The organism is Streptococcus respiraculi (assembly GCF_003595525.1).
GTDB lineage: Bacteria > Bacillota > Bacilli > Lactobacillales > Streptococcaceae > Streptococcus > Streptococcus respiraculi.
In genome coordinates, this window is the sequence record NZ_CP022680.1 from 748,093 (window position 1) to 1,209,465 (window position 461,373).

At 41.4% G+C, this 461,373-nt stretch carries 419 protein-coding genes, 11 tRNA genes, 3 rRNA genes, 9 pseudogenes and 1 other annotated feature (2 of these 443 cut by a window edge); of the genes and pseudogenes, 377 read left to right on the forward strand and 65 right to left on the reverse strand.

All coding sequences use genetic code 11. The annotated features are described in order from the left end of the window. The 19 genes from CHF41_RS03765 to recG all read left to right on the forward strand — a co-directional run. A protein-coding gene (locus CHF41_RS03765; protein ID WP_119876060.1) for a peptide ABC transporter substrate-binding protein crosses the window boundary here: on the forward strand, window positions 1-182 show its final stretch. Its footprint begins 1,798 nt before the window's first position; only the last 182 of its 1,980 coding nucleotides appear in the window; the start codon falls outside the window, past its left edge; the stop codon is at window positions 180-182. Between the two features lie 63 nt (window positions 183-245). After that, the gene (locus tag CHF41_RS03770) at window positions 246-1,742 is read left to right on the forward strand and encodes an ABC transporter permease (RefSeq protein WP_119876061.1); all 1,497 of its coding nucleotides are present in this window, start codon (window positions 246-248) and stop codon (window positions 1,740-1,742) included. Next, window positions 1,742-2,668: an oligopeptide ABC transporter permease OppC gene (oppC, locus tag CHF41_RS03775; protein WP_119876062.1), complete on the forward strand. Its 927-nt coding sequence runs from the start codon at window positions 1,742-1,744 to the stop codon at window positions 2,666-2,668. The genes CHF41_RS03770 and oppC overlap by 1 nt, the downstream gene beginning before the upstream one ends. Before the next feature lie 8 nt (window positions 2,669-2,676). Beyond that, window positions 2,677-3,744, forward strand: a complete 1,068-nt coding sequence (locus CHF41_RS03780; protein ID WP_119876063.1) for an ABC transporter ATP-binding protein — start codon at window positions 2,677-2,679, stop codon at window positions 3,742-3,744. A 10-nt stretch (window positions 3,745-3,754) separates the two neighbouring features. After that, window positions 3,755-4,678 carry an ATP-binding cassette domain-containing protein gene (locus CHF41_RS03785; RefSeq protein WP_119876064.1) on the forward strand — a complete coding sequence of 308 codons (924 nt, stop codon included), beginning with the start codon at window positions 3,755-3,757 and terminating at the stop codon, window positions 4,676-4,678. A gap of 346 nt (window positions 4,679-5,024) precedes the next feature. Beyond that, window positions 5,025-6,573, forward strand: a 16S ribosomal RNA gene (locus CHF41_RS03790). A 186-nt stretch (window positions 6,574-6,759) separates the two neighbouring features. Beyond that, a tRNA-Ala gene (locus tag CHF41_RS03795) sits at window positions 6,760-6,832 on the forward strand. A gap of 132 nt (window positions 6,833-6,964) precedes the next feature. Next, window positions 6,965-9,869 (forward strand): 23S ribosomal RNA (locus CHF41_RS03800). A gap of 114 nt (window positions 9,870-9,983) precedes the next feature. Beyond that, window positions 9,984-10,099: ribosomal RNA gene (rrf, locus tag CHF41_RS03805) — 5S ribosomal RNA — on the forward strand. Together the 16S, 23S and 5S rRNA genes with 10 tRNA genes alongside form the textbook arrangement of a ribosomal RNA operon. 7 nt (window positions 10,100-10,106) lie before the next feature. After that, window positions 10,107-10,179 (forward strand) — tRNA-Val (locus CHF41_RS03810). A gap of 7 nt (window positions 10,180-10,186) precedes the next feature. Next, window positions 10,187-10,259 (forward strand) — tRNA-Asp (locus CHF41_RS03815). Between the two features lie 39 nt (window positions 10,260-10,298). Next, window positions 10,299-10,371 (forward strand) — tRNA-Lys (locus CHF41_RS03820). A gap of 2 nt (window positions 10,372-10,373) precedes the next feature. Further along, window positions 10,374-10,455, forward strand: a tRNA-Leu gene (locus CHF41_RS03825). 14 nt (window positions 10,456-10,469) lie between these two features. Continuing rightward, window positions 10,470-10,542: transfer RNA gene (locus CHF41_RS03830), tRNA-Thr, on the forward strand. A gap of 14 nt (window positions 10,543-10,556) precedes the next feature. Further along, window positions 10,557-10,628 (forward strand) — tRNA-Gly (locus tag CHF41_RS03835). A 7-nt stretch (window positions 10,629-10,635) separates the two neighbouring features. Further along, window positions 10,636-10,719: transfer RNA gene (locus CHF41_RS03840), tRNA-Leu, on the forward strand. Window positions 10,720-10,726: 7 nt separating this feature from the next. After that, window positions 10,727-10,800: transfer RNA gene (locus tag CHF41_RS03845), tRNA-Arg, on the forward strand. Window positions 10,801-10,847: 47 nt separating this feature from the next. Then, window positions 10,848-10,921: transfer RNA gene (locus CHF41_RS03850), tRNA-Pro, on the forward strand. Window positions 10,922-11,101: 180 nt separating this feature from the next. Further along, window positions 11,102-13,117: an ATP-dependent DNA helicase RecG gene (recG, locus tag CHF41_RS03855; protein ID WP_119876065.1), complete on the forward strand. Its 2,016-nt coding sequence runs from the start codon at window positions 11,102-11,104 to the stop codon at window positions 13,115-13,117. A gap of 74 nt (window positions 13,118-13,191) precedes the next feature. Here the strand turns inward: recG and CHF41_RS03860 are convergent, their stop codons facing one another. Then, on the reverse strand, window positions 13,192-14,151 hold the full coding sequence (locus CHF41_RS03860; RefSeq protein ID WP_119876066.1) for an asparaginase: 960 nt from the start codon (window positions 14,149-14,151) through the stop codon (window positions 13,192-13,194). A 69-nt stretch (window positions 14,152-14,220) separates the two neighbouring features. Here CHF41_RS03860 and CHF41_RS10065 point away from each other — a divergent pair. Then, window positions 14,221-15,598, forward strand: a pseudogene (locus CHF41_RS10065) (HAD-IIB family hydrolase). A gap of 30 nt (window positions 15,599-15,628) precedes the next feature. Here the strand turns inward: CHF41_RS10065 and CHF41_RS03875 are convergent. Next, window positions 15,629-16,081 carry a universal stress protein gene (locus CHF41_RS03875; RefSeq protein WP_119876068.1) on the reverse strand — a complete coding sequence of 151 codons (453 nt, stop codon included), beginning with the start codon at window positions 16,079-16,081 and terminating at the stop codon, window positions 15,629-15,631. A 122-nt stretch (window positions 16,082-16,203) separates the two neighbouring features. Between CHF41_RS03875 and CHF41_RS03880 the strand changes: the two genes are divergently transcribed. The 6 genes from CHF41_RS03880 to gatB all read left to right on the forward strand — a co-directional run bounded on the left by CHF41_RS03880 (window position 16,204) and on the right by gatB (window position 23,156). Next, on the forward strand, window positions 16,204-17,418 hold the full coding sequence (locus CHF41_RS03880) for a pyridoxal phosphate-dependent aminotransferase (RefSeq protein ID WP_119876069.1): 1,215 nt from the start codon (window positions 16,204-16,206) through the stop codon (window positions 17,416-17,418). 291 nt (window positions 17,419-17,709) lie between these two features. Then, on the forward strand, window positions 17,710-18,498 hold the full coding sequence (codY, locus tag CHF41_RS03885; protein WP_119876070.1) for a GTP-sensing pleiotropic transcriptional regulator CodY: 789 nt from the start codon (window positions 17,710-17,712) through the stop codon (window positions 18,496-18,498). Window position 18,499: 1 nt separating this feature from the next. Beyond that, window positions 18,500-19,048: a cysteine hydrolase family protein gene (locus CHF41_RS03890; RefSeq protein WP_119876071.1), complete on the forward strand. Its 549-nt coding sequence runs from the start codon at window positions 18,500-18,502 to the stop codon at window positions 19,046-19,048. A gap of 900 nt (window positions 19,049-19,948) precedes the next feature. Continuing rightward, the gene (gatC, locus tag CHF41_RS03895) at window positions 19,949-20,251 is read left to right on the forward strand and encodes an Asp-tRNA(Asn)/Glu-tRNA(Gln) amidotransferase subunit GatC (RefSeq protein WP_119876072.1); all 303 of its coding nucleotides are present in this window, start codon (window positions 19,949-19,951) and stop codon (window positions 20,249-20,251) included. Continuing rightward, window positions 20,251-21,717 carry an Asp-tRNA(Asn)/Glu-tRNA(Gln) amidotransferase subunit GatA gene (gene gatA, locus CHF41_RS03900; protein WP_119876073.1) on the forward strand — a complete coding sequence of 489 codons (1,467 nt, stop codon included), beginning with the start codon at window positions 20,251-20,253 and terminating at the stop codon, window positions 21,715-21,717. The genes gatC and gatA overlap by 1 nt, the downstream gene beginning before the upstream one ends. Further along, complete coding sequence (gene gatB, locus CHF41_RS03905; RefSeq protein WP_119876074.1) at window positions 21,717-23,156, forward strand: Asp-tRNA(Asn)/Glu-tRNA(Gln) amidotransferase subunit GatB; 1,440 nt, start codon at window positions 21,717-21,719, stop codon at window positions 23,154-23,156. The genes gatA and gatB overlap by 1 nt, the downstream gene beginning before the upstream one ends. Window positions 23,157-23,353: 197 nt before the next feature. Here the strand turns inward: gatB and CHF41_RS03910 are convergent, their stop codons facing one another. Then, window positions 23,354-24,355 carry a LacI family DNA-binding transcriptional regulator gene (locus CHF41_RS03910; RefSeq protein WP_119876075.1) on the reverse strand — a complete coding sequence of 334 codons (1,002 nt, stop codon included), beginning with the start codon at window positions 24,353-24,355 and terminating at the stop codon, window positions 23,354-23,356. A gap of 157 nt (window positions 24,356-24,512) precedes the next feature. Here CHF41_RS03910 and CHF41_RS03915 point away from each other — a divergent pair, with 157 nt between their 5' ends. The 5 genes from CHF41_RS03915 to CHF41_RS03935 all read left to right on the forward strand — a co-directional run bounded on the left by CHF41_RS03915 (window position 24,513) and on the right by CHF41_RS03935 (window position 29,233). After that, window positions 24,513-25,685 carry a galactokinase gene (locus CHF41_RS03915; RefSeq protein WP_119876076.1) on the forward strand — a complete coding sequence of 391 codons (1,173 nt, stop codon included), beginning with the start codon at window positions 24,513-24,515 and terminating at the stop codon, window positions 25,683-25,685. Between the two features lie 13 nt (window positions 25,686-25,698). Then, window positions 25,699-27,183: a UDP-glucose--hexose-1-phosphate uridylyltransferase gene (gene galT / locus CHF41_RS03920; protein WP_119876077.1), complete on the forward strand. Its 1,485-nt coding sequence runs from the start codon at window positions 25,699-25,701 to the stop codon at window positions 27,181-27,183. Between the two features lie 87 nt (window positions 27,184-27,270). Beyond that, window positions 27,271-28,197, forward strand: a complete 927-nt coding sequence (locus CHF41_RS03925) for a DMT family transporter (RefSeq protein ID WP_119876078.1) — start codon at window positions 27,271-27,273, stop codon at window positions 28,195-28,197. Between the two features lie 63 nt (window positions 28,198-28,260). Further along, complete coding sequence (locus CHF41_RS03930; RefSeq protein ID WP_119876079.1) at window positions 28,261-28,887, forward strand: copper homeostasis protein CutC; 627 nt, start codon at window positions 28,261-28,263, stop codon at window positions 28,885-28,887. A 121-nt stretch (window positions 28,888-29,008) separates the two neighbouring features. Next, complete coding sequence (locus tag CHF41_RS03935) at window positions 29,009-29,233, forward strand: hypothetical protein (RefSeq protein ID WP_119876080.1); 225 nt, start codon at window positions 29,009-29,011, stop codon at window positions 29,231-29,233. 102 nt (window positions 29,234-29,335) lie between these two features. Here the strand turns inward: CHF41_RS03935 and CHF41_RS03940 are convergent, their stop codons facing one another. Next, window positions 29,336-30,301 (reverse strand): DDE-type integrase/transposase/recombinase, encoded by a 966-nt coding sequence (locus CHF41_RS03940; RefSeq protein ID WP_119876081.1) that lies wholly within the window; start codon window positions 30,299-30,301, stop codon window positions 29,336-29,338. Window positions 30,302-30,524: 223 nt separating this feature from the next. Between CHF41_RS03940 and CHF41_RS03945 the strand changes: the two genes are divergently transcribed. From CHF41_RS03945 to CHF41_RS03990, 10 genes are all read left to right on the forward strand, one after another. Further along, the gene (locus CHF41_RS03945) at window positions 30,525-31,052 is read left to right on the forward strand and encodes a YqeG family HAD IIIA-type phosphatase (RefSeq protein ID WP_119876082.1); all 528 of its coding nucleotides are present in this window, start codon (window positions 30,525-30,527) and stop codon (window positions 31,050-31,052) included. Then, on the forward strand, window positions 31,053-32,159 hold the full coding sequence (gene yqeH / locus CHF41_RS03950; protein ID WP_119876083.1) for a ribosome biogenesis GTPase YqeH: 1,107 nt from the start codon (window positions 31,053-31,055) through the stop codon (window positions 32,157-32,159). 14 nt (window positions 32,160-32,173) lie between these two features. After that, the gene (yhbY, locus tag CHF41_RS03955) at window positions 32,174-32,485 is read left to right on the forward strand and encodes a ribosome assembly RNA-binding protein YhbY (protein ID WP_067088219.1); all 312 of its coding nucleotides are present in this window, start codon (window positions 32,174-32,176) and stop codon (window positions 32,483-32,485) included. A gap of 42 nt (window positions 32,486-32,527) precedes the next feature. Next, window positions 32,528-33,160, forward strand: a complete 633-nt coding sequence (locus tag CHF41_RS03960; protein WP_075104647.1) for a nicotinate-nucleotide adenylyltransferase — start codon at window positions 32,528-32,530, stop codon at window positions 33,158-33,160. Then, window positions 33,157-33,744, forward strand: coding sequence for a bis(5'-nucleosyl)-tetraphosphatase (symmetrical) YqeK (gene yqeK, locus CHF41_RS03965; protein ID WP_119876084.1), 588 nt, complete (start codon window positions 33,157-33,159; stop codon window positions 33,742-33,744). Before CHF41_RS03960 ends, yqeK begins: the two co-directional genes overlap by 4 nt. Window positions 33,745-33,762: 18 nt before the next feature. Beyond that, a complete protein-coding gene (gene rsfS, locus CHF41_RS03970) occupies window positions 33,763-34,113 on the forward strand; it encodes a ribosome silencing factor (protein ID WP_119876085.1) in 351 nt (116 codons plus the stop codon). A 162-nt stretch (window positions 34,114-34,275) separates the two neighbouring features. Beyond that, the gene (locus CHF41_RS03975; RefSeq protein ID WP_119876086.1) at window positions 34,276-35,010 is read left to right on the forward strand and encodes a class I SAM-dependent DNA methyltransferase; all 735 of its coding nucleotides are present in this window, start codon (window positions 34,276-34,278) and stop codon (window positions 35,008-35,010) included. Continuing rightward, a complete protein-coding gene (locus tag CHF41_RS03980) occupies window positions 35,007-36,101 on the forward strand; it encodes a nucleotidyltransferase (RefSeq protein ID WP_119876087.1) in 1,095 nt (364 codons plus the stop codon). The genes CHF41_RS03975 and CHF41_RS03980 overlap by 4 nt, the downstream gene beginning before the upstream one ends. Window positions 36,102-36,134: 33 nt before the next feature. Further along, on the forward strand, window positions 36,135-36,545 hold the full coding sequence (locus CHF41_RS03985; protein WP_119876088.1) for a peptide deformylase: 411 nt from the start codon (window positions 36,135-36,137) through the stop codon (window positions 36,543-36,545). 310 nt (window positions 36,546-36,855) lie between these two features. Next, window positions 36,856-38,958 carry an AAA family ATPase gene (locus CHF41_RS03990; RefSeq protein ID WP_119876089.1) on the forward strand — a complete coding sequence of 701 codons (2,103 nt, stop codon included), beginning with the start codon at window positions 36,856-36,858 and terminating at the stop codon, window positions 38,956-38,958. A gap of 197 nt (window positions 38,959-39,155) precedes the next feature. Here CHF41_RS03990 and tnpA (CHF41_RS03995) read toward each other — a convergent pair. Both tnpA (CHF41_RS03995) and CHF41_RS04000 read right to left on the reverse strand, forming a co-directional pair. Continuing rightward, window positions 39,156-39,629, reverse strand: a pseudogene (tnpA, locus tag CHF41_RS03995) (IS200/IS605 family transposase). Between the two features lie 170 nt (window positions 39,630-39,799). Then, window positions 39,800-40,507: a GntR family transcriptional regulator gene (locus CHF41_RS04000; protein ID WP_119876090.1), complete on the reverse strand. Its 708-nt coding sequence runs from the start codon at window positions 40,505-40,507 to the stop codon at window positions 39,800-39,802. Between the two features lie 177 nt (window positions 40,508-40,684). On the opposite strand from CHF41_RS04000, the gene malQ reads away from it, so the two are divergent. From malQ to CHF41_RS04025, 5 genes are all read left to right on the forward strand, one after another. Further along, the gene (gene malQ, locus CHF41_RS04005; RefSeq protein WP_119876091.1) at window positions 40,685-42,193 is read left to right on the forward strand and encodes a 4-alpha-glucanotransferase; all 1,509 of its coding nucleotides are present in this window, start codon (window positions 40,685-40,687) and stop codon (window positions 42,191-42,193) included. Further along, window positions 42,186-44,450, forward strand: a complete 2,265-nt coding sequence (gene glgP / locus CHF41_RS04010) for a glycogen/starch/alpha-glucan family phosphorylase (RefSeq protein WP_119876092.1) — start codon at window positions 42,186-42,188, stop codon at window positions 44,448-44,450. The genes malQ and glgP overlap by 8 nt, the downstream gene beginning before the upstream one ends. 318 nt (window positions 44,451-44,768) lie before the next feature. Continuing rightward, on the forward strand, window positions 44,769-45,560 hold the full coding sequence (locus CHF41_RS04015) for an endonuclease/exonuclease/phosphatase family protein (protein ID WP_119876093.1): 792 nt from the start codon (window positions 44,769-44,771) through the stop codon (window positions 45,558-45,560). 10 nt (window positions 45,561-45,570) lie between these two features. After that, the gene (locus CHF41_RS04020) at window positions 45,571-47,742 is read left to right on the forward strand and encodes a PTS transporter subunit IIBC (RefSeq protein WP_119876094.1); all 2,172 of its coding nucleotides are present in this window, start codon (window positions 45,571-45,573) and stop codon (window positions 47,740-47,742) included. 239 nt (window positions 47,743-47,981) lie between these two features. After that, window positions 47,982-48,599 (forward strand): hypothetical protein, encoded by a 618-nt coding sequence (locus CHF41_RS04025; protein WP_119876095.1) that lies wholly within the window; start codon window positions 47,982-47,984, stop codon window positions 48,597-48,599. A gap of 31 nt (window positions 48,600-48,630) precedes the next feature. Here the strand turns inward: CHF41_RS04025 and CHF41_RS04030 are convergent, their stop codons facing one another. After that, entirely contained in the window at window positions 48,631-49,251 is a 621-nt protein-coding gene (locus CHF41_RS04030; protein WP_119876096.1) for a DUF2812 domain-containing protein, read from the reverse strand. A gap of 11 nt (window positions 49,252-49,262) precedes the next feature. Continuing rightward, on the reverse strand, window positions 49,263-49,574 hold the full coding sequence (locus CHF41_RS04035) for a PadR family transcriptional regulator (protein ID WP_119876097.1): 312 nt from the start codon (window positions 49,572-49,574) through the stop codon (window positions 49,263-49,265). Window positions 49,575-49,731: 157 nt separating this feature from the next. Between CHF41_RS04035 and CHF41_RS04040 the strand changes: the two genes are divergently transcribed. Both CHF41_RS04040 and CHF41_RS04045 read left to right on the forward strand, forming a co-directional pair. After that, complete coding sequence (locus CHF41_RS04040) at window positions 49,732-50,448, forward strand: YebC/PmpR family DNA-binding transcriptional regulator (protein WP_075104633.1); 717 nt, start codon at window positions 49,732-49,734, stop codon at window positions 50,446-50,448. Between the two features lie 152 nt (window positions 50,449-50,600). Next, window positions 50,601-51,482 (forward strand): hypothetical protein, encoded by an 882-nt coding sequence (locus CHF41_RS04045; protein ID WP_119876098.1) that lies wholly within the window; start codon window positions 50,601-50,603, stop codon window positions 51,480-51,482. A gap of 116 nt (window positions 51,483-51,598) precedes the next feature. Here CHF41_RS04045 and CHF41_RS04050 read toward each other — a convergent pair whose 3' ends face one another. Together CHF41_RS04050 and CHF41_RS04060 are read right to left on the reverse strand one after the other, a co-directional pair. Beyond that, on the reverse strand, window positions 51,599-52,066 hold the full coding sequence (locus CHF41_RS04050; protein WP_119876099.1) for an NUDIX hydrolase: 468 nt from the start codon (window positions 52,064-52,066) through the stop codon (window positions 51,599-51,601). A gap of 180 nt (window positions 52,067-52,246) precedes the next feature. Beyond that, window positions 52,247-53,149 carry a hypothetical protein gene (locus CHF41_RS04060; RefSeq protein WP_119876100.1) on the reverse strand — a complete coding sequence of 301 codons (903 nt, stop codon included), beginning with the start codon at window positions 53,147-53,149 and terminating at the stop codon, window positions 52,247-52,249. Between the two features lie 155 nt (window positions 53,150-53,304). Here CHF41_RS04060 and CHF41_RS04065 point away from each other — a divergent pair, with 155 nt between their 5' ends. After that, a complete protein-coding gene (locus tag CHF41_RS04065) occupies window positions 53,305-54,258 on the forward strand; it encodes an IS30 family transposase (protein WP_119875415.1) in 954 nt (317 codons plus the stop codon). A 192-nt stretch (window positions 54,259-54,450) separates the two neighbouring features. Here the strand turns inward: CHF41_RS04065 and mnmE are convergent, their stop codons facing one another. From mnmE to metE, 3 genes are all read right to left on the reverse strand, one after another. Further along, a complete protein-coding gene (gene mnmE / locus CHF41_RS04070; RefSeq protein WP_119876101.1) occupies window positions 54,451-55,824 on the reverse strand; it encodes a tRNA uridine-5-carboxymethylaminomethyl(34) synthesis GTPase MnmE in 1,374 nt (457 codons plus the stop codon). Window positions 55,825-56,196: 372 nt separating this feature from the next. Continuing rightward, window positions 56,197-57,057, reverse strand: a complete 861-nt coding sequence (gene metF / locus CHF41_RS04075) for a methylenetetrahydrofolate reductase [NAD(P)H] (RefSeq protein ID WP_119876102.1) — start codon at window positions 57,055-57,057, stop codon at window positions 56,197-56,199. Window positions 57,058-57,106: 49 nt separating this feature from the next. Further along, the gene (gene metE / locus CHF41_RS04080; RefSeq protein ID WP_119876103.1) at window positions 57,107-59,362 is read right to left on the reverse strand and encodes a 5-methyltetrahydropteroyltriglutamate--homocysteine S-methyltransferase; all 2,256 of its coding nucleotides are present in this window, start codon (window positions 59,360-59,362) and stop codon (window positions 57,107-57,109) included. A 306-nt stretch (window positions 59,363-59,668) separates the two neighbouring features. Here metE and CHF41_RS04085 point away from each other — a divergent pair, with 306 nt between their 5' ends. The 11 genes from CHF41_RS04085 to CHF41_RS04135 all read left to right on the forward strand — a co-directional run bounded on the left by CHF41_RS04085 (window position 59,669) and on the right by CHF41_RS04135 (window position 70,729). Continuing rightward, window positions 59,669-60,358, forward strand: coding sequence for a gamma-glutamyl-gamma-aminobutyrate hydrolase family protein (locus CHF41_RS04085; RefSeq protein ID WP_119876104.1), 690 nt, complete (start codon window positions 59,669-59,671; stop codon window positions 60,356-60,358). Window positions 60,359-60,550: 192 nt separating this feature from the next. After that, window positions 60,551-60,844: a hypothetical protein gene (locus CHF41_RS04090; RefSeq protein ID WP_119876105.1), complete on the forward strand. Its 294-nt coding sequence runs from the start codon at window positions 60,551-60,553 to the stop codon at window positions 60,842-60,844. Window positions 60,845-60,855: 11 nt separating this feature from the next. Further along, a complete protein-coding gene (locus CHF41_RS04095) occupies window positions 60,856-61,203 on the forward strand; it encodes a hypothetical protein (protein WP_119876106.1) in 348 nt (115 codons plus the stop codon). A 430-nt stretch (window positions 61,204-61,633) separates the two neighbouring features. Continuing rightward, entirely contained in the window at window positions 61,634-62,479 is an 846-nt protein-coding gene (locus CHF41_RS04100; RefSeq protein ID WP_119876107.1) for a MetQ/NlpA family ABC transporter substrate-binding protein, read from the forward strand. Between the two features lie 346 nt (window positions 62,480-62,825). Continuing rightward, window positions 62,826-64,193 (forward strand): M20/M25/M40 family metallo-hydrolase, encoded by a 1,368-nt coding sequence (locus CHF41_RS04105; RefSeq protein ID WP_119876108.1) that lies wholly within the window; start codon window positions 62,826-62,828, stop codon window positions 64,191-64,193. After that, entirely contained in the window at window positions 64,186-65,250 is a 1,065-nt protein-coding gene (locus tag CHF41_RS04110; RefSeq protein WP_119876109.1) for a methionine ABC transporter ATP-binding protein, read from the forward strand. Before CHF41_RS04105 ends, CHF41_RS04110 begins: the two co-directional genes overlap by 8 nt. 1 nt (window position 65,251) lies before the next feature. Further along, window positions 65,252-65,953, forward strand: coding sequence for a methionine ABC transporter permease (locus tag CHF41_RS04115; RefSeq protein ID WP_119876110.1), 702 nt, complete (start codon window positions 65,252-65,254; stop codon window positions 65,951-65,953). Between the two features lie 200 nt (window positions 65,954-66,153). Continuing rightward, window positions 66,154-66,990, forward strand: coding sequence for an aldo/keto reductase (locus CHF41_RS04120; RefSeq protein ID WP_119876111.1), 837 nt, complete (start codon window positions 66,154-66,156; stop codon window positions 66,988-66,990). Window positions 66,991-67,504: 514 nt separating this feature from the next. Continuing rightward, entirely contained in the window at window positions 67,505-68,422 is a 918-nt protein-coding gene (glyQ, locus tag CHF41_RS04125; RefSeq protein WP_119876112.1) for a glycine--tRNA ligase subunit alpha, read from the forward strand. Window position 68,423: 1 nt separating this feature from the next. Next, the gene (gene glyS / locus CHF41_RS04130) at window positions 68,424-70,463 is read left to right on the forward strand and encodes a glycine--tRNA ligase subunit beta (RefSeq protein ID WP_119876113.1); all 2,040 of its coding nucleotides are present in this window, start codon (window positions 68,424-68,426) and stop codon (window positions 70,461-70,463) included. 8 nt (window positions 70,464-70,471) lie between these two features. Beyond that, entirely contained in the window at window positions 70,472-70,729 is a 258-nt protein-coding gene (locus CHF41_RS04135; RefSeq protein ID WP_119876114.1) for a DUF896 family protein, read from the forward strand. Between the two features lie 30 nt (window positions 70,730-70,759). Here CHF41_RS04135 and CHF41_RS04140 read toward each other — a convergent pair whose 3' ends face one another. The 4 genes from CHF41_RS04140 to CHF41_RS04155 all read right to left on the reverse strand — a co-directional run bounded on the left by CHF41_RS04140 (window position 70,760) and on the right by CHF41_RS04155 (window position 75,528). Beyond that, window positions 70,760-72,094 (reverse strand): MATE family efflux transporter, encoded by a 1,335-nt coding sequence (locus tag CHF41_RS04140; RefSeq protein WP_119876115.1) that lies wholly within the window; start codon window positions 72,092-72,094, stop codon window positions 70,760-70,762. Window positions 72,095-72,164: 70 nt separating this feature from the next. Continuing rightward, window positions 72,165-72,836 (reverse strand): potassium channel family protein, encoded by a 672-nt coding sequence (locus tag CHF41_RS04145; protein WP_119876116.1) that lies wholly within the window; start codon window positions 72,834-72,836, stop codon window positions 72,165-72,167. A gap of 564 nt (window positions 72,837-73,400) precedes the next feature. Further along, window positions 73,401-74,750: a TrkH family potassium uptake protein gene (locus CHF41_RS04150; protein ID WP_119876117.1), complete on the reverse strand. Its 1,350-nt coding sequence runs from the start codon at window positions 74,748-74,750 to the stop codon at window positions 73,401-73,403. Window positions 74,751-74,988: 238 nt separating this feature from the next. Then, on the reverse strand, window positions 74,989-75,528 hold the full coding sequence (locus tag CHF41_RS04155; RefSeq protein WP_119876118.1) for a Gx transporter family protein: 540 nt from the start codon (window positions 75,526-75,528) through the stop codon (window positions 74,989-74,991). Window positions 75,529-75,750: 222 nt separating this feature from the next. Between CHF41_RS04155 and CHF41_RS04160 the strand changes: the two genes are divergently transcribed. The 5 genes from CHF41_RS04160 to CHF41_RS04180 all read left to right on the forward strand — a co-directional run bounded on the left by CHF41_RS04160 (window position 75,751) and on the right by CHF41_RS04180 (window position 81,716). Next, the gene (locus tag CHF41_RS04160) at window positions 75,751-77,640 is read left to right on the forward strand and encodes an NAD(P)/FAD-dependent oxidoreductase (RefSeq protein WP_119876119.1); all 1,890 of its coding nucleotides are present in this window, start codon (window positions 75,751-75,753) and stop codon (window positions 77,638-77,640) included. Window positions 77,641-77,758: 118 nt separating this feature from the next. Continuing rightward, the gene (locus CHF41_RS04165; RefSeq protein ID WP_119876120.1) at window positions 77,759-78,751 is read left to right on the forward strand and encodes a polyprenyl synthetase family protein; all 993 of its coding nucleotides are present in this window, start codon (window positions 77,759-77,761) and stop codon (window positions 78,749-78,751) included. A gap of 132 nt (window positions 78,752-78,883) precedes the next feature. Next, window positions 78,884-79,399: an FMN-binding protein gene (locus tag CHF41_RS04170; RefSeq protein WP_119876121.1), complete on the forward strand. Its 516-nt coding sequence runs from the start codon at window positions 78,884-78,886 to the stop codon at window positions 79,397-79,399. Between the two features lie 312 nt (window positions 79,400-79,711). After that, complete coding sequence (locus tag CHF41_RS04175) at window positions 79,712-80,767, forward strand: FAD:protein FMN transferase (protein WP_119876122.1); 1,056 nt, start codon at window positions 79,712-79,714, stop codon at window positions 80,765-80,767. After that, the gene (locus CHF41_RS04180) at window positions 80,760-81,716 is read left to right on the forward strand and encodes a 1,4-dihydroxy-2-naphthoate polyprenyltransferase (protein ID WP_240622966.1); all 957 of its coding nucleotides are present in this window, start codon (window positions 80,760-80,762) and stop codon (window positions 81,714-81,716) included. Before CHF41_RS04175 ends, CHF41_RS04180 begins: the two co-directional genes overlap by 8 nt. A gap of 390 nt (window positions 81,717-82,106) precedes the next feature. Here the strand turns inward: CHF41_RS04180 and CHF41_RS04185 are convergent, their stop codons facing one another. The 3 genes from CHF41_RS04185 to CHF41_RS04195 form a co-directional block, all read right to left on the reverse strand. Continuing rightward, entirely contained in the window at window positions 82,107-82,538 is a 432-nt protein-coding gene (locus tag CHF41_RS04185; protein WP_240622975.1) for a NusG domain II-containing protein, read from the reverse strand. Between the two features lie 63 nt (window positions 82,539-82,601). Then, complete coding sequence (locus tag CHF41_RS04190) at window positions 82,602-83,117, reverse strand: DUF3278 domain-containing protein (RefSeq protein WP_119876124.1); 516 nt, start codon at window positions 83,115-83,117, stop codon at window positions 82,602-82,604. A 280-nt stretch (window positions 83,118-83,397) separates the two neighbouring features. Then, window positions 83,398-83,607, reverse strand: a complete 210-nt coding sequence (locus CHF41_RS04195; protein WP_119876125.1) for a helix-turn-helix transcriptional regulator — start codon at window positions 83,605-83,607, stop codon at window positions 83,398-83,400. Between the two features lie 251 nt (window positions 83,608-83,858). Between CHF41_RS04195 and rsmH the strand changes: the two genes are divergently transcribed. The 10 genes from rsmH to CHF41_RS04245 all read left to right on the forward strand — a co-directional run bounded on the left by rsmH (window position 83,859) and on the right by CHF41_RS04245 (window position 93,757). Then, the gene (gene rsmH, locus CHF41_RS04200; RefSeq protein WP_119876126.1) at window positions 83,859-84,809 is read left to right on the forward strand and encodes a 16S rRNA (cytosine(1402)-N(4))-methyltransferase RsmH; all 951 of its coding nucleotides are present in this window, start codon (window positions 83,859-83,861) and stop codon (window positions 84,807-84,809) included. A 9-nt stretch (window positions 84,810-84,818) separates the two neighbouring features. After that, complete coding sequence (gene ftsL, locus CHF41_RS04205; RefSeq protein ID WP_119876127.1) at window positions 84,819-85,142, forward strand: cell division protein FtsL; 324 nt, start codon at window positions 84,819-84,821, stop codon at window positions 85,140-85,142. Continuing rightward, window positions 85,142-87,400: a penicillin-binding protein PBP2X gene (gene pbp2x, locus CHF41_RS04210; RefSeq protein ID WP_119876128.1), complete on the forward strand. Its 2,259-nt coding sequence runs from the start codon at window positions 85,142-85,144 to the stop codon at window positions 87,398-87,400. Before ftsL ends, pbp2x begins: the two co-directional genes overlap by 1 nt. 1 nt (window position 87,401) lies before the next feature. After that, window positions 87,402-88,400, forward strand: a complete 999-nt coding sequence (mraY, locus tag CHF41_RS04215) for a phospho-N-acetylmuramoyl-pentapeptide-transferase (protein ID WP_119876129.1) — start codon at window positions 87,402-87,404, stop codon at window positions 88,398-88,400. 76 nt (window positions 88,401-88,476) lie between these two features. After that, window positions 88,477-89,820 (forward strand): DEAD/DEAH box helicase, encoded by a 1,344-nt coding sequence (locus CHF41_RS04220; RefSeq protein WP_119876130.1) that lies wholly within the window; start codon window positions 88,477-88,479, stop codon window positions 89,818-89,820. A 26-nt stretch (window positions 89,821-89,846) separates the two neighbouring features. Next, window positions 89,847-90,071, forward strand: a complete 225-nt coding sequence (locus CHF41_RS04225) for a DUF4059 family protein (protein WP_119876131.1) — start codon at window positions 89,847-89,849, stop codon at window positions 90,069-90,071. Between the two features lie 14 nt (window positions 90,072-90,085). Beyond that, on the forward strand, window positions 90,086-91,003 hold the full coding sequence (trxB, locus tag CHF41_RS04230; protein WP_119876132.1) for a thioredoxin-disulfide reductase: 918 nt from the start codon (window positions 90,086-90,088) through the stop codon (window positions 91,001-91,003). 9 nt (window positions 91,004-91,012) lie between these two features. Beyond that, window positions 91,013-91,549: a YceD family protein gene (locus tag CHF41_RS04235; protein ID WP_119876133.1), complete on the forward strand. Its 537-nt coding sequence runs from the start codon at window positions 91,013-91,015 to the stop codon at window positions 91,547-91,549. Window positions 91,550-91,636: 87 nt separating this feature from the next. Beyond that, on the forward strand, window positions 91,637-93,061 hold the full coding sequence (gndA, locus tag CHF41_RS04240; protein ID WP_119876134.1) for an NADP-dependent phosphogluconate dehydrogenase: 1,425 nt from the start codon (window positions 91,637-91,639) through the stop codon (window positions 93,059-93,061). A 3-nt stretch (window positions 93,062-93,064) separates the two neighbouring features. Then, entirely contained in the window at window positions 93,065-93,757 is a 693-nt protein-coding gene (locus CHF41_RS04245) for a response regulator transcription factor (RefSeq protein WP_119876135.1), read from the forward strand. Window positions 93,758-93,830: 73 nt separating this feature from the next. Here the strand turns inward: CHF41_RS04245 and CHF41_RS04250 are convergent, their stop codons facing one another. Next, window positions 93,831-94,028 carry a transposase gene (locus CHF41_RS04250; RefSeq protein WP_119876136.1) on the reverse strand — a complete coding sequence of 66 codons (198 nt, stop codon included), beginning with the start codon at window positions 94,026-94,028 and terminating at the stop codon, window positions 93,831-93,833. Between the two features lie 382 nt (window positions 94,029-94,410). Here CHF41_RS04250 and CHF41_RS04255 point away from each other — a divergent pair, with 382 nt between their 5' ends. The 7 genes from CHF41_RS04255 (at window position 94,411) to CHF41_RS04285 (ending at window position 100,572) form a co-directional block, all read left to right on the forward strand. Next, on the forward strand, window positions 94,411-95,544 hold the full coding sequence (locus CHF41_RS04255; RefSeq protein ID WP_119876137.1) for an AI-2E family transporter: 1,134 nt from the start codon (window positions 94,411-94,413) through the stop codon (window positions 95,542-95,544). A gap of 99 nt (window positions 95,545-95,643) precedes the next feature. Then, on the forward strand, window positions 95,644-96,111 hold the full coding sequence (gene nrdR, locus CHF41_RS04260) for a transcriptional regulator NrdR (RefSeq protein ID WP_119876138.1): 468 nt from the start codon (window positions 95,644-95,646) through the stop codon (window positions 96,109-96,111). Between the two features lie 8 nt (window positions 96,112-96,119). Continuing rightward, the gene (locus CHF41_RS04265) at window positions 96,120-97,268 is read left to right on the forward strand and encodes a replication initiation and membrane attachment family protein (RefSeq protein ID WP_119876139.1); all 1,149 of its coding nucleotides are present in this window, start codon (window positions 96,120-96,122) and stop codon (window positions 97,266-97,268) included. Beyond that, window positions 97,269-98,168: a primosomal protein DnaI gene (dnaI, locus tag CHF41_RS04270; RefSeq protein WP_119876140.1), complete on the forward strand. Its 900-nt coding sequence runs from the start codon at window positions 97,269-97,271 to the stop codon at window positions 98,166-98,168. After that, window positions 98,165-98,878 (forward strand): NADPH-dependent oxidoreductase, encoded by a 714-nt coding sequence (locus CHF41_RS04275; protein ID WP_119876141.1) that lies wholly within the window; start codon window positions 98,165-98,167, stop codon window positions 98,876-98,878. The genes dnaI and CHF41_RS04275 overlap by 4 nt, the downstream gene beginning before the upstream one ends. A 13-nt stretch (window positions 98,879-98,891) precedes the next feature. Beyond that, entirely contained in the window at window positions 98,892-100,202 is a 1,311-nt protein-coding gene (der, locus tag CHF41_RS04280) for a ribosome biogenesis GTPase Der (RefSeq protein WP_119876142.1), read from the forward strand. Window positions 100,203-100,221: 19 nt separating this feature from the next. Next, a complete protein-coding gene (locus CHF41_RS04285; protein ID WP_119876143.1) occupies window positions 100,222-100,572 on the forward strand; it encodes a hypothetical protein in 351 nt (116 codons plus the stop codon). A 217-nt stretch (window positions 100,573-100,789) separates the two neighbouring features. Here the strand turns inward: CHF41_RS04285 and CHF41_RS10070 are convergent, their stop codons facing one another. Then, window positions 100,790-101,008: a hypothetical protein gene (locus CHF41_RS10070; protein WP_162911914.1), complete on the reverse strand. Its 219-nt coding sequence runs from the start codon at window positions 101,006-101,008 to the stop codon at window positions 100,790-100,792. A gap of 243 nt (window positions 101,009-101,251) precedes the next feature. On the opposite strand from CHF41_RS10070, the gene CHF41_RS04290 reads away from it, so the two are divergent. From CHF41_RS04290 to tnpA (CHF41_RS04320), 7 genes and pseudogenes are all read left to right on the forward strand, one after another. Next, window positions 101,252-104,341, forward strand: coding sequence for a pilus expression-regulating Snf2 family helicase (locus CHF41_RS04290; protein ID WP_119876144.1), 3,090 nt, complete (start codon window positions 101,252-101,254; stop codon window positions 104,339-104,341). Window positions 104,342-104,597: 256 nt separating this feature from the next. Further along, window positions 104,598-105,272 (forward strand): divisome accessory protein ZapJ, encoded by a 675-nt coding sequence (zapJ, locus tag CHF41_RS04295; protein WP_119876145.1) that lies wholly within the window; start codon window positions 104,598-104,600, stop codon window positions 105,270-105,272. Then, the gene (murC, locus tag CHF41_RS04300) at window positions 105,269-106,600 is read left to right on the forward strand and encodes a UDP-N-acetylmuramate--L-alanine ligase (protein WP_119876146.1); all 1,332 of its coding nucleotides are present in this window, start codon (window positions 105,269-105,271) and stop codon (window positions 106,598-106,600) included. Before zapJ ends, murC begins: the two co-directional genes overlap by 4 nt. A 55-nt stretch (window positions 106,601-106,655) precedes the next feature. Further along, window positions 106,656-107,141, forward strand: a complete 486-nt coding sequence (locus tag CHF41_RS04305) for a GNAT family N-acetyltransferase (protein ID WP_119876147.1) — start codon at window positions 106,656-106,658, stop codon at window positions 107,139-107,141. 73 nt (window positions 107,142-107,214) lie between these two features. Continuing rightward, on the forward strand, window positions 107,215-108,654 hold the full coding sequence (mltG, locus tag CHF41_RS04310) for an endolytic transglycosylase MltG (protein ID WP_119876148.1): 1,440 nt from the start codon (window positions 107,215-107,217) through the stop codon (window positions 108,652-108,654). Window positions 108,655-108,741: 87 nt separating this feature from the next. Further along, window positions 108,742-109,224 (forward strand): transcription elongation factor GreA, encoded by a 483-nt coding sequence (greA, locus tag CHF41_RS04315; protein ID WP_119876149.1) that lies wholly within the window; start codon window positions 108,742-108,744, stop codon window positions 109,222-109,224. Window positions 109,225-109,594: 370 nt separating this feature from the next. Continuing rightward, a pseudogene (tnpA, locus tag CHF41_RS04320) lies at window positions 109,595-110,041 on the forward strand (IS200/IS605 family transposase). Between the two features lie 142 nt (window positions 110,042-110,183). On the opposite strand, the gene yidC reads toward tnpA (CHF41_RS04320), so the two are convergent. Next, entirely contained in the window at window positions 110,184-111,104 is a 921-nt protein-coding gene (yidC, locus tag CHF41_RS04325; RefSeq protein ID WP_119876150.1) for a membrane protein insertase YidC, read from the reverse strand. Between the two features lie 65 nt (window positions 111,105-111,169). Further along, window positions 111,170-111,454 (reverse strand): acylphosphatase, encoded by a 285-nt coding sequence (locus CHF41_RS04330; RefSeq protein WP_119876151.1) that lies wholly within the window; start codon window positions 111,452-111,454, stop codon window positions 111,170-111,172. Window positions 111,455-111,525: 71 nt separating this feature from the next. On the opposite strand from CHF41_RS04330, the gene CHF41_RS04335 reads away from it, so the two are divergent. The 5 genes from CHF41_RS04335 (at window position 111,526) to CHF41_RS10075 (ending at window position 114,956) form a co-directional block, all read left to right on the forward strand. Then, window positions 111,526-112,266: a TrmH family RNA methyltransferase gene (locus CHF41_RS04335; RefSeq protein ID WP_119877129.1), complete on the forward strand. Its 741-nt coding sequence runs from the start codon at window positions 111,526-111,528 to the stop codon at window positions 112,264-112,266. A 45-nt stretch (window positions 112,267-112,311) separates the two neighbouring features. Beyond that, complete coding sequence (locus tag CHF41_RS04340) at window positions 112,312-112,791, forward strand: HDIG domain-containing metalloprotein (protein ID WP_119876152.1); 480 nt, start codon at window positions 112,312-112,314, stop codon at window positions 112,789-112,791. A 29-nt stretch (window positions 112,792-112,820) separates the two neighbouring features. Then, the gene (locus CHF41_RS04345; protein ID WP_119876153.1) at window positions 112,821-113,516 is read left to right on the forward strand and encodes a Bax inhibitor-1/YccA family protein; all 696 of its coding nucleotides are present in this window, start codon (window positions 112,821-112,823) and stop codon (window positions 113,514-113,516) included. A gap of 288 nt (window positions 113,517-113,804) precedes the next feature. After that, window positions 113,805-114,461 (forward strand): CBS domain-containing protein, encoded by a 657-nt coding sequence (locus CHF41_RS04350; RefSeq protein ID WP_119876154.1) that lies wholly within the window; start codon window positions 113,805-113,807, stop codon window positions 114,459-114,461. 186 nt (window positions 114,462-114,647) lie between these two features. Further along, window positions 114,648-114,956 carry a hypothetical protein gene (locus CHF41_RS10075; RefSeq protein WP_162911915.1) on the forward strand — a complete coding sequence of 103 codons (309 nt, stop codon included), beginning with the start codon at window positions 114,648-114,650 and terminating at the stop codon, window positions 114,954-114,956. A 298-nt stretch (window positions 114,957-115,254) separates the two neighbouring features. On the opposite strand, the gene CHF41_RS04360 is transcribed toward CHF41_RS10075, so the two are convergent. Next, complete coding sequence (locus CHF41_RS04360; protein ID WP_119876156.1) at window positions 115,255-116,118, reverse strand: YitT family protein; 864 nt, start codon at window positions 116,116-116,118, stop codon at window positions 115,255-115,257. Window positions 116,119-116,286: 168 nt separating this feature from the next. Between CHF41_RS04360 and tmk the strand changes: the two genes are divergently transcribed. The 11 genes and pseudogenes from tmk (at window position 116,287) to CHF41_RS04415 (ending at window position 124,086) form a co-directional block, all read left to right on the forward strand. Beyond that, window positions 116,287-116,919 (forward strand): dTMP kinase, encoded by a 633-nt coding sequence (gene tmk / locus CHF41_RS04365; protein ID WP_119876157.1) that lies wholly within the window; start codon window positions 116,287-116,289, stop codon window positions 116,917-116,919. 3 nt (window positions 116,920-116,922) lie between these two features. Further along, window positions 116,923-117,828 (forward strand): DNA polymerase III subunit delta', encoded by a 906-nt coding sequence (locus tag CHF41_RS04370; RefSeq protein ID WP_119876158.1) that lies wholly within the window; start codon window positions 116,923-116,925, stop codon window positions 117,826-117,828. A gap of 3 nt (window positions 117,829-117,831) precedes the next feature. Then, window positions 117,832-118,149, forward strand: a complete 318-nt coding sequence (gene yabA / locus CHF41_RS04375) for a DNA replication initiation control protein YabA (RefSeq protein ID WP_119876159.1) — start codon at window positions 117,832-117,834, stop codon at window positions 118,147-118,149. Between the two features lie 2 nt (window positions 118,150-118,151). Further along, the gene (rsmI, locus tag CHF41_RS04380) at window positions 118,152-119,015 is read left to right on the forward strand and encodes a 16S rRNA (cytidine(1402)-2'-O)-methyltransferase (RefSeq protein ID WP_119876160.1); all 864 of its coding nucleotides are present in this window, start codon (window positions 118,152-118,154) and stop codon (window positions 119,013-119,015) included. Between the two features lie 626 nt (window positions 119,016-119,641). Continuing rightward, window positions 119,642-120,733, forward strand: a complete 1,092-nt coding sequence (gene serC / locus CHF41_RS04385) for a 3-phosphoserine/phosphohydroxythreonine transaminase (protein WP_119876161.1) — start codon at window positions 119,642-119,644, stop codon at window positions 120,731-120,733. Next, window positions 120,733-121,293 (forward strand): GNAT family N-acetyltransferase, encoded by a 561-nt coding sequence (locus CHF41_RS04390; RefSeq protein WP_119876162.1) that lies wholly within the window; start codon window positions 120,733-120,735, stop codon window positions 121,291-121,293. Before serC ends, CHF41_RS04390 begins: the two co-directional genes overlap by 1 nt. Before the next feature lie 59 nt (window positions 121,294-121,352). Next, window positions 121,353-122,537, forward strand: a complete 1,185-nt coding sequence (locus CHF41_RS04395) for a phosphoglycerate dehydrogenase (RefSeq protein WP_119877130.1) — start codon at window positions 121,353-121,355, stop codon at window positions 122,535-122,537. Next, window positions 122,537-122,740 carry a DUF6440 family protein gene (locus CHF41_RS04400; RefSeq protein WP_119876163.1) on the forward strand — a complete coding sequence of 68 codons (204 nt, stop codon included), beginning with the start codon at window positions 122,537-122,539 and terminating at the stop codon, window positions 122,738-122,740. The genes CHF41_RS04395 and CHF41_RS04400 overlap by 1 nt, the downstream gene beginning before the upstream one ends. Continuing rightward, a pseudogene (locus CHF41_RS04405) lies at window positions 122,730-123,200 on the forward strand (methylated-DNA--[protein]-cysteine S-methyltransferase); the annotation flags it as partial. The gene CHF41_RS04400 and the pseudogene CHF41_RS04405, both read left to right, overlap by 11 nt. 24 nt (window positions 123,201-123,224) lie before the next feature. Beyond that, window positions 123,225-123,578, forward strand: a complete 354-nt coding sequence (locus CHF41_RS04410; protein WP_119877131.1) for an arsenate reductase family protein — start codon at window positions 123,225-123,227, stop codon at window positions 123,576-123,578. A 22-nt stretch (window positions 123,579-123,600) separates the two neighbouring features. After that, a complete protein-coding gene (locus tag CHF41_RS04415; RefSeq protein WP_240622967.1) occupies window positions 123,601-124,086 on the forward strand; it encodes a GNAT family N-acetyltransferase in 486 nt (161 codons plus the stop codon). Between the two features lie 371 nt (window positions 124,087-124,457). Here the strand turns inward: CHF41_RS04415 and CHF41_RS04420 are convergent, their stop codons facing one another. Further along, a complete protein-coding gene (locus CHF41_RS04420; RefSeq protein WP_119876164.1) occupies window positions 124,458-125,285 on the reverse strand; it encodes an exodeoxyribonuclease III in 828 nt (275 codons plus the stop codon). 202 nt (window positions 125,286-125,487) lie between these two features. Between CHF41_RS04420 and metG the strand changes: the two genes are divergently transcribed. From metG to CHF41_RS04485, 13 genes and pseudogenes are all read left to right on the forward strand, one after another. Then, window positions 125,488-127,491 (forward strand): methionine--tRNA ligase, encoded by a 2,004-nt coding sequence (gene metG, locus CHF41_RS04425; protein WP_119876165.1) that lies wholly within the window; start codon window positions 125,488-125,490, stop codon window positions 127,489-127,491. A gap of 206 nt (window positions 127,492-127,697) precedes the next feature. After that, entirely contained in the window at window positions 127,698-128,657 is a 960-nt protein-coding gene (locus CHF41_RS04430) for a competence protein CoiA (RefSeq protein WP_119876166.1), read from the forward strand. 56 nt (window positions 128,658-128,713) lie between these two features. After that, window positions 128,714-130,519: an oligoendopeptidase F gene (gene pepF, locus CHF41_RS04435; protein ID WP_119876167.1), complete on the forward strand. Its 1,806-nt coding sequence runs from the start codon at window positions 128,714-128,716 to the stop codon at window positions 130,517-130,519. 286 nt (window positions 130,520-130,805) lie between these two features. Continuing rightward, entirely contained in the window at window positions 130,806-131,525 is a 720-nt protein-coding gene (locus CHF41_RS04440) for an O-methyltransferase (RefSeq protein ID WP_119877133.1), read from the forward strand. Window positions 131,526-131,586: 61 nt separating this feature from the next. Then, complete coding sequence (locus CHF41_RS04445) at window positions 131,587-132,585, forward strand: peptidylprolyl isomerase (RefSeq protein ID WP_338058443.1); 999 nt, start codon at window positions 131,587-131,589, stop codon at window positions 132,583-132,585. Between the two features lie 193 nt (window positions 132,586-132,778). Further along, window positions 132,779-133,273: pseudogene (locus tag CHF41_RS04450) on the forward strand (LURP-one-related/scramblase family protein). Window positions 133,274-133,292: 19 nt separating this feature from the next. Next, complete coding sequence (gene alaS / locus CHF41_RS04455; RefSeq protein WP_119876169.1) at window positions 133,293-135,911, forward strand: alanine--tRNA ligase; 2,619 nt, start codon at window positions 133,293-133,295, stop codon at window positions 135,909-135,911. Window positions 135,912-136,107: 196 nt separating this feature from the next. Next, on the forward strand, window positions 136,108-136,302 hold the full coding sequence (locus CHF41_RS04460) for a hypothetical protein (protein ID WP_119876170.1): 195 nt from the start codon (window positions 136,108-136,110) through the stop codon (window positions 136,300-136,302). 5 nt (window positions 136,303-136,307) lie between these two features. Continuing rightward, window positions 136,308-136,514, forward strand: coding sequence for a helix-turn-helix transcriptional regulator (locus tag CHF41_RS04465; RefSeq protein WP_119876171.1), 207 nt, complete (start codon window positions 136,308-136,310; stop codon window positions 136,512-136,514). A gap of 44 nt (window positions 136,515-136,558) precedes the next feature. Continuing rightward, on the forward strand, window positions 136,559-136,750 hold the full coding sequence (locus CHF41_RS04470; RefSeq protein WP_119876172.1) for a hypothetical protein: 192 nt from the start codon (window positions 136,559-136,561) through the stop codon (window positions 136,748-136,750). A gap of 2 nt (window positions 136,751-136,752) precedes the next feature. Beyond that, the gene (locus CHF41_RS04475; RefSeq protein ID WP_119876173.1) at window positions 136,753-136,941 is read left to right on the forward strand and encodes a hypothetical protein; all 189 of its coding nucleotides are present in this window, start codon (window positions 136,753-136,755) and stop codon (window positions 136,939-136,941) included. Between the two features lie 2 nt (window positions 136,942-136,943). Then, window positions 136,944-137,693: a DUF3169 family protein gene (locus tag CHF41_RS04480; protein ID WP_162911916.1), complete on the forward strand. Its 750-nt coding sequence runs from the start codon at window positions 136,944-136,946 to the stop codon at window positions 137,691-137,693. A gap of 10 nt (window positions 137,694-137,703) precedes the next feature. Next, complete coding sequence (locus tag CHF41_RS04485; protein WP_119876175.1) at window positions 137,704-138,372, forward strand: CPBP family intramembrane glutamic endopeptidase; 669 nt, start codon at window positions 137,704-137,706, stop codon at window positions 138,370-138,372. A gap of 443 nt (window positions 138,373-138,815) precedes the next feature. Here CHF41_RS04485 and nrdF read toward each other — a convergent pair whose 3' ends face one another. The 3 genes from nrdF to nrdH form a co-directional block, all read right to left on the reverse strand. Next, the gene (gene nrdF, locus CHF41_RS04490; protein WP_119876176.1) at window positions 138,816-139,775 is read right to left on the reverse strand and encodes a class 1b ribonucleoside-diphosphate reductase subunit beta; all 960 of its coding nucleotides are present in this window, start codon (window positions 139,773-139,775) and stop codon (window positions 138,816-138,818) included. Window positions 139,776-140,039: 264 nt separating this feature from the next. Beyond that, complete coding sequence (nrdE, locus tag CHF41_RS04495; RefSeq protein WP_119876177.1) at window positions 140,040-142,199, reverse strand: class 1b ribonucleoside-diphosphate reductase subunit alpha; 2,160 nt, start codon at window positions 142,197-142,199, stop codon at window positions 140,040-140,042. Between the two features lie 36 nt (window positions 142,200-142,235). Next, window positions 142,236-142,460 carry a glutaredoxin-like protein NrdH gene (gene nrdH / locus CHF41_RS04500; RefSeq protein WP_119876178.1) on the reverse strand — a complete coding sequence of 75 codons (225 nt, stop codon included), beginning with the start codon at window positions 142,458-142,460 and terminating at the stop codon, window positions 142,236-142,238. Between the two features lie 336 nt (window positions 142,461-142,796). Between nrdH and CHF41_RS04505 the strand changes: the two genes are divergently transcribed. Beyond that, a complete protein-coding gene (locus CHF41_RS04505; RefSeq protein ID WP_018378296.1) occupies window positions 142,797-143,060 on the forward strand; it encodes a phosphocarrier protein HPr in 264 nt (87 codons plus the stop codon). Between the two features lie 4 nt (window positions 143,061-143,064). Further along, window positions 143,065-144,795 (forward strand): phosphoenolpyruvate--protein phosphotransferase, encoded by a 1,731-nt coding sequence (ptsP, locus tag CHF41_RS04510; RefSeq protein WP_119876179.1) that lies wholly within the window; start codon window positions 143,065-143,067, stop codon window positions 144,793-144,795. Window positions 144,796-144,911: 116 nt separating this feature from the next. Here the strand turns inward: ptsP and CHF41_RS04515 are convergent. Continuing rightward, a pseudogene (locus CHF41_RS04515) lies at window positions 144,912-146,075 on the reverse strand (transposase); the annotation flags it as partial. Window positions 146,076-146,235: 160 nt separating this feature from the next. Then, window positions 146,236-147,723: a DUF1846 domain-containing protein gene (locus CHF41_RS04525; protein ID WP_119876181.1), complete on the reverse strand. Its 1,488-nt coding sequence runs from the start codon at window positions 147,721-147,723 to the stop codon at window positions 146,236-146,238. A gap of 320 nt (window positions 147,724-148,043) precedes the next feature. Here CHF41_RS04525 and CHF41_RS04530 point away from each other — a divergent pair, with 320 nt between their 5' ends. The 16 genes from CHF41_RS04530 to yidD all read left to right on the forward strand — a co-directional run bounded on the left by CHF41_RS04530 (window position 148,044) and on the right by yidD (window position 159,628). Continuing rightward, window positions 148,044-149,300, forward strand: a complete 1,257-nt coding sequence (locus CHF41_RS04530; RefSeq protein WP_119876182.1) for an MFS transporter — start codon at window positions 148,044-148,046, stop codon at window positions 149,298-149,300. An 11-nt stretch (window positions 149,301-149,311) separates the two neighbouring features. Further along, window positions 149,312-150,346: an ArsR family transcriptional regulator gene (locus CHF41_RS04535; protein WP_119876183.1), complete on the forward strand. Its 1,035-nt coding sequence runs from the start codon at window positions 149,312-149,314 to the stop codon at window positions 150,344-150,346. A 172-nt stretch (window positions 150,347-150,518) separates the two neighbouring features. Beyond that, entirely contained in the window at window positions 150,519-151,766 is a 1,248-nt protein-coding gene (locus CHF41_RS04540; RefSeq protein ID WP_119876184.1) for a diaminopimelate decarboxylase, read from the forward strand. Window positions 151,767-151,778: 12 nt separating this feature from the next. Then, entirely contained in the window at window positions 151,779-151,946 is a 168-nt protein-coding gene (locus tag CHF41_RS10080) for a hypothetical protein (protein ID WP_162911917.1), read from the forward strand. A 12-nt stretch (window positions 151,947-151,958) separates the two neighbouring features. After that, window positions 151,959-152,360 carry a hypothetical protein gene (locus tag CHF41_RS04545; protein WP_119876185.1) on the forward strand — a complete coding sequence of 134 codons (402 nt, stop codon included), beginning with the start codon at window positions 151,959-151,961 and terminating at the stop codon, window positions 152,358-152,360. 197 nt (window positions 152,361-152,557) lie between these two features. Next, window positions 152,558-152,794, forward strand: coding sequence for a YneF family protein (locus tag CHF41_RS04550; protein WP_119876186.1), 237 nt, complete (start codon window positions 152,558-152,560; stop codon window positions 152,792-152,794). A gap of 728 nt (window positions 152,795-153,522) precedes the next feature. Then, window positions 153,523-154,317 (forward strand): glutamate racemase, encoded by a 795-nt coding sequence (racE, locus tag CHF41_RS04555; RefSeq protein ID WP_119876187.1) that lies wholly within the window; start codon window positions 153,523-153,525, stop codon window positions 154,315-154,317. Next, complete coding sequence (locus CHF41_RS04560) at window positions 154,314-154,694, forward strand: hypothetical protein (protein WP_119876188.1); 381 nt, start codon at window positions 154,314-154,316, stop codon at window positions 154,692-154,694. Before racE ends, CHF41_RS04560 begins: the two co-directional genes overlap by 4 nt. Window positions 154,695-154,727: 33 nt before the next feature. Beyond that, the gene (locus CHF41_RS04565) at window positions 154,728-155,717 is read left to right on the forward strand and encodes a nucleoside-triphosphate diphosphatase (RefSeq protein WP_119876189.1); all 990 of its coding nucleotides are present in this window, start codon (window positions 154,728-154,730) and stop codon (window positions 155,715-155,717) included. Then, window positions 155,687-156,217 carry a metallophosphoesterase gene (locus CHF41_RS04570; RefSeq protein ID WP_119876190.1) on the forward strand — a complete coding sequence of 177 codons (531 nt, stop codon included), beginning with the start codon at window positions 155,687-155,689 and terminating at the stop codon, window positions 156,215-156,217. Before CHF41_RS04565 ends, CHF41_RS04570 begins: the two co-directional genes overlap by 31 nt. Then, the gene (cbpB, locus tag CHF41_RS04575) at window positions 156,214-156,660 is read left to right on the forward strand and encodes a cyclic-di-AMP-binding protein CbpB (protein ID WP_119876191.1); all 447 of its coding nucleotides are present in this window, start codon (window positions 156,214-156,216) and stop codon (window positions 156,658-156,660) included. Before CHF41_RS04570 ends, cbpB begins: the two co-directional genes overlap by 4 nt. A gap of 8 nt (window positions 156,661-156,668) precedes the next feature. Beyond that, window positions 156,669-157,403, forward strand: coding sequence for a site-specific tyrosine recombinase XerD (gene xerD, locus CHF41_RS04580; RefSeq protein WP_119877134.1), 735 nt, complete (start codon window positions 156,669-156,671; stop codon window positions 157,401-157,403). After that, a complete protein-coding gene (locus CHF41_RS04585; protein ID WP_119876192.1) occupies window positions 157,393-158,112 on the forward strand; it encodes a segregation/condensation protein A in 720 nt (239 codons plus the stop codon). Before xerD ends, CHF41_RS04585 begins: the two co-directional genes overlap by 11 nt. Next, window positions 158,096-158,671 carry an SMC-Scp complex subunit ScpB gene (scpB, locus tag CHF41_RS04590; RefSeq protein ID WP_119876193.1) on the forward strand — a complete coding sequence of 192 codons (576 nt, stop codon included), beginning with the start codon at window positions 158,096-158,098 and terminating at the stop codon, window positions 158,669-158,671. The genes CHF41_RS04585 and scpB overlap by 17 nt, the downstream gene beginning before the upstream one ends. Further along, window positions 158,658-159,389, forward strand: coding sequence for a pseudouridine synthase (locus CHF41_RS04595; protein ID WP_119876194.1), 732 nt, complete (start codon window positions 158,658-158,660; stop codon window positions 159,387-159,389). Before scpB ends, CHF41_RS04595 begins: the two co-directional genes overlap by 14 nt. Next, entirely contained in the window at window positions 159,386-159,628 is a 243-nt protein-coding gene (yidD, locus tag CHF41_RS04600) for a membrane protein insertion efficiency factor YidD (RefSeq protein WP_119876195.1), read from the forward strand. The genes CHF41_RS04595 and yidD overlap by 4 nt, the downstream gene beginning before the upstream one ends. 142 nt (window positions 159,629-159,770) lie before the next feature. Here yidD and CHF41_RS04605 read toward each other — a convergent pair whose 3' ends face one another. Continuing rightward, window positions 159,771-161,192, reverse strand: coding sequence for an aspartate ammonia-lyase (locus tag CHF41_RS04605; protein ID WP_119876196.1), 1,422 nt, complete (start codon window positions 161,190-161,192; stop codon window positions 159,771-159,773). Between the two features lie 150 nt (window positions 161,193-161,342). Here CHF41_RS04605 and CHF41_RS04610 point away from each other — a divergent pair, with 150 nt between their 5' ends. The 22 genes from CHF41_RS04610 (at window position 161,343) to murQ (ending at window position 182,574) form a co-directional block, all read left to right on the forward strand. Beyond that, complete coding sequence (locus tag CHF41_RS04610) at window positions 161,343-162,311, forward strand: LysR family transcriptional regulator (RefSeq protein ID WP_119876197.1); 969 nt, start codon at window positions 161,343-161,345, stop codon at window positions 162,309-162,311. A 79-nt stretch (window positions 162,312-162,390) separates the two neighbouring features. Further along, window positions 162,391-164,304, forward strand: a complete 1,914-nt coding sequence (locus tag CHF41_RS04615) for a BglG family transcription antiterminator (RefSeq protein WP_119876198.1) — start codon at window positions 162,391-162,393, stop codon at window positions 164,302-164,304. A gap of 36 nt (window positions 164,305-164,340) precedes the next feature. After that, a complete protein-coding gene (locus CHF41_RS04620; RefSeq protein WP_206269759.1) occupies window positions 164,341-164,667 on the forward strand; it encodes a PTS sugar transporter subunit IIA in 327 nt (108 codons plus the stop codon). 13 nt (window positions 164,668-164,680) lie between these two features. Continuing rightward, window positions 164,681-165,007 carry a PTS sugar transporter subunit IIB gene (locus CHF41_RS04625; protein WP_119876200.1) on the forward strand — a complete coding sequence of 109 codons (327 nt, stop codon included), beginning with the start codon at window positions 164,681-164,683 and terminating at the stop codon, window positions 165,005-165,007. A 1-nt stretch (window position 165,008) separates the two neighbouring features. Next, window positions 165,009-166,358 carry a PTS sugar transporter subunit IIC gene (locus tag CHF41_RS04630; RefSeq protein WP_119876201.1) on the forward strand — a complete coding sequence of 450 codons (1,350 nt, stop codon included), beginning with the start codon at window positions 165,009-165,011 and terminating at the stop codon, window positions 166,356-166,358. A gap of 115 nt (window positions 166,359-166,473) precedes the next feature. Next, window positions 166,474-166,998, forward strand: coding sequence for a GrdB-related putative oxidoreductase (locus CHF41_RS04635; RefSeq protein WP_206269760.1), 525 nt, complete (start codon window positions 166,474-166,476; stop codon window positions 166,996-166,998). 9 nt (window positions 166,999-167,007) lie between these two features. Further along, complete coding sequence (locus CHF41_RS04640; protein WP_162911918.1) at window positions 167,008-168,015, forward strand: hypothetical protein; 1,008 nt, start codon at window positions 167,008-167,010, stop codon at window positions 168,013-168,015. Beyond that, on the forward strand, window positions 168,002-169,099 hold the full coding sequence (locus tag CHF41_RS04645; protein ID WP_119876203.1) for a M42 family metallopeptidase: 1,098 nt from the start codon (window positions 168,002-168,004) through the stop codon (window positions 169,097-169,099). The genes CHF41_RS04640 and CHF41_RS04645 overlap by 14 nt, the downstream gene beginning before the upstream one ends. A gap of 28 nt (window positions 169,100-169,127) precedes the next feature. Then, entirely contained in the window at window positions 169,128-170,105 is a 978-nt protein-coding gene (locus CHF41_RS04650; protein ID WP_119876204.1) for a glycosylasparaginase, read from the forward strand. After that, entirely contained in the window at window positions 170,098-171,234 is a 1,137-nt protein-coding gene (locus tag CHF41_RS04655; protein WP_119876205.1) for a Sapep family Mn(2+)-dependent dipeptidase, read from the forward strand. The genes CHF41_RS04650 and CHF41_RS04655 overlap by 8 nt, the downstream gene beginning before the upstream one ends. A gap of 15 nt (window positions 171,235-171,249) precedes the next feature. Continuing rightward, window positions 171,250-172,149: a DUF7916 family protein gene (locus tag CHF41_RS04660; RefSeq protein ID WP_119877136.1), complete on the forward strand. Its 900-nt coding sequence runs from the start codon at window positions 171,250-171,252 to the stop codon at window positions 172,147-172,149. A gap of 385 nt (window positions 172,150-172,534) precedes the next feature. Further along, window positions 172,535-172,750 carry a YqgQ family protein gene (locus CHF41_RS04665; protein WP_119877137.1) on the forward strand — a complete coding sequence of 72 codons (216 nt, stop codon included), beginning with the start codon at window positions 172,535-172,537 and terminating at the stop codon, window positions 172,748-172,750. Next, window positions 172,751-173,140: a rhodanese-like domain-containing protein gene (locus tag CHF41_RS04670; protein ID WP_119876206.1), complete on the forward strand. Its 390-nt coding sequence runs from the start codon at window positions 172,751-172,753 to the stop codon at window positions 173,138-173,140. A gap of 26 nt (window positions 173,141-173,166) precedes the next feature. Then, window positions 173,167-174,792: an SEC10/PgrA surface exclusion domain-containing protein gene (locus CHF41_RS04675; protein WP_162911919.1), complete on the forward strand. Its 1,626-nt coding sequence runs from the start codon at window positions 173,167-173,169 to the stop codon at window positions 174,790-174,792. Between the two features lie 196 nt (window positions 174,793-174,988). After that, window positions 174,989-175,528, forward strand: coding sequence for a 16S rRNA (guanine(966)-N(2))-methyltransferase RsmD (gene rsmD, locus CHF41_RS04690; protein WP_119876207.1), 540 nt, complete (start codon window positions 174,989-174,991; stop codon window positions 175,526-175,528). Further along, on the forward strand, window positions 175,518-176,006 hold the full coding sequence (coaD, locus tag CHF41_RS04695; RefSeq protein ID WP_119876208.1) for a pantetheine-phosphate adenylyltransferase: 489 nt from the start codon (window positions 175,518-175,520) through the stop codon (window positions 176,004-176,006). Before rsmD ends, coaD begins: the two co-directional genes overlap by 11 nt. Beyond that, window positions 175,993-177,042 (forward strand): SepM family pheromone-processing serine protease, encoded by a 1,050-nt coding sequence (locus CHF41_RS04700; protein WP_119876209.1) that lies wholly within the window; start codon window positions 175,993-175,995, stop codon window positions 177,040-177,042. Before coaD ends, CHF41_RS04700 begins: the two co-directional genes overlap by 14 nt. A gap of 605 nt (window positions 177,043-177,647) precedes the next feature. Further along, window positions 177,648-178,214 carry a YutD family protein gene (locus tag CHF41_RS04705; protein WP_119876210.1) on the forward strand — a complete coding sequence of 189 codons (567 nt, stop codon included), beginning with the start codon at window positions 177,648-177,650 and terminating at the stop codon, window positions 178,212-178,214. A 7-nt stretch (window positions 178,215-178,221) separates the two neighbouring features. Further along, a complete protein-coding gene (gene rlmN, locus CHF41_RS04710) occupies window positions 178,222-179,334 on the forward strand; it encodes a dual-specificity RNA methyltransferase RlmN (RefSeq protein ID WP_119876211.1) in 1,113 nt (370 codons plus the stop codon). Further along, a complete protein-coding gene (locus CHF41_RS04715) occupies window positions 179,331-179,876 on the forward strand; it encodes a VanZ family protein (protein ID WP_119876212.1) in 546 nt (181 codons plus the stop codon). Before rlmN ends, CHF41_RS04715 begins: the two co-directional genes overlap by 4 nt. Window positions 179,877-180,375: 499 nt before the next feature. Next, window positions 180,376-181,557: a tryptophan synthase subunit beta gene (gene trpB, locus CHF41_RS04720; RefSeq protein ID WP_119876213.1), complete on the forward strand. Its 1,182-nt coding sequence runs from the start codon at window positions 180,376-180,378 to the stop codon at window positions 181,555-181,557. Window positions 181,558-181,656: 99 nt separating this feature from the next. Beyond that, entirely contained in the window at window positions 181,657-182,574 is a 918-nt protein-coding gene (gene murQ, locus CHF41_RS04725; RefSeq protein ID WP_119876214.1) for an N-acetylmuramic acid 6-phosphate etherase, read from the forward strand. Between the two features lie 268 nt (window positions 182,575-182,842). On the opposite strand, the gene pepC is transcribed toward murQ, so the two are convergent. The 4 genes from pepC to CHF41_RS04750 all read right to left on the reverse strand — a co-directional run bounded on the left by pepC (window position 182,843) and on the right by CHF41_RS04750 (window position 187,403). Beyond that, entirely contained in the window at window positions 182,843-184,186 is a 1,344-nt protein-coding gene (pepC, locus tag CHF41_RS04735) for an aminopeptidase C (RefSeq protein WP_119876215.1), read from the reverse strand. A 115-nt stretch (window positions 184,187-184,301) separates the two neighbouring features. Then, complete coding sequence (nadE, locus tag CHF41_RS04740; protein ID WP_119876216.1) at window positions 184,302-185,126, reverse strand: ammonia-dependent NAD(+) synthetase; 825 nt, start codon at window positions 185,124-185,126, stop codon at window positions 184,302-184,304. Further along, window positions 185,123-186,586, reverse strand: coding sequence for a nicotinate phosphoribosyltransferase (locus tag CHF41_RS04745; RefSeq protein WP_162911954.1), 1,464 nt, complete (start codon window positions 186,584-186,586; stop codon window positions 185,123-185,125). Before CHF41_RS04745 ends, nadE begins: the two co-directional genes overlap by 4 nt. Window positions 186,587-186,761: 175 nt before the next feature. Continuing rightward, window positions 186,762-187,403 (reverse strand): prepilin peptidase, encoded by a 642-nt coding sequence (locus tag CHF41_RS04750; RefSeq protein ID WP_119876218.1) that lies wholly within the window; start codon window positions 187,401-187,403, stop codon window positions 186,762-186,764. Window positions 187,404-187,500: 97 nt separating this feature from the next. Here CHF41_RS04750 and mnmL point away from each other — a divergent pair, with 97 nt between their 5' ends. Genes mnmL through CHF41_RS04770 form a run of 4 tightly spaced genes read left to right on the forward strand, consistent with a single transcriptional unit; the run spans window position 187,501 to window position 191,300 of the window. Next, complete coding sequence (mnmL, locus tag CHF41_RS04755) at window positions 187,501-188,436, forward strand: tRNA modification radical SAM protein MnmL/YtqA (RefSeq protein WP_075103952.1); 936 nt, start codon at window positions 187,501-187,503, stop codon at window positions 188,434-188,436. After that, window positions 188,430-188,987, forward strand: coding sequence for a tRNA 5-(aminomethyl)-2-thiouridylate-methyltransferase MnmM (gene mnmM / locus CHF41_RS04760; RefSeq protein WP_119876219.1), 558 nt, complete (start codon window positions 188,430-188,432; stop codon window positions 188,985-188,987). Before mnmL ends, mnmM begins: the two co-directional genes overlap by 7 nt. Then, window positions 188,980-189,234, forward strand: coding sequence for a hypothetical protein (locus tag CHF41_RS04765; RefSeq protein ID WP_119876220.1), 255 nt, complete (start codon window positions 188,980-188,982; stop codon window positions 189,232-189,234). Before mnmM ends, CHF41_RS04765 begins: the two co-directional genes overlap by 8 nt. A gap of 11 nt (window positions 189,235-189,245) precedes the next feature. Continuing rightward, window positions 189,246-191,300 carry a cation:proton antiporter gene (locus tag CHF41_RS04770; protein ID WP_119876221.1) on the forward strand — a complete coding sequence of 685 codons (2,055 nt, stop codon included), beginning with the start codon at window positions 189,246-189,248 and terminating at the stop codon, window positions 191,298-191,300. Window positions 191,301-191,499: 199 nt separating this feature from the next. Here CHF41_RS04770 and CHF41_RS04775 read toward each other — a convergent pair whose 3' ends face one another. Together CHF41_RS04775 and CHF41_RS04780 are read right to left on the reverse strand one after the other, a co-directional pair. Next, on the reverse strand, window positions 191,500-192,279 hold the full coding sequence (locus tag CHF41_RS04775) for an ABC transporter ATP-binding protein (protein WP_119876222.1): 780 nt from the start codon (window positions 192,277-192,279) through the stop codon (window positions 191,500-191,502). A gap of 57 nt (window positions 192,280-192,336) precedes the next feature. After that, the gene (locus CHF41_RS04780) at window positions 192,337-193,116 is read right to left on the reverse strand and encodes a trypsin-like serine peptidase (RefSeq protein WP_119876223.1); all 780 of its coding nucleotides are present in this window, start codon (window positions 193,114-193,116) and stop codon (window positions 192,337-192,339) included. Window positions 193,117-193,330: 214 nt separating this feature from the next. Here CHF41_RS04780 and CHF41_RS04785 point away from each other — a divergent pair, with 214 nt between their 5' ends. Continuing rightward, window positions 193,331-194,689 (forward strand): hemolysin family protein, encoded by a 1,359-nt coding sequence (locus CHF41_RS04785; protein ID WP_119876224.1) that lies wholly within the window; start codon window positions 193,331-193,333, stop codon window positions 194,687-194,689. A gap of 266 nt (window positions 194,690-194,955) precedes the next feature. Beyond that, window positions 194,956-195,747 (forward strand): pyruvate formate-lyase-activating protein, encoded by a 792-nt coding sequence (gene pflA / locus CHF41_RS04790; protein ID WP_119876225.1) that lies wholly within the window; start codon window positions 194,956-194,958, stop codon window positions 195,745-195,747. Window positions 195,748-195,931: 184 nt separating this feature from the next. Here pflA and CHF41_RS04795 read toward each other — a convergent pair whose 3' ends face one another. Continuing rightward, window positions 195,932-197,629 (reverse strand): M3 family oligoendopeptidase, encoded by a 1,698-nt coding sequence (locus CHF41_RS04795; protein WP_119876226.1) that lies wholly within the window; start codon window positions 197,627-197,629, stop codon window positions 195,932-195,934. Window positions 197,630-197,766: 137 nt separating this feature from the next. Between CHF41_RS04795 and CHF41_RS04800 the strand changes: the two genes are divergently transcribed. Both CHF41_RS04800 and CHF41_RS04805 read left to right on the forward strand, forming a co-directional pair. After that, complete coding sequence (locus CHF41_RS04800; RefSeq protein WP_119876227.1) at window positions 197,767-198,702, forward strand: manganese-dependent inorganic pyrophosphatase; 936 nt, start codon at window positions 197,767-197,769, stop codon at window positions 198,700-198,702. A 173-nt stretch (window positions 198,703-198,875) separates the two neighbouring features. Then, window positions 198,876-199,553: a DUF1803 domain-containing protein gene (locus CHF41_RS04805; RefSeq protein WP_119877138.1), complete on the forward strand. Its 678-nt coding sequence runs from the start codon at window positions 198,876-198,878 to the stop codon at window positions 199,551-199,553. Between the two features lie 422 nt (window positions 199,554-199,975). Here CHF41_RS04805 and CHF41_RS04810 read toward each other — a convergent pair whose 3' ends face one another. Beyond that, window positions 199,976-200,578 carry a DUF2599 domain-containing protein gene (locus CHF41_RS04810; RefSeq protein ID WP_119876228.1) on the reverse strand — a complete coding sequence of 201 codons (603 nt, stop codon included), beginning with the start codon at window positions 200,576-200,578 and terminating at the stop codon, window positions 199,976-199,978. A 586-nt stretch (window positions 200,579-201,164) separates the two neighbouring features. Continuing rightward, entirely contained in the window at window positions 201,165-202,331 is a 1,167-nt protein-coding gene (locus CHF41_RS04815) for a DUF2974 domain-containing protein (RefSeq protein WP_119876229.1), read from the reverse strand. A 245-nt stretch (window positions 202,332-202,576) separates the two neighbouring features. On the opposite strand from CHF41_RS04815, the gene CHF41_RS04820 reads away from it, so the two are divergent. The 13 genes from CHF41_RS04820 to CHF41_RS04880 all read left to right on the forward strand — a co-directional run bounded on the left by CHF41_RS04820 (window position 202,577) and on the right by CHF41_RS04880 (window position 213,507). Next, on the forward strand, window positions 202,577-203,263 hold the full coding sequence (locus tag CHF41_RS04820; RefSeq protein WP_119876230.1) for a response regulator transcription factor: 687 nt from the start codon (window positions 202,577-202,579) through the stop codon (window positions 203,261-203,263). Beyond that, window positions 203,256-204,236 carry a sensor histidine kinase gene (locus tag CHF41_RS04825; RefSeq protein WP_119876231.1) on the forward strand — a complete coding sequence of 327 codons (981 nt, stop codon included), beginning with the start codon at window positions 203,256-203,258 and terminating at the stop codon, window positions 204,234-204,236. Before CHF41_RS04820 ends, CHF41_RS04825 begins: the two co-directional genes overlap by 8 nt. A gap of 153 nt (window positions 204,237-204,389) precedes the next feature. Continuing rightward, a complete protein-coding gene (locus CHF41_RS04830) occupies window positions 204,390-205,148 on the forward strand; it encodes an ABC transporter ATP-binding protein (protein WP_119876232.1) in 759 nt (252 codons plus the stop codon). Between the two features lies 1 nt (window position 205,149). Next, window positions 205,150-207,162 carry an FtsX-like permease family protein gene (locus CHF41_RS04835; protein WP_119876233.1) on the forward strand — a complete coding sequence of 671 codons (2,013 nt, stop codon included), beginning with the start codon at window positions 205,150-205,152 and terminating at the stop codon, window positions 207,160-207,162. Window positions 207,163-207,352: 190 nt separating this feature from the next. Further along, window positions 207,353-207,589 carry a DUF2829 domain-containing protein gene (locus CHF41_RS04840; RefSeq protein WP_000141913.1) on the forward strand — a complete coding sequence of 79 codons (237 nt, stop codon included), beginning with the start codon at window positions 207,353-207,355 and terminating at the stop codon, window positions 207,587-207,589. Next, a complete protein-coding gene (locus CHF41_RS04845; protein WP_119876234.1) occupies window positions 207,582-208,280 on the forward strand; it encodes a 3-oxoacyl-ACP reductase in 699 nt (232 codons plus the stop codon). Before CHF41_RS04840 ends, CHF41_RS04845 begins: the two co-directional genes overlap by 8 nt. A 19-nt stretch (window positions 208,281-208,299) precedes the next feature. Next, the gene (locus tag CHF41_RS04850) at window positions 208,300-209,214 is read left to right on the forward strand and encodes an alpha/beta fold hydrolase (RefSeq protein WP_119876235.1); all 915 of its coding nucleotides are present in this window, start codon (window positions 208,300-208,302) and stop codon (window positions 209,212-209,214) included. Then, a complete protein-coding gene (locus tag CHF41_RS04855; protein WP_119876236.1) occupies window positions 209,211-209,951 on the forward strand; it encodes a GNAT family N-acetyltransferase in 741 nt (246 codons plus the stop codon). Before CHF41_RS04850 ends, CHF41_RS04855 begins: the two co-directional genes overlap by 4 nt. Window positions 209,952-209,960: 9 nt before the next feature. Beyond that, window positions 209,961-210,401: an ASCH domain-containing protein gene (locus CHF41_RS04860; protein ID WP_119876237.1), complete on the forward strand. Its 441-nt coding sequence runs from the start codon at window positions 209,961-209,963 to the stop codon at window positions 210,399-210,401. A gap of 135 nt (window positions 210,402-210,536) precedes the next feature. Further along, window positions 210,537-211,916, forward strand: coding sequence for a bifunctional UDP-N-acetylglucosamine diphosphorylase/glucosamine-1-phosphate N-acetyltransferase GlmU (gene glmU, locus CHF41_RS04865; RefSeq protein ID WP_119876238.1), 1,380 nt, complete (start codon window positions 210,537-210,539; stop codon window positions 211,914-211,916). An 8-nt stretch (window positions 211,917-211,924) separates the two neighbouring features. Then, on the forward strand, window positions 211,925-212,467 hold the full coding sequence (locus CHF41_RS04870) for an NUDIX hydrolase (RefSeq protein ID WP_119876239.1): 543 nt from the start codon (window positions 211,925-211,927) through the stop codon (window positions 212,465-212,467). Window positions 212,468-212,475: 8 nt separating this feature from the next. Further along, window positions 212,476-212,805 (forward strand): cell wall synthase accessory phosphoprotein MacP, encoded by a 330-nt coding sequence (gene macP, locus CHF41_RS04875; RefSeq protein WP_119876240.1) that lies wholly within the window; start codon window positions 212,476-212,478, stop codon window positions 212,803-212,805. Window positions 212,806-212,823: 18 nt separating this feature from the next. After that, window positions 212,824-213,507 carry a 5'-methylthioadenosine/adenosylhomocysteine nucleosidase gene (locus CHF41_RS04880; protein WP_119876241.1) on the forward strand — a complete coding sequence of 228 codons (684 nt, stop codon included), beginning with the start codon at window positions 212,824-212,826 and terminating at the stop codon, window positions 213,505-213,507. Between the two features lie 300 nt (window positions 213,508-213,807). On the opposite strand, the gene CHF41_RS04885 is transcribed toward CHF41_RS04880, so the two are convergent. Further along, window positions 213,808-214,599 carry a peptidylprolyl isomerase gene (locus CHF41_RS04885; RefSeq protein WP_119876242.1) on the reverse strand — a complete coding sequence of 264 codons (792 nt, stop codon included), beginning with the start codon at window positions 214,597-214,599 and terminating at the stop codon, window positions 213,808-213,810. 135 nt (window positions 214,600-214,734) lie between these two features. On the opposite strand from CHF41_RS04885, the gene CHF41_RS04890 reads away from it, so the two are divergent. The 6 genes from CHF41_RS04890 (at window position 214,735) to gloA2 (ending at window position 219,932) form a co-directional block, all read left to right on the forward strand. Beyond that, a complete protein-coding gene (locus CHF41_RS04890) occupies window positions 214,735-215,070 on the forward strand; it encodes a DUF2500 domain-containing protein (RefSeq protein ID WP_119876243.1) in 336 nt (111 codons plus the stop codon). Between the two features lie 42 nt (window positions 215,071-215,112). Beyond that, window positions 215,113-215,652, forward strand: coding sequence for a hypothetical protein (locus tag CHF41_RS04895; protein ID WP_119876244.1), 540 nt, complete (start codon window positions 215,113-215,115; stop codon window positions 215,650-215,652). A 72-nt stretch (window positions 215,653-215,724) separates the two neighbouring features. Next, complete coding sequence (locus CHF41_RS04900; RefSeq protein WP_119876245.1) at window positions 215,725-215,940, forward strand: PspC domain-containing protein; 216 nt, start codon at window positions 215,725-215,727, stop codon at window positions 215,938-215,940. A gap of 174 nt (window positions 215,941-216,114) precedes the next feature. After that, entirely contained in the window at window positions 216,115-217,098 is a 984-nt protein-coding gene (locus CHF41_RS04905; protein WP_119876246.1) for a LysM peptidoglycan-binding domain-containing protein, read from the forward strand. A gap of 93 nt (window positions 217,099-217,191) precedes the next feature. Continuing rightward, window positions 217,192-219,546: a DNA translocase FtsK gene (locus CHF41_RS04910; RefSeq protein ID WP_119876247.1), complete on the forward strand. Its 2,355-nt coding sequence runs from the start codon at window positions 217,192-217,194 to the stop codon at window positions 219,544-219,546. Further along, window positions 219,546-219,932, forward strand: a complete 387-nt coding sequence (gloA2, locus tag CHF41_RS04915; RefSeq protein WP_119877139.1) for an SMU1112c/YaeR family gloxylase I-like metalloprotein — start codon at window positions 219,546-219,548, stop codon at window positions 219,930-219,932. Before CHF41_RS04910 ends, gloA2 begins: the two co-directional genes overlap by 1 nt. A gap of 814 nt (window positions 219,933-220,746) precedes the next feature. On the opposite strand, the gene CHF41_RS04925 is transcribed toward gloA2, so the two are convergent. Then, window positions 220,747-221,103 carry a DUF3397 family protein gene (locus CHF41_RS04925; RefSeq protein WP_119876249.1) on the reverse strand — a complete coding sequence of 119 codons (357 nt, stop codon included), beginning with the start codon at window positions 221,101-221,103 and terminating at the stop codon, window positions 220,747-220,749. Window positions 221,104-221,255: 152 nt separating this feature from the next. Here CHF41_RS04925 and rplK point away from each other — a divergent pair, with 152 nt between their 5' ends. From rplK to CHF41_RS04980, 11 genes are all read left to right on the forward strand, one after another. Further along, window positions 221,256-221,681, forward strand: coding sequence for a 50S ribosomal protein L11 (gene rplK, locus CHF41_RS04930; RefSeq protein WP_075103919.1), 426 nt, complete (start codon window positions 221,256-221,258; stop codon window positions 221,679-221,681). A gap of 95 nt (window positions 221,682-221,776) precedes the next feature. Beyond that, window positions 221,777-222,466, forward strand: a complete 690-nt coding sequence (gene rplA / locus CHF41_RS04935; protein ID WP_075103918.1) for a 50S ribosomal protein L1 — start codon at window positions 221,777-221,779, stop codon at window positions 222,464-222,466. Window positions 222,467-222,597: 131 nt separating this feature from the next. Then, window positions 222,598-223,386 (forward strand): glutathione-dependent disulfide-bond oxidoreductase, encoded by a 789-nt coding sequence (gene yghU / locus CHF41_RS04940; RefSeq protein WP_119876250.1) that lies wholly within the window; start codon window positions 222,598-222,600, stop codon window positions 223,384-223,386. Between the two features lie 272 nt (window positions 223,387-223,658). Beyond that, window positions 223,659-225,299, forward strand: a complete 1,641-nt coding sequence (locus CHF41_RS04945) for a putative polysaccharide biosynthesis protein (RefSeq protein WP_119877140.1) — start codon at window positions 223,659-223,661, stop codon at window positions 225,297-225,299. Between the two features lie 103 nt (window positions 225,300-225,402). After that, window positions 225,403-226,134 (forward strand): UMP kinase, encoded by a 732-nt coding sequence (pyrH, locus tag CHF41_RS04950; protein ID WP_119876251.1) that lies wholly within the window; start codon window positions 225,403-225,405, stop codon window positions 226,132-226,134. Between the two features lie 10 nt (window positions 226,135-226,144). After that, the gene (gene frr, locus CHF41_RS04955) at window positions 226,145-226,702 is read left to right on the forward strand and encodes a ribosome recycling factor (protein WP_075103914.1); all 558 of its coding nucleotides are present in this window, start codon (window positions 226,145-226,147) and stop codon (window positions 226,700-226,702) included. 305 nt (window positions 226,703-227,007) lie between these two features. Beyond that, on the forward strand, window positions 227,008-227,862 hold the full coding sequence (gene cvfB, locus CHF41_RS04960) for an RNA-binding virulence regulatory protein CvfB (protein WP_119876252.1): 855 nt from the start codon (window positions 227,008-227,010) through the stop codon (window positions 227,860-227,862). 413 nt (window positions 227,863-228,275) lie between these two features. Further along, the gene (locus CHF41_RS04965) at window positions 228,276-229,640 is read left to right on the forward strand and encodes a D-alanyl-D-alanine carboxypeptidase (protein WP_119876253.1); all 1,365 of its coding nucleotides are present in this window, start codon (window positions 228,276-228,278) and stop codon (window positions 229,638-229,640) included. Between the two features lie 11 nt (window positions 229,641-229,651). Further along, window positions 229,652-229,867 (forward strand): YozE family protein, encoded by a 216-nt coding sequence (locus CHF41_RS04970; RefSeq protein WP_119876254.1) that lies wholly within the window; start codon window positions 229,652-229,654, stop codon window positions 229,865-229,867. Window positions 229,868-229,973: 106 nt separating this feature from the next. After that, on the forward strand, window positions 229,974-230,933 hold the full coding sequence (locus CHF41_RS04975; protein WP_119876255.1) for a PhoH family protein: 960 nt from the start codon (window positions 229,974-229,976) through the stop codon (window positions 230,931-230,933). 37 nt (window positions 230,934-230,970) lie between these two features. Continuing rightward, window positions 230,971-231,525: a GNAT family N-acetyltransferase gene (locus CHF41_RS04980; RefSeq protein WP_119876256.1), complete on the forward strand. Its 555-nt coding sequence runs from the start codon at window positions 230,971-230,973 to the stop codon at window positions 231,523-231,525. Between the two features lie 233 nt (window positions 231,526-231,758). On the opposite strand, the gene ald is transcribed toward CHF41_RS04980, so the two are convergent. Continuing rightward, entirely contained in the window at window positions 231,759-232,868 is a 1,110-nt protein-coding gene (ald, locus tag CHF41_RS04985) for an alanine dehydrogenase (RefSeq protein ID WP_119876257.1), read from the reverse strand. A gap of 607 nt (window positions 232,869-233,475) precedes the next feature. On the opposite strand from ald, the gene CHF41_RS04995 reads away from it, so the two are divergent. The 9 genes from CHF41_RS04995 to CHF41_RS05035 all read left to right on the forward strand — a co-directional run bounded on the left by CHF41_RS04995 (window position 233,476) and on the right by CHF41_RS05035 (window position 245,621). Continuing rightward, a complete protein-coding gene (locus CHF41_RS04995; RefSeq protein ID WP_119876259.1) occupies window positions 233,476-233,778 on the forward strand; it encodes a hypothetical protein in 303 nt (100 codons plus the stop codon). 167 nt (window positions 233,779-233,945) lie between these two features. Beyond that, complete coding sequence (locus tag CHF41_RS05000; RefSeq protein ID WP_119876260.1) at window positions 233,946-238,268, forward strand: SpaA isopeptide-forming pilin-related protein; 4,323 nt, start codon at window positions 233,946-233,948, stop codon at window positions 238,266-238,268. 226 nt (window positions 238,269-238,494) lie between these two features. Next, on the forward strand, window positions 238,495-238,704 hold the full coding sequence (locus CHF41_RS05005; protein WP_240622969.1) for a PC4/YdbC family ssDNA-binding protein: 210 nt from the start codon (window positions 238,495-238,497) through the stop codon (window positions 238,702-238,704). Beyond that, the gene (locus CHF41_RS05010; protein ID WP_228065155.1) at window positions 238,694-238,915 is read left to right on the forward strand and encodes a hypothetical protein; all 222 of its coding nucleotides are present in this window, start codon (window positions 238,694-238,696) and stop codon (window positions 238,913-238,915) included. Before CHF41_RS05005 ends, CHF41_RS05010 begins: the two co-directional genes overlap by 11 nt. A gap of 15 nt (window positions 238,916-238,930) precedes the next feature. Beyond that, on the forward strand, window positions 238,931-239,680 hold the full coding sequence (locus tag CHF41_RS05015; protein WP_119876262.1) for a hypothetical protein: 750 nt from the start codon (window positions 238,931-238,933) through the stop codon (window positions 239,678-239,680). Window position 239,681: 1 nt separating this feature from the next. Continuing rightward, window positions 239,682-240,044: a PrgI family protein gene (locus CHF41_RS05020; RefSeq protein ID WP_119876263.1), complete on the forward strand. Its 363-nt coding sequence runs from the start codon at window positions 239,682-239,684 to the stop codon at window positions 240,042-240,044. Further along, window positions 239,998-242,370, forward strand: a complete 2,373-nt coding sequence (locus CHF41_RS05025) for a VirB4-like conjugal transfer ATPase, CD1110 family (protein WP_119876264.1) — start codon at window positions 239,998-240,000, stop codon at window positions 242,368-242,370. Before CHF41_RS05020 ends, CHF41_RS05025 begins: the two co-directional genes overlap by 47 nt. 19 nt (window positions 242,371-242,389) lie before the next feature. Then, window positions 242,390-244,984: a phage tail tip lysozyme gene (locus CHF41_RS05030; protein ID WP_119876265.1), complete on the forward strand. Its 2,595-nt coding sequence runs from the start codon at window positions 242,390-242,392 to the stop codon at window positions 244,982-244,984. A gap of 22 nt (window positions 244,985-245,006) precedes the next feature. After that, on the forward strand, window positions 245,007-245,621 hold the full coding sequence (locus tag CHF41_RS05035) for a hypothetical protein (RefSeq protein ID WP_119876266.1): 615 nt from the start codon (window positions 245,007-245,009) through the stop codon (window positions 245,619-245,621). Window positions 245,622-245,896: 275 nt separating this feature from the next. On the opposite strand, the gene CHF41_RS05040 is transcribed toward CHF41_RS05035, so the two are convergent. Next, entirely contained in the window at window positions 245,897-246,862 is a 966-nt protein-coding gene (locus tag CHF41_RS05040; protein ID WP_119876267.1) for a DDE-type integrase/transposase/recombinase, read from the reverse strand. 161 nt (window positions 246,863-247,023) lie between these two features. On the opposite strand from CHF41_RS05040, the gene CHF41_RS05045 reads away from it, so the two are divergent. The 9 genes from CHF41_RS05045 to CHF41_RS05090 all read left to right on the forward strand — a co-directional run bounded on the left by CHF41_RS05045 (window position 247,024) and on the right by CHF41_RS05090 (window position 256,254). After that, window positions 247,024-247,096: transfer RNA gene (locus tag CHF41_RS05045), tRNA-Thr, on the forward strand. 196 nt (window positions 247,097-247,292) lie between these two features. Beyond that, on the forward strand, window positions 247,293-248,162 hold the full coding sequence (locus CHF41_RS05050) for a minor capsid protein (protein WP_240622970.1): 870 nt from the start codon (window positions 247,293-247,295) through the stop codon (window positions 248,160-248,162). Beyond that, complete coding sequence (locus CHF41_RS05055) at window positions 248,125-248,334, forward strand: CPCC family cysteine-rich protein (protein ID WP_119876268.1); 210 nt, start codon at window positions 248,125-248,127, stop codon at window positions 248,332-248,334. The genes CHF41_RS05050 and CHF41_RS05055 overlap by 38 nt, the downstream gene beginning before the upstream one ends. Window positions 248,335-248,608: 274 nt before the next feature. Further along, window positions 248,609-249,247, forward strand: coding sequence for a helix-hairpin-helix domain-containing protein (locus CHF41_RS05060; RefSeq protein WP_119876269.1), 639 nt, complete (start codon window positions 248,609-248,611; stop codon window positions 249,245-249,247). Continuing rightward, window positions 249,231-251,573, forward strand: coding sequence for a DNA internalization-related competence protein ComEC/Rec2 (locus tag CHF41_RS05065; protein WP_119876270.1), 2,343 nt, complete (start codon window positions 249,231-249,233; stop codon window positions 251,571-251,573). Before CHF41_RS05060 ends, CHF41_RS05065 begins: the two co-directional genes overlap by 17 nt. A 1-nt stretch (window position 251,574) precedes the next feature. After that, complete coding sequence (locus tag CHF41_RS05070) at window positions 251,575-253,098, forward strand: AMP-binding protein (RefSeq protein WP_119876271.1); 1,524 nt, start codon at window positions 251,575-251,577, stop codon at window positions 253,096-253,098. A gap of 77 nt (window positions 253,099-253,175) precedes the next feature. Further along, window positions 253,176-254,207 carry a DNA polymerase III subunit delta gene (gene holA / locus CHF41_RS05075; protein WP_119877142.1) on the forward strand — a complete coding sequence of 344 codons (1,032 nt, stop codon included), beginning with the start codon at window positions 253,176-253,178 and terminating at the stop codon, window positions 254,205-254,207. Between the two features lie 75 nt (window positions 254,208-254,282). Next, window positions 254,283-254,888, forward strand: coding sequence for a superoxide dismutase SodA (sodA, locus tag CHF41_RS05080; protein WP_119876272.1), 606 nt, complete (start codon window positions 254,283-254,285; stop codon window positions 254,886-254,888). Between the two features lie 247 nt (window positions 254,889-255,135). Further along, a complete protein-coding gene (locus tag CHF41_RS05090; protein WP_119876274.1) occupies window positions 255,136-256,254 on the forward strand; it encodes an aminotransferase in 1,119 nt (372 codons plus the stop codon). Between the two features lie 55 nt (window positions 256,255-256,309). Here the strand turns inward: CHF41_RS05090 and queA are convergent, their stop codons facing one another. Then, a complete protein-coding gene (queA, locus tag CHF41_RS05095) occupies window positions 256,310-257,338 on the reverse strand; it encodes a tRNA preQ1(34) S-adenosylmethionine ribosyltransferase-isomerase QueA (RefSeq protein WP_119876275.1) in 1,029 nt (342 codons plus the stop codon). 320 nt (window positions 257,339-257,658) lie between these two features. Between queA and CHF41_RS05100 the strand changes: the two genes are divergently transcribed. Then, window positions 257,659-258,360 carry a glucosamine-6-phosphate deaminase gene (locus CHF41_RS05100; RefSeq protein ID WP_119876276.1) on the forward strand — a complete coding sequence of 234 codons (702 nt, stop codon included), beginning with the start codon at window positions 257,659-257,661 and terminating at the stop codon, window positions 258,358-258,360. Between the two features lie 167 nt (window positions 258,361-258,527). After that, complete coding sequence (locus tag CHF41_RS05105; protein WP_119876277.1) at window positions 258,528-259,247, forward strand: 16S rRNA pseudouridine(516) synthase; 720 nt, start codon at window positions 258,528-258,530, stop codon at window positions 259,245-259,247. Between the two features lie 322 nt (window positions 259,248-259,569). On the opposite strand, the gene CHF41_RS05115 is transcribed toward CHF41_RS05105, so the two are convergent. Further along, on the reverse strand, window positions 259,570-261,018 hold the full coding sequence (locus tag CHF41_RS05115; protein ID WP_119876279.1) for a UDP-N-acetylmuramoyl-L-alanyl-D-glutamate--L-lysine ligase: 1,449 nt from the start codon (window positions 261,016-261,018) through the stop codon (window positions 259,570-259,572). 331 nt (window positions 261,019-261,349) lie between these two features. Between CHF41_RS05115 and CHF41_RS05120 the strand changes: the two genes are divergently transcribed. From CHF41_RS05120 to CHF41_RS05150, 7 genes are all read left to right on the forward strand, one after another. Continuing rightward, complete coding sequence (locus tag CHF41_RS05120) at window positions 261,350-262,441, forward strand: cystathionine gamma-synthase (protein ID WP_119876280.1); 1,092 nt, start codon at window positions 261,350-261,352, stop codon at window positions 262,439-262,441. A gap of 1 nt (window position 262,442) precedes the next feature. Beyond that, a complete protein-coding gene (locus CHF41_RS05125; protein WP_119876281.1) occupies window positions 262,443-263,609 on the forward strand; it encodes a MalY/PatB family protein in 1,167 nt (388 codons plus the stop codon). Window positions 263,610-263,634: 25 nt separating this feature from the next. After that, window positions 263,635-265,095 carry an SLC13 family permease gene (locus CHF41_RS05130; protein ID WP_240622971.1) on the forward strand — a complete coding sequence of 487 codons (1,461 nt, stop codon included), beginning with the start codon at window positions 263,635-263,637 and terminating at the stop codon, window positions 265,093-265,095. A 12-nt stretch (window positions 265,096-265,107) separates the two neighbouring features. Further along, window positions 265,108-265,374 carry a chorismate mutase gene (locus tag CHF41_RS05135; RefSeq protein WP_119876283.1) on the forward strand — a complete coding sequence of 89 codons (267 nt, stop codon included), beginning with the start codon at window positions 265,108-265,110 and terminating at the stop codon, window positions 265,372-265,374. A 497-nt stretch (window positions 265,375-265,871) separates the two neighbouring features. Continuing rightward, a complete protein-coding gene (locus tag CHF41_RS05140; RefSeq protein WP_162911920.1) occupies window positions 265,872-266,897 on the forward strand; it encodes a hypothetical protein in 1,026 nt (341 codons plus the stop codon). Between the two features lie 165 nt (window positions 266,898-267,062). Then, complete coding sequence (gene upp / locus CHF41_RS05145) at window positions 267,063-267,692, forward strand: uracil phosphoribosyltransferase (RefSeq protein ID WP_075098859.1); 630 nt, start codon at window positions 267,063-267,065, stop codon at window positions 267,690-267,692. Between the two features lie 138 nt (window positions 267,693-267,830). Further along, a complete protein-coding gene (locus CHF41_RS05150; RefSeq protein WP_119876285.1) occupies window positions 267,831-268,439 on the forward strand; it encodes an ATP-dependent Clp protease proteolytic subunit in 609 nt (202 codons plus the stop codon). Between the two features lie 339 nt (window positions 268,440-268,778). Here the strand turns inward: CHF41_RS05150 and CHF41_RS05155 are convergent, their stop codons facing one another. Then, window positions 268,779-269,684 carry a LysR family transcriptional regulator gene (locus tag CHF41_RS05155; protein WP_119876286.1) on the reverse strand — a complete coding sequence of 302 codons (906 nt, stop codon included), beginning with the start codon at window positions 269,682-269,684 and terminating at the stop codon, window positions 268,779-268,781. Window positions 269,685-269,813: 129 nt separating this feature from the next. Between CHF41_RS05155 and CHF41_RS05160 the strand changes: the two genes are divergently transcribed. The 10 genes from CHF41_RS05160 to smc all read left to right on the forward strand — a co-directional run bounded on the left by CHF41_RS05160 (window position 269,814) and on the right by smc (window position 280,498). Then, on the forward strand, window positions 269,814-270,389 hold the full coding sequence (locus tag CHF41_RS05160) for a DapH/DapD/GlmU-related protein (protein WP_119876287.1): 576 nt from the start codon (window positions 269,814-269,816) through the stop codon (window positions 270,387-270,389). Between the two features lie 169 nt (window positions 270,390-270,558). After that, a complete protein-coding gene (locus tag CHF41_RS05165; protein WP_119876288.1) occupies window positions 270,559-270,927 on the forward strand; it encodes a cyclophilin-like fold protein in 369 nt (122 codons plus the stop codon). A 79-nt stretch (window positions 270,928-271,006) separates the two neighbouring features. After that, entirely contained in the window at window positions 271,007-271,279 is a 273-nt protein-coding gene (locus tag CHF41_RS05170) for a YlbG family protein (RefSeq protein WP_119876289.1), read from the forward strand. A gap of 88 nt (window positions 271,280-271,367) precedes the next feature. After that, a complete protein-coding gene (locus CHF41_RS05175) occupies window positions 271,368-272,549 on the forward strand; it encodes an ABC transporter substrate-binding protein (protein WP_119876290.1) in 1,182 nt (393 codons plus the stop codon). A 146-nt stretch (window positions 272,550-272,695) separates the two neighbouring features. Then, complete coding sequence (locus tag CHF41_RS05180) at window positions 272,696-273,583, forward strand: branched-chain amino acid ABC transporter permease (protein ID WP_119876291.1); 888 nt, start codon at window positions 272,696-272,698, stop codon at window positions 273,581-273,583. A 2-nt stretch (window positions 273,584-273,585) separates the two neighbouring features. Beyond that, the gene (locus CHF41_RS05185; protein WP_119876292.1) at window positions 273,586-274,536 is read left to right on the forward strand and encodes a branched-chain amino acid ABC transporter permease; all 951 of its coding nucleotides are present in this window, start codon (window positions 273,586-273,588) and stop codon (window positions 274,534-274,536) included. Next, entirely contained in the window at window positions 274,536-275,300 is a 765-nt protein-coding gene (locus CHF41_RS05190) for an ABC transporter ATP-binding protein (RefSeq protein ID WP_119876293.1), read from the forward strand. Before CHF41_RS05185 ends, CHF41_RS05190 begins: the two co-directional genes overlap by 1 nt. Next, complete coding sequence (locus CHF41_RS05195; RefSeq protein ID WP_075103878.1) at window positions 275,300-276,010, forward strand: ABC transporter ATP-binding protein; 711 nt, start codon at window positions 275,300-275,302, stop codon at window positions 276,008-276,010. Before CHF41_RS05190 ends, CHF41_RS05195 begins: the two co-directional genes overlap by 1 nt. 265 nt (window positions 276,011-276,275) lie before the next feature. Beyond that, on the forward strand, window positions 276,276-276,962 hold the full coding sequence (rnc, locus tag CHF41_RS05200) for a ribonuclease III (protein ID WP_119876294.1): 687 nt from the start codon (window positions 276,276-276,278) through the stop codon (window positions 276,960-276,962). A gap of 2 nt (window positions 276,963-276,964) precedes the next feature. Beyond that, on the forward strand, window positions 276,965-280,498 hold the full coding sequence (gene smc / locus CHF41_RS05205) for a chromosome segregation protein SMC (RefSeq protein WP_119876295.1): 3,534 nt from the start codon (window positions 276,965-276,967) through the stop codon (window positions 280,496-280,498). 202 nt (window positions 280,499-280,700) lie between these two features. On the opposite strand, the gene CHF41_RS05210 is transcribed toward smc, so the two are convergent. Next, window positions 280,701-281,555 (reverse strand): helix-turn-helix domain-containing protein, encoded by an 855-nt coding sequence (locus CHF41_RS05210; RefSeq protein ID WP_119876296.1) that lies wholly within the window; start codon window positions 281,553-281,555, stop codon window positions 280,701-280,703. A gap of 229 nt (window positions 281,556-281,784) precedes the next feature. Between CHF41_RS05210 and CHF41_RS05215 the strand changes: the two genes are divergently transcribed. The 6 genes and pseudogenes from CHF41_RS05215 to CHF41_RS05240 all read left to right on the forward strand — a co-directional run bounded on the left by CHF41_RS05215 (window position 281,785) and on the right by CHF41_RS05240 (window position 289,079). Beyond that, on the forward strand, window positions 281,785-282,726 hold the full coding sequence (locus tag CHF41_RS05215) for a D-alanine--D-alanine ligase family protein (protein ID WP_119876297.1): 942 nt from the start codon (window positions 281,785-281,787) through the stop codon (window positions 282,724-282,726). A gap of 137 nt (window positions 282,727-282,863) precedes the next feature. Further along, window positions 282,864-284,069 (forward strand): MFS transporter, encoded by a 1,206-nt coding sequence (locus tag CHF41_RS05220; protein WP_119876298.1) that lies wholly within the window; start codon window positions 282,864-282,866, stop codon window positions 284,067-284,069. Between the two features lie 495 nt (window positions 284,070-284,564). After that, on the forward strand, window positions 284,565-285,374 hold the full coding sequence (locus CHF41_RS05225; protein ID WP_119876299.1) for a Cof-type HAD-IIB family hydrolase: 810 nt from the start codon (window positions 284,565-284,567) through the stop codon (window positions 285,372-285,374). Continuing rightward, entirely contained in the window at window positions 285,364-286,176 is an 813-nt protein-coding gene (locus CHF41_RS05230) for a Cof-type HAD-IIB family hydrolase (protein ID WP_119876300.1), read from the forward strand. The genes CHF41_RS05225 and CHF41_RS05230 overlap by 11 nt, the downstream gene beginning before the upstream one ends. A 1-nt stretch (window position 286,177) precedes the next feature. Continuing rightward, on the forward strand, window positions 286,178-287,548 hold the full coding sequence (ftsY, locus tag CHF41_RS05235; RefSeq protein WP_119876301.1) for a signal recognition particle-docking protein FtsY: 1,371 nt from the start codon (window positions 286,178-286,180) through the stop codon (window positions 287,546-287,548). A gap of 222 nt (window positions 287,549-287,770) precedes the next feature. Then, a pseudogene (locus tag CHF41_RS05240) lies at window positions 287,771-289,079 on the forward strand (transposase). A gap of 152 nt (window positions 289,080-289,231) precedes the next feature. Here the strand turns inward: CHF41_RS05240 and zwf are convergent. The 4 genes from zwf to CHF41_RS10085 all read right to left on the reverse strand — a co-directional run bounded on the left by zwf (window position 289,232) and on the right by CHF41_RS10085 (window position 293,033). After that, window positions 289,232-290,716: a glucose-6-phosphate dehydrogenase gene (zwf, locus tag CHF41_RS05245; protein ID WP_119876302.1), complete on the reverse strand. Its 1,485-nt coding sequence runs from the start codon at window positions 290,714-290,716 to the stop codon at window positions 289,232-289,234. A 448-nt stretch (window positions 290,717-291,164) separates the two neighbouring features. Then, window positions 291,165-291,980, reverse strand: coding sequence for a TIGR03943 family putative permease subunit (locus CHF41_RS05255; RefSeq protein WP_119876304.1), 816 nt, complete (start codon window positions 291,978-291,980; stop codon window positions 291,165-291,167). A gap of 1 nt (window position 291,981) precedes the next feature. Then, a complete protein-coding gene (locus tag CHF41_RS05260; RefSeq protein WP_119876305.1) occupies window positions 291,982-292,884 on the reverse strand; it encodes a permease in 903 nt (300 codons plus the stop codon). Window positions 292,885-292,892: 8 nt separating this feature from the next. Next, window positions 292,893-293,033, reverse strand: a complete 141-nt coding sequence (locus tag CHF41_RS10085; protein WP_162911921.1) for an SPJ_0845 family protein — start codon at window positions 293,031-293,033, stop codon at window positions 292,893-292,895. A gap of 137 nt (window positions 293,034-293,170) precedes the next feature. Between CHF41_RS10085 and ligA the strand changes: the two genes are divergently transcribed. The 19 genes from ligA to CHF41_RS05355 all read left to right on the forward strand — a co-directional run bounded on the left by ligA (window position 293,171) and on the right by CHF41_RS05355 (window position 311,502). After that, a complete protein-coding gene (gene ligA / locus CHF41_RS05265; protein WP_119876306.1) occupies window positions 293,171-295,129 on the forward strand; it encodes an NAD-dependent DNA ligase LigA in 1,959 nt (652 codons plus the stop codon). Window positions 295,130-295,137: 8 nt separating this feature from the next. Beyond that, window positions 295,138-296,169 carry a diacylglycerol kinase family lipid kinase gene (locus CHF41_RS05270; protein WP_119876307.1) on the forward strand — a complete coding sequence of 344 codons (1,032 nt, stop codon included), beginning with the start codon at window positions 295,138-295,140 and terminating at the stop codon, window positions 296,167-296,169. A 141-nt stretch (window positions 296,170-296,310) separates the two neighbouring features. Then, window positions 296,311-296,514: a F0F1 ATP synthase subunit C gene (locus CHF41_RS05275; RefSeq protein WP_067089042.1), complete on the forward strand. Its 204-nt coding sequence runs from the start codon at window positions 296,311-296,313 to the stop codon at window positions 296,512-296,514. 36 nt (window positions 296,515-296,550) lie between these two features. After that, window positions 296,551-297,267 carry a F0F1 ATP synthase subunit A gene (gene atpB / locus CHF41_RS05280; protein WP_119876308.1) on the forward strand — a complete coding sequence of 239 codons (717 nt, stop codon included), beginning with the start codon at window positions 296,551-296,553 and terminating at the stop codon, window positions 297,265-297,267. A 17-nt stretch (window positions 297,268-297,284) separates the two neighbouring features. After that, window positions 297,285-297,788: a F0F1 ATP synthase subunit B gene (gene atpF / locus CHF41_RS05285; protein ID WP_119876309.1), complete on the forward strand. Its 504-nt coding sequence runs from the start codon at window positions 297,285-297,287 to the stop codon at window positions 297,786-297,788. Continuing rightward, window positions 297,788-298,321 carry a F0F1 ATP synthase subunit delta gene (locus CHF41_RS05290; RefSeq protein ID WP_119876310.1) on the forward strand — a complete coding sequence of 178 codons (534 nt, stop codon included), beginning with the start codon at window positions 297,788-297,790 and terminating at the stop codon, window positions 298,319-298,321. The genes atpF and CHF41_RS05290 overlap by 1 nt, the downstream gene beginning before the upstream one ends. A gap of 21 nt (window positions 298,322-298,342) precedes the next feature. After that, window positions 298,343-299,848 (forward strand): F0F1 ATP synthase subunit alpha, encoded by a 1,506-nt coding sequence (atpA, locus tag CHF41_RS05295; RefSeq protein WP_119876311.1) that lies wholly within the window; start codon window positions 298,343-298,345, stop codon window positions 299,846-299,848. A 12-nt stretch (window positions 299,849-299,860) separates the two neighbouring features. Next, window positions 299,861-300,736 (forward strand): F0F1 ATP synthase subunit gamma, encoded by an 876-nt coding sequence (locus tag CHF41_RS05300; RefSeq protein ID WP_119876312.1) that lies wholly within the window; start codon window positions 299,861-299,863, stop codon window positions 300,734-300,736. 514 nt (window positions 300,737-301,250) lie between these two features. Continuing rightward, window positions 301,251-302,657: a F0F1 ATP synthase subunit beta gene (gene atpD / locus CHF41_RS05305; protein ID WP_119876313.1), complete on the forward strand. Its 1,407-nt coding sequence runs from the start codon at window positions 301,251-301,253 to the stop codon at window positions 302,655-302,657. A gap of 9 nt (window positions 302,658-302,666) precedes the next feature. Next, entirely contained in the window at window positions 302,667-303,083 is a 417-nt protein-coding gene (locus CHF41_RS05310) for a F0F1 ATP synthase subunit epsilon (RefSeq protein ID WP_119876314.1), read from the forward strand. Window positions 303,084-303,397: 314 nt separating this feature from the next. Next, entirely contained in the window at window positions 303,398-303,628 is a 231-nt protein-coding gene (locus CHF41_RS05315; RefSeq protein WP_119876315.1) for a DUF1146 family protein, read from the forward strand. Between the two features lie 74 nt (window positions 303,629-303,702). Further along, window positions 303,703-304,977, forward strand: a complete 1,275-nt coding sequence (murA, locus tag CHF41_RS05320) for a UDP-N-acetylglucosamine 1-carboxyvinyltransferase (protein ID WP_119876316.1) — start codon at window positions 303,703-303,705, stop codon at window positions 304,975-304,977. Beyond that, a complete protein-coding gene (locus tag CHF41_RS05325; protein WP_119876317.1) occupies window positions 304,978-305,172 on the forward strand; it encodes a DNA-directed RNA polymerase subunit beta in 195 nt (64 codons plus the stop codon). Window positions 305,173-305,312: 140 nt separating this feature from the next. After that, window positions 305,313-306,143 carry a DNA/RNA non-specific endonuclease gene (locus CHF41_RS05330; protein WP_119876318.1) on the forward strand — a complete coding sequence of 277 codons (831 nt, stop codon included), beginning with the start codon at window positions 305,313-305,315 and terminating at the stop codon, window positions 306,141-306,143. Window positions 306,144-306,151: 8 nt separating this feature from the next. Further along, complete coding sequence (locus CHF41_RS05335; protein ID WP_119876319.1) at window positions 306,152-306,616, forward strand: GNAT family N-acetyltransferase; 465 nt, start codon at window positions 306,152-306,154, stop codon at window positions 306,614-306,616. Window positions 306,617-307,016: 400 nt separating this feature from the next. After that, window positions 307,017-308,063: a phenylalanine--tRNA ligase subunit alpha gene (gene pheS, locus CHF41_RS05340; RefSeq protein WP_119876320.1), complete on the forward strand. Its 1,047-nt coding sequence runs from the start codon at window positions 307,017-307,019 to the stop codon at window positions 308,061-308,063. Between the two features lie 9 nt (window positions 308,064-308,072). After that, a complete protein-coding gene (locus CHF41_RS05345; RefSeq protein WP_119876321.1) occupies window positions 308,073-308,591 on the forward strand; it encodes a GNAT family N-acetyltransferase in 519 nt (172 codons plus the stop codon). A 9-nt stretch (window positions 308,592-308,600) separates the two neighbouring features. After that, window positions 308,601-311,003, forward strand: coding sequence for a phenylalanine--tRNA ligase subunit beta (gene pheT / locus CHF41_RS05350; protein WP_119876322.1), 2,403 nt, complete (start codon window positions 308,601-308,603; stop codon window positions 311,001-311,003). A 34-nt stretch (window positions 311,004-311,037) separates the two neighbouring features. Next, the gene (locus tag CHF41_RS05355) at window positions 311,038-311,502 is read left to right on the forward strand and encodes a cytidine deaminase family protein (protein ID WP_119876323.1); all 465 of its coding nucleotides are present in this window, start codon (window positions 311,038-311,040) and stop codon (window positions 311,500-311,502) included. Window positions 311,503-311,538: 36 nt separating this feature from the next. On the opposite strand, the gene CHF41_RS05360 is transcribed toward CHF41_RS05355, so the two are convergent. Continuing rightward, window positions 311,539-311,841, reverse strand: a complete 303-nt coding sequence (locus CHF41_RS05360) for a hypothetical protein (protein WP_119876324.1) — start codon at window positions 311,839-311,841, stop codon at window positions 311,539-311,541. Window positions 311,842-312,486: 645 nt separating this feature from the next. Between CHF41_RS05360 and CHF41_RS05365 the strand changes: the two genes are divergently transcribed. The 6 genes from CHF41_RS05365 to CHF41_RS05390 all read left to right on the forward strand — a co-directional run bounded on the left by CHF41_RS05365 (window position 312,487) and on the right by CHF41_RS05390 (window position 320,727). Then, window positions 312,487-314,457, forward strand: coding sequence for a G5 domain-containing protein (locus tag CHF41_RS05365; RefSeq protein WP_119876325.1), 1,971 nt, complete (start codon window positions 312,487-312,489; stop codon window positions 314,455-314,457). Between the two features lie 766 nt (window positions 314,458-315,223). After that, a complete protein-coding gene (locus CHF41_RS05370; RefSeq protein ID WP_119876326.1) occupies window positions 315,224-316,492 on the forward strand; it encodes an ABC transporter permease in 1,269 nt (422 codons plus the stop codon). Window positions 316,493-316,519: 27 nt separating this feature from the next. Further along, window positions 316,520-317,887 (forward strand): ABC transporter permease, encoded by a 1,368-nt coding sequence (locus CHF41_RS05375; RefSeq protein ID WP_119876327.1) that lies wholly within the window; start codon window positions 316,520-316,522, stop codon window positions 317,885-317,887. A 10-nt stretch (window positions 317,888-317,897) separates the two neighbouring features. Then, complete coding sequence (locus tag CHF41_RS05380) at window positions 317,898-318,521, forward strand: ABC transporter ATP-binding protein (RefSeq protein WP_119876328.1); 624 nt, start codon at window positions 317,898-317,900, stop codon at window positions 318,519-318,521. Between the two features lie 197 nt (window positions 318,522-318,718). Then, complete coding sequence (locus tag CHF41_RS05385; protein WP_119876329.1) at window positions 318,719-319,372, forward strand: response regulator transcription factor; 654 nt, start codon at window positions 318,719-318,721, stop codon at window positions 319,370-319,372. Then, window positions 319,372-320,727: a HAMP domain-containing sensor histidine kinase gene (locus CHF41_RS05390; RefSeq protein ID WP_119876330.1), complete on the forward strand. Its 1,356-nt coding sequence runs from the start codon at window positions 319,372-319,374 to the stop codon at window positions 320,725-320,727. Before CHF41_RS05385 ends, CHF41_RS05390 begins: the two co-directional genes overlap by 1 nt. Window positions 320,728-320,895: 168 nt before the next feature. Here CHF41_RS05390 and CHF41_RS05395 read toward each other — a convergent pair whose 3' ends face one another. Then, window positions 320,896-322,044 (reverse strand): cobalamin-independent methionine synthase II family protein, encoded by a 1,149-nt coding sequence (locus CHF41_RS05395; protein ID WP_119876331.1) that lies wholly within the window; start codon window positions 322,042-322,044, stop codon window positions 320,896-320,898. Between the two features lie 184 nt (window positions 322,045-322,228). Here CHF41_RS05395 and CHF41_RS05400 point away from each other — a divergent pair, with 184 nt between their 5' ends. Further along, a complete protein-coding gene (locus CHF41_RS05400) occupies window positions 322,229-323,401 on the forward strand; it encodes an MFS transporter (protein ID WP_119876332.1) in 1,173 nt (390 codons plus the stop codon). 406 nt (window positions 323,402-323,807) lie between these two features. On the opposite strand, the gene CHF41_RS05405 is transcribed toward CHF41_RS05400, so the two are convergent. After that, window positions 323,808-323,978, reverse strand: a complete 171-nt coding sequence (locus CHF41_RS05405; RefSeq protein WP_082815611.1) for a DUF3042 family protein — start codon at window positions 323,976-323,978, stop codon at window positions 323,808-323,810. A gap of 68 nt (window positions 323,979-324,046) precedes the next feature. Here CHF41_RS05405 and miaA point away from each other — a divergent pair, with 68 nt between their 5' ends. The 18 genes from miaA to rfbB all read left to right on the forward strand — a co-directional run bounded on the left by miaA (window position 324,047) and on the right by rfbB (window position 342,265). Next, complete coding sequence (miaA, locus tag CHF41_RS05410; RefSeq protein ID WP_119876333.1) at window positions 324,047-324,937, forward strand: tRNA (adenosine(37)-N6)-dimethylallyltransferase MiaA; 891 nt, start codon at window positions 324,047-324,049, stop codon at window positions 324,935-324,937. After that, window positions 324,934-326,184 carry a GTPase HflX gene (gene hflX, locus CHF41_RS05415; RefSeq protein WP_119876334.1) on the forward strand — a complete coding sequence of 417 codons (1,251 nt, stop codon included), beginning with the start codon at window positions 324,934-324,936 and terminating at the stop codon, window positions 326,182-326,184. The genes miaA and hflX overlap by 4 nt, the downstream gene beginning before the upstream one ends. Further along, the gene (locus CHF41_RS05420; RefSeq protein WP_119876335.1) at window positions 326,171-326,797 is read left to right on the forward strand and encodes a cystathionine beta-lyase; all 627 of its coding nucleotides are present in this window, start codon (window positions 326,171-326,173) and stop codon (window positions 326,795-326,797) included. Before hflX ends, CHF41_RS05420 begins: the two co-directional genes overlap by 14 nt. Window positions 326,798-326,807: 10 nt before the next feature. After that, window positions 326,808-327,737: a ribonuclease Z gene (gene rnz, locus CHF41_RS05425; RefSeq protein ID WP_119876336.1), complete on the forward strand. Its 930-nt coding sequence runs from the start codon at window positions 326,808-326,810 to the stop codon at window positions 327,735-327,737. Beyond that, complete coding sequence (locus CHF41_RS05430) at window positions 327,734-328,489, forward strand: SDR family NAD(P)-dependent oxidoreductase (protein ID WP_119876337.1); 756 nt, start codon at window positions 327,734-327,736, stop codon at window positions 328,487-328,489. The genes rnz and CHF41_RS05430 overlap by 4 nt, the downstream gene beginning before the upstream one ends. A gap of 889 nt (window positions 328,490-329,378) precedes the next feature. Further along, window positions 329,379-330,926, forward strand: a complete 1,548-nt coding sequence (gene cls, locus CHF41_RS05435; protein WP_119876338.1) for a cardiolipin synthase — start codon at window positions 329,379-329,381, stop codon at window positions 330,924-330,926. A 365-nt stretch (window positions 330,927-331,291) separates the two neighbouring features. Then, a complete protein-coding gene (locus tag CHF41_RS05440; RefSeq protein ID WP_119876339.1) occupies window positions 331,292-331,657 on the forward strand; it encodes a hypothetical protein in 366 nt (121 codons plus the stop codon). Window positions 331,658-331,848: 191 nt separating this feature from the next. Beyond that, complete coding sequence (locus CHF41_RS05445; protein WP_119876340.1) at window positions 331,849-332,463, forward strand: CPBP family intramembrane glutamic endopeptidase; 615 nt, start codon at window positions 331,849-331,851, stop codon at window positions 332,461-332,463. A gap of 138 nt (window positions 332,464-332,601) precedes the next feature. After that, window positions 332,602-334,827, forward strand: coding sequence for a single-stranded-DNA-specific exonuclease RecJ (gene recJ, locus CHF41_RS05450; protein WP_119876341.1), 2,226 nt, complete (start codon window positions 332,602-332,604; stop codon window positions 334,825-334,827). Next, the gene (locus tag CHF41_RS05455; RefSeq protein ID WP_119876342.1) at window positions 334,824-335,675 is read left to right on the forward strand and encodes a metallophosphoesterase family protein; all 852 of its coding nucleotides are present in this window, start codon (window positions 334,824-334,826) and stop codon (window positions 335,673-335,675) included. The genes recJ and CHF41_RS05455 overlap by 4 nt, the downstream gene beginning before the upstream one ends. Before the next feature lie 107 nt (window positions 335,676-335,782). Further along, on the forward strand, window positions 335,783-336,295 hold the full coding sequence (locus CHF41_RS05460) for an adenine phosphoribosyltransferase (protein ID WP_119876343.1): 513 nt from the start codon (window positions 335,783-335,785) through the stop codon (window positions 336,293-336,295). Window positions 336,296-336,385: 90 nt separating this feature from the next. Next, the gene (metA, locus tag CHF41_RS05465; protein ID WP_119876344.1) at window positions 336,386-337,327 is read left to right on the forward strand and encodes a homoserine O-acetyltransferase MetA; all 942 of its coding nucleotides are present in this window, start codon (window positions 336,386-336,388) and stop codon (window positions 337,325-337,327) included. Window positions 337,328-337,402: 75 nt separating this feature from the next. Continuing rightward, window positions 337,403-338,080 carry a DnaD domain-containing protein gene (locus CHF41_RS05470; RefSeq protein WP_119876345.1) on the forward strand — a complete coding sequence of 226 codons (678 nt, stop codon included), beginning with the start codon at window positions 337,403-337,405 and terminating at the stop codon, window positions 338,078-338,080. A 3-nt stretch (window positions 338,081-338,083) separates the two neighbouring features. Further along, window positions 338,084-338,770: a tRNA (adenine(22)-N(1))-methyltransferase gene (locus CHF41_RS05475; protein WP_119876346.1), complete on the forward strand. Its 687-nt coding sequence runs from the start codon at window positions 338,084-338,086 to the stop codon at window positions 338,768-338,770. Beyond that, window positions 338,757-339,551 carry a Nif3-like dinuclear metal center hexameric protein gene (locus CHF41_RS05480; protein WP_119876347.1) on the forward strand — a complete coding sequence of 265 codons (795 nt, stop codon included), beginning with the start codon at window positions 338,757-338,759 and terminating at the stop codon, window positions 339,549-339,551. Before CHF41_RS05475 ends, CHF41_RS05480 begins: the two co-directional genes overlap by 14 nt. Window positions 339,552-339,722: 171 nt before the next feature. Further along, entirely contained in the window at window positions 339,723-340,592 is an 870-nt protein-coding gene (gene rfbA / locus CHF41_RS05485) for a glucose-1-phosphate thymidylyltransferase RfbA (RefSeq protein ID WP_119876348.1), read from the forward strand. Beyond that, window positions 340,592-341,185: a dTDP-4-dehydrorhamnose 3,5-epimerase family protein gene (locus tag CHF41_RS05490; protein ID WP_119876349.1), complete on the forward strand. Its 594-nt coding sequence runs from the start codon at window positions 340,592-340,594 to the stop codon at window positions 341,183-341,185. Before rfbA ends, CHF41_RS05490 begins: the two co-directional genes overlap by 1 nt. A 24-nt stretch (window positions 341,186-341,209) precedes the next feature. Next, window positions 341,210-342,265: a dTDP-glucose 4,6-dehydratase gene (gene rfbB / locus CHF41_RS05495; RefSeq protein WP_119876350.1), complete on the forward strand. Its 1,056-nt coding sequence runs from the start codon at window positions 341,210-341,212 to the stop codon at window positions 342,263-342,265. A 166-nt stretch (window positions 342,266-342,431) separates the two neighbouring features. Here the strand turns inward: rfbB and CHF41_RS05500 are convergent. After that, a pseudogene (locus tag CHF41_RS05500) lies at window positions 342,432-343,384 on the reverse strand (IS30 family transposase). Window positions 343,385-343,986: 602 nt separating this feature from the next. Here CHF41_RS05500 and CHF41_RS05505 point away from each other — a divergent pair. The 14 genes from CHF41_RS05505 (at window position 343,987) to CHF41_RS05570 (ending at window position 359,640) form a co-directional block, all read left to right on the forward strand. Beyond that, window positions 343,987-344,688 carry a glycosyltransferase family 2 protein gene (locus tag CHF41_RS05505; protein ID WP_119876351.1) on the forward strand — a complete coding sequence of 234 codons (702 nt, stop codon included), beginning with the start codon at window positions 343,987-343,989 and terminating at the stop codon, window positions 344,686-344,688. Further along, window positions 344,681-345,031: a DUF2304 domain-containing protein gene (locus CHF41_RS05510; RefSeq protein WP_119876352.1), complete on the forward strand. Its 351-nt coding sequence runs from the start codon at window positions 344,681-344,683 to the stop codon at window positions 345,029-345,031. The genes CHF41_RS05505 and CHF41_RS05510 overlap by 8 nt, the downstream gene beginning before the upstream one ends. Next, the gene (locus tag CHF41_RS05515) at window positions 345,021-346,271 is read left to right on the forward strand and encodes an MATE family efflux transporter (protein ID WP_338058436.1); all 1,251 of its coding nucleotides are present in this window, start codon (window positions 345,021-345,023) and stop codon (window positions 346,269-346,271) included. Before CHF41_RS05510 ends, CHF41_RS05515 begins: the two co-directional genes overlap by 11 nt. Window positions 346,272-346,293: 22 nt before the next feature. Then, a complete protein-coding gene (locus tag CHF41_RS05520; protein WP_119876353.1) occupies window positions 346,294-347,787 on the forward strand; it encodes a DUF2142 domain-containing protein in 1,494 nt (497 codons plus the stop codon). A gap of 41 nt (window positions 347,788-347,828) precedes the next feature. Next, window positions 347,829-348,680: a dTDP-4-dehydrorhamnose reductase gene (rfbD, locus tag CHF41_RS05525; protein ID WP_119876354.1), complete on the forward strand. Its 852-nt coding sequence runs from the start codon at window positions 347,829-347,831 to the stop codon at window positions 348,678-348,680. A gap of 194 nt (window positions 348,681-348,874) precedes the next feature. Next, window positions 348,875-350,023: a beta 1-4 rhamnosyltransferase Cps2T gene (gene cps2T, locus CHF41_RS05530; RefSeq protein ID WP_119876355.1), complete on the forward strand. Its 1,149-nt coding sequence runs from the start codon at window positions 348,875-348,877 to the stop codon at window positions 350,021-350,023. Then, window positions 350,020-350,955, forward strand: a complete 936-nt coding sequence (locus CHF41_RS05535) for a glycosyltransferase family 2 protein (protein WP_119876356.1) — start codon at window positions 350,020-350,022, stop codon at window positions 350,953-350,955. The genes cps2T and CHF41_RS05535 overlap by 4 nt, the downstream gene beginning before the upstream one ends. 3 nt (window positions 350,956-350,958) lie before the next feature. Continuing rightward, a complete protein-coding gene (locus CHF41_RS05540) occupies window positions 350,959-351,765 on the forward strand; it encodes an ABC transporter permease (RefSeq protein ID WP_119876357.1) in 807 nt (268 codons plus the stop codon). Next, window positions 351,765-352,967: an ABC transporter ATP-binding protein gene (locus CHF41_RS05545; protein ID WP_119876358.1), complete on the forward strand. Its 1,203-nt coding sequence runs from the start codon at window positions 351,765-351,767 to the stop codon at window positions 352,965-352,967. Before CHF41_RS05540 ends, CHF41_RS05545 begins: the two co-directional genes overlap by 1 nt. Before the next feature lie 4 nt (window positions 352,968-352,971). Continuing rightward, window positions 352,972-354,015: a LicD family protein gene (locus CHF41_RS05550; RefSeq protein ID WP_119876359.1), complete on the forward strand. Its 1,044-nt coding sequence runs from the start codon at window positions 352,972-352,974 to the stop codon at window positions 354,013-354,015. Window positions 354,016-354,023: 8 nt separating this feature from the next. After that, window positions 354,024-355,256, forward strand: coding sequence for a rhamnosyltransferase WsaF family glycosyltransferase (locus CHF41_RS05555; RefSeq protein ID WP_119876360.1), 1,233 nt, complete (start codon window positions 354,024-354,026; stop codon window positions 355,254-355,256). Continuing rightward, complete coding sequence (locus CHF41_RS05560; protein WP_119876361.1) at window positions 355,249-356,235, forward strand: glycosyltransferase family A protein; 987 nt, start codon at window positions 355,249-355,251, stop codon at window positions 356,233-356,235. Before CHF41_RS05555 ends, CHF41_RS05560 begins: the two co-directional genes overlap by 8 nt. Window positions 356,236-356,244: 9 nt before the next feature. Continuing rightward, on the forward strand, window positions 356,245-358,677 hold the full coding sequence (locus CHF41_RS05565; protein WP_119876362.1) for an LTA synthase family protein: 2,433 nt from the start codon (window positions 356,245-356,247) through the stop codon (window positions 358,675-358,677). A gap of 486 nt (window positions 358,678-359,163) precedes the next feature. Beyond that, window positions 359,164-359,640 (forward strand): EbsA family protein, encoded by a 477-nt coding sequence (locus tag CHF41_RS05570; RefSeq protein ID WP_119876363.1) that lies wholly within the window; start codon window positions 359,164-359,166, stop codon window positions 359,638-359,640. Here CHF41_RS05570 and CHF41_RS05575 read toward each other — a convergent pair whose 3' ends face one another. Then, window positions 359,641-359,838 (reverse strand): ferredoxin, encoded by a 198-nt coding sequence (locus CHF41_RS05575; RefSeq protein ID WP_119876364.1) that lies wholly within the window; start codon window positions 359,836-359,838, stop codon window positions 359,641-359,643. It abuts the gene before it with no gap. Between the two features lie 50 nt (window positions 359,839-359,888). Between CHF41_RS05575 and CHF41_RS05580 the strand changes: the two genes are divergently transcribed. The 6 genes from CHF41_RS05580 to CHF41_RS05605 all read left to right on the forward strand — a co-directional run bounded on the left by CHF41_RS05580 (window position 359,889) and on the right by CHF41_RS05605 (window position 363,101). Then, window positions 359,889-360,398: an SAG1386/EF1546 family surface-associated protein gene (locus CHF41_RS05580; RefSeq protein ID WP_119876365.1), complete on the forward strand. Its 510-nt coding sequence runs from the start codon at window positions 359,889-359,891 to the stop codon at window positions 360,396-360,398. A gap of 8 nt (window positions 360,399-360,406) precedes the next feature. Next, window positions 360,407-361,084, forward strand: coding sequence for a (d)CMP kinase (gene cmk, locus CHF41_RS05585; protein ID WP_119876366.1), 678 nt, complete (start codon window positions 360,407-360,409; stop codon window positions 361,082-361,084). 26 nt (window positions 361,085-361,110) lie between these two features. After that, window positions 361,111-361,240: a sequence feature (ribosomal protein L20 leader region), on the forward strand. A 15-nt stretch (window positions 361,241-361,255) separates the two neighbouring features. After that, on the forward strand, window positions 361,256-361,786 hold the full coding sequence (gene infC, locus CHF41_RS05590) for a translation initiation factor IF-3 (protein WP_075098933.1): 531 nt from the start codon (window positions 361,256-361,258) through the stop codon (window positions 361,784-361,786). Window positions 361,787-361,812: 26 nt separating this feature from the next. Beyond that, the gene (gene rpmI, locus CHF41_RS05595) at window positions 361,813-362,013 is read left to right on the forward strand and encodes a 50S ribosomal protein L35 (RefSeq protein ID WP_003025048.1); all 201 of its coding nucleotides are present in this window, start codon (window positions 361,813-361,815) and stop codon (window positions 362,011-362,013) included. Window positions 362,014-362,057: 44 nt separating this feature from the next. Next, the gene (rplT, locus tag CHF41_RS05600; protein WP_119876367.1) at window positions 362,058-362,417 is read left to right on the forward strand and encodes a 50S ribosomal protein L20; all 360 of its coding nucleotides are present in this window, start codon (window positions 362,058-362,060) and stop codon (window positions 362,415-362,417) included. 54 nt (window positions 362,418-362,471) lie between these two features. Continuing rightward, on the forward strand, window positions 362,472-363,101 hold the full coding sequence (locus CHF41_RS05605; protein ID WP_162911922.1) for an HAD family hydrolase: 630 nt from the start codon (window positions 362,472-362,474) through the stop codon (window positions 363,099-363,101). Between the two features lie 463 nt (window positions 363,102-363,564). On the opposite strand, the gene CHF41_RS05610 is transcribed toward CHF41_RS05605, so the two are convergent. Continuing rightward, window positions 363,565-365,697 carry an LTA synthase family protein gene (locus CHF41_RS05610; RefSeq protein WP_119877144.1) on the reverse strand — a complete coding sequence of 711 codons (2,133 nt, stop codon included), beginning with the start codon at window positions 365,695-365,697 and terminating at the stop codon, window positions 363,565-363,567. A 733-nt stretch (window positions 365,698-366,430) separates the two neighbouring features. Between CHF41_RS05610 and CHF41_RS05615 the strand changes: the two genes are divergently transcribed. Genes CHF41_RS05615 through CHF41_RS05635 form a run of 5 tightly spaced genes read left to right on the forward strand, consistent with a single transcriptional unit; the run spans window position 366,431 to window position 370,888 of the window. Continuing rightward, window positions 366,431-367,594 carry a class I SAM-dependent rRNA methyltransferase gene (locus CHF41_RS05615; RefSeq protein ID WP_119876369.1) on the forward strand — a complete coding sequence of 388 codons (1,164 nt, stop codon included), beginning with the start codon at window positions 366,431-366,433 and terminating at the stop codon, window positions 367,592-367,594. After that, window positions 367,591-368,265, forward strand: a complete 675-nt coding sequence (gene aroD / locus CHF41_RS05620) for a type I 3-dehydroquinate dehydratase (protein WP_119876370.1) — start codon at window positions 367,591-367,593, stop codon at window positions 368,263-368,265. Before CHF41_RS05615 ends, aroD (CHF41_RS05620) begins: the two co-directional genes overlap by 4 nt. Further along, window positions 368,266-369,432, forward strand: a complete 1,167-nt coding sequence (gene aroC / locus CHF41_RS05625) for a chorismate synthase (RefSeq protein ID WP_119876371.1) — start codon at window positions 368,266-368,268, stop codon at window positions 369,430-369,432. Between the two features lie 4 nt (window positions 369,433-369,436). Next, the gene (locus tag CHF41_RS05630; RefSeq protein WP_119876372.1) at window positions 369,437-370,540 is read left to right on the forward strand and encodes a prephenate dehydrogenase; all 1,104 of its coding nucleotides are present in this window, start codon (window positions 369,437-369,439) and stop codon (window positions 370,538-370,540) included. Window positions 370,541-370,549: 9 nt separating this feature from the next. Then, the gene (locus CHF41_RS05635; RefSeq protein ID WP_119876373.1) at window positions 370,550-370,888 is read left to right on the forward strand and encodes a YlbF/YmcA family competence regulator; all 339 of its coding nucleotides are present in this window, start codon (window positions 370,550-370,552) and stop codon (window positions 370,886-370,888) included. 267 nt (window positions 370,889-371,155) lie between these two features. Here CHF41_RS05635 and CHF41_RS05640 read toward each other — a convergent pair whose 3' ends face one another. After that, window positions 371,156-372,109 (reverse strand): IS30 family transposase, encoded by a 954-nt coding sequence (locus CHF41_RS05640; RefSeq protein ID WP_119876374.1) that lies wholly within the window; start codon window positions 372,107-372,109, stop codon window positions 371,156-371,158. 691 nt (window positions 372,110-372,800) lie between these two features. On the opposite strand from CHF41_RS05640, the gene CHF41_RS05645 reads away from it, so the two are divergent. From CHF41_RS05645 to CHF41_RS05660, 4 genes are all read left to right on the forward strand, one after another. Further along, window positions 372,801-373,772: an ABC transporter substrate-binding protein gene (locus CHF41_RS05645; protein ID WP_119876375.1), complete on the forward strand. Its 972-nt coding sequence runs from the start codon at window positions 372,801-372,803 to the stop codon at window positions 373,770-373,772. A gap of 21 nt (window positions 373,773-373,793) precedes the next feature. Then, window positions 373,794-374,768, forward strand: coding sequence for an ABC transporter substrate-binding protein (locus CHF41_RS05650; RefSeq protein WP_119876376.1), 975 nt, complete (start codon window positions 373,794-373,796; stop codon window positions 374,766-374,768). Window positions 374,769-374,829: 61 nt separating this feature from the next. Continuing rightward, complete coding sequence (locus tag CHF41_RS05655; RefSeq protein WP_119876377.1) at window positions 374,830-375,726, forward strand: ABC transporter permease; 897 nt, start codon at window positions 374,830-374,832, stop codon at window positions 375,724-375,726. Window positions 375,727-375,739: 13 nt separating this feature from the next. After that, on the forward strand, window positions 375,740-376,540 hold the full coding sequence (locus CHF41_RS05660) for an ABC transporter ATP-binding protein (protein ID WP_119876378.1): 801 nt from the start codon (window positions 375,740-375,742) through the stop codon (window positions 376,538-376,540). An 87-nt stretch (window positions 376,541-376,627) separates the two neighbouring features. Here CHF41_RS05660 and CHF41_RS05665 read toward each other — a convergent pair whose 3' ends face one another. Continuing rightward, window positions 376,628-377,533 carry a LysR family transcriptional regulator gene (locus tag CHF41_RS05665; protein WP_119876379.1) on the reverse strand — a complete coding sequence of 302 codons (906 nt, stop codon included), beginning with the start codon at window positions 377,531-377,533 and terminating at the stop codon, window positions 376,628-376,630. A gap of 167 nt (window positions 377,534-377,700) precedes the next feature. On the opposite strand from CHF41_RS05665, the gene CHF41_RS05670 reads away from it, so the two are divergent. From CHF41_RS05670 to CHF41_RS05840, 34 genes are all read left to right on the forward strand, one after another. Continuing rightward, window positions 377,701-378,537, forward strand: coding sequence for a sugar phosphate isomerase/epimerase family protein (locus CHF41_RS05670; protein ID WP_119876380.1), 837 nt, complete (start codon window positions 377,701-377,703; stop codon window positions 378,535-378,537). A gap of 27 nt (window positions 378,538-378,564) precedes the next feature. Beyond that, window positions 378,565-379,422 carry an SDR family NAD(P)-dependent oxidoreductase gene (locus CHF41_RS05675; protein ID WP_119876381.1) on the forward strand — a complete coding sequence of 286 codons (858 nt, stop codon included), beginning with the start codon at window positions 378,565-378,567 and terminating at the stop codon, window positions 379,420-379,422. A 63-nt stretch (window positions 379,423-379,485) separates the two neighbouring features. Beyond that, complete coding sequence (locus CHF41_RS05680; RefSeq protein WP_119876382.1) at window positions 379,486-380,802, forward strand: MFS transporter; 1,317 nt, start codon at window positions 379,486-379,488, stop codon at window positions 380,800-380,802. Between the two features lie 127 nt (window positions 380,803-380,929). Further along, the gene (locus CHF41_RS05685; protein ID WP_119876383.1) at window positions 380,930-382,135 is read left to right on the forward strand and encodes an MFS transporter; all 1,206 of its coding nucleotides are present in this window, start codon (window positions 380,930-380,932) and stop codon (window positions 382,133-382,135) included. Window positions 382,136-382,152: 17 nt separating this feature from the next. Beyond that, window positions 382,153-383,040, forward strand: a complete 888-nt coding sequence (locus CHF41_RS05690; RefSeq protein ID WP_119876384.1) for a shikimate dehydrogenase — start codon at window positions 382,153-382,155, stop codon at window positions 383,038-383,040. Window positions 383,041-383,411: 371 nt separating this feature from the next. Beyond that, window positions 383,412-384,368 (forward strand): alpha/beta hydrolase, encoded by a 957-nt coding sequence (locus CHF41_RS05695; RefSeq protein ID WP_119876385.1) that lies wholly within the window; start codon window positions 383,412-383,414, stop codon window positions 384,366-384,368. A gap of 11 nt (window positions 384,369-384,379) precedes the next feature. Continuing rightward, entirely contained in the window at window positions 384,380-385,702 is a 1,323-nt protein-coding gene (locus tag CHF41_RS05700) for an SLC13 family permease (RefSeq protein ID WP_119876386.1), read from the forward strand. A gap of 485 nt (window positions 385,703-386,187) precedes the next feature. Continuing rightward, window positions 386,188-386,961, forward strand: a complete 774-nt coding sequence (aroD, locus tag CHF41_RS05705; RefSeq protein WP_119876387.1) for a type I 3-dehydroquinate dehydratase — start codon at window positions 386,188-386,190, stop codon at window positions 386,959-386,961. Window positions 386,962-386,964: 3 nt separating this feature from the next. After that, window positions 386,965-389,871, forward strand: a complete 2,907-nt coding sequence (locus CHF41_RS05710; protein ID WP_119876388.1) for an FAD-dependent oxidoreductase — start codon at window positions 386,965-386,967, stop codon at window positions 389,869-389,871. 180 nt (window positions 389,872-390,051) lie between these two features. Next, entirely contained in the window at window positions 390,052-391,338 is a 1,287-nt protein-coding gene (gene aroA, locus CHF41_RS05715) for a 3-phosphoshikimate 1-carboxyvinyltransferase (protein ID WP_119876389.1), read from the forward strand. Between the two features lies 1 nt (window position 391,339). Beyond that, window positions 391,340-391,831: a shikimate kinase gene (locus tag CHF41_RS05720; RefSeq protein ID WP_119876390.1), complete on the forward strand. Its 492-nt coding sequence runs from the start codon at window positions 391,340-391,342 to the stop codon at window positions 391,829-391,831. Then, the gene (gene pheA, locus CHF41_RS05725) at window positions 391,822-392,649 is read left to right on the forward strand and encodes a prephenate dehydratase (RefSeq protein ID WP_119876391.1); all 828 of its coding nucleotides are present in this window, start codon (window positions 391,822-391,824) and stop codon (window positions 392,647-392,649) included. The genes CHF41_RS05720 and pheA overlap by 10 nt, the downstream gene beginning before the upstream one ends. A 13-nt stretch (window positions 392,650-392,662) precedes the next feature. Next, a complete protein-coding gene (locus tag CHF41_RS05730) occupies window positions 392,663-393,952 on the forward strand; it encodes an LCP family protein (RefSeq protein ID WP_119876392.1) in 1,290 nt (429 codons plus the stop codon). A gap of 203 nt (window positions 393,953-394,155) precedes the next feature. Beyond that, entirely contained in the window at window positions 394,156-395,787 is a 1,632-nt protein-coding gene (rlmD, locus tag CHF41_RS05735; RefSeq protein WP_119876393.1) for a 23S rRNA (uracil(1939)-C(5))-methyltransferase RlmD, read from the forward strand. Between the two features lie 19 nt (window positions 395,788-395,806). After that, window positions 395,807-396,088, forward strand: a complete 282-nt coding sequence (locus tag CHF41_RS05740) for a CD1845 family protein (RefSeq protein WP_111689996.1) — start codon at window positions 395,807-395,809, stop codon at window positions 396,086-396,088. Between the two features lie 77 nt (window positions 396,089-396,165). Then, a complete protein-coding gene (locus tag CHF41_RS05745) occupies window positions 396,166-397,203 on the forward strand; it encodes a DUF6017 domain-containing protein (RefSeq protein WP_119877145.1) in 1,038 nt (345 codons plus the stop codon). Continuing rightward, window positions 397,203-397,688, forward strand: a complete 486-nt coding sequence (locus CHF41_RS05750; RefSeq protein ID WP_111689997.1) for a PcfB family protein — start codon at window positions 397,203-397,205, stop codon at window positions 397,686-397,688. Before CHF41_RS05745 ends, CHF41_RS05750 begins: the two co-directional genes overlap by 1 nt. Further along, window positions 397,685-399,469, forward strand: a complete 1,785-nt coding sequence (locus CHF41_RS05755; RefSeq protein WP_119876394.1) for a VirD4-like conjugal transfer protein, CD1115 family — start codon at window positions 397,685-397,687, stop codon at window positions 399,467-399,469. Before CHF41_RS05750 ends, CHF41_RS05755 begins: the two co-directional genes overlap by 4 nt. 163 nt (window positions 399,470-399,632) lie before the next feature. Next, window positions 399,633-399,944, forward strand: a complete 312-nt coding sequence (locus CHF41_RS05765; protein WP_111690001.1) for a single-stranded DNA-binding protein — start codon at window positions 399,633-399,635, stop codon at window positions 399,942-399,944. 3 nt (window positions 399,945-399,947) lie between these two features. Continuing rightward, a complete protein-coding gene (locus CHF41_RS05770; RefSeq protein WP_000394022.1) occupies window positions 399,948-400,163 on the forward strand; it encodes a Maff2 family mobile element protein in 216 nt (71 codons plus the stop codon). A gap of 18 nt (window positions 400,164-400,181) precedes the next feature. Further along, a complete protein-coding gene (locus tag CHF41_RS05775) occupies window positions 400,182-401,048 on the forward strand; it encodes a VirB6/TrbL-like conjugal transfer protein, CD1112 family (protein WP_119876395.1) in 867 nt (288 codons plus the stop codon). Window positions 401,049-401,067: 19 nt separating this feature from the next. Then, a complete protein-coding gene (locus tag CHF41_RS05780; RefSeq protein WP_119877146.1) occupies window positions 401,068-401,331 on the forward strand; it encodes a conjugal transfer protein in 264 nt (87 codons plus the stop codon). Window positions 401,332-401,334: 3 nt separating this feature from the next. After that, the gene (locus CHF41_RS05785; protein WP_119876396.1) at window positions 401,335-401,724 is read left to right on the forward strand and encodes a PrgI family protein; all 390 of its coding nucleotides are present in this window, start codon (window positions 401,335-401,337) and stop codon (window positions 401,722-401,724) included. After that, a complete protein-coding gene (locus tag CHF41_RS05790; protein WP_119876397.1) occupies window positions 401,636-404,062 on the forward strand; it encodes a VirB4-like conjugal transfer ATPase, CD1110 family in 2,427 nt (808 codons plus the stop codon). The genes CHF41_RS05785 and CHF41_RS05790 overlap by 89 nt, the downstream gene beginning before the upstream one ends. Before the next feature lie 3 nt (window positions 404,063-404,065). Next, complete coding sequence (locus tag CHF41_RS05795) at window positions 404,066-406,189, forward strand: CHAP domain-containing protein (protein WP_119876398.1); 2,124 nt, start codon at window positions 404,066-404,068, stop codon at window positions 406,187-406,189. Between the two features lie 12 nt (window positions 406,190-406,201). Next, a complete protein-coding gene (locus tag CHF41_RS05800; RefSeq protein ID WP_000711921.1) occupies window positions 406,202-406,441 on the forward strand; it encodes a hypothetical protein in 240 nt (79 codons plus the stop codon). Continuing rightward, window positions 406,416-407,969, forward strand: coding sequence for a CD1107 family mobile element protein (locus tag CHF41_RS05805; RefSeq protein WP_119876399.1), 1,554 nt, complete (start codon window positions 406,416-406,418; stop codon window positions 407,967-407,969). Before CHF41_RS05800 ends, CHF41_RS05805 begins: the two co-directional genes overlap by 26 nt. A gap of 97 nt (window positions 407,970-408,066) precedes the next feature. Then, complete coding sequence (locus tag CHF41_RS05810; protein WP_119877147.1) at window positions 408,067-409,773, forward strand: DNA topoisomerase 3; 1,707 nt, start codon at window positions 408,067-408,069, stop codon at window positions 409,771-409,773. Window positions 409,774-409,856: 83 nt separating this feature from the next. Further along, window positions 409,857-410,036 carry an AbrB/MazE/SpoVT family DNA-binding domain-containing protein gene (locus tag CHF41_RS05815; RefSeq protein WP_006268472.1) on the forward strand — a complete coding sequence of 60 codons (180 nt, stop codon included), beginning with the start codon at window positions 409,857-409,859 and terminating at the stop codon, window positions 410,034-410,036. Between the two features lie 18 nt (window positions 410,037-410,054). Next, the gene (locus CHF41_RS05820; protein WP_119876400.1) at window positions 410,055-411,473 is read left to right on the forward strand and encodes an AlbA family DNA-binding domain-containing protein; all 1,419 of its coding nucleotides are present in this window, start codon (window positions 410,055-410,057) and stop codon (window positions 411,471-411,473) included. 85 nt (window positions 411,474-411,558) lie between these two features. Then, complete coding sequence (locus CHF41_RS05825; RefSeq protein WP_119876401.1) at window positions 411,559-420,285, forward strand: helicase-related protein; 8,727 nt, start codon at window positions 411,559-411,561, stop codon at window positions 420,283-420,285. Between the two features lie 42 nt (window positions 420,286-420,327). Continuing rightward, window positions 420,328-420,987 carry a single-stranded DNA-binding protein gene (locus CHF41_RS05830; protein WP_119876402.1) on the forward strand — a complete coding sequence of 220 codons (660 nt, stop codon included), beginning with the start codon at window positions 420,328-420,330 and terminating at the stop codon, window positions 420,985-420,987. A 123-nt stretch (window positions 420,988-421,110) separates the two neighbouring features. Then, on the forward strand, window positions 421,111-421,317 hold the full coding sequence (locus CHF41_RS05835) for a helix-turn-helix domain-containing protein (RefSeq protein ID WP_119876403.1): 207 nt from the start codon (window positions 421,111-421,113) through the stop codon (window positions 421,315-421,317). Between the two features lie 9 nt (window positions 421,318-421,326). After that, window positions 421,327-425,076: a YobI family P-loop NTPase gene (locus CHF41_RS05840; RefSeq protein WP_206269749.1), complete on the forward strand. Its 3,750-nt coding sequence runs from the start codon at window positions 421,327-421,329 to the stop codon at window positions 425,074-425,076. Window positions 425,077-425,095: 19 nt separating this feature from the next. Here CHF41_RS05840 and CHF41_RS05845 read toward each other — a convergent pair whose 3' ends face one another. Then, complete coding sequence (locus CHF41_RS05845) at window positions 425,096-426,427, reverse strand: relaxase/mobilization nuclease domain-containing protein (RefSeq protein WP_119876404.1); 1,332 nt, start codon at window positions 426,425-426,427, stop codon at window positions 425,096-425,098. A gap of 5 nt (window positions 426,428-426,432) precedes the next feature. Further along, window positions 426,433-426,783 carry a plasmid mobilization protein gene (locus tag CHF41_RS05850; RefSeq protein ID WP_119876405.1) on the reverse strand — a complete coding sequence of 117 codons (351 nt, stop codon included), beginning with the start codon at window positions 426,781-426,783 and terminating at the stop codon, window positions 426,433-426,435. Between the two features lie 364 nt (window positions 426,784-427,147). On the opposite strand from CHF41_RS05850, the gene CHF41_RS05855 reads away from it, so the two are divergent. From CHF41_RS05855 to CHF41_RS10305, 21 genes are all read left to right on the forward strand, one after another. Beyond that, window positions 427,148-427,720, forward strand: a complete 573-nt coding sequence (locus CHF41_RS05855; protein ID WP_119876406.1) for a TetR/AcrR family transcriptional regulator — start codon at window positions 427,148-427,150, stop codon at window positions 427,718-427,720. 137 nt (window positions 427,721-427,857) lie between these two features. Then, window positions 427,858-429,597 (forward strand): ABC transporter ATP-binding protein, encoded by a 1,740-nt coding sequence (locus CHF41_RS05860; protein ID WP_119876407.1) that lies wholly within the window; start codon window positions 427,858-427,860, stop codon window positions 429,595-429,597. Next, window positions 429,590-431,299, forward strand: a complete 1,710-nt coding sequence (locus CHF41_RS05865; protein ID WP_119876408.1) for an ABC transporter ATP-binding protein — start codon at window positions 429,590-429,592, stop codon at window positions 431,297-431,299. Before CHF41_RS05860 ends, CHF41_RS05865 begins: the two co-directional genes overlap by 8 nt. A 2-nt stretch (window positions 431,300-431,301) precedes the next feature. Further along, a complete protein-coding gene (locus tag CHF41_RS05870; protein ID WP_119876409.1) occupies window positions 431,302-432,810 on the forward strand; it encodes an ABC transporter ATP-binding protein in 1,509 nt (502 codons plus the stop codon). Next, window positions 432,803-433,516: an energy-coupling factor transporter transmembrane component T family protein gene (locus tag CHF41_RS05875; protein ID WP_119877149.1), complete on the forward strand. Its 714-nt coding sequence runs from the start codon at window positions 432,803-432,805 to the stop codon at window positions 433,514-433,516. Before CHF41_RS05870 ends, CHF41_RS05875 begins: the two co-directional genes overlap by 8 nt. Before the next feature lie 3 nt (window positions 433,517-433,519). Then, a complete protein-coding gene (locus CHF41_RS05880) occupies window positions 433,520-434,104 on the forward strand; it encodes an MptD family putative ECF transporter S component (RefSeq protein WP_119876410.1) in 585 nt (194 codons plus the stop codon). A 256-nt stretch (window positions 434,105-434,360) separates the two neighbouring features. Further along, window positions 434,361-434,771, forward strand: a complete 411-nt coding sequence (locus CHF41_RS05885; RefSeq protein ID WP_119876411.1) for a sigma-70 RNA polymerase sigma factor region 4 domain-containing protein — start codon at window positions 434,361-434,363, stop codon at window positions 434,769-434,771. Window positions 434,772-435,253: 482 nt separating this feature from the next. Continuing rightward, a complete protein-coding gene (locus CHF41_RS10090) occupies window positions 435,254-435,421 on the forward strand; it encodes a hypothetical protein (RefSeq protein WP_162911923.1) in 168 nt (55 codons plus the stop codon). A gap of 83 nt (window positions 435,422-435,504) precedes the next feature. Further along, window positions 435,505-437,181 carry a recombinase family protein gene (locus CHF41_RS05890; RefSeq protein WP_119876412.1) on the forward strand — a complete coding sequence of 559 codons (1,677 nt, stop codon included), beginning with the start codon at window positions 435,505-435,507 and terminating at the stop codon, window positions 437,179-437,181. 619 nt (window positions 437,182-437,800) lie between these two features. Continuing rightward, complete coding sequence (locus CHF41_RS05900; RefSeq protein ID WP_119876413.1) at window positions 437,801-438,280, forward strand: MarR family winged helix-turn-helix transcriptional regulator; 480 nt, start codon at window positions 437,801-437,803, stop codon at window positions 438,278-438,280. Next, the gene (locus CHF41_RS05905) at window positions 438,270-438,908 is read left to right on the forward strand and encodes an ABC transporter permease (RefSeq protein ID WP_119876414.1); all 639 of its coding nucleotides are present in this window, start codon (window positions 438,270-438,272) and stop codon (window positions 438,906-438,908) included. The genes CHF41_RS05900 and CHF41_RS05905 overlap by 11 nt, the downstream gene beginning before the upstream one ends. After that, the gene (locus tag CHF41_RS05910; protein ID WP_119876415.1) at window positions 438,905-439,822 is read left to right on the forward strand and encodes a glycine betaine ABC transporter substrate-binding protein; all 918 of its coding nucleotides are present in this window, start codon (window positions 438,905-438,907) and stop codon (window positions 439,820-439,822) included. Before CHF41_RS05905 ends, CHF41_RS05910 begins: the two co-directional genes overlap by 4 nt. Window positions 439,823-439,831: 9 nt before the next feature. Next, entirely contained in the window at window positions 439,832-440,599 is a 768-nt protein-coding gene (locus CHF41_RS05915; protein WP_119876416.1) for an ABC transporter ATP-binding protein, read from the forward strand. Further along, window positions 440,596-441,225: an ABC transporter permease gene (locus CHF41_RS05920; protein WP_420852846.1), complete on the forward strand. Its 630-nt coding sequence runs from the start codon at window positions 440,596-440,598 to the stop codon at window positions 441,223-441,225. Before CHF41_RS05915 ends, CHF41_RS05920 begins: the two co-directional genes overlap by 4 nt. Window positions 441,226-441,303: 78 nt before the next feature. Continuing rightward, on the forward strand, window positions 441,304-442,014 hold the full coding sequence (locus CHF41_RS05925) for an MmcQ/YjbR family DNA-binding protein (protein ID WP_119876418.1): 711 nt from the start codon (window positions 441,304-441,306) through the stop codon (window positions 442,012-442,014). 129 nt (window positions 442,015-442,143) lie between these two features. Next, on the forward strand, window positions 442,144-443,475 hold the full coding sequence (locus CHF41_RS05930) for a hypothetical protein (protein WP_119876419.1): 1,332 nt from the start codon (window positions 442,144-442,146) through the stop codon (window positions 443,473-443,475). A gap of 694 nt (window positions 443,476-444,169) precedes the next feature. Continuing rightward, a complete protein-coding gene (locus tag CHF41_RS05935; RefSeq protein WP_119876420.1) occupies window positions 444,170-444,685 on the forward strand; it encodes a hypothetical protein in 516 nt (171 codons plus the stop codon). Between the two features lie 316 nt (window positions 444,686-445,001). Continuing rightward, window positions 445,002-445,463, forward strand: a complete 462-nt coding sequence (locus CHF41_RS05940) for an HIT family protein (protein WP_119876421.1) — start codon at window positions 445,002-445,004, stop codon at window positions 445,461-445,463. A gap of 286 nt (window positions 445,464-445,749) precedes the next feature. After that, complete coding sequence (locus tag CHF41_RS05945) at window positions 445,750-446,484, forward strand: NucA/NucB deoxyribonuclease domain-containing protein (protein WP_206269750.1); 735 nt, start codon at window positions 445,750-445,752, stop codon at window positions 446,482-446,484. Between the two features lie 11 nt (window positions 446,485-446,495). Then, window positions 446,496-446,858, forward strand: coding sequence for a DUF2625 family protein (locus tag CHF41_RS05950; protein WP_119876422.1), 363 nt, complete (start codon window positions 446,496-446,498; stop codon window positions 446,856-446,858). A gap of 7 nt (window positions 446,859-446,865) precedes the next feature. Then, window positions 446,866-447,084 carry a hypothetical protein gene (locus CHF41_RS10305; protein ID WP_119876423.1) on the forward strand — a complete coding sequence of 73 codons (219 nt, stop codon included), beginning with the start codon at window positions 446,866-446,868 and terminating at the stop codon, window positions 447,082-447,084. A 209-nt stretch (window positions 447,085-447,293) separates the two neighbouring features. On the opposite strand, the pseudogene CHF41_RS05960 reads toward CHF41_RS10305, so the two are convergent. Further along, window positions 447,294-448,601 (reverse strand): annotated as a pseudogene (locus CHF41_RS05960) (IS3 family transposase). A gap of 199 nt (window positions 448,602-448,800) precedes the next feature. Here CHF41_RS05960 and CHF41_RS10310 point away from each other — a divergent pair. From CHF41_RS10310 to CHF41_RS05980, 5 genes are all read left to right on the forward strand, one after another. Then, a complete protein-coding gene (locus CHF41_RS10310) occupies window positions 448,801-449,040 on the forward strand; it encodes a recombinase family protein (RefSeq protein ID WP_420852847.1) in 240 nt (79 codons plus the stop codon). A gap of 69 nt (window positions 449,041-449,109) precedes the next feature. Then, window positions 449,110-449,391: a hypothetical protein gene (locus CHF41_RS10315; protein WP_420852848.1), complete on the forward strand. Its 282-nt coding sequence runs from the start codon at window positions 449,110-449,112 to the stop codon at window positions 449,389-449,391. Between the two features lie 84 nt (window positions 449,392-449,475). After that, window positions 449,476-450,117 carry an HNH endonuclease family protein gene (locus CHF41_RS05970; RefSeq protein ID WP_119876424.1) on the forward strand — a complete coding sequence of 214 codons (642 nt, stop codon included), beginning with the start codon at window positions 449,476-449,478 and terminating at the stop codon, window positions 450,115-450,117. Between the two features lie 257 nt (window positions 450,118-450,374). Continuing rightward, the gene (locus tag CHF41_RS05975) at window positions 450,375-452,414 is read left to right on the forward strand and encodes an AlwI family type II restriction endonuclease (protein ID WP_119876425.1); all 2,040 of its coding nucleotides are present in this window, start codon (window positions 450,375-450,377) and stop codon (window positions 452,412-452,414) included. A gap of 212 nt (window positions 452,415-452,626) precedes the next feature. Continuing rightward, window positions 452,627-454,182, forward strand: a protein-coding gene (locus CHF41_RS05980) for an IS3 family transposase (protein WP_119876426.1) whose coding sequence is annotated in 2 segments (ribosomal slippage) — window positions 452,627-453,287 and window positions 453,287-454,182 — 1,557 coding nt in all. Because the reading frame shifts where the segments join, the coding sequence is not laid out codon by codon here. A 162-nt stretch (window positions 454,183-454,344) separates the two neighbouring features. Here the strand turns inward: CHF41_RS05980 and CHF41_RS05985 are convergent. Continuing rightward, a complete protein-coding gene (locus CHF41_RS05985) occupies window positions 454,345-456,471 on the reverse strand; it encodes a Dam family site-specific DNA-(adenine-N6)-methyltransferase (protein ID WP_240622939.1) in 2,127 nt (708 codons plus the stop codon). A gap of 389 nt (window positions 456,472-456,860) precedes the next feature. Between CHF41_RS05985 and CHF41_RS05990 the strand changes: the two genes are divergently transcribed. The 5 genes from CHF41_RS05990 to CHF41_RS06010 all read left to right on the forward strand — a co-directional run. Beyond that, a complete protein-coding gene (locus tag CHF41_RS05990; RefSeq protein WP_119876428.1) occupies window positions 456,861-457,655 on the forward strand; it encodes a nucleotidyltransferase domain-containing protein in 795 nt (264 codons plus the stop codon). A 127-nt stretch (window positions 457,656-457,782) separates the two neighbouring features. Then, complete coding sequence (locus tag CHF41_RS05995) at window positions 457,783-458,328, forward strand: GNAT family N-acetyltransferase (RefSeq protein ID WP_119876429.1); 546 nt, start codon at window positions 457,783-457,785, stop codon at window positions 458,326-458,328. A 219-nt stretch (window positions 458,329-458,547) separates the two neighbouring features. After that, window positions 458,548-459,483 carry a hypothetical protein gene (locus CHF41_RS06000; protein WP_119876430.1) on the forward strand — a complete coding sequence of 312 codons (936 nt, stop codon included), beginning with the start codon at window positions 458,548-458,550 and terminating at the stop codon, window positions 459,481-459,483. Between the two features lie 368 nt (window positions 459,484-459,851). Continuing rightward, complete coding sequence (locus CHF41_RS06005; RefSeq protein WP_119876431.1) at window positions 459,852-460,436, forward strand: HD domain-containing protein; 585 nt, start codon at window positions 459,852-459,854, stop codon at window positions 460,434-460,436. A gap of 656 nt (window positions 460,437-461,092) precedes the next feature. Further along, window positions 461,093-461,373, forward strand: the start of a protein-coding gene (locus tag CHF41_RS06010) for a YSIRK-type signal peptide-containing protein (protein ID WP_119876432.1). It continues 4,534 nt past the right edge of the window; 281 of the gene's 4,815 nt are visible here — the first part of the coding sequence; its start codon is at window positions 461,093-461,095; the stop codon falls past the right edge of the window.

Sequence of the window (461,373 nt, forward strand, 5' to 3'; positions counted from 1 at the left end):
CATTCACTGGTGCATCTGCGACAAGCGGTAATAAGAGTTCTGCTTCATACTACAAATACCTCAAAGTTGGTAAAGATGTAGTTACCAAGAAACAATACGAAGAAGCCCGCAAGAAATGGCTCGAAGAAAAAGCAGAGTCAAATGCTAAAGCTCAAAAAGACCTTGAAAGTCACGTAGAATAAAAAAACTCACAAGAACTTTCTCCTAATCCGAGAAGGTTCTTTTGAAATTGAAGGAAACAATTTATGAAAAAATATATATTCATGCGTATTTTGCGTTCGATCGTGTCCATCTTCTTGGTGACGGCACTGACCTATACCATTATTTATACCTTGGTACCTAGACGGTTGATTTTTAAACAGGATCCGAACTATAACAAAATAGCAACAACCGATGACAAGCGCGATAACTATGAAAATACCATTTATGAACGAATGGGCTACATTGATTATTACGACACCAAGGAATTACAAGAAAAAGCTAGTAAAGAGTTCCCGTCTGTAACAGTTGAACCGACCGAAGATAATAAAAAAATGTACGAAGAGTATGTGAACAAATTAGGTCACGGCTGGAAACTTGGTCAATTTACTGAAAGTAAGCAATTTTATGCGACACGTGAAGTACCACCTTTTGAACGGGTATTAGACTTTTATGCAAATCTAATTCAAATTGATCACCCAAATGTAATCAAAGATGAGACAAATCCGAATTTAAAACGCTATATTCGGTTTGAAAACGATCCGGCAATTGGTTGGTCAGTAGTTGGTTCAGGAACGAAGCATAAATATCTTCTTTACTTTAACAACCAATTCCCCTTTGTTCATCAGAATTTTGTAACGCTTAATTTAGGAAATTCATATCCGACCTATTCTAATATTCCTGTCTTGCAAGTGATTACGCAAGGTCAAGGGCAAACTAAGGCAGCAGAAGTACAATTTCCAACAGGGAAAAAGACCTCTTCTGTAAATATTTATTCACGTACCTATAAATCACCAAGTCAGGCAGATTCGCGGGAAGTTGCAAACTATGGCAAGGATGATCCATATACTGCAACGGAAAATAATTATCAATACCCATCTATGATTGCCAGCTCTGCGATTGCTGGGTTGATTGGACTTGCGATTTCGTATGCTGCAGCCATTCCTTTGGGTTCTTACATGGCACGTTTTAAAAATACTTGGTTTGATAGCATTTCAACAGGTGTATTGACATTCTTGATGGCTCTTCCGACTATTGCTTTGGTATATATTGTTCGATTGGTTGGTTCTCAAATTGGTTTACCAGACTCCTTCCCGATTTTAGGTGCAGGAAACTGGAAATCTTACGCTCTCCCTTCCATTGTTTTGGGATTGTTATATATTCCGGGTCAAGCTATCTGGATTAGACGTTATATGATTGACTTGCAATCTCAAGACTTTGTTCGTTTTGCAAGAGCAAAAGGACTTTCAGAGAAAGAAATTTCGAACAAGCATATCTTTAAAAATGCGATGGTTCCGCTGGTTAACGGTATCCCCGGATCTATTATTGGGGTTATCGGTGGGGCTACCTTGACGGAAACAATTTTTGCATATCCGGGTATGGGGAAAATGCTTATTGACTCGGTTAAAGCAGCCAATAACTCGATGGTAGTTGGTCTTGTCTTTATCTTTACTTCAGTATCTATTTTGGCTTTATTACTCGGTGACTTACTCATGGTAATGATTGATCCACGTATTAAATTAACATCAAAAGGAGGTAAATAATGGCTACGATTGATAAAAAGAAATTTGAATTCGTCAAGCGCGATGATTTTGCCTCCGAAACGATTGACGCTCCAGCCTATTCTTATTGGAAATCGGTTTTACGTCAATTTATGAAGAAAAAATCGACTATTCTGATGTTGGGGATTTTGACGGCTATTGTTGTGATTAGTTTTATCTATCCGCTCTTTTCAGACTTTGATTACAATGACGTCAGCAAGGTGAACGATTTTAGTGCCCGCTATATCAAGCCAAATGGGGAATTTTGGTTTGGAACAGATAGTAATGGGAAATCGTTGTTTGACGGTGTCTGGTTTGGTGCTAGAAATTCAATCCTGATTTCTGTGATTGCGACCGTTATCAATATGGTAATTGGGGTTATTGTCGGTGGAGTCTGGGGTGTTTCCAAGTCTGTTGACCGAATCATGCTTGAAGTTTATAATGTGCTCTCAAACATTCCGTCTCTCTTGATTATTATTGTCTTGACCTATTCTATCGGGGCAGGATTTTGGAATTTGATTTTCGCAATGACCGTGACCGGTTGGATTGGGATTGCCTATTCTATTCGTGTGCAAATCTTACGTTATCGAGACTTGGAGTATAATCTTGCTAGCCAGACCTTGGGGACTCCAACCACGAAAATGGTTACTAAAAATATCTTGCCGCAGTTGATTTCGGTTATTGTGACCTATTCATCTCAATTGTTGCCAGGGTTCATTTCTACGGAAGCATTCCTTTCTTTCTTTGGATTGGGATTGCCAGTTACGGTACCTAGTTTGGGACGCTTGATTTCAGATTATTCACAAAATGTAACAACCAATGCATATTTGTTCTGGATTCCATTGACAACCTTGATTCTGGTTTCTCTCTCTCTTTTCATTGTTGGTCAAAATTTAGCGGATGCTAGTGATCCACGTACACATAGATAGGAGTAAATATGACAAATCAAAAAAATGTAATATTGACTGCTCGCGATATTGTTGTGGAATTTGACGTTCGTGACAGAGTATTGACAGCCATTCGTGGTGTCTCCCTTGAGTTAATTGAAGGAGAGGTCTTAGCACTTGTAGGTGAGTCAGGATCTGGGAAGTCTGTGTTGACAAAGACTTTTACAGGGATGCTCGAAGACAATGGTCGTGTAGCAAGCGGAAGCATTGACTACCGTGGTCAAGATTTAACAGCTTTAAAAGCGAATAAGGACTGGGCCGAAATCCGTGGCGGAAAGATTGCAACGATTTTCCAAGACCCGATGACAAGTTTGGATCCAATCAAAACCATCGGTAGCCAAATTGTTGAAGTCATTGTTAAGCACCAAGGCAAAAATCCAAAAGAAGCTAAGGAATTAGCAATTGATTATATGGAAAAAGTCGGCATTCCTGAAGCGAAGAAACGTTTTGACGAATATCCTTTCCAATATTCAGGTGGAATGCGCCAACGGATTGTTATTGCAATTGCCCTTGCCTGCCGTCCAGATATTTTAATCTGTGATGAACCCACAACGGCCCTTGATGTGACGATTCAAGCACAGATTATTGACCTCTTAAAATCTTTGCAACAAGAATATCATTTCACAACAATCTTCATTACCCATGACCTTGGTGTGGTGGCAAGTATTGCAGATAAGGTTGCGGTGATGTACGCAGGTGAAGTAGTAGAGTATGGAACAGTAGAAGAAATTTTCTACGACCCTCGTCATCCGTATACATGGAGTCTACTCTCTAGCCTTCCGCAGTTAGCAGACGAAAAAGGAGAGTTGTATTCTATCCCTGGGACCCCACCGTCGCTTTACACCCCTGTAAAAGGTGATGCATTTGCTCTTCGTTCTGATTATGCTATGCAGATTGATTTCGAAGAACATCCACCCGTTTTCAAGGTATCAGATACACATTGGGCTAAGACCTGGTTGCTTCATGAGGATGCTCCTACAGTTCATAAACCATCTGTGATTGAAGATTTGCATAATAAGATTCGCTCAAAAGTTGGCTTTGCCACCATAGATTTATAGGAGGAAGGAAATGACTGAAAAATTAGTAGAAGTTAAAGATTTGGAAATTTCCTTCGGCGAAGGAAGTAAGAAGTTTGTAGCTGTTAAAAACGCAAATTTCTTTATCAACAAGGGAGAGACTTTCTCGCTTGTAGGAGAATCAGGTTCCGGTAAGACAACGATTGGCCGTGCAATCATCGGTTTGAATGACACCAGTGGAGGTGACATCCTCTACGAGGGTAAGAAAATCAATGGTAAGAAATCGAAAGAAGAATCCGCTGAATTGATTCGGAAAATCCAAATGATTTTCCAAGATCCTGCAGCGAGTTTGAACGAACGTGCGACGATTGACTACATCATCTCAGAAGGTCTCTATAACTTTAAGCTCTTTAAAGATGAAGAAGAACGTCAGGCGAAAGTCAAGGAAATTATCACAGAAGTTGGGCTTTTAGCAGAGCATTTAACACGGTATCCGCACGAATTTTCAGGTGGACAACGTCAACGGATCGGGATTGCCCGTGCCTTGGTGATGAAACCAGATTTTGTTATTGCGGATGAGCCGATTTCGGCCTTAGACGTATCTGTTCGAGCTCAAGTTCTGAATCTTTTGAAAAAATTCCAAAGAGAACTTGGTTTAACCTATCTTTTTATCGCTCATGACTTGTCTGTTGTTCGTTTCATATCAGATCGAATTGCGGTTATTTATAAAGGGGTTATTGTTGAAGTTGCTGAGACAGAAGAGTTGTTTAATAATCCTATTCACCCGTATACCCAATCGCTTCTATCTGCAGTACCGATTCCAGACCCACTTTTAGAACGACAAAAAGTGTTGAAAGTATATGATCCAGAACAGCACGATTATAGTGTTGACAAGCCGACGATGGTAGAGATTCGTCCAGGACATTTCGTCTGGGGAAATCAAGCTGAGATTAATCGCTACAAAAAGGAATTGTAAAAATGGATATCACCTCATATTTAGGAGTGCAGATTGCCTAGCCTAAATATGGGTTTTTTATTTTATTAAGGAGGCAACTAAATCCCTTGAGTGGCTAACTTCATTTTAGAACTTTCGATTGTTATTTTCATGAAAAAAATTTTAAAAAAAGTAAAAAAAGTAGTTGACAATAAGAAGCAGAGGTGATATACTGATATAGTTGTCGCTTGAGAGAGCGATAAGGCAAGACCTTTGAAAATTAAAGAAGACGAACCAAACGTGCAGGGTGGTTTATGGAGACATAAACCGTCAATGAACATAAGAAAATAAATCTGTCAGTGGACAGTATGAGTGAAGACTCAAACTATTAAATGAGAGTTTGATCCTGGCTCAGGACGAACGCTGGCGGCGTGCCTAATACATGCAAGTAGAACGCTGAAGCTTGGTGCTTGCACCGAGCGGAGGAGTTGCGAACGGGTGAGTAACGCGTAGGTAACCTGCCTGGTAGCGGGGGATAACTATTGGAAACGATAGCTAATACCGCATAAAAGTACTTACTGCATGGTAAGTATTTGAAAGGTGCAATTGCACCACTACCAGATGGACCTGCGTTGTATTAGCTAGTTGGTGAGGTAACGGCTCACCAAGGCGACGATACATAGCCGACCTGAGAGGGTGATCGGCCACACTGGGACTGAGACACGGCCCAGACTCCTACGGGAGGCAGCAGTAGGGAATCTTCGGCAATGGGGGGAACCCTGACCGAGCAACGCCGCGTGAGTGAAGAAGGTTTTCGGATCGTAAAGCTCTGTTGTAAGAGAAGAACGTTAGCGGGAGTGGAAAATCCGCTAAGTGACGGTAACTTACCAGAAAGGGACGGCTAACTACGTGCCAGCAGCCGCGGTAATACGTAGGTCCCGAGCGTTGTCCGGATTTATTGGGCGTAAAGCGAGCGCAGGCGGTTTGATAAGTCAGAAGTAAAAGGCTGTGGCTCAACCATAGTACGCTTTTGAAACTGTCAAACTTGAGTGCAGAAGGGGGGAGTGGAATTCCATGTGTAGCGGTGAAATGCGTAGATATATGGAGGAACACCGGTGGCGAAAGCGGCTCTCTGGTCTGTAACTGACGCTGAGGCTCGAAAGCGTGGGGAGCGAACAGGATTAGATACCCTGGTAGTCCACGCCGTAAACGATGAGTGCTAGGTGTTGGGTCCTTTCCGGGACTCAGTGCCGCAGCTAACGCATTAAGCACTCCGCCTGGGGAGTACGACCGCAAGGTTGAAACTCAAAGGAATTGACGGGGGCCCGCACAAGCGGTGGAGCATGTGGTTTAATTCGAAGCAACGCGAAGAACCTTACCAGGTCTTGACATCCCAGTGACCGTCCTAGAGATAGGATTTTTCTTCGGAACACTGGTGACAGGTGGTGCATGGTTGTCGTCAGCTCGTGTCGTGAGATGTTGGGTTAAGTCCCGCAACGAGCGCAACCCCTATTGTTAGTTGCCATCATTGAGTTGGGCACTCTAGCGAGACTGCCGGTAATAAACCGGAGGAAGGTGGGGATGACGTCAAATCATCATGCCCCTTATGACCTGGGCTACACACGTGCTACAATGGCTGGTACAACGAGTCGCGAGTCGGTGACGGCAAGCTAATCTCTTAAAGCCAGTCTCAGTTCGGATTGTAGGCTGCAACTCGCCTACATGAAGTCGGAATCGCTAGTAATCGCGGATCAGCACGCCGCGGTGAATACGTTCCCGGGCCTTGTACACACCGCCCGTCACACCACGAGAGTTTGTAACACCCGAAGTCGGTGAGGTAACCTTTTAGGAGCCAGCCGCCTAAGGTGGGATAGATGATTGGGGTGAAGTCGTAACAAGGTAGCCGTATCGGAAGGTGCGGCTGGATCACCTCCTTTCTAAGGAAATGGAACTCTGTACGTAGTCTTCTTTAATTTTGAGAGGTCTTGTGGGGCCTTAGCTCAGCTAAGCGAAACCGCAGGTTTCAGGTTTGTCGAAGCGAAAGCGAACGACAGGGGCCAGCGGCACCCGAAGACAATAGAATAAGAAACGTGAACTAATAAGAGAAAACCAGATTATTAGTTGGGGCCTTAGCTCAGCTGGGAGAGCGCCTGCTTTGCACGCAGGAGGTCAGCGGTTCGATCCCGCTAGGCTCCATACAGTCACTGAATGTGATTGTAGGAATTGTCCATTGAAAATTGAATATCTATATCAAATAGTAACAAGAAAATAAACCGAAAACGCTGTGAATTAATGAGTTTTCTAATTTGAAAGAATTAGGTTAAATAAGGTTAAGTTAATAAGGGCGCACGGTGGATGCCTTGGCACTAGGAGCCGAAGAAGGACGTGACTAACGACGAAATGCCTTGGGGAGCTGTAAGTAAGCATTGATCCAGGGATGTCCGAATGGGGGAACCCAACATGTAATGCATGTTATCCATGACTGTTAAGGTCATGAGAAGGAAGACGCAGTGAACTGAAACATCTAAGTAGCTGCAGGAAGAGAAAGCAAAAGCGATTGCCTTAGTAGCGGCGAGCGAAACGGCAGGAGGGCAAACCGAAGAGTTTACTCTTCGGGGTTGTAGGACTGCAATGTGGACTCAGATTTTGTAGAAGAATCCTCTGGGAAGGGGAGCCACAGAGAGTAAAAGCCTCGTATTCGAAACAGAGTCTGTACCTAGCAGTATCCTGAGTACGGCGGGACACGCGAAATCCCGTCGGAATCTGGGAGGACCATCTCCCAACCCTAAATACTCCCTAGTGACCGATAGTGAACCAGTACCGTGAGGGAAAGGTGAAAAGCACCCCGGGAGGGGAGTGAAATAGAACCTGAAACCGTGTGCCTACAACAAGTTCGAGCCCGTTAATGGGTGAGAGCGTGCCTTTTGTAGAATGAACCGGCGAGTTATGATATGATGCGAGGTTAAGTTGAAGAGACGGAGCCGCAGGGAAACCGAGTCTGAATAGGGCGCCATAGTATCATGTTATAGACCCGAAACCATGTGACCTACCCATGAGCAGGTTGAAGGTGCGGTAAAACGCACTGGAGGACCGAACCAGGGCACGTTGAAAAGTGCTTGGATGACTTGTGGGTAGCGGAGAAATTCCAAACGAACTTGGAGATAGCTGGTTCTCTCCGAAATAGCTTTAGGGCTAGCGTCGATGTAAAGTCTCTTGGAGGTAGAGCACTGTTTGGGTGAGGGGTCCATCTCGGATTACCAATCTCAGATAAACTCCGAATGCCAACGAGATATAATCGGCAGTCAGACTGCGAGTGCTAAGATCCGTAGTCGAAAGGGAAACAGCCCAGACCACCAGCTAAGGTCCCAAAATAATTGTTAAGTGGAAAAGGATGTGGGGTTGCACAGACAACTAGGATGTTAGCTTAGAAGCAGCTATTCATTCAAAGAGTGCGTAATAGCTCACTAGTCGAGTGACCCTGCGCCGAAAATGTACCGGGGCTAAAACAATTTACCGAAGCTGTGGATACCTAATAGTAGGTATGGTAGGAGAGCGTTCTATGTGTGGAGAAGGTATACCGTGAGGAGTGCTGGAACGCATAGAAGTGAGAATGCCGGTATGAGTAGCGAAAGATGGGTGAGAATCCCATCCACCGTAAGACTAAGGTTTCCAGGGGAAGGCTCGTCCGCCCTGGGTTAGTCGGGACCTAAGGAGAGACCGAAAGGTGTATCCGATGGCCAACAGGTTGATATTCCTGTACTAGAGTATGAAGTGATGGAGGGACGCAGAAGGCTAACTCAACCAGACGAATGGAAGTGTCTGGCTAATCAGTGAGGCGTGGTATGAGTCAAATGCTTATACCTATAACGTTGAGCTGTGATGGGGAGCGAAGTATAGTAGCGAAGTGAGTGATGTCACACTGCCAAGAAAAGCTTCTAGCGATGTATCATACTCTACCCGTACCGCAAACCGACACAGGTAGTCGAGGCGAGTAGCCTCAGGTGAGCGAGAGAACTCTCGTTAAGGAACTCGGCAAAATGACCCCGTAACTTCGGGAGAAGGGGTGCTCAGCTAGACTGAGCCGCAGTGAATAGGCCCAAGCAACTGTTTATCAAAAACACAGCTCTCTGCTAAATCGTAAGATGATGTATAGGGGGTGACGCCTGCCCGGTGCTGGAAGGTTAAGAGGAGGGTTTAGCGGTAACGCGAAGATCTGAATTGAAGCCCCAGTAAACGGCGGCCGTAACTATAACGGTCCTAAGGTAGCGAAATTCCTTGTCGGGTAAGTTCCGACCCGCACGAAAGGCGTAATGATTTGGGCACTGTCTCAACGAGAGACTCGGTGAAATTTTAGTACCTGTGAAGATGCAGGTTACCCGCGACAGGACGGAAAGACCCCATGGAGCTTTACTGCAGTTTGATATTGAGTGTCTGTACCACATGTACAGGATAGGTAGGAGCCTAAGAGATCGGGACGCCAGTTTCGATGGAGGCGCTGTTGGGATACTACCCTTGTGTTATGGCCACTCTAACCCAGATAGGTGATCCCTATCGGAGACAGTGTCTGACGGGCAGTTTGACTGGGGCGGTCGCCTCCTAAAAGGTAACGGAGGCGCCCAAAGGTTCCCTCAGATTGGTTGGAAATCAATCGTAGAGTGTAAAGGTATAAGGGAGCTTGACTGCGAGAGCTACAACTCGAGCAGGGACGAAAGTCGGGCTTAGTGATCCGGTGGTTCCGTATGGAAGGGCCATCGCTCAACGGATAAAAGCTACCCTGGGGATAACAGGCTTATCTCCCCCAAGAGTTCACATCGACGGGGAGGTTTGGCACCTCGATGTCGGCTCGTCGCATCCTGGGGCTGTAGTCGGTCCCAAGGGTTGGGCTGTTCGCCCATTAAAGCGGCACGCGAGCTGGGTTCAGAACGTCGTGAGACAGTTCGGTCCCTATCCGTCGCGGGCGTAGGAAATTTGAGAGGATCTGCTCCTAGTACGAGAGGACCAGAGTGGACTTACCGCTGGTGTACCAGTTGTCTCGCCAGAGGCATCGCTGGGTAGCTATGTAGGGAAGGGATAAACGCTGAAAGCATCTAAGTGTGAAACCCACCTCAAGATGAGATTTCCCATAACGTTAAGTTAGTAAGAGCCCTGAGAGAAGATCAGGTAGATAGGTTGGGAGTGGAAGTTGTGTGAGCAATGGAGCGGACCAATACTAATCGCTCGAGGACTTATCCTAGATAGGTAAAATTCAACGAGAATCACAGTGGAAGAGGTGAAGGACTTGTTAAAGAAGAGTAGATATTCAATTTTGAGTTGACAAAGAGGGGAACCTCATGTATACTCAGAATAGTTAAGTGACGATAGCCTAGGAGATACACCTGTACCCATGCCGAACACAGCAGTTAAGCCCTAGAACGCCGGAAGTAGTTGGGGGTTGCCCCCTGTGAGATATGGTAGTCGCTTAGCTAGAATAGGGAGTTTAGCTCAGCTGGGAGAGCATCTGCCTTACAAGCAGAGGGTCAGCGGTTCGATCCCGTTAACTCCCATATAATAGGTCCCGTAGTGTAGCGGTTATCACGTCGCCCTGTCACGGCGAAGATCGCGGGTTCGATTCCCGTCGGGACCGTTTAAACAATCCAGTGGACTGTTTAAACCTAAGATAAGAGACTCGTTAGCTCAGTTGGTAGAGCATTTGACTTTTAATCAAAGGGTCGCTGGTTCGAGCCCAGCACGGGTCATTGCGGGTTTGGCGGAATTGGCAGACGCACCAGATTTAGGATCTGGCGCTTTCGGGCGTGGGGGTTCAAGTCCCTTAACCCGCATAGAATAGAAAAAGGCCGGCTTAGCTCAGTTGGTAGAGCATCTGATTTGTAATCAGAGGGTCGCGTGTTCAAGTCATGTAGCCGGCATAGAGGGATAAAGTGCGAACGTAGTTCAGTGGTAGAACACCACCTTGCCAAGGTGGGGGTCGCGGGTTCGAATCCCGTCGTTCGCTTGAAGAGGCCGGGGTGGCGGAACTGGCAGACGCACAGGACTTAAAATCCTGCGATGGCAACATCGTACCGGTTCGATTCCGGTCCTCGGCATGAATAGGCACCCTTAGCTCAACTGGATAGAGTACCTGACTACGAATCAGGCGGTTAGAGGTTCGACTCCTCTAGGGTGCATTACTCGCTTAATGGAGACATTAGGGGAGATTTATTTTTAGTGGGAACGGGAAGTAGCTCAGCTTGGTAGAGTACTTGGTTTGGGACCAAGGTGTCGCAGGTTCGAATCCTGTCTTCCCGATTGTAGCAACCATAATATAGGTTGCTTTTTTGTTTGTTTTTTGTAGAAGAGAGTCCTAAACGTTACCAAGTTAGATTAGGTAATTTGTCAGTTAAGAGAAGGTAAATTGCTCCACGAATATGCTAGGGATAAGCAGACATGGTACTTTTTATCTTTTTTTGTTATAATCAAGGTATGATGATGAGTTTAGAGGATAAATTGACTGCCCTTCCTGGTGTGGGTGAGAAATCGGCTGTGAAATTTCAACAGTTGGGGTTAGAGACGGTAGAGGATGTACTATGCTACTATCCTTTTCGTTATGATGATTTTGCGGCCCGGTCGGTGTTGGATTTAGAAGATGGGGAAAAGGCCTTGATTTCTGGTGTTGTAATGACACCTGCGACTGTTCAATATTATGGTTTCAAGCGGAATAAGCTGCGTTTTTCACTTAAGCAGGGGGAGGTAGTGATTGCTGTTTCCTTTTTTAATCAGCCGTATCTTGCGGATCGAGTTAAGGTAGGGCAAGAACTTGCTGTTTGGGGAAAGTGGGATAAGGCAAAGGCCGGTGTAACGGGTATGAAGCTGGTTGCCCAATTGGAGGATGAATTACAGCCAATCTACCATGTTGCGCAAGGTATTTCTCAGTCTAGTGTTGTAAAACTAGTTAAGGCAGCGTTTGATAAGGGATATGAGAAATTGTTGGGAGAAAATCTACCGCAAGCCCTGGTGGAGCGCTACCGCTTAATGGATCGCAGACAGGCAGTGCGAGCTATGCATTTTCCAAAAGAGTTAGGAGAATATAAGCAGGCCTTGCGGCGCATCAAATTTGAGGAATTATTCTATTTTCAGTTGCGTTTACAACAGCTAAAGCTGGCTAATAAGGTGGCATCAGACGGTGTAGAAATTGCCTATGACCAATTTGCAGTGAAAGAAAAAATTACTTCTTTGCCATTTGAGTTAACAGAGGCCCAAGGTAGGGCCCTAGATGAGATTTTGGCGGATATGAAGTCTGTGGGACACATGAATCGTCTCTTGCAGGGAGATGTTGGGTCAGGAAAGACCGTTGTTGCAGCTTTAGCCATGTATGCGGCCTATACGGCTGGTATGCAGGCGGCAATCATGGTGCCGACTGAGATTTTGGCAGAGCAGCATTTTGAAAGTTTGTCTCAACTTTTTCCTGACCTCTCGATTGCTTTATTGACAGGTGGAATGCGAGCAGCACCTCGCAGGACTGCATTAGCTGCGATTGAATCTGGACAGGTGGATATGATTGTAGGAACTCATGCGCTTATCCAGGATGGAGTAATGTATCACCGTTTGGGCTTGGTAGTCACGGACGAGCAACATCGATTTGGTGTGAAACAGCGGCGATTGTTGCGAGAAAAAGGAGCAAATCCTGATGTCTTGATGATGACGGCAACGCCTATTCCTAGAACGTTAGCGATTACTTCTTTTGGTGATATGGATGTATCGATTATCAATCAGCTTCCAGCAGGGCGTAAGCCCATTTTGACCCGCTGGGTCAAGCATGAACAATTTCCAGTTGTGCTAGAGTGGCTCGAAAAAGAACTAGCTAAAGGTGCGCAGGTCTATGTCATTTCGCCCTTGATTGAAGAATCAGAAGCACTTGATTTGAAAAATGCCATTGCTTTGGAAGAGGAATTGGCTACATATTTTAAGGGGAAAGCAAGTGTCGCCTTGCTCCATGGTCAAATGAAAAATGATGAAAAAGAGGCGATTATGCAGACTTTTAAGGAGGGCGAGACCGATATTCTTGTGTCCACTACTGTAATTGAGGTAGGGGTTAATGTTCCGAATGCAACGGTCATGCTCATCATGGACGCAGATCGGTTTGGACTGAGTCAATTGCATCAGTTGCGCGGTCGTGTTGGTCGTGGTCAGAAGCAATCCTACGCGATTTTGGTGGCTAACCCCAAAACAGATTCGGGTAAGGACCGGATGCGAATTATGACCGAAACTACAGACGGATTTGTTTTGGCAGAAGAAGATTTGAAAATGCGGGGCTCTGGTGAAATTTTTGGAACGCGTCAATCGGGCTTGCCTGAATTTCAGGTGGCTAGTATCATCGAAGATTATGCGATCTTAGAAGAGGCAAGAAAAGTAGCGGCTCAGATTGTATCAGACCCAGATTGGCAAGACAAGTCAGATTGGCAGGTGTTAGTACCGTATTTAAGGAAAGAAGAGCGATTAGATTAAAAAATTTCCTAGGCCGAGGACCTAGGAAATTTTGTGTTTTGTAACAGTGATATCATTCAAAACGGAATAGTTAATCAGCCTTCCATATAGTTTTTCAACTCTTGCCCTTTCAAACCGGCATTTAGGGCGATAAGGAGTTTGAGGCGAGCTTTGGGGGCGTTGAGTTCCTTGACAAAGAAGATACCGTCTTGGTGCAATCTCACTCCACCACCAGCGTAGGCATAGACAGGCTCCGCAATACCATTGAAGCAGCGGGAGACGAGGGCAATTGGAATACCAACCTCATGAAATTCAGTGAGCTTCTGAGCCACTTCTTGTGGAAGATTTCCTGCTCCAAATGCTTCGATGATGAGGCCGTCGAGTTTGCGGATATCTAGCATGTCTAGTAACTCTATTTCCATTCCAGCGTAGGCAGGGATAATCGGCACAAATCCTGAAATCTTATCGAGGTCAAATCGGACGCGAGGTTCTGCATTTTTGAAGTAGAGAATTTCGTGTTTCATCACAAGACCAAGTGGACCGTGGGTCGGTGTTTGGAAGGTTCCGACATTGGTTGTATGGGTCTTGGTCACATATTTTGCCGCGTGAATTTCATCGTTCATGACAACAAGAACACCCTTGTCTCTTGCCTTGTCATGACTAGCAACGCGTAGGGCAGTCAGATAATTATAAACTCCGTCGCTTCCTAGTTCGTTTGATGAGCGCATGGCACCTGTCAAGACGACGGGAAGATTGGGTAATTCCATGGTGTCGAGGAAATAGGCTGTTTCTTCGAGGGTATCTGTGCCGTGGGTGATAACGACTCCATCATAATAATCTGCTTCCTCCTTAATCTTGTGATAGAGCTGAAGCATATGATTTGGAGTCACGTAGGGGCTAGGAAGATTGAAGATATCTAGCGCTGTGACTTGAATTCCTTCGAGTGGAACGGAGACTTGAGTCATAGGATTTTCTTGGTTTGTGGTTACCTTTCCTGTGCTATCTGCTTGCATGGAAATGGTACCGCCTGTATGTAAGACAAGAATATTTTTCATAAACTTTCAGATTCTTTCCAAATGTGGTATACTAATTGTAACATAAAATGCGAGAAAGTAGGTGAGATGTTGGAGATTAAGGCTGTTTTTTTCGATATAGACGGGACCTTGTTGACAGATAATCGAACGATTAGCCCGTCAACAATCTCAGCTATCAATCAATTGAAGAAACAGGGGATTTTGGTAGGACTAGCTACGGGTCGGGGACCTCGCTTCGTCCTCCAGTATATGGCTTCCTTGGGCATGGATTTTGCAGTGACCTACAATGGCCAGTACATCTTATCACGGGAAAAGGTGCTCTTTATGCAGGAGGTACCAAAAGACGATATGCCAGCCTTGATTGAATATGCCAAAAAATACAAGAAAGATCTTTCTTTCGGGACAGCTTTTGGGGTAGCTGGTAGTCGGATTATGAGTTTTGGTGGTGGTAATCTTGCCTATCACTTGACGCGGATGATTCCGGCTTCTTGGGCTGGATTGGTCAATTTTATCTTCAACCGCTTTATCCGAAAAGTGAGCCCTCAAGATAAGGAGCAGTTGCGGATTATCTCTGAGCGTTCGATTTATCAAATGATGTTACTGGCGACAGAAAGGGAGACGAGAAAGCTGGCTTCGCAGTTTCCGAATTTGGATTTTACGCGTTCTAGTCCTTATGCGGTGGATATTATTTCGAAAGGAAATTCGAAATTAGAGGGCATTAAGCGTGTTGGTGTGCAGTATAATTTTACGCTCGATGAGGTCATGGTGTTTGGTGATTCCAATAATGACTTGGAAATGCTCGCTGGTGTGCCGCACTCGATTGCCATGAAAAATGGCACGAGAAAAGCCCGTCATACAGCCTTTTACGTGACAGACAGTAATAACCAAGATGGTATTTTTAAGGCCTTAGAGTATTTCGGTCTCGTTGAAGGAGGGGCAGATGTTTTGCAGTAAAGATTCTCAGTTCAATGCGGTCAAGGAATTTTATGCCAAGATGGACGGGACAACGCAAGAATGTCCTAGAGCCTACGATGTAGTAACAGCCTTACACCGAGCAGATTTTAAGCTGGAAGAACTGGTTGAATTTTTATATGCTACTGCACATAATCAAGAAGAATTTGAGAATTTAACTGAGGAGCTTCATCAGGCCTTAGATAAGGCAGTTGCAAAGTCGAAACAAAAAGAAAGACCTGAGAGCCCTTTACTGGGACAAGTCGATGCGTTGCTTGACCTTCTCTACTTTACCTACGGCTCTTTTGCCTTAATGGGAGTGGATCCCAAGCCGATTTTTGACATTGTTCATCGGGCCAATATGGGAAAAATTTTTCCTGATGGACGAGCGCATTTTGACCCAGTTACTCATAAAATCTTAAAACCGGATTATTGGGAAGAAAGATATGCACCTGAGCCAGCTATTCAAAGGGAATTGGAACGGCAGGTAAAAATATATCAGAAACAGAAAAAATAAGCACCCATGAAGACGGGTGCTTATTCTGTGTTACATTATCTTGTTCTTATCACGCACGACCAACAAATCAATGGTAGTATGGCGGAGGATATATTCGGAAGAAGAGCCAATGAGGAGGCGTTCAAAGGTGTTGAGTCCTGTTGCGCCTAGGAGCATCAAATCAGCGCCTGTTTCTTTTGGAATATCGTGGGCAAGAAGGGTTTTAGGATTTCCAAATTCAAGAACGACTTGTACATCTGACAGTCCAGCCTGGACTGCTTTTTCTTGGTATTCCTTGAGAAGAGTCTGGGCTTCCTGCTCGAGCGTTTCATAGATAGTAGCATCGAAAGCTGCGATGTTGTGAAGTGCGCGCGTGTCAATGACATGAGCAATAATCAGTCGTGCCTGGTTGCGTTTTGCAACGTGAATAGCCTTATGTAGCGCTAATTCGGCTTCTGTTGAACCGTCGACAGCGACTAGGATAACTTGGTAAGATTGTGTCATAGGTCTTCACCCCTTTCTTTCCATATATATTATAATATATTTTTAGGAAAAAGGCAAGTAATTCTTGTTATTTTAAGGGATTTAGGCTAAAATAATACCAATAGAAAGTCGAGGTAAGCTTGATGAGACAGTTTGATAAATCGATGAAATTAGACGATGTAGCTTATGATATTCGTGGTCCGGTATTAGAAGAAGCGATGCGTATGCGGGCAAATGGTGAGCAGATTCTGCGCTTAAATACGGGAAATCCTGCTGAATTTGGTTTTACAGCGCCAGATGAGGTAATCCATGATTTGATTCACAATGCGCGGAAATCAGAAGGCTATTCTAATAGTAAGGGGATTTTTTCAGCACGTAAGGCCATTATGCAGTATTGTCAATTGAAGCATTTTCCAAATGTGGATATTGAAGATATTTATTTAGGAAATGGAGTTAGTGAGCTAATTGTTATGTCCATGCAGGGGCTGTTGGACAATGGTGATGAGGTCTTGGTACCTATGCCGGATTATCCTCTTTGGACAGCAGCAGTTAGCTTGGCAGGTGGAAATGCGGTTCACTATGTCTGTGATGAGGCAGCAGACTGGTATCCAGACTTGGCAGATATGGAATCGAAAATCACTTCTCGAACCAAGGCGCTCGTTTTAATCAATCCCAATAACCCGACAGGTGCCCTCTATCCAAAAGAAATCCTAGAAGGGATTGTGGATATTGCCCGTCGCCATGAGTTGATTATCTTCTCGGATGAAATTTATGACCGTATGGTTTTTGATGGAGCAGTGCACATTCCGATTGCGACTTTGGCGCCAGATTTATTTGTCGTGACCATGAACGGTTTGTCCAAATCCCACCGGATCTGTGGTTTCCGTGTGGGTTGGATGGTCCTGTCTGGACCAAAACGGCATGTAAAGGGTTATATCGAAGGGCTCAATATGCTATCGAATATGCGGCTTTGTTCAAATGTCTTGGCCCAACAGGTTGTGCAAACATCCCTTGGTGGTTATCAGTCCGTTGATAAGCTTTTGATGCCAGGCGGTCGTTTGTATGAGCAACGGGAATTCATCACAAAAGCAATCAGTGATATTCCTGGCTTGTCTGCAGTGAAGCCTAAGGCTGGTCTTTATATCTTTCCTAAAATTGATCGCGAAATGTACCGGATTGAAGACGATGAACAGTTTGTCTTGGACTTCTTGAAGCAGGAGAAGGTTCTCCTTGTTCATGGACGAGGCTTTAACTGGAAGGAACCAGATCATTTCCGTATTGTTTACCTTCCACGAGTGGATGAATTGGCAGAAATTCAAGAGAAAATGACACGTTTCTTGCGACAATATCGTCGGTAACAATGTAGACTAACAATCATTTTTAGCTTGTTTGAGTGCGATTCTGGTTTGACTTTGGAAGGAAAAGTTACTGCGCAGATGGCTACTTTGTTAAAACAGTACAAATTTGGTGCTGAGTGAGTTCATATGAAACGGAGGTTGGGGAGTTTCCCAGCCTCATTTTTATTATCAGACTGCATATGGAAGTTAAATTGTAGCGGATTTTAAAACAATACGTAATTTTCTGATAATTATTGAAATTACCTGCTGTTTTTGATATAATGAAAGCAATTACAGAATAAAGAGGATTGTATGACTACATTATTAGAAAAGACGCGAGACATTACGTCTATTTTGAAGCGTTCAGAAGAGCAATTGTCAGAAGAATTACCTTACAATGCGATTGCAGAGCATCTTTCAGAAATTATTGATTGCAATGCTTGTATTATCAATAGTGAGGGAGAAGTCCTAGGTTATTATATGAAGTATAAAACCAATAATGACCGGGTAGAGGAATTCTTTTTAACAAAGCAATTTCCAGATGGCTATGTAAAAGGAGTAGCGCAGGTTTATGATACACAAGTCAATCTCCCAGCTGACAGCGAGTTGACAGCGATTCCGGTGGAATCTCGCTCCATGTATCCTAATAGCCTGACCACGATTGCCCCGATTCATGTGACGGGGATTCGTTTTGGGACCTTGATTATTTGGCGCAACGAGGAGCAATTTGACGAAGATGATTTGATTTTGGTTGAAATTGCAGCGACAGTGGTTGGGATTCAGCTTTTGAATTTCCAGCGGGAAGAAGATGAGAAAAATATTCGTCGCCGTGCGGCAGTCAATATGGCAGTCAATACTCTATCCTACTCGGAAATGAAGGCTGTTTCAGCGATTTTGGGCGAATTGAATGGCGATGAGGGGCAGTTGACAGCTTCTGTGATTGCAGATAGAATTGGGATTACTCGTTCAGTGATTGTCAATGCGCTTCGCAAATTAGAAAGTGCAGGCATTATTGAAAGTCGTTCGCTTGGAATGAAAGGGACTTATTTGAAAGTCTTGATTCCAGCTATCTTTGATGAGATTAAGAAACGGGATTATTAACATGGCACAAGCCCTTATTTCGATTGATTATACGGTGGATTTTGTGGCAGACGATGGGAAGTTGACGGCAGGACAACCCGCTCAAGCGATTTCGCAGGCGATGTATGATGTGACTAAGCAGGCCTTTGACCGTGGGGATTATATCTTTTTTGCCATTGACTTGCACGAAGAAGAAGATTCTTTTCATCCAGAAAGTCGTCTTTTTCCTCCGCACAATATCAAGGGAACGAGCGGTCGTCACTTGTATGGTCCTTTAGCAGACTTTTATGCAGCGCATCAGGATGAAGCACGGGTCTTTTGGCTGGACAAGCGCCATTATTCAGCCTTCTCAGGGACAGATTTGGATATTCGGTTGCGTGAAAGACAGGTGGACACGGTGATCTTGACAGGTGTCTTGACGGATATTTGTGTGCTTCATACGGCAATTGATGCCTACAATCTAGGTTACAAGATTGAAATTATTTCAACGGCGGTGGCCAGTCTGACAGAAGAGCAGCACCAATTTGCACTGAGACACTTTGAACAGGTCTTGGGCGCAACCATACGATAGAATAGAGAGGTTGGGCTTTATGCCTAGCCTCTTTTATGGTCTCTTCTACTCTTTAGTACTCGTCAAAAATCAAAGTCTGATGTCGTTAACTCACCTTGCTTCAATAGTCCTGTGGACTGTTGAAGGTTGGAAATAGGGAGTGTTGAATCATCCTCTGCTATAGTGGATTGAGAACTGAACACGGACTAAGAGATGTGTAAAAAAGAGACGCAGATGTTCCAGCTTTAGCTGGTTACAGCAGAGGCTCCCTTTAGTGGAGACGCAGATGTTCCAGCTTTAGCTGGTTACAGCAGAGGCTCCCTTTAGGGATAAATCTCGTTGGTTGCAAGCCAATCTGCTTCGATTTCCTATTTTGTCTAGGAGTTGCTTAACGCCCTCGTATCTTGCGGAATTGAACTCGGGCTAAAAGCTCGGAAAAAAGAGATATAGCCGTTCTAGCTTTAGCTAGATTATAGATATGGCTACCTTTAGGTATAAATGCTCCTATAAGCTTCGTCGTATTTCCTATTTTTCATTCGCTTTTTTAACGCCCTCGTATCTTATGAATAGGACAGGCAAGGAGCTACAGATAGAACTGGCGTTCATCAAAGCGACTTAATGATGTCCTAAGCTTTATTCAAGTCACTATAGCAATGAAACTCCGAAGGAGGTTGCTTGCGTCTGCACTATCTAATAAAAGATTGAAAAATGCTACTGAAGGGCTGTCATAAACTTGACGAGTTAAGAAAGAGTCAAAAACTGTTTATTTTGATTTTAATTGGGTATAGACATATCATTTCATTGAGGAAGCTACGGGATTTGTGGTAAAATAAGAGGGATACGATATTGGAAAGAAAAAGAGAAATCGGTCTGTTACGATGTTTGATTTTCTTTCGAGTATGAGTAAGAAAGGATGCAATGATGAAAATTTCACAAGAAGAAGTTCGTCACGTGGCCAATCTGTCAAAGTTGGCTTTTAGTGAAGAAGAGACAGCAACTTTTGCGACGACCTTGAGTAAGATTGTCGATATGGTTGAGTTGCTAAATGAAGTAGACACAACAGGCGTTCCTGTCACTACAACAATGGCAGAGCGCAAAAATGTGATGCGGGAAGATACTGCCCAAAAAGGTGAAGATAGAGAAGCACTCTTTAAAAATGTACCGGAATCTCACAATCATTTTATTAAAGTTCCAGCTATTTTAGATGGGGGAGGAGATGCCTAATGAGTTTTAATCACTATTCAATTGATGAGTTGCATGACCTTCTCGTCAAGAAAGAAGTATCGGCTGTTGAGTTAACCAAGGCGACCTTGGAAGATATCAAGGCGCGTGAAGAAGTAGTTGGTAGCTTTATTACCATTGCAGAAGACGAAGCCTTGGCTCAGGCTGCTCGAATCGATGAAAAAGGAATTGATGCAGCCAACGTTATGGCAGGGATTCCGCTAGCGATTAAGGACAATATTTCCACTAAGGGAATCCTGACTACCGCCGCTTCAAAGATGCTTTACAATTATGAGCCGATTTTCGATGCGACTTCTGCAGCGAATGCCTATGGAAAAGACATGATCGTGATTGGCAAGACCAACATGGATGAATTTGCCATGGGTGGCTCAACTGAGACCTCTTACTTTAAAAAGACTAGAAATGCCTGGGATCAGACCAAGGTACCGGGTGGCTCATCAGGTGGTTCTGCGACAGCCGTGGCGTCTGGTCAGGTGCGCTTATCACTGGGGTCTGATACAGGTGGTTCTATCCGCCAACCTGCTGCTTTCAATGGGGTGGTCGGAATGAAGCCAACCTATGGAACGGTTTCTCGTTTTGGCTTGATTGCCTTTGGGAGTTCCTTGGATCAGATTGGACCTTTCTCACAAACGGTCAAAGAAAATGCGCAGTTGCTCAATGTGATTGCAGGTCATGACACGAAAGATTCGACATCAGCTCAACTTGCGGTGGCAGATTATGCCAGCAAGATTGGTCAAGATATCAAGGGTATGAAAATTGCGCTTCCGAAAGAGTATATCGGAGAAGGAATTGATCCGCAAATCAAGGATTGTATTTTACAGGCAGCCAAACATTTGGAGAGCCTAGGTGCGGTGATTGAGGAGGTTAGCTTACCTCATAGCAAGTATGGTGTTGCGGTTTATTATATCATTGCGTCATCTGAGGCAAGCTCCAACTTGCAACGTTTTGATGGTATTCGCTATGGTTTCCGTGCAGAAGATGCGACAAATTTGGATGAGATTTATGTCAATACGCGTAGCCAAGGTTTTGGTGAAGAAGTCAAACGTCGCATTATGCTGGGAACTTTCAGCTTATCTTCTGGTTATTATGATGCTTACTACAAAAAAGCTGGTCAGGTGCGTAGCTTGATTATTCAAGATTTTGAGAAGGTCTTTGCAGATTATGATTTGATTTTAGGGCCAACAGCTCCAACGGTGGCGTATGGTCTTGGTACGATGAATCAAGATCCTGTTGCCATGTATTTGGCCGATTTGCTGACGATTCCGGTCAACTTGGCGGGACTACCAGGGATTTCGATTCCTGCTGGTTTTGTAGAAGGGTTGCCAGTCGGTTTGCAATTGATTGGATCAAAACATAGTGAAGAAACAATTTATCAAGTGGCGGCAGCCTTTGAAGCAACGACAGATTATCATAAGCAACAACCCGTTATTTTTGGAGGTGAGAAATAATGAACTTTGAAACTATTATTGGACTAGAAGTCCATGTTGAATTGAATACCAATTCAAAGATTTTCTCTCCGTCATCTGCGCACTTTGGTGAGAATCCAAATGCCAATACTAATGTGATTGACTGGTCTTTCCCTGGTGTCTTGCCTGTCCTGAATAAGGGAGTAGTAGAAGCTGGGATTAAGGCTGCCTTGGCCTTGAATATGGATATTCACCAGCACATGCACTTTGACCGTAAGAATTATTTCTATCCGGATAATCCTAAGGCCTATCAAATTTCTCAATTTGATGAGCCAATTGGCTACAATGGTTGGATTGAAATTGAATTAGAGGACGGATTGACCAAGAAAATCCGCATTGAGCGGGCACATTTGGAAGAAGATGCTGGGAAAAATACGCATGGGATAGACGGCTATTCCTACGTTGATTTGAATCGTCAGGGTGTGCCTTTGATTGAGATTGTCTCTGAAGCTGACATGCGTAGTCCCGAGGAGGCGTATGCCTACTTGACCGCCTTGAAAGAAATTATCCAGTACACAGGCATTTCAGATGTGAAAATGGAAGAAGGTTCGATGCGGGTCGATGCTAATATCTCTCTTCGTCCGTATGGTCAAGAGGCATTTGGTACCAAGACAGAGCTGAAGAATTTGAACTCCTTTAACTACGTGAAAAAAGGTTTGCAACATGAAGTCGAGCGTCAAGCGAAAATTTTGCGTTCAGGTGGTCAGATTCAGCAAGAGACACGCCGCTATGATGAAGCAACGGGGGAAACGATTCTCATGCGGGTCAAAGAGGGTTCAGCGGATTACCGCTATTTCCCAGAGCCAGACCTGCCTTTATATGAGATTGAAGATAGCTGGATTGCAGGAGTCAAATCTACCTTGCCTAAGTTTCCTAAGGAGCGCCGTGCAGATTATATGGAGCGTTTGGGCTTGTCAAGCTATGATGCGGGTCAATTGACGGCAACGAAGACACTATCAGACTTCTTTGAGGCAGCTGTAGCCCTTGGTGGCGATGCCAAGCAGGTGTCTAACTGGTTGCAGGGTGAGGTAGCTCAGTTCTTGAATGCTGAGCAAAAGAGCTTGTCAGAGATTGCCCTTTCACCAGAAAGTCTGGTCGAAATGATTGGACTGATTGCAGATGGCACGATTTCGTCGAAAATTGCTAAGAAAGTCTTTGTGCATTTGGCGAAAAATGGTGGTTCTGCGCGTGAATACGTAGAAAAAGCAGGTTTAGTACAGATTTCAGACCCAGCCGTTTTGATTCCAATCATTCATCAAGTCTTTGCGGACAACGAAGCAGCTGTGGCAGACTTCAAGTCTGGTAAACGCAATGCGGACAAGGCCTTTACTGGTTTCCTTATGAAAGCAACGAAAGGTCAAGCCAACCCGCAAGTGGCGCAACAATTGCTGGCACAAGAATTACAGAAATTAGTAGATTAAGTGCGATATTTATGCACACACATATATATACCTAGTATAGGGATTGAGAAAGGAATAGGACAAGGCAAGGAGCTGCAGATAGAACTGGCATTTGTCAAAGCGACTTGATGATGTCCTAATCTTTATTCAATTCACTAGAAAAGGCTCAAAACCAATGAACTACTATTGGTTTTGAGCCTTTTTAGCTAGGTGGTTCTTTATAAACTGCTCTCTCTCAAGGTTAATTGTGTGCCAAGCTTGACCATGCGGGGGTGGTATGTGGTTGGTTTTTTCAACATGGCGTCCACTAAATCAACTGCTTGAATTCCCATTTCTTCAGTAAAGACGGTAATGCTTGAGAGGGTGGGGTATACTTGTTTGGTAATTGGGGTATCGTTAAAGGTGATGATTTGAACTCGATTTGGAACGGAGATTTGGGCTTCGTGTAAGGCACGAAGGGCACCGACAGCAAGGCTATCATTGGCAACGAAAAAGGCTGCTGGCAAGTCGTCTCCCAAGTTATCAATGGCCTCTTTCATCAACTGGTAGCCAGCTTGGCTGGTAAAGGGGCCTGTAAAGACAAAGCGATTCTGGTAGAGGTCACGATCAGACAGGTATTGTTTGAAAGTCCGCAATCGTGGATCTGACAAAGTTAATTCTTTATCGTAGGTTTCTTCTTGGCCTGCAATCATTCCGATTTCCGTAATGCCCTGTTCAAGATAATGGTCAATGACTTGAATGACCGAGCGGTTGAAATCAGTTGTCACGCAGGAAAAACCATCTGCCAGAGTATCAAAATCCACAAAGACTAGCTGTTTGTGAATCCCTGCTAATTCTGTCATTTGCTGCTGACTAAATTTTCCGATGGCAATCACGGCATCTACCTCTTTTAGAAGTGGCGAAGCAATATCGTGGAAACAGCGAACGATGTCATAACCTAGTGCAAAGGCACGCTGTTCTAAGCTAATCCGAATGGAATAGTAGTAGAGATCATCCAATTCCCTGCTTTCGGTATACCATTGGAGGATACCGATTTTTCGTACACTGCTATCAGGACGTTGCTTGCTCAGATGCTTGGTATAGCCTAATTCTTGGGCAATAGCAAAGACCTTTGCGCGCGTATCAGGACTGACAGACAAGCTCGCATCCTCTTTTAAGACACGAGAAATCGTCGCAGTGGACAACTGCGTTTTTTGTGCAATATCTTTTAAAGTAACCATAATCCTTCTCCTCAGTTCTCTTTTATTATACCATAGTTTAGTAAAAATAACAGACTATAAAAGAGAGTTGGTTTTAGTAAAGTTTACTAAAAATATTGACAAACCAGACAAATCAGTTTACAATAAAATAAAAACGGTTACAATGGGAGGGCTGTATATGAACACAGTAGAGCTTCAACAAGCTTTTGAAGGGATTTTTGGTAAGGAAGCAGATGCGACCTTCTTTTCCCCAGGACGGATTAACTTAATCGGAGAGCATACGGATTACAATGGCGGGCACGTTTTTCCAGCTGCGATTACCTTAGGGACCTATGGTGCAGCTCGTAAGCGTGAGGATCAAGTATTGCGCTTTTATTCTGCCAACTTTGAGGACCTGGGGATTATTGAGGTTTCGTTACAGAATTTGGTGTATGATAAGGCGGACAATTGGACAAACTATGCTAAGGGTGTCTTGAAATATTTACAAGAAGCAGGACATACCATTGATTGCGGGCTAGACGTCTTTGTCTATGGTAATATTCCAAATGGATCTGGCTTGTCATCGTCAGCTTCCTTAGAATTATTGATTGGGATTATCGCAGAGGAATTGTTTGATTTGGACTTGACTCGCCTTGATTTGGTCAAGATTGGCAAACAGACGGAAAACGAATTTATCGGGGTTAATTCTGGTATCATGGACCAATTTGCAATCGGCATGGGCGCAGATCAGCGGGCCATTTATCTAGATACTAATACACTTGAGTATGGACTAGTGCCACTCGATTTGGGTGACCATGTCATCGTCATCATGAATACCAATAAGCGCCGGGAACTGGCAGATTCCAAATACAATGAACGCCGAGCAGAATGCGAAAAAGCAGTTGAAGAATTAAATGCAGTGTTAAATATTCAGACCTTGGGTGAGTTAGATGCGCAGACCTTTGATGAATACAGCTACTTGATTCAGGATGAAAACCGTATCAAGCGGGCTCGCCATGCTGTTTGGGAAAATCAGCGGACCTTGCAGGCAAGACAGTCCTTGGAAGCAGGAGATTTGGAGCAATTTGGTCGCTTGGTCAATGCTTCTCATGTGTCTTTGGAACATGACTACGAAGTAACAGGGCTAGAATTAGACACCTTGGCGCATACTGCTTGGCAGCAAGAGGGTGTGCTTGGTGCGCGGATGACAGGAGCTGGATTTGGCGGTTGTGGCATTGCCATTGTTGAAAAGGACAAGGTAGATGCTTTCATCGAACATGTCGGCAAGATTTATACAGACATCGTGGGCTATGCGCCGAGCTTTTATATCGCTGAAATTGCAGCAGGTTCTCGCGTTTTATCCCGAAAATAAGTAGGTAGAATACATGACAAAGAGTGTACTAGACAGGTTTGTGGACGGGGTCATCTCAGAAAGTAATTATGAGGAAGTTGACCGTATCTATCTGCGGAATCGTGTTATGGCTCTCGTTGGTGAAAGCGGAGTAGAGCGCGAAAGTCAAGCCACGACAATTGTGGAAGCCAAGGATGAACTGGTTGCGATTGCAGTTGCAAATGGTATGGTTGGAAATCTCCTTGAAGAGCAGGAAGTTCTTGGAGCGGTGCTAATGGACTTCATCACACCAAGTCCTAGTCAGGTTAACCAAGCCTTTTGGTCTCAGTATGAGAACAATCCTGACCAGGCGATTGCAGATTTTTATGAACTCAGTAAGCGTAACGACTACATCAAGGTCAAGGCTATTGCAAAGAATATCTATTATCAGGTGCCGACAGAATATGGTGATTTGGAAATTACCATTAATTTGTCGAAGCCCGAGAAAGACCCTAAGGCGATTGCGGCAGCTAAATTAGTAGAAGCTGCCAACTATCCTAAGTGTCTTCTCTGCGTGGAAAATGAGGGCTATCAAGGGCGTATCAATCACCCTGCTCGTGCCAATCACCGAATTATTCGTTTTGATTTGGGAGGGGAAAAATGGGGTTTCCAATATTCGCCCTATGCTTACTTCAATGAGCATGCGATTTTCTTGCATACAGAGCATGTGCCAATGGCGATTACGCCACAAACCTTTGAACAGTTGCTAGATTTGGTAGAGCTATTGCCGGGCTATTTTGTGGGGTCCAATTCGGATTTACCAATAGCTGGTGGCTCTATTCTCACCCACAACCATTATCAAGGCGGGCGGCACACCTTTGCTATGGAAAAGGCAGAAATCGAGTATTCGCTGACCTTTGCTGGTTTTGAAGAGGTGAGCGCTGGTATCGTCAAATGGCCGATGTCGGTCATTCGTTTGGCAAGTGAGAACCAAGAGCGTTTGGTGGAGCTTGCGACTAAGATTTTGGAAAAATGGCGGAGCTACTCTGATGAAACGGTACAGATTCTTGCTTCTTCAAACGGCGAGCCACATCATACCATTACCCCAATTGCACGGAAAAAAGGTCAACAATTTGAGCTGGACTTGGTCTTGCGGGATAATCAGACCTCTGAAGAATTTCCAGACGGGATTTATCATCCGCACCCAGATGTACAGCATATCAAGAAAGAAAATATCGGTCTGATTGAGGTTATGGGACTTGCGATTTTGCCACCTCGTTTGAAGATAGAATTACAAGAAGTAGAGGCCTATCTGCTAGGAGAGGTGGATCAGGTTGCGGACTACCATCAAGATTGGGCCGATGCCTTGAAAGACCAGTATCCTGAGATTTCTAAAGACAAAGTGACCCAGATTGTGCATGATGCGGTCGGTCAAGTCTTTGGACGCGTCTTAGAAGATGCCGGTGTTTACAAACGTACACCAGAAGGCCAGGTAGCCTTCTTGCGCTTTGCGGAATATGTCGGCCTAGTCAATCAATAAGTAAGTGTTTTCAAAACGACAGCAGACGAAATTTTCGTCTGCTTTTGTGTTACAATAGATTCAAGTGAAAACAAGGAGATATGCTAGATGAACGAGAAGATGAAGGGGACTCTTTTGACCCTGATAGCAGGGATTGCCTGGGGCTTATCAGGTGTCAGTGGCCAGTTTGTCATGGCAAGAGGTGTGAATGTGGAGACGCTAACTGCCCTGCGCCTAGTGATTTCTGGTGTCCTCTTGGTTGCCCTAGCGGCAGTTCAAAATCCGTCGCAGCTCAAGCAACTCTTGATGGATAAGAAAGCCATGATTCGTCTGCTTCTCTTTTCAATTTTTGGCCTAGTCTTAAATCAATCTGCCTATCTAACTGCCATTTATCATACCAATGCAGGAACGGCAACAGTGTTGCAATACCTCTGTCCTATTTTGGTTTTAGCCTATGTCTGTTTGAAAGAGAAACAACAGCCGACAGCGGTTGAACTAATTGCGATTGTCTTTGCGGTTCTTGGGACATTTCTGATTGCGACCCATGGACAGGTCAATCAGTTAGCTATGACACCAAAAGGTCTATTCTGGGGCTTGTTTTCTGCGGTGACCTATGCGCTTTACATCATTTTGCCAACAGCTATTATTAAAGAGTATGGCAGTCTAGTTGTGATTGGCGTATCCATGCTCTTGGGATCGTTTGAGGTCGGTCTAGTCTTTCAACCTTGGCAGCATGTCATGCCTTTTACTAGTGAGATTCTCTGGGGGTTGGTTGGTATCGTAGGAGTCGGGACTGTCTTTGCTTACACTGCCTTTTTAAAAGGGGTGAGTATGGTTGGCCAGGTCAATGGGAGTTTGCTTGCCTCAATTGAGCCGATTGCCTCGGTCTTTTTCGCCGTTTTAGTGGTCAATGAAGTCTTCTATCCGATGGATTTGGTCGGTATGGTTCTCATTCTGCTTGCGGTTCTACTTGTTTCAGTTAAAGACATGCTCATGGCACGAAAAAAGCAAAAGATGACAGCTATAAAGGAGTAAGTACGCCACTTGCTCTTTTTTATGTTATACTAAAAGAAAAGGCTTACATGATGGAGGTCATCGATGAAAGAATTTTGTGCAGAAAATCATGTGCGGATTGCGCATGCCATTGCTTTGGGTGCAGGTCGGATTGAGCTGTGTGACAATCTAGCGGTGGGTGGAACCACTCCCAGCTACGGTGTCATTGGTACGGTATGCGATATGGCCCATGAACAGGGAGTGCCCGTCATGACCATGGTGCGGCCCCGTGGAGGTGATTTTTGCTACGATGTAGCAGAAAAGAAGATGATGTTAGAAGACGCCAGAATTGCCAAGGAATTGAGAACGGACGGACTTGTTTTTGGTGCTCTTACCGAGGATAATTGGCTAGATGAGGACTTTTTATGTCAACTGATTGCAGAAGCTGGAAATCTTGAAACAGTCTTTCACATGGCATTTGATATGATTCCGCGAAAACGCCAGTTTGAAGCAATCGACTGGCTAGTCGAACATGGTGTGACACGGATTTTAACGCGTGGTGGGATTCATGGTGCTGCGGGTGACAATGTAGACTGGATCAAGGAGTTGCTTGCGCATGCCGATAATCGAATTGAAATCCTAATCGGAGGCGGTGTGACAAGAGACAATGCTGAGCACTTGATGCAAGAGCTTGGGGTTACACAGGTTCACGGTACACGTCTGTTTTGGTGATTGCTAGCGGGTATGCTTTCCCATTGAATAACTATTTTGTTTTCTTTTGAAAAACAAGATATGTTATACTATACCTAATAAAAAAAGAAAGATGAAAGTAGAACATTTTAAAGGAGATAAAATGACGACAAATAAACAAAAGAAAAAATGGTTGAAATTTGCTTACCATGGCTGGTTGCTTCTTGCAGTTATCTATTTTGCTTTTTATATTTTGGTGGATGCCAAGGTGATTTCTGCGACACAACCTGTTAGTTTGATTGTAGTGGCGATTGCAGTTGGGGTTGCTCCAAGTATCAAAAAATTCATCGAAGCTAAACTCGATGAGAAAAAGGACGATAGCCTGTAGATATGGATAAAAGAGGTGCTTGATATAGGTCGGGCACCTTTTGTTTTTGTACCTTTGTCAATGATGTGAGACCAAACTTTTATTTTTAGAAACCATGATATGCTATTCTATCTCCAAGGAGCTAGCTCCTTGGAGAAATTTTCTTGTTTCAATAGGGGATTTCCAACCTAGGCTCTGCATGGGGAGTCTGTTAGAGGTGTAGAGGTATCGTTTCATCTGCCTGATGAGGTCATCGTAGGAGTAGAATCGCAAGTGTTGGTAAAAGCGTCTGTTATCGTTTCTGTGGCTGCGTTCCACTTTGCCGTTGTGTCTAGGTGTTCGCGGTCGAATGAGCTTGTGCACCATGCCCAGCTCCTTACAAAGCACATCCAAGGGGTGAATCTGCTTGGTTTCCTTGAAGTGAGTAAACTCAAATCCATTGTCGGTCTGAATAATTTGTGGCTTGTAGCGAAAGTGTTTAATGGCCATTTTGACAAACTGGACAGTGGAGTAAGAGGACTGTTCCTTGAAGGGATAGATAAATCGCTCTCTGCTTGCTTCGTCAATGACAGTGTACTGGTAAAATTTTTCAGGCATCGTGCCAGTGTAACAGTGCTTAGGGACGTACTTCACGTCCATTTGCCACTTGATTCCTAATTTCGTGGGTGTATCATAGGGTTTAGGAACATAGGCCTCTTTCTTGGTTTCAGCCGCCTTGAAGAATCCCATTTTTCTCAAGAGCCGAAAGAGAGAGCAAGGGTGTCTGTCGTATCCCTTGTTGGCTCTTAGCTTGTAGAAAATCTCGATGAGGGTTGCATTTGGATTTCTGCGGATGCAGTTTTTAATCCACCTGATTTCTTGCTCAGTATGAGCTTTGGGGTGAGTTTTGTGTGGTCTGTGGGACTTATCTTTGAGAGAGTCCTTGGTTCCGTCAAATCGCTTATTCCAGCGCATGAGAGAGGCTTTTGAGACCTTATACCGCCTGCAGATGAATGCGACAGAAGCCCCACCACGATACGTTTTCACCGCGTGGTAACGTGTGTCGAGCGTGTGTGGCAAATAACGAAGGTTTTGTGGTATACTAGTCATGAGAAGATTCCTTTATGAGAAGTGTGGTTACTTTTATCATATCAGGTTTCTTCTTTTTTGTACTCAGGTCTCACATCTATTGTAAGGTAACAATATAGGTCGGGCACCTTTTGTTTTCCATTCGCTATTTGTACTGAATTATGGTAGAATAAAATGATTAGCTTCTTTGGTGAGATGAGTAAGTTTGCTTTTCTTATCAGGAAAAATGATAGTGGAGAATAATGTGACAGTTGAGAATTATATGCCAGATTTTGTGCTTGAAAAAGCCTATGATGTGACAGTAGAAAGTTTGCAAAAATACCATATTCGAACAGTTTTTGTGGACTTGGATAATACCTTGATTGCCTGGAACAATCCAGACGGGACCCCTGAGATGCGCAAGTGGTTGCATGATTTGCGAGATGCGGGAATCCATGTGGTTGTTGTGTCAAATAATAAATATGAACGTGTGAAGCGGGCAGTAGAGCGTTTTGGAATTGATTTTGAAGCCTTTGCTCTGAAACCTTTTACTGTTGGAATTGAGCGCGCCATTAAACGTTTTGGCATTAGGCGCGAAGAAGCGATTATGATTGGTGATCAGCTGATGACGGATATTCGAGCTGCCAAGCGGGCAGGGATTCGTTCGGTCTTGGTACGGCCGCTCATTGAGACAGACTCGATTAACACTCAAATTAATCGTTGGCGTGAACGCCGTATGATGAAGAGAATTACCGCCAAATATGGCGCATTTGATTACAAGAGGGAAATGTAAGTGGAAGAATTGTATTGTATTGGCTGCGGAGCCTTGATTCAGACCGAGGAAAAAGAAGGGGTAGGCTATACGCCCCAATCTGTCTTGGAAAAGGGATTAGAAACAGGCCAGGTTTACTGCCAGCGCTGTTTCCGTCTCCGTCATTATAATGAAATTTCAGATGTCAATATTTCAGATGATGAGTTTCAGACCCTGCTCCATAGTGTAGGGGACAGTGATGCTTTGGTGGTCAATGTCATTGATATTTTCGACTTTAATGGCTCTGTCATTCCAGGCTTGTCACGCTTTGTATCCGGCAATGATGTCCTTTTGGTCGGGAATAAAAAGGATATTTTGCCTAAGTCTGTCAAGGACGGGAAAGTGACCCAATGGCTGACCGAACGGGCTCATGAGGTAGGCTTGCGTCCGATTGATGTGATGTTAACATCTGCTCAAAACAAGCACGCCATAAAGGACTTGATTGACAGGATTGAACAGTATCGCAAGGGTCGTGATGTCTATGTGGTCGGTGTGACCAATGTTGGGAAATCAACGCTGATTAACGCCATTATTCAGGAAATTACAGGAGACAAGGACGTAATTACCACCTCTCGTTTCCCCGGTACAACCCTTGATAAGATTGAAATTCCTCTCGATGATGGGTCTTACATCTACGATACTCCGGGGATTATTCATCGTCATCAGATGGCCCATTATTTGTCTGCCAAAAATTTAAAATTTGCTAGTCCACGTAAGGAAATCAAACCCAAAACCTATCAGTTAAATCCTGAACAAACCCTCTTTTTAGCTGGTTTAGGACGGTTTGATTTTATCGCAGGAGAAAAACAGGGCTTTACCGCATTTTTTGACAATGAATTAAAACTTCACCGCACCAAATTAGATGGTGCGACAGCATTTTACCAAAAACACGCAGGTAGTTTACTAGTGCCACCAACTAGTGCAGAATTAGAAAACTTCCCAGAATTGGTCCGGTATGAATTTACTATTACTGAAAAAACAGATGTCGTCTTCTCAGGTCTAGGTTGGATTCGTATCAATGGCGTAGCCAAAATCGCAGCCTGGGCACCAAAGGGTGTCGGTGTTGTGATTCGTAAAGCAATCATATAGAAAAAGGAAATACTATGACATTAACATCAAAACAACGGGCCTTTCTTAACAGTCAGGCGCATAGTTTGAAACCTATTATCCAAATCGGGAAATATGGCTTGAATGACCAGATTAAGACCAGCGTCCGTCAGGCCTTGGATAGACGAGAGTTGATAAAGGTGACGCTACTACAAAATACGGATGAAAATATCCACGATGTGGCTGAAACCTTGGAAGAAGAAATCGGGGTTGATACCGTGCAAAAAATTGGTCGAACCTTGATTCTCTTCAAGCAATCAAGCAAGAAAGAAAATCGAAAACTCTCTATCAAAGTGAGAGAAATCTAGTGAGAATGGTCCAAGAATGGATGAGTTGGATAAGGAGTCTACATGGCAATTGAGCTCTTAACACCCTTTACAAAGGTTGAGTTAGAAGTTGAAAAGAAAGAAACAAATCGCAAGCAGGTTGGTATTTTGGGAGGGAATTTCAATCCTGTTCATAATGCCCATTTAATTGTGGCTGACCAGGTTCGGCAGCAGTTAAAATTAGATGAGGTCTTGCTGATGCCTGAATTTCTACCGCCTCATGTCGACAAAAAAGAAACGATTGACGAATTGCACCGCTACAACATGCTCAAAATGGCGATTGCAGGGATTGAAGGTCTCGGGATTGAAACGATTGAGTTAGAGCGCCGTGGCATCAGCTATACCTATGACACGATGAAACTCTTGAAAGAAAAGAATCCTGATACGGATTACTATTTCATCATCGGCGCTGATATGGTGGACTATTTGCCCAAGTGGCATCGGATTGATGAGTTGATTCAGCTGGTGCAATTTGTTGGTGTACAGCGCCCACGTTATAAGGCAGGAACTTCTTATCCGATTATCTGGGTAGACGTTCCCTTAATGGATATTTCATCCAGTATGGTTCGCCAATTTATTCAGCAAGGTCGTGTGCCAAACTTTATGCTACCACATGAGGTTTTGGACTACATTGAAGAAAAAGGATTGTACAAATGATTGCAGCAGATTTGTCTTTTGACCGTGAACAGCTCCTTGAAAAAATCAGTTCTGCAATGTCAGAAAAACGCTTCCGCCATGTTCTGGGTGTGGAAGAAGCAGCGCTAGAGCTGGCTCGTCAGTACGGTTGTGACGAGAAAAAAGCGAGTCTTGCGGCTCTTCTCCATGATTATGCCAAGGAAGTGGACGACCAAGTATTTCTGGACTTGATTGACCAGTATCAGTTAGGTGAAGACTTGAAAGTCTGGGGCAATAATGTCTGGCATGGGATGGTCGGCTCCTACAAAATTCGTCAAGATTTTGGGCTAAATGACTCAGAAATTTTACAAGCCATAGAGCGCCATACGGTGGGAGCAGCGGAGATGACCTTACTCGATAAGGTTCTCTACGTGGCTGACTACATTGAACCAAACCGTGCTTTTCCAGGGGTTGATGAGGCAAGAAGATTAGCTAAGGTGTCGCTTGAGCAAGCTGTAGCGTTTGAGACAGTCCATACAGTAGCGCATTTGGTCCAGAAGAGCATTCCTATCTATCCCCAAACGATTGAAACCTACAATGCTTATGTAGGATATTTGAATCAGTAACCAATAATGAGGTAAAACGTGAAAGAAAAAGAATTAGTAGAATTGGTCGTTAGAGCGGCCGATGAAAAACGGGCAGAAGAAATTGTAGCGTTAGATGTCACATCTCTGACCAGTGTGACAGACTATTTTGTCATTGCAAGCTCGATGAACAGTCGCCAGCTTGAGGCGATTGCGGAAAATATCCGTGAAAAGGTCAAAGAGGCGGGCTTTGCAGGGAGTCAAATCGAGGGTGATTCGGCAGGTGGCTGGGTTCTCTTAGATCTAGGCGGTGTCGTTGTCCACATCTTCTCAGAAGAAATGCGTGCCCACTACAACCTTGAAAAATTGTGGCATGAAGCTGAGAATGTTGATGTAGCTGACTGGCTGTAAGACTGTAGAAAGAATACAAAACGAAGAACCTGTATTCACAGCTCAACAACTCTAATCGGGAGCTTATGAATACAGGTTCTTAGTTGGGAGTCGACAGCTACTCTATGTCAGACTTTGATTTTTGACGAGTATGCGTTTTTTCAAGAAAAGAAAGGAAACAACATGGCGACGTATGAAACTTTTGCCTCGGTCTATGATGCGATTATGGATGACCATCTCTATGACCAATGGACCGATTTTAGCCTGCGGCATTTCCCAAAAGGAAAGAAAAAACTGCTTGAATTAGCTTGTGGGACAGGGATTCAGTCCATTCGCTTTAAGGAGGTAGGCTTTGATGTGACGGGGCTTGATTTGAGCCGTGAGATGCTTGAGTTGGCACAACAACGCAGTCAAAAAGCGGGTCTTGCCATTCCCTTTTTAGAGGGCAATATGCTCGACTTATCCAGTCTCGGTCAGTTTGATATGGTGACCTGTTATTCGGATTCGATTTGCTATATGGAAGATGAAGTCGAGGTCGGTCAGGTCTTTCAAGAGGTGTATCAACATCTCAATGAGGGTGGTCGTTTTCTTTTTGATGTGCATTCGACTTACCAAATGGATAAGGTTTTTCCAGGCTATAGCTACCATGAAAATGCGGAAGACTTTGCCTTTGTCTGGGATACCTATGCAGATGAGCCACCGCACTCAATCGTTCACGAGTTGACATTCTTTGTGCAAGAAGAAGATGGTCGTTTCAGCCGAATGGACGAGATTCATGAGGAGCGGACCTATGATCTTTTGACCTATGATGTCTTATTAGAGCAGGCAGGTTTTAAACATGTTAAGGTCTATGCGGATTTTGAGGACAAGGAGCCAACGCAAACAAGCGCTCGCTGGTTCTTTGTAGCAGAAAAATGACCGTCACTGGTATCATAGCGGAGTTCAATCCCTTTCACAATGGTCATGCCTATCTCCTCTCGCAAACAAAAGGGCTAAAGATTGTCGCCATGAGTGGTAATTTTACCCAGCGGGGGGAGCCTGCGATTGTGGACAAGTGGACGCGGGCGCAAATGGCACTTGAAAATGGTGCAGATTTGGTAGTTGAGTTGCCCTTCTTGGTCAGCGTTCAGGCAGCGGACTTCTTTGCCCAAGGTGCCGTGGCTATTCTCGCTCGTCTGGGGATTGACCAGTTATCCTTTGGGACGGAGGAGTTGTTGGACTACGGGAAAATAGCAGAGCTCTACGAGGCAAAAGGAGCAGAAATGGTAGATTTTCTAACTCGCTTACCCGATAGCTTGAGCTACCCTGAAAAAACGCGGCTCATGTGGGAAAGGTTTGCGGGTCTCAGTTTTTCAGGGAATACACCAAATCACGTTCTCGCTCTTGCCTATGCCAAAGCCGTTGCAGGAAAAGGAATCGCCCTATGTCCAATCCAGCGAAAGGGAGCTGGTTTTCATTCCTTGGATGTCCATTTGGAGTTTGCCTCGGCAACGGCTCTGAGAAATCGGATTGACGATGCCCAGTTTGTTACAACTTTTAGCCCAAGTGGGCACTTACTCCAGCAAGCACCGCGTGTTTCCTGGTCAAATTATTTTCCTTACCTGCGCTACCAAATTCTCTCCAACCCTGACTTGACAGAGATTTACCAAATGAACCAAGAAATGGCAAGTCGTATCATCGAAGCCATTAAAACGGCAATCTCTATTGATGAATTAGTCGAGAAAGTTGCGACGAAACGCTATACTAAGGCACGAGTGAGAAGGCTTTTGACCTATATCTTAGTCCAGGCAAGGGAAACTTCTCTTTCTGAGGCCATTCATGTCCTAGGTTTTACTGAAAAAGGGCGCAAGCATTTAGCGAGCTTGAAGCAGGAGGTTGCCTTTATCAGTCGGATTGGAAAAGAACCGTGGGACATCCTGACCCAGCAGGCTGATAAGATTTACCAGCTGGGACATCCTGAACTGGTAGAACAAAATATCGGACGCGTGCCGATAGGTGTTGGCCAGTAACAGTTGTCAGACATGATAGAAAGAGGTGAGCAGATGATGCGACCAATTATGAGAGATATTTTCTTTTTACAAGGACCGTCAGAAAAAGCAACCAAGGCGGATCTAGCGATTGGGCAAGATTTGCAGGATACCTTGCAGGCGCACCAAGATGCTTGTGTCGGTATGGCGGCCAATATGATTGGGATTAGGAAGCGGATCATCATTGTCAATATGGGATTTACCAATCTAGTCATGTATAATCCCATTCTTCTAGCTGCTAGACAGCCTTATCAAACCGAAGAAAGTTGTCTCTCCCTAGACGGTGTACGCCCTACTCAGCGATTTGAAGAAATCGAGGTCTCCTTTTTCGACCAAAATTGGCAGGAAAAGCGTCTAACCTTGACAGGTTTCACCGCCCAGATTGTTCAACACGAACTGGACCATTTAGAGGGCATTATTATTTGATGAAAAAAGAACTAAATCAGTCGATTTGGTTTTTTTATTAGAACAATTGGTCAAAAAAAGTCAAAAAAGATATTGACATTTACTGACCAATGGTGTATAGTAGTAGTGTAAGGTTGGGAAATCTTATAGATTCATTATCTCAAAGAGTTTTCTTTTTCAGATAATGGTCAGTAAACATCAAACAAATGGGAAGCCTGGCTTCGATTTCTTTTGTGAAATTGGTCAGAAAAAGTCAAACGCGATACACGGTATCCTTTCTTTTTTAAGAAAAGGTCAGGGAACGTCAAAAAAGAATAAATGAGGTATGAACATGAACAATCATTATAACAACTTTAACAACATAGACGATATTTTCAATCAACTAATGGGACGCATGCAGGGCTACAATACAGAAAGTCGCCGCTATCTCATCAATGGTCGTGAAGTGACACCGGAAGAATTTGCTCATTACCGTGTAACCGGTCAGTTGCCACAGACAGAAGAGCAAGCGGAAAGTACGCACAATCCGCATTTTAAAAAAGATGGCATTCTAGCAAAGCTTGGTCGCAACTTGACAGCTGAAGCAAGAGAAAGTATGCTCGATCCTGTCATTGGACGCAATAAGGAAATTCAAGAAACTGCGGAAATCCTTTCTCGCAGAACCAAGAATAATCCTGTATTGGTTGGGGATGCGGGGGTCGGGAAGACTGCGGTTGTAGAAGGGCTAGCCCAAGCGATTGTTCGTGGCGATGTACCAGCTGCGATTAAGAACAAAGAATTGATTTCAATTGATATTTCCGGACTTGAAGCAGGTACCCAGTACCGCGGTAGCTTTGAGGAAAATATCCAAAATCTGATAGCAGAAGTTAAGGAAATGGGCAATGTTATCATCTTCTTTGATGAAATTCATCAGATTCTCGGTGCGGGTAGCACAGGTGAAAGTGCTTCAAAAGGTCTTGCGGATATCTTGAAACCAGCTCTTTCTCGGGGAGAATTAACCGTGATTGGGGCAACGACTCAGGACGAATACCGCAATACGATTTTGAAGAATGCAGCTCTGGCGCGCCGTTTCAATGAAGTCAAGGTCAATGCACCGTCTGCTGAAGACACCTACAAAATCCTTCAAGGAATCCGGGACTTGTATGAGGCGCACCACAATGTTATCTTGCCAGATGAGGTTTTAAAAGCAGCTGTTGACTACTCTGTCCAATACATTCCGCAACGGAGTCTTCCTGATAAGGCAATTGACTTGCTCGATGTGAGCGCAGCTCACTTGGCAGCGCAACACCCTGTAACAGACATTCATGCTCTTGAAACAGAAATTGCGCAAGAAAAAGAAAAGCAGGAGAATGCCGTACAAAAAGAGGACTATGAGGCAGCCTTGAATGCTAAAGTTCGCATTGAAGAAATAGAAAAACAAATTAAAAACCATTCTGAAGATACTAAGGTAACGGCTAGCATCAACGATGTGGCAGAGTCTATCGAGCGCATGACAGGCATTCCTGTTTCGCAAATGGGGTCAAGTGACATTGAGCGTTTGAAAGGGATGAGCGATCGCCTCAAGACTAAGGTCATCGGCCAAAGTGATGCGGTCGAAGCCGTCGCCCGTGCCATTCGTCGGAACCGTGCAGGGTTTGATGAGGGCCGTCGCCCAATCGGTAGCTTCCTTTTTGTTGGACCAACTGGTGTTGGGAAGACCGAGCTAGCAAAACAGCTGGCGCTTGACCTCTTTGGGACAAAAGATGCGATTATTCGCCTAGACATGTCTGAGTACAGTGATCGTACGGCTGTTTCTAAGTTGATCGGAACAACAGCTGGCTATGTGGGCTACGATGACAATAGTAACACGCTGACCGAGCGTGTCCGTAGAAATCCTTACTCAATCGTTCTGTTGGATGAGATTGAAAAGGCCGACCCGCAAGTCATTACGCTTCTTTTGCAGGTGCTTGATGACGGACATTTGACAGACGGTCAAGGAAATACGGTCAACTTTAAAAATACTGTCATCATTGCGACCTCAAATGCAGGATTTGGCTATGAAGGAGCAAGTCATGATGAAGCTGACAAATCTGATATTATGGACCGTCTCAAACCATTCTTTCGCCCAGAATTTCTCAATCGTTTCAATGCCGTGATTGAATTTCTCCACCTAGGAAAAGAAGACTTGGCAGAGATTGTTGAGTTGATGCTGGCAGAAGTTAATCAGATGTTGGCTAAAAAAGAGATGCACTTAGAAGTGACAGAGAGCGCTAAAGAGCATTTGATTGAGAAAGGGTATAACGAAGTCATGGGTGTGCGCCCACTCCGCCGAGTCATTGAACAAGAAATCCGCGATAAGGTGACCGATTTCTACCTTGATCACCTAGATGCTAAAGAATTGTTTGCAGATATGGTAGAGGGCGAGCTAGTGATTAGTGATACTCGTCAAAAATAAGCTCTCGATTAGAATGACTTTGCTTGTGAATACAGGTTCTAAAAAGACTTTTTCTTTAAAGTCATAACCACCCGTGAAAACGGGTGGCTTGTACACCGGCTATAAGCCGTTTCCCTCCAGCGGGCGTCTAAAGACGCTCGCTGAACTTCGTTCAGGTTAGCTTCTATTACTTGACTAATGCCCGTAACAACGGGCTTTTATCTTGTTCTAAAACCTCCATCTGAAAATGGATCTTCATACTCTTTAACACTCAACTTATCAAGAGCGATGTCAGTCTTTTCCTACTCACGGATATACTTCGCAACAGTTTTCTCGTTTAATCCTACCGTACTGACGTAATAGCCTCTTGCCCAAAATTTGCGATTTCCATACTTATATTTTAAATTCGCATGTTTATCAAATATCATTAAGGCACTTTTACTTTTCAGATAGCCCATAAATTCAGAAATCGCAAGTTTTGGAGGAATGAGAACTAACATGTGAACATGATCTGACATCATGTGACCTTCAATAATTTCAACTCCTTTATATTGGCATAGATGACGGAAAATATCGATTAAATCCTGCCTAATTTTGTAGTATATGGCTTTTCTTCGGTACTTCGGTGTGAAGACAATATGATATTTGCACATCCATTTGGTGTGTGATAAACTATAACTACTTTTAGTCATTTATTTTTCCTCCTTTGTCTAACCTGAACAATTAGATTATACTAGGAAAGATAAATGAAAGCTAGAAGCCTTGTTAGCCACCAGCTTAGCTGGTGGTTTTCTTGTTCTTCTCTGCGAGAAGAACTGGCTTGAAGCCATAATGAAAGGAACTGGAGCAGTCCAGTTCCTTTTTATCGTTTAGCAGTTGAGGTGAAGGTGATTTTATCAGGGCGATAGCTGATGCTGCCATATTGAAAGGGCTTGCCGTTATCGAGGTAGCTGGTACTTGTGACAACAACGACCATGTCATAATCCCCTAAATCAAGGTGATGACGCTCTTCGTCATTGGCATAGCGGAAGGAGATTTCACGCTCGGAATGGCTGATAGTGAGGTTCAATTCTTGTTCCAGATAGTGGTAGATGGATCCTTCTGCAATCTCGCGATTGAGGTAAGGCACGATGCGGCGGTCAAAATAAGAAATCTCATACTCGACGGCTTCTCCGTTAATGGTACGCGAGCGTCCCACACGGTAAAAATCGACACTGTCCCCGACCTGAAAGGCCTCCATAAGAAGGGGCTCACCTTGGACAATATAGAGGCTCGTCAAGCTTGTCTTGACATCGTGGGTATGGGGGTGATTCAGCTCCCCTACTGTTTTAATCTCTGATAAGGGCTGTGGCTTGGTCAATTGAGGTTCCAGCACAATGGAGTTTCGTCCCTGCTGTTTGCGGATATAGCCGTCACGCTCAAGGAGTGACAGGGCTTTTCGAATGGTATCCTTTGAGAAATGATAGTGGTGCATCAGATCGTTTTCACTGGGCAGTTCTTGATTGGCTGGAAATAGATCTGCGAGAATCTTTTTTTTAATGTCTTCATAGACAGTTTTGTACTTACTCATCACCTATCGTCCTCTCTTTTTTCTTAGTATATCATAAAAGTAACAAAAATTATACGTACAAGTCTTGGGAAAATATCTCTAAATTACGTAAAACAAAAACTGTTACGTAAAAGATATTGACAAACGCAAACGTTTGCGTTAGAATGAAACGGTAAGGAAAAAGAAAGGAAGACGAATATGACCAACCGTACAAGTGGTGTTTTGATGCACGTTACTTCCCTACCGGGGAAATTTGGTATTGGAACATTCGGGAAAGAAGCCTATGAATTTGTGGATTTCTTGGTAGAAACCAAGCAAACCTACTGGCAAATCCTTCCGTTGACAACGACTAGCTATGGGGATTCTCCCTACCAATCTTTTTCTGCCATTGCAGGAAATACTAATCTCATCGATTTTGAGTTATTGGTCGAGGCTGGTTGCTTGCAAGTCACAGATTACGAGAAAGTCGATTTTGGAGAAAATCCAGAAGAAATTGACTATGCGCGGCTATTTACCACGCGCCGTCCGATTTTGGAAATGGCGGTAAAAGGCTTTTTAGCCCAAGACAAACACATTGCAGCATTTAGAGAATTTGAAAAGGCCAATTCATCATGGTTGAATGACTATGCTGAATTTATGGCCATTAAAGAACATTTTGGAAACAAGGCGCTTCAGGAGTGGGAAGACAAGAAAGTCCTTGCTCGCAATGAAGAAACGCTTGAAAAATACCGTCAGGACTTGGCAGAGCAAATTGACTACTTCAAGGTTACCCAATATTTCTTCTTCAGCCAATGGAAGGAATTAAAGGCCTACGCCAACCGCAAGCATATCAAGATTATTGGAGATATGCCAATCTATGTTTCAGCAGACAGTGTAGAAGTATGGACCAAGCCTCATCTCTTTAAGCTTGATAGCGAGCGTAAGCCCCTTTATGTGGCAGGTGTTCCGGCGGATAACTTTAGTGCAGACGGTCAGCTCTGGGGCAACCCGCTCTATGACTGGGCAGAGCATGAAAAGACAGGCTTTAGCTGGTGGATTTACCGCATTCATGAGAGTTTCAAGCTCTACGATGTCTTACGGATTGACCATTTCAAAGGTTTCTCTGATTTCTGGCAAGTAGCAGGAGATGCTACAGTTGCCAAGGTCGGCACTTGGGAGCCAGGACCAGGCTACAGTCTCTTTAAAGTAGTCAAAGAGGCCTTGGGGGACTTGCCGATTATTGCCGAAGATTTGGGAAATATTGACGCGAAGGCTCGGAAACTCTTAAATGACTGTGGCTATCCAGGCATGAAAATCTTACAATTTGGGTTGGAAGATGTGGGCGGCAAAAGTATTGACAGTCCGCATCGCTGCATTCCAAACTCCGTATCTTATACAGGAACGCATGACAACGACGTCATCAATGGTTGGTATACGACCTTGACACCCAAGCAACAGGAATATGTCGATGATTATAGCAACCGCAAGCCGATTGAGCCTGTGACTCAGGCTATGCTTCGGGTCTTGTTTGCGACCGTGAGTGACACTGTTATTGCTACCATGCAGGATATTTTGGATTTGCCGGGTTCATCGCGGATGAACATGCCGTCTACTATTGGTGGCAATTGGCAATGGCGTATGAAAGCAGAAGATTTAACCCAAGATAAGAAAGACTTTTTAGTGAAAATTACGAGATTATATCAACGAGGAAATGAACAAAATGACTAACTTTACAACATTTGCAGAAGCAAATACAGCAAAAACAGTAGCTGAATTGACCAACGAGGAAATCTATTTCCAACTATTAAGCTATGTCAAAGATGCGGCAGCGACAAAAGCTAAAAACACAGGAAAACGCAAAGTTTACTATATTTCAGCAGAATTTCTAATCGGAAAACTCTTGTCTAACAACCTGATTAACCTCGGTATCTACAAAGACATTCAATCAGAACTTGCGGCAGCTGGTAAATCACTCAGTCAAGTAGAAGACGTAGAGCCAGAACCATCACTTGGAAATGGTGGTCTTGGACGTTTGGCATCTTGTTTTGTCGATTCTATGTCAACGCTTGGAATCAATGGAGAAGGGGTCGGACTCAACTACCATTGCGGTCTTTTCAAGCAAGTATTTGACAAGAATGAGCAAGAAGCAGAGCCAAACTTCTGGATTGCAGATCAATCTTGGTTGATTCCTACAGATATCAGCTATGAAGTTCCGTTCAGAGACTTTACCTTGACCTCTAAACTAGACCGTTTGGATATATTGGGTTACAAGAAAGACACGAAAAACTACCTCAACTTGTTTGACATTGAGCATGTCAACTATGACTTGATTCAAGACGGTATCGCCTTTGACAAGACAGATATTAAGGAAAACTTGACCCTCTTCCTTTACCCAGATGATTCAGATAAAAACGGGGAATTGCTCCGTATTTATCAACAGTATTTCATGGTGTCAAATGCTGCGCAACTCTTGATTGATGAAGCATTGGAGCGGGGCAGCAATCTCCATGATTTGGCGGAATACGCATACGTACAAATCAACGATACCCACCCATCTATGGTTATTCCAGAGTTGATTCGTCTCTTGACGGAAAAACATGGCTTGGACTTTGCAGAAGCGGTTGAGATTGTCCGCAATATGACTGGTTACACCAACCACACTATTTTGGCAGAAGCTTTGGAAAAATGGCCACTTGATTTCCTAGAAGAAGTGGTGCCACACTTGGTTACCATTATCAAAGAATTGGATGCCATGGTGCGGGCTAGTTATCAAGATCCTGCCGTTCAAATCATTGACGAAACAGGCCGTGTACACATGGCTCACATGGATATCCACTTCTCAAACTCTGTCAATGGGGTGGCAGCACTCCATACCGAAATCTTGAAAAATTCTGAGTTGAAGGTTTTTTACGACCTCTATCCAGAGAAATTCAACAACAAGACCAATGGAATTACCTTCCGTCGTTGGTTAGAATTTGCCAACCAAGACTTGGCAGACTATATCAAGGAGTTGATTGGTGATGGCTATCTTGAAAATGCGACAGAGCTCGAAAAATTATTGGCCTATGCAGATGACAAGGCCGTACATGCCAAGTTAGCCGAGATTAAATTCCAAAATAAACTGGCCCTCAAACGGTATCTTAAAGACAACAAGGGGATTGACTTGGATGAACATTCGATTATTGATACCCAAATCAAGCGATTCCATGAATATAAGCGTCAGCAGATGAATGCCCTTTACGTGATCCATAAATATTTGGAAATCAAAAATGGCAACCTGCCAAAACGCAAGATTACCGTTATCTTTGGTGGGAAGGCAGCTCCTGCTTACATCATCGCTCAAGACATTATCCACCTCATTCTTTGCTTGTCAGAATTAATCAACAACGATCCTGAGGTCAGTCCATATCTCAATGTACATTTGGTAGAAAACTACAATGTCACCGTGGCAGAAAAATTGATTCCTGCAACGGATATTTCAGAGCAGATTTCTCTTGCTTCTAAAGAAGCATCTGGTACTGGAAATATGAAATTCATGTTGAATGGTGCTTTGACATTAGGAACCATGGACGGTGCCAATGTCGAGATTGCAGAGCTTGCTGGTAGCGCAAATATCTATACATTCGGTAAGGATTCAGATACGATTATTGACTTGTATGAAACCGGCGGCTACGTATCACGTGAATACTATGCCAATGATGAAGAAATCAAGCGTGCGGTTGACTTTATTGTGAGTGAGGACTTGGTCCGTCTCGGAAATAACGAACGCTTGGAACGCCTGTACCAAGAACTCTTGAACAAGGACTGGTTTATGACCTTGATTGACTTGAAAGAGTATATTGCTGTCAAAGAGCAGGTCTTGTTAGACTATGAAGACCAAGAGGCGTGGAACAAGAAAGTGATTCATAATATCGCAAAAGCTGGCTTCTTCTCCTCAGACCGCACGATTGAGCAGTACAATGAGGATATTTGGCATAGCCGCTAATACTTAGTTTGCCACTACTGCGAAAGGATTGCCTGTCGCTTATCTTGTTCGTGCGATGTTCTTTCAACAAAAGATGAAAAGACTGATTATGAGTTGTGGTGAATACAAATCGTATGGATATGAAAACAGGAGAACTCGGTGTTGAATCTGCGCCAAGTTCTCTTGTTAAATAGATAGTGGATTGAGAAAGGAATAGGACAAGGAAAGGAGTTGCAGATAGAACTGGCGTTCATCAAAGCGACTGAACGGTGTTCTAACCTTTATTCCATTCACTATAAAATCAAACGAAAACAGAAAGGAGGTACCAGAACAGTTGCTATGAAATTACTAACGCTCAATGTTCATGCCTGGTTAGAAGACCAACAGGCAGAAAAAATAGATATTCTAGCTCGGACCATTGCTGAAAAGCAGTATGATGTGGTGGCGCTTCAAGAGGTCAATCAGCTGATGACGGCACATCTAGTAACCAAGGATATCAAAGAGGATAATTACGGCTTGCTCTTGGTGGAAAAAATCAACCAGTTGAGCGAGGCTCACTATTCCTTATTTTGGAGTAATTCGCATATTGGCTATGACAAGTACGATGAGGGAATTGCCTTTCTCACCAAGCTACCAGTCTATGAAGTCGATTCGTTTTACTGCACGGAACTTCAGACGGTGCAATCGATTTTATCACGCAAGATTATTGGTATCACGGTTGTTTATCAGGGGCAACTCATCGATTGTTATTCCTGCCACATGAACCTGCCAGATTGTCAGGAGGAAGATTCGATTGCCAATCTGCGAGCGATTGTGGAGCGTTCTCGCCATTCTCGCCTGAAGATTTTAATGGGTGATTTTAACACCGATGCTATTTCTGCCCCAAAAGACTATGAGGCGATGAAAGGAGTCGGATTGCTTGACACCTATGAACTAGCCCAGGAAAAGGATGCGGGGATTACTGTATCAAATGCTATTGACGGTTGGAGCAGTCACGGAGCTGAAAAGCGAATTGACTATATCTTTCTAAACCAGGAACGTGAAGTTCTCTCAAGCCATGTCATTTTTAATGGAGAAAATCAAGCAGTTGTTTCGGATCATTTTGGTCTTGAAGTGTATGTGAAATGTTAGGAGAATAGAAATGAAAAAATTTCTCAGTTTTGAATTTTGGCAAAAATTCGGAAAATGTTTAATGGTCGTGATTGCTGTTATGCCCGCTGCAGGTTTAATGGTGAGTATCGGAAATTCCTTACCATTATTGAGTGCAGACTCAGAACTTTTGGCTCGTATCGGCAATATCATTGCCCAAATCGGTTGGGGAATCATCGGCAATCTTCATCTCTTGTTTGCTTTGGCTATCGGTGGTAGCTGGGCTAAAGAACGTGCTGGTGGAGCTTTCTCAGCAGGGCTTGCCTTTATCTTGATTAACTTGATTACAGGGAACTTCTTTGGGGTCACTGTCGGTATGTTGTCAGATGCAGAAGCACATGTCAGTACAGTCTTTGGAACGCAAATCCCTGTTGCCAACTACTTTGTCAACGTGCTTGGTCAGCCAGCACTAAATATGGGTGTCTTTGTCGGAATTATCGCTGGTTTTGTCGGGGCAACAGCCTTCAACAAATACTACAACTATCGCAAGTTGCCAGATGCTCTGACCTTCTTTAATGGGAAACGCTTTGTACCGTTTGTGGTGATTTACCGATCTGTCTTGGTGGCCCTTGTCCTTGCCATTTTCTGGCCTGTGGTTCAGACTGGAATCAACAGCTTTGGGAAATGGATTGCTAATTCACAAGACACCGCACCAGTCTTTGCACCATTTATCTATGGTACCTTGGAGCGTCTCTTGTTACCGTTTGGTCTGCATCACATGTTGACCATTCCGATGAACTATACCTCACTCGGTGGAACTTACGAAATCATGACCGGGGCTCAAGCTGGTCAGCAGGTATTTGGACAAGACCCATTGTGGCTCGCTTGGATTACAGACTTGATTAACTTCAAAGGTGCAGGCGATATGAGTCAGTACAAGGATCTTCTAGCAACGGTCACACCGGCTCGTTTCAAGGTCGGACAAATGATTGGCTCAACCGGTATCCTCATGGGATTGACCCTTGCGATGTACCGTAATGTGGATCCTGATAAGAAGAAAAAATACAAAGGGATGTTTGTCTCATCTGCCCTTGCAGTCTTCTTGACAGGTGTAACAGAGCCAATTGAATACATGTTCATGTTTGCTGCTATGCCACTGTATGCAGTTTATGCGGTCATTCAAGGGGGAGCCTTTGCCATGGCAGACATCGTGAACTTGCGCGTGCATTCATTCGGAAATATCGAGTTCTTGACCCGTACACCAATGGCTATCAAAGCGGGTATTGGCCTTGATGTGGTCAACTTTATCTGGGTATCTGCCCTCTTTGCTGTTCTCATGTACTTGGTTGCAGACTTCATGATTAAGAAAATGAATCTTGCGACAGCAGGTCGTAATGGAAACTATGATACTGAAACAGCTGATGATACACCTGTTTCTGGAGACGCAGGCGTTGCAGATGGGAATTCGCAAATTGTGCAAATCATCAACCTCTTAGGTGGTCGTGACAATATCGCTGATGTCGATGCTTGTATGACCCGCTTGCGCGTGACGGTCAATGATGTCAAAAAAGTTGGTGAAGAAGTGGCTTGGAAGCAGGCAGGCGCCATGGGCTTGATAATCAAAGGTTCAGGAGTGCAGGCAGTTTATGGACCAAAAGCTGATGTCTTGAAGTCTGACATTCAAGATCTACTTGACTCTGGACTTGAAATTCCTAAAACGACTGTAGTCGTTACAGAAGAAGCACTTGTAGAAGACCAGTTTAAAGGTATTACCGCTGAAGTCCATGCTGTAGCAGACGGTCATGCAATGGCGATTACCGAGGTGAGTGATCCTGTCTTTGCGCAAAAAATGATGGGAGATGGCTATGCCGTTGAGCCAGTAAATGGCAATGTCTATGCACCAGTTTCTGGTCTTGTGACGAGTGTCTTTCCAACCAAGCATGCAGTCGGTCTTTTGACAGACAGTGGTTTGGAAGTCTTAGTTCACGTTGGCTTAGATACAGTTGCCCTAAACGGTGCTCCGTTTTCAATCAAGGTATCAGACGGGCAACGTGTGGAAGCAGGTGACTTGCTTCTTGTCGCAGACCTTGAAGCGATCAAGTCAGCAGACCGTGAAACCACGATTGTCGTTGCTTTCACCAATACCGCTGAAATCAAGGCAGTTCGTCTGCAAAACCTTGGAACCGTCACCAAAGATACCGTTCTTGCCCAAGTAGAATTGTAATCGACAAGTGACCTTTCATTGGCCGAACGATAATAATACTTAATATTTATAAACAATGAATCCCTAGCACCCTGCTAGGGATTTTTCACAAACTTTTCAGCCCAATATCTTGTGTTTTTTTGAAAAATATGTTAGTCTAAAATAAATGCAAAAGATATAGTGAATCCCTTCTCTATAAAGGAAATTGGTTGTTAAAACAATCACGAAATATATTTAAAAAAGCATATAAAAGAGGGTTTATGAGAAAGTTTTTACAAAATGTTGTGACGGAAATCGTGTATTATCTGGAGTTGATGTTGTCAGCAATTTTAGCAGTTGCGCTCCTGATTTTATCACTCTTGTTACTAGGAGATTTGGTATCGGCTATTCCTAATGGGATTCATGGGGATACTTTTCTGAAGGAATTTTTAGATCGAACCATTACACTTGCGGTTGGCGTCGAGTTTATTAAGATGCTATGCAAACAGTCGCCACGTACGGTGATTGAGGTGCTACTCGTTGCCATTGCCCGCCAGTTGATTGTTGAGCATGCTTCAAGTACAGACTATTTAATTGGGATGGTTTCTGTAGCGATTCTTTTTGCAGTACGGAAGTATCTCTTCATCCAGTTCGATGATTCAGATAATATCGTCATGCGGGCGAGTCAAAAAGTGAAAGTAGCGAACATCCTTGCACGGGTGAAAATTCCTGGTGAAAAAGGCGAGACCTTGCGCGATTTTGTAGTCCGCAAACTCAACGAGGAAGAAAAAACCATCTCTATTGGTGCCTGTGTTTATCTGAAAAATGTCGCCCTACGCATTGACAATATGCATGGAGATTTGGTCACTCGGGTCGAAATTATCAAGAGTATGTATTAAAATATGTATTAAAACAGGACTGAACGATTGTTCACTCCTGTTTTTTAGGTTTATTTTTATAAGCTACATAGAGGTAAAAAAGGGCGCCTCCTAAGATAATGAGGGCAGGGAACATACTTCGCAAAAGGGCAAAGGGAGTTTCAAATAGAAAAGCCGACCAGAAGTCAAAACCTGATTTTTCCCATAAATTTGGAGTCAGATAGAGTTCTTTCAAGTTCCAAATGTTTTGTTGGTGATGAGAGCTGAGTTGGAAGATAATAGTGAAGTTTGCTATAAAGATAGTAAAAAGAGTCAGAGCCTGCTGTCTCACACGCTTGTAGAGGGCATTGCGGGATTCGTTATCTGAAAAAATATCAGCGTCACCGTCATTGTCAGTATGCGTGAAATACTGACAGCTTTCGCGGTTGCTACCAGGAATCAGAGTCCAGCCACATTCTGCAAAGAGAAAAAGATAATCGAAATAATCCTGCTTAGAAGCAAACTTTCGGTAGTCAATCCGTACGATGGGTATGTCCGTTTTTTGCTCAACTTTTTCAAAGGTATAAGCTGCTGTATAGGGGTTGACCTTTATCAATCGATAGCCCTGAGATTGAATTTGGTTAATCCATTTTTCTTCATCTGGGATTGTTACAAAGATTTTATGCTTTTTCATAGGGAAACTCCTTAAAAATCAAAACGACTAGCCACTTGACTTAATTTCCGAAGGCGTTCGGTTTCAAGTTCTAGAATGCTCTTTCCTGTCGGGGTGATATGGTATATTTTCCTACGACTGTCTGTGCTGGGTACGGCGATAATCCAGCCCAACTTGAGCAGATTTTCAATCGCTCCGTACATGGTCCCAGCTGCGATGCGTACATCACCGTCACTCATGCTTTCGACCTCCTGCATAATGGCGTATCCGTGATTTGGCTCGAGGAGGGCGAGCAGAATATAGTAGGTTGTTTCGGTCAGTGGTAGGTGTTTATTGCGTTTCATGATTCTCTTTTCTTTTTATATCGCTTAACTGTATAGTTTTATTATATATCGTTATACTATATAAGTCAACTGTATACTTAAAAAATAGCAAAAATCTTCTCAAATAGCCAATCTTGTGATATAATAAACCGATTGAAAAAAATGTAGGAGGTTCCTCATGGGACGTAAATGGGCCAATATTGTAGCCAAAAAAACAGCTAAGGATGGAGCAAACTCAAAAGTTTATGCTAAATTCGGTGTGGAAATCTATGCCGCGGCGAAAAAAGGCGATCCAGATCCAGAAACCAATACAGCCTTAAAATTCGTTATTGACCGTGCTAAGCAAGCGCAAGTACCAAAACATATCATTGATAAAGCCATTGACAAGGCAAAAGGAAACACAGACGAAACCTTTGTAGAAGGTCGCTATGAAGGATTTGGTCCAAATGGCTCAATGCTCATCGTTGACACGCTTACTTCAAACGTGAACCGTACAGCGGCAAATGTTCGCGCGGCTTTCGGTAAAAATGGTGGAAATATGGGAGCGAGCGGTTCTGTTTCCTACTTGTTTGACAACAAGGGAGTGATTGTCTTTGCGGGTGACGATGCTGATAGCATCTTTGAGCAATTGCTAGAAGCAGACGTTGATGTAGAAGATGTGGAAGCAGAAGAAGGAACGATTACAGTTTATACTGCACCAACTGACTTGCACAAAGCTCTTGTAGCCTTGCGTGAAGCAGGTACAAGCGAATTCCAAGTGACTGAGCTAGAAATGATTCCGCAGTCAGAAGTGGTCTTAGAAGGTGACGATTTAGCAACTTTTGAAAAATTGTACGATGTCCTTGAAGATGACGAGGACGTCCAAAAAATCTACACCAATGTAGAAGGATTTTAATGTAACAATCAATCTCTCTTGGATAGCAGATGGCCAAGGGAGGTTTTGTTATTTGATATAAGGGGGCTAATAGAACAATTACGACACTGCTTACAGTTGGTGCTTTTCCAAAATTTTGGTATAATAAACTACGAATACAGGGAGGTATGACAATGAGACAGAATCGTGCTGTGATGTTTGTGGCTCTCTTATTTAGCGTTTTTTGCATTATTTCGTGTGGAATCAGAACAAGAGAAACTGCTAAAACAAGAGGAAGTAGCCAAGAAGTTCAAATGGCTGAAGAGGCTGTTCGTAAAGATGCGGATACCCTACTAAGAAGCGTAGTAACGAAAAGCGATGTTGGTTTTTCTCAACTTTATGGAACATCCTATGATCAATGGACTAAAGAGACTATTTTCCCTGACCAGATTGCAGCTGCGATTAAAGACAATGGCTGGACACCTGAGAGCAAGTATACCTACCAGTATGCGAAAGGGTTTGAGAAGTTAAAAGTTGCAGAGATTATAGGGAGATTTTTAGAAACCAGACGGGATAATATCAAGGATATAAAAGAATATAAAGTGACAGATGTCGAGGTATCCGATGACAAGGCAACGGTCACGTTTGTCTCTCGCCAAATCAATAATACTGCAACTGCAGCTGCGCTTAACACTCTTTATTTAGCCGTAGCAGATAGCACGATTGATGTGTTTGCGGCTCTTAATAAGGCTAATGAAGCAGATAGTGAGTTTAAGAAGTTGCACACCTTGGTCTCGGATTTTCTCTACTATGCTAATTTCAGCGATTTGTTAAATGGTGATAAGAAAATTCCAAATCGCTTGAATGAAACACCCTTGACAGAGGGGACTTATGAAATTACCTTTGATTTAGAAAAAGATAGCGAAGGTCATTGGGTGATTTCGGAACAGAATTATAAGAATTTGATTTCTGATTTGTTAAACTACGATGAGAAGGCAAGTCAAATTGTGTATCCAGATGGCACACACGCTAAAAACGGATCAACAGGAACAAGTTCTTCGACGAATGTAGGCTAGAAAAAATGCTGACTGAAAAATGCCCCGTGGGAATATCCAAGGGGCATTTTTGTATTTATAGTGGGTTGAGAAAGGAATAGGATAAGGAAAGGAGCTGCAGGTAGAACTGGCGTTCATCAAAGTGACTTAACGCTATCTTCACCTTTATTCAATTCACTATATTGTCCTTTTCTAGGAGCAGTTGGGATAAGATCGTAGAGATAAGGTACAATCTGTTCTCCCTCTAATTCCTCCAAAGATTTAATCCAGCGGAAATCGGTGTGTTCTTCTGGGTCAAGCTCAATAGGGCGTTTCTCTTTTAGGTGAGCGGCATAGACCAATCGTGTAAAAACGGTCTGTTTATCAGAATCAAACTGGCTATCTTCGTGGAGAATACCAGAAATAGTAATAAGTTGATTGGCTTCTTCAAGTGTCTCCCGAAGAGCAGCAGCCTGAGGTAATTCATGTAATTCGACACCGCCTCCAGGAATATCCCAGTAGTTTGGGTAAACATTGGCTTTTCCTCGTTTGATACTAGAATGTTTGAGGACAAGGTAGCTGTGTTCCTTTTTAATCAAAGCATGGGCAATCAGTTTGACAGACATGGTATCCTCCTATTTTCCGAGACAGAACTGGCTAAAGAGCTGGGTAATCAGTTCATCGGGTTTGGCGTCTCCTGTGATTTCTCCGAGAATCTGCCAGCAGTGGATCAAATCCACTTGGGGTAAGTAGACAGGCTTTCTATTTCAAGTCCCACATTTACCGTCTGCAGAGCCTCTATGGCTTTACCACCGTGGCTCAGCTTCAAAAATCCAGCAGCGTTTCCAGCTAAAGGATTGGCCGGGTGCAACAGTGATCTTTTGGATAATTTCTGGACTGACGATATGATCAGTTGCCCAGAGTAAGAGGCTAGTCGGTTGGACTTCATCGATTCCTGTCACGCTGGCCTTAGCCCCCTTGTGGAGTAGTGTCCATGTGAAGGTGGTCTTGTCTGTCTTGGGAATGGGTAGAACACTGAGCGACACCTCCGTCTCGCATTGCTTAAAAGCGATAGCTTTGCCATCTGCCACAAAATTATTGTGGTCATAACCGCCAAAACCTTCCAGCCCTTGATGACCCAAGTCAGGCATATCAGGCAACTCCAAGCGGTAGTCAGGTGAAATAGCCATACCGTCAATGCTGAGGAAATTATGACAATATTCTTCGGTCTCGATGACCTTGTCCCCGACATTGGTGATGGAGGCTTTCAGAGTCACTCGATTTTCCTCGATGCTGATTGTTTTTCCCATAGTAGCTGCGATACCGCGGCAAGGCACTGCCTTCGTGACAAAACTGGCACTAGTCTGCGTGTGTTTCATCGTTACAGGATAAGGCTCAACCTCATCATACTTATGAGCAAATTGGTAACCTAAATCTGAATCCTGCTTGATGAGCCCAACGCCTAATTTAGGGAAAAATTCGCAGACTGCAGCTCCAGAGCTGAAATCTCCACTAAATTCACAACAAAGCCCCCGACCACCAGAAGACAAATGGCGCAAGTTCATGGGCTCATTGGCACAAAAATGGGTATCTCCGTCAAGCGTAACCTCCGAAATGAACCCTGCCCTGTCAAAGCGGAAAGTATCATTCGGACGCTCACCAGGTTCGGAAATTTCCACCCTCAAGCGGTTATTGGTTAGTACAATCATAGCAACCTCCTATGAATTTTTATGATTACATTACTTTATTTCCCAGACTAAATCATCGAAAGTTCTAAAATGAAGTTAGCCACTCAAGGGTATAAAAAAACATCTCAGAGAGATATAATTGTAATCACCACAAGAACAATTAGAAAGACTCTGAGATGCAACACTATTATACACCAAAAAGGAAACATTTGACACTAGCTGAACGTAGAATGATTGAGCGTTGGCTTCAAGAAGGGCTCTCAAATCGTGAAATCGCTAGAAGATTAGAGAAGGCTCCTCAAACCATTCACAACGAAGTCAAACGTGGTCTGGTTAGGCAACAAGTGCGTAAAGGAAAATTTGAAATAATCTACTCAGCTGACTTCGCTCAAAAAAACTATCAAAATAATCGTAAACATTCTGTGAGGCAGACTTCCCTAACCAAGGAACTCAAAGAAAAGATTCTTCACTATATCAAGCAGAAATACTCTCCTGAGATGATGGTAAAAGCAAAAGGGATATCTGTCTCCGTCTCCACCATTTACTACTGGATTCATCATGGACACTTAGGATTGACCAAGGATGGCATGCTTTATCCTCGCAAGGAGAAAACGAAGAAAAAACAAGCGAGTCCCAACTTTAAGCCGGCTGGAAAATCGATTGAGGAACGGCCAGAAAGCATTAATCAACGTGAGAATGTTGGTGATGTTGAAATTGATACGGTTATTCAAACACGGGCAAAAAATGAGTGTCTGTTGACTCTAACTGATAGAAAGAGTCGTTATCAAATCATCCGACTCATTCCCGATAAGTCCGCGTCTTCAGTCAATCAAGCTCTGAAAATGATCCTCAGAGATTATCAAATTAACTCAATCACAGCTGATAACGGGACTGAATTCAGTCGTTTAGCAGAAGTTTTTGGCCCCGATCATATCTACTATGCCCACCCTTATTCCTCTTGGGAGCGTGGAACTAATGAGAATCATAATAGACTCATCAGGCGTTGGTTGCCTAAGGGAAGCAAAAAGGCGACGCAGCAACAAGTCGCATTTATTGAAAACTGGATTAACAACTATCCAAAGAAGATATTGGGTTACAAATCTCCTAGAGAATTTTTACAGACTGGCTAACTTGAACTTGAAATTTGCCCCAGACTAAATCATTGAAGCTTTTACTTTGAATTTAATATACTAAAGTCCCTTTTTTAACATTGTAAAATATGAAGTACACTTACATTATACGCCAAATTTTATCCGTGCAAGGCATAGTTATTTAATAGGATTCTTGATACCAAGACAAGCAGTTTGAGTCTTTTTGAACATTTATTTTCCTAAACAGAATTGGCTAAAGAGCTGGGTAATCAGCTCATCAGGCGCGGCGTCTCCTGTGATTTCTCCGAGAATCTGCCAGCAGCGGGTCAAATCTACCTGGAGCAAGTCGACAGGCATACCCATTTCAAGTCCGTCGTTTACCGCCTGTAGAGCCTCTACCGCTTGTTCAATGAGGGAGATGTGTCGGGCATTGGAGAGGTAAGTGGCATCTTGTTCAACGAGTCCTGCATTTTCAAAGAAGAGCTGATTAATTCGTTCTTCAATCTGGTCAATGTTTTGATTGTGAAGTACGGAAATCGCGATGATGTCAGAGGGAAGCTGGTCTTGTTCAATTTGCATTGGGAGGTCGGTTTTATTAAGCAAGATAATCCGATTGCTCTCTTGGCTAATTGCTAGTAGTTGGCGGTCTTGTGGGGTCAATGGTTCGCTAGCATTTAAGACGAGAAGGACTAAATCAGCCTCTTCGAGGGCTTTTTTGGAACGTTCGACTCCGATTCTTTCGACCACATCGTCTGTTTCACGAATCCCTGCGGTATCAATCAGTTTGAGGGGGACACCATTGATGTTGACATATTCTTCAATGATGTCGCGTGTTGTTCCCTCGATGTCAGTGACAATGGCCTTATCCTCACGCAGCAGATTATTTAAGAGACTTGATTTGCCCACATTGGGACGACCGATAATAGCTGTTGCAATACCTTCACGAAGGATTTTGCCTCGACGTGCTGTTTTGAGCAGGCGTTCTAGCAAAGCCTGAAATTCCATGGTTTTCTCACGTACTAGCTCGGTTGTAGCTTCTTCGACATCGTCGTATTCAGGATAGTCAATATTAACCTCGACCTGAGCTAGCGTATTTAGAATTTCCTGTCTGGTATTATTGATGAGGGTAGAAAGCGAGCCGTCTAGCTGCCGAACAGCTTGGTGCATGGCCTTATCTGTCTTAGCACGGATAATATCCATGACTGCTTCTGCCTGCGTGAGGTCGACACGACCATTTAAAAAGGCTCGTTTCGTAAATTCTCCGGGTTCTGCTAGTCGTGCTCCTTGACGGATGACTAGTTGGAGAATTTCATTGGTCACCGCAATTCCGCCGTGGGTATTGATTTCAACGATATTTTCCCGTGTAAAAGTCTTAGGAGCTTTCATGACAGAGACCATAACCTCGTCGACCACGATGTCTGCAAGAGGATCAAGAATATGCCCGTAATGAATGGTATGGCTAGCTACGTCAGCTAAATTTTTTTCTTTAAAAACGCGGTTTGCAATCTCAATAGCCTGATTTCCAGACAAGCGGACAATGCCGATAGCCCCTTCTCCCAAAGGAGTGGAAATGGCTGCAATCGTATCAAATTCTTTTGTAATCATAGCTCTATTGTAACGCAAAACACCCTCTCTATCAAGAAAATAGAAAGGAAAGGGGGAAATAGGAAGGCTCTATAGTGGATTGATACTCTATAAAAATCAAAATCTGACTACCTTCCACAATTGAGAATTGTGGAAGGTGAGAAATAAAGCGAGCATGCTCGTCTCCACTGAACCACTAGTTCGGACTAATGTTAGCTGAGGATGATTGCATAATCCTGATTTCCAACCTTCAACAGTCCGAGGGACTGTTGAAGCAAGGTGAGTTAACGACGTCAGACTTTGACTTTTGACGAGTACGAGAAAAGAATAGGACAAAGTAAGGGACTGCAGATAGAACTGGTGTTCATCAAAGCGACTTAACGATGTTCTATACTATACAGTGGAATGTTTGAAGAGAGAGTAAGTAGCATGGTGGATATAGTTGGCAACCTGTGAGTTATTCATCGTATAGAGATGGACCCCTGCGACATCTTGTGTGACCAAATCGACAATCTGGTCAATGGCATAGGCTAGACCTGCTGCCCGCAAGGATTCGGGGTCGTATTCGTACTTGTCCAAAATCGCTCGGAATTTCCGTGGTAAGCGGATGTTTTCACAGGTATTGAGCAAGCGTAGCGCCTGATTGCGGTTGATAATGGGCATAATGCCTGCCAAAATTGGTGCGTCAATGTCTGCCAGCTGGCATTTTTCCTGAAAATTGTAAAAGATATCATTGTCGAAAAAGAGCTGGGTGACAAGACTTGAGCAACCAGCGTCCACCTTTTTCTTGAGGTGCTTAATATCAGACACCTGATTTGGTGAGTCAGGGTGCTTTTCAGGATAGCAGGCGCCGATAATCTCAAAGTGTGGTGCCTCGTCCTTGATAAAAGAAATCAAATCTGTCGCATAGCGAAAATCTTTCTGCGGCGTAACATCAGGCAAGATATCCCCACGCAGCGCCAAAATCTTGTGAACTCCAATCTGATCAAGAGCAGTTAAAATGTTTGAAACTTGCACCTTGGTCAGATAGATTGCCGGCAGGTGGGCGATGGATGGAATCCCCAAGTCATTGTGGATATAATCAGCTAATCGCACCGTAGTTTCTTCGATGTTGAACTTGTTATTGCTTGCGGTCACGCTGATAAAGTGCGGTGCTAAGTCTTGCATGTCGCGGAGGGCTGAAAGGATTTTTTCATTGCCTGCGGTAGGATTTGGTGGAAATACTTCAAAAGAAAGACTAGGAGTGTGAACCATTGTTTTGTCCTTTCTAGGGGAGTAGGAGAGGTTGGGACAGACTCCCTGTCTAATCAGTAATCGTTTGACGTGCAGCCCGAGCAGCTTTGACTAAGCGAATGAGACTTTCACGCGTTTCTTTGATACCACGTGTTTTTAATCCACAGTCGGGATTGATCCAAACTTTGTGACTAGGGACTTTTGCTAGAATAGCTTGAATGGTCTGGTCAATTTCCCCTTCAGCTGGCACGCGTGGTGAATGGATATCATAGACTCCAGGACCGACCTGGGTTTGAAAGTTTTGCGCTTTTAATTCATCCAAAATAACGAGATTTGAACGACTTGCTTCAAAGGAGATAACGTCCGCATCCATATTGTCAATAGCAGGAATAATATCCGTAAATTCGCTGTAACACATGTGGGTATGAATCTGCGTATCAGCTGCGACGGTTGAATGTACTAAACGGAAAGCTGGAATCGCCCAGTCTAGGTAATCTTCGTACCAGTCGCTTCTGCGTAGTGGCAATTTCTCACGGAGCGCAGCCTCATCAATTTGGATAATCTTGATACCAGCCGTCTCTAGGTCCAGTACCTCTTCCTTAATCGCAAGGGCAATCTGTAAAGTAGATTCCTTAATCGAAATATCTTCACGCGGGAAAGACCAGTTAAGAATGGTCACAGGGCCCGTCAGCATGCCCTTGACAGGCTTCGTTGTTCTACTTTGTGCATAGCTGGACCATTTGACGGTAATCGGCTGTAAGCGCGTAACATCCCCCCATATGATTGGTGGCTTCACACCACGCAGACCGTAGGATTGGACCCAGCCGTTCTTACTAAAGAGGTAGCCAGACAGGTTTTGTCCGAAGTATTCTACCATGTCGTTGCGCTCAAATTCACCATGAACCAAAACATCAAAGCCAACTTCTTCCTGCCAGTTAATCCAATCATCAATCTGTTTTGCGAGAAATTTATCGTATTCTTGAGCGGACAAATTCCCTTTGCGGAAGGCCAGCCGGTTTGCTCGAACCTCTTCTGTCTGCGGGAAGGAGCCAATGGTGGTCGTTGGCAATTCTGGCAAGTTGAGGCGTTTAGCCTGTAGCTTCTCCCGCTCGCTAAAGGCTGGTAAGCGGGTATAATCCGCTTCTGTCAAACCTGCGATGCGACGTGCCAAGTCTGTGTTTTTGCCAACACGTTCTGTGTCAAACAAGACCTTGTTCTTTTCTAAAATCTCTTTTTCGCCACTTGTCACAATGGCGTCCAAGTCACGGAGTTCCGCTAGTTTTTCCACCGCAAAGGCAAAATGCTCTAAGACATCTGCTTCAAATGTTTCATTGGCTGTGGTAAATGGTACGTGGAGTAGCGAACAAGAGGTGTTTAGCACGATATTGTCAGCAGGAATCTTCTCTAAAATCGCAAGGCTCTTTTCGTAGTTGTTGCGCCAGATATTTTTCCCATTGACAATACCTGCATAGAGGACTTTATCTGCTGGGAAACCTGTTGAGACGAGGTCAAGCGTCTTTTTCCCCTCGACAAAGTCTAGCCCCAGGCCGTCAATTGGTAAGGCAATCAAGTCGTCATAGACATCTCGCACATCGCCAAAATAGGTTTGGACAAGGACAGACAAGCCCTTTTTATCAGCTAAGAGTTTGGTATAAAGATTTACGAAAAGGGCCTTTTCATTAGCTGCTATATCCTTGACTAAACTCGGCTCATCGAGCTGAATGTTTTCAGCACCAAGTCCTGCTAATCTTTCAAAGACTGCTTGATAGGTAGTGACAATGTCATCAAGATAATCAGTAGCTACCGTACCTTCTTCATAGTCTGCTAATTGGAGGAAGGTAAATGGTCCAATCAGAACAGGACGTGTTAGTAACCCTTGGGCTTTTGCTTCTGTAAATTCCTCAAAAATTTTCTGGCTAGCTAGTTCTACTTTTGTATCTTTTTCAAATTTCGGAACGATATAGTGGTAGTTAGTATTGAACCATTTTTTCATCGGGAGGGCTCTGACATCTCCTTTTTCCCCCTGATAGCCACGTGCAAGAGCAAAGTAACGTTCCAAGTCTGTCAAGTCTAAATCCTGCACTGTTTTTGGAATCACATTGAGCAAGAATGCGGTATCTAGGACATTGTCATAATGAGAGAAATCGTTGCTAGGGATTTCTGAAATCCCAGCTTTTTTGACCAAGTCCCAGTGCTTGCTGCGGAGGTCCTTAGCAGTTTCCAGCAATTTTGCTTCACCAATTTCTCCTCTGAAGTATTTTTCCGTTGTAAATTTTAACTCACGAAACTCGCCCAAACGTGGAAATCCAATAATTGTTGTTGCCATAAGAAGCCTCCAAATCTTTTTCTTGACACTATCCTAACAGAAAATAGTGCATTTGTATAATTGAAAATGATTAGGAATAGATATAGCTATAAACTATATAACATTTTGTGTTATTTCAGTAAAATAGAGAAAATGATATAGTTTTTAAAAATGATTGCACATAAGATGGTATGAAAAGTGATAAAATCTGAGGCTGTTTATTCCAAAAGATAAAAAATTTTAAAGAGCCGATAAAACATCTATATTAGACAGAGGGAATGGCGCATGATACTATAACAGATACATCCATAGAAAGGTGGCATGAAGATGAAAAAAGTGATTGTCGGAATTACAGGAAATGAAAAGGAAATGCCACTCATGTCTGGCTTGACCTATGTTGCGGTGGCGAAGGATTTGGCTGAAGGGGTGAAAGCTGCGGGTGGTCTGCCAATTGTCATTCCAATTGGGACACCTGAAATGGCGAAAGATTATATTCAGATGATTGATAAATTAATTCTCTCAGGAGGACAGCATGTCAGTCCACAATTTTATGGTGAAGAGCAGTTAATCAATAGTGATGATTATTTACTCGAGCGAGATCAATTTGAACTGGCCTTAATCAAAGAGGCATTGAAACAAGAAAAACCAATTTTTGCTGTTTGTCGTGGTATGCAACTGTTAAATGTTGCGCTAGGTGGTAGTTTGAAGCAAGATGTCAAACACCATTGGCAGCCACAATTAGAGGGAACATTGCATAGTTTGCAGGTAAGACCAAATAGTCGTGTGAGCCGACTCTTTGCCGAGGGGAGCCAAATCAATTCTTTTCATCATCAAAGTATCAAGGATTTGGCACCTGTGTTAAAGGTGACGGCTCGTGATCCGCGTGATGGGACTATTGAAGCTGTAGAAGGGCGTGGGAGATTACCGATTTTAGCAGTCCAGTGGCATCCAGAATTTTTATGCAGGGATTGTGACAGTAACCGACAGTTGTTTGACTACCTCGTTCACCGGCTGTAGGAGCTTGGCCATAAGAAAATAGAAAACAGAGTGAGGACAATTGAGACTGGGCAGTCAAGATTCTCCTCGCTTTTTGTATCCGCTGTCACACTTTAGAGCACATATCTAGTGGCTTTTTTCTAGCCTTAGGAGTAGACTATAGGTAAAGAGGGTTCGTGTTTCTAGCTTAACTTGATGGAAGGAGGCTGTACCATGTTTGAATCTACTCTACCTCATATTAAAAAATATTATCCCCTGCTCATCATTTTAGGTTTTCTTTTCTGGATTAGTCCCTTCTTTCTTCCAGACGAGATGACTATTACAACGCAAAATCATCTTGGTTGGGGTTATGTTGTGACCTTGTTTATTTTGCCGATATTAGGTGCGCTCAGCTTTCCATTTTCTCTTTATTTCAAAGAGAAGAAGTGGATGCTACCGAGTCTAATGCTCTTACTAGCTTTTCCGATTTCAATCTGTATTCAGATTTTTCTGCTTTTCTTCTTTTAAGGAGGCCTTTTATGTTACACGCACTTTCTCAATTCAGTAAAAAACACACGTCACATCTCATCTTGCTAGGATTTTTTGTCTTGATTGCATCGGTTTTAATACTCGTTACCCCTAAAGTGGTACGAGCTCTATTTTTAGCAGTAACAGATTGGCACACGGTTACAATCGTTTGGTTGGTTCCAATTATCGGTGTCCTTGCCCTTCTTTGTTCTCTCTATCTCAAACGCAAGAAATACCTATTTTTCAGTCCTTGCTTAATCTTTGCCCAACCGCTTTTCTATCTTCTGTGGGTTGCAAGTTTTTATCTCTTTGTTTGGGGATACGGTGTGATTCATTGGCTATATAGTTTCTTTCATTAAGGCGTATAGCCTAGCCTTGCAGTTGAATGTCGTGCTAGGCAAGGAGTTGCAGGCAAAACTTGAGTTAGCTAAGGATTATGGTATACCCCTATTTTCAACAAGGCTGAGACAAAAGTGTCCAGCCTTGCTTCTTTTATAGTTTTAACAGTTTGAAGCTTGTAAAACGTCGAGAAATCAGCATTCTATTAGAAGAGGCTAGCGAACGTTTTTTTACTACCTTTATTTCCAGTCTTCAACAGTCCATTGGACTGTTGAAGCAAGACACGTTAACGATGTAATCAATGCTAACGGATATAGCTATAGTTAAAAACTATAGAGTTTACAAAATACCCATAAAAGATTTTTAAGTGGCACATAAAAATTCTATATTGGTCAAATAGTGGCTCTTGTGATAAGCTATGTATAGTTCATTTTTAAGGAGTGTAAAATTATGAAATTGAAAAAATTAGCTAGCTTAGCAGTAGTTGCTTTTGCTTCAGTTGCAGCTTTGGCAGCATGTGGTTCAGGAGCTTCAAAAGATGATAATGTTCTTCACATCGGTGTGATGAGTTTAAGCGGATCAGAAGAAGCACGTTGGGATAAGGTTCAAGAGCTTCTTGGTGATAAGGTAAAATTAGAGTTCACTCAGTTCACAGACTACTCACAACCAAATAAGGCGGTAGCTGAAAATGAAGTTGATATCAATGCCTTCCAGCACTACAACTTCTTAGAAAATTGGAACAAGGAAAATGGGGAAGACCTAGTAGCAGTTGCTGATACCTATATCTCTCCAATCCGCCTTTATTCTGGTACAGAAAAAGGAAAAAACAAATACAAGTCTGTCGATGAAATTCCAGACGGATCTGAAATTGCAGTACCAAATGACCCAACCAATGAAAGCCGTGCGCTTTACCTTCTTCAATCAGCAGGTTTGATTAAACTAGATGTATCTGGCAAAGAATTAGCAACCGTTGTTAACATCAAAGAAAATCCTAAGAAGTTGAAAGTGACAGAATTAGATGCTAGCCAAACAGCGAGCTCGCTTCCATCTGTTGCAGCTGCAGTGGTAAACAATAACTTTGTTCGTGACGCAGGACTTGACTACAAGAATGCCCTTTACAAAGAACAAAAAGATGAAAATTCACACCAATGGTATAACTTGATTGCAGCGAAAAGCGATTGGGAAAAATCACCAAAAGCAGATGCGATCAAAGAATTGGTGAAAGCATTCCATACAGACGAAGTGAAAAAAGTCGTTGAAGAATCTTCTGACGGCATGGACGAACCAGTTTGGTAAAAAAGACAAAATGCTATGGTGGATATCCTCATAGCATTTTCTGTTCATCATGCATACTGACATATACCTAATGCTTATTGAAATTCAAAAATAATCAACGTACTCATCATTAACAATCTTAAAACATATAAATTGCTTACATTGACAACATTAAGATAGTGATTGGGTTAGTTTGAAAATATGGTAAGCCGAAGGTGTTTGCACATAGGCTATTGTTGATAGTAGTAGAGTATAAATAGTAGAAATTTCTATTTTTGATAGATTCTTAGGTAGTGCAGACGCAATATAGAGTATGATATAATAGGACTAGAGAAAAGTGGTAGCTGAACCCCGACAAGGAGAAAGAATGGCAAGACAAGCAGAACAAATTAAAAAATTTGAAGCAGATGCGATTACACAGGCTTATTTTGAAAAGTTGAAGGTATTGATTTCCAAGAAGTCGATTTTTGCGCAGCAGATTGGACTTTTGGATGTAGCGACCTATCTGAAGGAAATCTTTGAGGAAGCAGGAGCCGAGGTGGTCTTGGATGACAGTTATGCAGCGCCATTTGTCATGGCAACTTTTACTAGTCCTTATCCAGATGCCAAGACCTTGATTTTCTACAACCACTATGATACGGTGCCTGCTGACGGAGATCAGGTTTGGACGGATCAACCTTTTGAACTCAGTATAAGAGACGGCTATATCTATGGTCGTGGGGTGGACGATGACAAGGGGCATATCACGGCTCGTTTGTCAGCAGTACAGAAATACCTTGCTCAGCACGAGACGCTTCCAGTCAATATCATCTTTATCATGGAAGGAGCAGAAGAATCCGCTTCGGTTGATTTGGAAAAATATCTGGAAAAATACCAGCCCCACTTGGTCGGAGCTGACTTGCTAGTGTGGGAACAGGGCTCTCGTAATGTCTTAGGGCAGTTAGAAATTTCAGGTGGCAATAAGGGAATTGTGACCTTTGATGTTACGGTGAAAAGTGCGGATTTAGATATTCATTCGTCCTACGGCGGGGTAATTGATTCGGCTAGCTGTTATTTGATGTCCGCTCTTCAGTCCATGCGAGACAGGGACGGCCGTATCCTTGTTGACGGTATTTATGAGCAGGTAGAAGAACCTAACGAACGTGAACTGGCCTTAGTGGAAGAATTTGCCCTAGCAACCAGTGAGTCAGTGACCGATATTTATGGCTTGACCCTGCCGACCTTGGTCTCAGACAGAAGAGCATTCTTGAAACGTCTTTATTTTGAGCCGTCTATGACCATTGAAGGATTTTCAACAGGCTACCTAGGAAAGGGTGTGAAGACCATTATTCCTGCTGAGGCTCGTGCGAAAATGGAAGTGCGCTTGGTGCCAGGTTTAGAGCCGCATGACATCTTGGATAAGATTCGTAAGCACCTAGTAAAACACGGTTTTGAGAAGGTAGAAGTGACTTTTACTCTTGGTGAAATGAGTTACCGTAGCGACATGTCTGCGCCAGCTATTTTGAATGTCATTGAGCTTGCAAAACGCTTGACGCCAGAAGGAGTGGCAGTGCTTCCGACCTCACCGGGGACAGGTCCTATGCACACGGTCTTTCATGCCTTGGGAGTTCCGATTGCAGGATTTGGCCTGGGAAATGCCAATAGCCGTGACCATGCAGGCGATGAAAATGTCAGCATTGCAGACTATTACAGCCATATCGAATTAGTAGAGGAGTTAATTGCAAGTTATGCGTAAGGAGATTATTACACTAGACAATATTGATGTGACTTTTCATCAGAAGAAACGCACCATTGAAGCGGTGAAAGATGTCACGATTCATATTGAACAAGGCGATATCTATGGGATTGTTGGCTATTCAGGTGCTGGGAAGTCAACCTTGGTGCGGGTGATTAACCTCTTGCAGGTGCCCACTGCTGGTCGCATTTGTATCAATGATGACGTCATTTTTGAGGGCAGTAAGGTGACCTTGAATGCCGCTCAATTGCGGACCAAACGCCGCGAAATCGGGATGATTTTTCAACATTTCAATCTAATGGCTCAGATGACAGCTGCCGAAAATGTAGCCTTTGCCTTGAAACATTCGGGCTTGTCTAAGGAAGAAAAAAAGGCCAAGGTAGCGAAACTCTTGGACTTGGTTGGCCTAGCAGACCGAGCTGAGAATTACCCAGCCCAGCTTTCGGGTGGTCAAAAGCAACGTGTAGCCATTGCCCGTGCTCTTGCCAACGATCCGAAAATCTTGATTTCTGACGAGTCGACTTCTGCCCTTGATCCAAAAACCACCAAGCAGATTTTGGCCTTGTTGCAAGAACTCAACGAAAAATTGGGCTTGACTATTGTCATGATTACCCATGAAATGCAGATTGTCAAGGATATTTGTAACCGAGTAGCTGTTATGCAGGATGGACGTTTGATTGAAGAGGGGTCTGTTTTAGAGATTTTCACGCATCCAAAAGAAGTACTGACACAAGACTTTATCAAAACAGCAACAGGAATCGATGAAGCCTTGGTGAAAATCTATCAGCAAGATATTGTCAAATACCTGCCAGAAGACAGTCTCTTGGTTCAGTTTAAGTACGCAGGTTCTGCAACTGACACGGCGATTATCAATGATTTGTATAAGACCTACCAAGTGTCGGCCAATATCTTGTATGGAAATATTGAGATTTTAGATCATACACCGGTTGGAGAAATGGTCTTAATTTTAACAGGTCATCAAGAACAGTTACGTGAGGCCTTGACTGCTGTGACCACGGCTAATGTAGAGGTGATGATTTTGAAAGGAGAACTATAGGATGAATGAATTACTTTCGTGGATTCAGGCCAATTTTCCCCACATTTACAAAATGGGTTGGGGTGGACAAACGGGCTGGGGAACCGCTATTTACAGTACCTTTTATATGACCTTTGTTTCCTTTGGAATCGGTGGTGCGATGGGCTTGATTTCAGGTTTATTCCTTGTCTTGACAGGTCCGCGCGGTATTGCGGAAAATCGTGGCGTTTTTTGGATTTTGGATAAGGTGGCTTCTGTCTTACGTGGGATTCCCTTTATCATCTTGCTTTCAGCTATCTCACCTGTTACCAGAGCGATTGTCGGAACGTCAATCGGGATGAATGCAGCCCTTGTGCCCTTGTCTTTGTCTGTCTATCCGTTCTTTGCCCGTCAGGTTCAGGTAGTTCTTTCAGAGTTGGACGGTGGGGTGATTGAGGCAGCCCAAGCGTCGGGTGCTACCTTTGGCGATTTGATTATGGTCTATTTCCGTGAAGGATTACCAGACTTGATCCGCGTGACAACTCTAACCTTGATTTCCCTTGTTGGCTATACAGCTATGGCTGGAGCAATTGGAGCAGGTGGGTTGGGACAAGTGGCTCTTTCATATGGCTATTTACGCTCAAATGATGATGTTACTTTCCTTGCGACACTTCTTATTCTGATTTTTATCTTTGTTATCCAATTTGTGGGCGATTTGATCACCCGAAAAATTAGTCATAAATAAGACAAAATCAAGAGTTATTGAAAGAAGTAAAAAACTTTCCTAATTTAAGTTTCGATTTCCGATTTTCGGAAGCGGAGCGAGCCTCATCAGATACTTTTTGATGTGGTAAAAGTAGCACAAAAGAACTTTTTCAATTTAAAACCAAGCGCCTTGCTTGGTTTTTTGCTATACTAGATTTAGTAAACGAATAGGAGGACGACATGAAAACATATACAATGAATAACGGGCTCACCATTCCAGCACTTGGCTTTGGAACTTATTTGTCAAAAGATGGGGACGAAGTCTACAACGCGGTGCGTAAGGCTTTGGAAGTGGGCTACCGCCATATTGACACAGCAGCTTTTTATGGTAATGAGGAGAGTATCGGACGAGCGATTAAGGATTCGGGAATTGCTCGTGAGGAGCTCTATATTACGACTAAATTGTGGAATGATGCGCATGGATATGAGGAAGCAAAGGCTGCCTTTGCCTTGTCTATGGAAAAATTGCAGTTGGACTATCTTGACTTGTACCTGATTCACTGGCCAAATCCAGCAGGCATTCGGGACCGTTGGCAAGAAGCCAATGCTGCTGCTTGGCGGGGCATGGAAGAGTTGGTTGCAGAAGGGAAAATCCGTTCCATCGGTGTCAGCAATTTCATGGTGCGTCACATGGATGAGCTCTTAAAAACAGCAACCATTATCCCTGCGGTCAATCAAATTCGTCTAGCACCTGGTGTTTATCAAGAGGAGATTGTCGAGTATTGCCGTGAGAAAAACATTGTCATCGAGGCTTGGAGTCCGCTCGGTCGTGGGGAACTATTTAACCATCCAACCATGCTGGCCCTCGCTGAAAAATATGGAAAAACGGTAGCTCAAGTAGCACTTGCTTGGTCATGGGCTCAAGGATTTTTACCTCTACCAAAATCAGTGACAGACAGCCGAATTGTAGAAAATCTGGATTTTGAAGACATTGCCTTGTCAGAGGAAGATATCGTAGCTATCACAGCCATTACAGGTGTGACAGGAGCCTACAATCCAGATGAAGTGAATTTCTAGTATACCAACAGGAGCTTGTCTTGTTCACTCCCTAGAAATTTTTTACAGAGTATGGATAGACAGCCGAAGGATTTTCTGCTATACTAGCAGATAAGAAAGAGGGTCGCTTGGTACAGCCTTTAGCGAGTTTGGGACAGTGAAAGCCAAACGGAAAGTCAGAGTGATTGGCGCTTTCTCAAGCATTTTTAAGAACAAAATGAAGTAATAAATTAGGGTGGAACCGCGTTTCAACGCCCCTATGGAAACATAGGAGTGTTGGCGCGTTTTTTGATTTTTCTGCGTGTGGCATGAAGACACCCGACATTTATCACGCTCAAATAGAAAGAGAGAAAAGCATGTCTAACAAATTAACTTTTCACCTTGCCAAAGTTGCTAACAAACCTAAAGGGTTGAGCAACTAACGGCAATCGCTATGGCGAATTGCCTAGGCTATGCACTTGTTTTCCTTTCAAAAGATGGTTGTTTTTGAAAGAAAAACGTCGCAAATGATAAGTATTAAGAAAGAGAGAAACCAATGTCTAACAAATTAACCTTTCAAGAGATTATTCTGACCTTGCAACAGTTTTGGAATGAGCAGGGCTGTATGTTGATGCAGGCTTATGATACGGAAAAAGGGGCGGGAACGATGAGTCCTTACACTTTCTTGCGTGCTATTGGTCCTGAACCGTGGAATGCAGCTTATGTTGAGCCAAGTCGTCGCCCAGCAGACGGTCGTTACGGAGAAAATCCTAACCGTCTCTACCAGCACCACCAATTCCAAGTGGTCATGAAACCAAGTCCAAGCAATATTCAAGAATTGTATTTGGAATCTTTGGAGCGCCTTGGGATCAATCCTTTGGAGCACGACATTCGCTTTGTAGAAGACAACTGGGAAAATCCGTCGACTGGTTCAGCAGGTTTGGGCTGGGAAGTCTGGCTTGACGGTATGGAAATCACCCAATTTACCTATTTTCAACAGGTTGGGGGGCTTGCAACAGCTCCTGTTACAGCCGAGGTGACTTACGGTTTGGAGCGTCTAGCTTCTTATATCCAAGAGGTGGACTCGGTCTATGACATCGAGTGGGCTGACGGGGTCAAATACGGGGAAATCTTCCTCCAACCAGAATATGAGCATTCAAAATACAGTTTTGAAATCAGCGACCAAGACTTGCTTCTAGCGAACTTTGAAAAATTTGAAGTAGAAGCAAAACGTTGTCTTGACGAGCACTTGGTGCACCCTGCCTTTGACTATGTCTTGAAATGTTCGCATACCTTTAATCTGCTCGACGCACGTGGTGCGGTTTCAGTAACCGAGCGGGCAGGCTATATCGCACGGATTAGAAACCTAGCGCGCGTGGTCGCAAAGACCTTTGTGGCAGAAAGAAAACGCCTTGGTTATCCGCTGTTGGATGAAACAACAAGAGCGCAATTATTAGCAGAGGAGGCAGAATAAGATGGCTAAAAATTTACTGGTAGAACTTGGCTTAGAAGAGATCCCAGCTTACATTGTGACGCCTGCCATGGTGCAGTTGAAAGACCGCATGGCACAATTTTTGACAGATAACCGCTTGGATTTTGAAGAGGTTGAGATGTTTTCAACCCCTCGTCGTTTAGCAGTGCGTGTCCGTGGCTTGGCAGATCAGCAAGAGGATTTGACAGAAGATTTCAAAGGCCCAAGCAAGAAAATTGCCTTGGACGCTGATGGGAATTTCACCAAAGCGGCAGAAGGTTTTGTCCGTGGTAAGGGCCTCACGATCGCAGACATCACCTTCCGAGAAATCAAAGGGGAAGAATATGTCTATGTGACCAAGCACGAAAAAGGAAAATCAGCCAAGGAAGTTTTGACTGGTATTCCAGAGGTGCTTGCTTCTATGACCTTCCCAGTCAGCATGCACTGGGCTTCTAACAAATTTGAATACATCCGCCCTGTTCATACTTTGACAGTCTTGTTAGATGATGAAGCGCTGAAGATGAATTTCCTTGATATTTCATCAAGTCGTATCAGTCGCGGTCATCGTTTCCTTGGTCATGAAACAGAAATTGCGACAGCAGACAGCTACGAAGATGACTTGCGGAAGGAATTTGTCATTACAGATAGCACAGAGCGCGAACAGATGATTGTTGAGCAAATCAGAGCGATTGAAAAAGCGCACGATGTGGTTGTTGAGATTGACCAAGACTTGCTCAATGAAGTCTTGAACTTGGTCGAATACCCGACTGCCTTCATGGGAGCTTTTGATGCCAAATACCTCGAAGTTCCAGAAGAAGTTTTGGTAACTTCAATGAAGAATCACCAACGCTACTTTGTTGTCCGTGATAAGACGGGTAAACTCCTTGCGAACTTCATCTCTGTCCGCAACGGAAATGCGGAGTTTCTGGACAATGTCATCAAAGGGAATGAGAAAGTCTTGGTAGCACGTTTGGAAGACGGTGAATTCTTCTGGCGGGAAGACCAAAAATTAGAGATTGCAGACCTTGTGGAGCGCCTGAAAGCCGTGACCTTCCATGAGAAGATTGGCTCCCTTTATGAACATATGGGGCGTACAGCAGCTATTAGCGCTCTCTTGGCTGATCAAGCTGGGCTTTCTGAAGAGGAAAAGACAGACCTTGCGCGTGCAGCAGCTATTTACAAATTTGACCTCTTGACCGGCATGGTCGGTGAATTTGACGAATTGCAAGGGATCATGGGAGAGAAATACGCTCTTCTTGCAGGGGAGACACCAGCCGTTGCGGCAGCTATTCGGGAGCATTACCTGCCAAACAGTGCAGAAGGTGCTCTTCCTGAAACGAAGGTAGGAGCAGTCCTTGCCCTTGCAGATAAATTAGACACGATTTTGTCCTTCTTCTCCGTTGGCTTGATTCCAAGTGGCTCCAATGACCCATATGCCCTTCGTCGTGCAACCCAAGGTGTGGTACGGATTTTGGAGGCCTTTGGCTGGACGATTGCCATTGATGAATTGGTAGAAAAACTCTACGCTCTTGAACATGATAGCCTTGCCTATGAACATCAGACAGAAGTGCTTGATTTCTTCCGCGCTCGTGTAGAGAAAATGATGGATAAGAGTATACCGAAAGACATTGTGATAGCGGTCTTAAACAGCACCAACTTTGTAGTCAGTGCCATGATTGAAACAGCTCATCTTTTGTCAGAAAAAGCCAAAACAGTAGCTTTCAAATCAGCGGTTGAAAGCCTCTCTCGTGCCTTTAACTTGGCAGAAAAAGCAGAGTCAGCCATGGTAGTAGATAGCAGTCTCTTTGAAAATGCTGAGGAAAAAGCTTTGGCAGAAGCTATAGAGAAGATTTCCTTGACTACAGACTTGGCAAGTGATATCGACAAACTCTTTGCTCTTCAACCAGTGATTGACGCTTTCTTTGACAATACCATGGTCATGGTCGACGACGAAGCCGTGAAGAATAACCGCTTGGCTTTACTTGCAGCATTGACCACCAAGGCACAACAGGTTGCCCAATTTAACCAAATCAATACCAAATAGGAGGAAAAATGGAGCAAGCAAAGATTGATCGGATCAATGAATTAGCCAAAAAGAAAAAAGAAGTTGGCTTGACAGAAGAGGAAGTAAAGGAGCAAGCGGCCCTTCGTGAAGAGTACATCGAAGGCTATCGCCGCAGTGTCCGTGCTCATGTCGAAGGAATCAAGATTATCGATGAGGACGGCAACGATGTGACCCCAGAAAAACTCAAACAAATCCAACGCGAAAAAGGACTTCATGGAAGAAGCCTAGACGACCCGCATTCATAAGAAAAAGCAACTGGAATTTTCAGTTGCTTTTTAAATAGTTCTCTGACGGAGTTTTCTTGTCAAGATAATCGTGCTGGGAATTAGGACCATGACACTGCCAATCCAGGCCGCAGGGTTTGCTGCAGCTACACCATAGAAACCGAAATACATTAGACCAACAATAGCGACCCCAGCCCGCATGACCAACTCCATGATGCCCGCAAGAGTAGGGACAAAGCTTTTTCCTAGCCCCTGGATAAAGCTACGGAGAATAAAGAGAATGGACAAAATCCAGTAGCAGGCTCCGTTAATGATGTAATAGACGAGCGCCAGTTGGTAGACTTCTACACTACCATCTGCAAGAAAGAGACGAGAGAAGAAGCGGTTGGCGGTGATGAGTAAAAGAGCAAAGAAAATGGCCCAAGCAATACTGATAAAGACTGACTTTTTCAAGCCTTCCAAGATTCGTGGGTAGAGCTTTGCTCCGTAATTTTGAGCGGTAAAAGTTGAAATAGCTAAGCCCAAGTTAATCATCGGGAGCATGGCAAGCTGATCGGTCTTGCTGGCAATAGCCTGAGCAGCAATGGCGTTAGTCCCCAGTTGATTGAGCATGGCCTGCAAGGTAATAGCACCGATAGCGATAATACTGGCCTGAAAGGCCATAGGAAACCCTAGTTGTGCATGCTTGATGAGATTTGGTTTGTCCAGCCGAATTTCAGTCCATTTAACATGAAAATAGGGAACTTTTTTAGAAATATAAACAGCCAGATAAAGGACAGAAAAAGCCTGCGCTGTAACGGTAGCAAGCCCTGCCCCGAAGACGCCTAGACCGACATTCAAGATAAAGAGAAAGTCGAGTGCGATATTGATAAAACAGGCGATGATGAGCGCAATCAAGGGCGTCGTCGAATCGCCCAGACTGCGAATAAGATTAGACAGATAGTTAAAGAGAACAGAGAAAATAGTGCCTCCAAAAATAGCGGTTAAAAACTGTTGCGAATGTGGCAGTAATTCCTCTGGTGTTTGCATAAAAATGAGTAGAGGTCTTAGGAAGTACAGGGCTAGTATGGTCAAAATAAGGCTCGTACAAAGAGAGTAAAAGAGACCGTGGACAAAACTTTTTTTGATTCCTTCAATGTCATTTGCTCCAAAACGTTGGGCGGTGACAATGGTCAACCCGCTGGTCAAGCCTTGGGCAAATCCAAGAATGAGAAAGACAATGCTCCCAGTAGCTCCGACACTAGCAAAGGCAACCTTCCCCAGCGTGTGTCCTACAATAATACTATCTGCAAAATTATAGGCCAATTGAAAAAAACTTCCAATCAAAAGTGGCAAAGTGAAGCGTAAAATGACGCGAATCGGCTTGCCTTGGGTTAAATCCTGCATAAAAACTCCTTGAAAATGAGGGAGAAGAAATGAATATATTAACGACGCAATAAAGAAAACGGAGAGTCTATTAGAGCTTATTCGTATATTCCTCAAAGTGATCAACTGTATGGTTATCAGTGACAGCCATAATCAACTCTTGTTCGTTAAAGACATAGTTCGGTGAAAATTGCACGTTCAATTTATGAGTGGTTGCATCGCGGTAGCCAATAATATTGAGATTGTAGTGTTGACGCAATTGCAGCTCAGCAAGGCTCTTGCCAATCCATTTTTGTGGTGCATGAAATTCAATAATCGTCACATCACCGTCTAGCTCAATCAAGTCGGTTGTATCGCGGTGGAGTAAGTGTTTAGCAAGGGAAACCCCTGTTTCTCTTTCTGGAGAAATAACTCGGTCAGCCCCGATTTTCAAGAGAACTTCCTTGCTTGTCTTACTCTTGACTTTGGCAACAATCTTAGGCACGTTCAAAGCTTTACAATGAAGAACAGCAAGGACACTTGATTCCAAGTTGCGCCCAGTTGCAACAACCACCGTATCACACCGATCAATCCCTGCAGCCCGCAACAAGTCCTTGTCAGTAATATCACCGACAATCCCCTTAGTCAGAACAGTCTCTAGCTGATTGATCCGCTCCGCATGGTTATCAATCGCAATAATATTACAGTCATAGTGATGTAAAGTCTTAGCAATCGTAGTCCCAAAAACACCAAGACCTAAAATACCAATTGTTTGAGTTTTCATAAAATCTCCTTAAATCAAGATACGAGGGCGTTAAAAAAGCGAAAGAAAAATAGGAAATACGACGAAGAAGCGGAAGCTTCTAGGAGTATTTATCTTTTTTCCGAGCTTTTAGCCCGAGTTCAATTCCGCAAGATACGAGGGCGTTAAAAAAGCGAAAGAAAAATAGGAAATACGACGAAGAAGCGGAAGCTTCTAGGAGTATTTATCTTTTTTCCGAGCTTTTAGCCCGAGTTCAATTCCGCAAGATACGAGGGCGTTAAAAAAGCGAAAGAAAAATAGGAAATCGAAGCAGGCTGTCTTGCAACCAATGAGATTTATCCCTAAAGGGAGCCACAGATGTAACCAACTAAAGTTAGAACACCTGCGTCTCTTTTTTCCGAGCTTTTAGCCCGAGTTCAATTCCGCAAGATACGAGGGCGTTAAAAAAGTGAAAGAAAAATAGGAAATCGAAGCAGGCTGTCTTGCAACCAATGAGATTTATCCCTAAAGGGAGCCTCTGCTGTAACCAACTAAAGTTGGAACACCAGCGTCTCTTTTTGTCAGTGAGTTGTAGCCCGAGTTCAGTTACACAATCATAGATGATTTTGCATATTGTATGGTTTCTTCCTTGGATAATTTCCGCGCAGAAAGGCTAATTAAAATGGACATAGGGCCAATTCGGCCAAAGAACATGAGGGCCATGATGACCAGTTGTCCTAGCTGAGATAGCTCAGGAGTTAGATTGGCCGTTACCCCAACGGTTGCAAGGGCTGACATGACCTCGAAGATGAGAAAGAGCATTGGCTGTTGAGGGTCGGTCATACTAATGGCAAAGAGTCCCATGAGAAAGACCATGATAAAGACGATAAAAGTTACGAAGGATTTTTGAATGGTCACATCGTCAATGGTTCGTGCTTTGAAGTTGGTATGGGGAAGTCCGATAATCTCGCTTCTTGCATAGAGGATTAAGGTCAGAAACGCTGTGATTTTAATCCCGCCCGCTGTTCCGCCAGGCGCTCCTCCCAGCATCATTTGAAAGATGTAAAAGAGTAGGGTTACAGGATTGGCCTTGGTGTAGTCAATGGATGCAAAACCAGCTGTCCGCATGGTCACAGTCTGGAAAAAGCTAGCTAAGACTTTTTCTGGAACACTCAATAAGCCAATCGTTGCAGGATTTTTGTATTCAGTCAACAGAGTAAGAACAGTCCCAATCAGAAGAATGAGAGCAGTCATGGTGAGGACAACCTTGGTATGGAAACTCAATTTTTTGAAACTCAGTCGCTTTTGAATCTTAGTCTGCATGTCAAACCAGACAGAAAAGCCCAGTCCTCCCATGATAATCAAGGCTGCAATAGTCAGATTGACCAAGGGATTGGTCGCATAGTTTATCAGACTAGTCGAGCCAAAATTATCAAAGCCTGCATTACAGAAAGCAGAAATAGCTAGAAAAATGGAAGAGAAAATCCCCCTTTGCCAGCCAAATTCTGGAACGAAGTGGAAGGAAAGGCAGACTGCTCCTAACGCTTCAATGGCAAAGGTAAAGCCGAAGACAGACTTGATAAAGCTACGGAAATGCTTGGTTTCTGCCAAGCTAAAACTTTCTTGCAGGGTTGCCATGTTGATAAAGCTGAGCTTTCGTCCTCCTCTTAGGGCAAAGAGTCCGATAAAGCTAATCAGGCTCAATCCTCCGATTTGAATCAACAACATACAGATAATTTGTCCCAGAGTATTGTAGGTTTCTGCGACAGGAACGGTAAAGAGCCCTGTTACACATACCATGGAAATGGTTGTGAAGAGGTGATCCCAGTATCTAGCCTCAGAACTTGCAAGCTGAGAAATCGGCAGAGATAACAGGAGCGAGCCAATCAGGATAACGCCTGCAAAGCTCAGGACAATCCGTTGGCTCGGTTTTAATTTTAAACTAAAAGTAGGCATGATTTCCTCTCGTAAATAGGATATGAGGATATTGTAGCATAAATTGCTCAAAATAACAGAAAAACCTACCAAATTTGGTAGGAAAAGAAGCTTAGAACCTGTATTCACAGCTCAGCAACTCTATTCAGAGCTTATTTTCGCTACTCATCGTTGCTTTTTCGAAATACAGTCAGTATTCCTTCAAAAAAAGCCTTGATGATCGTAAAATAAGAATTACTTGGCTTATGAATACAGGTTCTCATTTCCATTCTGCTAAAATGATTTGGTTGTAATAGCGGAGTGGGCCGACCTTTTTAAGCAGATAATTGGCTGTGAGTCCGACTAAAAATCCAGATAAAATGCCACTAAAAGACAGAACAGGCAGATAGTTTAGGACTAGTAACGATTGTCCAATCCAAGAAAAGACGAGGAGCTGACCGATATTGTGGAGCATACCGCCTAAAATAGAAATGCCAATGGCGCTGACCCGTTTAGGTCCTAATTGTTTAGCAGAAAGCATGCCGATGTAGCTAAGGGTAACTCCAGCAAAGCCATACAAAAAGGTCGAAAAGGTACCACCTAAAAAGGTCGAAATGAGGAGTCTGATACTGACTACCTTGACGCTATCCTTTGTAGGGAGAGTGAAAATCGCAATTAAGCTAATCAAATTTCCAAGTCCTAATTTTGCCCCAGGAGCAAATGAAAAAGGTGTTGGAATTAAGCGTTCGACTAGCGAAATGACAACGGCTTGGGCAGCCAGCATGGTGATAAACAGTAATTTTTGATTTTTTGAATTCATAAGTGTGTCTCTAGCTAGGGTAGATGCAAAATGGAGGGCAGTTCTATTATTAACTATTTCTCCAATCTTTCTACTTTCATTATACTATCTGTTTTTTAGAAGATATGCAAGTCTTTTTCATAAAATCGTTTGCAAAAAGCAAACTATCCAATTGTACAATTGTTTTAAAAGGTGTATAATAGGCTTTGTTAAAAAACAGACAAACTAAACGGAGGTTATGTTTTGACTAAAAATATTGTAATAGTAGGTGCTGGTTATGCAGGGATTTCTGCGGCGCGCTTACTCGGGAAAAAATTCAAGAAAAACGACGATGTGACCGTTACCTTGATTGATAAAAACTCATTCCATACCTATATGACAGAGTTGCATGAAGTGGCGGCTGGTCGTGTGGAAAAAGATGCAATCAAATATGACTTGAAACGCATTTTCAACAAGTATCCAAAAGTAAACTTGGTAACCGATAAGGTGCTTGAAATTGATTATGACAAAAAAGAAGTGATTGCAGAGCACCAAACACTTCCATTTGACTATCTCTTGCTTGCAATGGGTGGAGAGGCGAACGATTTTGGTATCAAGGGTGTAAAAGAAAATGGCTTTACTCTTTGGTCAATCGAAGCAGCAGAACGCTTGCATGACCACATCGTTGACTCTTGCTACCGTGCTATGCGCGAACATGACGAAGAAAAACGCCGTGCTCTTTTAACGTTCACTGTTATCGGTGCAGGTTTCACTGGTATTGAGATGATTGGTGAGCTGATTGATTGGGTTCCAATCTTGGCGCATGAATTCAAACTTGATCCAGCAGAATTCTCTCTCAAAGTGATTGAAGCTATGCCAAACATCTTGCAAATGGTCACTGAGAAAGAACAGGTTAAAACACGTAAATACCTTGAGAAAAAAGGTGTTGAATTGGTACTTGGTGATGGAGTTGCAGCTGTTGAAGTTGACAAATTGGTCCTTTCATCAGGTCGCGAAATCCCAACTTACACGTCTATCTGGACAGCGGGTGTACAAGCTAATAGCGACGCGAGCGAATTTGGAATTGAAAAAGCACGTGCAGGTCGCTTAGTTGCTAACGAATACATGGAAGCAAAAGGCAAGGAAAATGTCTATGTAGCAGGTGATTTGGTGTATTACGAAGAGCCAGGAAATGACGGCAAACCAACACCGCAAATCGTTCAAGCTGCTGAGCAAACTGGACACACTGCTGCGCAAAACATTATTGCTGCGATTACAGGTGGTGAAAAGCATAGCTACAAAGGGAAATACGATGGCTTCATGGTCTCAATCGGTTCTCACTATGGCGTTGCCTTCCTTATGGGCAAATACCATTTATCAGGCTTTATGGCAATGTTCATGAAGCACATGGTCAACTTGCTTTACTTCTTTACAATCCGTAGCTTCTTCTATATGGGGTCTTATGTCCGCCATGAATTCTTTGATATTAAGAACAAACGCAATATCTTTGGTGGTCATACATCAGGGAAAGGGAATCTTCTTTGGTCAGCGCCACTTCGTGTCTTCTACGGTTCTGTATGGCTCTATGAAGGGGTTAAGAAAGCTTTTGGTCTCTTTGGTACGACTTCATGGTTGGGAGATCAAGTTGTCTTCCCATTCCCATGGTTAGCAGACCCTGTATCGGGTGCTTCAGCTGCTGAAGCAACTTCTGGTGCTTCTCAAGCAGTCGCTGAAACAGCCCACGCTATTTTTGGACTCAGTTATGCGTATGGTGAGCAACCAATGACTGTTTTGGATGGCATGCCAGATTGGTTTGCGTCAATCATGCAATTCATGATGCCAAACCAAGAAGTTGCCCTCTTTATGCAAAAATTCATGACTATTGCTGAAATCGGAATCGGTCTTGCCTTGATTGCAGGTGCCTTCGTATGGATTGTCAGCGCAGCAACAGTTGCCTTGGTGGTGATGTTCAGTTTGTCAGGTATGTTCTACTGGGTGAACATCTGGTTTATTCCAGTTGCGATTTCATTGATGAATGGTGCTGGTCGTGCCTTTGGTCTTGACTACTGGATTATGCCATGGTTGGGTCGCTTCCTCGATAAGAAGATTTATGGCAAGCCCAAGCATATTTATAGATTAAAAGATAAACGATAATGAATAGTGGTTCTTGATTCCATTATCATTGAAATAGAGTAAAAATGATAAGGACTATTCAAAAAACGGGAGAAAAGTTTGCTGAATAGTTCTTTTTCTATGATGAAGTAGGAGAATTGTGGTACATCGAATTTGGGAGAATCATCCAGAAATACAAAGGGGCTTAGAACAAGTCAAGCGCATCATGTTGACAGAGATGAAAATGATTCATCCAGCTGTGCGCGAAAAAATTGTTGAATACATGGAAGCGCCGGGGAAATACCTGCGTTCTGGTTTGTGCCTCTTATTTGCTGAGGCTGTAGACGGAGAAATCAAACCAGCAAAGCTCTATTTTGCCGCTTATGTGGAGGTCTTGCACCTTGCTACCCTCATCCATGATGATGTCATTGATGAGGCAGAGTTGCGCCGTGGGATTGTGGCTGCTCACCGTCAATTTTCTAATCGGATTGCGATTTATGCAGGGGACTATCTCATGGCTTATGCAGGGCGACTATTTGCTAAGGGCATTCGCTTGCTAGATCTTGAGACAACAGAAACGGACTCTTTCAATGAGAGATTGATTGAGGGAATTTTAGCAGGGGAACTCGCTCAGTTGATGAACCAGTTTGATGCGAGCATGACCATGAAACGCTACCTCAAGCAAATTCAGGGGAAAACAGCTTTCTTATTTGGTCTCTCCTGTCAACTAGGGACTTTACAGAGCGGAACAGCTATCACGCACACTTCACCTGCCTTTCGGGCTGGTCGTTCCTTTGGCATGGCCTTTCAGTTGAGAGATGATTTAATTGATTACCAATTGACTGCTCAAGAATCGGGAAAGCCAGCTCGCCAAGATATTCAAAATGGCATCTATACAGCTCCACTTCTTCTCGCTATGGAAGAGGATAAAAGTATTCGGCAGGATTTGCTGGCAGTTATTGAGACTAAGGAAGAAAGACTGATTGAGCAACTGGTGGAGAAAATCAATCGAACAAAGGCAAAGGAGCGGACAAACTCCTTGATGCAGGCCTATCTTGACAAGATGGAGCAGCAGATATCGTTGTTAAAAACAGGCGGTCGTTCCGTAGATTGTGACTGGCTGGCTGAGAAAATGCTAGACCCCTATAGTTAAATAGACAAAAAATTTTTTATGTCCAAATTTACGTTAAACATTGGACATTTTTACCGAAAAAGTATATGATGATAGAGTAAGAAAACGCTTCAGTTTTAAGAGGCTGAGGTAGGGAAAAGGAGTTTTATTATAATGAAAACAACAAAAGTTGTGTTGAAAAGTGTTGCAGTCTTAGCAGCTGCGTTTGCCTTGGTAGCATGTGGTGCTAAAGAAGAAAAGAAAGACACAATGATGTCTTCATCTGAAACAACAATGTCTTCATCATCAGAAGCAAAAATGATGGGAGAATTGAAAGACGGTATGTACTCAGCAGAATCTGCTGCTGATGAGCGTGGCTACAAGATTGTTCACACTATCACTGTGAAAGACGGAAAAATCACTGAGTCTAAGTTTGACTACGAAGACAAAGACGGTAAAATGAAGTCTGAAAACGAAGAATACAACAAGATGATGAGCGAAAAAGCAGGTGTTTCTGCTAAAGAAGCAATTGACAAATTGAACGCTGGCCTTGTTGAAAAACAAGACGTAGAAGCAGTTGAAGTTGTTTCTGGTGCTACTCATACTTCAGAAGACTTCAAGAAGAGTACAACAGCTCTTCTTGCTGCAGCTGAAAAAGGGGACACTGCAAAAGTAATGCTTGACAAATAATCTAGCATAAAATAAAAAAGGGAGTGAGGACAGTCAGTCAACTGATTGGGGGCTCACTCCCTTTCTAGTGGATTTTTTGCTAGAAGATGATACAATGGTATAGAAATTATACCTTATCCTACTCACTGAGCATTAACAGGAATGTTTTCTTAGGCAGTGAAGATGTACGTAAAATTTTTTGTTTCTCAGATTTTCACTACAGCGAAAGGATTACGTCATGTGTGGCTTTTCCAAAACGAGCAGTGGAGTCTGAATGCGAAGGATAAGCTATTGTTGTCGAGTATAAAAGGACTAGAAAAGGAGAATGAGAATATGAAATGGAAGTGGCTAGCCATTCCGTTGGTGATTTGCGGCTTTCTATTAGGAGCTTGTCAGTCGAAGCAAACAGTCAAGGAGAGTTTGCTTGTAGTGGACAAACCCTTGACACGGACGGAGAGCTTGCTCCATACGGTTGTGCAGATTAGTATTTACCATAAAAACCAGGAAGAAGCAATGGACGAGGGGATTTCCTACGTCAAAGAAATGGAGCGACTCCTATCGACAAATCTGGAAGGTTCGGATATTTACCGTATCAATCAGGCGGCAGGAAAAGAAGCGGTCAAGGTTGATCCGCGTACCTTTGAATTGATTGAGAGGGCTTTAGAAATGGGGGAGAAGAGTCATGGCCGTTTTGATGTCTCAATTGGAGCAGTCAACAATCTCTGGAAAATCGGTTCAGAAGATGCTAGAAAGCCAAGCGATGAAGAAATCAAGGTGGCTCTCCCTCATATCAACTACAAAAATGTACAGTTGGATAAGAAAAACCAGACGGTTGCGGTAAAAGAAGGCATGATTTTAGAGTTGGGTGCCATTTCAAAAGGTTATATCGCTGACGGTTTGAAGCACTTGTTTGCAGAAAAAGGTATTACAACGGCTATTATCAATCTGGGTGGAAATGTGGTCGTGATGGGGACTTCCCCTGCCCACAAGGAAGGTTGGAAGGTAGGGGTTCAAGATCCTGATGAAGTGCGGGGAACCGTGGTCGGCTCAGTCTATGTAACGGACGGCTCAGTCGTGACTTCAGGAATCTACGAGCGCTATCTGGAAGTGGATGGTGTCATCTATCACCACATCCTTGATCCAACAACGGGCTATCCAGTTGAGAACAATATCTCAGGTGTGACCGTCTTTACCAAGACTTCTACCCAAGGGGACGCCCTTTCCACAACGCTTTTTCTCTTGGGAATTGATAAAGGCATGGAATTTATCGACCAACTGGAGGATGTAGAAGCGGTCTTTGTGGATAAGGAACGCGGTGTTCATCTAAGTAAAGGACTCAAGGAACGGTTTGAATTGAGTAATGAGGAGTATCATCTTGTCAATGACTAATGAAACAGGGAGAATTACCCTACCCATTTTTTTAGAATTTATTGAATTACGGACAAAGGTTGCAAGTGTCTTTCCTATGTTGCTTGGAATTGTCTGGGCCATTTATCGCTATGGTACTTTTAATGGTCTAAATACAGCCTTCTTCGTCCTTGCGGTCTTGACCTTTGACATGTGTACGACGGCCATCAATAATACCATGGACTATGTCAAGGCTAAGGATCAGGTTTACCGTGAGAAGCGCAATGTCATCGGGCGTAATCAGCTTGATTTTAGGCAGATGGTACAGATTGTCTTTCTGCTCTTGTTCTTTTCGATTGCGGTCTCGCTTGTCTTAGTCTGGCGGACGGATTTGATTTTATTACCGCTAGGAGCCTTGTGTTTCTTAATTGGTATCTGTTATACCTTTGGACCGATTCCTCTCTCGCGCATGCCGCTTGGGGAGATTTTTTCAGGGGTCACCATGGGGCTTGGCATCTTCTTCTTGGGAGTCTTTGTTCAAGCGCCGAATCTGCTTTTAACCAGTCGATTTGTTGGTGAATGGTTTCAATTGCAGCTGGCTTGGGGCAAATTCATCGAGATTGGTCTTATGAGCCTGCCTCTGGTCTGCTTGATTGCTAATATCATGTTAGCCAATAATCTGTGTGACTTGGATGAGGATATTCGCAATCATCGCCACACACTGGTCTTTCATATCGGACGGGAAAAGGGCCTCTTACTCTATACTTGTTTGGCAGCCTTACCGTGGCTTTTGTGGCTAGCTTATCCCCTTCTTGGCTTCTTGCCCTTCTGGGCTTGGATAGGTGGTGGTGTTGCTTTTCTCTCTTACAAGAGTCTAGGACGTTTTTTAGAAAAGCAAATCAAGCGTGAAACCTTTGTTGAAGCAGTCAAAAGTTTTGTTTTGTTTGCACTGATGTATCTGGTAGTTTTAATTTTAGCAACAGTACTATAAATTGAATAAAGATTAGGACATCGTTAAGCTGTTTTGATGAACGTCAGTTCTATCTGCAGCTCCTTTCCTTATCCTATTTAGCACTTTGGGATACTTTCTTAAATCGTGCGGTCGCAAGCAACCTTGTATTTCCGACCTTTAACAGTCCACTGGACTGTTAAAGCAATCTTGAGCCTAAGTACCCAAAAATGCCGTTCCTAGCAACTATTTTGCTGTTGCTGGTCATTCCACTATTTCGAATGTATCGCTTTTGGCTCACTTCGTTCAATTCATTTTCTTAAAGAGTAGATTTTTATAAGATAAAATAGTTATTTTTGATTTTCATTGAGTATCACTCCACTATATAAAGTATTCAAAAGGTCCTGAACGTTGCTCCAGGACCTTTTTTAGTTAAATCGGTAAAATTAATTCTTCCTCGTCATCGGATTCTTGGTCTTCAGGGACACGAATTTCAATGATGAGATTGTGTGGGAGGCAGACAGCAATTTCTCCTGGGCGACTGATCCAGCCTGTATTAACAGCTATTTGATCAGGGCTATTGTCTTCTTTGTCGCGAATCCGTTCTCCATCTACTTCAATGATATTGTACTGACCTGGATTGGGATGATAGGTCACTTCCTTGTGGGGCGTGCCTTTGGAGAGTTTAAATTCATCGACGACCTCTCCGTTAATACGGACAGAAGCAATCAGATAGGGCTCTTCTGGCTGTCCTTGACTGCCCGCATAGGTCACTATTGCTGGTACAAAAGACAACAGTAGGGTAATCCCAATCAGGATAAAATCAAAAGGTTTAAATTGACGTAAAATCTGTTTCATTCGTATCCTCATTCTCTCATGAATAAGAATATTGTAAAGGAATTTGACCACTTTGTAAACTGTTTGGGGTTATTCGGATTGTCCCCTTCGCGCTTTAAAAGAAATATAGAGTTGGCAAGCAAGACCAAATAGTGTAGCTCTTATGAAGAAGGAAAGAGCTGCTTTTACGGTAAAGAGAGAGTCAAAGAGAGGTACGTTTTGTGAGAAGGCATCATATAACCAAAGTATCCCTCCAAAGAGAATCCCAGCTTTTAGTCCCGCAAATTTCATTTGAGCTTGTTCTTTTTGGTTGAGTTCTTCTTTATCAATATCAGCCAAATGCAGGCTGTGGACTTTGACCAAGGCAAAGGTTGACGTTGTTAATAGGAGTAAGGTCAGTATGATAGGATAGGCAAAAGCAATCACTTCAGGATATTTGTCAGCTAGAAGTAGGGCAAGTGCATTTCCAATCAGCAGTACCCAAAAGAGCAGGATGAAACAGATACTGCCGATACGGTCTACTTCTCGACGCTTGTACTCATCGAGTGGACCTGTGATACCATAAAAGCGTTTCATCATTTTGTCAGTAAAGGTTTCTTTTTTCATGTTTGTTCTCCTTGTGTTTGTTTTATTTTTTGTTTGCTTACCTTATATACAACATTTGAAGTAACAATAAAAATGTGATGAGAATTTGTGCAACCAATTTGCAATGTAAGATGGTTGGTCATTGACAGTTGTAGGAGCTGAGTTGGATAACGATAAAAGTGATGAGTACGAATGTGGTTTGTAATCGTTTTTGTCTCATCTTTTCCGTTCTATAGTGAATGGAATAAAGGTTAGGTCATCGTTAAGTTGCTTTGCTGAGCGCCAGCTCTATCTGTAGCTCCTATTCCTTTCTCGAGCCACTATAGTCTTCCCAGAAGAGGGTGTTGAGGTCTGTATTTAAGGCACGGGCGAGATTGATACAGAGATCAAGAGAGGGGTTGTATTTGTCGTTTTCAATCATGTTAATGGTTTGTCTGGAAACGCCAATTTGCTTGGCTAGCTCAAGCTGCGACTTGCCGACATCGAGTCGGTATTCTTTAACGCGATTCATGTGTCCTCCTTTTGGTGTCAGATATATGCGACATGTCTATCTAAAATTTTTTGGAAGCAGGATAGAAGTCGTGATTCCATGGCAATCAGCTTCCTATTCGCTACTTCCCATTAAGATGTGTCAAATATAATAGACATATCCTTAGCTTTATCTTACACCTTTTGAGAGGAAATGTCAACTATATTTGACAGTTTTTTTGAAAATAGTTTTCCGGTTCGTTTTGAGATAAAATATGGTACAATAGTAAAGATATGATGAAGGAATTTAACCATACGACCGTATTATTACATGAAACAGTGGATCTGTTAGCGGTGAAGCCTGATGGCATCTATGTCGATGCGACCTTGGGCGGTGCAGGTCATAGTGAGTATTTATTGAGTCAATTAAGTGAACAGGGTCATCTCTATGCCTTTGATCAGGATGAGACGGCTATTTTGAATGCCCAAAAACGCTTGGCACCCTATATTGAAAAGGGGATGGTTACCTTTATCAAGGACAACTTTCGTCATTTACAGGTACGCTTGAGAGAATTAGGTGTGACAGAGATTAACGGAATTTGTTATGATTTGGGCGTATCTAGTCCTCAGCTCGATGAGAGGGAACGTGGATTTTCATATAAAAAAGATGCTCCCCTTGATATGCGGATGGACCGCACAGCGCCTTTGACTGCTTATGAAGTGGTTAATCGCTATGATTATCATGATTTGGTGCGGATTTTCTTCAAATATGGTGAAGATAAATTCTCTAAGCAAATCGCACGAAAAATTGAGCAAGCTAGAAGTGAAAAGCCGATTGAGACGACGACCGAGCTAGCAGAATTGATTAAATCTGCCAAGCCTGCTAAGGAATTGAAGAAAAAGGGACATCCTGCCAAGCAGATTTTCCAGGCTATTCGGATTGAAGTCAATGATGAACTTGGTGCGGCCGATGAGTCGATTCAGCAGGCGATTGAGTTGCTAGCGGTAGACGGACGGATTTCGGTTATTACCTTCCATTCTCTGGAGGATCGCTTGACCAAGCAGCTCTTTAAAGAAGCCTCGATGGTTGATGTGCCAAAGGGTTTACCTTTTATTCCAGATGATTTAAAACCCAAAATGGAATTGGTCTCTAGAAAGCCAATATTGCCGAGCAAAGAGGAACTAGAAGCCAATAACCGCGCTCATTCTGCTAAATTGCGCGTGGCGAAAAAGATACACAAATAGGTGAAAAACATGTTACAAGATCAACGAAAAGACGTGACCATGCGTATTATCAGTGAAAAAATCAAGACATTTTCTCGAGTGGAAAAGGCTTTTTATGGTAGTATCGTCTTGTCTAGTTTGACCTTGGCCGTTGGAATCGTCTTTATGCAGACTCGTCTTTTGCAAGTACAGACGGAGATGGCCCGTGTCAATCAAGAAATTAACAGTAAGCAAGTGGAAATTGATGATGCTGAGCAGGCAGTCAATGAATTGATTCGGAATGCCCGCTTATTGGAGATAGCAGAAAAAGCTGGTTTGACGTATAAGAATGATAATGTTGGAGTAGCAGAATAATGTCAAAACGCAAACAACAATTGTTACGGTATGTTTTAAAGAAACGCTATATTCCGTCACAAAATCGTCGTAGAGTGGGGCAAAGTCTCATTCTGCTGACGGTTTTCATCTTTTTCATCTTCTTGATTAATTTTGCCATTATTATTGGAACAGATAAAAAATTTGGGGTTGATTTGTCAGAAGGGGCAAGAAAGGTTCACCAGACCGAAGTGACTGTCCAAGCGAAGCGGGGGACGATTTATGACCGCACTGGTTTGCCGATTGCTAAGGATTCGACGACCTATACGGTCTACGCCATTATTGACAAAGAATATGTTTCTGCTCTGAAAGAGATTTTATATGTTGAGCCTCGTCAATTTAATCAGGTCGCACAGATTTTTAATAAACATTTGGGTCTTGAGACGGATTATGTCATGCAGCAATTAAATCAGCCTAAGCTCAAGCAGGTCTATTTTGGAACATTAGGAAAGAATATTTCCTACAGCACGATGACGGCGATTCAGCAGGAGATGGAAACTGCAGGTATAAAAGGGATAGCCTTTAACACCAATCCAGGTCGTCTTTATCCAAATGGGAATTTTGCATCGAGTTTTATTGGATTAGCTAATCTAGTCGAAGACGAGAATGATGGTAGCCAGCACTTGGAAGGTCAACGGGGGATGGAGTATGCCCTCAACAGTATCTTAGCTGGTCAAGATGGAACAATTGTTTATGAAAAAGATAGCCGCGGACGAATTGTTCCGGGAACAGAAAATGTCAAAGAAGCACGAGTAGATGGGCAGGATATTTATACCACGATTTCAGCGGATCTCCAGCGTTCCCTTGAAACGAATATGGATATTTTCTTTGGCAAAACCAAAGGAAGATATGTCAATGCGACCCTCGTAGCTGCTAAGACAGGTGAAATTTTAGCGACAACGCAACGACCAACCTATAACCCAGATACCAAAGAGGGGGTTGACGACAAGGACATCTTGCAACGCTCGCTCCTCTATCAAGAAAACTTTGAGCCTGGTTCTACCATGAAGGTCATGACTGTGGCTTCTGCTATTGATAATGGGACTTTTTCACCAAATGAATATTACAATCGCTCTGAAATCAAGATTGCAGATGCTACTATCCGAGACTGGGACGTCAACGCAGAGGATATATTTGCTCCACTAAGTTTGACCTATGCCCAAGGTTTTGCCCTTTCAAGTAACGTAGGGATGGTCATTCAGGAACAAAAAATGGGAGATGAGCGCTGGTTGAATTATCTGGAGAAATTCCGCTTTGGCTACCCAACCCGTTTTGGAATGGAGGGGGAAGAAGCAGGTCTTCTGCCAGAAGATAATGTGGTGTCTGTCGCTATGACCTCCTTTGGCCAAGGGATTCTGGCCACTCAAACCCAGATGTTGCGCGGCTTTAGTGCTATTGCAAATGATGGTATCATGCTAGAGCCGAAGTTCATCACAGCTCTCTATGATGGGAATACGGATTCGGTGCGCCTGTCTCAGCCAGAAGTAGTTGGAAAGCCTGTCTCAGCTAAAGCTGCTGCGGATACCCGCCAATATATGATTGGGGTCGGAACAGACCCGCAATTCGGGACCCTGCGAGCCTCTGATGGTCCTTTGATTCAGGTAGATGGTTATAACATTGCCGTGAAGTCAGGGACTGCTCAGATTGGTAAGGAGGATGGAAGCGGATATATGGAAGAGCCAAACGCTACCATTAATTCTGTCGTCGCTATGATTCCAGCTGAAGATCCAGAATTTATCATGTATGTGACGGTTCAACAACCAGAAAGTTGGACAAGTGCCTACTGGAAAGATATTTTCAATCCAACCCTTAAAGAAGCAATGCAATTAAAAGATAGCCTCAATCTGACGACACCAGCTCCAACTCTTGCTTCTGTTTCAAAAGAAACAGAGTATAAGTTAGGCAAGATTATCGGTAAACAGCCAGGAGTGACGGCTGGAATCTTGCGCCAGCAATTGGTGCAGCCGATTATTTTGGGAAATGGTGCAGAGATTAAAAAAGTCTCTGTCGGTATTGGCTCAAATCTCACCGCCAATCAGCAGATTTTGCTCTTGACGGATCGTTTTACAATGGTGCCTGACATGTATGGTTGGACCAAGGAAAATGTCGATATATTCTCTGAATGGACAGGGATTGAGATTGAGTACAGTGGCTCTGGTTCGATAGTTACCAGTCAGAATGCTGCAATCGGAAGCGACTTAGAAAAGACAAAAATAATAAGAATTAACCTAGGAGACTAATATGTATTCTGTAATCATAGCAGGACTGGTAGCCTTTGTGGCGACGGTTCTATTGATTCCAAGATTTATCAGATTTTACCAAGCAAAACGTATTGAGGGACAACAAACCCATGAAGATGTCAAGCAGCATCAGTTCAAAGCAGGAACTCCGACGATGGGGGGAACTGTCTTTCTAGTTGTTGCCATTGTTGTGACCTTTTTGTTTGCCTTATTGACCAATAGAATGACAGGGCCGGTACTTGCCATTCTCTTCATTCTCTTACTCTATGGAATCGTTGGCTTCTTGGATGATTTCCTAAAAATCTTCCGAAAGGTAAACGAGGGGCTGAATCCTAAGCAAAAATTGGCCCTGCAGATTCTGGGTGGAATTGTCTTTTACCTGGCTCATATACAAGGAACTGGTGGCGGAACGCTCAATGTGTTAGGCTACCCACTTCAATTAGGGATTTTCTATGTCGCCTTCGTCCTTTTTTGGTTGGTTGGATTTTCTAATGCGGTCAATCTGACAGACGGAATCGACGGCTTGGCTTCAATTTCAGTTGTGATTAGCTTGTCAGCTTACGCTGTCATTGCCTTTGTAGATGGTAAGTTTGACATTTTACTAGTCTGTGTGACCATGATTGGGGCTTTGATTGGATTTTTCTATTACAATCACAAACCAGCAAAAATCTTCATGGGAGATGTGGGCAGTCTAGCGCTCGGTGGGATGTTGGCAACAATTTCGATTGCTCTTCATCAAGAGTGGACCTTGCTTCTCATCGGCCTTGTCTATGTGGTGGAAACATCTTCTGTTATGCTTCAAGTGACCTACTTTAAATATACTAAGAAAAAGTTTGGCGAAGGCAAACGCATTTTTCGGATGACTCCCTTCCATCACCATTTGGAATTGGGTGGCTTGAGCGGTCAGAGTGAAAAGTGGAGCGAATGGAAGGTCGATTTCTTCTTGTGGGGAGTTGGTCTGGTCATGAGCTTACTGACTCTTGCTATCTTATATTTCTAATCACTCGTCAGTATCAAACAGCAGTCAAATGCTGTTTTTTTTGGTATAATAGGGTGAAGTAGAAAAAGAGGATACTATGAAATTTACAGAATTTAGCTTAAAATCTTATATTCAAGAAGCCTTAAAAGAAATCGGTTTTGTGAATGCGACAGAAGTTCAAAAACGCTTGATTCCGATTGTCTTGTCAGGGCGCGATTTGGTCGGTGAATCCAAGACAGGTTCGGGAAAGACCCATACTTTCTTGGTTCCGATTTTCCAGCAATTACAGGAAGATCTCGAACAGGTACAGGCAGTGATTACTGCACCTTCACGTGAGTTAGCAACGCAGATTTACCAAGCGGCGCGCCAGATTGCCCAGTGTTCGGAGATAGAAATCCGTGTAGTCAACTATGTCGGAGGAACAGACAAGCAGCGCCAGATTGACAAGTTGCAGACTAGTCAGCCTCATATCGTGATTGGGACGCCAGGGCGTATCTATGACTTGGTGAAATCAGGCGACTTAGTCATTCACAAGGCGACAACCTTTGTGGTGGACGAGGCAGATATGACCCTTGACATGGGCTTTTTAGAAACGGTCGACCGCATCGCGTCAAGCCTGCCCAAGAATCTGCAGTTCATGGTCTTTTCTGCGACGATTCCGCAAAAATTACAACCCTTTTTGAAGAAATATTTGAGCAATCCTGTCATCGAACAAATTAAGACACAGACAGTCATTTCAGATACGATTGATAACTGGCTGATTTCGACCAAGGGACGGGATAAAAATGCTCTTATTTTGGAAATTACAAGGCTCATGCAGCCGTACTTGGCTATGATTTTCGTTAACACTAAGACGCGGGCAGATGAATTACATGGTTACCTGAGTGCAAATGGTTTACGTGTGGCAAAAATTCATGGGGATATTCCACCGCGGGAGCGCAAGCGTATCATGAATCAGGTCAAGAATCTGGAATTTGAATATATTGTAGCAACAGATTTAGCAGCGCGGGGGATTGATATTGAAGGGGTCAGCCATGTCATCAATGATGCCATTCCGCAGGATTTATCCTTCTTTGTGCACCGTGTCGGACGGACAGGTCGCAATGGGCTAGCAGGAACAGCCATCACCCTTTATCAGCCAAGTGATGATGCTGATATCCGCGAGCTTGAAAAACTCAATATCCGCTTTGTACCAAAGATGATTAAGGATGGAGAGTTTCAAGATACTTACGACCGTGACCGCCGTGTTAATCGAGAAAAGTCAAGGGAGAAATTGGACCTTGAGATGATTGGTCTAGTCAAGAAGAAAAAGAAGAAAATCAAGCCGGGCTACAAGAAGAAAATCCAGTGGGCTGTCGATGAAAAACGCCGTAAGACCAAGCGGATTGAAAATCGTGCCAAGGGTCGTGCTGAGCGTAAAGCCAAGCGCCAAACCTTTTAGGCTGATGATGTAAAGTAGGAAAAGAAATGTTACAAACAATACTAGGTCTTTATCTAAAGGGACTCTTGATTGCAGCAGTCTTGGTGGTCTTGGCTAGTCTAGCCTGGTTTTTAGTCCGCCTTATCAAGAAAAAAGATAAGACAATTCAAGAACGTCAAGAAGTTCTCTTTGATTTATTAATTATCAACGTGATGACCATTCCCATTCTATCTTTCGGGGTTGTGGGCATCTTGCTAATGCTAAGAGCATAGAAAGAAGGAAGAAGATGTACGATACGATTATTATTGGAGCAGGTCCTGCAGGAATGACCGCAGCCTTATATGCGGCACGAAGCAATCTAAAAGTAGCTCTTTTAGATCGCGGAATCTATGGCGGACAAATGAACAATACAGCAGAGATTGAAAACTACCCAGGGTATGACCATATTAGCGGTCCTGAATTGGCAGAAAAAATGTTTGCACCGCTTGCGAAATTTGGGGTAGAACACCTCTACGGACAAGTGATTCGTGTGGAGACAGAAGGTCTTGTTAAACGGGTTATGACAGAAGATGAGACCCTAGAAGCTCACACGGTTGTCCTTGCTATGGGAGCGCAACACCGTTTACTAGGAGTGCCTGGGGAAGATACCTACAATAGCCGTGGGGTTTCTTACTGCGCAGTCTGTGACGGGGCTTTCTTTCGTGGGCAAGATTTGCTGGTTGTAGGTGGCGGGGATTCTGCTGTTGAAGAAGCTCTTTATTTGACCCAGTTTGCAAATACTGTGACGATTGTCCACCGCCGTGATGAATTGAGGGCTCAAAAGGTCATCCAAGAACGGGCCTTTGCCAATGAAAAAATCCGTTTCATCTGGGATAGTGTGGTCGAAGAAATCAAGGGAGATAACATCAAGGTACAAGAAGTCTTGATTAAGAATGTCAAGACAAGTGAGGTGACAGCTCATGCCTTTGGCGGTGTCTTCATTTATGTAGGGCTTGACCCGATGACCGATGCGGTAGCTGATTTGGGCATTACCGATGAGCAAGGTTGGGTCGTGACTGATGAGCAAATGGCTACTAGCCAAGCAGGTATCTTTGCAATCGGTGATATTCGTCAAAAACAATTGCGTCAAATCACAACAGCAGTTGGTGACGGAGCAATCGCTGGTCAGCAGGCTTACCACTATATCACTGAGCATGTGAACTAAGGAGAAGAGATGTTCCATATCCAAGATATTCAGAAAAAATCAGACGGCATTACCTTTGACGAGACCTTGGAACTTGCAAGTGAGCTCATGGCTCGAAATGCAGATATTCTAGCTGTTTCACCGATTCAGGTGGCAGGACGGGTCAGCTTTGAAGCGGGCTTCTTTCTCCTAAACTATCAGATGACCTATGACATCACGCTTGCGTCCAGTCGTTCCATGGAGCCTGTTGTCCTCTCCGAGTCACTCCCAGTCCATGAAATCTTCGTGGCAGATGAGCAGGCTTTGAAAGACCAGGATATGGTGGAAGAAGAGTTGGTGTTGATTGTTGAAAATGATGTGATTGTGCTTGCAGAAAGTGTTGCAGATAACATCCTTTTAAACATTCCGCTCAAGGTATTGACTCCAGAAGAAGTAGCAGGACAGGATTTGCCGTCAGGCAAGGATTGGACCTTGATGACAGAAGAGGATTATGCAGTAGTAGCTCAAGAGAAAAAGGAAGCAAACAGCCCCTTTGCCCAATTACAAGGACTTTTTGAGGAAGAATGAAATTGACAGAAAATTGGAAAAATCTTGTCAATAGGTCGATTTCATTGTATAATGAAAAGGATATTAAGAAATAGGAGTAGAATATTCATGACAAAAGCAAATTTTGGTGTTGTGGGAATGGCCGTTATGGGTCGTAACCTTGCACTCAACGTAGAATCAAGAGGCTACACTGTTGCGATTTACAACCGTTCAGCAGACAAGACAGAAGATGTTGTTGCAAGCAACCCAGGCAAAAAATTAGTGCCAAGCTACGATGTAGAAAGTTTTGTAGCATCCATTGAAAAACCACGCCGTATCATGCTCATGGTGCAGGCAGGTCCTGGTACAGATGCAACCATCCAAGCTCTTTTGCCCCACCTTGATGAAGGAGACATCTTGATTGACGGTGGAAATACCTTCTACGAAGACACCATTCGCCGTTCAAAAGAGCTTGCAAACTCAGGCATCAATTTCATCGGAACAGGGGTTTCTGGTGGTGAAAAAGGAGCGCTTGAAGGTCCGTCTATCATGCCAGGTGGACAAAAAGAAGCCTATGAATTAGTGGCAGATGTTTTAGAAGAAATTTCTGCTAAAGCTCCTGAAGACGGTGCACCATGTGTGACCTATATCGGTCCAGACGGTGCAGGTCACTACGTGAAAATGGTCCACAACGGAATCGAATACGGTGACATGCAGTTGATTGCAGAAAGCTATGACTTGATGCAACACTTGCTCGGTCTTTCTGTGGATGAAATGGCTGAAATCTTCACTGAATGGAACAAAGGTGAGCTCGATAGCTACTTGATTGAAATCACAGCAGACATCTTAAAACGCAAGGATGATGAAGGTCAAGATGGTCCAATCGTCGACTATATCCTTGATGCAGCAGGCAACAAGGGAACTGGTAAATGGACTAGCCAGTCTTCACTTGATTTGGGTGTGCCATTGTCCCTTATTACAGAGTCTGTCTTTGCCCGCTATATCTCCACTTACAAAGAAGAGCGTGTACATGCCAGCAAAATCTTGCCAAAACCAGCAGCCTTTGCCTATGAAGGAGATAAGGCTGAGTTGATTGAAAAAATCCGTCAAGCCCTTTACTTTTCAAAAATTATGTCGTATGCCCAAGGATTTGCCCAATTGCGCGTAGCGTCAAAGGAAAACAACTGGAATCTGCCATTCGGTGAAATCGCTAAAATCTGGCGTGCAGGCTGTATCATCCGTGCTCGTTTCTTGCAAAAGATTACCGATGCTTACGGACGTGATGAGGACCTTGCCAACCTTCTTTTAGACGAATACTTCCTTGATGTGACAGCCAAATACCAACAAGCTGTTCGTGATGTAGTAACCTTGGCAGTACAAGCAGGTGTGCCTGTTCCAACCTTCTCAGCAGCGATTACCTACTTTGATAGCTACCGCGCTGAAAACCTACCAGCTAATCTTATCCAAGCACAACGTGACTACTTCGGAGCGCACACATACGAGCGTAAAGATAAAGAAGGAATCTTCCATTACTCATGGTATGATGAAAAATAATCTATGGTAAAAAAAATCTTAATTGCAGGCCGTGAGCGCAATCTTTCTCACTTTGTCTCCATGGAGTTGCAAAAAAAAGACTACTTGGTCGACTATACTTCTACGGGAAAAGAAGCGCTTCAGCTTGCCCATGAGACAGATTTTGACTTGATTCTCATGAGTTTTCGCCTGTCAGACATGTCTAGTCAGGAGTTAGCGGCAGAACTGGTAAATATCAAGCCGACAACGGTCATGATTGTGGTAGTGGACAGCGAGGACGCAGCAATCTACGGTGCTGAGATTCAGCGCTATGCTGTTTCTTATATTATCAAACCTTTTGTCATCAGTGATTTAGTCGATCAGGTAACTTCTATCTTTAGGGGGCGGGATTATATTGATGAGCATTGCAAGCAGGTAAAGCTACAAGCAGCTTATCGGGACTTGAAGATTGATTTTCAAAATCGCACTGTCACCCGTGGTCCAGAGTTGATTAACCTGACCCGCAGGGAATATGATCTTCTTGCGACCTTGATGAACAGTCAGGAGACCTTGACCCGAGAGCAACTCTTGGATCGGGTCTGGAAATATGAAGCCACAGCTGAAACCAATGTGGTTGATGTCTACATCCGCTATTTGCGTGGGAAATTAGACCTACCCGGTCAAGAATCCTATATCAAAACCGTCCGCGGTGTAGGCTATGCCATGCGGGAAGAATAAAAAGAACAATAAAACTCTCATCAAGAACTGTGAACGGCTCCCTGTCAAGTAGATAGTCAAATAATAAAAGATACTAAGCAACCTGATTTCTGAATTCCAAAGGAGTCAGGTTGTTTAGTTTCGCTTGATAGCGTTGTGTATTGTAAAACTGGATTGTTTGATTATCGACCTGATATTGTTTACTGAGTTGGGTAAGCGACTGTTCTTGGTTAAGTAATAAGCAAACAATTTCTAACTTTTCTTCTACTGATTTTGGACTTCTTTTGGACATAGGAAAACTCCCCTTACTAGTGTCTAGTGAATGTTGGTTTTTTCACTGTCTACTATATGGGGAGTATATCACTGTTCCTGATGAGAGTTTTTATGTATGTCGATGATATGTTGTATCCTCTTGAATAACTCATTTTCCTCGGTAATGGCAGATGAGGTCAGTTCAGTCGAAAAAAGCAAGCCTTAGAACCTAGTGAGCTCAGATTCAAGGAAAACGATGATATCTAGAAGGTAGGGAGTTTGTTTTCAGGAAATCTTCTAGAAATCATATTGGAAAATACAATCGTTCATCAGGTATAGCGACTTCTTTGGCAAGCATTTTCTGACTTTTTCTCCAAATTATGCTATCATAGGACAAATAAGGATGAAAAGGAGATGGACAGATGCAGAAGAGTTCATTTAAAGAAAAACTCCTCTTGATTAGTTTTGCGGCCTTGGTCTTACTTGCGGTGTTGAATTATTCAGATATTTATAGTACAGTTAAGGTCTTGTTATCCAGTATGAATGCCTTGTTTATCGGGGCGATTTTTGCCTTTATCTTAAATGTTCCGATGAAGAAGTTGGAAGATTTGATTGAAAAGGTGTCCTTTTTACGTAAGAGCAAGCGTTCCTTGGCGATTTTCGGTGTCTTGATTGCCTTTGCCTTGATTGTGACGGGAGTGGTAGTGATTATCCTGCCGACCTTGGTCTCAACGGTATCTGAGTTGGTATCGGTGACCAATCAAGCCTTTCCAAAGTTGATTCGGACCTTGCAGGATAGTGGCTTCTTGTCTAGTAAATTAGGCAGTCGCTTGAACAGTTATGTGAGCCAGTTTACAGATTGGTCGAAGTTGTCAAGTTTTGCGACAGCTTTTCTCGCAGGCTTAGCCACTAATGTGACAGGTATTTTTTCAAATGTTTTGACCTTGGTCATGGCCTTCTTTTTCACCTTGAGCATTCTTGGGAGCAAGGAGCATTTGCAGAGCATGACAGGTCAACTCCTTCATGCGGCTTTTCCCGAAAAAGTGGTGCGCACCATTAGCTATATCGGCGAGGTGATTATTGAAACCTACGATCGTTTCTTGATGAGTCAGATTGTAGAAGCAGTCATCATCGGAGTGTTAGTCTTTGTCAGCTACTCACTCTTTTCGATTCCGTATGCGGGAATGGCAGGGATTTTGTCAGGTGTCCTATCATTTGTGCCTTACATTGGTCCATTTTCGGCCTGTTTCATCAGTGCCCTCTTTATCTCAGTGCAAAATCCTTGGTTGGCTCTCTGGTCCATTGTCCTCTTCCAAGTTATCCAATTGATTGAAGGAAATGTCATCTACCCTCGTGTAGTGGGACAGTCTGTTGGTCTGCCAACGCTTTTCACCTTGGCTGCTGCTTTAATTGGTGGGAATTTATTTGGCTTGCTGGGCATGGTCTTCTTTACCCCCATTTTTGCGGTCATTTATCGCTTGGTGCGGGAATGGACTTACGCACGGCTTGAAAAGAAACAGAAGTTGAAAAACGATACTTACCAAGAGCAGGACTAGTTCTGCTCTTTTCTTTTGCGTTGCTCCAATCACGCTCCCTTTTATTATCCTGTGAAATATGATACAATGAAGTGATTATGATAGAATGGGAGAAGTAGCATGCGTTGCCCAAAATGTACCAGTATAAAATCAAGTGTAGTCGATAGTCGTCAGGCTGAAGACGGAAATACCATTCGCAGAAGAAGAGAGTGTGAAAACTGTGGTCATCGCTTTACCACTTATGAACGTGTGGAAGAAAAAACCTTGGTGGTCGTGAAAAAAGATGGCACTCGTGAACAGTTTTCTCGTGAGAAAATTTTCAACGGAATCATTCGTTCTGCCCAGAAACGCCCAGTATCTAGTAATGAGATTGAAGAAGTGGTCAATCGAATTGAGCAAAAGGTTCGGGCCCATAGCGATAGCGAGGTCGAAAGTGACTTGATTGGTAATTTGGTCATGGAAGAATTGGTCGAACTAGACGAGATTACCTATGTCCGCTTTGCCTCTGTCTATCGTTCCTTTAAAGACGTGGGCGAATTGGAAAACTTGCTCAAGCAAATCACCAAGGGAAGCAAGACCAGAAGATAGGATAGCACATGAAACCAAACGATTTCTATTCTTACATGAGAAAGAATGCCCTTAGCCCCAACTGGCTCAGCTTTATTCTCTGTTACCAACCGATTATTGGACAAGATGCAGCTGCGGTCTATCAATTCTTGTGGGCTGGCTATGACCATGGTGTGGGGCAGTATGCCCTTAGCCGTATTTTGAATCATGTCAATATGGGCATGGGGCGCTTGGAACAGGCGCTTGATGTACTCGGTGCTATGGGGTTGCTTGCGATTTATCAAAAGGACGAAAAAATCGTCTTTCGCTTGGCAGAACCCTTGTCAAAAGAGGATTTTTTGGGCACTCCCTTGTATCAAAAACTGTTGACCAAGAAAATTGGAGAACCAGCAGTTGAGGAATGGACCGATGCAAAACCAATATCAGACACCGAAGTGACCAAGAAATTTTCAGATGTCTTTACTAGCCTAGGTGACGTTCCGCTTGCTCCTCTTGCTGTACAGAGTTTTGATTTGCAAGCCTTTCAGACCATGATGGCACGTGACCGCTTGCGTTTCCAAAATGAGACAGACGATGTCATTGCTCTTTATCACTTGGCAGAAAAAAATGGCTGGGATTGGATGCAGGCCTATAAGGTTGCAAAAGAGACAGCCAACGGTCAAGTGATTTTGGTCAAGCGCATGGAACAAAAGGTGGCAGCAAGACCTGTCGCCGCTAGTTTGACCAAGCAAGAGCAAGCCATTGTTCGGGAAAGCAAGTCCAAAACAGCACTCGAATTTTTAACCCTTTTAAAAGAAGCTCGCAAGGCGACTGTCACCATGTCAGAACGCAAGTGTTTGCAGCAGTTGGTGGATTTGGGCTTGCTTGATGAGGTGATCAATGTGATTGTCCTTTATACCTTCAACAAGGTAGACTCGGCCAATTTACAAGAAGCCTATGCTTTGAAATTGGGGAATGATTTTTCCTACAAGGAGATTCGAAGTGCAGAGCAAGCAGTTTATCACTTACGAGATAGCAAGGTAGTGAGCCGTAAGAAAGACAGCGGTCAAGCTAAGAAGAGCAATGTGCCTGAATGGAGCAAGCAAGAAGTCAAGACCGAGCAAACAGAAAAAGGTCAGGCAGAGCTGGCTGCTCTCTACCGTGAATTAGAAGCTATGGAAATGAAAGGAGAGGGATAGATGAAAGCTATAGAAAGCAAGGTACCACAAGGCGCTACATCAGGAAGAAAATCCTATCAAGAACTCTATCAGGAAATCATTCAAGATACGGAAGTAGCTGATTTTATCCGTCAGCACCAATTAACAGAAGAAGAAATTACCCGCTCTATTTCCAAGTTTTTTGAATATGTGACTGAGCGCAAGAAATTTCTCCATCAAGACGAATCCTACATCGCAGTGGGTTATCAGCCAGTCCTCATCATGAATGAGGGTTACGCCGATATCTCTTATTTAGAGACAGCTGAATTAATTGAGTACCGAAAGGAAGAAGCGATTAAAAATCGTATTCAGCTGATCAATCTTCCTGCGAATCTGAAAAATATTACGATTGCAGATGTTGATCGCAATGATGAGAATCGAGTTGAGGTCATAAAAGCTATGACTGAATTTGTCAAGCAGGCAGGTCAGGACAATAAGGGCTTGTACCTCTATGGCAATTTTGGGGTTGGAAAGAGTTATCTCATGGCCTTTTTAGCCAATCTCTTATCCAAGACCCACCAGATGTCAACTACCATGCTTCATTACCCAACCTTTGTTGTGGAAATTAAAAATGCCATTGGCGAAGGTCTAGTCAAGGAAAAAATTGATGCGATTAAGACGGCTCAAGTCCTGGTCTTAGATGATATTGGTGCAGAGCAACATAGCTCTTGGGTGCGCGATGATGTTTTACAGGTCATCTTGCAGCACCGCATGCAGGAAAAACTGCCGACCTTCTTTACGTCGAATTTTTCCTTTTCCGACTTGGAACGTCACTTTGCGGCGGGGCGTTCAGGTGATGAAACTTGGCAGGCTAAGCGGGTGATGGAACGTATTCGCTTCTTAGCCACTGAACTACAGTTAGGAGGAGTGAACCGTCGATGAATGAAACAATTGAGTTAATGCTCTCTCACAGCTCTGTTCGCAGATTTACCGAGGAGCCGATTGCAGATGCAGATTTGCAGGCGATTATTAGCGCAGGACGTGCAGCTTCGACTTGGAAGAATTTCCAGTCCTATTCGATTATTGTGGTGCGTTCAACAGAGAAAAAAGAAGCGTTACATGCCCTAACCCCGCAGCCTGCTATTTTACAGGCAGATACGATTTTGCTTTTTGTAGGAGACCACAACCGAGCGAGCAAGGCGGCTGAACTGCACCAAGCGCACTTTGATGCCAAGGGAACAGAAAATCTCTTGATTTCTTCTGTTGATGCTGCTTTAGCTGGGCAAAATGCTATGCTAGCAGCGGAGAGTCTGGGCTACGGTGGTGTCTTTATCGGTATGATTCGTCACGCAGCAAGAGAGATTGCCGAGCTCTTTTGCTTGCCAGACTACACCTATCCAATCTTTTGTATCGCCTTAGGCAGACCCAACCAGCATTTTCCAGTCAAGCCACGTCTGCCTTATGAAACCGTTGTTTTCAATGAAGAATACCAAGAGCAAGGTGTGGAGGCGATTGTCACTTACGACCAAATCCAATCGGATTATGCGGGAGCGAGACAGAAAGAAACGTGGTCTGAGCGTTTAGTTGCCCAATTTGGTCAGGCAGAATATCCAGAAACCAAAGCACTTTTGAAAGAAAAACAGTTACTATAGAAAAGGAGGAGCAATGGCTCTACCAACTATTGCCATCGTGGGGCGTCCCAACGTTGGAAAATCAACCTTATTTAATCGGATTGCGGGTGAGCGCATTTCAATCGTAGAAGATATAGAAGGTGTGACTCGTGACCGTATTTACGCAACTGCTGAATGGCTTAATCGTCATTTTAGCATCATTGATACAGGGGGGATTGATGATGTTGATGCGCCTTTTATGGAGCAAATCAAACATCAGGCAGAAATTGCCATGAGTGAGGCAGATGTCATCGTCTTTGTTGTATCTGGAAAAGAAGGGGTGACAGATGCAGATGAATATGTAGCTAAAATCCTTTATAAGACTAATAAACCGGTTATTTTAGCAGTTAACAAGGTCGATAACCCTGAAATGCGTAGCGACATTTATGATTTTTATGCCTTGGGCTTAGGAGATCCTTACCCAGTATCATCGGTTCACGGAATTGGGACAGGTGATGTGCTTGATGCCATTGTGGAAAATCTTCCAGCAGAGGTCGAAGAAGAAAATCCAGATATGATCAAGTTCAGCTTAATTGGGCGTCCAAATGTTGGGAAATCTAGTCTGATTAACGCTATTTTGGGAGAAGAGCGCGTGATTGCAAGTCCTGTTGCAGGTACGACTCGAGATGCGATTGATACAGTCTTTACGGATAGCGAAGGTCAAGAATTTACCATGATTGACACAGCCGGTATGCGCAAATCTGGCAAAATCTATGAGAATACGGAGAAATACTCTGTCATGCGTGCTATGCGTGCCATTGACCGCTCAGATGTCGTTCTCATGGTCTTAAATGCCGAAGAAGGCATTCGTGAGTATGACAAACGGATTGCAGGTTTTGCCCATGAAGCAGGAAAAGGGATGATTATTGTTGTCAACAAATGGGACACCCTTGAAAAAGATAATAAGACCATGCAGAATTGGGAAGCAGACATCAGAGATCAGTTCCAGTATCTCTCTTATGCACCGATTATCTTTGTGTCAGCTCTGACCAAACAACGTTTGCATAAATTGCCTGTCATGATTAAGCAGATTAGCGAAAGCCAGCAAACACGGATTCCATCTGCAGTTTTAAACGATGTGATTATGGATGCGATTGCCATCAACCCAACGCCGACTGACAAAGGCAAACGCCTCAAGATTTTCTATGCGACCCAAGTGGCGACCAAGCCACCGACTTTTGTCATCTTTGTTAACGAGGAAGAGCTCATGCATTTCTCTTACCTGCGTTTCCTTGAAAATCAAATCCGCAAGGCCTTCGTCTTTGAAGGCACACCAATTCACCTGATTGCTCGCAAGCGGAAGTAGGCTGCGAAAGGAGGAGGACATGGACGTATATCTTGGTTTTCTTGCCGTAAGTTATATTTTTGTAATGCTTGCCAAAAAGGCCTTGAGCTACAATGCGGCAGCGTATCCTCCCTTTTCATGGCGCTATTGGGCGAGCTTGCTTGCATATCTGTACCTAATATTAATGGCTGTACTGGTCTTAATTTTAGGCATTCATACAGGAACTGTCTTATGGATGAGTAGACAAGCTGTTCTCGTGTTGGTATTGGGCCTATATGTCTTTCTAATTGCTCTCTGTAGCTGGTTACTCATAATCTATAGTGAAAAACTAGTCAGAGATACACGCTATTATCGAGCGGTTGAGCGAGCGAAAAAGTCGGCTGAACACTGATAACAAGATTTCTAAAAAATAACCAAAACCGAGCTGGTTTCGATCAACTCGGTTTTTTATATGATGGATTGAGAAAGGAATAGGACAAGGCAAGGAGTTGCAGATAGAGCGGGCATTAATTGAGGATTACTCCATAATCCCTATTTCCAACCTTCAACAGTCCACTGAACTATTGAAGCAAAGCGACTTAACGATGTCCTAACCTTGATTCAAGTCGCTATAGATAGAGGATATCACCGTAACTACTAGGCTTGCTAAGGATTATCCAGCCTTCGGTGATGGCAAGAATAGAGGGAATGCCTGTCCGGTCTAGGAAGAGGTAGACTAGCCTTAACGCAATCAGCTTGCGGTAGAGTCTATGGGCGCTGATTGCGCCTGCAAAGAGAGCTAAGAAAAAATAGTAGAATTGGTTAATCAGAACTGTGCCAGCTATCACCTTGCTGTTTGTTCAGCCGATAAGAAAGAGGCAACAGGAGCTAAGTGCTAGAATCAAAACAATAAATGGATGAAAGAGCAATAGTGTCATGACGCCCTCCTTTTAAACTGTATCGCAGGTATTGCTATATTCGCTTTTTTTAGAATAAGCAAGTAGAATGAGGGAACGGTACAAAAGAAAACACCTCTTTTTCCGTATCTAAAAAAATATGCTATAATGAAGAGATAAGATAAAGGAGTATGTATGGGTCGATTGATGCCAGGGCGGATTCGTCAAGAGGGAATCTTGCTTTATGAAAGCGGACAAGTTGAAGTGAAACAGGTAGAAGATAGGCAGCTCTTTTTGACGATTGAAGAAGAGGATTTTTGCTACGCTTTAGAAGAAAGTAAGTTGTCTTGTAGTTGTGATACGTTTTCAAGCAAGGGTTACTGTAAACATTTAGCTGCGGCTGAATATTTTTTAAAAAATGATCCAGAAGGGAAGGTCTTAGAAGAGCAGCTTTCGGCTGATAAGGAAGAGCACGAGGAAACAGTGCGCAGGACCTATGCTGGTGGGTTATTTCTTGATAATCTGCTGGAGAGTACTCAGGAAGCCGATATCCATTACCGTTTGGCTGTGGAAGGGCAGATGATGCTCTTTGACCATAATATCGACTGGACTTTAAAAATTCAGCGCGGTGTTGATCCACGAAGCTACATCATCCGCGATATTGGTGCTTTTTTGCAAATTTTGAAAAAGGGTGGCTACTTTCAGATTGGCAAGCAGTATTATGAGCGGATTTCCTTTGAACAGTTTGATGTGGCCAGTCAGGATTTAGTGACCTTTTTGTGGCGGTTAATTCCTGACAAGAAGGTAGGCGATTTGGAGATTTTGGTCCATTATGGACGGCATCTGCGCTTGCCACTTGCTAATTTTGAAGAAGGGCTAGATGTCTTGACGCAGCTAGAATCCTTTGAGTTTCAATACGATATGAATACCTATACGGAGCTTCAATTGCTGGCCTTTGATGCTCAGGCAGAGCGCTATTTCTTTGAAGTTGTCGTTCACCAATACATGATCGAGTTGCGAGTAGAAGAGCGACCTTTTCGCGAACTCTTCAATGGTCGCTATCTATTAGTGGACAATCGTCTTTACTATCTGGACAGGAAGCAGGAGCAGATTATAGCTGCGCTCAAAGGGCTTGTTCCAAGTGAGAGCGGAGAAAAATCAGTCCAGTTTGACTTTCAAGATCAAGAACGCTTGGCACTTAGTTTGTTGGAGCTGGAATTGGTTGGAAACGTCAAGGCGCCGAAGCGCTTTGTTATTTCCGATTTCCGTCCTCGGTTTGACTTTTTTTTGAGAGCTGAAGGGGAGATTGAACTGCGTCTCACACTGGAATTTGACAAGATACAGGTAGCGAGTAGAGAAGCCTTACACCTTCTGCCGTTTTCGTATCATTTTCAGCATGTGGCGCAGGTAGAAGCGGTTATCCAAGAAGCGGGCTTTAGAGGAGACTTTATTGCGTATCATCCACCGCTAGCCCCTACAGACTGGTACAGATTTTTCAGTCAGACTCTTCCAAGATTTCAATCCTTGGGTCAGGTGCAGCTATCGAGTGAGCTAGAAAGTATGATGGTTGAGACGCAACCGACAATCAAGGTAGAGCCCCATGGCTCTCTGCTTGACATTTCCTTTGACTTTGCAGGGATTGCTGAGGACGAGATTGATCAGGCAGTGACGGCACTGCTTACGGATGCCACACATTTTACCAGCCAAACAGGAAAGGTCTTGGTCTTCGATGAGGAGACAAGGCGGCTGAGTCAGACCTTGCAGGACTTGCGGGCCCGCTACCAATCAGCAGGACATCTATCCCTTGACCGCATAGCTTCTTATCAACTGGCTCAGATCTGGGCTGGAAAAGACACAGTGCAATTCTCCAAGGAATTTCAACAGTTGGCCTATGATTTGGCTCATCCAGAATCGTTTGAGTTACCTAAATTGCAGGTGACGGCTTCCTTGCGTGACTATCAGCTTTTGGGCGTGAAATGGCTGTCCATGCTTGACTACCATGGTTTTGGTGGCATTTTAGCAGATGACATGGGGTTGGGAAAAACCTTACAGACCATTGCCTTTTTGAGCAGTCATTTAGAAAAAGATGCTAAGGTCTTGATTTTGGCGCCTTCTAGCTTGATTTACAATTGGCAAAGCGAGTGCCAGACTTTCGCACCTGAATTAGATGTGGCTGTGGCCTATGGAAACAAGGAGAAGCGGGAGGATCTGATTCTTGCAGGACACCAAATCATCATCACCAGCTACCACTCCTTTAGGCAGGATGTAGAGCTCTATCAGCACCATCGCTATGATTACCTGATTTTGGATGAAGCACAAGTCATGAAAAATGCCCAAAGCAAGATTGCTCAGCTCTTGAGAGAATTTGAAGTGGGCAATTGCTTTGCCCTTTCGGGAACGCCAATAGAAAATCATCTGTCAGAATTATGGTCGATTTTTCAGATTGTTTTACCAGGATTGCTGCCAGGAAAGGCAGAATTTGCTAAGTTGTCCGCAGAAGAAGTTGCACGTGTCATCAAACCTTTTGTTTTACGCAGGAAAAAAGAAGATGTGCTACTAGAATTGCCTGATCTACTAGAAATCAATGTCTTAAATGAATTGACCGATGAGCAGAAGATTGTCTACTTGGCTCAATTGAAACAAATGCAGTCAAGCATTATAGACGCAAGCGATGCCGAAATTCAGCGCAAGAAAATGGAAATTCTCGCAGGCATTACCCGTCTCCGTCAAATTTGTGACACACCGAAACTCTTTATGCTAGACTACAAGGGAGAAAGTGGGAAGCTTGAGAGTTTGAGAGAATTACTGGTTCAGCTAAAAGAAGGGAACCACCGCATCTTAATCTTTTCTCAATTCCGCACAATGCTGGACATGATTGAGGAAGAGTTGGAAGTGCTAGGCTTGACCAGCTACAAGTTGACAGGGTCGACCCCCGCTAATCTCCGTCAGGAAATGACGACTGCCTTTAATGCAGGAAGCAGGGATGCCTTTCTGATTTCGCTTAAAGCAGGTGGCGTGGGACTCAATCTGACAGGGGCAGATAGCGTGATTCTAGTCGACCTCTGGTGGAATCCAGCCGTAGAAGCCCAGGCCATTAGCCGAGCACATCGTATGGGACAAACAGAGAAGGTTGAGTGCTACCGACTCATTACCCGTGGGACTATTGAGGAAAAGATTCAAGCTCTACAAGAAAGTAAAAAGCATTTGGTGACGACCGTTCTTGACGGTAATGAAAGCAGGGCCAGCATGACAGTCGATGACATCCGAGAGATTTTGAGTATTTAAGAACCTTATTTACAGCTCAGCAACTCTATTCAGAGCTTATTTTACGCTACTCATCATTGTCTTTTTTCGAAATAGGGTCAGTATTCCTTCAAAAAAACGCCTTGGTGATTGTAAAATAAAGAATTACTTCGCTTATGAAAACAGGTTCTAAGAGTCTCAAATCAGTTGTTAGAGGCCTTTGCCAGCTGGCTCTAAGGAAAAATGATAGTCAAAGTGCGTAAGGTGTGGTATAATAAACGTTTGAAAGGAAGAATGTATGGTGAGAATGCAGACAAGATTTCCCCTAGTAGCCGATGATGAGTTAATCGTGGGAGAAAATCCTGAAATGAGATTATATGATGAGGGGGACTTGATTAGTAATATCAAAGGTCCTTATCAGGATAGGGAATTTGGGCAAGAAGTAGCGAATCAGGCTGTTCCTCAATGTCAAGGGGAACGTGGGGCAGAAGAGGCCTTATTGCCACCGCTATTTAAAGCAACCCCGAGTCCGTATTCTCGAAAAGAACGCTACCAAAAGCCAACATCTTCTGTTTCTTCTGCTCCGCAAGTGAAAACACAAGGGCAGTTGGCACGAGAGACAGCGCGTGAAGATTTGAAGAAAAAACGTTCGGCCTCTTATCTTCACCAAGAAAAGCCACGCCATATTCTACAAGAAAAGCGTCAGGTGACTACCCCCTTGCTCAAAAAGCCAGTGCCTCACTTAACTGCCTTGGCCAATCGCTTACAACAGACAGACTATATTTTGGCGGACGTGCCAGCGGTTTATTCACTGCAAAAAGAAGACCGAGAGCAAGAACAAGCAGTCAAGAAAAATTCCTATGATTTTTTGAAGAAAAGTCAGGTCTACAATTACCCAGAGCGCAAGGTACAACGTGAGCGTCGTCTGGCACAAGAATTAAATCTAACACACATGGAAGAGGGATTGGAATGACAAAAACCTATCATTTTATCGGAATTAAGGGGTCAGGAATGAGTGCTCTGGCTTTAATGTTGCATCAAATGGGGCACAAGGTACAAGGAAGTGATGTTGAAAAGTACTATTTCACGCAACGTGGACTTGAACAAGCAGGGATTAAGATTCTCCCATTCAATGAAGAAAACATTACGACAGATGTCGAATTGATAGCAGGAAACGCTTTCCGTCCAGATAACAATGTCGAGATTGCCTATGCGGATGCAAATGGCTTTCCTTATAAACGCTACCATGAGTTTCTCGGGCAATTCATGCGTGATTTCACGAGTTTTGGTGTGGCAGGAGCGCATGGAAAAACATCGACAACCGGGCTTCTTGCGCACGTTATGCGCAATATCACGGATACCAGCTACTTGATTGGAGATGGAACAGGTCGTGGTTCGGAAAATGCTCAGTATTTTGTCTTTGAATCAGACGAATACGAGCGCCATTTCATGCCTTATCACCCAGAATATAGCATCATTACCAATATTGACTTTGATCACCCAGACTATTTTACTAGTTTAGAGGATGTCTTCCATGCCTTTGATGACTATGCCAAGCAGGTACAAAAGGGCTTGTTTGTCTATGGTGAAGATGAGCAACTCCGCCATATTACAGCAACTGCACCGATCTACTACTACGGTTTTAATGAGGACAATGACTTTGTAGCCTATGATTTGCAGCCGTCAACGACTGGTTCGCAGTTTAAGGTCCGCCATGACGGACAAGAATTAGGTCAGTTCCAAATTCCGACCTTTGGTCGTCACAATGTTCTTAATGCGACAGCAGTGATTGCAAATCTATTTGTTGCAGGATTTGATTTGAACTTGGTAGTAGAACACCTCAAATCATTTGAAGGCGTGAAGCGTCGCTTCACTGAAAAAATCGTCAATGACACGGTCATTATCGATGACTTTGCACATCATCCGACAGAAATTATTGCAACGATTGACGCTGCTCGTCAAAAATACCCAAGTAAAGAAATTGTAGCCATTTTTCAACCGCATACTTTTACGCGGACCATTGCCTTGTTAGATGAATTTTCCCTTGCCTTGAGTGAGGCGGACGCCGTCTACCTAGCGCCGATTTATGGCTCAGCCCGCGAGACAGACAATGGTCAGGTGAAAGTTGAGGATCTGGCGGCCAAAATTAGTAAAAAAGGTGGTATCGTATCGCTTGAAAATACCTCACCGCTCCTTGACCATGACAATGCAGTTTATGTCTTTATGGGAGCAGGAGACATTCAATCCTACGAATATTCATTTGAACGCTTACTTTCAAACTTATCCAATAACGTTCAGTAAGGAATACAGGAGACAGCGGATTTTCCACTGTCTCTGCTAATTTTAAGGAGAACACATGCAAATTCGACACGCACGATTCGCAGACCTTGAAGCGGTGAATCGTATTGAGCAAGACAATTTCAGCCAAGAAGAACAGATTGCTCAGGGAGTGCTGGCTTTTTATTTAGAACATGAGCAGAAGACTTGCCTGGTTATGGAAGACGCAGGGACGGTTGCAGGTTACATCTTGGCACTTCCGACAAAGCAAGCGACAGTTACGGATGACCTATTTGAAAGACTTGAGCAGACGGATGGTCCTCTACCATATCTAGCAATTGTCAGTCTATCCGTAGCGGATGCCTATAAGGGGCAGGGTATAGGGACTTTGCTACTTGCTGCAATCAAGGAAATGGCAGTCCAGGGAAACTATCAGGGCATCAGCCTAACCTGCAAGGATTATCTCCTGTCTTATTACGGCATGTATCAGTTTGAAGATTTGGGTGTTTCAGAATCTCAGTTCGGAGGTAAAATTTGGTACGATATGTATTGGAAATGTCCTTGACATAGTAACCCTGCTTGATTTTGTAACACTTTTAAGATATAATGGCTTGTAACTGTTTGAAAGGAGCTTTATTGTGACAAAAGATGCACGTGAAAAAGATGCGCAACCTTTGAGTTTTCGTGATAAGATTTTACGGGAATTAGAAGAGATAAAAGCAGCGTCTGCTTCAGAAAAAGCTGATTTTCTTTCTGACACTTCAGACCATCAATGGATGGAAGAGGATTTAACCGATACGGTTGCGCTTCATCGCCCATCATTGACTGAAACTGTTAGCGAAGACGAAGAATTATTAGAAGATACGATTATCTCGCCTGACATTAGTAGAATTTCTAGGGATATGCAACCTGACATGCGACAAAGACGAAACCGAAATCGGAAAACGCAAGACAATGTGGCCAAACAAATTGTCAAATTTGTGATGACAGCCGTTATCCTCTTGTTAGTGATAACAGGGATTTCCGTCTGTTTCTATATCAAATCAAGTTTAGAACCAGTCAATACGCGGGCAACGGAAATAGTTCAAGTAGAAATTCCAGAGGGTTCTTCTACAAAGGAGATTGCTCGAATTCTGGAAGGATACCACTTGATTAAAAATGCAACAGTTTTTAATTATTACGCAAAACTAAAAAGCTATAACAATTTTCAAAGTGGATTCTATAATTTAAACCAGTCTATGTCAGTAGATGAACTTGCAAAAGCCTTGCAAGAAAGTGGCACGCCGACAGCGCAAGAGCCAATTGCAGGAAAAGTTCTTGTCGTAGAAGGTCTGACAATCAAACAAATTGCTCGGGCAATTACAGATAATGTTCACACATCTGATAAGGAAGATAAAACCCCATTCACAGAAGAAGCCTTTCTTGAAACTGTTCAAAATGAGGACTTCATCAAGCGAATGGTAGCAGCCTATCCAAAATTATTGGGCAGTCTGCCTGCGGGAAATAGTGGTGTCAAATACCGTTTAGAAGGATATTTGTTCCCTGCGACCTACGAATATTCAAAAAACACAACGATTGAACAATTAATCGAGCAGATGCTTTCAGCTATGGATAGTCGTCTGCAGCCGTACTACAATCAATTAGCTGCAAAAGGCCTTAATGTCAACGAGCTTTTGACCTTGGCATCACTGGTTGAGAAAGAAGGTTCAACGGATGAAGATCGACGCAATATTGCGAGTGTATTTTTCAACCGTCTAAATCTAGGTATGCCACTCCAATCGAATATTGCGATTTTATATGCAATGGATAAGTTGGGTGAAAAGACGACCTTGAAAGAAGATACAACGATTGATACGACGATTAATTCCCCTTATAATATCTATGTCAACACTGGCTTGATGCCTGGTCCAGTCGATAGCCCAAGTCTCTCTGCAATTGAAGCAACCTTTGCTCCAAATAAAACAAACTATTATTACTTTGTAGCAGATGTTACGACAGGTGCGGTCTACTTTGCTGAAACAGGTGAAGAGCACAATCAAAACGTTGAAAAATATGTCAATAGCAAAGTAAGCAATTAGAGCAATAGCTCGGATAAAATTATGTGGTTTTCCGCATAATTTTGTTTTCATCACAGAATTTTAAATGTAAAGGAAGAAAAAAAGAACATGGCTGAAAAAACATATCCAATGACGATTGAAGAAAAGGAAAAATTGGAAAAAGAATTAGAAGAGTTAAAACTCGTGCGTCGTCCTGAAATTGTTGAGCGTATCAAGATTGCTCGCTCTTACGGAGACTTGTCTGAGAACTCTGAGTACGAAGCAGCAAAAGATGAACAAGCTTTTGTCGAAGGGCAAATTTCAATGATTGAGACCAAAATTCGTTACGCAGAGATTGTCAACAGTGATGCAGTAGCAGCAGATGAAGTCGCAATCGGTAAAACTGTGACCATTCAAGAAGTTGGTGAGACCGACGAAGAAGTCTACATGATCGTAGGAGCAGCAGGAGCTGATGCCTTTGCTAATAAAGTCTCAAATGAAAGTCCAATTGGTCAAGCCCTTATCGGCAAGAAAACAGGCGATATTGCTACTGTTCAGACACCTGTTGGTAGCTACGAAGTCAAGATTTTAAGCGTAGCAAAAACAAAATAATTATTGATAGAAGTGTCTTTCTGCTATTTTTATAGCCAGGAGACGTATTAATAGAATATAAGAAAACTCTATTTCCTAGCATGATGCTCCATTGAACGGCTCCCTGTCAAGTAGACAGTCAAATAATGAAAGATACTAAGCAACCTGATTCCTGAATTCCCAAGGAGTCAGGTTGTTTAGTTATGTGGCTTTAAGCCCGTCTCGCTCCGATAGGTGCGAGACAAATAAACTACCCGCTAAGCGGGTGCGCATCGACTGTTATACAAAAAACTCTCCAAACGCGATACAATAAAGGTGTTCAAGTCTACTGCAAAGCGAAAGGAGATACTAATATGGCACTCAGGAACATAGTTTATCGCACATAAAATGGATGTGTTCTATCACATTGTGTTTCCCCCTAAGTATAGACGAAAAATCATCGATAATCAATATAGAAGTAGTTTGGGAGAGATATTTCGCCGATTATGCAGTTATAAGGGGGTGGAAATTATAGAAGGACATCTGATGCCAGACCATGTTCACATGTTAGTGAGCATTCCACCACGAATAAGTGTATCCAGTTTCATGGGGTACTAAAAAGGGAAGAGTGCCTTAATAATGTTTTATAAACACGCCAATTTAAAATATAAATTTGGGAACTGCCATTTTTGGGCAGAGGGATATTACATGAGTAACGGTTGGTCTCAATGAAGCCACCACAAAGAAATATATCCAAGATTAAACAAATAATTTGGGAGATTATTTGTTCCGTGATATAGCACTGGATAAATTGAGTGTGAAAGAATATGAAGATCCCTTTAGGGATAGTGGCAAGTAGTACAACTGCCTCTTTGAGAGGCCAGTGACGAGTCGAGAGCAGTGAGGCTTGAACAAAGTGAAAGCCAGCGTCTTTAGGCGCTGGCTGGTGATGTGTGCCTATACCCCTTGTTCAAACCACCCGTTTGATGGGTGGTCATAGTTTACCGTGAACGTTGTTTACCAGCGTTGCGGTTTTTCTTTTTCGGTGATGAAGTAGTAATGGCACTATCCATCGTAGGGGTCACATCTTTGACGCGGGTACTTGTGCGGAGGGGTTTCGGTGGGTTTTGTTCAAACTCCTCTGCAATCTGCTTGCGAAGTTTTGGTTTGAGGAAGAAGTTGGTAATCACTTGTTGGATGATTCCGATAACTCCACCGACTACCCAGTAGAGAGTCACACCCGCAGGAGAGCTCCATGAGAAGAAGACAATCATAAGCGGGTTCATCAACATCATGGATTTCATTTGTTTCTTTTGTTCTTCTTCCATACCAACTTGCATGAGAAGGGACTGGAAGAAGTAGAGGACACCTGCTACAGCTGTCAGAATGATGCTTGACTTACCAAGAGAAATTCCCATAAAGCTAGCGTCCGCAATTCCTTCTGTATAGCGAGCAGCGTAAAAGAGAGCTGAGAAGAATGGCATTTGAATCAAAAGTGGTAGACATCCCATTCCACCAAACATGCTGACACCGTACTCTTTTTGAGTGGCAAAGAGTTCTTGTTGGGCAGCGAGCTGTTCTTCTTGTGAGCTTGCATTTTTCATCCGTTCTTGGATAGGACCAAGAATCGGTTTAAGATAATGCATTTTTTCAGATTGATAAGTTGCTTTCCAAGATTGGTAAATCCCAAGTGGCAAGATGAGTAAACGGACACAGATGGTCACAACGATGATGGCTACCCCAAATCCAAGTCCTTGGCTTTCGGCAAAGAACTGGATGACATTTCCCATTGGCTCAACGAGGAGTTTGTAGACCCAACCTTCCCCAGTTGGTACGCCATTTTTGGTTTGTACGCAACCAGATAAAAAGAAGAGCATAGACAAGATAAGCCCTGATAATAGAATACGATTTGATTTTTTCACGTTCTCATTTCCTTTTTTACATGATACACTCTATTTTACTTGTTTTGGAGAAAATATACAAGTCTTTAATGCCACTGTTTGACCTGAAAATCACTAAAGGTTTCAAAGTTTGCAAGGGTTACATCCAGATAGCTAACCTTGGCCATGCGTGATGGTCCTTTTCTGATTTCTTGAATAAACTGGCTGAGTTTGGCAGGGTTCTCAGACTGAGCGAGAATAGTGACGGTTCCGTCTTCGTTGTTCCAGACTCGGCCATAGATATCGCCGATTGCTACAGCCAGATATTGGACAGACCAGCGAAAGCCGACTCCCTGTACCCGACCAGAAGCAATCATTTTTACTTTTTGCATGTGTTTCTCCTTTTGACAAGACCTTTACTTTATTATATCATTGATGGTAATGAAAGAAAATGGGGAATCGTATGGAAGTTATTCGTTCCAAGTCCAATCGACTGATTAAGGAAACAAAAAAATTACACCAGAAGAAGTATCGTAAGCAGTCCTATTTGATTGAGGGCTGGCATTTATTTGAAGAAGCTTGTCAAGCCAAGGCTGACATTGAGCAGGTCTTTGTCCTAGAAGAATATGTGGATAGGGTAGTAGGAGATGTTCCTGTGACAGTGGTTAGTCCAGAGATTTTGCAGGAGTTGGCAGACAGCCAAACCCCGCAGGGCATTGTCGCGCAGCTAGCCCTACCAGAGGCTTTTCTGTTAAAGGAATTTACGGGCAAATATCTCGTCTTAGAAGATGTTCAGGATCCAGGCAATGTCGGAACCATGATTCGGACGGCAGATGCCGCAGGTTATGATGCGGTTTTTATTTCAGACAAGACTGCTGATATCTACAGTCTTAAAACCCTACGTTCTATGCAGGGCAGTCATTTTCACTTACCAGTTTATCGAGTGGGGATGGATGAGTTGCTTGCTCAGTTCAAAGCTCAAGGGATCCGTATCTTAGCAACCACCTTGTCAAGCACTTCTATAGACTACAGGACGGTTGAGGTACCAGCATCATTTGCCATTATCATGGGGAATGAAGGGCAGGGTATTTCTCAAATGGTAGAAGCAGCAGCAGACGACTTGGTCCACATTTCTATGCCGGGTCAAGCAGAGAGTTTGAATGTTGCGGTTGCTGCAGGCATTCTCCTCTTTAGCTTCATTTAAGTTAGAAGTTATAAACTATGGTATAATAGAAAACGAGGTGATTGAATGGCAGTTTACACAGAAGATGAAGAGTACATGGCTTATGTTGGGCATTTGATTGAAAAGCCTAAGGTGCAAAAACTTAGCGCAATCCCTCATCATTATTATTCGACCCGTTTGGAGCACTCGATTAACGTGTCTTATACCAGCTACAAAATTGCAAAGAAATTGGGCTGGGATGCTAAGTTAACGGCTCGTGGTGGTCTCTTGCACGATTTGTTTTATTACGATTGGCGTGAGACCAAGTTTAAAAAGAGCCATGCCTGGATTCATCCACGAATTGCTAAGCGCAATGCTGAGAAGTTAACCGTGCTTAACAAGGTCGAAGAAGATATTATTATCAAACATATGTTCGGTGCGACCATTGCGCCACCGCGCTATAAAGAAGCGTGGATTGTGACTTGTGTCGATAAGTATTGGGCGGTGAAAGAAGCAACACTGCCTTTGCAAAAAATGTGGAGACAGCGCAGTTTTCATGTGCATTAAATCGTTAGTCATTAGAGGAGGATTAGGATATGAATCAAGAACCTTATATTATCAATCAAGTGGATCATACCGCTTTGAATCGTTTCTTTGGTAAAATTTATGGCTTTGTGGCAGCAGGAATTGGACTTTCTGCCTTGGTAGCCTATCTGTCATTGACCACTTTTTGGGAAATGACGCGTAGTCTCTTGCTAGGAGGCTCCTTTGCTATCTGGTTTATCATGCTAGTTGAAATCGGACTTGTCTTTGCGGCTTCTCGTATGGCAGCGAAAAATAGTCCTCTAGCTTTGCCCATGTTTCTAGCCTATTCGGTCATGAATGGCTTTACGCTCGGTATCGTGCTATTAGCCTATACAGGTGAGACAGTACTAACAGCCTTTTTGACAGCTGCTCTGATGTTTGTTGTGATGGCCGTGATTGGTCTGACCACTAAGAAAAATCTCTCAGCGATGGGGCAAGCTCTCTATGCAGCCTTGATTGGAGTCATCATAGCAAGTGCGGTCAATCTCTTTCTTGATAGCTCTGGCATGAGTTTTGTTCTTTCCATTCTTTCCGTCTTGATTTTCTCAGGCTTGATTGCCTATGATAACCAACGGATTCGCTACGTTTTTGAAGCAACCAATGGAGAAGTTGGTCAAGGTTGGGTTGTTTCAATGGCCTTATCCCTTTATCTTGACTTTGTTAATCTCTTCTTGAATCTGTTACGACTCCTTGGTTCGAGAGATTAAGAAGAAAATCAAATAGGTATATGTAGAGTAGAGAAGATTGCTAGAAGCGGTCTTCTTTTTGTATGAGGGAGTGTAGCAAACTGGACATACTGTCTGTTTGACTAAGTGGAGTTGGGATAAAAATTGCTTAAATATGCAACTAAGTACCTAAGAAATAAATCTTTCAATTTCTTAATGCTATTCTCTTTACTCTAGTAAAGAAAAATTTCACTTTTTTTCAATAAAAATTGAAATCGTTTTCTGATTTGTGGTATACTATAGCTATAGAAGAGACTAGGAGGATTGCACATGGCAGTTAAAGATTTTATGACGCGAAAGGTTGTCTATATTTCACCTGATACGACGATTGCACATGCCGCTGAATTGATGCGTGAACAGGCGATTCACCGTTTACCTGTTATTGAAAATGATCGATTGGTTGGTCTGGTGACAGAGGGTACGATTGCAGAAGCAAGCCCGTCAAAGGCGACTAGTCTATCAATTTATGAGATGAATTACCTCTTGAACAAGACCAAGGTGCGCGATGTGATGATTCGTGATGTAATTACTGTGTCGAAATTTGCCAGCTTAGAAGATGCCGTTTACTTGATGTATAAAAATAAGGTCGGTATTTTGCCTGTCGTGGACAACGATCAAATGGCAGGGGTCATTACAGACCGCGATGTTTTCGCAGCTTTCCTACATGTGTCTGGTTATGGAGAAGCAGGTGTGCGCGTGCGTTTCTTGGTAGAAAATAAGGCAGGCGAGCTGGAAAAGATTATCAGATTGATTTCAGAAAAAGGCTACAATATTGTCAGCACTGTTCAGATTGCGGATAAGTCAGGCAGTGTGGTCATTGAAGTACAGATTGAAGGCAAGGTCGACAGTCAGCAGTTAGCAGACACATTTGAACAGGCCAATATCAAAGTGGATAGCATGGTACCAACTGAAACGAAGAAAATATAATACTCGTCAAAGGGTAAATTCTAACGTTGCTAACTCATCTTGCTTCAACAGTCCAGTGGACTGTTGAAGGTTGGAAATATGGCTTATGTCATAATCCACAGCAAGTCCAGTGGACTGTTGAAGGTTGGAAATGTGGATTATGTCATAATCCACAGCAAGTCCAGTGGACTGTTGAAGGTTGGAAATATGGCTTATGTCATAATCCACAGCAAGTCCAGTGGACTGTTGAAGGTTGGAAATATGGCTTATGTCATAATCCGCAGCAGCAAGTCCAGTGGACTGTTGAAGGTTGGAAATATGGCTTATGTCATAATCCACAGCAGTAAGTCCAGTGGACTGTTGAAGGTTGGAAATATGGCTTATGTCATAATCCACAGCAGCAAGTCCAGTGGACTGTTGAAGGTTGGAAATATGGATTATGTCATAATCCACAGCAGTAAGTCCAGTGGACTGTTGAAGGTTGGAAATATGGCTTATGTCATAATTTGCAGCTAACACTAGGTCGAATTTTCACCCATCCACCCTTCTCAATGATGAGAGCAAGTTAGATGTTGATTTTTATAGAGTGTAAGAGGCTGAGACAAAAGTGTCCCAGCCTCGCTTCTTGTATCGATTTAACAGCTTGACGTATATCAATAGTCAAGGGAGTGGCTATTGATACCTGAGCCTAGAAATGAGAAAGTGAAATTGACAAAATCGATTTCTACGAAATAATGATTTTTATACGTAATCTTCCAGATTATATTCTTTTGTGGGTGAGTGCGACGCGCTCATCATGGGTTGTCTCACTTCCTTATTTTTCAAACGGTTGTTTGTTGCTATCTAGCGTAAATCCTTCGCCCAAGACTTCGTGGGCATCGGTGATGGTGATGAAGGCGTGAGGATCGATGCGGTGAATTAACTCTTTCATTTCCTGTAACTGGCTCTTGTAGATGACAGAGTAGACCAGATCGATTTCTTTTCTGCTATAGAAACCTTGTGCCTTAATGAGGGTGATGCCCCGTTCGATATTTTCATCAATAGCCTGCGCTAGTTCGTGTGATTTTTCAGAGACAATCATGACGCCCTTGCTGCCATAGTTTCCGTCGCTGATGAAATCAATTACGCGAGAGACAATGGTAACCATGATGAGGGTATATAGAACATTGCGGATGTCATGAAAGACCAAGATGGTCAGAGTCAGCACCAGTACATCAATGGCCAGAATGATTTGACCGATCGTAAAAGAGGTATACTTATGTCCAATTCGAGCGAGAATATCGCTTCCACCGGTTGTGCCACCAGCCTTGAAAATAATTCCGAGTCCGGCTCCCATGAGGATTCCTCCGAGAATAGAAACAAGCATTAGGTCTCCTTCGAGTGGAATATTCAAAGGAACATGTGCGAAAAGAGCCAACCAAGCAGTTACACCGACTGTACCTACAATACTATAGTATAGGGTACGTTTGCCCAAAATTTTCCAGCCAAGGATAAACAAAGGAATGTTGATGAGGATATTCATGATCCAGGGTTGAATGCGAAAGAGATAGTAGATAATCAGGTTAATCCCTGTTGCGCCTCCTTCATAGAGATGATTTGGGATAATCAAATAATTGAGCCCAAAAGAAAAAAGCCCAGCTCCTAGTAGAATAAAAAAGAGATTTTTAAATCGCAGCATTCTCCTGCTCCTTTTCGGTTTGTCTACTTTCATTCTAACAAATTCAAAGCGGATACACAAGATAAATAAAAAGTGCTTTTTCTTCTCTTTTTTGGTAAAATAAGAGGAAATACAAACTGAACGGCTATATCAGATAGTAATGAATATCGAAAAATACAGGGGATTCACATGACACAGGGCATATTTATCACATTGGAAGGTCCAGACGGTGCAGGCAAGACTACGGTTCTACAAGAATTAGTACCGCGTTTAAAAGCACTAGGAAAGCAGGTCACAACGACCCGCGAGCCAGGAGGCGTTGAGATTGCAGAGGACATTCGCTCGGTTATCTTAAATCCTCAAAACACAGCCATGGATGATAAAACGGAGTTGTTGCTGTATATTGCAGCACGACGTCAGCACTTGAAGGAGCGGATTTTACCAGCCTTAGAAAGTGGCGAGCTACTCTTGGTTGACCGCTTTATCGACTCTTCGGTTGCCTATCAAGGTTTTGGTAGGGGATTGGATATTGCAGCTATTAATTGGCTCAACCACTATGCGACAGATGGGCTAAAACCAGATTTGACCCTCTATTTTGATATTGATGTGGAAGAAGGCTTGGCGCGGATTGCTCGCAATGCAAATCGGGATGTTGATAGGCTTGATATGGAGGCTTTGGACATGCATGAACGTGTGCGAACAGGCTATCTGGCGATTTTAGATAAGGAAGCAGATCGTGTCATAAAGATTGATGCTTCAAAGTCCGTGGAGGAAGTGGTAGAGGCAGCTTTTACTGTTATCTATGACCGCTTTTTTAAGTAATAGATGAAAAAAGAAGAATTACAAGGTTTGCAACCCCAAATTTACCAGGCTTTTCAGACCGTTTTGCAGCAAGGTCGCATGGCGCATGCCTATCTTTTTTCAGGCGATTTTGCTAGTTTTGAAATGGCCATTTTTCTCAGTCAAGCGATTTTTTGTGAAGATAAGGTAAGAGAAATTCCTTGTGGGCAGTGTCGCTCCTGTCGTTTGATTGAACAGGGAGAATTTACTGATGTGACCGTGGTTAGTCCCCAGGGCAATACGATTAAGACCGAGACTATTCGCGATTTGGTTAAGCAATTTTCCCAGTCAGGCTTTGAGTCAAACCAGCAGGTCTTTATCATTCGGGATGCAGAGAAGATGCACCCTAATGCGGCTAATTCTCTTCTAAAAGTCATCGAAGAACCTCAGAGTGATATTCGGGTTTTTCTCTTGACTAATCAGGAACATGCCGTTTTAGCCACCATTAAAAGCCGAGTTCAGATTGTGGCTTTCCCAAAAAATCTGCCTATTTTAGAGCGAATATTAGAAGAAGAAGGTTTATTGAAAACGCAGGCGCAGCTGATTGCTAGACTCGTCGCAAATATCGAAGAAGCCAAGCAATTGGCAAGCCAAAAATCCTTTTTGGACCTAATAATGGTCGTAAAAAAGTGGCTCGATATCCTCTTGAAACAGCCCAACAAGGCTTATGTACAGGTAGGAAACTTGGTGCGCCTTGCCCCAGAAAAATTAGACCAAGCACGCTTGTTTGAGTTGCTGACACTCTTATTAGCAGACCAGATGACAGAGTCTAGGGTCTTGACTTATTTGGAGAATTTACAGCTGGCACGCCAGCAATGGCAGAGCAATGTTAGTCTACAAAATGCTTTAGAATACTGGCTGTTATCAACAGAAAAACAAGTGAAAGGATAGAGTATGGATAAGAAAGAGATTTTTGATGCCTTAGATGGATTTTCTCAACAGCTGCTGGTCACGCTGGCAGAAGTAGAAGCGATCAAGAAGCACTTGCGCGGGGTGATTGAAGAAAATACGGATTTACGCTTGGAAAATTCCAAATTACGGGAGCGCTTAGAAAAAGATGATCGTGAACAGAATCGGACGGCGAATTTCGGGAAAGAAAATTTAGAAAATATCTACGAAGATGGCTTTCATATCTGTACTTTTTCCTATGGTCAGCGCAGGGACAATGATGAACCATGTATGTTTTGTTTAGAATTGTTGAATAGAGAGTAACCATGCAGATTCAAAAATCAGTCAAACATTCCTTGCCTTACGGCACCCTATACCTTGTCCCAACTCCTATTGGCAATCTTCAGGATATGACCTTTCGAGCGATTGAGACCTTAAAAACAGTGGATGTCATTGCCGCAGAAGATACGAGAAATACTGGTCTATTACTCAAACATTTTGAGATTGAGACGCGGCAAATTTCCTTTCACGAGCATAATGCCTATGAAAAAATTCCAGTCCTGCTAGACCTCTTGCGTTCGGGTCAATCAATCGCTCAGGTTTCAGATGCGGGACTTCCAAGTATTTCAGATCCAGGGCATGATTTGGTCAAAGCCGCGATTGCAGAAAACATTCCAGTTGTTGCACTTCCGGGAGCATCGGCTGGGATTACAGCTTTGATTGCTTCTGGTCTAGCGCCCCAACCGCATATTTTTTACGGATTTTTACCACGGAAATCTGGCCAGCAAAAAGCATTTTTTGAAGAGAAAAAGCATTATCCAGAAACACAAATTTTCTATGAATCACCCCATCGGGTTAAAGTGACTTTGGAAAATATGCAGGCGGTTTATGGGAATCGCTCTGTGGTTGTGGTTCGTGAATTGACAAAACTGTATGAAGAATACCAACGTGGACAGATTAGTGAAGTTGTGTCCTTTATCGCAGAAAATCCCTTAAAAGGTGAGTGCCTAATTATTGTAGCGGGTTATGCAGAAGATGAGGTCCTTGTAGCAGATAAAGGAAATCTAGTAGCAGAAGTGGATAAGCTGATTGCGGCCGGTCATAAGCCCAATCAAGCGATAAAGGAAGTAGCCAAACGCTACCAACTTAAAAAGCAAGAAGTCTATGATCTTTATCATGGGATTGGTTAATCTTTGTAGGATCGATCTTATTTTGTGGAATCAATAGTCACTTCCTTTACGTAGGATATATGATAAGTTATCTAAATTAGAAGAGTTAATTGGGTGGGGTGTTATTACTTCAACCCTTTTTCTACATTTCCATTCTTATTTTTCCTGTGATACATATTGCTTATACTCTATTCATATCAACAATAGGCTTTTTCGATACCTTATTAGATAGTGCAGACGCAAAACCTCCTTTGAAGTTTCATTGCTAACTGTTGCGAATCATACCACTACTGCAACAGTATCCTATGTTTAAACGCCTTCGGCTCCTGAACCAATCACTCTCTTAACCTTGTCAATGTAACCAATTTATAGTTTTTAAGGTTGTTAATGGTGGATCAGTTGGTTATTCCTGAATTTCAATGCCTATTAGCCTTCAAGTTTCCCATTCTTCAGGGAAAAATCCTAGCTTGAGATTCTAGTCTTGTATTCTTTGTAGAAAATTACTAACCTAGATTTTTAGTCTAGCTTTTCTTCTGTGAAATTTTTCTTCAAAAGACGAATAAGGGAGCGAACAAGGCTAAAAAAGATGGAATTGTCTGAAAATTTGTGATATAATAAACAAAATCGTTTAATCTTGGAGGAGTATGATGACTATCTATAATTTTTCTGCAGGTCCTGCGGTATTGCCCAAAAACGTTTTAGAAAAAGCTCAGGCTGAATTACTGGATTACAAAGGCTCAGGGATGAGTGTATTAGAGATGTCGCATCGCTCCAAGGAGTTTGATGACATTATCAAGGGTGCTGAAGCAACTTTACGAGAATTGATGGCCATTCCAGACAACTACAAGGTCCTCTTCTTACAAGGCGGTGCTTCGCTTGAATTTACCATGATTCCGCTTAACTTTGCTCGTGGCAAGAAAGCCTATTATCTAGCAGGTGGTTCATGGGGGAAAAAAGCCTATACAGAAGCAGTCAAACTCTCTAAAACAATTGCTTTTGAGCCGATTTTACTGGGCTCAACAGAGGATATCACCTACGCAGAACTACCAAGTTTTGATAAGAATACAATTGATCCTGAAGCAGCCTATGTCCACTTGACCACCAACAATACCATTGAAGGAACAGCTGTTTATACGATTCCAGATACCAATGGTGTCCCAGTCATTGCAGACATGTCATCCAATATTTTGGCAGCTCGCTATCGTGTGGAAGATTTTGCCATGATTTATGCAGGTGCTCAGAAAAATATTGGTCCTGCAGGTGTGACAGTCGTCATTGTCCGTGAGGATTTCTTGAATGATGAGCCGATTTTGTCAAGCATGTTGGATTACCGCATTCAAGCGGAAAATGAATCGCTCTACAATACACCACCAGCTTATTCTATCTACATTTCGAAACTCGTCTTTGAATGGGTCAAGGAAATCGGCGGTGTCGACCAAATGGAAAAACTCAACCGTGAAAAATCAGGCCTTTTGTATGATTATATTGACCAATCAGCCTTTTACACAAACCCAGTACGCAAGGTTGAAGAACGTTCGGTAGCCAACATTCCTTTTGTATCGCCAAGTCCAGAACTTGATGCAAAATTCGTCAAAGAAGCGACCGCAGCAGGTTTTAAAAATATCAAGGGTCACCGTTCAGTCGGCGGTATGCGAGCTAGTCTTTATAACGCTTTTCCCCGCCAAGGAGTGGTTGATCTGATTGCCTTTATGAAGAAATTTGAAGAGGAGAATGCCTAATGGAAATTCGACTTGCTCACCCCAATGAAGTGACTGCGGTTTGTCAGATTTTTCAAGATGCTCGTGATTTTTTAGCCCAGTCTGGTAGTAGCCAGTGGCAAGGAGTCTATCCAAATCAGGATGATGTCTTTGAAGATATTTTATCAGGTCGTGGCTATGTGGCAATTGTAGAGGGGCAGGTAGCAGCCTATACAGCTGTCCAAGTCGGCAATGAACCAGCTTATAACGAGATTTATGATGGAAAATGGCAGCACAATAATTTTCTATATACTACTTTTCACCGCGTAGCAGTTGCGCAACAGTTTCGTGGGCAGCAAATCATTCAGACTTTTTTACAGGGCTTGATTGAAGGGCAAAAGGGGCCGGATTTTCGATGTGATACCCATGAAAAAAATCTGCCCATGCAGCATATTTTGGAAAAATTAGGTTTTGTCTATTGTGGAAAAGTCCCGATTGATGGGGAGCGCCTGGCCTATCAGAAGATTAAAACCAAGCGAGAAACCAGCCTCTACCAAGAAATCGCAGAAGATGACCGATGGATGCTTGGTAGAAATGATTAACAAAAAATAGATAGAAAGAGAAGGGAATGGGGGCAAGCCACTCCCTTTTAGGAAATAACATGGTATTTAGTGTACGAACCTTTAACAATATTAACCAAATTGGCTTGAAAGAATTAGGAAATCAATTTCAGATCGATGGAGATCAGGCGGCTAATCCAGATGCTTTTATTATTCGCTCTGAAAATTTACATGGTGTTGCTTTTCCTGAGAATCTAAAAGCGATTGCCCGTGCAGGTGCAGGAACCAACAATATCCCTATCGAAGAAGCAACAGCCCAAGGAATTGTCGTTTTTAATACACCAGGAGCCAATGCTAATGCGGTAAAAGAAGCAGTCCTAGCCTCTATTTTGCTCTCTGCGCGTGACTATATTAGCGCTAGTGCATGGACCAACACCCTATCAGGTGATGATGTACCAAAGCAAGTTGAAGCAGGGAAAAAGCAATTTGCAGGAACAGAAATTACAGGGAAAACCCTTGGTGTCATTGGACTAGGGGCCATTGGAGCCAGAATAGCCAATGATGCTCGCCGTTTGGGAATGAACGTCTTGGGCTATGACCCTTACGTATCGGTTGAAACTGCATGGAGCATTTCAAGCCATGTCAAACGTGTTGCTGATTTGAAGGAGATTTTTGCGCAGTCAGACTACATCACAGTTCACGTACCGCTAACGGAACAGACACGTGACTTGTTCAATGCGCAAGCATTTGCGATGATGAAAAAAGGAACGACCATTATCAACTTTGCTCGTGGAGAATTGGTGAATCATCAAGATTTGTTTGATGCTATTGCAACAGGTGTTGTTGGTCAATATGTGACAGATTTCGGAACAGAAGACTTACTCAACAAGCCCCACATTACAGTTTTCCCCCATGTTGGTGGTTCAACAGAGGAAGCTGAGTTAAACTGTGCCATTGCGGCTAGTCAGACCATTCGTCGTTTTATGGAAACAGGAGAAATTACGAACTCGGTCAATTTCCCAAATATGCACCAAGCCTTATCAACACCATTTCGGATTACCTTAATCAATAAAAATGTGCCAAATATGGTGGCTAAGATTTCGACAGCTGTCTCTAGCTTAAATATCAATATTGACAATATCCTCAATCGTTCGAAAGGTGACTATGCTTACACCATGCTTGACTTGGATGAGGCAGATAAGGAAAAAATCAAGGCACTTGCTGAGCAATTTGAAAGTGATGAGAATATTGTCAAGGTTCGTATCATCGAAGGTAGGAAAAACTAATGGATAAAAAAGAACGAAAAGAATATGTGAAAGAATTAAAAGAACGCTTTGAAGTCTTTCAAGTGAATCTCATTACAGCCCTCTGGGTTGATAAGGAAACTGGTGTCGAGTATCTCCGTCTAGGGGATGGGGAATTGCGTCCCTTGTTGAATCCAGAAGGAAAGCCAAACATCAATAAGAAATTCCAAGATGATGTACTATAAATGCCTGTATTCATCACCGCTAGGGGAGCTATCTATCATTGCAACAGATAAAGGATTACGCGGTATTTGGTTTGAAAATCAACAGTATTTTGAACGTGGTATCACAGAGAAACCACTGATGACAGAACACCCTGTCCTAAGACAGGCCGTTTCCTTGTTGGATGATTATTTTGCTGGTCGGACAGTTGATGTTTCCACTTTAGCGCTAGACGTTCCTGCTACACCATTTCAAAAAAATGTTTGGCAAGTGCTTCAAGAAATCCCCGATGGGCATACCATGACCTATGGTCAAATTGCCAAGCGCTTGGGCATGGCTTCTGGTCAAGCGGTCGGTGGTGCGGTGGGCAAAAATCCGATTGCGATTCTGATTCCTTGCCACCGAGTAGTAGGCAGTAAGGGGCAATTGACAGGCTATGCAGCCGGTCTTGAGAAGAAAAACTGGTTACTCACCCATGAATCATCAATGAAAAAAAGAGGACAATACATGTTAACATTTTACGAATACCCCAAATGTTCAACCTGTCGAACAGCTAAGGCTGAATTACAAGCTCTGGGACTTGAATTTGAGGCGATTGACATTAAGACCAATCCACCCAAAGCTAGTCAGTTAAAAGAGTGGATGGAAGCGACAGGGCTTGAGCTCAAGAAATATTTCAATACCTCTGGCAATAGCTATCGTGCTCTCGGGTTAAAAGACAAATTTAATCAGTTGACGGTGGATCAAGCTCTAGATTTACTAGCAAATGACGGTATGCTCATCAAGCGTCCTCTGCTCATTCAGGACGGCAAAATCCTGCAGATTGGCTACCGCACAGCTTATAAAGAATTAGGGTTGTAAGAGAAGAAAGATAAAGGAGCTAATGATGGTGATGCTATCCTTGTATCATGAAATTGAACATGGCCGTTTATTGCAGACCTATTCTTTATGTGACAGTACGCATACCGATACTCCCCAAAATATTATTGAAATGTCAAAAAAAGATAGGGATAGGTATCCGGTCGCAATACTTGATCATAAAGATGGGAACCTCATCGGCTTTTTTTGCCTGCACGTAAATGCTGGTCCTAAAGAGTATGGATATAATCAAGAGGATTATGCACTTGTTAGGGGCTTTTCTATTGATGATAACTTCAGAAATCAAGGCTATGGATCTCATGCTCTGAATGACATCTTTACCTTTATCGATTCAACCTTAACATTAGATGTGAACCATATTATACTAGCTGTAAATGAAAAAAATAGAGTTGCCCAAAAAGCATATAAACATTCAGGATTTGTTGTTGTAAAAAGAGATGTGGAAGGTTCAAAAGGAAAATTGATGATTATGGAGAAAAAGAGAAACTAGTACGGCTTACTTACCTTTTATAGGGTGACAGTGAACGAAGAAGTAGTTATCTATAGTAAGTGCATAGATTGTAATGTATTGTAGCTTAGAGAGAAGTTAAAGGAGGCGAGAGCGAAGCTCTCTGCCTCAGAACGTAGACAAACCCTATTAGAGATAGAAAAAATTTTATCTTTGGGGTTGACTACTATATAACAGAAACTCTTAGAAATGCTGATATAGCGGCATTTCTAAGAGTTTTTTATTTCTCAAGTAAAAGAAAAAAGATTGAAGAAAATTGTTCAAAATGGACTTTTTCTTCAATCTGAGGCGAGAGCGAAGCTCTCTGACTTTAGTACTGTTCTCTATCTGTGACACAGAGCATAGTCATTATGTCAGAGATCAATCTCCATAACGATTGGGGTGTGGTCTTGGCGGGCGCCTGAGTCAATCATCTCAGACTTGGAGACCTTATCAGCTACACGATTGCTGGTGAGCCAGTAGTCAATTCTCCAGCCGGTGTTGTTGATTTTGCTGGTCTTGCTGCGTTGTGCCCACCACGTGTATTGATGAGGAAGGTCACCGTGCAAGTGGCGGAAGGTATCGGTGAAGCCTTGGGCAAGGAGATTGGTGAATCCGGCACGCTCTTCATCGGTAAATCCAGGTGATTGGCGGTTGCTGGCAGGATTTGCAAGGTCGATTTCGTGGTGGGCAACGTTATAGTCGCCTGTTGCAAGAACGGGCTTTTCTTGATCGAGTTTTGCTAGATATTCTGCATATTTTTCATCCCAAATTTGGCGATCACTGAGGCGCTTCAACCCGTCTCCCGCATTTGGTGTGTAAACTTGGGTCACAAAGAAATTGTCAAATTCTAGGGTGATGATTCGCCCTTCCAAGTCCATGGTCGTTGGCGCTCCAATTTCTGGGAAAGTAATGGTGGGTGTCAAGTCTTTTTTATAGAGAAACATGGTTCCTGCATAGCCCTTACGAGCTGGTTCGACAGATGAACGCCATGTGTGTTCATAGTTTGGAAAGAGTTGATCTAAAATTTCCACGTGTTTATTTGTAGGCCCTTTGGCTGATAATTTCGTTTCTTGGATGGCGATAATATCCGCGTCTTCTGTAATGATCGTTTGCAAGACAGCTTGTGACAATTGTGCACGAGCAGAGTCGCTGGTTAAGGCTGCATTGAGGGAATCAATATTCCATGAGATGAGTTTCATAATCTATCCTTTTCTGTGAGTAGTTTCTTCTGTTTGTATTATATCAAAAAGTATAGAAAGTGGTCGTATTTCTAGCTCAATCATTTGAGAAGAGCTATTTGCACAGCGGATATTTAAGGGATATTTTGTCTGTTATCAGGCTCTTTTTTGTGATATAATAAAACGATAGAACTGGGTTTCATTTGCCCTGAAAGGAAAAGTTATGACAGAAAAGAATTTTTACATTACGACCCCCATTTACTACCCTTCTGGAAAGCTCCACATTGGAAACGCGACAACTACGATTGCCTGCGATGTTTTGGCGCGTTACAAGCGCCTCATGGGCTATGATGTTTTCTCGTTGACAGGTCTTGATGAGCATGGCCAAAAGATTCAAGACAAGGCAGCTGAAGCTGGTATTACTCCGCAAGAATATGTGGACGGCATGGCTGTGGGGGTCAAAGAATTATGGAAACTCCTAGATATTTCGTATGACGGCTTTATTCGTACGACAGACGACTACCATGAAACGGTAGTCGCAGAAGTGTTTGAACGTTTACTGGCACAAGACGATATTTACCTAGGGGAATATTCTGGTTGGTATTCTGTTTCTGATGAGGAATTTTTCACCGAAAGCCAATTAGCAGAAGTCTTTCGAGATGAAGCAGGCAAGGTGATTGGGGGAATCGCCCCTTCTGGTCATGAGGTGGAATGGGTATCAGAAGAATCCTACTTCCTTCGTTTGAGCAAGTATGCGGATCGCTTGGTAGCCTTCTTTAAAGAACGTCCTGATTTTATCCAGCCAGACGGACGGATGAATGAAATCGTGAAAAACTTTATCGAGCCTGGTCTTGAGGATTTGGCAGTCAGTCGGACTTCCTTTACCTGGGGAGTTCCAGTGCCGTCCAATCCAAAACATGTTGTCTATGTCTGGATTGATGCCCTCTTGAACTATACGACAGCCCTTGGTTACGGTCAAGAAAATCATGCGAATTTTGATAAATTCTGGAATAATGGTAGTGTCTATCACATGGTCGCTAAAGACATCTTACGTTTCCACTCTATTTACTGGCCAATCCTCCTCATGATGCTCGATTTACCATTACCAGAACGCCTGATTGCCCACGGTTGGTTTGTCATGAAAGACGGCAAAATGTCTAAGTCTAAAGGAAATGTTGTCTATCCCGATATGTTAGTGGAACGCTATGGACTCGATCCTTTGCGTTACTATCTTATGAGAAGTTTACCGGTCGGTTCAGATGGGACCTTTACGCCAGAGGATTATGTAGGGCGGATTAACTACGAACTCGCCAATGACCTTGGAAACCTCCTCAACCGTACGGTGGCTATGGTGAATAAATACTTTGATGGACAAGTGCCTACCTATGCAGAAAATGTGACAGCCTTTGATGCGGATTTGGCACAGGTAGCAGCAGAAGCAATCGCAGAATACCATAAGCAAATGGATGCGGTGGATTATCCACGTGCTTTGGAAGCAGTCTGGACTCTGATTGCCCGTACCAACAAGTATATCGATGAAACAGCTCCATGGCTGTTAGCAAAAGAGGAAGACAAACGAAGCGAACTGGCTGCTGTGATGAGCCACTTAGTAGCAAGTCTTCGTGTGGTGGCTCATTTGATTGGGCCATTCATGATGGCAACAAGTAGCGCTATTCTAGAGCAGCTGGGTATGGACAAAGCAGAAAGTCTCGAAAACTTAGCTCTTGCTGATTTGCCCACAGGTCTAAGCGTTGTTGCAAAAGGTCAGCCAATCTTCCCACGTCTTGATATGGACGAAGAAATTGCCTACATCAAGGAACAAATGGCAGCAGGTCAGCCAGCTGTAGCTACTGAAAAAGAATGGAAACCAGAAGAGGTTGAATTGACCTTGAATCGCAAGGAAATCAAGTTTGATGACTTTGAAAAGGTCGAAATCCGTGTGGCGGAAGTCAAAGAAGTTAAAAAAGTTGAAGGTAGTGATAAATTACTTCAATTCCGCTTGGACGCTGGTGACAAGGAAGACCGCCAAATTCTTTCAGGTATCGCCAAATACTATCCAAATGAGCAAGAATTGGTCGGTAAAAAAGTGCAAATTGTAGCCAACCTCAAACCGCGTAAGATGATGGGGCATATCAGTCAAGGTATGATTTTATCTGCTGAACATGGGGATAGCTTAACCCTCTTGACAGTTGATGCTAGTGTACCAAACGGTAGTGTGATTGGATAAACATTCTCCTAAGAAATCAAACAAATCCACTTACTTTGTTTTTTTGCTTCAACCTTCTAGATTTAGCTATCAACAGTTCATGTTAGCAAAGTTAATTTAATAACTATCAAAACAAGGGACGGCTACTGTTTGTGAAGAAAAATATCAAAAGTTGAACAACTGAAAATTGTTCAACTTTTTTTACGAATGAATAGACAGGAGGGCTTATGCTAGTTGCAAAAAATGAACAAGGACAGTCTGTCCACTTACTCGAACAGCAAACAGTAGACGGTCAAGTGTTTTTTTGTCCCGGCTGTGGTGGACCTGTACGCTTACGCAAAGGGCAAGTTATGCGACCCCATTTTGCGCATATTTCATTGAAAAATTGCCATTATTTTTCAGAAAATGAATCGGAACAACACCTTCAGTTGAAGACAAGTTTGTATCAGTGGGCTTTGCAAGATAGCCAGGCAGAACTCGAAAAGCGTCTGCCTGAGATTGAGCAGATTGCAGATATCTTCATAGAAGACAGACTGGCTCTTGAAATCCAATGTTCGAGTTTGCCACTTAGTCGCTTACAAGAGCGGACGCGTTCCTACCAGCAGGCAGGCTATCGTGTCTTGTGGCTTTTAGGAAAAGATTTATGGTTGAAGACACGTTTGACCAACTTGCAAAAGCAGTTTCTATCTTTTAGCGAGCACACGGGCTTTTTTGTCTGGGAGTTAGAATTAAAGCGCAAAAAGTTACGTCTGCGCTATCTGATCCACGAGGATTTGCATGGTCGCATGCAGTGTTTGACCAAGGAATTTTCCTTTGGAATGGGGAACTTATTGACGATATTACGTTTTCCATATCAAGGGGAAAAAGTAGCTGTACTAAAAGGGAAGCCAGATGGACAGTTGTTGGCTTATATCGCCCGAAAGCTCCGTTACCAGTCTCCCAAATGGATGGCTGTCCAAGCCCAGCTTTACCAGGAAGGGAGAAATCTACTCACTCAAAGCCTCGATGATTTTTATCCCCAAATTCGCCCGCCCCAGTCAGGAGCTGGATTTGTTCAAGTTCAGCAGGATATGACAGATTATTACGCTAATTTTCAGACCTATTACCAGCAACTAGCCTGTAAAAAGGAGCAGTATCTCTATCCGCCAATCTTTTATCAGACCATTCTCAAGAAAAATCTGATTTAACGTTAGAAGCAACCTTGGATTTGTGGTAGAATAAAAGATACGGAGGTAAATCAATTATGACAAAACAACGTAGTGAAATTGAAGAAAAATACCAGTGGGACTTGACCACGATTTTTCCAACAGACGAAGCATGGGAGACAGAACTTGCAGCTCTTCAATCAGATGTCGAGGCGACAGCTGGTTTTGCAGGGCATTTGCTAGACTCTGCTCAGCGTTTATTAGAAATTAGCGAAACGCAGCTGGGTCTCATGCGCCGCATGGAAACGCTCTATGTTTATGCGTCTATGAAAAATGACCAAGATACACGTGAAGGAAAGTACCAAGAATTTCAGGCTAAGGCCCTAGGTTTGTATTCAACTCTTTCACAAGCCTTTGCTTTCTATGAGCCAGAATTTTTAACTGTGACAGAAGAGCAGTTGGCGGCTTTCATGGAAGAAGAGCCAGCCTTGAAGCAATACAGCCACCAGTTTGAGAAATTATTAGCAGGAAAAGCTCATGTCTTGTCACACGAAGTTGAAGAAGTGCTAGCTGCAACAAGCGAGGTCTTTGATGCACCATCAGAAACCTTTTCTGTTCTTGATAATGCCAGCATCCGCTTCCCAGAGATTACTAACGAAGAAGGTGAGCTCGTACCGCTTTCGCATGGTAGCTACATTTCCTTTATGGAATCAAGCAACCGTGAGGTGCGTAAGGATGCTTATGAGGCGATGTATACTACCTATGAGCAATTCCAGCACACCTATGCAAAAACATTGCAATCAAATGTTAAGGTGAATAACCTAAAAGCTCGCTTGCGCAAATACGACAGCGCCCGTCATGCTGCCTTGTCTGCCAACTTTATTCCAGAATCGGTCTACGATACCTTGGTAGCAGCGGTCAACAAGCATTTGCCACTTCTACATCGCTATATTAACTTGCGCAAGAAATTGCTCGGTATTGACGATTTGAAGATGTATGATATGTACACACCACTTTCTGATGTGGATTACAAATTTACCTATGAAGATGCCTTAGAAAAGGCGGCAGACACCTTGACTATTTTTGGTGACGAGTATAGTACACAGGTTAAAGAAACCTTTGAAAATCGCTGGATTGACGTGCATGAAAATGAAGGAAAACGCTCAGGAGCTTATTCAGGAGGAGCCTATGATACCAACGCCTTTATGCTCTTGAACTGGCAGGATACGCTAGACAACCTCTATACTCTCATCCATGAGACAGGACATTCGCTTCATTCCATGTTTACACGTAAGAACCAGCCTTATGTTTATGGCCACTATTCGATTTTCCTAGCAGAGATTGCCTCAACCACCAATGAGAATCTCTTGACGGAAAAACTCTTGTCAGAAGTAGAAGACGACAAGACGCGCTTTGCGATTTTGAACCATTATTTGGACGGATTCCGTGGGACAGTCTTCCGCCAAACCCAATTTGCTGAGTTTGAACAAGCCATCTACCAGGCAGACCAAGCAGGAGAAGTCCTAACAGCTGATTTCTTAAATCATTTGTATGCAGAAATCAATGAGAAATACTACGGTTTGTCTGCTGAAGAAAATCCACAAATTCAATTTGAGTGGGCACGTATTCCGCATTTCTATTACAATTTCTACGTATACCAATACGCAACAGGTTTTGCAGCAGCATCTGCCCTTTCTCATAAGATTGTTCATGGCACCCAAGAAGATAAGGAGCACTATCTTGATTACCTCAAAGCAGGTAGCTCAGATTATCCACTCAATGTCATCAAAAAAGCTGGTGTCGATATGACTCGGGAAGAGTACTTGAACGATGCCTTCAAGGTCTTTGAAGCCCGCTTGACAGAGCTAGAAGCCTTAGTTGAAAAAGGTGTTCATCTATCATAAACAGAAGCGTGGCTGAGACAAAAGTGTCCAGCCTCGCTTCTTTTGTAGATTTAACAGTTTGACGTATATCAATAGTCAGGGGAGTGACTATTGATACCTGAGCCTAGAAACTAGAGAGCGAGGATAGTCAGGGGAGTGACTATTGATACCTGAGTCTAAAAAATGGAAAGTAAAGACGATAAAATCGATTTTTGCGAAATACCGATTTTTATCTCACTCCCTCTTTTTTGACGAGTATCAGAAACCGATTCTTGACCGTCTAAATCCCTTATGTTATACTGAAAAAATGGTAGAATCATACAGTAAAAACGCAAACCACAACATGCGCCGTCCAGTAGTAAAGGAAGAGATTGTGGAAATGATGCGGACACGTCAGGCGCAAAATACAGGATTTTTGAAAGAGTTAGAAGAATTTGCACGCAAGGAAAACATTCCCATTATTCCTCACGAGACAACAGCTTATTTTCGCTTACTCATGCAATTGCTACAGCCTGCGTCTATCTTAGAAATTGGAACAGCTATTGGGTATTCTGCTTTATTAATGGCAGAAAATAGCCCGACTTCCAAGATTACGACCATTGATCGTAACGAGGAGATGATCAGCTTTGCCAAGGACAATTTCGCCAAGTATGATACACGTAACCAGATTTGCTTACTTGAGGGCGAGGCTCTGGAGATTTTGCCGACCTTGCCAGACGATAGTTATGATTTTGTCTTTATGGATTCGGCCAAGTCCAAGTACATCGTCTTTTTGCCAGAGGTTTTAAAGAAGGTGAAGGTCGGAGGCTTGATTATTCTGGATGATATTTTCCAAGGGGGAGATGTTGCACGAGATATTATGGAAGTCCGTCGTGGTCAGCGAACCATTTATCGAGGACTACAACGTTTGTTTGATGCAACCTTGGATAATCCTGACCTGACGGCGAGTTTAGTATCTATGAGTGACGGTTTACTCATGCTTAGAAAAAACGTAGAAGATGTAGTCCTCCCTACAGAAGAAATTTAAGTAATTTTTAAGCAATTATGGTATAATGGTACAGTTAATAAAAAAGGAGAAATAATTCATAATGAAGACTAAAAAAATTCTCGCAGGAGCTGTAACCTTGTTTGCAGCAGTAACGCTTGCAGCTTGTTCAAACGGGTCTAACAAGGATATCGTGACCATGAAAGGCAACACCATCAACGTATCAGAATTTTATGAGCGTGTGAAAACCAACCAACAAGCACAACAAGTCCTCCTATCAATGGTGATTAGCGATGTGTTTGAAGAACAATATGGTAAAGAAGTCTCTTCAAAAGATGTGGACAAGGCCTACGATGAGATTTCAAAGAAATTAGGTAATTCATTTGCACCTGCTTTATCTTCTGCAGGATTAACAGAAGAAACGTATAGACAACAAATTCGTACCAACAAATTAGTTGAATTTGCAGTAAAAGAAAAAGCCGAAAAAGAATTGACAGATGATGCATACAAGGCTGCCTATGATGCTTATACACCAGAAGTAACTGCTCAAATCATTAAATTAGCAGATGAAGCAAAAGCAAATGAAATCTTGGCTCAAGCACAGGCTGAAGGTGCAGATTTTGCACAATTAGCAAAAGATAACTCAACTGATGCTGAAACCAAGGCAAATGGTGGAACAGTTAAATTTGACTCAACTTCTACAACTGTACCAAATGAAGTGAAGACAGCAGTCTTTGCTCTAAACAATGATCAAGTAGGAGCTTCCGTTGTCAAAAGTGTCAACCTTTCAAACTATCAAGTCAGCTACTATGTCGTGAAGTTGAATTCCAAATCAGAAAAAGCTGCTGACTGGAAAGAGTACAAAGATATCTTGAAAGATAGCTTCATCAAATCAAAACAAGCTGATGCAACCTATGTGAAAAACGTGATTTCAGAAGTTTTCAAGAAAGCCAATGTTAAAGTGAAAGACCAAGCCTTCCAAGGGATCTTGTCACAATACATTCCAACTGGAGATTCTTCAAGCGCTTCAAGTTCAGCTTCTTCAACAGAAGCATCAAGCGGTTCTGAGACCAACGAATCAAGTTCAGAAAAAGATAAATAAGATTAAGAATGGATATTCTATCCCCTTATTTCAGAGAATTGGCGGTCGGTGCGAGCCATATAAGGTAGACTATCTTGCTACTTAGTCATGACAATTGCATAAAAAATGAGAATGACAAGTTCATTGAATGAAGGTGGTACCGCGGTTTTTCGCCCTTCGTTAGTGTTCTTGTTTTTTCTTTTGGAGGTCTAGGATGAAACAATTTCAGATTAAGCAACGTTTTTGGTCCTGGGGTGGCAAATTTGATATCAAAGATGACCGTGGTCAACTCTGTTACCAAGTCGAAGGCAGTCTGCTCAAATGGTTTAAAAACTTTGAGATTCGCAGTGCTAATGGACAGCTTGTTAGCACTATTCAGAGGAAATTCTCTGGGTTCTTCTCTCGCTTCGAGGTTAAGGTCTTAGGACAAGCCCCATTCACCATTCAGAAGAAATTCTCTTAGTTCAAGCCTCGGTACGAGATTGAGAATTTAGGTCTCGAGGTGATTGGTGATTTCTGGGATATGAAGTTTGACTTAATCCATAATGGTACTGTGGTTGCGAAAATCGACCAAGAATGGTTTCGGATGACTTCGACCTACCAAGTTACAGTCTATGAAGATGCGTATGCAGATGTCACAATTGCTCTTGTGATTGCAATTGATTATGTGAAGGAGATGCGGAGTGCCTCAGCAGCTGCCGCAACGTAAAGGAAAGGAAATAGGAAAAATGAAACAATTATCTAGTGCACAAATTCGTCAAATGTGGTTGGACTTCTGGAAGTCAAAGGGGCATTCAGTAGAACCATCTGCTAATCTTGTCCCAGTCAACGATCCAACTCTCTTGTGGATTAACTCTGGGGTAGCAACCCTCAAAAAATACTTCGACGGCTCAGTAATTCCTGAAAATCCACGGATTACCAATGCTCAAAAGTCCATTCGGACCAACGATATTGAAAATGTCGGAAAGACAGCCCGTCACCACACCATGTTTGAAATGCTTGGGAACTTTTCTATCGGAGATTATTTCCGCGATGAAGCAATTGAGTGGGGCTTTGAACTGTTGACAAGCCCAGAGTGGTTTGGTTTTCCAAAAGAAAAGCTCTACATGACCTACTACCCAGACGATACCGATTCTTACAACCGTTGGCTTGCTCTAGGGGTTGACCCAAGTCACTTGATTCCGCTTGAGGACAACTTCTGGGAAATTGGTGCAGGACCTTCTGGGCCAGATACAGAAATTTTCTTTGACCGTGGAGAAGCTTTTGACCCAGAAAATATCGGTATTCGTCTCTTAGAAGAAGATATTGAAAATGACCGTTACATCGAGATTTGGAATATCGTTCTCTCTCAATTCAACGCAGATCCAGAAGTACCGCGCTCTGAGTACAAGGAATTGCCAAATAAAAACATTGATACGGGTGCTGGTTTAGAGCGATTGGCTGCGATTTTCCAAGGGGCTAAGACCAACTTTGAAACAGATCTCTTCATGCCGATTATCCGTGAAGTGGAAAAACTATCTGGTAAAATCTATGATTCAGACGGGGATAACATGAGCTTTAAGGTCATTGCAGACCATATTCGTGCCCTTTCCTTTGCGATTGGTGACGGTGCTCTTCCTGGAAATGAGGGACGTGGCTATGTTCTTCGTCGTTTGCTTCGCCGTGCGGTCATGCATGGTCGTCGCTTGGGCATTAACGAATCCTTCTTGTACAAATTAGTTGTGCCGGTCGGTCACATCATGGAAAGTTACTATCCAGAAGTGCTTGAAAAGCATGAATTTATTGAAAAAATCGTTAAACGAGAAGAAGAAACCTTTGCACGTACCATTGATGCGGGTTCAATCCACTTGGATGAATTGTTAGCTGAGTTGAAAGAAGCTGGAAAATCAACCCTCGAAGGAAAAGATATTTTCAAACTCTATGATACCTACGGATTCCCCGTTGAATTGACAGAAGAATTAGCAGAAGATCAAGGATTTGCCATTGACCACGAAGGCTTTAAAACAGCCATGAAAGAGCAGCAAGAGCGTGCACGTGCGTCTGTTGTCAAGGGCGGCTCAATGGGCATGCAAAATGAGACCCTTGCAGGTATTACCGAAGAGTCTACCTTTGTCTATGGTGCAGACGAGTTGACCGCAAGCCTAGTGGTCATGATTGCAGACAATGCGCGTGTAGATAGCCTAGCAAGTGGTGAAGCCTTGTTAGTCTTTGACCAAACCCCTTTCTATGCGGAAATGGGTGGACAGGTAGCAGACCATGGTGTTATTGTTGATGAAACTGGTCAGCTTGTCGCTCGTATCAAAGATGTCCAAAAAGCACCAAATGGTCAACCGCTTCACACTGCGGAAGTACTTGAAGAATTGCGTACAGGAGCAACCTATACACTTACGATTGATACCCATCGTCGCCACCGCGTCATGAAAAACCATACAGCGACTCACTTGTTACATGCAGCTCTTCACCATGTCATCGGTGAGCATGCAACACAGGCGGGTTCTCTCAATGAGCAAGAATTCTTACGCTTTGACTTTACCCACTTTGAAGCCGTAACAGCTGAAGAACTCCGTCGTATCGAAGAAGAAGTCAACGCCCAAATCTGGGCAGCTCTTCCAGTCGTGACAGTCGAGACAGACATTGACACGGCGAAAGAAATGGGGGCAATGGCTCTCTTTGGTGAAAAATATGGCAAAGAAGTCCGCGTTGTAACCATCGGTGATTATTCTATCGAATTGTGTGGTGGTACACATGTGGCAAATACTGCTGAAATCGGCCTCTTCAAAATTGTCAAAGAAGAAGGAATTGGTTCTGGAACTCGTCGTATCATCGCAGTAACCAGCCGTGAAGCCTTCCTTGCCTACCGTGAAGAAGAAGAATTGCTTAAAGCAGTGGCTACAACCATTAAAGCACCACAAATCAAAGAAGTACCAAACAAGGTCGCAAACCTGCAAGAACAGTTGCGTGAATTGCAAAAAGAAAATGCAGCCTTGAAAGAAAAAGCAGCAGCAGCTGCGGCTGGTGATATTTTCAAAGATGTCAAAGAAGCAAATGGGTTGCTCTATATTGCTAGCCAAATCGAAGTGTCAGATGCAGGAGCACTACGTACTTTTGCTGATAACTGGAAACAAAAAGATTATTCAGATGTCTTGGTGCTCGTCGCTGCTATTGGTGAAAAAGTTAATGTCTTGGTCGCAAGCAAGACCAAGGATGTCCATGCAGGAAATCTGATTAAAGAACTCGCTCCAATCGTAGCTGGTCGCGGTGGTGGTAAACCAGACATGGCTATGGCAGGAGGAAGCGATGCCTCTGCAATTGGAAAACTCTTGGCAGAAGTTGGCAACCATCTATAAGAAGACAAAGTAGTCTGGATTTCCAGACTACTTTTTTAGTGTTCATAGGTCATTTAAGTTGAGTTTTGACAAGGGAACTAGTTATTCTGACTAAGATAATAAACTTTTTGACAAAAATTATTATTTTTTTGACAAATATAGTTGTCAAAAAGAAAAAGATGTGTTACAATAAAATCAAGTTAAGGAGGAAGATAATATGAAACTGAAAATCATGCAGGAAATTCTGATAAATTTTTTATTTGAATTTTTTGGGACAGCAAGTTTAATTCTTCTTATTAAGGTGCTACATACAGGATTTGGGAGTGAAAATCGTTATTTTCCAGTGTTACTAATGGGGCTAGGAATTTGCTTTTATCAAAAAAATAAAAGTGTTTTTAAAGAAAGGAGCTGACATGCATGATACTCAAAAATAGGCTCAAGGAATTACGAGCCAGAGATGGGTTAAACCAAACGGCTTTAGCAAAGGAAGCTGGAGTTTCAAGACAAACCATTAGCTTGATTGAGCGGGGAGAGTACACCCCATCTGTCATCATTGCCCTTAAAATTGCCCAAATTTTCAACGAACCCTTGGAGAAAGTCTTTCGCTTAGAGGAAGAAGAATAGTTCTTCCATCAAGCATGAAGTAGAGTGAGAGTAGGAGAAATAATATGAAAAAGAAACAGATTCAAGCAGGAAATGAGATATCTTTTAAAGTAGTCGCGTTGCTATTTGGACTATTTATGATGGGCTATGTAGCTGGGAAAGTCTTTGCAGGAAACTATGATGTGACAAACGAATTTCTCATTATCCTACCAGCTCTGTCTTGCTTGCTGATAGAAGAAGACAGCAAAGGAAATTAAAAATGAAGAAAAATGAAATCGTTATTACAGGCAGAATGGTACTCAAAGCAAGCTGGATTCTTGGAATGCTTGCAATGTTGGTAAGATGTTTAATGGGTTACGTTTTTCAGTTAGAAGATTGGCTCATCATTGCTGGGCTTGTAGCAAGTATGGGGAATGCTTTTGGTAAAGATAATGAGGTGAGGGAATGAAAATGCAGAAACGATTACGTACAGTTGGCTTTCTATTTGTGTGTGGATTTGTGTGTGGATTGATTGGTTATTTTTTTGGTAAAGGAATTGCACAAGGTGTTGCATTTAAAGAAGTTATACGCCCATTGTTAATTTTAGACGGATATGTGTACCTTGCTCAAGTAGCAGGTATCTTATTGGCTGGTTTGACATGGTATTTCTTAAGCTACAGTCGTCGAGATATGATTGCCTATCAAAAGGCAGAAGAAAGAGATGACGAACAAGGGATGGATACGTTTCACACCTCTTCTTTTAGGAAGTTGGAATATGGAACCATTGCCTTTAATATCTTTTCAATCAGTATGATTTTTTCTCTCTTCGGTAGCCTATACATGGTGACAATTCATTTTACTCATTGGCTGAGTATGATCATACCTGTGCTATTGTACTTGGTTTTGTTCTTTCTTCTGAAAAATCTTCAAAAAACGCTGAGTTTTGTACGGAACTATGATTTTCCTAGATTCGCCATGCCAGAAGATGCTTTGAATTTAGTAAGGAGTTACGATGAGGGAGAGCGAGAGGCGAATTACGAAAATAGCTTTATGACTCTCTTTCAACTGAATCAAATTGTCTTACCAGTCTTGTATCCACTTATTGCTATTATTTCAATGTTGTTACAAGAATTTCAGCTGTTAGCCTTTCTGATTGTCGCCTTTATCCATATTTATATTAATTTCAGAGGGATTCAGCAAGTTAAAAATTACTTCAAATAAGGAGAAAAAGATGAAAAAAATAGTTATTCGCATTGTTTTATGGTTTCTTGCCCTATATGCCTATTTAAATGGAGCAGCTTTGTTAACGTTTGACATGGTAGCACAGCAGAGACCTGATATACCTGCTGAATGGGCAGAGCGTATGGTGCCGATTTTTGGAGTGATTGGTCTCGTTTTTCTGACAGTAATGTCCTATCTTTACTGGAAGTATGTATATGGTAAAAAAGACATCACGATTGAACTGCCAAAACCGTGGCTGTCTAATATCCTCTATCCAATCGGCTTGTTTATCCTACTCCTTGTTGCGCAACTGGCCCTTCCAGTCCCTCCTAGTGAGAACCAACAGCTTGTAGAACAAAGTATCTTGGGACAACCACTCTTTTCTTTCTTTGCAGTTGTCGTTTTTGCACCTATTATGGAAGAGCTGCTCTTTAGAGGAGTGTTTGCGGGTTATTTCTTCCCAAATTTGACTAAAAAGATCAGTCTTATTTTCTATTTGCTCTTGAGCAGTGGTCTATTCTGTTTGGCACATGGACCACGTACAGTATCAGACTTTTTAATCTATTTCACCATGGGAGCGAGTCTAGGATGGCTGTACTTGGCAAAACGAGACTTACGTTATTCTGTCGGACTGCATGTTGCTAATAATCTCTTATCTTTTGTGATGATACTATTCTAAAAAGAAGTGAATGTCCTCACTTCTTTTTGATTGCTCGCTTTCCCACCAGTGAATAGTCTTCGTGATAATCATACTCATTGAAATTCAAAAATAACCAACTGATCCATCATTAACAAGCTTAAAAAATATAAATTGGTGACATTGACAACGTCAAGATAGTGATTGGGTCAGGTTTTGTTTACCGCAACCTCTCTTGGAGTTTCAATTGTTCATTTTTGAAATCAAGGTTTCAAAAATGCCGTGACTAGCAACTACTTTGCTGTGCTGGTCATACCACTATTTCGAATGTGCCGCCTTTGGCTCGCTTCGTTCAATCCATTTTCTTAAAGAGTAGATATTTATAAGATAAAATAGCTATTTTTGCTTTTCATTGAGTATGAGATGTATCTTGCTAGCTATTGGGATAAAAAAGAACTGGAAAATGATTTCCAGTCGTTTTTTGTTTATAAACCGTAGAGATAGTCATTGTCTTGCATGGCTTCAACACTACCGAGGAGGTAGCCGTTTCCGACTTGGGAGAAGAAGTCGTGGTTGGATGTACCGGTCGAGATACCGTTCATGACAATCGGGTTGACATCATCGGCTGAATCAGGAAAGAGTGGATCTTGTCCTAGGTTCATGAGGGCCTTGTTGGCATTGTAGCGAAGGAAGGTCTTGACTTCCTCGGTCCAACCAACACCGTCATAGAGGCTCTCTGTATAGCCTTCTTCATTTTCATAGAGTTGATAAAGGAGGTCATACATCCAGTCGCGGAGCTTTTCTTGCTCATCTTCAGATAATTCGTTAAATCCAAGCTGGAATTTGTAGCCGATATAGGTTCCATGAACAGATTCGTCACGAATGATTAATTTGATGATTTCAGCGACGTTTGCAAGCTTGTTATTGCCGAGGTAGTAGAGCGGTGTGAAGAAACCAGAGTAAAAGAGGAAGGTTTCAAGGAATACGCTAGCTACTTTTTTCTCCAGAGGTGTGCCTGTCTCATAAATTTCGTTGATGATTTGAGCTTTACGCTGGAGATATTCGTTACTGTTGGTCCAGTCAAAAATCTCATCGATTTCAGATTTGGTATTAAGAGTTGAGAAGATAGATGAGTAGGATTTAGCGTGTACCGATTCCATGAACTGGATATTGTTGTAGACGGCTTCCTCATGTGGTGTCCGAATGTCTTGGCGAAGGGCTTGCACCCCTGTTTCGGATTGGAGGGTATCTAGAAGCGTCAATCCTCCAAAGACTTTTCCAACCAAGTCTTTTTCTTCGGCACTTAATTTGCGCCAATCATCTAAGTCATTAGAGAGCGGGATACGGGTATCGAGCCAGAATTGCTCGGTCAATTTTTCCCAAGTTGACTTGTCAATGACATCTTCAATCGCATTCCAGTTTATGGCTTTGTAGTAAGTTTCCATAAGTATCACTTTCTATTACAGTATTCAGACCATTATACCATATTTTTAGCGAGTGGTCTAAAGGATAGAGATTTATGCAAAAAGAGAGGGAGTGGGATTCATCGTGATTTCCATGAAATCCTATCCACACTCCGTTCTATTTGTCTTAGAAACTGTATTCACAACTCAGCAACTCTATTCAGGGCTTATTTTTCGCTACTCATCGTTGCTTTTTATAGAGTATAAGCTCCCGATTAGAATTACTTCACTTATAAATATAGGTTCTTAAATCACACAGCTTTCACATTGATTTGCGCCAACTTCTTCGCCGTCATCTGTAAAGGTACGGACGTAGTAAATTGATTTAACACCTTTATTGAAGGCATAGTTACGCAAGATAGAAAGGTCACGTGTGGTCTGTTTGTTTTCAGTTTTCCACTCGTAGATGCCTTGTGGAATATCGCTGCGCATAAAGAGGGTCAGAGAGAGACCTTGGTCAACGTGTTCAGTTGCAGCAGCATAGACATCGATAACTTTGCGCATGTCCATGTCATAGGCTGACTTGTAGAATGGAATGGTTTCTGTTGCAAGACCTGCTGCTGGATAGTAGATTTTACCAATTTTCTTTTCTTGGCGCTCTTCAATCCGTTGAGTGATTGGGTGAATCGAAGCAGACACATCGTTAATGTAGCTGATTGAGCCGTTTGGAGCCACTGCTAGGCGGTTTTGGTGGTAGAGACCGTCTGCCTGTACTTTATCGCGAAGCGCTACCCAATCTTCTGCACTCGGCATAAAGATTCCTTCAAAGAGTTCTTTGACACGGGCAGATTGTGGTTGGTAGTTGCCAGTAATATATTTGTCGAAGTAAGATCCGTCCGCATATTTGGATTTTTCAAAGTTGTGGAAGGTCATCTTGCGTTCACGAGCAATGTTATTTGATTCTACGAGCGTCCAGTAGTTGAGGAGCATAAAGTAGATATTGGTAAATTCAACAGCTTCAGCCGATCCATAATCAATCAAGTTTTGAGCAAGGAAGCTGTGTAGTCCCATTGCACCCAGTCCGATTGAGTGGGCTTGGCTATTTCCATGTTCAATAGATGGTACGGCTGAGATATGAGAATGGTCTGTTACATAGGTCAGAGCGCGGGTCATGGTACGGACAGAGCGACCAAAGTCAGGTGATTTCATCAAGTTGACAATGTTGGTTGATCCCAGATTACATGACACATCTGTTCCCATTTTGAGGTACTCTTGTGCATCGTTCAATTCGCTTGGCGCTTGCACTTGGAGAATCTCTGAACAGAGGTTAGACATGATGATTTTTCCGTCTACAGGGTTACTGCGGTTAGCTGTATCAATATTGATGACATAAGGGTAACCAGATTCTTGCTGGAGTTTTGAAATCTCTGTTTCCAAGTCACGAGCCTTAATCTTGGTCTTGCGAATCTTTGGATTTGCGACTAACTCATCGTATTTTTCAGTGATGTCGATGTAGCTGTATGGTACACCGTATTCACGCTCGATGGAGTAGGGGCTAAAGAGATACATGTCTTCATTCTTACGAGCCAATTCGTAGAACTTATCTGGAATAGTGATACCAAGAGAAAGAGTCTTGACACGAACTTTTTCATCGGCATTTTCTTTCTTAGTAGAAAGAAAGGCGATAATGTCTGGGTGGAAGACATCGAGGTAGACCACACCAGCTCCTTGACGTTGTCCCAATTGGTTGGAGTAAGAGAAGCTATCTTCAAAGAGTTTCATGACTGGAACGACCCCAGAGGCTGCTCCTTCATAGCCCTTGATTGGCGCACCAGCTTCCCGTAGATTGCTGAGGGAAATACCGACCCCGCCTCCGATACGAGAAAGTTGGAGGGCAGAGTTAATGGAGCGACCAATCGCATTCATGTCGTCTGTCACTTGGATAAGGAAACAAGATACCAGCTCTCCACGGCGTGCACGACCAGCGTTCAAAAAACTTGGGGTTGCAGGCTGATAGCGGAGGTGGATCATTTCATTTGCCAAGTCCATAGCTAATTCTTCGTTGCCTTCTGCAAAGTATAGAGCGTTGAAGAGGACACGGTCTTCCATGCTTTCTAGGTAGTAGGCACCATCATTAGTCTTTAAGGCATATTGGTTGTAGAATTTATAGGCTGCCATGAAAGACTTGAAGCGGAAGTTTTGATCTTTCAAGAATTGCGCTAACTTTTCGATAAAAGCAGGGCTATATTGTTCCAAAAAGGCTTGCTCCAGATAGTTTTCTTCCAATAGGTACTGAATTTTATCTGTAATGCTAGCAAATGGTTTGGTATTGGGCAGCACATTTTCCTTGAAAAAGGCCTTGAGCGCTTCTTGGTCTTTGTGAAGCGGAATTTGTCCATTGACTGGACGGTTGATTTCATTATTCAGACGGAAGTAGGAAACATCCCCTAATTCTTTCAAACTCATGTGGTAACTCTTTCTATGCTTTTTTATAGTAGATGACTAGGCTGAGACAAGATTCTTTAATTTTCCAGGTTGGAAACCAGAGAAGTTTTCCGTTTCTGTCTCGATGACTGGCGCTGCGGAAAATCCAAGACTTTTGACATGCTCGATAAACTCAGGCTGTTCATCAAGGTTGATTTCCTTAAATGGAACTTGGTGTTGGTCCAAGAAGCGTTTGGTCATCTTGCATTGCACGCAATCATTTTTTGAATAAACAGTAATCATTACAGTTCTCCTTTTTTTAATCACCCATATAGGATACAATGAAATGGCAAAATTGTCAACTTTAAAAAACTAAATATAGTGTTGTTTTTGGTATCGAAACACTATATATAGTGTAAACCTTGTTATAATGCCGTTTGAGAGGTTTTCCGAATAACTTACAAAATATTTTCATATTTTTACATGAAGAAACTTGTTTTGCTTCGTTTTTAGCCTAGGAGGATTTTTGAAAGAAAGATAAAAAATTCTTGAAAATGATTTCAAGAAATGGTATAATGTCCTTTGTAAGGGTTACCACAATTAACCTTCAATATTGAAAAAATAAAGGAGAATCCAAATATGGCTTCAAAAGATTTCCACATTGTGGCAGAAACAGGTATTCACGCACGTCCAGCAACATTGCTTGTGCAAACAGCTAGCAAATTTGCTTCAGATATCACATTGAACTACAAAGACAAATCAGTAAACCTTAAATCAATCATGGGTGTTATGAGCCTTGGTGTTGGTCAAGGTGCTGATGTAACCATTACTGCTGAAGGTGCTGATGCTGACGATGCAATCGCAGCTATCACTGAAACAATGGACAAGGAAGGTTTGGCATAAGAGTATGACAGAAATGCTTAAAGGAATTGCAGCATCTGATGGTGTTGCGGTTGCGAAGGCATACCTACTCGTTCAACCAGATTTGTCATTTGAAACTGTTACAGTTACAGATACAGATGCAGAAGAAGCTCGTTTGGATGCTGCTTTAGAAGCGTCACAAAACGAGCTTTCTGTTATTAGAGAGAACGCAGTAGCTAGCCTTGGTGAAGAAGCGGCAGCCGTTTTTGATGCCCATTTGATGGTTCTTGCTGACCCAGAAATGGTCGGTCAAATTAAAGAAACAATTCGTGCGAAAAAAGTAAATGCTGAAAGTGGATTGACAGAAGTTACAGACATGTTCATCGCCATTTTTGAAGGCATGGAAGACAATCCATACATGCAAGAGCGTGCAGCAGATATTCGCGATGTGACTAAGCGTGTCTTGGCACATTTGCTGGGTGTTCGTTTGCCAAATCCTGCAGCGATTTCAGAAGAGTCTATCGTGATTGCTCATGACTTGACACCTTCTGATACAGCACAATTAGATAAAAACTTTGTAAAAGCTTTTGTTACCAATATTGGTGGTCGTACAAGTCACTCAGCTATCATGGCTCGTACCCTTGAAATTGCGGCTGTTCTTGGTACAAACAACATTACTGAAGTTGTTAAAGACGGTGATGTTCTTGCGGTAAATGGTATCACTGGTGAAGTGATTATCAGTCCGTCAGAAGAAGAAATTGCAGCATTTAAAGCAGCTGGTGAAGCTTATGCGAAGCAAAAAGCAGAATGGGCTCTTTTGAAGGATGCACAAACAGTAACAGCTGACGGGAAGCATTTTGAGCTTGCTGCCAATATCGGTACACCAAAAGACGTTGAAGGTGTGAATGACAACGGTGCAGAAGCAGTCGGTCTTTACCGTACCGAGTTCCTTTACATGGATTCACAAGACTTCCCAACAGAAGATGAGCAGTATGAAGCATACAAGGCTGTTCTTGAGGGAATGAACGGTAAGCCAGTTGTCGTTCGTACAATGGATATCGGTGGAGACAAGGAGCTTCCTTACTTCGATCTTCCGCATGAAATGAATCCATTCCTTGGTTTCCGTGCCCTTCGTATCTCGATTTCTGAAACTGGAAATCAAATGTTCCGTACGCAATTGCGTGCCCTTCTTCGTTCCTCTGTTCACGGTCAATTGCGAATCATGTTCCCAATGGTAGCCTTGATTACAGAATTCCGTGCAGCAAAAGCAATCTATGAAGAAGAAAAAGCGAAATTGCTTGCAGAAGGTGTTGCAGTTGCAGATAATATCCAAGTGGGGATCATGATTGAGATTCCAGCAGCAGCAATGCTTGCGGATCAATTTGCAAAAGAAGTTGACTTCTTCTCAATCGGTACAAATGACTTAATCCAGTACACGATGGCTGCTGACCGTATGAACGAGCAAGTTTCATACTTGTATCAACCATACAACCCATCAATCCTTCGTTTGATTAACAATGTAATCAAAGCAGCACATGCTGAAGGCAAATGGGCTGGTATGTGTGGAGAAATGGCAGGAGATCAACAAGCAGTACCACTTTTAGTGGGTATGGGCTTGGATGAGTTCTCAATGAGTGCCACTTCTGTCCTTCGTACACGTAGCTTGATGAAACAATTGGACACTGCGAAAATGCAAGAATATGCAAACCGTGCATTGACAGAATGCGCAACAGCAGAAGAAGTTCTTGAATTACAAAAAGAATACGTGAATTTCTAATCAATGAACAACGGCTCTTTATCAACTGTAGTGGGTAGATGAAAAGCGGCTCTTTGTCAACTGTAGTGGGTAGATGAAAAGCGGCTCTTTGTCAACTGTAGTGGGTAGATGAAAAGCTAACATCTAGAGAGGATCAGCTTGGTCTTCTCTTTTTTGATGTTGATGGCAATCAAAATCCGCTTTTTGAAGTTTTCATCTTCCGAAATCCAAAGGCATTACGCTTGATGACTTTGATGATGTTATTTGTAGCCTCCAGTTTGGCGTTTGAATAGGGTAAAACCAATGCCTTTTCAATTTTGTCCCTGTCTTTCATGAATGTCCTAAAAACAGTCTGAAAGAATGGATTGACACCCTCTATCTGTTCTTCAATTAAGTCGAAAAAATAGTCAGCTTGTTTCTCTTGAAAATGGAAAAGCAAGAGCTGGTAGAGGTCATAATGCCTCCTAAGTTTGTCAGAGCAGCCCAAAAGACGTTCGACTATTTCCTTTTTTGTCAAGTGCATGCGAAATGTAGGGCGGTAAAACCGCTTGTTACTGAGTTTTCGACTGTCCTGTTGGGGTAAATCAGTCCAGTGGACTGATTTAGCCTGAGCTTAGAAACTGGAGAGCGAAGGGCTTAGATAATTTGTAATAGGGGCTAAACATGTCTATAGTGATGATTTTAACTCGGTTTCTGACCTGTCTAGGGTATCTCAGAAAGTGATTTCGGATGACTGCCTGTGTCCGCCCATCAAGGATAGCGATGATGTTATTTGTGTCAAAATCTTGAACAATAAAGCTCATCTTTCCCTTCTTGAAGGGATACTCGTCCCAGCTCATCACTTCAGGCAAACGATTCAAGTTAGTCTTGAACGTGAACTCATTGAGTTTTCGAATAACTGTAGATGTTGAGATGGAAAGTCTGTCGGCTATTTCAGTCATGGATACTTTCTCGATGAGAAGCTGGGTAACTTTCTGTTTGACGATGGTTGGAATCTGATGATTTTTAGGGACAAGCGAAGTCTCTGCGACAGCGATTTTTCCACAGTCTTTGCACTTGAAACGACGCTTTTTGAGACGAATCAAAATCCTATAGCCAGCACAATCAAGAAAAGGGAGCTTAGATTCACGCTGGAAATCGTATTTTCCCATCTGTCCTTGATAGTAAGGGCAAGGCGGTGCAAGGTAATCTAAGATTGCCTTCAATTCCTTATGGGTTCTTATATCGAGTATTTCCTTGTCGAATAGGATATTAGGGTCTTTAATTCCCAGCAGTTGTGTGATAAAATGAGTTTGTTCCATATGAGTCTTTCTAAATGATAGTTTTGTCGCTTTTCATTATAGGTCATATGGGACTTTTTGATATAGTCAAAAAGCTCTATAACCTCTGCGGTGGAGTTACCCACTACAGAAATTATAGAGCCATATAAAGGAGCTGGTTTTCCAGCTCCTTTTTCATGTCTTACGACTTATGATAAAACTTATTGTGTTGATAGTTAGGGTCAAAGGTGACATTGACACCGAGTTTGCGCAGGACGTTGCGGTCTTCTTCCGGTAGGGTCACGGTTGAATGGCATTCGCTACCTTTCAAATTCCCCAATTGTTTCATAGCAAGGTCTGCTTCTGGCTTGTTCATAGCAGTGATGGCAAGGGCAATCAGTAGCTCGCTTGAGTGGAGCCGTGGATTGCGGTTACCGAGGTGATTGATTTTGAGGTTCTGAATCGGTTTGACATATTCAGGCTCAATCAAGTGGGTTTTCTTGTCAATCTTGGCTAGGTTTTTTATGGCATTGATGATGACAGCAGCTGAAGGTCCAAAGAGGTCAGAGGTTTTCCCTGTGACAATCTCGCCATTTGGTAGTTCAATGGCGAGCGCTGGTTGGCCTGTTACTTCTGCTTTTTCACGCGCGGCAATAGTCACCTTGCGGTCGCTTGCTGAAACGCCTACTTCATTCATCAAGAGTTCAATCTTTTTCACAGCTGATTCTGGCACGCGCTCGGCCTTGAAATCAACCAAGGTTTGGTAGTAACGGCGGATAATTTCTTCTTTTGAAGCGGCAATGGCTGCCTCTTCATCAATAATCGAGTAGCCCACCATGTTGACCCCCATGTCCGTTGGTGATGCATATGGAGACTTATTCAAGATACGCTCAAAGGTTCGATTAAGAACCGGAAAGACTTCGATGTCACGGTTGTAGTTGATCGCCGTTTTGCCATAGGTTTGCAAGTGGAAAGGGTCAATCATATTGAGGTCGTCTAGGTCAGCAGTTGCTGCTTCATAGGCAAGATTGACAGGGTGATGAAGCGGTAAATTCCAGACAGGGAAGGTTTCAAACTTGGCATATCCTGCCTTGATACCGTGCAATTGGTCATGGTAGAGTTGCGAGATACAAGTTGCGAGCTTTCCAGAACCAGGGCCAGGTGCGGTCACGACAATTAGATTGCGACTGGTTTCGATATAGTCATTTTTCCCCATGCCTTCGGACGAAATAATGTAGTCAATATCAGATGGATAGCCCTTGATAGGATAATGAAGATAGGACTTGATACCGTTTTTTTCCAACTGATGCCGAAAAGCGTCAGCCGCTGGTTGATTGGTGTACTGGGTGATGACGACAGAGCCGACATAGATGCCCAAGTCATTAAAGGTATCAATCAAGCGCAAGACTTCCTGGTCGTAGGAGATACCTAAATCACCACGAGCTTTGGAATGCTCGATGTTGCTGGCGTTAATAGCAATGACAATCTCGACTTGCTCCTTCAATTCTTGGAGGAGCTTGATTTTGTTGTCAGGCTCGTAACCAGGGAGAACACGGGCTGCATGGAAATCTTCTAGCATTTTTCCACCAAATTCCATATACAATTTTCCGTCAAATTGCTGGATGCGTTCTAAAATATGGTCACGCTGCAATTGTAGATATTTCGTTGAATCAAAAGCAATTTTTTTCACATTTTTCACCTCTTTTAAGATTATAATAAAAAGTTTTCAAAAAGAAAACGATTTACCGTTATTTTGCTAAAAATATGTTATTAAACAAACGTTTAATTTTTGTTAAATGAAATATTGACTTTTCCAGAAAAGAAGAGTAGAATAAAATTAAACAATTGTTTAATAAAAATTAAGTGAAAATAATTTCCAAAATCATGTTTATGATGCAGGTAACTGATAATTTCTGACCACTTACAGAAGGATAATCACCGCTTGCTGAAATAGCCTTGCTTTTGGGGAATTTATGGCTATAATAAAGCTATAAAAAAAGGAGAATGTATATGAAAAAGATGTTGAAAAACCGACTATTTATGCTGTCATTTGTAGCTGATATGGTGTCTAATTTTGGGGATGTACTGTACTATTTGGCCTTGATGAATTATATTCTCGTTTTTCCAGATACGAAACTGGCTGTATCCATAATTACCTTATCGGAAACTTTGCCAATCGTAGTTGGACTCTTTATCGGGATGTGGGCGGATCAGACTAAAAATAAATTGGATACCATTGTAGGGACCTTAGTCATTCGTGTCCTATTGTATGGGCTTGTCGGCTTCGTGATGGGCTTTTCCCCAGCGTTATGGATTGTTGCAATTGTTTGTGTAATCAATCTGTTGTCTGATATTGCAGGACAGTATGAATCCTATCTTTTTATGCCAGTCAGTCTACGAGTGATTCCAAATGAGGATCGGGAGGCAGCTGCTGCTTTTCGTCAGGGGATTGGTTCGATTTTACAAATCGTCTTTCAGTCTAGCGGAGCAGTCTTGATTGGAGTGATGACTTACCAACAATTAGCCTTTTTCAATGCGGGAACATTTTTGCTCAGTCTCTTCATCACCTTGTGTATCCGTCCTGCCTTAAAGAAATTGCTAGCAGCGCATCCGCTACAGCAGGAAGAAAAAGAAGATAAGAATGGTCATTTCTGGGTGGATATGAAAGATAGTTTGGTGGCTTCTTATCGGGCAGTCCAAGAGATTCGGATTTTAAAAATGGTGATTTTGGTTATTACTGCTTTAAATGCTCTTTTTGTTGCCTTGACTCCTTTGATAGTTTTGCTGATTAAGGAGACACCAAGTTTTGTGATTGTAAATTCGGCAACGACGATTGTAGCAAGTATGACTGTTTATCTCGTCGGTTCTATCTTAGGGAGTTTGCTGACGACCAGTTTGTTTAAAGACATGACGATTGCCAAGCTGACCAAGTGGGTTGTTTATGTCCCTGTATTTCTTTTTGTGAGTTTTTACTTCCGCTCTGTCTATGGTGTTTTTGCCTGCCTGTTTGTGACAGCAATCCTTGTAGGCGTTATGAACCCCAAACTTAATGCGCTTATCTATCGTTCTTTGCCAGAAAGTCAATTGGCAACGATTAGTGCAGGTATTGCCACTTTTGTCCAATTAGGCATGGTGGTGCTGCGTGGGGTTATGGCTGTACTCATTGTGGTCGCTTCTGCAGGAAGTATATCTCTTGTCTTTCTCTTGCTTTCTCTGCTACTTTTGGTCTATACTATAAGAAACGTAGCTTCTGAAATAAGAGAGTAGGAAAATGGAATATGGAATTAATATATAGTAAACATCGAAGTGAAATTGTGGAATTTTTAATGGTTCCCCTCTATGTCCTAAAAGATACGGAGGAACATGAAGAGCGCAGTCAAAAGGAAAAAGAAATTTTAAAGGACGCTCTTTTGGTTCAAACCCAGTTAGAATCCGTTTTTGAGGACATGAGCGAACGCTTATCAGCCTACTTATTTGCGACAAATTTTGGTCTGTTACATTTTGTATATTTCGAATTACTGGAAGAGGGAAAGGATCCTAAGACGATAGAAGAGGCTTGTCAGTTAGTTGCAACCGTTTCTCAGGAAACCATTGAGCGGGCCATTCGTTTAGCTTTGTCAAGTGGTCATCGTGAACAAATTGATAAAAAAAGTGATTTAGTGGCCCTTTTAGAGCAGGCAGATCTAAATGCAGAGGAGAAATGGAAATGGTTTCAAGCTATTCGTAATCCGTTAGAGACTGTTCGTAAGCAGGTGGAGTTGATAGAAGAAGTAGCTTCCTTGTATCGCCCATATTATGAACGGTTTCAACAGCAGAGACTAGAGTTTGCGAAACGTTTTTCCCTTGAAAAAATCTATGGTGAACATGGATTATATAAATCAATTGGCATTGAAGAAATAGGCGCTTACCAAGTTCAATTTTTCGTTTTAAGTCCGTGGCTAATGCATTTTTCTTTTGTTTATAATTCCCAGTATCAGACTTATCCTGTCCTTTTGTGTACTTCAGTAGATGTTGATAGAGTTTTACTTGCGAAGCAATCGATTGATGAAGATATGTTAACAACGACCTTAAAAGTCATGAGTGATGAGACACGCTATAAAGTCATGGTGGCTTTGACTAAACCATATGCCAAAAGTAAGGATATTGCGGAGAAATTGGCGATTACAGGAGCGGCAGTGTCCTTTCATACCCAGAAGTTAATCAATGCCAATCTCTTGCTCTTGAATTCAGAAGATAAGACAGTCAAATTTGATGTGAATAAAAGATTGCTCCGGGAAATGATTGCGAAGTTGGAAGAGGATTTTGAATTATAAAAATGAGAAGGCGGATTTTATCTAGCCTCTCTTTTTTGTCTAGCTGGTAGAGCTTATTAGCAAGTTTCCTATTGGGGACAAGGAAATATGACCTAAATTCTGATTGTGATTTTCATTGCCTATTGGCTACCAAAGTATGGTATAATAGTAAAAAATTTGACGAGGTAGAGGAATGACAAAAGAACCATTTATCAGTAAAGAAGTACTAGAGGAGATTACAGCAGTATTTCCAACTCCTTTTCATCTCTATGATGAGAAGGGAATCCGTGAAAAGGCGCGTGCCTTGAATGCTGCGTTTGCTTGGAATAAGGGATTTAAGGAGTATTTTGCGGTCAAGGCCACTCCGACACCTGCTATTTTAAAAATTTTGCAAGAAGAAGGTTGTGGTGTGGATTGTGCGACAGATGTGGAAGTGATGATGAGTGAAAAGCTTGGCTTTGAGGACATTATGTTCACATCAAATGATACGCAAGGATCAGAATTTGTCTACGCTAGAGAAGTGGGGGCTATTATTAATCTAGATGCTTATGAGCATATTGCGTTCTTGAAAGAAGTGGCGGGGATTCCAGAGGCGGTCTGCCTGCGTTACAATCCTGGCGGAGTATTCTCACTTGGGACAGACATTATGGATCATCCAGAAGAGTCAAAATTCGGCATGACCAAGGAGCAATTGCTACAAGGTTACCGTGAATTGAAAGAACTGGGAGTGAAAGAATTTGGTCTCCATGCTTTTCTAGCTTCTAATACCGTGACTAATGACTATTACCCAACCTTGGCAAAACAATTATTTGAACTGGCGCTTGAAATCCGTGAGCAGACAGGTGTGACCCTTGACTTTATCAATCTGTCTGGTGGAATCGGTGTCAATTATCGCCCTGAGCAAAAAGCCAATGACATTGCAATCATTGGTGAGGGTGTCCGTAAGGTCTATGAGGAAGTCTTGACCCCTGCTGGTATGGGCGAGGTGAAGATTTATACGGAATTGGGTCGCTTTATGCTGGCTCCGCATGGTCATTTGGTGACCAAGGTTCTTCATCGCAAGAAGACCTACCGCACCTATATCGGAGTAGATGCTTCAGCAGCTAACCTCATGCGCCCAGCCTTCTATGGGGCTTATCATCATATTACCAATATCAGCCGTCCCGATGCGCCGATTGAGGTGGTGGACGTGGTCGGATCTCTATGTGAAAACAATGACAAATTTGCGGTTCAGCGGGAATTGCCGCAGGCAGAGGTAGGGGATACCTTGGTTATTCATGATGCGGGTGCACACGGTTTTTCTATGGGCTATAATTACAATGGTCGTCTGCGTTCGGCAGAGATTTTGCTGCAAGAAGACGGAAGTGCGCGCATGATTCGTCGCGCGGAAAAACCAGAGGATTATTTTGCGACCTTGTATGGCTTTGACTTTGAGGAATAAAAAAGCTCTAAAATGAAAAAGAAGAACTGGCTATGGGTGTTCCTCTTGATTGCTTTAATAGGTCGAGGTGCTTACTACTATCAGCGAAAAGTAGCGCGGGAAAGAGAAGCAGAAACCGTACGGCAAGTGCAACTTGTTCGACCGTTTATCGAAGAACAGCAAGCAACGCAGCGTAAGTAGGTTTCAGAAAGCTTGGCAAAAATCATCGGTGACGCTTATTTGAATGGCTATCAGTTGGAGAAAGAAGGGGAGACCGATACACTGAAAGATTCATTAGGTACAGTTGTTTTAGATAAGATTGAAGAATATGAAAAAAACCAGAGTTCTTTGTTTGTATTTGTCAAAGAAGACGGTATCTACGCGGTGAATACGAAAACAAATGCCCATTACGGTCCATATCTTAGCGCGTCCGTCGTCCAATTGGTAAAAGGTGATCAGCTCTTGTCTGAAAAGGGACTGGCTTATCGAGAAAATGATAGCATGTATGTGTTACGACAGGATGGGCAAACGGAGGTCAAAGGCACGGAAGGAAATGTTGAGACAGCCACAACTTTTACCTACATGATGGATAGTGGTATGCTACGGGGTGAGTAACGTAAAGTAAGCTCTTGATTAGAATGACTTTGCTTATGAATACAGGTTCTAAAAACGCTTTGTGCATGATGTAGCTTTTCTTGCGGCCTTTCTTGTTTCTTACTAGCGAAGAACTTTTAAGATAAATCTTGGAAAATTCCCGCAAATTTGGTATAATAGGGAGAATTGATTTTGTAATTTAGAAATAGGAGATAGATATGAATCTAGGTCTTGCAATTGTCTTGATCATCGCAGCTTTTGCTGGTGGTGTTGCTTTGGGAATTTACCTTTCACGCAAACAGGTGGAAAACTATATCGCTGATAAGCCTGTTTTAGATGAAAATGCCCTCCGTGCTATGATGAGCCAAATGGGTCAAAAACCAAGCGAAGCTAAAGTACAACAAGTGCTTCGTCAAATCAAGAGTCAGCAAAAAATCGCGACTAAGAAAAAATAATCAAGTGGGGGAAGTGGGACACCAGTCGAAATGTCGGAAACATCGACTGTCCTCACTTTCCCATTTTTTAGTTTGTGTGACCTTCTCTTCTTAGAACTTATCCTCCATCAACATCCCCAATAGGCTATTAGTAATGGGCAATCAATTACAGCTAGCCTAGTAGCGAACAAAGTGAGAAAAAACGGATATTGTCGTGTTGTTTAAGAAATGATCAAGACTATAATGGTTTGATGTTAGGTAAGTATAGTGGATTGAGAACTGAACACGGACTAAGCACTGTGTGAAAAAGAGACGCAGATGTTCCAACTTCAGTTGGTTACAGCTGAGGCTCCCTTTAGGGATAAGTCTTCCTAGCTCCAAAGGTATAGTATACCTTTGGAGGTGAGTGATAGGAGTTTACAGAGCAAACTCTCCTTAGACTCTTCGTCAGACTTCCTATTTTCACTGTGTGCTTTTAACGCCCTCGTATCTTATGAAATTGAACACGGGCTAAGCACTGTGAGAAAAAGATAAGTTTTCCTAGAGTCTGCGGGCTCTTCGTCAGACTTCCTATTTTCACTTTGTGCTTTATACGCCCTCGTATCTTATGAAGGAATAGGACAAGGCAAGGAGCTACAGATAGAACTGGCGTTTATCAAAGCGACTTAACGATGTCCTGACCTTTATTCAATTCACTATAGAACTCAATTTTGAGGAGTAGGAATCGTCACATTCAGTAAGGAAAAACTATGGATAATCGACCTATTGGATTTTTAGATTCGGGTGTGGGTGGCTTGACCGTTGCGCGTGAATTGATGCGCCAGCTTCCCCACGAAGAAATCGTGTATATTGGGGATTCGGCTAGAGCTCCCTATGGTCCGCGCCCTGCTGAACAAATCCGAGAGTACACTTGGGAATTGGTTCAGTTTTTACAAACAAAAAATGTTAAGATGATTGTCTTTGCCTGCAATACAGCAACGGCAGTCGCTTGGGAAGAAGTCAAGGCCAAGCTAGATATTCCTGTTCTTGGTGTGATTTTGCCGGGGGCATCATCAGCTATCAAGGCTTCAAAGACAGGAAAAATCGGTGTTTTAGGCACCGCCATGACCATTCAGTCAGACATCTATCGACAAAAAATTCAGGCTCTATCTCCCGATACACGGGTGACCAGTCTTGCCTGCCCGAAGTTTGTGCCCTTAGTAGAGTCAAACAATTATCAGTCAAGCTTAGCAAAGAAAGTGGTTTATGAAACGCTTCAAAGCATGAAAGGAAAGGCCGATACGGTCGTGCTAGGCTGTACCCACTATCCTTTGCTTCGTCCGATTATCCAAAACGTCTTGGGGCAGGATGTGACCCTGATTGATAGTGGGGCAGAATGTGCGCGGGATATTTCGGTGTTGCTCAATTATTTTGAAATCAACCACAGCAGAACCGCAGAGCAACCGCAACATTTGTTTTATACGACAGCTAGTCCAGCTGCTTTTCGGGAAATTGCTGAAAACTGGCTCGGAAAAGATATACAGGTGGAGCATGTGAACCTATGACAGAAAAGATTTACGAATACAAGGACGACCAAGATTGGTATGTCGGAAATTGGCAAGGGCATAATCTCATAGCTGGTATGGGCGAGTTGCGTATTCATGATGTGTTACCAGGCTTCTCCTCTATTGTAGATGGAGAAGCAGCCCCTTTCTCAGAAGAGGCTTGGAATGCTGGAGGATATGATGTTACTGTAATCCGTTATTCTTCAGTCTTTCGATTGGTCAGCTTCATTATTGACATCATCAATGACAATACCGAACGCAATCTTGAAGTGGTCAAACACCAAGGTGCAGTCTTGGTAGTAGAAAAGGGGCGTCTGCTCTATCTTCATTTGCCTAAAGGTGGTGTGGAGTTAGAAGACTTTTGGCGTAAACCGTAACGGGTATTTGAAGAAAACTGGAGTGTAGAAACGATGACAGAAAAAATCTATGAATATAAAGATGCCAATGACTGGTATCTTGGTACATGGGATGAGTTTAGCTATTTGACGTGTTTTGGTGATGATGAACACTGTGAAGGTGTTCGGAGACGCTTTTATCAGTTGCTAGAACGCCTATCTCTTGAGGGCTTGCAGGTTCATGTTGTGAAATATAGCTCGGCTTTTTCCTTTTTGAACTTTCTCGTTCAGATCATCAATGAAAAGCTCGGACGCAAGTTGTCTGTTGTCCAGCACAAGGGGGCGCTCCTCATGATGGATGGGCAGCAGATTGTCGATATCCATCTGCCACAGGATGGTGTAGTAGCAGAGACTTTCTTTGGTCAGGCAGATGTACCGGCAGCTGTTGGCGATACGATTTTAATTGCGACCAAAAATGAAGGCAAGACTGCTGAATTTCGTCAGTTCTTTGAACAATTGGGCTACAAGGTAGAAAATCTGAATGCCCATCTTGACCTACCAGATGTGGCTGAGACAGGCGTGACCTTTGAAGAAAATGCACGCTTAAAAGCAGAAACAATTGCTAATTTGACGGGGAAAATGGTACTGGCAGACGATTCGGGTCTCAAAGTTGACAAACTCGGTGGTATGCCAGGTGTTTGGTCAGCTCGTTTTTCAGGTCCGGATGCGACAGATGCAAGAAACAATGCCAAATTGCTCCATGAATTGGCTATGGTCTTTGAACCAAAAGATCGCTCGGCCCAATTCCACTGTACCTTGGTTGTTGCCGCACCAAATGTGGATAGTCTTGTGGTTGAAGCAGATTGGGACGGCTATATTGCCACGGTTCCGCAAGGGGAAAATGGTTTTGGCTATGATCCTCTCTTTCTTGTAGGCGAAACAGGGCGTACAGCAGCCCAGATGACTATTGAAGAAAAAAATGCGCAGTCTCACCGCGCGCAAGCACTTAAAAAATTATTGGAGGTATTTCCAGTATGGCAAGAACAGAACCTCAAACACTCTTAGTCATGAGTGATTCGCACGGCGACCGTGCCATTGTCCAAGAAGTAAAAGAACGCTATCTAGGCAAGGTTGATGTGATGTTTCATAATGGTGATTCGGAGTTGGATGCTAAGGATCCTCTCTGGGACGGCATTTATGTGGTCAGAGGAAACTGTGATTACGATTCTGCTTATCCTGACCAACTGGTGGTTCAACTAGGCGATATGACCATTGCACAGACCCACGGGCATCTGTATGGAATCAACTTTAGCTGGATGCGACTGGATTACTGGGCAGAAGAAGTGGAAGCGGATATCTGTCTATATGGACATCTGCATGTACCTGATGCAACGGTTCGAGGCAAGACGCTCTTTGTCAATCCAGGGTCCATTCGTCAACCACGGGGCATGGTTCAGGAATGCCTCTATGCGATTTTAACGATTTTTGAGGATCATATTCATATTGAGTATTACAATCGCGACCACCAAGTCTATGCTCTCTTAACAAAGGATATTCCCAGATGATTACACGTGAATTTGAAACCTTTCTCCTAGCGCAGGAAGAGACTTTTTTGACTCCGGCGAATAAATTGGCAGTGATTATCGATACACATAATATCGATCATGCCAAGCTCTTACTTAGCCACATGACCTACTCACGCGTCCCTGTGGTCACCGAAGACAATCAATTTGTCGGTACAATCGGTCTGCGGGAAATTGTCAAATACCAGTTTGAAAATGAATTGACAGATGACCAGTTGCACATGGATATTTCCCTTATTGTGAAAAAGGATGTCGCAACTGTTGGAGCCTCTTATCATCTAGAAGAAGTCATGCGAAAATTGGTGGATCAGGCCTTTTTACCAGTCGTTGGTGAACAGGGAGAATTTCTAGGCATTATCACTCGCAAGTCCATTTTAAAAGCTGTTAATGCCTTGCTTCACAACTTCACGCTTGGAGAAAAATAATGAAGGACATGACAACTGCTATCCAGGCTTTTCTTGCGACAAAAGACCTATCGGACAACTCGAAAAACGCCTATTTCTATGATTTAGAGCAGTTTAGTAAACACTGCGCAAAACCCAATCCGACGTCCTTAGCGCTCTATCAAGCCTTTTTACAGGCTTTAAAACCAGCTGCTCAAAAGCGCAAGTTGTCTGCGGTCAATCAGTTTTTGTACTATCTTTATGAACAAGGGATCCTGGACCGCTATTACAAGGTGAAAGTCCCTCAGCAGGTGTTGTCGCAGCCTGTAGTTGCGAGTCTAGCAGATTTGAGTTTTTTGTGGGCGGAGACCAAGTATAAAGACGGACAGAAAATCGCACTTATGATTGCCTATCTGGGGCTTTTGCCGAGTGAGCTAGCCCTTATGAAACAAGCAGATATAGACCGAAATTTTCAAGTCTTGGCTATTCAAAAGTCAGCTCAGAAGCGGATTGTCCCGATTCCCAATCAGTTGTTTCCACTCTTAGAAGTGAACAAGGGGATTTATCTGTTTGACAAGAATGGTTCGTCTTACTCTCGTCAATGGTTTTTCAAGCGCTTAAGTGAATTTTTAGAGGAACAAGGAAAATCGGAGTGGAATGCCCAGAAGTTGCGGGAACAATTTATCCTCAACCAATTGCAGGCTGGGAAAGATTTGGCAGACATTGCCAAGTTCTTGGGCTTAAAAACAACGATGAGTCTAGAAAAATACAAACATGGATATTAAATTAAAAGATTTCGAAGGACCACTTGATTTGCTCCTTCACTTGGTGTCTAAGTACCAAATGGATATCTACGAAGTGCCGATTACCGAGGTCATTGAGCAGTATCTTGCCTATATCGCGACCCTGCAAGCCATGCGTCTTGAAATTGCTGGCGAATACATGGTCATGGCCAGTCAGCTAATGCTGATTAAGAGCCGTAGGCTCCTGCCAAAGATCGTGGAGCAGGAGGATGTTACGGACGATCCCGAGCAAGAATTGCTGTCACAATTGGAGGAGTACCGTACCTTTAAGGCGCTCAGTGAAAAATTAAAGGAACAGCACGAGGAGCGGGCCAACTATTTTTCCAAACCCAAGTTGGAATTGGTCTATGATGATGTGACCTTGACCCAAGATAAGTCGGTCATTGATATTTTCCTCGCCTTTTCAAAAGTCATGGCTGAAAAGCAGGAAGAATTGCGGATGAGCCATACGACCATTGCGCGCGATGAATATAAAATCGAGGATATGATGGAGCAGGTTCGCAGGCAGTTTCAAAGAGGAAAACGCTTGGTCTTGCGGGACTTATTTGTCAAAAGTCGGGATATGAATGAGGTGATTACCATTTTTTTGGCGACGCTTGAAATGGTCAAAAGTAAGGAAATTACCATGGAGCAGACCGAGAATTTTGGAGAGATTTACTTGATAAGGAGTGAAGATGAGCCGATTAGCTGAGATTGAAGTGCTCTTGTTTGTAGCAGGAGAAGAGGGCTTGACAGTGCGTAATATAGCTGAAATGCTGGATTTACAGCCGTCAGCCATTGTGCAACAGCTCGAAAAATTAATTGAAAAATACCAGGCAGATGATCAATCTGGGCTTGCTATTTTGGAATCGTCTAACCGCTACAAACTGGTCACTAAAAAAGAGTATGCAGACCTCCTGCGCACCTATGCCAAAACACCGATTAACCAGTCCATGTCACGTGCATTACTGGAAACCTTGTCCATTATCGCCTACAAACAGCCGATTACAAGGATTGAGGTCGATAGCATTCGTGGGGTCAACTCAAGTGGAGCAATCAGCAAGTTACAGGCCTTTGACCTGATTCGGGAAAATGGCAAAAAAGAAGTGCTGGGACGTCCAAATCTATATGTCACAACGGATTATTTCCTTGATTATATGGGTATCAATCACTTGGAGGAATTGCCTGATGTGTCAGAGCTTGATTTGGTTGATGAAGAAACCGACTTGTTCGTAGAAAGAAAAGAGATAGAAGAAGATGAGAATCAATAAATACATCGCTCACGCTGGTGTGGCTAGCCGCCGAAAGGCAGAAGAGCTGATTAAGCAGGGCTTAGTAATAGTCAATGGTCAGGTCGTGCGTGAGCTTGGCACCATCATTAAATCAGGTGACAAGGTCGAGGTTGAAGGGCAACCAATTTACAACGAAGAAAAGGTTTACTACCTCCTTAACAAGCCTCGTGGGGTCATTTCAAGCGTGTCAGATGATAAGGGCAGAAAGACAGTGATTGATCTCTTGCCCCATGTCAATGAACGGATTTATCCTGTCGGGCGTCTGGACTGGGATACATCAGGTGTCTTGATTTTGACCAATGACGGAGATTTCACCGATGAAATGATTCATCCACGTAATGAGATTGATAAGGTCTACGTGGCGCGTGTTAAAGGAATTGCCAATAAAGAAGTCTTGCGGCCCTTGACTCGTGGTGTGGTGATTGACGGCAAGAAAACGAAGCCAGCTGTGTACAATATCTTGAAAGTAGACCCTGTTAAAAACCGTTCGGTCGTTGAATTGACCATTCACGAAGGGCGAAATCATCAGGTGAAAAAGATGTTTGAAGCTGTTGGTTTACAGGTGGACAAACTGTCTCGGACCCGCTTTGGCAACCTTGACTTAACAGGTCTTCGTCCGGGAGAATCCCGTAAATTGAACAAGAAAGATGTCAGTAAGCTCCATACCCTTGCTGTCACGAAGAAACAGAAAAAATGACCGCTATCTTGATTGGATTGGTACGCCTCTACCAGCGCTTTATCTCCCCCCTTTTCCCACCTAGTTGCCGCTACCAACCGACCTGTTCAAGCTACATGGTTGAGGCACTACAAAAGCATGGGCTCAAAGGTTTTCTCATGGGAATAGCGCGTATCCTGCGCTGTCACCCTTTTGTAACAGGAGGAAAAGATCCAGTACCAGATACCTTTAGCTTGCGACGTCAGAAGACAGATGAATAGGTGCTGTCAACTATTCCAAAACGAACTTACTAAGAGTATACCCGCATGATTGTTTTAGAGCGGTATAGTTTGAGTGGATTCTGAAATTTTATAGTACGAAAAGGGGCCAAGCCAAGTACTTGGTCCCTTTTCGTATGCTCTGTCAAGATAGATTCGACTGATAAACTTTTCCAGAGATGCCTGGTTGTGTCATGTGGGTGGGATTTAGGATGGTTGCGAGTTCTTCTTGAGAGATGAGCTGATGATGTAAAACTAGTTCCTCAATAGTTTTTCCTGAAGTCATTGCTTCTTTAACGAGAGAAGCAGCTTGGCCATAACCGATATAAGGGCATAGAGCTGTCACGATACCGACGCTTGAAGTGACAAGTTGATTGCAACGCTTGGCGTTGGCTGTGATTCCGCAAATACAATTATCTGTAAAGGTTTTAATGCCATTTGTTAATGTTTCGATTGATTCAATCAATTTATAGAAAATAATGGGTTCAAAGGCATTAAGTTCCAGTTGACCAGCTTCTGCTGCTAGTCCAATGGTTACATCGTTTCCGATAATGTTAAAGGCAATCTGATTGATGACTTCTGGAACGACAGGATTGATTTTTCCAGGCATAATGGATGATCCATTTTGCTTAGCAGGTAGGGTAATTTCTCCAAATCCTGTCTTGGGGCCAGACGAAAGGAGGCGTAAGTCGCTTGCAATTTTAGAGAGAGTTACGGCGCAAGTCTTTACTACATTTGAAGCCATGACAAAGACATCGACATGTTGAGTACCGTCCACCAAATCTTCAGCTTGCTGTAGGGGTAAATGCGTAATGCGGGATAGGTTGGGGACAATGTGGTGGAAGTAGTAGAGATCTGCATTTAGCCCTGTTCCAATTGCAGTGCCTCCTAAATTGACCGTATATAATTCTTGAAGAATGCTGTCCAAACGATTGTTGCAGCGTTCTACGGCAATGACATAGGCATGAAATTCTTGACCAAGACGAATAGGAACAGCATCTTGTAGCTGAGTCCTACCCATTTTCAAGATAGGATAAAATTCAGTCGCCTTGTCTTCTAAAGCCAGAATAAGGGTGTGCATGGTCTGTTTGAGTTGTTGCATTAATTGGATAATGGCTATTTTTCCTGCGGTAGGAATCACATCGTTGGTCGATTGACCGGCATTGATATGATCGTTGGGGTGGAGAATACGATATTCTCCTTTTTTATTGCCTAATAACTCAAGTGCACGGTTGCAGATGACCTCATTGGCATTCATATTCATGGAAGTTCCCGCTCCTCCTTGAATAGGGTCTACGATAAATTGATCATGAAATAAGCCATCTAAAATGTCCTGACTTGCTTGAACAATTGCCTCTTTAACGGTTCCTTCCAAGAGTCCAGCCTCATAGTTTGTAATAGCAGCAGCTTGTTTGATGGCAGCTAAACTGTTGATGAGCTGAGGGTGGATTGCTTGTTTTGTAATAGGAAAATTTTCTGCTGCACGGACACTATGAATTCCGTAATAGGAATCAAGAGAGATTTCTTTTGTTCCAATCGAATCGTGTTCGATACGCACTTTATTCATAATAGTTGCCTCCAATTTAGACGGATAGGGGAAATATGAATGATGGATGATTGTACATCTCGTTGTATTTATTATAAAAATATGCTATTGTATAAGCAAATACCTATATTCATATATTAACTATACATTTTTTGTTATAAGGAGCTTTGGATGTTTTCAGGAATGCATTATGTCTATCAGGTGTACAAGGCTAGAAGTTTTTCAAAGGCTGCGCAGCAATTGTTTATTTCGCAACCAGCCCTTAGTGCTGCGGTGAAGAGAATAGAAGAACGAATTGGCTATCCAATTTTTGATCGTAGTTCTAAGCCTTTATCTATAACGGAATGTGGTGCAAAATACATCACGGCGATTGAAGAGATGATGGCGGTTGAACAAGAATTTACGGATTATTTAAACGAGTGGCAAGAGGCTCATGTGGGGAGTTTGACGATTGGCGGGACGAGCTTGTTTTCTTCTCTGATTTTACCTCCTTTGATAGCCGAGTTTTCAAGTCTATACCCGAAGATTCAATTGACACTAGTCGAAAGTAGTACGGGAAAATTAGAAGAACAACTGCAAAAAGGAGAAATTGATGTACTGATTGATAATGATGAGCTGGACGACAGGGTTATAGAAAGTCAGTTATTCTTTCAAGAGTATCTCTTGTTAGCTGTTCCTGAGCATTGCCCTATTAATCAAGAATTGGGGGAGTATCAACTCTCGCTTAATCAGATTCGAAGTCGATTTGAGGTGGAGGAAGCACCGATTGTCCCGTTAGAGCTTTTCCAGAAAGAGGCCTTTATTTTACAAAAGTCCGATAACGATACGGGTAGACGCGCTCGGAAAATATGCCGAGAAGCGGCATTTGAGCCGAGGGTACTCTTAGAAGTAGACCAACAGTTGACCGCCTATATGATTACAGCTTCTGGAATGGGTATTTCTTTTGTTGGGGATCTCTTGATTTTAAGTTTACCAACTTCTCATTCTGTTATCTATTATAAAGTAGGGACTCGCAATGCGAAGAGAAATGTTTACGCTTATTGGAAGAAAGGAAGATACGTCAGTCGAGCGTTGGCGGAATTTTTAAAAATGATTCAGCTAGTAGGGATGATAGAGGAAACTGGCAGTATAATTTCCTAGCACTTAGGAAAAACAATTCTCTATTATTAAATAATCCGTTTGCTATAATAAGTATATAGCAAATGGTGGGAGGAAAGGAATGAAACAAAGATATTACCGAATTCTCACTATCTTATACCAACGGTATCCCAATCAATGGATAAAAGGAACTATATTAGCTAAAGATTTAGAGATTTCGAGTCGAACCTTGCGAACGGATATCGGAGAGATGAATACAATTGTTCCAGGAGTGATTCAATCTCATACCCATAGAGGCTACTACTTAGATAGAGAAAAATATTATGTGTTTCAAAAGCAGATTCCTCAGGAGTATATGAATGTCATCCCTGAAAAACCTGAAGAGAGAATCGGGTGGCTCTTACGGCAATTGCTCTTAAATCCAAGTGGAATTTGTACTAGTCAGTTAGAAGCACAGTTATTTATTAGCTCCTATACCTTAGACTTGGATATTCTACAGCTGAGGAAGATGATAAACGGGTATAAGGGACTATCTTTAAAAAAGAAAAAAGATACCCTGCTCTTAGAGGGCTTAGAGTATCCTAAGCGGAAGTTGTATCGCGATTTATTGACCAGCGAAATTCAAGGGGAATTTATCAATTTAAATCGTTTGGCTACTCTTTATCCCAACTTTAACATGTTGGAGATTTCAAAGCTATTTGATGCGACCTTGAAAAGACTAAATTATCAGGTTAGGTCTTCCATTATTCCTGTACTACTGGTCCATATCGGCATATCTATTGACCGCATGATGGTTGGTCAAATTGTACCTTATGATACGAAAGATAAGACGATTGAAGATAGCCAAGAATGGCAAGTGGCTCAGCAGTTTTTAGAGGAAATATCTCAGCTTCTTAGTATTTCCATTCCGACTTGTGAAGTGAAGATGATGGCTCGACTTTTAATTGGCTATCGCGAACAGGCTGTTTATCAGACTAGTTCACAACAAAGACAGTTGGAAGGCTTTGTCGAAGAAATCTTATCAGAAGTCAAAGAGACGATCGGCATTGACTTTGGCGAGGATACCGAATTTGCTCACGGCTTGTGTATTCACTTACAGGGGGTACTCGAGCGCTTGGAAAACCAGATTCATATTCCAAATTTGTTATTGAAAAATATTAAGACTCAGTATCCCTTGGTATTTGACATGGCAGTCTATATGGCCAATCGTCTATCACAGATGATTGGGATGGATTTATCCGAAGAAGAAGTGGGCTTTATCGCTCTTCACCTGGGTGCTGGTTATGCCAGAGCCTATCATGCCAAAAAACAACGGGCGATACTAGTTGGGACTATCAATCCCCACATGAAGCACCTAGTAGTTGAAAAAATCACAGATCGCTTTAAAGATCGGATTGAGATAGTGGGGACTTTGCCTTATTTTGAAGAATCTGTTGTGCTTGAGAAAAATGTGGATTTGATTGTGAGCTGCGTAGCTCTAAAACACAGGCTTCCGGTTGAGACCATTATTATTACACCATTTTTCAATGCTCAAGATGAATTGGGGTTGTTTAAATTATTAAATGAATTGGAAAAACGTCAGACCAATATTGAATTTAATATGATGATTGGGAAATTTATTGATGAGACCTTCTTTTATCCACAGTTAGAGGTTGAGACAGCCACAGAAGCCATTACAGTTATGGTGGATCGCCTAAAGCAGTATTCGATTGTGGACGATTCTTTCTTGGAATCCTGTCTCCAAAGAGAGGCCTGCTCGGCAACTTCATTTGACTATTCTCTTGCGATTCCCCATCCACTCGTTTTAAATAGCCGACAATCGGTCATTTCAATTGCTCATTTGGCTCATCCTATAGAATGGGGTGGTACAAGAGTGGAAATGGTGATGCTCCTCGCTTTAAATGAAGCAGATCGAGAATTTATGACTATATTCTTCGACTGGTTAGCTCGAATTATCTCGGATCGAGACAGTATTCAGACTTTGGTATCCATTGATAACCGAGATCAATTTATTCAATATATTGTGCAGCATTGAGGCCGTGCAGATAATTATTAGATAAAGGAGAAAATAATGCAAGACTTAGAAATGATTTGCTTTAAGATGATTAGTAACCTAGGAGCAGCACGTTCCTTATTTATGGAAGCTCTTCAGGCTGCTAAAGCGTATGAATTTGATAAGGCACGGCAACTGATCGAGGAAGGTGAAAGCTACCGCTTAAAGGGGCATGACGTTCATTTTGAGCTATTAAGTAAGGAAAGTTCAGGAGAAGGAGAAAATGTAACCTTACTACTTTTGCATGCAGAAGATCAATTGATGAGTTCAGAAATTATCAAACTGCTTGCAGAAGAAACGATTGGAGTCTATGAAACATTTCATCAATTTGAAAATAATGATTAAGGAGGTCAAGGAGATGAAAAAAATTTATTTATTTTGCAACGCTGGCATGTCTACTAGTCTAGTGGCTAGCAAAATGCAGGATGTTGCAAATCAACACCAACTACCGATTGAAGTCAAAGCGTTCTCAGATGCTAAGCTAGCTTCAACGGTCGAAGAATACCACCCAGATGTCATTTTGTTAGGACCGCAGGTCAAATTCAAATACGAAGAGACCAAGAAAAAGTATGAACCTGAAGGGATTCCAGTAGCGGTTATTGATTTAGAAGACTATGGAAATGTCAATGGTGAGCGGATTTTAAAACGAGCAATTAAGATGCTCAAGGAAAAAGGAGGAAAGTAGTATGTTGGATAAAATAGAGCGTATTTTAGCTCCTCTGGCTGTCAAATTAGGGAACAACAGGGAGTTAATTGCGATTCGTGACGGTTTCTTGGTTAGTACACCTTTATTGATTGTGGCATCTATCTTTTTGGTCATTGCCAATTTCCCAATTCCAGGCTATTCAGAATTTATCGCACACGCATTTGGACAAGGATGGGAAAGCTATTTAGACCCCATTATCAATGCTACCTTTAGCTGTGTAGGTTTACTTGGTGCAGTAGGAATTGGGTATTCGTATGGTAAGCAGCTCAATACGGATGCGATTGCAGCGGGAGCTGTGTCGCTCGTTTCCTTCTTGATTTTAGCGCCACAGGCTCATCCCAACTTTGTCGATAGTGCAACAGATAAGGTATTCAAAGGATTTGCTTTTGGAAACTTGGGCTCTGCTGGTTTGTTCATCGCGATGATTTCAGCCTTATTAGCAGTACGAATCTTTACCTTTGTAAAAAATAAGGGCTGGGTTATTAAATTACCAGACGGAGTTCCACCAGCAGTAACGGCATCTTTTGCAGCCTTGGTTCCAAGTATGTTTGTTATGTTCTTCTTCCTGCTTGTCAATATCCTATTCTCATTGACAAGTTATGGATATGCGCATAACTTTATCTATCAAATTTTGCAAGCTCCTTTAATGGGATTTGGTCAAAGTGTTATTTTTGAGCCAATCTATCAATTCCTATCTACCTTGTTCTGGTTCTTTGGAATCAATGGACCAGCGGTTACCAATACCATCTTTAGTCCAATTCACTTGGCTTTGACAACCGAAAACTTGGAAGCCTTTCAAGCAGGACTTCCTTTGCCAAATATCTTTACAGGTCCGTTTGGTGACTTCTTTGGAAACTTCGGTGGTGGGGGAAGTACCTTATCTCTTGTGCTTCTAATGGTATTTGCTGGTAAATCAGAGCGAATGAAGAAATTAGGACGCTTGTCCATTTTACCCGGTATCTTTGGTATCAACGAAATGGTCATTTTTGGTCTGCCAGTAGTATTGAATCCGGTTATTCTCGTGCCATTCCTTTTTGTTCCATTGATGAATACGGTCTTAGCAACACTTGCGACAATGGCAGGAATTATTCCTTATACAACAGGGGCTGCACTTCCATGGACAACTCCATTATTCTTCTCAGGATGGTTATCAACCGGAAGCATCGTTGCAGGTTTGTTCCAAATCTTCTTAGTTTCCTTAGGTTGTGCGGTTTACTATCCATTCTTTAAGGTACTCGATAATCAATACCTACGCGATGAGACAAGTGGCGAAAATGTAGAAGAAGATGATTTAGACGACATTTCTCTAGATGATTTGTCATTTGATTAACCAATTGTAAAATAGAAAGACGAGAGGTAGCTGCAAGAATGTCAGAAAAAGAGACGATTGCAGTTATCTCTTCTCTTTCCATACAGAAGCATATCTATTAAAAAGGGACAGGTGAATGATGAGAGTCGTATTATTTTTTGATCAAATCCAAGCAGGTGCAGGTGGAAAAGATAAGACAGATGTGCCGTTGGCTGTTGAAAAAGGTGGAATTGGTGCTTATCTAACCTTCCAGCAGTATCTGGATAAATCCTTGTCGGTTATTGCAACAACCTATTCTGGGACAGGCTATTTTCAAGATCATAAAGAAGAAGTGATTACCAAAATGTTGGGTCTTTTGAAGAAAGTAAAGGCTGATTTTGTCTTGTGCGGTCCTTGCTATAATTATGAACCCTATGCGGAAATGGCTGCTCAACTAGCTGCTGCTGTTTCTGAACAGTTACCAGACTGCCAAGCCATTGTCATGTGCTCAGAGGAAAATAAGCGAATTATTGATACCTTTAAGCAGCAAGTAGTTATGGTTAAGATGCCGAAAAAAGGTGGTGTTGGGCTTAGTGATTCCTTTAAAAATCTCTCGAAGGTCATGGTGGCAGTCGGGCAAGGTCAATCCCTAGATGATCTTGCAACATGTATATATCAGTAGGTGATGACGATGAAAGCAATTGACCGATTATATCAATTACCAGCAGTATCTGGAGATGAAAAAGAGGTTCGTGATTATTTAAAAGAGCAATACCAAACCTTGGGAATGACCATTGTCCAAGATAGGCTAGGTTCTATCTTTGCTAAGAAAGCAGGGGCAAGTTCCTGTACGGTGATGATTAGCTCTAACCTAGATGAGGCAGGAGGCATCGTTTCTGACCTTCGCGAAGATGGGACACTAGAGTTTGTCCTTGTGGGGCCGTTAGAGAAAGCAGCACTAACCTATCAGGATGTCGTAGTGCTGGACAGGAGACATAGACATTTTCTAGGGACGGTAGTTCCTTCTGGAGAGAAATTATTAGTGGATATCGGGGCCTATAGTAAAAAGGAGTTGGAATCCTACGGAATAGCGATAGGTGATACGATTGTCCTTGAACATCGAACTAGATACCTTCAACCTCATCTAGTCATGAGTAACAATCTTCAAAATAAGATTGGTCTGGTACTTGGCTTAGAGCTACTAAATGAGTTGAAAGACGAGGAGTTGCCGTATCAGCTATGTATCGGCGGTATTGCACAATCTGTTACTGGGCAAAGAGGCGCCATTACAGCTACGACAACTATTCAGCCAGATGTAGCTCTAGTTGTTGACGCTAGTCCTGTGAACGATTATCAAGAGGGCGCCTGTTACATACGCTATTTTGATAAAACGTTGTTGCCAAACCGTCAGCTCATAGATCATCTTGAACAAGTAGCTGCTAAAAACGGGATTCGTCTAATTCATGAGGTACAAGAAACCGGGACAGATGGGGCCTTTATCCACAAGAGTCTATCTGGGACACCGACAGTTGTTCTTGAAATTCCATTGAAGCAAAAAACGCCATTTTCTAATATTGTAAATATGAAGGATGTGGCGCGTTTGAAGCAGTTGATTTGTCTCTATCTACATGAGTTAACAAGCGAGGATGTGGCGTGCTATCATTTTGAAAGACTGGTGACCTACGATGAATCAATTTGATTGGACAGTAGTAGAGCAACTGTCAAATTTGTATGGCATTTCAGGTCAAGAAATGCGAATCTTATCCTACCTAAATCGTCAGTTGAATCAGGAATTTATCGGAACAGATCGCTTGGGTTCTGGATTATTTCAAGTTGGGACGAAGACGGAGACAGGGGTTCATATGATGATTGCTACACATATGGATGAAGTTGGTTTTCTAGTCTCAGCTATAGAAGAACAAGGTTATCTCAGATTACAATCAGTTGGAAATATGTGGCCGCATGTGTTACTGAATCATCGTGTCCGTATTTTTACCAAAGAAGGAAGAGACTACTTAGGCATTATTGGAAGCCCATCGGTGCATGCTTTATCTCTGGATAAACGAGGGCAGGTCCTATCCTTGGACCAGCTCTATGTAGACCTAGGAGTTGCGAGTAAGGAAGAAGTACTAGCATTAGGTATTCAGGTTGGAGATATGGTGTGCCCAGATACGAAAATGACCAGCCTTGCAAATCCTAATTTTTTAGTAGGAAAAGCCTTTGATAATCGAATTAGTGTGGCAGTCGGTATGAATCTAATAAAGAATTTATCTGATAGTGAACTGAAGAATCGTGTGACTCTTGCGGCGACCGTTCAAGAAGAGGTCGGTCTGAGAGGTGCTCGGACAGTAGCTGCTAAAATGACTCCTGATATTGCCTTTGCTGTAGATACGACCTTAGCAGGAGATACTCCGCTTGATCAAAATAATGTCAAGCTAGGGAAGGGAGTGACGATTAATGTCATTGATTCAATGACCGTCACGAATAGGGGCTTGCTGATTTATTTAGAGGAGCTGTGTCGTAAGGAGCAAATTCCTTATCAGTTGAGTTGTTTTACAGCAGGTGGAACAGATGCAGGAAATATCCATAAATCAGGCAGAGGCATCTTGACGACAACCCTTTCGATTCCCATGCGCTATATGCATACTCACGAGGGAATCATTCACAAGGAAGATGTGCTTGCCACTTATCGATTATTACAAGCAGTAGCGAAAGATTTGACACAGGAAACAATAGAGTTAATACTAGAGCAAGATTATCAATACGGTATAAAGAACGTATAAACAAAAGAAGGAAAAGGGAGGAAAGTCTATGTGGGGGATGATTGCTACTTGGCGAATGGCCTTAGAAGGTGTGGAACAATCACGCGCCTTATTAGCCAATCATCAATCGGCTGGAGATGCCATTGAAGAAGCCATTAAAGCAGTGGAAGATTTTCCATACTACAAGTCTGTAGGCTACGGTGGCCTACCAAATGAAGAAATGGAAGTGGAATTAGATGCTGCTTATATGGATGGGAGCAGTTTTGACTTTGGAGCAGTATGTGCCCTAAAGGATATTGCCAACCCCATTTCTGTAGCTAGAAAACTAAGCACACAGTCGGTCAATAATGTCTTGGTGGCTCAAGGGGCATATGCCTATGCTCAAAAAGAGGGATTTGAGCAAAAGGAGATGTTGACAGATCGAGCTAAAATTCATTATCACAATCGACTAGTGGATATGCAGCAAGAGCAGTTAGTGCCTTACGCTGGGCATGATACAGTCGGTATGGTTGCACTTGATGTAGCAGGAAAAATGGTCGCAGGGACTTCGACCAGCGGCTTGTTTATGAAAAAGCAAGGTCGAGTTGGAGATTCACCATTTATCGGTTCGGGCTTGTATGTTGATAGTCAGATAGGTGGCGCAAGCGCTACGGGATTAGGTGAGGATATCATGAAAGGAATCCTTTCCTATGAAATTGTACGCCTGATGAAAGAAGGAAAACATCCGCAAGAAGCATGTGAACTCGCGACCTTTTCTTTGGAGAAAGAATTAGTTGATCGCAGAGGGCAGGCAGGAGATATATCTGTTGTAGCGATGGATAAAAATGGACGTTGGGGTTGTGCATCTACAATTGACAACTTTTCATTTGTGGTGGCGACCGAGACAGAAGGTACAATTGTTTACCGCACTAAGAGAGAAGGGCAACGAATGGAGCATTTCATAGCAGACCAAGAATGGTTGGATAGCTATTTGGCAGATCGCATGCAGCCCCTCATTGCTAAAAAAGAAGGAGGAGAAGATGAATGAAAGCTTGCTGATAAAACGATTAGAAGAGATTCAACCACAATTGCAGGCTGCCATTAAACGCTTGGTTTCTGTGTATAGTATAGAAGGGGAAGCAAGCCCTGAGGCACCATTTGGTGCAGGTCCTAAAGCAGCCTTATTGGAAGTTTTAACCATAGCAGAAGAGCTGGGCTTTAGGACCAAAAATGTGGATCATAAGGTTGGCTATGCTCAATATGGAGAAGATCATCCAGCTGGATATATTGGGGTTTTTGGACATGTCGATGTGGTGCCGATTGGTGAAGGCTGGAAGCATGAACCTCTGGGCTGCGAAATTGAGAACAATCGTATGTATGGCCGAGGTGTTTTGGACAATAAAGGTCCTATTTTGACCAATTTATTTGCCTTATATGTGTTAAAAGAACTAGGGATAGAATTTCCCTATCCCATCCGTATTGTATTTGGGACTAATGAAGAGACAGGTTTCAAGTGTGTGACTCATTATCTGACCAAGGAGGAGCCTCCTCTATTTGGCTGGACGCCTGACTGTAAATGGCCAGTTGTGTATGGAGAAAGAGGGCGTGTAAGGATCCGTCTATCGAGTTCTGAAGATTATGTGAATGACTTCTATCAGTTTATCAATGATTTTATCTTGTCTTCAACAAATGACGGTCGAAAGTTGGGTATTGATTTTTCAGATGAAGACTTTGGTACCGTTGTGATGAGAGGCTACCAGCTAAGGAAAGAATGGGGGCATTCCTTTGAATTTTCAATCAGCTATCCAGCTAGTTGCACCAAGGAGCAACTGGTAGCACAAATTGAAACGCATCTACCGCCGACCATCCATATCGAGATAGTGAGTAATTGGGATCCAGTCTTGTATGATAAGTCATCTTGCTATGTGCAAACCCTGCAACAAGTCTACAATGAGTGTACAGGAAATGATGCAACACCAGTGACAACGACCGGAGGGACTTTTGCAAAAATTGTGCCGAATATCATTGCCTATGGTCCGAGCTATCCTGGACAGACAGATATTGCACATCTGCCAGATGAATGGATTGATTTAGATGATTTAAAGATGAACACCTGTATTTACGGCTTAGCCCTAGCTCGTCTCAAGACAGTGTTAGAACAAGAACAGAAAGATTAAGAAAGAGGAATAATGATGGTAAAACGAATTTTAGACTGTACAACAAGTGACTTTTTATCCTACGATAGAAAAGAATTAAAACAAGCAATTCAAGCAGGAGAAGGACGAACCATTTGTTCAGAAATGGTTGCCTCAAGACCGTCTTGTGGAGGAAATCTGAGTAATGCTGAAATCGCACGTGCATTTGGTGCAGATTTGATGCTCCTAAATGGTTTTGATTGTTTCCATCCAGTTGTCTACGGTATCGAAGGAGAGTCAAAAGAGGTTATCCACAAGTTAAAGGAATTAGTAGGACGTCCAATCGGTGCGAATCTAGAACCGATTGATGCAGATGTGGCGATGTTAGAAGGACGCATTACCTTGGAGGAAGGACGAATCTGTACCGTTGAAACCTTGCAAGCAGCAAATGAGCTAGGCTTAGATTTTGTTTGCCTAACAGGAAATCCAGGAACAGGTGTTTCAAATAAACAGATTGCCCACTATATTCGAGTGGCTAGAGAGCATTTTAATGGTCTGATTATTGCTGGGAAAATGCACGGAGCAGGCGCAAATGAGCCGGTGTCCAATCTTGAGATTATGAAAGAATTTATCGATGCTGGAGCAGACATTGTTCTTGTACCAGCTGTCGGCACTGTTCCTGGCTTTACTGATGAAGAATTAGTTAAAATTGTTCAGTTTGCCCATGCAAATGGTGCACTCGTCATGTCAGCGATTGGAACTAGTCAAGAAGGTGCGACAGAGCGCGTGATTGAAGATTTGGCGATCCGTAACAAAATTGCAGGAGTGGATATCCAGCATATCGGCGATGCAGGTTATGGGGGCTTGGCTAACGTGGAAAATATCTTTGCCATGTCGGTAGCAATTCGGGGACGTCGCCATACGATTAACAGAGTAGCTATTTCCGTCAATAGATAGTAGCAATGAATAAGCAGAATGGGAGGAACAACCTAGCGCTACTCCCATTTTTAACGATTATGGAAAGAAGATATGTCAACTATTCCCAAACGAACTTACTAAGAGTATACCCGCATGACTGTTTTAGAGCGGTATAGTTTGAGTGGATTCTGACATTTTATAGAGTATCACCATATGATACGAAAATGAGGCTGGAACAAAAGTATCCGGTCTCGTTTCTTTTTGATCGTTTAAATAGCTTGATGTATATCAATAGTCAAGAGAGTGACTATTGATACCTGAGCCTAGAAACTAGAGATCGTGGCTTGTCTGGTTTGCGCTGGTGAAATGTAAGGATTGTCTACTCGCTGTTGCATTATCTTTGAAGTTTTGCTACACTTTTTTTATGACGAAACTTTATGATGTACAGCAATTGTTAAAGCGTTTTGGAATTATTATCTATATGGGAAATCGGCTCTATGATATCGAGTTGATGCAGATTGAGTTGCATGGTTTGTATCAAGCGGGAGTGCTAGACCGTATGGAGTATATGGAAGCTGAATTGGTTTTAAGACGCGAACATCGCTTGGAGTCAGAGTATCAAGAGAAAAAGGAGAGTTAAATGTCAACATTATATGTATTACTAGGATTTCTCGTATTACTAGGGGCTTGGATGGGGTTCAATTACTGGCGCTTGCGCCAAGCCGCAAAAGTAGTAGAAAACCATGAATTTGCGGAAAAAATTCATACCAGCCAGCTAATTGATGTGCGAGAGCCAGGAGAATACCATAAAAAACATATTATGGGTGCCCGTAATATCCCTTATCAACAATTGAAACAAAGTCTTGCAGCCCTTCGGAAAGATAAGCCTGTCTTGTTGTATGAAAATGATCGCGGACAGTTGGTTACTCAAGCAGCTCTGCTATTGAAAAAGCAAGGATTTAACGAAATTTATATTCTTAGCTATGGTTTGAATGCCTGGGATGGCAAAGTGAAAACAGTGGCTAACTAGAAGTAGACACATTTGAAAGGTAAAACATGAAAAAATATACAGGGTTGGTCTTGCTCACAGCTTTAGTCTTAGGAGCAGCTCAACCATCGGCAGCAGTGGCAACCGTCACCGAGATTCATCAGCCGTCTCAAGCGCAGCTAGATCAAGCAGTAAAAAAGGCAGAAGCAGAGGTTCAAGCAACTCAGGCAGAAGTAAATCGCTTGGCTAATGAAGTCAATCAGGCAGAAGCACCTTACAAAGAGGCAAAAGAACGCTTAGAACGGGCCCAACGAAAAGTGAATGCCATCAATCAAATGGTGTTATCAGCAGAATACATCGCGTCTTTAGAGGAGTATAATGTAACAGATGCTGCCGAACAAGAGGCACGCAATCACCTAAAAGAGTTAAAGGCTGGGGAGCGTGCTGCTAATTCATTTAAAAGCAATCCTGATGATCAGGTTAGAACGGTTAACCCCGCTCAACTGACGGAGGAACAAAAGAAAGAATTGGCGCATTTTGCGGCGGATGTCATCAATCAGTTGAGAAGCCAAGCAGGAACTCATAAAGTGATTGTTTCAGAAGGTGCGCAGCAGTTAGCAGCAACAGCTCAGTCGTCAAGTCAAGATACAGCTACTATTGCAGCAAGTCTAGGTTTAAAATCTGCTCGAGGCGAACAGGTGCCAGCCTATACAGACCTTGTAGCAGCAAGCGCAAAATCTGCAACCATGGATAATCTTAAAGCGGGGCTTTATGAAGCCATCTTGTCATGGTTAGTAGATAGTGAGAAGTGGGATGATGCCGTTCGAATCGTTGGATTAAATGATGAAACACCTTCTTATCTTGGTTTAGCTGTATCAAGCGCAGGTCTTCGCCTTATTCTAGTACCGCAAGAAAATATCAACCAAGGAAGTAGCTTTAATCAGACAGAAATCGTCAATCCAAATACAAGAGAGGCGATTTTAGAGGAGGCAAATCAAGCTGCTGCTGAGCTTCAGAAGAAACAAGCTGCCTATGAAATTGTAACAGATCAGTTAAAAGAGGCAAAAGCAACTTTGGCTGTGGCTCAAGACCGGTTGAAGCAAGTGCAAGATGCCTTGGCAAAAGCGAAAGGAGTGGCTAAACCACCTGTAACCAAGCCAAGCCACACCAAGCCTGCTCCGCCCTCTACCAAATCAAATAGCGTCAAACCAGTAAAGCCAGTAAAGCCAGTAAAGCCAGTAAAGCCAGTAAAGCCAGTAAAGCCAGTAAAACCAAAGGCAGGGGCACAAGCAACAGATACGACTGTTCCTGTTTACCGCCTCTACCATCCAGGTTTAAGAGTTCACCTCTACACCAAAGATAGCAATGAAAAGACAGTCTTGTCTCAGCGTGGTTGGCAGTATGAAGGAATTTCGTGGAAGACAGAGACACAGAAAGGAAAGCCAGTCTACCGCCTCTATCATCCAGGGCTCAAAGTTCATCTTTATACAATTGATGCGAATGAATATAAGGTTTTAGCAAATCGTGGTTGGAAACAAGAGGGTGTTGCTTACCGTTCTTACGGAGATGTCAAAATTTACCGTCTCTATCACCCAGGTTTGAAGAAACACTTGTATACCAAAGATGCAAATGAATACAAAGTCTTAGCAAATCGTGGCTGGAAGCAAGAAGGCATCGCTTGGTATAGCCGATAGAAAAAAGAGGTTAGGGCCTAGTGAAGCGTATCCCAATCGTTAGCTGTTCTGTCTAAGGATTGAGGTGGTTCACTAGTTGTTCGGCCTCTTCTTTCATGGCCGAAAAAGGAGTGTAAACAGTCAAAACCAGAGACGATTCCTCAGTTCTATACTTTTGGGATAGGTTTGCGCTTTTAGTTGTGCTATAATAAGAACTATGAGAATTATTTCTGGAAATTATGGCGGAAGACCCCTCAAAACCTTGCCAGGAAAGACGACACGTCCGACCTCAGACAAGGTCCGAGGTGCTATGTTTAACATGATTGGTCCTTATTTTAACGGGGGTCGTGTTCTAGACTTGTTTGCAGGAAGCGGTGGCTTGTCTATTGAGGCTGTTTCACGGGGCATGGCGCAGGCTGTTCTGGTAGAACGTGACCGACAGGCGCAGGCGATTATCAAAGAAAACATTGCCATGACCAAGGAGGCAGGTAAGTTTCAACTGTTACAAATGGAAGCCAACCAAGCCTTGCAGGTCGTCAAAGGTCCGTTTGACCTCGTCTTTTTAGACCCACCTTACGCCAAGGAAACGATTGTTGAGACGGTCACGAGCTTATGTCAGAAAAATTTACTGGCAGAAGAGGTCATGGTGGTTTGTGAGACGGATAAGCAGGTCCAACTTCCAGAAGAAATCGCAGATTTGGGAATCTGGAAAGAAAAAATTTATGGAATCAGCAAGGTAACGGTCTATGTCAGATAAAATCGGACTTTTTACAGGGTCATTTGATCCACTTACAAATGGGCATTTGGACTTGATTGAGCGTGCCAGTCACATGTTTGATGTCCTCTATGTGGGGATCTTTGTCAATCCGCATAAGCGGGGACTCTTGACGAGTGAAGTGCGCAAACGCTTGATTGAAGAAGCAGTTGCCGATATGCCGAACGTCAAGGTATTGGTTAGCCAAGATGAGTTGGTGGTTGATGTGGCGCGCAAAATCGGTGCACGCTACTTGGTGCGTGGTCTACGCAATGGCATTGATTTGGAATACGAATTGAGTTTTGATTTTTACAATCGCGCTTTAGCTCCAGAAATCGAGACCATTTATCTGTTAGCAAAGCCCGAGTACAAGTTTGTCTCTTCTAGTCAGGTGCGGGAATTGCTCCAATTTGGCCAAGATATCAGCCTCTATGTACCTAAAAATATTAGCAAGGAGCTAAACAAGAATGAAAAAAAATAGAAAATTACTCCTGATTCTCTCGCTTGTCGTATCAACTATTTTATTATGGGGGGCTTTTCTTTTCCCACTTCCCTACTATATCGAAAGTCCTGGTGGTGCATCGGATATCCGGTCGGTATTAACAGTTGGTGATAAAAAAGATAACAAGCCAGGTTCTTATAACTTTGTCTACGTACAGGTCAAGCCTGCAACGGCTGTTCAGCTCTTGTTTGCAGCTCTTGATTCGCACTCAGACATTATTTCCAAGGAAGAATTAGCCGGTGGTGCGAATACGGAAGAATTTTATCGTATCAGCCAATTCTACATGGAAACATCGCAAAATATGGCCAAATACCAAGGCTTGACCTTGGCGAAGAAAGAAACGTCTCTGGAATTTTTCGGGGTTTACGTTTTGAATGTAACGGATGATTCAACTTTTAAGAATATCTTGAATATTGCAGATACCGTAGTCAGTGTCAATGGCAAGACCTTTAAGAGTTCACCTGAATTGATTGAATACGTCAGCGGTTTGAAACTTGGTAGCGACGTCAAGGTCGGTTATTTGAGTGGAGGCCAAGAACAGACAGCAGACGGAAAAATCATCAAGTTAGCAAATGGTAAAAATGGGATTGGGATTGGTCTGGTTGACCATACTGAAGTGAAAAGTAGTGAGAAGATTGACTTCCAGACAGGCAATATCGGTGGTCCTAGTGCAGGCTTGATGTTTACGCTTGCCATTTATACCCAGTTGGCGGATCCTGATTTGCGGGACGGTCGCATGATTGCAGGAACTGGTACCATTGAGCAAGACGGTTCAGTCGGAGATATCGGTGGAGCAGACAAGAAAGTTCTCTCTGCGGCCAAAGCAGGAGCAAGTATTTTCTTTGTCCCGAATAACCCTGTTGACAAAGAGATTTTGAAGCAAAAACCAGATGCTAAAACCAACTATGAAGAAGCAATGGAGGCTGTTAAAAAGGACAAATTAGACATCAAGGTCGTACCTGTGACCAATGTCAAAGATGCCATTGACTACCTCAAGAAAACCAAGAGCCAGTAAAAGGCTCTTTTTTGCTAGTCCTCAACTAGTAGAAGAGGTTGCTTGCGTTAGCACTATAGTGAATTGAATAAAGGTTAGGACATCGTTATACTCTATAAAAATCAAAATCTGACTAGCTTCCACAATTGAGAATTGTGGAAGGTTGGAAATAGCCCGAGCTTAGCTCGTCCCCTTGCAATTAAGAATTGTGGAAGGTTGGAAATAGCCCGAGCTTAGCTCGCCCCTTGCAATTAAGAATTGTGGAAGGTTGGAAATAGCCCGAGCTTAGCTCGCCCTTTGCAATTGAGAATTGTGGAAGGTTGGAAATAGCCCGAGCTTAGCTCGCCCTTTGCAATTGAGAATTGTGGAAGGTTGGAAATAGCCCGAGCTTAGCTCGTCCCCTTGCAATTGAGAATTGTGGAAGGCTGGAAATAGCCCGAGCACAGCTCTTAGTCCGTGTTTGGTTCTCAATCCACTAATACCTAAGAGGATATCGAAAAGTTGCCACATGGATTGGAGATGAGAATGTTCTGAAAATTCTCTTATACGTCTTGTCTCTATCAATCTGATGCTAAATCATGTTATAATAATAAGGTTAGATAGAAAAAAAGAGAAAAGGAGGAGTGATGAAAAAGGAAATCGCACCTGAATTGTACAATTATAATAAATTTCCTGGTCCAAGTTTTGCCCGTGTTGGGGACAAGGTTGTCGCAGAAAATATTGAATTAGACTTATTGGATGACTATCGTGAAGCCTTTGACCCGACGGCTTTTGGTCAACGATTTTCTCCCCTCATGTTAAAATTTGATTACATTGTGGGAGACTGGGGCAACGAACAGCTCCGTTTGAAAGGCTTTTACAAAGATGAAAAGGCAGTAAAGTCTGATTTGAAAATCAGTCGTTTGGATGATTATTTGACCGAGTTTTGTAACTTTGGCTGTGCCTATTTTGTCTTGGAAAATCATGAACCGCAGGAACCACCAGTGGAAGTGGAAGAACGTCCAACCCGCAGACGTCGCAGTAGGAATAATCGTAAGCCTCAGCGTTCATTTACCGTAAAAGAAAAAAGCGATAAACAAAATCAACGTTCGCAAAAGCAAACCAAACCAGAACGTAGTAAAAAACAAAACAAGAAAAAGAATCAGCGTGAACCACAAGAAAACAAACGTGGCTTTGTGATTCGTCAAAAGTAGGAGACCTATGAAACCATCGATTTATAGCCTGAGCCGTACTGATTTGACGGACTGGGTATTGGAACAAGACGAAAAAAAATTCCGAGCAACTCAGATTTGGGAGTGGCTGTATCGCCAGCGTGTCCAGACCTTTGAAGAGATGACCAATCTTTCGAAGGACTTGATTGCAAAACTCAATGACCACTTTGTTGTCAACCCTCTCAAGCAACGCATCGTGCAGGAATCAAAAGACGGGACAGTCAAATACCTCTTTGAATTGCCTGACGGTATGCTGATTGAGACCGTTTTGATGCGGCAACATTATGGTTTATCTGTCTGCGTGACGACCCAGGTTGGCTGTAATATTGGCTGTACCTTCTGCGCTTCTGGCTTGATTCGCAAGCAACGGGATTTGAATAGCGGAGAAATCATGGCGCAGATTATGCTAGTGCAGAAGTATTTTGACGATCGCAATCAAGGTGAACGTGTCAGCCATATCGTGGTCATGGGGATTGGAGAACCTTTTGACAACTATGATAATGTCCTTAATTTCTTACGGATTGTCAATGATGACAAGGGAATGGCAATCGGAGCTCGTCATATCACGGTGTCTACCTCTGGATTAGCACCGAAGATCCGTGAATTTGCGCGAGAAGGTGTGCAGGTCAATCTTGCCGTTTCTCTTCACGCACCGAATAACGATATTCGCTCAAGTATCATGCGAATTAACCGCAAGTTTCCAATCGAGGTCTTATTTGAAGCGATTGAAGATTATATTGAAACGACAAACCGCCGTGTAACCTTTGAGTACATCATGCTCAACGAAGTCAATGACGGTGTAGAACAGGCGCAAGAATTGGCAGATTTGACCAAGAAAATTCGTAAGTTGTCTTATGTCAATTTGATTCCCTACAATCCTGTCAGTGAGCATGATCAGTATAGTCGCTCTACGCCAGAACGTGTGGCAGCCTTCTATGATTGCCTTAAGAAAAATGGTGTCAACTGCGTTGTCCGTCAGGAACATGGTACCGATATTGATGCAGCCTGCGGTCAGTTGCGTTCCAACACCATGAAAAAAGACCGCGAATCAGCGCGTGCCCGCATCGCAGCAGCCAAGGCAAAAGCAGGCATTAAGGCATGAAACAACTCTTCCAAAAAGACGGAGAATTGACTCTTCTTGGTCGAAAAATAACCTTGTTCTTAGCGCGGATTTATGCTCTTGTAATCTGTTGCATGTGCTTTCTGCCACAAAATATTTACCCTCAGTACAAGATGTTTTCTACGCCAGGCATCGTCCAAATCGGTAGCCTCTATATTTTACCAATTCCGTTTAATAGTTTTGTGAATGCTGATAAGCTGGACAGTCTGGCTGATTGGTGGCTGGTTTTGCTTCAAAATCTGACCAATATTTTTCTGCTCTATCCTATCGTCTTAGCTTTTGTGTTTCTTTTTAAAAAATGGCAGAGCCTTCGAGCGGTTATCACTTATAGCTTTTTAATCAGTCTATTCATCGAGTGTACCCAGCTCTTGCTGGACTTCCTCTTTGATGTTGGTCGCGTCTTTGAAATTGATGACCTCTGGACCAATACATTGGGTGGAATTCTTGCCTACCTGACCTATCGTGTCTGGAAGAAAGCCTTTACAAAAAATGAAGATTTTTTCAAAAAGCACTTGACAAAGTAAAAAAGAAGCCCTATAATGTTTACTAATCAGAAGAAGTAGTAAACGAGAAGTTTTCAGGGAGCTTGTGGGTATTGCGAACAAGCAGCGGACGTTTATGAAATGGGCTGAGGATCTGTATTGAATTCAAAACAATGAGAATTCGGTTGGCACCCCTTACCGTGCAACTCCTTGATAGAGGAGCTTGAGATATGGAGATATTCTAGACAATCTCCATAAGTGAGGTGGCACCGTGTCATTGACGCCCTCGCATACATGTTTTGTATGCGGGGGCTTTTTTCGTAGCTTGATAGCCATTTATTTTGCCTTATTACGTTGTTAACGCGTCTTACCTAACTTCAGTTATGCTTGCGACTCGTTGCCTAGTACTAAAACAAAATAAATGGCTATCAAGGAAGGATTATACGGAGGATAATAGTATGAACAAGCGATGGCGGGTGTAAAATATAAAGTTGGTATAAATCAGGATAAGAATGTAACGAAAAATAGAAAGAGGCAGAAAATGGCAGAAAAGGGATATTTTGGACAATTTGGCGGTAGCTTTGTACCAGAAGCGATTCAGGTATTGCTCGATGAATTAGAAGTGACATTTGAAACCTATCGTAAGGACCCAGAGTTTTTAGCAGAGTACCAGACCTATTTGAAGGACTATTCGGGTCGGGAAACACCGCTTTACTTCGCGGAATCCTTGACAAAAAACCTGGGTGGTGCAAAGATTTATTTAAAACGGGAGGATTTGAATCATCTCGGTTCTCATAAATTAAACAATGTGCTAGGACAGATTTTATTGGCGAAACGCATGGGGAAAACGCGGGTGATTGCAGAGACAGGAGCAGGTCAACATGGGGTTGCAACGGCTGCAGTAGCGGCTCGCTTCGGAATGGGATGTGACATTTACATGGGAGCTGAAGATGTCAAGCGCCAACGTCTCAATGTCTTTCGTATGGAAATGATGGGAGCTAAGGTACACGCGGTAACCGCGGGTACACAAACGTTAAAAGAAGCGGTAGACGCAGCATTTGGGGCATGGATGGCGGATTTGGAAGCCTTCTACGTCTTGGGTTCAGCGGTTGGACCGCACCCGTATCCAACCATTGTCCATGAATTTCAAAAGGTGATTAGTTTGGAATCTCGCCGCCAGATTTTGGAAAAAGAAGGTCGTCTGCCAGACTATGTCATGGCCTGTGTTGGCGGAGGGTCAAATGCAATTGGGGCATTCTCTCAATATGTGGCAGATGAAACAGTTGGCCTAGTCGGCGTTGAAGCTGCTGGAAAGGGTGTCGATACCAGTATGCATGCGGCAACTATGACCAAGGGAAGCATTGGGATTGTGGATGGCATGAAGACCATTGCCCTCTTTGATGACCAAGGTGGCGTAGCCCCGGTCTACTCCATTTCAGCAGGCTTAGATTATCCAGGAGTAGGTCCAGAGCATGCTTTCTTTAAAGAAAGTGGGCGAGTGGAATATGTTGCGGCGACCGACGATGAAGCCGTTAATGCCCTCTTGACTCTCAGCCGAACAGAAGGAATTTTACCAGCTATTGAAAGTTCGCACGCCCTTGCAGAAGCCATTAAGCGGGCTCCACAATTAGACAAGAATAAAATCATCATCGTCAATCTCTCCGGTCGAGGAGATAAGGACGTAGCTGCGATTGCAGATTATTTGGAGGAAAGAAATCGCTAAAAAAGAGGGAGTTTTTCCTCTTTTTTAGCTTGAAAGCTTCCAAGTGTCCTAGAAAGGTGTATACTATAAGTGAACGCTTACAATATGAAAGGAACTATCATGGAAATTAGTTATTTAGCGACTGAGCAAGTCAATCCAGCCTCTGCTGCGATAGAAGAGATGAGTATTGCGGAATTAACCGCCTATATCAATCGGGAGGATCAAACAGTTGCCCAAGCAGTAGCGCAGGTCTTGCCACAAGTTAATTGCCTTGTTGAAGAAGCAGTTCAGTGTATCCGCAATCAAGGACGAATCCTTTATATTGGCGCAGGGACATCAGGCCGATTGGGCATTTTAGATGCTTCTGAATGTCCTCCGAGCTATGGGGTTAGCCCTGATTTGGTACAGGGGATCATTGCAGGCGGTTCAAAAGCCATTTTGGCTGCTCAAGAAGGAGCAGAGGATGCGGAGCTTGCGGCGATAGAGGACTTACAGGCTCATCAGCTATGCGATAAGGACATCGTTATTGGTTTAGCTGCTTCAGGACGAACACCCTATGTTCTTTCGGGCCTTGCCTATGCTACAAAAATCGGCGCTAAGACAGGAGCGATTTCCTGCGTGAAAGGAGCTGCCTTATCTGCTGAAGCAGAAATTGCCATAGAAGTCTTGGTAGGACCAGAAGTGGTGGCGGGTTCGAGTCGCATGAAGGCAGGGACAGCACAAAAGTTGATTTTAAATATGATTTCGACTGCTACGATGATTCAGCTTGGCAAGGTCTATAAAGGCTATATGGTTGATGTTCAGCCGACCAATGCAAAATTAGTTACACGCGCGAAGCACATCATCCAAAAGACAACAGGCTGTAGTGCGACAGAAGCAGAAGAGGTCTTTATCAAGTCCAAGCAACAAGTGAAAAAAGCCATTCTCATGCAGCTGGGTCAGTTGAGCTTAGCAGAAGCCGAAATTCTGCTGGAACAATATCAAGATAACATAGTCCTCGTGATTGCTGCCTTGAAAAAAGCCGATAGAGAGGTGTAGAGCATTAAAAAAGGGAGTGGGACAAAAATCGTGATTTCGTAGAAATCGATTTTGTCGTCCCACCCCCGCAAGGTTGACTAGGTTTGTAGAATGTTGATTTATCAACGTGATACAAACCAGACAATCATCGCTTTCAAATTTCTAGGCTCAGGTATCAATAGTCACTCCCCTGACTATTGATATGCGTCAAACTGTTAAAAGCTACAAAAATAATGGAGGCAAGGACTTTTGTCCCAGCCTCTTTTTTTAATTACGGATGTTTGACTGCCTACAGGCTTTGACTTGCCAAAGCTCCCATTGGATCCCACGGTGCAAGCACAATCGGTTCGGCATTATAGGCTGCGAGTTCTTCTTTAGTCAGGAAGTCTTTGCGAACAACGATTTGGTAGGTGTACTCGTCCATCCAGCTATCGCTTGCGACAAAGTAGCCCTTGTCTCCAACCTTATCTCCCCATGAATTTTCAACCTTCCATTTGAGGGATTGGCCATTTTCATCGAGATCAACACCTGTCAAGACCATAGCATGTGTCATGAGACTTTCACTGTAATCAAGGCGACCTGCCTTATCTTGGTGAAGATTGATGTTCATGCTCGATGTGAAATCGTACATGCCATTTGCCATTACACCTGTTTTACGGTTGCTTGATTGACCGACATCAGAACCAAACCAGACTGTTTCTCCTGCCTGCATTTGGGTAATGGCGAGTTCCTTTAAGCGGTCCATTTCAACATTGAGGTAACGAACAGGACGGCTACCCACTACATTTCCCAGCATTTCAACAGTATAAGACTTGCCATAGGGTTTATCAGCAGTTGGTGCATTGATGATGGATATGTAGTCGTCTAGCTGAATATCCACGTATTTTTTGTAAAATTCTTGCGGAGTCAAGCCTGTTTCGCTATGGTAGTTGTTGTCTTTATCACGGTAGGCAAAGTCAAAGTTACGCGGTGGTAAGCCTAGTGACATGGCAAGGAAGTTGAAGATTTCTTGCAAGAGTTCTTCTTTTTTAGCTTGAATGATTTCAGGACTTTCTCCTTTTGCGACCAAGTTACGCAGGATTTGTGCATCTTGGCGGAGCAATTTATTCAAGACGGCATTGAGTTCACGGCTATTGCTAGAAGAAATCGATTCTGGGTAGACAGATTTTGGTACAACGCCATATTTTTCAAAGAGAGAGACGACCATATCCCATTGACCACCATCTTGTTGGGGCACATCTAAGAGGAATTTAACCTTACGGCTGGTCACTTCTTGAGCAGCAGTCGCAAGGATTTGTTCCAAGAACCAGTTAGATTTTTCGTATTTGTCCCAGAAAAAGGTGTGGGCTTGTGAGAGTTCAAAATTCTCCAGTTGGAAACCAGCAATCATTTTGTGGCGGAAGGTATTGAGCGCAGCAAACATCCAGCAACGACCAGATGCTTTTTGGTTGCTGACCTTATCCTTAGTCAAATCAATGGAAAAGACAGGATCGTTTTCTACGGTGCTACTCCGTTTTTCAAGAGAAGCATAGATACCATTGTGCGTCACAGCATTTTCCATGGCTGAAAATTGACGATTAGCTTCATAATCAGCAAAAAATTTATCAGTTAATGATTGGTTTAATGAGTTCATAAGATTCTCCTTTTCTATAAGCCTTATTATAGACCTTTTTGGAAAATCTTCAAGCACGGACTGGAAAAATAGAAAAAAGCTGGAATTTCCCCAGCCTTATCTATGTTACAGAATATTATTTCCAAAAATCATCAAAGATGCTGATTGGTAGATGACGTTTGTGTTCAGTCTTCTTCCACCAATTCTCAATAATAGTTTGGGCTTGTGAATCGATGTTCTTGCCTTCGAGGTAATCATCGATGTTTTCATAGGTCACACCGAGCGCAACCTCATCTGCTAGACCTGGTTTATCTTCTTCCAAATCAGCCGTAGGAACCTTCTCGTAGAGGGCCTTGTCTGCTCCGAGTTCAGCCAAAAGAGCCTTCCCTTGGCGTTTATTGAGGCGGAAAAGGGGAAGAATATCTGCGCCACCGTCACCGAATTTGGTGAAGAAGCCCGTGATGTTTTCAGCTGCATGGTCAGTCCCAATCACCGCACCAGCGTAACTCCCTGCAAGGGCATACTGGGCAATCATGCGACTTCTAGCTTTGATATTTCCCTTGTTAAAGTCTGAAACATGAGAACCAGTAGCTTCGACTGCCTTGGTCATGGCGTCCACGCTCTCCTTAATATTGACGACTAGACTAACATCGGGCTTGATAAAGCTTAGGGCTGCCTGGGCATCATCTTCATCTGCTTGAATACCGTAAGGCAAGCGAACTGCGATGAATTGGTAGGTTTCGTTGCCTGTTTCGGCCCTCATTTCTTCGATTGCTAGTTGCGCCAAACGACCTGCCAAGGTCGAATCTTGACCGCCAGAAATGCCTAGAACGTAACTTTTTAAAAAGGGATGTTTTTTGAGGTAATCTTTCAAGAAATCAATCGACTTGCGGATTTCTTCCTGAGGATTGATGATTGGTTGAACACCTAATTGCTTGATAATCGTTTCTTGTAGGCTCATTTATTCTCCTTTTGGCTCAACCGAGTTTGGTTGCGCACTTGCTGAATGAGATTCATCTTGTGATCCCAGACATCTTGTGCCAAATCAACTGGGTAATCTTGTGGATTGAGCATGCGTTTGTATTCGTCCCAGAGTTGGTCAAATTGCGTGTTGGCATAGGCTTGAATATCTGGTAGACTTGGCAATTCGTAGACGAGTTTACCCTTATCAAAAATATCCACCAAGAGAGGAACTGCTTCAAAATCAGTCACTGTTTTATTGATATAGGTGTAGGTCGGGTGGAACATGTGAATCGACTGCATTTCAGTCACATCGGTATCCGCAAAAGTGATGTAGTCACCTTCGGTTTTGCCTTTTTCACAACTCGTAATCCGCCAGACTTGTTTTTTCCCTGGTGTTGATACTTTTTCTACATTGGAAGAGAGTTTAATGGTATCTCGCATATTCCCATTTTCATCTTCGATGGAGACAATCTTATAAACCGCACCTAAAGCTGGCTGATCATAAGCGGTGATGAGCTTGGTACCAACACCCCAGACATCGATTTTTGCCTTTTGCATTTTCAGGTTCAAAATGGTATTTTCGTCAAGGTCGTTAGAAGCGTAGATTTTAGCTTCTGTATAGCCTGCATCGTCAAGCTGTTGGCGAACTTTTTTAGAGATGTAAGCCATGTCGCCTGAGTCAATACGAACACCGAGGAAGTTAATCTTATCGCCAAATTCCTTAGCAACCCGAATGGCAGCAGGAACACCGAGACGCAAGGTATCATAGGTGTCAACCAAGAAGACACAATTTTTATGGGTAGATGCGTAGGCTTTGAAAGAATCGTAATCGTTACCGTAGGTTTGTACCAAGGCATGGGCATGGGTACCAGCTACTGGAATCCCGAAGATTTTCCCTGCACGGACATTTGAAGTTGCTCCAGCGCCACCGATAAAGGCTGCACGGGTCCCCCAAATAGCGGCATCCATTTCCTGAGCACGTCTAGTTCCAAATTCAAGGAGTGGTTCATCTTCCAAAATTGCCTTGATTCGTCGCGCCTTGGTCGCAATCAAGGTTTGGTAGTTCACGATATTGAGAATCGCTGTTTCAACCAACTGACATTGGGCGAGAGGCCCTTCGATTTGCATGATAGGTTCATTGGCAAAGACTAAGTCCCCTTCTTTAGCAGAACGGACAGTCAAGGAAAATGTTAATTGATCTAAATAGCTTAGAAAATCTTCTGGATACCCCAATTCCCGCAAATAGTCTAAATCGGTCTGAGTAAATGACAGGTTTGACAGATAATGAACAACCCGCTCCAAACCAGCAAAGACCGCGTACCCATTATGGAAAGGTAACTTTCTAAAATAAACCTCAAACACCGCATGCTTTTCATGAATCCCCTGCTCAAAATACACCTGAGCCATATTGATTTGATACAAATCCGTGTGCAACGTTAAACTATCATCAGAATAAATGCTCATCTTATTCTCCTCCTGTTACTAATAGTATAGCATAAAAAAACAGCCCAGTGGGCTGTTTTTTCACCACGCCTAGAAATGGAGAAGCGAGGCACTTAAGGTGGACCGTTTTTTCATCTTAACTCGGAAACAGAAACAAGCGCTACTATTTTGAAACTAGGATATGGAACGTCTAGACCAACTGCACCATCAAGCTTGCCAGAAACAGGTAAGGGACATAAGGAAGAGATTTTGGTGCAAATAGTTTGAACATGAGTAGCCCCAATACGCTAGCCAGTTGGATGATCCAAAGAAGGTCGGAGAGAGGAAAGAGAAGCGATAGACTAGCTAGATAGAAAAAGTCACCTGATCCGATATTGAGCTTATAGGTCTCTGCAAGGATGCCGAGAGCAATGAAACCACAAAAGATCCAGTTGAGGCTTGAAAGTAGTAGAGCTAGAAAGGTAAAAGCTAGCCAGACCATAAGGGGATATTCCTGGTGCTTTACATCGTAGATACTTAGCACCAGACCAGCAAACAACAGGGTGCATTGGAGCATGGAAATCACACCTTGAACAAGCAGGAGTATCAGTCCAGCAGAAATCAATTCCAGTCCTACATACCAGTAGGGAATGTTTGCCTTGCAATAGCGACATTTGAAATGCAGTATGAGTTGGGAAACAATCGGAATCATGTCCCAGCATTTGAGAGGCTCTTTGCAGTGATTGCAGTGGCTCCTAGGAAAGACAAGAGATGTATCAGGAAAACGGTCGATAACCAGACCTAAGAATGAGCCGATGGAGGCTCCTAAACAAATCAATAATACAATCTTCATACCTATCTATTCGTAAAGGATTTGCAAAAGTCAAAAGAAAAATGATTTTTCAAATTTTTTCGCTCCTGCAATTCGTGAAATATGGTAGAATAGGAGAATGAAATCTTACAATGCCTTGAATGATTATTATCGGAAATTATTTGGAGAAAAGACCTTTAAAGTGCCGATTGATGCGGGGTTTGATTGTCCCAATCGTGACGGTACTGTGGCTAAGGGGGGCTGTACATTTTGTACGGTGTCAGGCTCTGGAGATGCCATTGTAGCGCCTGATGCCCCCATTCGGGAGCAATTTTATAAGGAAATTGACTTCATGCACCGCAAGTGGCCCGAGGTTAGAAAATACTTGGTCTATTTCCAAAATTTCACCAATACCCATGACAAGGTCGAGGTGATTCGTGAGCGGTATGAACAGGCGATTAACGAGCCAGGAGTTGTTGGAATCAATATCGGAACTCGTCCAGACTGCCTACCAGATGAGACGATTGCCTATTTAGCGGAACTGTCTGAGCGCATGCACGTGACAGTTGAGTTGGGCTTGCAGACGACCTTTGAAGAAACGTCAGACTTGATTAACCGTGCGCATTCTTATGAGCTTTATGTAGAAACGGTGAAACGCCTGCGGAAATTTCCCAAGATTGAAATTGTGTCGCATTTGATTAACGGACTGCCTGGTGAGACGCATGAGATGATGCTAGAAAATGTCCGCCGTTGTGTGACGGATAATGATATTCAAGGGATTAAATTGCACCTACTACACCTGATGACCAATACGCGTATGCAGCGGGATTACCATGAAGGACGTTTGCAGCTACTCAGTCAAGAAGAGTATGTCAATATTATCTGTGACCAGTTGGAGATTATCCCCAAGCACATCGTCATTCATCGGATTACCGGAGACGCTCCTCGTGATATGCTGATTGGGCCTATGTGGAGCCTCAACAAATGGGAAGTGCTGAATGCGATTGAAGATGAAATGCGTCGCCGTGGGAGCGTGCAAGGTTGTAAGGCAAAGGAGCAGAAGTTTACATGTTAAGACCTTTAGAAATGGCACATCAGTTTTTAGCAGAAGTGGTGACAAAAGAAGATATCGTGGTGGATGCCACCATGGGAAATGGACATGATACCCTGTTTCTCGCTGAGCGTGCTAAAAAAGTGGTGGCTTTTGATATTCAAGAGCAGGCACTAGAAAAGACTGCGGAGCGATTAGCTACCGCTGGTTTGACCAATGTCGAGTTAGTCTTAGCAGGACATGAGCAGGTAGACGCCTATATCGATACAATCAAGGCAGGAATTTTTAACCTCGGCTATCTGCCTAGTGCAGACAAGTCGGTCATTACCCAGCCTCAGACAACTCTGCTCGCCCTTGAAAAATTATGCCAACGCTTGGTAGTTGGTGGTCGGATTGCGGTCATGATTTATTATGGCCATGAGGGAGGGGATGTGGAGCGTGATGTGGTCTTGGACTTTGTGACTAAGCTCCCTCAACAGGAATTTACCGCAGTGATTTACCGTACTCTCAATCAGGTCAATCACCCGCCCTTTCTAGTAATGCTTGAAAAAATAAAGGAATACAACCATGGATAAAAAATACTTACAGGAAAAATTAGCAGGTCTCAGAAGCAAATACGTTGATTCCAACGCAGGTGAGCAGCTGGCTAAGAAATTTGATGATGCGCATTTGAGTAAAAAAATGACCAAAATCAAGCAAAAGTTGATCAGCTTAGAAATGGAACGCTGCCAGAAGCAGATTGAGCATCGAGATTTATCTAAAATCGACGAAAAAATTTCTGAGCAACGGCTCTTGTTTGAGAAGTGCTGCAATGAAAAATAAGGAGGTAGTGGATGACAGTACTCCTTTATCTGATTGTCTTTTTACTCGTTCTGATTGCCTCAAACGCAGCTAATAAATTATTTCCCCGTCTTCCCTTGCCCCTCCTACAAATTGTCTCAGGGGTTTTATTGGGATTGTGTCTGCCACAGGGGCAATTTCATCTGGATACAGAAGCCTTTCTAGCCTTGGTCATCGGTCCCCTCTTGTTTCGGGAAGCAGAAGAAAGTGATGTGACTAGTATTTTACGCTACTGGCGGATTATTTTGTTTTTGATTTTCCCGGTGATTTTTATTTCGACCTTGAGTATCGGCTATATGGCGCATGTTTTGTGGGCGACGCTTCCCCTAGCAGCCTGCTTGGCGGCGGGAGCCGCCCTTGGACCGACTGATTTGGTGGCCTTTGCTTCTTTGTCAGAACGCTTCACCTTTGCTAAGCGAGTGGAGAGTATTTTAAAAGGAGAGGGTTTGCTTAATGATGCCAGTGGTCTAGTTGCCTTTCAGGTTGCAGTTTCTGCCTGGGTAACAGGGAGTTTTTCCTTAGAAAAAGCAGGTATCTCCTTGCTCTTTTCTATCATCGGTGGTTTTGCAGTTGGAGCGTTTACAGCCTTTCTCAATCAGAGCTTGCATCGCTTGCTCTTGAGTGTGCGGGCGTCTGATATTGCCGGGCAATTGTTGTTAGAGCTGAGTCTGCCCTTATTGACCTTCTTTTTAGCAGAAGAGATTCATGTGTCAGGAATCATCGCGGTTGTTGTTGCAGGGATTTTCAAGGCTAGCCGTTTTAAGAATATCACCCTCCTAGAAGCGCAGGTGGATACGGTGACCGACACGGTCTGGCATACGGTGACCTTCATGCTTAACGGCTCCGTCTTTGTCATATTAGGGATTGAGCTACGCTTGATTTTGGAACCAATTCTCCGCAGTCCGATTTACGACAATCTTTTCTTATTAATTACCGTTTTGGTCTTGACCCTCTTGATGTTCAGCCTTCGCTTTGTCATGATTTATGGCTTCTATGGCTTTCGGATGCTGCGCTTAAAGAAAAAAATGTCCTATGCTTTGACAGATAGTCTGTTGCTGACCTTTTCAGGGGTGAAAGGAACAGTGTCCATTGCGACTATTCTCTTGATTCCCGCAACCCTAGGACGGGAATATCCGCTCTTACTCTTTATTGTAGCAGGTGTGACACTACTTAGCTTCTTGTCTGGCTTGGTGGTGCTACCGCATTTGTCTGATAGAAAGGAAGAAACCAAAGATTATCTGATGCACATTGCTATTTTAAACGATGTCGTCATGGAACTAGAAGCGGATTTGAGCCATACCAAGATCAAGGGTCCTCTTTATGCAGCTATTGATAATTACCACGGGCGGATTGAAAATCTCATTTTAGAGCAGGAGGACAAGTCGGTTCGTAGAGATTTGGCTAGTCTTCAGCTCTTGATTCTCAGTATTGAAAATGACGGTCTCGAGCAGGCCTATGAGGAAGGCAAGATTGATGATAGGTCTTACCACCTCTATCAGCGTTATCTATTAGCTATGGAACAGCGAATTAATCGCAATCTGGCTTCTCGTTTCACCTATTTCTGGATTGTCTTTTGGCGGGTGTCCCGCTTGATTCTCCACGAAATTGTGACCTTAGGTGCGAGACTTCGCTCATGGCGCAAAAAAGAAAAACGGCATTTGACCAAGGACGAGATTGAAAGTATTGCCGAGCTTTATCTAGCTAATACCGAGGTCATCGTGGAGAGTTTGGAGCACTTGAAAGGAATTTATAAAAATTCTTTAATTAATTTCTTACAGGATGCCCGTTTGCGCGAGACCGCCATTATCGGTAGTGGTGCTTTTATCGAGCGGGTTATCACACGAATGAAGCCTAACAATATCAATGAAATGATGCGGGGCTACTATCTGGAACGTAAAATTATCTTTGAATATGAAGAACAGGGCTTGATTTCTGCTAGCTATGCCAAGTATTTGCGGCAGAATGTCAACAATTTAGAAAATTATTCCCTCAAGGAAACCGTCAATACTCTTCCCTATGATGTGATGAATTATGCCCGAAAAGGATAGAACCAAAATAAGGAACTTATCAATCGCTTGATTGGTAAGTTTTTTGTTTTGACTGCGGACACTCGTTACTCGTCTTACCTCGCGCACATCGAAACGCACATACCATATATGTGATAGATTCATTGAAAAACAATCAGACTTAGAATGCAGTGAACAATTGTTCAGCTAAAAACCCAGACGGACGCGTCTAGGGTTTTCGTTATACAATCGGTTTGATAAAGACTCTCTCTTCTCCTAGCGGAATCAACTCGACTTGTTGGTCGTAGAATTGGCAGAGGATGTTTGGGGTGAGAATGTCTGCTTTCGGTCCCTTTGCGAGAATTTTTCCGTCTTTTAAGAGAAGAACGTGGGTGAAAGATTGGGTGATTTCTTCTGCGTGGTGGGTGACGGAGATGATAGCAGGTGCCTTTGGGAGTTTGCAGATTTGCTCAATATGCTTGAGCAGGCGCTCGCGGGCTAGCAGGTCGAGCCCAACAGTTGCCTCATCTAAAATCAATAGCTCTGGCTCTTCCATGAGACTGCGGGCAATGAGGAGCAATTGGCGCTCCCCTTGAGAGAGACTGGCATAGGTTCGCCCGATGAGATGTTCTGCATCTATTTGTCGCAACATGTCCTTGGCTTGATTTAACTCCGTTTCCTCGTATTCGCGGTAGAGAATGGAGGACTTGTATTTGCCAGTGAGGACGATTTGTTCGGCAGAGAGGTCGGTCGGAAAGCGTTCAGCTAGGAAAGAGCCGACAATCCCGATTTTTGTCCGTAAGGTCGGAATATCGCCCTTACCAAATTCGATACCTAGAACACTCAATTCTCCAGAACTCTTCCAAAATTCGGCTGTTAGAATCCGCAACAAGGTGGACTTGCCTGCCCCGTTGAGTCCGAGAATAGCCCATTGCTCGCCAGCCCTGTATTCCCAAGACAGACTATCTAAAATCGTTTTGCCCTGTCTGCGGTAGGAAAGTTTCTGCATGGAAAGAATCATATCGTACCTCTTTTCGTATTATTTCTACCATTATATCATAGAAATAAGGAACAAGGCTTACAGGTGTTTAGCGATAAATGCTCGAATCGTTTTGTCAAATAAGAGTCCGAAAGAGGTTGGGTTTTCAGTATCCTCGGTTGAGGCATTAGCGATACCAATCAATTCTCCGTCCTTGTTAAAGAGGGGTGATCCTGAGGATCCGCTAGCAATCAGTGCATCATAGGTCAGGAAGTTGCCATCAATCTCTTTAATTGTACCATGGCTGTCCCATAAGGTGCCACGTTCCTTATCTCCTGGATAACCAACGGCGCGAACGAAGTCTGAGACTTTGGTCTTGTTTACCGTTTCAAGACTGGCCATCTTTTGAATCTTAATGTGGCTGAGCGCCTTGTTTTCTGTAATTGGCGTTTTGAGCTTGATGATACCCACATCCATGCTTTCATCTTCTGGAGCAATCAGTTCCTTGACAGGAAGATCAATTGTTTTTCCATCTGTACCAATGACTCGGACAGCAGCCTCGTCGGCATTTTTAAAGGGGATGACCACATGACGATTGGTCAGAAGTGTATCAGGTGTGAGGAAGGTCGCTGTCCCAAATCCAGGTTTGTCTGTTGTTGTTTTGACCAAGGCAATACCGTTGTAGCTACTTGTCGCAATATCCGTAATCTGCTTACGACGACTTTCAGCAGTTTCTTTGGTCTCTTTTGATGTTATTTGTTGCGTGCTTTTAGGAGCAGGTGTCGTTTTTTTCTGAGTGGTACAACCCGCTAGGGCAAATCCTCCTGCTGATAGGAGGACTCCAAGCACGAGGAGCTGCGATAGTCGATTTTGTTTCATGTTGTTTCTCCTTTCGGGGTATTGAATAATGATAGTCTTATCATATCAAATACATCTCACGAACACCTATCCCCCATCTGAGCTTTGTCTGTTTTTTGTCAACTGTTGAACCACTCAAGTAAATTTGCAGTCTTTAGTCACATCTAAGTGACAAACTTTCTCAAAACATGGTATAATGGTTCTATTATATATTTTTATAGGAGACACATACATCATGGAAGACCCTGGTAGTCAGACCATTCATTTACAAATTTTATTATTGCTCTTGTTGACCTTGCTCAATGCCTTTTTCTCAGCTTCTGAGATGGCCTTGGTTTCCCTCAACCGTTCCCGTGTGGAACAAAAAGCAGCTGAGGGAGAAAAGAAATTTATTCGCTTATTAAACGTCCTTGAAAACCCCAATCATTTTCTATCGACTATTCAGGTCGGAATCACTTTTATCAGTATCTTGTCAGGTGCGAGCTTGGCAGGTGATTTAGGTGCTGTATTTGCTGGTTGGTTGGGGAATTCTGCGACGGCACAGACTGCTGGCTACTGGCTTGCGCTCGCCTTGTTGACCTTCATTTCCATCGTCCTTGGTGAACTCTATCCTAAGCGCATTGCCATGAACATGAAAGAAAATCTGGCGGTTATCTCTGCTCCCATTATCATCTTTTTGGGCAAGATTGTCAGTCCCTTTGTTTGGCTTTTGTCTGCTGCGACTAATCTCATCAGTCGGATGACACCGATGCAGTTTGATGATGCTGATGAAAAGATGACCCGTGATGAGATCGAGTACATTTTGACCACCCAGAGTGAGGAAACCCTAGACGCTGATGAAATTGAAATGTTGCAAGGGATTTTTGCACTGGATGAAATGGTGGCGCGTGAGGTGATGGTGCCGCGAACGGACGCTTTCATGGTCGATATTGAAGAAGATACGGCAACGATTATGGCCGATATTCTCAAGCAGAATTTTTCACGGATTCCAGTTTATGATGGCGACAAGGACAATATTATCGGTTTGATTCATACCAAGCGGATTTTGGCAGAAGGCTTTGAGAACGGCTTTGAAAATCTCAATATCCGTCGTATCATGCAGGAACCCCTCTTTGTACCAGAGACGATTTTTGTTGATGATTTGTTAAAAGCGCTTCGCAATACCCAAAATCAAATGGCCATTTTACTCGATGAGTACGGTGGTGTGGCAGGGATTGTCACCCTTGAAGACTTGTTAGAAGAAATTGTTGGGGAAATCGATGATGAGACAGATAAAACAGAAGTCTTTGTCCGAGAAATCGCAGAGCATACCTACATTGTTCAGGGAAATATGACCTTGAATGACTTCAATGAGCACTTTGATACGGAGCTAGAAAGCGATGATGTAGACACGATTGCAGGATTCTATCTGACAGGTCTTGGAACCATTCCAAGTCAGGAAGAAAAAGAAGCCTACGAAGTGGATAACCACGGCTACCACTTAGTTATGATCAATGATAAGGTCAAAAATGGCCGTGTGACCAAGCTCAAACTCCTCATCACACCGCTTGCAGTAGAAGAAGACGTAAAAGATAAAAAAGAAAAGAAAGACTGAGCCGTGGCTTAGTCTTTTAAAATCAAACTCTGACCGTATGTAGACAAAAAATGGAGATACTTTCTTAGGTAGTGCGGACGCAAGTAAACTTTAAAGCAGTTTCAATTACTTATTTTTGAGCCTAAGATCCAAAAATCCTACTGTAGATTTGATAAACTATGAAAGGAGTTCTTCTGCAAGAATATTTTTCATCTTCACAATCCTTCATACAAACGCTTTCCTAAATTTATGATATAATAAATCTATCAAGAAGTGAGGAAGAGAGAATGGAAGTAGTAGATTACAAAAATGTAACAGGTCTAGTGCATTCAACGGAGAGTTTTGGAGCGGTAGATGGTCCGGGCATTCGGTTTGTAGTATTCATGCAGGGCTGCCACATGCGTTGCCAGTATTGTCATAATCCTGACACTTGGGACTTGGTCAATCCTGCGGCAACTGAGCGGACGGCAGAAGATGTGCTCAATGAAGCCATTCGCTACAAGGGCTTCTGGGGAAAAGAAGGAGGTATTACCGTATCAGGTGGAGAAGCGACCATTCAGATTGACTTTTTGATTGCCCTGTTTACGCTAGCAAAAGAAAAGGGGATTCATACGACTCTTGATACTTGTGCTCTTACTTTCCGCAATACGCCTAAGTATTTAGAAAAATATGCTAAGCTCATGGAAGTGACCGATTTGGTCTTGCTGGACATTAAGGAAATGAACCCTGACCAGCACCGCTTTGTAACGGGACATAGCAATAAGACCATTTTAGAATGCGCCCGCTACCTCTCTGATATTGGCAAGCCTGTCTGGATTCGCCATGTTTTGGTGCCAAACTTAACAGACTGTGATGAAGACTTGATTGAATTAGGGAAATTTGTTAAGACCTTGGACAACGTTGAGCGTTTTGAAGTGCTTCCTTACCATAACCTAGGTGAATTTAAATGGCGGGAATTGGGTCGACCATACCCGTTAGAAGGAACCAAACCACCTACCAAGGCCCGCGTTGAAAATGCCAAAAACCTTATGGATACAGAAAGCTATCAGGACTACCTGAACCGTGTGCGGGGGAATTGAGGGACGCTAATCCAGTTTGAATTGAAAACGACAAGAAGAGGCTGGGCAAAAAGTCTTACAAATAGTAAATGGCTTAGATTAACGTTGTCAAGAAACGTTGATTCTAAGCCATTTTATATTGTTCAGTTTTTAAGAGAAAGGTCAAAAATTGAGTTTTTATCCAGCTTCTTTTAGTGTTTATATGTTAGAAACTCGCGTCATCCACGCTATCTAACCAGTCACTGGCTGCTTTTGTGGTTGCAAGAAGAGCACCTTCTTTGAATGGTGATTCAAGGTTGGCTGCTGCAACGACTTGAAGGAAGGATTTTGTTCCACCTAGGTCACAGATACGAAGGTAGTCTTCCCAAGCAGTTTCGTCGTGATCGACCTGCGTGCGTTTCCAGAATTGGAGGGCGCAGACCTGAGCAAGAGTATAGTCGATGTAGTAGAATGGGCTTGCAAAGATATGTCCCTGACGGTACCAGAAGATGCCACGGTTAAGGGCTTCTGATTCAGAGAAATCACGGTCAGGCAGATAAAGCCCTTCTAAACGTTTCCACGTCGCCTTGCGTTCTGCTGGTGTCATGGCTGGATTTTCATAAATTTCATGTTGGAAATGATCCACAAGGACACCGTATGGCAAGAAGAGAAGAGCGCTTGCTAAGTGAGTAAACTTGTACTTATCCACTTGGTCGTTGAAGAAGCGCTCCATCCAAGGCCAGGTCATAAATTCCATAGACATGGAGTGGATTTCACAGGTCTCATAGGTTGGCCAGATGACTTCAGGGCTTGCAATCCAGCGTGAGCGATAGACTTGGAAGGCGTGTCCAGCTTCGTGGGTCAAGACATCGATATCGCCACTTGTGCCATTGAAGTTTGAGAAGATAAATGGGCTCTTGTAGTCAGGGATATAGGTACAGTAGCCCCCGCTATCTTTACCAGTTTTTGCGACCAGGTCAAGCAGATCATGCTCAATCATAAAGTCGAAAAATTCGCCTGTTTCTGCGGACAATTCATGGTACATTTTTTGTGCTTCGCCGACGATAAAGTCAGGGTCACCTTGCGGCGTTGGATTTCCATCGAGAAATTCTAGAGCTAGGTCATAGTGTTTGAGACTTGGAACTTGAATCCGTTTTGCTTGGCGTTCGCGTAATTTTTGTACGATTGGTACGACATGCTTGAGGATTTCCTCGCGGTAGACCTTAACCATATCACGGTTGTAGTCGAAGCGATTCATTGAGACATAGCCATATTCGACATAGTCTTTAAAGCCAAGTGTATGGGCAATCTCAGTCCGCACCTTGACCAATTCATCGTAAACACGGTCGAACTCTTCTTCTTTACTTGCAAAATAAGCTGTTGAAGCGTCAGAAGCTGTCTTACGAATCTTGCGGTCAGTCGATTGGGCAAACGGTGTCATTTGTGCGAGATTGTAGGTTTGACCCTCAAAGTCAATTTGTGCGCCAGCAATCAAGCTATTGTACTGATCAACGAGGTCATTTTCTTTTTGGAAAAGAGGAATGGCTTCAGATGAAAAGATTTTCTGTTTGTTTTCAGCTAGCATGAAGAAGGTTTCTGGTAGAAATTCGCTTAATTCCGCACGGAATGGACACGCAAGTATCGCCTGGTAGTAGGCTGTTGTCAACTCTTCAAAGAGAGGTAGATGCTCATTCCAAAACTTGGTTTCTTCATTGTAAAATTCATCATTCATATCGATAGAATGACGAATACTCCAAAGATTCATCTGTGTGTCAATGGTTGCATTAATCTTCGTGATCTTTTTTACGCTATCAAGCGCTTCGTTTGCAGAGGGAGCTTGGCGCAATTGCTGGGTCAAGTCTGCCATCTGTTCTTTTATGAGAGCATAATCAGGGCGAGTATAGGTATAGTCTGTAAATTTCATAGGGATTTCCTTTCCATTGTTCTACCTACTATCTTACCCTTTTTGAAAACGTTTTGCAAATCTTCTAGAAAGAATGTTTCACAAGTGCCTGAAAATATGCTAAAATAGAATGAATAATGCTTAAAGAGGTAAGATACATGTCTAAATTTTTAGTTTTTGGTCACCAAAATCCGGATACAGATGCGATCGCATCTTCGTATGGCTGGGCGTATTTGGAGCGTGAAGCCTTTGGTCGTGATGCGGAAAACGTAGCTCTTGGCACGCCAAATGAAGAAACAGCCTTTGCTCTTAATTATTTTGGTGTAGTAGCACCGCGCGTGGTAGAATCTGCAAAAGCAGAAGGTGTGGCGCAAGTCATCTTGACAGACCACAATGAGTTTCAACAGTCTATTTCTGACATCAAGGAAGTAGAAGTAGTAGCAGTTATCGACCACCACCGCGTGGCAAACTTTGAGACAGCAAATCCTCTTTATATGCGTTTAGAGCCAGTTGGATCAGCTTCATCAATCGTTTACCGTGCTTTCAAAGAAAATGATCTCACACCGCCAAAAGAAGTGGCAGGGATGCTCTTGTCTGGTTTGATTTCAGATACCTTGTTGCTCAAATCTCCAACGACTCATGCAAGCGACCCACAAGTGGCTGCAGAATTGGCAGAAATCGCAGGGGTGAACTTGGAAGAATACGGTCTTGCCATGTTGAAAGCAGGTACAAACCTTGCTAGTAAAACAGCAGATGAATTGATTGACATTGATGCTAAAACCTTTGAACTAAATGGCAATGCCGTTCGTGTAGCGCAGGTTAATACAGTTGATATTGCTGAAGTCTTGGAACGCCAAGCAGAAATTGAAGCAGCGATTGAAAAAGCAAGCAGCGAAAATGGCTACTCGGACTTTGTCTTGATGATTACCGATATCGTCAACTCAAACTCAGAAATCCTAGCACTCGGACAAAACATGGATAAGGTTGAAGCAGCCTTTAACTTCATCCTTGAAAATAATCATGCTTTCTTAGCTGGAGCCGTATCTCGTAAAAAACAAGTGGTGCCTCAGTTGACAGACAGCTTTAACAACTAATACTCTTTGAACATCAAACTCATACTTCGTTAACTCGTCTTAAAGAACCAGTAATTCTATTTACGACTTCGTTGTCGAGTCTGAATTTGCTTTTCTTTGAGTATAGGCGATTTACATAAACAAAGTCCTATTTGGTCTACCAAATAGGACTTTTTGTGTGGTATAATAATCTCATGATTAAAGTGTATCATCCTAGTAAGTTAACCCGTTCACGTTTTTTTCAAGATCTCATTCAGTATTTGGACCAGCATAGTGATGTGACCCTGCGACAGATTAAAAAAGAGTTTGCTACAGTCGCAACGGTTGATCGGCAATTGGACCGCTTTATTCAAGCAGGTTATATTCGCAGGCAGAATCGCCGCTATACCAATGCCTTTTCTTACTTGACGAGCTTAGAGGACTTGAGGCTAGACCAAGAAATCTTTGTTGAGACGACCAGTCCGATTTTTGAGGAATTAAGCCGTGCAACCTTTACAGTTGCAACAAGCAATTCCACCAACAAGGTCATCATCGAGGAAGAAGTTGATGCGCTTCGGGAGCGCTTGACCTTGTCATCTTATTTTTACAAGTTGTCCAACCAGCTTCCTTTATCAAGGGAGCAAGAAGCTCTTTATCAGCTCTTGGGCGATGTCAATCAGGACTATGCGATGAAGTATATGACCACCTTTTTGTTAAAATTTGCACGAAAAGAAAGGGTCATCCAACGGCGGACAGATATTTTTGTCAGAGCCTTAGAAATCCTAGGATTCATCAAAGAAATCGAGGCGCAGACCTATATTCTGACGATGGGATTGGAGAAGGAAAATCTGCTATTTGTCTTTCCAAAAGATTGTTCTTTTTCGGAAATATAAAACTAAAATAGTAAATAATTTCTTGGTAGTACTGATTTTTAGCATTTTAGATGTAATTTAAAACATAGCTATAAATGGGATGAGAGCTACAAAATAGTATTTTTATTCACTTTATACAGTTAAAAAACGACAATTCATCGAATACAGAATTGTCGTTTTGGTTTATACTTTTTTGTAAAAGCTATATAAACAGTAACTAAAAGTTAGTATTATATTAGTTACCATACAAATGAATGGTAGAGGACTGGATCTTACAATATTTAAGTCACTAGCAAACCCAATTAAAATTTGATTTAGTACAGAAATAGATAAAATACTGAATAAAACTATTTGAATTAAGGAACTATTTATCTTTCCTATTATGATGATAATAGTTATAAAAAGACAGAGTAATTGAATTAAATTAAAATAAATTTCCATAACTAAGGATTACAACCATGAGCGATAACACTGGTTAAATTCGTATCGGTTCTCCAAGGTTCGATATTCCATGGATTTTTTAATCTTCCAATAGTAAATGCATGGCATAAGAATTGTACTTCCATGGAAGCAGTATTTTTCCAATTCGGACTCGAACTATGACGGGCTTTCAATAATCTAAAAGCATTCGAAAAGTTAGCAGCTTTTGCATTTGGGTTTTCTCCACCAATGAACATAGCAGCGGGATAAAAATAACAACTTAATGTGATGCCATCAGAGCGTTTTACCCATCCTGTGTTACTTTTGAAATAGCCACTATGACTGTTTGCTCGTTCATACTGAGCAGCTTGATAATATAATTTAAATTCTTGAATATCTTTTTCTGTAATTACCACATCTTTTATAGCACTACATTGCCCAGTATTAGATACTGAATGGGCTAATGTTAATATTTGAGTAATATGTTCATCATTCATGTCCTGTTCGAAGCTGCTACTATATGTAGAAGTATCGTTTGCAAAAACAGGTTGAGAAACTATAGCAGATAAAGAAACGAGGGATAAAACAATTAAAAATGTAGGCAAAGATTTTTTTAAGAATTTCATTGTTATCCTACTTTCTAGTTAATATAAAAATATAAGTTAGTAGGTAGTAGGTAGTAGGTAGTAAATTTTATATTTCAGGTAATATCGTTTCCGAATGAATAATGACCTTTCTAACCTGAATACGCTTTCTAAAAAATGATAACATTTTTTGCCGATGTAGTCAACTGATTACATAATTGCCCGCATTTTTTTGAGAATATTCTAGTAATTTTAAGTCTTTATTGTAGATGATTTTTTGAAGATTGATAATTTGCTCCATTAAAATTCTGTATGGCTCATCATCTATACGCTTACTATATGGTAATCTATACAGCAGCTATATAAAATTTTTGCTAGCTATACGTTATATCAGATTGAAGAAAAAGTCTTTTTATTGCACCATCCTTATGTGCTTTCGGACATCAGCGACTTCCTTGGGAGTAAAATAATCCAGTGGATTATTTTAGCCCGAGCCCAGAAACAAGGAAGCGAGGATAATCGATTTCAACGAAATCACGACTTCTGTCACTTTTAGCACGGTGGTGGTGGCGGTATTGTGCTCGCTACGCTCGCAAATTTTCTAACCTTTATTCAATTTCACTATAATCTAGTCTTCTTTATCTTTATTTGTTAAACTTTGGAACCACTGGTTGACCTTGTCATAAGGCGTTGTCAGGGCTTCTTTCCAGATTTGGTAGCGGGTGTCAATCAGACGGCGAAAGAGTTTGTCAAGCATGTCTTTTTCTGCGTCGGTCAGGTTTTGTTGCTGCTGCATGAGGAGGCTGATTTTTTTCGGTGTGTCAACGGTAAAATCGTTGAGTCGCTCAATGCCTGCATCGATGAACATGCCAAAGAGGAGATCAAAGAAGCGCTTGAGTTCTTCGTCATTAAGGCTAGCTGTCCATGTTTTTAAGGTTTCGTCAACTTGAATGCTGTTTTCTGTCAGGGCAGGCGCCAGTTTGAAATCATGCCCTTCTACTTCCCAAGAAAAGCTGATATGCTGGAGTAGGCCAAAGGCCTTGCTTTCGACAATTTCTGCATTGTCAGGCGTTTCAAGGAGCATGCCGACAATGGAATTTTGCGGGATAATGGGCTGAATACGGTCTTTTATGGCTTGATAGCCACTCGATGCAATGACAGACGGATGCACACCTGGTGAATCATAGGCGATAATCTGGGCAATCCGCTGTTGGTCTGCTGTCATCATCTGGCTGCTGGCATAAATTGCAAGATTGCCGCCCTTTGAGTGTCCCGCTACGTAGATTGTCTGATCCGACATGCCCATGATGTGCTTGAGGTAGGTGGTCGCAGATTGTTGGGCGGGGATTTCTGCCATATAGGTCATGTGGAAGTCCTCTTTCCAGCCGATAATGGTGTCGTCTGTTCCTCTAAAAATGGTGACTAACTTGTCTTGACCGACTTTGTAGGTTAGGGCTGCAAATTGTTTTTCTTCTCCCTTGTCATAGTCATCGATAAAGGCAAGGACTTTGATTGCTTTGAAGCGTTTAGCGTCTTTTAGGAGTTGGAGCAGCTGGATTCGTTCAGGGGTGATTGTGACCGAAATATTTGGCGTTTCTCCGTGATAGAGTGCTTCAAATTGCGTAGCGACATGATCTAGTCGAGGGGTTTTTTCGGTGGTAAAGTCAGGCGCAACCAAGTCATTAAAGGGCAGGTAGGCAATCTCTGTCAAGGCTAGAATATCCAAGCGGTTGAGCGGGACGTCATAAAAATCCTGATGAGCTACTTCTTCGATATAATTCAGTAAGTTTGGCATAGATACTCCTATAAATATAGTTACATTATTATATCGTAAGCAAGGAAAAATCACAACAGCAAGCAGTTTAGAAGGTGTTGAGAAACCCCGACTGGGAAAATATAAGGCGAGTGTGCTTGCGTCCGCATAAATCAACAGGACGGGACTATAAATGACAAAAATGTTAGGTTGAAATATTTGGTTTTGGCTCTTTTTAGTGGGAAAATAGCGTATAATGGATAATAGAATAGAAAGGGAGTGGGGAAATGAAGCAGAAGATTTTGATTGTGGAAGATGATGTGGTGATTCGTCAGCTGGTGGCAAAACATCTTCGGAATTGGAATTATGAAGTAGCTGAAAGCGAGGATTTTCAGCGGATTTTGGAGCAGGTGGAAGATTTTCAACCGCATTTGATTTTAATGGATATTGGGCTTCCTTTCTTTAATGGTTACTATTGGTGTCAGGAAATTCGTAAGATGTCCAGTGTACCGATTCTCTTTCTCTCATCGCGGGACCAGCCCATGGATATTGTCATGGCAATCAATCTGGGCGGTGATGATTATGTGAGTAAGCCCTTTGATATGACGGTTCTACTCGCGAAAATCCAAAGTTTGCTGCGTAGAACCTATGATTTCTTGGGAGAGCAGGCGGTGCTGACCTTTGGGGAGATTCGCTTGGACTTAAAAAGCATGCAGGTCAGCTATGAGGGACAGATTGAGGATTTGACCAAAAATGAATTTCAGATTTTACGAGTTTTATTTGAACGTTCCAAGGCTATTGTCAGTCGAGAAGAATTGATGAAGGAACTGTGGAACAGCGATTTGTTTGTCGATGATAATACGCTGACGGTCAATGTCGGGCGTTTGCGCCGCAAATTAGCAGATATGGGCTTGCAGGACTTGATTGCGACCAAAAAAGGAATTGGTTATGGATTGGTGAGGCAGGATGACTAGGAGGAAGATTGGCTTTTTTATCAAGCACTGGTTAACGGGGCGTTTTCTTTTTATGGTGGGGGTGTTGATTTTTCTTGGTTTGATTACCAGTATTAGTTCACTCTTTAATGTGGAGACAGCCTTGACGGTCTACACCAGTCTTTTGCTCATGGTGCTTGGACTGGCGCTTGTAGCTATTGATTTATTTCGGGAATGGCAGCGATATGCCCTAGCAGAAAGTGGTCATGACATTGTGACTGGAACAGCGACAGAGGTGGTCTTACAGGAACGGATCAATCAGCTAGAAGAGGCTTTAAAAGTGCACCTTGATCATGCACGAGAGAGACAGAGTGATGTTCAGGACTACTATACCTTGTGGGCGCATCAAATGAAAATTCCCATTGCAGCTAGTCAGCTTTTAATTGCGGACTTGTCAGCAAGTGAGGAAAAACAGGCCTTGGAGCGGGAACTGTTTAAGATTGAGCAGTATACAGGCTTGGTCTTGAACTATCTGCGCCTGCAATCTTTTCATGAAGACTTGGTGGTAGAGCGTGAATCTCTTGAGACACTCGTCCGTCAGGTAGTCAAGAAATTTTCGATTTTCTTTATCCAACAAAAGATAGAGCTACGTTTGGATAGGCTAGAGCTGGCCCTTGCAACGGACAAGAAATGGTTTTGTCTCCTGCTTGAGCAATTCATCTCAAATGCGATCAAATACACGACTGGTGGTCAGATTTGGATTTACCTAGATGGAGATGAACTAGTTATCCAAGATACGGGGATTGGCATTGCTAAAAGTGACATAAAGCGCATTTTTGATCGAGGTTTTTCAGGCTACAATGGCCGTATTTCGCAACAGTCGTCCGGACTTGGGCTGTACTTGGCCCGGCAGATTAGTCAAAAACTAGGTCTGCGTTTTTCGTTGACCTCTGAGGTCGGGCAAGGAACCCAAGTCCGCATTTTCCTAAAAGAAGAGTCTCTTGTCATTGACTAGCCAATCTTACAAGAATGTAAGATAAATGAGAGCTAAAGCTAAGGTAGAATAGGAAGAAATGGGCTATCATAAGACTAGAAAGAGTTGAACAGGCAAGACAGTATCGGCTACTGATGTCTGAATTTGCGCTTCAAGGAACACAAGGAGGTTTATATGGTATTACTCGACGTTCAACATGTACAGAAAATCTATCAGACACGCTTTTTAGCCAATCAGGTAGAGGCCCTAAAAGATATTCACTTTAGCGTTGAAAAGGGTGAATATGTGGCGATTATGGGAGAATCTGGTTCGGGAAAATCAACCTTACTCAATATTTTAGCCATGCTAGACAAACCCACCCAAGGCAAGGTATTCTTGAATGGGATGGATACCCAGACGATTAAAAACAAGGATGCTTCTGCTTTTCGCAGGGAGAAACTGGGCTTTGTCTTTCAAGATTTTAACCTACTAGATACCTTGTCGGTCAAGGACAATGTCCTCCTTCCCCTAGTTTTATCGCGTGTCTCCCTTTATGAGATGAACAAGCGGCAATCAGAAGTGCTCGATAGCCTAGGAATTGCCAGCTTAAAAGATAAAATGCCTTATGAGATTTCAGGCGGTCAGCAACAGCGGGTCGCGGTCGCGCGTGCGATTATTACACAACCAGAAATTCTACTAGCAGATGAGCCAACTGGGGCGCTTGATTCCAAGTCTTCTGCAACCTTGCTGGATATTTTTGACCAAATAAACGAAATGGGGCAAACTCTTCTGATGGTTACCCATTCCACCACAGCAGCCAGTCGGGCTAAACGTGTCCTCTTTATCAAGGATGGCAAGCTCTATAATCAGATTTTTCGAGGGGATCGCACCTCACATGAGATGTTTCAGTTGATTTCAGATACGCTGACTCTCATGGCGAATCAAGGTGAATAGGATGTGGAAGGTCATCTATACATTAGCAGGCACCAATCTGCTAAAAAACCGAAAATTATACTATCCCTTTGCCCTAGTGACAGTATTATCGGCAGCAATTGCCTATCTATTTATCTCACTTAGCCACAATCCACACTTGGCAGAAGTTTATGGGGCAAAACCGGTTACGCTGACTCTTCAATTGGGGCAGTATGTTGTCTTGTTTACGGTTGCCATGCTACTCCTTTACGCCAACGGATTTGTCATGAAAAATCGCTCGAAAGAACTAGGAGTCTATACGGTTCTTGGCCTAGAAAAAGGTCATCTGCTCCTAATGACCTTACTTGAAACCATTTTCTTTTCAACGGTGACTGTTGGTTTTGGACTGGGGCTGGGTGTCCTATTGGATAAGCTGATTTATGCGATTTTACTCAAGACCATGCACGTTAAGGTGGTGTTGGTTTCCGTTTTCCAATGGGGAAATGCGCTGGCGGTCATCTTGTATTTTCTCCTTATCTTTTTCGGCTTGGCTGTTCTAAATGCTGGAAAATTAAGTCTATCTTCTTCGCTTCAGCTAGTGAAAGGTCAAAAAAGAGGAGAGGCAAAAGGACGGTTTTTGCTACTTCAAACCTTGCTTGGACTGGGAATTTTGGCCTATGCCTACTATCTATCCCTAAGTGTAGAGAGTCCGATTAAGGCCCTGCCTGTCTTTTTCACAGCAGTTGTCCTCGTTATTGTTGCCACCTACATACTTTTTCATGCGGGAATCATCAGCTTTTTGAAATGGCTGCAAAAGCGAGAAAGTTATTACTATCAGCCGGCGAATTTTATTTCTGTATCGAATCTTGTCTTTCGGATGAGGAAAAACGCCATGGGATTAGCGACCATTGCGATATTGTCTACCATGTTTATTATTACAATGATTGGTGGAATCAATATCTACATTGGTGGAAATGATATGATTCAGCAGCTAGAGCCAAATGATTTCACCTACCATTATCAGTTTGAAAAAAATGGGGAAACCACAAGGAATGCTACTGGTGATGAGGAAGCGGTACTGCAAGAATGGACCTCACAGAACCTAGAGCAAAATGGCGTTCCAATCAGCAAGATGGTCACCTATACCTTCTTTGAAGGTATAACGGGAAAGATGGAGAAGAATCACGTCAAGCTCCTTGATAAGAATAGGAAAGGGTTCAGTTTTTACGACATCAATGTCCTTTATGTCTTTGATGAAGCCTCTTATAAAGGAATGACAGGTGAGCGTTTAGACTTATCAAGCGATCAGGTTGCAGTTTATAGCAAGGATGTTGACTTTGATGTGCACCAACCATTAGTGATAGGGGAGCAATCCTTTACGGTTAAAAAGCGCTTGCCCAAGAATTTTACAGCCTATCAAACACCGAACAATATTACTCAAATAGTGCCAGGGCTTATTCTAGTTGTGCATGATTTAGCAGATGTTTCCTTGCTGACAAATAGGAAGACCTATATCGGAGTAGATACTAGCTTGACCGAAGAGGAGCAGAGGCAGCGTTGGGAAAATTGGCAGGCGCTGAATCCGGATCAGCAACCTACCTCTCTCACCCTTTCTGGAATGGGAACAGGTAGTCGCGCAGCCGAACGAGCCAGTACCTTTGCCTTTACAGGTTCCCTCTTCTTTATTGGGATCTTCCTATCTCTGGTTTTCCTCATGGCAACCGTATTGGTGATTTACTACAAGCAGATTTCAGAAGCCTATGAAGATAGAGAACGCTTTGTCATCATGCAAAAAGTAGGGCTGGACGAAGGACAGACCAAGCAAAGTATCCGCAAGCAGATGGCGACTGTCTTCTTTCTCCCCGTTGGCATTGCTTTTCTGCATTTGGCTTTTGCTTATAAGGTTCTGACTCAGATTTTGCTTCAGATTGGAATTGTCAATAGTAGCCTAGTCCTACAAGTTGCCCTATGGAGCTGTCTTGGATATTTCACCCTCTATCTCCTTGTTTATCTCTTAACGGCTCGATCTTACCGATCTATTATCCGTTCCAACTAAATCAGCCTCAAGACGGATGAAAGAGATGAGAAGATAGGATATACTAAAGTCAATCCTAAATATTTTTCATAATCTCCTTAAAACATCAGCCCCAGTGGTTGGTGTTTTTTGTCGATAAGACTTGTGGTATAATGTAGGAGTGAAAAACAGGCAGACAGAAGAACTGTCCGTTATAGAAAAGAGGAAAAACATGACATTTGAAGAAATTTTACCGGGGCTAAAAGCTAAGAAAAAATACGTTCGGACAGGCTGGGGTGGAGCTGAAAACTATGTCCAGCTCTTTGATACGATTGAGCAAAACGGTGTGGCGCTTGAAGTGACGCCTTACTTCTTAATCAATGTATCAGGTGAGGGTGAGGGCTTTTCCATGTGGAGCCCAACACCGTGCGATGTCCTAGCGACAGACTGGGTGGAAGTCCATGACTAAGAAAGTCCTTGTAACAGGTGTCTCCTCAGGCATTGGACGGGCTCAGGCTCAACTGTTTTTGGAAAATGGCTATACCGTCTACGGTGTCGATAAGGAAGAAAATCCTCAGCTGGTTGGAGCCTTTCATTTTTTACAACTAGATCTACGGGGCAGCTTAGCTACCCTCTTTGACTGGTTAGAAGAAGTGGATATTCTCTGCAATACCGCTGGTAAACTAGATGCTTATAAGCCACTGTTAGAGATCTGCGAGGAAGAAATCGAGGATATTCTAGCCGTTAATCTACTTGCGACCATGCGGATTACCCGCTTTTATCTGGCAAAAATGTTGGAGAAAAAGACTGGTATCATTATCAACATGTGCTCAATTGCCAGTTTCCTAGCAGGCGGTGGTGGTGCAGCCTATACGACCAGTAAGCATGCCCTAGCAGGTTTTACCAAGCAGCTGGCGCTCGATTATGCAGACAAGGGCATTCAGATCTTTGGCTTAGCGCCAGGCGCTGTTAAAACAGCCATGACAGCTAGTGACTTTGAAGAGGGCGGTCTAGCAGATTGGGTCGTAGCGGAAACGCCAATCAAGCGCTGGCTAGAGCCTGAAGAAATCGCAGATGTGACCCTCTTTTTAGCAAGCGGAAGAGCAAGTGCCATGCAGGGAGAAATCCTTAAAATTGACGGCGGTTGGAGTTTGAAATAAATCAACTGAGGAAAAACAAATGACAAAAGTGACAAGGTGGCGTTTTGGGCTACGGCAAACCAGTGCGATTCTATGGGCAATCGATGAGCCAAAAGCAGTCGTTCAAATCGTGCACGGCATGATTGAGCATATTGAGCGATACGATGCCTTTGCCCGTTTTCTCAATCAAGCGGGTTATGCAGTGGTCGGTCACGACCATGTGGGGCATGGGAAAACGGCTCGTAAGCAAGAAGACTACGGTGTCTTTCCAGATGACTGGCATACCTTGATTGAGGATGTGAGGAACCTGCAAGATGAGATAAAGACGTACTATTTAGATGTGCCTCTGATTATCATGGGACATTCCATGGGATCATACATTACGCGCCTGTATCTGGCGGAGTATGGTAAAGGGGTCACTGCCGGCATTCTCATGGGAACAGGTCAAGAGCCCCTTGTGAAAACGAGAGCAGGAATCGCTCTAGTCACTATCTTAACAGCTATTCATGGACCTCTTTATCGTAGTAGTCTGGTTGAAGCAATGAGTACAGGCAGTTTTAACAAGCAGTTTGCACCAACGAAGACCAGTGCAGACTGGCTGACACGCGATGAAGAAGAGGTCGAAAAATACTTGATCAATCCGTATCACCAATTCAGACCGACACTCAGTATGTACAAGGCTTTGTTTACCTTTGCCAACTATGCTGCGCAGACGACTTGGATAAATAGGATTCCAAAGGAGTTGCCGCTGCTTGTGATTTCAGGAGAGGCAGATCCTGTGGGCGCGTGTGGTAAAGGGGTCAAGCGTTTCTATGACCAGCTCCTCAAGGCAGGTGTTTCTCAGGTCAGCTTGACCTTGTACCCAGAAGCCCGTCATGAAATTCTCAATGAATGGAACAAGGAAGAAGTCATGCAAGACATTGTCAGCTGGCTAGACGGAGTGGTAGAGATATGAAAGAACACGCAGTAGAACCAATTGCTGCCTTTCAATCTTGGAAGAAAAATATGGTTCGCTATGGACTAGTGTCAGGGTTGGGGAGATTGTTTTCGGATGATAGCAAACGGAGTTTTCTCTATGACTTGGGAAATTTCCTCTTTCTAGCAGGCAGCAGTAATAAAACTCTTTGGACAACTTATCGAGATACGTATGGGTTGAAGCATAAGATTATCATTTCTGAGGAAGCAGATTGGCAGGAGATGTTCCAACAAGAAACCAGCTTGAAGTGTTTTAATCGCTATGCTTTTCAGGCTCAAGCGGATGTTGATGTCGAGCACCTAGCTCAGCTTATACAAGCTCTTTCTCAACAGGCAGAGATACAGGCGATTGATTCAGAGATGTTTCAGCGTTTACAAGATGAGGCTTGGTCTGAGGACTTAAAAGGCGCTTGGCAGACCTTTTCAGATTTTCAAGCTGCAGGTGGGTATGGATTCGTGGTTATATGTCAGGAACGTGTCTGTGCAGGGATTTCTACTGGCTTGGTCTATCAGGGAGCGATTGAAATTGAGATTGCAACAGCTCCTAGTCATCGACGGCAAGGATTTGCCCGTAGTTTAGCGGCGCAGATGATGTTGGAATCGTGTCGGAGAGGGGTATTGCCCTTGTGGGATGCGCATAATGAAGCCTCGAAAAATTTAGCCGAACAACTTGGGTATCGCTTGATGACTGCCTACCCAGCTTATGAAGAAAAGTAGGGAGAAACTATGACGGCAGAAGAAATATGGGCGGCTTACCGCCTTGTCAATCCTCAGATTGGAGAGGAGATAGATGCTTGGCAATTTGGTGTTGAGCCAGACTTGCTCGCAGACTTGGTCTTGAGCGGGGAAAAGACAGCAACAGCATCAGCCTATGAATTATACGAGATAGAAAAGGAACCTCTTCCTCAAGTTGGGGAGTTTGATGTGATTTTAAACAGTCGGAATGAGGCGATTTGTGTGATTGAAACGACCAAGGTGGAACTTTGTCCATTCAATCAAGTGTCAGCAGAACACGCCTTTAAAGAAGGAGAGGGCGATAAATCCCTTGCCTACTGGCGCAAGGTGCATGAAGAAATATTCACCGAATGGTTACTGGAAGCAGGGTTAGAGTTTTCACCAAAGAGTTTGGTTGTGTTGGAAGAGTTTAAAGTCGTTTATCCTCTATAGTTGCTCAATGAGATCCTTTTCTGTATCAGAAAGGGATTTTTTAGGGGTCTGAAGAGCGTAAGGACGGTCATGGCTTTATTGACACTCGAAAATATGCTATAATAGGAGCGACAATACTAGATTGGAACAAGCTATATGACAAATTATGCAATTATTTTAGCAGCAGGTAAGGGAACTCGGATGAAATCTGACCTGCCCAAGGTTTTACACAAGGTGGCAGGGATTTCCATGTTGGAACACGTTTTCCGTAGTGTTTCAGCTATTTCTCCTGAAAAAATCGTAACAGTTGTCGGTCACAAGGCGGAAATGGTCGAAGCGGTATTGGCAGAGCAGACAGAATTCGTTACCCAGGCAGAACAGCTTGGGACTGGTCATGCTGTGATGATGGCAGAACCTGTCCTTCAAGACTGTAGCGGGCAAACCCTTGTCATCGCAGGGGACACTCCCTTGATTACAGGAGAAAGCCTACGCGATTTGGTCGAGTTTCATGTCAATCATAAAAATGTGGCGACCATTTTAACTGCGGAAACCGATAATCCTTTTGGTTACGGCCGTATCGTGCGCAATCAACACGGTGAAGTGACGAAGATTATCGAAGAAAAAGACGCTTCTGATTTTGAAAAGCAAATCAAGGAAATCAATACAGGAACCTATGTCTTTGACAATGCGCGTCTCTTTGAAGCACTGAAAAATATCAATACCAACAATGCTCAAGGAGAATACTATATCACAGATGTTATTAGCATTTTCCGTGAAGCAGGTCAAAAGGTCGGCGCTTATGTGCTCCGTGATTTTGATGAGAGTTTGGGAGTGAACGATCGCGTAGCCCTTGCTAAAGCTGAAGAAGTCATGCGAGAGCGTATCAATAAGGCTCACATGGTTAATGGTGTCAGTTTTACAAACCCGGCAGCGACCTATATTGATATTGATGTAGCGATTGCGCCAGATGTGCGGATTGAGGCGAATGTGACCTTGAAAGGAAAGACCTCCATCGGGGCAGAGAGCCTCTTGACCAACGGTACGTACATTGTCGATTCAGAAATTGGTGCTGGCGTGGTCGTGACTAACTCCATGATTGAGGAATCTCGCATCGCAGAAGGTGTGACAGTTGGACCGTATGCTCATATCCGTCCAGGGTCCAGCCTTGCAAAAGATGTCCACATTGGCAATTTTGTTGAGGTAAAAGGCTCTACAATCGGTGAAAATACCAAGGCTGGTCATTTGACCTATATTGGAAATGCTGAGGTTGGACGTGATGTCAATTTTGGTGCTGGAACGATTACGGTCAACTATGACGGACAGAAAAAATACACGACCAAGATTGGCAACCATGTTTTTGTTGGTTCAAATTCGACCTTGATTGCCCCACTTGAGATTGGCGACAATGCACTGACAGCGGCTGGATCAACCGTTACCAAAAACGTGCCACAAGATGCGGTCGCCATTGGGCGTAGCCGTCAGGAAACCAAGGAAGACTACGCCAAACACTTGCCGCACTATCCAAAGAAGGACTAGGAGCTGTCATGAAATTTGAAGAAAAGACCATCAATCGGAGAGAGATTTTTAAAGGACATATCTTTGACGTTGTCGTGGACGATGTAGCGCTTCCTATGGGGGGAGAAGCCAAGCGGGAATTGATTTTCCACAAGGGAGCAGTCTGCGTATTGGCGGTCACGCCTGAGGATAAGGTAATCTTGGTCAAACAGTACCGCAAGGCGATTGAGGCGACCAGTTATGAAATCCCTGCAGGAAAGCTGGAAGTTGGAGAAAATGCGGATCCAATGGCAGCAGCCCTTCGTGAACTTGAAGAAGAAACAGGCTATACAGGTGATTTGGAACTCTTGTACGATTTTTACTCGGCGATTGGTTTTTGCAATGAGCGCTTGCGCCTCTACGTGGCAAAAAATCTAGTTAAGGTTGAAAATCCCCGTCCTATGGACGATGACGAAGTGATTGAAGTCTATCATGTGAGCCTAGATGAAGCACTTGGGTTGATTGCAAGTGGCGATATTTGTGATGCCAAGACGATTATTGCGATTCAGCAGTTACAATTGATGAGAAGGTAGGACGGACCATGAGGAAGCCCTTATTAACAGATGAATTGTTGGAAGAGCTGGAAGGAAAAAAGAGACCTTCTCGTTCGCAACGCTTCGGTTATTATGATGATGATCCTGAAGAGGAGTTTGACGATGTAGTTGAATTTGATGCAGTAGATGAGTGGGAAGACGAGTATACAGGCTATCGTGAAGGCTATACCCATCGGATTCCTGTCGATGCTTCGATTATCAAAAGTCGCCGTATTGAGACTGTTAAGCGAGAAGAATTTCGCAGCAAAATCAATAAAATCCTCTTTTGGGTAGTGCTTCTGGTCATTCTTTTCCTCATCGCCGTCTTTTTTTGGTAAGGAGTTAAAAGAGCTTAGATGAAATTTGGAATTATTGCAGCCATGCCCGAAGAATTGAAGACTTTGGTCGAACATCTTGAGCATGGGAAAGAGCAGGTTGTCCTAGGACGGACCTACTATACAGGGAGCATAGGCCAACATGAAGTGGTTCTGATCCAATCCGGTGTCGGAAAGGTCATGTCTGCCATGTCTGTTGCCCTGTTAGCTCAGCAGTTTCAGGTGGACGTGATTGTCAATACTGGGTCAGCTGGTGCTATTGCAGACGGGATTGCCATTGGTGATGTGGTCATTGCCCAACAACTTGCCTATCACGATGTGGACTTGACAGCCTTTGGCTATGAATACGGTCAGATGTCTGCTCAGCCCTTGTACTTTGAAGCAGATAAAGACTTGGTTGCGCAGATGCAGCAGATTCTTTCTCGAGAGGAGACAAGAGTACACTTAGGCTTGATTGCAACGGGGGATAGCTTCATTGCAGGTCAAGACAAGATTGCGGCGATTAAAGCGCATTTCCCTAATGTTTTAGCCGTTGAAATGGAAGGAGCAGCTATTGCCCAAGCAGCGCAGAGTGTCGGCCTGCCATTTCTTGTTATCCGTGCCATGAGTGATACCGCTCAAGGAGATGCGAATATCACCTTTGATGAATTCATCATCGAAGCAGGAAAACGCTCAGCTCAGGCCTTGATTCGATTATTGAAATAAATAAGTAGGAGCCGAGCGATTTGCTCAGGCTCTTTTAAGATTCCCTTTCGGTACTCATTATGATAGAGGTAAACAAGGCACCCTCTATCTCAAGACAGAGAGAACTGGTATTTAAGGAACATCCCAGTCTCTGGACGAAGAGAACAATTTCACCAGTAGACCATCTTTTTCCTAGTAAGCGGAGCACTGAAACAGAGCTCTTATAGTCAAAGGCAGGATGGATGGCGCGCTTGAAGCCACACCAAAAAAATGAACAAGATAAGACCCTTCAATATTTGAAGTCTTATCTTGTTCATTTTTTTATTTATTCATATCCTTTAAAATTTCAATGGTTTCAATCGTGATGTCTGTTTTTGGTTTGTCCTTTTCGCCGGTTTCAGTGGCTGCGATTTTATCGACAACATCCATACCCTCGATGACTTGCCCAAAGACGGTATAGCCACCGTCGAGGCTCGGATTTCCGCCGTTTTTATAGGCTTCTTTGATTTTAGCAGGGTACTTGCTGGAATCAAGCTGGCCAGAAGCATCTTTAGTATTTTGGTTGATGAAGAATTGGCTGCCATTGGTATTTGGTCCCGCATTTGCCATAGAAAGTGCACCGCGGATATTGTAGAGAAAGGCAGAAATTTCATTGTTAAAGCCATTTCCCTTATCAATACTCTCGTCCTTACCAGCCCAAATGGATTCACCACCTGTGCCTGTTCCTTTTGGATCACCACCTTGAATCATGAAGCCATTGATAACCCGGTGGAAGATGACGCCATTGTAGTAGCCTTCTTTTGCGTGGGTCAGGAAATTTTCGACAGCAAGAGGTGCTTGCTCTGGAAAGAGTTTCAACTTGATATCGCCTTGACTTGTCTTGATGAGGACAGCAGCTTCATTGTCTGCAATTTCAGTGGATAATTGCGGGAAGCTAGCGTCGGGATTGTTAATGGCGTAGGCCAAATCCTTGGCATACTGGCTAGATGCTGTCGTGTCTGAGCTGGATGCAGGTGTTGAAGTGTTGGTTGACGAAGCCGAAGTTGTTGTGTTATTCGCACAAGCAGTGAGCACTAGGCTAGCAGCTAGGGCAAGTAATAGTCGTTTTTTCATAGGATTCCTTTCCTGTTTATGGATTACTCCTATTGTAGCACGAATTTCTCTCTTTTTCAAAAACCGCATAATGGTATTCGTTTTAAGCAGAATTTGGTATAATAATAGATAGAATTAGGAAAGGCGGATGTAGATATGGAAATGTTTTGGTTGTTTCCTATTTGGTTTTGGATACCCTTTACGATTATTGTGGGCATTATCCTATGGCGACTGGGCAAATTACTTTTTGAAGCCCTGCGAAACAATGCTGTTCCGCAGGAATTTCGTACAGCTAAGTTGATTGGCAAGCGGACCCACATTGGTGGTGGTAACCATGCCTACACTGCCTACTACTTGGCATTTGAATTGGAGAGTGGGGAGCGCAGAGAATTTCGGGTGAGTAGCAAGGCCTATGCCTTGTCTGCTGAAGGTGATAAGGGTGAATTAGCCTTTCAAGGGACACGGTTTCTTGATTTTAAGAGGATTGGCTAGGAAATATAGTAGAAATAGACAGTAAGTGAGGAAAGATACGATATGACAGTAGAAGAGCGGGTAAGAGAACTTTACAAGGACCATGCTCGTATGCCCTATATTGCTCCAGAGCGTGATTTGGCGACATGGCTACTGGATGCGAAGCCTGTTCCCAAGCGGAATATGGAACCTTTAGCAGACGGATTATTGGCAGGGGACATCATCCTTTTGTGGCGGATTCAGTTTGATACCTTTACGACAGAATCTGTCTTCCCTAAGTATTTTGAGTATACCTATGGGATTGATGCGCCCAAACACTTGGAATATTTAGCCGAAAATGGCTATGTCCATCTGGAGTCTGCTTTTGATTCGCTAGATCATCTCAATGCGACCATGAAGAAAAACATTCTCAAACAGAAGGGCATTACAGGTCTCTCCAAAATGAAAGCGGCAGACTTGAATCTTGCTTTAGCAGAATATTTTTCAGAAGAAGAATTAGCCCAAACGTTTAGTGTGCGTGGTTATAAATTGACCGAAAAGGGTGTCGCAGCTCTTGTGGCTAATCCAGAAGTCATTGATCGTCATCCTAAGAAGAAATTTTAGTATGAAGCCTGGCCCTTAGGGGTCAGTTTTATGGTATAATAGCTACAAATAGAAGAAAAGGAGAGGAAAGAGATGCAAAAACGATTGATGCGGGATATGAAAGATGTCAAAATTGCAGGAGTCTGCTCAGGGATTGCCAAGTATTTTGGTATTGATCCAACACTGGTTCGTGTAATCTGGGGGATTTTAGCCGTTGCCTACGGCTTTGGGATTATTCCTTACTTAATTTGCTGGTGGGTGATGCCGATTGATAATGGGCAAGACGATGATCAGGAAATTATTTTTTAAGAAAGAAGTGATGTAACATTTTATGTTACAATAAGATGACAGAAAACACAGATAGATGACAAGTATTTCTGTTTGTAACAGTCAAAATACAGTTTCATGAAAAAGGCTTAAAAAGCCTTTTTTGTTTTCAAAATTGTGGTAAGATGTCTCTATCACAAAGAAAAGGAAGAAATTATGTCTTTAACATTAACGAAAAAAACACTTTTAGTTTCAACCCTAGCTCTCTCGCTTTTTACAGCGACGGCCCAAGCCGATGAATGGATGCCCATTTGGACAGCGCGTTCTGTGGAAGAAATCAAGGCTGATATGATGGCACATGACGATAAACAGACCTATGTTATCAAGTATGGGGATACGCTCAGTGCTATTGCCCAAGCTCTAAACGTTGATATGTCTGTCTTAGCACAGGTCAATCAAATCGCAAATATCAATCTTATCTTCCCAGATACGACCTTAACAGTGACGACTAATTCTCAAGAAGAAGTCACTTCAATTGAAATTCAAGCTCCTCAAAGCGAAGAAACAGAGGAGACAGCCTCAGCAACTGTAGATTTAGATAAGCAGCAAGTAGTTGTTGACGATCAAGTGATTCCAATTGAAGATGATACAGCGCAAACAGAGGCACCTTCAACAGGTGCTACACCATCAGATTCAGGAGATACAAATCCAGCATCAGCTGATCAACCAGCAGCTGAACCAGCACCAGTTGCAGAAGCACCAAGTACGGAAACACCCCAGGCAGTCGCTCCAACGCCAGCTGCTCCAGCAAACAATGCGTCAGACTTTGCAAGCATTGCTGCTGCCAATCCTGCCAATGCAGGGCTTCAACCGCAGACGGCAGCCTTTAAAGAAGAAGTGGCAAGTATCTATGGCATTACCTCCTTTAGTCTCTACCGTCCAGGAGACAGCGGAGACCACGGTAAGGGGCTCGCAGTTGACTTTATGGTAGGAAACAATGCAGGTTTGGGTGATCAGGTAGCAAACTATGCTATTCAGCAAATGGGAAATAAAAATATTTCGTACATTATTTGGAAGCAACGTTTTTATGCACCGTATCCAAACATCTATGGACCAGCCAATACTTGGAACCTCATGCCAGACCGAGGCAGCATCACAGAAAACCACTATGACCATGTTCACGTATCGATGAATCCTTAACGGTATAACAACCCCAATGAGCCTTGCTTGTTGGGGTATTCTTGTGATTTGTAGAACACTAGACCTACTCGTAAAGTATGGTATAATAGAAGCATGGCAAAACAAAAAACGACAAAAAAGGGGCGTGCAACTAGACGTCCGACAAAGGCTGAATTGGCCCAACAAGAAAAAATAAAATCCCTCTTATTCCGCTTTTTGGTGGTTGTTTTTCTCCTTTTTGCAGCAAGCAAGTTAGGAGTATTTGGGGTGACTGCCTATAATCTCTTCCGTCTATTGGTCGGAAGTGCGGCTTATGTGTTCATTGGAGCTCTGCTCATTTATACAATATTTTCGAAAATAATAAGGCAACGTGAAGGGATGATTTCTGGATTCTGGCTTGTGTTTGCGGGAATTTTGCTGGAATATCAAGCCTATTTTGGTTTGAGCTACAAGGGAAAAGACTTGCTCAACCACACCTTCAAACTAGCCTTATCTGACCTTTCAGCCTTTCGGGTGAAAGAATTTTTGGGCGGCGGTCTTATTGGTGGTGGTCTCTACCTACCTGTTTCTTTTTTATTTGCAGCAATTGGTACCTTCTTTATCGGGGTCCTACTCATTCTCTTTGGGCTATTTTTCATGAGTCCTTGGTCTGTCTATGATGTCGCAGACGGGCTTGCTCTTCTACGCGAAAAATCTCAAGAGCGCGCAGCCATTCGTACAGAAAAACGGGCGGAAAAAGCAGCAGAAAAAGAAAGACTCAAGGCCGAGGAAGAAGCAAGACGCTTGGAAGAAGCTACTCAAGAACTTGAAGACGAGCAAGAAGAAGCAATAGCTCTTTCTCAAGTAGAGTATCCGATGGTTGATTTGGAAACGGGAGAAATACTGGACGAGGAAGAGCGTGAAATCCCAATTCTAACAGAAGAGCGTGAACCTTTCTTTGAGGAAGAAGAGTTTCCTGTATTACTGGCTGAAGATGAGGTAGAAGAGCAGGAAGTAGCAGATGATGTGACAGAGGACATCGCCCTTGACTTTAAACCTAAAGCCAAGCTGGCCTATAAGCTACCATCGATTGATCTCTTTGCTCCAATCAAGGTCAAAAGTCAGGCAAATGAGAAGAAAATTGTCCGTCAAAATATCAAGGTCTTGGAAGATACCTTTGCTAGCTTTGGCATTAAGGTGGTGGTTGAGCGGGCTGAAATTGGACCGTCTGTGACCAAGTATGAGGTCAAGCCAGCAGTTGGTGTGCGGGTCAATCGGATTTCCAATCTAGCAGATGACTTGGCCCTTGCCCTTGCAGCCAAAGATGTCCGAATTGAAGCGCCGATTCCAGGAAAATCCTTGGTCGGTATTGAAGTTCCCAATTCGGAAGTAGCCATGGTGCCGTTTAGAGAATTATGGGAACAGGCTAAGACATCGCCAACCAAGCTTCTAGATATTCCTCTTGGTAAGGCAGTGAATGGTTCTGTACGCTCCTTTGACCTAGCCCGTATGCCCCATTTATTGGTAGCAGGCTCAACTGGTTCAGGGAAGTCTGTTGCAGTGAATGGTATCATTGCCTCTATTTTGATGAAGGCTGGGCCAGACCAAGTTAAATTTATGATGATCGACCCTAAAATGGTCGAATTGTCTGTCTATAATGACATTCCGCACCTTCTGATTCCCGTTGTGACCAATCCTCGTAAAGCTGCGCGAGCTCTGCAAAAAGTTGTGGATGAAATGGAAAAACGCTACGAGCTCTTTAGTCATGTGGGGGTGCGTAACCTGGAAGGTTACAATACCAAGGTGGCAGATTTTAACCGTAGTTCAGAAGAAAAACAGATTCCACTGCCCCTCATTGTGGTGATTGTCGATGAGTTGGCGGACCTGATGATGGTAGCCAGTAAGGAAGTGGAAGATGCCATTATTCGCTTGGGACAAAAGGCACGGGCAGCGGGTATTCACATGATTCTTGCGACCCAACGTCCGTCTGTTGATGTTATTTCTGGTTTGATTAAGGCCAACGTGCCGTCTCGGATTGCTTTTGCGGTTTCAAGCGGAACAGATAGTCGAACGATTTTAGATGAAAATGGTGCTGAAAAACTATTGGGACGTGGAGACATGCTCTTTAAACCGATTGATGAAAATCACCCGGTCCGTCTGCAAGGTTCCTTTATCTCTGATGATGATGTTGAAGCAATTGTCAGCTTTATTAAGAATCAAGCCGAGGCAGAATATGATGAATCCTTTGATCCTGGCGAAGTAACAGAGGGCGACGTTGAAAGTGGAGCAGGCGATAGCGGTGGAGATCCGCTCTTTGAGCAAGCCAGATCCCTTGTCGTTGAAACGCAAAAAGCCAGCGCATCGATGATTCAGCGCCGTTTATCTGTTGGTTTTAACCGAGCAACTCGTTTAATGGAAGAATTGGAAGCAGCAGGTGTCATTGGTCCTGCTGAAGGGACAAAACCAAGAAAGGTATTGGAAAGTCAATGATGAAGTTGGATACCGTACATCACATTGCTATTATTGGCAGTGATTATCAGAAAACCAAGGAATTTTATATCGACAAACTCGGATTTGAGCAGTTGGATGAGCATGTTCGTCCAGAAAAGCGGGATATCCTCTTTAACGTCCGCAAAGGAAATCTGGTTCTGGAAATTTTTATCAAGCCAGATGCGCCCCGAAGACCTGCCATGCCGCAACCAGAACATACAGGCTTACGCCACCTCGCCTTCAAAGTCGCAGACGTAGAAAGCTGTTTAAAAGAATTTGACCTACTAAACATCCCCCACGAACCCTTGCGCTATGACGACTATGGCGGACGCAAAATGGCCTTCTTCTTTGATCCTGACGGACTACCATTGGAAATACATGAATGAAAAAACAGCCCAGTAGGCTGTTTCAGAACGTAGACAAACCCTATTAGAGATAGAAAAAAATTTTATCTTTGGGGTTGATTACCATATAACAGAAACTCTTAGAAATGCTGATATTGAACGACTCCCTGTCAAGTAGACAGTCAAATAATGAAAGATACTAAGCAACCTGATTCCTGAATTCCAAAGGAGTCAGGTTGTTTAGTTTCGCTTGATAGCATTGTGTATTGTAAAACTGGATTGTTTGATTATCGACCTGATATTGTTTACTAAGTTGGGTAAGCGACTGTTCTTGGTTAAGTAATAAGCAAACAATTTCTAACTTTTCTTCTACTGATTTTGGACTTCTTTTGGACATAGGAAAACTCCCCTTATAGTGTCTAGTGAATGTTGGTTTTTTCACTGTCTACTATATGGGGAGTATATCATATAGCGGTATTTCTAAGAGTTTTTTTATTTCTCAAGTAAAAGAAAAAAGATTGAAGAAAACGTTTTTTTGAGATACTTTTCTTAGGTGGTGTGGACGGTAGCGACTTCTTGCGGAGTAAAATAATCCAGTGGATTATTTTAGCCCGAGCCCAGAAACAAAAGAGCGAGGATAATCCAGTGGATTATTTTAGCCCGAGCCCAGAAACAAAAGAGCGAGGATAATCTAGTGGATTATTTTAGCCCAAGCCTAGAAACAAAAGAGCGAGGATAATCGATTTAAACAAAATCACGATTGAGTCCCACTCCCTACTTTTACCACAGCGAAAGTAGCTGATGAGGCTCGCTCCGCTCGCGAAAATCAACTATTCAGAACGTTCTTAGAGTCTGCTTAACTCTTTATCGTGAAAATGGCAATAACAAGAGCCAGATACATGAAGAAGGTCAGAATAAAGCCTGCCCGCCAAAAAAATTTGAAAAAGCGGTGATACGAAAAGTTACGTTTTTTCATCAAAAAATAACAGACAATTGCCAGAGAAAGCAAGGACAAGGCGAGAATCAGATGTGGCAATAGACTGTGATAATAAGCTTTGTCTGAAATGAGGTAAAATTCAAAAGCAAGGATAGGGAAGGCGATGTCGGCAAAATTCCACCCTTTTTTTTGTAAACGAAATAGTTTCACAACCGTAATCGAAACAACCAAGGAAAGAACAAGAAGTAGAACTGATGCAAATTTCAAAAATATCATAGCTTTATTCTATAAAAAAAGTGAGAAAAAGTAAACATAAAGCTTGATTTTTTATTAAAATACTGTATAATGAGAAGGTATGTGAAAATCACATATTTGTGGGAGGTAAAAATCTCTAATTACCGTAAAAACCACAATAGGAGGATTTAAAGATGGCTAAAAAAGTCGAAAAACTTGTAAAACTTCAAATTCCTGCAGGTAAAGCTACTCCAGCTCCACCAGTCGGACCAGCACTTGGTCAAGCAGGGATCAATATCATGGGATTCACTAAGGAATTTAACGCTCGTACAGCTGACCAAGCTGGTATGATTATCCCAGTTGTAATCTCAGTATACGAAGATAAATCATTTGATTTCATCTGTAAAACACCACCAGCTGCTGTTCTTTTGAAAAAAGCTGCAGGTGTTGAAAAAGGTTCAGGCACACCAAACAAAACAAAAGTTGCAACAGTTACTCGTGCGCAAGTACAAGAAATTGCTGAAACTAAAATGCCAGATTTGAACGCTGCAAACCTTGAGTCTGCAATGCGTATGATCGAAGGTACTGCTCGTTCTATGGGATTCACTGTTGTTGACTAATCAATAACGACCCACAACCCGCAAGACTTCATCATTTCAGATGAGTGACGTGGGAGATGAAAATCGATATGACCACATTACAAGGAGAATAAAAAATGGCTAAAAAAAGCAAACAAATGCGTGCTGCACTTGAAAAAATCGACAGCACAAAAGCTTACAGCGTAGAAGAAGCTGTGGCTCTTGCACAAGAAACTAACTTTGCAAAATTCGATGCAACTGTAGAAGTTGCTTACAACTTGAACATTGACGTTCGTAAAGCAGATCAACAAATCCGTGGTGCAATGGTATTGCCAAACGGAACTGGTAAAACTTCACGCGTATTGGTGTTTGCACGTGGTGCAAAAGCTGAAGAAGCAAAAGCTGCTGGTGCAGACTTCGTTGGTGAAGATGACCTTGTTGCAAAAATCAACGGTGGTTGGTTAGATTTCGATGTTGTAATTGCAACACCTGATATGATGGCACTTGTTGGACGTCTTGGACGTGTCCTTGGACCACGTAACTTGATGCCAAACCCTAAAACTGGTACTGTAACAATGGATGTTGCAAAAGCAGTTGAAGAGTCTAAAGGTGGTAAAATCACTTACCGTGCTGATAAAGCAGGTATCGTACAAGCTATCATCGGTAAAGTATCATTCAACGCTGAACAATTGGTTGGAAACTTCAAAGCTTTCCACGATACAATTGTTAAAGCAAAACCAGCTACAGCAAAAGGAACATACATCACAAGCTTGACTATCACAACTACTCAAGGTGTGGGTATCAAGGTTGATCCAAATTCATTGTAATAAACAAAAAGTCTTATCGCTCGATAAGGCTTTTCTTGTATGTGAAAATCCGTGAGCAAATTTCAAATCATTGACATTTTTCCTGAAATTTTATAAGGTAAATAAGAAGAAAATGAAAGGAAGTAGGAATAATGACAGATTATGTAAAACCTCCAGTATGGTCTTGGGAAGATGAAAATGATAGCCGCAGTGGCAACCGTCCGACAGCTGGCAGCCGTTTTGAGCAGACTTTGCCGCGAGGAGAACATCCTTTACAAGTTTATTCGCTCGGTACCCCTAATGGAATCAAGGTAGCGATTATGCTAGAAGAGTTGAGAGAAGCGGGTGTGGCAGAAGCAGGCTACGACCTCTTTCTTATCAATATTGGCCAAGGTGATCAATTTGGGTCAGACTTTGTGTCTATCAATCCAAACTCCAAAATTCCTGCCTTGGTAGACCAATCTGGGAATAAAGATGTCAAGGTCTTTGAATCAGCGCATATTTTGCTCTATTTGGCTGAAAAGTATGGTAAATTCCTGCCACAAGATGCCGAGACAAAAACAGAGATGCTGAACTGGCTCTTTTGGCAAACAGGAGCTGCACCATTTGTTGGAGGTGGATTTGGGCATTTCTTCCATTATGCTCCAACTGCGCAGGAATATCCGATTAATCGCTATACAATGGAAACCAAACGCCAGTTGGATTTGCTGGATCAATTGTTGACGACACGATCTTATATCGCAGGAGAAGAGTATACCATTGCAGATATTGCCATCTGGTCTTGGTATGGGCGACTAGTAGAGGGGAGTCTCTATCCAGGTTCGGCAGTATTTTTAGATGTAGATTCCTACAAACACCTCAAAGCCTGGACTGAAAAAATTGCAACCCGACCAGCAGTACAAAGAGGGTTGGCAGTTGAATATAAGAGTATTGGGAAATAGTCGTAACCGTAGTTTTGCAAGTCCTTATTACGAATTCTTCAAAGAATAAAAAAGAAATTGGGATTTTTGATATACTCCCCTTATAGTAGACAGTGAAAAAAGCAAAAATTCACTAGACACTATGAGGGGAGTATATCCATTTTTCAGCTTTTTGTATTTCAGAAGTCAAGTTGATTGCAGAGGAGGTGATTTGGTAGGTTCTAGTTTTACAAGTTAGGCGTAAAAGGTTATAATAAGGAATTAGACAGATAGAAATAGATGAAAGAATGAATATGACGGAAACGAAAACAACTAAACAGACACAGCAGCAGGCAAGTATGGTAAAGGGACTTGCGTGGTTGACCGCCGGAAATTTTATCAGCCGTTTGCTCGGGATTGCCTACATTATTCCATGGTATATGTGGATGGGCAGCCATCGGGCAGAGGCCAATGCTCTTTTTAACATGGGCTATCAAGTGTATGGGAATTTTTTGCTCATTTCAACAATTGGACTTCCCCCTGCGGTAGCGAAGCAGATTGCCAAGTATAATGTGCAGGGGCGTCAGGATATTTCCTACTACATAGTCAGAGAGTTTTTAAAACTCATGTTGATTCTAGGTGCTATTGTTGCAGGGGTGATGTTCATTTGCTCACCAACCTTGGCGGAGCTTTCAGGAGCGAAAGAGCAGTTAACGCCAGTCATGTATAGTCTGGTTCCACCACTCTTTATTTTCCCTGCTATGAGTATTATGCGCGGTTTTTTCCAAGGGCATCAAGATATGAAGCCCTATGCCATTAGCCAAATTGTTGAGCAGATTGTCCGTGTGATTTGGATTCTAGGAACGACCTTTTATATCATGAATTTAGGGTCAGGTGATTACCTTTCGGCAGTGATTCAGTCGACCTTCGCTGCTTTTATTGGAATGATTGCAAGTGCTGGGGTATTGATTTACACGCTTTATAAAGAAGGTTTTATTGAAAAAATCATGAAGGCCAAGCCTGCAGGCGATACAATTCATTTAAAAACGCTGATTCTAGAGACAATGAAAGAAGCGATTCCTCTCATTATTTTAGGTTGTGCCATTCAGATTTTCCAGATGGTGGACCAGCTGACCTTTGTCAATACCCTTCTTCAGATTACCGATTACACAAGAGAAGAATTGTTGGTGTTTTCAGCCTATATGACCTCTAATCCAAGTAAGATTACTATGTTGATTATTGGGATTTCTGTCTCAATTGCTGCTGTGGCGATTCCGATGGTGACAGAGCGTTTTGTACAAAAGGATATGAAAGGGACTGCGGATTTGATTGTCGACAATATCCAGCTCTTTTTCCTCTTGATTATTCCAGCGATCGTAGGAGCAGTGGTTATCGCACGACCGCTCTATAGTGTCTTTTATGGTCCTGCCAAAGATCAAGCGATTTATCTCTTTATCATCAATCTTCTTTTAATTTTCATTCAAGGCTTGTATTCATTGGTGGGAGTACTGATTCAGGCAATTTTCCAGAACCGGAAAGCGATTTGGTATTTCTTCATCGGTTTAGGGGTAAAACTGGTTCTTCAATTCCCAGCCCTATATGTATTCCAAGTTTACGGTCCTCTAGTGTCGACTGCGGTTGGCTTGACCGTTTCGGTGGTTTTATTTGACCGTCGAATCAATCAAGTCCTTCCAATTTCGCAAAGGCGCTTATGGAAAGATATTCGCAAGGTTCTGGTGATTTCCCTTATTATGGGAATAGGCGTTTGGCTGGTGGAAACAGGTCTTAGCTTGGTTATGCCTGCAACAGGTTATGTCTCCAGTGCGATTCACGTAGGGATTTCAGGACTTGTTGGTGTTCTGATTTTTGGAAGTTTGACCTTGAAGACCCGTCAATTGGATAAATTGATTGGCAGTCGAGCAGTTCTCTTACGTAAAAAATTACATATTTCGTAGAAGAGTCTCCTTCTGGAGATTTTTCTTTTTTATCTGCCCATCAGACTATATAAAATAAAAATTTTATGATAAAATGGTAAAGATAGAATAGAGGAGTAAGACGATGAAACCAAAATATGAACGTATTCTTATAAAGTTATCTGGAGAAGCTTTGGCTGGTGAACGTGGTGTGGGGATTGATATTCCTACGGTTCAAAAAATGGCGCAAGAAATTCAGGAAGTAGCGGCTTCAGGTGTTCAGATTGCTTTGGTAATCGGTGGTGGAAATCTTTGGCGTGGAGAGCCAGCAGCAGCAGCAGGTATGGACCGCGTTCAGGCTGACTATACAGGAATGCTTGGTACGGTGATGAACGCCCTGGTCATGGCAGATGCTCTTCAACAGTTCGGTGTGGATACACGTGTGCAGACAGCGATTGCCATGCAATCAGTCGCAGAGCCCTATATCCGTGGACGCGCCTTGCGCCATTTGGAAAAAGGAAGAATTGTGATTTTCGGTGCAGGAATTGGGTCTCCTTACTTTTCAACAGATACGACCGCAGCCCTTCGTGCCGCTGAGATTGAGGCAGATGCAATTTTAATGGCTAAAAATGGTGTGGATGGTGTCTATAATGCAGATCCGAAGAAAGATGCGAATGCGGTGAAATTCAATGAGTTGACCCACCGTGAGGTCATCAGCCGTGGCTTGAAAATCATGGATGCGACTGCTTCTACCTTGTCAATGGACAACGATATTGACCTTGTTGTCTTTAACATGAACGAGCCTGGTAATATCAAACGTGTTGTATTTGGAGAGCAAATCGGAACAACGGTTTCAAATAACAAAGAAGTAAAATAAAGGAGATTTTATGACAAAGGAAATTATTTCAAAAGCGCAAGAGCGCATGGCCCAGTCACATCAAAGTTTGGCACGTGAATTTAGCCACATTCGCGCAGGACGCGCAAATGCAAGCCTATTAGACCGCATCTCAGTTGAGTACTACGGAGCAGATACTCCGCTCAACCAATTGGCAGGGATTACTGTTCCAGAAGCACGTGTCTTGTTGATTACCCCATTTGACAAGTCTATCTTAAAAGATATTGAACGTGCCTTGAATGCTTCTGATCTTGGTCTGACCCCACAATCTGACGGTACAGTCATTCGCTTGGTCATTCCAGCTTTGACCGAAGAAACTCGTAAAAACTTGGCCAAAGATGTGAAAAAGGTCGGAGAAAATTCTAAGGTAGCCATCCGTAATATCCGCCGCGATGCTATGGACGAAGCGAAGAAAGCTGAAAAAGCTAAAGAAATTACCGAAGATGATTTGAAATCACTTGAGAAAGAGATTCAAAAAGTCACAGATGATGCCATTAAGAAAATCGACCAAATGACGGCTGAGAAAGAAAAAGAACTCTTAGAGGTATAAAAACTGTATTCACAGCTCGGCAACTCTATTCAAGACTTATTTTACGCTACTCATTATTGCCTTTTTTTGAAATACAGTCAATACTCCTTCAAAAAAGCGCTTTGATTGTCGTAAAATGAGATCCCGATTAGAATGAATTCGCTTATGAATACAGCTTCTAAGAAAAATCTATGGGCGGGGAGAAATCCCTTGGCCCTTTTGGCGTTATAGGGTCATTGATGAAATAGCTGGCGAAATGAGTTGCAAGGTAAACTCCAAAGCTCATCTTGTTTGTGGTATCTGCCAGTAAAAATAGAAAGAACGATATGAATCAATTATTAGCAACCTTTATCACGGGTCTCGTGACCGACGAGAATAAGGAATTTTACTTTGTCCAAAAGGAGGGCTTGACCTTTGCCCTTGCAAAAGAAGAGGGAGAGCATGCGCTGGGTGAATCGGTGAAAGGCTTTGCTTATACGGATATGAAGCAGAAACTCCGTGTGACGACCAAAGAAGTAGCAGCCACCCGCACGAGCTTTGGCTGGGGAGAGGTGACAGAAGTGCGCCGAGACCTCGGTGTCTTTGTCGATACGGGCTTGCCTGACAAGCAGGTGGTCGTATCCCTTGATGTCTTACCTGACTTGAAAGAATTGTGGCCGAAAAAAGGCGATAAGCTCTATGTCCGTTACGATGTGGATAAAAAAGACCGCATCTGGGCTCTACCTGCTTTTCAAGAGGATTTTCAGCGTTTGGCGGGACCTGCCTATGACAATATGCAAAATCAAAATTTGCGGGCCATTGTCTATCGCTTGAAATTGAGTGGGACCTTTGTGTATCTACCAGATAATCATATGCTGGGCTTTATTCACCCAAGCGAGCGTTTTGCAGAGCCACGTTTAGGTGAAGAATTGCAGGTGCGGGTCATTGGCTACCGTCAGGTGGACCGAACCTTGAACTTATCTGTCAAACCGCGTTCTTTTGAGATGTTAGAAAATGATGCGCAGATGGTCTTGACCTATCTGGAGAGTAACGGTGGCTTTATGACTTTAAATGATAAGTCATCTCCAGATGAGATTAAGGCAACTTTTGGTATTTCAAAAGGACAGTTTAAGAAAGCCCTAGGTGGCTTGATGAAGGCTGGAAAGATTAAGCAGGATTCATTTGGAACAGAATTAGTCTAAGAAACCTCTATTCACAGCTCAGCAACTCTATTTAGGGCTTAGAACCTGTATTCATAGCTCAGCAACTTTATTCAGGGCTTATTTTACGCTACTCATCGTTGCTTTTTTTCGAAATACAGTCAGTATTCCTTCAAAAAAAGCGCCTTGATTATCGTAAAATAAGCTCCCGATTAGAATGACTTCGCTTATGAATATAGATTCTTATTTTACGCTACTCATCGTTGCTTTTTTCGAAATACAGTCAGTATTCCTTCAAAAGAGTGTCTTGATTATCGTAAAATAAGCTCCTGATTAGAATGACTTCGCTTATGAATACAGGTTTAAGTGTAACCTTTTCCATTTGGTATTCGTTATATCAGTACCTAGATGAAAAACAATAAGAGTAAGAATAGAATAAGAGTAGGAGATTAAGAGTGAAGAAACTTGTAGCGTGGTGTATGGTGCTTGTCTTATCCATTATTTCAGTGCCGGTCTGGGCAGATGAATTGATGGATATTACGCGAGCGGCTGGGTATGATGTCAAAGAAATCAACCGTCCTAAGTCGTCAATCATTATTGATGGAAATACGGGTGATGTTGTTTGGCAAGATAATCCTGATGAGGTGCGTGATCCAGCTAGTATGAGTAAGGTTATGACCCTGTATCTGGTCTATGAGGCCATGAGTCAAGGGAAATTTAACGAAGATACGGTTATTACAGCGACAGCAAATGACCAAGCAATTGCAGGAATCTATGAAATCTCCAATAACAAGATTGTGGCAGGTGTGGACTATACTGTTGGTGAATTGATTACCATGACCGCGGTTCCGTCTTCCAATGCGACCACAGTGATGTTGGCCAATTATGTTTCAAATAATGATCCAGATGCCTTTTTGGATATGATGAATGCTAAGTCACAGGAGTTGGGGATGACCAACACCTATTGGTCAAATGCTAGTGGAGCATCTGCAGCTTCCTTTAAAGGTTACTACAATCCAACCCGCTACGATCATAATGCAGCCAATCAGACAACAGCAAGGGATTTATCTATTCTTGTCTATCATTTTCTGAAAAATTATCCGGCAATTTTGGAGCATACCAAGCATCCTGTGGTGACGGTGAAGGCTGGGACGCCTTATGAAGAAACCTTTGAAACCTACAATTATTCACTGCCTGGTGCGAAATACGGGATTAAAGGTGTGGATGGTTTGAAGACGGGTTCTAGTCCGCTTGCTGCTTTTAACTATATTGCAACCATTAAACGAGGGGAGCAGCGTCTCATCAGTCTGATTATGGGAGTTGGTGACTGGTCTGATCAAGATGGGGAATACTATCGCCATCCATTTGGTAATGCCTTGATTGAAAAAGCCTATGCTGATTATGATTACAAAAAAGTATTGAGCGCAGGTAAGCAGACCATCAATGGTCAAACCTACCATCTACCGTCAGATTTTTATGCGACGGTGCGCCGTGGAGAAGAGCCAACCTACACAGTTGAAAATAATCAACTACGGGTCAACAATGGACTAGAGTCTGTTAGTCCATTGATTTCAGATAGCATGGCAGTTGAACAGGCAGAAGCAGGGACAGGTTTAACAGCTACAAGTAGTACTGATGCTGGCTTAAATAAGTTGAACTCGATTGATTGGAAGGGATTGGTAGGTACTTACTGGTATGTTGTGGTCATTCCTTTGGTGCTGATTGGCTTGGCTTTACCACTGATATTGGCGAAACGTAAGAGTAAGAAACGCCGTGAGCAGGTAGCAGAAGTCCGGTCACGCCGTCAGCGTAGAAGATAGGTAGATTTGCAGTGAGAAAAAGTTTTTACAGCTGGCTGATGGCCCAGCGCAATCCCAAAAGTCATGAACCGGTTGCTGTTTTGGCTGATTTGGCCTTTGAAGAATCAGATTTTCCCAAGCAGTCCGATGAGTTTGATGAAGTGAGTCGTTTTTTAGAAGAACGAGCAAGTTTCAGCTTTTCAATGGCAGAATTTGATCGCATTTGGGAAGAGTATCTAGCACACTGATAGAAAATAGTTGCAATCTATTCCACTATCGTTTAGAATTATGAAAAAATGTCCTCTGGGCATTTTTTTGATATAATAGAAAAAAGACCGATAAAGGAGCAAGCTATTGCAAGAACATTCAATTGATATTCACCTTTCCCACCCAGATGATATGCTGAGCTTATTTGGGTCAAATGAGCGTCATCTGCGCCTGATGGAGCAGGAATTGGACGTGGTTATTCATGCCAGAACAGAAGTGGTGCAGGTGATTGGGGAATCAGGAGCTGTTGAGTTGGCACGCCTCGTCATCCAATCCTTACTCATCTTAATCAACCGTGGTTTAACCATCCAGTTACCCGATGTGGTGACGGCTATTTCTATGGCGAAAAATGATGAAATCGAGAAATTTGTTGCCCTCTATGAAGAAGAAATTATCAAGGATCATTATGGCAAACCGATTCGTGTTAAGACCTTGGGGCAAAAGCTCTATGTGGATAGTATCAAGAATCATGATATTGTCTTTGGAATCGGACCTGCAGGGACTGGGAAGACCTTTCTTGCAGTGACACTTGCAGTAACTGCTCTTAAGCGTGGACAAGTCAAGCGTATTATCTTGACCCGTCCTGCTGTGGAAGCAGGTGAAAGCCTAGGATTTTTACCAGGTGACTTGAAAGAAAAGGTCGATCCCTATCTTCGTCCTGTTTATGATGCCCTCTACCAGATTTTAGGGAAGGATCAGACGACGCGTCTCATGGAGCGTGAGATTATCGAGATTGCCCCCTTAGCCTATATGCGTGGTCGGACCTTGGAAGATGCCTTTGTTATTCTGGATGAGGCGCAAAATACGACGATTATGCAGATGAAGATGTTTCTGACCCGCCTTGGTTTTCACTCCAAGATGATTGTTAATGGCGATAGTAGCCAGATTGACCTGCCGCGTAATGTCAAGTCTGGTTTGATTGATGCGACGGAAAAATTGAAAAGAATCCCGCAGATTGACTTCGTGCATTTTTCTGCTAAGGACGTTGTCCGCCACCCTGTTGTCGCTGAGATTATCAGGGCTTATGAGCCGGAAGAAGAAAAATGAGTAAGTTATCTGTCTCTGTATAGAAAAGAGATGTTGTATGGAAAATATCTACGTGTTATTAGCTAAAAATCTGGTCCTTGAAACAGAGCGCCTTTTCCTGCGTCCTGTGACCTTGGACGATGCGAAGGCTATATATGCCTATGCCTCAGATGAGGAGACAACGCGCTATGTATTTCCACAAAATCATAGCTTAGAGGAGACAAAGGCTAATATCGCTGGTATCTATCTAGCAACCCCTCTGGGTCGCTGGGGAATTGTGCTCAAGGAAACTGGTTCCTTTATCGGTAGTATTGATATGCATAAGCTAGATACGACCATGCGAAAAAGTGCTTTAGGTTATTGTTTACATAAGGATTATTGGAACAACGGCTATATGACTGAAGCAGTGAAAGCCGTTATTCAGTTAGCTTTTGAGACCTTAGAGATGAATAAATTAGTTGCTGTTCATGACAAAGAAAATCCAGCTTCAGGAAAGGTCATGGCGAAATCAGGTATGCAATTTTCTCATGAAGAACCTTATGCCTGTATGGATGGCGAACGTGTGGTGACTAGGATTCATTACCATGTGACCAAAGAGATGTATAGAGACTAACAAAGGCTGAACTAGCGTTCGGCTTTTTTTGTTGTGGCGCCTTAATACTCTTTTGAAAATCAAGCTCCTACTTCCTTGTGTAGTTTGATTTAGTATAAGCCTTCCTGCGTTAGAAACAAGACGAATAAACCACCCTATGAGAGTGGTTTATCTTGACATGTTTTTCAATTGTGATGTGGAATTTGATAAGGTACATCCACACATATGAAAATCAAATTGAGTGTGAATAAGTCCTATACCAATTCATCAATGCTTGTGTAGTCTTGGTTTAGACCTGCAGCGACAGCTAGATTAGTGAGTTGTCCTTGGTGAGTGGTCACTCCTTGTCGGAGTCCTGCATCTTCTAAAATGGCTTCTCTGAAGCCCTTGTTTGCCAGTTTGATAATATATGGCAGAGTTACATTGGTCAGTGCAATGGTAGAAGTGCGGGCAACAGCTCCAGGGATATTGGCAACGGCATAGTGGAGTACACCGTGTTTTTCATAGACAGGTTCATCGTGGGTTGTTACGCAATCTGCTGTTTCGACAACTCCACCCTGATCGACTGCTACATCCACAATAACAGAACCTGGACGCATCTGTTTGACCATGTGTTCAGTGACTAATTTTGGTGCTTTTGCTCCGGGAAGCAGTACCGCTCCAATCACGACATCTGCATCTTTAACGCTCGCTTCAATATTAAATGGGTTAGACATAAGGGTTTGAATTTGATTGCCAAAGACGTCCTCTAAGACAGAGAGGCGCTTGGCACTGATATCTAAAATAGTCACCTGAGCTCCAAGACCTAGGGCAATACGTGCTGCGTGTGTGCCGACCACACCTCCACCGATAATGGTAACTTTGCCTTTTGGAACACCAGGGACACCACCTAAAAGCACGCCAGAGCCACCTTCTTGTTTGGTAAGGAAGTGGGCGCCGATTTGGACGGCCATCCGACCGGCCACCTCACTCATGGGGGTCAGAAGTGGTAGTTGACCATTGTCCGTTACGGTTTCATAAGCGATTCCTGTTGTTTTGTTTTTAAGCATAGCATCTGCCAATTCAGGTGCGGCAGCCATGTGAAGATAGGTGAAAAGAACAAGGTCTTCGCGGAGAAAGCCATATTCTTCAGCCAGAGGCTCCTTGACTTTCACGACCAATTCGCTCGCCCAAACCTCAGCAGCTGTCGCAAGAATTGTCGCACCTTGCGCTTCGTAATCTGTATCTGCAAAGCCAGACCCCAGCCCAGCGCCTGTTTCAATCATAACTTTGTGGCCTTGCGCCACCAAACTTTGCACACCAGCGGGTGTCAGCGCCACACGATTTTCATTATTTTTAATTTCTTTTGGAATACCAATTAGCATAGGCAACCTCCTTTTTTCTATGTCCTTAGTGTATATGAAAACGCTTATAAAATCAAGTGAAACTTGGCGATGTCAGATGCTTCAAGGAATGATGGGGGAGTGGGACAAACAATAATCAGTTAGAGCTGAATTAGCTTCCTTTTCCTCGAAATAATAAATATTTTGCAAAAAATACTCATTGTAAAAAGTAATTGCGAATAAATAGAAAGATAGGATATGGATTCCTAAAGTGATGATTTGACTTGTCATCGCTTGTTTAAATATGTAAATCGTTATCAAGTACTCGTATCGAGAGTTTTCGTGGTTTCGTTTTTCAATAGGAAGTAGCATGTCCTCGTGAACTTAAAACGATTTACGCTCTTTGAAAACTGAATACAAACCACTATCCCGATTAGCGTGCCTATGGATAAAAGAGAAATAGGGGTGGTGTAGTAGCTAGAAAAGGATATCTAGCCCAGGCACATCACGCAAAAGCATGAGACAAAGTCATAAGCTGAAGGAGTTTGCAGTACCTAGACTAGAAACTGTGTGTAAGAAATACCGACGAGAAGATACGTCTTCTTGCAGCACGGCGTAAATCGCCTTTGATTCGCTAGGAGGAAAAAACATGAATCAAGTGAAAAAAGATACTGAAGTCACATTAGCTGACTTACGCAAACTAGGTCAACGAGGCGGAGTAACCGCCCGTCTCGTGGACGGACGAACCGTGAAATTGCATCCTCGATTTGGAACGATTTCACAAAAAGGTTATATTGCTGGTACAGTAGAAACAGTCGAAGTTATTTATGATTATGCACATTTACATCCACTCATCCGCACGATTATGTCCCAAAATGTCCTTGTCGCAAGACGAGAAGGCAACGGAACTAAAAGTGTTTTACGGCTTACAGGAAAAGGGTATGGCAAATAAGGTACATTAGATTATTAATACAAATACGAAAGGCAAGTCATACGCTTGTCTTTTTTAACGCTCAAAGGAGATACAATGATTTCAACCTACTCTCCCTCAAAGGAAGAGAAGAATAGACTGGTAGCACAAAGGCTACTTTTTACTTCACAACAAGAAAAGGAGACACTATGAATAATTCTCAAACACCTTCCTACCGCAATCGAAAAAAGAACGGTAAGAAGCGATTGAAACGCACCCTAGCTCTTTTTAGCGCAGGGGTGGCTCTTACAGGGGCGGGAGTCGCAACCCTCGTCCCACAAGCTCCGTGGAATCAAAGCGTCGTCCAGGCAGCTGAGATTCAACACGGACAACAGATTGGCTCGCTTAATGGCGTACCCGTTGTGAAAGCCAACACGGCAAATATGGCTTCCCCTGAGTTCCAGGCGCTGGTAGATTCCCTTGTCGCAGACAAAGACCTAGGATCTGTCAAGTATGTCGCAGACCAAATCCAATGGAACGCTAATTCTGAAGTAAAGGGAGTTGGTGGTGTTGCGACGGGGCCGCTCGGCACCTTCTTTGGCACAAATATCCTCCACCCTCTGAAACAAGATGGATTTACGAAAGATGATATTGGCGGCTTTCTGAACCCAGGACAATCTCTCGCCGTGACTAATGTCGGGACGGTGACCGACATTGAAACGGGTGAGAAAATTCCCGTTGATTTAATTATCAAACATGTGGACGTAGAACATGGGGCTGATGGCTGGACGAATAAAGATATCGCTATGGCGATCAAGAACCAAGGCTCTGTCATCACGGTTGGAGTAGCTGTGACAGCAGGGGGATCGATTTCATCTGGTTCAGGTGGAATCTCTGAAGATGGAGCGCTAGCAGGAGGGCTTCCTCTTGGGATAGGTCGTCCTGCAGGCTATATTGAAAGAATAGCTTATACTGCAGGACTTGTACGTCAAGATACCAAACAACCGATCCCTAATGAACAAGTTCTGATGGCCATGAAGGTCTCAGATATTGATGCACGACAGCTAGCAGAAGTAAGTAATCAGGGCGCTTTAGCCTATATTGTTGGACCGAATACCGATTTATCTATCTCAGGAGGAGGACTCGTTACAGGTTCATCTACAGCTACTAACAACGATTCCAGACAACTCCTACCAACGGCTTATGTCGTCCTAAAACAATGGAACTCCAATACAGTTGCTTTTTCATATACCGATGGTCGACGTGAACATTTCGATATTGTCACAGGTTTGTTTGGCGATATGGGGCTGAAGGTCAATGCGGATTCAAAAGGCTCTGTCACTATTCAAAAGACAGGGACAGCTTCTGGCTCAAGCATGTGGAACAACCTCTATACCTTGAAAGGTAATAGCTTCCGCCTTACCGATAAGAAGACAGGCAAGACCTTTGAAGGGACAACCGATGAAAAAGGAGTCGTGACATTAACCGATATTCCTTTCGGAACATATACTGTTGAAGAAATCAAGGCTTCCCCAGGTTTCCAAAAGACCTTTAAAACCCAAGAGATTACCCTTGATGCGAAAACGCCGAAAGCAACCATTAATGGTAAAGACGATCAGCTCATCACAGTAAATGGTACTAACGATGAAATCACAGGTAAAGTCAAGATTACAAAGACAGGGACACAATCTGGTACCACCATGTGGAACAATCTCTATACCCTTAAAGGAAACAAGTTCAAGTTGACCAATAAGCAGTCTGGCAAGGTCTATGAAGTCACAACGGATGACAAAGGACAAGCACAAATAGAAGGAATGCAGCTGGGGGATTACACTGTTGAGGAAATCAGTTCTTCAAAGGGATTTTATAAGACCTTCAAAACCCAAACGGCGACCCTAACACAAGACGGGACACTTGAACTCACTGTTTCTGGTACAAACGATGAAATCACAGGTAAAATCAAGATTGTCAAAAAAGGAACAGAGTCAGAGCTTGCCATGTGGAATCAGTACTATACACTTCTTGGAAACAAGTTCAAGTTGACCAATAAGCAGTCTGGTAAGGTCTATGAGATTACGACTGATGTTAAAGGAGAAGCACTGGTTGAAAACATGCAGCTGGGGGATTATACCGTAGAAGAAGTCGCGGCATCCGCTGGTTTTGCGAAAACCTTTAAAGCACAATCTGCGTTGCTGAAACAAGATGGAACGCTGGAACTTACTGTATCAGGCACGAATGATGAAATCAAGGGAGAAAATACCCTTGAAAAACGTGATAAGGATACTGATACAAAAGCTCAAGGTCAGGCTGTCCTTAAAGAAGCGGAGTATACGCTTTATTATGCAGAAGATTGGGCAGGAGCTTCTAGCCATAAGAAAGATACTCCAGTTAAGTGGACAGATATCCCAAATGCGAAACTCTTAAAAGGGGAGAAAGTGAAAACCTCTATCATCAACGGTCAAGAAGTGGATAACGGGGATAACGTAGTCTTAAACGTGGATGACAAGGATTTGACAGTCGCCGTTGGAAATCTTGCCCTTGGTAAATACTACTGGAAGGAAACCAACGCTCCTGAAGGCTACGCTTTAGACGGATCGATTCATGAGTTTACCATCACAAAGAAAGATGATGCGACTAAAAACATTGTCACTCCAAACACTAAATCTCTTGAACAAATCATCAAGGCAAAAATCTCCATCCAAAAAATCGTTCAAAGTAAGGGAGATAGTAGCCATTCAGGGATCAACGATGTGACCTTTAGGGCTACTCCGATGGATGATACCAAAGCTGAAGCGGTAGAGTTTACAACAACTATCAAAGAAGATGAGGATGGTTTTGCGACGACAGAGCTGCTTTACGGGGACTGGAAGATTGAAGAGGTAGAAGCGCCTGCAGGTTATGAGAAGATTGACCCGATTTACATTCACATGACCTACGATGAGAAGACAGACCTTTATACGATTACGGCTTCTAAGAACAAAGATGGGTTAAAACCATTCTCTACTCGCACCTTCAGTCAATCAGATGACCAAAAAGAAAAGAATGGAAATGCCAAAGGAACGCTTGCAGGTACACTCACCTCAAGCAACGCTTTGATTAGTCTTTCTCGCATGACTTTTAAGGATAATCCAACTCCAGAGTTGACTCCTGAAAAGCCAGACTTCCAACCAGAAAAATTTGACTTGTCTGAAGGTCAATTTGACATCACAGGAAACAAGCTCATGGATGACGATGATGAGGTCAAAGACGAGTACACAGACACCAACAAAGACCCATACGTGGACAAGGTGGACAATAATGAGCCACAAAACCTAAACACCAAACTTGTCAAACGTGGAGATAAGCTCTTCTATCAATTGTGGCTCGATACGACCAAATTCACTCCAGAGCAGTTGATTCAAGCAACAGGCTTAATAGATACCTATGATGCCAAGCACGTAACCTTAGATATCAAGAACATCAAGGGTTATGATGGCAAGACTGGAGACGAGGTAACCAAGCTCTTTGATGTAGAGGATAAAGACGGAACACTCACCATTCAAACCAAGAAAGAACTCCTCAAGGATCATGTACTCGATACTGAGCGCTTTGCCTTTGGTCGCTATTACAAGTTTGACATTCCAGTGACGGTCAAGGACGATGTACCTTCAGGGACTGATATTGAAAACACTGCTCGTCAGTTTGTGACAACAGTCAATCCTGAAACAGGAAAACCAAATGACCCGACTGAAACGGTTGAAAAGCTGACTCAGAAACGGGTGAATAAGGTGAAGAAAAACGAGCCAGAGCCTCACAAGTTTGTCCTTGATAAGGCAAACGTGGATGTTAAAGGCACGAAATTGTTGGATGATGATAGCGAGTTGAAAGACCGCTATCAAGACACGAACAAAAATCCGTATGCGGATAAAGTGGATAACAACGAACCTGAAAATATCAATACGGCAGTCCTCAAAGCTGGCACAACTATTCATTATCAAGTCTGGGTGGATACGACACCATTTAACAAAGAAAGTCTCCTTCAGACCATTGGGGGAGAAGACGACTATGATGAGCGTTATGTGACTATCGATACAAAAGCAATTAAGGTCTATAACAAGTCTACTGGTAAGGATGTGACAAACCAGTTTGATATTGAGAATAAAGGTGGTAAGCTCACCGTTCTACCAAATGATTCGGTCAAGAAAACACTTGGTCAAATCAAGGTACTCGACACCTCTAAGTTTGACCTAGGGGTCTATTATCAAGTGGAAATCCCAGCGACCATCAAGAAAGATGTGCCAGCAGGAGTTGATATTGAAAACACTGCTAAACAAGTGATTGTCGATAAAGATGGTAAGAAAGAAGAAATCCAGACCGAAAAACGGGTAAACAAGACTCCTAAGCAACAGCCAACAGGCTGGCTTCCTCGGACTGGTGAGAAAGCAGGGCTTCTTTACACACTACTTGGTGCTCTTCTTGCAGGACTTGCGGAAGGAAAAACACGTTTCTTCAGTAAGCAGATGAAAAAAGCTTTGAAGCATGTGTCAAAATAGGATAGAAAAACTTGCATCAATCACGATGATACAGTATATGGAAGTCAGGTGATTGTAAGCCATAATTTCTCTGAGTGTACTCACAACTTACAGTTCTTTTCTCCGCATACTGCCACAGGCACAAATGAAGTGTTATTTGTGCTTTTTTCTGCTTGTAAAGGAGTAAGACAAGATGACAGAAGAAACCAATCACTTTACATTCTAGGTTTTCGATCGAGTTGCGGTCTTGTCCACCGATTCGAAAGGCTGGACAAAGGAATTGAATTCCATTTCCTACAATGAGAAGTCCGCTGTTTGGGATATTCGAAAATGGAGTCCAAACGGCAAAATGAGTCGAGGAATTATCCTCAAAAATGAAGAACTAACAGCTTTACAAGAAGCCTTACAAACATTAGAAATTAAAAAAGGAGAAACGATACATGGATATGGCAATTAAAATTGTGACACTAATTGGAGGTTTGATGTCTATATCAGGCCTTTTTTGGATGTTATTTGGAGTGTACGAAGTATTTGCAGGACGTAAGAATAAACGACCTGAACAACGTGATGAAGGACAAGAAGGGATTATCAATGGTTTTGCCTTAGCTGCCTTTTCTGCGACCATTACAGCTGCAATTGTAGCTGCGATTCGAGCAATCAAATTTTAAATAAGGAGGGCTGATATGAAACTAAATGTTTCAGACCTCACTAAGACACTTGCAGAGTACAGTCCTACTGTCAATCAATCAGCTATTGCGATGAACAAGGCGCTCCTTGTTCTAAGTAATATCCTCTTGTCTATCTTTTTACTCATTGAAATGATGAGATGGTATGAGTTAGTAGGAAATACGGGGAAGAAGCTGCCACAAAAACTATGGCTTGAAATTGCCTTTAAATATCTAGCCTGCTGGTTGCTGATTCAACACTCTGCGAGTATCTTAGATGGGCTGATGTGGCTCTTCGATAGCGGTGCCCATATGATTTCTAAGGTTGTCAAGATAAAAGATTATAGCTATGCATTTGATATTGGACACACAAAAGGAGTCGCAAAGATTATCTTAAATTTGATTGGCGGAACCGTGTCGCTCATTGCGAATGGAATTGTAGGATTGTTGAATTTTATGCGCTATATCGAACTCTATTTCTTAAAGGCTCTAGCGCCTGTCTTACTGGCCTGCTTGATCAATGAAACAGTTCGTCCGATTGCCATTACCTTTTTGAAATATTTTTCATCCTATGTCCTCATTGCTTTGGGATTAAGTATTATCTCGGTCATCTATGCAGCCCTATCCCCCGCAAACTTCTTTACGGCTATTGTAGAGGTGGAAGAAATCCCGTATGGAGCAGCTCTTGCTTCTATTTTCCAAGGGAGTATTTATATCATTACGATTGTTAGTGTTGGACGAAGAATGAGACAATTACTGGGGGTATAAGATGAATAAATTAGGATCAATCTTTTTAGACGACTTTATCAAAGAAGAAAAGCCAATTCTTTTTCAATTAACAGGAAGAGGTTTATTGTTGATATTCGGGGGTATTTTGACTCTTGGTGTGACAACCTTATTATTTTTCTTTGATTACCCAGATTGGTTGGTTTTTGTTGTTGCAGCAAGTCTATTGTGTCCGACGATGATTATTGGGCTGAGTATTGACAAACGCTTGTCCTTTTCGGAACGTTTTCATTTTTTTCTGTTGATCAAACGTAGAATTTATCAAATAGAAGACCAGAATAGAAAGGAGTATCATTCTAGTGACTTTATTCAAGCAAAAAATGTCAGAGAAACTGACCAAATCTGAATTGGCAAGAGCAGAGCGTTTGAAACGCCAACTTAAGCCAACTACTCAAAACACCTTAGCCTATACGAGCCTGTTTCAAGGAGGGCTCATGCATATTGTGGGGGATAGCTATTCAACCACTTTCCGTCTAGGTGAGGCTTCATATCTTGCGGCTGAATATGAACAACAATTGACCATTGGAGAGGCACATGCCAAAGCTTTTAATGCGATTGATGCAGGTTCTAGTCTACAGCTTCTCATTCTCAATAAACGAGTGAGTGAAGATGTATTGCATCAAGTTCTCTACGAAAAAAACAATGATAGCAATGATAGCTATCGAGCTGAACTCAATGCGCAAATCCAAGAACGCTTTGATATTACAAGTAATAATTTTGAAATTCGGAAATACATGACAATTTCTCAAAATGCAATTGAGAAAAAACAAGCCCAGTTGGCGTTACAAGATGTAGGCGTGACACTTGAAAATATTTATAAGTCGATTGATGTGTCGTTTCAGCTACTGACAGAGATGGAGCGCCTCTCCGTGTTTTCAGAGATTCTAAATGGAGTAGAGACCTTACCTTACACGTATCATGACTTACGAATTTCAGGTCTCACTAGTAAGGATTTAATCGCACCAGATGTGATTGAGTTCGATCGAAAAGATATCAAAATCAATGAGATGGTTTCAAAGACCTTATATATCAAATACTATCCCAAGTCCATGGAAGATGACCTAATCAAAGAATTAACCTCTGTAGGGATTGAACTAGCCATCTCGATTCATGCGACCGCTTATGATACCGAAGAGATTATTGAGGATATTGAAGAGGCACAAGCTGAGGCCAATGTAGAACAGATTCGGTCTGTGAAACGTGCCGCAACCTCCTATATTCCAACGGAACTGGTGCTAGGTTCTCAAGCTTCAGATGATTTTGAGGAAGCTGGAAACTGGCGCAAAGAAGTCAAAGAGCGGGATCAAAACATTTTTAGAGGTTTGATTCTGGTTCATTTTAAGGCAGGTAGTCATGAGGAGTTAGCCTTACATCAAAGTAAGATTGAACGAGTCGGGCGCAAGGTGGGAGTTCGTTTTGGAGAAATCTACTATCATCAAGAAGAAGCCCTCAATACGGTTCTTCCAATCGGAAAAAACTATCTTGATCTTCATCAGAATGTCCGAATCAAGAAGGTGTTTCCCAGGAGCATGACGACTGCCAATCTTGCCACCCAAATTCCTTTTTCATCTGTCGATTTTATCTCAAAAAGTCTCAATGCTCGCTATTATGGTCAAAATCAAGTCACACACAATATCATTTCAATAGACCGAAAGAATGATCTCTATTCTGCAAGTGGTGTGATTGTAGGAGCTACAGGTTCAGGGAAGTCGGTAGTTGCTAAAAATGAAATCATCTCTACCCTCTTAAAATACAAGAGGGATAAGGTGATTGTCATCGATCCAGAAGCAGAGTATCTGGATATTGGTCGGGAGTTTGGGGCTGAAATCATTGATATTTCTGTAGGGACAGAAACCTCTTTCAACCTCATGGATCTTCCTGATGAGGAGAAGCTCCTTGAAGAAGACAGAGATCCTGAAGGCGCAAAATCCAACTTTCTTGTTACTTTGTTTACTAGTCTCCTATCGGATTTTAGAGATGAGACGATTTCTCTCATCGACCGAGTGACGCGACTCACCTACAAGCGGTTTGAACAGCCGACTCTCAAAGAATGGCACAGAGTCCTCAGAGAACAGGAAGAAGTAGAGGCCAAACGGTTAGCTTTAAAGTTGGAAATTTACACACTCGGAAGCTACGACATTTTTTCAAAGGCAACTTCTGTGAATCTAGACAACCGCTTTATTATCTTTAACTTGCAGCGCTTATCAGGTCAGCTCAAGCATTTTGCTTTGTTGGTCATTCAAGATTTCATTTGGAATCAGGTTGTTGAAGCACGAGCAAAAGGAGAGAAGATTTGGTTCTACTTCGATGAGCTCCAGCTTTACTTTGAAGAGGACTATCAGGCTACTTATTTCAATCATTTGTGGTCACGTATACGTAAATACGGTTGTATCCCAACAGGTATTACTCAGATGCCCGAAACTCTAACAGGTTCACCACAAGGACGGAAACTATTAGGAAATAGTCACTTTAAGATATTACTTAAATTAGAGGGCTTAGCTCTCAGGGAAGTAAAGAAAGTGGTCAAATTAACAGAACAACAAGCTCGCTATATTGAGCGACCAAAGGCTAAGGGGACCGGCTTGATTGTGGCAGGCGACATCGTAGTCCCCTTTGAAAATCCTATTTCAAAGGAGTCAAAACTATACCGTCTCATTGCGACAGATGCCTAATGAATAGAGAGGAGAGGATATGGATGAGAAAAAAACGATTGAACTTGAAATAGCTAAATCTCAACTCACTAGTCCGTCATCAGAGCGCAAAAAGACCTCTTTATCTCATCGTAACTGGAAGAGGATGGGGACAACTACGAAAGCTTCTCTTCTGAAAAAGGTATCGGTAGATGATGTAAAGAGAGCAGTAGAGCGACTTCGGAAGAAAAATACAAAGCAAATATCTCCCTATCCTAAGTTAAAGCCACCCTCTTCTAAGGCTTCCTCTAAGAAAGAAACAGCAAAAAATAATGTAGAGCCAAAGGATGAAGTAAAGAAGCCTTCTCCGACTAAAAAAACAGGGTTGTTTCGTTCAGCGTTGGGGCAACGATTGAGATTGGAATCTAGTCGCATGACAGACGACCTATTAGCTCAGAATGATGATTTACAAGAGATTGTAGAGCTGAAGCGACAGATAGAAGAAAGAAGAGAGGGGTTACGTCGCGTCCAAACTAGTCTGACTTATGTCAAATCAACGCTGGCTACTATCGCCAAATCACACTCTTTATCAACCTCTAGTAGAACAAATAAAATTCCAAAGAAAAGTCCTATCTCTCCCTCGAAACAAAAGAAAGCACAGAAATATTCCCAATATGCTCGAAGGACATGGATGAGCTCTGTTAAGAGTGTTCTATCCACTAGTGTGGGGAAAAGGACTCTATTTGCGGGCGGAGGAGTCCTATTATTGTTTCTAGTGATTGTAGGAGTGTTTAGCCAAGCGATTCCCATCCAGAGTGAATATGACTTGAACGAAACCTATCTCTATATGACTCAACTAGACCGCAAGAAGTCAACTGATACAGTGGAGTACTATACAAATTGGGAAGACCCGCTCCTTTACATTCACTTTCACTATGACACCATTCATGAAGACTCACGGCTTGATGGGAATTACCACTTTATGGATCAACATGCAGGTCGTACCTATGTCGAGGACTTGTGGAAGGGATTGAATAGTGAGCCAACTGCTTTAAAGACCATCAAAGACCTCTACACACAAAAGAAGAGTAAGTTTAGTCTCTCTAAAGACGAACAAGAAGAATTTGAGGAGCTGATGGAGCAATCGAAGGAAATAGGCAAATTTGCGAGTATCTTAGAACTCGAAAATCCCTTTTACCCCGATGATAAAAAAGAGGCAGAAGAACCACTTACGATTAAGAAGCGATTTGGCTATGTCCAAAAAGACAAGCGCTCAGACACCACAACGCTGGAGATTAAGGGTCACCATCCCCTATACGCTCCCTTGGCAGGAAAAGTGACGGTCAAAGACAGCACCATCACCATTGAGACCCTTGACGCCAAATTCACTTTTTATGAAGTCTCTGAAATCAGAGTCAAGGATGGGCAAGAGGTGGAGACTGGCAGTCAAATTGGAAAGACCAATGGGGCAGGAGGACAAACCATTTCCTATCAAAAGAAATTGAGCTATACGCCTAAGTCTACTCTTACGAACTGGAATCCTGAACCACGAGAGGACTGGTTCTATGTCAACCCAGGCTTCTATTTCAAATCGGTCAAGTATTTAGAAGAGACCTATCTCAAATCCATCAATGTCGATAGTGACCAGGCAAAGAAAATCCATTTTATTAGGAACTACTTGAGTAAAGAACTTCAGAAAGAAGGAAAGAAACTATCTATCAAGGGACTAGCTGGGATTTTGGGGAACTTTGACATTGAAAGTAGTATCACTCCGAAGCGAGCTGAAGGAGATTACTTATCCCCTCCAGTTGGCGCTAGTAGTAACTCGTGGGATGATCCAAACTGGTTATCCATGAATGGACCAACTATTTACAATGGCCAGTATCCCAATATTATCCATCGTGGATTAGGCCTTGGTCAATGGACGGATACAGGCGATGGCTCTGTCAGACATACCATGTTATTAGATTATGCCAAGAGCAGAAACAAGAAGTGGTATGAGTTGGAATTACAGCTGGATTTTATGCTTCATGGGGATACAGCCTATCATAAAGCGGTTGTGCGAGATATCTTAACGAGCGATGCTTCTACAGATGAGCTGACCCTCGCATTTCTCGTCAAGTGGGAGGGAAACCCAGGAAACAAACTAGAGGCTAGAAGACAGTCCGCAAGACAATGGGAAGCCTATTTGAGGGGTGGAACAAACACGAGTACAGGAACATCAAGTAAGACGGTTCCAGCAGAATACAAGGATAAGCTCCCCTACGGTTTACCAAGTGATCAAGCGGTCACACAAGGCCAAGGCTACCCAGGCAATGCCTACGCTTTAGGTAACTGTACATGGTACGTGTATAACCGCTTCTACCAAATTGGCAAGCATATTGATCCGTATTTAGGAAATGCGACGAACTGGTCAACCTCTGGCCAGCTTCATGGTTATGAAATCTCAACGGAGCCTAAGGTAGGCTCTGCGGTGGTATTTAGCGCAGGAGTACTGGGGAGTCACGTTGTCTATGGTCACGTTGCTTTCTGTGAGTTTGTCAATGACGACGGGTCGTTCCTCGTGAGTGAGATGAATGGGATGGGGACAACCTATGAGCTAGCATGGAGAGTCTTGCGACCTCAAGCAGGAATTTATTTCATGACACCAAAATAAAGAAAGGAAATAAGAAGAGACGATGTATAATGAACGATTAGTGAAAGGACTGAAGATAGGAGTGACCATACTTTTGGTAGTTTTCATCTTCACACTGGGCTATGGAACAGCTTCTGTCCAATCAAAAATGACTAAAAAGGAAGCTCCAACAAGCCAAACGGTTAAAAAGAAGGAGGAAAAAGCTCATGAGTTGAAGCGACAAGAAGTCGAGGACTTCTTGATTGCTTACTACACCAGAAAAGACTTGGGAGAAAATCGCAAGCGCTACAAACCTTTTATGACAGAAGGTTTGTACAACGCAACCGTTTCTGACGAGGATACGCCGCTTCAGAAGACCTACAAAGGCTATGTGGTGGATCGTATCTATCAAAACGCCACTATCTATATCGATAGCGAGAATAAGGAAGTGATTGCACAAATCCGCTATTCTCAAACGATTTTAGAAGAAAAGGACAATCGGAACGGGAAGTCCTACAACGAGGAAGGCAATGCGACTCTTCGTTTGAACTATAGTGAGACAGAAGAGAAATTTCTTGTGAACAACATAGAGCCGATCATCCTCTCAGATGGATCCGAGTTATCTGTAGGCGAAACCGCAAAAGCAGTTATTGGCAAGACGGAAGAAAAGGAGAAATGATGAGTCAGAAATTCAAACAGATTGAACAGCGCCTGTCAAAGAAAAAACAGGAATATGAGAAGAGTGGCAAGCAGGAGCTAGATCAACCGTTTTAGAATGATAATCAACAAAAGAATAAGGCTTCCTCCAGTAAGCTAAGAAAAGTGGATTGTTTAGCCCTTTTTTGCACTCTTTCAGGAAACTTTGATGGTTTTCAAAAGATAAAAATAAATTTACGAGATGTACCTTTGTCAATGATGTGAGACCAAACTTTAATTTTTAGAAACCATGATATGCTATTCTATCTCCAAGGAGCTAGCTCCTTGGAGAAATTTTCTTGTTTCAATAGGGGATTTCCAACCTAGGCTCTGCATGGGGAGTCTGTTAGAGGTGTAGAGGTATCGTTTCATCTGCCTGATGAGGTCATCGTAGGAGTAGAATCGCAAGTGTTGGTAAAAGCGTCTGTTATCGTTTCTGTGGCTGCGTTCCACTTTGCCGTTGTGTCTAGGTGTTCGCGGTCGAATGAGCTTGTGCACCATGCCCAGCTCTTTACAAAGCACATCCAAGGGGTGAATCTGCTTGGTTTCCTTGAAGTGAGTAAACTCAAATCCATTGTCGGTCTGAATAATTTGTGGCTTGTAGCGAAAGTGTTTAATGGCCATTTTGACAAACTGGACAGTGGAGTAAGAGGACTGTTCCTTGAAGGGATAGATAAATCGCTCTCTGCTTGCTTCGTCAATGACAGTGTACTGGTAAAATTTTTCAGGCATCGTGCCAGTGTAACAGTGCTTAGGGACGTACTTCACGTCCATTTGCCACTTGATTCCTAATTTCGTGGGTGTATCATAGGGTTTAGGAACATAGGCCTCTTTCTTGGTTTCAGCCGCCTTGAAGAATCCCATTTTTCTCAAGACCCGAAAGAGAGAGCAAGGGTGTCTGTCGTATCCCTTGTTGGCTCTTAGCTTGTAGAAAATCTCGATGAGGGTTGCATTTGGATTTCTGCGGATACAGTTTTTAATCCACCTGATTTCTTGCTCAGTATGAGCTTTGGGGTGAGTTTTGTGTGGTCTGTGGGACTTATCTTTGAGAGAGTCCTTGGTTCCGTCAAATCGCTTATTCCAGCGCATGAGAGAGGCTTTTGAGACCTTATACCGCCTGCAGATGAATGCGACAGAAGCCCCACCACGATACGTTTTCACCGCGTGGTAACGTGTGTCGAGCGTGTGTGGCAAATAACGAAGGTTTTGTGGTATACTAGTCATGAGAAGATTCCTTTATGAGAAGTGTGGTTACTTTTATCATATCAGGTTTCTTCTTTTTTGTACTCAGGTCTCACATCTATTGTAAGGTAACAAAAAGATAAAAATAAATTTACGAGAACGTTTGACAAATGCTTGGTTTCTTGGTATACTGTTACAGTATTGCTGGTTTAGCTCAGTCGGTAGAGCGCATCCATGGTAAGGATGAGGTCGCCGGTTCAATCCCGGCAACTAGCATAAAAATAATGAAGTAAAAACCCTTGTGTGTCAAGGGTTTTTACTATTTCTGCCACAAATTTTTGGAAAATACTTCTAATCTTATTATTTTTTATCTTTCATTTCTTCTAATTGATGAGCCTATATCCCGATTAAGAAAATGAGAGGGAAAGGATAAACATGATTGATATCTATATGTCTGCTTAGGTTAATGGCTATGATGTGGAGGTCGAACAAGAAAGGCAAGAACAATGCACGGAGACTGATTCGTACAGAGAGTGCGCATCTCCATAATGAAATGGAAGCACGAGCCTATGAAGAGGCGGATGTTGAGAAATATCGCTTTGTAGCAACGCTGGACTTGCGGACTTCTAGCTTTTGTCGCCCTCTGGATGGAAAAGTCTTTAAGGTGTCTGAGCGAAAGGTAGGCAAGAACTATCCGCCACTCCATCCGTGGTGTAGGTCAACGACTGTTGCAGCAGACGATGAAGAATGGCTAAACGAAATGAAACGCAGAGCGATTGACCCTAAAACAGGGAAGAGCGTACTCGTTCCAGCAGATATGAACTACGATGAGTGGTATGAGAAGTATGTGAAGCCACGCTATAAAGTTGATAATCTGGATGTTTGGAAACTCAACAGAGTAAGCGAGCAATACGAGCGTTATAAAGGCATTCTTGGGGTTGAAAATGTTCCCAAATCACTAGAAAAATTTATTGATTTGAAGTATAATAATCTTAACGAATATGAGCGGTTAAAACAAAACGTTCGCGACTATAAAAAATGGTTGAAAGCAGAATTTCCTAGCGAGAAGTCATTTAACGGACATTTTGAAAAACATAGCACAGAGTTTCCGAATGTTTCAAAAGAAAGATACAGAGAAGAGGCTGCTAGGTTGTTAGGTAGTCCTACCAACAAAAACATTCTAGGCTATGATACCGAATATCGAAGAGTTCGCTATGATGTTGCCAATAATATATTTGCGCTGGGAGATAATAAACGAATTCGACTAACAACCATGTTGAAACCAAAGGAGGGGGTGAGTTACTATGAGTCAGATTGGAAAAGAGAATTTGGTGATGATTGACGACTACGAGTATGTCCACTGCCCTGTTTGTGGCACGCTCACAGCAGTTTATGACATTTGCGACACATGCAAATGGCAGAATACTGGTGAAACAAATATTGACGGGGGACCTAATAAAATGACTTTAGCAGAAGCTAAAGTAGCTTATAAAGAAGGTCGCCCAATTTACTAATCAAGCACTTAGGACAATCTAGGTGCTTTTCTTGTACGAAAAATTAGGAGAAAAATATGATATACGCACTTTGGCAATTTGTTGCTCCTTTATTAGGACTGGTATGGGCTGTAATTCTGATAGGAATTATAGTTATTTTTATTATAGCCTTGGTTAAAGGAATCTATGGAGATGATTAATCTTTATTTATATAAAAAATTCTATGTTCTAAAAAACTCGTTTTGGGCGAGTTTTTTTGATAGGTTTTGCGAATAGATAAGGTGGAGGTCAGAATATGCTTGAAAAGTGGATACAAGTTTTGCGTGATTATAAGTGGTTTATTGTGGCAGGAGTAGGGCTTGGTGTTATTCTTGTGACCGTCTTTTTAGTGGGACAAAAGGGGCAGACAGAAGAAGCGATTAGTCTGACAGACTTTTCAACTAGTAGCGAGCAGGTGGTAGAGACACCAACGGATTCGCAGCCAACTGAGAAGCTAGTAGTGGATGTCAAGGGTGCTGTCAAGAAGCCAGGCATTTATCATCTATCAGCAGGAAGTCGTGTCCAGGATGCGGTAGAAGCAGCGGGAGGTTTGACAGATGCTGCGGATTCTAAGTCAGTTAATCTGGCACAGAAAGTGAACGATGAGGGCGTTGTTTATGTCGCGACCAAGGAGGAAGCGGTCTCGGTTGTGCCTGCTGCCAATCCAGTCCAAGTAAGCGGAGACAAGGGAGCAACGACAGGTCTTGTCAATCTCAATACGGCTACCGAAGCGGAATTGCAAACCATTTCAGGTATCGGTGCCAAGCGTGCGGCAGATATTATTGCCTACCGTGAGAGTAATGGCCGTTTTCAATCGGTTGATGATTTGAAGAATGTACCTGGAATTGGTGGCAAGAGTTTGGAGAATATTCGTTCCTATGTCACAGTTGATTAAAAAGCTTCCTCTTGCTCCTATTCATCTAATCGTTTTACTACTAGCCCTCTATTTTGTCATGTACCGCCTATCTGTCTTATCAGGTCTGATTTTGGTGGGCTTATTGATTCTGCTCTGGGTTCGTCAAGGGAAAAAAGTTTGCTATCAAATTTTACCGATTTTAGCTTGCTTTTTCCTTTTCTTTGGCTTCCAATGTGTAAAGTCTACTCTGGACGAGTCTGCTACTCCGACGGAGGTCAGTTCGTTGACTGTTAAGCCAGACAGCATTCAAGTCAATGGTGATAGTCTTTCTTTTCGGGCGACATCATCAGGGCATCTGTACACTGTTTTTTACCAATTGAAAAGTCAAGAAGAGCAGCGTTATTTTAAAAGTTTATCCAGTCTAGCCAGATTGGAGGTGGAAGCAACGGTGTCTGAGCCAGAGGGACAACGGAATTTCAATGGCTTTGATTATCGGGATTATTTGAGAACTCATGGGATTTATAAGACGATCAAGATTAGCAAGATTGAGAAGATAGAAAAGCGGGTAGCTTGGAATCCTTTGGACTGGCTTTTTCTCGTTCGACGCAAGGCTTTGGTCTACATCAAGGAGCATTTTCCAAGTCCGATGCGGCATTATATGACAGGACTCTTGTTTGGTGACTTGGACAAGGAATTTGACCAGATGAGCGACCTTTACTCTAGCTTAGGGATTATCCATTTATTTGCGCTTTCGGGGATGCAGGTCGGTTTTTTTGTAGATAAGTTCCGTTCTCTTTTCTTGCGCCTTGGGATTCGAAAGGAAGTTGTCGATTGGCTCCAAGTTCCCTTTTCTTTTATTTATGCGGGTTTGACAGGTTTTTCCGTCTCAGTCACTCGTTCTCTCGTACAAAAGATCTTTGCTAATATGGGCATCACTAAGCTGGATAATATAGCTTGTACGATGATGATTTCTTTTCTACTCATGCCTCATTTTTTATTAACAGCAGATGGTGTGTTGAGCTTTTCCTATGCCTTTTTACTGACTGTTTTTGATTTCGAAGATTTTGTATCGTATAAACGGGTAGTTGTAGAAAGTGTAGCGATTTCACTCGGGATTTTCCCCCTCTTAATTTACTATTTTTATAGTTTTCAACCCTTGTCGATTCTCTTGACCTTCCTCTTTTCCTTTCTTTTTGATATGGTCTTGTTACCGGGGTTAAGTCTTATCTTTCTTCTTTCTCCACTCGTCAAAATCACGCCGGTCAATTTTCTTTTTGTCTGGCTAGAATCCTCTATTCAGTGGGTAGCAGGTCTGGGCTTGAAACCATGGATTTTTGGCAAGCCAACAGCTGTTTGCCTCTTGGTCTTGTTGGGCGTTTTGCTCTTAGTGTACGATCTGTATCAGAATCCTAAATGCTGCATAGCCCTCCTTAGCCTAGCTGCTCTGCTATTTTTTATCACCAAACACCCTTTGGAAAACGAGGTGACAGTAGTGGATGTTGGTCAGGGAGATAGCATCTTTTTGCGAGATATGCGAGGGCGGACGGTGCTGATTGATGTGGGTGGCAAAGTGAGTGTTGGATCAAAAGAGCCTTGGCAAGAACAATCTAGTCAGGTGAATGCGGAGCGAACCTTGATTCCCTATCTTCATAGTCGTGGTGTGAGTAAGATTGATTATTTGGTCTTGACTCATGCACATGCGGACCATATGGGGGATTTAATGGAGATGGCTAGAGAAATGGATATTGGCAGTATCTACATTTCTGAGGGGAGCACAACTAGCAAAGAGCTGATAAAGATGTTACAGACAATAAAGACACCGCCTCACCTAGTAAAAGTAGGAGACGCTATTCCGATATGCGACGGCTTTTTACGTGTGCTCTATCCTTATCAAAAGGGGAATGGTGGCAATAATGACTCGGTGGTGTTATACGGTGAGCTATTGCAGACCCGTTTTCTATTTACAGGGGATTTGGAAGACGGTGAATTGGAGTTGATTAAGCGATATCCTCGCTTGTCTGTTGATGTTTTAAAGGCAGGACATCATGGTTCAAGAGGCTCTTCTTATCCAGAATTTTTGGATGCTATTTCTCCAAGGATAGCCCTGATTTCAGCGGGAAAACACAATCGTTACCAGCATCCGCATCAGGAAGCTCTTCAACGATTTCAAGAGCGGCAGATGCAGGTATTTCGGACGGATGAACAAGGTGCTATTCGTTTCCGAGGCTGGAAGATGTGGCAGATTGAGACGGTGAAATCGGTGGAAAGGGATATGCTATTCTCATTTGTGGAAGAGTTTTCGAAGTGGTATAATGGTAGAAGTTATGTTTGGTTTTTCACAAACTTAGAAAGGTTAGGAATGTAAGATGATCTCCTATCAACCATTAAATTTATACCGTCAGTTCAAGGAAGCAGCAGAGCGGTTTCCAGAAGTTGCTATTGTCTTTGACAAGGTTTATCCGTCTTTTCCTGAATTGGGATTTGAAAATACCTACACTCAGGTTTTTGCTGCTATTCAACAGAGGGCTTATCAGCTAGCGGAAGCAGGAGTTGCTTATGGAGACAAAGTCATGTTTTATAAAAGTCCTGCTTTTGATACCTATTTATTAGCGGTTGCTGCGACAGCCTTGGGAGCGGTTCCAGTAATGCCGTCTTATCACTTGCCAGCAAGTACCATGGATGTCTTTGCCGAACGCTTGGAGCGCGCCTTTATTGTCTTTGATGAGGAAACGGCAGAACGAGTTGCAGCGATGAAACGCAAGGATCTGGTGACGACTCTTGCAGTTTCGGATTTGTTGACTTTTCCTGCTCATCCTGTTGCTGAAAATCTACTTCCTGAAGATGTGATTCAGTATATGACTCACACCTCTGGAACGACAGGGATTCCCAAACTTATCTGCCACACGGCGCAGACCATGGGTTGGCGCGTGGCTTGGCAGCAGACAATCTTTGAAAAGATGACAGAGCGTAATGTGTTAGCTTTTCATATTTCTCCTGTTCACTCACGCTACAATATTGGGGTTTCGTCTGCCATTGGGCTTGGTTTTCCCTTACTTCCCTTATCGTCTGCTAGGACTCAAGATGTCGCAGAGACCTTGAAACGCTATCAACCCATGGCGCTTGAAACGCACCCGAATAATTTTGTGCAATGGGCGCTGCTTGCTAAGAATAATCCATCTGTTTTTTCAAGCATCCGTTACTATCATTCGACTTTCGATGCTATTAATATCGGGACTTTACGAGTTTTTTTAGAGGCTTCTAAGGAAAATGCCCCTGTCTTTATGCAGGTCTATGGTCAGAGTGAATGCGGGCCAATGATTCTGCGCTATCATCGCTTGGAAACTCTTGGTAGCACAAGTGGTCGAGATATGGGGGTAGGGCTTTCTGGTTATACAGAAGCGAGGATTACGGATGAGCATGGTCATCCTTTATCAACTGGTCAAAATGGTCATATTCAACTCCTATCCCGTGGGCGTGCAGTAACCTATTATAAAGAAGATGCTCGTTTCCAAGAAAATGTCTACGGAGACTGGTGGGATAGCGGTGACTATGGTTGTATGACTGAGGAGGGCACTTTACTCTTGAAAGACCGTCAGGTGGATGTGATCGAATCAATTGATAGCAATCTCGCCTTGGAAGATTTCTTGTTGGATCAGTTGGACTTTTTATCAGAGGTTGTCATTATTCGTGATACAAATGGCGCTCCGCAACCGATTATTGCTCTTGCAGAAGGTGCAGTGATGGATTGGGATGCGTGGTGGCATCAGGTGGTGGATCTTCCCCTACTCAAAGAGCCTATTTTAATGGCCTATGAGGATATTCCACGGACCGCAACGATGAAAGTGCAGCGCTTAAAAATGGAAGCAGAGATGAAACTAAAGAATCTCTAATGAATGGATTTCTCATTGAAAAACTGTCGTGTGACAGTTTTTTTGTTATAATGATAGTGAAGAATTGTGAGGAAATTATGACCATTATTGATGAAATTCAGAAAGTAAAGAAGGAGAACTTGGGGCCGCTTACAGTGCTAGCTGGTGAGGATGTTGGACAGTTTCAACTAGCCAAGGAAAGACTTCTCAAACAAATTGGTTTTGATAGCAGTGACTTGACCTATGCTTATTTTGATATGTCCGAGTCTGATTATGCCCAAGTGGAGCTTGATTTGGTTTCCCTACCCTTTTTCTCGGATGAAAAAATTGTTATTTTGGATTATTTTGCCGATATAACGACCGATAAAAAACGGTATTTGAGCGATGAAGAGCTAAAGAAATTTGAGGATTATCTGAATCAACCTGTTGAAACGACGAGGCTGATTGTTATTGCAGGTGGGAAATTAGATAGCAAGCGCCGTCTGGTTAAGCTCTTGAAGCGGGACGGACTGGTGTTAGAAGCAAATAGCCTCAAAGAAGCAGAATTGCGACAATTTTTCAAGCAAGAAATTGCGAAAATGGGGCTAAATATAGACAACATGGCCATGGATCATCTCTTGGTTAAGTCGAATTTTGATTTTGCTGAAATCCATAAAAATCTGTTTTTTTTGCAGTCCTATAAGGGGGATCGTCAGATTGGGCTTGAAGATATTGAGCAGGCTATTCCTAAGACCTTACAGGATAATCTTTTTGATATGAGCCAACTTCTCTTACAGGGCAAGATTGATCAGGCTAGAAGCCTCGTACGCGACTTGCGTTTGCAGGGAGAAGACGAGATTAAGTTGATTGCGATTTTGCTCAACCAATTTCGACTATTTTTACAGGTGCAACTCTTGTATAAGGAAGGATTGAGTGAGCAACAAATGGTTGCTGAATTGTCAGATATTATGGGACGGAAAATCAATCCTTTTCAAGTCAAGTTTGCTTTACGGGATTCTCGTAGGTTGTCGCTTTCTTTTCTTAAAAAAGTTGTGCTGGTTCTGATCGAGACAGATTATCAGATTAAGCGGGGACAGTTTGACAAGGATTATCTTTTTGACATTGCTCTCCTGAAGATTGCTAGTGCATAATTTCAGACAAAAAAATTGAAAAGGCTCTCAAATTGCGGTAAAATGAGTAGTATAGAAGATTAAAGGAGGCCGAATATGGCAATTATTTTACCAGATTTACCATACGCTTATGACGCTCTTGAACCGCATATTGATGCAGAAACAATGACATTGCATCATGATAAGCACCATGCAACCTATGTTGCGAATGCAAATGCAGCCCTTGAAAAACACCCTGAAATTGGTGAAGACTTGGTATCATTGCTGTCAAATGTGGAAAACATCCCAGCAGATATTCGTCAAGCCTTGATTAACAATGGTGGTGGCCATTTGAACCATGCTCTTTTTTGGGAATTATTGTCACCAGAAAAAACAGAAGTTCCAGCTGAATTGGCAGCAGAGATTGCTACTACATTTGGTTCATTTGATGATTTCCAAGCAGCCTTTACAACAGCAGCAACCACTCGTTTTGGCTCAGGATGGGCTTTCTTGGTAGTGAATAAAGAAGGCAAGCTTGAAATCGTCTCAACTGCTAACCAAGATACGCCAATCATGAATGGTTTGACACCAATCTTGGCGCTCGATGTGTGGGAACATGCCTACTACTTAAACTACCGCAATGTTCGTCCAAACTACATCAAAGCATTCTTTGAAATCATCAATTGGAACAAAGTAAACGAATTATACCAAGCAGCTAAATAAGAATAGCAAGTGAAAAACAGTCCAGTGGGCAATCCTCGCTTTCTTGTTTACAAGCTCGAGAAAAACAGTCCAGTGGCCAATCCTCGCTTTCTTATTTACAAGCTCGAGAAAAACAGTCCAGTGGTCAGTCCTCGCTTTCTTATTTACAAGCTCGAGAAAAACAGTCCACTGGACTGTTTTTTTATCCACTTTAATGAATAAATATGATACACTAGAGAGACAAAGATAGGTCTGATAGGAGAATGCTATGGAAATTGCAGCGTTTGGTGTGGAAGAGTGGTTGAACGAATGGGAAACGAAGGCGGTCTATGATATTGCAGGGAGCTCAATTGATTCGCTGATTTTGGGGGAGATTCTAGCCTTGGGAGGGATTTCTCAGTCAGCCTTTTTAGAGGATTTGTGGGACAAGAAGATGAATTATGGCTGGATTGAGGGTTCGCCTGCTTTTAAGGAAGAGGTACGAAAACTCTATCAGAATGTAGAAGTCAGTCAAATTCTCCAGACCAATGGAGCAACGGGGGCTAATCATTTGGCGCTCTATGCCTTGATTGAAAAAGGGGACCATGTTATCTCCCTCTACCCTAGCTATCAGCAGCTGTACGATATTCCGCGCTCTTTGGGTGCAGAAGTCTCACTTTGGCAGATTCATGAGGAGGATTCATGGTTGCCATCCTTGGATGAATTGCGAGCCATGATTCGTCCTGATACCAAGATTATTTGCATTAACAATGCTAATAATCCAACAGGTGCGGTGATGGAGCGACCTTTCTTGAAAGAGCTAGTGGCGATTGCGAGAGAAGTTGGCGCTTATATTTTATCCGATGAAGTGTATAAGCCTCTAGATGATCATTTTGATGTGCCGGCTATAGTGGATTTGTACGAAAAAGGTATTTCGGTCAATAGCATGTCAAAGACCTATTCGATTGCTGGTGTGCGAGTTGGCTGGATTGTGGCAAATGATGAGCTGTCCAATCTCTTTCGGAAATACCGCGATTACACCATGATTTGTGCTGGAGTGATAGATGATGCTCTTGCGACCTATGTCTTGCAACATAAGGAAGTAGTTTTGGAGCGAAATCGGGCAATCGTTGCTGAAAATCTGAGTGTAGTCAAAGATTGGGTGGAACACGAGCCACGGGTGTCCTTGATTGAGCCAAGTGCGGTTCCTGTGTCCTTTATCAAATTGGATATTCCCGAAGAGACAGAGACGTTTTGCCTACGCTTATTAGAGGAAAAAGGAGTCTTGCTGGTACCGGGCAATCGCTTTGACCGTCCAGGCTATGCGCGTTTAGGCTACTGTACACAGACTGTGACCCTGAAAAAGGGCTTGGCTTTGCTATCAGAATGTTTAAGGCAGTATGATTAATTGTCTTTGAAGATAAAATGAACCTCCCTTGCAGGCTTGCGAGGGAGGTTATTAGCTATTTGATGAACATGGCATCACCAAAACTAAAGAAGCGGTACTCATTTTCAATCGCATGTTGGTAGGCTTCAAGGACAAATTCGCGTCCTGCAAAAGCAGATACCAGCATGACCAAGGTTGATTTTGGTAAGTGGAAGTTGGTTGAAAAGGCATCAACTAGCTTAAATTGGTAGCCTGGTTTGATGAAGATATTGGTCCAGCCGGAATCAGCCTGAATCTCTCCATTAAATTTATTGCCAATCGTTTCCAAGGTGCGGATAGAAGTGGTGCCGACTGCGATGATGCGGTGACCAGATGCTCTGACTTCCCGCAGGGTACTGGCAGCCTCTTTTGATAGGCTATAAAATTCTGAGTGCATTTCATGCTCATCTAGATTGTCAACAGAAACGGGGCGGAAGGTGCCCAAGCCGACATGTAGAGTCAGGTAGACCAGTTTAACTCCTTTTGCTTCAATTTTTTTCAGCAATTCTTGGGTGAAATGGAGCCCTGCTGTCGGTGCAGCAGCTGAGCCATTTTCCTTAGCATAAACGGTCTGATAGCGTTCGCGGTCATCGAGTTTTTCGTGAATATAAGGCGGGAGTGGCATTTCTCCAAGGCTTTCCAAGACCTCAAGGAAAATACCATCGTAGGCAAATTCAACGATACGACCACCGTGATCCAATTCTTGGATAATGGTTGCGGTTAAGCGACCATCCCCAAAGGAAATCTGACTTCCGACTTTGAGGCGCTTGGCTGGTTTGGCAAGAACTTCCCACTGGTCACCCTGAGTATTTTTGAGAAGGAGCAATTCCACGTGTCCACCGGTATCAGGTTTTTCCCCGTAGAGACGGGCTGGTAGAACGCGGGTGTTGTTCATCACAAGGGCATCGCCAGCTTCTAATTCATCGATAATGTGGTCAAAATGCTCATCCGCCAGAGTTTGTTTCTCACGGTCGAGGATTAAGAGTCGGGAAGCGTCACGCTGTTCGAGCGGTACTTGGGCAATCAGGTGTTCGGGTAAGTGAAAATCGAAATCAGCAGTATTCATAGGTCTCCTTAGTTCATTGATGGTAGAGTTAAGAAATAAATTAATACGAGTAGAGGAAGGACAACGAGTACGCTTCCAAATACAAATAATGGAATCCAGAACCAGGTTCTCTCCTTAATCAAGTAGGCTAGGACATCGAAGAGAATTCCAACGATAAATAGGATAAATAATAGAAGGGTCATACAATCTCGCTCCTCTGAGGGTATTTCCACTAATTATACCACAAATCGGCAGTCAGGTCTTGACAAAAATTGGTCTATACAATATAATAAAGACAAAATGGTCTATACCAAAAAAACGAAAAAGAAAAGGAGATCCACATGAAAGTTATTCGTGTTAAAGATCAAATCGAAGGCGGTCTTGCTGCTTTTGAATTACTAAAAGAAGAGTTGAAAGCAGGGGCTAAAGTTTTAGGACTTGCGACAGGTTCGACTCCTATTGAATTTTATAAGCAAGTCGTTGCAAGTGATCTTGATTTTTCAGACCTCGTATCGGTTAATTTAGACGAGTATGTGGGTCTTGGCAGTGAAAGTGATCAGTCTTATATCTACTTCATGAGTGAGCATTTGTTTGATAAGAAACCGTTTAAGGTATCCTATTTGCCAAATGGTTTGGCTGAGGATTTGGACGCAGAAGTGGAGCGCTACAATACTCTCTTAGCTGAGAATCCCGTTGATTTCCAAATCTTAGGAATTGGGCGCAACGGTCATATCGGTTTCAATGAACCTGGTTCACCGTTCGACGGTTTGACACGTGTGGTTGATTTAACACCGTCTACTATTGAAGCGAATAGTCGTTTCTTTGAAAAGGAAGAAGATGTGCCAACACAAGCGATTTCGATGGGAATTGCCTCTATCATGGCATCAAAGACCTTGGTGCTTATGGCTTATGGTGAAGAAAAAGCAGATGCTGTCTATGGTATGGTCAATGGTCCGGTGACGGAAGATGTGCCAGCAAGTGTCTTACAAAATCATACAAATGTTTATGTGATTGTAGATGAGGCTGCGGGACAAAAATTATGATATAAGAGCGTAAAAAAATCGACAGAAAATTAGGGGGACAGCCGCAGAAATCGTATTTCAAGGGAGGCGCGTCTATTTTCCGAGATTTTAGCTCGCATTCAAATAATTACAATCAAAAAAGACTAACTATTGATGTGGATAGTTAGTCTTTGTGTTACAATAGCTCTATGCGATTAGATAAGTGTTTGGAAAAGGCGAGTGTAGGCTCGCGGAATCAGGTGAAGAAATTCTTGAAGAGCCAGCAAGTGACGGTGGACGGGAGACTTGCAAGGTCTGGTCGTCAGATTGTGGATCCTGGTTTACAGGTGATTGAAGTCTGTGGCAAACAGGTGATACTTGAAGCCCCTGTCTACTATCTGCTCAATAAGCCCGTAGGTGTGGTATCAGCAGTATCGGATGACAAACATCAGACGGTGATTGACCTCATTGCAGAAGATGATAGGCGTTCAGGGCTTTATCCGATTGGTCGTCTCGATAGGGATACAGAAGGGCTCTTGCTCATTACCAATAATGGTCCTCTAGGATTTCGGATGCTACACCCCAAGTATCATGTGGAAAAGGTCTACTATGTGGAGGTCAATGGTCTGCTTGCTGACGAAGCGGTGAGTTTTTTTCGTGAGGGAGTCCAGTTCTTAGACGGGACTGTCTGCCAGCCTGCGTTTTTAGAGATTGTATCAGCAGAAGAAAGCCTCAGTCGAGCAAGAATTCGGATTTCAGAAGGGAAATTCCATCAGGTCAAGAAGATGTTTCTGGCTTACGGGGTAAAGGTGACCTATCTCAAGCGGATTGCCTTTGGCGACTTTGTCTTAGAAGATGATGTGCCAGCAGGTAGCTATCGGACATTAACGAGTGCGGAAAAGGAAATCTTAAAGCGGTATTTAGATTAGAAAGTATATGAAAAAGGCTGGTTTCCCAGTCTTTTTGTTTATTATATAGAGGATTGAGAACTGAGCACGGACTAAAAGCAGTGTAAAAAAGGGACGCAGATGTTCCAGCTTTAGCTGGTTACAACAGAGGCTCCCTTTAGGGATAGATTGCCTTGTGTTCATCGAACACATCGTCATTCTCCTATCTTACCGTAGCTGTTACGAGCTTGCTCGTTTTACAGATATGGGTGCCTAGGGGTATGCTTTGCTCTTGACGTCCTTTGTGGCTTATGAAGGAATAGAACAAGGTGAGTTAACGATGTCCTAACCTTTATTCAATGCACTATAAGTAGCGTTTGGCAATGGTCAAGTCACCTGCATAGGGAACTTTTGTGTCGTTGATAATCTGGTATTGGTCTGCGCCTTTTCCTGCAATGATGACAGCATCATGTGCGGACTTGGTCATGGAAAGGGCTGCTTGAATAGCTGTTTCGCGGTCTACGATAATCTGGCTTGGTCCTTTCATGTAGGACTGGATTTCTTTTGCAATAGCCGCAGGATCTTCACGATTTGGATCGTCTGCAGTCAGAATCACATAGACGTCGGGATAGCGGTTCAGCAGAAGTCCGAAATCCTTGCGGCGGCTTTCTCCTTTATTACCTGTTGCACCAAGTACGAGAATGGTTTTCCCTGTCTGATGTGTGAGGACAACATCAATGAGCTTGCCGACGCTATCGCCGTTGTGGGCATAGTCGACAAAGACCTTAGCTCCATTTTTTTGGGTGAGAACCTCCATGCGACCAGGGACACTGGTTGCAGCAATTCCTGCTTGAATATCTGCGGGGCTTGCTCCCAGACGCAAGCAGGCAAGGCCTGCTGCAAGGGCATTTTCTTGGTTGAAGTGGCCAATCAACTGAATATCGTAGTCGCCTGCAAGAATGCCACCTGCTTCAAAGTGAAAGGCTTGGGAATGGATGATGCAGTTGTTAGAATGTGGGCCGTAGATATCATGCGGAGTAGTTGACACTTGGTCTTTTATAACTTCAAAATGGTCCATTCCGCTATTTAGGATAACTGCTCTGCTATTTTCCATTAACAGCCGCTTATGGTAAAAGTAATCTTCAAAGCTAGGGTGTTCAATCGGACCGATATGATCAGGGCTGATGTTGAGAAAAACGCCGACATCAAAGGTGAGGCCGTAGACTCGCTTGACCAGATAGGCTTGACTAGACACCTCCATAATCAAGTGAGTGCGACCATTTGAAACGGCTTCTGCCATCATAGCAAAGAGGTCGATACTTTCAGGTGTGGTCAGTGTAGACTTGAAAAAGGTTCGTCCGTCCAGCGTGGTGTTCATGGTGGATAGCATGGCTGGCTTGTGGCTCTGTTCTAGAATGGTGTAGGCAAAGTAGGCAGCAGTGGTCTTTCCTTTAGTGCCTGTGAAAGCAAGCAGTTTTAATTTGTCCTGTGGGTGACCGTAAAATTCCATGGCAATCAGACTCATAGCTTGCTTGATGTCTGTTACGATGATTGCTGGAATGCCGACTTCGTAGTCTTTTTCAGCGATATAAAAGCGTAGTCCAGCTGCAATGGCAGTCATGAGAAACTCAGTTTTGAAATTGGCTCCCTTGACGAAAAAGAGGGTCTTGCTGTCGACCTTGCGGCTGTCATAGCTAATCTGGTCAAAGACTTCTTCGTCTGACCAGTTGTAGCTGTAAATTCCGTTATCTATCATCTCACGGAAATTATGGTCATTTTTTAAAATGGTTAATACAGTGTCTAATCTAATCATACTTCTATTGTAAACTGATTGGCAGAGATTGACAAGTAAGAACCTGTATTCACAGCTCAGCAGCACTATTCAGGTCTTATTTTACGCTACCCATCGTTGCTTTTTTTCGAAATACAGTCAGTATTCCTTCAAAAAAGCGCCTTGATTATTGTAAAATAAGCTCCCGGTTAGAATTACTTCGCTTATGGATACAGGTTCTAAAACAAAAGAATAGGGTATAGTGAAAAACTATATCTTGTTTTAATAAAAGACTATGGAATTTTTGTATATTTTCATGAAAATTCTGACAATAAATGCTAAAATAACTATAAGTCTCATAAAGGAGGATTGTATGGCAGATTATAAAGTTGATACCTTATTAGCACACGCTGGGATTAATGCAGATGAAAAAACAGGGGCCTTGGTGTCGCCGATTCATCTATCCACGACCTATCAGCACCCAGAGTTTGGTCAATCGACAGGTTTTGATTATACACGGACCAAGAATCCGACCCGTTTGAATCTGGAGGCGACCTTGGCTGCGATTGAAAAGGCGGACTACGCCTTGGTGACCAGTTCTGGAATGGCAGCCTTGGTCTTGCTCTTTAGTGGCTTTCCAGTTGGTAGTCGAATTGTTGCTGCGCGTGATTTATACGGCGGTAGTTTTCGTTGGTTCAATGAGCAGGAAGAACAGGGACGTTTTCATTTTACCTATGCCAATTCAGAAGCAGAATTGCTCGCTCAGATTACGACTGAAACAGACTATGTTTTTATCGAAACGCCGACCAATCCTTTAATGGTGGAGTTTGATATTGCAAGAGTAGCAGAAGTCGCTCATACTTATGATGCTAAGGTCATCGTAGATAACACCTTTTACAGTCCTATTTATCAAAATCCCCTCCCTTTGGGAGCGGATGTGGTACTCCATTCTGCTACTAAGTATCTATCAGGGCATAACGATGTCCTAGCGGGTGTCTTGATGACCAATGACAGGGACTTGTACGACAAACTCTTTTATGACCAAAATACGACAGGACCAACCTTGTCTCCTTTTGATGCTTACTTATTGATGCGGGGCTTGAAAACTCTTGCTCTACGTATGGAACGCTCCACAAAAAATGCTCAGAAAGTGGTGGATTTTTTACGCCAATCAAGTGCGGTGCGAGAAGTTTACTACACTGGAAAAGGTGGTATGGTGTCAGTTAAGGTGGCTGATGAGAAGAAAATACCAAGAATTTTAAACCACCTCAAAGTCTTTACGTTTGCGGAAAGTCTTGGTGGTGTGGAGAGCTTGATTACCTATCCTGCGACGCAAACGCATGCGGATATTCCTGCGGACGTTCGTCATTCCTATGGTTTGACAGATGATTTGCTACGCTTATCGATTGGAATCGAGGATGTAGACGACTTGATTGCAGACTTGAGACAGGCATTGGAGGGCTAGTATGGGACACTTTGATTTTACAACACGGCCTAATCGCTTAGCGCAACATTCTGAAAAATGGAAGACGAGTGAACGTGAGCCTGATTTGCTCCAGATGTGGGTAGCGGACATGGACTTTATCCCGTTTGAAGAGATACGGGAAGCAATCAAGCGCTATGCGAATGACTATATCTTTGGCTACACCTATGCCAGTGATGCGCTCTACCAGAGTATCGTTGACTGGGAAAAATTTGAGCATGGCTATGCTATTACTCGAGAAGATATTGTCTTGATTGAAGGTGTCGTGCCTGCGATTTCGATTGCGGTTCAAGCCTTGACAAATGAAGGAGATGCGGTGCTGATCAATACGCCAGTCTATCCTCCTTTTGCTCGTACGGTCAAGCTCAATCAGCGCAAATTGGTCACCAATTCTCTTGTCAAGAAAAATGGTCGTTTTGAGCTGGACCTCAAGCAGTTGGAAAAGGACTTGGTCGAGCAGGATGTAAAATTGTACATTCTTTGCAGTCCCCACAATCCTGGTGGTCGTGTCTGGAGCAGGGATGAGTTGGAAGCGGTTGGCCGCTTGTGCCAAAAGCACGGTGTCCTCTTGGTATCAGATGAGATTCATCAGGACTTGACCTTGTTTGGTCACAAGCACCATAGTTTTAATACCTTGCAGCCAGATTTTAAGAATTTCACCATTATATTGTCGTCAGCTACAAAAACTTTTAATATTGCAGGGACGAAGAATAGTTTTGCCATTATTGAAAATAAAAATCTGAAGAAGCGCTTTGCTAGACGACAGTTGGCTAATAATCACCATGAAGTTTCAACGGTTGGTCTATTAGCTACTGAAGCTGCCTTTTCGTACGGTAAGCCCTGGTTGGAGGAGCTGAAAGCAGTCTTAGAGCAGAATATCGACTATATTGTAGACTATCTTGGCTCACATACCAAGATTGATGTGATGAAGCCTGAAGGCACCTATCTCGTCTGGCTGGATTTTTCAGCTTACGGACTGAGCCATGAGGAAATCCATGAAAAATTGCGCAACGAAGCGCGTGTCGTTTTAAATGACGGTATGACCTTTGGAGGAGAGGGGACTTGTCATGCTCGTTTTAATGCGGCAACACCTTTTGAGACGGTTCAAGAAGCCTGTGAGCGGATTGCGCGTGTCTTTGAAAAGGATTAGTATGTTAGGATAAGGAGATATGGATATGAATTGGAAAAAGAAAGGATTGGCAACAATTTTAGGAGTAGGAGTTCTCCTACTTGCCTTTTTTAATACGTCGCTTGGGTGGAACTTATTTGGCTTACCTAGTCAGGCCTTTGCAGCCCTTGCAACCTTGGTGGGGAGCTTGATATTGTGGCTATTTGTAGCAACGGATTGGCCGAGTTTATTGACCTTAGTGAGTCTGGGCTTGATTCCGGAGATGACCTATGGTCAGGTTTCCCAGTGGTCTTTTGGAAACACGACTTTTGTTTTCTTGTTGTTTACCTTTGTCATGACCTACGCTTTGAATCAAACTTCGTTTTTGAAACGGGTGACATCAAAAGTGGTTCATAGTCGCTTTGCTATGAGTCGACCGTCCCGCTTTATTACAGCTTTTTTAGGAGTGGTTCTTATCTTGAGTAGTGTAATTTCACCGACTGTGATTTTCATGTTCTTGCTCCCCTTGTTTGAGGAAATCTGCCTACAATTTGGCTGGAAAAAAGGCGATAAGTCGGCTTCACATCTCTTGATTGCGGTGTTTATCACTATTGCCATCGGGACCGCCATCACACCGATTAACCATGTCTTTGCCATTACAGCTATGGGGCTGTATGCAGCCATGTCAAAAGTGGCAATCAGTAACCTGCAGTATATGCAATTTGCTGTACCAGCAGGGCTAGCCCTCTTTCTTGTCTTGCTCTTTTCTGTTCGTCTTTTGTTTAAAATTGATACTAAAGACATTCAAATCAAAGAATTAGATAGTTTGACGGACTTAGCGCCAGTTGATAAGCGGGAAAAATGGATTGTTGGAATCTTTTTGGGCATGGTGGCTATGTGGCTGGTTCCTGAAATTTTAGCAGGTGGTCTCCCAGCTTTTGCAGCGTTCTTTAAACAGGCTGGAATCATGTTTCCACCGCTTCTGATGACAGCTGTTCTTGCCTTATTGCATGTAGAAGGTAAGCCGCTATTGAACATTTCAGAAGCTATTTCCAAAGGTGTGCACTGGCCTAGTATGCTCTTGGTGGGATCGACCTTGGCTTTGGGGACGATTTTATCCAATGAAAAAGTCGGAGTTGTTACCCTCTTAAATGAGCAGTTGTCTCCATTTGTGGTGGGGCTTAGTCCAGTGTTAATGGTAATCTTCTTCGTAGTTTGGGCGGGTGTTCAGACCAATTTTACCTCGAATCTAGTGACGGTCTCTGTCGTGACCACCATGGCTCTAACTATTTACCAATCAGCTGGCACTCAATTTTCAGCTAATATTGCTGTTATCTCTTGTGCCATTGGCTACATGGCTTCACTTGCCTTTGTAACAGCACCAGCCATGCCTTATGTTGCGATTTCAATTGGTTCAGAGTGGACCAATAGTCGCGATACATTTCTATTTGGTTGCTGGATGTTGCTGTGGAGTATCCTGTCAGCCATTGCTATTTTCTACCCGCTTGGGGTACTTGTTTTACAATAGGAGGAATATCACATGTTATCAAAACAAAGAGAAACCATCGACCGAATTGATAGAGAAATCGTACGCTTGTTTGAAGAGCGGATGCAGACGGCTCTAGAGGTGGTTGCGATTAAAAAAGAGCATGGTTTACCAGTGCTTGATAGTAGCCGTGAAGCGCAGGTGATTAAAAAGGTATGTAGCTACCTTGAAGACCCCTCGTTGCGTGATCCTTTGAAAGAACTCTATACAGAAATGATGCGCTTGTCCCGTGCCCACCAACAGAAACAATTGGACAAATAGTATCAGTGTTGAATAGTCTTGCAAGGGAAGGGAGTAGAGCTACTTTCTATCTAGTTGATTATATAGCGAATTGAATAAAGGTTAGGGCATCGTTAAGTCGCTTTGATGAACGCCAGTTCTATCTGCAACTCCTTGCCTTGTCCTATTCTTTTCTCAAGCCACTATACAAGTATAAAAAGTCTGTAATAAATGAAATGGTCATTTGAATGGCCATTTTATTACTATTGTGAAATCTCTTTGTTAGTGCTATTATTTGTCGTAGGGGGATTTCCCAGAAATGGTATAGTGATATGCTTTTTGCACTTTTCGCAGTGGTGAAAACACCAAAAATGATAAATTGTAGTGTGTGAGGGGGTAGCTAGACCTAGGCTTGTCAAAAAGGGGGAGAACTCCGTAGGAGGTTGCCATTGCCCACACTAGATTAGGATAAGTGCCAACAAAATAAAGAAAATGAACTAGTACAACGGGTAAATTAAATGTTTAACAAGAAAGAACAAATGTATTATAAGGAACTGATTCAAAAGCAGCTGATTGAGGAGGAAGAACTGGCTGACTTTTACCTTTCTCAGAATGGTTCCTCGCTATATGCGACCATTTTTCGTCCACCAAATGGATTTTCAGTCATCAGACTTTCGAATCATCCCATGGTAAAAAATTATCAACTTCTCCCTAAGATTGATGTTAGGTTACCAGAGTGTGAAGAAAGATTATCCAAGAGTGTTCTAAGAGCGAAGCGAAAAAAGATGCACTATTTTCTTTATGCCACGCTACAACTGCTTTTAGAAGCTAAGTCTCATCGTCTTACTTTCTATGTGGATGATAGCTATAATACTTTTAAAGAGGAGAGTTTACCTCCAATTTTTTATGTTGAACGTAACTCCCGAGGGAGTCGGATAGATTGGTTAAGCATTGACAAAAAACTTACAACTTTTATGGAGACACTTTATCGTTATGGATTTATCTCTATCTTAAAACCCCTTAAGGGAGGTTGCGAAGTCTATGTGACGACAGCAGGACGATCAGTTATTAAATATCTTGACAGCCGTTATAAAGTTTTCTGGGAGAAGGATCGTCGTCTGATTAAATGGCATATCGTTCATCTACCGTCTGTCATTTTCAAAAGAAGTAGTAAATTGACAAAAATAGAAAACCAAGAGCGTTACTGCATTAGGCGACGAATCCAGGAAAGAATTGAGTATCAAAATCGTTCCATAGTACGGCGTGTAATCGATAAATTGTTAGGTAGAACATTCACCCAAGAGCCTTATAGTTCCCCGATAATAAGCTTTGAAGACGGTCGTCTAGAAAAACCAAAAAGAAAAACGAATGATGTTGTTAAAACTATTACAAACGATAAGAGTGAGTTAAAAAAAGAAGATAAAAAGGCTGGTCGAGAGAAAATGAAAGTAGCTGTTGATAATCGCAATAGCATTGATTTATCCAGTAATTTAAATATAGATACATTTGCAAAGCTTCAACACTTTATGGAGCAATTAGATGATAGTCAAGAAACCAATGAATAATGATGAACCGTAGTTTAGTGTTTTTGGCTGATATAAAAAGCTTCATCATCTTTGATAGGGAAATTCCCCACTAAATAAATTATAGAGCAAAAAGTTTGCCATTTTGGCAAGCTTTTTTTGATATTTTTTGGTAAAATAGAAAAAACAAATAGAAGAGGTTATATCATGGAGAAATTCCAAGTTATTGCACATCCACTTATTCAGCATAAATTATCCATCTTGCGTCGTACAGATACGCCTACTAAGGCTTTTCGTGAGTTGGTGGATGAAATCGCTATGCTAATGGGGTATGAAGTGCTACGCGACTTACCATTAGAAGATGTTGAAATTGAAACTCCAATTACCAAAACTGTCCAAAAACAAATCGCTGGTAAAAAATTGGCCATTGTTCCAATCTTACGTGCCGGAATCGGTATGGTGGACGGTCTATTAAGTCTTGTACCAGCTGCCAAAGTTGGGCACATCGGTATGTACCGCGATGAGGAAACCTTGCAACCAGTTGAATACTTGGTCAAATTACCAGAAGACATTGACCAACGTCAAATTTTTGTTGTTGACCCGATGCTTGCGACAGGTGGTTCTGCGATTTTGGCGATTGATTCACTGAAAAAACGTGGTGCAACCAATATCAAATTTGTCTGCCTTGTTGCAGCACCAGAAGGCGTTAAAGCCCTTCAAGCCGCTCATCCAGATGTGGATATTTTCACCGCAGCCTTAGATGAAAAATTAAATGAAAAAGGCTATATCGTTCCAGGATTGGGAGATGCTGGAGACCGTCTGTTCGGTACAAAATAAGCCATTACGAAGGAAAGGACTCGTCTCCTTTCTTTTTTTGTAGATAATATTGGCATTTGATTTCTGATGAAACAATCTCGCTCCCTCTCAAGTTTTTTATTTGACCTTTTTTGACTATTTAAGTATAATAATCTCAAAATCGAAAAGGAGAATACTATGATTCCTGTAGTTATTGAACAAACCAGCCGTGGGGAACGCTCGTATGATATTTACTCACGCCTCTTAAAAGATCGTATTATCATGTTGACAGGTCCAGTTGAGGACAATATGGCAAACTCTGTCATTGCCCAGTTGCTTTTCCTTGATGCGCAAGACCCAACCAAGGATATTTATCTCTATGTCAATACTCCTGGTGGTTCTGTCTCAGCAGGTCTTGCCATTGTGGACACTATGAACTTTATTAAGGCAGATGTCCAAACCATTGTTATGGGAATGGCTGCCAGCATGGGAACGATTATCGCTTCAAGCGGTGCTAAGGGTAAACGCTTCATGTTACCACACGCAGAATACATGATTCACCAGCCAATGGGTGGTACTGGTGGCGGTACGCAACAGACCGATATGGCCATTGCAGCCGAGCACTTGCTCAAAACTCGTAACACTCTTGAGAAAATCCTTGCGGATAATTCAGGAAAAACTGTCAAACAAATCCACAAAGATGCTGAGCGTGATTACTGGATGAGTGCTAAAGAAACTCTTGATTATGGCTTTATTGACCAAATTATGGAAAATAATCAGTTGAAGTAAGGAGTGAGACATTCTCACGTTGAAAAAGACAAGTTAGCATTTCTAATTTGTCTTTTTTTCTTTGAATAAAAAATTTTTTTGAGATACTTTTCTTAGGTGGTGCGGACGGTAGAAATAATCCAGTGGATTATTTTAGCCCGAGCCCAGAAACAAAGGAGCGAGGATAATCGATTTAAAAAAAATCACGATTGAGTCCCACTCCCTACTTTTACCACAGCGAAAAATATCTGATGAGGCTCGCTCTTCTCGCGAAAATCGGAAAATCAAATGTTCAGTTAGCAGAGCTTTTGATTCTGTTTAAATAAATTTCGGGTTTGTCTACGTTTTGCAAAAATCCAATCATTTAATTGGAATTTTTGTGTTATGTAAGGATACAAGCAAGTCTTGAAAGGTACTGAGAAAGACCTGAGCAGCTTGCGATAGGGGCTGTTGTTTGCTCCAGATGAGTTTCATAGGTGAGCTGATCTGAGGCAAGATAGGGCGAAAAACCAGACCGTTTTCGGGGCCTGTATGCACCAATTTATCAAAGGTAAGGGCGTAACCTAGTCCTTCTTTGACAAAGAGGGAGGCATTATAAATCAAATCATAGGTTGCGACAATCTGCAACTGTTCCTCTTGCTCCTTGATTGGGTTGGGCATTTCATCGGTGAATCCTTGCCTAGATACAATTAAGGGAAGGTCAAGTAAATCGGTAATCTCAAGGCTCTCTTTTTCGGCTAAAGCGTCATGGGCAGGCATAAGCAAGCCCCAGGTATCCTGATAAGGGACTTCGAGAATCTGATAGGAAGAGGTATCCATTTCCTGGACAACCAGCGCAAAATCAAGCAAGCCTTTGTTTAGATGATCGGTGACCAGCTCAAAATTCCCACTGTAGAGATGAAAAGTGGTATGAGGGTAGGCTTGGCGTAGGTGTTTGGCTGTCTTTGCAATCAGGTGCATTCCTTCTGATTCTGCGCAGCCGATAGAGATATCTCCGCCTTGAAAATCTTGCATCGCCTCGAATTCAGCAAGTGTTCGATCGACCATGCCGACAATGGCAAGAGCACGTTGGTAGAAGATTTCCCCTTCGGGAGTTAGAGAAATAGAGTGATTGCCTCGATGAAAGAGGAGGTGCCCCATTTCTTCTTCCAAGTCCTTGATTTGCCGGGAGAGAGTAGGCTGTGTGACGTGGAGCTGTGCGGCTGCTTTGCTCATATTTTGCTTTCTGGCAGCTTCTAGAAAATACCGTAAGACCCTGATTTCCATTTGTTCTCCTTTACTATTCTATTTTTCTAGTATACCACAGGTATGACTAAAAAGCATATCAAACTATAGTGGATAGGTATTTGCTATTTCTGCTGATCAAAAGTATACTGATGAAAAAAGGAGGACGATATGGATATTCAGACATTTCTTGAAAAGATGAAAACGGGTCAGGAGGTTCTTGCAGGTTCGGAGAATCATGAAATCATGCACGCCTTGTCTCAGAGAGCTTTGCAAATCACCATGACCTTAAACAACAGCTATCATAGCCCAGCTGAAGTGGTAGCCTTGATGCAGGAATTAACAGGAGAGCAGATTGGGGCTAACTTTACTCTTTTTCCGCCCTTTTCGACAGATTGCGGTCGCAATATTGTCATTGGTAATAATGTTTTTATCAATGCAGGTTGTAAATTTCAGGATCAAGGGGGTATCACGATTGGGGATCGGACCTTGGTTGGTCATAATGTCGTGATAGCAACCCTCAACCATTCTTTTGAGGTAGCAAAACGTGGCAATTTAGTGCCAGCCGCTGTCTCGATTGGTCAAGATGTCTGGATTGGAGCGAATGCGACCATTTGCCCAGGAGTAAAGATTGGGGACGGAGCAGTGATTGCTGCAGGCGCGGTTGTAACCAAGGATGTAGCTCCTGGAACAGTGGTCGGTGGCGTTCCTGCCAAGGTTCTCAAAGAGATTGAGCCTGAAAAATAGAAAAAATATGGTCAGAAAAAAGAGAATGGCAACAGAGTGTAGAGCGATAAAAAATTTTTTCGCTATTTGCTGGCTGATATCTATCAGTCGATTAGCAGCTTGCGAGAGCGCTCACCCAACAGATTCTTCCTACACAGGAAGCAGTTCAAAACATCAAACGGAGATAGATATGGTAGAGCAGGCGATAAGAGACATCACTATTCAGATTGGAAGGGAGCAATTTCGTGTTTCCTTGGAAGGCAATCAAGCGACTCGAGAATTGGTAGCCTTGTTGACAGAGGCTCCTATGACTATTGATGTGTCTGATTATGCTGGCTTTGAAAAAGTAGGAAGTCTTGGTAGGCTTCTAACCAGTAGTGACCAAAAAATGACAACTCAAAACGGGGATATTGTCCTCTATAACAGCCGACAACTTGTCTTATTTTACGGCAGCAATACATGGTCATATACCAAAATCGGTAGCGTCACGGATAAAGAAGGATGGAAGCAAGCTTTAGAGGGTGCTCCTCAGGCGTTAGCAGTATCGCTTATTCTTTAACGTTTAAGTAAGTACCATCTGAGAGCTTTTTCAAATTTTTTGCTATAATAGGAAATAGAAGAAATGAAAGAGGACTAGTATGGCATTTGAAAAACAAGAACGAGTGAGTTTAGCAGTTTATCTACATTACAACCGCGATGCGAGAAAATTAAATCAGTATGGGGATATCATCTACCATTCTCGCCGATTGCGTTATTTATTGCTATATGTCAATCAGGAAAACGTGGACAATCTGATGACCACTTTGAAAAAAGAAAAGTTTGTCAAGAAGGTCCTTCCCTCTCATGTGAAGGAATTGGATACCAATTTTGTGGGAAGTTTATGGCGTCAAGAAGAGAAAAATAGTATTTAAAATTATTTTTCTTTTTTTGTTGACAATTTTCTGATAATTCAGTATATTAGATACATCGCAAAAATTATGAAAGTTTTAAGGAGTTTTTATGAAAACAAATAAATTCAAATTAGCCTTAGTTAGTTTTGCTTCTGCAGCGCTTCTTGCAGCTTGTGGAAATGTATCAAGTACCAACTCATCTGCGACTGGTACCGAATTAGGCGATACAGTCAAAATCGGTTACAATTTGGAATTGTCAGGTGCTGTTTCATCTTATGGTCAAACTGAGAAAAATGGTGCAGATCTTGCAGTAAAAGAAATCAATGCAGCAGGTGGTGTTGACGGTAAGAAAATCGAAGTGGTTGCGAAAGACAACAAATCAGAAACAGCTGAAGCAGCGACTGTTGCAACAAGTCTTGCAAGTGAAGGTGTGAACGTCATCATCGGTCCCGCAACGTCAGGTGCGTCAGGTGCGTCTATCGCAAACGTAACAGCTGCAGGTGTACCAATGATTACTCCTTCAGGAACGCAAACAGACCTTGTCGTGAATAGCGAAGGAAAAGTACAAGATTTCTTCTTCCGTACAACCTTTACGGACGGATACCAAGGTGAAATTATGGCAGAATATGCAACAAAGAACTTGAATGCTAAGAAAGTTGTCCTTTACTATGATAATTCTTCAGATTATGGTAAAGGTGTTGCAGAATCCTTCCAAAATGCATACAAGGGTGAAATTGTTTCAACGATTACCTTTGCTTCAGGTGATAAAGATTTCCAAGCAGCCCTTACAAAATTAAAAGGTCTTGACTTTGATGCCATCATCATGCCAGGTTACTACAACGAAACAGGAACAATCGTCAAACAAGCACGTGGTCTTGGCATTGACAAACCAATCCTTGGTTCAGACGGATTTGACTCACCATTGTTTGCAGAATTGGCAACCGCTTCAGCAGCAAATAAAGTGTATTACCTATCTGCCTTTGTACCATCAGCAAGCGACCGTGCAAAAGAATTCCATGATGCGTATATGAAAGAATATGGCGAAGAACCTTCTATGTTCTCAGCACTTGCTTATGACTCAGTTTATATGGCAGCAGAAGCATCAAAAGGAGCAAAAAACTCTGTAGAAGTAAAAGATAAATTGGCTGCTTTGAAAGACTTTGACGGAGTAACTGGTAAAATGTCTATCGACAAAGACCACAACGTTGTAAAATCTGTTTATGTGGTGAGCTTGAAAGACGGTAAAGCAGATACAGTTGATACAGTATCTCTTACAGAAGCAGCTAAATAATCAATAATAGTCATTATTATTTACTGATACAAGCAAGGAGTCTAGGACGGTTGTCCCAGACTCCATTGCCATGTATAGACAGTCAAAAAATAGCCTGCGATTAGGAAATCGGCTAGTATTAATCTTTTAGAAAGTTTGGTGAACACATGCTTCAACAGCTGGTCAATGGTTTGATTCTAGGTTCTGTGTATGCCTTGTTGGCCTTGGGTTATACAATGGTATATGGAATTATCAAACTGATTAACTTTGCCCACGGGGATCTCTATATGATGGGAGCCTTTATGGGATATTATTTTTTAAATAAGCTAACCTTTATTTCAAATGGAGGTCTTCGCTTATTCGTTGCCTTGATTGCTACTATGATTGGGACAGCGATTTTAGGGGTTGTGATTGAGTTTTTAGCCTATCGACCTTTACGGAATTCAACCCGTATCGCAGCCTTGATTACAGCGATTGGTGTTTCCTTCTTCTTGGAATACATCATGGTTTATTTCTTCACTGCGGATGTCAAACCTTTTCCGCAGGTCTTAGATGCGACTAAATTTAACCTTGGTCCTGTTACGGTAGACAGTATCCAATTGATTATCTTAGGAGTTTCTCTCTTTCTCATGGTGGCCTTGCAGCTTATTGTCAAGAAGACAAAAATGGGGAAAGCTATGCGCGCTGTGTCCGTAGATAGCGATGCCGCACAACTAATGGGAATCAATGTCAATCGTACGATTAGCTTTACCTTTGCCCTTGGGTCAGCCTTGGCAGGTGCAGCTGGTGTCTTACTGGGCTTGTACTACAACCAAATCGAGCCCCTCATGGGGATGACACCTGGTTTGAAAGCCTTTGTTGCTGCGGTTTTAGGTGGAATCGGAATCATTCCTGGTGCAGCTCTAGGTGGTTTTGTCATCGGGGTCATTGAAACCTTTACCTATGTGATTGGTTTAGATACCTTCCGCGATGCGATTGTCTATATCGTCTTGATTATCATTTTATTGGTAAGACCAAGTGGTATTCTTGGGAAAAACGTGAAAGAGAAGGTGTAGTCATGGAAAGAAATCTAAAAGTAAATGCAATCTGGCTCCTTGTCTTAGTAGCAGGTTTTGGAGTGCTTCAAGGTCTTGTTGCAACAGGTATTTTGAATTTCTACTATATTCAGATTGTTCAACAAATTGGTATTAATATCATCATGGCTGTTGGCTTGAATTTGATTGTTGGTTTTTCAGGTCAATTCTCGCTCGGCCACGCAGGATTTATGGCAATTGGTGCCTATTCTGTCGGCGTCCTTGGAAAAATGATGCCAAGCTATGGCGGATTTGCAGTATCGCTCCTTGTGGGAATGGTACTTGCAGGTGGTGTTGCCCTCTTGGTCGGTCTTCCAACGCTCCGTTTAAAAGGAGACTACCTCGCCATTGCAACGCTTGGTGTGGCTGAAATTATCCGTATCTTTATCATCAATGGAGGCAAATTAACCAACGGTGCAGCAGGTATCATGGGGATTCCTCTTTTTACCAACTGGCAATTGGTCTATGCTTTTGTGGTGATTACAACGATTTTCACTGTGAACTTCCTACGTAGTCCTATGGGACGGACGGTTATTTCTGTCCGTGAAGACGAAATTGCAGCAGAATCTGTCGGGGTTAATCCAACCAAAATGAAGGTTATTGCCTTTGTCTTTGGTGCCATGACAGCAGCTATTGCGGGCGGTCTTCATGCAGGCTATGTTGGTACGATTGTGCCAAAAGACTTTGCATTTATGACCTCTGTGAACATTTTGATTATCATTGTATTGGGTGGACTTGGCTCAATCACGGGCACCTTTGTAGCAGCGATTGTCCTAGGCGTCTTAAACGTTTACCTCAAGAGCTATGCAAGTGTCAGCATGATTATCTACTCACTTGCCCTTATCTTGCTCATGATTTTCCGTCCAGGTGGTCTTTTAGGAACGAAGGAATTATCCTTTGCTCGATTCTTCAAGAAGAAGGAGGATGCAAACTAATGGCGCTTCTTGATGTAAAAAAATTAACCAAAAACTTCGGTGGTCTGACCGCCGTTGGTGATGTGACCATGGAGTTGCACGAAGGCGAATTGGTCGGTTTGATTGGACCAAATGGTGCAGGAAAGACGACTCTTTTTAATCTCTTGACCGGCGTCTATGAGCCAAGTGAGGGAACGATTACCCTAGCAGGAACTCTCTTAAACGGCAAAGCTCCGTCTAAAATTGCTGCTCTCGGATTGGGGCGGACCTTCCAAAATATCCGTTTGTTCAAAGATATGACTGTCTTGGAAAATGTGTTGATTGGCTTAAGCAACCACGGGAAAAATCATGTTTTTGCAAGTTTTTTCCGTCTCCCTGCCTTTTACAAGAATGAAATGACTCTCCGTGAAAAAGCAATTGAACTCTTGAAAATCTTTGATTTAGATAAGGATGCTGATACCTTGGCTAAAAATCTTCCCTATGGACAACAACGCCGTCTGGAAATCGTTCGTGCCTTAGCGACGGAGCCAAAAATTCTCTTTCTTGATGAACCAGCTGCGGGGATGAATCCACAGGAAACAGCGGAATTGACGCAGTTAATCCGTAAAATCAAAAACGAATTTAATATTACGATTATGCTGATTGAACATGATATGAGCTTAGTTATGGAAGTAACAGAGCGTATCTATGTTCTAGAATACGGTCGCCTGATTGCCCATGGTACACCAGAGGAAATTAAGACTAATAAACGTGTTATCGAAGCTTATCTTGGAGGTGAGGCCTAATGTCAATGTTAAAAGTAGAAGACTTATCCGTCCATTACGGTGTCATCGAAGCGGTGAAAAATGTATCCTTTGAAGTCAATGAAGGAGAAGTTGTCACCTTGATTGGGGCAAACGGTGCAGGAAAAACTTCTATCTTGCGGACCATTTCAGGATTGGTACGTCCCTCTTCTGGGAAAATCAGCTTTTTAGGAAATGAAATCCAACGTGTTCCGGCTCGTAAAATTGTAGCAGACGGCTTGTCTCAAGTGCCAGAAGGACGCCATGTTTTTGCAGGCTTGACCGTTATGGAAAACTTGGAAATGGGTGCATTCTTGCGCAATAATCGAGAAGAAAACCAAGCAAATCTGAAAAAAATCTTTGCCCGCTTCCCGCGTTTGGAAGAACGGAAAAACCAAGATGCGGCAACCCTTTCAGGGGGAGAGCAGCAAATGCTTGCGATGGGACGAGCTCTTATGAGTCAACCTAAATTGCTACTTCTTGATGAACCGTCTATGGGGCTTGCGCCAATCTTTATTCAAGAAATTTTCGATATCATCCAAGATATCCAAAAACAAGGAACAACCGTTCTCCTAATTGAACAAAACGCCAACAAGGCCCTTTCAATTGCAGACCGAGGTTACGTCCTTGAAACAGGAAAAATCGTCCTCTCAGGAACAGGAAAAGAACTCCTCACCTCAGAAGAAGTCAAAAAAGCATATCTAGGTGGTTAAAAAGGTCCAGTGGACCTTTTTAAGTTGGAGATAGGAACCGCTGGTAAGCGGTTTTCTTCTATTCAGAGGCTCATGTCTTGTTTTAAGTTGGAGATGGGAGCTAGCGCGAGCTAGTTTTTTTAGATTTTTTTGTTGATGTTCATTCTAGGACACTTTTTACGAATAGACGAATGTAGTGTAGAAACCGGGGGCTTGATGCTCGTTGTTTTACTGAAAACAGCTGGGAATATGGTATAATAATAGGGACAGACAAAAAGGAGAGATTATGCAACGATTACAAAGGAAATTGGCTGCCGAGTTTGGGATTGATTTTTCAGATTTGACCTTACTTGAGACAGCTTTTACACACACATCTTATGCCAATGAGCACCGCCTTCTAAAAATTTCACATAATGAGCGTTTGGAATTTTTAGGAGACGCTGTTCTACAATTGATTATTTCTCGTTATTTGTACCAGAAATACCCCCATTTTCCAGAAGGAGAAATGTCCAAGCTGCGCTCAACTTTCGTGCGAGAGGAAAGTTTAGCAGGGTTTACACGTGCTTGTGGTTTTGAAGCTTTTCTTCGTCTTGGTAAAGGGGAAGAAAAGTCTGGCGGTCGCAATCGTGATACGATTTTAGGAGATTTATTTGAAGCCTTTTTAGGTGCTCTTCTCTTAGATAAGGGGGTAGAGGCGGTTGAAGCGTTTCTCTACCAAGTCATGATTCCGCAACTTGAAGTCGGGAATTTTGAACGTGTGACAGATTACAAGACAAGTTTGCAGGAACTATTGCAGGTGAACGGCGAAATCATGATTCAATACCAAGTTGTAGCAGAAGATGGCCCAGCCCACGATAAAGTGTTTGAGGTTGAAGTATTGGTAAATGGTCAAGCTATAGGCAGAGGTCAAGGACGCTCCAAAAAACAAGCTGAACAAGCTGCTGCGAAGAATGCAGTGGAGGCAAGAGGGTAGGTATGTATCTCAAATCAATTGAAATGCAGGGCTTCAAGTCCTTTGCAGATAAAACAAAGGTTATCTTTGACCGAGGGGTAACGGCAGTTGTTGGTCCAAATGGTTCAGGTAAGTCCAATATCACAGAAAGTCTTCGTTGGGCCTTGGGTGAATCGTCTGCAAAAAGTCTCCGTGGTGGGAAAATGCCAGACGTCATTTTTGCAGGAACTGAAAGTCGCAAGGCACTCAATTATGCCTCTGTTATCGTTACCTTGGATAATAGTACAGGTTTCATTGCAGGTCGTCAGAAAGAAATCAAGGTCGAGCGCCATATTTACCGTTCAGGAGACAGCGAGTATCTGATTGATGGTCAGAAAGTTCGCTTACGAGATATTCATGATTTGTTTATGGATACAGGTCTCGGTCGAGATTCCTTTTCGATTATTTCCCAAGGTCGGGTTGAAGCGATTTTTAACTCTAAGCCAGAGGAACGCCGTGCGATTTTTGAAGAGGCCGCAGGTGTTCTGAAATACAAAACTCGTAAGAAAGAAACAGAGAGTAAATTATCACAGGCTCAGGACAATCTGGATCGTCTTGAAGATATTATTTATGAGTTAGACAACCAAGTCAAACCGCTTGAAAAACAGGCTCAAGTAGCTCAGAAATACTTGATATTAGACGAAGAACGTAAAGATTTGTATCTGAATGTCTTAGTGGCTCAGATTACCAGAGGACACAAGAGCATTCAGCAAAAAGAGGCGGGTTTAAATCAAGTGAAGGCTGACTTGGCCCAGTATTATGAGCAACGCGATCAGTTTGAACTTAAAAATCAGGCTTTGAAACAGCAGCGCCAGCAGTTGAATATCAAATTAGAGCATGAACAGGCTGTTTTACTCGATGTGACCAAGCTTATCAGTGATTTAGAGCGCAAGATTGAAGTGCATCAATTGGAGTCCAGTCAGAACGAAACCAGTCGCCAAGAAGCGCAAGCTCGGTTGCTCGATTTGGACGAAAAACGTGCGAAAACAAGCGAACTACTAGTTGAGAAAACTGCTCATCTGACCCAGTTACAGGAAGAATTGGAAAAGATGAAAATAGCGATTGCAGAAAAAGAAGTAGAACTAGGCTATTTTTCAGAAGATCCAGATCAAGTGCTCGATCATCTGAGAGAGCAGTATGTCAAATTGCTACAAGATGAGGCTGAAGTATCTAATAGTCTTGCCAAAGTAGAGCAAGATATTGCCAATCAACATCGTTTAACAGAGAGCCAGTCAGAAGAATTAGCCCGCCTGCAGTCGGAAATCAAGACCAGTCAAGCAGAATTAGCCCAGCTAGAGAAAAATCTCACCGAGGCAGAAGCGCATTTACAGCACTTGCTAGAAGACTATCAGGATAAGCAAAAAGTCCTAGTTGCCTTGGACAAGGATTATCAGGCCAGCCAGTCTAAGATGTTTGACTTGTTGGATCAATTAAAGACGAAAAAAGCCCGTCAATCCAGTCTGGAAGCGATTTTGCAGAATCATTCAAATTTCTATGCGGGTGTCAAGGCTGTCTTGCAACAGGCTGATCGAATCGGTGGAATTGTAGGAGCAGTCAGTGCCAATTTAACCTTTGATATAGAGTATCAGACGGCTCTTGAAATTGCGCTTGGTGGAGCGAGTCAGCATGTGATTGTCGAAGATGAGGCAACAGCCAAGTCCGCCATTGCTTTCTTGAAACAACATCGGCAAGGTCGGGCTACCTTTTTGCCGTTGACCACGATTAAACCGCGCCATTTAGCAAGTCATCTCTTGAGCCAATTGCAATCTGCGACAGGATTTTTAGGCTTAGCAAGTGATTTGGTTAGCTTTGATGTTCGGTTAGAACCTATTTTCCAAAATTTACTGGGAACGATAGCCATTTTTGATACGATAGAGCATGCCAATCAGGCTGCGCGGGCGACCAAATTCCAAGTGCGTCTGGTAACCTTAGACGGTACCGAAATTCGCCCTGGTGGAGCTTTTGCAGGAGGAAGCAATCGTACCAATAATACCACTTTTGTTAAGCCAGAATTAGACCTGCTAGCAGAAGAAATAGCAGTTTTAAGCAAGGAATTGCAGGAGCAAGAACAGCTAGTAGCTGGGAAAAAAGAAGAAGCAGAAGCCATTCGTCAATCTCTGGAAGAAACAAAAGAATTTGGTGAGGAGGCGCGCCTTGTTGAGCAACGGATTCGCTTCTCTTATGAACAGCTAGCCGATAAGCTTGGGGAATTACAGACCTTGTACGATGTGCAAGTAGGACAGGCAGGTCAAAGCATCTTATCTGACTTGCAGGATTTGGCAAGTAATTACCAGACACAGCTTGCTGATTTTAGTGAGAAAAAGGCTAAGTTGACAGAGCAGATTGAGGAGATGAAGACCAATCGCTATGCCATTCAAGAGCAGGTGCAGACCTTGCAAGAAAGTCTATCAAGCCTGAAAGTCACTCAGAGCGAGCGGATCAGTGAAGTACGCTTTGAGCAGACAGACATCACGCGCCTGCAAGAAGAAGAAGCAAGTGTTGTGCATGAAATGGAGCTTTTGCAGGCTGTCATTGATCAGAAAGTAGAAGCGCAGGATGATACGAGCTTAGAGATGTTAGAAGAGCAATTGCTGGCAGCTAAAAGCAAGCAGACCGAGACCAATCAGCTTCTCATCCGCCTCAAGTTAGAACTTGAAGATATTGAGGGGCAATTCGAAGATATTCAGTCACGGTTAGAGCAAATGCGCTTGAAAAATGACGAGTTGATTCGCAAGCAAGCCAAGCTCGAGGCAGATTATGAGCAAGAAGCTGGTCGGCTCAAGACCTTGCTGGCTAATTTGACAGAGCATTATAAAATGAGTTTTGAAGAAGCGCAGACAAAGGCTGAAGTCCTAGAAGATTTGACTCGTGCAGAGCAGACCCTCAAAGACTTAGAACGTGCCATTCGTGCGTTGGGGCCTGTCAACTTAGAAGCGATTGCCCAGTACGAAGAAGTGTATCAGCGCTTGACCTTCTTAAATGAACAGCGTGAGGATATCTTATCAGCCCGTAATCTCTTGCTCGATACCATTCATGAAATGGATGACGAGGTCAAGGAACGCTTTAAACAGACCTTTGAAGCCATTCGCGAGAGCTTTAAGCGGACTTTTAAGCAAATGTTTGGTGGCGGGTCAGCAGATTTAATTTTGACTAGTCCAGATATTTTGACTGCAGGCGTAGAGATTTCCGTTCAGCCGCCGGGTAAGAAAATCCAGTCTCTGAATTTGATGTCTGGTGGTGAAAAAGCCTTGTCAGCCCTTGCTCTTCTCTTTTCAATTATCCGCGTGAAGACCATTCCGTTTGTTATTTTGGATGAGGTGGAAGCCGCGCTTGATGAGGCCAATGTCAAACGTTTTGGGGATTATCTCAATCGATTTGATAAGTCCAGCCAATTTATTGTCGTTACCCACCGTAAGGGGACAATGGCAGCAGCAGATGCCATGTATGGGGTGACCATGCAAGAGTCAGGCGTATCAAAGATTGTCTCTGTTAAGTTGAAAGATATAGAAAGTGTGTAGGTGGATAGATGATAAAGAAGATAATTGCCACCGAAATCGGAATAAGGAAATTGATACAATAGAATACAAAGAAAGCCTTGGAAATAGCAGTTTCCAAGGCTTTTTAGCTACCTATAGTAAAAGAGAAAAGTTGTAAGAGTAGATGTTTTTTATTGAGACACCCTTGATTGGTATATCGTTAAAAGGTAGAGAATGATTCCCCTTATTCTTTGTTGACTAGTTTATCAAAATGGCTAGTGTAGTGTAATTTTAATTTATCCTCTCCTAAAATATCAAGTACTTGTATAGCCTGTTTCATTTTTTCAGTTCCACTAGTTGATTGGCAACGTTTAAATTCAAAGTAACCAATTGCATAGAGAAAAACTGTCTGTTCATAAAAGTTTAATTCGTTATCTAACAATACTTTTATCTCATCAATTAAATAGAAGCAGTTAGTAAATTCTTCCATATCTATGCTAAGGATTAAACAATTGATAGCAAGCTGAGTGACAGCTCGTTTATTAGTTTTATTCAATGAAGGGTATATGTAATTGTTTAACATTTCTTTCGTCAATAGAAAGTAGGAGTTATAGTTAATTGTTCGTACACAGTTACCTAATAAAATGATTTCATAGTATCCCCATTTTTCAACTTTAAAGAGATAATCTGTTAACTGAAGCAATTCATCATCTGATGGAATGATGCTTGAATCCATTGTGTGTAAAATGGATTTTACCATTGTTTTTTCAAAAGAATCTAAAGTGTAATTTGAGGAATCAGAAAGTAGAGATTGTATATTATTGATGTTTTGTGATGAATATTGCTTACGAATATACTGAACCAAATTAACGAATGACTCGGTTTTGGTATAGTCCTGATCATGTAAAATAAGAAATTCATCTAACGTAATGTGTAATTTGTCTAAAATATTGATCAGTCGTATACATGATATTTCTGATTCTCCACGCTCAAATCGGGATATTTGCGATTTTGAAAGATGCTCATCAGCTACAGAACATAGACTGATTTGTTTGCCTTTACGAACTTTTCTAAGTGTGATGCCAAGTTTTGATTTCATGATTTTTCCCATTTTCCCAACAAAAAGATGACTTAGTTTTATTTATTGTACAATAAATAAAACTTGAAAGGAAGTCTAAATATGAAGAAAGTTCGAAAGTTCTAAAATGAAGTGACTTACTAGAATATAGAAAAAGAAAAAGAATTATTCTAGAAGTATTTGACATAATAGCTAATATGGAAACTCTTTTCAGTGAATTGAATAATTTTTTTAGTACGGAGGAAGTATTATGAAGATAATGATTATTTCTGGTGGAAACAGTGACGAAAATAAAATTTCAATGCTTTCAGGTCAGAGTATATGTAAAGCTTTAAAAAGATTAGGACATGAAGTAGTAATTCAACAAATCCCTTCCTTAGTAACTAATAGTGATATAGGGTCTTTTCTTATATCTAACATTGAACAATATAAGAAAGTAGATATTGTATTCATAGCGTTACATGGTGGAGTTGGTGAAAATGGACAATTACAAAGTATCTTAGATGCTTTTGGGATAAGATACACTGGTTCAGGTTATATAGGTAGCGTGTTAGCTATGGATAAACATATAACAAAAGCTCTATTGAATTACCATGGAATTAAAACTCCTAATGGGATATTACTATCTAAAGAAGAGTTAGAAAGTTTCAGTGTTACGGAACATAATTTGGAATGTCCTTTAATCATAAAACCTAATAATAATGGTTCTAGTTTTGGTGTTGAAATTTTTAATTCAATTGATGAATTCTACGATATTAAAGAGAATGTGACAAAATTTGGACAGAGTTTTCTAATAGAAGAAAAGATAGAGGGGCGTGAATTTTCTGTAGGTATTGTAGGTGATATGACTTTACCACCTATTGAAATTATTGTTGAAGATGGTTTTTATGATTTTGAACATAAATATAATGGTAGCACTAAGGAAGTTGTACCTGCCCTTATTTCAAAAGAATTAGAAACAAAAATTAAAGAGATTTCAAAAAAAGTTCATAAAATATTACGTTTAGATGCATATTCCAGAATAGATTGTATAGTTGATAAAAATAATGATATATATGTTATTGAAGCTAATTCCTTACCGGGTATGACAGAGTATAGTTTACTACCTCAGGAAGCAGCAGCTGTTGGAATTTCTTACGAAAAATTATGCGAGCAGATAATTCTTGAATCTATAAAAAAATATAAACTTTGAGGTGTTCAGCCATCAATGGGATTACTGAATTTAAGAATATGATATACAAATGAATAATTAGGCAAAACGATTGTAATTAGGATTGTTTCAAAAATTAATAATTAAAAATATTTATAGGTTAAAGAGGAAATTTTAATATGAAAGGACGCCATAACTTATTATTTATTGTTGCAAGTAAATGTATATCTAAGATTGGAGATATCATGTTTGATTTTGCCAATAATACCTTTCTTGCTGGTCTTAATCCAACATCTCTATCAATGGTTGCAATTTATCAATCATTAGAAAGTATGATAGGTGTTCTATTTAATTTATTTGGTGGAGTTATTGCAGATAGTTTCAAGCGGAAAAAAATTATTATTACTACAAATATCTTATGTGGTATTGCTTGCATAACTCTTTCATTCATATCTCAAGAACAGTGGCTGGTTTATGCCATTGTATTAACGAATATCATCTTGGCATTTATGAGTGCCTTTTCTGGACCATCCTATAAGGCTTTTACTAAGGAAATTGTAAAGAAAGATCATATTGCCCAATTAAATTCACTACTTGAAACAACAAGTACTATAATTAAAGTAACAATACCTATGGTAGCAATTTTCTTATATAATATACTAGGCATACATGGTGTATTATTATTGGACGGATTATCATTTCTAATTGCTGCGTTACTGATTTTCTTTATTGTACCTGTTAATGAAGAAATAGTCACAAAGGAGAAAGTGACAATAAGTGGGGTCTTTAATGACTTAAAAGTAGGCTTCAAGTATGTTTATAGCCATAAGTCAATCTTTATTATTATAGTTCTTTCTGCCCTCGTTAATTTTTTTCTAGCAGCTTATAATTTATTGTTGCCTTATAGCAATCAAATGTTTGGAGAAATTTCATCTGGACTTTATGGAACATTTCTAACAGCGGAAGCAATCGGTGGATTTATTGGAGCGATATTAAGTGGTTTTGTGAATAAAGAGTTATCAAGTAAGAGATTAATGTTATTTTTATCGTTATCAGGGCTAATGTTAATGCTTGCTACACCATTCTATATTATGTTTCGTAATGTAATTATTTTAGCTTTTTCTCCAGCATTATTTAGTTTATTTCTCTCTATCTTTAACATCCAGTTTTTCTCTATTGTCCAGAGAGATGTTGATAGTGAGTTTTTAGGAAGAGTATTTGGTATTATCTTTACAGTAGCTATTCTTTTTATGCCCGTCGGGACTGGCTTTTTCTCAGTGGTATTAAATCCTAGCAATACCTTTAATCTTTTTATTATTGGTGTGTGTATTACTATGTTATCATTAGTAGTTGGAATATTATTTAAAAAGTATAATGTAAATTAACGCTTTAGATTTCTTTCTAGAGTAGGCAGATATTTTTAAGCAACTAGCTATTATAGGCGTCCATAATCCATAACAAGTTATTTATACGCCTGCCCTATTTCTTTAGGTAACGCCATAACTGGAGGCTTCCCTTATGATCAAACAACCGATTGTCCATTTAGAACCGCTACTAGCCTTACGAAAATTCCAGAAAAAATGAGGATGAGGTAAAGGACTCACTCATGAAAAAGGGAACTTGTAATCAAGAGTTATGGCGAATCAGTGTTGAAAAGGTGGATATAAAAGAGTGCAATAACCTTCAAAAATGGAGTTCAGACTGTTTTATAAAAAGGAAGGGTGTGTCAAAAGGATACGCCTTTTTTGTTTATCTGTGATATAATAAAAGAAGATATTTTGGGATACTTTGCATACCCTTCTGGGATTTCGCGTCCTCTTGAAAGGAAAAGATTTGAAAAGATGTTCTCGATTTCACGATACAAGGAGGTCTACATATAGATGATAAAGAAAATAATTGCAACCGATATGGATGGGACATTCCTCAGAGAAGACCATCAGTTCAACCGAGAACGTTTTTGCAAGATTTTGAATCAATTTCATGAAAAAGGTTATCTATTTGCGGCAGCAAGTGGGCGGTCGTTACTGAGTTTACAAGATGTCTTTCAAGGCTTTGAAGACGAGATGGCTTTTATCGCTGAAAATGGCTCCTTTGTATCCTATAAGGGAGAGGTTATTTTTGAAGATCAGCCGATTGCTCCTGAGGTCTATATGGATATTGTTCGCAAGGTAGAAGAAGGTCCATACGGTAGCAGTAGCTTTGTTGTCTTGTCAGGACGTAATGGTGCCTATTTATTAACGAGCGCAGAGCAATCCTATATTGATATGATTTCGCAGTTTTATTTGAATACCTACTTGGTGTCGGACTTTTCTGAAGTGACAGAAGATATTGTCAAAGTCATTGCAACTTTTCCAGATGGGAAGTTAGAAGCTGGTCAGGAGTGGTTGAATGAGCAATTTGATAGTGTGACTGCTGTGACAACCGGATTTGAATCAGTAGATATCATCTTATCAGACAGCCATAAGGCAGTAGGTTTGTATCATTTGTGCGAGCATTTTGGCGTGGATGTTGAGAATGTTGTCGCCTTTGGCGACAATCAAAATGACTTGGAAATGCTTGATTTTGCAGGAACTGCTCTTGCGACAAGCAATGCCAAGCCAGAAGTTAAAGCAGTAGCAGATGCAGTCATCGGTCACTGTAATGATGAAGCGGTTTTGGCGTATATGGAGGAAATGCTAAATGAGTATTAAATTGATTGCCCTTGACTTGGACGGGACTTTGCTGACATCTGACAAGCGGATTTCAGCAGAAAATAAAAAAGCACTTCAAGCAGCGCGCGATAAGGGAGTTTATGTCGTTTTGACGACAGGACGTCCCTTAAAAGCAATTGAACAGTTCCTAGAGGAGTTGGACTTGCTTGGAGAAGGTCAGTATTCTATTACCTTTAATGGTGGACTCGTCCAAGAAAACACTGGTCGTATCTTAGAACAAACAGGCTTTTCCGTAGACGATGTTCGGGCGATTCGTGAGGTGACCAATCAACTTGAATTGCCGCTTGATGCGATTCATGAGGGAGACGTCTATTCCTTAGATGCCGCTCATGAATCGCTATATTCAAGCTGCAATCCGCTGTTACACATTATTCCAACGACAGATGCTAGTCTACCAGAGGGATTGACTTACAATAAAGCCGTGACCGCGATTGATGCTAGCTTTTTGGATCAACAGATTGCTAAATTGCCGGCAGCTTTATATGATCGATTTGAGATTTTTAAATCGCGGGATATTCTCTTAGAATGGAGCCCTAAGGGCGTTCATAAAGCTAATGGGCTTGCCAAATTGATTCAGCACTTGGGAATTGATCAGTCGGAAGTCATGGCCTGTGGTGATGAAGAAAATGATTTGAGCATGGTTAAATGGGCTGGTCTAGGTGTTGCGATGGCAAATGCAAGTTCAACATTAAAAGAAGTTGCCAAGGTGGTCTTGCCATTGACCAATGATGAGCATGGAATCGCTTGGGCGATTGAACAATACGTAGTAAGTGAGGAATAGGATGGGGCTATTTGATCGATTATTTGGACGCAAAGACAAAGAAGAAGTGCCTGTTCTGGACGAAAGTCATGCAGAGCAGGTGGTGGAAGACCAGGTTGAGCTAGAAGAAGAAGTTTCCGTTCTGACAGAGGAGCGCCTTCAAGCACATGAAGAAAGCGGAGATGTAGCTGAAAAGGCAGCAGAGGACATCACTGAAGAGACTGTAACGATAGAAGGCTTTTCTACTGAGGCTGCTGAAGAAGCGGTAGTTGTAGAAGAGGATTCTACTGAAGTTGCTGAAGTAGAATTGGATGCGAAGAAACAGCAAACCTTGGACTTCATGGCGGACTACTATGCAGTCAAGGAAGCGGCTGCCGCGCGTGTAAAAGAATCAAAAGAAAACGGAGAAGCTCCTCAGACCAAACAGGGGCCAGCAGAAGAAGAGCCAGCACCACAGCCAGTAGCTGAGAGCGAGGAAGCAAAATATCAGCGTACTTTGAAAAAAACGCGGACTGGTTTTGGTGCCAAGCTCAATGAATTCTTTGCTAATTTCCGCTCGGTAGATGAGGACTTCTTTGAAGAATTAGAAGAGTTGCTGATTACGAGTGACGTAGGTGTACAAGTGGCTTCTAACTTGACCGAAGAGCTGCGCTACGAAGCTCGCCTAGAAAATGCGAAAAAGCCAGAAGCTTTGCGCCGTTTGATTATTGAAAAGCTAGTTGAGATTTACGAAAAAGACGGTCGATTCAGCGAGCAAATAGCCTTTCAAGATGATTTGACAGTCATGCTCTTTGTCGGGGTTAATGGTGTCGGGAAAACAACTTCTATCGGGAAACTAGCCTATCGTTACAAACAGGCAGGCAAGAAAGTGATGTTAGTTGCAGCAGACACTTTCCGTGCGGGTGCAGTAGCTCAGTTGGTGGAGTGGGGACGTCGAGTGGGCGTACCTGTTGTGACAGGACCTGAGAAATCAGACCCAGCTAGCGTCGTCTTTGACGGTATGGAAAGAGCGATGGCAGAGCAGGTAGATATCCTCATGATTGATACAGCAGGTCGTTTGCAAAATAAGGATAACCTCATGGCAGAGTTAGAAAAGATTGGCCGGATCATCAAGCGTAGTCTTCCTAATGCACCGCATGAGACCCTGTTAGCCCTCGATGCTTCAACTGGTCAAAATGCTCTTGTTCAAGCCAAGGAATTTTCAAAAATCACCCCACTGACAGGTTTAGTCTTGACCAAATTGGACGGGACCGCACGTGGTGGAGTTGTGCTTGCCATTCGCCAAGAATTGGATATTCCGGTGAAGCTCATCGGATTTGGGGAAAAGATTGACGACATCGGTGAATTTAATTCCGAATCCTTTATGCGAGGTTTGTTAGAAGGTTTAGTATAGTCATTTCATTTTTATCTATCTTAACTCGTATTGCTGAGTAGGCAATTCAAATGAAAAGATTACACAAGAAAAATCCAATCAATTGATTGGATTTTTCGGCTCTATAATATCTGTAGTGGGTACGCCCGCCGCAGAGATTATGGAGCCTTTTAGAGTGTAGAAAAAAAGTCCCATATGACCTATAATGAAAAGCGACAAAACTATCATTTTAGAAAGACTCATATGGAACAACTAAATCTTATCACAAATTTTCTCAGAATGAAAGACAAAAATATCACTATCACTAATGAATCCGACATGGGAACTCACTTAGAACTCTACGGTCACTTGGATTATACAGCCCCTAAATGCCCTTCCTGCAAGGGACAAATGGCTAAGTACGATTTCCAGAAAGCCTCTAAAATCCCCTACTTAGAAACTGCTGGCTACCCGCTACTTATCCGCCTTCGAAAGCGTCGTTTCAAGTGCAAGGAATGTGGGAAAATGGCGGTCGCTGAATCTCCTCTTGTTAAGAAGAACCATCAAATATCTGTCGCTGTCAACCAGAAAATCGCACAATTACTCATCGAAAATCAAGCAATGACACATATCGCACACAGACTCTCCATTTCAGCTTCATCTGTAAGTCGAAAGCTAAATGAGTTTAAGTTTGAAACGGAGTGGGGTAAGCTCCCAGAAGTCATGTCCTGGGATGAGTATGCCTTCAAGAAAGGGAAAATGAGCTTTATTGTTCAAGATTTTGACACAAATAACATCATCGCTATCCTTGATGGGCGGACGCAGGCGGTCATCCGAAATCACTTTCTGAGATACCCTAGACAGGTTAGAAACCGCGTCAAAGTCATTACCATGGATATGTTTAGCCCCTACTACAAATTGGCCAGACCCTTCGCTCTCCAATTTCTAAGCTCAGGCTGAAACAGTCTATTCCCAGACTGTTTCACTCCCACATGCCAAAATCGTACTTGATCGTTTCCACATTGTGCAACATCTCAGCCGTGCTATGAATCGTGTCCGCATACAAATCATGAATCAATTCGATAGAAAATCTCTTGAGTATCGAGCCTTGAAACGCTACTGGAAATTGATACAACAGGATAGCCGTAAACTCAGTTATAAGCGGTTCTATCGCCCGACTTTTCGCATGCACTTAACCAACCAGGAGATTGTCGCTAAACTGCTCGGCTATTCTCAAGAACTGAGAGAACACTACGAGCTCTATCAACTACTGCTTTTTCACTTCCAGGAGAAGCAAGCTGACCAGTTTTTTGGACTTATCCAAGACGCTCGGCAGACTGTCGACCCGATTTTCCAGACCGTATTTAATACCTTTTTGAAGGACAAGGAGAAGATTCTCAACGCCATGGAATTGCCTTACTCAAATGCCAAACTTGAGGCGACGAATAATCTCATCAAAGTCATCAAACGCAATGCCTTTGGATTTCGGAACTTTGAAAACTTCAAAAAGCGGATTTTGATTGCCATCAACATCAAAAAAGAGAAGACCAAGCTGATCCTCTCTAGATGTTAGCTGACATCTACCCACTACAGTTGACAAAGAGCCGATTTTTCTTGTGTAATGGATTGAGAAAGGGATAGGACAAGGCAAGGAGTTGCAGATAGAACTGGCGTCCATCAAAGTGACCTAACGATGCCTTAATCTTTATTCAATTGTATATTATGTTACAACAAACCTCGTTCGCGATACCAGACATCTGGTGTCCACACCCATTTACTGCCGTAGCTTTCTAATAGATCAAATGCGGCTTGGGGTCCCATGCTTCCTGCTGGGTAGTAGTGGAGTGGTACTTGGTTGTCCTGCCAGATACGAACCACCTGGTCGATAAATTGCCAGCTGGCCTTGACTTCTTCCCAATGGCTAAAGTTGGTTGAATCTCCGTGTAAAACATCAAAGAAGAGTTTTTCGTAGGCTTCTGGTGAATTGCCAAGAGCAGTCGCATTGTGGCGGAAGTTGAGCTTAGCAGGTGTGAGTGCAAAGTGGGAACCGACTTCTTTTCCGTTGATGGTGAGGGAGAATCCTTCGGTTGGCTGAATGTAAATAGTCAAGATATTCTTTTCGGCGTGCTGCCCAAAGATATCCTGCGCATGCTTAAAGACAATGGTAATCCGAGTTCCTTTTTCCGTCAAGCGTTTACCGGTACGGAAGAAGAATGGTACATCACGAAAGGCATCAGTGTCGACGAAGAAGACTCCACTCGCAAAGGTTTCTGTCTGAGAATTTTCTGCGATATTTGGCTCTTCCAGATAGCCAACATAGTCGTTTCCGTCAATGTGTCCTGCAGTGTATTGTCCTCTGATGAAATTGCGTTTGATTTCTTCTTCTGTCTGCTGTTTCAGATGTTGGAAGACCTTGATTTTCTCTGCTCGTACGTCTGCTTCGTTGAAACTTCTCGGCTTATCCATAGCAAGAAGTGAGAGAACCTGTAGGGCATGATTTTGAATCATGTCTTTTAAGGCACCCGAATGGTCGTAGTACCCCCCACGGTCTTCAACGCCGATCGATTCTGCGAAGTTGATTTGGACAGATTCGATATAATCACGATTCCAAATATGTTCAAAAATAATATTGGCAAACCGCACGGCAAAGATATTTTGCACCATTTCTTTACCAAGGTAATGGTCGATGCGGTAAATCTGCTCTTCTTCAAAGGTTTCTGACAATTCCTGATTGAGCTTTTCGGCTGTCTTTAAGCTTGTTCCGAATGGTTTTTCGATGATGAGGCGCTCAAAGCCTTTTCCATCAACAATTTGTTCGGATTTCAAGTGTTTGGCAATGGTTCCGAAAAATTCAGGCGCCATTGATAGGAAGAAAACCTTGTTATGCCTAGTTTCGTATTTTACTCCTAATTCTTCCTGCAATTGTTTCAGAGCAATGTAATGTTCGGTATCGTTGACATCGTGGCTCTGGTAGTAAAAATGGCTGGCAAATTCATGCGCCTGACGCGTATTGTCTGGTAAATCTCCGAGCGATTCAATCACGACTTGTTCAAAATATTCCTTGGTCCAAGGGCGACGCGCTGTACCAATCACAGCAAAGTGTTGACCGATATGCCCAGCCTTATACAATCGAAAAAGTGAGGGATAAAGTTTGCGCTTGGCAAGATCCCCGCTCGCTCCAAAAATAGTAAATAATACGTGTGATGACATAGATAAGTTCCAATCTGTAGAATTTAATAGTAGTATATCATAAATTGTCAGAAAATTCACCTCCTACTCGTCAAAAATCGATTGTGCAAGGTTGGAAATAGAACGAGAAAGGCTCGTCTCCACTGAACCACTAGTTTGGACTGATGTTAGCTAAGGATTATTATATAATCCTTATTTCCCACCTTCAACAGTCCCTCGGACTGATGTTAGCTGAGGATTATTTCATAATCCCTATTTCCCACCTTCAACAGTCTCCCAGACTGATGTTAGCTGAGGATTATTATATAATCCCTATTTCCCACCTTCAACAGTCTCCCAGACTGATGTTAGCTGAGGATTATTATATAATCCCTATTTCCCACCTTCAACAGTCTCCCAGACTGTTGAAGCAAGGCGAGTTAATGACGTCAGAGTTTGATTTTTGATGAGTATAAGAGCTGTTTTCTGACTAAAAGACACGGTAGACATAGGGATTTTTTGGTTGTTCAATCTTGTTGTATTCGGTCAATTCAAGCGTTGGAAGAGCTTGTTGGAGGGAATTATGATAGGACAGTTTGATGCGTCCCTTGGCTGAAACCCAGGTATTGTCTGGGAAATGGCTGGTCTGTCCGGTTGAAAGAAGACCGTAGACACCCGAGTCAGCAATGCAGTGGATAATTCCAAAACGAAAGAGAAATTGCTGGTTGGTATTTTCAGGGTCATTGTAGATAAAGCCTACCATTTCAATGGTTTTTCCGACAAATTCATTGGGATAGTCATAGATGGCTTCCATGACTTCCATGTAATTTTCGCTGGTCACGGAGATGGTCTCTTGATCTAGATAGCGCTCCGCGACCTTGCGCATTTCGCTTTGATAGCTCGACTTGGTGAAGTAGGCCGAGGTGTCTGGTTTCAAGTATTGGACAGTGGTACCTTCTTGTTCTTGAATTTCTGTATCCGTTCCTGCCGCAAGTGGGAAATGGTAGCCTTTAGCAGCAACTGTTGTGGAGTCCAGATGTACCGTTGGAAAGCCCCATGCCACAATCAAGGGAATCAAGAGAAGGGCGATACTGCTCAACTTGGCTACCTTGGTCGACAAATGGCTATGGGTCTCCAATTGTTTGACCCATATATAGAGTTGAATCAAGGCCAAAATAAAGGTCAGAACCATAGAGAGATAGGCCAGATAAGAATAGTGGAGATTGATGTACTGGTCAAGTTTTCCTGAGATGTAGAGATAGAGAGTCATTTCAAAATAACCCGCTAAAATTAAGAAACGAATCATACTAGAGACCTCCTAGCGCGAGACAATACAGGGCGATGACGACAGAGATAATACCTGTAAATTGTAGGATAAAACTGGTCTTAAAGGAATGCTTCATCATGATAAGATTTTTAATATCAATCATGGGACCAATCACAAGAAAAGCCATGATTGGTGCAAAGCCAAAGGTTGTCAGTAAAGACGCCCCGATAAAGGCATCGGCTTCTGAGCAGAGCGAGAGCAAAAAGGCAAGTAGCATCATCAAGAGGATTGCTGTAAAGGGATTGTGCCCGATACGGGTCAAGATGCTAGTTGGAATGTAGACCTGAACAAAGCTAGCAAATAGGCTTCCAAAGACTAGATAGCGCCCCGTATCAAAAAATTCATCGATACTTTGTATCAAGGCCTGCCCTACTTTTTTCCAACCACTCAAATGAGAAAAATCATGCGTATGTAAGGGTGTAGCCTGCTCTTTTAAAATAGAACCTGTCTGGATAAAACCTAGGAAAATTCCCAACACAAGTGCGACTAGAATAGAGCCCAGCGCACGGTAAAATGCGAATTTGACAGAATTTCCAAAGGCGGTAAAGGTCGCAAAAAGGACGATGGGATTGATGACAGGAGCCGTAGCGAGAAAGGGAATGGCCGTATAAGTCGGCACTTTCTTCTCCAATAGCCGATTCACAATCGGGACAATCCCGCATTCGCAGGAAGGGAAAATAAAGCCAATGAAGGTTCCAAATAGGATGCGCAAAAAGCGATTTTGGGGCAGAGCCTGATGTACACGGTCTGGCGTGACATAGACTTCGATAAAGCCTGAAATCAGTGAACCAATCAGCACAAAGGGCAGGGCCTCAATGATAATAGAAAGAAAAATCGCTCCTGCTTGTAAGACAGAAGCTGGTAAGTTTTGTAATCCTAACATGGCACACCCTACTTTTCTGAGTTTACTTTCTCAGGAGTTTCTTTTTTTGCCTTTGGATCCGGAAATTCAACGTTTTCGAGCGCATCAAAAGAAGCAAATTCTTCCAACATTTTTTCTAAATCATCTTTGCGTTTGTATGTAACAGCCATAAGGCACCTCCGTATCATGTATCAATATCTCTATTATACTCTTTCTTTGGAAAAAAAGCAGAAATCAGCCATTTTCAGTCAGAGAAAAACAAGAGTTTCTACCTTCGTTCTCGTGAAAATCATGATATAATAAGGATATGAAAGATAGAATGAATGAACTAGTAGAACAGCTCAATCAATATGCGGATGCTTATTACCGTTTGGACCGCCCACTGGTCTCAGATCCGGAATATGACAAGCTCTACCGCGAGTTGGTGGAGCTAGAAACTGCGCACCCTGATTTAGTCTTACCCAATAGTCCCAGTCACCGTGTCGGCGGGAAGGTCTTGGACGGCTTTAGCAAGTACCAGCATGAGTACCCCTTATACAGCTTGCAGGACGCTTTTTCTTTTGAAGAATTAGAAGCCTTTGACCGCCGTGTTCGCAAGGAATTTCCCCATGTGACCTACATTTGTGAACTAAAGATTGACGGTCTATCGATTTCTCTGATCTATGAAGCAGGTCAGTTGGTCGTAGGAGCAACCCGTGGTGACGGCAGTATCGGTGAAAATATTACAGAAAACCTCAAGCGGGTTCAGGATATTCCGCTGACCCTTCCTGAAGCCATTGATATTACGGTTCGCGGTGAATGCTATATGCCAAGGGCCTCCTTTGATCGAGTCAATCAAATTCGTCAGGAAGCAGGTGAGGTCGAATTTGCCAATCCACGAAATGCGGCAGCAGGGACCTTACGCCAGCTGGACACACGGATTGTTGCTAAACGTGGTCTTGCGACCTTTTTATATCAAGAAGCTAGTCCGACAGAAGCAGATAGTCAGTCCCATGTTCTTGATAAATTGACCAAGCTAGGCTTTGTGACCAATCACGATTACCATTTGGCAGACACGATTGAAGATGTCTGGAACTTTATTGAAGATTTGGCAGGTCGTAGGCAGAATTTGCCCTATGACATTGACGGTGTAGTAATTAAGGTCAACAATCTGGCAGTTCAAGAAGAGCTTGGTTTTACTGTTAAGGCACCGCGTTGGGCCATTGCCTATAAATTCCCAGCAGAGGAAAAAGAAGCAGAAATTCTATCTGTCGATTGGACAGTCGGTCGGACAGGAGTGGTGACCCCGACAGCTAATCTAACACCTGTTCAGCTTGCAGGAACAACGGTGAGCCGTGCAACCTTGCACAATGTCGACTACATTGCTGAAAAAGATATTCGCCTGCATGATACAGTCATCGTCTACAAGGCAGGAGATATTATCCCAGCGGTTTTATCGGTTGTGGAAGCTAAGCGCAATCATCAAGAACCTTTGGTAATTCCGACAAGATGTCCAAGCTGTGATAGTCCATTACGCCATTATGAGGATGAGGTAGCCCTGCGCTGTATCAATCCTCTCTGTTCTGCTCAGCTAAAGAGCAAGTTAGAGCATTTTGCTAGCCGTGATGCCATGAATATTGCAGGGCTTGGTAGTTCGATTGTCGAAAAACTCTTTTCAGCTAATCTCGTCCACGATGTGGCAGATATCTATCGTTTGTCAGTTGAGGATTTGTTGACCTTGGAAGGGGTCAAAGAAAAATCTGCCACCAAGCTTTATCAGGCCATTCAAGACTCCAAAAACAACTCCGCTGAACGTCTCTTGTTTGGCTTAGGGATTCGTCATGTCGGTAGCAAGGCTAGTAAGATTGTCCTTGAGAAATTCATGACCATTCCAGGTCTTGCTGAGGCTAGTCTTGAGGAGATTGCCTCTCTGGACGGTCTTGGTACGGTGATTGCAGAATCCTTGACGACCTATTTTGGAAGCGAGGGCGCTAAAATGCTAGTAGCAGAACTAGAAGCCTCAGGAGTCAATCTTTCTTACCTAGGTCAGGTGGCTTCCGCAGACGCCCTACTATCAGGTATGACCATTGTATTGACAGGGAAATTAGAGCGTCTCAAGCGGAGCGAGGCCAAGGCTAAGCTTGAGAATTTGGGAGCCAATGTAGCAGGTTCAGTCTCGAAAAAAACAGATCTTGTCGTTGCAGGAAGTGATGCAGGAAGCAAGTTAGAGAAGGCCCAGACCTTGGGCATTGAAGTACGAGATGAGGCTTGGCTAGAAAGTCTATAGGTGCATGTATGGAACAAAGAAAACGAGCGCGATTGATTTACAATCCTGTTTCTGGACAGGAAATCATGAAGAAAAATGTAGCAGAAGTCTTACAGATCTTAGAAGGTTTTGGGTATGAAACTTCTGCCTTTCAAACGAGTCCTGAAAAAGATTCTGCGAAAAATGAAGCAACCAGAGCAGCCGGGGCAGGTTTTGACTTGATTATTGCAGCAGGTGGCGACGGGACTATTAACGAAGTGGTCAATGGTCTTGCCTTTCTCCCCAAGCGCCCGCAAATGGCGATTATCCCAACTGGAACGACCAATGATTATGCTCGGGCTTTGAAGATTCCACGGGGGAATCCGATTGAAGCCGCCAAGGTGATTGGCAAAGGGCAGACGATTCTCATGGACATTGGTCTGGCGAAAAATGAAGCGGTCGGAGATAACTATTTCATCAATATTGCCGCAGCTGGAACCTTGACAGAATTGACCTATAGTGTTCCGAGCCAGCTCAAGACAATTTTTGGCTATCTTGCCTACGTGGTCAAGGGGGCGGAATTATTGCCACAAGTCCAGTTTACACCCGTTCGTGTAACCCATGATGAGGGGGTTTTTGAAGGGAAAATCTCCATGATTTTCGTTGCTTTGACCAATTCCATTGGTGGGTTTGAGCAAATTGTTCCAGATGCCAAGCTAGATGATGGCATGTTTACATTAATCATGGTTAAGACCGGAAATCTCTTTGAAATTCTGCATTTGATTCGCTTGGTGATTGACGGTGGGAAGCATGTTGATAGCGATAAGATTGAGTATATCAAGACACGCCAGCTCACGGTTGAATCCCTAGACAGCAACAATCGGATGATGTTGAATCTGGATGGTGAGTACGGCGGCGATGCTCCGGTTAAGCTGCTCAACCTTGCTAACCATATCGAATTTTTCGCAGATACTGATAAGGTAGCGGATGAGGCCATTACACTTGATACGGAAGATATGAGCCGCGAAGATATGGCCAAACGCTTTATCGAAGAAGCAGACCATTTGGAAGAGACAATATAAATAGGAAGAAAAGATATCTTGTCTTTTCTTTTTTCTACGCACCCTTTTTAGAAAACGCTTTCAAACACTGTCTTTTCTTGACAAAAGCATTTTTTAGGAGTATGCTATCATGGTATAAAAATTTTAAAGGAGAATTTCAAAATGGATGTATCTGCATTAGCTTTAGGTGTTGCCTGTTTAGGTGTTAGTGTTGGTGAGGGATTACTGGTTGCAAGCTACCTTAGCTCAACAGCACGTCAACCTGAACTACAAAGCAAACTAATGACAGGGGTATTCATGGGCGTTGCCTTCATCGAAGGTACTTTCTTCGTAACTCTTGCGATGACATTGTTCTTGCGTGGATAAGGAATGCCTCAGAATCATTAGAAAGGGGGAGTAATCGTGGAAGGAACCGCAGCTCCAACTATTACTCTAGGTCCTGTAACCTTTGATGTAACCATGGTCATTGTCACAATGGTTACCATTACCATTATATTTTTACTTGTATTTTGGGCAAGTCGCAGAATGACATTGAAGCCAAAAGGAAAGCAAAATGTTTTGGAATATGTCTATGAGCTTACCATGAACTTTACCAAGGGAAATTTGGGTGATGAAGAGTCAAAAAGATACGCTCTTTATTTCTTTGTTCTGTTCCTATTCCTCTTGGTGGCCAATAACCTCGGCTTGATGACCAAGTTAGAGTCGTCAGAAGGTGTAAACTTCTGGACATCGCCTACTTCTAATATGGCCTACGACTTCGGGCTGGCCATTATGGCGGTTGTGTTCTGTCACGTAGAAGGCATTCGTCGCCAAGGATTGAAAAATTACTTAAAAGCATTTGTCACTCCTTGGGCCATGGCTCCGATGAATATTTTAGAAGAAGTGACCAACGTAGCTTCTCTTGCACTTCGTTTGTACGGAAATATCTTTGCCGGTGAAATTCTGGTCACCTTGTTGGTACAGATGTCGCAAAAAAGTGCATTTGCTTATCCCATCGCCTTCCTACTAAATGTCATCTGGACTGGTTTTTCAGTCTTTATTTCCTGCTTGCAAGCCTATGTGTTTGTCATGCTGGTTTCGATGTATTTGAACAAAAAAATTCAAGGTGAAGGTGAATAGGAAAGGATTAGGTATTCATGATTACAGGACAAAGTATAAACAGTACCATGCTTGGTAATTTTATTCTAGTAACGGCTTCGTTTGCCGTATTGATTGTGGCAATTCGCCTCTTTGCTTGGGATAAGATTACAGGTATTTTTGAAGAACGTGCTGCAAAAATTTCAAGTGACATTGACGCTGCTGAAGAAAAATTAGCAGAAGCCTCAAGCCTTGTTGACCAAAGAGAACAAGAGTTGGTACAAGGTCGTGTAGAAGGACAAAAGATTGTTCAAGATGCGGTTGATCGAGCCAAATTAGAGAAAAAACGCATTCTAGAACAAGCTGAAGTAGAAATCGAGGCTTTGAAAAAGAAAGCAGATTTGGAAATTGAAGCTGAGAAGCGTGAAGCTCAAGAGAAATTGCATGTGCAGGTCGCAGATTTAGCTGTTGACTTGGCAGGAAAAATCATCTTGGAAGATTTGGATCAGCAGGCGCATAGCGAGTTGATTAACCGCTATCTCGATAGGCTAGGAGAAGAATAATGAATGCTAGAGAAACTGCCTTAGTGCAAAAATATGCTCAATCATTCGTTGATAAGGTATACGATCGCGAGGATGTCTGGACGATTTATGACCAAATTTCAGCTATTCTCACGGTTATTCATGATAGTAAATTAAATCGGATTCTCTTATCCGCAACGGTTTCTCAGGCTGAAAAGGCAGAATTTGTTCACGCCATTCGTCAATCGACCTACCGCGAAGTCAATGACCTGATTGAAGCTGTAGCTCGAGATGGTCATGCTGATTTGCTCGTTGACACACTACAAGCAGCCTTGGTCTTGATTAGCAAGAGCAAACAAGAGTTTGATGCGCATGTCGTGTCGGTTTATCCATTGACAGGAGAACAAAAAGAAAGAGTGCGTCAGCTAGTGGAGAGCCGTTTTTCATTGAAGGTTCGCAATATTGTAGAAGAAATTGACAAAGAAGTGCTCGGTGGTTTTATCATTACGGTCAATCACAAAGTGCTGGATGCCAGTGTGCGGACGCAATTGAAAGAAATTCGAAATAGACTTTAGAAAATAGAAAGTGGTGTTCTTTTGGTGATTAATGCACAAGAAATTAGCGCTTTACTAAAACAACAAATTGAAGGGTTTCAACCTGATTTTGACTATACAGAGACAGGGGTCGTGACCTATATCGGTGACGGAATCGCGCGTGCCCACGGTCTTGATAATGCCATGAGTGGTGAGCTACTCATCTTTGAAAATGGCACAATCGGAATGGCTCAGAATCTGGAAACAGTGGATGTGGGGATTATTATCTTAGGTCCCTTTACCGATATTCGCGAAGGATCTGTCGTTCGCCGTACAGGAAAAATCATGGAAGTGCCAGTTGGTCAAGCCTTGATTGGTCGCGTGGTCAATCCACTTGGACAACCAGTAGATGGACTCGGTGAAATTCGGACTAGTAAAACAAGACCAATTGAGTATCCTGCACCAGGCGTTATGCAACGGAAATCCGTTAACGAACCTCTTCAAACAGGATTGAAAGCAATTGATGCCCTCGTGCCAATCGGTCGTGGTCAGCGGGAGTTGATCATCGGTGACCGTCAGACAGGGAAAACCTCGATTGCCATTGATACAATCTTGAATCAGAAAGATCAAGACATGATTTGTATCTATGTCGCAATTGGACAGAAAGAATCAACAGTTCGTACCCAAGTAGAAACACTTCGCCAGTATGGCGCGCTTGATTATACAATTGTAGTAACGGCTTCGGCCTCTCAGCCTTCGCCTTTGCTCTTTTTAGCACCATATGCGGGTGTTGCTATGGCAGAAGAATTCATGTATGAAGGCAAGCATGTCTTGATTGTCTACGATGATTTATCAAAACAGGCGGTTGCCTACCGTGAATTATCACTCCTCCTTCGTCGTCCACCAGGACGTGAAGCCTACCCGGGAGATGTCTTCTACCTTCATAGTCGCTTGTTAGAGCGCTCTGCAAAGGTGTCAGACGAATTAGGTGGCGGATCGATTACGGCCCTACCATTTATCGAAACTCAGGCAGGAGATATTTCAGCATATATCGCAACCAATGTGATTTCCATTACTGATGGACAAATTTTCTTGAAAGATGATTTGTTCAACTCAGGGATTCGACCAGCGATTGATGCCGGGTCATCCGTTTCTCGTGTCGGTGGTTCAGCACAAATCAAGGCAATGAAAAAAGTAGCGGGAACGCTTCGGATTGACTTAGCGTCTTACCGTGAATTAGAAGCCTTTACTCAGTTTGGTTCGGACCTTGATGCTGCAACACAGGCGAAATTGAATCGCGGACGTCGGACTGTTGAAGTATTGAAACAGCCGCTTCATAAGCCATTGCCAGTTGAGAAACAGGTCTTGATTCTCTACGCTCTGACAAATGGTTTCTTAGACTCTGTTCCAATCGATGATGTTTTGACCTTTGAAGAAGAGCTCTATGCCTACTTTGACTTGCACCATGATGGTCTTTTGGATACCATTCGGATCACAAAAGACTTGCCAGATACAGATGAATTGAATGCTGCTATTCAGGAATTCAAAGACCAGTCTGTCTTTAAGTAAAGGAGAAGTGTTATGGCAGGTTCTCTCAATGAAATAAAAACAAAGATTGCCTCTACAAAGAAAACCAGTCAGATCACGGGTGCTATGCAAATGGTATCAGCTGCCAAGCTAGCCAAGTCAGAACAGTTAGCTAAATCGTTTCAGATTTATGCTAGCAAGGTACGGAAAATCACGACAGATTTGCTCCGTGGAGAATTGATGGAAGGTTCGACTAATCCAATGTTGATTCGCCGTCCGATTCAAAAATCAGGTTACATCGTGATTACCTCTGATAGTGGTCTAAAAGGTAGCTACAATGCTATGATTCTAAAAGCCGTTATGGAAATGATTGAACAAGATCATGCGAGCAAGGATGAGTATGAAATCATTGCGATTGGTGGCATGGGGGCAGACTTCTTTCGGGCGCGAGGCATTCAGCCAATATTTGAATTGCGCGGTTTAGCGGATAATCCAAGCTTTGATGATGTTCAGAAAATCATCTCCAAATCTGTTGAGATGTACAAGAATGAAATTTTTGACGAGCTATATGTCTGCTACAATCACCATATCAATAGTTTGAGCCGTAAGGTTCGTGTGCAACAGATGCTACCTGTAGAAGACTTGGACCACAATGAGGCAGACGGATATACGGCTACCTTTGAGCTAGAGCCAAGTCGGGAAGCGATTCTGGGGCAACTCTTGACCCAGTATGCGGAGTCTACAATTTACGGTGCGATTTTGGATGCCAAGACGGCTGAAAATGCGGCAGGTATGATTGCCATGCAGACAGCGACAGATAATGCCAAATCGGTCATTGATGATTTGACCATTCGTTACAATCGTGCTCGTCAGGCAGCCATTACGCAAGAAATTACCGAGATTGTAGCAGGAGCAAGTGCTCTTGATTAGACAAGTAGTGGGTAAAAAGCGTCAAACAGAGGCGCAGGTGTTCCAACTTTAGTTGGTTCCAGCTGAGGCTCCCTTTAGGGATAAACATTCCTAGAAGTTCTGCTTCTTCGTCATGTTTCCTAATTTTCATTCGCTTTTTAAACGCCCTCGTATCTTGCGTAATTGAATTCGGGCTAAGCACTGTGTGAAAAAGATAAATCTTCCTAGAGTTTTCTAACTCTTCGTCAGATTTCCTATTTTCACTGTGTGCTTTAAACGCTCTCGTATCTTGCGTAATTGAATTCGGGCTACAACTCGCTGACAAAAAGATAAATCTCCTTGGTTGCAAGGCAACCTGCTTCGATTTCCTATTTTGTCTAGGAGTTGTTTGACGCCCTTGTATCTTGTGTAATTGAATTCGGGCTAAGCACTGTGTGAAAAAGATAAATCTTCCTAGAGTTTTCTAACTCTTCGTCAGATTTCCTATTTTCACTGTGTGCTTTAAACGCTCTCATATCTTAATAAAGGAGAAAAAATGAGTTCAGGCAAAATCACTCAGGTTGTTGGGCCGGTTGTCGATGTGGCATTTTCGGCTGATGATAAACTTCCTGAGATTAACAATGCACTTGTCGTTTATAAGAACGATGAATCAAAACAAAAAGTCGTGCTTGAAGTTGCTTTGGAGCTAGGAGATGGTGTCGTTCGGACCATTGCTATGGAATCTACAGACGGCTTGACTCGTGGAATGGAAGTGTTAGACACTGGACGTCCGATTTCTGTCCCAGTTGGGAAAGAAACGCTCGGTCGTGTCTTCAATGTTCTAGGGGATACCATTGACTTGGAAACACCATTTGACGAGATGGTAGAACGCCAGCCGATTCATAAAAAAGCTCCTACCTTTGATGAATTGTCAACTGCGACAGAAATTTTAGAAACAGGAATTAAGGTTATTGACCTTTTAGCTCCCTATTTGAAAGGTGGGAAGGTCGGTCTCTTTGGTGGTGCCGGGGTTGGTAAAACAGTTCTTATCCAAGAATTGATTCACAATATCGCTCAAGAACACGGTGGTATTTCGGTGTTTACGGGTGTTGGAGAACGGACTCGTGAAGGAAATGACCTTTACTGGGAGATGAAAGAATCAGGTGTTATTGAAAAGACAGCCATGGTCTTTGGTCAGATGAATGAGCCGCCAGGAGCGCGGATGCGGGTTGCCTTGACTGGCTTGACCATTGCAGAATATTTCCGCGATGTTGAAGGTCAGGACGTGCTTCTATTTATCGATAACATCTTCCGTTTCACACAGGCTGGTTCAGAAGTTTCTGCTCTTTTGGGACGTATGCCGTCAGCCGTAGGATACCAACCAACGCTAGCAACTGAAATGGGACAATTACAAGAGCGGATTACGTCAACCAAGAAAGGTTCGGTAACCTCTATCCAAGCGATTTACGTCCCAGCCGATGACTATACAGACCCAGCACCAGCAACTGCCTTTGCGCATTTGGATTCGACAACCAACTTGGAGCGGAAATTAACTCAGTTGGGGATTTACCCAGCCGTTGATCCACTTGCTTCTAGCTCTCGTGCCCTTGCACCTGAAGTTGTTGGAGAAAAGCATTATGCAGTAGCGATGGAAGTAAAACGTGTCTTGCAACGCTACCAAGAATTGCAAGATATCATTGCCATCTTGGGAATGGATGAATTGTCTGATGATGAAAAGACCTTGGTGGGCCGTGCGCGTCGGATTCAATTCTTCTTGTCACAAAACTTCAATGTTGCTGAGCAATTCACTGGTATGCCAGGTTCTTATGTACCTGTTGCAGAAACAGTACGTGGCTTTAAGGAAATCTTGGATGGTAAGCATGACAAGTTACCAGAAGATGCCTTCCGTAATGTTGGTTCCATTGATGATGTGATTGCTAAAGCAGCCAAAATGGGATTTTAGAGGTGTTTTATGGCACAAATGACCGTACAAATTGTAACGCCAGACGGTATTCGTTATGATCACCATGCGGCTTTCGTACTAGTTCGGACAACAGAAGGTGAGCTGGGAATTTATCCCGGTCACGTCGAGTTGATTGCCGTTTTGGCCATTGATGAAATTAAGGTGCGTCGAATTGACGATGAAAATCACGTAGACTGGATTGCGGTCAATGGTGGGATTATTGAAATCTCTAAAGATTTGATTACCATTGTTTCAGATTCGGCAGAACGATCGCGTGATATTGATGTCAGTCGTGCGGAACGTGCGAAACTGCGTGCGGAAAAAGAGCTTGAAGAAGCACAAAGCGCCCACAATATTGACATGGAAAAACGAGCAGCCATTGCCTTGCAACGGGCGATTAACCGTATCCGTGTTGGAAATAAATAAGAACCTGTATTCATAAGCGAAGTAGTTCTAATCGGAAGCTTATTTAACGATAATCAAGGTGCTTTTTAGCTCTTTGTCAACTGTAGTGGGTAGATGAAAAGCTAACATCTAAGAAATACTGACTGTATTTCGAAAAAAAGAAACGATGAGTAGCGTAAAATAAGCCCTGAATAGAGTTGCTGAGCTGTGAATACAGGCCTTAAGGGTAGTAGACTACTTAGATAAACGATAATCAAAAGAGGCGGGAATCCCAGTCTCTTTTTGCGTTTGTCTTTAAAACGCGAGATTTTTGAAATTTTTGGTATAATAGAGTTATGGTTTTATCATTATTAAATGTCTGTAGTCATCTTTTGTTTATCTATCTGGCGCATCATTTACTATTATCGGTAGTGGATTGGTCAAAATGGCTAAAAGGGACAGCAGAAAATCAGAAGAAAATTCAGCTCTTCATCGTGTTTTTAGCGATTGCCTTGGGATATATGGTCTCGGCTTTCTTTTTGGATATCTTATCCATTGGTCGAAACTTGTCAGAAGCCTTTCGCTAGGGTTATTGATGAGCCAACCTTAGGCTTGTTTTGAAAGAGAAGCCAATCAAAAAATCGAATGAAGGGAAGAAAAAATGGATCAAATTATTGTCAGAGGCGGAAAGACACGCTTGGAAGGTCAAGTCACGATTGAAGGGGCAAAAAATGCAGTATTGCCTCTCTTAGCCGCTACGATTTTAGCAAATGAAGGCCAGTCGCGCCTTTCCAATGTGCCGATTTTATCAGATGTATTTACCATGAATCATGTGGTAGCTGGCTTGGGGGCTCAGGTAGTTTTCCAGCAAGATGAAAATGAAATTGTCGTTGATGCTAGAGGTGAGCTTGGTAGCGAAGCACCCTATAAATATGTCAATCAAATGCGGGCTTCTATCGTTGTTTTAGGTCCAATCTTGGCGCGAAATGGCTATGCCAAGGTATCGATGCCTGGTGGTTGCACGATTGGCAGCCGTCCGATTGATTTGCACCTCAAAGGACTTGAGGCTATGGGGGCTAGGATTCACCAGCGGGCAGGTTATATTGAGGCGCGAGCAGACCGCTTGCAGGGAGCGCATTTCTACATGGATTTCCCGAGTGTGGGTGCGACCCAAAACTTGATGATGGCAGCGACCTTAGCTGAGGGTACAACCGTGATTGAAAATGCGGCGCGCGAGCCAGAAATTGTGGACTTGGCGATTTTCCTCAATAAAATGGGGGCCAAAGTTAAAGGTGCAGGTACAGAAACGATTACAATTAAGGGAGTTTCTGCTCTTCATGGTGCAGATCACCAAGTGGTTCAAGACCGTATCGAAGCAGGAACCTTTATGGTTGCAGCTGCTATGACCGGTGGCGATGTCTTAGTTAAAGATGCGATTTGGGAGCACAATCGTCCCTTGATTTCTAAAATGCAGGAAATGGGTGTTGATGTTAGGGAGGAAGACGAGGGGATTCGAGTTCGGTCATACGTGGAACAATTGAAACCTGTGACGGTAAAAACCTTGCCACATCCAGGTTTTCCGACCGATATGCAGGCTCAATTTACAGCTCTTATGGCGGTAGCAAAGGGTGAGTCAACCATGATTGAGACGGTCTTTGAGAATCGTTTCCAGCATTTGGAAGAATTGCGACGGATGGACTTACATTCAGATATTCTGCGTGACACAGCTATTATCACAGGGGGGACACCGCTTCAAGGTGCAGAAGTTATGTCAACAGACTTGAGAGCCAGTGCTGCTCTTATTCTGATAGGGCTAGTAGCAGAAGGTGTGACAACTGTTGGAAAATTAACACATTTGGATCGTGGGTATTACCGCTTCCATGAGAAATTGGCTGCTTTAGGGGCAGATATTGAACGCATTAATGGAGAAGAATAGATGGATCAGAAAGAAAATCTACGTTTTGTTGGCAATCAGATACTATTGATTCTTTTTGTCATTCTCCTGGCATTGATTCTTTTTGCAATTGGACTCATGGTTGGCTATGGTGTGATTGGAGATGGTAGCAATATTTGGGCTATTTTATCCCCCGAAAAATGGCAGGAATTGATTGGCAAATTTACAGGAAAGTAGCAATCGGGCAGTGACTGTAATGTTTTATGATGAGCTGGTTTCGTCCAGTCATTAGAATAGAAAACAGTTCAAGTTAAGAAGATGAGTAGGCTGAGTACGATGGTTCAGCCTCTTTCACTGTGGATTTTGTTAGGAGTAATATGGCAAGGAAAAAAACAAAAAAGCAGAGTATGAGTCTAGCTAGCCTAGTGATCACACTCTTACTGGTGGCTGGTGGTTATTTTTGGGCAGAAGAACCTTCGACCGTATCTCACCGACCAGTTACTAGAATAGAAACCGCTACATCTAGGCCATCAGAGGAGCTAGCACATTCCGTTTTGACGGACACGGTACGGGCTCAGTTGGGATCTGACCTTGTCTACAACGGAGCAGGTGCTTTCATTGTCAATGGCAATCAGACTGATCTGGACGCCTCTGTAGCGAGCGCTCCTTATGCAGATAATCGAACCAAGACTGCGCAGGGGAAACTGGTACCAACTGTCGCAAATGCTCTTTTAAGTAAGGCGACCCGTCAGTATCAAAAGCGGGAGGAGACAGGAAATGGCTCGACCAGCTGGAAACCGGCTGGCTGGCATCAAGTGAGAAATTTAGAAGGGGAATATAACCATGCCATTGACAGGGGGCACTTGTTAGCTTATTCCTTAGTTGGTGGGCTAAAAGGGTACGATGCTTCAACCAGTAACCCTAAAAATATAGCGGTCCAGACTGCGTGGTCCAACCAATCCAATCGCCCAGATGCGACAGGTCAAAATTATTTTGAAACACAGGTACGTAGAGCCTTAGATCAAAATAAGCGGGTACGGTATCGAGTGACATTGATCTATCAATCGCAGGAAGATTTAGTGCCAGTAGGAAGTCATTTGGAAGCGAAAGCAGGAGACGGCAGTCTGGAGTTTAATGTTTTTGTCCCAAATGTCCAGCAGGGCTTAGTTATTGATTATTATAGTGGGAAGATTCATCTTAACCAGTAGGAGATGTGATGATTGAGATTGAAGAAAAACTGCGCCTAAGGCGTGGTAAACCAAATGATAGCGAAGCTCTTACTTGGTATCAGGATCAAGAAGTGGTTTATCTTGTAGATGGAGTGAGGGAAAGCTACAGTCTTGAAAAATTACAGCGAATGTATGCTTACTTGGATCAGGTAGGTGAACTCTATACGATTGAAGTTCAAGAGGAAACGGGCTGGAAGGCAATTGGCGATGTCACCTTTTCACAGAATGATATACCAATTGTGATTGGGGATCCAGCCTACCGGGGACAAGGGCTTGGGAAAAAGATTGTTCAAGCTCTAGTCGCAGAGGCTAAAAAACGAGGCTATTCTGCACTACATGTCAGGGAAATCTATAAGGGGAACTACGCTTCCCAGAAATGTTTTACTGCTTGCGGATTTGAGATTCAAAGGGAGACAGAAAAAGGTTATTCGTATAGACGAGACTTGGGATAAGTCCTTGCCAAATCTTCCTAATTCTGCTAGAATGAAAGTAGTGCTCAGGGGAAATTAACAGCTTGTCTGCTGGTTTTCATGGGGTATAGTGGTTTCGTTTTGATTCAGTACTAGGCAAGGAGTCGCAGGTATAACTTAGGTTGGACAAGACGCGTTAACGCCGTAATAAATGAAAACGAAACGACTATCAAATTGAATAGAAGTCTGCAAGACTAGTACATCTAGGGAAACTGTCTAGGGAGATGAGCCGTGACTGGAAGCTCATTCAGTGAAAATAGGTCGAATTCACTTGCGTACGGACTTACAAATAAAGGTTTGCAATGCAGCAAATGAAAACGGATGGTACCGCGTGACAACGCTCCGATTGGGTGTGGTCATGCGTTTTTATTTTGGAGGAAATATGTCAACAATTGAACAACAATTAGCTGAATTAAGACAATCAACACTAGATGAATTGAAAAAGATTCGCTATGAAAATGCCAAGGAATTACAAGACTTACGGGTTGCCGTATTAGGGAAAAAAGGATCTTTGACAGACTTATTGAAAGGACTCAAGGATCTCTCAAATGATATGAAGCCGATTATTGGAAAACAGGTCAATGAAGTTCGTGATGTCTTGACCAAGGCTTTTGAAGAAACGGCAGTTCTTGTCGAAGCAGAAAAAATCAAGGCGCAATTAGCTCAAGAATCAATTGATGTAACCTTACCAGGACGAAGTGTCAAACAAGGCTATCGTCATGTCTTGACCCAAACGAGTGAAGAAATCGAAGATATTTTCTTAGGGATGGGCTTCCAGATTGTCGATGGTTTTGAAGTAGAAAAAGACTATTACAACTTTGAGCGGATGAACTTGCCAAAAGATCACCCAGCTCGTGATATGCAAGATACTTTCTATATTACTGAGGAAATTTTAATGCGGACCCACACCAGTCCTGTACAAGCACGGACCATGGACCAGCATGATTTTTCAAAGGGTGCTCTCAAAATGATTTCTCCAGGGCGTGTTTTCCGCCGCGATACAGATGATGCAACACACAGTCATCAATTCCACCAAATTGAGGGCTTGGTTGTTGGGAAAAATGTCTCAATGGGTGACTTAAAAGGTACACTTGAGATGATTATCAAAAAAATGTTTGGTGAGGATCGTCAGATTCGCTTACGTCCTTCGTATTTCCCATTTACCGAACCATCTGTTGAAGTCGATGTATCCTGCTTTAAGTGTGGCGGAGATGGCTGTAATGTCTGCAAAAAGACTGGTTGGATTGAGATTTTAGGGGCAGGAATGGTTCACCCACACGTGTTAGAAATGAGTGGCATTGATCCAACAGAATATTCTGGTTTTGCCTTTGGTTTAGGTCAAGAACGGATTGCCATGTTGCGCTATGGAATCAATGATATTCGTGGCTTCTACCAAGGGGATAGCCGTTTTGCTGAACAATTCAAGTAAGGTGTTTATATGATTAGTGTAGTTGAGAAAAAAGATCTACCCTTACTTCGTGAAATGGCCATGCAAACCTTTCGTGAAACCTTTGGTGCCTTTATCAAAGAAGCTGATTTGGAGTATTTTTATACCCATGATTTAGCACTTGAAACCTTGGAAAAAGAATGGGAAAATCCAGAATCAGCCCATTACTTTGTCCTTCATGAAGGGCAGCCAGTTGGATTTTTGAAGGTGAACTGGGGAGAGGCCCAGACCGAGCATGAACTAGAAGATGCGTTTGAAATTCAACGTTTGTATATTTTGCAGTCCCACCAAGGTTATGGTTTGGGAAAGGCCTTATTCGAATTTGCTCTTGAAAAGGCAGTAGCAGGTCAGTTTACCTGGGCTTGGCTAGGAGTTTGGGAGAAGAATTTTAAGGCACAAAATTTTTATTTCAAGTATGGATTTGAACGCTTTAGTGAGCATGAATATGTAACAGGAGATACGGTGGATATTGACTGGCTCTTGAAAAAGCGGATAAATGAAGAAAAATGAGGAAGTAAGATGTTAGTAAGTTACAAATGGTTAAAAGAATTAGTAAATATTGACGTGCCGAGTAAGGAATTGGCTGAAAAAATGTCAACAACGGGAATTGAGGTAGAAGGTGTGGCTTCTCCTGCAGCAGGTCTGTCAAAAATAGTGGTCGGCGAAGTCCTGTCTTGCGAAGATGTTCCAGAAACGCACCTTCACGTCTGCCAAGTGGATGTGGGTGAAGAAGCTCCTCGCCAAATCGTCTGTGGAGCACCGAATGTCCGTGCAGGTATCAAGGTCATGGTGGCTCTTCCTGGGGCACGTATTGCCGATAATTATAAGATAAAAAAAGGAAAAATCCGTGGCTTGGAATCGCTCGGCATGATTTGTTCTCTCGGAGAACTCGGTATTTCAGACTCGGTGGTGCCAAAAGAGTTTGCGGACGGGATTCAGATTTTGTCAGCAGATGCAGTTAACGGAGACGAAGTCTTTTCTTATCTTGATTTGGATGATGAAGTGATTGAACTATCTATCACGCCAAACCGTGCGGATGCCCTTTCCATGCGTGGAGTAGCCCATGAAGTTGCGGCAATCTATGATCAGGCTGTTCAGTTTAAGGATTTTCCCCTTGTAGAAGTAGAGAAAAAAGCGAGCGATGTGATTGAGGTAGCGATTGAATCTGAAAAGGTTGCAACCTATCGTGCGCGTGTGATTGAAAATGTGACAATCGCACCGAGTCCTCAGTGGTTGCAAAATCTCTTGATGAATGCAGGGATTCGCCCGATTAACAATGTGGTCGATGTGACCAACTATATCTTGCTCTATTTCGGACAACCTATGCACGCTTTTGACCTAGATAAATTTGAAAGCAAAACCATTGTGGCGCGTGATGCACGAGATGGGGAAAGCTTGGTGACCTTGGATGAAGTCGAGCGTGAATTAGTAGCAGATGATATTGTCATTTCCGTTGCTGATAAGGCGGTTGCCCTTGGTGGTGTCATGGGTGGCGTTGCAACTGAGATTGATCATCAATCGACAAATGTGGTGTTAGAAGCAGCACTTTTTGATGGAAAATCTATTCGGAAAACATCTGGTCGATTAAACCTACGATCTGAATCGTCTTCCCGTTTTGAAAAAGGGATCAACGTGGCTGATATTGCAGCGGCTATGGATACAGCAGCTAGTATGATTGCAGACTTAGCAGGTGGTCAGGTTCTTTCAGGTGTTGTGTCTGCAGGTGAGGTTGAGACCAGTCCAGTAGCTGTTTCTGCTAGTCTAGAGTATGTCAATCGTTCCTTGGGAACTAGTCTTGTCTATAGCGATATTGCTGATATCTTCCGTCGTTTGGGTATGGAAATTGCAGGTGATGAGGAAACCTTTACCGTTCAAGTGCCCCGTCGCCGTTGGGATATCCGTATTCCAGCAGACTTGGTTGAAGAAATTGCGCGGATTTATGGCTATGACAATCTTCCGACAACTCTGCCAAAAGAAGATGGAACAGCTGGTGAATTGACAAGGAGCCAAAAATTCCGCCGTCAGATACGTCAGGTTGCTGAGGGAGCTGGTTTGAGTGAAGTTATTACCTATGCACTGACGACTCCCGAAAAAGCAGTTGAATTTAGCTTGACACCAACAAATGTAACAGAATTGATGTGGCCAATGACAGTAGATCGTTCTGCTCTTCGTCAGAATATGATTTCAGGTATGCTAGAAACAGTAGCCTATAATGTAGCCCGTAGAAATAAAGACTTGGCCTTGTATGAAATCGGAAAAGTCTTTGAACAAACAGGTAATCCGGCAGAAGATTTACCACAAGAAATTACGAAATTTGCCTTTGCTTTGACAGGATTAGTAGCAGAAAAAGATTTCCAAACAGTAGCAGTGCCAGTAGATTTCTTCCATGCAAAAGGGGTATTAGAAGCCCTCTTTGCCAAGTATTCGCTTGAAGTCCATTATGTAGCAACTAGTAGCCTAGGGGCTCTTCACCCTGGACGGACAGCCCAGCTTGAGCTAGATGGTCAAGTGATTGGGTTTGTGGGGCAGGTGCATCCGCAGCTGGCGAAAGACTACGGTATTCCAGAAACCTATGTGGCAGAAGTTAATGTCGATGCGCTGGAAGCTGTGCTTCAACCAGCTAAGCCTTTTACAGACATTTCAAAATTCCCAGCAGTTAGTCGTGACATTGCCTTCTTGGTCGACCGTGAGACCCAGCACCAAGCAATTTTGGATGCTATTTCATCAGCCAATGTAAAGCGTCTGACCAAGGTGAGCCTCTTTGATATCTACACTGGAACTAACATTGAAGCTGGCAAAAAATCAATGGCTTATAACTTGACCTTCCAAAATCCGAGCGATAGCTTGACTGATGAGGAAGTGGCTAAGTATATGGAAAAAATTGCAAAAGCGCTCGAAGAAATCGGCGCGGAGATTCGCTAATCGTTGGCATTAGAGAGAACAAAAGGAGAGGAAAATGGACATTTGGACCAAACTATATGAAACGGCGCGAAATCAATACGCTCCAGTAGAAGTTACACCTTTTGTCTATGCCCACCATGTGGTGGCTGCTTTTGAAGCAGAAAATGGAGAGATTTTCACGGGCTTTTGTATGGAGGGAACAGCAGGCGTTTTTCATCTTTGTGCAGAGCGTGCAGCTGCCTTTAATATGTATCAATTGTCAGGCCAAACGACCATTAAGCGCATGCTTGCTTTTCGTGACAAGCCTCCGTATGGAGGTGGCTCAGGTATGCCCTGTGGTGCCTGTCGGGAATTTCTCATGCAGCTATCGTCTCAGAACAAAGACATGGAAATCATGCTCGACTATGAGACGCGTGAGACTGTGACTCTAAAAGACCTCATGCCTTACTGGTGGGGTGCAGAACGTTATCAAGCAGATGAAGTGGCAGATAGCAAATCAGACAACTCTCTGTTCAAATAAGCAAAAAACTTGGGAACTTCCCAAGTTTTTCTTGTATTAAAGTAAAAATAATTCAATCTTAATTTGCTCTGTGTCACCGTATTTGGCAAGGAGTTGTTCTGCGATGTCATCATAGAGGGTGTGGATGACGGCGATTTTTTCTGGAAATTGCTTGCCGATATAGTCGAACTTGCATTCAATGGTCAGAAATAACTCGTGAAAGAGCTCATTGATATGTTCTAACTGGGGAATCAATTCCTCATCGTCTTTTAGAAAATGAGGGGGCTCTGTGCGGTGTTCAGCAAAATCATCGATTTTCTTGACAGGAAAACAGCCGTATTCTAGGCAAAATTCGTACATGTCATACTCCATTCTTGGTTTCATATTTCATAAAAATCTGTATCGTTATTTGACTATACCATATTTACCAGTAGAACCCAACTAATCTGTTTCAGATTTCTTTAATGAAACTTCCAGTTTTCTTGTATGTTTTTCGATGACACTATTTCTATCAAGGACAAAGGAAGGGACACATGAAAACAAGAATTGTATAAAAGCAGTTTCGACAGAAAGAATCAAAGTATACCGTAGATAAGAGTACCTTTGCTCAATTACTAGCGTCTTAGTTAGCCTCCATAAGAAAGGTTCTAAAAAGAAATTCTTATAATCGCTTGCTTTTCTTCCCTCAGTAGAGATTGAGGATTTTTTTATGTTGATTTGTAGACCAAGTAAAGGCTTTCTACGTTTTGTCTGTAGGCGTTGAAGGTGTAGAGAAGCTTGTTTTTTAAAGGTTTTTGTTTTGCGGAAACCATCTCATTTTCTTCTATGTTTTGTTGAGGAAATAAAGAAAAAAGGAAAAATATTCATTTTTTTGAAAAAAACATTCGTTTTTTAGCGATAAGTTATGAAATTTGTATGTGTTTGCCACTACCTATTTTTTTCTATATAATGGGGGTAATCAGAGAACATACAAGCCGTGCTTGTATTGTATAGAAAGGTAGTCAAATGATGAAAAAACAATTATATGTTGCTGCTGCCGCAGTAGCCTTAGTATCCGTAACTCCTCATCTTGTACAAGCTGAACAAACAGCTCCCAATACAGGAATTCAACAGCAAGATGCTCAATTAAAAGCGGAGTTGACAAGTCTCTATCAGAAAATCAAGGAATTAAGCAATTATGAAGTAAGAGCAGACAAGAAGACATACTATCAGCAGCAAGTAGGAGCGGCTTATTATACAGCCTTAGCTAAAGGAGAAAATTCGACTGTGATTAAATTGCAGTTAGAAGCAGCAATAGGTAAAAATTTTGCGACCTTTAAGGCTGAGGTAGAGAAAGATTATACGGAGACTAGAAATAACTATGTCACCTCCTCAAAGAACCTATTGAATCCTGCAAGAGCTGAGAAACTAGAAAGTGCTGTTAAGGATACTACTAAGTCTCTTGATGCTATTCGTGCTTTATTTGAACGCTTATACGCTGAGTATGCAGCCGAGCTACAAGCTAATAAAGACCAAGCAAAATTGGCTGCGCCAAAGAAACAAGCCATTGATGAGATTTCTAAGATGAATGATCTGCCAAATGCTCTTAAAAATAAATACCGTACGATGGCTAATGAAGCAAAGACTGTAGAAGAGATTGAAGCAGCTAAAAAAGCAGCTAAGGAATATATCGCCAATCGTCAAAAGATTGAAGCGAAAAAAGCGGTAGCTAAAGAGACCATCACCAAAAAGGATTATTTAGAGCCAGATGAGCGCTCTAATTATTTAGAGCGACTAGAGCAAGCCGGAACAGAGACTGAGATTGACACTATACTAGCAGAAGCTGATCAGGCAGCAACAACCAATAAAGTCATCTATCAAAAGAGGGAGGCTATCAGTAAGGAGATTGATACCCTAGCTTATTTAAGCTCACAACAAAAGGCGGATTTCAAGAATCAATTAGAGGATTTGAAAACAGAGGCTGAACTAGCAGCTATTTTACTTGCAGCTAAAAAAGCTAATATCCAAGCTCTAAAAGACGAGGAAGAAGAGATTCTAAAAAAAGGTAAGGAGATGCTGAGGGCAATCAAACAGATGTCAGAATTGACAGATGAGAGCTTGTATAAGGGTCAGATGGAGATTTGGAAGGAAGTTGGTAATCTTGTAGGGGATTATATGCAATTTTTTGAAAAATTGGATTCTGAAAAAGATACCAACCTGACCAATAAAGAACTGCACATGCGGTATAATCGCTTGTATGATGGTATTCAATATACAGAAATGGAATACATTGCTCGTGATTTGAATCAGAAGCTTCAAAACTTTCCAGACAATCAGGAGTTGAGACAGTTGTTGAAAGAAATGTTCTATCCAACGTATGCGACTGTTGAAACAGGTAGTAAGACAGGCGGTTTTTCAGTCTTCTTCAATAGAGAGATTGCTCCACGTCAGAAGAAATTTCTTGATTTATATCGTTCATTATCAGGAATGCCATTGACACCCCTTGTTCCAGCGCAACCAATTCCCAAAGACGATTCAAAACAGTCAGAAGAACCAGGACTGACCACTCGTCAAGAAACGCATGAAGAAGCTGTTCCATTCCAAACCATTACGCGAGAAAATCCAGAGTTACCAAAGGGCGAGCAACGGATTGTGACAGAAGGCGAAGCAGGTGTTCGAACCATTGTCGAAGAAGTAATCATGCGTGGTAATCAACTGGTATCACGTAAGGTTGTTTCAGATATGGTGACAAAACCCGCGGTGAACAAAGTAGTGGAAATTGGTACAAAAGAAGTTAGTAAGAAGTCAGGTAAAGCATCAAATAAAAAAGACGATAATGGCAAAATGCCTAGTACCAAACAGACGCAAAAGCTAGCAGGTAACGGTAAAGTTAGACGGAGTTTACCAAAGACCAATGCAGTACCAAGTATCCTATCTTTTATCGGAGTAGGTTTAGCTGGATTAGCTGGCCTGTTTGCTAAAAATCGTAAAAAATAAGCACTTTCTCACTCAAACGTAAGAGGCAGAACATGATTTCTGTCTCTTATTTTATTTAGATTGTTTGCGGCACTAAATTGCTATACTCATTGAAATTCGAGAATAACCAACTTATCCACTATTTGCAACCTTGACAAGGTTAAGATAGTGATTATATCAGGTTGGAAATACAGTAAGCCGAAGGTGTTTTACTATAGGATACTTTTGCAGTAGTGGTATCATTCGAGGCTGGATAAAAAGTACCAAAACTGCTCATTTTTATAGTTTGATTAGCTTAGCGTAGTAGTTGTTTGGTTGGTAAAACGTTGATAAATCAACATTCTATAAGCCTAGTCGATCTTGCAGAAGTGGGACTACAAAATCGCTTTCTATGAAATCACGATTTTTGTCCCACTCCCGAATAACGGAAATGTTGAGACCTTAGACTCAATATTGCTTCAACAGTCCAGTGGACTGTTGAAGGTCGGAAATACAAGGTTGCTTGCGTCCGCACTATCTAATAAAGTATCGAAAAATACGAATGTTGATAGTAATAGGGTATTAGGTTAATCGCAATCAAAACACAGATAAAAGATAGATGACCGTTAGAGAAAGAAGATAGGTGTTTGCTATACTGAGATTAGGATAAAAAATGGATAAGAAGATGATAGATTGAGCTAATGTTAAGTGGATTTAATCCTGCCCCCGCTTATTTCTTTTGCCATTTTCATCATATAGTGTAAGAATTGAACCTATTTTGGACTGCTTAAATCAGAAAGGAGAAGAGATGAATTCCTTTACTCGTGCGAAATTGTATCTCAAACGTCATCCAGTTAAAACAGCTATTTTAACCGCATTTCTTTTATTTATTAGTATTGCCCTAAGCCTACTGATTGGCCTCAATACCTCACTAACTCAAGATAGTAAGCGTTTATTAGATAGTCAACTACACCAATCTCTTGTGACAAGATTGAGGGATGTTCCGGCTGCACAAGTGAATCCTGCTAGCCGAGCCTATTTTGAAGATGTTGTGTCTGAAAATCATCTGAACGCCCATCATCTAATTTCAGAAGAAGTGACGATTGGAGAGACTGAATCTGAACAAACGAGGGTTTATAGCTTAGTCAATCAAGACTTCTTTGAAAAAAGTCAGTTATTCAATAAGGAATTGGTACTGGAAGCAGGAGCTTTTTTAAATGAAAAGAGCAGTGATGCGGCTCTCATTAGTCGCAATCTTGCTGATCGCTATCATCTTGCTGTGGGAGATACTATTTCAATCCAATCCTCAATTGGTCAAAAGTCCACGTTACGAATTACGGGCATATTTAAGACTAATCGTTCTCCCTTTGCGAATAGAGAAAGCGATACACTTGAACATACTATTTTAACGACAAGAAAGACTCTTGAGCAATTGAATCCTCAGTATAGCTACCATACCAGTATTTATCATGCTAACCATGAAGCCGATATGACACAGGCTAGAGCTTGCCTGCAGGCGGGATCTGAACTAAAAGACTACCAATTAACACAAAATTCTAGTGTTCAAACGCTTTTAAAGACTTTGAATAGTCAACAACGCCTTTTCAAATGGATCTTATGGGGGACCATTGTACTCAGTCATCTTGTTCTACTTTTTTTCCTTCATCTGTGGATGAAAGGTCGGCAATTGGAGATTGGGGTTTTGCAATCACTGGGTAAGAGCCGGATGGAAATTCTGCTCCAGTACATACTAGAAGTGCTGATTCTTGCAAGTATCACCTTAGCGATTGGATTAGTGGTGACAAGCATCTTCCTACCTCAATTAAGAGAAGTCTTGCTAAGCGATATGCTGAAAACAAGTTATGAGAATGCGGACAATGGTGAATGGTTACCGGCTGTTTTCTTGGCCAACCATCACTATGTAAAAGATTTACTTTCTCGTCCGATCCATCTTGCTTCTCTTGATATTCTGCTCATTATTGGTAGTGTATTAGGCTTGTCTGTAGGAGCAGTACTTGTCTCTTGTTTGTCACTGCTTCATTATTCACCTAAAAAAATATTTACAATGATGTCATAAGTTACATCAAGATACAAAGGAGAAATCATGTCATTTATTACGAGAGCATTATATTATGTACGACGAAAAATAGTTAGAAATCTGGTTACCTTTTTCCTATTTGCCACAGTTGCTAGCTTCTTAGTGGCGGTCATGGCCCTATCTAAGTCTATGTCAGGAAAGATTATCGAAAAAAATAATATTGCCCAAACAGTTACCCTATCGGCTAGCAACATTTTTGTTGGAGACGGATATGGATCAGGAGAATTATCTGAAAAAGCGCTTCAAGAAATTAGCCACCATCCAGATGTAGAGAGTTTTGTCTCATCCGTTTCTTCCTTTGCTAGTTTAGAAAATGCAAAACCTGTTCCTATTGGGACACGCGAAGGGGATTATCGTCCTGGAAATCTTGCAACAGTTGTCAATGTTGAGGGAATTTCGACCAGTGAGAAAGATAACCGTTTTACAACCGGCATGCTCAGTCTTGTCAGTGGTCGGCATATCACTGCAGGAGACAAGCATAAGGTGATTGTCCATGAAGATTTTGCCAAGCATAACCATTTAAAAGTAGGCGATCAGTTGACACTTGGTCGTGACCCGATTCGCTATATTGGGACAGATAAGACACCGATTCAAGCAGAAATCATTGGGATTTTCAAAGGAAAAACCTTCAATAGGCCCAACTATAGTGATGAACTAGTCTCCAATACCCTCTTATCCGATACGACATTGGCTAGCGAATTATTTGGTTTTGAAACAGGAAAAACGCTCTATAGTGAAGCGACCTATACCTTGAAAAAATCTGCAGATACCAAGGCTTTCATAGCCAATGTTAAACAGACAGTTGATACAGTTAACTGGCAAAATTATCAATTAACCGAGCAAAATCCTGCTCTAAAATCCTATAATCGGAGTATTGTCCTCTTGCAAAAAACGGTCAAACGGCTCTTAATTGGGACAATTATCACAAGTGCTATCGTACTCATCTTGCTCTTGATTTTTAATAGTCAAAGCCGTTTACGTGAATCGGGTGTGCTCCTAGCACTTGGTCGTTCAAAATGGGATATTATGGCCCAGCACATCCTTGAAAACATTCTCTTAGCTCTTCCGGCTTTTGCGGTTGCTAGTCTTTTAGGACAAGGAATGGGTCAATTGTTTGCTAACCAGACGGTGGACTCTGTTGCGAAAACAGTACGTGCGGACATTTTGAAACAGCTAGGAGGCTATAGTCTTGGTGCAGATAGTCAAACGGACTTGATTATGCAAACAGTTAAGCATTTCCAAGTTCAGTTTACACCAGCAGAATTGTCTCGGATGTTGGTCGTATGCGCTGGCTTGATTATCGTCGGAATTGTCATTGCAAGCATACCGCTGATATCCTACAAGCCAAAAGATATTTTAACGAAGATTTCATAAGGAGAAGAGTATGTTAGCGATTAAAGATTTATCGTATACCTATGCGAGTATTAGTAAACAATCCGTTTTTCAAAATTTGAATTACCAATTTGAGGAAGGAACTTTTTATTCTATTGTCGGCCATTCAGGAACTGGAAAGACCACCTTGTTATCGCTGTTAGCAGGTCTAGATAAGCCAACTTCAGGTCAGGTCTTGCTAGATGGTCAAGATGTCAGGGAAATTGGCTATCAAGCCTATCGGAGAAACCATGTATCCTTAGTTTTTCAAAATTACAATTTACTGGACTATCTCACGCCTTTGGAAAATATTCGCTTGGTCAATAAAAAAGCTGATTCTCAGGTCCTGCTCGATTTGGGCTTATCTCAAGAGCAGATTCATCGGAATATCTTACAACTATCAGGTGGACAGCAACAACGGGTAGCTATTGCACGTTCTTTGGTTTCAAGTGCCAATGTCATGCTGCTAGATGAGCCAACTGGTAATTTGGATGAAGATATTGCAATCGATATTGTAGAACATCTAAAAACCATTGCTCATGAAGAGAAAAAATGTGTTATTATGGTGACCCATAGTAAAGCTCTGGCCAATATGGCAGACGTGCAGTTGACCTTGCGAAACGGTCAGTTTCGCTGATAGAAGTTTTAAAAAGAAAAGAGCAGGCTGAATGGGAATAAACGATTCGGCCGCTTTTGTATAAGAAATGTCAAAAAAACTATCTGTACTTTGTCTGTTTTTTGAGTCATGAACAGAAAGTTTCTTGAAACTAGTGTATAATTAAAGCGGGAACTTTTTTTCAAAAAAACCATTAGAGTAGGAAAAGGAGAAAGGGAATGTACAAAATTTTAGTGGTTGAAGACGATGCAACCATCAACCAAGTCATTTGTGAATTTTTAAAAGAACATGGGTATCAAGTAGAGGCAGCAGTAGATGGCAAAGAAGCGTTGAATTATTTTGCACAAGACAGCTTTGACTTGATTCTCCTAGATATTATGCTACCGACCGTCAGTGGGCTAGATGTTTTGAAAGAAATTCGGAAGACTTCTCAGGTTCCAGTGATGATGTTGACAGCTCTTGATGATGAATATACCCAGCTTGTCAGCTTCAACCACTTAATCAGTGATTATGTGACTAAACCGTTTTCACCTCTGATTTTGATGAAGCGAATTGAAAATATTTTACGCAGTTCCATCACCTATTCTGAAATTATCATCGATGATTTACGCGTATCCTTAGAAGATTGTACTGTCTATTGGAAAGGGGAGAAAATGTCCCCGACAAAGACAGAGTATGAATTGATCGAAACCCTTGCCAAACGCAAGTACCACCTTGTGACCAGAGAGCAATTGATGGATGTTATCTGGGGCTATAGCGAATTAGATACGCGGGTTCTGGATAACCACATCAAAAATATTCGTAAGAAGATACCAGGTATTCCTTTGGTGACGATTACTGGTATGGGCTATCAGTTGGGGAGAGATAACTAGTGAAAATCGCTAAAAAACACTTTCTCTTGACGAGTGGGATGGTCTTTATTGTCGTAGCGACTTTACTGACAACTTTGTATTTTGTCATGCCGATTTACTACCAATCAGTGAAAACAGCAGAAGTAACGCAGGAATTTAGCCAAGTTTCCCAAAGCATTCAAGGGAAATCTGAAGAGGAAATCGAGGCTCTTCTCACCTATTACGATAAAAAGAATCTGCGCATGTGGTATGCTTTGACGGATGCGACAGGAAAACTCTACTATCCAAAGATAGAAGCCTCAGATGAGGGGGTAGCAGTTCAGGTCAGCCCCTTTATTGCAGCAGATAATGAGCGGGCCCAATTAAAAGAAGTCATCACAGATGCGGACGGTCAAAGTTATACTTTAGAAGGCGAATATTCTCTACAACCCGTTTCGGATGCCAGTCAGGTGCTGTTTGAGTTATCACCTTATTTATTGCTCTTTTCTCTATGTCTAGGAATCGTTCTTTCCTTTATCTATAGTCGAATTTCGACCAAACGCCTCAAACAGATTTCTGCGACAACTCGAAAAATGGTGAGCCTATCTCCAGATGTTTTTTGTCAAGTAAATGGAAACGATGAAATTGCCGATTTAGCGCAAGATGTTAATACGCTTTACGAGAGTCTTTTGCGTAATATGGAAGCCTTACGGCTGGAAAACGAGAAAACTGCAGAAAGTGAGCGAAGTAAGGCAGAATTTTTACGGATGACCTCGCATGAACTTAAGACACCGATTGCAGGTATGCTTGGTATTGTCGATGGGATGATTTATGGAATTGGTGATTTTAAGGATCGAGACAAGTACCTCAAAAAATGTCGTGAAATGCTGGAAGAGCAGTCCCAGCTTGTCCAATCGATTTTAGCAATTTCCAAGTTAGAAATGCAAAATGTAGAAGAACAAACCAGTGTCTTTTCCTTATCAGATGTCCTAGATGAGCAGGTTGAATTTTACTATACCTTGGCTACCGTACAGGGCTATCGATTTGTCGCAAAGATTTCACCAGTAGAGATAGAAGGAAATCAAACTTATCTACTTAAGGCAATCAAGAATATTTTAGACAATGCCTTTCATTATACAAAAGCTGGTGGAGACATTCGTTTATCCGTAGACCAAGATCAGTTAATCATTGAAAATGAGGCGGAAAAAATCTTAAGTGAGGAGCAAATCAAACAGATTTTTCAACCCTTTTATCGACCGGATTACAGTCGTAGTCGCAAGGACGGTGGAACGGGCCTAGGTCTCTTTATTGTGCAACAGATTTTAGATCAGCACCAGTTGGCCTATCGTTTTGAAGCGATTGACGAGAAGCGGATGCGGTTCAGTATTTTCTTTTAGAGGACAGAAGAAAAGCATAGAAACAGGTAGGTCTCTATGCTTTTCGCATGTTATAGGGAATTGAATAAAGGTTAGGAGATCGTTAAGTCGCTTTGCTGGACGCCAGCTCTATCTGTAGCTCCTTGCTTTGTCCTATTCCTTTTTCAATCCACTATATATAGGGGGATTTTAATTTGCCCAGAATTTTTCTGCAATCTCTTGGCCTTGTTTGATTTTAGCCCATTGTTCAACAGCAGACAATTCATTTCCGGAATCGCATGAGGCGAAGCCACATTGGTGAGAAAGGAAGAGACGCTCTTTTGGAATGATTTGACTAGCTTGCTCGAGTAATTGGTAGACACGTTCTTCATCATCTAGGGTGTTTGTCTTACTAGAGAGGAGGCCTAAGACGATTTCAGCTTTGGAATCTTTGAGGCTTTCCAGGGCTTTTAAATCTCCAGCACGCTCATCATCCCATTCAAGGAAGAAGCGGTCATAGTGTTGGTCACGGAGGAATTTCTGCGCGATAGCTTCATAGGTACCACCAGCTGCATGACGGCTTTCGTAGTTTCCTCGGCAGTTGTGAGTCCAAACTGTCAAGCCAAGTTCATGGGCGAAGTCGACTACCTCATTATTGAGAGCGACAAAGGAATCTGCCAAATCAGACAGAGCAGCATTGCCGTCCGCAAAAAAGCTAGCTGGGTTGTTTTCATCAAATAATTCCCAGAGACAGTCATCGAATTGGATAATCTTACCACCAGCAGTCTTGTAATCTTCAAGAAATTCTTTATAAGCCTTGACAACTCCAGCCTGTAATGCCTCTGCTGTTGGGTAAATCTGCCCTTCTCCATATAGGCGGTCAAAGACAGAGAGTTCAGTGAAGGCATGGGCAGGTCCCCAAACGGTTAGTTTTGTTGCAGTATCTCCTGCTTCAGCTTGCACCAGTTTATAAATGTCAATAAAATGGTGGTTTTTTCCAGATAATTCTTCCGTAATGCGAATACCAATATCCTTACGTGTTTCAAAATGTCCACCGTCATGATCCTTAAAGGTATAACCATGCTCTGCGATATAGCGCTCGATACCTTTGAAACCCCAGATAAAGTCAAGATGCCACATTGATTTTGAATATTCACCATCTGTCACAATATCAATGCCATTTTCCTTTTGTTCAGCGATAATTGCTTTGATATCCTTCGTTTCTGTTTCTTGGTAGCCTGGAAAATCTTGATAGAAAGGATAGTTGATGTCATCACGGTGCTCGATTTGAGTCTTGTAGTCCCGTAAATCAGCTGGACGTAGGAGTGAGCCTACGAGTTGAAATCTTGATCTTGTCATGTTCGTTTCTCCATTTCTCGTTGATGTTTTTATTCTATCGAAAGTAGGCGAAAATGGAAAATAGTTATTTTGAAAGAAATGCTATAGTCGAAGACTATATCTGATAAGAATGCTTTTCTAGCCTATTTTCTTTCTTTGAAATATGGTATAATGACTAAAGTAAAAGCTAGAAAATGAGGTTTACATGAAGAAACAATCAGTCTTTATTGCAGTAGGAATCGTGATGTTAGGAGCGGTGATGCGCGTGCCGATTACAGCCATTCCTCCGATTTTGACAGACATTGCAAGTAGCTTGGGTGTCTCGGTAAGTGACTTGGGAATCCTCACGTCTATTCCGCTATTGATGTTTGCTCTCTGTTCATCTGTTGCCCCTAAATTAGCCAATCGCTTTGGTATGGAGCGGTTGATGGGTGGAGTATTACTCGCTATGGGTATCGGCTCGCTGTTGCGGATTGTCAACCTTCCTTTTTTATATTTGGGGACGATTCTAGTAGGGGCAACAATCGCTGTAATCAATGTACTGTTGCCCAGTATCGTTGCAGCCAGTTTTCCGCATAAGATTGGTCTTTATACCACCTTATACATTACAATGATGGGGACTATGTCTACGGTAGCCTCAATGGTTGCTGTTCCCATTGCGGCAGCGACTTCATGGTCTTTCTTTATCATCTTGGTGACAGGTCTTATTGGACTAGCCTTTATCAGTTGGCTGCCGAATATGAAAGAAAATCATCGGGTAGAAGAAAAAGTGCAAGTGCAGGAGCAGGCAACGGGTTCGCTCTGGAAAAACAAGGCTGCGGTGATTTTTCTAGTCTTTAGTGGTCTGCAATCCATGCTTTTTTACACCGAGTTAACCTGGTTGCCAACGATGGCACAAACCGCAGGTTTAGCTCAAAATCAGGCAGGATTTTTAGCTGGGATTTTTAGTTTGGTGAGTATACCTGTTTCTATGGTGATTCCTGGAATTGTCTCACGCCTGAAAAAAGAGCAACGAGCAATCATGATGACTGGCTTATCTTGCCTAACCCTAATGGGTCTCGTCCTGATGTTATTTGCGCCAACAACGTTTATCACGTGGTTGATCATTCATCTCTTGCTGGGTTTATCTGTCAGCGCTTTGTTCCCTTACATGATGTTGTCGCTGTCTCTAAAAACCAGTAATAGTCAAGCAACGGCTCGCTTATCAGGGATGGTACAGACAGGAGGCTACTTGATTGCAGCAGTAGGACCAGCTGCTCTAGGCTATAGCTACTCTATTGCGGCGTCGTGGGTTCCGCTTGTTATCAGTTTACTCATAGTGACCCTTGCTATGATGTTTACCATTTTCTTAATCGAAAAAGAAGATGTGATTGTCTAATAAAAGCGACTCAAAATAAAACGAAACGAAGTTGGGACAAATAGTTCCTGACTTCGTTTCGTTTATCGCTTGAACAGCTAGGCTTGCTTTCTTGTTTCCAAGCTTGTGAAAAAACGAGGTTGAGACAAAAGTCTCTTACCTCGTTACGTTACATAGTTTTAACAGTTTAGCGCAGCAGTTGTCTGGTTTGTAAAATGTTGATAAATCAACATTCTAGTAGAAGAGGCTAGCGAAATGTTCGCTAGCTCTATTTCCAACCTTTCACAATTCTTAATTGTGAAAGCTAGTCAACTTGCGGGGATGGGACAACGAAATCGAACTCTAACGAGTTACCGATTTCTGTCCCACTCCCAACTCGCTTTTTGATTTTCAGGCTCGTGAAAAAATGCTCCACTGGAGCATTTTTTTAATGTGCGACACGGCGGCGTGCTGCTTTTTTGCGATTTTCTTCGATGAACGCTTCTTTCTTTTCTTCAGGTTCAATGATTGTTTTATGAATCGTAAAGACAGCACCTGCAGCAAGAGCGACTGTGCTAGCAACTCCTGTTAAGAAACCTTTTCCAAAACCTTTAGCCATAGTTCTTTCTCCTTTACTTATGTTATAATAGATTGTAGCGAAAAAACAAAAAATTTTCAAGGAAAAAGATGAAAACAAAGATAATAGTAGTAGTAGGACCGACTGCGGTGGGGAAAACTGCCCTGGGAATTGAGCTTGCACAGCGCTATAATGGTGAGATTATTAGTGGTGACAGCCAGCAGGTCTACCGGCAATTAGATATTGGAACAGCTAAGGCAACTAAGGAAGAGCAGAGCCTTGCGCCCCACCATTTGATTGATGTACGTGATGTGACAGAAGGCTATTCTGCCTATGATTTTGTAGCAGAAGCTAGCCAGTTGATTGCGGAACTTGCTGAAAGAGGCAAGCTCCCAATTATCGTTGGTGGCACAGGTCTTTATATTCAAAGTCTGCTTGAGGGCTATCATTTGGGTGGACAGGTGGCACATGAGGAGATTCTTGCTTACCGAAAAGAGCTAGAGATGTGGTCAGATGAGTGTTTATTTGGGAAAATAACAGAGCTGGGAATTGATATTCCCCAAATCAACCGCCGTCGTGCTATGAGACAGCTGGAGTTGGCGCATTTTGGTCAAGAGTTGGAAAATCAAGAACCATCTTATGAAGCCTTAGTGATTGGTCTGTCAGATGAACGAGCTGTCTTATATGAACGGATTAACCAGCGTGTGGATCAGATGGTGGAAGTCGGCTTGCTAGAAGAAGCCAAGTGGCTCTACGAAACCTATCCGGCTGCGCAAGCTAGTTTGGGAATTGGATACAAGGAATGGTTTCCTTATTTTAAAGGGGAGATAACTGTCACAGAAGCGATTGACAAGGTCAAGCAAAACACCCGCCGCTTTGCCAAACGCCAATTGACGTGGTTTCGTAACCGCATGCAGGTAGCGTTTGATTTCGTATCTGAAGAGGGATTCAAGGACCAGATTTTCCAACGAGTAACGGAATTTTTAGAGGAAAAATCATGATTGAAACGAGAAAAGAAGAAGAGCGTGCCTTGCTGATTGGAGTAGAACTGCAGCAGACAGAAAACTTTGTCATGTCTATGGAAGAACTTGCGAGTCTTGCTAAAACAGCTGGTGCAGTTGTAAAAGGTAGCTACACCCAGAAGCGGGAAAAGTACGACAGTAAGACCTTTATCGGCTCAGGAAAATTAGAAGAAATCAAGCTCATGGTGGAAGCAGATGATGTTGATACCGTCATTGTCAATAACCGTTTGACACCGCGCCAGAATGTGAATTTAGAGGAGATTTTGGGTGTTAAGGTCATTGACCGTATGCAGTTGATTCTTGATATTTTTGCCATGCGGGCAAGAAGCCATGAGGGGAAATTGCAGGTGCATTTGGCTCAGTTGAAATATATGCTCCCCCGTTTAATTGGTCAGGGAATCATGCTCAGCCGTCAGGCGGGTGGAATTGGTTCACGTGGTCCTGGTGAGAGCCAGCTGGAGCTCAACCGCCGTAGTATTCGGAACCAGATTGCAGATATCGAACGCCAGCTAAAAATTGTAGAGAAAAATCGAGCAACGGTGCGGGAACGTAGACTTCAATCAGGCATTTTTAAAATCGGACTAATCGGCTATACCAATGCGGGAAAGTCTACGATTATGAATGCTCTGACAGATAAGCGCCAGTATGAGGCAGATGAATTGTTTGCAACTTTGGACGCCACGACTAAGCAGGTACAGCTGTCCGATACCTTCCAAGTAACGGTGACGGATACGGTTGGATTTATCCAGGATTTACCGACAGAGTTGATTTCCGCCTTTAAATCAACCCTTGAAGAATCGATGAACGTGGATTTGCTACTCCACATTATTGATGCTTCTGACCCCAATCATGCAGAACAAGAAGAAGTGGTCTTGGGGATTTTGCAAGAGTTGGAGATGTTGGACATTCCCCGCCTCGCCCTTTATAATAAATTAGATAAGACAGATGACAGCTTTACACCGAGTCAATTTCCGCATGTCATGCTGTCTGCCAAAGATGAGAATGCCAAATCCCATATCCAGATGATGGTCTTAGCGAAGATTAAGACCATGTTTGAGCCTTTTGAGATTCGCGTCCCTTTAAAAGACAGCTATAAGCTTCATGACTTGGGGCTGATTTGCTTGATAGACAAGCGGTTTTACGAGGACGATGTCGAAATCATCAAGGGTTACATTGCTAGGGAACACAAGTGGAAATTAGAGGGATTTGAAAATGGACTATATTGATTTAGCCTTGAAATACGGTGGCTTTACCAGTCTTGATAGGGTTTACTTGACGCGGCAACTGAATGAATTGAACGACAGCCAGAAGTTATCCTTTATCACACCGCCACCTTCTGTTATCAATGCCTATTTTGCTGAAATCTATCAAAAGAGAAGCCCGCAAGCTGCGACAGAGTATTATCTTGAACTATCTAGGGAACTCAAACTCTGCACGGAACACCCCTCTTTTGCTGAAGAAAAGCCTTTTATTCGCTTGAATCTATCAGGAAAATCTTTTGGCTTTGCCTATCAGAACGAGCAGGAAGTGGCTTGTGTATTTGCAGAAAATGAGGAAGAAATCACCCCCAGTCTTCTGTTTGAGGTGGCACAGGTTTTCCCACATTACACGGTTTTTGTCAAGGATGAGATGATTTTTATGCAGCCGATGGCGATAGACGAGGAAGGACTTGAAATGGTAGAAAGCACTTATCTCTTGACGGAAATTGCCACAAGTGCGGATTGGGTGCGGATTTCAGGCTTGAATCAAGAGGAGGTTGTAGAGGCTGCAAGTGCCTATCAAGGGCAAGCCTACTATGCTTGGTCAGGGCTGACAGCGATCATCTATATTCAACAATAGAAAGAAGTTTATGTATATTCAATTTTTAGGAACAGGAGCGGGTCAACCCTCCAAATCACGCAATGTGTCGAGCTTGGCACTGAAATTACTCGATGAAATCAATGAAGTCTGGTTATTTGATTGTGGAGAAGGTACGCAGAATCAGATTTTAGAAACCAGCATTCGTCCGCGCAAGGTGAGTAAGATTTTTATTACCCACTTGCATGGCGATCACATCTTTGGGCTTCCTGGCTTTTTATCTAGCCGTTCCTTTCAGGGCAATGAAGAGCAGACGGATATTGAGATTTATGGACCGACAGGCATTCGCCAGTTTGTCTTGACCAGTCTGAAAGTATCTGGTTCTCGTTTGCCGTATCGAATTCATTTTCATGAGTTTGAGGTGGATCAAGTGGACAAGGTGCTAGAGAACGACAAATTTACGGTATTTGCCGATAAGCTAGACCATACCATACCGTGTGTCGGCTATCGTGTTATGCAAAAAGACTTGGAAGGAACGCTTGATGCAGAAGCGCTTCGAGCGGCGGGTGTACCATTTGGCCCCCTCTTTGGTCGAGTAAAAAATGGTGAGAATGTCGTCTTGGAGGACGGGACAGAAATTATCGCAAGTGACTATGTGTCGCCACCGCGTCCAGGGAAAATTGTGACCATTTTGGGCGATACACGCAAATGTCATGCCAGTGTTCGTCTTGGAGTGAATGCAGATGTGCTGGTGCATGAGTCGACTTATGGCAAGGGGGATGAGGCGATTGCTCGTAAGCACGGACATTCAACGAATATGGAGGCAGCTCTCGTCGCAAAAGATGCGGGGGCAAAGCGTTTGTTGCTCAACCATATTAGTCCGCGCTTTTTGTCCAAGGACATCAGCCAGCTTCGCAGGGACGCTAGCAGTATTTTTGAACAGGTTTATATTGTCAAAGATTTAGAAGAGGTTGAAGTATGAGGAAGATTCTGATAACAGGGGCTTCTGGTGGTCTAGTCCAAGCTATGGTGCCGCTTTTGGCGGATGATTTTCTGATTTTACTGGGGCGCGATAAGGCAAAAATGGAGCGCCTTTATGCCAGTCATGCCAACAAGTTGGTCTGTGATACGGATCTTCGGGATGAGGCTGCCTTGAAAGACTTGCTCAGTCAGCTAGAGGAACAAGTTGGGGGTATTGATATCTTGGTCAATAATGCAGGCTATGGTCGCTTTGCAGATTTTAAAGATTTTTCGAGTCGGGAAGTGCGGGAAATGTTTGAAATCAATACTTTCGCTCTGATGACCTTGTCCCGCTTGGTTGGTGAGCAGATGAAGCAGGCGCAAAAAGGTCAGATTATCAATATCGTCAGCATGGCAGGGTTAATTGCTTCTAGCAAGTCCTCGGTCTATTCAGCGACCAAGTTTGCGGCCATTGGTTTTTCAAATGCCCTGCGTTTAGAGCTAGCGGCGTCTAATGTCGTGGTAACTACGGTCAATCCGGGACCAATTGCAACAACCTTCTTTGAACAGGCTGATCCAGAAGGAGCTTATTTGGAGTCAGTCAAGGCTTTCTTATTACAGCCTGATGAGGTAGCATGTAAGATTGTCGGAGTCATGGGGACCAAAAAGCGGGAATTGAGCCTCCCATGGACGTTGGCACTTGCCTATAAATGCTATACCTTGTTTCCGAATTTAGCAGATTTTCTCGCACGTACTGTTTTTAATTATAAATAATCACCAGTATGGATGAATGGAAAATGAACTAAGAGCTATGTAAAAAAGGGACGCAGATGTTCCAACTTTAGTTGGTTACAACTGAGGCTCCCTTTAGTGGGGACGCAGATGTTCCAGTTTTAGCTGGTTACAGCAGAGGCTCCCTTTAGTGGGGACGCAGATGTTCCAGCTTTAGCTGGTTACAGCAGGGGCTCCTTTTAGGGATAAGTCTTCCTATTTTGCTGTAGCTGTTACGAGCTTGCTCGTTTTACAGATACGGCTGCCCTAGGGGTATACTGTATGCTTTTAACGCCCTTGTATCTTGAGTAATTGAATTCGGGCTAAAAGCTCGGAAAATAGATAAACATTCCTAAAAGCTTTGCTTCTTCGTCATGTTTCCTAATTTTCATTCGCTTTTTTAACGCCCTCATATCTTATGAAACTGAACTCGAGCTAAGCACTGTGTGAAAAAGATAAGTCTTCCTAGAGTTTGCTTACTCTTCGTCAGACTTCCTATTTTCACTGTGTGCTTTTAACGCTCTCGTATCTTATGAAACTGAACTCGAGCTACAACTCACTGACAAAAAGATAAATCTCTTTGGTTGCAAGCCAACCTGCTTCGATCTCCTATTTTGTCTAGGAGTTGCTTAACGCTCTCGTATCTTATGAAACTGAACTCGAGCTACAACTCACTGACAAAAAGATAAATCTCTTTGGTTGCAAGCCAACCTGCTTCGATCTCCTATTTTGTCTAGGAGTTGCTTAACGCTCTCGTATCTTATGAAACTGAACTCGAGCTACAACTCACTGACAAAAAGATAAATCTCTTTGGTTGCAAGCCAACCTGCTTCGATTTCCTATTTTGTCTAGGAGTTGTTTAACGCTCTCGTATCTTATGAAAGGAGTTGACATGAAAAAGTTATGGCGTTTGATTTATAGCCGTACTTTTATCGTTCTTTTACTGATTGTGGTGACGGTTGGGGCTATTTTGTGGACGGTTACTTCCGCCACGGTGCTTGCTCCAGCTCTACTTTCTGTACTACAAATCTTTTCGATTATTGTAGCGATTTCGGTGATTAACCGCCCGATGAATGCCAGCTTTAAATTGACTTGGATTGTCTTTATTATCGGGATTCCCATTTTTGGTGCTCTTTTTTACTTTATTCTACAGTCCAATATTGAAACCAAGCGCTACCGTAAGACTTTTAAACGCCAGAGTTTGCTCCTACGTCAGTATGGACATACCTCGTATAAGGTCTTAAATGCGCTAGCCGAGCAAGATAAAAACCAGTTAAAACTGGCGCATTATATGAATCAATATGTCGGCTATGCTCTTCATTCGAATACCGATGCGACTTATTTCTCATCTGGAGAAGCCAAGTTTGAAGCCTTGTTGGAGGAGTTGCGCAAGGCAGAAAAATACATTTTTATGGAGTATTTTATCGTTGATTTTGGCTACATGTGGGATTCGATTTTGGAAATTTTAAAGGAAAAAGCAGCTCAGGGAGTGGAAGTTCGGTTTATGTATGACGGAACCAATTCTCTGACTCTGTTGCCCTATAATTACTACAAAACCTTGAGAACATATGGTATCAAAGCCAAGGTCTTTTCTCAGATTATCCCTGCCTTGTCAACCGTTCAAAACAATCGAGATCACCGAAAAATTGCAGTGATTGACGGTCAGGTAGCCTTTACAGGTGGAGTCAATATCGCAGATGAATATATCAATCGCAAGGAACGTTTTGGTTACTGGAAAGATGCAGCCATTATGGTTAAGGGAGAAGCAGTTGCCAATTTTACCCTCATGTTCTTGCAGATGTGGAATTTCAATGAAAAAGTACAAAATAATGACTTGAAATACCTAAAAGACCACCATGACCAAGAAAAGTCAGTCATCGATTCAGAAGGTTTCTTCCTACCGTACGGCGAAAGTCCCTTTGACGGAGATGAGGTGGCTAAGCGTGTCTGCCTTGATATGATTCAATCGGCGACCAAGTATATCTATATCATGACCCCCTATCTTGTTTTAGATGATGAAATGATGGACAATTTGACCTATGCAGCCAAGCGTGGGGTAACGGTTCGTCTGTTGCTACCGCACATCTATGATAAGCAGTCAGCCTATCTCGCGTCACGGACAGATTTTCCGACCTATCTGGAAGCGGGCATTGAGATTTATGAATACACACCTGGTTTTGTCCATTCTAAGGTCGTACTTGTTGACGATAAAAAAGCAACGGTTGGTACAGTTAATATGGACTTCCGCAGTTTTTATCTCAATTTTGAATGCGGGCTTTACATCTACAAACACCGTCAAGTCCTAGCAGACATTCACAAGGATTTTGAAGAATCCTTTGCCCAATCAGAGAGGATTACGCTGATAGACTTCGCCCGAACCTACCCATGGTATAAACGCTTTGCAGGGGCTCTCATGAAGATTATCGCACCGCTCTTATAAAGAATGATATAGGCAATACAAAGCTCCTTACGAAGGGAGCTTTTTTATAGAAAAACGCTTGCAAAGCTAGGATAAAGTGATATAATATAAATAATAATTACTTGGATAAAGTTGTGAATTGTATACTTGCTTGGTTTGAGTGGCGACCTCGTTCATCCCAAGAGAAGGAAAGAGATGCTACACTTTCCTTTGGACAATTTGCCAAAAAGACTTTGGGATTTGCGCTCTTAACGATTGTTGTCGTCATCTGGAATATCTTTTGTCACGGGAATGTTTTTACAACCTTTTTTCAGTCGTTCTTAGCATTTTGGTCTATACATCGGCTTTACCAAGACAAGTCATCAATAGAAACAGAGAAAAGGAATATGGAAAAACAACTGCAAAAAGGAAATTGGATTGTGGTATTGCTAAACTTGGCTCTCTTTTTGGCGTGGCTTTTTGGGAAAAAATTTGCTTTCACTTGGGTACCTATTTTCGCTTCGGTTATCTGTTTAGTGACATTGGTCATGACCATTCAAGCCTATCGCCTGCTGAAAGCAGAGCAGAGAAAATACCGCATTCCTAGCTATCAAAAGTGGTTTGTACTAGCAGCATCTGTTGCGACCCTGCTTTTTCTTGGATATGCTCTTTATGCGGGAGAATCAGTGACAGAGTTCCCGTTGATTTTTTTGGCAGAAATCGTGATGTCAGCCTACCCTGCAAGACTAGGTTATGAGAACCAAGAAAGTTAGAACCTGTATTCATAAGCGAAGTCATTCTAATCGGGAGCTTATTTTACGATAATCAAGGTGCTTTTTTGAAGGAATACTGACTGTATTTCGAAAAGAAGCAACGATGAGTAGTGAAAAATAAGCCCTGAATAGAGTTGCTGAGCTGTGAATACAGGTTCTTAGTCTACAGTGCTTCTTGAAAGGAGTATATCATGTTTTTTGAAAAGACCATGTCATTTTTTGCGGGAACCTTGGGAGCTTTTATTATTAATATCCTTTGTTGGCAGCTCAATCAGGGAGATTTTCACCAACACGAGCTTTTCTATATTGTCGCGAATATATTGATTTGCGCACTTTTATTCTATGCGATTCTAAAGGACAAGATTGCGACATTACGGCTTCCAAGCTGGCTAGAATTGGGGCTGGCAGCAGTCGTTTTTGTAGGGATGTTCCTATTCATGGCCCTCTATCTCCCGCTCGTTCATTCTCAGTCAGGGGCTTCCAGTGAAATTCATGCTATTACAGCAACGGGTATCAGTCTGTCCTTTTTTCTTGAAGCGAGTCTCTTTGGACCACTCCGAGAGGAAATCTTTATACGAGGCTTTTTACAAAAAGGGGTCTTTAACCATAACTGGTGGGGCTTGCTTCTTTCTTCTGCTTTCTTTTCAATACTTCATGCTCCTTTGAATGTCGCCGCTTTCGTCTACTATGCGGTAATGGGGTTGGCCTATGGTTGGGCCTACAAAAAGTCGGATAACCTGCTGATTCCAATTCTGCTGCATATTACTTGGAATGGTCTTTGGACCCTGATCGATTTGTTTCAGTAACACTCAAGAGGTGCTTGGGTGTTTTTTTCTTTCCCAGTAGCTGACGAGAGAGTTGCTTCGTGGTATAATGGTAGGCAGACATCATACTCTGTTGAACACAAGTGTCTGTGATGTTCAAAGGGTATAAGGAGAACAATAGTGATACAATCAACGTATGAATGGACCTTGATGCCAACGATTTCAGATGAAACATTTGCAAAAGCAGCTAAAAAAGAGGGGCTCGACTTGGCTGCAGCCAATTTTCTCTATTCACGAGGCATTCAGACAGCAGAAGACCTGAAAAAATTTTTACAGCCTAGTTTAGACGACTTACATGATCCTTACTTGCTTCATGGCATGACAGAAGCTGTGGGGCGGATTCGTCGCGCTATTGAAGACAATGAAGTGATATTGATTTACGGCGATTATGATGCGGACGGTATGACCTCAGCATCCATTGTTAAGGAAGCCTTAGAAGAATTAGGTGCGGAATGCGTGGTTTATCTGCCCAACCGATTTACAGATGGCTATGGTCCTAATCAGTCGGTTTACAAATATTTTATCGAACAGCAAGGGGTGTCCTTGATTCTTACAGTAGATAATGGGGTGGCAGGTCACGAAGCAATTGCCTATGCCCAGAGTGTGGGCGTTGATGTAATTGTGACAGACCACCATTCCCTGCCTGAAACCTTGCCCAATGCCTTTTCTATTGTTCACCCAGAGCATCCAGACGGGAACTATCCCTTTCCGCATTTGGCAGGCTGTGGTGTGGCCTTTAAGCTAGCCTGTGCCTTGCTAGATACGGTACAGGTTGAGTGGCTTGATTTGGTAGCGATTGGGACCATTGCGGACATGGTTAGTTTGACCGATGAAAATCGAATCTTGGTCAAATATGGCTTATCTATGCTCAAGCAGACAGAACGAATTGGTTTGCAGGAGTTGATGACCTTGGCTGAGATTAGCCCAGAAAGCTTGACAGAAGAAACGGTTGGCTTTCAACTAGCTCCGCGCTTAAATGCCTTGGGGCGTCTCGATGATCCGAATCCTGCTGTCGAACTACTGACAGGATTTGATGAGGAAGAAGCGCAGGCAATCGCTCAGATGATTGACGGCAAAAATACGGAGCGCAAGGACATTGTGCAGGCTATTTACGATGAAGCAAAGACCATGATTGATAAGGAAAAGCCTGCTCAGGTCTTGGCTAAGGAAGGCTGGAATCCAGGTGTTTTGGGAATTGTTGCAGGGCGCTTGTTGGAAGAACTCCAACAGCCAGTGATTGTCCTTTCTATTGATGCAGGAAGAGCCAAAGGTTCTGCGCGTTCGGTGGCTTCGATTGATATTTTTGAAGCTTTGAAAGAGCATCAGGACTTATTTATCGCCTTTGGCGGACATGCGGGCGCTGCAGGGATGACCTTAGCAGTCGAAAAGCTTGAGGTCCTGTCTGACACCCTATCTGCCTATATCTTGGACAATGGTTTGGACCAAGTCAGCAAGGGAGAATTGCTCTTAGATGAAGAGTTGGATTTGGAAGAATTGACCCTTGATACCTTGAAATCATTTGACAGTTTGGCGCCCTATGGCATGGACCATCGAAAGCCAGTCTTTTATATCAAGGATTTTCAGGTCGAATCAGCTCGGACCATGGGGCAACAAAATGCCCATCTCAAATTCCGTATCACGAAAGGTCAGGCTAGCTTTGATGTGGTCGCTTTTGGTCTTGGTCATCTAGTCCTTGAAATTTCCCAAAGTAAGAACTTGGAGCTTGCGATCAGTCTATCGGTCAACCAATGGAATAGCCAGACGACTTTACAATTGATGCTGGTTGACTTGCGGGTAGAAGGTGTTCAGCTCTACAATCTACGTAGTAAGCAGGCGCATTTTCCCGCAAATCTTCTCGTGGTAGATGCCACTCAAGATTTGCCAGATGTCACAGGACAAGAGGCAATCGGGATTGCAACCGTTCCAGAGGATATGCAGGTATTGAAAGCCTTGCTACAGGCACATGATTTTCAGGCCATTTATTTCAAAAATGAGATTGCAACTCCCTACTACTTAGATGGGTATGGCAGTAGAGAGCAATTTGCACGTCTCTACAAGACCATTTATCAGTTCAAGGAATTTGATGTACGCTATAAGTTGAAAGAACTTTCGCGCTATCTTAAAATCAAAGAACCCCTCTTGATTAAGATGATTCAAATTTTCCAAGAATTAGATTTTGTAGAGATTACAGATGGTGTCATGACGGTCAATAAGGACGCAGCAAAACGTGAGATTAGTGAAAGCAGCATTTACCAAAATCTGAAAAAGCAAGTAGCAGAGCAGGAACTCATGGCCCTTGGCACGGTTCAGGAAATTTATGACTATCTAATGGAGAAATCAAGATGAAACGGATTGGAATTTTATCGGATATTCATGGGAATGTGACCGCGTTAAAAGCAGTTGTGGCGCATGCCAAGCAGCAGGGGGTCGAGGAGTACTGGCTACTCGGAGACATCTTGTTGCCTGGTCCGGGAGATAAGGATATTCTTACTCTCTTGCAGGCCTTGCCAGTAAAGGTGTGTCTTAAAGGAAACTGGGATGATAATCTATTGATTGTCCATCGTCTATGGAAAGAAAAGACGATTCAGTTGCAATCAGAAAGCGAGATTTACATTTATCGGATTTGCCAGTATGCCTTAGAACGTTTGGAACAAGCTGATTTAGACTATCTCTCATCCTTTTCAGATAGGGACAGTCAAATCTTATCGGGTTTGCGGATTGGACTCTACCATCATTTACCAGATAAAAATCATGGTAGAGAACTGGTTCATGATGCCCCACAAGAAGCATTTGACAAGCTTTTCCAAGAGGAAGGGCAGGACATCGCTATTTTTGGTCATGTCCACATGCAGTTGCTTCGCTATGCCAGTCAGGGACAAATGATTATCAATCCAGGCACAATCGGGCAACCCTATTTTCCATGGGAGCCGCTAAAGAAAGATTTGCGAGCTCAATATGCTATTTTGGAAGTAGATGAGCAGGGTCTTCCTAGTATCCAATTCCATAAAATCGTTTATGATAGAGAGGCAGAGCTAGAACTAGCAAGGCAGAAAAAACTTCCCTACCTCTCCTTATACGAGGAATTGCTCTATCAGGGGAATGTCCATACCCACAACGAGAGGCTATTAGCTGATCTCCATAAAGCCTATCCCTATAAAGCGGAGGTTGAAAAATGGATTGCTCAGAGTGAGTGATAAAAATCTCCAAAATAAAGAAAACATGGTATAATAAAGAGTAATACTCCTTACCCATTAACGGTTAGGAGTATCCGTAAAACAGACGAAAGATAAGTGAGAATACAATGAACTTAAAAGATTATATTGCTTCGATTGAAAATTATCCACAAGAAGGGATTACTTTCCGTGATATTAGTCCTTTAATGGCTGACGGAAATGCCTATAGCTATGCGGTTCGCGAGATTGTCCAATACGCGACAGACAAGAAAATCGATATGGTTGTTGGACCTGAAGCGCGTGGGTTTATCGTAGGCTGTCCAGTTGCCTTTGAGCTTGGAATTGGCTTTGCCCCTGTTCGTAAGCCAGGAAAATTGCCACGCGAAGTCATCTCAGCAGACTATGAAAAAGAATACGGCGTTGATACTTTAACCATGCACTCAGATGCCATTAAGCCTGGTCAACGGGTCTTAATTGTCGATGATTTGCTTGCTACAGGTGGTACTGTCAAGGCGACCATTGAAATGATTGAACGTTTGGGCGGAATCGTTGCAGGATGTGCCTTCTTGATTGAACTTGATGACTTGAAAGGTCGCGAAGCGATTGGCGATTATGATTACAAGGTCTTGATGCACTACTAATTATAGTTTGAAACTATAAGAAACCCTATTTTTCTTCTAATTGAACGGCATACCCTCCTGTTATATAATAGAACAAAGGAGGAGTGAACCATGCCGATTAAGTTAGAGAAATCCTTACCAGCAGTTGAACAGTTAAAAGCAGAGAATATCTTTGTCATGGACGACGACCGTGCCAGTCATCAGGATATTCGGCCCTTAAATATCTTAATTTTAAATCTAATGCCACAGAAGATTGTGACCGAAACGCAGTTGTTGCGCCTTTTGGCTAATACTCCCTTGCAACTGGAAATTGACTTTCTCTACATGACGAGTCACCGTTCCAAGACGACCCAGGCAGCGCACATGGAGGAGTTCTACCATACATTTGATGAAGTCAAAGACCGTTATTTTGATGGCTTGATTGTCACGGGGGCACCTGTTGAAAATTTGGAGTTTGAAGAAGTGGACTACTGGGAGGAACTGGTAGATGTTTTCCGCTGGGCGAAACACCATGTCTACTCTACTCTGCATATTTGCTGGGGTGCTCAAGCAGGACTTTATGCCCGCTACGGTATCGAAAAGCGTAGTCTGCCTAAGAAATTATCGGGCGTCTATCGCCAAGAGGTAGTAAATGACCGTAATCCTTTAATGCGGGGCTTTGATGATGAATTTCGCTCCCCCCATTCGCGCCATACGGACATAAAAGTGGCAGATATTAAGCATTTGGACAATCTTCATGTCTTAGCGCAGGGAGCAGAAGTAGGGCTTTCGATTGTAGCAAGTAGTGATTTGCGTGAGGTTTACAGCTTCGGACATTTGGAGTACGACCGCGACACACTTGCAAAAGAGTACGAGCGAGATTGCTTAGCGGGCTTAAATCCTGCTCTTCCCGAGCATTATTTTAAAGGAGATGACCCAACAACTCGTCCAACTCTGTCATGGAATTTACCAGCAGCCCAGTTTTTCACCAACTGGATCAATTATGCTGTCTACCAAGAAACGCCGTATGATTGGAAAATATTTGAACAATCAGCCTTGTCGGCCAGTTTATAATTACTCAGTATAGATTCAGTGGGTGCAGATTCGTTGTGCCTATCGCTAATGAAACGTGAGATACAAAGAGGAACTATGAATTATTTACAGACATTTCAAAAAGGCTATCTGGTCTTGCCACCTGATTTACTCTTTCATTTTAAGGAACTATTTCCCTCAGCCGATGCTTATGTCGTTTGGCAATTCTTCTTTTATCAACATACTAGCAATACCGAGGGGCTAGCGCCTAGCCAGATTGCTCAGGCTTGTGGTAAGACCATTTCTGAAATCAATCGATCGATTGAGCAGCTACAAGAAGCAGGCTTATTGGACTTTAAGACCATCAATCTCTCTGGTGAAATCGAGATGATTTTTGATGCCTCACCTGCCTTGGAAAAGCTTGATACTCTCTTGCAACCTAAGAAATCAGAAGAGGAAGCGCAGCCAATTTCCTATGATTTGAAGCAATTAGTGGCGGATTTTGAAGCGGAATTAGGAAGGCTACTCTCTCCGCTTGAGATTGAAGATCTGCAAAAAACGCTGAATGATGATCGGACAGCGCCGGAGTTGGTGCGAGAAGCCTTGCGGGAAGCTGTATTTAATAACAAGACAAATTGGAAGTATATCCAGGCTATTTTACGAAATTGGCGTCGTGAAGGAATCACGACAGTGGCACAGGTAGAGGCAAAGCGGGCTGAACGAGAAGGTCAGCAGCCTCGAAATGTCACAGCGTCAGCGGATTTTTTGGAAGCGATGGATTATTGGAAAGAGTAGAACATGAATCAGAAAATCTCAAAACGATTAGAAATGGTGGCTCAGTTTGTGCCACAAGATGCTCGTTTGGTAGATGTAGGGAGTGACCATGCTTATCTCCCTCTTTTTTTGGTAGAAAAGGGTGTGATTTCCTATGCGATTGCAGGGGAAGTTGTCCAAGGTCCCTACCAATCAGCCTTGCAAAATGTAGCGGATTCCCGCTATAAGGACTGCATTGAGGTTCGCTTAGCAAATGGCTTAGCAGCCTTTGATGAGGCTGACCAGATGACCGCAATTACGATTGCTGGCATGGGTGGACGGTTGATTGCTGACATCCTAGAAGCTGGAAAAGACAAGCTCGGTCAGATTGAACGGCTGATTTTACAGCCGAATAACCGAGAAGATGATGTGCGGACATGGCTAGAAGCCCATGATTTTCAGTTGATTGCTGAAAGTATCTTAGAAGAACATGGCAAGTTCTATGAGATTTTAGTTGCAGAGCAAGGCAAGCAATCCTTAACAGCTTTGGAAAAGCGTTTTGGACCGCATCTTTTAAAGGAATTGTCCCCGGTTTTTCAGCAAAAATGGAATCGAGAAGTTGATAAAATACAACATGCATTAGCGCAAATTCCTGCTGAGCACGCAGTCGAACGTGCCCGCATAGAGGAAAAGATTCAGCACATCAAGGAGGTACTCGATGTTAGCAAGTAAAGTGATTGAACGATATCAGGCCTTCTGTCCTCCGAGCCTATCCATGGAGGGAGATGTATCAGGTCTTCAGATTGGTACCCTAAATAAGGATATTCAAACCGTTATGGTAGCGCTCGATATTCGGGAAACAACGGTCGCAGAAGCAATTGACAAAAACATTGACTTGATTATTGTCAAGCATGCCCCGATTTTTCGTCCGCTTAAGGACTTGGTGGCAGATGATGTGCAGACAAGAATCTATCTAGACTTGATTAAGCACGATATTGCAGTCTATGTCAGCCATACAGATATTGATGTGGTGACAGGAGGTCTAAATGATTGGTTTTGTGAATTATTGGACATCACAGACACAGACTACCTTCACGAAACACAGGTAGGTCAAGGCATTGGTCGCATTGGAACAGTAAAAGAACAAACCTTGGAAGAATTGGCGCTCAAGGTTAAGAAAGTCTTCGGTTTAGATGCAGTTCGTCTTGTGACGTACGGGCATCAAGTCCAGCAATATGTAGAACGTGTTGCAATTTGCGGAGGAAGTGGCGATAGTTTCTACAAGGATGCACTGGCAAAAGGTGCGGATGTTTATATTACAGGTGATGTGTACTACCATACGGGACAAGAAATGCTGACGAAGGGCTTACTAGCGATTGATCCGGGGCATCACATCGAAGTGTTGTTTGTGGAGAAAATTATCCAAAAATTAAAAGAATGGAAACAAGAAGAGAACTGGGATATCGCTATTGAAGCGTCAACGGTTTCTACAAATCCATTTCGTCATTTATAGTCGTTTTGTTTTCATCTATTACCTGCTTAACGTTCCACCTAACTTCAGTTATGCCTGCGACTTCGTTGCCTAGTACTACATCAAAACGAAACAGCTATATAAAGCAAGAGGTGACAGCTCGGCTTAAAAATGGTAAAATAAAGCAAATAAGATTGAAAGGTTTTTGCAACTATGAAAGGTATAATTCTTGCAGGAGGTTCTGGGACACGTCTGTACCCATTGACCCGTGCTGCATCCAAACAATTGATGCCCATTTACGATAAACCAATGGTTTATTATCCCTTGTCTACTCTCATGTTGGCAGGTATCAAGGACATCTTAATCATCTCCACACCGACAGACCTACCTCGTTTTGAGGAGATGTTGGGAGATGGCTCTGAACTTGGTATTTCACTTTCTTATGCTGTTCAACCAAGTCCAGACGGTCTTGCGCAGGCCTTTATCATTGGGGAAGAATTTATCGGTGATGATTCGGTTGCGCTCATTTTGGGTGACAATATTTATCACGGAAATGGCTTGACCAAGATGCTTCAACGTGCAGCAAGTAAGGAAAAAGGTGCGACTGTTTTTGGCTATCAAGTAAAAGATCCAGAACGCTTTGGTGTCGTCGAATTTGATGCAGACATGAATGCTGTCTCAATCGAAGAAAAACCAGAAACACCAAAATCAAACTTTGCCGTGACTGGTCTTTATTTCTACGATAATGACGTCGTTGAAATTGCTAAAAATATCAAACCCTCTCCTCGTGGCGAACTAGAAATCACAGATGTCAACAAGGCGTATTTGGAGCGTGGTGACTTGTCTGTCGAGCTGATGGGACGTGGTTTTGCTTGGCTTGATACAGGTACGCATGAGAGCTTGTTAGAAGCAGCCCAGTATATCGAAACCGTGCAACGCTTGCAGAACGTTCAAGTGGCAAACCTTGAAGAAATTGCCTACCGCATGGGCTACATTACCAAAGAGCAGGTCTATGAACTGGCTCAACCATTGAAGAAAAATGAATACGGGCAATACTTGCTCCGTCTGATTGGAGAGGCTTAATGACAGAACAGTTTTTTGATAAGGAGTTAGCTTGTCGTGAGATTGTAGCAATTCCAGGCTTGTTAGAATTTGATATTCCTGTTCGCGGTGACAACCGTGGCTGGTTTAAAGAAAATTTTCAAAAGGAAAAAATGGTGCCGTTAGGCTTTCCAGAAAGCTTTTTTGCAGAAGGCAAATTGCAAAACAACGTCAGCTTTTCTCGTAAGCATGTTCTTCGTGGCTTGCATGCAGAGCCGTGGGACAAATACATCTCAGTTGCTGATGGCGGAAAAGTGCTAGGCTCTTGGGTTGATCTTCGTGAGGGAGACACCTTTGGTAATGTCTACCAAACCGAGATTGACGCAAGTAAGGGAATCTTTGTGCCGCGGGGGGTAGCAAATGGCTTCCAAGTCTTGTCAGATACCGTAGCCTACAGCTACTTGGTTAATGATTACTGGGCTTTGGAGTTAAAACCTAAATATGCCTTTGTCAACTATGCTGACCCAAGTTTGGGAATCAGATGGGAAAACCTTGAAGCAGCAGAAGTATCGGAAGCAGATAAAAATCACCCAATGCTCAAGGATGTCAAACCATTGAGAAAAGAAGATTTATAAACTATCATCATTATCGGAGAAATCATGTCTGAATTTAAAAATATCATCGTTACAGGTGGAGCTGGCTTTATCGGCTCAAACTTTGTGCATTATGTCTATAACAATCATCCAGACGTCCATGTGACCGTCTTGGATAAGTTGACCTACGCAGGCAACCGTGCTAATCTCACTGAGATTTTAGGTGAACGTGTTGAGCTTGTTGTTGGCGATATCGCTGACGCTGAATTGGTGGATAAGCTAGCTGCTAAAGCAGATGCTATCGTTCACTATGCAGCTGAAAGTCACAATGATAACTCGCTCAACGATCCAAGTCCGTTTATCCATACCAATTTTATCGGGACCTATACTCTCTTAGAAGCAGCTCGTAAGTATGACATTCGTTTCCATCATGTCTCAACAGACGAGGTTTACGGCGATCTTCCGCTTCGTGAAGATTTGCCAGGACACGGAGAAGGTCCGGGTGAGAAATTCACTTCTGAAACCAAGTACAATCCAAGCTCGCCTTACTCATCAACTAAGGCAGCTTCTGACTTGATTGTAAAAGCCTGGGTACGTTCATTTGGTGTCAAAGCAACGATTTCCAACTGTTCAAACAACTACGGTCCATACCAACACATTGAAAAATTCATCCCACGTCAGATTACCAATATCTTGAGTGGTATCAAGCCAAAATTGTACGGGGAAGGAAAAAATGTTCGTGACTGGATTCACACCAATGACCACTCATCAGGTGTCTGGACTATCTTGACCAAGGGTGAAATCGGTGAGACTTACCTGATTGGTGCTGACGGTGAGAAGAACAACAAGGAAGTTTTGGAATTGATCCTAGAGAAAATGGGTCAACCAGCTGATGCCTACGACCACGTGACAGACCGTGCAGGTCACGATTTGCGCTATGCAATTGACGCAAGCAAGCTCCGTGACGAACTCGGTTGGAAACCAGAGTTTACCAACTTTGAAGCAGGTCTTGAAGAAACCATTAAATGGTATACAGACAATGCTGACTGGTGGCAGGCAGAAAAAGAAGCAGTTGAAGCCAACTATGCCAAGACGCAGAAGGTCATTAAATGGAGCAACTAGCCCTTATTAATCAATACTTTTGAGATGATAAGGGTTGTTTGTTTTGTTCGTATCTCTCTACCCCATGGCTCAACTCGTTTATAGCTGGGTATAGAATACTGCTACTATTTGTAGTCGTAAAAAGTAAGCGATATGTCATGAGGGCATGGCAAATTTCAAGTTCAAGTTAGCCAGTCTGTAAAAATTCTCTAGGAGATTTGTAACCCAATATCTTCTTTGGATAGTTGTTAATCCAGTTTTCAATAAATGCGACTTGTTGCTGCGTCGCCTTTTTGCTTCCCTTAGGCAACCAACGCCGGATGAGTTTATTATGATTCTCATTAGTTCCCCTCTCCCAAGAGGAATAAGGGTGGGCATAGTAGATATAATCGGGGTCAAAAACTTCTGCTAAACGACTGAATTCAGTCCCGTTATCAGCTGTGATTGAGTTAATTTGATACTCTCTGAGAATTGTTTTCAGAGATTGATTGACTGAAGACGCGGACTTATCGGGAATGAGTCGGATGATTTGATAACGACTCTTTCTATCAGTTAGAGTCAACAGGCACTCGTTTTTGCCCGTGTTTGAATAACCGTATCAATTTCAACATCACCAACATTCTCACGCTGATTAATGCTTTCTGGTCGTTCCTCAATCGATTTTCCAGCCGGCTTAAAGTTGGGACTCGCTTGTTTTTTCTTCGTTTTCTCTTTCCGAGGATAAAGCATGTCAGCCTTGGTCAACCCTAAGTGCCCATGATGAATCCAGTAGTAAATGGTTGAGACGGAGACAGGTATCCCTTTTGCTTTTACCATCATCTCAGGAGAGTATTTCTGTTTGATGTAGTGAAGAATCATTTCTTTGAGTTCCTTGGTTAGGGAAGTCTACTTCACAGAATGTTTACGATTATTTTGATAGTTTTTTTGAGCGAAGTCAGCTGAGTAGATTATTTCAAATTTTCCTTTACGCACTTGTTGCCTAACCTGACCACGTTTGACTTCGTTGTGAATGGTTTGAGGAGCCTTCTCTAATCTTCTAGCGATTTCACGATTTGAGAACCCTTCTTGAAGCCAACGTTCAATCATTCTACGTTCAGCTAGTGTCAAATGTTTCCATTTTGGTGTATAATAGTGTTGCATCTCAGAGTCTTTCTAATTGTTCTTGTGGTGATTACAATTATATCTCTCTGAGATGTTTTTTAATACCCTTGACTGGCTAACTTCATTTTAGAACTTTCGGTCATGAGGGCATGAAAGAAATTATTGTCAATCAGTAGATGCGGACTTTTGTTTTTGCTCATTTTATGCTATGATAAACTAATGATGAGCCTATTTTGATAATTGTAAGTCATAAATCAGAAGGAAACATAGGAGTATCTAAGAGATACATACTGCTCTCAATCGTAGTGCTTGCTTTAATGAGCAAGAAACCATTCCTTTTTAGTAGTAGAGAAAATTAAAGGACAAATTGGAGTGGACTTAGAGTATATTTTTATTAATGATGGTTCGAGGGATGAAACTCTTGAGGTCTTGCGTCATTTAAGTAGTCAAGAAGAGAGGTAGAAGAAGATGTTAGAACACACGTTTGTGGTGTCAGCTTATGGAGAAAATTCATTTTTAGAAGAGTGTATCCAATCGTTAATTCATCAAACAATCGCATCAGAAATTTTCGCAAGTTTTTTGAAAAAATTTTATGACAAAGCCAGCAGCCCAATAGTCAATAACAGTATTGGAGGAATAAAATGAAGAAGTTGATTATTATACCAGCTTATAATGAGAGTAGTAATATTGAAAGCACGATTCAAGCTATCAAAGCAAAAGCACCGCATTTTGATTATGTGATTATCAATGACTGCTCAACAGATAATACATTAGAAGTTTGTAAGAAAAATGGTTATAATGTAGTTAATCTTCCCATTAATCTGGGCATTGGTGGAGCAGTGCAGACTGGTTACTTATATGCTAAAAAACATCAATATGATATTGCAGTACAGGTAGATGGGGATGGTCAGCACGATCCTGCTTTTTTAGAAGAAATGGCGAGTGTATTAAAAGAAGAGCAAGTGGATATGGTAATTGGTTCTCGATTTATCAAAAATGAAGGTTTTCAATCATCATTTGCAAGACGAATCGGTATTCAGTATTTTACCTGGCTTATCAAAGCTCTGACAGGAAAAACGATTACAGATGCCACATCTGGTTTGAGACTGGTCAATCGCTCTCTTATTGAGAAATTTGCAGTCAATTACCCTCAGGATTATCCAGAACCAGAGACGGTGGTAGATGTCCTGCATAGTCACTATATGATTAAAGAAATTCCTGTAATCATGAAAGAAAGGCAAGGAGGAGTCTCTTCCATTTCGCTGAAAAAATCTATTTATTACATGTTTAAAGTTAGCTTAGCGATTGTTATTGTAAAATTGAGAGGAAGAGAAAATGCTTAGTTACACAGCTCAACTATTTATATCTACTATTATTGCTCTATTTTTGATGTGGATGTTACAACTTATTAGGAAACACCAATTAAATATTCGCTATGCCTTATCCTGGTTTCTTTTAGCTATTGCCTTACTATTCTTAGTATGGTTTCCTCAGGTTTTAGATGAGGTATCTGCTTTGGTTGGGATTTATTCACCGACAAATCTTCTGTTTTTTGTAGGATTGTGCCTGAGTTTAGGAATTATCTTTTCCTTAACAAATATTGTGTCGAGCCATGCCCATAAAATTAAACAACTCAGTCAAAAAATAGCATTGATAGACAAGGAGTTGCAATCTCATGATGAGTGAAACTACTCCGTCACCTCAAAAGATATTTCTGTGGAACATTCTAGGTAGTTTATCAACCGCTGCAATTTCTGTCTTGTTATTATTGGTTGTATCGCGAACCTTGACTGATTTAGAGGCAGATATCTTTAGCATTGCTTATGCTATTGGGAATCTATTCGTTGTGATAGGTTTATTTCAGGTTCGGAATTTTCAATCAACGGATATGCAGCCTAAATATACATTTAATGAGTATTTTGTTGCTAGACTTTTAAGTTGTTTAGGGATGCTCGTAGCAGCAGGTATCTACATTTGGATTAAAGGATATGAAGGCTATAAAGCTGTCATTATCCTAATGATTTGTCTCTATCGATTGACCGATGCTTTATCTGATGTATTTCAGGGGTTATTTCAACAAAAGCAAAGATTGGATATCGCTTCTAAGTCTTTGGTATACAGAAATACTATTATTTTTATAATTTTTACCGTATCTTTAATAGTATCTACAAATTTGGTGCTTGCCTTGACCATGGTCTGCATAGTCTCATCTTTGTTTGTATTAGTATATGATTCTAAATATGCAAAGAATTTTGCAAATATTTGTATTAAACACATTTCTATAAATAGACTGATTTCTTTATTTACAGACAATCTTCCGTTATTTTTGAATGGTTTTTTACTGGTTTATATTTATAATAATCCGAAGTATTCTTTAGATAAATTGTTAGAATTAGGAAGTACAGAAGTAGGTCTTCAAAAAGATTTCAATATTTTATTTATGCCTGCTTTTGTAATGAATTTGATGATGTTATTTTTAAGGCCTATTATAACGAAAATGGCGATTTCTTATCATCATAAAGAAGTGAAAGAATTTAGCATGCTGCAAAAACAAATGTTTCTAACTCTTTCATTGGCTTCAGTAGTTATTTTGATAAGTAGTTTTTATTTAGGAATACCTGTATTAAGTCTTCTTTACAATACTGATTTAACTAGCTACCATACGGTGTTTATGATTTTGATGTTTGGAGGTGTCTTAAGTTCTTTTGCAACGATATTCGATAATATTTTGACAGTCATACGAGCACAAAAATTCTTAGTTATCTCTTATGTGGCAGCATTTGGAATCTCCATTTTAACATCAGATTACTTTGTTTTGTCGTATCAGATTTTAGGAGCTTCTCTTTCATTTTTACTAGCTATGTGTGTATGGTTAGTGATGTCTGCGATTATTTACCGATTTATTAAGAATAAGAAGATTGAATAGTTTGATACAAGGAGTAATATTTATGAAAAATTTGGTAAAGCATTGGAATATTCGTCAAAAGAAGGGCTCTTATATCCTCTTTATAATTTCATTTTTTGTACTATCAATTATGAGTTTTCACTCAATCGTGGTACCTAAGAAAATGCTTATTTGTCTATTTGTAATTGGTTTGATGTTGATAACGTTTAAACCTAAAAAATTAGCAGCGGCCACAAGTATGATTATCATTGTAACAGGATTGTTATCTTCTTTTTTATCGCCTGTAAATGATATTCCTGACGAAACGGCACATTATTATCGTAGTGTATTTGTATCAGAAGGAGATGTAAACCTATCAAACGATTTGGAAAATTTGAAGGTATCAGAGGACGCACAAAAAGTTCAATCAAAAAATAAGACCCTGATTATAAATAGTCCCTTGAATAATGAGAAACACCAATCCAAAGAGAAAGTAGCACCAGAGGTAACGATTACAAATGTCTATTCTTTTGTTTCTTACCTCCCACAAGCGATCGGGATTGCGATAGGTAATACTTTGAATATCAGTGTTATGTTTAGCTATTGGTTAGGAAGATTTTTTAATGTACTCGTTTATGCTTTATTGTGCTACTTAGCAGTGAAAGTATCTTCCAAGGCTGAGCAATTGATAGCCGTATCTGCCTTATTGCCAATGAATGTTTATCTATCTGCCTCTTACAATCAAGACGGTATGACTTTAGGAGTGATTTTATTGGTAATTGCTTTATTTTGCAATTTCATCTGCTCCGATAGAAAAGTGACGCTTACAAAATTTATATGTTATACATTTTTGTGCATTTTATTATCTACGATGAAATTTCCGTTCATTCTTTTAATTGCACTCCCATTCTTTTTGCCATCTGAACGCTTTACTTTCCAAAAAAATAGTTGGTTAGTAAAGCTACTGTGTATCACAAGTGTCTTTATAGTTGCAGTGATATGGTTAAAACTATCATCAGAAGTACAAAATCGTTCCTTAGAAGCACTGGATCATATTAAAGATGTGAATCCTAAGGAGCAGATAGTATCAATGCTTCATTCTCCGATAAAATATACGGCTATTATTCTCAGAGAAATCTTATATCGACTGATAAAGCCGGAAAATATGAATCTATTTGGCTGGTTGACCTACGGGCCTACCTTTCTAATAGGATTGAACATGATGTTTTATTTTTTAGTTGTGGTAAACAATATAGGGAAAGTGATATTAGATAGATGGAGTAAAATATTATTATTTCTAGTGATTACAGGAATTGCAAGTGGCATTGTTCTAGCTATGTATATAACGTGGACACCAGTTGGTTTGTTATCAGTAATGGGAGTACAAGATCGATATTTCTTGGGAGTGATTCCACTTATGTTAATCTTTTTTACTTCAAATTGTTCTAAATTAGAAAAATGTCAAGATGTAGTAAGTGCTTCTTTGCTCCTTGATATTTCTATTTGTTTTATCTATGCAATGTTATTAAGTACTTTATTTACCTACTATGCGTGGTAAGTTAGCGCTTGCTCTATAAAAAAACATCAAAGGAGTCAATCATGATTTTAATTACAGGTAGTAATGGTCAATTAGGAACAGAGCTACGTCATCTTTTGGATGAACGTGGTGTTGAGTATGTCGCAGCAGATGTGGCAGAAATGGATATTACCAACGCGGAAAAAGTAGCAGCATTCTTTAAAGAAGTAAAACCAAGCATCGTTTACCACTGCGCAGCTTATACAGCGGTGGATATGGCGGAAGACGAAGGAAAAGAATTGAACTATGCCATTAACGTGACAGGTTCTGAAAATATCGCAAAAGCCGCTGAGCAGTATGATGCAACCTTGGTTTATATCTCGACGGACTATGTTTTTAATGGAAATTTGCCAGTTGGTCAAGAATGGCAGGTCGATGATCAGCCAGATCCGCAATCGGAATACGGTCGCACCAAGCGTTTGGGTGAAGAAGCAGTAGAAAAATATGCCAGCAAGTTCTATACAGTACGTACCGCTTGGGTATTTGGAAATTATGGGAAAAACTTTGTCTTTACCATGCAAAATTTGGCACAAACTCGCGACACCTTGACCGTTGTCAATGACCAGCACGGCCGTCCAACTTGGACGCGTACCTTGGCAGAATTTATGGTTCACTTGGTCGATACTGAGCAAGCCTTTGGCTACTACCATTTGTCAAATGATGCGAAAGAAGATACGACTTGGTTTAACTTTGCGACAGAGATTTTGAAAGATACCGATACCAAGGTATTGCCAGTTGATTCAAGTCAATTCCCAGCCAAGGCGAAACGTCCATTTAACTCAACTTTGAACTTGGAAAAAGCCAAGGCAACAGGGTTCACCATTCCAACATGGCAAGAAGCATTGGAAGCATTTTATCACCAGGAAACGAAATAGTGAAAGCGAGTTCTTCTCGCTTTTTTTATGTTTTTCACCTGTAAATATGGTATAATAATCTGATGTACTATAACCATCAAAATCTAACTAGGCAACGAAACTGTAGGTAGAGCCAGGCTTTGGCAAAGTGAGTGAACGATGTTAGAATTTGATTTTTGACGAGCATGAGTATAGTTTTTAGAGTTTAGGACACAATGAAACATATTTTTATTATTGGCAGTCGTGGATTGCCAGCCAAGTACGGCGGTTTTGAGACGTTTGTGGAGCAGTTGGTCAGCCGCCAAATCAGCCCAAATATCCAGTATCACGTGGCCTGTCTGTCAGATCAATCTCATCACGAGCACAGAGATTACAAGGGGGTCGACTGTTTTACAATCAATCCTCCAAAGTTAGGACCAGCGCGCGTGATTGCCTACGATATGATGGCGATTAGCTACGCCCTTTCTCTGATCAAAAAAGAGCAGTTAGAAAAGCCGATTTTCTACGTTTTGGGAAATACAATCGGCGCCTTTATTGCGCCTTTTACGAAGAGAATTCATGCAGCAGGTGGTCAACTATTTGTCAATCCAGATGGCTTAGAGTGGAAGCGGAGCAAATGGTCACGGCCAGTACAAAGCTATCTTAAGTATTCTGAGAAGCTGATGAGTCGTCATGCAGATCTTGTGGTGACAGACAATGAAGGCATTGATGAGTACATCCGTAAAGCCTATCCATGGTCCAAGACGACCTATATTGCTTATGGAACAGATTTAGCGCCAACCAGCTTGACCAAGGATAGCCCTGACGTACGCGCATTTTTTGACCGTTTTCAGTTGGTGGAAAAAGACTATTACCTGGTCGTTGGGCGCTTTGTTCCAGAAAACAACTATGCAACCATTATTCGGGAATTTATGGCGTCTCACACTTCGAGAAAATTGGTTATTATCTGTAACCACGAGGGTTCGGCTTATTTTGAAACTTTGAAAGCTGAGACCAGTTTTGATACAGATGAGCGAATCTTGTTTGTAGGGACCGTCTACCAGCAAGAATTGCTGAAATACATTCGCCAAGAAGCTCGGGCTTATCTCCATGGACACGAGGTCGGCGGGACCAATCCAGGTTTACTAGAAGCACTGGCTCAGACCAATGAAAACTTGATTTTAGGTGTAGATTTCAACCAAAAAGTAGCAGCTGATACCGCCCATTATTGGACCAAGCAAGAGGGGGATTTAGCGGATTTGCTAAATAACATCGACCTTCAAGAGGAAAATCAAGCCCTAGGTCAAGCAGCCAAAAAACGTATGGAAACTCACTATACATGGGTGAAAATTGTCGACCAGTATGAGGACTTATTTTTACGATGAAAGTACATATCTTATTATCCACCTACAATGGTGAACGATTTTTAGCTGAACAAATTGACAGCATCCGAAAGCAGACCTTTCAGGACTGGACCCTGCTGATTCGCGATGACGGTTCAAGCGATGGAACACAGCAGATTATCAGGGACTATTGTCTAAAAGACAAGCGGATTTTCTTCATCAATCCAGATGATACGTTCAATCTCGGCGTGATTCAAAGTTTTCACACTCTTTTAAAATATGAAAGAGCAGACTACTATTTCTTTAGCGACCAAGATGATATCTGGCTACCTCATAAGCTGGAACTCCAGCTTGCTGCTGCAACAGCCTATGAGGAAGAAAGGCCTCTGCTCGTCTACACAGACTTGAAAGTGGTAGGGCAGGATTTGGCTGTGATGTCTGAAAGTATGATCAAAACGCAGTCGGACCATGCCAATACTCAATTGGTACAGGAATTAACTGAAAATACAGTCACTGGTGGCGTAGCCATGATCAATCACAGCTTAGCGGAGCTTTGGACTGGTCAAGAAGAATATGACTTGCTCATGCATGATTGGTATCTGGCGCTAATGGCTGCTGCTCTTGGTAATCTCGTTTACATTGATGAGCCAACAGAACTCTATCGTCAGCATGAGGCGAATGTCTTGGGGGCACGGACGCTGAAAAAGCGCATGCAGAATTGGATTCGTCCCCAGGTGCTATTTACCAAATACTGGAAATTGATTAAGGATAGCCAAAGGCAGGCGAAAAACCTCTTGGCTCTTCCTCTAACTGCTAAGGATAGAGAGTTGGTCGAGAACTTCGTGAGCATTATGGAAGTGCCATTTGTAGGGCGTTTCAAGCGTCTTCGTACTTATGGCTATCGGAAAAATAAGGGCTTCCATACCCTAGTCTTTACCAGCTTAATTCTGACAAAATTTGCCTATAAGGAGTAAATAATGAATTTGTTTGATAAAAAAAATATGATTTTATTAAAAGAAATGGTCAAAACGGACTTCAAACTTCGTTATCAAGGGAGTTTGATTGGTCATTTGTGGTCAATTTTAAAGCCACTTTTGCTATTTACGATTATGTATCTTGTATTTGTCCGGTTTTTACGTTTTGATGACGGAACTCCTCATTATGCAGTTAGCTTGCTACTCGGTATGGTGACGTGGAACTTCTTTACGGAAGCGACCAATATGGGGATGTTATCAATTGCTTCTCGTGGTGACTTACTGAGAAAAATTAATTTTCCAAAAGAGATTATTGTGTTCTCTTCCATTGTCAATGCTGCCATTAACTACTCAATTAATTTATTTGTTGTATTTGTGTTTGCCTTAATCAATGGGGTAGCGCCTACATTGCAAGTATTGGTGATTATTCCTCTCTTTTTAGAATTGTCGTTATTTGCTACAGGAATTGCATTTATTCTAGCAACATTTTTTGTGAGGTATCGTGATATTGGTCCGATTTGGGAAGTTATTTTGCAAGCAGGGATGTATTCGACACCGATTATTTACTCCCTTACTTATATTATTCAACGGGGGCATATGACTATTGCAAAATTAATGATGATGAATCCGTTGGCTCAGATTATCCAAGAGTTAAGACATTTTATTGTTTATTCTGGAGCAACAATTTCATGGGATATCTTTGAAAATAAGATTTTTTTAGTCATTCCTTATGTGCTATCTATTTCAGTCTTTGTATTTGGATATGTTCTTTTTAAACGAAAATCTAAGAAATTTGCGGAGATTTTATAATGACAGAAAAACAAATTGCTTTAAAAGTCGAACAGGTGAGTAAGTCTTTCCGTTTACCAACAGAATCTACTCAAAGTTTGCGTACGAGTTTGGTTAATTACTTTAGGGGAGTCAAAGGATATAAAGAGCAACATGTCTTAGAGGATGTTTCTTTTGAAGTTGAAAAAGGAGATTTTTTTGGCATTATTGGACGAAACGGATCAGGAAAATCAACACTTCTAAAAGTTATTTCCCAAATTTATACACCTGAGTCTGGAAAAGTTACTGTAAATGGGACTTTGGTTCCCTTTATTGAGCTTGGGGTAGGATTTAATCCAGAATTGACAGGACGTGAAAATGTTTATTTGAATGGTGCACTTCTGGGCTTTTCTAGAGAAGAAATCGCAGCGATGTATGATGATATTGTAGAATTTGCAGAATTAGAAGAGTTTATGGATCAGAAATTGAAGAATTATTCTAGTGGAATGCAAGTGCGTTTAGCTTTTTCAATTGCCATCAAAGCGCAGGGTGATATTCTTATTTTGGATGAAGTATTAGCAGTTGGAGATGAAGCTTTCCAGAGGAAGTGTTTTGATTATTTCCGACAACTCAAAGAAGAAAAGAAGACAGTCATACTTGTTACTCATTCGATGGACTCTGCTAAGAAATTTTGTAATAAGGCAATCATGTTAGAAGATGGGAAAGTTGTCTTAAACAGTTCGCCAGATGAGGTTGCTAATTATTACACGATGAAAAATTTAGAGAGCCGTAATCAGGATGAGCAACAGGATAATGATATTGATAAGCCTTGGATTAAAATAGAATTACTCTCTAAGACTGTCTTATCTAGTCAAGATATGTTGAAAGCTAGAATTTCTTACTATACACCGGAAGACGTTCCTGTTAGTTTTGGAATTTCCTTGATTGACGAAAACACGGATAAAACTTCTTCTGTTATTAATGATGGTATTTACGATGAGGATAAAAAGTGGAAGATTACCTCTAAGAAAAAGGGGATTCACTCTTTTGATTATGAGTTGCCACTATCTGATTTTAATAATCGAAATTTTGAATTGACAGCTTCTTTGTTCCAATTTGATGAACAGTATAAGGAATTCATTCCTTATGCATTTATAGAAAAAGAAGACATTGTCCATTTTGCTATTCGTGGTGAAAAACATGATAATGGATTGTTAAAATTGAAAGGAAACTGGGAGAGATAAGGGAATGGATCCTGTTCAGAGAAAAATGTTTCAAGTATATGAGGAAGTGAAACGAATTTGTGATGAGAATAATTTACGCTATTTTGCAGCAGGTGGAACTAAGATTGGAGCTGTATTATGGCAAGGGATTATTCCATGGGATGATGATATAGACCTGGTTATGCCAATCAATGATTTAGAAAAATTGGTGGATATCATTCAGAATTCAGAGTGTGAGGATATTGCAGTTTTTGATGGTCTAACAACGTTACATTCTGATATTTTGGGAATCAAAGTCTATGATACTCATTCTATGTTTACGTCTAATAATTTGTTGAATAGACCAGATTCATTTACAGGTATTTTTGTTGATATATTTCCGTTAATAGGTGCTCCGAATGGAGATATTTATCCATTTATTGAAGATATATACGAAGTCGGAGATGCATTATATCGTCAGCGGTTGTTTGGGACAGATGAGTTAGTGATTTCTCAATATATAGAAAGAATGCAAGATATACTTCATCGTTATTCTTTTGACGAAGCTGAGACGATTTTAAATGTTGCTAATCCAGTTGGAGAACATTATCCGAAAGAGGAATTTTTAGATTATCAATATTTTCCTTTTGAAACGAGTCAAATCCCAGTCTCAAAACAGTATGATAGTCATTTGAAACAACAATACGGTTTCTATACGAAAGATTGGCCGGAAGAGAAAAGGCAGCATTTACATCAAGAATTTGCCTTGGTAGATACTGAAAAAACTGTTGATTTTTATAGACATACTATTGAAACGAGTCCTATCCGAAATTATATGGAAAAACTATGGACTATTAAATCAGAGCTCGAAAAATCAGTCTTTGATATTGACGATAGTAGAAAACTAACGGAAGAAAAATATAGAGAGTTGGAAAAAGAAAAGGAAAAGTTAGAGGCTGAAATGGAAGTTATGGTAGTGATGTTGAAAGAACTAGAGTCTCGTCATCTATCTCTATTAAATTCTAAAAGTTGGAAGATAACACAACCATTGAGAGCTATTACAAATTTTATTCAATCTAAACGAAAGTAAAAACGAATATGTTAAATAAGTTAATGAATTCTTACCATAATGAAGGTGCTAGAGCTACCTTAAGAAAAATCTGTCATAAATTAAAGAATGGTGGGCAAGTTGTAGGAACTACGCCATCAAAAATGAATATGTCAGAGATCCCTGTTATGCCTCAATTTGAAGATTTAATGAGGGCAGATTATATTCATCGTCCGTATGTGAAACCAGAAAAATTGGACAAAAAACGATTGAATATAGCATGGGTGACGCCTCCTGTTGGACCAGGTGGAGGGGGTCATACGACTATTTCACGATTTGTACGATATCTCCAATCTCAGGGACATCGGTTGACTTTTTATATTTATAGGAATAATACGATTCCTCAATCTGCAAAAGAAGCTCAGGATATTTTTGAACGTTCTTACAAACTCAATATTCCAGTTAAGGAATTGGAAGAGTTTCAAGATGAGGATGTTGTTTTTGCGACTAGTTGGGAGACAGCCTATGCTGTATTTAATTTGACTGGTGAAAATCTACATAAATTTTATTTTGTTCAAGATTTTGAACCAATATTTTATGGAGTTGGCTCTCGTTACAAATTAGCAGAAGCTACTTATAAATTTGGATTTTATGGAATTACAGCTGGAGCCTGGCTATCTGATAAGGTTAAAGAATATGGTATGGAAGCAGATTATTTTAACTTTGGGGCAGATATTGATGTGTATAAGCCTAAGGCTAAAATGTCAAAAAAGAAAAAAATCTCCTTTTATGCTCGTGCTCATACAGAGCGTCGTGGATTCGAGTTAGGTGTCATGGCTTTGAAAATATTCAAGGAAAAACATCCAGAATATGAGATTGAGTTTTTTGGACAAGATATGTCAAATTATGATATTCCATTTGAATTTACAGATAGAGGTATCTTAAATAAACAAGAACTAGCAGAAATTTATCACGAAAGTGTTGCTTGCTTAGTTCTTTCTTTGACAAATGTTTCTCTTCTTCCACTTGAACTCTTAGTTGCAGGATGTGTACCAGTCATGAATACAGGGGATAATAATACGAAGGTGTTAGGTGAAAATACAGATATTGTTTATGCAGAAGCTTATCCTGTTGACTTAGCTGCTAAGCTGTGTCAAGTAGTAGAAAAAACGAACATCAATGAGCATGCTGAAGCAATGAGTCAGAAATATCAAGGTACATCATGGGAAGAGAGTTATAAAAAAGTAGAAGAGATTATTTTGCGTGAGGTGACTCATGGCTAAAGAAAAGAAAGCGACGGTCTTTATTCCTGTATATAATGGAGAACAGGATCATTTGGAAGAGACTTTAGAAGCACTCTATCGACAAAAAACCGATTTTGACTGGGATGTACTTATTACAGATTCAGGATCTCGAGATAACTCTGTGCAAATCATTGAGCGATTTGCTAAGAAATATGGCAATCTTCAATTAAAGAAAATTGCTAAAGAAGATTATTCTCATGGAGGAACGCGCCAAATGGCAGCAGAAATCTCCTCGGGAGAAATCATGGTTTATTTGAGTCAAGATGCGGTTCCTTATAATGAAAATTGGCTGACAGAGATGGTTGCTCCATTTGCCCTAAATCCTCATATAGCGGGGGTTGTCGCACGTCAGAAGCCTCGTTTAACCTGTTTTCCAGCGATGAAATATGATATTGAAGCAGTATTTCGTGAGCAGGGGGCTGAAGATGCTCTAACTTTTTGGACACGTTCGGATGAAGCATTAAAAGGAAAATACACCAAAGAGTCTTTTTATAGCGATGTGTGCTCAGCAGCTCCTCGTGAGTTTTTGGTCAATCAGATTGGCTATCGTCCGGTAGCTTATTCTGAAGATTACGAGTATGGAAAAGATATTGTAGATGCAGGCTATATCAAAGTTTATAACGCTAAAGCAATTGTAGAGCATTCTAACGATGTTCTTTTGTCAAACTATAAAAAACGAATCTTTGATGAAACATACAGTATTCGTGTAAATAGTGGTACAACAAATCGGATCTCTTTAGTGACTGTATGGGTGACAGCATTTAAAGATAATTTGAAAGATTCTGTACGAATTTGCAGAGATCGCGATTTTTCGTGGAAACGAAAATTATATTGGTTAGCTGTCAACCCATTATTCCATTTGGAAAAATGGCGTGGCATTCGTTTAGCGAATAAAGTGGATTTATCTGCGGATAATAGTCAGTATTCGTTAGAGAAGAGTAAAAAATATGAAGTGTAGGAATAGGCTGTGTTCATAAAACGAAATATATATTATTTTTTTGCAATAATTTCATTTTATATTCTAAGCTATCGAGAAATCACATATAGTATCATAGGAGCAGGGATATTAAAATCTTTTCATTTGGAACAATATTATCAGATAGGTATTGTCTTTTCTATTACGATGCTGGTGTTTTTATTATCAATTTCTACTTCGGTAAAATCATTTTTTGAAATTTCGATTTTATATCTTCTCTATTTGATTTCTGCTTATTTTATACAAATGACATTAAAAATCAATGATAAAAAATTTCTTTGGGAACAATTTTCGAAAAATCATTTTTGGCAAAGTAATTTTTTATGGATTACGATTATTATTCTATTATTCTCTTTTCTTTTAAGAGTATGTAGGGAAATATATTTCCCTTCCTATATAGATAGCAGTAGCGTTAGGAAAATGAAACGTTTGATGTTAAGTCAGTTTTTGACATCTTTTATCCTGACCAGTAGTCAAATGCAAGACAGAATATTGACGAATCGTTTGCTTCCAATAGATTTGAAAGATAGAGGTACGGTTTTTGGACATTTATTTATTTATATTTTACTAGCTTATGTGGTAGCTTCTATTCTATCTTATGTTTTTATAAAGTCTTGTGAAAATTTATTTAAAAATAAGGCAAGCTTAGCTTTATCTCTCACGACAAGTCTGATTTTAGGTACAATCTATAACTATTATATTCAAATTGGCATTACTGAATATGGGAAATGGTATGACTATTACATTGTTTCAGGTGCTACGATTTTCCAAATATTTATTTTGACCAACATTTTTTTAATTATTTATCTTCTATGTAATCGCTATGTGTTAGGAACTATTTTAAATATTGGTCTAGGTTTTTTCATTAGTTTTGTCAATAGTGTTAAATTTGAAATGAGAAGTGAGCCTTTTTTACCTACAGATTTGTCTTGGTGGAAGGAGCTTCAAGCACTGTCAGAATTTGTTTCAATAGACATAGGTCCCATTATTTTGGGGATTATCTTACTCGTGCTGCTAGTAATATATTTGCAGCGATTAGGGCAACTATCAAATAAAATTATATATCATAATTGGAAGAGAGTGGCCTATATTTTTGTTACTTTGCAATTTTTTTTCGGTATCGGCTGGATACTTTCTAATGAAGAAGATGGAAACATTCCCAAAGGAATTCCTGTATTATCATCGGTTAATAACGTTTATGACATTTCTTGGCAAGGTTTGAATGCGCGAGCAAGATTTCAATCATTGAGCTATGTTTGGATAAAACAGTTCTCAACTAAAGTTATGGAAACACCAAATACATATTCAAAGTCTAGCATTAGTGAAATTGTCCGAAAATATGAAAAGCTTTCAAAAGAAATAAATGCTAATCGAGTGAATCATATTTCTGAACAAACGGTTATTTATGTGCTCAGTGAAAGTTTATCAAATCCAAAGCATATCCCAGGCATCATGACTTCTGAGGAAGTATTACCAAATATAGAGGCAATCAAAAACCAAACAACTAGTGGTTTAATGAAGTCAGACGGTTATGGGGGAGGAACCGCTAATATGGAATTTCAAACTCTCACAAGTTTGCCTAAATATAATTTAACACCATTTGTTTCTATTCTCTATTTGGAAATTGTACCAAGGTTATCTAAATTCCCTAGTATTAGTGACCAATTCTCTATGGATAATAGAATTGTTCTACATTTTGCTAATGCGAAAAATTATTCTAGAAACGTTATCTATAAGCGGTTAAATTTTGATCGACAGATATTTTTACATAACGGAAATGTTAAGATAGAAACGCCAGCTGCTTTAGGAGCTTATCCTAGTGATGAGTCAACTTATAATGAAGTATTAAATCAGTTGGATACTAATAGTAATCAGTTTTTTTCGGTCATGACAATGCAAAACCATGCACCTTGGTACTTCGAAACACCAGAAAATTTAGTTGCAACAGGAGAAAGTCTTACAGAATCGGAGAATAGCTCTCTTACCTATTATTCTCGCTTACTTTATCAAACTGACCAAGCTACGAAAAAATTTTTAGATGAATTGTCGAAAGTAGACAAAAAAGTTACAGTAGTATTTTACGGAGACCATTTGCCAGGTCTATATCCACAATCAACTTTTTCAAAAAATCCAGATAGTCAGTATTTGACAGATTATTTTATTTGGAGTAATTTTGAGACTCCGAAACTAGATTACCCACTTGTAAATTCAAGCGATTTTACAGCACTAATGTTAGAACAAACAAATTCTAAAGTATCACCCTATTATGCTTTATTAACTGAAGTGTTACACAAAGCAAGTGTAGATAAAAAAGAGCTTGATGAAGAGGGCAAGCAGATTGCGGAGGATTTAAGATTGGTTCAATACGATTTAGTAGCGGGGAAAGATTATCTTTCAAAGGAATTCTTTGAAATTCCTAAATAGGTATATGTAATTTAGGAATAGAATAGCTTCAGAACATAGATAAACCCGAGATTTATTTAAACAAATTCAAAACCTCTGCTAACTGAACATTTGATTTTCCGATTTTCGCGAGCAGAGCGAGCCTCATCAGATACTTTTCGCTGTGGTAAAGTAGCGTCATGATCGGTCATGACGCTACTCGGAAATTTTGAGACCTCGGGCTCAAAATTCAGGTATGGAATTCCGCAGGAAGTCGCTACCGTACGCACCACCTAAGAAAAGTATTTCAAAAAAACTTTTTCTTCAATCTTTTTTCTTTTACTTGAGAAATAAACAAACTCTTAGAAATACTGCTATATCAGCACTTCTAAGAGTTTCTGTTATATGGTAGTCAACCTCAAAAATAAAAATTTTTCTATCCCTAATAAGATTTGTCTACGTGCTGAGAATAGCTTAGCTATTCTATTTTTTCTCATTTTATGCTAAAATGGTAGGAGGAGGAGCGAAATGATTAAGATATTTGGTCGGATTCGATATCACTGGCAGCCAGAATTGTCCTGGTCGATTATTTATTGGTCCTTAGCAATTACTCCGGCTTTTCTTGCCCTATCTCTCATATTAGAAAAGTTACGAATATCTGATACCATTATTCAGCTATTTGTTCTGGTCATTATTATGTTTGGGATCGGTTGGCATAGGTATTTTGTAATCGATGAGGAGTATTTACGGATTGCTTCGGCAAATCCCTTTGCCTCAAAAAAGGTTCGGATAAATACGATTTCTAAGATTGAAGTGACCTATCTATTCGTGAAAATTTTTTCGACCGATATGCCAGAGGGAAAAGTCTATTATATCCGAAAGTGGCCGAAAAAGTATTTTGTCAATGCGCTAGCCCTCAATCCCCATTTTCAAGGGGAAATTGTCTTGACCGATCATCTGATTACGCAGGACTATTTTGAAGAATATTATGCGAATAAGGACTAACTAGTCGACAGAAATCGCTTTTGTAGGACAGGATTTAGCAGCTAGGAGCGTGTCTTGTTGCTCAGTAACTTCGATGCTAGTATCCTCAGGGGAGTCAGCAAATAAGACAATGCCATTATCATCGTAGTCAAAGACAGTTGAAATGGTTTGGCAGAGTCCACAAGCGATACATTTTTCTGGATAAAGTGTAATTTTCATATTATTATTGTAATGAGATTTTATTAAAAAAACAAGGAGAAAGATTATTCATGTCACAAGAACCATGGAATGAGGAAATTTATCAATCTACTGAAAGTAGAAGGAGTCGTTCAAACAAGGGTAGCTCAAGTACCCGAGTGCTGAGCATCTTAGCCGTATTATTCTTATTTATTGTTATTATCACCACCGTTGCTATGGTCTATCTCTCTCATGGAGGTAGTAAGACAGATGCTACTCAAGAATTTTACAATAGCAACAGTACAGTGACAGCAGCAAGTAGCGCGAAGGAAGAAACTTCTACAGCAAGTACAAGTAGTCAGTCGTCAGAATCATCTGCTCCTGCAAGTGAATCAAGCAGCAGTCGTGTAGCAGACACAACTCAATCTTCTACAGCAGTCGCTGGTGAAACGCTTAGTGTTCAGGCAGGCGAAGGTGCAGGATCAATTGCAGCACGTGCGGGAATTTCAATTGAGGAACTGGAACGCTTAAACCCAGATAAAATGACAGGTCCTGGTGGAACTTGGTGGGCAAACCCAGGTGATATCGTTAAAATTAAGTAAGAGGAATTATGAAATCAATTCAAATCGCCATTGATGGTCCAGCATCAAGTGGCAAGAGTACCGTTGCAAAGATTATTGCAAAAGAGTTTGGTTATACCTATTTAGATACGGGAGCTATGTATCGGGCGGCGACCTATTTGGCCCTACAACATCAGGTGAACCAAGAAGACAGCGCAGCTATTATCGCCTTGCTAGAGCAGTTTCCAATTAGCTTTGGTCGCAATGAAAGTGGTGAGCAGTTGGTCTTTGTCGGCGATGTCGACATCACCCATGCCATTCGTGAAAATCAGGTGACTAATAATGTTTCCTTGGTCTCTGCCCTTGCTCCCATTCGTGAGAAATTGGTCGATTTGCAGCGCCAGATTGCAGCACAAGGTGGCATTGTCATGGATGGACGTGATATTGGGACAGTTGTGCTTCCTGAGGCGGAGTTAAAGATTTTCCTTATTGCATCTGTTGAAGAGCGAGCACTTCGTCGCTTTAAGGAAAATAAGGGAAAAGGGATTCCAACTGACTTGGAACGCTTGAAAGAAGAAATTGCCCTTCGTGACCATAAAGACAGTACACGAGCTGTTGCTCCTCTAAAAGCGGCAGATGATGCCATTACCTTTGATACAACAGGTGTATCGATTGAGGGTGTGGTAGAATTTATTTCCAAAAAAGCAAAAGAAATTCTTGACAAGTAAAAAAAGTATTGGTATACTATTAACATTGAGAAAAGCAGAAGTGAGAGCTTCTCGCCTTGCGACTAACGTTGTCTGGCTCTACGTGTTAAATTTTCTTCGGAAAGATAATGATGTAGTGGTGGACTTGTGTTAGCAAGTCTACTTTGTTTTTCTCGAAAAAAATAAAATGAGGTGAAAGCCATAGCAAAGCAAGATTTGTTCATCAATGATGAAATTCGTGTGCGTGAAGTTCGTCTTATCGGTCTCGAGGGTGAACAGTTAGGAATTAAACCGCTCAACGAAGCCCAAGCGATAGCTGATAGTGCTAACGTTGATTTAGTGTTGATTCAACCGCAAGCTAAACCACCTGTTGCGAAAATTATGGACTACGGTAAGTTCAAATTTGAGTATCAGAAAAAACAAAAAGAGCAACGTAAAAAACAAAGCGTTGTGACGGTCAAGGAAGTGCGTCTCAGTCCGACTATTGATAAGGGAGACTTCGATACAAAACTTCGTAATGCCCGTAAGTTCCTTGAAAAAGGGAACAAAGTAAAGGTATCCATCCGTTTTAAAGGACGTATGATTACCCATAAAGAAGTTGGAGCAAAAGTCTTGGCAGAATTTGCTGAAGCAACGCAAGACATTGCGATTATTGAGCAAAGAGCTAAGATGGATGGACGTCAAATGTTCATGCAACTGGCACCAGCTTCAGAGAAAAAATAAGCTTACTAAGCAAAAGGAGAATTAAAATGCCAAAACAAAAAACTCACCGCGCATCAGCTAAACGTTTCAAACGTACAGGTTCTGGTGGATTGAAACGCTTCCGCGCTTATACTTCACACCGTTTCCACGGTAAAACTAAAAAACAACGTCGTCACCTTCGTAAAGCAGCAATGGTACATTCAGGTGACTTCAAACGTATCAAAGCAATGCTTACAGGACTTAAATAAGTCAAATTACTAGAAATTAGAGAATTATTCGGAGGAAAATATAAATGGCACGTGTTAAAGGTGGCGTTGTATCGCGCAAACGCCGTAAACGTATTTTAAAATTAGCTAAAGGTTACTATGGTGCAAAACACATCTTGTTCCGTACTGCAAAAGAACAAGTAATGAACTCTTACTACTATGCATACCGTGACCGTCGTCAGAAAAAACGCGATTTCCGTAAATTGTGGATTACTCGTATCAACGCGGCTGCTCGTATGAATGGTCTTTCATACTCACAATTGATGCATGGTTTGAAATTGGCTGAAATCGAAGTAAACCGTAAAATGTTGGCTGACCTTGCTGTAAATGACGCAGCTGCTTTCACAGCACTTGCAGATGCAGCAAAAACTAAGCTTGGTAAATAATGAAAAAGGATGAGAGGAATCTCATCTTTTTTTGCGGAAATAGGAAGAAGACAGATGATCCGCTGGATATTTTTTGATGTAGGGTCGACTTTGGTAGATGAAGCAGTCTCTTATCAGCGATTTGCAAATGAGTGTGCACTGGTTTTACGAGATTATGGAAAGCAGGTGTCTGCGGCAGAATTTTTAGAAAAAATGAAAGAGATGGCAGCACTTGGAGAAGCCCCTATCAGAAGTGCCTGGTCTTGGTATGGTTTGCTGGCCAGTCTACGTCCTAGATGGAAGCATGTGGATGAGATAGTCTATCCAGATGTCATTCCGACTTTGAACTATCTTAGTCAGTTCTATCACTTGGGGATTATTGCTAATCAAGGACGAGGCTTAGAGGAGCGATTGGAAGTATTTGGAATTCGCCATTTCTTTGATAAAATTATCTGTTCAGAAGAGATTGGTTATAAAAAGCCTAATCGAGCGATTTTTGATGTTGCGTTAGCGGATGCGAATTGTAGAGCTGAAGATGCTATTTATATCGGAGATCGCATGGACAATGATATTCTGCCCGCAAAGGCAGTAGGAATGCGAACGGTACATATTTTACAAGGAATCGGACCACATGACTGTCCAAATACAAGACTAGAAAGTGATATCACGATTCAGCAGTTGAGCGACCTTTGCTCCTTATTTTAGGATGCCTGTCCTAAACGGGGTAGTATAGTGAATTGAATAAAGGTTAGGACATCGTTCAGTCGCTTTGATGAATGCCAGTTTTATCTGCAGCTCCTTGCCTTGTCCTATTCCTTTCTTAATTCACTATATTTTCTGTATCTGATTAGCAGTAGAATGATAATCTCAACTAGAGTGCATTTTCTATGCTTATTTTAAATAGAAATTACAGTAAAATGTGAAATAGATAGGCGAAAAACAAAACTGGCAAAAACGAAATTTTAAGTGAGAACAACTCGTAAAAAACGCATAAAATCAAGGTTTCTAAAAACTGATTTTATGCGTTTTTACACTATTTGAAGACTTTCTGTCCAGCCTCGTTACATTTTCTAACAACAGGCACATCATTTATTGATAGCTGAGCTGAGTAAGAACAGAATGAGGATAACGGGTTTCTATGTTATCATCGTTATCGAATGTTATTCCCTTATTCTTTTTTCTCACTTGAAGATGAACTACTAGAAGTTGAGCTATTGGGACTCGTTGAAGCAGGATTTGATTCGTGTAGGTTACGATAACTTGGTGCTTGGAATAGGTCAACGGTTGATTTTTCGCCATTTTTGCTATACAGGCTGGTGGAGTTGTCCCCTAGTTCTTCTTCAAGAGCCAATTGTGTCTTGAGAGAGTTAATATAAGAGATGTCCTTCGTGTTTACAGTTGGTAGACCATTGTCTAGGAAGCGAAGGAGATCGCCTGTCTGAATGGCGTCACTTGCCGCCAGCTGGTTTTTGACGCGCGTGCGAATATCTTCAACCTTTTTGAGGGTTTCTTCATCAGGATTGGTAATTTCTTCGCCTGTTTTGGTGCTATAGAGTTTTCCACCATAGCTGGTGTAGTCAGGGGTAATGAAACTTCCAGGGGTACGCAACGCAACAATTTGATGATTATCTTTTGATAAGAGGTCCTGTCCAACTTGGAGGTATTTTTTAGAATCAATTCCTAGAAGATGCTCTAGCGTAGGAAGGGCATCGATTTCTCCACCGAAGGTATTAATGATACGTCCTTTGTTCATTCCTGGAACCACAATCATGTACGGAACTCGTTGGAGCATCGCGTTATCATAGTCTGACCAGGTTTCAGAGTTGGCATCAAGCAAAGGTGCTAAGCTCGGATTACGAGAATTGGAGATTCCGTAGTGATCTCCATAAAGAACAATAATGGATTTTTCATAGAGACCTGTTGCCTTCAAATAATCGAAGAAGGCCTTGATCGAAGCATCCAAGTAATTAGCGGTAGCAAAGTAGCCGTTGATTGTTTCATCTTTTGTATCGGCCAGTGGGAATCCCGTTTCATCGCCTGTGAGGCTGGTTGTGTAAGGATAATGGTTTGATACGGTGATAAACTTAGTGTAGAAAGGTTGCTGCAAGTGTTCAAAGTATTGAATCGAATCAGCAAACATGACCTTATCGTTTAAGCCATATTCAAAAGAATTTTCGGCAGTGGTCTCTGTGAAATAGGACTTATCAAAGAAGTAGTTATAGCCCCATTGTTTATAGGTGTTGTTTCGATTCCAGAAGCCAGCAGCATTTCCATGAAAGACAGCTGATGTATAGCCTCCTTCTTGAGAAAGGATATGAGGCGCTGCTTGTTGCGTATTGCTGCCACCGTATTGTACCATGAAGGAGCCTTGATTCAGCCCAAAGAGTGATGTTTCTATCATGGTTTCGGCATCAGAGGTTTTACCGGCCTTTACTTGATTGAAGAAGTTAGAGAAGGCAAAGGTCGAATTGGAGTGGTAAAGGGAATTGAGAAATGGTGTGACTTCATACTCTTTCCCGTCTACCTTTAGCTTGTAATCGATGATAAACTGTTGCAGACTTTCCAAATGGAGATAGATGACATTACGGCCTTTTGCCATACCGAAGAATTCATCATTTGGCTTAGCGTAATGCTCTGCGACATATTCTTGAACAGGCACCAAGTCTTCGGCTGTTGCTTCTGAACGGTCCTTGTGGACATTATAGGTCTGGTAAGCGTTGTAACCTAAGAAAGATGGGAGTCCCAAAGCGCGGACGATATAGGTATTGGAAAACCCGCGTGACAATAACTCAGGACGATCAATTTCTGCTAAAAAGAGATTGATTGAAAAGAGTAGGATAGACAGGGCCGTGACTGCAAAACTAGACCGCTTGTTAAAGGGCTGTGGATCGACCGGTATTTTTTTCTTGAAAAAGAAATACGTCACCACAATAAAATCCAAGAAATAGACTAAATCCCAGATTCTCAAGGCCTTGAGGGTCGTTTGGAATAACCCAGCTGCAACGCTCGAGCTCGCCATCATGGTTGAAATCGAGATGTAGTCCGAAAACTCTCTAAAGTAGAGGGTATTTGAAAATAGCCATAAGAATAATAAGAAGTAGAGCAGTCCTGCTGTTCGGTAAAACCATTTAGTTGATTTGACGTAGAGGGCAAGCCCGATAAAGAGGAGACCGACAGGAAGTGGATTGATAAAGAGGATAAAGTTCTGATAAAAACCCTTGGTATCTAAATTGAAGTCAATGAGGTAAGCCCACAGTGTCTTTCCCCAGTAGAGTGTGACCAAAATGAGGATAAAGCCCATTCTAGAACGTAATACTTTTGATAGCAGATAACGATTTTTGTTCACAAGAGCTTCCTTTCTAGTAATTGTACATTTCACAAAATCTTAGTCCATTATACCATATTTTTAAAATATTCCTTAGTAAGAGAAGTTTTTTACACGGAAAGATGTTTAAAAGTAGATTTTCATAAAGTAGGTTTTTGATACTTTCTTGACTAATACGGACGCACTTAAGCCTCACTAATGCCGGAGTTTTAATTGCTAATTTCTGAGTCTAAGACCTCAAACGCTCCGTCAAGGAGTAGGGAGATCTATCCTACATCGATATCAGCTACTGTAATCTTTTCTAGTTCGTGAATGGTTAGTCGGAACGAGGTTACTTGTTTGCGCGACAAGTAATCGTTTGTAATACTCAATTAAAATCAACGTTAGCACTTTGGGATACTTTCTTAAATAGTGTGGTCGCAAGCAATCTTGAGTCTAAGGTCTCAAAAAAGCCGTGCCTAGCAACTACTTTTTTGTTGCTAGGCATTCCACTATTTCGAATGTATCGCCTTTGGCTCATTTCGTTCAATACATTTTTTTAAAGAGTAGATATTGATAAGATAAAATAGCTATTTTTGATTTTTATTGGGGAGTATAAACAGTCAAAAATCGTAACAGATAAGAGCTTGAAAATCATTTTTCGTACCTTTAGCATGTCAATAAGAGAAGTTTTTTTGAGATATTATACAAAATTTGGTATAATAAAGGTATGATAGAATTGACAGTAAGCCCCATTGTAGAACGAAAAATTAAGCAGGGAATCTGTGTGCTGGAAGCACGTGATTTTCCGTCTCTTGAGGGAGAAAACACTCTGGCTCATCTGTTCAACCAACAAGGAAAATGGGTAGCTCTAGCCTACCTTTCTACCCAGAATAAGGGAATTGGATGGGTGATTTCCAGAGAAAAAATACTCTTGGATCAAGCGTTTTTCAAGCAACTCTTGTTAGAGGCAAGGCAGAAACGGCATTCTTTTGAGCTTTCAAGTTTGACGACTGCCTATCGCTTGTTTAATCAAGACGGCGATGGCTTTGGTGGTGTCACTATTGACCGCTATAATGATTATGCGGTCTTTTCGTGGTATAATGAGTATATTTATTCCATTAAGGATGAGATTGTGGCAGCCTTTCAGGCAGTTTATCCAGATGTTCTAGGAGCTTACGAAAAGATTCGTTTTAAAGGACTGGACTATGAATCAGCCTACCTTTATGGTGAGGAAGCGCCTGAAGAATTGACTGTTTTTGAAAATGGTGTTGCCTATCAGGTCTTCTTAAACAACGGCTTGATGACTGGGATTTTCCTAGATCAGCACGAGGTCAGAGGAACCTTAGTGGACGGGCTTGCAGCGGGTAAACGTCTCTTGAATATGTTTTCTTATACAGCTGCCTTTTCAGTGGCAGCCGCTATGGGTGGTGCAGTAGAGACGACTTCGGTTGACTTGGCAAAACGATCCAGAGAACTATCTGAAGCGCATTTCAAAGCAAATGGCTTGGAACTAGAAGCGCATCGCTTTTTAGTCATGGATGTTTTTGAATACTTTAAATACGCCAAACGAAAAGGACTCTCTTACGATATGATTGTCCTTGATCCACCAAGTTTTGCGCGCAATAAAAAGCAGACCTTTTCAGTAGCTAAGGACTACCATAAATTGATAGCCCAATCGCTTGATATTCTAAACCCTAAGGGAGTCATTATCGCCTCGACCAATGCATCAAATGTTTCCCTTGAAAAATTTAAAAAAGAAATTGAAAAAGGATTCGGTGGCCACAAGCACCGTTATCTTGAGACCTATCGCTTACCGAGCGATTTTGTGTCCAACAAAAAAGATGAAAGTAGTAATTACCTCAAGGTCTTTACAATACAGGTAGAAAAATGAAAATTGTAGTTCCAATCATGCCTCGTAGTCTCGAGGATGTTGCTAATATTGATTTAGATAGGTTGGCAGGTGCTGACTTGATTGAATGGCGGGCAGATGTTCTTCCCAAAGAAGAGATTTTAACAGTAGCGCCAGCCGTTTTTGAAAAATTTGTTGGTCGTGAAGTGATTTTTACGCTGAGAACTAGCCGTGAAGGTGGTCATATTGAGCTGACCGATGAGGAATACATTCACTTGCTCAAGGAAATCGCAAGTCTCTACCAACCTGAATTTCTTGACTTTGAATATTATTCGCACAAGGAAGTCTTTGATCAGATGCTGGAGTTTCCAAATCTAGTCTTGAGCTACCATAATTTTGAGGAAACCCCCGAAAACTACATGGAAATCATGTCAGAATTGACCAGTTTATCACCAGCGGTTGTTAAGATGGCGGTAATGGCCGAGACTGAGCAGGATGTTTTAGATGTCATGAACTATACTCGTGGCTTTAAGACTCTCAATGCGGAGCAGGCCTATGCGACCATGTCTATGGGACATTTGGGGAAATTATCACGTGTCGCAGGGGTTCTGACAGGTTCTTGCTGGACTTTTGCAAGTCTTGATGAGGTGAGTGCACCGGGACAAATATCCCTTGCAAATGTGCAAAAAATCTTGACTGTATTGGAGGAATAAATGCGTTATTTAACAGCGGGTGAATCTCATGGCCCACGTTTGACAGCCATTATCGAAGGCGTGCCAGCGGGGCTAGCCTTAACCGCAGCGGATATCAATGCTGATTTGAAACGACGCCAAGGCGGCTATGGCCGTGGCGCCAGAATGCAGATTGAAACTGACCAAGTTGAGATTACCTCTGGCGTTCGCCACGGGAAGACAACAGGGGCCCCGATTACACTTCATGTCATCAATAAGGACCATCAAAAATGGTTAGATATCATGGCAGTAGAAGACATTGAAGATCGTTTGAAGAGCAAGCGACGCATCAAGCATCCCCGTCCAGGTCATGCGGATTTGGTCGGTGGCATCAAGTATCGTTTTGATGATTTACGCAATTCCTTGGAGCGATCGAGTGCGCGTGAGACCACTATGCGCGTGGCGGTCGGAGCAGTTGCTAAGCGCATACTTGCAGAGCTAGACATCGAAATTGCCAACCATGTGGTCGTCTTTGGTGGTAAAGAAATCGATGTTCCTGATGGGCTAACAGTCGAAGAAATTCGGACGCGTGCCAGCCAATCAGAAGTGTCGATTGTCAACCCAGAGCGTGAAGAAGAAATCAAGGAGTATATTGACCAAGTCAAGCGGGACGGAGATACCATTGGTGGTGTTGTCGAAACCATTGTCGGCGGTGTTCCAGTCGGTCTTGGTTCGTATGTCCAGTGGGATAGGAAGCTCGATGCCAAGCTTGCTCAAGCTGTTGTATCGATTAATGCGTTTAAAGGTGTTGAATTCGGTCTAGGGTTTCAGGCGGGCTACCGTAAGGGTAGCCAAGTCATGGATGAAATCATCTGGTCCAAAGAGACAGGCTATCATAGATTAAGCAATAACCTCGGTGGCTTTGAGGGTGGTATGACCAACGGCGAGCCAATCGTAGTGCGGGGAGTGATGAAGCCGATTCCGACGCTTTATAAGCCCTTGATGTCTGTTGATATTGATACTCATGAGCCTTATAAGGCAACGGTTGAGCGCTCTGATCCAACGGCTCTTCCTGCTGCAGGTGTTGTCATGGAAGCAGTTGTCGCAACGGTTCTTGCACATGAAATCATAGAGAAATTCTCCGCAGACAACATGGAAGAACTCAAAGAAGCGGTAGCGCAACACCGAACATTTGTGAAAGAATTTTAAGAACATGACAAAAACCATTTATATCGTGGGTTTGGGGCTGATTGGAAGTTCCTTAGCATTAGGCATTCGTAGGGATCATCCAGACTATCGCATTGTGGGCTACAATCGTGGTGAGCAGTCTCGACAGATTGCCCTGGAGCAGGGAATTGTTGATGAAGCGACAGATGACCTGAGCCAATTTACACAAGAAGCGGATGCGATTTTCCTCTGTGTGCCGATTCAGCAGACGATTCGCTTTTTAGAGGCTTTCTCTCATCTGCCTTTGAAAAAAGATGTACTAGTGACAGACGCAGGTTCGACCAAGGAGGCCATTGTTAAAGCTGCGGAAGATTACTTGTCTGCTCGCAAGATTAACTTTATCGGGGGGCATCCGATGGCAGGTAGCCATAAGACAGGTGCTATTGCAGCCGATGTCAATTTGTTTGAAAATGCCTACTACATTTTGACACCGAGCCGTTTGACACGACCAGATGCGATTCCTTGCTTGCAGGACATCTTGTCAGGTTTGCATGCTCGTTTTGTAGAGATTGATGCAAGAGAGCATGATTTTGTTACCAGTCAGATTTCGCATGTGCCCCATGTTCTTGCCTCTAGTTTGATGCACCAGGCTGGCGATTATCGGAAGGAACATCCCTTTACCCAGCACTTTGCGGCGGGTGGTTTCAGAGATATGACCCGAATTGCTGAAAGTGAGCCAGGCATGTGGACGAGTATCCTTCTAACCAATCGCAGTAGCATTATCGAGCGTTTAGAAGAATTTGGAGAGCGTTTAAAGGCTATTCGCTACCTCATTGAAACAGGTGATGCCGATGCTATTTGGCAATTTTTTGACCAAGGGCGGCAGATCCGAAAGGAAATGGAAATCCATAAGCGGGCTGGTGTTGATAGTTTCTACGACCTCTTTATCAATATCCCTGACCAAGAAGATACTATTTTGACCGTTCTTGAGTTGCTTCGAGGGATTTCAGTCGTCAATATCCGTATCAATGAGGATAATCGGGCGGATATTCATGGTATTTTACAAATTACGTTTAAAAATAAAGAAGATTTGGAGCGAGCTGAGGGGATTATTCGGACTCAGACTAGCTATCAGGTTTTCGTAGATTAGGAGACAACTATGGCACAAAATATCTATGATATTGCAAATGAATTGGAACGCAGCATCCGTCAGCTACCTGAATACAGGGCAGTTGAAGCGGTGAAGGTTTCGATTGAGGGGAATAAGGACGCAAAAGAGTTGTTGGAAGGGTACATTTCATTTCAACGCGACGTACAAAATCAATTGCAGGTAGGTCAAATGCCAGCTGATGACGTGCAAGAACGTTTGCAGGATTTTAATAAAAAAATCCAAGCGAATCCTCTTTTGACAGAATACTTTAGCAAACAGCAACAATTATCAATCTATATCGCAGATGTGGAAAAAATTATTTTCCAACCTTTGAATGATTTGTTGTAAGAAGAAAGTGGAGTGGGAGAAGTCACGATTTCGGAGAAATCGACTTCCCTCACTTTTTTATGTTGAAAATAGTTCCCTCTAATCAGAGAAGAGATTTTTTGTCTGAGACTTGCTCTCTCGGCTTTTAGTTCTGTGGATTATTGAATACAGAAGAGAAATTTGCTTGCGTTCGCACTAGCTAAGAAAATATCTAAAAACAAAGAAATTCATGCTTAGTCAAGTATAAATTTCTATATTGTCCAAAAAAAGGCAAATTTCAAGTTCAAGTTAGCCAGTCTGTAAAAATTCTCTAGGAGATTTGTAACCCAATATCTTCTTTGGATAGTTGTTAATCCAGTTTTCAATAAATGTGACTTGTTGTTGAGTCACATTTTTGCTTCTCTTAGGCAACCAACGCCGGATGAGTCTATTATGATTCTCATTAGTTCCCCTCTCCCAAGAGGAATAAGGGTGGGCATAGTAGATATGATCGGGGTCAAAAACTTCTGCTAAACGACTGAATTCAGTCCCGTTATCAGCTGTGATTGAGTTAATTTGATAATCTCTGAGGATCATTTTCAGAGCTTGATTGACTGAAGACGCGGACTTATCGGGAATAAGTCGGATGATTTGATAACGACTCTTTCTATCAGTTAGAGTCAACAGACACTCATTTTTTGCCCGTGTTTGAATAACTGTATCAATTTCAACATCACCAACATTCTCACGTTGATTAATGCTTTCTGGTCGTTCCTCAATCGATTTTCCAGCCGGCTTAAAGTTAGGACTCGCTTGTTTTTTCTTCGTTTTCTCTTTCCGAGGATAAAGCATGTCAGCCTTGGTCAACCCTAAGTGCCCACGATGAATCCAGTAGTAAATGGTGGAGACGGAGGCAGGTATCCCTTTTACTTTTACCATCATCTCAGGAGAGTATTTCTGTTTGATGTAGTGAAGAATTTTTTCTTTGAGTTCCTTGGTTAGGGAAGTTTGCTTCACAGAATGTTTGCGATTATTTTGATAGGTTTTTTGAGCGAAGTCAGCTGAGTAGATTATTTCAAATTTTCCTTTACGCACTTGTTGCCTAACCTGACCACGTTTGACTTCGTTGTGAATGGTTTGAGGAGCCTTCTCTAATCTTCTAGCGATTTCACGATTTGAGAACCCTTCTTGAAGCCAACGCTCAATCATTCTACGCTCAGCTAGTGTCAAATGTTTCCTTTTTGGTGTATAATAGTGTTGCATCTCAGAGTCTTTCTAATTGTTCTTGTGGTGATTACAATTATATCTCTCTGAGATGTTTTTTTATACCCTTGACTGGCTAACTTCATTGTAGAACTTTCGATTGTCCAAAAAAATTGAAAAATCTGAAAATTTGTGTATAAAAATTCTTGACAAGTGGATAAAAATGTATTATCATTTTAATAACCTAAAAGAAATGAGAAATGGAGAACTGCAATATGTTATTGAGTTGTCAACTAACATCAACCAATCATACATATTTCTACAGCTACTTTAGATAGTGTTTGTAGACATGGGAACATGGATACAAACACGGGAACGTTACGTTTGTATCTATGTGGCTGTGGTAGTTTTGACGATGCCTACATAGATGATAGATCTAGATGGCATGTCAAGTCAGTCTGTTTTCATTTTACAGTTGAATTGAGGGACCGTTTAGATGTATCTAAGGCGGTCCCGTTTTTGTAGTCCAGACCCTTTCTACTGACTCTTGGGAGGGGACGCCCGACTGACGAGGGCTGTCAGAAAGAAGATGAGGAAGTTGGCTCATTTTTAAGATCCTGTATTCATAAGCGAAGTCATTCTAAGCTCTTAAATAGAATTATTGAGCTGTGAATACATGTTCTAAGGTCGCTTTCTAGCATAGGGCTAGGAAGATTACTTATTTATTATATTGACAAAGGAGATTTCGATTATGGGGTTTAAACAATTTTTTGCAGGTTCAGTCGCTGTACTTTCTACGCTAGCACTCGTTGCTTGTAGTTCAGGTGAGAAATCAGCAGCATCAGATAGTGACAATGTAAAAGTGGGGATCATTCAGTACGCAGAGCATGATGCGCTCTCATCTGCTCGTAAAGGTTTCTTGGAAGCACTGGACAAGGCTGGATACACCGAAGGAAAAAATCTGACCGTTGATTACCAAAATTCCCAAGGAGATCAAGCGAATTTACAGACAATGGTTGAGCAATTGGCTGGAAAAAATGATGTGAACTTTGCGATTGCGACACCTGCAGCTCAGGCTTTATTGAGTGCAGATAGTGAGACACCGTCTGTCTTTACAGCAGTGACTGATCCAGTCGAAGCGGGTTTGGTAGATTCCTTGAAATCTCCTGGGGGCAGCATGACAGGATCGATTGATGCGACCGATGTGGCAGGACAAATTGAGATGTTGGTGAAGGTTGTGCCAACAGCTAAGACCTTCGGTATTTTCTACAACTCAAGCGAGGTGAATTCAGAAGTTCAAGCCAAAGAAGCGAAGAAATTGTTAGAAGAAAAAGGGATGAAGGTTGTGATTAAGACTGTGACGACCACTAATGATGTGCAGCAAGCAGTTACCTCGCTAGCTGGTCAAGTGGATGCCATTTACTTGCCGACCGATAATACGGTTGCTTCAACGGCTTCTACTATCGGAGATGTCCTCATGAAAGCCAAAGTACCAGCTATGGGAAGCGATGAAGCAGTCTTAGAAGCGACTCTCTTTACATACGGTGTGGATTACCATGCAATTGGTGTTCAAGCGGGTGAATTAGCCGTTAGCATCTTAAAAGGGGAGAAGCCAGCAGATTTGGCAGTCAAAACACCTGAAACAGCTGCCGTTGCCGTCAATGAAGAAATGGCAAAAGCAATTGGTATTGATCCAGTAACGATTAAGGAATTGGGAAAATAAACGATATGGGAGAAAAAGTCTATGAGTAAAATCGGAAAATATCTGCTGAATGCGTCTATCATTGGTCTTAGCGCCCTTGCTTTAGCAGCCTGTTCATCATCGGATAGCAAGAAAGGTAGCAACGATACAGTCAAAGTCGGTATCTTGCAGTATATGGAGCACGATTCTCTATCAGCTGCGCGTAAGGGATTTGAAGCAGAATTGGCAGAAAATGGCTACAAGGAAGGTGAAAAAATTACCCTTGATTACCAAAATGCCCAAGGAGATCAAGCAAATCTCCAAACCATTTCAGAGCAATTGGTGGGAAACAATGATATTATCTTAGCCATTGCAACGCCTGCGGCCCAAAGTTTGGCAACTATTTCAACGGATACCCCTGTTCTTTTCACAGCGGTAACGGATCCGCTATCTGCTGATTTGGTCAGCTCGATTAAGGAACCGGGCGGTCTATTGACAGGAACCAGTGACCAAGCGCCGATTGATAAGCAGATTGAATTGCTCGGACAAGCTGTGCCAAATGCGAAAACGGTTGGTATCTTATATACAACCAGCGAACGCAACTCAGAAGTCCAAGTGGAAGAAGCAAAACCGCTTCTTGAAAAAGCAGGCTATAAGGTGGTAGTCAAAGGGATTTCTAACACCAATGAAGTACAGGATGCTGCGACAAGCCTAATGAAGGCGGTCGATGCAGTCTTTATTCCGACAGACAATACCGTTGCGTCAACTATGACCATGCTTGGGGAATTATCTGTTCAGTATAAAGTACCAGTTATCGGTGGCTCGACTGACATGGTTGATGAAGGGGGCTTGTTGACCTTTGGAACGAACTATGAAGCCCTAGGTCGTCAGACAGCTAAAATGGCTATTAAGATTATCGAGGGTGCCGATCCTGCCAAGACAGCAGTCGAATACCCAGAAACAGTTAACCTACACGTTAACGAAGACATGGCGAAAAAGCTAGGCATTGATACCTCAAAACTTTCTGTATCAAACTAAACTATCAAAAAGCAACGAGGCTGGACACTTTTGTCTCAGCTTCCTATTAAAGGAGAACATTGTGGATCTTATATTATCAAGTATATCGCAAGGACTATTGTGGTCGATTATGGCGATTGGTGTGTATTTAACATTTCGGATTTTAGACATTGCGGATTTGACAGCAGAAGGGGCCTACCCTATGGGGGCTGCAATCTGTGCCACAGGGATTGTTAATGGTATGAATCCCCTACTAGCCACCTTGCTTGCTTTTGTAGGAGGCATGCTTGCGGGTCTTATCTCGGGTTTGCTCCACACCAAAATGAAAATTCCAGCCCTACTAACAGGGATTGTCACTCTGACAGGGCTCTATTCGATTAACTTGAAAATCCTTGGTAAGGCCAATGTGGCACTCTTACGCCAGCATACCTTGGTGAGTCAATTGCAGAAAATGGGCTGGAGTAAAACCTATGCGGTTCTGCTGATCGGTGCGATTTTTGTCGTATCAGTGATTGTTCTTTTGACCTTGTTGTTAAATACGCAGGTTGGTCTTGCTCTTCGTTCAACAGGGGATAATATTCCGATGAGTGAGGCAAATGGTATCAACGTTGATAAGATGAAGATTTACGGCTATATGTTGTCCAATGGCCTAATTGCCCTTTGTGGGGCGCTTCTAACGCAAAACAATGGCTACGCCGATTTGAACTCAGGGACAGGAACTATCGTTATCGGTCTTGCTTCTGTCATCATTGCAGAAGTCATCTTGCGCAATCTTCGTATTGGTTGGCGCTTGGCCTCCGTCGTTCTAGGCTCTGTCATCTATCGGTTGATTATCCTGGCTATTCTTGAAATTCCAGGTATGGATGCGGACTTGGTGAAATTGTTTTCAGCAACTCTTCTTGCTCTTGTCCTCTTTGTGCCAGAATTGCAGAAAAAATGGCAGATTCGCAAGCCAAATCTATCAGAAAAATCAGCTTAGGAGGGATGAGAAGATGACAACAATTTTATCAATTCAAGAGATTCATAAGACCTTCGAAGCAGGGACCATCAATGAAAACCATGTACTGCGTGGGATGAATTTGGATGTTCAAGAAGGGGATTTTATCTCCATTATTGGAGGAAATGGTGCAGGGAAGTCGACCTTGATGAACAGCCTAGCGGGTGCCTTGACGGTTGATTCAGGAGATATTTTACTAGAAGGCAAGTCCATTAAACATGTTCCAGCAGCAAAACGAGCGCGGGAGATTAGCCGGGTCTTTCAAGATCCGAAAATGGGGACGGCATCTCGTCTGACCATTGAAGAAAATATGGCAGTTGCCTATCGTCGTGGTCTTGCCCGTGGCTTGAGCTGGGGAGTGAAAGACAGCGAGCGCAAAATTTTCAAGGAAGCCTTGCAAGAATTGGACTTAGGGCTTGAAAATCGGATGAAGGTAGACACCCAATTTCTATCAGGTGGTCAGCGTCAGGCTTTGACCTTGCTCATGGCCTCGCTCGTCAAACCAAAAGTCTTGCTTCTAGACGAGCATACGGCAGCCCTTGATCCAAAGACCAGTGACATGGTGATGAAGTTGACCAAAAAAATTGTGGAGAAGGACAAGTTGACAGCTTTGATGATTACCCACAATATGGAAAATGCGATTGAATATGGAAATCGTCTGGTCATGCTCCACCAAGGTCGTATTGTTGTGGATGTACGCGGTGAAGAAAAAGCCAATTTGACGGTTCAAGATTTGATGGATTTATTCCATAAAAATAGCGGCCAGAAATTGACCGATGATGAGATGGTGCTCTAATAAGACGGAAAAAGCCCAATTGCTGGGCTTTTTATGTAACAATTCTTCGAATTATGATTCGTGTGATGAACGATTGCCATCACTTGTTCAAACAATATCTCCCAACTCCATTGAAGAAGTAGTGATAAAGTCGATAAAGTTTTTCAAATCTGTTGAGAGTAGCTTATCCTTGCGGTAGGCCGCATAGTAAATACGGGCATCTTTAAGGGCATCCATTTCAATCACTTCGATATCTTCGATGCTACTGAGGAAATCAAACTTGGGAATAATTGCAAGGCCAAAACCTTGAGCGACAAGACCTGCAACTGTTTCATCTTCACTGACTTCAAAGGCAATTTGAGGTTTGTCCTCAAAGGGTTGGTAGAGTTGTTCGATGACAGGGCGGACACCGCTCCGTTTGGAAAACCACACTTGGGGGAAAATTAAGGTATCTTCCAAAGTGACGGTCTCCTGCGCGGAGAGCGGATGCTGTTTGGGAACAATCAAGACTAGGTCTTGAGAGAAGATAGGAATGTAGGAAATTGTAGGGTATTCATCGAGTTTGGAGCAGAATGCCAAGTCGTATTTGTCATGAATGAGGCCCTCGATCATATCAAGGGACATTCCGCTATCATTATGAAAATCAAAGATAGCATCTGTCTCTGGATAGGCTTCGATGAATTTTCGTACGAGTTGGGGAACCGCTTTTCGACCCAGAACTCGGAGAAGGGTCAGATGGATATTAGGCTTGTTGGTATAACGCCGCTGTAAATTTTGCACCCCAGAGTCCAAAATAGCAAGGGAGGACTGGACCGTTGTGTAAAACTCCTTTCCTTGTTCTGTCAGGATAACATTGCGTCCCTGCTTGGTCAACAGAGGTACTTGTAGTTCTTCTTCCAACATGGCAATGGCGTGGCTTAGAGTTGGTTGTGTGATATGCAGGCTCTTTGCTGCATCGGTATAATGCTCTAAATCGGCTAATGTGAGGAAATAGCGGAGATGTTGTAGGTTCATAGGTTATCCTTCCTTTTTGTCATTCTTTCTGCTTACTTTTATTATAGCATAAAATATATAAATTTTTTCTATCAATCCTTGTGAAAAAATTCATTAGTAATTTGTCTTCTTTCGTTTTATAATAAAAACTATAGAAAGTGAAAAAAATAACAAAGGGGGACATAAAGATGTCACATATTTCACCGATTACGATTAGTTCTTGGACTTTGGGCGATCAATGTTGTTTTGAGGACCGTGTGAAAGCAGCGAAAGAAGCTGGTTATGAAGCCATTGGTCTACGAGCTGAGACCTATGTTGATGCTTTAAACGAGGGTTTGACGGATCAAGATATTCTCGCTATACTGGAAAAATATCAAATCGTTGTTTCAGAAGTAGAATACATCGTCCAATGGGCAGAAGCACAAAGAAGTTATGAACAAAAATACAAAGAGCAAATGTGCTTCCATATGTGTCGTCTCTTTAATGTAGGACATATCAACTGTGGTTTGATGGAAAACTATTCAGTTGAATATACAGCTCAAAAATTAAAAGAGCTGTGCCAACGTGCAGGTGATTTGATTATCGGGGTAGAACCGATGCCGTATAGCGGTTTGCCAAACTTTGACAAAGCTTATGCAGTGGTGAAAGAATCAGGTGCTGAAAATGCTATGCTCATCCTTGATACTTGGCATTGGGTACGGGCAGATCAGCCATATAGAGCCTTGACTCCTGAAGAAGCAGCCAAAGTTATTTCAATTCAAATTAATGATGCTTACGAACGTCCATATGCGGCTTCAATCTTACGTGATGAGTCCATGCATGATCGTTTAGCGCCTGGAACAGGTGCAAAAGATACAGCTGGCTTCCTCAAGATGGTCAGAGAAGCTGGCATTTCACCAAAAGTAGTCGGTGTCGAAGTGATTTCAGACGCCATTCTTGCAAAGGGATTGGCAGAAGCAAGTCAATATACCTTCGAACATACCAAAAAAGTTTTGGCTGAAGTATGGCCAGAGTTATTACCATAAATCATACAAGAAAAAGGAGAAACAAAAATGTCAGATAATTGGTTGGGGCTTAGTGGAAAAACAGCAGTTGTAACAGGAGCTGTTGGTGGAATGGGCAAGACAATCGTACAAGAGTTTGCAAAACAAGGAACCAACGTTGTGTTGCTAGATATCCGTGAAGACGCCTTAAAAGAATACGCAGAAGAAATCGCAAGCGAATATGGTGTGAAAACCTTGGCAGTTGCAACCAATTCGACCGTCGAAGCTGATGTGGACCGCGCGGTGGAACTGGCTGTTGAAACATTTGGCCAAGTCGATATTTTGGTCAATACTGCAGCCATGCTTCGGGCTTGTCCGCTTGAAGATCTTCCGCTTGAAGAATGGCGTCAGACAGTGGACATCAATTTGACAGGGTATTTCTTGGTATCACAACGCTTCGGTCGTCAGTTTATCAAGCAAGGAAAAGGAAATATGGTTCATATTTCAACCATTGCCTCTGTTTTCCCTGAAACCTATTCAGCAGCCTATAGTTCAACCAAGGCTGGTGTTAATATGATGTCACGCCAGATGGCAGCAGAATGGGGACAATTTGGTGTTCGTAGCAATTGTATTCAACCATGTTTTGTGAAAACACCATTGTCAGAAGCTTTCTATGCCGATCCAGTTGTTGAAGAAGGACGCAAGGCTCTTACAGCTAACAAACGGATTGGAAATACCATGGATATTGCCAATGCAGTCTTGTATCTTGCAAGTGATCGGTCTGATTATACAAATGGCCACGAGTTACGTGTAGAAGGTGGATTTGGCATCATGATGGGAGACCAAACACCAAAACCTGGCGGTCGCCGTGAATATGCCATCAAAGAACATGACGCCTATTTAGAACGTTTAAAAGGAAATAGCTAATATTCCTTTTGAACATCACCATTTCTTTGAATATACTATCTTATTGAAGGGATTATGACATAAATGTTTAAGAATAATAAATACAACTTTTCAGCGATGTTGCTCTGGATGGCTTACTTCTGCCATGGTATCCAGGCACTGACAATTTCTCAAAATGCAAAATTCTTTGCGGTCAAATGGAATTTGATTAGCGCTGCGGATTTAACAGATCCAGATAAAATGAAGATTGCGACAGCAGCTGTCCTAGGTGCGATTGCCTGGACAGGGATTGGGAAGATTTCTTTCCTTGTCTTCTCTGGTCCACTTTCAGATAAAATCGGTCGCAAGCCATTGATTGTTGCAGGTTTGTTTGGGTATGTCTTGATGTTTGGCGCTTTCTTGTTTGCAACAGATATTTTCCTTGCTAAAGTTCTAGGATTTGTAGGAGGAGCGATGACATCCTTGTTTGATGGAGCTATCAACCCAGCCTTGTTTGAAATGTATCCTGAAAACAAAGCAACAGCCTCTATCCTCAGCAAGGCCTTGATTTCGATTTCATCCATCTTGTATCCACTGTTTGTTGCCTTCCTCGTAACCAATAGCCTCAGCCCACAAATTGGGATCATCGTACCATTTGTCTTAAGTTTACTTGTGCTCATCGGTGTTGTCTTTGCTCATTTCCCAGATGCGGACTTGCAAAAAGCAGAGAAACTCTCTCCATCAGAAGCTATTCGTCAATTGGAAACACGTCAAAGTGCTGCTGGTGCTGGTGCTAACAGCGGTCTTGTGAAGAAGAATCAAGGAAACTTTGCAATTGACGGTGTTGTCTTACCGCTTTTTGCCTTGACCATTTATTCAAACTTCTATCTTTTCCAACAAGCATCAAAAATCTACGCGCAAAACGTTCTCAACATGTCTGAGACAGCAGCAGCATCTGTTACCTCTCTCTACCAATTGGGTGGATTAGTAGCGACTATTGTTTTCTCACTCATGATGGCGCGTGGTATCCGTGATATTGCGATTCTTGTTGTCAGCCCAGTCTTTGCGGGACTTGCAGGTTTGGTGGTTTTCCTTTTCCCAAGTCCTACTACCCTAACGGTTGCAGGAGTCATCGTTGGATTCTGTTCAGCCGGTGGTTTGCTCCAAATGGGAAATGCAGTCTTGAACCAATTCTTTGATACCAACAAAGGTCGCAATACAAGTATTTACTACTTTGTAATGGCGCTTGGTTCTTACATCGTGCCACAATTGGCTGCTAGCTTGATTGCGTCAGGAAAAGCAGAAATCATTATGGTGATTGTAGCAGTAACAGGTATTGCGTCAGCAGCCTTGATGTTGTTTGCAGGAACACGCTACCGCCATATCTTTGGAGTATCTATTTTTTCAAACTCTAAAAAATAAAGCATGATTATAAAGCGGAAACTCCAACAAAATCGATTTGTCGGAGCTTCTGCATGCTGTCATCTAAAAAGCAGGAGAATCTGTCTTTACAATACTGTTTTGGAATGAGAGGGGAAGTAGGATTCTTGTGAGCAAAAACAAATATATACCGACCATCAGCAGTCTATATGTGAACTATATTTTCCAGGGAATTGCGACGATTATCGTATCGCAAAATATGTCTGTCTTGCGGGAGAACTGGGGAGCGAGTATCAGTCAAATTACCCTTGTTATTAGCGCAATTGGGCTAGGACGTATTTTAAGTATCAATGCGGCTGGGGTGATTTCCGATACCCTTGGACGCAGACGTGCGGTACTATTGGGGATTATCTCCTATGTCATTTTCTTTATCGGCTTGCTCCTTGCGCCGAATTACATTGTGGCCTTCATCATCTCGATTTTTGCTGGATTTGGGAATGCCTTTTTGGATACGAGTACCTATCCAGTCGTTGTTGAAGCCTTTGAAAGCCGCAATAGTAATAGTGCTTTGAGTGTCTTAAACAAGGCTTTCATCTCCATGGGACAATTTGTTTTTCCCATTATTACGAGTTTCATTTTAAAAAATGGACACTATTTTGGCTGGACCTTCATCGTATCAGCTGTCTGCATGGCTTTGAATTTAGTAGTTTCTTTGAAACTACCATTTCCAATAGTTGAGAAAAAGTCAGATGTTGAGGTGCAAGCGACCGTAGATGTAGAGCCAATAACTCGTCATCGTCAGGCGAATTTTAAAGTAGAAGGTTTTGCTCTTCTAGCCTTTTCTTTCGTATCTGTTTCGCTCTTTAATATTTATATTACTTGGATTCCATCCTTTGCCCAACATGCGATTGGAATGGCAGAAGCAGATAGTCTAGTTTTGGTTAGTGCTTATAGCATCTTCTCCTTTATCTCAGTCTTTCTCACATCCTTTATTGTCAATCGTGGTATCAATATTCCTGTCTTTATGATTTGTTGTACCACAATGACAGGCTTGGCCCTGCTCTTGATGATTGCCATGCCTAACCTTTATACGGTGATACTTTCAACCTTTGTAGTCGGCTTTTTTGCCGCAGGAGGAATCTGGCAGCTCGGACTTGCTATTTTGCTTGAATTTTTCCCATTCAAGCGTGGTTTGATTACCAGCTACTATTCGCTTGCGACTTCGATTGCAGTCATGGGGATTCCCTATTTGACTGGAGTTTTAGCAGAACACAATTTAAATCATGTGTTCATCTTGATTATTAGTTTAGCCTTTCTAGGCTCCCTTTGTTTATACATCGTACATAAACGTTACCAAACCATTTTTTACAAATAATAGAAAGAGGTATTCACATGTCAGAACGTTTGTCAGGACACACCTTATTAGTTAGCTTGATTGCTACTCCAATCCGCCACAGTCTCTCACCAAAAATGCACAATGAGGCATACGCTAAATTGGGCCTAGACTATGCTTACTTGGCTTTTGAAGTTGGAAATGAAGAATTAGCAGATGCAGTACAAGGTATCCGTGCCTTGGGCATCCGTGGTTCAAACGTTTCAATGCCAAACAAACAGGCCATCATTCCTTACTTAGATGAATTATCACCAGCAGCCGAATTGGTCGGTGCGGTCAATACCGTTGTCAATAAGGACGGCAAGGGTCACCTAGTTGGCCACTGTACAGATGGTACAGGAGCCGTACGTGCCTTAGCAGCAGAAGGAGTTGATGTCAAAGACCAAGTGATTACCCTAGCAGGTGCTGGTGGAGCTGGAACAGCGATTGCAATCCAACTAGGACTTGACGGTGCAAAAGAAGTGCGTATTTTCAATATCAAGGACAAATGCTATGAAAATGCAGAAAGAACCGTTGAGAAATTAAACACTCGTACAGAGACAAAAGCAACCTTGCATGACTTAGAAGACACAGAAGCCTTCTATCAATCAATTGCAGAAAGCTCGATCTTTATTGACGCGACTGGGGTGGGTATGAAACCATTGGAAGGTCAAAAATTGATTAATGACCCAGCGGTAATCCGTCCTGACTTGGTAGTCTTTGATGTGGTTTATAGCCCAGCAGAAACAGAATTGCTCCGCTTTGCAAAAGAACACGGTGCCAAAAAAGCCATCAATGGTATCGGCATGATGATTTACCAAGGGGCAGAAGCCTTTAAACTTCATACAGGCGAGGACATGCCAGTTGATTACATCCGTGAACTTTTCTTCGGTGATGAAGCGAAATAAGATAACAAAATAGCCTTTGAAAAATCTCACTTTCCATTTTCAAGGCTAGTAAGAAGGCGTGGGACAGACCCTGATGAGCTCGTAGTACTCATTAGGGTTTGTCCTACGCTCTTTTTGTATTATTTGAAACTCTGCGGAATTGGCTTGCGTCCGCCCTATCTAATAAAGTATCGAAAAATGCTAATGTTGATAGTAATAGACTATAAGAAAGTATTGAGTATTGAAAATGTTACTTTCTTGTGTAATGGAGTATAAAATGATAGAAAAAATTTATGAATCCGCTCTTAAAATTTCATAGAAAAGTATGTGAAAAAAATATCAATCTCATGATAAAATAAGAGTGAAGAAGAATAGAAGAGAGGAAGAACCGTATGAAATTACAATCTTTTCCAGGTTATGAACACCATTTATTGAGCTATATTGCGGATGGTGGTGAGGAAACCTTGCGCCATAAGCAATTGCAGGGAGAAGCCATGATGCGCTATGAATTGCCAGAGGGAATGACCATGGAGGATCGATTGATTCCAGGACCAGAAGAAGGACAGGAGTTGAAGATTCGAGTCTTTACACCAGCTGGCTTGCCAGACAAGGCTCCGATGATTCTGGATATTCATGGTGGTGCCTTTGTTGCAGGAAGTGTAGAGATTGATAATGCGCGCTGTATCGCACTGGCTGAGCGTGTACCCGCAATTGTTGTTTCAGTAGAGTACCGTTTGTGTGGTGCAACAGGGTATGCCTTCCCAGTTCCGCTAGAGGATTGCCATTCAGCTTATCTCTATCTTCATGAGCATGCTGCTGAATTTGGAGGCGATGGTGAGAAGATTGGCCTTCATGGATCGAGTGCTGGAGGTACGATAGCTGGAGGTTTGGCTCTCTATCTGCGTGACCGAAATGAGCCTGCTCCATCTCTCACAGTGCTAAATTGTGCAGCATTTGACACAGCTGTTGAAGAAAGCTATTCATTTCAGCAACTTGTTCAATTAAAGATGGGACCAGATAAGAAGGCGATGGGAGCAGAAGCAACCTATCTAGGTGGTTATAATGGACAACAACCTTCTTACTATGCCTTTCCAGCCTTTTGCCATGATTTGGGTGGTTTAGGACCAACTATGATTATTGCTGGAGAGTACGATACATTACGAGATGCGTCCATGGCTTATAGTCAACGCTTACTACGTGCTGGCGTTCCTTGCGAACTATTTCTTGCACCAAGGTTAGGACATTGCTTTACAGCAGCGCCCCATCCATATACTGATTTTGTTCACGATTTGATGGCTTGGTCTTTCAAACGTGAGTTTGGCTTACTAGAAGAATTGAAAAAAGACTAGGAGGAAAGAGAATGAGTCCAGCAATTCTTGCCTTAATCATGCTTGCGATTGTCGTAGCATGTATTGTATCCAATAAAGTACCAATGAACTTTGTCATGTTTGTGGTTCCGGTTGTGTTTGGCTTGCTTATGGGGTATGATATTCTACAGTTGAGTGGGTTTATCTTGGCACAGATTAATACCATGATGGCACAGACAGGTTATATGTTACTCTTTGGTCTGATTTATTTTACTATGGTGACCGAGACAGGTATGTTTGATACCATCATTACTGCCGTCATGAAAAAGATTGGTCATCGCTTAAATATCGTGGGAATTATGGTCTTGACCACTGTCCTAGGCGCCATTGCGTATCTGACAGCCAATATGTCCACTACCTATCTAATCGTCTTTCCGATTATGATTCCGCTCTATAAAAAATTCCAATTGGATCGCAGGGTGGCCTTTATCATCTGTCAAACAGCGATTGCAGCCATGTGTTGGCTCCCTTGGGGAATTGGTCTGGTCATGTCCGCAACTATGGCAGGAACAGAGGCAGAGTCTCTGGCTCAGGCTTCCATTCCATGGGGCTTGTGTTTCCTACCAGCCATTGTCTTGCAGTATGTCTACTTCGCCTACCGTCATAAGAAGCAGTACCAGCGGTTGGGCTTACCAGAGGGAGAAACACTGGAGGCTTCTGCTACGGTGGAAGAAAAACCAAATGCCCGTCCAGCCTTCTTTTGGTTCAATCTAGCCGTTTTCGTGATGGTCATTATCGGCTTGGCCTACTTCAAATTGCCATCCTATCTTGTCTTTATTGCAGCTTCGATTGTAACAGCGATTATCAACTATCCAAACGATTTTGGTAGTATTTGGAACAAGGCAGGTGGAACCTTCTTTAACGTGCTTTTGATGCTGATTGCCATCTGTTTTTACCTAGCTATTTTTAATGCAGCACCAGAAGATGGTAGTGGCTTGTCTATGGTCGCTTCGCTGGCTCAATTGTTAGAAACAGTATTTCCAGCCTTTCTCATTCGCTACATTCATATTATTTTCTTGTTACTAGCAGTTCCGATTATCTACTTTGTTCCGTATCAGCTCTACAATGCCTTTTATCCGCTCTTTATTTCCATTGGAGCAAGTTTTGGTCTCTCACCGATTGCCGTCATCGCACCATTTGTATGTAATTTGGCTTTGGCAACCAGTGTGACACCGATGAATTCATCTACCTATGTGGGAGCGACCCTCTGTGAGATTGAAGTGAATGATTTTACGAGATACGGAGCGAAGGTCATGATGGTGACCAATGTGATTGTCGTCTTGACAGCCTTGCTATGCGGCCTACTGACTTTTTAAAAAATACTATACGAGCGAGTTCGGGAGTGGGAAACATGGTTTCCTGCTCTTTTTAGTATTCCCTGAGCCGAGACTCCAATTTTTCCTACTCCCCGATTACAATCAAAGTCCGTATTTTGGGATACTTTCTTAAATAGTGCGGGCACAAGCAACCTTGTATTTCCGACCTTTAACAGTCCACTGGACTGTTGAAGCAATCTTAAGCCTAAGAACTCAAAAATGCCGGGACTAGTAACTCCTTTGCTGTTGCTAGTCATTCCACTATTTTGTATGTATCGTCTTGGCTCACTTCGCTCAATCCATTTTCTTAAAAAGTAGATATTTATAAGATAAAATAGTTATTTTCGATTTTCATTGAGTATCAGATGACAATCGAAGTCTAAAACATAGATGAAATCTATTGATCGGCAAAATATATCTATTAGATTTGGTAGGCAGGATTTGGTATAATTTTAAGTGAATATTATCACAAAAAGGTGGTTGACATGAAAGATAATTTTAACTATGTAACGGTTGGAGATGTCACATTTGGCAAGGGAAGACCTAAAATTATTGTGCCTTTAGTGGGCAAAACAGCAGAGGATATTTTAGCAGCAGCGGTACAAGCAAAGACCTTGGATTGCGATGTGATTGAGTGGCGCATTGACTTTTACGAGGATGTGGAGAATCCAGCAAAAGTAGCAGAGCTTTCGCATCACGTTCGAGAAGCAGCGGGAAAACCTGTTCTTGTCACCTTCCGTACGGCTAAAGAGGGCGGTGTCCTAGAGATTTCAGATGAGCTCTACTTTGAAATTTATCGTGCTGTCTTAGAAAATGGCCATGCAGATTTGATGGACGTTGAACTTTTCATGCCAGAAAAAGAAGTGGAAGGGCTCATTGCCCTTGCAAATGTAAAAGGTGTTAAGATTGTCATGTGTAACCATGACTTTGATGCCACACCTGCTAAGGATGAGATTGTTCGCAGACTCCGTCTCATGGAAGAAAAGAATGCGGACATTTGTAAGATTGCGGTGATGCCTCAGTCAAATCAAGATGTTTTGACCTTGCTTCAAGCAACCGCTGAGGTCTATGAAACAGCAAGTCGTCCATTGATTACTATGTCAATGGGAGCGCTCGGTATGGTCAGTCGCGTTAGTGGTGAAGTCTTTGGATCTTCCGCAACCTTTGGAGCAGCCGCACAGGCTTCTGCTCCTGGACAAGTACCAGTTACCGTTTTACGCGAGATATTAGCTACTTTAAAATTAACAAATGAGGAATAAGACATGACAAAAGAACTTTTTGAAGCCGTTCGCCTAGCTTCTGGAGTAGAACTAAAAAATAGAGTTGTAGTCTCTCCAATGACCACTCAGTCCGCTTATTTTGACGGAAGTATGACAGAAGAATTAATTCGTTACTACGCCCACCGTGCGGGCGAGGTAGGTGCTGTCATCGTCGAATCTGCCTTCGTGGACAATTACGGTCGTGGCTTCTACGGTGCAGTAGGGATTGACAAGGATGATAAGGTTGAAGGTCTAGCTCGTCTTGCAAAAACTATTCAAGACAAGGGTTCAAAAGCCTTTATCCAAATTTACCACGCAGGTCGGATGGCCTTCCCAGAAATGAATGAGGGGAAAAATCCGATTTCTGCTTCGGCTGTAGCTGCCCTTCGTCCAAACGCACCCATACCAACAGAGATGACCCATCGTGAGATTTTGGATATGATTGCAGCTTTTGCTGAAGGTGTGCGCCGTGCTATCCGAGCTGGGTTTGATGGAGTTGAATTGCACGGTGCCAATACGTACTTAATCCAACAATTCTTCTCTCCACACTCAAACCGTCGTGAAGATGCTTGGGGTGGTAGCAGAGAAAAACGGGCAAAATTCCCAGTTGAAGTCGTGAAGGCAGCAAAACGCGTGATTGAAGAAGAAGGGGCAGAAAATTTTGTACTCGGCTACCGCTTCTCGCCTGAAGAATTAGAAGAGCCTGGTATTCGTTTTGAAGATACCATGTATCTCTTGAATACCTTGGCAGAATATGATTTGGATTATGTCCATTTCTCAATGGGAATCTACACTCGTAATTCCATCGTGGATGTCAATGATCCAGAAATGCTCATTACAAAATTCCTTGCAGAGCGTTCTGAAAAACTAGCCCAAATTCCTGTCATGGGTGTCGGAGGTATTCTTCAAAAAGCAGATGCTGAGGGTGCGCTCGCAGCCGGTTATGATTTGTTAGCTGTTGCCAAAGGCTTTTTGACAGAGCCAGACTGGGTGAGCGTCATCCGTGAAGGTAAAGAAGTTCGTCCATTTGCAGATATTCACGACCGTGAAGAGTTGGTCATTCCAACGCCTTTGTGGCAATTTATGGATGATACCTTCTTCTTGGTCAAAGACATTGAACAAGAAAAGAAAAAACAGGCTCGCTTGGCGGAATTAATGAGTCAGGATCTAGCCTTTACTCCTGGTCAATACCACGTAACCGCGCATGGTCACAATAGTGAATTGCCGATGGTCGTGACCTTTGATGAGACGCGCATTACCGCCATTGAAATTGATAGTGGTAGTGAGTCAGCAGGTCTTTCTGACTTGGTATTTGAACGGATGCCAAAACAAATCATTGAGTTCCAAACTCTCAATGTCGATGCTGTTTCAGGTGCATCATCAACCAGTCAAGGGGTTATTGATGGAGTAGCAGAAGCAGCTCTTCAAGCTAGTGGTCAAGATGCAGTGGATGTATTGAAAGCGCGTCAAAAACCAGTTATTGAGCGCTCAACAAAAGTTATCGAAGAAGAAGTGGACGTAGTCGTTGTTGGTGGTGGTGCAGCAGGGATTGCTGCGGCTCTTCGAGCAGATGAGCTTGGCTTGTCAGTTGCTCTCGTTGAAAAACTCAGCTTTATTGGTGGAGCCATTTCAGTATCAGGTGGGAATCAAGTCGTGATGGGTTCTCGTCTCCAACATGAATCAGGCGTTCTTGACGATACACCTCAATTGATGATGGAAGACTTTCTTGAAAATGGAAACCACAAAAATGTCATGGAACTCCTTGAGCTCTTGGCTAATAATGTTGGTCAAGCAACGGATTGGGTGCATGACTATGTCGGTGTAGAGTACGATATGGCTGGTGGCTTGCATGTTCTTGCTGAATACCGTAAGAACCGCGAATTGGCTTATGCCCACGGTGGTCACGGATTTGCGGCTTCTGTTCGTGCAAAAATGGCTGCTTCATCTGTCAACTTGTTGCTCCAAACCAAGGCTGAAAAACTCTTGACAGATGGTCAAGGTCGTGTGACAGGTCTTGTTGCGGTCGAAGAAAATGGAACCACCCACCGCATTTCTTCAAAAGCAGTCATTCTTACAACAGGTGGTTACGGAAACAACAAGGCCATGCTCTCAGATGAATTGAAAGGTGTCTTGTTCTATGGGACACGCTCATCAATGGGAGAAGGAGTACAGATGGCACAAGCGCCAGATGTCAACGCGGCAACCTTGATGATGGATCTCGGAAAAATCTATCCAAACGGTGTCGAAGTCTCACCAGGTACTGCCAAATCAACCATCGGAGGAAATATTGCTGTCCTTCGCGAAAATGGTCTTTTGGTCAATACCAACGGCCAACGTGTGGTCAATGAACGCGCAAGTAACCACGACATTCTCGATGTCCTTATGGAGCAAGAATCCAAAGTTCTCTATCTCCTACTTGACCAGCATCATTTCTCTATCTTCCGTAAGGAAATTGCAGAAGGTGGTATTTCAGAGAAAGAAGTAGAAGAATGGTTGGCAAGTAATGGTAGCAAGACTCCATACCTCTTCCATGCTGACACGCTAGAAGAATTGGCAGACTTAGCAGGTATGGACACTCATGCTCTTGCAAATACCGTTGAGCGCTTCAACAGCTTTGTCGCAAATGGCAAAGATGAAGATTTCAACCGTCAAATCGAATTCCTACAAGTGCCAGTTGGTGAAGGACCGTACTACATGATTGAGCAAAAACCACGTTTTGCAACAACTATGGGTGGTCTAGTCGTTAACAGTCGCCTAGAGGTGATGAACCAAGACGGTCAAGCGATTGCAGGCCTCTATGCTGCCGGTGAAGTAGTCGGTGGTGTCATGGGAACAGACTCTCCGTCTGGCGCTAACAATGCTTGGGCTCTGACATCTGGTAAACTGGCTGCAGAGCAGCTTGCAAACTAATTTATATGAAAAAAGAGTTTGAGATGACAAGGTCTCAAGCTCTTTTTCGATAGCAACAGACCTGGATATTCGGTAACTAGAAGGGCAAAAAACGAATCATTACCAGATGAATGTGTTTTCAAGACGGAAGCAGTCTAGTAATTTATGATATAATAGGAAAAATAGGGAAGGAATCACATCATGCAGTTAAGAACAAATGTAGATAGACTAGCAGGAAGAGTGCGCGTGCCAGGTGATAAGTCAATCAGTCATCGCTCAATCATGTTTGGTAGTATAGCCCAAGGAGTGACGAGGGTCTACGGCATTTTACGTGGCGAAGATGTTTTGTCCACCATGCAGGTCTTTCGTGAGCTGGGAGTGACTATTGAGGATAAGGGTGACGTCGTTGAGATTCACGGAGTGGGCTTTAACGGCTTGCAAGCGCCTAACAAGCCCCTTGATATGGGAAATTCTGGAACATCTATCCGCTTGATTTCAGGTGTTCTAGCTGGTCAGGATTTTGAAGTAGAGATGATTGGCGATGACAGTCTTTCAAAACGCCCGATGGATCGGGTAACGATTCCTTTGCGTCAAATGGGAGTAAGCATTTCTGGGCAAACCGAGCGCGATTTACCACCGTTGACCATGAAAGGAACAAAGGACTTGCAGCCGATTCAATATTCTCTACCTGTGGCTTCAGCTCAGGTCAAATCTGCTCTCATTTTTGCAGCCTTACAGGCTCAAGGTGAGTCTGTTATTATTGAAAAAGAATTGACCCGTAACCATACAGAAGACATGATTCACCAGTTTGGCGGTGAGATTAGCATCAATGGCAAGGAAATCCGCATTAGCGGTGGTCAAACCTTTACAGGCCAAGAAGTGCAGGTACCAGGAGATATTTCAAGTGCAGCCTTTTGGCTGGTTGCAGGTCTCGTCGTTCCCAATGCCAAGATTGAACTTGAGAATGTCGGAATTACTAAAACCAGAGCAGGGATTTTAGAGGTCATTGAAGCTATGGGCGGGAAGTTGATTCTTAGTCAGGTGGATGAAGTAGCCAAATCAGCAACCCTGACAGTCGAGGCCTCAGAACTGGTAGGTACTGAGATTGCTGGAGATATGATTCCCCGTCTGATTGATGAATTGCCCATCATTGCTCTTCTTGCCACACAGGCAGAGGGCACGACTATTATTCGTGATGCCCAAGAGCTCAAAGTCAAGGAAACCGACCGCATTCAGGTAGTGGCTGACGCTCTCAACAGCATGGGAGCAGACATTACACCGACCGAGGACGGCATGATTATTAAAGGAAAAACACCGCTTCATGGCACAAGTGTCAACACTTTTGGTGACCACCGCATCGGCATGATGACAGCCATTGCCAGTCTTTTGGTCAAAGAAGGCGAAGTGCATTTGGAGCGGGCAGAAGCAATCAACACTAGTTATCCAAGTTTCTTTGAGGATTTACAAGGATTAATAGGAGAAAAGTAGTATGGTAATTATTTTACTAGGTTTCATGGGCGCAGGAAAGACAACGGTTTCCCAGCATATCAAGCGCCCTTTTTATGATATGGATACGATCATCGAAGAAAAAATTGGTATGTCCATCTCTGATTTTTTTGCGCAAGAAGGCGAAGCAGCCTTTCGGAAGATTGAATCAGAAACCCTAGAAGAACTATTACAACTGGAGGGAGACATTGTGATTTCAACCGGTGGCGGTGTGGTCATCTCAGAAAGAAATCGTGACCTTCTTCGCCAGAATCGCAAGTACAATGTTCTTCTAGCTGCATCTTTTGAGGTTTTATATGAGCGGATTAAGGAGGATAAAATCTTCCAACGTCCCCTCTTTTTGAACAATTCAAAAGAAGATTTCCACGGTATTTACGAGCGTCGTATGATGCTCTATGAGGGACTGTCTGATCTCATCATTAATACAGACCACCGTACGCCAGAAGAAGTAGCAAGGATTATTCAATGTATATAGCATTTTTAGGACCACGGGGCTCTTTTACACATCAGGTGGCACAGCAGGCCTTTCCGCAAGCAGAATTGATTTCCTATGATACGATTACAGAGGTCATGAAAGCCGTTGAGCAACATGCGGTTGACTATTCCGTCATTCCAGTTGAAAATTCAATTGAAGGTAGTGTCCATGAGACCATTGACTACCTCTTTCACCAGGCAGACTTGCGTGCAGTGGCAGAAGTTGTCCAGCCGATTTTTCAGCAGTTAATGGCGGCGTCTCCTTTAACAGACATCCAAGTGATTTACTCGCATCCACAGGCTTTGGCTCAAGGAAAAAAATATATCGATACGCATTATCCGAAGGCCCGACTTGAAGCAACAGCAAGTACCGCCTATGCAGCTCGTTTTGTTGCAAGCCACAAAGACCAGCCCTTTGCAGCTATTGCTCCGCACGCAGCAGCTCAGGAATACGGGCTTGAGATTGTCGCACAAGACATTCAGGAAATGAGCCAGAATTTCACCCGTTTTTGGGTCTTGGGAAATGAGGAACAGGCTTTGCCCTTGACATCAACAAGCAGAAAATGTTCGCTTGCTCTGACTCTGCCAGACAACCTACCGGGGGCTCTTTATAAGGCCATGTCAGTGTTTGCGTGGCGGGGAATTGATTTGACCAAGATTGAAAGCAGACCCTTAAAAACAGCTCTGGGAGAATATTTCTTCATTCTTGATGCAGAAAATAGCCAATCAGAACTATTGGAGTTTGCCTTAAAAGAATTGACAAGTCTAGGGATTTCTTATAAGATTTTAGGAGACTATTTTATTTATCAGGCTCAATGAAGAGGGAAGAACGATGACAAGATATGAGAGTAACCTCACCCATCATGAGGAACTAAGATTAGATTATTTACGAAAAAATATTCATTACTTAAATGATAGGGAACAAAGAGAACTAGCCTACCTAGAACGCAAATTAAATGGCGATGTTGTCCAATCATCACGACCAGCCCCTCGTAGAAGCCGACCAGTAGAGCTAGAAGACTGGGCAGAAGAAGCTGAAGATTTTCGTGATTTTGAGCTGGAATCAGAAGAGGGGATTCTCCCTGTTTATCCTCGTCAGCAAAAGAAAAAGCTAAAGGCGCGTCCCATTAAGCAACCCAAGATTCGCAAGAAGAAAAAGGGCCGAATCAAGCGTTTGCTTATGCTCCTTTTACTAGGAATTGTCCTGCTACTGGGGGCTTTGGGCTTCATGTTTGTCAAAGGGATGAATGGTGTTGAAACCAAGGCCACTCCAGAAACCTTTAACGGTCAAGCTACCAAAAATGGGGTGAACATCCTTATTCTGGGAACAGACGGACGGGCTGGGGAGACTTCAGACATGACGCGAACAGACTCGATCATGGTTTTAAATGTTAATAATAAGGACAAGAAAGCCAAGCTCGTTAGCTTCATGCGTGATACCTTGATTGATATGGATGGAGCAGATTACAAACTGAATCTAGCCTACACATTTGGAGAGCAAAACGGTCATAAGGGTGCTGAAAATATCCGTGAGGTCTTAAAAGATCATTTTGACATTGATATTCAGTATTATGCTATGGTGGACTTTTCAACCTTTGCGACAGCTATTGATACCCTCTTTCCTGAAGGGGTGACAATTGATGCTAAGTTTGGAACCGTAAATGGACAACAGGTGTCATCGGTTGATGTTCCGGATGATTTACATATGGAAAATGGCTTGGTACCGAACCAGACGATTCCAGTCGGTGTCCAACAAATGAATGGGGCAACCCTGCTTAACTATGCTCGCTTCCGTAAAGATGACGAGTCAGATTATGGACGTACCAAACGTCAACAACAGGTGATTGCAGCTATTTTGACACAGGCTAAAAATCCGCTCAAGCTTTTTGCAGGAGCAGAAGCACTTGGAAAAGTCTATGCCCTCACTTCGACCAATATCCCACAAAGCTTTCTAGTAACGAACGGGCCATTTATCATGTTGGATGCTAAAAATGGCGTTGAACAGACAACGATTCCAGCATTGGGTGATTGGGTTGATGAGTATGATATCTATGGTGGCTTAGGAATCAAGATTGACTTTGAAAAATACCAAAAACGCTTGAGCGAATTGGGCTTGCGTTGATGTCCTCTTTGCTAAAATATGATATACTAAAGGTTGGAACAGAGGTTTCAACCTTTTATTTTGGGAGCTTTTAAGCCGTGTCTTGCTCCGTAAGGTTCGAGAAGAATAACCCACTCGTTAGCCGAGTGGTAACGGTTGATACTCGTCAAACCGAAACGCCTATATAGAGTATGAAAAGATGCCAGTAAAATAGAAAGAGATGGATGATGAAAAAGAATGATATTGTAGAAGTAGAGATTGTGGATTTGAGTCATGAGGGGCAAGGAGTCGCAAAGGTAGATGGTTTGGTCTTTTTTGTGGGAAATGCCCTGCCGGGTGAGATGATTTCCATGCGCGTGCTCAAGATCAATAAGAAAATCGGCTATGGTAAAGTCGAGGAGCGCCTCACTACATCTCCTGACCGTAATGAAGCGATTGATGTCGCTTATTTACGAAGCGGAATTGCTGATTTGGGGCATTTAGACTATGAAGCGCAACTCCGATTTAAAACCAAGCAGGTTAAGGATAGCCTCTACAAGATTGCAGGAATCAAGGAGATAGAAGTACCACTCACGCTTGGTATGGAAAAGCCCTTTGCCTACCGAAACAAGGCACAAGTCCCTGTCCGCCGTGTCAATGGGCAGTTAGAAACAGGATTCTTCCGCAAAAATTCGCATGATTTGATGCCGATTGAGGATTTCTATATCCAGCATCCTGAGATTGACCAAGTGATTGTGGCCGTGCGTGATTTACTGCGCCGCTTTGACTTAAAAGCTTATGATGAACAGGAAAAATCAGGTCTCATCCGCAATGTCATTGTCCGCCGTGGGCATTATACAGGTGATATCATGGTGGTCTTTGTTACCACCCGTCCTAAAATCTTTCGCATTGAGCAGCTGATAGAGCTTTTGGTGGCGCGGTTCCCGCAGATTAGCTCCATCATGCAAAACATCAATGACCGAGACACCAATGTCATCTTTGGACCAGACTTTCGCCTGCTCTACGGAAAAGATGTAATCAGTGATCAAATGCTGGGCAATACCTTTGATATCTCAGCTCAATCTTTCTATCAAGTCAATACTGAAATGGCAGAAAAACTCTACCAGACAGCTATTGATTTTGCTGCTGTCACGCCAGATGACATCGTGGTTGATGCCTACTCTGGTATCGGAACGATTGGACTATCCTTTGCCAAGCACGTAAAAGCTGTCTATGGTGTCGAAGTTGTTGCACAGGCGGTGGAAAATAGCAAGCGGAACGCCAGCCTAAATGGCATTACAAATGCGCACTATGTCTGTGATACAGCGGAAAAGGCTATGGCAAACTGGGTCAAGGAAGGGATTAAAGCAAATGTCATTGTCGTTGACCCACCGCGCAAAGGCTTGACAGAAAGCTTTATCAATGCCAGCTGCCAGATGAATCCAGACAAGATTGTCTATGTTTCCTGCAATGTCGCAACCCTTGCGCGTGACCTCAAACTCTACCAAGAACAAGGCTACACACTCCGCAACATCCAGCCAGTAGACTTATTCCCGCAGACGCATCACGTCGAGACGGTAGCATTATTGTCCAAACTTAATGTCGATAAGCATATAAGTGTTGAAGTAGAGCTGGATGAACTTGATTTGACAAGTGCGGAGAGCAAAGCTACTTATGCTCAGATTAAGGAATATATATTAGAAAAATTTGGTTTGAAAGTTTCAGCACTCTATATTGCCCAGATTAAAAAGAAATGTGGAATAGAGTTGAGAGAAAATTATAATAAGTCAAAAAAAGAAAAACAAGTTATTCCACAATGTACACCGGAAAAAGAAGATGCTATTATGGATGCGTTAATGCACTTTAAAATGATTTAAGAGAAGGGAGGGGTATTATATGAGGTGGATATTAAAAATAATCTTGTTTCCAATAATATTACTTCTATCAATACTAATTTCTTTTCTAAAATTCATAATTAGTGTTAGTGGAATGATTTTAGGGATATTATCATTCTTAGTGGTGTTAGGTTCGATTGCAGCACTTATACAAAAAGATACAACTACCTTTATTCAGGCATTGATAATAGCATTTTTGATAAGTCCTTATGGACTACCTAAAATAGCATTATGGATTACAGCATATATTGAATTTGCAAGAGATAGATTGAAAGAAATATAAAGAAACTATTGAGGCGATAGAGAAAAATACTATCGTCTTTTTTCATGCCAAAAATTGAAAAGAAAGGAGGGGACGATGTGAGTATGTATTTATTTGATGAACAGCCTATTGTTGCAAATAAAGCATTGGCAAGAGCGCTAGGGTTAAATGAAGCCTTAATATTGCAGCAAATAAATTATTGGATTGAGATAAATAAGAAGTCCGGTAAAAACTATCATGACGGGAAATATTGGACATACAATTCTATAAAGGCATGGCAAGAAAAAGACTTCGACTATATGAGTGTTGATACAGTAAAAAGAACTTTTGCTAAGCTCGAAAAGGCGGGTTATCTTTTGGTAGGAAACTATAATAAAGATCCAAGAGATAAAACAAAATGGTATACGATAAATGATGAAAGATTAGAAGAATTATATCTTGAATTGAACAGGAAAAAACTGGAGCATGAAAGAAAAATTTTAGAGAAAGAAAGTCAAAACGCTATGCACAATGCATTAGGGCAAAATGCCCCAATGGAAGAGTGCAAAATCCACCAATGCAATGACGCATATAGCATTGATGCATTTGATGAAAATCCACCAATGCATTATGGCAGCTTGCATGAACCATTACCAGAGATTACTACAAATAATTCATCAGAGAATACTTCATATATTTCATCAGAGAATTCCTCCCACCTACCCATCCATAAATATGAGGACTTGTATATGAGGGACGGATTGGAGGGAGGGACTAAAAAAATAAAATCATATAAATCCTGTTTAGAAGAACTTAGAGAAAGTACAGGGTATAACGAACACATGGAATTAGGAAATAAGATTATTGCAAAAACATACGATGAAATTATTAGAGTTTTAGCCGATGTAATGATATTAAATGCAGATGATACAGTTACTATCAATCAAACAAAATTACCTGCATATATAGTTCAAGAGAGATTTAGAAGTTTAGATTCATCGCACATGGAGTATCTCGTAAATGCTTTATCAGAGAATGAAGCTAAAATAAGAAATGTCAGGGCATTTATTTTAACGGCGGCATATAATGCACCAAGCAATATGGATGCCTATTATACAGCACTTGTTAGTTATGACATGAGGGAAGGAGGACTTTAATGATAAATGAAGAAATTGCAAATAGAGTAATAAGTATTGAAATAAATGTATTTAAAGCAACATATCAAGAGATATTAAATCATATCAATAAATTACATCAGCGATCAAAACAACATGGCAGTTTAGGGAAATTAGTTAAAGCTGAAGGTAGTGAAGTAAAGCTCAAGGATATGGTAAAGAAAGGTCAGCTTGAAGAAATTCCGGTTGAAGAAGCGGAGCTTAAGGAACTGAAAAGAGAACTTAATCGGTATGGTGTTAAGTTTTCAGTGATGAAGGATAAGGAAACAGGAAAATACTCTGTATTCTTTCAAGCCAAAGATATGAAGGTTATGGATAGAGCCTTTAAGCACGCATTAGCACAGTCTGAAAAGAAAACGGAAAGGAAAGAATCTATTCACAAGAATATTGAGAAGTTTAAGGAAATGGCTAAGAACTCTGTTTCCAAAGATAAAATCAAGAATAAACAAAAGGAGCAGAGCCTATGATAGATAAAATATTAAAGGACATCAAAGGCTTATTTAAGGTGCAGGATAAGGCAAAGTTTCTAAAGCAAAACATTCCCTATCTTGCATTTTTTTATTTAGGAAACATCTTTGCCCATCATGTGAGAAGCTATACCGGTGGTGATGTCATAGATAAAATCTTTCAGGGAATATTAGAACTTAATACCATGAGTTTTCTTCCAAGTATTCATCCGGTGGATGTAATCACAGGAGTCGGAGTGGCTGTACTGATTAAATTTATTGTTTATACCAAAGGGAAAAATGCTAAGAAGTTTAGACAGGGAAAAGAGTATGGCTCAGCAAGATGGGGAAATAAGAAAGATATTGAGCCATACATGGATGAAAAGTTTCAAAACAATATCTTGCTTACCCAGACAGAACGCCTAACTATGAATGGTAGACCGGCTAATCCAAAGTATGCTCGTAACAAGAATGTACTTGTAATCGGTGGATCAGGAAGTGGTAAGACAAGATTTTATGTCAAACCTAACCTTATGCAGATGCACTCGTCATATTGCGTAACTGATCCGAAAGGAACGATAGTCCTTGAGTGCGGTAAGATGCTTGAAGATAACGGATATGAGATAAAAATCCTAAATACCATCAACTTCAAAAAGAGCATGAAATACAATCCTTTTGCCTATATCCGTTCTGAGAAAGATATTCTGAAATTGGTGCAGACAATCATTGCCAATACTAAAGGTGAGGGAGAAAAAGCAGGCGAGGATTTTTGGGTCAAAGCGGAGAAGCTCTACTACACAGCCCTTATAGGATACATCTTCTATGAAGCTCCAAGAGAAGAAAAGAACTTTGCTACACTACTGGATATGATAGACGCTTCAGAAGTAAGAGAAGATGATGAAACCTATATGAATCCGATAGACAGACTCTTTGAAGCACTTGAGAAAAAGGAGCCTACACATTTTGCAGTCAAGCAATATAAAAAATATAAACTGGCTGCTGGAAAGACAGCAAAAAGTATATTGATTTCTTGTGGTGCAAGGCTTGCTCCTTTTGATATTCAGGAACTTCGGGACTTGATGAGTGAAGATGAACTTGAGCTTGATACACTGGGAGATAGAAAGACAGCACTCTTTGTTATTATCTCTGATACAGATGATACCTTTAACTTTGTAGTTTCGATTATGTATTCACAGTTATTTAATCTCTTGTGTGATAAGGCGGATGACGAGTATGGTGGCAGACTTCCTGTTCACGTAAGATGCCTCCTTGATGAGTTTGCAAATATCGGCTTAATTCCAAAATTTGAGAAGCTCATAGCCACAATCAGAAGTAGAGAGATTTCAGCGAGTATTATCTTACAGGCACAATCTCAGCTAAAGGCGATATATAAGGATAATGCCGATACGATTGTAGGAAACTGTGATAGCACATTGTTTTTGGGCGGAAAGGAAAAGACTACACTTAAAGAACTATCTGAAACACTCGGAAAAGAAACAATAGACCTTTACAACACATCGGAAACAAGGAGTAATCAAAAGAGTTTTGGTCTGAATTATCAAAAGACAGGGAAAGAATTGATGAGCCAAGATGAAATTACTGTAATGGACGGAAGCAAGTGTATTTTTCAGCTTAGAGGTGTTAGACCTTTTCTTTCAGATAAGTACGATATTACAAAGCACAAGAACTATAAGCTGCTTGAGGACTATGATAAGAAAAATTTATTTGATATAGAAAGCTACATGAAACGGAAAGGAAAAGCAAAACTGAATAGGGAAACAGTTATTACAAGAATGCAGTAAGTCTACAAAATAGATTTGCTGCTTTTTTATGCAAAAGTAAGGAGGCAAGATGATAAGGATCAGAAGTCCCACCGAGTAAAAAACTAAATAGTATGAGTATAGCGATTGGAAAAGTAATACTTCCGGTCGCTTTTTTTATTGAAAAGAAAAGGAGAAATTTTTAATGAAGCAAGAAATGATTAACATCAACGCCAACTTAGTGGCAGAACCTACTTTCTCAAGTTTTGAAAAAGAGGGCGAAGAAGTAGAAGTTGTAAACTTTACGCTTGTAAAAAAGTATGGAAAAGGAAAGGAATATATCAATTGTGCAGCCTACGGAGAAAAAGCAGAGAAAGCAAAGGACTTTGAAAAAGGCAATCTGATTCATGTATTCGGCTACTTTAAGAAGCGTGAAAAAGAGGGAAAGACTTACAAAAATTTTGTAGTGAAGTCATACAACAAGATTGAAAAGAAAGAAGAAAATGAGGAGGAATAAATTATGGAATTTTTCGCACAGGCAGTAAATGTATTAAAGATTTTAGTTATGGCAGTAGGAGCAGGACTTGGAGCATGGGGTGTCATTAACCTGATGGAAGGTTATGGTAACGATAATCCGGGAGCCAAAAGTCAAGGGATCAAGCAATTGATGGCGGGAGGAGGTATTGTCCTTATCGGACTTAAGCTGATTCCACTTCTTGCAAATGTACTCAAGTAAGAGAAAAGGAGAGCTTAGATGTTTGGAATATTCGACAAGATAGAAGAATTCTTTAAGGAGCTTCTACTGGGCGGTATCCAAGCAAACTTAGAGTCCATGTTTCTTGACATCAACGACAAGGTTGGTGCAGTTGCAACAGATGTAGGAAAAACTCCTATGGGGTGGAACGGAGATGTATTTGCTTTTATCAAGAGCATTAACGATTCAGTCATTATTCCCATAGCGGGACTAATCATCACAGCAGTCCTTTGTATCGAGCTTATCAACATGGTTATACAGAAAAATAACCTACACGATAATACAGATACCTTTGAATTTTTCAAGTACATCATAAAGATGTGGATTGCTGTATGGTTAGTATCTCATGCCTTTGAGTTTTCAATGGCGGTCTTTGATGTAGCACAGCATATGGTAAATAAGGCGGCAGGGGTGATAAACACCTCTGCCACCGTTTCCGGAGATCAGATAGTGGCGATGATGGATACCCTAAAAGAAAAGGGACTTGGAGAGCTTGTTATGATTCTCTTTGAAACCTCGCTCATTAAGGTTGCCATACAGGCAATTTCCATAGTGATTATGCTTGTGGTTTACGGAAGAATGTTTGAGATTTATGTTTACTCATCGGTTTCAGCCATTCCGTTTGCCACGATGGGAAACAAAGAATGGGGGCAAATTGGCACAAACTACATCAAAGGATTATTTGCACTTGGACTACAAGGACTCTTTTTAATGGTTTGTCTTGGAATATACGCAGTATTAGTTAAGACGATTGAAATAACAGATATACACACAAGCACCATGACGATACTTGGTTATGCGGTTTTGCTAGGGTTAATGATGCTAAAGAGCGGAACACTGGCCAAAAGCATATTAAATGCACACTAAAAAAGAAAGGAAAGATAGTATGAATAAAAGAAAAACAGTATTTACAGCAGTAGTAATTGGAGCAGGCGTTATGGCGATAATTGATAGAATCAGACTTCATAACAAGGTAGAAGAATTAGAAGAAAGGACACAGGACATTGGTCGCTGCCATAATGATTTTTGCTTAATGCAGCAAAGATATAACAAAAATACAGATGAACAGCTTGCAATTATTCAGGATGAAATAGGCTCTGTATATGAACACCTTGAGGAACTGTCAAAGGATAAAGAAGATGGGAGGTAAGTTATGGCGTATGTACCAATCCCAAAGGACTTAAAGAAAGTTAAGACAAAGGTAGCATTTAACTTAACGAAAAGGCAGCTCATAGGATTTACCATTGCAGGGCTTGTTGGAATACCGGTCTATTTATTTATGAGAAAGGTAGTACCAAACGATATAGCTGTCATATTTCTGATTGTGTCCACACTTCCAATCTTTTTTATCACACTTTTTGAAAAGGACGGACTGACCTTTGAGAAATATTTTAAGCACATCTATTTGCATAAATTCTATCAACCACAAAAGAGAGTGAGAAAGGAGGTTTACCTTGAACAAGAAAAGAAAAATTCAGCAAATAAAACTCACGCAAAACGAAAAGGCACTGAGAAGTCAAAAGCGGGACTTAAAGCAAAATAAGGGAAAGATTAAAAAAGACAGTAGTATACTTGACCTTATTTTTAAGAAAGAGCCGAAAAGATACACTGTTGAAGATACCATTTCCTATCTTAGACTCTTAAAAAGCGGGATATGTCAGCTCGATGAAAGGCACTTCAGTAAAAGCATAGCCTTTCAGGACATTAACTATCAGCTTGCCTTAGACGAAGATAGGGATTTGATTTTTAATCAGTTTGCAAATTTCTTAAATTCCTTTGATCCAAGTGTCAGCATTGAGTTTTCCTACATCAACCAGCTTGGACGAAATGAAGAAATGAAATCGGCAATTCAGATACCGGATAAAGGGGACGGATTTGATGATATACGACTTGAGTTTAGAGAGATGCTAAAAAGTCAGATTGTAAAGGGAAATAACGGACTGAAAAAATCAAAGTATGTAACCTTTACAGTAGAAGCGGATAATTTAGAGCAGGCTACATCAAAACTTGAAAGACTGGAGATAGATATATTATCTAATCTCAAAAGCATGGGGGTAAGAGCTGAAAGCCTTACCGGAGAAGAAAGACTAAAGATACTTCACGATATATTAAATCCGAATAAGACCTTTGAGTTTTCCTACAAAGACCTGAAGAAAAAGGAGAGTACCAAGACATATATCGTGCCTGATGAATTTAACTTTATACCTTCAAGGTATTTTAAGTTTGGGAAGTTTATCGGAGCAACAAGTCATTTTCAAATCCTTGCAAGTGAGCTTTCAGACCGTATGCTATCTGAGTTTTTGGATATTGATGATAACATCAATATCTCTTTTCATATTAAGGCAATCGACCAGTCAGAAGCCATCAAGATGGTAAAACGAAAAAACACCGATATTGATAAGATGAGAATTGAAGAAAACAAAAAGGCGGTAAGGTCAGGCTATGATATGGATATTCTTCCAAGTGATTTAATTACCTACGGAGAAGATGTAAAGAGCCTATTAAAAGATTTGCAGACAAGAGATGAGCGTATGTTTGTGGTAAGTATTGTCTTTATGAACTTTGCAAGGACAATTCAAAAGCTCGATAACACCATCGCTCAGATAAGCTCCATTGCAAACAAGCATAACTGTAAATTGAAAAGACTTGACCATACGCAGGAACAAGGCTTAGTGAGTGTGTTGCCTCTTGGGATAAATAAGATTGAAATAGATAGAGGACTGACAAGTTCATCAACAGCAGTCTTTATGCCATTTACCACAGAGGAGCTTTTTATCAATTCAAGTAACAGCCTGTACTATGGACTAAACGCTTTGAGTCATAACCTGATTATGGCGGACAGGAAGAAACTCAAAAATCCAAACGGTTTAATTTTAGGAACTCCCGGAAGTGGTAAGTCATTTTCTGCAAAGCGTGAAATGGCAAATGCTATCTTGGTAACTGACGATGATGTTATTATCTGCGATCCGGAGGGAGAGTATGGAAACCTTGTAAGACAGTTTAAGGGAGAAGTGATAAAGGTCAGCAGTAAGTCAAAAGACTACTTAAATCCCCTTGATATAAACATGAACTATGGCGATGGAGATGCACCTCTTAAAGACAAGGCAAATTTCATTATGTCCATGCTTGAACTTGTAGTTGGAGGAAGCGGACTTACAGCAGAAGAAAAGTCGGTTATAGATAGATGCCTTCCTAAAATTTATGAAAAGTATTTTGAAAATCCGACTCCTGACAATATGCCGATTCTTCAAGACCTATACGATATGTTAAAAGGGCAGGAAGAAAAGGTCGGTAAGAAGCTGGCAACGGAGATGGAAATATATGTATCAGGTTCTCTTAATGTCTTTAATCACAGGTCAAATGTGGACTTAAATAAGAAGCTGCTGTGCTTTGATATTAAAGAGCTTGGAAGCCAGCTTAAAAAAATCGGTATGCTTGTCATTCAGGATCAGGTGTGGAATAAGGTATCGCAAAACAGAGGAAACAAGGCTACAAGGTACTATATAGATGAGTTTCACTTGCTCTTAAAAGATGAGCAGACAGCTTCATACTCGGTTGAGATATGGAAGCGTTTCAGAAAATGGGGAGGTATCCCGACGGGTATCACGCAGAATGTCAAAGACCTGCTTATGAGTAAGGAGATAGAAAACATCTTTGATAATACGGACTTTGTCTTAATGCTAAATCAGGCTTCGGGAGATAGAGAAATCTTAGCAAGAAAACTTAAAATCTCACTTCCACAGCTTCGGTATGTAACTAACTCCAATGAGGGCGAGGGACTCTTATTCTTTGGAAATACCATTGTGCCTTTCCTTGATAAATTTCCGAAAGATACTATTCTTTATCAGAAGATGACTACCAAGCCTGAAGAAGTGAGGTAGCTTATGGATGGGAAGCTGAAAAAAGATTTTAGAGAAAGACATAAGGCAAGCCTTGAAAGAGAAATGCTAAAAACTGAAACAAGCTCCGTACCTGAAGAAAGTAAGCTAAAGCATAGCGATGATTACAGAGGAAAAATCGTCCATGATAAAGAAAGATTTCAGGATAAGGTACATGAAAAGATAAGTAAGGTAAGCTCTGATAATGAGCAAGCACAGGGGACTTCCAAAAGAAATACAAAGCATAGAGCTTCTGATAAGGGAAGTGTAAATGAAGCAGGAAAGGCTGACTATGATACTGAGGTAAAGAACGGGAAAATCTATGATTTTTTAGGACAAGACCTTGATAATGATGGAATCATAGACAGATACGATAATGATTTTAGGGACAGCGACTACTTTGAATCAACCTATGATGTAGAGGATAATCTACCTCAAAAAGAAAAATCATTAGAAAATCCCTCTAAAAATCATAAGGCTCAAAAGAATAAGTATAAAAGGAAAAACTATTCCGAAAGCCTCTATACAAGAAAAAAGGACGATGTACCAAAAGAGAATAAGCCTGAAGGTAAAAAGACGGGGAAAGATGTTGCAGGCGAAAAAGAAAATATCAGCTTATCAAAAGACCAAAAGAAAAAGGTAAAGAAAGATATGGTAAAAGTGTCTGCCCTGTCAGGACTTGCTAAAGGAAGTGAAACCGTAAGAGATTACCTTTCTCATGGAAGCGATGAAAATCAAGGCGTAGAAGCAGGAGAAAAGACGGCGGACGCAAGTTCCAAGCTCATTCATGATATTAAGAGATACTCAGATAAGAAAAGAGCTAAAAAAGGATATGACCTTACAAATAAGGACTATAAAATCAGAAAGCGTAAATCCAAGTTGGAGTTTCGTGATGCCAAAGAGGAGCTGAAAAAGACAGATGAGTATAAAAGAGCAAGTGCCTATAAAAGATTTCAAAAGAAAAATCAGGTAAAGGCAGCGATTTCTCGTGAGAATAAGTCAAGACTCAGAGATCGGATTAAAGAGGGGCTTATCGGAACACTGAAAAGCTCAAAGGATATGATTATCCGAAAAGCCAAAGGACTAATGCTTATCTTCGTAGGTATCATCATCTTAGGAACTTTTGTGATTAACTTTGCAGGAACAGGCATGACAGGCTTTATGAACTCTACAAGCTCTGTCCTTACAACAAGCTATTTATCAAAGCCAAATGTTCTAAGTGAAATCAATCAGAAGTTTTCTGATATGGAGAGTGAGCTTCAAAGTGAAGTTGATCATGTAGAAGAAAATTATCCCGGATATGATGAATATATCTTAAACAACACAGAGTACATCGGTCATAATGTCCATGAGCTTTTATCCTACATTACATCAAGGTGCGGAGAGGTAAAGAGTGTATCGGAAGTAGAAACCATATTAAAAGAATTGTTTGAGTCCATGTATGACCTTGAGTACAGGGAAGAAATTGAAATCAGATACAGGACAGTTACAGAAACCTATACCGATGAAGATGGCAATAAATATACCGAAAGCCACGAAGAGCCTTATGAGTATAAAAAGCTCATTGTAACGCTTCATAAAAGGGAGATGGACAGCATTATCCGACAGGTCTTTGCAAACTATCCAGATAATCTAAAACACTATGAAGCCTTATTCCTTGCTCAAGGAAATATGGGAGAAGTCTTTGGAAATTCTGACCTTATCAGTGCAAATGGCGGTGTAGGTGGTGGAAAAGAATATGAGGCATCTACGGAGATTCAAAAGAAGATTGTTAATGCTGCATATATTACACCATCTCCGGGTGCAGGCTGGTGTGCTATGTGGGTATCGCAAGTTTACCAAAATGCAGGACTTGGATATATCGGAGGAAACGCTAATGATATGTATCGAAACTATACCTTTACATCCGACAGATCAAAGCTCAAGGTAGGAATGCTTGTAGCGGTAGAAAGCAGCAGTAGCGGAAGCACAGCAGGACTTACTTATGGTCATGTCGGAATCTACATCGGGGACGGTAAGGTTATTGATAACATCGGTTATATAAGAGTAACTACCTTAGATGATTGGATTGCGACTTTTTGTAAACACCATCCGGTAGGCTTTGGCTTTCCGCCAAATGTAAACAGATAAGGAGGGAACAATGTGAAAAAAGAACTGACAGCAGTAAAAAACAGAATAAAGAAGTTAAAGGATAAAAAGGCTCTGATTGATGAAGAATTGGAGCCTTTATTTATTCGTGAAGAAGAACTTGAAAATGAAGAAATCATTGCCATTTGCAGAAAGAACAACATCACAATTTCTGATTTGATGGCAAAGGTAAACAGAGAAAAAGCAGAACTGAAAAAGGAGAGGACAAATGAAAACCAGTTTGAAAAAGAATAATAAGTTTTGGACAGCAGCACTTGCAGTAATTGTAAGTATTAGCTGTATTTTAGGACTTTGGACGGTTGTTTACGCTCAGGAGCAAAGATCTGAAGCTCCTACAAAAAACGAAGCTGTCCAAACGGAAGTTGAAGTAAATGTAAAGTATATCTTTGAAGATGAAAAGGTCTTTAAGGAAGAAAAGATAAAGGCTGAGAAAGGACAGCTTCTTGATAGCGGAGATCTTCCAATGCTCCCTGATGATATGAAATTTATTGATGAATTTCTATTTTATGAAGTAAAGGGAGATGGAAATGATGAGATTATCCGTAAGGTAGCAAAGACTGAGCTTAAAGATAAACAAACTCAAACAGAAGAAGAAAAGCCAAAGCAGGACACAAGCACGCAGACGGAAGATAAAAAGACGGAAAATAAGGGAACGCAGACAGAGCTTTCTAAAGACGATATTTCAAAAATGGAAAAAGAGGCTAAGGAGCTTCAGGAAAAACTTGATAAGTTAAATGGTGAAATCAAGGATAAAGACAAACTAAGCGATAAGCAGAAAGAAAAAATCAAAGACCTTGAAGATGAGATTGAAAGTCTGAAAGAAAAAATGAAGAAAGATAAGGGAAATAAGGACTTATCCGAAGATATGAAAAAGGAAATAGATAAGCTGACTGACAAGGTTAAAGAGCTTGAAAAAAAGGCTGCGGAAACAAATAAAGCTCCTGTAACATCACAGTCAATTACACCGATTAGTCCGATTTCGGGAATTAAGACAAGCTCAGGCATTTCTCCTCAAACACCACAGACTTCTGTAAGTAGTTCCGGTAAAGGTTCATCTGATACAGTAAGCTCAGGTAATACTACAAAGGATACAAGCAAAACAGAAGTAAAGGAGAAAGAAAAGGAAGTTCGTTATCCCAATAAGCTGACAGCAAAAGCACCTGCTAATAACAGCGGTAAGGATTCATCTATGGATGCTGCAAGTAAAAGTGTAAATACCAATAAGGGTGTAGCTTCCGCTCCGTCAAAGGCAAGAGGAACTGTTACGGAAAATAAGGACAATGCGAATAATGATTATCCGATTCATCATGGAGATAGCAGCGATAACAAAGAAACGGATATGTATTCAGCCGATGCAAGGCAGTTTATTACCTTTCAAACGAAAAACGGTAAGACTTTTCATCTTATCATCAACCACGATGAGAATAGTGAGAATGTAATGCTTCTTACAGAAGTATCCGAAGATGATTTGCTTAACATGGTAGAGAAAAAAGAAGCTCCAAAGCAGGAGATTGTAAAAGAAGAACCTGTAAAGGAAGAAGTAAAGCCTGAGAAAAAAGAAGAAAAGAGTAATTTAGGAACATATATTATTCTGCTTCTTGTTGTAGGCGGAGCATTGGGAGCAGGATACTACTTTAAGGTTGTAAAAAAGAAAGAAGATAAGGAGCTTGAAGCATTAGAGGAAGAAGATGATGATTTCTTTTCTGAAGCTGAAAGCGAAGAAGAAACAAATGATGTAGATGAAGTAGAAGATGAGCAGTAATGCTGCACCAAAAATAATACAGTATTTGGTGCGAAATCAAGGGCGGGAGAGTAATATCTTTCGCCCTCTTATATTGAAAATAGGAGGAAGTATAGAAATGAAGTTAGTCATTGCAGAAAAGCCAAGTGTTGCAATCTCCATTGCAAAGGTTATTGGAGCAAATAAAAAGAAAGACGGATATTATGAGGGAAATGGATATAGGGTTTCTTGGTGTGTTGGTCATTTAATTCAGATGGCAAATCCGGATGCTTACGATAAAAAGTATGCCAAGTGGAATATGGCTGATTTACCGATTATTCCAAGCGAATACAAGTATGAGGTGGCAAAGTCTACTAAAAAGCAGTTTAACATCCTTAAAAAGCTTACGAATGATAAAGAGATTGATATGGTTATCAATGCTTGTGATGCTGGGCGTGAGGGAGAAGCAATTTTTAGATTGGTATATAATCAGACAAATTGCAAAAAGAAGATGAAACGCCTTTGGATTTCTTCAATGGAAGATAGTGCCATTAAAGAGGGATTTGATCATCTAAAAGACGGAAAGGACTATGAAAATCTCTTTGAATCGGCACAGGCAAGAGCCGTTGCGGACTGGTTAGTCGGAATGAACATTAGTAGGTTATATTCTTGTCTGTATAAGCAAAATTACAGTGTTGGCAGAGTGCAGACACCTACCCTTGACATGATTGTAAAAAGAGATGATGAGATAGCAAATTTTAAGAAAGAAAAATACTATACAGTGGAGCTATCTATGGATGGCTTTAGACTTTCGACTGATAGAATTGATGATGAAATAGCAGCAGAGCAACTTTTAAATTTAGTAGGCGATAAGATTGAAATTACCGATGTCATTCAAAAAGAAAAAATCACTAAGCCTGATTTACCTTTTGACCTTACAACACTTCAAAGAGAGTGCAATAAGTATTTTGGATATAGTGCCAAGCAGACGCTTGATTATGCTCAAAGTCTATATGAGAAAAAGCTCATCACTTACCCAAGAACGGATAGCAGATGTTTAACAGAAGATATGATTGTGAGTACGGTCAATAATATTTTAGGAAAGAACGACTTTGATACAGAGCGTATCAAGACGGTGTTTAACTCAAAAAAGGTTACAGATCATCATGCGATTATCCCGACAGTAAGCTCGCTGAGTGAAGATTTATCAGGTTTTCCTGAGAGTGAAGCAAAGGTATATAGGCTTATTTTTAATAAGCTTCACGCAAGTGTGGGCTATCCATTAGTGGAAAACACAACAAAGATTGTAGTTTTATTTGACGGCTTTGAATTTACAAGTACCGGTAAGGTAATTAAAGATGAGGGGTTTAGCAAGTATTTGAAAGAATATATGACTAAAAAAAGTGGAGATATAGTTTTGCCGGATGTAAGTGTAGGGGATGTACTTGCTATTGAAAGTAAGGAAGTTAAAGAAAAATATACCCAACCTCCGAAGCACTTTACTGAAGATACGCTTCTAAAGTCTATGGAGATTGCAGGAAATGAAGCCTTAGAAAAAGGTGTAGAAGTGGAAAGAAAAGGACTTGGAACACCTGCAACAAGGGCAGGAATTATAGAAAATCTAATTTTTAAGGGATTTATAGAAAGGGATAAGAAAAATCTTATAGCTACACATAAAGGAATTAGCCTTGTAACGATTGTAGCTGATAATTTTAAGTCGGCGGAAACTACTGCAAAGTGGGAAATGGAGCTATCAGATATTGCTCAGGGGAAATCTTCAAAAGAGGATTTTTTAGAAGCGATTGAAAATGAGATAAAAGAAGCTGTTCTGACATATAGCAAATAAGTAGGGACTAATCTCAGAGTAGAAAAAATATCTTAAAAGTGCTATAATCTTTTGTAGGAAAAGTAGGGCGAAAGGAATTAGGCATGAAAGATATATTTATGGATACTGCTAAAGTTATGTCAAAAGGACAGGTTACTATTCCAAAGAGGATTAGAGAACTTTTGAATTTAGAAAATGGGGACTATGTTACTTTTGTAGTCAATAAAGATAGAGTTGAAATTCAAAATTCCAATGTTTTTATCGAAGAAAACATTAAGAAGTAAAGGTGGTGAAATGACTATATGACGATAGATGAAATAAAGAAGTTAATTCAAGTCGGAGAAAAGATAGATGTCGAATTTAAAGAATCAAAAAATGCTTTAACCAAAGATGTCTTTGATACAGTATGTTCTTTCAATAATAGAAATGGAGGACATATTTTACTTGGTGTAAATGATAAAAGAGAGATTGTTGGTGTTAGCAAAGACAAAGTTGATAAAGTGATTAAGGAATTTACTACGGCAATCAACAATTCGCAAAAGATGTATCCACCACTTTATTTGCTACCGGAAACTTTTGAAATTGAGGGAAAACAAGTTATTTATATCAGAGTTCCTGAAGGTTATCAGGTATGCAGACATAACGGAAGAATTTGGGATAGGTCTTATGAAGGAGACATCAATATCACGGACCATGCAGAACTTGTCTATAAGCTATATGCAAGAAAGCAAGGAAGCTATTTTGTGAATAAAGTATATCCGAATCTCGATATTGATTTTCTTGATGCTTCTGTCATTGATAAGGCTAAGAAAATGGCTGTTTCCCGAAATAAAAATCATGTTTGGAAAAATATGAGTAATGAGGAGCTTCTTAGAAGTGCAAATCTCATTCTGACAGATCCGGAAACAAAGCGTGAAGGAATTACATTAGCTGCTATTTTGTTATTTGGAAAAGACAACTCTATTATGTCCGTTCTTCCACAGCATAAAACTGATGCGATATTTAGAGTTGAAAACAAGGATAGATATGACGATAGAGATGTTGTCATAACAAATCTGATTGATAGCTATGACAGACTTATAGAATTTGGACAGAAGCATTTGAATGATTTATTTGTCTTGGACGGAATTGTAAATGTCAACGCAAGAGATAGGATACTCAGAGAAATAGTTTCCAATACGCTAGCTCATAGAGATTATTCAAGTGGTTTTCCTGCAAAGATGATTATTGACGATCAGAGGATTACGGTTGAAAACAGCAACTTGGCTCATGGAATGGGAGCTTTAGATTTGCAGAAGTTTGAGCCATTTCCCAAAAATCCTGCTATATCTAAAGTTTTCAGAGAAATAGGTCTTGCGGATGAACTTGGTTCAGGAATGCGAAATACCTACAAGTACACACAGCTTTATTCAGGAGAAAACCCGCTATTTGAGGAGGGGGATATATTCAGGACGATTATTCCTCTAAAGAAGATAGCGACACAAAAAGTTGGTGGAGGGAATGTCCCTCAAGATGTCCCTCAAGATGTCTCTCGAATGTCCCTCGAAGAAATTGAAAACATAATCAAAGATATGATTAAAGGGGACAATAGAGTGAGCCGTAAAGATATAGCTGTGGTATTAGGCGTTAGTGAAAAAACCATTACAAGATATATAAAAGACATTCCTAATATTAAGTATGTTGGTAAAGGGAAAAATGGTCATTGGGAATTGAATGAATAGAATTAAGTTGCAATACACAGAATCAAAAGGTGATTAGAGTAAAATCTAACCACCTTTTTTGTTTGGAAAAAAGAAGGAGGTAAAAATGCGAATAAATGATTTTCATAACATTTTGGAGCTTGTAAAACAAGATGTTTTGCGAAGTGAAGCAGAATACTTGAAGCTCTTAAAGGTTGTCGGAAATAATCAAAGATACGACTTTAGAAGTCAGTTAAGTATCTATGATAGAAATTCTGAAGCGACAGCCTGTGCCAAGTTCGACTATTGGAGGGAACGCTTTAACCGTACTGTTATGAGGGGACAAAAAGGTATCCCCATTTTAGAGGACTATGGCACATACAAAAAAGTGGCATATATATTTGATATAAGTCAGACGGTTTCAAGAAACAGGGATGTCAATGAGGTCAATCTTTGGAGATTTGATAAGGAAGCTCATAGGGATGTCTTAAAGGAAATGATAAAAAATGAGGGCTATGAGGAAAGTGAAAGCACCTTAGAAAATATCTTTTCTTTAAGCAGGCTTTACGGAGATGAAAAGATAGATAGCCTTATGAATGAGCTTAGAATAGCTGATGAAGATAGAATATCCTTTACTAAATTTGTGAGAGACTCAGTGAGTTATGCAGTAGCTTCAAGATTTAAGGTAGACTATCCTATGGATAATGAGCTTCTAAAGGAAAACTTTGCAATGCTTGATAGCATTTCCCTTATGAGCTTAGGTGAAACCGTATCGGATATTAGCGGAAAGATTATTGATGAAACCATTCAAAAAAGCAAAGAGCTTGAGCTTAAAAAAGAAGTTTTAAGAGGTAAAGAAGCAGGATATAATAGGATTAAAGAAGAAATTGCGAAAGGAGATAATGATGTACTTCGACGAGATGATCAGGAAAGAAATGAAAACGAGCGAGTTCTCAGAACTGGAGAGTACGGACGAGATAATAGAGAAAATCAGGGAGAATACGCTAAACAGCTTGGAGGAACAGACGGACTTCATAAGGGAGTATCCGAATCCGACCTACGCAGTGATGAGGCTCACTTACCTTTCACAGAGCGAGGAGCAGAGCTACTTCGAGATGTTAGTGGATTTATACAAAGAGAAGAAACTGACCAAGCACCTGATGGATATTCAGAAACAGGCGATAGAATTTATGAGAACGGAGAAGCCGAAACTAATGACAGCTTGGAAGATAGAGGACAAGAACGATCCGCAGTATGGGGCGATGATTTCAGCTCTGAAGGAAATGACGATCAAGGAAGTAGTGGAAATTTAAAAGATAATACGGAGGTAGAGATAAGAGAAGCTGATAAGGCTTCTTTTTCTTTACCCGAAAATTCATATGGACAGATGAGGCTTACCATTCCATTAACTCAGAGGGATATAGATACTGCCCTTATTAACGGAGGAAATCACGATGGAAGTAGACTTCCTGTTATTGCAGAGTTTTCTAAAGGAAAAAGTAATGGAGAATTGGGAGAATACCTCAAAGATAGATTTAGAGGAGGAAACGGATTTTACATTGATGAAAGAGAAGTATCTTCTTGGTATTCGGATAAAGGCATTCATTTAGCTTACGGTACATCGTCAAGAGAAGATGATACGCAAATTTTAAGTTGGAGTGATGCTGCAAAGAGGATAAATGAGCTTCTTGATAATGGGGAGTTTGCTACAAATGTAGAGATTTCTGAGGCTCTTGATTATGAAAGAGATAGGATTTCAGAGTCTTTATGGTATCTAACGCATGATTTAAGCGAAGAAGGACAAGGATATTTTGAACTATTGAAAACAAGTGGAAGAGGTTTTCTGGAAGAAACGAAAAGATTATCCGAAGCATTAAAAAATCCTGAATGTCTGAAAGAGATAATCAAAGAATACAGCAGGTTTTTAGAAGGATACAAAGAAAACAGAAATGTATTAAGGTTTCACTATCACAAGCTAGATAGCCTTTATCAGAAGTTGCAAGAACTTGAGCTGCCACGAAAGGAATATAGTACCAATCTGACAGAGCGTCCAAAAGTAAAGCCCTTTATTACAGAAGATGAAGTTCTTGAAAGCCTTTCAAGAGGAAGTGGTGTCGATAGGGGAAAAGAGAGAATTACAAAGTTTTTCAAAGAAAATCATACTTTGCAGGAAAAAGCCAATTTCTTAAAAGACGAATATGGCATCGGCGGAAGAAGTCATGCAGTATCAAGTGCAATGGGAAGTGATGAGTGGCATGATGCAAAGGGACTTAAATTACAGAAGAATGATTGTAATGATGTGTTCCTTACTTGGTCAAGTGTGGCAAAGCATATAGAGGAGCTGCTTTCTAAAAATCTTTATCTTGAAGAAAAGAAAACAGAAAGTAAGTCAGAGATAGAAGAAGCAAAAGCACCACAATATTATTCTAAAGATGATCCTGAAAATCTAATGACCGATGAAATGCTTGAAAGAGTCCCTGAGCTTTATTCACAGGAGGATGTAGCATTAGCTGACAAGCAAGTTCATGCTGCATATATCATTCCGTTTAGAAGTAATTGGACTTGGTATATGACGGAATATGACAGGGAAAGCGGTGATGCCTTTGGACTTGTGTTAGGATTTGAGCCTGAATGGGGATATTTCAATCTTGAAGAATTAAAGGAGTTAAATGCCCAGAGGCTAATTTTAGAAGATTTTCCAAAGACCTTTAGAGAACTTAAAGATACGGAACTTAAAAAGCAGATGGATGAGCAGGAGCTTCAAGCGATATTTAACGGAGAGCTTAGCTTTGAAGATAAAGAAGAACTTGAAATATCTGAAGAAGTAGAAGAAAGAGTAGCTGTAACACCTGTTCAAGGAACGCTATTTGATTACCTCAAAGAAAGAGAAGAAGTAGAGCTTAACGAAGAAAAGGAAAGCCTTTCAGATGAATTTGCAGTTAAAGAGGGCGATACCGTCTATTTTAATCATGAAGAATATACTGTAAGAGAGATTGCTAAAAATCAAATCACAGAAAGAAATGACTTATGGCTTGATCCGGTAAGAAGTGGAAACCATCAAATACCAATTGTAGCATTTGATGATAATGAGAGCTTATTAAAGCAGATAAGCATTGAAAGACCAAACTTTATCGTTGGAGACGAAGTTAAATACAAGGACAAAGCCTATACCATCACAAGATTTGATGATATGGGAAATAATCTAAAGACAGTAACGGTTAAGGATAATATGGAATATCTTGGCGGCATGATAACAGGCTCCGATGTAATTCCTTATCATCTTGAAATCGACCTTGAGAGGGTATTTGAAAATCTGACATATAAAAAGCCTGAAACTATTGTTAAAGAAAGTGAACTAAAGAAAGCAGAAGCTCATAACTTCAAGATTACGGAAGAAACACTGCCTGAAAAGTTATCTCCAAGTGAAAGATTAAATAATAACCTTGAAGCAATTTCCATGCTTAATCGAATTGAAAAAGGAGAGCGAGAGCTTGACAGTATCGCTCAGGAAGTTTTAGCAAATTATGTCGGATGGGGTGGACTTGCTGATGTATTTGACGAAAGTAAAGAGGGACAATGGGAAGTTGCAAGAAACTTCTTAAAAGAAAATTTATCACCAGCTGAATATGAAGCTGCAAGGGAGTCAACCTTAACAGCCTTTTATACACCGAAAACCGTTATTGACGGAGTGTATAGGACACTTACAGGTATGGGATTTAAGAGTGGAAATATACTTGAACCAAGTATGGGCATCGGAAACTTTATAGGAAATCTTCCTGATGAAATGAGTAGGTCTAAGTTTTATGGTGTAGAGCTTAATTCTATAAGCGGTAGGATTGGAAATCTACTATATCCTGAAAGTGATATACAGATTAAGGGACTTGAAGAAACTACCTTTTCCAATAACTTCTTTGATGTAGCAATCGGAAATGTTCCCTTTGGAGAATATAAGGTAAATGACAGGGAGTATAACAAAAATAACTTCCTGATCCACGATTATTTCTTCGCCAAGTCCATTGATAAAGTAAGAAATGGTGGTATTATCGCCTTTATCACATCAAGTGGCACAATGGATAAAAAGGATGAAAGTGTCAGACGATACCTTGCAGCAAGAGCAGAGTTTTTAGGGGCAATCAGACTTCCAAATGATACCTTTAAGGGCGTAGCCGGAACAGAAGTAACCTCAGATATTATATTCCTAAAGAAAAGGGACAGTATCAGAGAAAGAGATGAGGACTGGATCCACCTTGCTGAAGATGAAAATGGTCTTACCTATAACAAATACTTTGTAGATCATGCTGAGATGGTGCTTGGAAGTATGGAGGAAGTATCGGGAAGATTTGGAAATACCCTTGCTTGTCTACCGAAAGAAAATACGGACTTAAAGGAATTACTTGCAAAAGCAAGTGAAGAAATCTCTAAAGATGCAAAGTATGAAGAAATAGAGCTACTTGATGATGAAATCAGCACAATACCCGCAACGGACGATGTCAAGAATTTCTCCTACACCATTATTGATGATGAAGTGTATTACAGAGAAAACTCACTTTTCGTAAAGAAAGAAATAACGGATAAAAACAAGGAAAAGATTAAAGACTACCTTGAACTGAACAACGCCTTAAAGGATGTTATTTATAAGCAAAAGGAAGATTTTTCTGATGATGAAGTAAGGAAAGCTCAGGAGAAGTTAAATGAAGTTTATGACAGTTTTTCTAAAAAGCATGGGTATGTCAATAACCTTTCTAACACCAGAGCCTTAAAAGAAGATAGTAACTTCCCGCTTGTTTCCTCCATTGAAATTCTTGATGAAGAAGAAAACTTTAAGGCAAAGGGAGATATTTTCTCAAAAAGAACAATCACAAAGGCAAAGACAATCGACCATGTAGACACTTCCCTTGAAGCTCTTGTGTTATCTATATCTGAAAAAGGTTATGTGGACTTTGACTATATGGGAAGTCTTACAGGAAAAGACAGACCGACTTTGATAGAAGAACTTAGGGGAGAAATTTACCTAAATATCAGAGAGGAACAAAACTTTTATAGACCATTATCCTTTAACCCTGAAGATGGGGATTTACCTTTTGCTTGTGCAAATGGCAGCAATTCATATAAATATGGCTATGTAACAAAAGATGAGTACCTATCAGGAAATATCAGAGATAAGATTGCGATTGTTGACAGTTATCTTTCTAAGCTGAGACAAAAGGAAAGAGAGCTGCCTCATCTTGGCTATGCGGAAGATGGCAAAGAAAAAGAACTGATAAGCTATGAGATGAACCGATTGGAATACCAAAAGGCAGAGCTTACCAAAGTTTTACCAAAGGAGCTTGAAGCAAGTGAAATCAATGTAAGACTTGGTGCAACTTGGATACCGATAAAAGATATTGAAAAGTTTATCTTTGAAACACTGAAAACTCCGGGCTGGGCAAGATGGGATATTAAGGTTAAATTTTCAAATCTCACAAGCGAATGGAATATTGAGGGAAAAAGCAAAGACAGAGGAAATGACCTTGCTGAAATGACTTACGGTACATCAAGGGTAAGTGCCTATAAGCTGATTGAAGATGCCTTAAACCTTAAAGAAACAAAGGTATTTGACCAGATAGTAAATTCAGACGGCTCAAAAACTTCTGTGCTAAATAAAAAAGAAACCATGCTTGCAGGGCAAAAGCAGGAGCTTCTAAAAGAAGAATTTAAAAACTGGATATTTAACGATCAGGAAAGAAGAAACAGACTTGTAAAACTGTATAATGAGCGTTTTAACTCTATCCGAAATCGTGAGTATGACGGAAGTAAGCTATCTTTTGAGGGAATTAATACGAAAATAGATTTAAGACCTCATCAGAAAAATGCTATTGCAAGAAGTTTGTATGGTGGAAATACGCTGCTTGCTCATGTGGTAGGTAGTGGAAAGACTTTTGAAATGGTGGCTTCCGCAATGGAATCTAAAAGGCTTGGGATGTGTTCTAAGTCTTTATTTGTTGTACCGAATCACCTGACAGGTCAAATCGGTCGTGAGTTTATGCAGCTATATCCGTCGGCTAACATCATGGTGGCAGATAAAAAAGACTTTGAGCCGAAAAACCGTAAGCGTTTCATCGGTAGAATTGCGACGGGAGAATACGATGCCGTTGTTATCGGGCATACGCAATTTGAAAAAATTCCGATGAGTAAGAAATATCAGGAAAAGCATATTCAGGATCAGATTGATGAAATCATAAACTATGTTGAGGAATATAAGCATGATAGAAATCAGAACTTTACGGTAAAACAGCTTGAAAAGACAAAGAAAAAACTTGAAACAAGGCTTGAAAAATTAAATGATGATTTTAAGAAAGATGATGTCATAACCTTTGAGGAATTAGGCGTTGATAAGCTTTTTATCGACGAAGCACATGGCTACAAAAATCTCTATCTTTACACAAAAATGAGGAATGTAGCAGGTATTGGTCAGTCTGAAGCCTTTAAGTCTTCCGATATGTTTATGAAGTGTAGATACATGGACGAAATGACAGGTGGTAAAGGGATTGTCTTTGCCACAGGAACGCCTGTATCAAATTCTATGACTGAGCTTTATACTATGCAGCGTTATCTTCAGTATGAGAGCTTAAAGAAAAATAATCTGGAGCATTTTGATAGCTGGGCTTCTACCTTTGGTGAAACACAGTCTGCCTTTGAATTATCTCCGGAGGGAACAGGGTATAGGGTAAAAACAAGATTTTCAAAGTTCTATAACCTGCCGGAGCTTATGTCTATGTTTAAGGAAGTTGCAGATATTCAAACAGCGGATATGCTTAATCTTCCAACACCTGAAGCACACTATGAAGTTATTAAGACCTTGCCGAGTGAGGAGCAAAAGGAAATCCTAAAGAGCCTATCCGAAAGAGCTGATGATGTTAGAAATAGAGTGGTAGAACCTGATGAAGATAATATGCTGAAGATTACCAATGACGGCAAGAAACTTGCTCTTGACCAAAGACTGATCAATCCTCTGCTACCCGATAATCCTGACAGCAAGGTCAATGTATGCGTAAAAAATGTGTTTGCCATTTGGGATAAGACAAAAGAAGATAGGTCAACACAGCTTCTATTTTCCGATATGTCAACTCCAAAAGGCGATGGAGAGTTTAATATCTATGATGATATTAGAGATAAACTTGTTGCAATGGGGATACCAAAAGAAGAAATAGCCTTTATCCATGAAGCTAATTCGGATAAACAAAAAGACGAACTCTTTGCAAAGGTAAGAAAGGGAGATGTGAGGATATTACTCGGTTCAACACAGAAAATGGGAGCCGGCACGAATGTTCAAAATAAGCTGATTGCACTTCATGATTTAGATGTCCCATGGCGTCCTGCTGATTTAGAGCAGAGAGCAGGAAGAATTGTTCGTCAGGGAAATGAAAATAAAGAGGTTAATATCTATCGTTATGTAACGGAGAATACCTTTGATGCGTACCTTTGGCAGACCATAGAGAATAAGCAGAAATTCATTTCTCAGATAATGACCAGCAAAACACCTGTCAGAGTGGCGGAAGATGTGGACGAAAGCTCACTTAACTATGCAGAGATAAAAGCGTTAGCTACTGGTGATCCAAAGATTAAGGAAAAGATGGACTTGGATAATGAGGTTACAAAACTTAAAATGTTGGAAGTAAACTACAAGTCAAATCGCTATCGTCTGGAGGACAAGGTGGCTAAAAACTATCCAGAAGAAATAGCAAGGACGGAAAAGTTAATTGAGGCTATAAAGAAAGACATATCAGAGATTGAGCCACAAGGAGAAGGCGAAAATAAATTCACTTCGATAACCATAAAGGGAGAGAAGATATTTGATAAAAAGATTGCGGGAGAAAAGTTACTTGAAGCTATCAAGACCGTAAAAATCAATGAAAGCAAGATTATAGGAAAGTATAGAAATATGGACTTGGAAGTCAGCTATAACTTCTTTACCAATGCTCATGATTTCAGCCTAAATGGTGTTGTAAAGCATTCAGGAGAGCTTGGAACAAGTGCAGACGGTAATATTACAAGACTTGATAATGCCCTTGAGAAAATGCCTGAAAAACTGAAAAGACTGGAGGAGAAGCTTACAAGTACAAAAGAGCAGCTCGAAAATGCCAAAGAAGAACTCAAAAAGCCTTTTGAAAAAGCTGATGAATTAAAGAGTAAGGTGCTTCGCTTGGCAGAACTGAATAAGCTCCTTGATATGGGTGATGTGGAAGAAAAGAGAAATGACAATCCTCTTGTAGAAGATGTAAAAAGGGCAATCATTGATTTTTGTAACAGAGAGTATGAAGAAAATCATAGCTACGATGAGTTTGATGCTCTATATCCTGACTTAAAGCATATAGGAATTGCCTATACCAACACGCCGGATGAAAGACACAGTATTCAATATGAGCTTAATTTAGAGGAGAAAACTTGGACACAGTACATTGATGATACTCCTATCAAGACAGAGAGCTTTGACTATGAAAACAAGGGAGAGAATGAAGCTCTAAGGAATATGAAAAATGAAATTGAGTTATCCTCTTTTGAAGATTTAACCTATGTAGATTCAGAGAACTTAAAAGTAGCACTTGGGCTTGATATTGATGATGAAGGTAACTTTTATGATCCACTTGCAAAAGACCTCGATAATGACGGTATTTCTGATAGGTATGACAATGACTTTAAGGACAGCGACTATTTTGAGTCAACCTTTGATGTGGAAGATAATGTTCATAGTAAAGGAGAAACTACACAAAAATCAGAGGATAAGCCGTCTATTTTAGGTCAGATAAGAGCCTATCAAAATGAAAGTAAAGCAGAAGAAAAACAAATTACAAAAGAACAGGAATATGTACGATAAGGGAGCGAAAAGCTCCCTTTGACCATGAAAGGAGATAAAAACATGGATTACAAAACAATGAGAGATAGAATTGAAGATATGGTAAATGATAGTCATAAGGACTTTGTTAAGGCGGTTATCAGCATGGAAAAAGGTATCAACGATGAAAGTGCATTAGATAAGCTATATGACGCTTATATGGACAATGACAGTCTGAATTTACTGCATGAGGAATTTGATTACATGATTGAGGATTTAAGGGAACAGGGACAGATAAAAGACCTGCCTTATGTTCAGGAAGAAAAAGACAATCTTATAAATATTGTTGGAAATATCGTTGGAGAGGTCTATCTGGTTGAAAGAGAAAACAAGAATGGAGAAGCCTTTAAGGTGGCAAATTTCTCTGTTGTATCTAAAGATGATGAGGGAAATAAGGTGTATCATAATTGCTCCGCATACGGAGAAAAGAGCGATATCCTTAAGAACTTTAAGCAGGGTGATTTTGTGAAGCTCTTTGGACAGATTAGAACTTCTATTGATGATAACGGTAAGGAACATACGAATATTAGGATACTTTCCTCAAAGCTCTTAAAGGCAAAAGAGCAGATGAAAGGACAAGAAGAAAAGAAAGAATCTGTTCTTGGAGCTATCAAGAAATATCAGGCTGAAGATAAGGAAAAGCCAAATGAAAAGAAAGAAGCAAGCAAAGAAGCTGAGAGATAGATATATGATCGGTGTGGCCTTAGGACTGCACCGATTATTTTTTTGTGCAATAGCCAAAAGATATAATTTATGTTATAATTTATGTACAAAAAATCCAATAAGTTGGAATTTGGAGGGATAATAATGAAATTTAACTACAATGGTTTATGGAAATTATTGATAGATAAGAATATGAAAAAGAAAGATTTAATTGATAGGACAGGAGTTTCACCAACAACAGTATCAAAGATGGCTAAAGGTGAAGCAGTGTCTCTTTCTATTCTTGGCAAAATTTGTGAGGAATTAAATGCGGATATAGGAGATTTAATTTGCATTGATAAAGAAAGATAGGAGATGTAGATGATGGAAGATATAACACATAATAAATTCAGTGCACTTACTCCTGAAGTGTTAAAAGAAAACAAGCGAATATATACGGAAGCACTTGATTATGCTTTCAGTAATAGTGATATAAAAAATATCGCTATTACTGGTATATATGGTGCAGGAAAAAGTACAGTATGGAATACTTATGTTCATAAAAAAGGATTAAGTAATGTAATTACAGTTTCTTTGGGAAAATATAAAAATCATATTAAGGATGATGATAGATATTCAGATTTAGATGGTATTGAGGATAATCATAGTAATGAAAATCAAAAAACAGACGATATAGACGATTACAATAGAGTGGAAAGACAACTCATCAATCAAATATTATCTCAGATAGAATCAAAGAAAATACCACTTAGTAAATATGGTTTTAAATCAAATAAAAGCATTCTGAATATATGCTTACAGTCATTGGCGTTTCTATCAATAATATGTTCAATACTTCTTTGGATAACGAGAGATACTTTTATATCTTTTGTTAATGAGTCGTATAAAAATTTCAATGGTATATCATTGATGCTTTTATGTGCCTTGTTGTTATTTGTACCACTGTTTTATTATTTGTATATATTCAATAGAGGGAACAAATTTAAAATTTCTAAAATTACATTCAAAGGTGCGGAAGCAAATATTAATGATAGTAATAGCGATGAGTCAGTGTTAGATAGAGATATTAAGGAGTTAGTTTACTTACTGAGAAGTTCTAATTCAAAGATTGTTGTTTTTGAAGATCTAGATAGGTATGATAATGCATCTATTTACACAAAGTTGAGAGAGCTCAATTTTCTGTTAAACAAATATGTAAAAGTAAACGATGAAAAGGAAGCTCCGATAAGATTTATATATATGCTTAAGGACAGTTTATTTTACTCTAAAAACAGAACTAAATTCTTCGATTTCATTTTACCGATAGTCCCTGTGGTAGATTCAAAAACATCAGAAAATGAGCTTATTGAACTTTTGAAAGAAGTAGAGAATGCTCCTGATAGAAGTTTATTGGCTGATATTTCTTTATATGTTGATGATATGAGGCTTCTAAAAAATATAGTTAATGAGTATATTGTGTATTCTAAAATTATACCATTAGGAAAGATTGATTTGGAGAGTAATAAGTTATTTGCACTTATTACTTTAAAAAATATATTCCCAAATGAGTTTGATCTTTTGCAGGAAGATAAAGGATTTATAAGAACTATATTTGATGAGTTAGAGTCCAATAAGAAAAAAGTTGTTAGTAATCTTAAACAGAAGCTGGAAAAAATCGATGAGAATATTAAATTTATAAATAGTAGAATTGAAAATGATAAGTTTGAAGCAATGGCATTAATGATTTCGACTGATGTAAGACCATATAATAATCAATATAAAACAATGACACAGTTTCTAAAAGATTGGAGTCAAACACCTGATAATAGCGTTAGTATTCAGTATCCAAGCGGAACTCAATCTTATACTTATAATAATTTTGTAGATAGATATATTCTAACTGATGATGAAAAGAAAGCGTTGGTTGGAAAGTTCCCGGAAGACTTCTCTGTTGAAATAAATAAACTTAATTCGGATAGAGAAAAAATTAAAAAACAAATCAAAGATATTGATATATATAGTTATAAAGAAATAATTTCTACATTAACCACTGAACAAAGGGATGAGCTTTTTTCAATTACTGGATTTGATATTGTAGAAAGCCATTATTTTCCTCTAATTAGATTTTTGATTGTAGATGGATTGTTGGATGAAACATACTGGTACTATAAAGGAAACTTTAATGTAGATACATCAAATGTATTAAAACGCAATGATACGATCTATATGAAAGGACTAAAGGAAAGTAAAACCCTTGATATTTTTTTGGATGTCGAAACACCTAATGAGATAATAGGCCGTTTAAAATTATCTGATTTTAGTCGTTTCAATATATTGAATAAAAAAGTATTTAAGACTTGTTTAGAGCAAAAACAAACTGAAAAGGTAGTAGCTATCGTTGATTCTGTTGATATAAATGACAACTATAAGGATTTGCTAAAAATTTTAGATGAATTTGACTTAGACATAGTAAGAATTTATTCTAATATGTTATTGGGAAATAATGTGGATAGACTTGTTAATACTTTGGAATTCTGCGAAGATGAAAACATTGAAACCTTCAAAAATATACTGATTTCAGTTTTAACAAATAAAACTATAGATTTAGCTAACTTGATTAAATTTAAGGAATATATAGAACAAAATGAGAATATAATATCTTTAATACCTGATGAAGAATATGATGTTTTCATTGATAATATTCGTTCTGCGGGTATTGAGTTTGAAGATGTGTCAGAAGCAAATTGTGATAAAGTGAGATTGGAGGGTATTGAGCAGGTTCATGCATATAAGCTGAATGTTAGAAATTTACTGTTTATAACTGAAACAATATTAGAAAAGACCATAAACTACGGTAGTTTGTTGAGTGATATTTATAATTCTTGGCAATTGTCATCAAGCAAGGAGTATATTGAGGACAATTTTTCGAGCATTATATCTGACTATATAGATGAAAACAAGAGCGAAAAAAATTATACTAACAATGAGGAGATACTATTAAGAATTCTTAATTCTGATATCTCTGATGAATATAAATTAGAGTATGTAGAGAAGAATGAAACAGCAATTTCAAAGTTAACTGATCTACAAGATAACTCTGTAACGACTAGAATACTTGATTACTTATTACGAAAAAATAAGGTTAAGTTCTGCTCAGATAATGTCGCTTCATATTGGAATATGATTGAAGAATATAGTGATGATTTCGTTGAATATCTCAATAACAACTTGGATGAAGATAATAATGAAGATATATTGAAAAATAATATTTCTGTTTGTAATACCTTCATAAATAGTCCATTTGTGAATGATAAAATTTTTGCATTTGTCATAAAGTATGCAGACGAACCGATAAGCAATGTCAATCATGAACTAACACAGAATAGAGTAAATACTTTAGTTCACCAGAGATTGATTGAAGTGACAGAAAAGAATATTGAAACATTATGGAATAACTCATATTATGCCGAATTGATTTTGCTGGCAAATTATGATGACGATGAGGTAGAGGAAATTGTTATAAATACGCTTTTAAAATATGAGCTTTCTGATGAATTGATATATGGTTTAGTTAATAGTGATATTGCGGATATAAATTCTATGAAGCTAATAGATTTAATAAAAGATAGTGTCCTAGTTGAAAGGATAAATACAACTAAAAAAACTATCATAGAATATATTATAAAGGGAGATTTGTCTTCCACAAATATTAACTATATATGTAAATCCTTTAAACTGTTTGAGTTAAAAGATGAGTTTATAGAGTCATTAGATGATGAAGATAAATTGGAGGATTTAGAAGACGAAAATCTCAATGAAATTTTTATGCAATATGTACTAAGCTCATCAGATATCAAATTAAGTACCAAAGTATCTTTGATTTTAACTAAGATTAAAAATGGATTAAGTGTTAATGTTCTGAAAGGCTATATATCATCTGTAAGAGAAATATCAGACTTATCTAATGTTTGGGAGAATAAACAGCCTTTGTTGGATAATTCCTATAAGGATACAGTGGGACAGGCATTAACAAAATTTGGATATACTAGATTACGTAAAAATAAAGATTATCCTAGAATCATGCTTTCGAGGAAACAAAATAAGACAAAGCTAGATGATTATTTGCTGTAAATAGTTGGCAAGGAGATGGCTATCTCTCCATCTCCTTGCCCATATAAATTCCATAGTTTTTGCGTATCTTGTAAAGCTCGTCCATAGTAGATTTTGAGGAAGAATACTCTTGCATAAGGGTATTCTTTTTTTCTTGTAATTTATCAAGTTTGGCTAAAATATCCTTTGAATTTGGAAACTTGGAATAGAATTTTTTAAGCTCAGAAAGGGCAGTTTCATATAGAATAATTTGAGCTTTATACTCTTCAAAAAATGCATTATCTGACGGATTAGCCTTATATTCCTTGTAGTATTGCCTGTATTTTTTGACGGTATGAACTTGTTCCATAGTGGCAGAAAGTTCCTGCATTTCTTTATCAATAGCCTTGATTTTGTGCTGTAAATTTTGTCTTTCATCGGCTGCTTTCTGGATGTAATCATCAAGCTGCTTAACAGATTTAATGCCTTGTTCTCTAAGGAAGATAACAGACTCAGCCATTGTATTAAGGTTATGTTTGGTTGCCCAATACTCATAGCCTTTGCTTTCTTTTACTTTCATATTGGTGTTCATATCAATAACATTGCCAATGCGTTTTTTGACAACATAGGTTTTAATAGATGATCTTTCTGCAAGGCGTTCTTTTAATCTTTCTTCAGTATAATCTTCTCCGATTGTTTTGGCTCTGGTAAATCTCGGCTTATCTTTTGGCTTAAAAGCAATATGTTTGCCATACTTAATTTCATAGCCGAGTTCGGTCATTTTCTTTAGAAATTCATCCCAATCCTTAGACTGTTTTATCATTCTGTCAATATCAAATTGAAGCCTACTTTTCCAAGAAGTGCCTTTCTTTGCCTGTTCATTTTCGTACCAAGACTTACCGTTAGTCTTATATTTTTTCTTATAGCTTTCGTAAAATTCATCAATGACAGAAAGGTTATTTTCTTTGCATAACTTATCGCTCTGATACCTGATTTGATGATAGCTTCTTTTGTTAGATTGATAGCATTTGCCCGTTACCATATTTACATTGTTGAAGATGATGTGATTGTGAATATGTCCTTTGTCTATGTGGGTAGATAAGACAAATTCATACTCATCTTTGAGTATCTTTTTGCACAGCTCCATGCCGATCTGATGAGCTATTTCGGGACTTGTTTCTCCCGGTAAAAAGGATTGAATGAGATGTCTTGCAAGAACAGTTCCCTTTGTTCCTGCATCATTTCGTGTTCTTAAAAAATGAGTATGAGCAGTTGACTCATGGCATTTATGCGTGCTGACTAAAATCTGCTCGTCTGTTTTATCTCCATTTACAATGTATTCGATAGCAAGATTAAGGGTCGATTTGATAGGGTGTATTTTTGTGATTGCCATAAAAACTAATCACCTCCTGAAGTCCTGTTAAGCAGCAGTGAATGAATTTGCCATAGCTCTTTTGAGAAATGTTCAATTTGTTTTTTCATATCATTGATGTCCTCTTTGTAAATTACACCTGTTGAATTTACTCGCTTTGCAATCTGATTGATGTTATTTGTGGCATTAGAAAGCAAGCCTTGTAAATTTCGGAAAGGCTCTAAATCTACTTGATAAATTTCCTTTTCCAAAACACATTTGCGTATAAAATGGCTCATATTTCTGCACTTTGCAAGTTTTCTTTTCTCTTCAAAAAGAGCCTTTTCTTCTTCTGTTAGTTTCATTTCAAGTCTTTCATTTCGTATTCTATTTGCCATAGGTAGTTCCTCCTTTGAATGTATTTCGGGGTCTTAGGGTTCTCCCTAAAAGTTTGCCCCAGTCAATAGTTTCCAATGAGAGCTTGCTCGAATTGATGAAACTATTAGGCGAGGGTACAAGCTAAAAATTGATAAAAAAAGAAGCAGATCCCAGAGGGCTGCTTCATCAATTTTTTCGTAAGTGTCCGTACACTTACTGTGCTTGCTCATAAAGAATAATTTATAGCAAGCATTAAGCGTGTATTGAATTCGTTGAAATTATTATAGCATAAATCGGCTGTTTTGGATAGAGGGTACTTGACAAATATTGAATTTAGGTTTATTATTAAATATGAATTCAATATTGAATAGAAAGAGGTGCATTATGGCACAAGTATTAAAAGAAGAGGTTAGAAATAGGATACTCGTTGCTGCGGAAAAAGTGTTTTATGAAAAGGATTATAGAGGAGCAAAATTGACAGATATAGCAGATGAAGCAAATATTCCTGTTGCTCTAATCTATACATATTTTAAAAATAAGGAGGTTTTGTTTGATGCGGTAATTGACTCGGTATACATTAATTTTGAGTCTGCTTTTAATGATGAAGAATCCTTAGAAAAAGGGTCTGCTTCTGAGAGATTTGATGAAGTGGGCGAGAACTATATCCATGAACTGTTAAAGGAGCGTAAGAAGCTGATTATTTTAATGGATAAAAGTTCAGGCACAAAACACGAAAAAGCGAAACAGAAACTTATTTCACAAATGCAGGTTCATATTGAAGTGAGCTTGAAAAGGCAATCGGAAAGACAATATGATCCGATGCTTGCCCATATTTTAGCGAATAATTTTACAGAGGGTCTGCTCGAAATAGCAAGACATTATCAAAATGAAAAGTGGGCGAAAGAAATGTTGAAACTGATAGCGAAATGTTATTACAAAGGAGTAGAATCCTTATAACATAATGATAGAATCTATTCTATAACTTATAGATAGTTGATTCAAAAAATAGACTTTGCATAATAGCGAAGTCTTACTTTAAACTTTAATATTGAATTAAAATTCATTATTATTCAATTTTGGAAGGAGCGTTGTTTATGACAGAAAAAGATTTAAGGGGAAAAGCTATAGGTAATAACTTGAAGTCAAATATATTACTTACTTTGAAAATACTGTTTGACTTAATACCGCAGGTATTGCTTGTTTATTTAATCAGTTCCTTGATTACACAGGATACAGAAACGGGAAAGCTGAAGTATATTTTTCTCTCTATGCTTGCATCATTTGTTCTAAAAGGGGTGTTCTATTATTTTTCTACCAAGATTGCCCATGAGAAAGCCTATGAAAAATTGACAGAACTCAGGCTCTCTATCGTAGAACACTTAAAAAAATTAAGTTTAGGTTTTTTCAAAGAACACAATACAGGAGAACTTACCAATATTATGCAGCATGATGTAGAGCAAGTGGAGGTATATCTTGCTCATGGCTTGCCTGAAATAATGGCGGTTACACTTCTACCTACCATTATTTTCATAGCTATGATTTTTGTAGATTGGCGTCTTGCATTTGGAATGATTGTAGGTGTTCCGCTCATGTATTTGGTAAAAGTTCTTTCTCAAAAAACGATGAATAAAAACTTTGCTATTTATTTTAACCATGAAAGCAGGATGAGAGAAGAACTGATGGAATATGTAAAAAATATTTCTGTTGTTAAGGCTTTTGCGAAAGAAGAGGAGATTAGCGAAAGAACATTAAAGACAGCAAGAGAATATATTTATTGGGTGAAAAAGAGCATGGGAGCAATCACTATTCCAATGGGACTGATTGATATATTCATGGAAATAGGTGTAGTCATTGTTATGATTTTAGGAAGTGTATTTCTCTATCAAGGAAATATTACAACAGCTAAATTTATCCTTGCTATCATTTTATCCTCTGCTTTTACTGCTTCTATAAGTAAGACAGCAACCTTGCAACATTTTTCTATTGTATTTAAGGAAGCCTTAAAGGGAATAGGAAAAGTTCTAACCGTTCCGCTTTCGACTGAGAAAACAGAACAAGGGTTAGAATTTGGAGATATAGAGTTTAAAAATGTAAATTTTGCGTACGGAAAAGACAGTTTTGAGTTAAAGGATATAAATCTTATTTTTAAGCAAAATAGCTTGAATGCCTTTGTAGGAGCAAGCGGTTGCGGAAAGAGTACGGTATCTAATCTGCTTATGGGATTTTGGGATACAGACAGTGGGCAAATAAAGATAAAAGGAAAGGATATAAAGGATTATAGTCAGGAAAATATTTCAAAGCTTATCGGCAGCGTTCAGCAAGAAGTTATCCTTTTTGATTTAAGTATTTTTGAAAATATAGCCATCGGTAAAGTCGGTGCAACCAAAGAAGAAGTGATAGAAGCAGCAAAGAAAGCGAGATGCCATGATTTTATTTCAGCTTTGCCGAAAGGATACGATACAAGAGTCGGTGAAATGGGTGTCAAACTGTCAGGTGGCGAGAAACAGCGAATTTCCATTGCGAGAATGATATTAAAAAATGCACCGATTTTGATATTGGATGAAGCGATGGCGGCGGTTGACAGTGAGAATGAAAAGCTCATCAGTGAAGCGATAGATGATTTAAGTAGGGACAAGACAGTTATTACAATCGCTCATCACTTAAATACAATTAGAAATTCGGATCAAATTATTGTTATGGACAAGGGTCTTGTTCTTGACACAGGAAGCCATGAAGAACTGATGAACAGGTGTGATTTTTATCGTGATATGGTGGAAGCACAGAACAAGGTTGACAGATGGAATTTGAAAGAGGTGGTAACAGAAAATGTTTAGGGAAATGTTAAAACTGCTCACAAAAACCGGCAAAAGAGATTTAGCTGTATCAAGTATATTCTTTGCTCTTTATGGACTAAGTTCCATAGCTATGATTGTTATTGTCTTTTCTATATTATTTCAGATATTTGATGGAACAAGTATAGAGAGTCTATATAAATATTTTATTGCGATTGCACTTCTTGTTGTATTCAAAGGCATCTGTAATATGATTGCAGATATGAAAAAGCACAGTGCAGGCTTTGATATTGTTCAGCAAATCAGAGAGCGAATGATTATTAAACTGAAAAAATTCAGTTTAGGGTTTTATACTAATGAAAGACTTGGTGAGATAAATACAATACTTCATAAGGATGTTGATAATATGTCCCTTGTTGTAGGGCATATGTGGTCAAGAATGTTTGGTGATTTTTTAATAGCAACAGTGGTATTTATCGGTCTTGTGAGCATTGATATAAAGTTGGCACTGATAATGGCTGCATCGGTTCCTTTTGCAATTTTATTCTTAGGATTGACTATCAAAAGATCAAAGACCATTGAAAATAAGAACAACTCAGCACTTCTTGATATGGTTAGTTTATTTGTTGAATATGTAAGAGGCATACCTGTATTAAAGAGTTTTTCCAATAATAAAAGTTTGGACAGTGAACTGACGGCAAGGACAAAAAAATTCGGAGAAACAAGTAAGGCTACTTCAAGATTTAAGGCAAAACAATTATCTGTATTCGCATTTTTACTTGATATAGGGTATTTACTACTTCTTATATCAGGAGCTGTATTTGTAATAAACGGCAATTTAAAAGTATTTGATTTTATTATCTTTGCCGTTATCTCAAAGGAGTTCTATAAGCCGTTTGCTTCTATGGAACAACACTATATGTATTATGTTTCGGCAGTAGATAGCTATGAAAGACTTTCAAGAATTTTATATGCAGATGTAATACCGGATAAAGTGGATGGGATTGTTCCGAAAGATAATGATATAGCTTTTGAGAATATTGGTTTTTCCTATGAAAAAGATGAGTTCAAAATGGAAAAATTGAGTTTTTCTATTGCTGAAAAAACAATGACTGCACTGGTTGGTGAGTCAGGAAGCGGCAAGACGACTATAACCAACTTGCTTTTAAGATTTTATGATGTGCAGCAAGGTAAAATTACACTTGGCGGTGTGGATATTAGAGATATTCCTTATGATGAGCTTTTGGATCGTATCAGCATCGTTATGCAGAATGTTCAACTGTTTGATAACACGATTGAGGAAAATATTAGAGTTGGCAAAAAAGGTGCAACAAAAGAAGAAGTCATCGAAGCTGCAAAGAAAGCAAGAATACATGACTTTATTATGAGTTTGCCAAATGCTTACGAAACAGATATTGGAGAAAACGGCGGAATATTGTCAGGTGGACAAAGGCAGAGAATATCTATTGCAAGAGCATTTCTGAAAGACGCACCGATTTTAATTCTTGATGAAATGACAAGTAATGTTGACCCTGTAAATGAGTCACTGATACAAGATGCAATTACAGAGCTTGCAAAGAACAGAACTGTTCTTGTGATTGCTCATCATTTAAGAACCATTCAAAAGGCAGATCAAATTCTTGTGTTCCAAAAAGGAAATTTACTTGAAAAAGGAAAGCATAGCGAACTTCTTTTAAAAGATGGCTATTACAAAAAATTATGGAAAGCTCAGTATGAGGTATAACCATGATAATGCTCAAAAATGTTTCTTACTGGTGGGAAGATGGAGAAATAGCACTTTGTAATATAAACCTTGAGATTAAAAAAGGTGAATTTGTTTTAATTTCAGGTAAAAGCGGTAGTGGGAAAAGTACGCTTGGCAGCACGATTAACGGTCTTATTCCGCATTACTACAATGGGAAAATACAAGGGAATGTTCATATTGATGGGAAAGACATCAGCAAGATACTCTTACATGAGATTGGACATCTTGTCGGCACAGTATTTCAAGATCCGAGAAGTCAGTTTTTTACCACTACTACGGATGAAGAAATTGCATTTGGACTTCAGACGATTTGTAAAACAAAAGATGAAATAAAACAGAGAGTTAGCGAAGTATATCAAGACCTTGATATAGAGGACTTAAAAGGGAGATCAGTATTTGAATTGTCCAGTGGACAAAAGCAGAAAATAGCAATTGCAAGTATATATGCAATGAAGCCAAAGGTTTTGATATTGGATGAGCCTTCCGCTAATTTAGATATGAAAGCTACTTTTGACTTATACAAGGTGCTGAAGAAATTAAAGGAAAAGGGTACGACAATTGTTCTGATAGAACATCGTTTGTATTATGCAAAATCACTCTTTGACAGGTTTATTTTGATAAAAGACGGAAGAGTACAGAGAGATATAAGAAGAGAAGAAGCTTTAGCATTATCACAAGAATATTGGGACAAGAATGCCCTAAGGCTTCTTGATTTGAAGAAGTTTCTAATATGCAAAAGCGATATAAGTAAAAAAAACAATGGAGTAATGCTGGAAGGGGAAAATTTATGTTTTTATTATCAAAAACATTTAAGGCATAAAGAGCGGGAATATGTTTTGAAAAACCTTGATTTTACGATGTATAAAGGCTCATCTGTAGGCTTGGTAGGGTTGAATGGTACAGGGAAAACCACTTTAGCAAGAAATATATCAGGAATAGAGAAATTGAAAGAAGGCAAGATTATAGATGATAAAGGTAATCCTCTGAGTAGTAAAGAGTTGATGGAAGCTTCATATTTTGTATTTCAGGATTCTGATTATCAGTTGTTTTCAGAAACTGTACTTGATGAAATGTTACTTGGCTTGCCTGTAGGTGATAAAGAAGAAAATAGGGAGAAAGCAATTTCTATATTGAAGGACTTAGGACTTGAAAAATATATTGATAAGCACCCTTTTACCTTGTCAAGAGGTGAGAAACAAAGGCTTACTATTGCTTGTGGCATAATGAAAAATGCCAAAGTGTTTTTATATGATGAACCGACATCCGGTTGCGATAGAGAGTCGATGATAGCTGTTTCAACCTTAATCAAAAAACAAATTCAAAAGGGGATAACAGTTTTAATTATCAGTCATGACTTTGAATTTCTTGCAAATACAGTTCGTTCTGTATGGGTTATGGAAGATGGGAAAATTAAAGAAAATATAGAAATGAGAGAAGATAATAAATCTTTGATTTTAGAAACAATGATGGGAGGAGATGTTTTTGAATGATGTAAGAACAATTGATCCGAGAATAAAACTTACACTTCTACCTGTCATCGGATTTATCAGTTTTTTTATCAGTGATACGATACTGCTTTTTGTCATATTGTTGTTTTCATTTCTGCTATACATATATAGCGGAATTTATAAAAAAGCATTCTCTTTTCTTGTTTTCTTTTCACTTCTTTTAGGATTAGAGTATGGGATGGCAAAAATAAGTGATTATAATTTCGTGTTTGCACTGTATATGATGATATATTTTTTGTCGAGAATGACCTTGATAGCCATGTTTGGAGCTTATATAACAAGAACGACAAAAATTAGTGAAATGATTGAAGCATTAAATCGGATGAAAATTCCAAGAAGCATTAGTATACCATTTAGCGTTTTGCTGAGGTTTGCACCTACAATGCGACATGAGATAAAGGCTTTGAAAGAAAATATGAGGATAAGAGGAGTTATTAAAAATAAATTTTTTATTCTTTTACATCCAATCAGATATGTTGAATATACGCTTGTTCCTCTTTTAATCAGGATGATGAAAGTTTCTGATGAGCTTTCAGCTTCAGCACTAATAAGGGGACTTGACAGTGAAGAGAGGAGAGTAACGATTGTCGAACTCAAATTCAAGTTAATGGACTTAATTACAATAGTAATCGGTTTTCTTGCTATTGTCAGTATAGTCATAGTACAAAAAACAAATTTAGGAGGTTAATTTATGAACAACAAATTAAATGGTCGTGATTTCATTACGATTGGCATCTTTAATGCAATTAGCATTGTCATTTATATGGCGGTGGCATTTGCGTTAGCAACAACAGTGGTTGGAGGATTTATTGCGTCAGGGGCAGCATTTATGGTAGCGGCAATCAGTTATTTATTGATGGGCGTGAAGATAAAGAAGAGAGGTGTATTTACTATATCGGGAATACTTTTAGGGCTTATTGCCTTATCCGGAGGTCATATACCTCATGCAATATTCGCAGCAATAGGTGGAGTTGTTTGTGATTTTATCATTGGAAATTATGAGAGCAAAGGCAGAATTATTTTAGGGTATGGAGCATTTGCATTAGCTGATTTTTTAGGGACTGTCGTACCGATACTTTTGTTTGGAACAGCATCATTTGTAGAAAGAGCAGCAAAGTGGAAAATGTCGGAGGAACAAATTGAAGAGGCGATTTCTTATTTTTCAGTACCTTATACCATCGGTTTTGGGATCTTAACTTTTGCCCTTGCTTGCATAGGTGCGTTTATCGCAACAAAACTTCTAAAAAAGCATTTCAAAAAGGCGGGAGTGATTTGATAAAAATATTTGTCTATGAGGAAAAAGAAAATGATTAAATAGTGGAGGTAATTACTATGTGTTATTTAAGGTCTGTTATTTGCATGAGAAAAAGTCAAAGACCTTTTTGATACTGGTAATTATCATAAAAAATCAAATTTAAAATATAGTGAAAGAGCAAGTTTCTTTTATTTCAGAGGACTTCTTATGCCCAAGTGCAGAAGTCCTCCTTTTTTGTCTGAAAAACAAAAGACAAAAAAGAAATGGAGGAAACTTTATGACAAAAGAGTATTACCTTTATGTCAGAGGACAAAAGGTGAAAGTCAGTGAAGATATATATAAAGTCTACTGGCGAGAACGAGAACACGAAAAGTATTTAGAGCGGGTGGACAGAAAAAACCACCTGCTTTTCTTTTCCTCGTTGGATCATGATGGACACTTTGTAGATAACATTGTCGATGAAAGTGTTGATGTAGAGAAGATTGTTGAAACACAGATGATGATTGAATCCCTTAGAGAGGCTATATCAAAACTTAATGATGAAGAAAGGGACATCATAGAGCGTTTGTACTTCAATGATGAAACAGTTCGTGCAGTAGCAAAATTAAAAGATATTACACATCCGGCTTTAATAAAGAGAAGAAATAAGATTCTTGAAAAGCTGAAGAAATTTATCGAAGAAATTTAAAACTTCGGTAACCAAGGGGGTCAATCTGTCCTTATGTAAAGTGAAGGGGAGTTTGATCTCCTTTACTTTTGTAAGATAAACAGCCCAATTATGGCAAATAGGAAGATGTAAAGAGAATCCCTTTCAAATATTTGTTCTTTGACAACTGAATAGACCAAGGTAGGACTTTATCTACTTGTGGAGGATTATGACTTACGCCATGACCTTTCTGCTGAAAGAGATTTTGGTTTTGTGAATACTGTGATAAATCAAGGAAACAAGAAAGCGAGCGATAAATAAGAATACATAAAAACAGAGTTGGCAACCTGTTCGATGAAGCAAGTAGTGATAATGATACTTCAATAGTTTAAGCCGGCTCGTCTGGAATAAGAGGCGGAGGTGAGATTCCTATGTTGTCAGCCAAGACACCTACCAATGTCATAAAACTTAGTAAGAAAAAGTATATTTTATTATAGAGAATTTAAAGTAGAGGAGGTGAGTCTGTGGATAATGACTGGAATGGATTAGCTGATTTGATAGCAAATCTGATTACAAAGTATGCTGGTGTTTTAGATTTGGATAATCTGCCAGATCCAAAGCCAGTAGATAATAACATTGAAAATGGAAATATTTTTGGCATAGTAAAAACACAGATTGAGAAAATAAAATAAAAGTGCTATAATATACTTGAGATATAAGTCCAAACTTTTTTGGAAAGTATAAAGATATAGAAAAAGATATTGAGGTTAATGCTATGTCAAAAGAGAAAATAAAAGTATACCTCTACACAAGAGTATCTACATCAATACAGATAGATGGCTATTCTTTAGAGGCACAAAAATCAAGAATGAAGGCTTTCGCCCTTTATAATGATTATGAAATTGTTGGGGAATATGAAGATGCAGGCAAATCTGGAAAATCTATTGAGGGAAGAATACAGTTTACTCGTATGATGGAAGATATAAAATCCGGAAAGGATGGAGTATCTTTTGTTCTTGTGTTTAAGCTGTCAAGATTTGCAAGAAATGCTGCTGATGTTTTGTCAACTCTACAAACGATGCAAGATTTTGGAGTCAATTTGATTTGTGTTGAGGATGGGATTGATTCATCCAAAGATGCAGGCAAACTGATGATTTCAGTTTTATCAGCTGTGGCTGAAATTGAAAGAGAAAACATTCGTGTTCAAACAATGGAAGGTCGCATTCAAAAGGCAAGAGAGGGAAAATGGAACGGAGGGTTTGCCCCGTATGGGTATCAGCTTGTCGATGGAAAACTGTTTATCAATGAAGAAGAAGCTGTAGCAATAAGAACTATTTTCGATCAATATGTTAATACAAACATTGGAGCAAATGGACTTTCTAAATATTTAGAGAATCATGGAATAAGAAAAATTCCAAGACAGAACGGAAAAAATCCATTGTTCGATGCAGGTCTTATAAGAAAGATATTAAAGAATCCTGTATATAACGGAAAGATAGCCTTTGGAAGAAGAACACTAGAAAAAGTTCATGGTACAAGAAATGAATACAAGCAAGTTGAACAAGATGAATATTTAATAGCTGAAGGTATTCATGAAGCTATCATTTCTGACGAGCTGTGGCAGGCTGCTCAGGTTAAGCTAAAATCTCAGGCAAAGAAATATGAACATGTGAATAAGGGAAAAGATGTTAGAACACATTTGCTATCAGGAATTGTAAAATGCCCAATATGTGGAGCTGGAATGTTTGGCAACAAGTGCATTAAGCGTAGAAAAGACGGAACAAAATACAAAGATTTTTACTATTACGGCTGTAAACATAGATTGATGAATAGAGGTCATAAATGTAATTACAATAAACAAATTAGAGAAGAATTGCTAGATGATGCAGTTGCTGAGGTAATTATAAAGATAGTAAGCAACCCTAAATTTGCTTCTATGATGCAAGAAAAAATTAACATGAAGGTAGATACCTCTGAAATAGAGAAAGAGATAGATAATTACCAGAAAGAATTGAGGAAGAGCCATTCTACGAAATTTAAGCTAATTGAGGAAATAGATAATTTAGATGCTGATGATAAGCACTACAAACGAAGAAAGCAGGACTTAGACGATAGACTTTATCGTATGTATGATAAGATTGAAAACTTAGAATCATTGTTAATTGATGCGAAAGCAAAGAAACAAACTATTGAAACTGAGAAACTTACAGGAGATAACATATATAAAGTTTTGATCTATTTTGATAAACTCTACAAGGTAATGAATGATGTAGAGCGTAGACAGTTAATTACAGCTTTGATTTCTGAAATTCAAATTTACGAAGAAAAGCAACCGAATGGACAATGGCTAAAATCAATTACTTTTAAACTTCCTATCATTGATGAAGATTTAAATATAAGTTTGGACAATGATGAGCAAGTCGAGTGTGTTGCTCTGCTCGTAAAAGCCTAGAAACCTTTGAACGAAAGCATGTTAAAAAGCCTTGTCTCCAAGGCTTTTTGCTTTTGGGTGGGGTAGTATAAAAGTAACTACCTTAGTTGAGGTAGTTGAGCTGCTGGTGAATTTGAGAGGGATTTATTTCCGTAGACACAAGATGGGGACATAGGGCAAGGAGTATGAGGGAATAAATGTACCCCATTGAAACCCGGTATATCTGGAGATATATTGATGTAACAGTGTGGATACAAATACAGAGTAAAAACTTTTGGAAATCACTTGATTAGAAGTTTAAATATACCAGTATGATGAATATACTCGGATAAAGCGTAATGCGCCAACTGAGCTAGTTTATCTTGATTTGAGTTATTATTTGTCTAGAAACTTCATATTGTAAAGTTTTCTTGAACACCTGAGGGGCTTTACTAGATATCTAGGTTAACTAAAAAAATCATTGCTTAAAAATTCTTCCAAATTTGGGACTTGGTTTCAAAATAATATTGCCTAGTGGTATCGTGTCTCTGGTATATGGACAAAAACTTTTATTTCTATATCGAAATAGTTGACAACGTGAGAGGTGAGTGATACAATATAAATTGTTCTATATAGAAATAAATAACTAAAGGAGCTAAGGATGAAAAAGACAAGAGGTGGCTATCAAGCCACGCACCTAAGTCTGTTGAACGGACGTCTCTTCCATCAGTTGATTTCACGGGAGGCAGAAGCCCTTTATAGTGGTGAACAGGGAAAGATTTTGTATAGTTTTTGGTTAAATGATGGTATTCGAACTGCGACAGATATTGCCATTGATACAGGATTGGCGAATAATACCCTCACCTCTATGCTTAAACGCCTAGAAGAGCAGGGTTTGATTGTGTCTAAGCTATGTCCCAATGATAAACGAAAGAAGCATTGGCATTTGACTGAAAAAGGTTGGGAACAAGAGGCTGTTGGCAATCGTGTTGGTAAGTATCTAGCAGATATTTTTTATGACGGGTTTAGTACAGAAGAAATGGAGGCTTTTGAAGCCTATCAAGAACGAATTTTATCTAATCTTAGAAGGGGCTTACTTAACAAGCATTTAGACGATAAGGAGACTGCCCATGTGGACTAGTTTGGTACCCTACCTTCAAGAGAATTGGAGGCAATATCTGACCTATCTCTGGGAGCATGTTTGGCTTAGCCTCTTGGCTTTGATTTTTTCCATGGTGCTTGGAATGAGTTTAGGCTTTCTAGCCTATCAAAAGTATAAACTAAGGCAACTCCTCACAGGCCTATCCAGTAGTCTACGAGTTATCCCCTCTTTGGGCGTACTATTCTTTCTTATTCCCCTCATGGGAGTAGGACAAGTTCCAGCTCTGACAGCTTTAGTGCTACTAGGTTTACCACCCATTAGTTTTCAGACCCTTGTGGGGTTAGTGCAGATACCAGATAGTCTGCGAGAAGTTGGTAGGAGTTTAGGAATGTCGGACAGGCAGATTCTTTTAAAAGTAGTTTTTCCCCTAGCACTTCCTCATGTCTTGACAGGGATTAAGTTAGCTTTGGTGGAGATTATCGCCTCTGCCAGTCTAGCTACCTATATCGGAGCTGGTGGGCTAGGGACACTCATTTTTACAGGCTTGGGGCTCTATCGCTTTGACCTCTTGTTTCTAGGCGGTGGCTCGGTTGCTGCTCTATCGCTCATTGCTATGCTGATCCTTGACGGGCTCAGCCATCACTTAACAAAAAGGAGTTCATCATGACAAAGCAAAAACGTATTGGAGGCCTTTTAGCTCTCCTTGTTCTAGTTGGAATTGGGCTTTTTTCCCTTTTGGGGCAAAAGCAGAGCGAATCAGTAGCTGGCAACAAACCATTCGTACAGATTGGCTCCAAAGATTTCACGGAAAACCTTATCGTCGCTGAACTGTATGCCCTTGCTTTAGAAGATGAGGGATACAGAGTTGACCGCAAGTTCAATATTGCCAGCTCATTGGTTCACACGTCTTTAATCAATAAGGAAATAGACCTTTACCCAGAATACACTGGAACAGGCCTCCTGTCCATTTTAAAATTGCCTTTGAAAACAGACCCTGAGCAAGTTTATCAGACGGTTAAAACAGCCTATGCTAAGAGCTTTAAGCTGATTTGGTTGGAGTATGCTCCTGCCACTGATAGTCAAGGATTGGTCATACGGACATCTGTGGCAAATCAGATGGGAATCAAGACAATCTCAGACCTGCAAGAACATGCAAGCCAACTTCGCTTTGCTTCCCAAGGGGAATTTGACCAACGTGAGGACGGCCTAGTTGGTTTACAGACAGCTTATGGTGATTTTAACTGGAAATCTTCCAAAGTCTATGACAACAGTCTCAAATATAGTGTCCTGAAAAATGATGAAGCTGATGTGACCCCAGCCTATACGACCGAAGGTCAGCTCGTTCAGACCAAAGACTATACCCTGCTGGAAGATGATAAGTCCTTTTGGCCTCCCTATAACATCGCTCCCGTTGCCCAAAGTGATGTTGTCAAAAAACATCCGAGCTTATCTACCGCTCTGAATAAGATTTCCAGCCACCTAACTACCGAAAAACTTACTGAACTCAATGCTAAAGTTGACGTTGAGGGCAAAGAGTACGCAGACGTTGCTAAAGTTTTTTATGACAGTATCAAGGAGTAAGACAATCGCATGACACAAGAATTATTGACTTTTGAGGGCGTTGGCAAGAGCTATGGTGACCTGACCATCTTGTCAGATTTGTCCTTCAGCCTCTTTAAGGGTGAATTTATCACTATCTTAGGGACATCAGGGTCAGGAAAGACGACTACCCTAAAGCTTATGAACCGCCTCTTAGAGCCAGATAATGGGAAGATCCTGCTGGAGGGTCAGCCTTTAGCTGAAAAGGATCCAGTTGCCCTCCGACGTCAAATCGGCTATGTTGTTCAGCAAATCGGGCTATTTCCTCATTTGACGGTGAGGGACAATGTTGCTACCGTCCCTAAGCTTTTGGGTTGGGACAATGTCAGAATTAACCAGCGGGTAGAAGAACTGCTAAACATGGTTCAGCTACCTGGGGTGGATTTCGCCCATCGTTACCCCAAAGAGCTATCGGGAGGGCAGCAGCAACGGATTGGCGTGGCCAGAGCTCTCGCTGCCAATCCTAAAATGGTTCTTTTTGACGAGCCTTTTGGAGCAGTAGATGCTATTACACGCCATCATTTGCAAGAACAGCTCAAAACCCTTCATCGTTCCTTGGGAGATAAGACTTTTGTGCTCATTACTCATGATATTCATGAAGCCCTCTATCTAGGGGATCGTGTGATGGTCATGGATAAGGGCAGGCTGGTTCAGTTCGATCGTCCTGAAGAAATTGTGAGTTCGCCGAAAACAGATTTTGTCAAATCTCTATTGGCAACGGTCAGTAGGCAAGAGAAGCTTTTGGGAGGGATGACTTGATGGACTATGCACTCAAACATCAAGACCAAATCATACAGCTGATCTTGGAACATTTACACCTGAGCCTGTCAGCTTTGGCTATTTCTCTCTTTCTGGGCATAGTGGTGACGTTGGTACTGTTGCGATGGCCTCGCTTACGACAACCTTCAGTTTATTTCTTATCCCTTCTTTATGCAGTACCTTCCTTTGCCCTATTTGCCTTGCTAATTCCACTCACAGGTCTGGGGCAGACCACCGCCATTATAGTGTTAAGCCTCTATGCTCAATATATTTTAGTCCGCAGCTTCCTATCAGGTCTCACCGAAATAGACGTTTCTCTGGTAGAAGCGGGACGAGGCATGGGTATGACGGATAGCCAAATCTTACGAATGGTACAGTTACCACTAGCTCTACCAGCTATTTTTGCAGGTATCAAACTAGCTACAACTTCTATTATTGCGATGGCTACAATCGCTGCTACCATAAATGCTGGCGGGCTAGGGACGCTCCTGTTTGACGGTCTGAGGACGGCTTCCCTTGTGAAACTAGCGTGGGGCATTGGTTTGACAGTTGTTCTAAGTGTACTCTTGTCGCTCGTCATTGACTTTGTGGAAGAAGTGGTATCGCCTGAAGAGGTGTCTGTATAGGATAGCGGTCTAATATAGTAGGAAATTATCACTTGGTGATTCTATTATTTTTATTGATGATTGTGGGGAGTAAGATTTATGTCATTGGAAGCTGAGATTTTCAACATGAAGCGAGTTTTGGTGTATAAACTGGAACCGTTTGGATTCCACTTTGATGGAAAAGTATATGTCTATCGTGAAATGTTGTTAGATGGCACTTTTGAAGCTGAAGTAACGATTTTACAATCTGGCAAAGTATCTGGTCGTGTAATTGACCTAGATATGAAGGAAGAGTACCTAAACCTGCGAATGGAGTATTCGGTGGGAGGCTTTGTTGGCCAGGTTCGAGAAGCCTATCTGAAGGTTTTAGAAAAAATTGCAGAGATTTGCTTTGAGGAACAGCCGTTTTCCTCCCAACAAGGTAATAGACTTGTTCAATATTTAACGAAAAAGACCTCTGATGTTTATGATCATCCGTTTAAGAGGGAGCGGCATTACATATCTTATCGTGTGGCAGGTAAGTGGTATTTGGTGGGTTATCCTTTGAAGCGAGAGAAGTTGGACTCTTCTGAGAAAAAAATAGGGCAGATTGTAGATGTTATTAACATTAAAGTATCTCTTGAGACGATGGCAATAATTTTATCGAAAAAAGGTGTTTATCCAGCTTATCATATGTCCAAGAAATATTGGGTTTCCATTATTCTTGATGATAGTCTGTCAGATGAGGAACTCTTTACTTTGGTCTTAGAAAGTCGAAATTTGCTTGCCTCACGGAAGCAGGCAAGCAAAGTGAACGTGACGAAACCTTAAAAATGAAGAAGGTATCGTGAAAGAGAGGCAAGAGAAAAGAATAAGTGCAGATTTTATTAGTACATTTTGTAATAGTAATAAAGAGGCTGGGACAAAAATGTTTAAATAAAATAGAGTGGAGTATTGCAGATGACTAGTAAATCAAAGAGATTATTTCAAGAATCAAAATATAATATTTATGAGAGAATAGATAACTTAGAGCCGATAGAGTTCATGAACCAAGATTTAAAAAAGGTAATGAGATATACCTTTTCGGAACCATCAAAAATAATGGGAATAGATTATCTAGCCGATAAACGATTTTCATTCTATAACTATAAGTATAGTTCGAATCTTATCGAAAGAGTATTTCATTTCAATAAGATAGACAACAGATTTATAGATGTTACTAGTGAAAAATATGATATGAATGTAAATTCGGGTTTTATGACCGCGACATTTTGTTATATCATATTGGAGTTACTCGAAGATAAGCAATTATTAAATACAAATTTTGAAATAAATTTGGTAAATAATGCGAAGGTTAGGATAAATGGGGAATTAACACCTTGCCCGACAGTGTATAATAAGTTGCTAGATGATAGTGATGAAAAAGACAATAAAAATCTTTTTAGGGGATTTTTAGTTGAGAATCGCAATGAGGATATTAATTATTATCGTTCTGTTTTAGCAACGACAGATATTAGTATTGAAAGAGATATTTTGGCCAGTCAATTTAACTATGAATCCTGTTCAGAATCCGATATTGAGTCTATTTTTGAAAAAAGATTACTTCATGCAAAGGAAACATCGGTAATTAAGCCGTTTTGTATACCAAATGGATACGCTAAGTTAAAAGAAGATATAATTTTGAACGATGAGGTAGTGTTAGAAAATGATTTCAGTTTTTATCATCATAGTGAGGATGAAATTGTAAAATTCGCTTTAGAGAACAGAGAGAATATTAAGTTACATATTGATTCGATGTCAGATCTGTATCTTGATGAATATCCAGCACCCAATTTATTAAGGCGTGTATTTATGGTTTCTACAAATGGACAACATCGTAGATTGGTATTTGAATGTTTAGGTTTAGAACGAATTAGGGCTCGAATTCAATTTATAAAAGATAAACAAAGATCTTGGAAATACTATTTTCGTAAACAAAATATACCAATGAATATGGTTATTGAATGGCTTGTTTCAAAGGGGAGAATAGAAAAAATTGAACCTCTTGATAGCAAGACAATTTTAATTAAAGATTCATCACAATTGATCCCATGGATTTTACCTGATTCTGAAATTAGTAGTTTTTCAAAAATTCGTAAAGATATATTAAAGAGACTTCAGTTAATTGAAAAATCCTTTGGATCTCAAGATTTTGCATATGGTTTTATAAGGCAGTCGGGCTTTTTATGGTATCTTGATGTACATAGAGTTTACTTGATGAACATTTTGCGTAAATTCCGTTCCAAAGTATAATCTCAAAATATTTCCCTCACTCTTTCGTCTCTTAGTATAGACAAAAGCTATCACCACACGTGGAGGCTCTAGTATTGATGATACGCACCTAATCCGACGAGAGTATCGAGTCGTAGGTACCACAGGCATTAGTTTTCCTTAGCCAATCGCTTCGCTCTTGGAGGAAAACTGAATAGGTGTTATGCCAGGAATTCCTAAGAAGCTGACCGAAGGGAAGGTTGATTAGTGAATTCTACGGTCAAGAGAAGGTGAGTAAAGTAGCTCTGAAAGGCTTGAAATCAATGGGTTCTTGAGTTTTATGCTTATTTTTTTTAGGTGTTGAAAATTTTGGAATTAATGTTCAAAAATATCTTTCAAATACTTGCTTGTAGCAACGCTATGAATATTATAAAAGGGTCGTGTCAACGGTATGGATGGCAAAGATTAAAATAAAATAGAATTAAAAAGATAAAATAAAATGTCAGAAAAAGAAAGTTTATGAAATATTACGTACCCCTATCATTTGTGATAATAATGCTAAAAAAATTTATATTCAAAACAATGTTATATATAGTCCACAGTTATATAATAGAAGTTTAGATGAAGACATGTCAGATTTTAGTGTGGGATTTTATGAAATAGTATATAAAGATATTTTAGAGGGAATTGGTAAAAAATTCTAAACAAAGACGGAACATATATAAATAAGAATTATATGGGAGACACTATACATTCATTTAATTCTTTAGCGAATGTAATTTTGGGTGACAAATCAAAAAACAATCGAAGTCCAATAGGAGAATGGCCTAGAGAATTAATTGATTATCATTCAAAATATCATTGTTTAGCTAATTTTTGGATTATTCCTATGTGTCATGGAAGAAAAAGTGCAAAGCTCAGTTTGTACGATTCTTTAGACTATTATTTGAAAAAAGTAAAAAATTATTATTCAGAAGAAGTGAAGTTAAGTTTTATAGAATCACAAGAATATTTTGAAAAATTTACATGGGAATCTTTTTTAGAGTTCCATTGTATGTCAGAGTATGAAATGATTGATGATCCATTATATATATACAAAAAAAGGGATAATAAAGGTAGTCTTGATGAAATAGAAAGAATATACGACTTTTGGGAAAATAGGACTAGTCAAATAGTAAAAAAATATAATAATGAACTTTATGAATACTTTAATTGTCTAGGATTAATAAATGAAGGTGAAACTACAAACTAATGGTTATTACTTTGCTAAGTTGCTGTAAAAAATAGTTAGGATTACAATAAATCTAGATTATATCTGTCTGATATTTTTTTACGAGATTATCCAACTATTGTGAAAAATTTATAAATATGTTCCACATGTATACAAGAAAGATTACTTGACATACTTATTAAGCAATTGTTTCATGTGAGGGTATATATGTTTGCTAGAGAAAAATAACTAATCCTTGTATAAATGTCGCGTCACCACTTTAGATATTTGCTAGGTTGAGTCAACGGCATATATGGGGAAGGCTTAATATAAATTAGAATTTGTAGAGGTGAATAGTATGTGCTTAATTTGTGAGAGAATTGAAATGATTAAAAATGGAGAAAATCCATTTTTTGTAATGGAATTAGAAACTGGTTATGTTGTATTAGGTGACAATCAACATTTTAAGGGATATACAATTTTTTTGTGTAAGCAACATAAGACAGAACTTTTTGAGTTAGAAAATAATTTTAAATCGAAATTCTTAGAAGAGATGTCATTGGTAGGGGAAGCTGTTTATAAAGCTTTTAATGCTGAAAAAATTAACTATGAACTTCTTGGTAACGGAGATTCACATCTACATTGGCATTTGTTTCCAAGGGTAGCTGGTGATATAGAAAACTATGGTAATAAAGGAAAGGGTCCAGTTTGGTGGTATCCTATGGAATTAATGTATAGTGATTCTAATCGCCCATCAAAAACTGAGTTAAGTGCACTTAAAGACAAGTTGATAACTGAGTTAAATAAAATAGTTATTTAATAATAAATCCCAGTTAATCTGTCTTATACTTTTTAACAATAGCTTCTATCTATCGTTAAAAGGTTCATGGATATGTTTCCATATACGAACAGGTCAACAAGACATGCTTAGTGTTCACACGTTCCATGTTGAGGCGGTAAGTTTGCTAATCAAGGAGAGAAACAACAACGAATAGCATTTACTTCCACCCATGCGATAGCTGTCCAAGAGCTAGGAGCATGACGACGTAGCGATTGGAAAAGGTGCAGGTCTAGGTGCCGTTACTGGTTTTGTCGGTGGCTCGCTTGTGGGAACTGGAGCGAGCGTTGCGACCCATGTCACCCGAAACATCAGCAATCAGGTCGTTCGCCAAGTGACGAGAGTTGGAATCCAAGCAGGTGTCGATACAGCGATTGATACGGGTCTGGATGTGGCCGCTGGCAACAAGGTAACAGGCCAAACACTTGCGATGAACTTTGGCTATAACCTCTTTACGAATGGTCTGGGTAGTGTCTCTACGAAGCAAGCACCGAAGTCCGATGTCACAAGAACTAAACCAATGACGGGTGAAGTTCTGGATGCGGGCTATGTTCACAATAGACCTGTGAAAGATGTAACGCCGACCAAGTCCTCCTCACAAAAATTAATTGGTGGATCAGATCCTATATTAGCGTTACCTGAACCTAAACAACAATTAGCTCTACCTATGCCTAATGATATTGTGACAATTCAAGTATCAAAAAGTAAATATCCTCAATCTGCTCAACATATTCAAAATGCTCGTGCTAGCGGACACCCTTCTATATTGACGATTAATCGTTCAGGTGTAAAAACAAATCGTAGGCAGTCATTAAAGGGGATTGATAAAGTCCCTGGTATGGACTTAGATGAGTATCCACCTGCTATGTTTTCGGAAGGTGGGGCTGGAGCAAGTGTGAGAGCGATTAATAGTTCAGATAATAGAGGTTCTAGTTTTTCAATGGTACCTCAACTTAGACCATTCGATGACGGAACTAAGGTGTTTATTAATATTACAGATTAGATAGGATAAGTATGCTGAAAGATATATTAAAAAGTTTTAATAAAAGCAATAATGTTATTGATTATAGGGTAGAAGATATAGAGTGCTTAGATAATGATACGAGTAAAAATGCTTTGGGTGTTAGTGATATCACTAATCACTTTCAATATATTATAGTAAATAAATATTTGAAAATTTTAGGAAACGATAAAAAATTTGGTATTAATTGGGCGAATAATATATATAGAACAAATTATAATAGTGATTCATTACTTGTTGCCTACGATATATTTGGTGGTTTATTTATCATAAAAGATTATCAGGTAAGTGATGGAAAAATCTGGTATTTTGCACCTGATACTATGACATGGGAAAATCTAGAAGTTTACATATAAAGATTTTATTAAATGGGTCTGCACCGAGGATTTTTCTCTATTTTATTTAGATTTTCCGATTAAATATATAAAAGATCATCCTGTTCAAATGGAGGAAGATAGTGTTTTACTAATATATCCTCATCTATGGAGTGAGGAATATAAAAGTGGTACTCCGACTATAAACGTGATTTCTTTCAGAGAATTGTTTGAATTAAATCAAGATATTTATAGACAATTAAATTAGATAGTTTTTGAGTTCTAAATTGGACCAATAGTAAGCCATAGAGATGAATAAATTTAAGAGATTAGTTTGAATACTATGCTTTAGGAAAAAATTTCTTCGGCACAAGCACTGGCTAAGGCTTGCCGTCAGCAGCATATTCTAGATGAATATACCCATTGACAAGGAGTTTGGGGAAGTTGTACTGCCCCCAAAAAGTTAGACAAATTATTTTAAATAAAGGATTTAGTTCTGTATTGTATAGAGCTAAGTCCTTTTGGTTTTTCTTAATGCGTTTGTGATTGTAGTAAAAAATATAATTAGTGATTGCTCGTTCAAGCTGTCCTAGTGATTTTAAGGTCTTTTCATAGCCATAAAGCATCTCAGTCTGAAGAATACTAAAGAAGGATTCCATCATGCCATTTTCAGGGGTGGCATAGAGGGACGAATGCCTTTAGATTCCAGAAAGTGATGATAAGACTAGTTTTTGATATTGCTAGTCTTGGTTGCTCTAAAGAATGGTTCCTGCATAATGGTCAGCTGGAAAAGCCTATCAAGCATAGTTTGACCTAATTCAGATTAGGTGAGCGAGACAAAATAAACTTAATAATTTCACTATTGAAGCCATCCATAACAGGGGATAAATAAACGTTCCCCTCTGGTAAAGAAAATACCGTCACATCTGTGTAGCACTTCTCATAGGGTTTAGTTTCCTCAAACTGACGTTGAATCAGATTGTCAGCCTTCTTACCGACTCACCCTTGTAAGAAGAATACTTGCGTTTTCGACGAATACGAGCAGTCAGGCCTATCTCTTTCATCAAGCGCTGTACCTTTTTAAAAAACACGATTGTGAAGCTCCAAGTAAATACGACGGTAACCATAGTCTCCTTTGTGCTCCTCATAAATAGCCTTGATTTCAGCTTTCAGTTCCTTATCCTTATCGTCTCTCACAAGTTGCTTCATTTGATAATAGTAGGTGACACGGACTAATTGAGCTGTTGTTAGAAGTATATTTAGTTAAAATCCTCCATCAACCATTTCTCTAATTATTTCTGCCTTTCTTGCGCTAAGGCTTCGTCACTCAGGCGCAGTTCACTCAACTTTTGTAGGTAGGCATTCTCCGTTCTCAGGCGCTCATTTTCTTTCTGAAGTCGCTCCAATTCTATCATCTCTTCCCAAGTCCTCTTTGGTTTTCTCCTTCTAGCCTTCTCAAGGATACTGATACTATACCCGTTTTTCTTGAATTGCGCTATCCAATTGGGAAGCAGTCCTATATTCGAAAACGCATAAGCAAGAGAGATTGATAGTTGAGATTGACCTTCAAGAAGAACTTTATTCATTATTTCCTGTTTTAGTTCTAGGGAATAATAGGTATTTCTCCCTTTTCTAGCTGCCTCAATTGCCATATCTATCCATGAGTTTCACTATGTATTTGTGATGGGAAACTCTAATATTGTAGATCTGACCAATCTGAGACCATGACATTCTATTTTTTCTCAAGTCATATATCTTTAGTCTATCTTTGTAACTTAATTTCATCGAAAAAGCACCCTATTTGTTATGTTTTCTGTCTAACAAATGGTTATGGTTTTGAGTCTATAGCAAAAATCTTAAATGAATACGATATACTAGGTTGAACTGGTAAAGCCAACTTGTATCCAAGCGCAATCCAAAAAATATTTTAAAATGAGAAGTATAAGGGAATGCCTTATTACAAAAGACCTATACTGTAGATTTCTTGGCAAAGAAACGTATTGAGAATGAGGGACAGGTTAATCAATATTATGTTTCTGAGAACCATAAAGCTATTATTGATAAGGAGATGTGGGAACTAGTTCAGTTGGAGTTTGTAAGGAGAAAAGCATTCCGTGATGAGCACCACTTGAACTTTTATGTCATGCAAAATGAAGACAATCCGTTTGCCACCAAAGTATTTTGTGCAGAATGTGATTCAGCATTTGGTCGCAAAATTGGATGACAAGTCGAGGGAAGTTTAAGAACTGGCAATGTAATAATAGCTATAAGGTCAAAGGGACAGATAGGGTATATGAATCGTCATATCGATGAGGAAACACTTGAAAAAGCGGTAGTAATGGCATTAGGACTACTCAGTGATAATGTTGACACGTTGCATGGCAAGTGGAATAAGATTCTGGAAGAAAATTGTCCACTAGAAAAGTATTATAGTGTGAAGTTGGCTGAAATGATAAACAAGCCTTCCTGGGAATTCAATTCGTATGGGATGTGTCAGGTGGTGGATAGTATTACAATTTCAGAAGCTGGGCAGATAAGTGTAAAATTCTTAGAGGGGACTGAGGTAGACTTGTAAGTGACTGTGACCGAAAGGTTGCAGTTTTTTTTGGTTTTAGTGGTATAATAAAACTAATTTATTGAATGATAAAAGGATATTTCTATGAATACATACGTTACAAATCTTGGTTTGAACAAAGTTTTTGATAAGTTTATTATCAATGATATACAGAAGAAGGTTGGTGTTAGCATCACGACTAGCTCAGATGAAACTGTAGAATGCCTAATCAAGTATGTTCTTAAGCATTTCAATATAAATGATTCCTATGTTACTCCCAAGATTTCTAATTTTTATCGTAAACATAAAAAATTTACTCGCTTTATTTTAGTAACAATTTCGCTAGTATATTCACCTAATAGCATAAAGGAAATGATAGAAAAGTATGAATTTAATGAAGCGTTAAAATGGGAAATTGAACATATCGTACCTCAAAATCAAAATTATAATAAATTTAATTCTAAAAATTCTAGACTAAAAAATCGCATTGGAAATCTTGGATTGTTGTCAAATGATACCAATGTAAAAATAAGTAATCAATCTTTTTACAAGAAATGTAGGGGTCTTTCTGCTAAGGAAAAAGAGTTGAAGGTTAATGAAGTTTTTCAAATTACCAAGAATAACTTCTCTAAAGCTGACATTATTGAACGTGAAAAGTGTATGAATAACTATATATTTGAAATCTTTTTTAAAGATAACGGTTCATTATTGAGGGAAAAATTTAGAGAATACTTCGCAGATTGTTAGAGAGCATTGCTGTTGAAAACAAATTGGTTCTATTAATGATGTGGTCACCTATTAACAACAACTCGATAATTTAGATTGCTGTTAGTTATTGAATAGGAAGTAGGGGGAAATGGATTATTTATCTGAGAATCAAGAAAAACAATTCTGTGAAATATTAACTGAAAGTTTTGGGTATCCTCCATTTAATAATCCCAATTTTAATAGGAATAAAATAAGAAAATACGATATAATTAACTTATAAAAAATAAGGAGCGACTATGAAATTAGATAGCCCACAAAGTATTTTTAACATGGGAGATACCTCCATTCGTGTGAAGCAGCTAGTTGATGTGAATAGAATTATTTTAAGTCATATTTCAAAGTATATGAAAGATGGTTTGACTTGGGAGAGAAATACTAGTTTACAGGAAGATTTTTATAAGTCTTTCATCGATGAGATAGTGAGACTTGAGGAGGAGGAAGGCATTGAGCTTTTTAATGACTTCAAAAGAGCCAAGAATTATACCTTGAATACCTCTAGAATTGGCTTAAGGGGAAGGACTCTGACCAATGCTGTGATGAAAGCGGGTTTTATTACACAACAGAGAAGACTCAGTTCAGTAGGTAAAGCTTATTTAAGTCACACTCTAAAAAATGCCGATGCAATTGAAAAGATCCTAGGTCTATCTGAAGACAATCTAGTATATCTGAGACAGTTTCTAAAATTACGAGTTTATTCTTCTGAGACTGATAGATATTTTTATAATTTTAGATTTGCATTACTATTTTTATCGAGATATACGAATGTTCCTCAGAAAGATTTCCTTAAGCTTATTGAATCTATAAAACCTGACCAATCTGAGAAGGAATTAAATGATATTATAGATGAGTATATGCTTACATATAAAAATGAAGAGCTTTTTGAAGAATTCTATAAACGAGTGTTTGCTCCAACATTGAGATCTAATGAAGAACTACAGAAAGTTAAACTCATGTTTTTAGAAGATGATTTATCTGACGAAAATTTTATAAAATATTTTAATAATCGTGATAGCAATGCAACTTCATTACTTTACAAGAGATTTGTTAGTAAATTGCTAGCTTTTCATGAGCAGAAAAAGGAATCTATATATAACGAAATTATCTTACTTTCTAAAGAGGCTAAGATAAAAAAAGCCTTTGGAGAGAATAGAAATCCATTTATTATTCGAAACAAAATGACTATGGAGGAGTTCGTAGAAGAAAATATTGATAACCCTCTTCTCAGTGGTGATGGTTATAAGATATACTTACAATTTATATTTAGTAAGCATAATGATTTAATTAGTGAGTACTCAGACATGTGTAGGAGATCTTTTCAAGTTACAGGTCTAATTAGCTTTGAAAACGGATTAGTTAATTTAAATAATGGCTGGGTAATTTCTCCACTGATAGATCTTCTAGGTGATAAATTCTGTCTTACTGGTGAAGACTTGTATATTAATTATGAACAAAAAGATGATAGTATTTGGTTTGAGGACTTATCTATAGTCGAGATACTAAATATATCTGAAATAGAAATAGATCTTCTGTATAGTGCCTTAGGCCGTGAATTTGGTATAGATGATCTCACTGAGGTTAACAATCTAATCGTAAGAAAACGTGAAGAAGAATATCGTGAATTTATATCTGAGCATTTTCCTATTGATAAAATTATTGATATTTTAGGTTATATAATTGAGAGAGATGATGAGAAAATATTTGGACTAGTGACTGAGAGTGCAACTGTACCTACTATTTATGAATATATCTTGACAATAGCTTGGTACTATATTTCAGATAAAAAGAATTACCTAGTGCATAAAGCATTCCAGGTATCTCTTGACGGTAATAAGCTTCCATTGACACATAGAGGTGGTGGTGCTGGTGATATTGAAATTGTAAACGAAGATTATTGTCTATTAATTGAAGCTACACTAATGGATATGAATACTCAGAAGCGTGGTGAGCTAGAACCTGTTATTCGACATAGTATAAATTTTGCATTGGACAATTTAGAAAGAGAATCGAGAACACTCTTTGTTGCGAATGAGTTAGATAACAATGTATTAAATATTTTTAGGGCTTCACAGTTTGTTGAATTTAATGGAACTTTGAATTCTGGAACAGTTAAGGGAATCAGCATTTTTGCTTTGACAACTTCAGAAATAATAGCAATTTTAGAAAAGAGGATTACGGATATGGAGATACTTCAGACGATGAGCCAGTTTTCAAACTCTTTACCTAATTTTGTGACAAATAACTGGAGAGAAGAGTTTGTAGCTGAATTGTTAAACTAAATAGAGGATAATTGTGCTATTTACAATAGATAGATTCTCCTTTGTATCAAAAAAGCCTTCAGAAACAGGTGTTCTCAGGCCTTTGTCCTCAATCTTTTTTCTTTTACTTGAGAAATAAAAAAACTCTTAATAATGCCGCTATGATATACTCCCCATATAGTAGACAGTGAAAAAACCAACATTCACTAGACACTAGTAAGGGGAGTTTTCCTATGTCCAAAAGAAGTCCAAAATCAGTAGAAGAAAAGTTAGAAATTGTTTGCTTATTACTTAACCAAGAACAGTCGCTTACTCAACTCAGTAAACAATATCAGGTCGATAATCAAACAATCCAGTCTTGGAAAATGAAATATGAGAAGTCCGGTATCGACGGTCTTAAGGAGAGTCGAACTCGGAAACACTACTCGTCTGAGTTAAAAGAACAAGCTGTTCAAGACTATCTAGCTGGTAAAGGTTCCTTAAGAACGATCTGTTCAAACTACCATATCTCTGACACTTATGTTCTCAGAAGTTGGATAAAACGGTATACTAGTGGTAAAGAATTAACATCCACAGGTAAAGGACACAGCCATATGAAGCAAGGACGCAAGACCACCTTTGAAGAACGACTTGAGATTGTCAACTACACCATCGCTCACGAGAAAAACTATCCAGCTGCCATTGATAAGTTTGGTGTCTCCTACCAACAAGTTTATTCATGGGTACGTAAGTTTGAGGAGAGTGGCTCACAGGGACTCATTGACAGACGTGGAAAAGGGTTGGACAGTAAGCCTAATCTCACTAAAACGGAAGAACTTCAACTCAAAATCAAGCAACTGGAAGAACGGAATCGTTATTTAGAAATGGAGGTGGGTCTTCTAAAAAAGTTGGAGGAAATAAAACGGTAAAACCGTCGCTAAGAGCGGGAAAGCACCTTGATACGTTCCAAGTAATTAGCGATTACCATGATAGTTCTATCTCTATCTTATGTCAGATTCTTAAGGTCTCACGTTCAGGCTATTATAAGTGGCTCAACCACAAAGAGACACAATCTGAACGAGAAAATAAAAAGATTATAGAGGCGATTAAGGAGCGCCACAAGTTCCATAACGGAATCCTCGGTTACCGTCGCATGACGACATTCACTAACTGTCGATTCACCACCAACTACAATAAGAAACGGATTCGTCGTCTGATGGGTATTCTTGGCATCCAATCTGTTATTCGTCGTGTGAGACATGCTTGTACGAAAGCTGGTGATAGATTCTACGCTGAGAATCTTCTCAATCGGGATTTTACTGCGACAGCGCCGAATCAGAAATGGTGCACAGATGTCACCTACTTACAATACGGTCTCGGCGCCAAGGCTTATTTGAGTGCAATCAAGGACCTCTATGATGGCTCGATTATCGCCTATGAGATTGGTCACAACAATGATAATCCCTTGGTCATGAAGACTATTAAGAAAGCTCTAGCAGCCAATCCAGGAGCGACACCGCTCATTCATAGTGATCGTGGCAGTCAGTACACATCAAAAGAATATCGTAACTTTACAACACAGACTGGCATCACTCTATCGATGTCACGAGTTGGGAAATGTATCGACAATGCACCGATTGAAAGTTTCTTTGGGCATTTCAAGACAGAGTCTTATCGTCTCAAGAAATACAAGACGTATGAGGAACTAGTCACAGATGTCGAAAGCTATATCCAGTTTTACAATACACAAAGCTATCAAGCGAAACTAAACAACCTGACTCCTTGGGAATTCAGGAATCAGGTCGCTTAGTATCTTTCATTATTTGACTGTCTACTTGACAAGGAGCTGTTCACTATATCAGCATTTCCAAGAGTTTCTGTTGTATGGCAGTCAACCCCAAAAATAAACATTTTTCTATCTCTAATAGGGTTTGTCTATGTTTTGAAATGAGCAATATTAACTACTCATTTTTTAGTAGTTAGTTATTAATACTTCAACGGTCTTACCAACCTTCGCTCTTGATTGATAGTTTGAATTATTGTAATTAAAATTTAAATAATGAATTTTATATTTTTTTGCCCAATTAATGAGTAATGCATTTTCTTCTCCTTTATGAACGAGTACATTCGATAAAGCAAATTTTATCCCCGTGTCATTCAATTTATCAAGAGATTCCAGTAAATCTGCTTCATCAGAAAATGTCCATCCACCTGACTCATTGTAAACAGCAGTAGAAATCAAGTAGGGAGGATCAAGATATACAAAATCGTTGGTATTAAATTTTGTATTTCGAAGTAATTCTCTAAAATCTAATGTTGAAAAAGAAACGTTTCTATCTTTAATAAGATCTAAAAAAGTTTTAAGCTTTTTCTCCATTTTTTCATTAAAATCTCGTTTTCCAGTAGGCATGTTAAATTCTCCTTTACTGTTAAATCGAATTTGATTATTAAATCCAAATACAATCAATATATAAAAAATAAGAGGATTTATTTCTTCGTCAAACAATCCTTTGTTATAGTCATTTCTCAATTTAAGATATCTTGACTTATTTACATCTTTTAAACCAGTTGAAGAAGAGACACCATAGTAATCGTAACCATGAAGCTTAGTGTTAGATAAGTTGTAGCTTGAAATTATTTTTTCGATATTTTTAATCAATGTTTTCTGATCTGATTTTGCCAAATATTGCAATAACTCAATAATTTTGTAGTTAATATCGTTGATATTATACTTTTTAGCCGTAATATTTATACTGACATTTGCACCACCTGCAAATACATCATAAAAATTGTCTATGTCTTTAGGGAATAATGGAAGTAATTGTGGTATGAGCTTTGACTTTCCCCCTGTATAATTAATTGGAGATTGATTGGCTTTAATCTTTACCTTATGCGATTTTTGCGATACCTTGCATAAATAGAGTAATTCTTTATGGTCATCTATAGTTGTTTTACCAGTAGTAAAGACTTTGAAAGGAGTTTCGAATACTTTAACTTTTCCTTTTTGACTTAGTATTTCAATAATCTCTTCATTTGAAATTTTAGCGTTAGATCTTCCGTTTCCTTTCTTAGCCATATTATTGTAGGAAACTAAGATATATTTAGCATTAATATTTTCTATTAAATCTGAAAAAGCTTCAGGAGCTTTAGAGGTTGAATACTTTGATTTTATATGCTCTCTGTTAACCATTTTGAGTGCAATACCAGTTAATTTTGGTTGGGACCAGTCTACGATATTCTCAAGAAGATGATAGGCATCTCCATATTGTCTTGAATTATAGGGCGTATCTATATAAACTAAATCAGCTGTTATTTTTCGAACTAAATCATTTGCGTCTTCACTATAGATTTCATTTTCAACATTTATGTTATTTTCAGGAAGTCGCAAATTTAAAGGAGTATAAGTATCAAGCTTTTTCCGATAAGCATCGTAGTGTCCAACTGTATTTGCAACTTTGTCCATAGCATATAGTAGTGAGGTAAGGAGAAATGCACGTTCTCTATCGTTGATATTATAAGTATCAATTTTTTCTCTGACTGCACCTATCTTTAAAGCATTTTCATAGGAAAAATATTTATCTCCAAAATTGATTGAAACGTAATTATCTTCTATTGGTTTTAAAGTATTAAGTTCATTAATTATAGCTTGTAATTTATTGTAATTGACATTTTGGTTACCAAACCAAGTTTTATAGCTAATTACGTTTGAATGAAGAATGTCATTGATAATAATTTTTTTTCCTTGCTTTCTGAATAAATCAGATACAACCCCAGTACCACCGAAAATATCAGCCACTGTATTGATTCCAGTTGTATTTTCTCTAACCACCTTGCCAATGAAGTCTAACATTTTCTGTTTAGAACCTAGATATCTCCTATTACTGATTTGGAGTGGAGTATCATCCGAGTGATGCAAGTTGTTCTTTTTTGTTTTATCTTTGATTATTTTTTCAATATTGTTTATATCAGATTGTGACCAAGCATACCAATTTCTAAAATCTTTATCAGGGGCTGGTAAAATCCCCTCTTTTATCCAGTTTTGAATTGTTTGTCTACTGATATTATACTTAGTCTCGATTTCCTTCGTTGTTAATGTCATTATTCCACCTTTTATGCAACTATGCATCTATATTATTTTACAGCTATCCTAGTATAACATAGTGTACAAAATCTGTGAAGTATAAATTGTAAGTTTAATAACTAACTAAGATAATTGTGATATAATTATCTTAGTTATCATTCGATATTTTCTAAGTAGATTTAGCTATTTGGTAAAATACGATTTAATTGACGATATTATAGAAGATAAGTTGTATTTTCATGGAGTGAAATGTTGAATTTTATCAGTAATCTGATAGAATATCACCGAGAAAAATAGAGAACAATATTTAAAAATTAGCACTAGAAAGATAAGCGGCGAGCAATTGGACTTTAAATATTATCAGCTCTCAAACCTTACGTTGATTTCCTTAAATGATAGGAGGATATATGCAAACACAAGAAGAAATGATGACGTTAGTTCCGCAAAAATTACGGGAGATTGAAAAAGAATATGGTATAGAGGTGCTCTGGGCGGTGGAGTCTGGAAGCCGAGCTTGGGGCTTTGAGTCTCCTGACAGTGATTTTGATGTCCGATTTATTTATAAGCGTAAGGCGAAAGATTACCTCAAGCTGACACCCGATAGAGATGTGATTGAGCTACCAATTGATGATACTTGGGATGTGAATGGCTGGGATTTGGACAAGGCTTTAAAACTTTTGGCTAAATCCAATCCAACTCTTTTTGAATGGCTACACTCTCCTATTGTTTATGTTAAATCGGATTTTGTGGAAAAACTGGCACCATTACTAGAGAATTGCTTTTCTGAAGAGAGAATGATGTATCATTATGTATCAACAGCCAAAGGACAACTGGCAAAATATCTGAGTGGTGATTTAGTGAGACCCAAGAAATATTTTTATGCCTTACGTCCCATTTTAGCCTGCAAATGGGTGGAGACCTTCCACACTGCACCGCCAGTTTTATTTGATGACTTGGTGAAAGCTTGTTTACCAGCGGAGTTAGAATCTTCAGTAGAAAAATTATTGGCTATCAAAAGGGCGAGTTCGGAAGCAGCAGAAATAGCTCCTATTTCTGACCTCCATGCCTATCTTGTAAAATCTATCCAAGAAATTGATACCTACCTACAAAATCAAGCTAGTATACCCAAAGTTGATTGGAATCTACTGAATCAATTTTTCTGGACAGAGTTGGAGATTAATACTCATGAGGAAAGGGATTGAGGTAGACTTATAGAGTAGAAGAAAGGCTGTAACGACAGTGAGAAACTATCGTGGTTACAGCTTTTTTTGAGTTTTGTGGTAGAATAAATAGTATTAGAAAAGATAGAATAAGCTAGGAGAGCAATCAATGGATTACTTAAAATATATTGAAACAAGCAGATTGATCATTAGGCCACTAGACGTGAACGATTATCATTCATGGCTAGAAGGATTTAACAATAGACATACCTCAATGAGCTCCTTTGATGACGGTAAATTGGATATGTCGATGTGTGATGAACAATGGTATGAAAACTTAGTGAATAAACATAGACAAATGCGGCAGGAAGATTATCAATATATTTATGGTGTTTTTGATAAGCTGAATAATCATATAGGTATGATAGATATTGTTACTCTGGAAAGAGGAAATTTCCAGTGGGGGGAAATAGGTTATTTTATTCATAACCAGTATTGGAGGAGAGGATATGCGTATGAAGCTCTCCAGGGGTTATTACAAAACATAAAGAAATTACAATACCATAGGATTGAAGCACATGTAAGTAAGGATAATAAGGCATCCAAGAACCTCCTAATAAAGTTAGGATTCAAATTTGAATGTACCAGAGAACAATTTATATTGGAAAACGATAGTTGGACAGATAAAGATATTTACATATTTATAATAGAATGACATATTAAAATGCTGGAATAGATTAAAAATCCGAAGCTGTAATATAAAGGCTTTTTGCATACGCTAGATTTGATGATAGATGAAAGTCGTTTATCTATCTTTCTCTACGCCTCAGGAAGAAATGTTCAATTGTTTATAATACTGAAGGTGCATGAATCAAAATAGCGGTTACCATGCTATAATGGGAGTAGGAAAAATGATTCGAGGGTTTTCAGATACATGGACAATTATATTTATCAGCAGGTGATTTGTTCAAGAGACTTTCTTGAGCAATATTTCATTGATTATTATCCTACATATGAAGACAAGTGTCTTGATCCACCCTATATCAGTTTTAATAGGCTTATGAGGGTCAGTAATCTTGTAGAATATCAAGAAAAATATGGGGAATACATTTATTATGGATATGGGTTTTCTTACAGGGAGATAAGTGACGGAAAGTATATTGTAAAATTTGCAACTAAGAGAGAATATCCCATCGCTGCAATTAATCAGGCAATCGCTATTGATTCAACAATTGAATGGTATGCTGTTGAAGAAAATTGCAGCTATATTTCGAAATTTTATTGGAATCATGGTGTAAAAGAAGCAATTGAGCTTTTGATGGATGATTTCTTTATCTGGATCGAGAAGCATTATGAATTGGATGATAGTTTATCTGATGAAGATCATATTGCTTGGTATTATTTACAAAATCGTAAGGCTTTTTGGATACCTTTTCCAGATGATTTGAATTTACCACGATTTTATAAATCTATCGATAAAAAAGAGGAACGGTTAGTTACGGAAGAAAATATCACTTATCTTGAAGCGAGAGTTGGAGGTTTTCAAGACCCCTCTGTCTATGCGTCTATGGATGTTCAAAATAATGAGGTAAGGTATTCAAATATTGTGAAATGGGAAACTGATAAAACCACTTTACGAGTAAGCGCTTGGAAAATGAATCGCTTTTTGAAAAAACTAAAAAGATGTCATTTGTTCGACTGGGATTTAGAATATCCCAATTATTTAGATATAATTGATGGTACTTGGTGGGAAGTCTCCTATGTTGTTGATGGGAAAAAAGTTGTCAAATCAGGCGATAATTATTTTCCGGATGAGTGGGAAAAATTCTGTGAATCTGTCTCAGAATTGACTGGACAAGATTTTTCTTGAAATTAGTATTTTTAGTGGAGTGTGAAATGTGGACAAGACGGAGCCGTTATATAACTGAATCAAAAAACTTGATTGATTAATTGGAAAAAGAAGGACACTTCCATGATTTTCTAGTGGGTTCTTTTACCTATGATAGTCAGTCAGGATTTGTGCAGCTGACCATTGAAGAAGATGATACATGGTCTGATCAGACGAACTCTCCAGCTTTGATATGGGATTTAGAGTGTCTATCTTTGATTTTTTCCGAATATAAAGGACGAAAAATATCTTTTTTATTTACATCTAACTTTTTGTATGGTAAACTGTTCGCTAAAAATATAAAAGGATGAAAGTGAACTATTTTGCTGAATAGGAGATAGGGGGAAGTGATGGAGCGTTTAAAAAAACAGGTTGAATTTATTGAGGAGATTGAAAAATTAAAGACGATATCAAGATTCAATAGAACGTTGGATGGCCGATTTGAAAACAGTGCGGAGCACTCATGGCAAGTTGCCCTAACGTCTATCATTTTACAGGAGCATTATCCTCACAAACTAAATATGGAAAAAGTATTATCAATGTTGTTACTACATGATTTGGGTGAGATTTATGCTGGAGATACGTGGGTTTTTGATGAAGTCAAAAAGTCTACTGCACATGAAAAAGAATCAGAGTCTATCCATCAATCACTTAGTGTACTTCCTAGGAACCAATCCAGTATGTTGAAGGAATTATGGGCTGAATTTGAAACAGGAGATAGTGCGGAAGCCAGGTATGCTAGAGTGATTGATGCGTTGGTTCCCCTAATCAATCATCTAACTGTCTCTGGAAAAGGTTTTAATCCTGATAATCTTTCTTCAAAAATAGTGATGGAAAAGAAAAGGTTTATAGAGCAGGAATCAAGTGAGTTGTGGGAATTAGTTCAAGAACTGATAGCATCAAGTATCGAAAAAGGGCTCTATAATAGAGAGTGAATCACTTGAAAATAAGAATGGATATATAAAAAAGCCTCGACAAGGCTTTTTTTGTTACAATCTGACACTTTGTGGGAGAGAGTTTGGCACGATAATCTAGTTTTTGTTTGTTTGTGTTTTCTTGTAAAAAATTTCTTTATCAACATTAAAGTAGTTGACTAGGTAATCAAATGATTATATAATAGTAGAGTAATCAAGTGATTACCTAATGTTGTCCTATGTATCTGCTAGATACGTTTCAAATAGATAACTAGGTAGTCAGTAGTCAGGCTCGTACAACTGGCTTGTTGGCCTTGATAAATCAAGAGAGGAAAGAGTAGCACAATGATGGAAAAACAGAAAATTAGCTCCTTTTATGAGAGCAGAACTTTCCATTGCCGGAAATGCGGAAATAAGGTTGTGACCGTTGCAGGAGTCTTAGATCGTAGAACAAGGTTTTGCAGCGCCCTTTGTAGCAGACGTTATTGGCGGCATTCAGAAAAATATAAAAAAGCCAAGCTGGAAGACAGTACTTGCAGTATATGATAGAATCTGTAATCCAGTAGCAGTTGGTGATAGGGAGTGAGGATAATCGGGATGTTGTTTAACGATTTTTTCTTACTCCCCTTTTTCAAGTCTAAAAAATAGAGAAATAAAAATGATACGGAGGAATAACGATGAATCATTCGAAGAAGCGTTTTAATTGGTATGCGCTGCAACAGACATTTTCCATTCGGAAATTGTACTTTGGAGCAGCTAGTATTGCGGTGGGAAGTCTCCTTTGCTTTGCAGGCGTTGAAGCACGGGCTGATGAGGTTGGAAATCATAATGGGAATCTGACCGCCTCTACTGGAAGTGTCTCGCCTTTAACAAGTGAGGATGCCTTCAAAATTGCGAGAGGAGAAATCACGCTGGAGGGCAATATCGTAGATCGGACCTTGTACCAGCAGCCACCTCT

Bases quoted from the DNA above. Each gene is read 5' to 3' on its own strand.
- CHF41_RS03770 (WP_119876061.1), top strand. From the start codon at position 246: ATGAAAAAATATATATTCATGCGTATTTTGCGTTCGATCGTGTCCATC.
- oppC (WP_119876062.1), top strand. From the start codon at position 1,742: ATGGCTACGATTGATAAAAAGAAATTTGAATTCGTCAAGCGCGATGAT.
- CHF41_RS03780 (WP_119876063.1), top strand. From the start codon at position 2,677: ATGACAAATCAAAAAAATGTAATATTGACTGCTCGCGATATTGTTGTG.
- CHF41_RS03785 (WP_119876064.1), top strand. From the start codon at position 3,755: ATGACTGAAAAATTAGTAGAAGTTAAAGATTTGGAAATTTCCTTCGGC.
- recG (WP_119876065.1), top strand. From the start codon at position 11,102: ATGAGTTTAGAGGATAAATTGACTGCCCTTCCTGGTGTGGGTGAGAAA.
- CHF41_RS03860 (WP_119876066.1), bottom strand. From the start codon at position 14,151: ATGAAAAATATTCTTGTCTTACATACAGGCGGTACCATTTCCATGCAA.
- CHF41_RS03875 (WP_119876068.1), bottom strand. From the start codon at position 16,081: ATGACACAATCTTACCAAGTTATCCTAGTCGCTGTCGACGGTTCAACA.
- CHF41_RS03880 (WP_119876069.1), top strand. From the start codon at position 16,204: ATGAGACAGTTTGATAAATCGATGAAATTAGACGATGTAGCTTATGAT.
- codY (WP_119876070.1), top strand. From the start codon at position 17,710: ATGACTACATTATTAGAAAAGACGCGAGACATTACGTCTATTTTGAAG.
- CHF41_RS03890 (WP_119876071.1), top strand. From the start codon at position 18,500: ATGGCACAAGCCCTTATTTCGATTGATTATACGGTGGATTTTGTGGCA.
- gatC (WP_119876072.1), top strand. From the start codon at position 19,949: ATGAAAATTTCACAAGAAGAAGTTCGTCACGTGGCCAATCTGTCAAAG.
- gatA (WP_119876073.1), top strand. From the start codon at position 20,251: ATGAGTTTTAATCACTATTCAATTGATGAGTTGCATGACCTTCTCGTC.
- gatB (WP_119876074.1), top strand. From the start codon at position 21,717: ATGAACTTTGAAACTATTATTGGACTAGAAGTCCATGTTGAATTGAAT.
- CHF41_RS03910 (WP_119876075.1), bottom strand. From the start codon at position 24,355: ATGGTTACTTTAAAAGATATTGCACAAAAAACGCAGTTGTCCACTGCG.
- CHF41_RS03915 (WP_119876076.1), top strand. From the start codon at position 24,513: ATGAACACAGTAGAGCTTCAACAAGCTTTTGAAGGGATTTTTGGTAAG.
- galT (WP_119876077.1), top strand. From the start codon at position 25,699: ATGACAAAGAGTGTACTAGACAGGTTTGTGGACGGGGTCATCTCAGAA.
- CHF41_RS03925 (WP_119876078.1), top strand. From the start codon at position 27,271: ATGAACGAGAAGATGAAGGGGACTCTTTTGACCCTGATAGCAGGGATT.
- CHF41_RS03930 (WP_119876079.1), top strand. From the start codon at position 28,261: ATGAAAGAATTTTGTGCAGAAAATCATGTGCGGATTGCGCATGCCATT.
- CHF41_RS03935 (WP_119876080.1), top strand. From the start codon at position 29,009: ATGACGACAAATAAACAAAAGAAAAAATGGTTGAAATTTGCTTACCAT.
- CHF41_RS03940 (WP_119876081.1), bottom strand. From the start codon at position 30,301: ATGACTAGTATACCACAAAACCTTCGTTATTTGCCACACACGCTCGAC.
- yhbY (WP_067088219.1), top strand. From the start codon at position 32,174: ATGACATTAACATCAAAACAACGGGCCTTTCTTAACAGTCAGGCGCAT.
- CHF41_RS03960 (WP_075104647.1), top strand. From the start codon at position 32,528: ATGGCAATTGAGCTCTTAACACCCTTTACAAAGGTTGAGTTAGAAGTT.
- yqeK (WP_119876084.1), top strand. From the start codon at position 33,157: ATGATTGCAGCAGATTTGTCTTTTGACCGTGAACAGCTCCTTGAAAAA.
- CHF41_RS03975 (WP_119876086.1), top strand. From the start codon at position 34,276: ATGGCGACGTATGAAACTTTTGCCTCGGTCTATGATGCGATTATGGAT.
- CHF41_RS03980 (WP_119876087.1), top strand. From the start codon at position 35,007: ATGACCGTCACTGGTATCATAGCGGAGTTCAATCCCTTTCACAATGGT.
- CHF41_RS03985 (WP_119876088.1), top strand. From the start codon at position 36,135: ATGATGCGACCAATTATGAGAGATATTTTCTTTTTACAAGGACCGTCA.
- CHF41_RS03990 (WP_119876089.1), top strand. From the start codon at position 36,856: ATGAACAATCATTATAACAACTTTAACAACATAGACGATATTTTCAAT.
- CHF41_RS04000 (WP_119876090.1), bottom strand. From the start codon at position 40,507: ATGAGTAAGTACAAAACTGTCTATGAAGACATTAAAAAAAAGATTCTC.
- malQ (WP_119876091.1), top strand. From the start codon at position 40,685: ATGACCAACCGTACAAGTGGTGTTTTGATGCACGTTACTTCCCTACCG.
- glgP (WP_119876092.1), top strand. From the start codon at position 42,186: ATGACTAACTTTACAACATTTGCAGAAGCAAATACAGCAAAAACAGTA.
- CHF41_RS04015 (WP_119876093.1), top strand. From the start codon at position 44,769: ATGAAATTACTAACGCTCAATGTTCATGCCTGGTTAGAAGACCAACAG.
- CHF41_RS04020 (WP_119876094.1), top strand. From the start codon at position 45,571: ATGAAAAAATTTCTCAGTTTTGAATTTTGGCAAAAATTCGGAAAATGT.
- CHF41_RS04025 (WP_119876095.1), top strand. From the start codon at position 47,982: ATGAGAAAGTTTTTACAAAATGTTGTGACGGAAATCGTGTATTATCTG.
- CHF41_RS04030 (WP_119876096.1), bottom strand. From the start codon at position 49,251: ATGAAAAAGCATAAAATCTTTGTAACAATCCCAGATGAAGAAAAATGG.
- CHF41_RS04035 (WP_119876097.1), bottom strand. From the start codon at position 49,574: ATGAAACGCAATAAACACCTACCACTGACCGAAACAACCTACTATATT.
- CHF41_RS04040 (WP_075104633.1), top strand. From the start codon at position 49,732: ATGGGACGTAAATGGGCCAATATTGTAGCCAAAAAAACAGCTAAGGAT.
- CHF41_RS04045 (WP_119876098.1), top strand. From the start codon at position 50,601: ATGAGACAGAATCGTGCTGTGATGTTTGTGGCTCTCTTATTTAGCGTT.
- CHF41_RS04050 (WP_119876099.1), bottom strand. From the start codon at position 52,066: ATGTCTGTCAAACTGATTGCCCATGCTTTGATTAAAAAGGAACACAGC.
- CHF41_RS04060 (WP_119876100.1), bottom strand. From the start codon at position 53,149: ATGATTGTACTAACCAATAACCGCTTGAGGGTGGAAATTTCCGAACCT.
- CHF41_RS04065 (WP_119875415.1), top strand. From the start codon at position 53,305: ATGCAACACTATTATACACCAAAAAGGAAACATTTGACACTAGCTGAA.
- mnmE (WP_119876101.1), bottom strand. From the start codon at position 55,824: ATGATTACAAAAGAATTTGATACGATTGCAGCCATTTCCACTCCTTTG.
- metF (WP_119876102.1), bottom strand. From the start codon at position 57,057: ATGGTTCACACTCCTAGTCTTTCTTTTGAAGTATTTCCACCAAATCCT.
- metE (WP_119876103.1), bottom strand. From the start codon at position 59,362: ATGGCAACAACAATTATTGGATTTCCACGTTTGGGCGAGTTTCGTGAG.
- CHF41_RS04085 (WP_119876104.1), top strand. From the start codon at position 59,669: ATGAAAAAAGTGATTGTCGGAATTACAGGAAATGAAAAGGAAATGCCA.
- CHF41_RS04090 (WP_119876105.1), top strand. From the start codon at position 60,551: ATGTTTGAATCTACTCTACCTCATATTAAAAAATATTATCCCCTGCTC.
- CHF41_RS04095 (WP_119876106.1), top strand. From the start codon at position 60,856: ATGTTACACGCACTTTCTCAATTCAGTAAAAAACACACGTCACATCTC.
- CHF41_RS04100 (WP_119876107.1), top strand. From the start codon at position 61,634: ATGAAATTGAAAAAATTAGCTAGCTTAGCAGTAGTTGCTTTTGCTTCA.
- CHF41_RS04105 (WP_119876108.1), top strand. From the start codon at position 62,826: ATGGCAAGACAAGCAGAACAAATTAAAAAATTTGAAGCAGATGCGATT.
- CHF41_RS04110 (WP_119876109.1), top strand. From the start codon at position 64,186: ATGCGTAAGGAGATTATTACACTAGACAATATTGATGTGACTTTTCAT.
- CHF41_RS04115 (WP_119876110.1), top strand. From the start codon at position 65,252: ATGAATGAATTACTTTCGTGGATTCAGGCCAATTTTCCCCACATTTAC.
- CHF41_RS04120 (WP_119876111.1), top strand. From the start codon at position 66,154: ATGAAAACATATACAATGAATAACGGGCTCACCATTCCAGCACTTGGC.
- glyQ (WP_119876112.1), top strand. From the start codon at position 67,505: ATGTCTAACAAATTAACCTTTCAAGAGATTATTCTGACCTTGCAACAG.
- glyS (WP_119876113.1), top strand. From the start codon at position 68,424: ATGGCTAAAAATTTACTGGTAGAACTTGGCTTAGAAGAGATCCCAGCT.
- CHF41_RS04135 (WP_119876114.1), top strand. From the start codon at position 70,472: ATGGAGCAAGCAAAGATTGATCGGATCAATGAATTAGCCAAAAAGAAA.
- CHF41_RS04140 (WP_119876115.1), bottom strand. From the start codon at position 72,094: ATGCAGGATTTAACCCAAGGCAAGCCGATTCGCGTCATTTTACGCTTC.
- CHF41_RS04145 (WP_119876116.1), bottom strand. From the start codon at position 72,836: ATGAAAACTCAAACAATTGGTATTTTAGGTCTTGGTGTTTTTGGGACT.
- CHF41_RS04150 (WP_119876117.1), bottom strand. From the start codon at position 74,750: ATGCCTACTTTTAGTTTAAAATTAAAACCGAGCCAACGGATTGTCCTG.
- CHF41_RS04155 (WP_119876118.1), bottom strand. From the start codon at position 75,528: ATGAATTCAAAAAATCAAAAATTACTGTTTATCACCATGCTGGCTGCC.
- CHF41_RS04170 (WP_119876121.1), top strand. From the start codon at position 78,884: ATGAAAACAACAAAAGTTGTGTTGAAAAGTGTTGCAGTCTTAGCAGCT.
- CHF41_RS04175 (WP_119876122.1), top strand. From the start codon at position 79,712: ATGAAATGGAAGTGGCTAGCCATTCCGTTGGTGATTTGCGGCTTTCTA.
- CHF41_RS04180 (WP_240622966.1), top strand. From the start codon at position 80,760: ATGACTAATGAAACAGGGAGAATTACCCTACCCATTTTTTTAGAATTT.
- CHF41_RS04190 (WP_119876124.1), bottom strand. From the start codon at position 83,117: ATGAAAAAAGAAACCTTTACTGACAAAATGATGAAACGCTTTTATGGT.
- CHF41_RS04195 (WP_119876125.1), bottom strand. From the start codon at position 83,607: ATGAATCGCGTTAAAGAATACCGACTCGATGTCGGCAAGTCGCAGCTT.
- rsmH (WP_119876126.1), top strand. From the start codon at position 83,859: ATGATGAAGGAATTTAACCATACGACCGTATTATTACATGAAACAGTG.
- ftsL (WP_119876127.1), top strand. From the start codon at position 84,819: ATGTTACAAGATCAACGAAAAGACGTGACCATGCGTATTATCAGTGAA.
- pbp2x (WP_119876128.1), top strand. From the start codon at position 85,142: ATGTCAAAACGCAAACAACAATTGTTACGGTATGTTTTAAAGAAACGC.
- mraY (WP_119876129.1), top strand. From the start codon at position 87,402: ATGTATTCTGTAATCATAGCAGGACTGGTAGCCTTTGTGGCGACGGTT.
- CHF41_RS04220 (WP_119876130.1), top strand. From the start codon at position 88,477: ATGAAATTTACAGAATTTAGCTTAAAATCTTATATTCAAGAAGCCTTA.
- CHF41_RS04225 (WP_119876131.1), top strand. From the start codon at position 89,847: ATGTTACAAACAATACTAGGTCTTTATCTAAAGGGACTCTTGATTGCA.
- trxB (WP_119876132.1), top strand. From the start codon at position 90,086: ATGTACGATACGATTATTATTGGAGCAGGTCCTGCAGGAATGACCGCA.
- CHF41_RS04235 (WP_119876133.1), top strand. From the start codon at position 91,013: ATGTTCCATATCCAAGATATTCAGAAAAAATCAGACGGCATTACCTTT.
- gndA (WP_119876134.1), top strand. From the start codon at position 91,637: ATGACAAAAGCAAATTTTGGTGTTGTGGGAATGGCCGTTATGGGTCGT.
- CHF41_RS04245 (WP_119876135.1), top strand. From the start codon at position 93,065: ATGGTAAAAAAAATCTTAATTGCAGGCCGTGAGCGCAATCTTTCTCAC.
- CHF41_RS04250 (WP_119876136.1), bottom strand. From the start codon at position 94,028: ATGTCCAAAAGAAGTCCAAAATCAGTAGAAGAAAAGTTAGAAATTGTT.
- CHF41_RS04255 (WP_119876137.1), top strand. From the start codon at position 94,411: ATGCAGAAGAGTTCATTTAAAGAAAAACTCCTCTTGATTAGTTTTGCG.
- nrdR (WP_119876138.1), top strand. From the start codon at position 95,644: ATGCGTTGCCCAAAATGTACCAGTATAAAATCAAGTGTAGTCGATAGT.
- CHF41_RS04265 (WP_119876139.1), top strand. From the start codon at position 96,120: ATGAAACCAAACGATTTCTATTCTTACATGAGAAAGAATGCCCTTAGC.
- dnaI (WP_119876140.1), top strand. From the start codon at position 97,269: ATGAAAGCTATAGAAAGCAAGGTACCACAAGGCGCTACATCAGGAAGA.
- CHF41_RS04275 (WP_119876141.1), top strand. From the start codon at position 98,165: ATGAATGAAACAATTGAGTTAATGCTCTCTCACAGCTCTGTTCGCAGA.
- der (WP_119876142.1), top strand. From the start codon at position 98,892: ATGGCTCTACCAACTATTGCCATCGTGGGGCGTCCCAACGTTGGAAAA.
- CHF41_RS04285 (WP_119876143.1), top strand. From the start codon at position 100,222: ATGGACGTATATCTTGGTTTTCTTGCCGTAAGTTATATTTTTGTAATG.
- CHF41_RS04290 (WP_119876144.1), top strand. From the start codon at position 101,252: ATGGGTCGATTGATGCCAGGGCGGATTCGTCAAGAGGGAATCTTGCTT.
- zapJ (WP_119876145.1), top strand. From the start codon at position 104,598: ATGGTGAGAATGCAGACAAGATTTCCCCTAGTAGCCGATGATGAGTTA.
- murC (WP_119876146.1), top strand. From the start codon at position 105,269: ATGACAAAAACCTATCATTTTATCGGAATTAAGGGGTCAGGAATGAGT.
- CHF41_RS04305 (WP_119876147.1), top strand. From the start codon at position 106,656: ATGCAAATTCGACACGCACGATTCGCAGACCTTGAAGCGGTGAATCGT.
- greA (WP_119876149.1), top strand. From the start codon at position 108,742: ATGGCTGAAAAAACATATCCAATGACGATTGAAGAAAAGGAAAAATTG.
- CHF41_RS04330 (WP_119876151.1), bottom strand. From the start codon at position 111,454: ATGCAAAAAGTAAAAATGATTGCTTCTGGTCGGGTACAGGGAGTCGGC.
- CHF41_RS04335 (WP_119877129.1), top strand. From the start codon at position 111,526: ATGGAAGTTATTCGTTCCAAGTCCAATCGACTGATTAAGGAAACAAAA.
- CHF41_RS04340 (WP_119876152.1), top strand. From the start codon at position 112,312: ATGGCAGTTTACACAGAAGATGAAGAGTACATGGCTTATGTTGGGCAT.
- CHF41_RS04345 (WP_119876153.1), top strand. From the start codon at position 112,821: ATGAATCAAGAACCTTATATTATCAATCAAGTGGATCATACCGCTTTG.
- CHF41_RS04350 (WP_119876154.1), top strand. From the start codon at position 113,805: ATGGCAGTTAAAGATTTTATGACGCGAAAGGTTGTCTATATTTCACCT.
- CHF41_RS10075 (WP_162911915.1), top strand. From the start codon at position 114,648: ATGGCTTATGTCATAATCCACAGCAAGTCCAGTGGACTGTTGAAGGTT.
- CHF41_RS04360 (WP_119876156.1), bottom strand. From the start codon at position 116,118: ATGCTGCGATTTAAAAATCTCTTTTTTATTCTACTAGGAGCTGGGCTT.
- tmk (WP_119876157.1), top strand. From the start codon at position 116,287: ATGACACAGGGCATATTTATCACATTGGAAGGTCCAGACGGTGCAGGC.
- CHF41_RS04370 (WP_119876158.1), top strand. From the start codon at position 116,923: ATGAAAAAAGAAGAATTACAAGGTTTGCAACCCCAAATTTACCAGGCT.
- yabA (WP_119876159.1), top strand. From the start codon at position 117,832: ATGGATAAGAAAGAGATTTTTGATGCCTTAGATGGATTTTCTCAACAG.
- rsmI (WP_119876160.1), top strand. From the start codon at position 118,152: ATGCAGATTCAAAAATCAGTCAAACATTCCTTGCCTTACGGCACCCTA.
- serC (WP_119876161.1), top strand. From the start codon at position 119,642: ATGACTATCTATAATTTTTCTGCAGGTCCTGCGGTATTGCCCAAAAAC.
- CHF41_RS04390 (WP_119876162.1), top strand. From the start codon at position 120,733: ATGGAAATTCGACTTGCTCACCCCAATGAAGTGACTGCGGTTTGTCAG.
- CHF41_RS04395 (WP_119877130.1), top strand. From the start codon at position 121,353: ATGGTATTTAGTGTACGAACCTTTAACAATATTAACCAAATTGGCTTG.
- CHF41_RS04400 (WP_119876163.1), top strand. From the start codon at position 122,537: ATGGATAAAAAAGAACGAAAAGAATATGTGAAAGAATTAAAAGAACGC.
- CHF41_RS04410 (WP_119877131.1), top strand. From the start codon at position 123,225: ATGTTAACATTTTACGAATACCCCAAATGTTCAACCTGTCGAACAGCT.
- CHF41_RS04415 (WP_240622967.1), top strand. From the start codon at position 123,601: ATGATGGTGATGCTATCCTTGTATCATGAAATTGAACATGGCCGTTTA.
- CHF41_RS04420 (WP_119876164.1), bottom strand. From the start codon at position 125,285: ATGAAACTCATCTCATGGAATATTGATTCCCTCAATGCAGCCTTAACC.
- metG (WP_119876165.1), top strand. From the start codon at position 125,488: ATGACAGAAAAGAATTTTTACATTACGACCCCCATTTACTACCCTTCT.
- CHF41_RS04430 (WP_119876166.1), top strand. From the start codon at position 127,698: ATGCTAGTTGCAAAAAATGAACAAGGACAGTCTGTCCACTTACTCGAA.
- pepF (WP_119876167.1), top strand. From the start codon at position 128,714: ATGACAAAACAACGTAGTGAAATTGAAGAAAAATACCAGTGGGACTTG.
- CHF41_RS04440 (WP_119877133.1), top strand. From the start codon at position 130,806: ATGGTAGAATCATACAGTAAAAACGCAAACCACAACATGCGCCGTCCA.
- CHF41_RS04445 (WP_338058443.1), top strand. From the start codon at position 131,587: ATGAAGACTAAAAAAATTCTCGCAGGAGCTGTAACCTTGTTTGCAGCA.
- alaS (WP_119876169.1), top strand. From the start codon at position 133,293: ATGAAACAATTATCTAGTGCACAAATTCGTCAAATGTGGTTGGACTTC.
- CHF41_RS04460 (WP_119876170.1), top strand. From the start codon at position 136,108: ATGAAACTGAAAATCATGCAGGAAATTCTGATAAATTTTTTATTTGAA.
- CHF41_RS04465 (WP_119876171.1), top strand. From the start codon at position 136,308: ATGATACTCAAAAATAGGCTCAAGGAATTACGAGCCAGAGATGGGTTA.
- CHF41_RS04470 (WP_119876172.1), top strand. From the start codon at position 136,559: ATGAAAAAGAAACAGATTCAAGCAGGAAATGAGATATCTTTTAAAGTA.
- CHF41_RS04475 (WP_119876173.1), top strand. From the start codon at position 136,753: ATGAAGAAAAATGAAATCGTTATTACAGGCAGAATGGTACTCAAAGCA.
- CHF41_RS04480 (WP_162911916.1), top strand. From the start codon at position 136,944: ATGCAGAAACGATTACGTACAGTTGGCTTTCTATTTGTGTGTGGATTT.
- CHF41_RS04485 (WP_119876175.1), top strand. From the start codon at position 137,704: ATGAAAAAAATAGTTATTCGCATTGTTTTATGGTTTCTTGCCCTATAT.
- nrdF (WP_119876176.1), bottom strand. From the start codon at position 139,775: ATGGAAACTTACTACAAAGCCATAAACTGGAATGCGATTGAAGATGTC.
- nrdE (WP_119876177.1), bottom strand. From the start codon at position 142,199: ATGAGTTTGAAAGAATTAGGGGATGTTTCCTACTTCCGTCTGAATAAT.
- nrdH (WP_119876178.1), bottom strand. From the start codon at position 142,460: ATGATTACTGTTTATTCAAAAAATGATTGCGTGCAATGCAAGATGACC.
- CHF41_RS04505 (WP_018378296.1), top strand. From the start codon at position 142,797: ATGGCTTCAAAAGATTTCCACATTGTGGCAGAAACAGGTATTCACGCA.
- ptsP (WP_119876179.1), top strand. From the start codon at position 143,065: ATGACAGAAATGCTTAAAGGAATTGCAGCATCTGATGGTGTTGCGGTT.
- CHF41_RS04530 (WP_119876182.1), top strand. From the start codon at position 148,044: ATGAAAAAGATGTTGAAAAACCGACTATTTATGCTGTCATTTGTAGCT.
- CHF41_RS04535 (WP_119876183.1), top strand. From the start codon at position 149,312: ATGGAATTAATATATAGTAAACATCGAAGTGAAATTGTGGAATTTTTA.
- CHF41_RS04540 (WP_119876184.1), top strand. From the start codon at position 150,519: ATGACAAAAGAACCATTTATCAGTAAAGAAGTACTAGAGGAGATTACA.
- CHF41_RS10080 (WP_162911917.1), top strand. From the start codon at position 151,779: ATGAAAAAGAAGAACTGGCTATGGGTGTTCCTCTTGATTGCTTTAATA.
- CHF41_RS04550 (WP_119876186.1), top strand. From the start codon at position 152,558: ATGAATCTAGGTCTTGCAATTGTCTTGATCATCGCAGCTTTTGCTGGT.
- racE (WP_119876187.1), top strand. From the start codon at position 153,523: ATGGATAATCGACCTATTGGATTTTTAGATTCGGGTGTGGGTGGCTTG.
- CHF41_RS04560 (WP_119876188.1), top strand. From the start codon at position 154,314: ATGACAGAAAAGATTTACGAATACAAGGACGACCAAGATTGGTATGTC.
- CHF41_RS04565 (WP_119876189.1), top strand. From the start codon at position 154,728: ATGACAGAAAAAATCTATGAATATAAAGATGCCAATGACTGGTATCTT.
- CHF41_RS04570 (WP_119876190.1), top strand. From the start codon at position 155,687: ATGGCAAGAACAGAACCTCAAACACTCTTAGTCATGAGTGATTCGCAC.
- cbpB (WP_119876191.1), top strand. From the start codon at position 156,214: ATGATTACACGTGAATTTGAAACCTTTCTCCTAGCGCAGGAAGAGACT.
- xerD (WP_119877134.1), top strand. From the start codon at position 156,669: ATGACAACTGCTATCCAGGCTTTTCTTGCGACAAAAGACCTATCGGAC.
- CHF41_RS04585 (WP_119876192.1), top strand. From the start codon at position 157,393: ATGGATATTAAATTAAAAGATTTCGAAGGACCACTTGATTTGCTCCTT.
- scpB (WP_119876193.1), top strand. From the start codon at position 158,096: ATGAGCCGATTAGCTGAGATTGAAGTGCTCTTGTTTGTAGCAGGAGAA.
- CHF41_RS04595 (WP_119876194.1), top strand. From the start codon at position 158,658: ATGAGAATCAATAAATACATCGCTCACGCTGGTGTGGCTAGCCGCCGA.
- yidD (WP_119876195.1), top strand. From the start codon at position 159,386: ATGACCGCTATCTTGATTGGATTGGTACGCCTCTACCAGCGCTTTATC.
- CHF41_RS04605 (WP_119876196.1), bottom strand. From the start codon at position 161,192: ATGAATAAAGTGCGTATCGAACACGATTCGATTGGAACAAAAGAAATC.
- CHF41_RS04610 (WP_119876197.1), top strand. From the start codon at position 161,343: ATGTTTTCAGGAATGCATTATGTCTATCAGGTGTACAAGGCTAGAAGT.
- CHF41_RS04615 (WP_119876198.1), top strand. From the start codon at position 162,391: ATGAAACAAAGATATTACCGAATTCTCACTATCTTATACCAACGGTAT.
- CHF41_RS04620 (WP_206269759.1), top strand. From the start codon at position 164,341: ATGCAAGACTTAGAAATGATTTGCTTTAAGATGATTAGTAACCTAGGA.
- CHF41_RS04625 (WP_119876200.1), top strand. From the start codon at position 164,681: ATGAAAAAAATTTATTTATTTTGCAACGCTGGCATGTCTACTAGTCTA.
- CHF41_RS04630 (WP_119876201.1), top strand. From the start codon at position 165,009: ATGTTGGATAAAATAGAGCGTATTTTAGCTCCTCTGGCTGTCAAATTA.
- CHF41_RS04635 (WP_206269760.1), top strand. From the start codon at position 166,474: ATGATGAGAGTCGTATTATTTTTTGATCAAATCCAAGCAGGTGCAGGT.
- CHF41_RS04640 (WP_162911918.1), top strand. From the start codon at position 167,008: ATGAAAGCAATTGACCGATTATATCAATTACCAGCAGTATCTGGAGAT.
- CHF41_RS04645 (WP_119876203.1), top strand. From the start codon at position 168,002: ATGAATCAATTTGATTGGACAGTAGTAGAGCAACTGTCAAATTTGTAT.
- CHF41_RS04650 (WP_119876204.1), top strand. From the start codon at position 169,128: ATGTGGGGGATGATTGCTACTTGGCGAATGGCCTTAGAAGGTGTGGAA.
- CHF41_RS04655 (WP_119876205.1), top strand. From the start codon at position 170,098: ATGAATGAAAGCTTGCTGATAAAACGATTAGAAGAGATTCAACCACAA.
- CHF41_RS04660 (WP_119877136.1), top strand. From the start codon at position 171,250: ATGGTAAAACGAATTTTAGACTGTACAACAAGTGACTTTTTATCCTAC.
- CHF41_RS04665 (WP_119877137.1), top strand. From the start codon at position 172,535: ATGACGAAACTTTATGATGTACAGCAATTGTTAAAGCGTTTTGGAATT.
- CHF41_RS04670 (WP_119876206.1), top strand. From the start codon at position 172,751: ATGTCAACATTATATGTATTACTAGGATTTCTCGTATTACTAGGGGCT.
- CHF41_RS04675 (WP_162911919.1), top strand. From the start codon at position 173,167: ATGAAAAAATATACAGGGTTGGTCTTGCTCACAGCTTTAGTCTTAGGA.
- rsmD (WP_119876207.1), top strand. From the start codon at position 174,989: ATGAGAATTATTTCTGGAAATTATGGCGGAAGACCCCTCAAAACCTTG.
- coaD (WP_119876208.1), top strand. From the start codon at position 175,518: ATGTCAGATAAAATCGGACTTTTTACAGGGTCATTTGATCCACTTACA.
- CHF41_RS04700 (WP_119876209.1), top strand. From the start codon at position 175,993: ATGAAAAAAAATAGAAAATTACTCCTGATTCTCTCGCTTGTCGTATCA.
- CHF41_RS04705 (WP_119876210.1), top strand. From the start codon at position 177,648: ATGAAAAAGGAAATCGCACCTGAATTGTACAATTATAATAAATTTCCT.
- rlmN (WP_119876211.1), top strand. From the start codon at position 178,222: ATGAAACCATCGATTTATAGCCTGAGCCGTACTGATTTGACGGACTGG.
- CHF41_RS04715 (WP_119876212.1), top strand. From the start codon at position 179,331: ATGAAACAACTCTTCCAAAAAGACGGAGAATTGACTCTTCTTGGTCGA.
- trpB (WP_119876213.1), top strand. From the start codon at position 180,376: ATGGCAGAAAAGGGATATTTTGGACAATTTGGCGGTAGCTTTGTACCA.
- murQ (WP_119876214.1), top strand. From the start codon at position 181,657: ATGGAAATTAGTTATTTAGCGACTGAGCAAGTCAATCCAGCCTCTGCT.
- pepC (WP_119876215.1), bottom strand. From the start codon at position 184,186: ATGAACTCATTAAACCAATCATTAACTGATAAATTTTTTGCTGATTAT.
- nadE (WP_119876216.1), bottom strand. From the start codon at position 185,126: ATGAGCCTACAAGAAACGATTATCAAGCAATTAGGTGTTCAACCAATC.
- CHF41_RS04750 (WP_119876218.1), bottom strand. From the start codon at position 187,403: ATGAAGATTGTATTATTGATTTGTTTAGGAGCCTCCATCGGCTCATTC.
- mnmL (WP_075103952.1), top strand. From the start codon at position 187,501: ATGAAATCTTACAATGCCTTGAATGATTATTATCGGAAATTATTTGGA.
- mnmM (WP_119876219.1), top strand. From the start codon at position 188,430: ATGTTAAGACCTTTAGAAATGGCACATCAGTTTTTAGCAGAAGTGGTG.
- CHF41_RS04765 (WP_119876220.1), top strand. From the start codon at position 188,980: ATGGATAAAAAATACTTACAGGAAAAATTAGCAGGTCTCAGAAGCAAA.
- CHF41_RS04770 (WP_119876221.1), top strand. From the start codon at position 189,246: ATGACAGTACTCCTTTATCTGATTGTCTTTTTACTCGTTCTGATTGCC.
- CHF41_RS04775 (WP_119876222.1), bottom strand. From the start codon at position 192,279: ATGATTCTTTCCATGCAGAAACTTTCCTACCGCAGACAGGGCAAAACG.
- CHF41_RS04780 (WP_119876223.1), bottom strand. From the start codon at position 193,116: ATGAAACAAAATCGACTATCGCAGCTCCTCGTGCTTGGAGTCCTCCTA.
- CHF41_RS04785 (WP_119876224.1), top strand. From the start codon at position 193,331: ATGGAAGACCCTGGTAGTCAGACCATTCATTTACAAATTTTATTATTG.
- pflA (WP_119876225.1), top strand. From the start codon at position 194,956: ATGGAAGTAGTAGATTACAAAAATGTAACAGGTCTAGTGCATTCAACG.
- CHF41_RS04795 (WP_119876226.1), bottom strand. From the start codon at position 197,629: ATGAAATTTACAGACTATACCTATACTCGCCCTGATTATGCTCTCATA.
- CHF41_RS04800 (WP_119876227.1), top strand. From the start codon at position 197,767: ATGTCTAAATTTTTAGTTTTTGGTCACCAAAATCCGGATACAGATGCG.
- CHF41_RS04805 (WP_119877138.1), top strand. From the start codon at position 198,876: ATGATTAAAGTGTATCATCCTAGTAAGTTAACCCGTTCACGTTTTTTT.
- CHF41_RS04810 (WP_119876228.1), bottom strand. From the start codon at position 200,578: ATGAAATTCTTAAAAAAATCTTTGCCTACATTTTTAATTGTTTTATCC.
- CHF41_RS04815 (WP_119876229.1), bottom strand. From the start codon at position 202,331: ATGCCAAACTTACTGAATTATATCGAAGAAGTAGCTCATCAGGATTTT.
- CHF41_RS04820 (WP_119876230.1), top strand. From the start codon at position 202,577: ATGAAGCAGAAGATTTTGATTGTGGAAGATGATGTGGTGATTCGTCAG.
- CHF41_RS04825 (WP_119876231.1), top strand. From the start codon at position 203,256: ATGACTAGGAGGAAGATTGGCTTTTTTATCAAGCACTGGTTAACGGGG.
- CHF41_RS04830 (WP_119876232.1), top strand. From the start codon at position 204,390: ATGGTATTACTCGACGTTCAACATGTACAGAAAATCTATCAGACACGC.
- CHF41_RS04835 (WP_119876233.1), top strand. From the start codon at position 205,150: ATGTGGAAGGTCATCTATACATTAGCAGGCACCAATCTGCTAAAAAAC.
- CHF41_RS04840 (WP_000141913.1), top strand. From the start codon at position 207,353: ATGACATTTGAAGAAATTTTACCGGGGCTAAAAGCTAAGAAAAAATAC.
- CHF41_RS04845 (WP_119876234.1), top strand. From the start codon at position 207,582: ATGACTAAGAAAGTCCTTGTAACAGGTGTCTCCTCAGGCATTGGACGG.
- CHF41_RS04850 (WP_119876235.1), top strand. From the start codon at position 208,300: ATGACAAAAGTGACAAGGTGGCGTTTTGGGCTACGGCAAACCAGTGCG.
- CHF41_RS04855 (WP_119876236.1), top strand. From the start codon at position 209,211: ATGAAAGAACACGCAGTAGAACCAATTGCTGCCTTTCAATCTTGGAAG.
- CHF41_RS04860 (WP_119876237.1), top strand. From the start codon at position 209,961: ATGACGGCAGAAGAAATATGGGCGGCTTACCGCCTTGTCAATCCTCAG.
- glmU (WP_119876238.1), top strand. From the start codon at position 210,537: ATGACAAATTATGCAATTATTTTAGCAGCAGGTAAGGGAACTCGGATG.
- CHF41_RS04870 (WP_119876239.1), top strand. From the start codon at position 211,925: ATGAAATTTGAAGAAAAGACCATCAATCGGAGAGAGATTTTTAAAGGA.
- macP (WP_119876240.1), top strand. From the start codon at position 212,476: ATGAGGAAGCCCTTATTAACAGATGAATTGTTGGAAGAGCTGGAAGGA.
- CHF41_RS04880 (WP_119876241.1), top strand. From the start codon at position 212,824: ATGAAATTTGGAATTATTGCAGCCATGCCCGAAGAATTGAAGACTTTG.
- CHF41_RS04885 (WP_119876242.1), bottom strand. From the start codon at position 214,599: ATGAAAAAACGACTATTACTTGCCCTAGCTGCTAGCCTAGTGCTCACT.
- CHF41_RS04890 (WP_119876243.1), top strand. From the start codon at position 214,735: ATGGAAATGTTTTGGTTGTTTCCTATTTGGTTTTGGATACCCTTTACG.
- CHF41_RS04895 (WP_119876244.1), top strand. From the start codon at position 215,113: ATGACAGTAGAAGAGCGGGTAAGAGAACTTTACAAGGACCATGCTCGT.
- CHF41_RS04900 (WP_119876245.1), top strand. From the start codon at position 215,725: ATGCAAAAACGATTGATGCGGGATATGAAAGATGTCAAAATTGCAGGA.
- CHF41_RS04905 (WP_119876246.1), top strand. From the start codon at position 216,115: ATGTCTTTAACATTAACGAAAAAAACACTTTTAGTTTCAACCCTAGCT.
- CHF41_RS04910 (WP_119876247.1), top strand. From the start codon at position 217,192: ATGGCAAAACAAAAAACGACAAAAAAGGGGCGTGCAACTAGACGTCCG.
- gloA2 (WP_119877139.1), top strand. From the start codon at position 219,546: ATGAAGTTGGATACCGTACATCACATTGCTATTATTGGCAGTGATTAT.
- CHF41_RS04925 (WP_119876249.1), bottom strand. From the start codon at position 221,103: ATGATATTTTTGAAATTTGCATCAGTTCTACTTCTTGTTCTTTCCTTG.
- rplK (WP_075103919.1), top strand. From the start codon at position 221,256: ATGGCTAAAAAAGTCGAAAAACTTGTAAAACTTCAAATTCCTGCAGGT.
- rplA (WP_075103918.1), top strand. From the start codon at position 221,777: ATGGCTAAAAAAAGCAAACAAATGCGTGCTGCACTTGAAAAAATCGAC.
- yghU (WP_119876250.1), top strand. From the start codon at position 222,598: ATGACAGATTATGTAAAACCTCCAGTATGGTCTTGGGAAGATGAAAAT.
- CHF41_RS04945 (WP_119877140.1), top strand. From the start codon at position 223,659: ATGACGGAAACGAAAACAACTAAACAGACACAGCAGCAGGCAAGTATG.
- pyrH (WP_119876251.1), top strand. From the start codon at position 225,403: ATGAAACCAAAATATGAACGTATTCTTATAAAGTTATCTGGAGAAGCT.
- frr (WP_075103914.1), top strand. From the start codon at position 226,145: ATGACAAAGGAAATTATTTCAAAAGCGCAAGAGCGCATGGCCCAGTCA.
- cvfB (WP_119876252.1), top strand. From the start codon at position 227,008: ATGAATCAATTATTAGCAACCTTTATCACGGGTCTCGTGACCGACGAG.
- CHF41_RS04980 (WP_119876256.1), top strand. From the start codon at position 230,971: ATGGAAAATATCTACGTGTTATTAGCTAAAAATCTGGTCCTTGAAACA.
- ald (WP_119876257.1), bottom strand. From the start codon at position 232,868: ATGCTAATTGGTATTCCAAAAGAAATTAAAAATAATGAAAATCGTGTG.
- CHF41_RS04995 (WP_119876259.1), top strand. From the start codon at position 233,476: ATGAATCAAGTGAAAAAAGATACTGAAGTCACATTAGCTGACTTACGC.
- CHF41_RS05000 (WP_119876260.1), top strand. From the start codon at position 233,946: ATGAATAATTCTCAAACACCTTCCTACCGCAATCGAAAAAAGAACGGT.
- CHF41_RS05010 (WP_228065155.1), top strand. From the start codon at position 238,694: ATGGCAATTAAAATTGTGACACTAATTGGAGGTTTGATGTCTATATCA.
- CHF41_RS05015 (WP_119876262.1), top strand. From the start codon at position 238,931: ATGAAACTAAATGTTTCAGACCTCACTAAGACACTTGCAGAGTACAGT.
- CHF41_RS05020 (WP_119876263.1), top strand. From the start codon at position 239,682: ATGAATAAATTAGGATCAATCTTTTTAGACGACTTTATCAAAGAAGAA.
- CHF41_RS05030 (WP_119876265.1), top strand. From the start codon at position 242,390: ATGGATGAGAAAAAAACGATTGAACTTGAAATAGCTAAATCTCAACTC.
- CHF41_RS05035 (WP_119876266.1), top strand. From the start codon at position 245,007: ATGTATAATGAACGATTAGTGAAAGGACTGAAGATAGGAGTGACCATA.
- CHF41_RS05040 (WP_119876267.1), bottom strand. From the start codon at position 246,862: ATGACTAGTATACCACAAAACCTTCGTTATTTGCCACACACGCTCGAC.
- CHF41_RS05050 (WP_240622970.1), top strand. From the start codon at position 247,293: ATGATGTGGAGGTCGAACAAGAAAGGCAAGAACAATGCACGGAGACTG.
- CHF41_RS05055 (WP_119876268.1), top strand. From the start codon at position 248,125: ATGAGTCAGATTGGAAAAGAGAATTTGGTGATGATTGACGACTACGAG.
- CHF41_RS05060 (WP_119876269.1), top strand. From the start codon at position 248,609: ATGCTTGAAAAGTGGATACAAGTTTTGCGTGATTATAAGTGGTTTATT.
- CHF41_RS05065 (WP_119876270.1), top strand. From the start codon at position 249,231: ATGTCACAGTTGATTAAAAAGCTTCCTCTTGCTCCTATTCATCTAATC.
- CHF41_RS05070 (WP_119876271.1), top strand. From the start codon at position 251,575: ATGATCTCCTATCAACCATTAAATTTATACCGTCAGTTCAAGGAAGCA.
- holA (WP_119877142.1), top strand. From the start codon at position 253,176: ATGACCATTATTGATGAAATTCAGAAAGTAAAGAAGGAGAACTTGGGG.
- sodA (WP_119876272.1), top strand. From the start codon at position 254,283: ATGGCAATTATTTTACCAGATTTACCATACGCTTATGACGCTCTTGAA.
- CHF41_RS05090 (WP_119876274.1), top strand. From the start codon at position 255,136: ATGGAAATTGCAGCGTTTGGTGTGGAAGAGTGGTTGAACGAATGGGAA.
- queA (WP_119876275.1), bottom strand. From the start codon at position 257,338: ATGAATACTGCTGATTTCGATTTTCACTTACCCGAACACCTGATTGCC.
- CHF41_RS05100 (WP_119876276.1), top strand. From the start codon at position 257,659: ATGAAAGTTATTCGTGTTAAAGATCAAATCGAAGGCGGTCTTGCTGCT.
- CHF41_RS05105 (WP_119876277.1), top strand. From the start codon at position 258,528: ATGCGATTAGATAAGTGTTTGGAAAAGGCGAGTGTAGGCTCGCGGAAT.
- CHF41_RS05115 (WP_119876279.1), bottom strand. From the start codon at position 261,018: ATGATTAGATTAGACACTGTATTAACCATTTTAAAAAATGACCATAAT.
- CHF41_RS05120 (WP_119876280.1), top strand. From the start codon at position 261,350: ATGGCAGATTATAAAGTTGATACCTTATTAGCACACGCTGGGATTAAT.
- CHF41_RS05125 (WP_119876281.1), top strand. From the start codon at position 262,443: ATGGGACACTTTGATTTTACAACACGGCCTAATCGCTTAGCGCAACAT.
- CHF41_RS05130 (WP_240622971.1), top strand. From the start codon at position 263,635: ATGAATTGGAAAAAGAAAGGATTGGCAACAATTTTAGGAGTAGGAGTT.
- CHF41_RS05135 (WP_119876283.1), top strand. From the start codon at position 265,108: ATGTTATCAAAACAAAGAGAAACCATCGACCGAATTGATAGAGAAATC.
- CHF41_RS05140 (WP_162911920.1), top strand. From the start codon at position 265,872: ATGTATTATAAGGAACTGATTCAAAAGCAGCTGATTGAGGAGGAAGAA.
- upp (WP_075098859.1), top strand. From the start codon at position 267,063: ATGGAGAAATTCCAAGTTATTGCACATCCACTTATTCAGCATAAATTA.
- CHF41_RS05155 (WP_119876286.1), bottom strand. From the start codon at position 269,684: ATGGAAATCAGGGTCTTACGGTATTTTCTAGAAGCTGCCAGAAAGCAA.
- CHF41_RS05160 (WP_119876287.1), top strand. From the start codon at position 269,814: ATGGATATTCAGACATTTCTTGAAAAGATGAAAACGGGTCAGGAGGTT.
- CHF41_RS05165 (WP_119876288.1), top strand. From the start codon at position 270,559: ATGGTAGAGCAGGCGATAAGAGACATCACTATTCAGATTGGAAGGGAG.
- CHF41_RS05170 (WP_119876289.1), top strand. From the start codon at position 271,007: ATGGCATTTGAAAAACAAGAACGAGTGAGTTTAGCAGTTTATCTACAT.
- CHF41_RS05175 (WP_119876290.1), top strand. From the start codon at position 271,368: ATGAAAACAAATAAATTCAAATTAGCCTTAGTTAGTTTTGCTTCTGCA.
- CHF41_RS05180 (WP_119876291.1), top strand. From the start codon at position 272,696: ATGCTTCAACAGCTGGTCAATGGTTTGATTCTAGGTTCTGTGTATGCC.
- CHF41_RS05185 (WP_119876292.1), top strand. From the start codon at position 273,586: ATGGAAAGAAATCTAAAAGTAAATGCAATCTGGCTCCTTGTCTTAGTA.
- CHF41_RS05190 (WP_119876293.1), top strand. From the start codon at position 274,536: ATGGCGCTTCTTGATGTAAAAAAATTAACCAAAAACTTCGGTGGTCTG.
- CHF41_RS05195 (WP_075103878.1), top strand. From the start codon at position 275,300: ATGTCAATGTTAAAAGTAGAAGACTTATCCGTCCATTACGGTGTCATC.
- rnc (WP_119876294.1), top strand. From the start codon at position 276,276: ATGCAACGATTACAAAGGAAATTGGCTGCCGAGTTTGGGATTGATTTT.
- smc (WP_119876295.1), top strand. From the start codon at position 276,965: ATGTATCTCAAATCAATTGAAATGCAGGGCTTCAAGTCCTTTGCAGAT.
- CHF41_RS05210 (WP_119876296.1), bottom strand. From the start codon at position 281,555: ATGAAATCAAAACTTGGCATCACACTTAGAAAAGTTCGTAAAGGCAAA.
- CHF41_RS05215 (WP_119876297.1), top strand. From the start codon at position 281,785: ATGAAGATAATGATTATTTCTGGTGGAAACAGTGACGAAAATAAAATT.
- CHF41_RS05220 (WP_119876298.1), top strand. From the start codon at position 282,864: ATGAAAGGACGCCATAACTTATTATTTATTGTTGCAAGTAAATGTATA.
- CHF41_RS05225 (WP_119876299.1), top strand. From the start codon at position 284,565: ATGATAAAGAAAATAATTGCAACCGATATGGATGGGACATTCCTCAGA.
- CHF41_RS05230 (WP_119876300.1), top strand. From the start codon at position 285,364: ATGAGTATTAAATTGATTGCCCTTGACTTGGACGGGACTTTGCTGACA.
- ftsY (WP_119876301.1), top strand. From the start codon at position 286,178: ATGGGGCTATTTGATCGATTATTTGGACGCAAAGACAAAGAAGAAGTG.
- zwf (WP_119876302.1), bottom strand. From the start codon at position 290,716: ATGTCATCACACGTATTATTTACTATTTTTGGAGCGAGCGGGGATCTT.
- CHF41_RS05255 (WP_119876304.1), bottom strand. From the start codon at position 291,980: ATGATTCGTTTCTTAATTTTAGCGGGTTATTTTGAAATGACTCTCTAT.
- CHF41_RS05260 (WP_119876305.1), bottom strand. From the start codon at position 292,884: ATGTTAGGATTACAAAACTTACCAGCTTCTGTCTTACAAGCAGGAGCG.
- CHF41_RS10085 (WP_162911921.1), bottom strand. From the start codon at position 293,033: ATGGCTGTTACATACAAACGCAAAGATGATTTAGAAAAAATGTTGGAA.
- ligA (WP_119876306.1), top strand. From the start codon at position 293,171: ATGAAAGATAGAATGAATGAACTAGTAGAACAGCTCAATCAATATGCG.
- CHF41_RS05270 (WP_119876307.1), top strand. From the start codon at position 295,138: ATGGAACAAAGAAAACGAGCGCGATTGATTTACAATCCTGTTTCTGGA.
- CHF41_RS05275 (WP_067089042.1), top strand. From the start codon at position 296,311: ATGGATGTATCTGCATTAGCTTTAGGTGTTGCCTGTTTAGGTGTTAGT.
- atpF (WP_119876309.1), top strand. From the start codon at position 297,285: ATGATTACAGGACAAAGTATAAACAGTACCATGCTTGGTAATTTTATT.
- CHF41_RS05290 (WP_119876310.1), top strand. From the start codon at position 297,788: ATGAATGCTAGAGAAACTGCCTTAGTGCAAAAATATGCTCAATCATTC.
- CHF41_RS05300 (WP_119876312.1), top strand. From the start codon at position 299,861: ATGGCAGGTTCTCTCAATGAAATAAAAACAAAGATTGCCTCTACAAAG.
- atpD (WP_119876313.1), top strand. From the start codon at position 301,251: ATGAGTTCAGGCAAAATCACTCAGGTTGTTGGGCCGGTTGTCGATGTG.
- CHF41_RS05310 (WP_119876314.1), top strand. From the start codon at position 302,667: ATGGCACAAATGACCGTACAAATTGTAACGCCAGACGGTATTCGTTAT.
- CHF41_RS05315 (WP_119876315.1), top strand. From the start codon at position 303,398: ATGGTTTTATCATTATTAAATGTCTGTAGTCATCTTTTGTTTATCTAT.
- murA (WP_119876316.1), top strand. From the start codon at position 303,703: ATGGATCAAATTATTGTCAGAGGCGGAAAGACACGCTTGGAAGGTCAA.
- CHF41_RS05325 (WP_119876317.1), top strand. From the start codon at position 304,978: ATGGATCAGAAAGAAAATCTACGTTTTGTTGGCAATCAGATACTATTG.
- CHF41_RS05330 (WP_119876318.1), top strand. From the start codon at position 305,313: ATGGCAAGGAAAAAAACAAAAAAGCAGAGTATGAGTCTAGCTAGCCTA.
- CHF41_RS05335 (WP_119876319.1), top strand. From the start codon at position 306,152: ATGATTGAGATTGAAGAAAAACTGCGCCTAAGGCGTGGTAAACCAAAT.
- pheS (WP_119876320.1), top strand. From the start codon at position 307,017: ATGTCAACAATTGAACAACAATTAGCTGAATTAAGACAATCAACACTA.
- CHF41_RS05345 (WP_119876321.1), top strand. From the start codon at position 308,073: ATGATTAGTGTAGTTGAGAAAAAAGATCTACCCTTACTTCGTGAAATG.
- pheT (WP_119876322.1), top strand. From the start codon at position 308,601: ATGTTAGTAAGTTACAAATGGTTAAAAGAATTAGTAAATATTGACGTG.
- CHF41_RS05355 (WP_119876323.1), top strand. From the start codon at position 311,038: ATGGACATTTGGACCAAACTATATGAAACGGCGCGAAATCAATACGCT.
- CHF41_RS05360 (WP_119876324.1), bottom strand. From the start codon at position 311,841: ATGTACGAATTTTGCCTAGAATACGGCTGTTTTCCTGTCAAGAAAATC.
- CHF41_RS05365 (WP_119876325.1), top strand. From the start codon at position 312,487: ATGATGAAAAAACAATTATATGTTGCTGCTGCCGCAGTAGCCTTAGTA.
- CHF41_RS05370 (WP_119876326.1), top strand. From the start codon at position 315,224: ATGAATTCCTTTACTCGTGCGAAATTGTATCTCAAACGTCATCCAGTT.
- CHF41_RS05375 (WP_119876327.1), top strand. From the start codon at position 316,520: ATGTCATTTATTACGAGAGCATTATATTATGTACGACGAAAAATAGTT.
- CHF41_RS05380 (WP_119876328.1), top strand. From the start codon at position 317,898: ATGTTAGCGATTAAAGATTTATCGTATACCTATGCGAGTATTAGTAAA.
- CHF41_RS05385 (WP_119876329.1), top strand. From the start codon at position 318,719: ATGTACAAAATTTTAGTGGTTGAAGACGATGCAACCATCAACCAAGTC.
- CHF41_RS05395 (WP_119876331.1), bottom strand. From the start codon at position 322,044: ATGACAAGATCAAGATTTCAACTCGTAGGCTCACTCCTACGTCCAGCT.
- CHF41_RS05400 (WP_119876332.1), top strand. From the start codon at position 322,229: ATGAAGAAACAATCAGTCTTTATTGCAGTAGGAATCGTGATGTTAGGA.
- CHF41_RS05405 (WP_082815611.1), bottom strand. From the start codon at position 323,978: ATGGCTAAAGGTTTTGGAAAAGGTTTCTTAACAGGAGTTGCTAGCACA.
- miaA (WP_119876333.1), top strand. From the start codon at position 324,047: ATGAAAACAAAGATAATAGTAGTAGTAGGACCGACTGCGGTGGGGAAA.
- hflX (WP_119876334.1), top strand. From the start codon at position 324,934: ATGATTGAAACGAGAAAAGAAGAAGAGCGTGCCTTGCTGATTGGAGTA.
- CHF41_RS05420 (WP_119876335.1), top strand. From the start codon at position 326,171: ATGGACTATATTGATTTAGCCTTGAAATACGGTGGCTTTACCAGTCTT.
- rnz (WP_119876336.1), top strand. From the start codon at position 326,808: ATGTATATTCAATTTTTAGGAACAGGAGCGGGTCAACCCTCCAAATCA.
- CHF41_RS05430 (WP_119876337.1), top strand. From the start codon at position 327,734: ATGAGGAAGATTCTGATAACAGGGGCTTCTGGTGGTCTAGTCCAAGCT.
- cls (WP_119876338.1), top strand. From the start codon at position 329,379: ATGAAAAAGTTATGGCGTTTGATTTATAGCCGTACTTTTATCGTTCTT.
- CHF41_RS05440 (WP_119876339.1), top strand. From the start codon at position 331,292: ATGGAAAAACAACTGCAAAAAGGAAATTGGATTGTGGTATTGCTAAAC.
- CHF41_RS05445 (WP_119876340.1), top strand. From the start codon at position 331,849: ATGTTTTTTGAAAAGACCATGTCATTTTTTGCGGGAACCTTGGGAGCT.
- CHF41_RS05455 (WP_119876342.1), top strand. From the start codon at position 334,824: ATGAAACGGATTGGAATTTTATCGGATATTCATGGGAATGTGACCGCG.
- CHF41_RS05460 (WP_119876343.1), top strand. From the start codon at position 335,783: ATGAACTTAAAAGATTATATTGCTTCGATTGAAAATTATCCACAAGAA.
- metA (WP_119876344.1), top strand. From the start codon at position 336,386: ATGCCGATTAAGTTAGAGAAATCCTTACCAGCAGTTGAACAGTTAAAA.
- CHF41_RS05470 (WP_119876345.1), top strand. From the start codon at position 337,403: ATGAATTATTTACAGACATTTCAAAAAGGCTATCTGGTCTTGCCACCT.
- CHF41_RS05475 (WP_119876346.1), top strand. From the start codon at position 338,084: ATGAATCAGAAAATCTCAAAACGATTAGAAATGGTGGCTCAGTTTGTG.
- CHF41_RS05480 (WP_119876347.1), top strand. From the start codon at position 338,757: ATGTTAGCAAGTAAAGTGATTGAACGATATCAGGCCTTCTGTCCTCCG.
- rfbA (WP_119876348.1), top strand. From the start codon at position 339,723: ATGAAAGGTATAATTCTTGCAGGAGGTTCTGGGACACGTCTGTACCCA.
- CHF41_RS05490 (WP_119876349.1), top strand. From the start codon at position 340,592: ATGACAGAACAGTTTTTTGATAAGGAGTTAGCTTGTCGTGAGATTGTA.
- rfbB (WP_119876350.1), top strand. From the start codon at position 341,210: ATGTCTGAATTTAAAAATATCATCGTTACAGGTGGAGCTGGCTTTATC.
- CHF41_RS05505 (WP_119876351.1), top strand. From the start codon at position 343,987: ATGAAGAAGTTGATTATTATACCAGCTTATAATGAGAGTAGTAATATT.
- CHF41_RS05510 (WP_119876352.1), top strand. From the start codon at position 344,681: ATGCTTAGTTACACAGCTCAACTATTTATATCTACTATTATTGCTCTA.
- CHF41_RS05515 (WP_338058436.1), top strand. From the start codon at position 345,021: ATGATGAGTGAAACTACTCCGTCACCTCAAAAGATATTTCTGTGGAAC.
- CHF41_RS05520 (WP_119876353.1), top strand. From the start codon at position 346,294: ATGAAAAATTTGGTAAAGCATTGGAATATTCGTCAAAAGAAGGGCTCT.
- rfbD (WP_119876354.1), top strand. From the start codon at position 347,829: ATGATTTTAATTACAGGTAGTAATGGTCAATTAGGAACAGAGCTACGT.
- cps2T (WP_119876355.1), top strand. From the start codon at position 348,875: ATGAAACATATTTTTATTATTGGCAGTCGTGGATTGCCAGCCAAGTAC.
- CHF41_RS05535 (WP_119876356.1), top strand. From the start codon at position 350,020: ATGAAAGTACATATCTTATTATCCACCTACAATGGTGAACGATTTTTA.
- CHF41_RS05540 (WP_119876357.1), top strand. From the start codon at position 350,959: ATGAATTTGTTTGATAAAAAAAATATGATTTTATTAAAAGAAATGGTC.
- CHF41_RS05545 (WP_119876358.1), top strand. From the start codon at position 351,765: ATGACAGAAAAACAAATTGCTTTAAAAGTCGAACAGGTGAGTAAGTCT.
- CHF41_RS05550 (WP_119876359.1), top strand. From the start codon at position 352,972: ATGGATCCTGTTCAGAGAAAAATGTTTCAAGTATATGAGGAAGTGAAA.
- CHF41_RS05555 (WP_119876360.1), top strand. From the start codon at position 354,024: ATGTTAAATAAGTTAATGAATTCTTACCATAATGAAGGTGCTAGAGCT.
- CHF41_RS05560 (WP_119876361.1), top strand. From the start codon at position 355,249: ATGGCTAAAGAAAAGAAAGCGACGGTCTTTATTCCTGTATATAATGGA.
- CHF41_RS05570 (WP_119876363.1), top strand. From the start codon at position 359,164: ATGATTAAGATATTTGGTCGGATTCGATATCACTGGCAGCCAGAATTG.
- CHF41_RS05575 (WP_119876364.1), bottom strand. From the start codon at position 359,838: ATGAAAATTACACTTTATCCAGAAAAATGTATCGCTTGTGGACTCTGC.
- CHF41_RS05580 (WP_119876365.1), top strand. From the start codon at position 359,889: ATGTCACAAGAACCATGGAATGAGGAAATTTATCAATCTACTGAAAGT.
- cmk (WP_119876366.1), top strand. From the start codon at position 360,407: ATGAAATCAATTCAAATCGCCATTGATGGTCCAGCATCAAGTGGCAAG.
- rpmI (WP_003025048.1), top strand. From the start codon at position 361,813: ATGCCAAAACAAAAAACTCACCGCGCATCAGCTAAACGTTTCAAACGT.
- rplT (WP_119876367.1), top strand. From the start codon at position 362,058: ATGGCACGTGTTAAAGGTGGCGTTGTATCGCGCAAACGCCGTAAACGT.
- CHF41_RS05605 (WP_162911922.1), top strand. From the start codon at position 362,472: ATGATCCGCTGGATATTTTTTGATGTAGGGTCGACTTTGGTAGATGAA.
- CHF41_RS05610 (WP_119877144.1), bottom strand. From the start codon at position 365,697: ATGGGCTTTATCCTCATTTTGGTCACACTCTACTGGGGAAAGACACTG.
- CHF41_RS05615 (WP_119876369.1), top strand. From the start codon at position 366,431: ATGATAGAATTGACAGTAAGCCCCATTGTAGAACGAAAAATTAAGCAG.
- aroD (WP_119876370.1), top strand. From the start codon at position 367,591: ATGAAAATTGTAGTTCCAATCATGCCTCGTAGTCTCGAGGATGTTGCT.
- aroC (WP_119876371.1), top strand. From the start codon at position 368,266: ATGCGTTATTTAACAGCGGGTGAATCTCATGGCCCACGTTTGACAGCC.
- CHF41_RS05630 (WP_119876372.1), top strand. From the start codon at position 369,437: ATGACAAAAACCATTTATATCGTGGGTTTGGGGCTGATTGGAAGTTCC.
- CHF41_RS05635 (WP_119876373.1), top strand. From the start codon at position 370,550: ATGGCACAAAATATCTATGATATTGCAAATGAATTGGAACGCAGCATC.
- CHF41_RS05640 (WP_119876374.1), bottom strand. From the start codon at position 372,109: ATGCAACACTATTATACACCAAAAAGGAAACATTTGACACTAGCTGAG.
- CHF41_RS05645 (WP_119876375.1), top strand. From the start codon at position 372,801: ATGGGGTTTAAACAATTTTTTGCAGGTTCAGTCGCTGTACTTTCTACG.
- CHF41_RS05650 (WP_119876376.1), top strand. From the start codon at position 373,794: ATGAGTAAAATCGGAAAATATCTGCTGAATGCGTCTATCATTGGTCTT.
- CHF41_RS05660 (WP_119876378.1), top strand. From the start codon at position 375,740: ATGACAACAATTTTATCAATTCAAGAGATTCATAAGACCTTCGAAGCA.
- CHF41_RS05665 (WP_119876379.1), bottom strand. From the start codon at position 377,533: ATGAACCTACAACATCTCCGCTATTTCCTCACATTAGCCGATTTAGAG.
- CHF41_RS05670 (WP_119876380.1), top strand. From the start codon at position 377,701: ATGTCACATATTTCACCGATTACGATTAGTTCTTGGACTTTGGGCGAT.
- CHF41_RS05675 (WP_119876381.1), top strand. From the start codon at position 378,565: ATGTCAGATAATTGGTTGGGGCTTAGTGGAAAAACAGCAGTTGTAACA.
- CHF41_RS05680 (WP_119876382.1), top strand. From the start codon at position 379,486: ATGTTTAAGAATAATAAATACAACTTTTCAGCGATGTTGCTCTGGATG.
- CHF41_RS05690 (WP_119876384.1), top strand. From the start codon at position 382,153: ATGTCAGAACGTTTGTCAGGACACACCTTATTAGTTAGCTTGATTGCT.
- CHF41_RS05695 (WP_119876385.1), top strand. From the start codon at position 383,412: ATGAAATTACAATCTTTTCCAGGTTATGAACACCATTTATTGAGCTAT.
- CHF41_RS05700 (WP_119876386.1), top strand. From the start codon at position 384,380: ATGAGTCCAGCAATTCTTGCCTTAATCATGCTTGCGATTGTCGTAGCA.
- aroD (WP_119876387.1), top strand. From the start codon at position 386,188: ATGAAAGATAATTTTAACTATGTAACGGTTGGAGATGTCACATTTGGC.
- CHF41_RS05710 (WP_119876388.1), top strand. From the start codon at position 386,965: ATGACAAAAGAACTTTTTGAAGCCGTTCGCCTAGCTTCTGGAGTAGAA.
- aroA (WP_119876389.1), top strand. From the start codon at position 390,052: ATGCAGTTAAGAACAAATGTAGATAGACTAGCAGGAAGAGTGCGCGTG.
- CHF41_RS05720 (WP_119876390.1), top strand. From the start codon at position 391,340: ATGGTAATTATTTTACTAGGTTTCATGGGCGCAGGAAAGACAACGGTT.
- pheA (WP_119876391.1), top strand. From the start codon at position 391,822: ATGTATATAGCATTTTTAGGACCACGGGGCTCTTTTACACATCAGGTG.
- CHF41_RS05730 (WP_119876392.1), top strand. From the start codon at position 392,663: ATGACAAGATATGAGAGTAACCTCACCCATCATGAGGAACTAAGATTA.
- rlmD (WP_119876393.1), top strand. From the start codon at position 394,156: ATGATGAAAAAGAATGATATTGTAGAAGTAGAGATTGTGGATTTGAGT.
- CHF41_RS05740 (WP_111689996.1), top strand. From the start codon at position 395,807: ATGAGGTGGATATTAAAAATAATCTTGTTTCCAATAATATTACTTCTA.
- CHF41_RS05750 (WP_111689997.1), top strand. From the start codon at position 397,203: ATGATAAATGAAGAAATTGCAAATAGAGTAATAAGTATTGAAATAAAT.
- CHF41_RS05755 (WP_119876394.1), top strand. From the start codon at position 397,685: ATGATAGATAAAATATTAAAGGACATCAAAGGCTTATTTAAGGTGCAG.
- CHF41_RS05765 (WP_111690001.1), top strand. From the start codon at position 399,633: ATGAAGCAAGAAATGATTAACATCAACGCCAACTTAGTGGCAGAACCT.
- CHF41_RS05770 (WP_000394022.1), top strand. From the start codon at position 399,948: ATGGAATTTTTCGCACAGGCAGTAAATGTATTAAAGATTTTAGTTATG.
- CHF41_RS05775 (WP_119876395.1), top strand. From the start codon at position 400,182: ATGTTTGGAATATTCGACAAGATAGAAGAATTCTTTAAGGAGCTTCTA.
- CHF41_RS05780 (WP_119877146.1), top strand. From the start codon at position 401,068: ATGAATAAAAGAAAAACAGTATTTACAGCAGTAGTAATTGGAGCAGGC.
- CHF41_RS05785 (WP_119876396.1), top strand. From the start codon at position 401,335: ATGGCGTATGTACCAATCCCAAAGGACTTAAAGAAAGTTAAGACAAAG.
- CHF41_RS05795 (WP_119876398.1), top strand. From the start codon at position 404,066: ATGGATGGGAAGCTGAAAAAAGATTTTAGAGAAAGACATAAGGCAAGC.
- CHF41_RS05805 (WP_119876399.1), top strand. From the start codon at position 406,416: ATGAAAACCAGTTTGAAAAAGAATAATAAGTTTTGGACAGCAGCACTT.
- CHF41_RS05810 (WP_119877147.1), top strand. From the start codon at position 408,067: ATGAAGTTAGTCATTGCAGAAAAGCCAAGTGTTGCAATCTCCATTGCA.
- CHF41_RS05815 (WP_006268472.1), top strand. From the start codon at position 409,857: ATGAAAGATATATTTATGGATACTGCTAAAGTTATGTCAAAAGGACAG.
- CHF41_RS05820 (WP_119876400.1), top strand. From the start codon at position 410,055: ATGACGATAGATGAAATAAAGAAGTTAATTCAAGTCGGAGAAAAGATA.
- CHF41_RS05825 (WP_119876401.1), top strand. From the start codon at position 411,559: ATGCGAATAAATGATTTTCATAACATTTTGGAGCTTGTAAAACAAGAT.
- CHF41_RS05830 (WP_119876402.1), top strand. From the start codon at position 420,328: ATGGATTACAAAACAATGAGAGATAGAATTGAAGATATGGTAAATGAT.
- CHF41_RS05835 (WP_119876403.1), top strand. From the start codon at position 421,111: ATGAAATTTAACTACAATGGTTTATGGAAATTATTGATAGATAAGAAT.
- CHF41_RS05840 (WP_206269749.1), top strand. From the start codon at position 421,327: ATGATGGAAGATATAACACATAATAAATTCAGTGCACTTACTCCTGAA.
- CHF41_RS05845 (WP_119876404.1), bottom strand. From the start codon at position 426,427: ATGGCAATCACAAAAATACACCCTATCAAATCGACCCTTAATCTTGCT.
- CHF41_RS05850 (WP_119876405.1), bottom strand. From the start codon at position 426,783: ATGGCAAATAGAATACGAAATGAAAGACTTGAAATGAAACTAACAGAA.
- CHF41_RS05855 (WP_119876406.1), top strand. From the start codon at position 427,148: ATGGCACAAGTATTAAAAGAAGAGGTTAGAAATAGGATACTCGTTGCT.
- CHF41_RS05860 (WP_119876407.1), top strand. From the start codon at position 427,858: ATGACAGAAAAAGATTTAAGGGGAAAAGCTATAGGTAATAACTTGAAG.
- CHF41_RS05865 (WP_119876408.1), top strand. From the start codon at position 429,590: ATGTTTAGGGAAATGTTAAAACTGCTCACAAAAACCGGCAAAAGAGAT.
- CHF41_RS05870 (WP_119876409.1), top strand. From the start codon at position 431,302: ATGATAATGCTCAAAAATGTTTCTTACTGGTGGGAAGATGGAGAAATA.
- CHF41_RS05880 (WP_119876410.1), top strand. From the start codon at position 433,520: ATGAACAACAAATTAAATGGTCGTGATTTCATTACGATTGGCATCTTT.
- CHF41_RS05885 (WP_119876411.1), top strand. From the start codon at position 434,361: ATGACAAAAGAGTATTACCTTTATGTCAGAGGACAAAAGGTGAAAGTC.
- CHF41_RS05890 (WP_119876412.1), top strand. From the start codon at position 435,505: ATGTCAAAAGAGAAAATAAAAGTATACCTCTACACAAGAGTATCTACA.
- CHF41_RS05900 (WP_119876413.1), top strand. From the start codon at position 437,801: ATGAAAAAGACAAGAGGTGGCTATCAAGCCACGCACCTAAGTCTGTTG.
- CHF41_RS05905 (WP_119876414.1), top strand. From the start codon at position 438,270: ATGTGGACTAGTTTGGTACCCTACCTTCAAGAGAATTGGAGGCAATAT.
- CHF41_RS05910 (WP_119876415.1), top strand. From the start codon at position 438,905: ATGACAAAGCAAAAACGTATTGGAGGCCTTTTAGCTCTCCTTGTTCTA.
- CHF41_RS05915 (WP_119876416.1), top strand. From the start codon at position 439,832: ATGACACAAGAATTATTGACTTTTGAGGGCGTTGGCAAGAGCTATGGT.
- CHF41_RS05925 (WP_119876418.1), top strand. From the start codon at position 441,304: ATGTCATTGGAAGCTGAGATTTTCAACATGAAGCGAGTTTTGGTGTAT.
- CHF41_RS05930 (WP_119876419.1), top strand. From the start codon at position 442,144: ATGACTAGTAAATCAAAGAGATTATTTCAAGAATCAAAATATAATATT.
- CHF41_RS05935 (WP_119876420.1), top strand. From the start codon at position 444,170: ATGGGAGACACTATACATTCATTTAATTCTTTAGCGAATGTAATTTTG.
- CHF41_RS05940 (WP_119876421.1), top strand. From the start codon at position 445,002: ATGTGCTTAATTTGTGAGAGAATTGAAATGATTAAAAATGGAGAAAAT.
- CHF41_RS05950 (WP_119876422.1), top strand. From the start codon at position 446,496: ATGCTGAAAGATATATTAAAAAGTTTTAATAAAAGCAATAATGTTATT.
- CHF41_RS10315 (WP_420852848.1), top strand. From the start codon at position 449,110: ATGAATCGTCATATCGATGAGGAAACACTTGAAAAAGCGGTAGTAATG.
- CHF41_RS05970 (WP_119876424.1), top strand. From the start codon at position 449,476: ATGAATACATACGTTACAAATCTTGGTTTGAACAAAGTTTTTGATAAG.
- CHF41_RS05975 (WP_119876425.1), top strand. From the start codon at position 450,375: ATGAAATTAGATAGCCCACAAAGTATTTTTAACATGGGAGATACCTCC.
- CHF41_RS05985 (WP_240622939.1), bottom strand. From the start codon at position 456,471: ATGACATTAACAACGAAGGAAATCGAGACTAAGTATAATATCAGTAGA.
- CHF41_RS05990 (WP_119876428.1), top strand. From the start codon at position 456,861: ATGCAAACACAAGAAGAAATGATGACGTTAGTTCCGCAAAAATTACGG.
- CHF41_RS05995 (WP_119876429.1), top strand. From the start codon at position 457,783: ATGGATTACTTAAAATATATTGAAACAAGCAGATTGATCATTAGGCCA.
- CHF41_RS06000 (WP_119876430.1), top strand. From the start codon at position 458,548: ATGGACAATTATATTTATCAGCAGGTGATTTGTTCAAGAGACTTTCTT.
- CHF41_RS06005 (WP_119876431.1), top strand. From the start codon at position 459,852: ATGGAGCGTTTAAAAAAACAGGTTGAATTTATTGAGGAGATTGAAAAA.